The organism is Apibacter raozihei (genome assembly GCF_004014855.1).
Taxonomy (GTDB): Bacteria; Bacteroidota; Bacteroidia; order Flavobacteriales; family Weeksellaceae; genus Apibacter; species Apibacter raozihei.
In genome coordinates this window covers 1-461,373 of the sequence record NZ_CP034930.1, presented here as the reverse complement: position 1 = coordinate 461,373, position 461,373 = coordinate 1, and the positions used below count along the sequence as shown (strand labels likewise).

The window sequence follows — 461,373 nt, the reverse complement described above, 5'->3', positions numbered from 1 at the left end:
ACTAACCGCACTTATCACAGAATTACTTCCTGGTATAATACCATATTTAATGGAAATGTAGCTCTTGAAGAAGATCAGAAATCAAAAAGAGAAGGATATAAAGATAATTTTTCTGTTTTGTTAAAAGTTGATCCGATAGATCCATTTACGGAAAGTTCGGAAGATTTGAGTCTTTCTACTACTTACAGCAATCCATCCAAAAAAGAATTTAATCCTTACGGATTATTAAACGGGAATAATCAGAATACAGTGCAATCTCAGGCTCAGGGTTTGGATAGGGTAATTGAAAAAGGAAAAAAAGCTATTGAAAATCATTCTATGCAGGTCAAAGGCAAAGAATATAACTCTATGCTTGCTGAAGCCTATCTTCTATTAGGAAAAGCAAGTTACTATAAAAAAGATCCTTTTGAAGCTTTAAATTATTTAAACTATATGAATGCTGCAATGGTTAAAAATAATAAAGTTAATGAAGGTAAGGTGTATATAGCTTTATCCCATGCACTTGCAGGTAATTCTTTTGAAGCTAATGAGCAGTTTGATAAATTACTGAAAGAAGATCTGAAAAAGAAAGATATTAAATTACTGACGAAAGCATATTCTCAATTTTTAATGGATGAAGATAGATTTAAAGAAGGGATTGCTGCATTGGAGGTTGCAAAAAAATATCATAAAGGAAAATATGAAAGGGGACGTTATAGTTTTATTCAGGGTCAGCTTTCGGAAAAGCTGAAAAAAGAAAAATCAGCAGCAGAGTATTATCAGATGGCTTATGATAAAAAGCCTTCTCCAGAACTTGAAATAAAATCACAAATAGCTTTGTCCAGGTTGTTTACAGGTGACAGCCTAGCTTATAAGGAAAGAATGTCCTTTCTGAAAAAGCTGACCAGACAGGGACTGTATCAATCAAGAAAAAATGAATTGTATTATGCTATGGGACTGGTTGCCGCTAAACAAAGCAGAGAAAAACAAGCAATGGAATGTTTTTTACAATCATTGAAGGAGAGAGAGAGTGATCCTCAGGTACGGGCATTAACATACCAGGCAGTAGGAGATGTTTATTTTTCAAAACCCGATTATGTATATGCAGGAGCTTATTATGATAGTGCAATTTCCAGATTTGTAGATCCTTCTATGAAAGCCAGACTTGAAGTTAAAAACAAGGCCTTGAAAGATTTAACATCAAAATATTATCTGGTTAAAAAAAATGATAGTATACTTTCGGTTGCAAATATGACTCCCGAACAGAGAAATGAGTATTACGGAAAATATATCTCAAAGCTGAAAGATCAGGAGGAAAAAGCTAGAATAGAGATGGAAAAGCAGATGCAAAGAGACAATAATGTTGTTTTTGCTACCGAAACTTTAGCAGATGGTTCAATGGGATTAGTTTCAGGAACTCCTACGACAGGTGGAAAATGGTATTTTTATAATAGCAATCTTAAACAATCCGGACAATCTGAATTCAGAAAATTATGGGGAAGTCGTTCACTTGTAGATAATTGGAGGATGAGCAAAAAAATATCCAGTCTGGATGAAGTTAAAAATGATTTGTTAGGACAAAAAGAAGTTAAAAATCCTAGGAGATTTGAAGTAGAATTCTATACTGAAAAAATACCTTCCAGCCGTGTGGATCTTGAAAAGTTGAAAATGGAACGGGATACCACTGAACTAGCTTTAGGTATCTTATATTATGATAAGTTAAGAGATTTAAAATCAGCCAATACTTCTTTAGAACATTTACTATCTACTCCTCCAATGGATGAGTCTGTAGCACTTTCTGCCATGTATAACCTCTATCGTTACAATAAAGAAATAAATCCTGAAATTTCTCGTAAGTACGCCGATTTGGTGGTATCTAAATATCCAGGATCTAAATATGCAGAAAGTATATTAAATCCAGATATAGATATTTTTAAATCAAAATCTGGTACAGCAACAAGGTATTATGAAGAGGCATATAAAAAATATGAGCAGGGAAAATATTCAGAAGTGAAAGAGATGTCTGAGCAGGCATTGAAAAACTATCCGACAGATGAGATTATTGCTAAGTTTTCTCTTCTTTCCGTTTTTTGTGATGGAAGAATGGGAAATAAACAGGCTTTTATGGACGGTCTGCAAAGAGTTGCCACGGCTTTTGAAAATAGAGAGGAAGGAAAAAAAGCAGCTGAATTACTAGATTTTTTCACAAAAAAGGAAAAAGAAAATACTTCACAACCACACAATGTAAATCAAAGGAAAGATACAAACACATTAGATCCTACAGATCCGGACAATGTTTATAAAAGCTATGATCCACAAGGCCGAAGAATTGAAAATACAAATCAACAACCTTCTTATATTGATCGCAGAAATCCGGGAATTCCTGAAGATTAATGCTGTAAGTTGCATCTTAAGATTCTAATAAGTGTGGGTTTCTCTGTGTTTTTTCTGTAAAAAATTAAGATATGATTAAAATCAGTAAATTATTTATAATCATTCTAAATAAATAAACTATATTTGCAGTAATAAAAAATGAAAATTACTTACGATTCATTTTTATAGTGATAAAAAGTAATTTTTTCATTTCTGTGTATTCACATAAATTGGTTTTATTTTATTAGTTTGTAAAGAAAAGCCTTTGTTGTTTAACAAAGGCTTTATTTTTTATTTAAAGAGTTTATTTTATCATTTTTTCGGAGATAATGCTATTTCAAGCTCATCAAGCTGTTGTTGATGAATAGGGGATGGTGCATCAATCATAACATCTCTTCCTGAATTGTTTTTAGGAAATGCTATATAATCACGAATGACTTCCTGCCCTCCAAGTAGAGCAACCAGGCGATCAAAGCCAAAAGCCAGACCTGCATGAGGGGGAGCTCCAAATTTAAATGCATTCATTAAAAAACCAAACTGTGCTTCAGCATCTTCCGGACTAAATCCTAATAAAGAAAACATTTTTGATTGTAGTTCTTTATCAAATATACGTACTGAACCTCCTCCAATTTCGTTTCCGTTTAGAACCAGATCATAAGCATTTGCACGCACTTTTCCGGGCTCTTTTTCAAGTAAAGGAATATCTTCCGGCTTGGGAGATGTAAACGGGTGGTGCATGGCTGCAAATCTTTTTTCTTCTTCATTCCATTCTAACAGCGGAAAGTCGACCACCCATAAAGGTGCAAAAACTTCCGGATTTCTTAATCCTTGTTTTTCAGCAACTTCCATTCGTAGCGCACTAAGCTGAGGTCGAACCTTATCTGCATTTCCAGAAAGAATTAGGATTAAGTCGCCAGGTTGAGATTTTGCTTTTTCGATAACTTTACGCAATTGTTCCTCAGAATAAAATTTGTCAACAGAAGATTTAATAGTTCCGTCTTCATTATATCTCACATATACCATTCCACTGGCACCTATTTGCGGACGTTTTACCCAATCAGTTAAAGCGTCTATCTGCTTACGGGTATAGCTGGCACATCCTTCGGCATTAATACCGACAACCAATTCAGCTTCATCAAATATTTTAAATCCGCTGTTTTTCAATTCATCATTTAATTCGATAAATTGCATTCCAAAGCGAATATCAGGTTTATCATTACCGTATTTTCTCATTGCTTCCTCATAGCTCATACGAGGGAATTGTTCAAATTCAATATTTTTAAGCTTTTTTAGCAAATGCTTGGTTAAACCTTCAAATGTTTGAATAACGTCCTCCTGCTCAACAAAAGACATTTCACAATCAATTTGAGTAAACTCGGGTTGACGGTCTGCTCTAAGGTCTTCATCCCTGAAACATTTTACTATCTGAAAATACTTATCCAGACCACCTACCATAAGGAGCTGTTTAAAGGTTTGTGGTGATTGTGGGAGAGCATAAAACTGCCCCGGATTCATTCTTGAAGGAACTACAAAATCACGGGCTCCTTCAGGAGTTGATTTAATGAGAACCGGAGTTTCTACTTCAATAAAACCTTCATTAGAAAGATAATTTCTAACTAACTGTGCTACTTTACTTCTGAAAATTAATTTATCTTTTACCGGATTTCTTCGTATATCGAGATATCTGTATTTCATTCGTAATTCCTCGCCTCCATCAGTTTCATCTTCAATAGTAAAAGGCGGAGTTAAAGAAGAATTTAAAATGGATAAGTTTTCAACCAATAATTCAATATTTCCGGTGGGAATATTAGGATTTTTGCTTGTCCGTTCAATCACTTTTCCGGTTGTTTGTATAACAAATTCACGACCTAGTTTGCGAGCTTGTTCCATTAACTCCGGGGAAGACCTTTGTTCGTCAAAAACCAATTGGGTAATTCCGTAGCGATCTCTTAAATCCACCCAAATCACAAAACCCATATCCCGCACACCTTGTACCCATCCGCTAAGGGTTACGGTTTCATTCACATTTGATTCGGTCAGTTCACCACAAGTATTTGTTCTGTACATATCTTAACAATATTTGTTTACAAAAATAGCGATAATCAACCGAATAAAAATAGAAATTTTAATCAGTCGATATACTGAAGAGAATTTTCTCTCCGGGATAGGCAAGATTATTTTCTAGAAAAAAATATTTTTTTTGTGAAACTAAAATGGGGGTGAAGTTTCGGTTTATAAAATCGGAATCTAATGCTTTAATTTTAAAATAAGTAACTTTATTGTTAATAGTTAAGCTATAGTAGTACGTGTAATATGACTTAATCATTGGAGTGAAACTAAGAGGAGGTTTGGTTGTCAGATGGTTTTTCGAAAAAATAGAATCAATAAGTTGAATTTTCGGATATTCTTCATCCATAGAATCATCACTATATTGTAAAGAAGCATATTTACGGGTAATGTCTTCTTGATTTTTTAATTGTTTATATGCATAAACTTCATCTGTATATTTATCTATTAATAAAAAGTAATAAAATTTGTCCTCATAACGACTGCCAATAGATTCTTCAGGAATTAAATCTTTTCCGTGATTATTTAGAAATGCTTCATTTGTATCTTTTACAAATGAAAATGCTTTTTTATGGTAAGATAAATTTGGTGAGATAGAAGAATAATAAAGTTCGCTTTTTAAACTATCTTTTTCATCTATAATTAGCTCATAAATACGGTCTTGTTTTATAAAGAGATAACTTTTATTCAAAGTATTTGAAAATTTTTTGAAGTAAACAGGGTTTAAATTAATATCAAAAACGCCTATTTTGTTTTTATTATTAAGTAATTCAGGATGTTCACGAATTTGTGCTGGATCAATATTTTCTGTATTATAGTAAATAAACATATAAGGGTGATTCGGAATTTTAAAAGCAAAAATGATATGCATGGAATCGTATTTTGTAGTTTTAAATTCAGAAAATGTTGTTTCAGGAAAATGAGGCCAATCTTTATGTATGTCTTTTTGTGGTATTTTAAAGCCTAAGGCATATAAATAAATAGAAAAAACAATTAGTAATGTTAGGATTACAAATAAAATAATTTTTTTCATAGCAATTTATTGATGCGTGTTAATTATAAACTATAACCATTTCTTTTTTTTCAACCAGAAATATATCAGAAGGGTAATTAGCAACATAGAAAGCATAATTATGGGGTAACCCCATTTTTGGCCAAGCTCAGGCATGTATTTAAAATTCATTCCATAAATACCGGCAATAAACGTAAGTGGCATAAAAAAAATGGAAAAAATGGTGAGTGTTTTCATAATTTCATTGGTTTTCTGTGAGGAAAGAGAAATATAAAGATTCAGCAAATTGTTTAAATCTTCAATCACCTGTTCATGCAGGGTAGTTAATTTAACATATAAATCTTTTAAATCCTGATAAGATGCTTTTTCTTGTTTTGAGGGTTTAACTGATTTTATAACCTCTTCTGTAAGAATGAGCATTTTTGTGCAAAGATTGGTTTTACGTTTTAATGAATAAATATTTTGAAGAACTAAAGAGGAGGGATGTTTCGTAAATAAGCGGTTTTCGAAAAAATCGAGCTTATTTATTGTTGCAATAATAGAATCGTTATATGTTTGTAAGACTGAATATAGAATTTTTATAATTACACTGGTGGTTGTAGTAGCTTTCCCAGGATTTATATATTTTTCTTCAATAGTGGAAAGAAAGTCCATTTTGACACGATGGATGGATACAATAATTTTATCATTATAAAAAATAGCTATTTTGTTTGAAAGATTTTCAATATTGGATTCTTTTTTAGCATTTTTATGAACCATCCGGACAATAAAAAAATTAATATCGTTTTCCGTCTCAAATTTAGGCAGGTGATTAGGCTCCAGACTGTCAGCAAGGTTATAGTAATTAAGATTACACTGATTTGCAATGGTTTGTAACTCTTCTTTTTCCGGATTTAATAAATCAATCCATTGGTAACTTGGCTGTTGCAAGGTTTTTACTGACATAAAAAATCTTCTTTCAGTAAATTTACTAATTTAAAATTCATTATTTAATAAATAAATAGTAAATTCTATGTATAGTTACAAGTTATGACTATTATTTTAGTGAACACGGAACTTATGTCAATTAATAAGTTCAATACATATAGTTATTGTGCAATAAAATTATATAAATTACAGTTAAATATTCTATAACTGTATTAATTATATGTATAGATTTGTTAAAATTCTAAGATTATTTATTATTGTATGTATTTTCGGGTATATTTTCTCCAATTTTTATAAATGTAAAGATGTAGGGGCAAAAACAATACTAAAAGATGTTTATTCACAAAATCAGGATAATTATGATGATATTAAAAAGAAATCAAAAGAAGCCTATACATTTTGTAAAAAAAATAATTTCAATCAGGATTTTTGTATTTTGATAGATATGAAAATACCATCAGGAAAGAACCGAATGTTTGTTTGGGATTTTAAAAAAGATACAATTATCAGAAGTGCTTTATGTGCTCATGGAATGGGAACTGGAGACTTAAAAAGCACTGAAGAAACCCCTGTTTTCAGTAATAAAGATGGAAGTTATTGTAGTTCTTTGGGAAAGTATAAGTTAGGAGTTCGTTCTTATAGCCAATGGGGTATTAACATACATTATAAAATGCATGGTTTGGAGCCTACCAACTCCAATGCGTATAAAAGAGTCATTGTGTTACATTCCTATACTCCCGTTCCTGACAATGAAATAGCTCCTAAGCATTTACCGATGGGCTGGAGTTTAGGCTGTCCTGTAACAAGTGATCCTATGATGAGGTATTTAGACTCTAAATTAAAGGCGCAGAAAAGACCTACACTTTTATGGATTTTTTATTAAACACAAAGTGTAATTTTGTTAAACAGATTTTTCGTGTGATCAAAATATATAGTCAAATGCTTTTATGTCAAAACTTTACCATATCACATTCTCTGTACATTCTTTATCGTTATAGTAGTTGAAATCTTTTAGTTTTCTAATTGTATCCGATTTTATATCTAATTCCCAGACAGCACAATTCTCAGACCAGGGATCAGTTAATATTTCAACTTTCAATGAGCCGATTTGTCGTATCGCGTGGGTATCTTTTAAAATTTCATCAGTGATAAAAGATATTTTCTGATTATACCAAATTACAATATATTCTCCACCAGCTATGCACCATTGGTCATTTTTATCAATAATTCCGCATGTTGGGTCGCCGTACATGCTTCCCAATTCAATACTTTTCAAAGTTATTAGATTTACTAAGTAAATATCCTCAAATTCATGTCCCAAATACCATTGATCCGAGGCATCCAATTTCTGAAATTAGGATTAGATAACATACTTATACTTTATGTTACAATTCTTCTAACTCATATTTTTGTACATGCGATTTATAAGCCTCTTGTGTTCTAGCGGAAAAATATAGATCGTCAACGATTTTATTTTCCTTATCGTAAACATACCATAAAAGGCAATCTGCTTTCCAATAAATTTGTAAGCCATTGTAACGAACAACATCCTCCCATTCAGTGTGAACAAAAATATCTAAATCTTCAAAAGTTATACCTGAAGTTGCACAATACTCATACCCGCCCTGAGCGCATTGATAATAAAGCATGATTGTTAAAAATTCGTTTAATAGTACCTGTTCTTCATACCATTCATTCTCATTAATTAGCTGGTATACTTTAGGGTTATTCGTATTTTTGTCAATTTCAAACCCCCAGTAACATATATTCTGATTTTCTTCCAGAAAAACCATTTTATTGTCGCTTATTTCCAGTTGTGCAGGTAATGCAAAGCGATTAAAAGCTTCAAGAAGTAGGGTGTTTTTACCGGCAAATAAATATAGATCTTTTAAAGATTTGGGTAATTTAAGGTCATATTTTAATTCCACTTTTTCAATTTCAGAATTTTTAGTTCCCTCATTAGTTAGTATTTGTCTGCCTAATAAACGCTCTGCAAGAGTTTTAATTTCCATCTTCTATAAATTTTATTCAAAAATATTAAAATTAAAATTTATACGTTATGAATATTTTAATTCTTTGTTTGCGTATAAGATGAATGGATAAATAATTTTATGAAACACCGTGTTTTGTTAATAAATGTTAATTTTACAATAAAATAGTCTAATGAAGTTATTATTATTAAGTAATTCCACACATGCTGATTTTTCAACCAATTATATACATGAATTTTTAGATAAGGTTGATACGGATATATTATTTATACCTTATGCAGCGGTTCGGCTTTCTCATGTTCAATATGAGGAACGAGTTAATCTGGCTTGGAGTGGAATTGAACGTCAGGTGAAGAGCATTCATCATTTTAGTAATCCTAAAGAGGCCGTTAGAAAATCTAAAGCTATAGTGGTAGGTGGAGGGAATACCTGGCAGTTGGTTAAAACTTTGCACGAATATGATTTAATGAATGAGATTAAAGAACATGTAAATTCGGGGATTCCATATATTGGATGGAGTGCAGGTTCTAATATTGCATGTCCGACTTTAAAGACTACTAATGATATGCCCGTTGTTGAACCCTCAAGTTTTGAAACATTAGGATTAATACCTTTCCAAATAAACCCTCATTATATGGATGCTAACCCTGATGGGCATAGAGGGGAAACAAGAGAGGAAAGAATAGAAGAATTTATAGAACTGAACAGAAATATATATGTAGCTGGATTAAGAGAAAATACATTGCTGTCATATCATAAAGGCAAAATCAAATTGCAGGGAAACCGTACGGTTCGTATATTTAAATATGGAGAGGAACCCAAAGAATTTAATTCTGATGATGATTTATCCTTTTTAATTCAGTAAGCAGAATTGCCTTTTGTAAATTCAATTTATTTAAATGTATTAATTTTGTATTAATTAAATTTTACAATATATGTCATTATATCCATTATTATTTCAGCCTTCTTACCACTATAGAATATGGGGAGGGAATAAATTAACTGCTTTTGGGAAAAAGATTACTGAAGAAAATATTGGAGAGAGCTGGGAGATATCTACTGTTCCGGGTTTTGTAAGTAAGATAGCAAATGGTGCTCATAAAGGACGTAATTTAAATGATTTAATAACTGAATATAAAGAAAAGCTTTTAGGTACTGAAGTTTATAAAAAATTTGGTTTGGACTTCCCTCTTCTGATAAAGTTTTTAGATGCTGATGCGCCTTTATCCGTACAGGTTCATCCGGATGACGTATATGCAAAAAAGTATCATAACTCTTTTGGTAAAACCGAAATGTGGTATGTATTAGAATCTGATCCTGAGTCAGAAATTATCGTGGGTTTCGAACCAGATGTGAATAAAGAAATTTTCTTACAAAAGGAAAAAGAAGGGGAAATTGAATCTGTTTTACGGAAAATTCACCCTCAAAAAGGTGATGTTGTATATATTCCTGCAGGCCGGGTTCATGCTTTAGGTAAAGGAATTATGGTTGCAGAAATTCAGCAAACCTCAGATATTACTTATCGTATCTATGATTATAATAGAGTAGATAAAGACGGTAAGAAAAGAGAACTGCATCTGCAACAAGCTGCAGATGTTTCTGATTTTTCATATATTAAGGATCCTTTTATACATTATAATAAAACTTCTGATAATGAGCTGTTGGTACAATCGCCATACTTTACAACTTCCAAAAAGATTATTCATGAATTGTTGAAAATTGAGAAATCAACTAATACATTTAAAATAATAATTATTTTAGAAGGAAAAGGGGTTTTAGAAAGTGAATCCGGTCAAATAGAAATAAACAAAGGTCAAACTGTTTTACTTCCAGCTTCGCTAGATGAAGTAACGATAAAATCTTTAATAAGCCAACCATTAACACTTTTAGAAGTTCATATTTAACTACTTTATGGAATTTATAAGAAAAATTTTAGTCATTATTTGGAAAATATGGTTTTATATTCTGGCAGCCTTATGTACCCTTTTTATCGGTACAACCATTTATTTGTTAACGTACCAGAAAAATGATAAACTGACCTATTTTTTTATGAGATTGTGGTCATATGTTTTGTTTTATGGAATGGGTTTTACTTATACTCTTAAGTACAGCCAAAAACTGGATCCTAAAAAAAATTATATTTTAGTGTCAAATCATACATCTGTTATGGATGTAGCATTAATGTTTATTCTTCATCCCAATCATCCTATTGTATTTGTAGGTAAAAAGGAACTGGAGAAGTACCCTGTTTTTGGAAGAATTTTTAAGAAGATTTCAATTTCGGTAGATCGATCAGATAAAAAAAGCAGAGCGGATGTGTTTCCGGCTGTTAAGAAAACTATTACTCTGGAAAATAAAAATGTGGTTCTTTTCCCCGAGGGAGGTGTGCCTGACAGAGATACTATTCTCGCAAATTTTAAAGATGGAGCATTTATATCTTCTCTTTACTGTAATGCGCCCATAGTTGTTTATGCTATTCATAATCTTAATAATATGTTTCCGTTTGTATTTACTCTAGGTTATCCCGGAAAAGTGAAGGTGGAAAGGTTAGATATTTTGTATCCTTTAAATAAATCAAAAGAAGAGTTAAAAGATCAAACATATCATCTGATTTATGAACAAATTAAAGATACTCCGATTATCCATCCGGAACTTAAATAGATTCATTCAGTTATGTTAGATGGATTGATAGAATATGGGTATTATGGGTTATTTTTAGCTTCATTTCTAGCAGCTACAATTTTACCATTTAGTTCTGAGGTAGTGTTAGGGGGAATTTTAGCAATAGGAGGTGAACCTTGGCTTTGTGTTATTATAGCAACCCTTGGAAATAGTTTAGGAGGAATGACTAATTATTTTTTGGGTAAGCTGGGTAAGATTGAATGGATTGAAAAATACCTGAAAATAAAGAAAGATAAAATTGATAAAATGCATAATTGGTTAGAAGGTAAAGGAGCATCCATGGCTTTTTTTTCATTTCTTCCGGTTGTTGGCGATATAATTCCGGTTGCTTTAGGGTATATGAGAGCTAATATTTTTATAGTAACATTCTCTATGTTTTTAGGTAAATTGGCTCGTTATATAATCATAATGTATGGTGTTGAGTGGTTTAAATAGTTTCAGCTACAAATTATAACTCATTCCGACTCCGGCATAACCTGGCAGCTTATGATAAATATTTCTTTGTAAAATATTATTAGTGGTAGAGGTTTCAATTGTTTCTGAACCAGCTATATTTAAAATATCATTTCCTTCGATCCAGTATTTCCAGGAAGACAGTTTATTTTTGTATATGATTTTAAAGCCCAAATTATAAATATCTTTCTTTATCTGACCACTTCGGTAAACAGTATAATTATTAGTCCATGATCCTTTTAAGTTTTCTGAAAATTTAAAGTATAAATTGAAAAAAGGAGTAATTTGAGATCTTTTTAGTGAGTTTTTTTGGTTTTTATAACTAGAAATACTGTTTGATAATTTAATACCGGATTCATAATTTAAAAATGCTTTCTTACTGTAAGATTTTAAGGCTATTTCATTAAAAATAAATGAAGATTTCATGGGGTCTTTTTCCTGATTTGTGAAAGTATCTTCAAACGAAAGGCTATAATCATTGTTAAAGCTGATTCTGGATTTAATAAATTTTAGTTTAGCTTCAAATATCAGATTTACATTCCATGATTTTTTATTTTTTGAGTTTATGTAATTAATAACTGTATAATTATTTAGTGAATTGTTATTTGTTACAGGAGTGTTTGAAGTCTGATTAAAATTAGTATTAATAATTAAATTTGTACCATTATAAAGATTTAAGAATAAATACTCAATGCCTGTGGTTGAATTCAAAAGCTCTTTGTTACTTTCAATTAAACTTTTTGTAAACAAGCTATAATAGTCGTTTAAATAATTTTGTTGATTAAATTTATCAGCAGAGAGATATGTAATATCTTTTGTGTAATAAATGGAAAGAGTATGAGTTGGAGTAAACTCAAGTTTTAACTTAGCTTTTGGTAAAAAAAAAGTAGATTTAGATTTTTCAGGATTAAAGGATAATTTATAGTCTCTTATTTCAAAGTCAAGTAGGTATTGTAAAAAATGAGTAGAATTACTGATTCCGGTTTTTAAGAACAAATAATTAGTTGATATAGGAATGTGTTCATTAGTAAGCTCCTGAACAATTGTATTTTTAAATATATTTCTTTTCCATATATATCCCAAATTTCCTTTCAAAGTAAATATACTAAATTTATGAGTAAACTTAGAAATGATACCTTTTTCGTCATTTTTTCGATAACTTCTTTGTTGTAGGCTAAGGTTATTATAGTGAAATAGAGGTTCAGATGAGGAAATTGTATATTTATTTCTATCATCTTTTAGTTCCTGATAAAGATTAAAGGTGACTAAGTTTTTTTCTGAAAATTTATATAAAAAACTAAATTGTTGAGAAAATTTTAAATTTTTAGTAGATAAATTTTCATCGTAAGAGTGAATATTAATTTTATTATTTGATTCAGTAATTCCAATTCCTTTATTGTAAGCAGGTTCCAAAGCTCCGGAATAGGATATTGATATATGGTTATTAATATCATAGTTAATTTTTAAATACGTCTGATTAAATAATAAATTTCCTTTTGTGTTGTTTTTATCAGATATCTCTGAATTGTTATCTAAAAATAATTTTTCTGAAAATATTTTTTCTCTTTGGCTTACATTGTTTAGTATAGAATAAGCCGATATTTTTAACTTCTCATTGGGTATAAAAGAGATATTTAAACTTCCCAATTGATTATTTTTTTTTATAATATTATTATCGGTCAGTAAAAAGTTAGGAAGGAAATCACTCATTTCTTTCATAGAAGAAATTTCGTTATTCATAAGTTCATTTCGGACATCCGTGTTTAATTTCAGATAATCATCGATAGTAAATCCGTTTTTTCCGGTATTTCCAGCATTTCCTATAAAACTTATAGATGATTTAGATCCAAATTTAAATAAATTGAGTTGAGAGTTATACATTTCTTTATACGATGAAAATAAGGATATATCTCCGGTAATTTTGTTTTGATATTCCTTTTTTATATCTACGTTTAGGGCTGTTTGTTGGCCTCCTTCCAAGTTTTTAGCTAGTAGAGAATTTTGATAATTCTTTAATACATCAACGGACTTAATCATCTGAGCATTTAAATTGTCCGTAGCTAGTTTATGATTGTTTCCAAAAAAGTCGTTTCCGTTAATTAATAATTTGTCAATAATTTTTCCGTTTACCTTTATATTTCCATCGTTTACTTCAATTCCTGGTAATTTATTAAGAATATCTTTTAATTTTTCTTCATGTCCGTTGGTAAAAGAATTTAAATTATAAGAAATAGTATCTCCCTTACTTTTTATAAGTTTATTTATAATAGTAATTTCTTCTAATTCTTTTTCTTTTTTATATAAATTGAAATTTTGAGTTTTGCTTTTAGATAAAAACAGACTCTCTATACTTTTATTGTATTCAATATGATTTATCTCAATATGGTAATTTCCGGAAGGAATATGTTCAATTTTGTAGTAACCTTCATGATCGGAAATACTATATCCGATGGTTAGGTTGCTTGCTGAATCAGTTAGTTGAACTGATGCATAAGGTATAGCCGTATCGTCAGAATTATATATTTTCCCTTCGATAAAATAGAGATTTTGAGCAATCGTAAAATTAGCAATAAGGGAGGCTGAAAATATACATATAAATTTAAAAGACAAAATTTTCAAAGTAGTTGTTTTTAAAATGTTTCTTCAATAGTTCCGTCCTGTATTTCTTGAATTTTTTCTTTTAATAAAATATTATAATCATTTTGAGATATAGCTTTTCCTTTCGTCGGTTTTACAATTTCATAATCGGAGTTGAAATCAATTGAAACAAGTTTATAAGTTTGGTATTCCTGTTCAAGTTCAATAATTAATCCCGGCAGGCCACAATAGTTTTCCGGACCGTCCGGAATGGCTAAATCTATTGTATACCATGCAGTTATAGGCCCTTGACTTTCAGATAAAGTCGTGGCTTTTTTGCATGTATAAGAATCAATCTTTTTTTCATCTCCTGTAAATTTCCACTTTGTATTATTAAGTTTGTCTGTTACAAGAAAAAGTTTTCCAAAAAAATCAGATTGATATACATATAAATTTTCTTGCATATTTTTATAGGTTTGATCATTTGCACCAATTTCAATGATTTTAGTGTTGTCTTTATTTTGTATAGACTTGTCTTTTAAAAATAATGAAATTCCATTTTTATAATATAAATTATAAGTAAACGGTTCCGAAAAAAATAAATTTAAATTTTGAACTGCTTCTCCCTCTGGGCTTTCACTTTTAATTTTGTCTAAATTAAAAATAGTTTTATAAACTATTTTATATGTTTGGCTGTATAAGTGTAACGGAGTGAAAACTGTTATTATAATTATAATAGTATTAAGTAAGTATCTTTTCATTTTTCGGATCTTTAATTGTGATAAATTTCAATAGTAAATAAGATAATTCATAGTATAAAATTTATACACTAGCGATGTACATTGTTTATACTATGAATTATACACTATGTTTGATTGATTTATAATTAAAATCAGGATAAAATAACTAAGTATAATAAACTGAAAATAATAATATTTATGACATTTAAGCTACATAGCATCTATATCTATGATATAGTTTTCCATTCAACCAATATGAATACCAGTAAACGCATCTGTAAACAGCTTCATCTTCCAGTGACATTTTGGAAGTAGTTGTTACGGTTGTGTAATTGTTTTCAATGGCTAATGGTAACGTGTCTGCTTTTGCCTGTGTTGAAGTGGCAAGGCCGGCAACTATAATCGCTGCCGAAAATAATAGTTTTTTCATAATTTAATAAGTTTAAAAATTCCTACTTTCAGATTTTTAAATGTCGCTGTTTCGGATTTTCCGACATAATCATCAATTAATTTTTATGTTGATATTCGCGACTATCAATATTTAAAATATATAATTGATGATTATACTAATGTTTTAATCTTAATATGAAACAAAAGTAAATATTAAATTATTACAATGCAATAAGCTAAAATATTGGTTTGATTTTTGTGTAAGCCTTCAATTGTGAAATATTCAGCATTTTATAAATTTTTAAGAAGAAGAATCAATAAATTGTAAAAACATACTCGTTTTTTTTAATAAAAACATAGTATGTTTTTTTTTGCTATTTTTTATAAGATTAACTTATATTTATAAAATAAGATTTTAATAGAAAAGAAATATCACAAAGAAAATTCGAATTGAGAATTTTTCCATTCATGAAATTCTTTTAATTTTTTTACGTAGTTATATATTTGTTGGGAAAGTATATAAATTTCTTTAAGCTGATAAGTATTTAAACTTTGATTATTTAAATTCAAATTAAATTCCTCTTCCAGCCAGTTGCTTTCTTCTCCAGGATTCCTGTTTTGTATCAAGCTAATACAATTGGTTAATGTTTGCTCGATTAATTGTATCAAACGATTATCTGTTTCTGTAATTGTATTTTTTTGCGATGTAAAAGTATAAGTTCTTAATGCAGAAATTCTCGTAGAAAGTAAGTTTATAAGTGTCTGAATATTATAAATATCAGATTTATAATCTTTAGATAAAGAAGGTTCAGATATAATTCGTTGAAAAGAACTGGATAAATTTGAAGTTCCTAACAAAACATCCTTTCGGGCCAATTTAACCTCAGTATCAGATAATTTATCTTCATGTTGTAAATTAAAAGTCAGTTTTTTAAAATAATTTAAATTATAATTTAATAATTTACTGATGAGAGTGGGGAGAATTTTATACTCCCAGGTAGGTAAAAAGAGAAAACTGAGAATAAAAGCTATAATTACGGCAATGGCAGTTCCTCCCAGTCTGTGATATATATTAATCCAATTATCGCTCCCCTGATGTTCCAAGAAAATTAAAAGGATGACAAAAATAGTTACAAAAGCAACTCCTACCTTGTAATTGATGGGAATAAAACTATAAGCACCTACAATACAGATAACCGTCAGAAAAGTAATAACATAAACGTTTTGAGTCAGTAAAAGCAAAAGCAAAGTAATAACTGCCCCGGCAGCCGTTCCTTGTAAACGTTGAATAGCATAGTTCTTTGTATTTCCGTATACAGGTTTAAGGATAAGTATAATGGTCAGGTAAACCCATGAAAAATATTTGATTTCCAAGGCAATACATATAAAATATGATAAAAGTATTGCCATGCTTACACGTAAGGCATGCCTGAATATATTGGAACGTAAGTTTAAATTAGCTTTTAATGTGGTAAAATTATAATTGTATTCTTGTGTAAATTTTTCTAATTGTAAATCCTCATAAGTTGTTTTTTCATTACTGAAGTTTCCGTTGATAATGGATTTAATAATTTGGGTTTGTTTGTAAAAGGATCTGAAAATAAATCTTACATGTTTTAACGCATGAACATTAACATCCCTACAGGCAACACTACCGTTTTCAATATTTAAAATATGTTCTTTAAACTTAGTAAGCAAAGAAGTATCTATAGTAATAGTAACTTTTTTATGTAAATTTATAGACCAGTTAATACCATCAAGAATCAGCCTCATATTTAATAAACCGGTAGTAAAATCCTGCTTTAATCCGCTTTTTTCCAGCGAGTAAATAAGCTTATCATCTTGGATATTTAAAGAAATGAGCTGCTCATATAAATCTATCAAAGCACTGAAAATAAGTGTCATTCTCCTTCCTTTAGCGGAAAAGCTTTTTGCGTTAATACGCAGTCGAAAGAGATTTTCACGTATATCTTCATGGGTAGCATGAATTTTTTCCTGTTTTTCAAAAATTTTAATAAGAATATCGTTTAGTTTTTGCTTCTTTTCCGGTGAATTACTTTTTATCAGAAAATAATGATAGAGAAGGTCGGTATATTCTCCTAACTGTTTAATATTCTCACTAAGCTTTTGCTCTATAACGCGATAGGGTTGAATACGCCAAAGACCCAGTGAAACAATTCCGTAAAACACAACACCGGACATCATGGCTAAAGTATTCGTAAATATATCATGTGATTGAAAACTACAGGCATATACAATACATAATAACGCAGAAGTACTAATGCTTACTGCTCGGGAACCATAGATAAATAAAAGTGAAAAAAAGAAACCACTAAAAGTTACCCATAAACCAAAAGACACGACATGAGAGGTATAAGGCAATAACAACTGACTGATTAGAACGACCAAAAAATAAAATACAGCTCCTATAGACTGAGTATAAAGTTTTATTTTAATAGTTCCCGGATTATCTCCTATTCCTGCTACCAAAGCACCAGAAGAAGCCAGTACGCCAATGTCCAAACGGTTAAACAAAATACCAATAATCATAGGCATAAGCATTACAAAAGCTATTCTCAAACCCCTGCTAAAATAAAAGCTGAAAATAAAAAAAGTACTTTCGGAAACTATATGTTTTATTTTTTGATACATTAATTGAATAAGTCTGGTTAAAGAAAAGTAAGTCTTTTAAGATTATCCTTCGATACCAAAAAATAAATTGGAAAGGATGATTGCCAGAACTATGCAGGTAATAATAACGTACATACGATCTTTTTCAACAGCAAAAGCAAAGATTGAAAAAGCTATTCTGACAATAGGAGTTGCGATAAGGACAGCAACCCCCAACTGAATGATAGCTAATCCATCCCATTCAAAGACTCTGGGAATAATAGTAGGTATTTCCCTCAAATATTCAGAGGTTCCGGTAAATACTTCAAAATTCGGTTTTTCATGAGGGTGTTGATATATGTAAATTAAACCACCCAAAATGGTTATACAGGAAGAAATTATTACACCATAGCGTAATAATTTGCCAATAAGAAGTTCAACATCACGTTCTACCCAAAACGATTTAGTAAATAAATTTGCCATTTTACCAGATGTATTAAATTTTTGGAAAATTGATATGTGGAAACCATTCTACCAGGCTAGGTTCTATACCTCTGTATATCATTTGTAAAGCTAAAATTGAAATTACAATACTAAAAATTTTTCGCAGTAATGATACATCAATCCGCATTAATATTTTTGAACCGAAAAAAGCACCAATCAGAACTCCTAATACGATAGGCATAGCTAATTCCGGATTAATCTGTCCTCTTTGAAAATATATTACAGCACTGGCAGCAGCTGTTACACCCACCATAAAATTGGAAGTTGTAGTTGAAACTTTAAATGGAATTTTCATAGCCGTGTCCATAGCTAAAACCTTCAAGGAACCAGAACCAATTCCTAAAATTCCGGAAAGAATACCAGCAAGAGTCATTAAAGAAAATCCTCCGGCTACATTTCTTACATTATATTTTTGTATTCCTTCAGAAGTAGGATATGAACCATTAAGCTTTAAAATTGTCCCTAATTTACTTCCCGGTTTGGAATAATCAATACTTTGATTTTTCTTTCTGACAGTCATAACTGAAGAAAAAATAAGGGTAATTCCTAAAATAATGTATATAGATGAAATAGGTAAATAAACGGCGACTAAAGCTCCAAGTACGGCACCAGCTGTAGTTGCAATTTCCAGAAACATACCTATACGTACATTGGTTATGCCTTCTTTAATATAGGCTGCAGCTGCTCCTGAGGATGTTGCGATTGACGTTACCAAAGCTGTCCCAACAGCATATTTAATATCAACATCAAAGCCTAAAGTGAGTAAAGGAATAATTACAACTCCGCCGCCAAGTCCTGTTAATGAGCCTAGCATTCCGGCTGCAATGGCTCCCAAAAATAAAATCAGGGTAAAATAAAGTATAGTCACAGCTTATGAGTATTATTGGTTTCAGCAAAGGTAAAGAATACAGATTAAATCTCAGATATGTATAAAAGAGAAAAATGTATTACCTTTTCCTGTAAAAAAAGCCTGATTTTATCAGGCTTAATAGTTTAATTTATTTGATTAAAAATTTTTTCCCATTCCTGATTTAAGCTACTTAGCTGTTCTTTCATATGGGTGTATTCTTCAAGTTCCTTTTCAGCAGGATTTTTTTCTGCAAAATGTTTTTCTGCTTTTTGAATCTTAGACTCCACACGTTCTATTTCAGATTCAACCTTAGCTAATTTGTTTTCTAAGGCTTTTTGTTCTTTAGACTTAAATTCAGTTTCCTTATCAGTTTTATTAGATGTCTCAGAAACAGAAACTTTTTTAACGGCCATTGTAGATTTTTCCATATCCACCTCTCTCATATTCTCTTTCTTACGATAATCGAGATATTCAGTAATTCCGCCTAAGAATTCCTTAACTTCACCATTTCTAAATTCGAAAATTTTATCAACCAGCCCGTCCAGGAATTCCCTGTCGTGAGATACCAGTAAAAGGGTACCTTTAAAATTTTTGAGGGCCTGCTTAAGAATGGCTTTCGATTGCAAGTCGAGGTGATTGGTAGGCTCATCCATAATTAACGTGTTAAAAGGACGAAGCAGTAGCTTACAAAGAGCCAGACGGTTTCTTTCACCTCCGGATAAGACAGAAACTTTTTTTTGTACCTCATCTCCTTGAAAAAGGAATGAGCCTAACAAATCTCTTACTCTTGGTCTTGATTCTTCAGTAGCAGAATCTTCCGCTTCTTCCAGTATGGTTTTATTTCCATTCAGGACTTCAGCCTGATTTTGAGCAAAATATCCTATTTGTACATTATGTCCTGTTTCTAAAGCACCATCGTAAGGAAGTATACCTTCCATAATTTTTGCCAATGTTGTCTTTCCTTGCCCATTCTGTCCGACAAAAGCAATTTTTTCGCCTCGTTCTATAAAAAAATCAGCTCCCTGAAAAACAATATGTTCTCCAAATGATTTTCCAAGTCCCTCTGCTTTAAAAATTATTTTACCGGGAGTAACACTAGGTTCAAATCTGATATTGAATCGGGTAACATCTTCGTCTTCTATTTCAATACGTTCAACCTTATCCAATTTTTTAATCAAAGATTGAGCAAACGAAGCCTTACTCGCTTTAGCACGGAATTTTTCAATTAATTGTTCTGTACGCTTAATTTCCTGCTCTTGATTCTTTTGGGATTGAAGTAATTTTTCTTTTCTTTCTTGTCTTAAAATAAGATATTTGGTGTAATTTGCTTTATAATCCTGTATGGTACGGTTTGAAATTTCAATAGTACGATTCGTAACATTAGTAAGAAATTGCTTATCGTGCGAAACCAATACTACAGCTCCTTTATAATTAACCAAAAAACTTTCCAGCCAGATGATAGATTCTATGTCCAAATGGTTGGTAGGCTCATCTAAAAGAAGAACATCATTCTCCTCAAGCAGCAGTTTTGCTAATTCAATACGCATTCTCCATCCACCTGAGAAATCATCAGTAAGTTTGGTGAAGTCTGATTCCCGGAATCCAAGACCTTTTAAGATTTTTTCAATCTCACCCTCGGTATTGTATCCCCCAAGATGTGAAAACCGATCAGTAAGATCAGTAAGATCGTGAATCAGTTTGTGATAATCGTCTGATTCATAATCAGTACGTGTAGCCAATTCATGATTAATGGTATCTATACGATCGTTGATAAGATTAAGTTCTTTAAATGCCTGTTTTGCTTCATCCCAAACAGTTCTCCCTTTTTCAAAATCCAGATCTTGTTTCAAAAAGCCAATACGTACTTCTCCTTCCTTTTCCACGTTACCTTCAGTTGAAGGTTGTTCTCCGGAAAGAATTTTTAACAATGTAGATTTTCCTGCACCATTTTTTCCTGCGAGTCCAATGCGATCATTTTTATTAATTCTAAAATTAACACTCTCAAATAAATATCTTCCTGCAAAATGTAATCCCAGGTTTTGAACTAAAATCATTTTCTCTTAAATTTTTTAAACATGCAAAAATACTATTTTAAACTTAATTGCGTTTTATATTGTCAAATAGAAATAATTATATTTGTTTAAAATAAATCTTATGAAGAAAATAATTCCACTTTTAGTATTGACTATATTTTTCAGTCTTAATACGGTATCCTGTAGCAATGATGACAATCCACAACCTGTTAATACAGTAGATAAGGATACTATTGCAGAAGTTCATGAGTTGGTTAATCCGGTGTTTACAGCAAATTCAATTTATTCTTATCAGTATAGACTAAATTTTAGATTGGATTATGATTCAGATCAATTGTTAATATACAGACAGGTAGATACTACAACTTCCGGCTCACCGGTTTGGGTGCTATTGCCTAGTTCATTTACTAATGACTCAGGAACCATTACCCACAGTTTTGATTTTAGTAAAGAAGATTTTACAATTTATATGGATGCAAATTACGATATAAAAACGCTTACACCTAATTTCTTAACTAATCAAGTATTTAGAATAGTTATAATTCCCGGCTTTTTTCCAAGTACAAAAAGTACTACACCTGCTGTTGATTATAATGACTATGCAAGTGTAATAAAATACTATAATATTGATGAATCAAAAATGAAAAATATTTCGACATCTACAGAAGTTAGCAAATAAAAAAAATTTATAATAAATAAAAAAGAGACTCATTTAGAGTCTCTTTTTTTATATAGTATGAAATTTTATTTTCCATAACGTTTCATTACTAATTCACTTACTCCAACATTAGAGAAACCTCCGTCGTGAAATAGGTTTTGTAAAGTAACTTTTTTAGTAAAATCAGAGAATAAAGAAATACAATAACCAGCACAATCGTCGGCCGAAGCGTTTCCAAGAGGAGAGATCTCTTCAGCAAACTCAATAAATCCTCCAAAACCCTTAACTCCTTGTCCGGCAGTTGTAGGGGTAGGAGACTGAGAAATAGTATTAACCCTTACCTTTTTCTTTAATCCCCATTCGTAACCAAAACTTCTGGCAATACTTTCCAGATAAGCTTTATTGTCAGCCATATCATTATAGCCAGGGAAGGTTCTTTGAGCAGCAATGTAAGAAAGAGCCAGAATGCTTCCCCATTCATTCATCGCATCTTTATCCCACGCAGTTTTCATTACCTTATGAAATGAAACAGCAGATATATCCCATCCTTTAGCCAGCCATTCATAATTTATATCAGTATATTCTTTTCCCTTACGAACATTTATAGACATTCCTATAGAGTGTAGAATAAAATCCAATTTCCCAAATTTAGCAAGTGCATGATCGAAAAGTTTTTCCAGATCCTCCATAGAAGTAGCATCTGCAGGAACGATATCTGAGCCTGTTTTTTCGGCAAGGGCATTAAGTTCTCCCATCCTCAAAGCTACTGGTGCATTTGTTAAAACAAATTCTGCACCTTCTGCATGTGCTTGTTCAGCTACTTTCCATGCAATAGAGTTAATATCCAAAGCTCCGAAAATAATTCCTTTTTTACCTTTCAATAATCCGTAAGACATATTATTCTTTTAAAAAGTTAACGAGACAAATTTAGAAATTATTTTTTTATATCATAATTCTAAGGCATTATATTAAAATATTCTACAAAAATTTATAAAAATAAGTACCTTTGTCCCCTAAATATATATGGAAATTAAACGAGATAAAAATGAATAATGCTCTTTATACAACCTACTTAATAAACCTGGATAGGTCTCAGGATCGGCTGGAGTTTATGAAAAAAGAATTTGATAAACAGCAGATACATTTTGAGAGGATTCCGGCAGTGGATGGAGCATTACTAAATGGGAGTGAATATTTATTAAAAAATAAATATGATAGAAATTTGGTACCTGGTGAAATTGGCTGTTATCTGAGTCATGTCAAAGCTCTTCAGACTTTAGTTGCTTCGGAATATTTATATGCTGTTATTATTGAAGATGATGCTGTATTAAGTGATGATTTTAAAAAAGTAGTTGAAAAAAGTATTGCAGTTCATCACATAAATCAGGATAAAAAAGCTGATTGGGATGTCCTAAAACTTTTTAATGGTAAGAGAAGGCACATTAAGATTGAAGATATTGATGAAAATCACTTTATTGCAGCCTGTGGTACCAGTGTTCCCATTACAACTATTGCAGCAATATGGACACGTTCAGCAGCTGAAAAGTTTTTAAGCAAAATAATGAGTACTCGACCGATTGTCAGAAGACCTATTGATTGCGATCTTCAACATCCGTGGGAATTCAACCTTAGAATTTATAATTTATTACCTTCAATAGTAAGATCAGGCGGTATGGCAACCCAGATACAGCTGGTTAAAAAATTGAGAAAATCGAATGTTCCTCGTCAGATAGTCTATGAAATAAACCGTTTTTTTCCTAAATATTTCTATTTGATACATCATCATGGATGGAAACCTTTTTATGATAGTTTTATAGCTAAGAAAAATAAAAAAATATCTTAATATTAGTTAATATATCTGTATATTTCTTATCATTTAAGTAAATCTTGGGACTAAAATTTTTTTTAAGTACTTCTTTTAGTATTTTTGGTTTTAAATTGTATCCCAAATATGAATGATATACAAGCCAGAATCCAAGTTTTACGTCAAGATATAAATACATTGAACTACAAGTATTATGTATTGGATGAATCGGAAGTCTCTGATTACGAGTTTGACAAAATGCTTGAAGAATTAAAGCAGTTAGAAAAGGATTATCCTCAATACGATGATCCTAATTCACCTACACATCGGGTAGGCGGGCAAATTACTAAAAACTTCCCAACTGTTGTTCACGAAAAACGAATGTATTCTCTTGATAATAGTTATTCATTTGAAGATATAAAAGATTGGGTGGACAGAGTAACTAAATCTATATCCGATGAGGTTGAATATGTATGTGAATTGAAGTATGACGGCTTATCCATCAGTATTTTATATGAAAATGGGAAAATAGTTCAGGCAGTTACCCGTGGGGATGGATTTCAGGGAGATGAAGTTACCTCCAATGTAAGAACTATTCGTTCTGTTCCTTTAGAGCTGTCAGGGAATTTTCCCGAGCGTTTTTATGTGCGTGGAGAAATAATCATGCCTAAAAAATCATTAGAGAAGTTAAACATTGAACGAATTAAAGAGGGACTTGAGCCTTATGCAAATCCTAGAAATACGGCAAGTGGAAGTTTAAAACTGCAGGATAATACTGAAACTGCGAAAAGAGGTTTAGATTGTTACCTGTATTACGTAATTTCAGATGATATTCAATATTCAACTCAGTGGGATTCATTAAAACACGCAAAAGAATTAGGTTTTAAAGTTGGGAATTATTCTCGACTGTGTAAAAATCTGGATGAAATATACGGGTTTATTCATCATTGGGATACTGAAAGATACCAGCTTCCATTTGAAATCGACGGAGTGGTAATTAAAGTAAATTCTGTATCGGAACAAGAAGAATTAGGATATACGGCAAAATCACCTCGTTGGGCTATAGCATATAAATTTAAAGCAGAAAAGGTTGAAACACAATTACTGAGTATAGATTATCAGGTAGGAAGGACTGGAGCTGTCACTCCGGTAGCTAATTTAATGCCGGTATTACTTTCGGGAACAGTCGTTAAAAGAGCTTCCTTGCACAACGAAGATTTTATCAACAATATGGATTTGCGTATCAATGACTATGTATTTGTTGAAAAAGGAGGAGAGATTATACCCAAAATTGTAGATGTCAGCTACGATAAAAGGGAACCTGATACCCAGCATATTCAATTTATTAAAAATTGTCCGGCATGTGGAACTGCATTGATCCGAAAACCGGGAGAAGCGGCAAACTTTTGTCCAAACGAGGAAACTTGTCCCCCTCAGGTTGCCGGAAGGCTTGAACATTTTGTATCACGTAAAGCTATGAATATAGATAGTGTTGGTGCTGAAACTGTGATTATGTTGCATGAGCAGGGCTTGGTAACTGATGTTTCTGATTTTTATTCACTGAAGAAAGAGCAATTGGTACATTTAGATAGAATGGCTGATAAATCGGCTCAAAATATAATTGACGGAATAGCTAAATCAAAGGAAGTACCTTTTGAAAAGGTTCTTTTTGCTTTGGGAATCAGGCATGTAGGGGAAACGATGGCAAAAAAACTCGTCAAGCGATTTAAAAATATTGAAAAGTTAAGAGAAGCAACGTTAGAAGAATTGATACATACAGATGATGTCGGTGAAAAAATAGCTGTAAGTATTCAGGAGTATTTCAAAGAACCCAAACATCTGGAAGTTATACGTAAATTAAAAGAGGCTGGCCTTAAATTTGAGTCTGAAGAAATAAATTCACAGGTGTCGGATGTTCTTGAAAATAAGACATTTTTATTTACAGGAAAACTAACAGCATTTACCAGAGAAAGAGCAGAAGAGATGGTTGAAGAGCATGGTGGGAAAAATGTATCGTCTGTAAGTAAAAATTTAAATTATTTGATCGTTGGCGAAAAAGCCGGATCTAAGTTGAAAAAGGCACAACAACTTGGAACTGTTCAAATTTTAGATGAATACGAGTTTCTTGAATTAATAAAACAATAAAATAAAATTTTTCTATAGCTTAATAAATTAAAAATATTAACTTCATATTAATTTATAATATTTTACGGATAAGTTGAATTTTATGTAATATTTATATTTTCGTAATTTTTTTATTTTTTCTTTAAAATATAAATTATTCGTAAATGAGGTGTTTTTTTAGTAGTGTAACGTATTAAATGATTGAATTTTTTGTAAAAGTTCTAATTAATTAGGGGATGTAATTAAATTAATTTGTTTTTTATGCAGATAATATTGAATATATGTTAAAATATTTAGTTGCCAATATAGAAATTTTTGTTATTTTTTTTTATTAAATATGTAATTAGAAGCTTAGTTGTATTTTAATATATTTAATTAATGAAATAAATGAGAGTAAAATATGATAATTTATCTGTCATTTTTTTTGAAAATGTTTAGATTTTATTACAAATTGTTAGCTATATGCTTGTTTCGTATAGGCTTTTTGTTTACTTTTGTCTACATTATTGTGTATAACTATTTTTTTTATAATTAATTTAATTGCCTGATTGTAATTTTAGTGTTTGTTAAATAGCTATTTAGTAAATATTAAGATATATTAATAAAAATTTAAATAATTTGTTTGAATTTTTATTATAGAATAAAGAATGTGGATTATTGAAATATTTTAAACGATAATAGTTTATACTATAAGTTGAGATAAAACTAATGCAGGGAAGTAAAGATATTGAATTACTTTATACAAAGGAGCATATTTCTTGTCGTAACTACGATGACGGAGCTAACCCTTTGATAGAAGTGGTGGATTTACATAAGAATGAAAATTGGGATATTTCAACTCAGGAAAATAAAATAGTATACGTTGTTAAAGGAAAAATTAAATTTTTGTTTAACGGCTTCTCGGGAGAAAATTTATCACAGTCGAAAGCTATAATTCTTCCGGCTGGAACAAAATTTGTATCAAAAGCGGAAAAAGATACATCTATTTGTGTACTTAGACTCCGATCGCATATAAAATTGTGCGACAGATATTCAATTGAAAGACTTCTGAAAGATGAAAATGTTTCCGATCTGGAAGAACAAACCACACTTCAAGGCAACGAAATTTTACAAAGTTATATGCAGCTGTTATACATTATAGTAAAAGACGGACTAAAATGTATCTCGTTATTTGAAATAAAACTTAAAGAATTGTTTTTTATTTTAAGAGGCTATTATCCTAAGAAAGAGTTGTTGGGGTTTTTTTATCCTTTGCTGACTAATGATACCAGTTTCTCTAATCAGATACTTTTAAATCATTACAAGGCTAAAACGGTCAAGGATTTGGCAGATTTGACCCATTATAGTGTCTCGGGATTTGAAAAAAGATTTAAAAAAGCTTTTAATGTTCCTCCATCCCAATGGTTAAAGGAACAAAGAGCTAAGAATATCTATCATGAGATAAACTGTACTCATAAAACTTTAAAAGAAATAAGTTTAGAATTCGGTTTCGCCTCACCGGCACATCTCAATGAATTTTGTAAATCCTATTTTGGAATTACACCTGGGAAAATAAGAAAAGAAAATATCGCTAAATAAGTCAATATAAGTGTTGAGTATTAAATAAGATAATAAGACCATAAAGTGTTTAAATGTAAGATGAATTTTGTCAGAATGAATGAAAACGAGGTTTGATTTATTATAGATTTTAACACTAATCATCTATATATAACTATTCAATGAATTTATAATCTAGTATAATTAAAAAGGGTATAAATTATATTAATAATTAGAATACATTGAATTACTAAGAGCTACATCTATCAGTTTGGTTTTTTTAATCAGGCTCATAGATGTAGCTCTTTCTTTTTACTTTTTTTATTTTGAAAAAGGCGGATTTATGTAAACATCGGGAAGTTTTATGTAATTAAACCCAAAGAAATAAGTCTAATTTTGTGTTATAGAAAAACAGGTAATGTTAGCACTAATTAATTTGGTATAATTTAAAATTGAATTCAATGTTTTGACTTACTGAATGTAATTATGAACACAAGATATAGATAAAATAATAAAAACTAAACATTGAATTTTCAAAAAAACTATCTTTTTAAGTTACTACTTTAGTAAGCTGTAAAGGCCCATATCCCTTTACAGCTTATCTTTTTTTATCCCTGTGTCTGTTCATTAATACATTTTCAATATCTTCGAGTTTAAAACCTTTAGCTTTTAGTAATATTAAATAGTGGTATAATAAATCAGCCGCTTCATTTTTAAAAAGATTATCGTCATTGTCTTTAGCTTCAATTACAACTTCCACAGCCTCTTCTCCAACTTTTTGAGCCACCTTGTTTATTCCACGCTGATACAACTTATAAGTATAAGAATTTTCTGTTTTTTCATTAATTCTACGGTTTATGATATCTTGTAATTCATAAACAAATCCTTGTGAAGTTTGTTCGTCAAAACAAGAATAGCTTCCTGTGTGGCAGGTGGGACCGTCTGGTAAAACCTTAATTAAAAGGGTGTCCTTATCGCAATCAAGTTTTATATCTTTAACCCATAGGAAATTTTTAGATGTTTCTCCTTTAGTCCAAAGACGGTTTTTACTACGACTAAAAAAGGTTACTTTACCTTCATTTTTTGTCTTTTCAAAGGCTTCCTCGTTCATATAGCCCAGCATGAGCACCTGCAATGTTAAATAATCCTGTATAATTACAGGAACTAATCCGTTACTTTTAGTAAAATCTATATTCATTTGATTAATAATAATAATATAAGTTATTTATGATTTAATTGGCGATATTCAGCTTGTTTTGTTTTAGGTAATTTTTTTATTACTTCTACCACTGAATGTTGTATAAGTTCTTTGATAAGTGAATCAGGTACATCTCTATTCAGGTATACTGCATTCCATAAATTAGAAGTCGTATGTTTTCCTTTGCATATTCCGCAATATTTTTCTCTCAAGTCAATACTCATGTCAGAATTACATTTCATATTAAAATTAAGTTCACCATCTTTTGGGTCAATAGAGCCATAAGCAAACATTTTATTCATTACTTTAAATACAAGAGTATTATCATTGAAAGGAAAACTTTCAGTAGCCCCTTTTACGGATAAGCAATAATCTCTGAACGCTTCAATATCCATTTTAAAAATATAAAGTAAGTTATCAATTTATTTATTGTTCCATTGAAAATTATCTGTTATGAGATCTTTATTTCAATTCATTATTAGCTTTGACGCACCGGGATGTTTTTATAAGCAAGGAAACTTTTTAATCTGGGAATCGGAATTTCATTAAAATGAAAAATGCTGGCAGCAAGTGCTGCCGATGCACTTGTTCGAATAAATATATCAGAAAAATGTTCTTCGCTACCTGCACCTCCCGAAGCGATTACTGGTATATTGACTTGTGAGGCAACTTCTCCGGTTATATTAATAGCAAATCCATTTTTAGTGCCATCATTGTTCATGGAAGTGAGCAGTATTTCACCTGCGCCTAATTCTTCCGCTTTTTTAGCCCAGTCGATAGTAAATAAAGGAGTGGGAGTACGCCCGCCATGAGTGTAAACTTTCCATCCGTCATTTTCATGTTTGGTATCAATGGCTACTACTACACACTGATTACCAAATTGCGAGGCAATTTCAGAAATCAATTCAGGCCTTTTTACAGCAGAAGAATTTATACTTACTTTATCGGCTCCAGCTTTTATAAGAGAAGAAACATCATCGACAGAATTAATTCCTCCACCTACGGTAAAGGGTATATTAATTTCATGAGCAATTCTTTCTACCAGATGTAATAAGGTTGAGCGGTTTTCTATCGTAGCGGTTATATCTAAGAATACCAATTCATCGGCTCCCTGATTAACATACGCTTTTGCCAGTTCTACCGGATCTCCGGCATCAATAAGGCTAACAAAATTGATTCCTTTAACCGTTCTTCCGTTTTTTATGTCCAGACAGGGTATAATACGTTTTTTTAGCAAAATCTAAGAGTATTAAGTTGTTAATTCTAATTATTGTTTCGTATTAAATGAATTTAGATCCTGAATACGGATTTTACCTTCATAAATTGCTTTACCTACAATGGCACCTTCGCATCCCATTTCTCTAAGTGTGTATAAATCATCCATAGAAGAAACCCCACCGCTGGCAATAAGTTTTACAGAAGTTTTATCTAAAATTTCCTTATATAGTTCGTTAGACGTACCTTCCAACATTCCGTCTTTAGATATATCTGTACAAATTACATATTTTACCCCCAGGGTTTCATATTTTTGAATAAAATCCGTGACCTCCAAAGATGAAGATTCCAGCCAACCTTGAGTGGCAATCATACGATTATCACAATCGGCTCCTAAAATAATCTTGTCATTCCCGTAGGTTGTCAGCCAGGATTTAAATATCTCAGAATTTTTTACGGCAATACTTCCGCCTGTTATTTGTGAAGCACCGTTTTCAAATGCTATTTTCAGATCCTCATCACTTTTCAACCCTCCTCCAAAATCAATTTTTAAAGAAGTTTGAGAAGCTATTTTATACAAGGTTTTATAGTTAATAATTCGGCTGGATTTTGCACCGTCCAAATCAACTAGATGCAAATAGCTGATTCCAGCATCTTCAAATTCTTTGGCAGCATCTAAAGGATCTTCCCTGTATATTTTTTCCGTAGAATAATCACCTTTGGTGAGTCGTACGCACTTACCGTTAATTATATCAATGGCGGGTATAATTCTCATAATAAAAGATTCTAAATATGGATTTATTAAATATTGGTTTTATTTCTGTTATAATGCAACAAAACTTTTCAGTATTTTTTCTCCCACATCGGCGGATTTTTCCGGATGAAACTGGGTGGCATAAAAATTATTTTTATGCAGGGCAGCGCTAAATGGTAAAATGTAATTACATGTTGCTGCCGTATTTATGCATATATCGGCATAATAACTATGTACAAAGTAAACATCTTCATTTTCAGAATTATTTTTAAAAATTTCGCTCCTCAAATCACAAATGGTATTCCAGCCCATGTGCGGAACAATATCCGTGGGTGGAAATTTTCGTACTTCTACCTCAAAAATGTCCAGGCAGTCCGTATTTCCTTCTTCGGAATGTTTACACATTAATTGCTGACCTAAGCAAATTCCCAAGAAAGGTTGGGTAAGAGATCGAATTAAAGTATCCATACCTCTTTCCCGTAAGTAAGACATGGCACTACCGGCTTCTCCAACTCCTGGAAAGATAATTTTATCGGCATTCCGAATGGTTTTTTCATCGTCTGTAACTACCGATTCAACCCCTAATCGGGAAAGCGCATTTTGTACAGATTTGATGTTTCCGGCGTTATACTTGATTATAGCTATCATGAATTTTGGATTTAATTATAATACCCCTTTGGTGCTGGGTAAGGAAAAATTATCATCGGTTTGTTTTACAGCCATCTTTATTGATTTGGCAAAAGCCTTAAATATAGCTTCTATTTTATGATGTTCATTTTCACCTTCTGCTTTTATATTCAGATTGCATTTGGCATTATCACTAAAAGACTTAAAGAAATGATAGAACATTTCCGTAGGAAGTTCGCCAATTTTTTCGCGTTTAAATTCAGCATCCCAGACAATCCACGGGCGTCCCCCAAAATCAATGCCTACCTGTGCCAGACAATCATCCATTGGTAGAAGAAATCCATAGCGCTCAATACCTTTTTTACTACCTAATGCTTGTAGAATAGCTTCTCCTAAGGCAATCCCTGTATCTTCAATCGTGTGATGCTCATCTACGTATAAATCGCCATTAACTTGTATGTATAAGTCCATGTTTCCATGTTTGGCAATTTGTTCCAGCATATGATCATAGAATCCTAAACCGGTATGAATAGAACTTTTTCCGGAACCATCCAGATTTATTTCTACTGATATTTTGGTTTCGTTGGTATTTCGTACTACCTTTCCTTTACGAGGTTGTTTTTTAAGAAACTGATAAATTTCCGCCCAGTTTTGAGTTTGTAATGTAGCTTCCGAATTTTTTTCATTCCCCATATAAATGGATTTTGACCCTAGATTTTTTGCCAGCTGAACATCCGTAAGACGATCTCCGATCACATATGAATTGGCTAAATCGTAATTTCCTTTTATATAATGCGTGAGCATTCCGGTTTCAGGTTTTCGGGTAGGAAGATTTTCATGTTCAAAGCTTTTATCAATGAGAATTTCAGAAAATTTAATTCCTTCATTTTCAAAAGCCTGAATTATTTTATTTTGTGCAGGCCAGAAAGTTTCTTCCGGAAAAGAATCAGTGCCTAAACCATCCTGATTAGTTACCATAACCAGTTCATAATCCATTTCCGTCGCAATTTTAGCTAAATTCTGGAATACTCCCGGATAAAATTCAAGTTTTTCCAGACTATCCAGCTGATAATCTACAGGAGGTTCAATTACCAACGTTCCGTCCCGGTCTATAAATAATACTTTTTTCATAGTCAGTTAGTTTAGTTTTTTTAAAGCAGCAATTAATTTTTCATTCTCTTCAGGAGATCCTACTGTGATTCGCAGGCAGTTTTTAATTTTAGAAGATTGATTTCTAACCACTATAGCCTGGTCTAGAAGTTTCTGAAAAACTTGATTGGCATCGGTAAACTCAACCAGAAAAAAATTCGTATCCGAAGGAAATATTTTAGTAACCATAGATAACTTCTCAAGTTCTTGACGTATTTTTTCCTTTTCGTCAAGAATTATTTTTTTTCTTTTTTCGAACTCTTCCTTATGGCTTAACGACTCTAACGCTGCTTTTTGATTTAAAACACTAATATTATACGGATGCTTTACTTTATTTAATAACTGAATAATTTCTGGATTAGCATAGGCCATTCCTACGCGGGCACCCGCAATACCCCAAGCTTTACTTAAAGTTTGGAAAATAATAAGATTCGGAAAATTGTTTACTTTATCTAAATAGGAATTTTGATCGGTAAATTCAATATAAGCTTCATCAATCGCAATAATTCCCTTAAAATTATCTAAAATAAAATCAATGTCTTTAGGATTGATGTTATTTCCGGTAGGATTGTTAGGGGTACAAATTACTATTACTTTTAAGTGAGGGTCTGCAAAATATTTTTGAGCTTCCTCTAAATTAATTTGAAAATCGGAAGTTAAGGGAATGTCTATAATCTCTACTTCGTTAAGTTCTGCGGCAACCTGATACATTCCGAAGGTAGGGCTGAAAAACATAACTTTGTCTTTTCCGGGATTACAAAAAACCCGATAAATATGATCAATAATTTCATCACTTCCATTACCTACAAAAATCTTATCGGGAGAAATATTTTTAACCTGACTTAATTTTTGTTTGAGTTGCTGTTGATAAGGATCGGGATATCGGTTGTTTTCCCCAAAAGGATTTTCATTGGCATCTAGAAAAATACCCTCTACACCGCCGGACTCATCTCGTGCAGAAGAGTAGGGTTGCATAGCGATAACATTGGGGCGGGCTAATTTTTTTATATCTCTCATCTTGAATTAAAGTTAATATAATAGTTTATTTTAAAGTTTTTAATCTTATGCTTACCGCATTTTTATGAGCAAATAGTTCTTCTGCCTCTGCCATTAGTTCAATGGTTTGTCCAATATTCAGAAGTCCCTCTCTACTCAATTCCTGAAAAGTTATTTTTTTAATAAAACTATCCAAAGAAACTCCGCTATAATTTCGGGCATATCCATTGGTGGGAAGGGTATGATTGGTTCCGCTTGCATAGTCACCGGCACTTTCACAACTGTAATTTCCTAAAAAAACAGACCCCGCATTTTCTATTTTCTGTGTATATTCTTTAGCTTTACCAATAGCTAAAATTAAATGTTCGGGAGCATATAAATTGCTGAAATTGAAACATTCATCTAAAGAACTAAATAAAATTCCCCTACTGTTATTGAGTGCTTTTTGTGTAACTTCTTTTCGTGGGAGTTTTTCTAACTGAGTTGTTACAGCATTTACGGTTTGCTTTAAGATTGATTCATCAGTACTCAGGAGAATAACCTGGCTGTCTGCACCATGTTCTGCCTGAGAAAGTAAATCTGCCGCAACGAATTCCGGGTTTGCCTGAGAATCGGCAATCACCAATACTTCACTCGGACCAGCGGGAAGGTCAATGCAGACTTTAAATTCCTGAGCGTATTGTTTGGCTGCGGTAACATATTGGTTTCCGGGTCCAAATATTTTATATACAGAAGGTATGGATTCGGTGCCTAAAGTAAGTGCTGCAATAGCTTGTATTCCACCAACTTTGTAAACTTCCGAAATTCCGACAGATTGTGCAGCGAATAGGATAGCGGGATGAATATTTCCGTTTTTGTCCGGAGGGGTACATAAAATTATTTGTTTGCATCCAGCCAGTTTTGCCGGAATCCCCAACATTAATACGGTGGAAAACAGGGGAGCACTTCCTCCGGGTATATATAAGCCTACTTTCTCTATTGCCCTGGATTCTCTCCAACATTCAACTCCTGATTGGGTTTCAATAGTTTTAGGTTTTTCCTGTTGCGAACTATGAAATTTTTCTATATTTAGAATAGCTTGTTTAATTGCTTCTTTAAGTTCTACAGACACTAATTTTTCTGCTTCAGTAAATTCTGTCTGATTTACTTTAATTTCATTAATTTCTGCCTGATCAAATTGAAGAGTAAATTTTAGTAATGCAGAATCTCCGTCTTTTTCAACTTCAGAAAATATATTTTGTACGGTTTCCTGTAAAAATTTTTTTTCATTTTCCGGCCGCTTTGTTAAATCGGTCCATACTTCTTTATCGGGATAATTTACAATTTTCATTATTTATGAATTTAAAAGCATCAATTAAAGAATCATTTTTTCAATCGGAATAACTAAAATTCCCTGTGCACCTATTTCTTTGAGCTGATCAATAATTTCCCAGAAATCATCTTCTTTAATTACCGAATGGATACTGCTCCAGCCTTCTTCAGCCAAAGGTAGAACTGTCGGACTTCTCATTCCGGGAAGTAGAGAAATAATATCTTTTATTTTATCATTGGGTGCATTAAGCAGTATGTATTTATTTTCTCTTGAATATAGCACCGATTGAATTCTGAAAAGTAATTGATTCAGTATTTGCTGTTTTTCGTTGGAAAGATTAGTAGATTTAATGATGACAGCTTCACTTTCTGTAATAGTTTCAACCTCTTTTAATCCATTCATTAAGAGAGTGCTACCGGTGCTAACAATATCGAAAATACAATTGGCAAGTCCTATACCGGGTGCTATTTCAACGCTTCCGCTTATCTCTTCAATTTCTACATTCAGGTTATTTTCTTTGCAGAATTTACTTAAAATTTTAGGATAGCTGGTAGCAATTTTTTTGTGATTAAAATAGGAAATGCCGGTATAGTTTTCATCTTTAGGAATAGCTAAAGATAACCTGCAATTTCCAAAACCCACTTTTTTTATGGTTTCCACTTTTCGTTCTTTTTCCCAAACTTCGTTTTCACCTAATATTCCGACATCAGCAACGTTTTGTTCAACATACTGCGGAATATCATCATCACGTAAAAAAAGTATTTCAATGGGAAAATTGGAAGATACCGTCTTAAGTTTTTGATTTCCATTAGATATTTTGATACCACATTCTCTTAGTAATTCCAGAGATTTATCACTTAGGCGACCGCTTTTCTGAATAGCAATTTTCAGTTTGTTCATTTTTCTGTATTTTTTTAGACCTGAATAATCCCCAATAAAAAAACCGCCGGATTACTCAGGCGGTTTTTATTTATCTATTTTGTTATTACATATACAAAATCAACATCTAGCTCGCCTGCTTGCAAGATCTTAAATGATGATGATGTAAATGTGTAAAAGTCATTTCTTTCTTTATTTGTATACAAATGTATAAAAAAATATTAAATGGCCATACTAATCTGATAAAAATATTATAAATAAATATATTTTTGTCTCGTATTTGTTTATCAACTCTTAAATTAAAATCCGATTTTATTTACTTACTGATTAGGTTTTTTGTTTAATATACTTTTTTTATAATATCTATTTCAAGGCTATCAAATTTACCTTCTATACTTTTGACGAAATTTCGAAAATGGATACTTGTATTGTGTGAGTCAATAGCTTGCTGAGATTTCCAGACTTCTATAAATATATACTTAAGAGGTTCTTTGGTGTCTTGATGAAGATCGTAAGATATATTTCCTTCTTCTTTTCTGCTTTCGTCAACAATAGTAAAAAGTGCTTTTTTTACTTCTTCTTTATGTTCAGGTTTTAAAAGGATTCCTGCTATGATTTTTAACTCGGACATGTGATTTTAAATTATTTGTGTTCTCAGTAAATATACTAATATTTTACATGTACACAATTAATTTCGTAAACCGCAATGCTTTATATTAAATCTTTATTAGGGGACAAAAACATCAACTTATTTCTGTGATGAAATTATATGTATATTATTTGAAGTTAAGTGGATCCGGATAAGTAAATTGATAGTTTAATTCCGTAGTTATTTTTTCTGAAGAAACGATTTTTCCGGATTGAAAAGTATTTTCTGATTGAACAATATCATTTTCTTTTTTATTCATTTGGAAATTAAATAACTCAACTTTGGTTGGGTGTAAAGGAGCAACCAGATTGTAAGTTTTTTTATTGTAATTATATTCAATCAATTTTTTCACAAGCCTGCAGATATCAGTATAATGAATGTGATTGACTCTGCTGTAAGGATTGGGAATAGGCTTATTTTTAAAGTACTTTGAAAAGAAACGATCATCGCCCATTAATCCTCCTAATCGTAAAATTAAAAGATCAGAGAAAGCACTTTGCAAAGAATTTTCGACATAGTGTAGGTTTTTATTTAATAAGCAAGGATCAATGGTATCTTCTGATATGGGTTGCCCTGTATCCGGATATATGCCAATGCTGCTGAATAAAATAACAATACCCCTATATCCTTCTAAAAGAGTAAGTAAATTTTTAATTTTTATTTTTATCTCAGACAAGAGGGCGTTTTTAGAGAATGGAATGCTGAGAATTATATGAGTCGTTTCTGATAATTCATTTTTTAAATGTGTGTTATTTTCAAAAAAAATGCTCGATAAATCCAGCAGATGAGATGAAAAACCTTCACTATTCAATAAAGGGACTTTTGATGGAGTCGTGGTAGTAACAGTTAAAGCATATTGAGCAGACAGATATTTAGCTAAACGAAATCCAAGCCATCCGCATCCAATAATTCCGATTTTATGAGAGCTTTGAGGTAAATTCATACGTGTGTTTAATGTAAAATTTTGTAAAGCATTTCCATTAGTATGTCTTTGGTAGTTGCTTGTGAAGATACATCCACACCCTTAGATTTCATATCTGCATCTCTCAAAAAAGCTATGCAGGCTGTTGTTTTTTTTAACGAATAGTTTTTAATGGCGGTTAAATATTCATTGGCAAAAAAAGGATTGATTCTTAATTCTTTCGCTATATTTTGAGGTGTTTTAATTGGAAGCGTATGTACAATAAGAATATTGGTAAAAAGACTAATTAAGGTTCCAAAAGTTAATACAATAGGATTTGCTTTTGGGTTTTTTTCAAAATAATCCACAATCTTATACACCTGGCTTAAATTTTTTTCTACTATGGCTTTCCTTAATTCAAAGTTATTATATTCTTTGCTTATTCCAATGTTACGTTCGATTATTTCCGGAGTAATTTTATTTGAATTTCCCAGTATAAGCTTTAGCTTATGTATTTCATTATCAATGCGGGAAAGGTCAGTTCCTAAAAACTCAGAAAGAAGTGCTTTTGATTTCTCATCAATGTCCAACCCTAATGACTGGCATAAAGAGCCTATCCATGCAGGAACCTGATTGTCATAAAGCTTCTCGCTGGAAAATAGGTATCCTTGTTTATTAAGTAATTTGGTTAAGGATTTTCTTTTGTCAAGCGATTTATATTTATAATTGATAGCCAACACGGTGGAAGGCTGAGGGTTTTTTATGTAATTTTCAAAAGTATCTGATTTATCAAAGGCAAGCCCCTTTGCCTCTTTAATTATAACCAGTTGTTTATCAGATCCCATAGGGAACTGCTTGGCCAGAGAAATAATCTGATCCAAATCGGATTCCGTGCCGTATATAATATTCTGGTTAAAGGCTTTCTCGTCCTCATTTAATACATTTTCTTCAAGAAGGGTACTTATTTTGTCTATATAAAAAGGTTCTTCGCCTTCTAAAAAATAAATAGGTAAAAACTTTTTGTTTTTAATATCTTTGACCAAATTATTGTATTCTTTCATAATCAGAATAATGGAACTGCCAATTTTAAATTTTCCTGAAAAGTATAAATTTCAAATCAAAGAGAGTAATTCTCTTTGGTATATTTTTGACGAAGTTAGGAAAAAATGGTTAATCCTGACACCTGAAGAATGGGTGAGACAACACACGATTCGTTTTTTAAAAAAACAAAATCAAATTACAGATTCAGCATTTGTAATTGAAAAGAAAATAGAGCTTAACAGGCAAACCAAGCGTATAGACATTTTAATAAATAATAAATTACAGCCATGGTTACTGGTAGAATGTAAAGCTCCGGAAATATTGTTGACTCGTGAAACTTTTGAACAGGCAGCCCGATATAATTTACAAATAAAAGCTGATTTCTTAATGCTTACTAATGGGATGCATCATATTTACTTTTATTATGATCAAAATCATAACGAATATAAAGTAATTGATTCCTTAAATTACAGGGGTAAAATCTAAGCAGTTAGTTGAATTTTTTCTCAATATTTTTTAACAATAAAAATTTAATCAATTATTTTTATAATTAATTATGATTAATTGATTTGAGTTCTTATTTTTGTTTATAGTTAAATAAAATAAGACTAGTATAGTTTTTTTTAATCTGATAATGAAAAAGTATAAAATTAATAAAGAATATAGATATATATCCGCTATATGGTTGTTAATATTCTTACAGCTTATAATGATAGGGTGTAAATCAAAAAATAAAGAAACTATAGCAGAAGAAGTGAATCAGCAAATTGATTTTAATCATCTGGTTTGGAACTGGAATAGAGCTCATATTTTGAAAGATGTAGGGATATTTGCCGCTCTGTATTCAGATTCTGTGATGTATTATGGGGCATATAAAGATAAAAATTCGTGTATAGAGGATAAATTGATTTTTTTTAGAAAATATCCTGATTTTAATCAAATTATTGTAAATGATATCAGTCTGGAAAACTTAAATGATAATGAAGTTAAATGCAGTTTTGAAAAAGAAGTGGTAATTAGAGGTAAGAAACTTAAATATCCTTCCTATCTGATTTTTAAAAAAGCAGGTAAAAACTGGAAAATTAAAGTAGAGGGCGATTTACTTACGGATAAAGTTTTGGGTAAGGAACATTCAAACAGAGAGAATCGTATTCCTAAAAATGCGGTTAAGGGTGATTACAATGGAGATGGTCTGTCAGAATATATGTGGATAGAAAAGCCTCAAATCAAAGAAGAAGAAGCCGATTGTTTAGGAGAGTGCATTTGCTACATACGTTTTTCAACTCAGGACTTACCCTCAATACCCGTTAAAAATTGTATTGGTGGAACCTTGGTTAACGAAGGCGATCTAAATAATAATGGGAGTGATGAGATTGGATTTTTGCCTGAGTGGTTTACCAGTTGTTGGCATAGTTATTATGTCTGGACATTTAAAAACGGAGCTTGGGTGTATGCAGTTGAGCCATTTTCTACGCATTGTAGTCAATGGGAAAATGGAGTAGTACCCATAGAGGTAGATAAGCAGAAAGAAGGTAATGTGATTATCCGATACAGCGTTTTTGATGATGATGAACTTACAGTTAAAACTCAATCTCTTGCAATTGTCAAGTAGGTAATGCCATATTAAATGATAATTCTGGTTATATTGTATATAAATAAATTGCAATGTTTTATAAAAGGTGTTGAGCTGTGATTTTACAACAAAATATATAATATATGGTAGCTACTTCCATAACTCTTCAAAGCTACTTTTTTATTACTTTATAGTCGTCTAAAAAGAATTAAAGAAGTTAGTATATTTCTTATCTTGCATTTTATTTATTTATCAATAAAAATAGCAGGAATTTTGTGTTAAATACTTTTAAAAATATAATATGGAAAAAAAGTCGGGTACTTGGAAAAGTACTATAATAAAAATAATAGTTGGAATTATCATTGTAAGCATAGGAGCTTTTTTTGTGTACTTTTATCTTCCTTATGGAGATAGTAGCGTCAAAGCAGGCCAATTAAATTATGTTATGCATAAAGGAATATTCTTTAAAACCTACGAAGGAAAGCTAATTCAGACAGGGTTCAAATCTCCGGTTTCAGGGGGTGTTCAGTCCAATGAATTTGAATTTTCAATAAAAAATAAAGAATTGGCACAAAAATTAATGAGTGTTACAGGAAAGGATGTAAAATTACATTATAAAGAATATTTTGGAGCTTTGCCTTGGAGAGGATATACCAAATATATTGTAGATAGTATTATCTCAATAGAGGATATGCCTTCTCAGAATTAATAAGATGCAGATGTTAACTTTATGTATCATTTATAGACTTATTTAAAAACTTAATTATTATTTGTTGATTGTTACCTGTTTTTATAGTTAATTTTAGCGGATAAAGAAAATGTTTAGTTAAATTATGAAATTTTATTCGTTAGTAGTACATAATGTAAAAAAGTTGACTTCAAGTACTTTACAAATTGACCTATTAGTTCCGGAGCATTTAAAACATGTATTTATATGGAAGCCCGGTCAGTTTTTAAGATTTCAATTTACTATTGATGGAGAAATAATAGAGCGGGAGTATTCTATATGTACGGCACCGTATGAAAATTATATATCCATAGCAGTCAAAAAAACTTCTCATTCTCTAGTGTCGGGATATATTCAGGATAATGTGAGAAATGGCACATTTTTAAACGTTTCTGCCCCTATGGGAACTTTTGGAATACCTTCCCGTCCCAATGAAAAAAGGACTATTGTAGCTTTTTCTGCAGGCAGTGGTATTACTCCTATCATGAGTATAATTAAAGATACACTCTATAAGGAAAAAGGAGTTAATTTTTATTTGTTCTATGGTAATTCTCACGAAAAAGAAGTTATTTTTAAGCATGAGCTAGAAGAATTGCATCAGGCTTATCCTGAAAATTTTTTTCTTCACCATTTCTACTCTGAACAAGATATTAAAGATAAATTATATAAAGGAATTTTAGATGAACACAAAGTTGAGCTAATCATTAATCAAATCATGGATTGGGATGAGGTGGATGAAGCTTTGATTTGTGGCCCCAAAGAGATGATAGTTACTCTGGCTAATGCTATCTATGGGAATGGGATTCCCAAGAAAAATATTCATTACGAATTATATGAGCCAATTGAGAAAGTTTTTTATGATGAACAAATTCAAAGATCTACAGTGAAAGAGGTAAAAGTTACGTACACTTATGAAGGTGAAACCCGTAGTATGAACTGGATAAATAATGGTTCTTCTTTACTGGATGCTCTTCTTGACAGCGGGATTGATGCTCCGTTCTCCTGTAAAGGCGGAGTTTGCGGTACCTGCCAATGTATTAAAATTTCTGGAGATGTAGTACTAGGTGAAAATCTAATATTAACAGAAGAAGATATTTCTGAAGGTAAAATATTAACTTGTGTAGCTCAGCCTAAGTCAGAAGCTTTGGTTATTAATATGGATGAACAATAAATGCCCTTTACTTTTAGCCATCCGGCTTTAATTTTACCTTTGAAAAGCTGTAAGTATTTTTCATTTACAGGGTTAGTGTTGGGAAGTATGAGCCCTGATTTTGAGTATTTTATATCAATGCAGGTGATAGGTAAACAAGGTCATACCCTGGCTGGGATTTTCTATATGGATTTACCTTTATGTTTGTTGTTTGCTTTTCTGTATCATCAATTAATTCGTAACCCTTTGATAGATCATTTACCTTTATTTATCAAATCAAAAGTATATAAATTTAGATCTTTCAATTGGATTGTATATTGGAAAAATCATAAAATTCAAGTAATTTTTTCAATTTTGTTAGGAACATTTTCACATTTGTTCTGGGATGCATTTACCCATTTTGATGGATATTTTGTAACTAAATTAAGTATCTTACAAGGAGAAGTTTCTCATATTCCTGTATATAAATTACTTCAGCATATAAGTACTTTGTTAGGAGCTATTCTGATTTGCTGGTCAATAATAATTCTTCCTGATAATAAGTGTTTAAATTTAAAATCCGAAAATAATTATTGGCATTTTTTAATCCTATGGACAATTATTTTTACATGCATACGCTTTGTACTGGAACCTGAAAAATTAGCCATTGGAAATATGATAGTTACACCTATTTTTGTTGCTTTTATTGGGACCATAGTTATTGGCTGTTATTCAAAATTTATTAAGCCAGCTAAGATGTAATTTTATTTTTTTCTATTGTAATTTCAGAACCTTCAATAAGAAATACAGATGCTGGTTGTATAGAATTCAGCAGGGCAAACTCATTGCCGTAAACTTTAGTAAAATCAACTTGAATAGAATAGTTTTCTATAGGGTAAGTTTTCCATCTGGGGTGAGTCACTTCGTATTCCATGGTTTTATTTTTGTTAATTTCTGCGTATCCCCAATAATGTTCAGCTATAAATTCAGCTTCAGAGTTTTTCTCCATAATTTGTGGTGTATTCAATGCCGTAACTTCCATACTTTGCCATTCTTTTTTAGCTTTCCATTGATAAGAAATATTTAATTTATCTGAAATATCCCATTGATGATTCATTTTTTGTGTTTCGTAGTTTTCTTTATATAAATTATTAGCTACTAGCGTTATAGCGGCTTTGGGTACAATTTCTTTTATAAAAACAACACCTCTTTTTATTGAATTATCCTCTTTGCGTTTTACATAAAAACGTAAGTTTACTTCTTCAAAGTTAATGTGATAAGGTATTTTTATACCTAAAACTTTAGTGTTTAAAAACATAAAGCCAACCAAACTTACGTAGCAGTTGTTATTCCAGGTGTCTATTTCTGTTCCTTTAGGAAGATAAGGAGTAACTAATTCTTTAGGAATTATATAATTTGCCATAATTAGTTTTCTCCATTCTGCGGTTAAAAAGCTCATAATGTAATATTTAATGTTAAATAAATTAATTTATTTGAGTATTTTTACTACTCTTTCAAAAAGCCAGTGATTGTCTAGTTTCAATATTATTTCAATAATACGGTTAGACTTCTTAGTAACGCTATGAATATCTCCAATAACCTTTTTAAACTCTTTTCCTTCCTCTGATTGATCATCAATGATTTGAAGTTCATCCATAGTCTGAATGATTGATTCTAATTCTCTTTTCTTACGTTCCTTAACTATTCGCTTAAACATTTCAAGAGCGTCTTTTTCCGCCTTAAAATATTCTTTCCTGTCTCCAGCAATCAATTCTTTTTTTACGAGTCCCCAATCCATCAAAGACCTAATATTTGTATTAGCATTCCCTCTGGATATTTTAAGCTCTAACATTATTTCTTCTGTAGATAAGACTTTGGAACTTATAAGTAAAAGTGCATGAATCTGGGCCATGGTTCTGTTAGTACCCCATTGTGAGGCTAAAGTTCCCCAAGTCTTGATATATTTTTCTTTTGCTTCATTTAATTCCATGAATCAAATATACGAAAAATTCTAAACTTTCAATAATTACTGAAAATAAAATATTTTAATTTATTGATATTTATATTTTAAATAAAAAAAATATTTTATCATTGGCCGGTTTTCAGAATTAATCCAATATGAGTATAATAGTTTAATGCCCCGAAAATCAGGAAGAACCATCCCGTAACATTAAGAGCGATAATTCAACATTGCAATCCAGCTGGTTTGTATTGTTTGCTTTTGATAATGAGTAATAAAATAAGCAGATAAAAAAGCGGCTATACCCACTCCAAAGAAAACAGAAGATAATCCCCAGGCCTCCAGCCATGGATAGTCTGCAAAATATCCTGATACAGGTTCTTCTTTAGGAGCTGCAAAGAATTCAAAATTTACACCCGCTATGCTGATACTAATTAACATCAAGCCTAATCCATAGAAAATAATTTTTAGAGGAGATAAAAGTTTACAAATATATTGCAAAGGATAAATACTGTGAAGTATCTCATCCGCTTTGTTCCAAAAGAGAAAAGAAAGTACTAAATTTAGAACACCAAGGGCTAGAACTGGTTCTCCAAAAATGATATTATCGAATGGGAAATATCTAGCTAGCGGCCAGGTAAGTGTCATATGAGCTCCGGTTAAAGTAAGAACAAATCCTAATACAAAAAAATTAATGCTCCACCCTTTAGGGTTTACTTCCCCGGTTAACATTTTTTTACCAGTATGAGCAACAGAAATCAAAGAAGCTCCGGAGAATAATGCCATAATTGTATTATACGTTGGCAGTTGTGACCAGTCAATATGTAAATGATCCATTTATTTATGTATTTTAAGTTACTGACTATAAATTTATAAAATTATAGATTCATAAATCAAAGATTTTTTATCTGAATCGCTATATATTTTTTGATCTATTTTATATTTAAAATTTTCTTTTTTAGTGGTGAACCATTTTAAGTTTACTTAATCAATTTAGAGAACAAATTCAATAGGATTAAAATTCATAATTAAAATCAAATAGAGTAAAATAAGTTATGTAAACCTTTGAGTTCTTAATAATAGTACTACTTATTTCTGATTAAATACTGTATATTTGTTATAACTATTCTCAAAAATTGGTAAAATAAGTAATAAAAATGAAAAAAGATATTGTTATCGTATCAGCTGTACGAACTCCAATTGGAAGTTTTCTAGGAAGTTTGTCTTCTCTTTCAGCGACTCAACTGGGAGCAGTAGCTATAGAAGGTGCATTAAATAAAATACAATTAAATAAATCGTTGGTTCAGGAAGTTTTTATGGGCAATGTCATGCAGGCTAATCTGGGACAAGCTCCTGCAAAACAAGCTTCTTTAATTGCAGGAATACCGGATACGGTTCCATGTACTGCTGTTAATAAAGTTTGTGCCTCAGGAATGAAAGCTGTTATTATCGGAGCTCAATCTATTCAGTCTGAAGATAACGAAATTGTAGTTGCCGGAGGAATGGAATCAATGTCAAATGTTCCCTACTATGTTACTAATGGCAGAACCGGTAATAAATTTGGAGACCAAAAAATGATAGATGGTTTGTTGAAAGACGGATTGGTAGATGTATATGACCAGCTTCATATGGGTATGTTTGCTGATGCCTGTGCTACAGAATATAATTTTACAAGAGAAGAACAGGATGAGTTTGCAATTGCTTCTTATACGAGGTCTAAAAATGCCTGGGATAACGGATGTTTTAATGAAGAGGTAATTCCTGTAACTGTACCTCAGAAAAAGAAAGAACCTGTGATTGTGTCTGAAGACGAAGAATATAAAAATGTTAATTTTGAAAAATTAAAACAACTATCGGCAGCTTTTCAAAAAGAAGGAACGGTTACAGCAGCCAATGCGTCAACATTAAATGACGGTGCTTCTGCGTTAGTTTTAATGACTGCGGAAAAAGCAAAGGAATTAAATTTAAAGCCTTTAGCTAAAATAGTTGGATACGGCGATGCATCGTGTGCGCCCGATAAATTTACTATAGCTCCTTCCAAAGCAATTCCTGTAGCTCTTAAAAAAGCCGACTTGTCATTAGAAGATATAGATTATTTTGAATTTAATGAAGCTTTCTCTGTAGTAGGTTTGGCAAATACACATCTGCTGAATTTAAATTCTGAAAAGGTTAATGTAAATGGAGGAGCTGTATCATTAGGGCATCCATTAGGAAATAGTGGTTCCCGTATAATAGTTACTCTTATCAATGTGTTAAAGCAAAATAATGCCCGATACGGAGCTGCAGCTATCTGCAATGGAGGAGGAGGAGCGAGTGCTATTATTATTGAAAATTTATAGATAAACATTTATGCAATAAAAAAGAAAGTCAGACTCAATTGAGTCTGACTTTCTTTTTTTTGATCAATATAAAAATTAATAGAAAAATAAAAAGTAAAATGATTCCTGGTTCGCTCATACGTTCGGTTTCATCATCAAAGTCAAGAGCTTGGTTTGATTTTAATACCTGATTTTGTTTATTTTTCAATACTGCTTTTTGAGCCTCGTTTTCTACAACTATAAAAGAGGTGGCGGGGTTCATAATTTTAGCGAGAAAGCTGTATTTTACAAGTTGAGTCGAGTTTTCTTTAAATGCTTTAGGGTTTATTATCTGTGACATCCACACTCCTTGGATCTCCAGAGAAGAGTTCCAGTCTTTTGCTTTAAGTTCAGCTTCATTAAGTGAAATCATTTCTTTCTTTAATAAATAGCAGGCAGAATCATCATCTGTCAAATAACCAATCGGTTTTTCAACGTTTGGGTAAGCAAGTACTTCAGCGGTAAAATCAGGATAAATATTTCTTTCTAAGATAATTTTAGGATTTGAAATTAATGAATGGGAATTTAAAACTCCATTTTTATCTAAATGATAAAAAATAGAACTTTCAGGAAAAGTAAAAGATAGATCTGCGAAATTATTTTCAATAATAGCATTTTCTAAACTGTCTGTAACTATCACTATGATAGGATATATTTCTTCTGTTTTCAGGTAAGTATTAACAAGAAGACTCTTAATAGCCCTGTCTAAAAAAAATCCCCCTTTATTATGTTCATTTTTTAGGACATTTGGCCAATTATCATTAGCAGAATATACTGGAGAAATATAGCTGTTTACTAAAGATATTCGAGTCTTAGATACGTCTAAATAATTTCTGGAAAGCAAAGATTCAATTCTTTGTATATAGTTGTTTTTAGCCTGTTTGCTGTCCGAGGAAATATCAATAATAAAATGATAATAAGGTTTTCTTTGCACCTTAGAAAGAAACTGTTTTCTTTCGGCAGGAATGTATAGAATATTTTTATTAGCACTTTCAATAAGTTGGTTGTTATACTGAACTTTCCCTAACTGAATAGCATGTCCGTCAATAGACAATTGTATGGGGTCCTTATGTATAAACTCTATCCCTGTTTTTCGTGTTTCATTTTCTAAAAATGGAAAAACCCGAAAAGCAATTTTATTTCCTGTAAGATAATACAAAATCCCCGGATCTTGTCTATAATTAACAATTTGCGAATAAACCCATAAAGCAGATTTTTTTTCAGCTAAAATCCCTGATTCTTTTCGATCGTTTACATATAGATAATAATTACTTATCCAACAACCAGCTGGAAGTTCAAAAAAGGTTTGGTATTCTGCCGTTCTAGAATTTGTATAATTGGTAATTTTAAAGTCAACTGAGCTTTTCCATGCTTTTTGTTGAATATCAAAATGGCTCTTGACTTCAATATTTGAAATTTTTACAGAGTCTTTAGATAGAGTAGGGATAAAAGTGTTTTGTGCAATACCCCTGTTTTCATCTTTATTATATCCGAAAAATATTTGTTCTAAATAATCGATTTTAGTATCACTAAGTGTAAGATTATCTAATACCAACCAATTAAAATAAGAAGATAAATAGGGTATATTGCTAGTACTTAGTAATGTATTGTTGTTTTTTTGTTTATAATACTTGATTGTTTGAAGTGATTTAGATAAAGATTGAGTATCAATAGAGTATTCTTGTGAATAATCCGGATGATATACATAATCTAGTGCTTCATTTAGATTTTTACGGTCGTTTAGGTAAACAATAGTAATGAATGTGGGTATGAGTAAGAATGCTAAGAAAGAAGTTATTCGAAGAATATTTTTTGAATAATATTGTTGTAGAAATAGGAAATCTTTAGATAGTTCATGAATATAGAGAATAAATAAAATAAGAGGAGTGAGTAGTAAAAAACCGAGACCCAAAATGACTATAGCAAATATGGATAAAGGGAGAAAAGGAATAAATACTAGAAAAAAGTACAAGGTATAAGCAAAGGTTATACTTTTTCCTAGAAAAAGAAGCAATCGGGTGTTGGTTTTTTTTGCATCAGGAATACAAATCAAAGATCCATTAATGATTGCCAGAATATAAAACCATAGACTATTGAAATCTCCAAAAATACCTCCTTTTTGATTAAATAAGGTCCAATTCCAATGTTTAAATTCAGAATTATTAATATACAACCCTAGAAGAGGTAAAATTAAAGCGACAGGAATTTTCCATAGTAATTCATATTTTTTCCATAGTTCATTTTTTCTTAAGGTAAGAATATAAATTCCCCGTATCAGTAAAAAAAAGAATAAAAGTATAGTAACAATGATAAAGACTATGGTAAGATGTTCGCTGAAATTGTAAGGCAAATTTAGTCGTAGAGGAATAATTACTTGAATAATTAAAAACCAGAAAACAGGAATCAGTACAGCATATAAAAAACTTTGCCAAACACTGTAAGTTTTATTTTCAGGTGTAAGTCGTAGCACAATTACTAATAAAGAATAAAAAAGAGAAGGCATTAGAAAAGTCCAGGGATAAAGTTGTATATATTCAGAAATCATCCATTGGGGAATTGAAAACAGGAAAATATCCCTGAAGTATTGTGTGAAAATATATAGAAACAAAATATTGATTATAAGTGAGAAAATACCACAATATAAAGAAACTTTCTTTTTTTTGAAAATGCTGAATAGTGCATAAATCAGATTTACTATTCCTATGAGTAATAAGAATGTGCCTATATAATGAGCCGTTTTTATTGATGACTCATCAAGAAGGCTTAGAATTGTATCATAGTTATTTTTCAGAAGAATAAACAATATAATTACAGGTAGGCTGTTTATAAACAAAAGCCACTTAGGATTAAGCAAATTTTTCATCGTTTTTCATTGATTTAATAAAAGCGAATCGAGCGATTAAGTGATTAAAAGTTAAGTAAATAACTATGAGGAAAAATAGATATACAAAAGTTCCGGCAGCCTGATGCATCCAGTTGATGGAAAATCCGTAAGCAACCAAGAGTTTATTTAGTAAAATAATAAGTACTATTCGGCAAGAATTAATAACTATCGTTAAAAAATAACTACCTACAAACAATATGAAAAATGCATACACTCGCTGTTGAGCAGTATATAGTAAAGGAATTATTGAGAATATATGGATAGCAAAACATAAGATTAAAAAGTTAAATCCGGAACAGGATTTATTGATTATTATATTTAAACTTTCGTGGTAATATCCGGCGTCCTTGATAAAAATTGAAGATGAATTGTTGAGGAAACCGACGATTTTGCTTGTTGGTTCCAGAAGAAAGTGAAGATCATCCATTTCCGAATATTTATATATTAATTTTAATATAGTTATGATTATTAGTACTATAAGATAGTGTGTAAAATTTCTATGTTTCATCATATTTTGTTTAAAAGAAATTAAATTTATAAAGCACTTTGAAAAACAAAGTTAATACATTTTTAATTATAACAAGTTTTTTGTCAAAAAGAAATAATTTATATTCGCTTAAAATCTGGTTTTTATATATTTATACTTATAACATACATAAAATACATATCTTTGTGTATGCATATCTTATTGGATATTGACGGAGTAATGGTTTCAGCAGCTTCTTGGAAGAAACCTGAAGTTTCAAATGATGGTTTTTATATATTTAAAGATATTGCAGTAGAATCCTTAAATAAAATTATTAAGGCAACAAATGCTTCAATAATATTAACAACTTCTCATAGGTTTAGATTCACACTTGAACAATGGAATAAGGTCTTTGCATCCAGAAATATTTTTGTATCTGTTGATAGATTTGAAAGTTAAGTAGAAAACAAGAAATATTGATTGAATGTCAGAATAATAAGTATGATAATCAATTTATAATTATTGATGATGATAAATCACTTAATGGATTACCTTTTGAACTGAAAAAAAGATTAATTCTAACAGTTCTCTGATTGGCCTGACAGATGAGTTAGCAAATGAAGCAGTTGTACTTTTAAAAAACGTATAAATTTATTATTGCAATAAGCTGAGGAATGCAGAAAAATGAACTGTAATCAATAAAAGAAGCTCTGTTATTAGAAGCAGAAAAATACTTGTTCAGAAAGAAATCTAAAAGAAACCGTGGATAAACTAATTTAAATTTAGTCATATTTTAGATAAGAAATATAATAAAAAAACCACCTTTTTATAGGTGGTTTCTTCTGAGGCTTCGAGCGGATTCGAACCGCTGTACAAGGTTTTGCAGACCTCTGCCTAGCCGCTCGGCCACGAAGCCTTGTTTAATAGGACTGCAAATTTACAATTATTTTTTAATTAAACTATATATTATATTGAAAAATTCTTTTCAAATGTAACTTTTACTTCATCTAAGTCTGCGTTCACCGGTGGATTAATTTTTGAAACTGAAACCCGGGCTTTTTTAATACTTTTATATTTGTTTTCAATTTCTGTCAGAATACGATAGGCAAGATTCTCCAAAAGATTAGAACGAATAGCCATTTGGTCTTTTACTATTTGAGTGAGTTCTCCATAATTAACTGTCTGTTCAAGATTATCGGTTTTTCCAGCCTCTGACAAATCAAGCCATACGATTAAATTTACCAGATAAAAAGAACCAACTATTGCTTCTTCCTCCATACATCCATGATAGGCGTATATTTTTATATTTTTTAATTCTATTTTCTGCATCTAAAATAATTTTTCTGCTATTCTTCGAATATTTTCACTTCTGCCCATAGAGTAAAAATGAAGAACCGGCACTCCATGATCCATCAATTCTTTACACTGATTTACTGCCCATTCAATACCTACTTCATATACTTCTTTGTTTGTCTTACATTTTTCAACTTCTAAAACCAATTCCTGTGGCATGTCAATATGAAATATATTAGGAAGTATGGTTAAATGTTTTTTTATAGATATAGGCTTAATACCAGGTATTATCGGAACAGTAATTCCAATTTCACGACATCGTTTCACAAAATCAAAATATTTTTGATTGTTGTAAAATAATTGAGTGACGATGTAATTGGCGCCTGCGTTTATTTTTTTCTTAAGATAGTGTAAATCCGTATCCATGTTAGGGCTTTCGAAGTGTTTTTCCGGATATCCGGCCACACCTATACAGAAATCTGTAGCACCATCGGCATATTCCTCATGGAGATATTTTCCATGATTCATATCCGAAATCTGACGGGTAAGTTCATTGGCATAGGAATGCCCGTGAGGCACAGGTTTAAAAACGCCCTCACTTTTAATTGGATCACCTCTTAGTACCAAAACATTATCTATCCCAAGGAAATTAAGATCGATTAATAAATTTTCAGTTTCTTCCTTGTCAAACCCACCGCATATAACATGCGGAACAGCATCAATGTTATATTTGTGTTGTATAGCAGCACAAATACCTACCGTTCCCGGTCGTTTACGCGTAACAATTTTTTGTATATATCCCTCAGGTGTCTCTTTATATTCATATTCTTCTCTGTGATAGGTTACCTCGATAAATGGAGGATCAAACTCCATTAAAGGATCTATATTTGAAAAAATGCTTTGGAGGTTATCTCCTTTTTTGGGAGGAAGAATTTCGAAAGAGAATAGGGTTTTCCCTTGTGCTTTTTCTATATGTTCAGTAACTTTCATAATGTATTATTAACGCGCAACCGGCTGCGCAAAATTCAGGCAAATATCGTTAAATATTTTGAAATATATTAATGGTGATAAATTTAGAAACAACTATAGCTGGCTTCCGTCAAAACAAAAAGGCAAAAGCTGTGCTGTCTGATGAAATTTGATTACCCGGCCTTTCATCCCGGTAAATAAAAATTCAAAAGGTTTTTTCTGTCGTGTTTCATATTCTAATAAAACTTGTCTACAGGCTCCACATGGAGCAACAGGATTATCCGTATTTTCATCTTTTCCGGCCACTACAGCCATTTTTACTATTTGCGCATCAGGATAATTAGCTATAGCGTAAAAAATAGCTGTACGTTCAGCGCAAAGGCCGCTGGGGTAAGCTGCGTTTTCCTGATTGTTTCCTACAATAATTTTACCATTGTCCAATAGTAAAGCAGCACCTACCCGAAAATCTGAATATTTAGCATATGCAGTTTCTCGTATACGTTTCGCTTCCTGTATCAACTGAAAATCTTCCTTATCTAGTTCTTCCCATGTAGAATATTCCTCATATCCTATTTGTAATGTCTTTACCATATATTTTTTTGAAGGGGTTCTAAATTACTAATTAAATGCGTAATAGCTTTTATAATAAACCGGAAATTTATATAAAATTTGTTAAAATAAAGAACTTAATCCTATACGGTAAGAATAATATACATTGTACGTTACTTTAAAGTGAAAATTTCTTTATCTGCAAAATGAAAATGTGCTTCTATATAAGCATTTTCATTACTGTCAGAGCCATGAACAGCATTTCTCTGCATACTTTCAGCATATTTTTTTCGAAGTGTGCCTGCTTCTGCATTATCAGGATTCGTAGCACCTATTAATTTACGGAAATGTTCTACAGCATTTTCTTTTTTTAAAACGGCGGCTACTATAGGTCCTGAAATCATAAAACTAACTAAATCTTCAAAAAAAGGTTTTCCATGATGAACCGAATAAAATTTTTCTGCATCTGTTCTGGTGAGCTGAGTTAACTTTAAAGCTGTTATCTCAAAACCGGCATCGCTTATATCTTTCAGGATAGTACCTATTAATCCTTTTGATACAGCATCGGGTTTTATCATAGTAAGTGTAATATCTGACATTTTCTTTGATTAAAGTTGATTGAGGATTAAATATAATAAAAAACACTCAATTCGGTTAAGAATTGAGTGTTTTTTATTGTTTTGTATCGTATCTATATAATTATTAGGCCAATAATGAAACCGGATTTTCAAGATACAATTTAAGAGTTTGTAAAAATTGAGCACCAGTAGCACCATCAACCACTCTGTGATCACAGGCCAGTGAAATTTGCATTACATTCCCGGGAACCACCTGTCCGTCTTTAACTACAGGTTTCTGATTAATAGCTCCTACAGATAGAATACAAGAATTCGGCTGGTTAATAATTGAATTGAATGTTTCTACTCCGAACATACCCAGATTGGAAATAGTGAAGGTTGAACCATCCATTTCATTTGCTTTTAATTTTTTATCTCTTGCACGTCCGGCCAGGTCTTTAACCTGTCCTGAAATCTGCGTAAGAGAAAGGTAATCAGTATTTTTAATTACAGGAACTACCAGTCCGTCTTCAACAGCTACAGCAACACCTATATTAATGTTACCGTGATGAACGATTTTAGTATCCGTCCATGAACTGTTAATTTGCGGATGTTTTCTTAAGGCCACAGCAACTGCTTTAATCACAATATCATTAAAAGATACTTTGGTGTCAGGTAAACTGTTTATACCTTTTCTTGCCTGAATGGCATTATCCATATTTATTTCAAATACCAGATTGTAGTGAGGCGCAGTAAATAAACTGTGACTTAAACTTCTGGCAATTGCGTTTCTCATTGAAGAATTAGGAGTTTCTGAATCAACCCCAGGAGTTATTTGCAATGCTACCGGTGCAGCTGACGACTGTGGTTTAGAGCTTGCCGCTGTAGTAGTAGTTGATGCTGAAGGAGTAAAGCCTTCCACATCCTTGCGGATAATACGCCCCTGATCTCCTGATCCTTTTACTTGGGAAAGATCAATGCCTTTATCTTTTGCAATTTTCTTAGCAAGAGGAGAAGCAAAGACTCTTCCATTACTGGGAGTAGTTACATGTTGCTCAGACTGAACAGGTGCTGGTGTACTCTTGGTATCAGAAGAAGTACTTGCTGCCGGAGCTGAAGATACGTTGCCTCCATTGGCTACAATAGCACTTACGTCTGTTCCTGCAGGTCCGATAATTGCAAGAAGTGAATCAATAGGAGCTGATTCTCCCTCTTGAACTCCTTGATATAATAAGACTCCTCCGTTTCCGTCGTATTCAAAATCCTGAACCGCTTTATCGGTTTCTATTTCTGCTAGTATATCTCCTTCGCTTACAGCATCACCGACAGCTACGTTCCATTTGGAAACTTTACCGTCAGTCATGGTATCGCTAAGTCTTGGTATAGTTATGATTTCTACTCCTTCAGGTACAGCTACAGGAGCAGTACTCTGAGTAGCCACAGGCGTTTCTGTTGCAGGAGCAGGAGTGGCAGCTGTTGCTGTTGCACTACCACCTAATAGGGTGCTTATGTCTTCTCCTTCTTGTCCAACAATAGCTAAAAGAGAGTCTACAGGGGCAGATTCCCCTTCTTTTACTCCCTGATATAAGAGAATAGCATCTTCACCGTCATATTCAAAATCCTGAACCGCTTTATCGGTTTCTATTTCAGCTAAGACATCCCCTTCTTTTACAGGATCACCAACATTCACATTCCATTTGGAAACTTTTCCGTCAGTCATCGTATCACTCAGACGGGGCATTGTTATTTTTTCAGCCATAATTCGGTTATGATTCTTTTATTTTTTATTGATTTTCAAATTTGTCTAAAAAAGGATAATTAGGCTCTGAATAAATGTAGTCATACATAACATTCGGTTCAGGGAAAGGAGCATTTTCTGCAAAATTTCCAACCTCATTCATGTACTCTTTAATTTTTTTATCCATAGCATCCAACTCTTCTTCTGTGGACCAGCCATTAGAAAGTATTTTATGTTTTACAAAAAGAATAGGATCTTCTTTTTTGTGTTCTTCTACTTCTTGTTTAGTACGGTAAGGTTCAGCATCGGACATTGAGTGTCCTCTATAGCGGTAGGTTCTTGCCTCCAGGAAAGTTGGCCCATCACCTCTTCGTGCTCTTTCAATAGCTTCAAATGCAGCTTCAGCAACAGTTTCCGGATTCATAGCATCTACAGGAGCACAAGGCATTTCATATCCTAATCCCAATTGATAAATATCCAGGTTATTCGTAGTTCTTTCTACGGAAGTACCCATTGCATATTGATTATTTTCACAAACAAATACCACAGGCAATTTCCAGTTCATTGCCATATTAAAGGTTTCATGTAATGTACCTTGTCGTACAGCTCCGTCACCCATATAGCAAATTGTTACAGCATCTCTTTCAAAGTATTTGTCAGCAAATGCAATACCTGCACCTAAAGGAATATGTCCACCTACAATACCATGTCCACCGTATACGTTATGTTCTTTGCTGAATAAGTGCATAGAACCACCCAGACCTTTTGAAGAACCTGTAGCTTTTCCGCAAAGTTCAGACATGGCAACTTCTGGAGTTACTCCCATGGCCAAGGCATGAACGTGGCATCGGTACGATGTTATAATTTTATCTTTTTTGATATCCATAGCATGGGTAAACCCTGCTGCAATAGCTTCCTGTCCGTTATAAAGATGTAAAAAACCTCTAATTTTGTCTTTTAAATAGAGAGAACGGGCTTTTTCTTCAAACCGTCTCCATTTAGTCATCTCTTCAAACCAGTTGAGATACACTTCTTTGCTAAATTCTTTCATCCTTTTCTATTTGTGAGGCAAATTTACATTAAATCCGTTTAAATAACAAAATTTAGAATTATAAGTTTAAATAATTACGTTGGCGTATTTATATTGAATATTTAAGAGGTATTTGCTCAGGGAGGTAGTAGATTTTGAAATTGATAATTTTCATAAAAATTTAATAGGTTCGTAAGAATAAATGCAATGTTATAAGAAATATTTTTTAACGTTAGATTTTAATTGTTAGTTATGTTAAAACAATTATATAATAAAAGATAAACTATAAATTACAATTACCTGTACAGCGTTTGGGTAATTGTAATTTATATGAATATGCTAAAATAAGTTGTTATCTTATCAAAAAGATTGTTAAATCTTTTTACATTTTGATACTATAATATTAAGTTAGATGAGATAAGTTGTACGACTTAGTAGTATGTTAAAGTCAAAAAGTCTATGTGTGTATTTAAGCATGCAGACATATAGTACCAAACTTTACTTTTGTTTTATTCCAAGAGTATATATTTTTTGAATCCATTTTTTCCTTTGATTTAAATCGGATTTTTTCACAAATTCAATAAAGGTTGTTTTTACCCTCTTTATTCCACAGAATGCCAGAATTGATTTTTTTAATTGATTGATGCTTGGATTTCCATAAAATAGTCTGTAATACCATTGAGGCTGGTCGAGAGTTGTGATAATCCGTGCAGTTTTCCCTTTCAGATATTTATCCCACCAGACAGAATTTTTTCTATACTGAAAGGCTACCCCAGGAAGAAAAACACGATCAATAAATCCTTTCATTATAGCCGGAAATCCACCCCACCATACCGGGTGCACCCAGACAAGGTGCTCCGCTTTTTCTATACTTTTCCAAGCATGTTGTAAATCCGGTTCCCAATCCATTCGTTTCTGATATCCATTTTGAAGATTTGGATTAAAATTTAATTCTCCGATATTAATTAATTCTACATCAGCTCCAGATTCTTTTGCTCCCTTAAAATAAGATTCTGCCAATGCGCTATTTAAGCTTTTTAGAGAAGGGTGACCATTAATTATAAGTATTTTTTTCATTTAATTTATTTTAATTTTTATTGATGTGTTTTGTTGTAAAGATTTTGCTAATTCAAAATTATCATATAGCTGATGACTAAAATAAGTTCCGGAGGGAAATGAAAATAATTTTTCGATATGTAAAACCGTTGAAAATGCCGTTAAATCGCCCTGTCCATTTACTGATTGAACAGAAATGGTTTCAATACTATCGTTTTGTTTTGTAACAACTATATCGAATGAAGTTTGATCTCCTTTCTTATCGGATAAGAAAATTTTTTTTCTTAAATTAAGCGGAAGTAACCTGAATACATGTAATTTTTGTAATAAAGCAACTCCTAGTGTAGTCATGTTTGATTCAAAAGTGATTTTAGAAGTTACTGTAGGTATTTGTTCTATATGATTAAGGATATATAAATCCGGTATTTCAAAAGAATAGGTTTTAAATTTTTTTTTGAGAATTATAAACTCATAATTTTCAGGATATTGGAAATTTTTAATTTGTTTCTTTGTATTATCAAGGTAAACGGGGTATTTTTTGGTTATATTTTCTGCAATAAAATGAGAAGAGCTTTTACCAGAATCATCTTTTGAAGAGTAATAGATGTATATATTAATTTTTTTTATTTTATTAATGTTGTTTTGATTTATTAAACCTCCAATAATTCCAGACATCCATCCTGAGCTAAAAATAATACGGCTATTAATATTTTTATTTTTTGCAAGTTCATAAGAAAGTTTTAGTTGTTCTGAAGGGTAAGTAATATCTATATAACTAATTTGATAATTTATGCAGTACTCTAATAGGATGTTTTTTTTGTCTGTTGTGCATAAAACAACCAATTCTATAGAATTTTTAATTATTTGAGTTAAAGTTTCCGGCGTATCTAAATCAATTAATATATGATTGCTTTTTTCGGGTTTTCTGCTACCAATATACACATGGAAATCAGGATTTCTTTGCTTCAGAATTTTTTCAATTTTTTTTCCAATAAACCCCGAACCACCTACAAGTAAAATTCTTTTGGACATATACTTTTTTCATACAAAAGTATACGTCAATTAAAAAAAATATATAGGACAAATGTCTATAAAACAGATTTTCTAATCCGGCTCAGATGTCGTAAAGATATTCCAAGGTAAGAGGCTAAATGTTGCAATGGGATCTGTTTAATATACTCGGATTGATTTTTTAAAAGTTCATTATATCTTTCTGCAGCATTTTCTTTTTGAAACGAAAACATTCTTTTTTCCAGTTCAATGTATTCTTTTTCTATAAGCATTTTCTCAACTTTCATAAAATTTACGCTGCTTTTCATAAATGATACAATGTCTTCTTTCTTTATGACCTCCAGTTGAGTATTGCAAACAGCCTGCATATTTTCAGTTGTAGGTTTTCCTGAGATGTATGAAGATAAAGCAGTAATCAAGGTGTTTTCAAACAAAATACAATAAGTAAATTCATCTCCTTTTTCAGTAGTATAAAATGATCGGATTATTCCTTTTTTAATCCATGCAATTTCGTGGTTAATTTCTCCCTCTCGGATAAAATAATCTCCTTTATTTAATTGTCTGGTATAGGATTTCTCTTCAAGATAGAGTAATTCTTCAGATGTTAAAAGATTTAGGCTTTGAAAATAATTTAGCATTTATCAAAGATACAAAACAGCAATAAAAAATTAAAATTTAGTTTTAAAAAAAATATTTAATCATTTGTTTAAAACAAAAAATTAGTTACATTTGCTATTCATTTGTTTAAAGATTGAAATTATATCGAGTTAAATATTCAACATACATATGATTACAGAAACAGTTATGGATAAAGATATTTCGACTGAAGAAAAAATAAAAAAAGCAGCTAAAAAAGTTTTTCAGAAAAAAGGTTTTGGTTTAACCCGTACAAGAGATATTGCAGAAGAGGCGGATATTAATCTAGCCTTACTGAATTATTATTATCGTAGTAAAGAAAAGTTATTTGAGATTGTTATGCAGGATAGTATGAGAGAGATGCTTTCTTATATAAGTACAATTATAAATGATGAGAATACTTCCTTGTCGGAAAAAATTGATGCTGGCGTAGCTAGATATATTGATGGTTTAATGGAAAATCCGCATTTACCGGTATTTGTTTTTAGTGAATTACAGGCTAATCCGGTTAAGTTACTTGATAAATTAGGAATTCCTGATCAATTAATAGCTCATAGTTCCATGTATAGTCAGTTGCAGGATCAAATAGACAAAAAAAATCTGGATCTTACGCCGCTTCATCTTTTTGTTAATCTTGTATCATTATCTATATTTCCTATTATGTCAAAGCCATTACTATCCAACATACATAAGATGGAAGAAAGCGAATACCTTCAATTTATAGAAGAGCGTAAAATAATGATTCCTATATGGTTAAAAGCTATGTTGCAACTTGAAAACACGTAATTTAATGAAAAAGAAAGTTTATTTATTTTTAGGCATGTTATCCTTTTCATTAGGGGGCATGGCGCAGAATATGCTAATTACATTGGAAGAATGCCAAAAAAAAACAAAGGAAAATTATCCACTGATTCGTCAATATGATTTAGTTTCTTTAACTGAAAAATATAATCTTGAGAATCTGGTTAAAAATTTTTATCCGCAAATATCTTTAAACGGGCAGGCATCTTATCAGTCGGATGTGACCAAAATGCCTATAAAAATACCCGGAATGAATGTTCCCACCATGGATAAAGATCAATATAAAATAACTCTGGATGTTTCACAGGTTCTTTGGGATGGGGGGACCATACGTTCTCAGTCAGTCATAACCAAAGCCAATGCTGCTCTTGAAAAATCAAAAACAGATGTTTCGCTATATGCCGTGCAGGATAAGGTTAACCAATTATATTTTGGAATATTGACTCTCGATGAACAATTAAAGCAATTGGATGTTTTGACTTCGGATTTACAAACGAATTATAATTGGGTGGCAGCTATGCTTAAAAATGGTGTGGCAATGGTTTCAGATTTGGATTTGGTAAAAGTGGAGCTTTTAAATGCTGAACAAAATAAAATTGAGATGCAAACCATGCGTGAAGCTTATCTGGAAATGCTGTCCTTATTTGTTCATGAAAGCTTAGATCCTTCCACAAAACTGGAACAACCTGGAGATATTTTAGACTGGGAACATGAGATTCGTCGTCCGGAGCTCTCTTTTTACGAAAGTCAAAGAGGTTTGTATAAAGCACAGGAATCCTCTGTAAAGGCTAAAAATTCTCCAAAATTTTCTCTATTTGCACAAGGAGGATACGGAAAACCAGGACTTAATATGCTGGAACCTGATTTTAAAACATTTGCTATAGGAGGTTTGAGATTAAACTGGAACTTCGGAAATCTTTATACAAGAAAAAATGAAAGAAAACTAATAGAAAATAACCGACAACAAGTCAATGTTCAGGAAGAAGTTTTTCTTTTTAATACTCAGGTACAATTGACACAGATAAAAAATGAAATTGGAAAATATCAGAAATTATTGGAAAAAGATAATGAAATTATCCAATTAAGAAACCGGGTAAAATTAGCAGGAGAAAGTAAATATAAAAATGGAATATATCAGATGAATGACTGGATAGGAGACATAAATGCGGAAAACCGAGCCAGAATCACTCAGGCATTACATAAAATGCAATACTTACAAACAATATACAATTATAAATATGTACAGGGTAATTAAAATGAAAAACAGCATCTTACTCGCAGGATTATTTTCAACGATCATATCCTGTAACCGAAATACTTTTGAACATGATGCTTCTGGGACTTTTGAAGCAACGGAAATAATAGTTTCATCTGAAGCTAGCGGAAAACTGGAGTCTTTACAACTAGTAGAAGGAGATGTATTGAAAAAAAATCAATATGTGGGTTATGTAGATAGTACACAGCTCTTTCTTAAAAAAATGCAGTTAATGGCTGCAAATAAAGCAATTCAGGTTAAGCGACCAGATATACCCGTACAAGTATCCTCGTTACAGGAGCAGCTATCTAAAGCAGAATTTGAAAAAGAGAGAATACTTAAGCTACTGGCAGATAATGCAGCTACTCAAAAGCAGCTGGATGATGCCAATTCACAGATAGCCGTGCTTAAAAAATCAATAGATGCTCAGGTGAATACTTTATCAACCTCTGTTAAAGGGCTCGATGAAGAAACCAACACGAACAAAGTACAAATTTCTCAAATTGAAGATCAGCTGCAAAAAAGTAAGATTATCAATCCTATTGAAGGTACGGTTTTAAATAAATATATTGAAGAAAAAGAAATTGTAACTCAGGGTAAGCCCTTATACAAAATAGCTGATACCAAAAATCTTTTTTTAAGGGCATATATAGTTGCCGGACAGCTGGAAAAAGTAAAAATAGGACAAAAAGTTACCGTTTATATAACTCTTTCCGAAAATAAGCAGAAAAGTTATCCCGGTACTATCAGCTGGATATCAGATAAAGCTGAATTTACACCAAAAACAATCCAAACACAAGATGAAAGACAGAATCTGGTATATGCTGTAAAAATTGCAGTAAAAAATACGGATGGACTTATTAAAATCGGAATGTACGGAGATGTAAATTTTTAATAAGATTAACTTTTATTTCTTAAAATAAATTTATGAGTAGTGCTATATCAATTCAAAATATAACTAAAATTTATCCGGGTAAGCCACCCGTAAAAGCCTTGGATTGCGTAAATCTGGAAATTAAAAAAGGAGAGTTATTCGGACTTATAGGCCCCGATGGTGCAGGAAAAACATCTCTTTTCCGTATTCTGACCACTCTGCTGGTTCCTGAGGAAGGAAAGGCAAGTGTAGAAGGTTATGATACGGTAGATAAATTCAGGGAAATAAGAGATAAAGTAGGATATATGCCAGGAAAATTTTCCTTATATCAGGATTTAACGATAGAAGAAAATCTTAATTTTTTTGCTCATGTATTTAATACTTCAGTAGAAGAAAATTATAATTTAATAAAAGACATTTATGTACAAATAGAACCATTCAAAAAAAGAAGAGCAGGCAAATTATCAGGAGGTATGAAGCAGAAGCTAGCTTTATGTTGTGCATTAATACATAAGCCGACAGTTTTATTCTTAGATGAACCTACGACCGGAGTAGACCCGGTTTCCAGAAAAGAATTCTGGGAAATGTTAGAAAGATTGAAAAAACAGGGTATTACAATTATGGTGTCCACTCCGTATATGGACGAAGCCGGTTTGTGTGATAGGATTGCTTTAATACAATCGGGAAAAATACTATCGGTTGACACCCCTCAACAAATTGTGAAGGAATATCCCTATCATCTGTATTCTTTAAAGTCCAAAAATAACTATCAGATGCTACAGAAGCTTCGTAAACAGGAAGAAATTTCTTCCTGTTATATTTTCGGAGAATATCTGCACATAACCTTTAAAAATGATAAAGTAGAAATACCTGGAGCAGAAGTAAAAGAAATACAGCCAGGTATTGAAGATTGTTTTATTTATTTAATGAAGAAAGATGAAAGCCATAACAGCCAGTCAATTAACTAAAAAATTCGGAGATTTTATTGCTGTAGACCGTATTACTTTTGAAGTTTCCAAAGGTGAAATCTTTGGGTTCCTTGGAGCTAACGGAGCAGGAAAAACTACAGCCATGAGAATGCTCTGCGGACTTTTGTATCCAACATCGGGAGAAGGTAAAGTAGCTGGTTTTGATATTTATAAGGAAGCCAATAAGATTAAGCAAAATATCGGGTATATGAGTCAGAAATTTTCACTTTATGAAGATTTGACAATACGTGAAAATATGAGGCTTTTCGGTGGGATTTATGGAATGGAAACTAAAGATATTAAAAACAAAACAGAACATGCTTTGGCTGAACTGGGGTTGTTTTCAGACAAAAACACATTGATAAGTTCTCTACCTTTGGGTATTAAACAGAAGGTATCTTTTGCAGTTTCAACCTTTCATTCTCCAAAAATTGTATTTCTTGATGAACCTACCGGCGGAGTAGATCCCATAGCTCGAAGAACCTTTTGGGAAATGATTTATAAAGCATCGGAGCAAGGAATGACCATTTTTGTAACTACCCATTATATGGATGAAGCAGAATATTGTCATCGTGTTTCTATCATGGTTGATGGAAAAATAGAAGCCTTAGATACACCTGCTCATCTGCGGGAAAAATATCAGGCAAATACTATGGATGAAGTTTTTCAGCTACTTGCAAGAAAAGCAGAAAGAGATGAATAATTTCATTTATAAAAAAAATCACCTTAAATAGCTAATGGACAGATGAAACAATTTTTAAGCTTTATAAAAAAAGAACTTTATCATATTACACGGGATGTACGAACAATGTGTATGCTGCTGCTTATGCCCGTAGCCCAGCTTATGATTTTTGGTTTTGCAATCACAACGGAAATAAATAATATCCCCTTTGTTGTTTTGGATAAATCTCAAACTATTCAATCTCAACAATTGATTGAACGATTCAACGGGAGTAAATATTTTAATTTGAAGAGATACTTTAGTGAAGTCTCTGATATTGAAAACAGTTTTCGAAGAGGAGAAGCAAAGCTGGCAATTGTAATTCCCGCTGGATTTGCAGATGATTTGTATCATTCAGGAAATACAGATATACAGCTTATAGCTGATGCATCTAACCCTAATGAGGCTTCAACCGTAACCAACTATGCTCAACAAATAATCTTTCAATATCAGCAACAGCAAATAGCCAATGTTGACCGGGTACCTTACACATTAGAAGGTCAGGTGAAAATGTTATACAATCCTCAGCTTAAAAGTGCCTATAATTTTGTACCAGGGATTATGGGTTTGGTCTTAATGCTTATATGTGCTATGATGACTTCAATTTCAATAGTAAGAGAAAAAGAACAGGGTACTATGGAAATACTTTTAGTTTCTCCACTAAGACCTATCAGTATTGTTCTTGCAAAGGCTGTACCTTATTTGCTTATTTCCATTATTGATATAATTTCCATTTTAGTATTGTCTGTCTATGTGTTGGATGTGCCTATTGCAGGAAACTTAGTTTTACTTCTTTTTTTATGTACAATATTTACTTTGTCAACGCTTTCACTGGGGTTATTAATATCATCTGTAACTAAAACCCAGCAAACCGCCATGATGATTTCAGGTATGGGATTAATGTTACCCACTTTATTACTTTCGGGACTTATTTTTCCAGTAGAAAATATGCCATTACCTTTGAGAATTGTCTCTAATTTGTTACCGGTTACCTGGTTTATAACTGCTGTAAAGGACGTTATGATCAAAGGATTGGGATTATATTCTATACTTAAAGAATGTCTTATTCTTATTGGAATGACAGCATTTCTATTATTGGTGAGCGTACGAATGTTTAAAAACAGATTATGAAAATACTTAAATTTTTATTACAAAAGGAATTCATTCAGGTTTTCAGGAATAAGACCATGTTACGAATGATATTTATGATGCCTGTTTTACAATTAATGCTTTTACCCTGGGCGGCAACTTTTGAACAGAAAAATATACTTTTAAGTGTCATCGATAACGATCATAGTCCCGTATCGGAAAAACTCGTTGAAAAAGTAATAGCTTCCGGCTATTTTAAATTGGCAGACTATTCATCCTCTTATAATCAGGCAATTAAGTCAATTGAAAAAAATCAGGCTGATTTAATTCTTGAGATTCCCCGTAATTTTGAATCTGATTTTATCCGCGATCAAAAAGCTGAAGTTATGCTTTCAGTTAATGCTGTTAATGGACAAAAGGCAGGGCTGGGTGCTTCATATATGGCACAGATTCTGGCTTCGTACAATCAAGAAATGAAAGGACAGGTAATTACAAATTCTCCTATAACTATTCAATCGTATTATAAATACAACAAAGAAATGAATTACCGTAATTTTATGGTGCCGGGTATATTGGTCATGCTGCTGAGTATAATAGGAGGAGCTATGTCGGCATTAAATATAGTTAAAGAAAAAGAAGACGGTACTATAGAACAAATCAATGTTTCTCCGGTTCCGGAATATATATTTATAATTGCTAAAGTCATACCTTTCTGGGTTATCGGTATGTTTATACTTACGGCCGGAATATGCTTAGCCTGGCTGATTTATGGTTTGTTTCCGGCAGGTAATCTATTAGTAATTTATTTATTTGCCTTTTTTTATTTACTAGCCTTTACGGGTTTTGGTCTTATCATTTCTAATTATTCTTCTACGCAGCAGCAAGCTATGTTTGTGGTATTTTTTGCCATGATAATATTTTTTCTTTTAAGCGGTTTATATACTCCCATCAGCAGTATGCCTTCCTGGGCACAGAAAGTAACCTTACTAAATCCTGTTCGTTATTTTATCGATGTAATGAGATTGGTATACATGAAAGGTAGCACACTCAGGGATATATTTCCACAACTTTCAGTAATTGTGGGGTTTGCTATATTTCTTAATCTTGGTGCTATTGTAAGCTATAAAAAAACTAATTAAAATTTAAATAAAATTGGTTTTATTTTTGTACCTATGATTTAAAATCTGGAAATTTATAAACTAAACTTTAGTTTAAAGAGCTAGAAAAGTACAAAATAAATAAAAATAGAGCATCCAAATTATATTTAAATGAAATACAAATTAGTTAACTCCTTTTTTTGGGGTAATTCAGTAGCTTTATCCTGGTTGTGGGGATTAGGATTATTTTTTTCAGTGCAAATGACCTTTTTATTTGGTCTGACAGGTCTGTTTAGTTTTGCATTTTTAAATGCACTCGGATTATTTATGTTTGGATACGGAACACAAAAGATAGCACAGAGAGATAAGGGGCAAGAATCTCTGGAAAGATTTTTTAAGAGATGGTCCAAACCTTTTCGTTTAAGTTTATATCTATATCAGCTTTTAGCTGTAGCACTTACTATATTTGCCATTGTAAATTATTTACTTCGTCCGTTACTCATATCCTATTGGCCAGGATGGGATGAACAGGGAAGCATACTTCAATTATTTACTTTGCTTTTAGTTGTTGCTCTGGTATTATCCGCAGCATGTCTGGTGGGGGAAGAGTTTACCATAAAATCTATTAAATACTGGCATTTATTAGTAGGAATTCTTATAGCCGTTATAGCTAGTGCTTTACTTTTATATTTACAACCGCAGGTGCTTAATGACCCTGCAGCATGGATAACTGAAAATAACAGTAAACCTATATTTTGGGGATATATGATACCTATTCTCATAGGTTTTTTTGTAGGTCCCTGGCTCGATTTACAGCAGTGGCAGAGAGCTATACAAATGCGAAAAGAGAATACAAATATAGCCTCCGGATATTTTTTTGGAGCTTTATTGTTTTTTTTATTTCTCATTTTTCATGGAGTATTAGCCAGTTACGTATTCAATAGTGACTGGTTCTCTCAGGATATGGCATCCGTTGGCTTAGGAGGACTTACCTATGGTCACGAAATGATTGTAAACTATATGGTGTATTTTCATTCTGTAATGCCCTGGTGGGTTCCTGCAGGTTATTATTGTTTTATAGCACTTGCCGTTTTGACTACCCTTGATAGTGGCTATGTTGCTACTAAATGGTTTCTTAAAGAGAATTCCAAAACCAGTAATAACCCGGTGCTTTCTATGATTCCATCTAATATTATAGACTCACCAATAGTTACATATCTTACAGCAGCACTTATAGCTGTTTTCGGGGTTCTTACCGACTGTGAAATTGAATATTTTATGGTGTTTTATGCAACGTTTTTTGTTGCTTATGCTGCCTTGGGAATTGCACGGTGTTTTGTACCTAATTCACAGCATTCACTTCCTCAGGTTAAACTTTTTTCAATAGGAGCGTTTTCTTTAGTGGTTTTTGCCAGTGGATATTTTATGCAGGTAGCGTGGGTAATGATTATGGGGTCTATTTTACCTATATTTTACGTTATCTGGCTGGTTCTTAATACAGATTTACTTAGAGTTGTTAAGGAAAAAGTAGAAGAAGTTATGGATGCAGCATCAGAGATACCAGTGTTAAGGACTCTTTCAAAAGCTACTCAAACGGTTATAAATGGTAAAACTGAAGAAGTAAGCACAGGCAGTCATTTTGAAGGAAAATGGTTTGTACACTCTTTTATGGCGACTTATGCAGATACTAACTCTGTAGGGAATGTTTATTTCGGAGTATATGCATTATGGGTAGGAAAAACAAGGGAATTGTTTTTTAATTACGTATTGCCAGATTTTAATTTAAAGGATACTACTTTTTTAATTCTTACCCGTTCATTCGAGCACAAATATATTAATGAAACCAGGGAATTTGAAAAAATCAGTGTTAAAATACGTGCATCAGAGTACAACCGAAAGTTTGCAACTTTAGAACATCAGGTTTTTGACTCTGCTGGAAATTTATTAGGAAAGGGCAAACAACAATTAATATTTGTTTCTCCTAAAGATTATAAAATTCTGGATATTCCGCCGGAAGTAATTAAAGCTTTTATGCCTTATATGTAATTAATAAAATAAGTACTTTTGTTTGTGATTAAAATTAAGATAAAAAATTATCTTACAAATTTTGTTTTAAGTATTTTACAGGGATAAACTCTAATTTCATATTTTTTAACCTTTAATAACTGGATAAATTATTTATTATCCCATTATTTGAATTCAATAAACAGTTTTTGAATAAATTTACATATTTAAATAGTTTTTTTAATTAAAAGAATTTAATTTATTGTTTATATTAAAAAAAATAAACAATAAAAAAAGTAACAAAGGTTAATATATAAAACTATTTATATTATTATGAAACTTGTAAAGTGGTACATGGATTTTATCGATGATAAAGGAATGACATGTATAGCATATGCTGCAAAATTAAAATTAATGGGGATTCCTCTGGGTTACTCTGCATTTTTACAAGGAAGTCCGAAAGAATCATTTATTGAAAAATACAGTCTCAAATATGAATTTCCTGAAGAAAATCAGGCTGAGTATTTTTGGAATTCAGACGAATTTAATAGTAAAATTATATGGAAATCCGGAGAGAGTAGAACTACTCCTGTCAGCCTTTGGAAATCCGGAGAAGGAGAAGTAATCTGGAATAACATACTTCCACGAGCACGAGCACAGGCAAAAATTTCAGGACAAAATTATACAGGGTTAGGATATGTGGAATGTATGAGTATAGATTTACCTCCTTGGAAACTTCCAATAAAAATTCTGCGTTGGGGACGATTTGTTTCGGAACAGATTGCTTTGGTCTGGATTCACTGGAAATTAAAAGATAGCGGTGAAAAACAATGGTTATTTTTAGATGGAAATTTGCAACAAAATATAAAAATAAAGGATTCATTTATTGAATACAAAGCAGGAAGACTGGAAATTCAGCAGGGACATACAATACGAAACGGATTGTTAAAGGATACTGCATTTAAACGGACACCCATGTTAAAAATGCTCTTTCCTGAAAGTGTTTTAAATATAAATGAATACAAACGTTTGGCACCAGGGGAATTAAAAACAGAATCTGGGAATATACATAAAGGATGGATTATAGATGAAACAGTTATTTTCTAAAGACAGTACAATAGGTAAAATAGTTTATGGAGCAATGTTTTGTTTTGTGCTTCCGGTTATTTTAGGGTTTTGGGCTTATCGACTGGATATTTTGATTCCCGGATTACCCAAAGTAAAAACAGGGATTTATCTTCCGGTTCTTTTTATTGTGTCTGGAATTTGGTTTATGATTAAAGGAATGTGGCATTTGTGGAAAGATGGAAAAGGATTGCCTATGAATGCATTTCCCCCTTCCGAATTTGTGCGAAAAGGAGTTTACCGCTGGATTTCCCATCCAATTTATTTGGGAAGTGTACTTACTTTAGCCGGAATCTTTTTTTTATTTGGATTAGCTTCCGGAGTATGGATCATAATACCTTGTTTTATCGTGGGAATTTTTGTTTTATTATTTGGATATGAAATTCCTGATTTGCAGAGAAGATTCGGCAAAGAATATAAAGAAGCCGAAACGGTTTTTCCAGCTTTCAGTAACAAAAAACCAACAGCAGGAAATCGTCTGGCAGCCTATTTTTTTATATTGATTCCCTGGCTGTTAATTTATCTGTATTTGTCAGAACTGCTTCCAGTTGAAAATTTACATGATACGTATTTTTCTGTAGAATATACCTGGAAAGTACAAACTTGGGCCGTAATTCCATATTTAGTAACCTATCTTTGGGTAGCCATAGTCCCGTTAGTAGCTAAAAGCCAAAAGTCATTACGAAGGTTTATGTTTGCCGGAATTTTAGGTAGCATGATCGGATTTTCCTGTTTTGTACTTTTTCCATTAGGAGCAACCCCGCGTCCGTTCATTGTACGGGATGTTTGGGGAGAATGGCTGCAAATACAACGGGAGATGGATACGTCGGCCTGTGCATTTCCTTCCCTTCATGTATTCTGGGCTTGTCTGTCTGTGATTGTATGGAAGGAAATTATATCAAAATGGATATCTTGGGGAATAGCAATGCTTATAAGTATAAGTTGTATCCTTACCGGAGTTCATTCAGTATTGGACGTAGTTTCCGGATTTATACTGATGCTTGTATCTCTTCAATATTCACAGATTTACAAAATGATATTGCTTTATTGTGAAAAACTGGCAAATAGCTGGCAGGAATGGAAAGTAGGTAAGGTTCGGATTATAAATCACGGAGTGTATGTAGGTTTGGCTTCTGGTTTTGGATTGTTGCTGATGGGCCTTTTCTTACCTCAGATTCCTTTCTGGAAACTTGCAGTAGTCAGTCTGGCAGGATTGGTAGGAGCCGGAATCTGGGGGCAATGGCTGGAAGCATCCAGTCAATTGATGCGTCCTTTCGGTTACTATGGAGGAGTATTCGGAGGTTCCGTTGCGATGATTTTGGTAGGATTTCAGGATTTCTGGCAGTTAAGTGCGGCTTTTGCCTGTGTAGCTCCTTGGGTTCAGGCAGTAGGACGTTTGCGCTGTTTTGTGCAAGGGTGTTGCCACGGCAGGGTATGTAATGAAAAACACGGAGTACATTACCGGAAACCGCTGAACCGGGTGGTGCGTATTGCCGGACTGTACAATCGACCGGTTTATCCTACTCAGTTATATTCCATTATAGGTAATTCATTCCTTATAATTTTGTTATGGACTTTAGCATTTCATGGTTTACCTGCTTCCCTGATCATTGGGTTGTATCTGTTTTTTAGTGCCTGTTTTCGTTTTTTTGAAGAAGCTTTCCGCGGAGAGCCTCAAACACCTTCGTATTCACATTTGTCTGTTTATCAATGGTTAGCGGTAGGTTTTGCAATGGCAGGTATTATTCTCAGTATGTTTTCTTCGCCTGAAATGAATCTTCATTTTGTCTGGCGAAATGATGTTTTATTTACCTCCTTAGCATATGGAGTATTGGTATGGATGGCCATGGGAGTTGATGTTCCGGATTCCCAAAGGCCTATGTCCCGTTTGACTTGATTGTATGGAATTAAATGGATAAAACAATAAAATAAAAGCAATTAATAACTATGATTCATATTTAATTTATCATCACTTAATTATTTGTTGTACATATAAAGTATTGAAAAAGATTTTTAAGTTTACTGAATTTTAAGGTTAATAATTTGAAAATATTTCATTCAGTACCTTTGCCAGGCGAAGGCCGCCTTTTAGAAGTTGGAGATCCAGTATTTCCTTATGATAATATGCATATTGATAATCCAGTTTTTCGTAGGTTTTTATTTCATCATACACTTTATCGGCCAACAAATACGAATCATATATCCAGTATTTTAAATCACCACTAGCTAAATTTTTATTTACTTTTTTTGAATGAATATCAAGTAAGGAGGAATATTCAGTATAGCTATATTTATAATAATCAATTAATTTGGAATCCCATACAGAATGTAAATTAGTTTTTGATGAAAACCAGTTTACTTCAATCTTGTTGCCCCCTAAATCTTCCTCGCGACCTATGTGAAGAGGTTGTTCCAGATCTCCTATTAAATGAATCAAGAAATAAAGGGAAACCCTTCTTTCGCTTAAAGAAAGTGATTCATTTTTTAATTTTGTTGTATTTAGATTGATGGCGGAATATATATTTTCTACCGGGTAGTTTTCAAGATTGACAGAAAGTTGCTCGAAGGTAAGTCCTGATTGAAAGTTTACGTAATGCCAGTTAAAAGTATGTTGCCAGCTAAGGGTAGAGTCAGATCTTATTTCATCGGGCCAGTTTGCCCAATAAGCCATAGAAGATCCTTCCAACAGTTTTTTTATTTCTTTTTTTGCCTTACGATTTAAATTTCTTTCGGCTATTTCAGCCACAACCCTATGTCCGGTTAGTCCCCAGGCATGAAGTTCAGCAGAAAAGGTTAAAAGCATAGCAAAAACTACCAGACAGAATCTTTTATTGCTTATTTGTCGCATATGTTTTATATAAAAATAGACTTATAAAATTAGTGAAAAATGCATTTATTCAAGGTTTTCACCTTTAGTGTAATTTTCTAAAGCTCCTTTAGGATCAAATTCTCCTTCCCATTTGGCAACAACTGCGGAAGCTAAACAATTTCCAACAACATTTACAGTGGTTCTTGCCATGTCCATAAGTTGATCGATTCCCAGAATCATTAAAATAGGCCATTCAGGAAGTCCAAAAGAAGATGCTGTACCCATCAAAATAACCAATGATGCACGAGGAACCCCGGCAACCCCCTTACTGGTTACTATTAAAACTAATACCATGATTAATTGATGTGAAAAAGACATATGAATACCTGCTGCCTGAGCTACAAATACACTTGCAAGAGATAAATATAAAGTAGTCCCGTCTAAATTAAAAGTGTATCCTGTAGGCATTACAAAAGCCACGATTTTTCTGGGCACACCTAATCTTTCCATAGCAGTCATAGCCTTAGGTAAAGCCGCCTCAGAGCTTGCAGTGGAAAAGGCAATGGAAGCCACTTCACCGATTTCAGAGAAAAATCTTTTCATAGGCATTCCAATAAGTAATGCTATGGGTATAAAAATTAAAAGAATAAATACGATTAACGCTGCGTATAAGGTCATTAAAAGTTTTAATAAAGGAAGAAAAGCATCTAGTCCCATTTCAGCAACAGTATGCGCCATAGCTCCTAAAACTCCTAGTGGTGCAAAATACATAATAATATTGGTGAACTTAAACATAGTGTCTGCCAGGCTATCTGTGAAATTAACTAATAAAGTTCGTTTTTTTTCACTTACCATAATTAGTGCTATACCAAAAATAATACTGAAAATAACAATTTGTAATACTTGTCCTTCAGCTACTGATTTAGCAATATTTTCAGGGAATATATGTAATATAATATCTTCCCATGATTGAGTTGCTACCTGAGGTAACTCTCCATTATGACTGGCTATTTGTTTAGTTCCTACACCTGCTTTTGTTATATTGATGGCAGCTAAGCCTAAAAATAGAGCAATGGTTGTAACCACCTCAAAATATAGAAGTGATTTCCATCCCATCCTTCCTACTTGCTTTAAATCGGAATGACCGGCAATTCCATGAACTAATGTGGCAAATATTAAAGGAGCTATAATAGTTTTTATAAGTTTAAGGAAAACTTTACTCAATACCTGTAAATTTTTGCCTAAATAAGGAAAATCATAACCCAGACAAGCTCCCATTACTAAAGCTATAAATATCCAAGCAGTTAGACTTTTTTTTCCGAATCCATAAATAATTAATCCAGCGACGCAAGCCCATCTGGAAATAAATAATACGTTACTGGAAATACCTCCAAATAAATAGTCGATGGCATAGATAATTGCTGTTAAGGTAAAAAGTAGTATAGGAAATAAGGTGAATAAGTGAGATTTTTTCATATTAATTACTTAATAATTTAATGGTTTATTAGTTTGAATGCCTGTCAAAGGCGTGGTTTTAAGTGTATAGCCAAAAGTGGCAGTAGCAAATATATCAAATATTTGATAAATATAACTATAGTGTTTTGAAGTGATTACAAAGTTTTGTAATACACTATGTTAGTTGCTTTTTTTTAATTTATTCCGGACTATTTCAAAAATACCGGGAACAACAGAAGCGATGATTATAATAACCATAACCAAAGGTAAATTATTTTGAACCCAAGGTATATTTCCTACAAAATAGCCTAAAAATAGGAATAGGACAACCCAGATAATTGCTCCAATGATGTTATAGGAAAAAAAGTATTTATAACTCATGCGTCCCATTCCGGCCACAAAGGGGGCGAAAGTTCTTACTATAGGAACAAAACGTGCGAGTATAATGGTTTTACCACCATGTTTTTCATAAAAATCATGAGTTTTTTGAAGATAACTTTGTTTAAAAATTTTTGAATTCGGGTTACTGAAAAGTTTATGACCGAAATATTTACCTATTTCAAAATTTACCGAGTCTCCAAGTATAGCTGCTAAAATTAATAACAACGCTAAAAAATAAACATTGAGTTCGTTACTGGATGCTGCAAGAGCTCCTGCTGCGAAAAGCAAAGAATCACCTGGAAGAAAAGGAGTAACTACCAGTCCGGTTTCGCAGAAAATAATTAAAAATAATATAGCATAGACCCATACTCCGTACATTAGCATTAAGTTGTCAAGATGCTTATTGATGTGAAGAATGAAATCTAGTAAAGAGTATAAATGTTCCATGAATATTCAGATTAATTGAATTTAAATTAGTAATAAGGCGTGTTTATAATATTAAAATTATAAAAATGAACTTTCGTATTATCAGCAAAGATAATAAAATCATTGAGTACAAGTAAATGAAACTTGGTGAATCTGTAATATTTTTATGACAAAAATTCCTTTTTTTTAGATATTTACGCAATCCAACAAGACAATATGTCTTGTTGGGTTTTTTTGTTAATATTTTAATTTATTAATAATCAATTAATTATAATATTATTTGTCTTATTTGGTCTGAGTTTTGAATATTTTGTTTTGTAAATCTTAAAAAATAAAAAAATTATGACTGATATAGTTAAAACAAACAACAAGAGTTTTGGGAATTTATTGGATGAAATTTTTTCAAATGCTCCTGCATGGAACAGAACTGAAGTGAAATTTCCACCCGTAAACATATCTGAAGATAAAGATAGTTATCTTGTAGATTTATTTGCTCCCGGTCTGGATAAAAATGATTTTAAAGTGAGTCTTGAAAAAGGACTTTTGACTATCAGCTACGATAAAAAGTCTGAAACCAGCGAGAAAAAGGCTCATAGAGTAGAATATTATCATACAAGTTTTAAACGTAGCTTTACTTTAGATGAAAATAATATTGATGAAACTAAAGTTGATGCCTCTTATAAAGATGGAGTGTTAAAACTTATTTTACCTAAAAAAGAACACACCGAAATGGCTCCTAAACAAATTGAAGTAAAATAGTAGAATCAATATGACAAATATTGAGAAGATAATTTGAGTTAAGGATAACAAGTATAAAGGCCGGTAATTTATATTTTCCGGCCTTTTTTTAGCAAAATTTATAATTTTTATTTCTTCTTTAAAGCAGCTAAATATCTTTTATTGACTTCTTTCCAGTTTACAATACTCCAGTAGGATTTAATATAATCAGCTCTTCTATTCTGATAACTTAAATAATAGGCATGTTCCCAAACATCAAGCCCAAGAACAGGTACACCTTTGAGATCAGCAATATCCATTAATGGATTATCCTGATTAGCTGTAGATGTTACTTTTAATTTCCCGTCTTTATCCACAATCAGCCATGCCCATCCAGAACCGAAACGGCTAGCAGCAGCTTTGTCAAATTCTGCTTTAAAAGTATCTAATGAGCCGAATTGTTTTTCAATTGCTTTAACAACTTCTCCTTCAGGCTTAGAATTGTTCTCAGGTGTTAAAACGGTCCAGAATAAAGAGTGATTATAGTGACCTCCTCCGTTATTTCTTACCGCCGTACGAATATCATCGGGTAAATTGTTCAAGTTCATAATCAGTTCTTCAACCGTTTTTTTAGAGTACTGCGGATATTTCTGAATTGCTGCATTCAGGTTATTTACATAAGCAGCATGGTGCTTAGTATAATGTATACGCATGGTAGTAGAATCAATATGAGGCTGTAAAGCATCATAGGAATAATCTAATTTTGGAAGACTGAATTGGGCAGAAATTTTTAATGCAAATAGTAGTAGTGTCGTCAGAAAAATGGTTTTAATTTTCATGTTAACTTATTATTTATTGGGTTTAATTAATTGGATTTATTTTCTGCAGGATACTTTATTTTAATATTTCTTTTTATAATAGTTAATATCGGACAGTTAATTTGTTTTTTCATATTCTTTATGTAAGAAAACACAAAACGATTAACTTACCTTTATTGCTCGCGGGGTATAATTTGAAGCCATTTCTGCAAATAATTTAATATGAGATGGTGTGGTGCCACAGCAACCACCTAAAATATTTACTAATTCGCTATCCAGATATAATTTTACCTTTTCCGCCATCATTTCAGGGGTTTCGTCATATCCACCCAATGGATTTGGTAATCCTGCATTTGGATAAGCACTAACATAAAAAGGTGAATATTTAGCTAAAATTTCCAGGTATTGATATAATTGGTCTGCTCCTAAAGCACAATTCAGACCTATCGATAGCAAAGGTAAATGAGATAATGATACTAAGAATGCTTCTGTTGTCTGTCCGGATAACGTTCTTCCGGCAGCATCTGTAATAGTGCCTGAAGCCATTAATGGAAGTGATTTGCCTGTTGAGTCAAAAGCTTCTTCAATACCGAAAAATGCAGCCTTAGCATTTAAAGTGTCAAATATTGTTTCAACTAGAAGAAGATCCGAGCCCGCATCAATTAATGCTATAGCTTGTTCCTTATATATTTGGGCAAGAAAATCAAAATCGACTTCTCTGTATGCCGGATCATTCACATCAGGGGAAATAGAAGCAGTTTTAGAAGTAGGTCCTATAGAGCCGGCAATATACAAAGGGCGAAAAGTATGTTTATCGTAATATTCATCTCTTGCTTCCTTTGCTGCTTTAACAGAAGATATATTGAGTTCATTTACCCAATCCTGCATATCATAATCAGCCATTGAAATTCTGTTAGCATTGAAAGTATTGGTTTCAACTATATCAGCTCCAGCTTCAAAATATTCTAAATGAATATCTTTAATTATTTCAGGCTGGGTAATAGATAATAAGTCATTGTTACCTTTAATATCTTTATGCCAGTTTTTAAATTCTTTACCTCTGTAATCTTCTTCTTTCAGTTTATGCTGTTGGATCATGGTTCCCATGGCACCATCCAAAATAAGTATCTTATCTTTAATCAGATCTTCAATTTTCATTTGCTATAACATCAGTTATACAAATATACATAATCTGTAGATGCAAAATTTATATGTATCATATACTCTATTGATAGCTCTATAGCCGGATAAATGAATAGGGCATATTTAAGCAAACTCATAGGAATACAAAACTATTTTTCGGACATAGGATGGGATAGTTTAATAGTAACAGGACCGGAACCCATAATTTTTTTAAGTTGAGAAGGTTTATTAATTTTTCCTAGTAAAGTATACTGATAGGTTGTTGGAAAAGTTTTATAAAAAATAACTAAAGTTTTTGTACCATAAAGCATGATATCTCCTTCGCTTATAATATTGGGATAATAATCTGAGGTAGGAATTTCAAGAGGAAGATTTCCATATTTTTCATTATCGTTCAAATCATTCATTTTGATAGTTAAAGGTAATAGCTTTATAAGTTCTTTAGCAGCTTCAGTATTTGATAAAGTAGCCTGTAAAATATGATCATTAATGGTAATAGTAAAAAACATTTTTTGACGGTCTTTTGAAGTTGAAGTAAATGAAGTAAAATTTTCCCTGTTCCTGTTTTTTAAGTCAACACATGAATATAAAAACAATGATGTAATTAAGCAGATAAATGGTTTAACCACGTTATTCAGATTTAATTTTTCGAATTATTTTTGCAGGATTTCCTGCTACAATAGTAGAATCGGGTACATCCTTTGTGACTACAGAACCTGCGGCAACTATGGAATTTTCCCCTATGGTTACACCGGGTAATAGTATGGCAGCTGCACCGATCCATGCATTGGGTTTCACGAGAATAGGTTTGGCATAAACGTTTGATCTTAATTCAGGAATTTCCGAATGATTTTCAGTAATAATATTTACATTAGGACCGACAAAAACTCCGTCTTCTAAAGTTATTCCTCCCCGATCCATAAAAATGCATCCACTGTTAATAAAAACTTTTTTACCTAAGCGTATGAATTGTCCGAAATCACTGTAGAAAGGAGGGACTATCCATGTTGACTTATCTATTTTTTGTTTTGTAAGCTTTTCTATAATAACCCGTGTTTCTTCTTTGGTATGATACGAGGAATTAAGTTCTCCCGTAATTCGCATGCCGCGAATCAATGCTTTATACAATTCTGGATATTCAGGATCACTGTCAAGTATAAGTTCTCCTTTTCGCATTCTTTCAAATATGTCCATATTAATTTTTGTATTATTAATAAATTAATTTATCACAAAATTAATGGAGATAATGCTATACGCCTTTGTTTATAAGCTCAATGTTTTTTGTTTAAAAGCTCATGATTTTCAAGTGGGGGTAAATCACTGTAAGATATTTCTAAAAAATCATCTCTTTGGAGAATATCCATATTGCTTTTTAAAAGCCGAATAAAAATGAGATAAATTTTTAAATCCGACTTCAGAATAAATTTCACTTACTTTTTTGTTTTTATCCTGTAATTTTTCATAAGCGGTTTCTAATCTTTTATTGATAATCCATTTCTGAGGCGGAACCTTACTGATTTTAGCAAAATCCCTTTTAAAAGTTGCCAGGCTTCTTCCTGTATAAGCGGCAATTTCACTCATGGTAAGATCATCCGTATAATTTTCATTAAGAAAATCCAAAATATCAATTTTCCAGGGATTTGAAAAATCAAATAGTATAGGGAAGAAAACAGCATCGGTTCTTAATAGGCAATGAAGACTTTCCTGCTCTTTTAAATTTATAATTTCAGTAGAGGGCGAAACCGAAGAGTTAAAGTAAGGAGTCAAAGACAGGAAAAGACTTGTAACATCTGGTCGGGTAGGTATTCTGAATGTATTTTTTTCAGGAGCTTTAATATCTTCAGGAATATATTTTTTATCAATTTTTTTAAAAAAATTTAGCAGAAAGTTTCGTTTAAAAGTCATAGAGATCCCTTTATACTGATCTTTTCCTGAAAAAACTTTTCTCATTTTAACTCTGTGATTACGTCTAATAAATACGCATTCTCCAGCACCAACAATAGTTTCTTTATTGTATTCTTCGATTATAAGTTTTCCCGAATACAGGTAAACCAGTGTATGGTCTTTGGTTGCATGAACACAACTGGTGTCATTATCGTAAAAGCAGGATAAGAAGACACCTGAATAATTCAATGTTTCTGATGTATTCATTTTTTTTAACAAAATTAAGAGAATTTTTTATTTGTTTTATTTCTGTAAAGCTCAATAAAAATCGTTGACAAGTTCAAAATAATTTTCAGGCTTAAGGTATAAAAATATCATTAATGAATATTCACTGTAACAACAATAAAAGTGAGATTATATCTCACTTTTATTATTAACTATAGTAAATATATCTTAATTACTGAGCAACAAATTCAAGATTTACTAAAAGTTTAACATCATTAGCTACAACCATCCCACCTGCTTCAGTTAACTGACTCCAGTTAAGACCAAAGTCTTTACGGTTTATTTTGCCAGATAGTTCAAAACCGGCTCTTCTATTACCCCATGGATCTTTAATAATACCACCAAAGTCTGCATCTAAAATTATTTCTTTTGTAACGTCTCTAATGGTTAGATTGCCCGATATTTTTCCATTTTGCAAACCAGAAGTACTTTTAAATGATAATTTTGGATATTGAGCCGAATCAAAAAAGTCAGCAGATTTTAAATGGTTATCCCTATCTTTCATTTTAGTATTTATGGATTCAATTTCTACTGAAAATTGAAATTCTGCATTTGAAAAATCATCAGAGTCTGATTCTACTGAGCCGTCAAATTCAGTGAATTCTCCGGTAACAGTTGAAATTACCATGTGTTTAACTTTGAAGAATACTTCTGAATGTGATTTGTCTATTGACCATTTTGTTGTCATATGTTTAAAGTTTTTAAAAGGTTTAATTTTCATCTTCTTCAAAAAGGGCAGACAAAAATAAATTTCATTATAGTGTGTTTATTTATTGAATAATGAATGAAGTCATGGATAAAGACCCCAAAACAATCTTATCATTAAAAAATTCTAATTTCTCCTGTTTATTTTTTACTGCCATTATATAAAGAAGTGGCAAATAGTGTTCCGGAGTTGGAATAGAATACAAAATTTCTTTACCCAATTTTTGGTATTCGATTAAAGAAGAATAATTTTCATTTACTATCAGCTCTTTTAATGTGTTATTTGCTTCATATGCCCAATCATAACATTCTGTAGGTGAATTCCATTTTAGTTTTTGTAAATTATGAACTATATTTCCACTTCCGATAATCAATATGCCTTTTTCTCTTAAAAATGATAGCTCTTTAGCTATAAAGAAATGTTCTTTACTATTTTTAGAATAATCCAGACTCATTTGTAAGATAGGCACATCTGCTTCAGGATATAGATGTTTAATAACACTCCAGCATCCATGATCTAATCCCCAGTTTTCATTTAGCCCAATAGAAGCCGAGGTAAACTTTTGCTGTATATTTAAAGCTAATTCCGGATCTCCATGAGCAGGATAACTGAATTCATACAAATCTTTCGGAAATCCATAAAAATCATGTAAAGTCCGTGGAGTTTTCATTGAAGTAACCCAGGTTCCGTTTGTTTCCCAATGAGCAGAAATGCATAAAATTGCCCGCGGTTTTTGAGGGATTTTTTCTTTGATTTTTTTCCATCCCTGAGTAAATTCGTTATCTTCAATTGCATTTAAAGGGCTGCCATGCCCTAAAAATAATGCAGGCATTTTGTGGGAGTTTTTAAATGGTTGATTTAATATGTTTAATGAATTCAGACTCATGATATACTATTTTAATAAGCAGCAGTAAATAGTTTTTTTATAAATTGTTTATTATTAACTTCATCTAAAACCGCTACTGCCGTATCTTCTACCGAAATTCGGCTTATTCCGTTTTCGTCCGTTACAGGACTATCAGAACCCAGTCGATAGTTACCCGTCCTTCCTGTATTTACATTTGGATTCATCTCAGGAGCTGGAGCAAAATAAGTCCAATTAAGATAAATGTCATTTTTCAGGACATTAAAATAATCTCTGCAAGATCTTGCACCTGATACTATGGACGAAGGAAAGTCAGAATTGTCAACCAGCTGTTTACCGTCTACTTTTAAAGTTCCGGCTCCACCAATCATGATAAGCCTCTCCACATCAGCTAGTTTAGATGCATTTTCAATATCCTGAAATCCCTGCATATTATCATTATATAAATTAGGGTTTCTCCATCCTGCATTAAAAGCACTGATTACGATATTTACACCGCTTAACGCTTTGGTTAAAGCTTCTACATTGTATATATCTATTGATAAAGATGAGACTGAAGGTAAATTTTTATTTGAAATCTTATCTTTATTTCGGGTAATTGATAAAACATCCAAATTTCTAAGTAATGCCTCATTTAAAAGTGCGGAACCTACAAAACCAGAGGTTCCGATTATAGCTATTTTCATTATATTCAGGTATTTATGATTTGAAAGAATGTAATGCTTAAATATAAGAATTAGCGTTATTTATGCAATATGATTTTACTCAGCTACAAATTCCAAATTAGATAGAAGATTTACCTGATCACTTACTACGGCTTCCGGGAAATTAGTACCTACACTAAAATCTGATCTTTTGAAAGTTCCGGTAACGGTAAATCCATAGGTTTGTTTCTTAGACATTGGGTTAACAGTAGTTCCGTTATATTTTAAGTTTAGAGTAACAGGTTTGGTTATGCCATGTATTGTAAGATTTCCTTTCAATATATAATTGTTGCTTTTTCCTTTAGTTGTAGAAGTAGTAACAAATGTAAGAGATGGATATTTTTCAACATCAAAAAAATCAGCACTTTTTAAATGATTATCTCTGGCCTCAATTCCTGTATCAATAGAATTAGTTTCAGCAGTAACAGTAAATTTGGCATCAGAAAAATCAGATTTCGTATGATCAAGCTTAACATTAAACTTTTTAAATTCCCCATCAACTGAAGATATGGTCATGTGAGTTACAGCAAATTGTAGCTTAGCATGATAAGGATCCATAGTTAGTTTTTGTCCGTTTACAAATAATGTAGCAAATGCTAATGTCAGAGTCAATAATAAATTTTTCATGTTTTTTATTTTTTTATTGAAACAAAGGTAATACCGGTTAGTAATACAAATTCTTGATCTAGGATAAGAAAACGGGAAAATTGTAATAGAGAGGTTAAAAAATACTGAAATTTCAGGAGTATCGAATTTGGTTAAATAAGATAATTGGCGGATAAAAAATAAGGTTTTATAGATAAATTTTTTTAAAATTTATTCTTCAGCTGGCTAGGAGGTATTCCGAATTTGCGTTTAAATGCAGTGGTAAAATGTCTTTGATTTTTATAACCGATCAAATCTGATATTTCTTTGATATTTACATCCTGATGGATAATCATAGATTTTGCCTGTTCCATTTTTGTGTCATTCCAAAAATTAAAAACAGTAGTTCCGAATAGTTCTTTAAAACCTTTTTTTAGCATAAATTCATTCGTGCCTACCCGATGTGCTAATTCAATGAGAGATATGTTTTTATTAAGGTTGTTGATAATTATTTCTCTAACAGCATAGATCTTGTCTATATCCTTTTTCTTAAGGGAATGGATTTGGTTTTCCTGAGTGGTGATTTGTTCCAGCTGTACTAATAATAACTCAATAATTTTAGATTCGAGAAACATTTTTTTATAGATCCCTTTTCTCTCACATCCTATAATTTCCTTTATTATTTGATACATTTGAGGCTTCATACAGAAATTGTTTGGACTAAAAGAACCTGATTTTCCATTTTCCATAGAATTTTTAAAATCGTTGAAAAGTTTTTCATCAGGTAAAAAACGCTTGAAAACATTTGGATTAAAATTAATTTCACACAGATGAAATTCCGTGCTTTCCCATTGCATTTTTCCATTGATCTGATTGGCATAAATTAGATTATGCTGATTTGCCTCAAACCCTATACTAGAAGAAAACTTATCAGAAAAAGCCGTATTTTTACCCTTCAACGAAAAATGCATTTCTACAGTTTCATCATCACTTTCAAAGTAAAAGACAGTATTTTCATTTAGAGAAGCAGCACCAAAGCCGATATGTATCCCTTCAAAATAAATTTCCTTATAATATCCTCTTCCAAAAGGAGGTTCAATACTAATAATATTTTCACAGATAACCCCATCTGAGGTATGAGATATACAAGGGAATTCGCTTTCCATAAAAAGTTTGGTTCCGTCTTTATTATACAATCGTAGAGCCATATAGTTTCATTTTTTATCTGCCAGATATTCTAATTATCCTTATCGCGGAACTATTACTCCGTTTAGCGTCCCTCAATGAATCCTTCAATCTGATATATTTGCAAAAATAGATAAATTATTTAGAATCATTCTTGATAATCAAAGATCTTTTGAATATGGATAAAGATAAAAACAGGAAAAACGGGATTTTACGATTGCTTGAAATTGCTGGAAGAAGAAAAGGTCTTCTTTTTATTTCAGATTTTTTAGCAATTGTTCATGCTTTGCTGAGTATGATACCTTATATACTTGTATTCTACATCATAAAAGAATTAGCTCAGGAATCGATTAATTTTGAAATAATTAAGGAATATATAGTCTATGCTGTAATAGCAGCAATTATAAGTATGTGCGTATTCTATGGTTCAGTTATATTATCTCATATTGCTGCATTTAGTATTTTGTTTGAACTTCGCAAGCATATTACAGAAAAAGTGGGGAGGCTTCCTATGGGATTTCTCAATAACAACAATTCCGGATCACTTAAAAAAATACTTTCAGACGATGTGGAAAGGATTGAAAATTTTATAGCTCATCAAATACCCGATTTTATTAAAGGGATTGCTTTGCCGATTATAACCATTGGTTATCTGTTTAGTCAGGATTGGAGGCTGGCGCTTATCAGTTTTTTACCCTTATCCATACTGGCTGTCTGGATTCCTGTTTTGTACGGAGGTAGGAATAAAGCTTTAATCAAGCAATATCATCAATCTCTGGAAGATATGAATGCCGGTATTGTAGAGTACGTAAGAGCAATGCCCGTAATGAAGATTTTCGGGCAGTCTGCAGAAACTTTCAATAAATATGGAAATACAGTAAAAAATTATAATCATTTTGTAAATGAATGGATACGGAGTAGTACGCCTGCATTTGCTGTATTTATGAGTTTTATAAGCAATGCTATGCTTCCTGTTTTAGCACTGGGGCTGTATTTATATTTTAAGAACGGAGTTACTTTACCTGTGCTGTTATTATTCCTGATACTAGGGACCGGATATATAAAACCTCTCTTTGTGCTAAGTAATATGGGAATGCAACTTTCCATTATTAACAGAGGAGTAGAACAAATTGATCAATTGGTTTACCAGGAAGTATTACCTGAAAATAAAACCTTACAAAATTCAGAAGCCAATCATGTTGAGTTTGTAAATGTTACTTTCAGCTATAAAGAAAATCAAAATGTTTTAACAGATGTCAGTTTTCAGGTCAGAGAAAAAAGTATTACAGCATTGGTAGGCCCCTCAGGAGCAGGAAAAAGTACTGTAGGACAGCTTTTATCCAGGTTTTGGGATGTGAATGAAGGCTCTGTGCAAATAGGAGGAATTAATATAAAAGAGTATCCGACAGAACAACTGATGAAATTAGTATCATTTGTATTTCAGGACAGTTTCATGTTTCAGGACAGCTTGTTAGAAAATATTCGTATGGGTATGAATAAAACCTTACAAGAAGTTGAACAGGCGGCCAAAGCTGCCCAGATACATGATCTTATTATGAGTCTTCCGCAAGGGTATAACACCTTATTCGGACAATCGGGGGTACACCTTAGCGGAGGGGAGCAGCAAAGAATTCAACATGCAAGAGCTATACTAAAAGAGGCTCCCATCCTTATTCTGGATGAAGCGACGGCCTTTGCTGACTCTGAAAACGAATACAAAATACAGCAGGCATTCAGTGAATTAATTAAAAATAAAACGGTTTTGATTATTGCACACCGGCTGAGTACCATTGTAGATGCTGATCAGATACTGGTTTTTGACAAAGGCAGAATTACAGATAAAGGTAAACATGCGGATTTGTTGCTTAACAGCCAGCTATATCAAAGAATGTGGAATGCACACATCAGAGCTCAGGAATTTGTAATATAAATCATTTGTATAATGAAGAAGGAAAAAAATTATGAAGAATTAGCGGATCAGCTTCGATGTCCGAACGGTGAAAAGGCAATTGAAACAGCAGAAAATATGTTTAAGAGCAATAGCTTGATGATTTATAAAACCATTGATACTTTTACGCTTCAACCGGGATGGCGGGTATTGGAAATAGGTTTCGGAAACGGGAAGCACTTAGACTATTTGTTTGATAGGGAATCTGATATATTGTATTACGGAGTTGATATATCACAAGCTATGGTTACTGAGGCTCTTAAAAATAATGCGGTGAGACATTCCCTTCATAAGGCTTCATTTTTCGCTGCTGATGGACAAAATAAATATGATTTTCAAGATAGTTATTTTAATGTTTGCTTTACTGTAAATACTATTTATTTTATAGATAACCCTGAATTTTTCTTTAAAGAAATATATCGTGTTTTAAAACCGAATGGCCTTTTCTCATTAGCATTTATTGAAAAAAGTTTGGGTGTAAAATTACCTTTCACACAAAAGGGTTTTACTTTTTATGAAAAAGAGGAAATTGAAATGTATGGTAATAAAGCAGGATTTAAAAATTTTGAATATCAGTTTTATAGCGATAATGCAGTAAGTAAAGATGGTCAAAAATTGCTTCGTCCATATATAATATCAACTATGCAAAAATAAAGATCTATGATATGAAAAAGTTTATACCTATTCAGCTTGAACTCACAGTGACCAGAAAAGAATATATAACACCTCATTATATAAGGATTTACCTAACGGGAGATCAGGTGAATAAAATTATGAATACTACAGTCGGAGTGAACAATAAAATACTAATTCCCCCTCCAGGATGTAATAAAATCTATTTTCCGGAATTTGATTACGAAAAAATGCAGTGGACTCCCCAGCCTGATCATATTCGTCCCGTGGTTCGTACGTATACACATCGGGGAATAGATGTAGATAAAAATGAAATATGGATAGATTTTGTAGCTCATGGTGATGAAGGACCGGCATCTGCCTGGGCTATTAAAGCCCAACAAGGGGATATACTGGGTGTATTGATGAAAGAGGGCAAAGCCGAGCTGTATACTAAAGCGGAAAACTATCTTCTGGTTGCCGACTCAACCGGAATTCCGTTGATTGCATCTATATTGGAAGATTTGCCTGAAACGGCAAAAGGTATCTGTATCCTGGAAGTTTATGGAAAAGAGGATGAACAGGATTTACAGACTCAGGCAGACATTAAATTTATTTGGTTACATAATGAACACCCTAAAAAAGGTAGCAGGCTTGCCGAAATCGTAAAACAGCAACCATTGCCCGAGTGCTCTCGTTCGGGGTACGTAGCTGCTGAATTTTCCTCAGTAAAAGAAATTCGTCATTATTTACGAAAAGAAAAAGAATGGAAACAGGAAGAATTGTACGCTTATTCTTATTGGAAAGCAGGAATATCCGAAGACAGGTCTGTAGTAGATCGTCAAAATGAAAAAAAAGAATTCTAAACGTCTAATTATGAAGATATGAACTATCCGACTAAAATTAACTTATCTTTTCTATCAGCAATTATAGCATCCCTATGCTGGGTTACAGGAGATATTCTTATTGCGGGATTTAGTGTAAATCCTAAAGATTATCCGTTGTTTTCAGAAGTTTATGCAGATAAAGTGGATACTGGTATTGCTATGCTAATGCTACAGGGTTCAACAGAGCGGCTCATGGCAGGAGCCTTAATTGCAGCTATGACAGCCTCTTTGTTTTTGCCCGGGATATGGTTGGCTTTTCAGTTTGTTAAAGATAAAACCAAATGGTATGTCTATATAGTATACTTTATTCTAATCTTAAGTGTTATGCTGATGCCCTTAGGACATGCGGTATTTTTCTTTACCGGAGAAATTTATAAGGCAATTTACCATACCGATGCAAGTGCACATCCGTACTTATTGGAAACAGCCGCAGGATTTATGAAGGTGTTTTATATCACCTGGGCTCCGGCAATAATTATTTTATTTATCGGCTGGTTATTATATTCTCTATTGGTTTTTATGAAAAAAACCGTATTACCTCGGTGGGCAGGTTTTATAAGTCCGGTATTCCTTACATTATACCAACAGCCTATAAAATTACTTATGCCATCATCGGAATTAAAAAGCTGGGTAAATGCCGCCGGATTTAATATTTCTTATTTAGTGTTTTTCCTTTTACTATTGGTTCTATTCAGAAATAAATTGTTAGCCAGAAAGGAATAATGAACTAGTAAGCGTAAACAAAATGAGTATGATTAAAAATTTAAAGTACGTAACCTCCTATAATAAAAAGGATACACGAATAGTTATGCTGTTGGAAATAATTCATAGTATTTTCGTAGCTGCTCCTTCCGGAATTTTATTGGTGATTGTATGGGAGTTATTTTCAAGTCATCTAAATATTTCAAGAATATGGACGGTGGTAGGGATCATGTTTCTGATGCTTCTTATACAGTTTGCAGTGGCATCTAAAGCAATGGTCACTTCCAATATCTGGGTGTATGGATTATCTCATCGCTTACGAATTAATCTGGGGAATCGTATTCAGAAATTTTCCCTGGTTTTTTTTAAACAACGGGACCCCGGAGAAATAGCTTCCGTAATATTACAGGATGTAGCTAATTTTGAAGGTATTTTCGGACATAGTATCGGTAATATTGCATCAGCCGGATTTGGAACCTTTGTTCTTTCCCTGTTTCTTTTCATCTACGATTGGCGTTTGGCATTATGTCTGCTGGCTGCTATTCCATTAATTCTTCCTTTCTTAGGATTTGCAAATTACTTGCTGGGTCGCTTGGGAAAAAAACAGATAGCTGCAAGAAATCAGGTGGGAGCTAAATTTCTGGAATATGTTCAGGGCATTCGTCATTTAAAATCTTACGGACTTACCGGAGAAAGGCATAAAACATTAGAAAACGCTTTTGATGATTTGCGTAAAAGAAGCATACGTATGGAAGCTTTACCCGGACCTTTTCTCGTAACAGCAAGTATTGTCTTTGAAATCGGTTTTCTTTCTATGATTGCTTTAGGATTATATTATCTTTCCGCAGGCTCTATAACAATTCCTGTGCTCATCACCTTTTTAATAATGGGCTACAACCTGTATAATCCTTTAAAAGTCTTAATGGTTGATTATCTGACAATTCGCTATATGAACGAAAGTCTAAAAAGAGTAATAAGCGTTTTAAAAGAACCTACAATGGAAACGCAGGAAAATTTAATTCCTGAAAAATTTAATATAAAATTTAAAGGAGTAAGTTTTGGGTATCAGGAAAAATTAACCGTTCATAATTTAAACTTTTCAATCCCTGAAAAATCAATGCTGGCACTTGTAGGGCATTCCGGATCCGGAAAAACCACCATAGCTTCTTTAATAGCTCGTTTTTGGGATGTTACTCAGGGTAGTATTGAAATAGGGGGGATCGATATTCGTTCCATAAATCAGGAAGATTTTTATAAAATGATAGCAGAGGTATTTCAGGAAGTGTACCTTTTTGATGATTCGATTTACAATAATATAAAAATTGGGAATCCGGAGGCTGCAAAAGAAGAAATATGGGAAGCTGCACGTAAGGCACAGGTATTAAGTTTTGTAGAGGAGTTTCCGGAAGGTATGGATACCCGGGTAGGAGAAGGGGGTGGAAAACTTTCCGGAGGTCAGAAGCAGCGCATAAGTATAGCAAGGGCTTTGCTTAAAAACGCACCTATCGTTTTGCTGGATGAAGCAACTGCAAGCCTGGATCCTGAAAATGAAATATATATACAACAAGCCATACAGGAACTGGTAAAATCAAAAACCGTTGTTGTAATTGCTCATAAGCTTTCTACCATTCAGAAAGCACAACAAATACTGGTTTTAAAAGAAGGAAAGATAGAAGAAAGAGGAACTCATCAGCAGTTGTTAACTCAAAATGGAACCTATGCACGGTTATGGGAAATTCAACAAAAATCACATGGATGGAAGGTACATTAAATATACAAAATCAGATCTCAGGAATTGAAAGGATAAATGTACATAATCTGTTTTCATTAGCGTATTCAGAGGTTTACAGAGAAAAAGTGAATAACGAGATAATTAAAAGTGAACGGGTATTCGAAGATTTACAAATTTTGCATTTGCAAAACCGGTCTCCAATAGATTATAAATTTACTATTCCTCAAACAAAAGACACAATTATTTTCCATTATCAATTTTCTGGCAAAGTTGAAGTTAGCGGATATTTCGGAAAATTACTTTTAAAATCTGACGAACAAAACATTTATTTTTCAGAAAATAAAAATATTTCATTTGCTTTGGATGCTGATTCTGAGTGTTGTTTACTTATAACTACGAATGAAAATACGATGAGTTATTTCACCAATATGGAAAATTCATGGGCTTCTCATTTTGAAAAGGAGGGAAGACTTCCCTTTCATGCCCATTTATTGCCGATAACATTCTCTATGCGCAATTGTATTGAAGAAATGTTTCATTCGGGCAGGGAAGGTTTCCTGCTAAAACTTCATCTGGAATCTCTCATGCTTAAACTGGTAATGCTGCATTTTGAACAAATTGAAAATCACGATTGCAAGGTTTTTTGTTCATTGAAAAAAGTTGAATATAAAAGAATGCATGAAGTGAGGAAGATAATAACAGATAATCTCAATCAATGGTATACCATTTCTGAATTAGCTTGTAAAACAGGAACCAATGAATGTTCACTGAAAAAGGGCTTTAAAGAAGTTTTTGGTATCCCTGTTTTTGAATTTGTAAAAAAATCTAAAATGGATAAGGCTTATAGCTTATTGCGAAACACGGAACATAACATTTCAACCATTGGTGAAAAATTGGGATATAAAAACCACACTCATTTTTCTGCTGCATTTAAAAAGAATTTTGGAATTACTCCTAAGGGAATAAGACAGTTGAGCTAAGTAAGCTTAGTTTTAATTTTATCATAAATAAAAATATTTAAAAAAAATACCGTAGTACGAATCCAGAGATTCATACTCCGGTATTTTAATTTAATGAAAAGTATAAATTTTTCAAATAATCATTATGAGTAGATTTTTCCTGAGACACTAACCCGTTATACCAATCGATAGCAGTAAGTTTCTTCTTAGATATTAAAGATTGTTTATAAAACGAATGAATTTGATTAAGAAGATTCTGAGTACCAATTTTGGCTTCTGTTGAATAGAGAGTTTCTATTCCTTTGTGGTTGGATAAATACTCTTGATTTTCATCACAAAATAAAACAGGAAGTTCAGGAATTCCTGCAACTGCTCTCCCTTGAGAATATTTATCATGATTTTTTTTAAGAAACTTTTCTGTAGAATTTTTACCGTAGTAAGATTCAAGCTGTACAAGAGCCAGATAACCGGGTATAGATTGGGTAAGAAATGGATATCCTTGTACACGGGAAAAATTTCCCCTTTTTAAATATTGTTCAGCAATTAATCGGGTAGTTATATACCGTAAATAATCAAGATCTTCATTTCTTTTAATATCAGCAATCCAGCCATGATTTTCCGGAAGAATTATAAGATTTCCAGAGGTAGCTAAATCTTCATCATATCTTGGTCTTTCAGCAATGACCAGATTACTGTAAGGATATTCACCCAGATTTTTGGAGAGAAAAGTTAAGGCTTCTTTTGCAGATTGTATCCAACTATCTATAGCATAGGAATGGTAGGGGTGATAAGCAACTTCAATACGAATCGTTTTACCGTTAATATTTACATCAGCCTTTTTGAAAGCATAACGTGCAGATAAAATATTAAGAGGTAAGGTGACAGGTATTTCTGTTGTATAATTATAATAAGTCCGCTGATTTTTCGACCACTTTTTTAATAAAATTCCGGGCATAACAATATTTTGATTTTCAGATGTGCTTATTGTGCAATTATAGGTGAACTGTTGTGCCTGTGTAGAAGCAAAAAGCAATGAATTACCGTATGAATTATTTACTTCCGGCAATGAAGACTTCATCTTTTCTAGCCCTAGGTCTTCTCTATATTTATTTTCTGCCAGTTCCCGTCTGTCATCATACCCAAAAAACGGGAGTATATTTTCAGAGATAAAAGAGCCGTTAAATGTGAGGTCTTTTTGAGGATCATCATTAGTAAATCCTGAATATTCCTTTTGAGCCTCAATTTGTATCTTTTGTAAACGTTGCGGCTGAATCGGATATTTAATTTTATAAACCGAATGTCTGTTTTCTTCATCTTGAGAGATGAGAGTGAGTTCATTATCAGGTAAGTTAATTTTTCGAATAACCAGAAAATCGTCCCAATCTAGGTGTAACGTATCAACAGCAACAGAATGAGGGTTGAGAAGTTCAATTGTTGCCTGATAATTCATTTTTCTATTTTCAGGAAATACATTGAGACTGATATCTATATGTTTAATTTGAGGCTGAGGTGTTTTCTGGTATTTTTTGTATTTCTTTTCATATTCCGCATCTTCATTTCTTTCCTGTTCTCTGCTTGAAAATTTGTTTTCGACATTTACAGTTTCATAAATATAATAAGAGGAATACATAAAAATTCCGGCGGATATAACAAGTAAGAAAAGAAATAGTTTGGAGAGGTTTCCCCTGAAATTTAATCTTTTCGCTAAAGGAGATACCAATCCTCGGGGCCATACCCATAAACCTGTAAAAGTAAGTATAAGTGTAAAAGATATCCAGTAAAGACTGTAAATGAGATTGGCAAAGGCGTAAAAACTACTGCCATTCATATCGGTATATTTCAACGCTCCCGGAGAAAAACTAAAAGCAAACCTATGCTGTTCCAGTACTCCGATTTCATGAAGTATAATAGTAACTACCAGCACTAATATACTCAGGCCGTGGGTAGCATATTTATTTCCTGTAATTCCGGCTACAGCTACGCATAATAAAATATATTCTATGTATTTAGGAAGCCACCGTAAAATAATTTCTTTAAAATATACATCCAGCTCAAAATGATAATATCCTTTAAATATTTGTACTCCTATACCAAAAACGATAAGACAGATGGAAAGCAGCAAGCTAACCATAATCATAGCATTAATTTTAGAAACCGTAGTAACCCAGGAAGGAATCGGTAAGGCATCTGCGATCTTCCAAAAACCACTGGTTTGATTTCTAAATAGCAATTCTACGGTATTTATTATAATAAATAACTGAAAGTAAAAGGATAAGGCAATGGTTATATTAGTCACTTCAACAGTTACAGGTAAGGTAGGTGCTTCCGAATAATACTGCTGTTGCCAGACGGCTATATAGCAAACATACATAACTAATAATATCCCCAGAAAAATTTTAAAACCTGTAGGGGCAATTACACTTTTACATTCGGTTAATGATAAAGAAAAAACATTTTTCCAATAACTGGAAAGTGAAAATTTTTTGTTTACCGGTTCAAGTTGATTTTTGTTTGAAATTTTTAATGACAGGTTAGCAATAGTAGCATCTTTCTTTTTCTCTTTTTTAGCGGAAGTTCCTTTGCTGAAATTTTTAAAACTAAACCGTATTTTGCTGTAAATAAGAAGAACGAGACAAAGTAGAATCCATCCTAATCTATTCCATAATAAATTTCCGGTAGCAGAAGGAAGGTAAGCGTTTTTTTCTGCCGGAGACATATGTTCTAAATCATCTAGTAAAACTCCGAAAGAAGTAGGATCGTAAAAGGCCACCGAGCGGTCAAACTCATGCATGGAAACGGAGAAAATCATAATGAGCATTATGAACGTGCTCATCAAATACGAACTTTTCACATCTCTGCTTAGAGAAGCAGCACAAAAACAAGAGGTGAAAAGTATAAAGGTATTAGGAAGTAAAATATATACTACAGCCATTAATAAAGAATAATAATCAACCGGGCCTATGTTTTTGACGGGTAAGAAAGAATAAGAAAATGCACCGAGAAGATAAAAGAAATTCAAAATAAGTAATAAGGTAAAACCTGCCCAGTATCTACCCCAGAAATAACCGCTTTCGGAAACGGATGTGGTAAAAAGTATGGATGAAAAACGAGATTGTAAATCTTTAGTAATAACTGTACCGGCAATAATAGCCGTAACTATAAAGCCAACATACCCAATACCTGCAAAGACAGTGAAAAAAATGGCCGGCGCATTGGCATAGGTTTCATCATTAGCATAAAATTCTCCGCTGTGACGCATATAATAGATCCCCTGAAGGTACATTAATAAACATACAATCCAGATAAAAGGTCGTTTGAGCTGTTGTCTGATTTCAAAAAGGTATATGTATGTAAACATATCTTATTTGATATTTTGTTGAAACATAAGGTTAAAATAGACATCTTCCAGCGTAGGCTTTTTAAGAGTAAAAGAATCATTGGGTTGCAAGTCCGATAAAATAGTTATTACAGGTTTTCCTGCTTCATAATAAGTTGATATTACAGGATATTCTTCGTATGCTTGCTTCAGAGCATCCTTCTCCAGTGTTTTAATCCATAATTTACCAGCCAGTTCATTTTCTATTTCATTAGGTTTTCCGGTTTTGATTACTTTTCCGTCACCAATTATTGCCATATCATTACATAAGGTAGAAACATCTTCCACAATATGAGTGGAAAGAATAACAATAGTATTTTCACCTATGTCACTCAGAAGATTATAAAAGCGGTTTCTCTCCATAGGATCTAAACCAGCTGTAGGTTCATCAACAATGATAATCTTAGGGTTTCCCAGTAATGCCTGAGCAATACCGAATCTTTGACGCATTCCTCCGGAATATTGTGATAATTTACGGTCTTTAACGTCAAATAAATTAACTCTAACCAATAATTCATTAACCGTTTCTTTTCGTTCTGCTGAATTGGAAATTCCTTTCATTTTTGCAATATGATGTAACATCTCGCAAGAAGAAACGTTTGAATATACTCCAAAGTCCTGAGGAAGATATCCGAGAATTTTTCTCATTTCTTCAGGTTGTTTTAAAACATCAATAGCACCGAGTGTAATAGTTCCGGAATCAGGATTCTGTAAAGTAGCTATGGTACGCATTAATGAAGATTTACCGGCACCGTTTTGTCCCAACAGTCCAAACATTCCCTGACGAATAGTTAAAGTAATGTCGGATAATGCCTTTTTTTCTTTATTGTAAGTTTTGGATAGGTTTGTAATTTCAAGAGTCATGCTATAACAAGGTTTAATAGTTAAAAATTTACTTTTATGCTGGTTCCGTAAGTTGCCGGAAGTCCTAAGGATACAGGAGAGTTATGGCCTCTGTAATTAGCATAAACAAAAGAAATATAACGACTGTCTGTTATATTTTTTGCCCATAATTTCAATTCATATTTTTTATACTTTATACCGGCATTCAGGTTGAGTAAATAAAAGGGTTTTTGTGTAAGATCATTATAATAAGTCATATATTGTTTTCCCAGATACTTCCATTCCGGAACTATGAAAAATCCGATATTTTCTGACAATTTACCTGAATACGTCACCGATAAACCAAAGGATACATCGGGAGTAAATATCTGTTTATTTCCTTTGTAATCTTTATTGGCAGTTCCTGCCTCGTCAAGGAGTATAAGCTGATCATATTTTGTGTTTATAATTCCGAAATTGTAATTTATTTCCAGATTTTTTACTGGTAATGCAGCCAGTTCCAACTCTACACCGCGGCTATACATTTTACCGATATTGGCAATTCTGTTTTCCGGCGTCATAAGTGTTTGCTGCTGGTCTTTCCAATAAGTGTAAAATAAAACCAGATTAGCTCTTAGCCTTCGTTCAAACCATTCCGTTTTTACTCCTGCTTCATAATTATCTGTGTATTCCGGCTCATACGTTAAATTAGGACTTCCTTCATTAGTATACTGGTTAACTCCTCCCGGACGAAAGCCTCTGGCATAGTTAGCATAAAGGGTAATATCCTCTTTTAAAAGATAAGAAAGGTTAACTTTAGGAGACCACGCATTGTCTGACGTATTGACCGACTTAGTAGGGTAGGTTAATACAGGGAATGGTTCTTTTTTATATTCATTATGAGCCGTTAATTCTTTTTCATCGTAGTCATATCGTAATCCGGCTGTAATTTTTAATTTAGGAGTCAATGAATAACTTACGTTTGCATAAGTAGCAAATCCTTTTCCCTTTTGTTTGGAAAATGAATAATAAATATAGGGAGCGTTTGGATCCATAGAAATTGCATCTTTACCATAGACCGTTTCAGTATTGGATTGATGATTATCCATAAAGCCGAAAATACCTCCTATTACTTCCCATTTTCCTAAATTTTTAGATACGGCTCTGATTTCCTGTGTCCATGTATTCTGAGGACGTTTAGGAGCATACCAGCTCATAATATCATAGGGGGAATAATCCTGGTCATAATCTTTGTATGTATCACTTAAATAGGTATATCCGGTCAATGAACTGATATCCCATTGACGAATTTGGTATTTTAGTTGCAATGAAGTAGTGGACAGTATACGATTCTCTATATTTTTTCCGTTTTGATTGATTTTAAAAGGTTTAGATAAAGCAACTCCTACGTTTGGCGCATAAGGGAAGGTTCCGGTAAGATCATTATTTTCCAGTTTTGAATTCAAAATAACGGTTAGCTGATCATTAACAAGATATTTTAGAAAAAAATTGCCACCAAAATTTTTATAATTATCAAAATGACGGTTATCGTATTCATTAGTAAATAAACCTTTTCTGTCAGTATAAAATGCATTCAATGAGGTAAATAATTTGTTTTTTATGATAGGCCCTGAAATCCCTCCTCTAATCTCATGAGTATTGTAATTGCTCACACCCATTTCAATAAAACTCTTAAAAATATTACCTGGTTGTTTAGTAAGTATATTAATAACTCCTCCTAAAGCATTTCTTCCGTATAAAGTACTTTGTGGACCTCTTAAAATTTCTACCCGTTGAATATCTTGTAATTGAATGGAAGAAGCATAACCGTCAAACATTGGGACTCCGTCTATATATATACCAATGGCAGGATCTGTAGAAAAGGTTAAAATACCCCTGATAGACATAAAGTTTAAAGTAGGAGAACCTCCGGTCATTGATACCAGATTTGGAACTGTCATAACCATATCGGTCATTTCCGTTATTTTGCGTTGTTCAATTTCTTTAGACGATATGGCTGAAACGGCTATAGGTGTTTTTTGAAGTTTTGTTTCCTTTTTTTCTGCGGTAATAATGACTTCTTCTAAACTTATTGGTTTTCGTTGTTCGGACTCATCTGTTATCTCCTGAGAAGTAGCTATGGTATGGGGGAAGATGAGGCTGACTATTAATGCAGTAATAAATCGAATTTTCATATTTCTCTTTTATCGGTGTTATAAAATTTATCGGATACTATAGAAAATATATGTTCTGGTTTTTAACAAAATTTTCAACTTATTCAAAGTTATATAGTGATACGATCAATGTTATGACGTAATAAGGAAAAATAATGACGCAATACAGAAAAATCAAGCGTTTTCAAGTGTATTCCAGCATAGATAAAATATGGATTTATAACATTGCGTGGTTATACATGTTTGTTAAGAAGTTAAAGAATTTATAGTATAATTTATGTTAGATTGTAATATTTTCCAGGGAACGTATCAATTAAATTTTTGAGTTCCAGATTCAGTAGTTCATGCATAAGCTGGTGTGTGGGAATTTTAAGCTCATCCGATAAAATGTCAATCTGGGTTTTTCCTTTTTCTCTGAGATAATCAATTATGATAGATTCGGTAGCGGACAAATCTGTAAATAGCCGGGTTTGAAAATGTTTTTGCGTATTTTCATGGTAAAGCGAAATAATATCTTCAGGACGAGTTATAATTTGAGCTTCCAGATTCCGGATTAACTGATTACATCCCTGGCTGCTATGATCCGTTATTTTTCCGGGTAAAGCAAATACTTCCCGGTTATAGGAATTCGCAAATTTTACTGTTGAAATAGCTCCTCCTCCATAAGCAGATTCTACAATTATAGTTGCTAATGATAGACCAGCAATTATACGATTTCTTTGAATAAAATTTGCTCTTTCCGGATTAATATTGGGAGGGAATTCAGTAATTATACCTCCATTTTCAGCTATTTTTTCAGCTAATAGTTTATGTTGTGTAGGATAGAGGTTTTTTAGTCCGTGAGCCAATACTCCTAAAGTAGGGATTTTAAGCTCATAAGCTTTTTTATGAGCACATCCATCAATACCTAAGGCTAAACCACTTATAATGTTAATTTTTTTATTCTGAAAACATTCTACTAGTTTTTCCGTAAAATCTTTTCCATAAGAAGTCATCTTTCTGGTTCCAACAATGCTTAGAGCGGGTAAGTCCCAGTTTATATTTCCTTTGTGGTACAAAAGGACAGGGGCATCTGTACATTCTTTGAGCATTTTAGGGTATTTGGCTTCCCATAAATGTACTATTTGTATATTATTTTTTATACAATACTCAATGTCTGAATAGGCTTGATTTAATGTGGATTTATCACCTATATATTGAATTGTTTTTTTTCCTATCTGGTATATGGTAAGTAATTCTTCAGAAGAAGCAAACCACGCTTTTTTTGCAGAACCAAATTTTGAAATAATTTTTTTTATAATTGATTCTCCTATATGAGGACAATGTTTTAGTGCGCTAAGGTAAAGAATATCTTGATCCATAGGCCGTAATTTTTTTAATAGTCAGGATAAAGATAACTATTATATGGCATTTTAAAAACTTTTTTATTATTATATACATTATATGTACTGCCAAATCTTACTCTAGTATTCTCATCGCATTTTTTAAATACTCTTTATATATATACCTAATTATATAAAAATACCCTGATATAACATATCAGGGTGTAAATATTGCTTATTGTTTTTAAAGCACACTATAATTATCTAATTGAATCATGGTTTCTAATAGCAATCCACCCGGTCAGTCTTCTTCCATCAGTAAGATCTAAAATATACCAGTAACTGGAACTCGGAAGGTTCCTGCCTAAATATTTGCCATCCCAGATGAATTCTTTATCAATTTTCTGTTTTAAAAGAAGTTTTCCGTATCTGTCAAAAATAGTGATACTGCTACCTGAATATATTTCTAGTCCTTTAATGTGCCAGACATCATTGATTCCATCTCCATTCGGTGTAATGATATTGGGGATATCCAGTATACTGAAAACTAATGGGCCATTTATACAACCTAAAGCATTTCTTACGTATGCATGGTATATTTTAGGCTTTAATCCTGTAAAAAACGGAGAACTTTGCCAATTAATTAAATCCAGACTATATTCCAATGGGGCTTTTCCTATGGCATATACTTCTACATCATTTCCGTTAATCTTAATTTCTTTGATTTGTGGAGTTTCATAGTAGTTGATCTGAATTGAAGAAGAGGAAGAGCAACCGTTTTTATTAGTAACGGTAACCTTATAAATTCCTGCCTGGGTAACTTCTATGCTTTGGGTAGTGGCTCCGGTACTCCAAAGGTAGCTGCTGCCTGTATTGCCGGCATCCAGAGTAGTTGAGCTTCCCTGACAAATGCTTCGGTCGGCTCCTAAGTTGACTACCGGAAGTGGATTTATACTTATTTTAATTTCATCGCTTCCCTGACAGCCGTTGACATCGGTAACTACCACACTGTAGGTTCCTGCCTGGGTAACTTCTATGCTTTGGGTAGTGGCTCCGGTACTCCAAAGGTAGCTGCTGCCTGTATTGCCGGCATCTAAAGTGGTTGAGCTTCCCTGACAAATGCTTCGGTCGGCTCCTAAGTTGACTACCGGAAGTGGATTTATACTTATTTTAATTTCATCGCTTCCCTGACAGCCGTTGGCATCGGTAACTACCACACTGTAGGTTCCTGCCTGGGTAACTTCTATGCTTTGGGTAGTGGCTCCGGTACTCCAAAGGTAGCTGCTGCCTGTATTGCCGGCATCCAGAGTAGTTGAGCTTCCCTGACAAATGCTTCGGTCGGCTCCTAAGTTGACTACCGGTAACGCATTAACTGTTACTTTTACTGAACCGCTTCCCTGACAGCCGTTGGCATCGGTTACCACCACACTGTAGGTTTCTGCCTGGTTTACTTCTATGCTCTGGGTGGTGGCTCCGGTACTCCAAAGGTAGGTGCTGCCTGTATTGCCTGCATCCAGAGTAGTTGAGCTTCCCTGACAAATGCTTCGGTCAGCTCCTAAGTTGACTACCGGAAGTGGATTTACTGTAATTTTAATTTCATCGCGTCCCTGACAGCCGTTGACATCGGTAACCACCACACTGTAGGTTCCTGCCTGGGTAACTTCTATGCTCCGGGTAGTGGCTCCGGTACTCCAAAGGTAGGTGCTGCCTGTATTGCCGGCATCTAATACCGTTGTACTTCCTTGGCAAATGCTTCGGTCGGCTCCTAAGTTCACTACCGGTAACGCATTAACTGTTATTTTTATTGAACCTTTTCCCTGACAGCCGTTGGCATCGGTAACCACCACACTGTAAGTTCCTGCCTGGTTTACTTCTATGCTTTGGGTAGTGGCGCCGGTACTCCAAAGGTAGGTGCTGCCTGCATTTCCGGCATCCAGAGTAGTTGAGCTTCCCTGGCAGATGCTTCGGTCGGCTCCTAAGTTGACGACCGGAAGTGGATTTACTGTAATTTTAATTTCATCGCTTCCCTGACAGCCGTTGGCATCGGTTACCACCACACTGTAGGTTGCTGCCTGGGTAACTTCTATGCTTTGGGTAGTGGCTCCGGTACTCCAAAGGTAGCTGCTGCCTGTATTGCCGGCATCCAGAGTAGTTGAGCTTCCCTGACAAATGCTTCGGTCGGCTCCTAAGTTGACTACCGGAAGTGGATTTATACTTATTTTAATTTCATCGCTTCCCTGACAGCCGTTGACATCGGTAACTACCACACTGTAGGTTCCTGCCTGGGTAACTTCTATGCTTTGGGTAGTGGCTCCGGTACTCCAAAGGTAGCTGCTGCCTGTATTGCCGGCATCTAAAGTGGTTGAGCTTCCCTGACAAATGCTTCGGTCGGCTCCTAAGTTGACTACCGGAAGTGGATTTATACTTATTTTAATTTCATCGCTTCCCTGACAGCCGTTGGCATCGGTAACTACCACACTGTAGGTTCCTGCCTGGGTAACTTCTATGCTTTGGGTAGTGGCTCCGGTACTCCAAAGGTAGCTGCTGCCTGTATTGCCGGCATCCAGAGTAGTTGAGCTTCCCTGACAAATGCTTCGGTCGGCTCCTAAGTTGACTACCGGAAGTGGATTTATACTTATTTTAATTTCATCGCTTCCCTGACAGCCGTTGGCATCGGTTACCACCACACTGTAGGTTTCTGCCTGGTTTACTTCTATGCTTTGGGTAGTGGCTCCGGTACTCCAAAGGTAGCTGCTGCCTGTATTGCCGGCATCTAAAGTGGTTGAGCTTCCCTGACAAATGCTTCGGTCGGCTCCTAAGTTGACTACCGGAAGTGGATTTATACTTATTTTAATTTCATCGCTTCCCTGACAGCCGTTGGCATCGGTTACCACCACACTGTAGGTTCCTGCCTGGGTGACTTCTATGCTCCGGGTAGTGGCTCCGGTAATCCAAAGGTAGGTGCTGCCTGCATTGCCGGCATCTAAAGTGGTAGAGCTTCCCTGGCAAATGCTTCGGTCGGCTCCTAAGTTGACTACCGGTAACGCATTAACTGTTACTTTTACTGAACCGCTTCCCTGACAGCCGTTGGCATCGGTAACCACCACACTGTAGGTTCCTGCCTGGGTAACTTCTATGCTCCGGGTAGTGGCTCCGGTACTCCAAAGGTAGGTGCTGCCTGCATTTCCGGCATCTAAAGTGGTAGAGCTTCCCTGGCAGATACTTCGGTCGGCTCCTAAGTTCACTAAAGGTAACGCATTAACTGTTACTTTTACTGAACCGCTTCCCTGACAGCCGTTGGTATCGGTTACCACCACACTGTAGGTTCCTGCCTGGGTAACTTCTATGCTCCGGGTAGTGGCTCCGGTACTCCAAAGGTAGCTGCTGCCTGTATTGCCGGCATCTAAAGTGGTAGAGCTTCCCTGGCAAATGCTTCGGTCAGCTCCTAAGTTCACTACCGGTAACGCATTAACTGTTATTTTTATTGAACCTTTTCCCTGACAGCCGTTGGCATCGGTAACCACCACACTGTAGGTTCCTGCCTGGGTAACTTCTATGCTTTGGGTAGTGGCTCCGGTACTCCAAAGGTAGGTGCTGCCTGGATTGCCGGCATCTAATACCGTTGTATTTCCCTGGCAAATGCTTCGGTCGGCTCCTAAGTTCACTACCGGTAACGCATTAACTGTTACTTTTACTGAACCGCTTCCCTGACAGCCGTTGGTATCGGTTACCACCACACTGTAGGTTCCTGCCTGGGTAACTTCTATGCTCCGGGTAGTGGCTCCGGTACTCCAAAGGTAGGTGCTGCCTGTATTGCCGGCATCTAATACCGTTGTACTTCCTTGGCAAATGCTTCGGTCAGCTCCTAAGTTCACTACCGGTAACGCATTAACTGTTATTTTTATTGAACCTTTTCCCTGACAGCCGTTGGCATCGGTAACCACCACACTGTAGGTTCCTGCCTGGGTAACTTCTATGCTTTGGGTAGTGGCTCCGGTACTCCAAAGGTAGGTGCTGCCTGCATTGCCGGCATCTAATACCGTTGTACTTCCTTGGCAAATACTTCGGTCGGCTCCTAAGTTCACTACCGGTAACGCATTAACTGTTACTTTTACTGAACCGCTTCCCTGACAGCCGTTGGTATCGGTTACCACCACACTGTAGGTTCCTGCCTGGGTAACTTCTATGCTCTGGGTAGTGGCTCCGGTACTCCAAAGGTAGGTGCTGCCTGTATTGCCGGCATCTAATACCGTTGTACTTCCTTGGCAAATGCTTCGGTCAGCTCCTAAGTTGACTACCGGTAACGCATTAACTGTTACTTTTACTGAACCGCTTCCCTGACAGCCGTTGGCATCGGTTACCACCACACTGTAGGTTCCTGCCTGGGTGACTTCTATGCTCCGGGTAGTGGCACCGGTACTCCAAAGGTAGGTGCTGCCTGCATTGCCGGCATCTAAAGTGGTAGAGCTTCCCTGGCAAATGCTTCGGTCGGCTCCTAAGTTGACTACCGGTAACGCATTAACTGTTACTTTTACTGAACCGCTTCCCTGACAGCCGTTGGCATCGGTTACCACCACACTGTAGGTTCCTGCCTGGGTAACTTCTATGCTCCGGGTAGTGGCTCCGGTACTCCAAAGGTAGGTGCTGCCTGCATTTCCGGCATCTAAAGTGGTAGAGCTTCCCTGGCAAATGCTTCGGTCGGCTCCTAAGTCTACGCTGAGTTGTGGGTTTACGGTAACAGTTACAGGGATTCTTTCACTTATACAACCGCTATCTTCTTGTTCCACATAATAAGTCTTAATTACAGGGATCTTTCCGTTATTTATTTGAATTCCTAATGAGAAAACAGATCCAGTAAATATAGGGTTTCCTCCAGTAGGAACATTATACCAATGAGTAGTTAGTATTGAATTTTTTACTGATAGCACTGCATTTTTCCCACTACAAATAACAATAGGATCTGATTGGGGACTGGCTTGAGGTTGTAAAGTTAATTTTTGAATAATAGAGCATTTACCTTTGTTGCTTTTTATTAAAGCGTAAAAGGTAGTTTTCTTATTTATATTAATCGGCATAACTAATGAAGCTGCCTCATTTTCAGCTTTAGATAAATCATCATAATACACAACGGTTTTATCTGGTGTGATACTTAATAAATCATCATAATAATGCAAATCAACTTGATTTAAACAAACTGTGTCTTCAATATCTTTTCCTACAGGAAATTTGACTAGATTTACATCAATAGATAGACTTGAGTATACGTCATTATTGGGCTTAATAATATTACAGAAAATTTGTGTTCCCTTATTAGTAACATCAATAAAATTTATAGAATTAGTGTTTTTAACCAAATCTTTTTCATTTAAATAAAATTTTATAGTATAATTATTATTTCCATTCAAGTAATCATTTATTATAGACTCTTTTATTTGATTAAGGTCGAAATTTTTCTCAATATTATCGTTATTTATATCACAAATATAAAATGGTGTAAATTCTTCAATACATAAGAAATCAGCGTTTCCACCTCCTCCAGAATCTCCTCCAAAAGAAAGTAAATAATCAGAAATACCATTTTGACTTTGTGCTAAATTTATAGCTAAGAGTATTTCATCTCCTATATTAACATCTAAGGCTGCTACCAAACCGTCATTTAATGAGCCATTTGATTGACATTTTAATGATTCTGGTTTTGAAATATCTAATCCGGTATCCCAGTTTGATGTATATGTGGGATAAGACTTTATTCCGTCATTAGCTGAAAAACGATCAGGTGAATTTTTAGAAATATTTTCACAATCATCAATATTTTTCCAAACTGCCCAATCATAATCTGCGGCTTTTTCAGGTTTAATTTTAAATGTAAATTTATTACCACTTTTAATAATCAGTTTATAGAAAATAGTTCTCGAAAAGTAAGTATAACTACAAATGGTTTTTATATAAAAACTATTGCTAAGACCAGGGTAAGAATTATTTAAACTTTTAGTTTCGCATAATCTTTCAGCTAAACATGGATGATTATTCTTTTGAGAGTAACAAGTAAAAGATGCGATAGAAAAAATAATTGTTAAAATTATTGTTTTATAGGAGGTAGAGAATTTAATGAACAAAGGCATAGTAGGAATTATTTATTCAAAGATATTTGAATTTATTAATGAATGTCTCTAATTATAGTATAAATTTTTATATTTATAATTAATATGTGAGATTTATTTAAACGGATTTTTTATTGTAAAAAATTATTTATCTAATACTGACTGAATAAATTCATGAGATTTTTCAACAATTAAATCTTGGTCGTAATCTAGTGTAGCGACATGATAACTATTTTCAAGATTTATCAGAGCTCTTTCAATATTAAATAGATTATTATAAATATAGATGGATGTTTCAGGATCAACCACATGATCATCAATGGATCTGAAAATTAGAACAGGGCAGGCTATTTTATTTAATTCTTTGCTGGTAATTTCTTTAAACTCATCCATTGATTCTCTGCAAAGTAAAGGTACTTTTTTATAAGCCCATTCAGTTACTCCCGGTTTTTTTATATCAGATCCGATTCCATCTAAAAATCTTGGGTACCCATCATATTCGGGAAGAGGTTCGTAGGGAGAGGTGGATACAGATGCATTAATAACAATGGCTCCATCAACAGGATAATTCGCAGCTAGATGCAGACTTTGTGTTCCCCCCATAGATAATCCCAAAACAAATATTTTATCGACTTTTGGTTTTAGCAAAGTATATGCTTGATGTACTGTATTTGCCCAGTCTTTATAAGTAGTTTTTTCCATTATTTCAGGAGTACTGCCGTGCCCTTCAAGTAAAGGTAACACTATTGTATAACCTAAGTCATTTAATTTATGAGCTACTGGTCTCATACTTTGTGGACTTCCGGTAAAACCGTGGACTACAATGATTCCTATCTTGTTTCCTGCAAGAAATTCTGGCCTGGCTTCATAGGCATATTGAGGTTGGTAGTCATCTTCATTACATGATGATATAAAAAAAGAGATGAAAAATATGCAAAGAACGTGTAAAATATAATTTTTCATAGTAGAAGTATTTACTTTAATATAGATTGGATAAAATGATGTGTTTTTTGAATAATTAATTCCTGATCGTTATCTAAAGTAGCTACATGATAACTGTTTTCCAGCTCGATGAGTTCTTTATTTTCACTTCCCGTGTGAGAAAATATATAATCTTGATTATCAGGAGGAACAATATGGTCTTCTTTAGACTTGAAAATTAATAAAGGACATTTAATATAAGATAATTTTTCTCTTACCTGATTACTTAATGTTAATATGTCCTGAATACATTTTTTAGGAGTTCTATCATACGCCCATTCTTTAATGCTTTCTTTTTTTATATCAGAACCTATTCCCGGAATAAATCTGGGTGATTGAGGATCGTCATACAATACCTTGAATTCCGGTAAATTAATAGCAGCATTAATAGTAATGGCTCCATCAATTTTATGATGTATAGAACAATATAAAGTTAAAGTACCTCCCATAGAAAGGCCTAAAACAAATAAGTTTTTAACTTTAGTTTTTAGCTCATTGTAAGCGTTTTCAACAGATTCAATCCAGTCTTTATAACCGGTAGTTTCCATATCTTCTGGTGTAGTTCCGTGGCCTTTTAGCCTGGGCATTTGTATAGTATATCCTAACCTGTTCAATTGATAAGCTACTTCTCTCATACTTTGTGTTGAGCCTGTAAAGCCATGTATAATGAGAATACCAATATCATTTCCTTTTAAAAATTCAGATTTTGTTTCTAGTGAAATTTCATTTTTCATTTTTTTCATTTAATTCTATAAAGTTAGTACTTTCTTTATAGGATTAAAAATATTTTTAAAGTAAAATGAATATAATGCTGAAATTAATGAACTAATATCTGTGTTTTTTTATGATAAAACAATAAATAATTAAATTGTGTAAGAATTTATTAAATAGGATTTTTGTCAAGTATACTGGTGAAAATTCTTTCTAATTCATTCCATGTTAAAGCAGATAAAATTTGCGTTTTATATGATTTAAAATTATCAATTCCGCGAAAATAATTAGAATAGTGTTGTCTCATTTCTAATAATCCGGTACGTTCTCCTTTCCAGTCTATAGACCAGGTTACGTGATTTTTTACAGCTTCTATGCGTTGATTGAGTGTAGGGTGGGGAAGTAATTCTCCTGTATTTAAATAATGTTTGATTTGGTTAAATATCCAAGGATTTCCTATAGCAGCTCTTCCGATCATAATGCCATCTACTCCATAAGTTTCTTTATATTCTTTGGCTTTTTCCGGTGAGTTAATATCACCGTTGCCGAAAACAGGTATTTTAATTCGAGGATTGTTTTTTATTCGAGCAATATGAGACCAATCAGAATGTCCTTTATACATTTGGGAACGAGTTCGCGCATGAATAGTTAAAGCTTGTATTCCCACATCTTGTAGTCTTTCTGCTACTTCGTCTATATTGATCGAGGAATCGTCCCACCCTAAACGAGTTTTAACGGTAACCGGAAGATGAGTGCTTTTTACCACTGCCTGCGTTAACCTAACCATTAAATCGACATCTTTTAGAACACCTGCACCCGCTCCTTTACATGCAACTTTTTTTACAGGACATCCAAAATTTATATCGACCAAATCAGGTTGAACGGTTTCCACTATTTTAGCTGAAAGAGACATAGCTTCCTCATCACCACCGAAAATTTGTATACCTATCGGGCGTTCGTAGTCAAAAATATCCAATTTTTTTTTGCTTTTCATGGCGTCTCTTATGAGGCCTTCTGAAGATATAAATTCAGAATACATAAGATCAGCCCCGTGCATTTTACATAACCGCCGGAAAGGTGGGTCGCTTACGTCTTCCATAGGAGCTAATAAAAAGGGGAACTCCGACAATTCTATATTTCCTATTTTAATCAAAAATCCTAAATTTTCTACAAATATATATTCTAAAATTTAAAATACTTATATGTTTTTTAATAATAGGGCAGTTAATCTTGCTTTATTTAATAGATTGAAGGAGATGTTGTGTATAATCATTTATGATATATAATCATTTTTATATGTTAATTTGTTATATTAATTGTCTTTTAAAAAAAAAATTGAAAAACTTAATTTAAAAAAAACCTCAATTCGTGAAAAAAAATATTAATTTTGAAGATAAAAATGATATATAAAATATGAAAAAAATATTTTTGTGTTCTTTATTAATTACTTTAAACAGTGTTAATGCTCAAATAGGAATAAATACAAAATTTCCTAAGTCTGCATTTCATATTGATGGTCTTGGTAATAACCCGGATGATGGTTCAAATCCTTCTTCAAATGAGCAGTTAGATGATTTTATAATAAATAATGAAGGACAGGTGGGTATTGGTACTATAAGTCCTTCTGCTTTATCTTCATTAGAAATAGCTGCTAAAAAACCACTTCGTTTACCAAGATTGACGACAATTCAACGTGATAGTTTGTCGGGATCTGCTCCTATGAAAAATGGGTTACTTATATATAATTCGACCACTAATTGTTTCAGTTATTGGATCAAATCCAAATGGACAGAAATCTGTAACGATCTGGTCAAAAACTAAATTTTTAATACATAAAATATTTTGAATCAATAGGTATGAAAAATTGGTTCTTATGTCTATTGTGTCTAAAAAGTATAAACTAAAATAATCAATTATGAAAAAGCTAATTTTATTTATTTTAATTATAACAGCCAAAATCAATTGGGCTCAGGTTGGTGTTTTAACGCCTTTTCCCAAAGCGGTATTTCATGTAGACGGAGCCTCTGATAATCCAAAGGACAGTCCTGCTACTAGTGTTGGATCGAGTGAGGAATTAAATGATTTTATAGTTAATGCTCAAGGACAGGTAGGTATAGGCATTATCAAACCTACTACATCAACCTCAATGGATATTGCAATTTCAAAAGGTTTAAGGATACCTCAGTTGAATAGCGCGGCTAAGTCAACACTAACGACTCTTATAAACAGTACGGCTGCAAATATTGAAAAAGCAAAAGGATTACTAATATTCAATACTGAAAATAATTCTGTTGAATTTTTCAATGGTCAAGAATGGATTGCGCTTTCACTATAAATTTAAAATTATGAAAAGAAAAAATATACTGTTTTTTATTTTGATACTTATATTTCCTGCATCTTTTTTTTCACAGGTAGGAATGAATACACCTACCCCTCGTCAATCATTTCATGTAGATGGAGGAGGAGATAATACTACTCCTACAGATGACGAAATCAAGAATGACTTTATTGTCACAAAAAATGGAAGTGTTGGTATAGGTACAATAACTCCTTCTGATTTTTCTGCATTAGAAATTTTTTCTGATAGTAGAGGATTACGTTTGCCTCAACTAAAAACTGCTGAAAGAGATAGTTTATTTACGTCTCCTTTTCCTGTAGGTTTGATGCTATATAACTTAGATACAGATTGTGTAAATATAAGTCAGCCAACGAAATGGTTGCAGATTTGTTGCACTCCAATGATCGGGAAATTATCAATTTCTCCGGCAGACGGAACAGAATTAAAAGCAGGGGCAAATCAACAGTTTACTGTTAGCGGAGTAACCGGTGCAACTAGTTACGATTGGTATTTTAATAATCCAACTACTATTCCTACAGTGATAACATTTCCACCCGATACAACTACTACATATACTATCCCGGCTAATATTACTTCTTTAGCTGTAAAAGTTGTAGCTAAAGGATGTGGTACTGATACATTAAAGGCCAATTATACGGTTGTGCCTGATTGTACTCCTCCATCAGGTAAACTAAATTCCATAACTGTAGATCCTAATACTGAGTCTTTAGTAGCAGGCAGTGCTACCGGATATTATACATTTACAGTTATAGGTAATGTGTCTAATGTTTCCCGATATAAGTGGACATTTGTAAGTCAAACCAATAAGGAAACGGTGATTGAGACAAGTGGAATAACATGTAATACATATCCGATTGAAGATTCAGTAGGAACTTTAACTGTTACAGTTGAAGCCTTGGGACAATGTGATGCAGCTACCCCTATAAAAATTACTGGAATATTTAATGTTTGTAAACTCATTTCAGGTAATATCTCTATCTCTTCTGATCCTAGTTCTGACTCACTAGTAGCTGGGAAGGGAGTAACATTTACTGTACTCGAAAGTAATGTTCAAAACAAAATCGGCGAATATCAGTGGACTATAACAACAAATAGTGGAGTCACAACAACCAGAAGTGGTTCTTCAATTGTTTACACTATACCTATAGGTACAACATCGTTAAAAGTAGAGGTAAAAGCAAGTGGATGTAATGGTTCCGAAATTAAGAGTGGCGAGCAGATATTTAATATGTGTCAACCAGTATCGGGCAAATTGGTAATAACAGTTTCTCCGGAATTAAGGGTAAATACTGAAAGTACTTTTACAGCTAGTAACGTTGTTAATGCAACTAGTTATAAATGGTATTTAAATGATGATTTACAAAATGAAAAAACTAATCAATTTAAGTATACGCCTTTAAATACCGATCCTGTAACCATAAAAGTGATAGCTCAGGGATGTGGAGATTCTTTAAGAACAGAAACTTATACAGGTACTCCTAAGCCTGCCTGTACGGCTATGTCCGGTACGTTAAATTTAAGGCCTGCTAATTCAACAGTCAATCCAGGAACAAAAATAGAATTTACCGCAAGTGGTGTAGATAATGTTATTTCATATAAGTGGGTTGTAAATGGTGAACCTCAGAGCAGTACTACTGCAACTATGATAGCAATAATAAATACGAGTCAGGCTGTGAATACTATTACAGTAACAGCTAAAGATGATTGTGGTAACACACAAACAGCTACAGCTTATGTTAATACATCTTCTTTTGCATGTAAATACGCAGGTAACTTTTTAGTCCCTGGAACCGGTTGTAGAAAATATATTAAGTGTGTATATAAAGATGATGGAACTTTATTTTCAAATTATACTTATACATGTCCATCAAGCCAATCTTTATTCTTTGCTTCTGAAGGAACCGGTGGATACGGTGATTGTACCAATCCAAGTATAGTTCCTTCAACCTATAAATGCCCGTACTAAGAAAATAATAATATATAAATTTAATAAAATCTTCTGATCAAAGATCGGGAGATTTTTTTATTTAATATATTAAATTGATAAGTATTATTTTAATCTGATATTATTATGTGTGGAAAACAAAGAGAATTAATATTACTGAGTTAATAAATTTTTCAATTCAAAAATTTTCAACGATATTTATTTAAATCATTAATTTTTCTTTAAAAACTAGCATAAGTTAGTCGCAAAGTTAGGATATAAAGTTTTTTATAATTTTATATTTATATTTAATTGCTTTATAAATGAGCTTTTTGGAAAATAATATCTGAACTACAGAGGAAAAGGAATAGTTTTTTTATTATTTATTTTTGTTTTATAAATCAGGTATAGAATGGATATATCACAAGCAACAACCATATTTAACTATAATGATATTATTTTTAGTTTTATCATTGATAATGAATCAGTTTGTACTCATCGAGCTGATTCACATATGTTAGTGTATGTTTATTCAGGAAAAATGGTAATCAATGATAACGGAGATAGTACTAAGATTACTTCGGGCGAATGTATATTTATAAAACGAGATCATCGGGTGGTAATAACTAAGGGGTCGGATAATGGTGAAAATTATCAGGGTATAACAATGAAATTTTCACGAAATTTATTACGAGAATGTTTTAAAAAATTAAATTGCAGTACAGAAATCTCAGTTCCGTTTACAGATTCTATTGTTAAAATATGTGCATGTGAAGATATAGACAGCATTTTTTATTCCATAATTCCCTATTTCAATACTAAAAAGAAACCAAGAGAAGATTTAATGGAGCTTAAATTGTATCAGGGATTAATTTCTCTTTTACATATTGATAAAAGATTCTACTCAACAGTATTTGATTTTACTGAACCATGGAAAATTGATATTTTGGATTTTCTTTCTGAGAATTTTATGTATGATTTAACAGTGGAGGAAATAGCATTGTATACAGGAAGAAGTCTTTCCTCGTTTAAAAGAGATTTTGCAAAAATTAGTAATCTATCTCCTCAAAAATGGATCATTAAAAAAAGATTGGATTTAGCCTATGAAAAAATAAAATTAAATGGAGAAAAAATTGGAGATGTCTGCTTCAGGGTAGGGTTTAAAAATAGATCTCATTTTACCACAGCATTCAAAAAACAATTCGGATGTACACCAGATTCTATCAGTAAAATGTCTGAATAATCTAAATAAACTTTTAAGAAAAGCTTTTTTGGACTAATAAGAAAAATACATTCAGGCTTTAAGCATATATATTTGTTGATATAAAAATATATATACATAGAATCTAAATTTAATAAAAATGAAAAAAAGTGTTAATTTTTTTAATCGTAACATCCCAATTGCTGCTGATCTTTATCTTCCCGAAAATTTTAATGAGAACAGAAAATACGCAGTTATTATAACCTGTCATCCTGCTAGTGGTTGCAAAGAGCAAACAGCAGGTGTTTATGCGGAAAAGTTATCGAAAAAAGGGTTTGTGACTTTAGCTATAGATGCAAGTTACCAAGGGGCTAGTGGGGGAGAGCCTCGTTTTATAGAAGAGCCTTCAATACGAGTTGAAGATATTCGTTGTGCTGTAGATTATCTGGTAACATTACCTTATGTTGATGAAAATAGAATTGGTGTATTAGGGTTTTGTGCCGGAGGAGGCTATGCTGCAAATGCGGCAATGACCGAGCGACGTATTAAAGCGGTAGGAACAGTAGTTGCTGTCAATATTGGTAGATTGCAGAGGGACGAAGGTCAACAGTCGATACTTTCTACGTTGGAAACAGTTAGCAAGCAGCGCACCGCAGAAGCCAGAGGGGAAGAACCCATGATAGTTTCGTGGTTACCCGAAAACTATAAAGATTCTCAGAATATAGATTTGAGAGAAGGTTATGATTACTATCGTACATCAAGAGGGCAGCATTCAAATTCTCCAAATAAACTATATTTTACAAGCTTAAGCTCAGTTATAGCATTTGATGCTTTTCATCTTGCCGATATACTTTTAACTCAACCACTACTAATTATTACTTGTAGTACAAAAGGAGCTTTTGGGGCCAATAAAGATGGACACAAACTTTATCAAAAAGCCGCATCCGCAGAAAAAGAGTTAATTGTCATGGAAGAAGCCTCCCATATTGATTTGTATGATAAATGTGAATATGTAGATAAAGCTGTAGATAAATTTACTGATTTTTACCAAAAATTCTTAGTATAATTAAATCAGTAAAATCCGGATAAATTAAATTATCCGGATTTACTTATATTTGGATAATAAATATTTTCTCAAAGAAAATTATTCCTTCGTATTTTCATTAACTAAAATGAAGTAATATTATAATTAAAATATCAGTCCATGAGGAATTGGATTTCCTCCATCATCTAAACAAACCATGATAATTTTGTCAATTGTGAGCATTTTTTTCTGAGTGGAATAATTAAATACTTCAGCTTTAAATGTAATTGAAGATTTTCCCATATTAATCATTTCAACACCAATTTCAATTACCTCACCAGAGCGTGCAGGACTAAGGAAATTAATATTAGAGATGTTTCTTGCTGCAAACTTATTATTTTTTAGATGCACAACAGTTGCTATTCCAATTTGTTCATTAACCCAATCCAATAATCTTCCGGCAAATAAAGTGTTGTGTGGATTTAAATCTTCCGGTCTTACCCATCGTTTAGCCTGGTATAACATAATTATAACTTTTAAGATTAGTAATTTAGTAAAATATATCTAAAAATTTTTGATAATTTTTTTAAGATAAAGAAATAAGAAAACCGGAGTATATCCGGTTTTTATATTCATGAAAAAAGTTTTCATGATTGAGATGTAGTTAGTTTACAATTAAAAATTAATATCCCATATTCCTACGGTTCTTTCCAGCTCAACTAAAGCAGAGCTATAATTAAATAAAGTCTGATAATAGTTTTGCTGTACATCATTATAAGTTCTTTGTGCATCCAATACCTCAAGCAAAGAGGTATTCCCTCTCTGATAGGAATATATTTTTCCCTCTAAAATTGCTTTTGATTCAGATAATAATCCATTAGAAAACTGTTGCATTTGTTTTTTTGTATTTACAAAATTATAATAGGCCTGAGTGACTTCGGTCTGAATGAGTAATTCTATTTGTTTGTATTCTGTCTCAGCTTTTTTAATTGTGTATTGAGCTGCCTGAACTTCGCCTTTTCTATTATTTAAAAAGCGTAGAGGAATGGTTAACCCAGCAGAAAACCCGGTGTGATAAGGAGAAGGAGCTTCTTCGTTGGTTGCTTTTCCATTGAACTGCATGCCTGCACTAATTCCCAGATCCATCATTCGGTTTGCTTTTGCTAATTTTAACATTTTTTGGGATACATTTTTACCTTGTAGAGCGGCCCGTAAATCAGCCCGGTTATTTTGTGCTGTGATAATTAAGTCAGACAAAATAAAATCACGATTAAAATCTGAAAAATTACTATAGGCAGAAAACAGCGTATCTGTGTGTTGCATTCCCATCAGCAAATTAAGAGCAACCAAAGAATTTTTCCAATCGGACTCTGCCTGGTAGACCTCATTAAGCATAGCCTGTGCTTCCAGTTTACTTTGTTTAAAATCTATAAGAGCTATATCTCCCAGTTTATAACGAATACTGTCGGAAGAAGATAAGGTCTGTAAGGTTTTGTACGAATTTAGCTGTACATCCAAAAGATTTTTATTCTGAATACTTTCAAGAAATTGTAAGGTTGCCTCAGCATGTAAATTTCGAAGAAAATCCTGAAGCAGATATCGAGTCAACTCCACTTCACTTTTAGCTAAATCAATCCGGGCTTTGCGTTTTCCTCCCAGTTCCAAGGTCCATCCCAGACCGGTTTCCAGACCATTACCCATTTGCTTTCTGTTGCTTGTACCTTCCACACTCCATTCAACATCAGGAATAATTTTAGCATTTTCTATTTCAGCTTCAGCCAGATTAATATTATACTTTTCAGCGGCATATTCCAGATTATTTTCTTTAACCCGTTCAATAAAATTTATATAATTAATCGGTTGCTTGAAGAAGGTCGTATCTATTTGGGCTTTCATTGATGGCGTAGTGATCAACAGCCATAGAACTATTTTAAATATATGTTTTACTAATTTCATAAATTTCAATTTTTAACTGTCTGCTGGTTTATCTTTTTCTCCCCATCTTGATTCAATCATATAATACAGAGCAGGTAAAGCAAACAATGTTATAATCGTTGAGAATAATAATCCGTAAACTATTACAGTGGCTAAAGGTCTTTGTACATCCGAGCCTATGCCGGTGGCCAGGGAGGCTGGAAGCAATCCTAAAATTGCTACTGTAGCAGTCATTAATACCGGCCGGAAACGATCTCTGGCCCCAATGATAACGGCATCCAGAAGAGAATAGCCCTGTTTTCTTAAAAAATTAATATGAGAAATCATAATGACTCCGTTTTGGATGGCAACTCCGGATAAAGCTATAAAGCCTACAGCAGAGGAAACATTCAAGGTCATATCCCTCACGTTTAACGCCAGCATTCCTCCAAATAAAGCTAAGGGTACAATACTCATCAATAATCCGGCTTGTCTGAACTTGCCAAACGCTGTATAAAGAATAATAAACATAATAGCAAGGGCTAAAGGTATGATGACCGCCAGGCGAGCATAAGCTCTATTTTGATTTTCAAATTGCCCTCCCCATTTGATGTGGTATTTTTCGTGATTGTATTTTACATCTTTCTCTATTTTATTCTGTGCATCTACTAAAAATTGTCCTAAATCCCTATCTCTCAAGTTAAGTTTAACTGTTAAATGTCTTTTGTTCATCTCTCTGGTAATAGTGCTTTCTCCGGTACTTAGCTTAATATCACATACTTGCGATAGTGGTATTTTAGCACCGGTTTCGGAGGTAAGCATAAGGTTAGATATTTTATCCGGAGTATTTCTGCTATTTTCATCGTAACGACATATAATATCGTATACTTTATTTCCGATAAAAATCTGTGAAATAGCTTTTCCTCCGATTGCTACCTCAATAAGTTCTGCCACATCTGCTACGTTGAGTCCGTATTGAGCAATTTTGTCCCGGTTTGCATGAATTTGAAGCTGAGGCAGAGGAGGTTCCTGATCTATGGCTAAATCCACAGCTCCTTTTACCGTTTTCAGCGTTTTCAATACGTCATCAGCAATTCTACGGGTTTCGTTAAAGTCATCACCGTAAATTTTCACCACCAGTTCGCTGTGTGCTCCGGATATTTTATCCATAACACCATCAATCATAGGTTGTGAAAAACCAACGTTAAATCCGGGTAAGCTTTCGTATTCTTTTTCCAATTCAGCAATCAGGTCGTATTTGGTTTTTCCCCGTTTCCACTCATTATAAGGTTTTAATCCTACGGATACTTCAAAGTGTGAGGCCGTCCACGGATCGGTTCCGTCATCATTTCTTCCGGCCTGTACCATAACATAAGTAATTTCATCATATTTCATGGTTCTCGCACGCAAGGTATCACTGAGTTCTTTAGATTTTTCAACTGATATTCCCGGAGGTAATTGAACTTGAAGCCATATGGAGCCTTCATCTAGCGGAGGAAGAAAATCTTTTCCTACATAAAAAGTCAGTACGAAAGTAAACCCGAGAATAACTCCTAAAGGAAGAAATATTTTTTTAGGAGACTGCATAATATTTTTTATGCTTCTGTAATATTTATCCGTCAGTTTTTCCAACCATTTGTTGTGGTAAAGCTTCTGAGGTTTTTTATATATGAAATAAGCTAGTCCAGGTATTAATAGTAAAGCGACCATTAGCGCTCCGAAAAGTGCATACCCAACGGTGAATGCCATGGGAGTAAACAGTTTTTTTTCAACTCTTTCAAAAGCAAATAAAGGAAGGTATGCAGTTATGATAATTATAGTTGAGAATAATATAGGTTTTGCTACTTCTGTAGCTCTCTGCGCAACCGTTTTCTCTTTGAGTTCCCTGTCTGGTTCTTCTTCTCTTTTCCTTAATATGGTTTCCATCATTACAATGGCTCCGTCTACAATAATTCCAAAGTCAATAGCTCCCAGTGAAAGTAAATTGGCTGGAATATTAGTAAAATGCATAAGAATAAAGGCAATAAGCAGGGAAAGGGGGATAGTGATTGCAACGAGTAAAGCCCCCCTCCAGCTGCCTAGGAAAACAATTAAAACTACAACTACAAGTGACATACCTTCTAATAAGGTATGCGATACAGTATTTAAAGTGGTATTTACTAATTCTGTTCTGTCTAAAAATGTGTGTATTTTTACTCCTTCCGGTAGAATTTGTGTATTTAGATCATCAACCGCTTCGTGTATTCCTTCCAGTACTACGGAAGGGTTTTGTCCTTTCAATAGAAGTACAATTCCTTCAATACTTTCAGAATGATTTCGTTTTTTGTCTGTATATCCTAAAACTCCTTTTCGTTCAATATTTCCATATTTAAGTTTACCTATATCATTCAATAATATGGGAACTCCTTTTTCTGTTTTTACTACAATTTTACCTAAATCTTCAAGGTCCTTAACCAGCCCGATACCTCGTATTACATAGCCTAAATCACCACGTGGTAAAACACTTCCTCCGGCATTTACATTATTATTTTCAATGGTTTCAATAACTTCTCCCAAAGAAAGCTGGAATTGATCCAGTTTTTTAGGTTCCAGTTCAATTTGAAACTGGGTTGTAATTCCTCCGAAGTTGGTAACATCAGCTACTCCGGCCACTTGTTTTATCCGGGGGATAATGACGAAATTTTGTAAATCGGTAAGCTCACGTAAATCGTGTGTTTTACTTTCAATAATATATCGGTAAATTTCGCCAATCGGAGAGGTGAGAGGGTCAAGTTCTGGAGTTGCTTCATAAGGTAATTCCACATCGTTAAGACGTTCCTGTATCCTCATCCTAGCCCAATAATCGTCGATTCCGTCTTCGAAAACAATGGTAATCATGGAAAGTCCGAAAGTGCTTTTGCTTCGCATGACATGCATACCGGGAAGTCCGTTTAAGGCACGCTCAATAGGAATGGTTATTTGTTGTTCTATTTCTTCAGCTGCCAGCCCAGGAACCTGGGTTACTACCTGTGAGGTTACATCTGCAATATCCGGATAGGCTTCAATGGAAAGATGCTTCCAAGAATAATACCCGAAAATGGCAAGCAGAATGAACAGGGTTACTATTACCCAACGTTTATGTATGGTAGTTTGTATAAGTTTATTCATGTTATTTCTTTTTGTGTTATTGAACTTCCAGTAAATAAATTCCTCCTTCGGTCACAATTTTTTCACCTGCTTTTACTCCACTTTTTATTTCTGTTTTATCTTTAGAGATATCTTTGGTTTCCACTTTTCTTCTGACAAACTTATTTTTATCAACCTGTACTAAAACAAACTGTTCGTCATTCATCTGGTAAATAGCTTGGGTAGGAACTGTAACTGCTTGTTCCGGCTCGTTTAAGAAATGAACATTCACGTACATGCCCGGTTTTAGTGTTTTATCGGAATTAATACATTCAATAAGTACTTCCACACTTCGAGTTTCTTCATCTACCATTTCATTGACATGATAAATTTTTCCCGTTATTACTTTATCGGGAAAGGCTTCAAGTTTGATGTTAACTTCGTTTAATTTATTGATAAAGCCTAAATCTTTTTCTTTGATTTGTCCGGCAATCCATACTTTATTCAATTCAGCAATGGTAGCAATAGGCTCTGCATCTTCTTTCACATATTGTCCGATTACGATGCTGCTAGTGATAATTTCTCCTTTGATGGGTGAAGTGACTACCAGGGGCTGGCCTAATCTGAGATTGTTAGGGTTGATGTTAAATATTTTTAGTGCTGCAGTTGCATTTTCAAGTGCAGATCTTTTAGTTTCAAAATCTGTTCTGGCTTCTTCTAGTTCCCTTTGTATTCCTACTCCGTGCTGTAATAAATCTCGTTGTCTTTTAAGATTTAAGTTGGATAAAGAGTATTCCTGCCGAGCATCAAAATATTCTTTTTGGGCATTAAAATATTCCGGGGAGCTAATGGAAAAAAGAGGAGAACCTATTTCTACCTTTTGTCCCAGTCTAACAAATGATTTTATAATTCTACCTGCAAAAGGAGGAGCTATTTCCGCATAACCAGTGGGTATAGCTCTTACAACTCCTACGGTAGACAAATCAGGGCTTAACCATTCACTTTTAACTGTTTCCAGTTTTAATTTCTTACTTATATTGGAATCTTCAGATAAGGTAATGATATTGCCAGTTATCGTATAACTTTGCTCTTCTTCTTTGGATGTCTGTTTATGACATGAACCCATGATAAATATTCCTAATACAAGTAAGGACAGGTCGCGGATTTTTGTATGTTTCATTTTCTCCGTTTTTTTAGTTAGTAAACCTCTTTTTTCGGCTACAAAACTAGGAGAACTGTTTGTGGATGATTATTAGAAACCTTTTAAAAAAAAATTAGAATTTTATTAGAGCATTGATTTTTACAGATGAGGAAGCTGTAAAGTGAAGGTAGTTCCTTTGTGTAAATTGTTGCTTATGGTAACAGTACCGGAATGTAAAAGGATAATTTTTTTTGTTAATGACAGACCTATTCCGTTTCCATAGGTAAACTCTTTATTTTTTCCCCTGTAAAAGGGAGTGAAAATATGAGGAATGTCTTCTTGAGAAATGCCAATACCCAGATCTGCAAATTCGATTTGGATGGTGTTACAGAAAAATGAAATGGAAACCTGGCAGAGGTGGTCTTCAGAAAATTTACAACCGTTTTCCAGTAAATTTACAAAAGCTACTTTAAGCAGATATTCATTGCCGTTAACCAGAATCTGATTATCATGCAGAAAATCATTTCCAAAAAGCAGATTGGTTTTATATCCGGGATTTGCCTGTTGTACCTGCTGACATGCATCCAGCAGAATTTCGTCTATTCGTACCGGTTTATAAGCTATTTCTGATGGATCATAGCTTGCTTTGGCAAAATCCAGAAGGCTATTGGATAGTTTGGTTATTTTTTTTGCATCTGATAATGAATTTTGAAGTATAATTTTATACTCTTCAGATGTTTTATTCTTATTTACGGAAAGTTCCAGCTCTGCTATCATGGCAGCTAAAGGTGTTCGTAATTCGTGGGAAATATTAGAAACAAAATGTTTTTGTGCTTCAAACGATTTTTCCAGCCGGGTAAGCATTTGATTAAAGGTAACCGTTAAATCGGAGAGTTCGTCTTTGTTAGGATTGGCTTCCAGTCTCAGATTCAGATGACTTGCGGATATTTCATTCATTCTGTCAGTGATTTCTTTAACCGGCTCGAAGGCTTTTTTAGAAAAGTAATATCCGGCAATAAAAATAAAAATGATGGAGATAATGAAAATGATACAGGTATTTTTTAGTAAAGTGCTTAATTCGTTATACCCAAATTGATCATAAGCCGCAGCGGTTATTACATAGTTTTTATTTTCAAATTTATAGAGTAATCCAATGACCTGCCAGTCTCCCTGATAAAATTTAATTTCTCCTTTTTTGTAAATATCATTAATCATGGCAGGAGTCTCTTTAACAAAATCTATATCTACAGCATCGTGATATAGAAGATGGAAAGAACTATTGTAAATTGCTACTTCTACTTCATTAATTGTTTTGGTATTGTTATGATAGATTTGTTGAAGCGTTTGGGAGGGTACTTTGGCGTCGAAAAAAAGATTAGCCTTAGTAATTGCTTCTTTTTTTAATAAAGAATAAAATTCCGTGTTTCGGTTTTGTTTCGCAGAATAATAGATTACTGATGCAAATAGCAAAAGAATGGATGCGGTAACAAGAGAAAATAGGAGAGTTAATTTGGTTCGTATTTTCATACTTCCGATTTTAGTATGAAACCCATTCCTGACTTTGTATGTATTAGTTTATTGTCAAATCCTTTGTCTACTTTTTTTCGCAGATAATTAATATAGACATCAATAAAATTTGTTCCGGTATCAAAATGGGTATCCCAAACCTTTTCAGCAATTTCCGTTCTTGAGATAACTCTACCCTGATTTTGCAGTAAAAATTCCAAAAGTTTGAATTCTTTGGGGGTAAGGCTCAATTCCTGGTTATTTCTCTTAACAATTTTGGTTTTTAAGTTCATTTCCAGATCAGAAAATTTCAAAATAAATCCTGATTTGTTTTTAGAACTTCTTTTCAGCAGAACTTTAATTCTAGCTGCCAATTCTCTCATTTCAAACGGTTTTACCAAGTAATCATCAGCTCCGGCATCAAATCCTTCAATTTTATCATCAGTGGTTCCTAATGCGGTAAGCATTAAAATAGGAAGTTCCGGTTTAATTATTCTCACTTCTTTACAAAGATCCAGCCCGTTTATTTCCGGTAATATGATATCTGTAATTAATAAGTCATACTCATGCATTATTACGAGCTTTTTACCGGATAAACCGTCAAAAGCTGTCGTAATAGTAAAACCTTCTTCTTCCAAACCCCTTTTTATAAGCTCGGAAACCCTTAAATCGTCTTCAACCAGAAGAATATTCATGGGTACAAATGTACATTTTCTTTTTGAGAATTTTATGGCTGGAACATCTGGATACCAAAAAATCCACGGTTAAGACAAAAAGGGAAAAAAACAGTATCAAAATCAACCATTTTTTAGAGGAGTTGTTTTTTAAAGCCATTGGTTAAATTTTTTGATAAACAGGTTTTTAACAAACTGAGTTAACAGGCAATAACCGGTAAGTATTCCTATCAACCACGGGAAGTAACTTAGAGGTAAAGGCTCCATATATATGGCCTTGGCAAAAGGAGTGAATGGAATAGCGATGCCTATAAGCATAATCAAAGAAGTTAATGCAACTACCGGTGCGGTTGCCCAACTTTGAATAAAAGGTATTTTTCGTGTACGTATCATATGTACGATAAGGGTTTGGGATAAAAGGCCTTCTACAAACCAGCCGGTCTGAAAAAGGTTTTGATGTTCAAGTGAATTTGCTTTGAATACAAAATACATTACGGCAAAAGTTATATAGTCAAAGATTGAACTAATGGGACCAATGTACATCATAAAGCGACTGATTCCTTTTGCATCCCATTTTTGAGGTTTTTCCATAAACTCTTTGTCCATTTTATCCCAGGGAATGGAAGTCTGAGATATATCATAAAGCAAGTTTTGGATAAGTAGCTGTATAGGGCGCATAGGTAAAAAGGGTAGAAAAATACTAGCTCCGATCATGCTAAACATATTTCCAAAATTACTGCTGGTGGTCATTTTAATGTATTTGATAATATTCCCAAATGTTCTTCGTCCATAAATAACTCCTTTTTGAAGAACCATTAAATCTTTTTCAAGAAGTATGATATCTGCACTTTCTTTAGCAATATCCACAGCAGTATCTACCGATATGCCTACATCGGCATTTCGTAACGCCGGAGCATCATTTATGCCATCGCCCATAAAGCCTACCGTATGGTTTTGTTTCTGAAGGAGTGTAACGATTCTTGATTTTTGTATGGGATTAAGTTTGGCAAAAATACTAATTTCATTAATTTTATCTGAAAGTTCGGAATCGCTTAAATGTTCGATATCTGTTCCTAATAAAATTTCCTGAAAGGGAATCCCTACATCCCGGCATATTTTTTTGGTAACAATGTCGTTATCGCCTGTCAAGACTTTAACTTTGATTCCCAGTTTTTGAAGGTTTTCCAGCGCAGGTTTTGCAGAAGGTTTTGCAGGATCCAGAAATCCGATAAATCCTGTAAGAATAAGATTAGATTCTTCCTCAACAGTGTAATCTGTATCATGATTTTCATATTCCTTGATTGCTACAAGTAAAACTCTTAGTCCGTCTTCATTCAATTTTTTAGAGGTTTGCAAAACGGTTTCCCTCATTTTAGGATCTATAGGAACGATGGAATCAGTTTCTGTATGAATTTTAGAGTTTTCTCCCGGGTAAAATGCATGGGAACATAGATTTAGCATTTCTTCAACGGCCCCCTTACAAATAAGAAGGTGTTTTTTATTTTTTTGTTCCAGAATTACACTCATTCTTCTTCGTTGAAAATCAAACGGAATTTCATCAATTTTTACATAATCTTCTTCCACTTTCAGATATTCGTGAATTTCCACGTGTTCTAATACAGCAATGTCTAAAAGATTTTTTAATCCTGTTTGGTGATAACTGTTTAAATATGCCCATTTTAATACTTCATCATCTTCGTGTCCTAATACGTTCAGATGTCTTTCCAAAACAATTTTATCTATTGTCAGTGTACCTGTTTTATCTGTACACAGGATATCCATAGCTCCAATATTTTGTATGGCATTTAATTTTTTTACGATAACTTTTTGTTTACTCATGTTTTTTGCCCCTTTGGCGAGATTGGCAGTTACAATCATCGGGAGCATTTCCGGAGTTAATCCTACAGCAATAGCAACGGCAAAAAGCAAAGCTTCCAGCCAGTTTTCTTTGGTTAATCCGTTAATAAGAAAAACTAAAGGAACCATTACGAGCATATACCGGATCAATAACCAGCTTACTTTATTCACTCCTTTGTCAAAACTGGTTTCTGTCCGTTTTCCACTTATAGCCTTACCAATTGAACCTAAATACGTATGGTTACCGGTTGTGACTACGATAGCCGTAGCTGTTCCGCTAACCACGTTGGTTCCCATAAAGCATAAGTTTTCAAGTTCAAGAGGTGACTTTTTATCAGCGTCGGGTATGGTATATTCTCTTTTTTCCAAAGGATGAGATTCTCCCGTAAGTATAGCCTGGCTAACAAAAAGGTCTTTGGATTTAATAATACGTACATCAGCAGGAATCATATCTCCCGCACTTAGATAAATAATATCTCCGGGAACAATATCTCTTATGTTTACTTCTGTTTTTCCTTTGTTTCTCCTGAATACGGTAGCAGTGGTTTTTACCATGTTTTTCAGGTTTTCAGCTGCACGGTTACTGCTGTATTCCTGCCAAAATCTCAATAAGGAACTTAATATGATCATAGAGCCCACGACAAGAATGGTTTTGTAATCGCGTTCGTCCGGAGGAACAATACATACATCCATGATTGCAGATATAATCACCAGTACAAACAGAACTGCAATAAAGGGGTTAAAAAAAGCCATTATAAATTGTTTATACCAGGAGGGGGCTTTTTCATGCTCTATTTCGTTGTATCCGAATTTTTTTATTTTTTCTTCTACGGTAGATGTACTTAAACCCTTTTCACTGCTTTCTAACATAGCATAAAATAAGTTGCTGTCATTTTTTGCTACCATCTGAAGTTTCGTGGTGGAGTTTTTTTCAAAGTTTGAAATTCCTTTGGGAGTAGTATGGTTCATGGGGTTCATTTTATAGTGGGTTAGATTTTTTATAATTCAGATTGCTGACCGATAAATTCCCAGCTTACTTTTATCACTTCCTGTTCTATGGTAAGGCGGCTTACCATTTGTTCCATCAGGTAGTCCTGAATGCCATTAGCTGTAATTTCTGCGGTAATAAGTGTGTTTTCTCCGTCTGCATCATCTTTACTGGAGAGAGAGCGGAGTAATAATTTTTCGTTATTTCCTAATTGTTGAATAAGTAATACGCGGATATGGTTTTCAATGTTATTTTTACAATGAATGGTTATTTGATATTCTGTGGTAGCGGTATGATCTTTGGGAGTGAATGAAATTTTATTCATTTTATTTCCCAACGGACGCAAAGAGATGTGGATAATAATAACAGTGAGCGCAGTTAATGATGCCTGAGCATATAATCCGATACCTGCTAAAGATCCTACCGCAGCAGAGCACCAAATTGTGGCGGCTGTGTTTAATCCCCGAACGCTCAGTCCGTCTTTCATAATCACTCCCGCACCTAAAAAGCCGATTCCGCTTACAATTTGTGCGGCTACCCGGCTGGGATCTCCATGGCTGCCACTAACGGACATGGATATGAGTATAAATGCAGCAGACCCTACTGCAACTAATGTATTGGTACGCAGGCCTGCACTTTTTTGTTTCCACTGCCTTTCAATTCCAATGGCCATACCTAATACGAAAGCCAGTGCCAAACGCATGGCAAATTCAGATATTTGTAACATAGCGATTAATTTTAAAAGGTGAATATGAATTTTGTATAGTAAAAATGGATAAGGATTTTCTAGATTTTAACCGATTTAAAATCCAGAAAAAATTATAGACAGTGTTTTTTAACAGCTTATTATAATAAAGATATAAAAATAGTAACCTCATGACCTGTACATTTATGTTCACTCAAGAACATTCTGGTCATTGTGTTCTTAGAGTGAAGTATTATTCAATTCAATTGCTTTAATTTTTTTGGGATACTCTTCCATGTTCCTTTTTTTGTAGTGCAAAAGTAAGGGATAATAATCCGGGAGCTTATTAGAAAAGATTTAAAAAATTATTAGAAAATTATTAGAAAGTGGATAATATTTTTTATTTAAATTCGCTAAAAAATTTTACAAATGAAGATTAAAATCTTTTTGATATTGTTTATTTTGATTAATTTTTCTTTTCTTAAAGCTCAAAAAATTAAAATTGCTTGCTCTCCTTCATCTGCTTGTTATGTTCTTAAAGGTCATTTATCTGTACATATGAAAAATGGAGAAGTCTGTGAAGGTGAATATAAAATAAAAGGGGATAAAGTTTTTAACAAAAAGACTAAAAGTGTAGAAAAACTTACTTATCAAGATATTGATTATATTATGCAGGAAGAAAAGAGATATGAGTATATTCGTACTGATGATAATAGAATGCTTTTATTAAAATTATATGATAATTTAAAGAATGATAAAATAGCTTTTTATGAAGGTAAAGAAAGGACAAGTTTTTCTGATCAAAGGTTTGTAACCTATTTTATGGTAAGAGAAGATTTATCAGGAGCTGTTGAATTTAGGTTTTTTGATCCAATAGTAAAAAAATATTTTTCAGATTGTTTAGGAGTGGTTGATCAAAAATATTACTCTATTAGTTTTATTTATAGCATGTACACAAATAATTGTTCAAAGTTGTAGCAATTAAAAAAAACAACTCATTAAAAATTTTATTGGCACAGAAAGAATGAAGGGCTTTGATAATAAAAAAAATATTTCAAGAATTAGTTATTTGTATTTAATATTTGCAAAGTAAGAAGTTTTAATTTGCGCCGAAAGGATTATCAACGATATACAGCCAGGTTCCGTCTTTCTGTCTCCTTATCAATTCAACGCTTGATCCCGTAATGGTTATATCTTCAGATTTTTCATTCTTCGTTTCAATTTTCCAATCGGCTCTTAGCATAGCTATATCTTCTGCTTCAATGCAATATTTATTAACAGAAGTCATTTTACCTCCCAATTTTAAAAGGTTTAAATGTTCTTCATTCATTTTTTCAAATCCTGAAATGATGTCACCATTATATTTCACAATTTTTGCTTCTTTTTCAAATAATGCATTTATCCGGTTTACATCTCCTGAATTATAGGCATCAGCAAAGCATTGATTCATTTGATCAGGGCTGTTAGGAATATTTATATGAGTCATAATTAATTTTTAGGTCTATTTATTGTAATTAGTTAGAGTGATAAAATACAATTACTAAAATATGTATTTAAATTATTATTAATTAATTAAAATATTTTTTATTTCTTCTTTGTTTTTACGTAAAATCCAAAATACAAAATATGTCCCAGTATTACGAGGCTTAATGAGCATCTCATTAATAAATTATCAAACAAAATAATAAAAGTTAGAGAAACAGAAGTTACAGTTGTGAGAAGTATCAGCTTTTGTTTCAAAGTCATGGTTTTATCCTGAACGTAATCTTCCAGATACTTTTTGTAGATAGCTGAAGAGGTAAACCATGTATGAAATTTTTTAGAACCTCTTGCATAGCAGTAGGTAGTTAAAAGTAAAAAAGGAGTGGTAGGAAGTATCGGAAGAAATGCTCCAATAATGCCCAAAACTAATGAAACCGAACCTAAAGTAAGCCAAAAAAATTTCATGAATTTCAAAGGTACAATTTTGATTTTTAATATGTTCTTTTAAACTCTAATAAATATCAGGCTAAATTAGGCTGTAGCCAATATTTGGCATCCTCCAATTTTATTTCTTTTCGCTTAGCATAATCTTCAACCTGTTCAAGGGTAATTTTACCCAGTCCGAAATATTTGGATTTAGGGTTGGCAAAGTAGTAACCAGATACTGATGAGGCTGGATACATGGCCAGGCTTTCAGTGAGTTGTACACCTATGGCTGTATTCACATCCAGTAATTCCCAAATAGCAATTTTTTCAAGATGATCCGGGCAGGCAGGATAGCCCGGGGCAGGACGAATCCCTTGATATTTTTCTTTAATGAGCGATTCATTGTCCAGAGTTTCGTCATAAGCATACCCCCATATTTCTCTACGAATTTTTGCATGCATGTACTCAGCCAAAGCTTCAGCCAGACGATCGGCAATTGCTTTTATCATAATGGCAGAATAGTCGTCGTTATCAGCCTCATAATATTTGGCTAATTGTTCTGCACCGAAAATAGAAACGGCAAAACATCCTATATAATCATGAGTGTTTTCTTCATTTTTAGGAAGTATAAAATCAGATAACGCAAGATTAGGAATTCCTTCTGATTTTTTGTTTTGTTGGCGTAAAGTGCGGAATGTGTTTATCTTATGATTATTTTTATCGTAAATTTCTATATCGTCCTGTTCATTGGAATTGGCATGAAAAACACCTATTACTGCTTTAGGTTGCAAAAGATTTTCACTGACTACTTTTTCAAGCATTTCTAAGGCATCTTTATATAAATTGCTGGCTTCTTCACCCACAATTTTGTCAGTCAATATATTAGGGAATTTTCCAGCTAATTCCCAAGCTCTAAAAAAAGGTTGCCAGTCAATATATTCTTTTAACTCGTCCAGAGGTATAGAATCAAAAACCTGTACTCCGATTTGCTTAGGTGTATAGGGAGAAAATTCAGACCAGTCTAATTGAAATTTATTATTTCGTGCCTGTTGAAGAGTTAAGTATTCTTTTTCCACGCTTCGGTTTAAATATCCTTCTCTTAGATGAATATACTCTTCGTGTATTTTCTTTTTAAATTCTTCACTTTGGGAGGATAAAAGGGAAGAGGCTACTGTAACTGATTTGGAAGCGTCTAAAACGTGAATAGTTGTATGACTGTATTTAGGTGCAATTTTTAAGGCTGTATGAATTTTTGAAGTTGTAGCTCCCCCAATCATGACCGGATAGGATAGTTGCCGTTTTTCAAGCTCTTCAACTACACTGATCATTTCATCAAGAGAAGGAGTAATAAGACCGCTGAGTCCAATCAGATCCACATTTTCTTTAATAGCGGTATCAATGATTTTTTCTTTGGGAACCATAACCCCGAGATCGATAATTTCGTAGTTATTGCAAGCAAGAACAACACCCACAATATTTTTACCAATGTCGTGTACGTCGCCTTTTACCGTAGCCATCAAAATTCTTCCATTCGATTGGGTTTCCCCGTTTTTTTCCTCTTCTATAAATGGTTGTAGATATGCAACTGCCTTTTTCATAACCCTTGCAGTTTTGACTACCTGAGGTAAAAACATTTTACCTGCTCCAAAAAGTTCTCCTACGGTGTTCATTCCATCCATCAGAGGGCCTTCAATTACATCCAGCGGTTTACTGGCCAATTGACGAGCTTCTTCCACATCTTGTTCAATATGATCAGCATTTCCTTTAATTAAGGCATATTCCAGTCGTTTTTCTATAGGATAAGTTCTCCATTCCTCTATTTTCTGTTCTTTTGCTTCTTTGTCCTGCGTAATGGTTTCGGCATATTCTATTAGGTTTTCAGTAGCCTCTTCACTACGGTCAAAAAGAACATCCTCAATTTTTTTAAGCAGTTCAGGTTCTATTTCTTCATATATTTCCAGCTGAGTTGGGTTTACGATACCCATGTCCATTCCATGTTTTATAGCATGGTAAAGAAAGGCAGCATTAATGGCTTCCCTAACTTTATTGTTACCTCTGAAAGAGAATGAAACATTACTGACACCTCCTGAAACAAAGCATCCGGGAAGATTTTCCTTAACCCAATGGGTGCCTTCGAAAAAATCAAGAGCATTTCTACGGTGTTCCTGCATACCGGTACCTACAGGAAAAATGTTAAGGTCAAATATAATATCGGAAGGGTTGACTCCTAATTTATTTACTAGTATATCATACGAGCGTTTAGATATAACTTTCCTTTTTTCAAGATTATCAGCCTGCCCTTCTTCATCAAAAGCCATTACAATCATTGCAGCTCCGTATCTTTTTATGATTTTAGCTTTTTGTATAAATTCTTCTTCTCCTTCTTTAAGACTGATGGAGTTTACGATTCCTTTTCCCTGAAGGTTTTTTAGTCCAGCTTCAATGACCTCCCAGTTGGAAGAATCAACCACAAGTGGAACCCTTGCAATATCCGGTTCAGAAGCAATAAGCCGTAAAAAGGTAGTCATGGCTTTTACTCCGTCAATCAAACCTTCATCCATGCATATGTCAATGATTTGAGCACCTCCTTCTACCTGATCTCTAGCTACTGAAAGAGCTTCGTCGTATTTTTCATTTTTAATTAGATTTAAAAACTTACGGGAACCGGTCACGTTGGTTCTTTCACCTATATTGATAAAGTTACTGTCAGGAAAAACAGAGAAAACTTCTAATCCGGATAATTTTAATGTATTCTGCATGGTTTGTAAAACTTTACAAAGGTACAATTTTGATGATTATTATAGTTGTTTTCTGTTTGTTAAAATGAAATCTATTTTGCCTAAAATGAATAGAATATGTGTCCAACCTTTTTTTGTTGGTTTTTTGAATTAGTTTTGGGTATTTGTATATACATTCAGGGCATGCGAAATCCTTTCTTCCACCATATTATGCATCCTGTGACAGGTAAGCTGGCCAGAATCAGGCTTATCAAAAAGACGATAATTTTGCCCGTAATGCCCGCAATAGAACCAATATGAATATCATAATTCATACGATATAATTTTTGTGCATAAGAAGATTTTTCATAAGAGATGGAGTAGAGGCTGTTCATGTTTTGTATTTCTTGAATTTCGGACGAATTATAAAATTTAAATTCTCTTCGATAGTAATTTTTAGTATCGGGGTTATAGCCTATTCTAAAGTTGTGATCGTTGTCTGAAGGATAGTCAAAAATGAACACACCTTTTTTGTTTATAGGATATATTGATAATACTTTTTCCCATAATATAGAATCTGCGTGAGGGGTAGGGGGGGATTCATCCGGAGGAGGTTTGTAATGTATTATAATTTTCTGACCTCCGGATATAATTCCATAATACAAATGCGAAAACCATTGAAAACTCCAGTTTAGTCCTGTAACAGCAATTATAAGAGCAAATATACAGGTATAAAAGCCTAATACATTATGCAGGTCATAGTTTAACCGGAAAAAACGGGCATTCCATTTTACTTTAAATGCTGAATTCAGATGTTTTTTTTTCCATTTTTTTGGCCACCATAGTATGAGTCCTGAAAGGGTTGTAATAACAAAAAGAAAGGTTGCCCAGCCTACTATTAGATGCCCTGTCTTGTAAGGTAGCCAAAGGCTTCGGTGACCGGAAAGCACCCAAGGAAAAAAGCCTTTTTTGATATGTTTTTTGTCTATGTAGTTACCTGTGTATGGATTAAGGTAAATGGTGGAATATCCCTTCTCATAATGGCTGTAAGCAATTGATGCTGCTTTGTTTTTTTCGTATGAAACCCCATATATTTTGTTAGCACTGTCTGCCTGTGTTAAAAATATATATTTTTCCGCTCTTTTTTTTAATACAAAAGGCTTCAACAAAGGTTTGTTTTGAGTTTTTATAATCAAGTGAGAATCTAAAATGCTTGTTATTTCATCTTTGAAAGAATATAAGCATCCTGTAATAGCGACTATGAAAACTATGATTCCGCATATAAGTCCTACCCATAGATGGAGCCAATGAAATAAGAATTTTAAATTAAATTTTTTCTTTTTCACTGTTAAAATGTATAAGAGATGCCTAAACGATAGTTTCTGGATGCTTCTGTCTGCCATCTCCAGGTCATCACTTTTCCAATGTTACCGGCAGAACCACTGTATAAGTATTGGTCAAAAAGATTATTTATGTTGAGAGCTATAGTTATTTTGTTATTAGTCCAGGAAATTCCCGCATCAAATCGATTGTAATCAGGAAGTGCTTTTTCACCTTCTACAGTATTCCAGGTTGAACGATCTGCCTGTAGAGTATATGCCGTATTAATACCCCAGCCTTTTAAAATTCCTTCGGAAAACGAATATCTTAAAATTATATTTGCTACGTGTTTCGCATAACCGGGAACAAGAGTTCCTTTTTTATATTGTTTGGTATCTTCTGTTATTTTAGATTCTGTAAAAGCATAATTTGCTATCATGTTGAATCCTTTGCTTAAAGTTCCTTGTATATCAACTTCTACTCCTTGGGTTCGTGTTTTTCCTAATTGAAGAACATAGGACTCTGAGGAAGTGTTATCCGGATCGGCAGAAAGTTGATTTTTCTTTGTAATTTGATAAACGGAAAGAGAACTGTTCCATTTTCCGTCAAACCATATTTTTTTTGCTCCCAATTCTATATTATTCCCAACGATAGGATCAATCTTACCTCCGTCTCTTTTATTTCCGGACTGAGGTACAAAAGCCTGATCGTATAAGGCGTATAAGGAAGTATTTGGGGTAAGGGAATAGCTAATGCCCAGCCTGGGTGTAAACCTGTTTTTTTCAGCAGTAACTCCGTAAGAAGTATCTTCAGCTGAAGTATATCTCGTAGCTATGGTGATTCGTAATTTCTCATCAAAAACTCCTAGTTCATCCTGTACATAAATCCCTGTATATTTTAAAAGATATTTTGACCCACCGGATCTTTCTTTAATACTTTTACTTCTGTCAAAGGTGGGTAGACCCAGTGAAGCTGAACCGTTTCCGGGAGCGTAAATGTTATAAGAATCTTCTGTATCCAGAGCAAAAGTCTGTGACCAGTCTCCCCAATATTCTTTATTGCCTAAATCCAAACCGGCAAGTATTCTATGTTTTATCTTACCGGTATTTATTGAGCCGTTTACAAATACCTGTCCAAATTTCATTTCGTTTATGGCATCTCCAATGGATACTGTTCTCCTTAAATCTCCATGGGTGTTAATATAATTAAGCCATAATGAACTGCCCTTTTTATAATAGTTGAAGTAAGCTGCTTGAGCTGTAATTTTCCAGTTTTCGGAAAGGTTGTGCTGCAAATTGACTGTAAAAGATTGATCTTCTATTTTGGTGGGTTCCATTCCTGGAGCTAATACTGAATAGTTTCTTGGAAGGCTGGCATAACCCGACGGAGAAAAGCTATAGTAAGATCCAATATTAGACATGTTTACGCTTTGGTAAGTATATTCCAATGTTAGTAAGGTGTTGTCATCTATTTGATAGCTTAATACAGGGGCAATTCCTGCTTTTTTGTTAAATTCATATTTTCTGAATGAATTGTTGCTCTGCCCATAGATATTTAATCGGTACAGTAGCTTGCCTTTCTGATCTATTTTACCCCCGATATCCAATGCTCCTCTATAATAATCGTAACTGCCCAACATAAGAGATATTAAGTTTTGATTATTTTTAACTGGCTTTTTCATTACTACATTATATATTCCACTGGGTTCTCCGTTAGACATCATAAATCCGGAAGGACCTTTCACAATTTCTACTCTTTCTACAAAACTCATATCTTCTGTTAACGGTCCCCAGGTGGATGTTACATTCATGCCATCTCTAAAGGCAGAAGCTCTTGAACCTCTCATATTTATTCGTACATAGGTATCTCCCCAGTGTTCCAAGCGGGTAACACCACTAATATTTTTGATAAGTCCGTCACTCATGCTTGTAATAAGCTGATCTTTTATAATAGCTGAATTAACAATCTGTATATTCTGAGGGATTTCTAAAATGGGTTCATCTAAGCGTAAAGAACCGGATATATTTTTTGAATTATATTTTTCTTGATTATTTCTGATGATTATTGAGTCAAGATGGTTTTCCTTGAAAATTTTCGAAGTTTTTAAAGAATCCGAATTTTCAGTTGTCAGGGAATTTTGTGTTGTATCAACCTGAGATAGTACAACATTACAACATGTAATAAAAAGAACGATAAATATATAAAGTTTCATATTATATTTTATACAAATATATTTATTTAGTCTAAATAAATATAATATTTTATTTACTTATCTTAATTTTTAAATTGTTTTACAAATGAGAGAGTTATATGGTTGCTGTATGAAGCCATTTAAATGAAAGGTCTTCTTGATTTATAATCCATTTTGAAATTATAATGTAAAGTGTATTTTTGCCTAAAAATTAATGAAATGAAAATCATCAGAATGTTATTTATTTTATGTTCGGGTATCGCGTTTTCTCAAAACTATATGCCTATTGATACAGCGGACAAAAATAAACGAGAGGAAGCAGCCTCTTTATTTAGTGAATCAGGAAAAAAGTTTATTGAATCTTTAAAGAAAGAGTATTCGGGAAAGGAACTCAAGTTGCTGGTTAAGGAATTTGAAGAATTTAATAAAGAATTTAAAGAGGAAATTAAGGAAGGAAATTTTTGTTATGATTCGCGTTTTACGGATTATGCAGCTAAAATACTAGAGAAATTGAGAGTAAATAATTCCTCTATTCCACAAAACTTAAACTTATTAATATCTAAGGATCCTAGTTTAAATGCTTTCTGCCTTCCCGATGGAACTTTTGTTTTAAATATGGGATTATTTTATTGGATGGATAACGAAGATCAGATTGCTTCTGTTCTTTCTCATGAACTAAGCCATAATATGCTCAACCACTCTTTACGCAAACAGGTGGGAATTGTCAGGGAACGTTTATCTTCAACGAATAAAGAGAAAATAAAGGAGATAAAAAAGCAAAAATATAATCGTTCACAAGCAGCTTTGGATTTGTATAAAAACAGATTATATGCTGCCGGGGAATCCAGTAAAAAAGATGAATATCAGGCAGATTCTCTGGGCTATGTGTTAATGAAAAAATCTCCGTATAACGAAGGTGCCTTTTTAGGAGCGCTTGAATTGATGGCAAAATACGATAGTATACGTCCTAAAGGATTAGAAGATGAAATATATAAAAAGGTATTTAATTTACCCAATCAACTTTTTAAAGATGAATGGTTAAAAAAGGAGGATTTTTCGCAATATGATTATTCTTTGTATAAAGAAAAAATAAATAAGGATTCCGTTTCTACTCATCCGGAAATAGAATTCAGGATTGCCAGGCTTAAATCTGAATTTAGTGAACTTAACTCTGATTTTAAGAAATCTACGCCTAACGAAGAGTTTAAAGAACTGGAGAAAATTGCGGGTTACGAAAGAGTTCCGTCCTTGTATTTTTTTGAACAATATGGTGTAGGTATATATTTATGCTTGTATCAACTTCAGAATAATCCTGAAGATACTTATTATACAGAATGGCTGGGAAAATGTTTTGAAAAAATTTATGAAGGAAGGAAAAATTATAAACTTAACCGTTATCTGGCAAAGATAAATCCTAAAAATCAGTCTGAAAGTTATCAGCAATTTCTCAATTTTATGTGGAATTTATCATTGGATGAAATAAAGAATATTTCAGATTATTATAATAAAAAAGCACCTCAGTAGAGGTGCTTTTTTATATTTGCTATTAGTTAAGCTTTTCCAGACGAATTTGATTATATTTATCGTTCTCGTTATATTCTCTTAATATAATATATCCTTCTTTGGCTTTCATCGGGTATATTATATATTTATCTTCTTCTGAATAAATCGGAATAGTTTCTTTTTTTAATTCATTATCAGATATGGTATTAACCCCCAGTATCCATTTTCTTTCATTACTTGAAAATCTTGTATAGAAAAACACAGCTTCTTTTCCGTTTTTGGTATATTGAGAAAACATGTAACCATCGCTATCATTATAATATGAAATTCCTTTTTGTATAATTTCAGTTTTTATCAGATTAAAATCTTTATCCATAAAAAATAACACAAAATCACTGATTTGATTTTGCTTTTTGTTAACTAACTCTGTAAGAATGCAAATTCTACCATCGTTAAAAACAAAAAATTTCAAGGTTCTTATTCTGAGATTTTTTTTAAACCTCCCATTAGCTGTTATTTTAATTTTATTATTAAAATCTTCCCACACAACATATTTTTTAGATATTTCTTTTCCTGTTGAATCTAATACTATTTTATAAAATCCCAGATTTTTTTCCAAATCGAAATATGTGCCTTTCTTATAGTTAGAATAATTTCCAAAAATTATAAGCTGGTTATTTAATTCTTTTAAATTTTTAGTATGATTAAATTGCCTTACATCCTTTTCAAGAAGATACTCATATTTTTTATCTCCGGTTTTTTGATCTAATGTAACAATTTTACAATCTAGTTTAGTTAATCCTTCACTGTTAGACTCTACTATATATAAGTTGTCAGAGGTATTGTGAATTATAGAAGCTGTAATATAATTTTGTCTAGTTGCAATAGGATTGTAGGTATAATTCCATACTAATTGATTATCCGTATTATAAAATTTAATGAATTTAGTTTTGTAAAAATGAAAGTTATTATAATTGTGCTCTAAAATATAGTAACCGTTAGTACTTGCTTTAGCTAAGCTAACTCCTGCTTTTGAAACAGGATTTAAAGATTTTTTATATTCTTCTAAATTATCTGGTATTACTTTTATTTGCTCATCTATATAATAATATTCTGGGCTTACAATATTTTTAGAAATCGATATTTTTCTAAATGAAAAAAGAGCAAAAGATATAAAGAATGTATCATGATGTTTTAAGTTGATAAGCAGCTCATCATTATTAACTAATGTACAGTTTGTAATATATCTGACAAATCTATTAAGATATTTTTTTGTTGTAAAAATGTTATTTGATAACTTATTTAAATTTTTATCTAATAAAACGTATTCAAACTGAATATGATCTTTATCAACGGAACCTTGGTTATAAAAATAGATATAACCGTAAACTTGCTCATTAGAATCGTAAATAATAAAATTTGAATCTAGGTATCCGTTAGCCATTTTAGATAAATCCTGAGTTTGAGATTGAATAAAATGAGTAACTAATATAAATATAGTGGCAAAAAATGTGTTTTTCATATGTGTATGTAATAAATTGTTTTTATGATTAAGAATTAATATAATTTTAATTAAGTTTTTCCAGACGAATTTGGTTATACTTTTCTTTTTCGTTGTACTCTCTTAATATAATATATCCTTCCTTAGCCTGCATAGGAATTATTTCATAATTATCTTTTTCAGAATGCAGTGGTATTATTTCTTCTTTCAATTCTCCATTTGAAATCTTATATATGTTTAAATACCATTTTTTTTCTGATTTTATATAGTTTTTAATGAAGAAGAAAGCCTCGGTTTTATCCTTTATATATTGAGAAAATAGAAAAGTATTATAAACATTAAAACCCTTTACTAAATCTACTTTTATTGTATTAATATTCTTTAATTTAAAATCTTTATCCATGGATATTAATACAAAGTCAGAATTTAGAGTTTCTTTTTCTGTACTTGAGAGGATTATGTCTCCAATTCCGATTATTGGTATCAAAACACCATTTTTATAAGGACGGTATTTTTGAACTAGAAATGAAATTGAGCCATCTTTGAAAATAAAGTGAGTCACTGGTGTTAAAATAAATTTTTTATCTACAATTCCGTTTTTTTCAATATCCAATGATCCTTGCAATTCTTCCCATAGTATGTAATTTTTAGATATTTCATTACCTAAAGAATCTAAAACAATTTTATAATATCCTAAATTATCTAAATCTATTGATTCGAAAAAATTAAATTTCTTATTTTTTTTATACTTTGAATATACTCCTGTTATGTATATATGATTGTTTATTTTATCAAAATTATTTTCAAAATTATACTCGCTCTGAGAATTTTCAATAACGTATTCGTTTTTTTTATTCCCGGTCATTATATCTAAAACTGATATTTTATGTTCTTCAGGGACTTCATTAATATATTTCTTTTCTAACATATATAAATAATGCTCAGTAGAAAATCTAACATAAGATTTATTATAGTTCTGTTTGGAAGCATTGGAATTATATTCATAAATCCATAGTTGTTCGTTTTTATCATTAAAAAATTTTAGATAGGTTTCAGAGCCAACGTCTTCAAATATGTCATCTTTTATGGAGTAGCTGTTTAATTTAGGAAAATATTGAATGTAGCAGGGTTTATTCTCTTTTGTGAAACTTTTTTTATATTCAGAAAAACTCTCAGGGATTTCTTTTAATTGCTCATTGATACAATAATATTTGGGACTAATTTTATTAGTAGATAAAGATATTTCGAAATTAGTCCGAAAAAAATGATAGATACCATTTTCTTTACCAGAATAAATAATCGATATCTCTAATTCGTCGGGATCGCTAATGCCGCATATGAAACGCGTCTTCATGTTTTCGAAATATTTCTTGGAAGTAAAAGTATTGGTAGATAATTTATTGAAATTTTTATCAAAAAGTATATATTCAATTTGAAGTGTTTCTTTATCAATTAAACCCTGATCAAAAAAATAAATATAACCGTATAGTTCATTTTTATTATAGATTCTGTTATAATCAATAAATTCTCCTGATGATATTTTAGCCAAATCTACTAGCTGAGAATAAAAAAAGTTAGTTATTAACAAAAAAAAAGTTACAAAAAGCGTATTTTTCATATATCTATGTGTAATAAATAATATTTCTAAAAGTGGGTGAAATAAAGGTGGAGTAACTTAAATTGTGACTCGTAAAATGTTTTTATAAAGAGAAAAGAATCAAGATCAAGCAAATGATTCATTAAAAGTGAGTTTATTACAGGCATTTTAAAAATAGTTAGTAATTATTAAAAGTGGCAAAAATAATAAAAATTAACATAAACTTAATTTACCTTTATATATTTTTGTTTTCAGGTAAAAAAAACAATATAAATAAAGCGGATAAATTTTATCCGCTTGAGGCTTAATTAACTTTCTAAATTAATGTCTGAGATGAGTAGTATTAAAATTAAATTATGGTTATGCGGATTTTTCCAAAATTTCTTCTTTTATCGTCTGAAAAAGTTTCTCCTTATTAGAAATAGGAATGTTATTTTCTTTGATGAAGTAGGTATAAGATATCATAGCTTTTCTCATTTCCATTTTTATGTTTTCCTTGTCTAGACTTTTATTTCCTGTAAGGTGTAAAAGATAAAAAAGGGCTCTCTTTAGTATTTTTTCAGCCTTGTCTTTTTTATTTATTTCTTTGTACGTATTAGCCAGATTATTACAGGAGATAATATAAATCTGCACAAATGGTATTTTTAGTTTATTGCACAGTTCAATATGGTTATTTAAAACTTCAGATCTATAAAGAGCTTCTTCATAACCGTGCAAAGCACGTTCAAACTTTGAGTTGTTAAAAAGTTCGTTGGAATAAAACGTTAATTTTTTCCAGTGATTTTCAATGTGATGCATGCAAGTGTCGCTCATATTATTTTAAATTTTGATTAGCAAAATCCCAGTTTACAATTTCCCAAAATCCATCAATAAATTTGGGTCTTGCATTACGATAATCTATATAGTAAGCATGCTCCCATACATCCAAAGCTATTAATGGTTTTTTTCCAAAAATAAGAGGATTATCGGCATTTTTTAATGGCAGGATTTCTAATTTTTTGTTATTATTTAAAGCCAGCCAGGTCCATCCACAGCCGAAAAGTTTACTTGATATGGTGGTGAAATTATTTTTAAAACTTTCAAAGCTTCCGAAATCACGGTTAATTAAGGCAGCAATTTCATTTTTGGGTGTCTTCCCCCCATGGGGGGAAAGACAGTTCCAAAAAAATGTGTGATTCCAATGCTGGGCCGCATTATTAAAGAGTCCTTCATTATGTGTTTCAAAACCGGTTTTAATCATTTCTTCAATAGATAAATTGTTAAATTTACTGTCTGAAACAATATTCATAAGATTGTTTACATAGGCTGCATGATGCTTTCCGTAATGATAATCTAAGGTTTCCTCTGTAATTACAGGTGCTAGTGCATGTCTGTCATAAGGTAACGGAGGAAGTATTTTTGTGATATGCATTATCTTAAGTTTTCTTGTTTGTACTATTTTTAATTATTACAAATGTAATAAAAAATTAGATTAATCTAACAAATATGTTTTATTTGTATTTAAATTATTCGTTTTAAGATGTTTAATATTTGTTTAATGAGTTGGGAGGAAATAAAAAACCTCCGGTTATAAAATATTTACCAGAGGTTTAAGTATTAAATGATTATTGTATTAAAACAAATATTACCAGTCAAAGGATATATTAATAAAAAAATTACGTCCTTTTCTTAAAATATTATTCCAATCTGAATATGTTGTGTATTTTTTATCCAAAAGGTTTTCAACTCCTATCTTACTCACTAATTTATAAGAACCAAAGAGAAAAGAATAGCCTGTTGAAAAGTTATATATAATAAAATCAGAGAATTTCTGATTACCAAAATCCGGATCATAATTCTTTTGCCTTCCCGATCCTTTAAATGAAAATTCACCGGTAAATCGGTTTTTATTGAAAAGAATGGAAGATGTGTAAGAAAACGGAGCAATGAGCGGTAAAGAAGTGCCTTTATCATCCCTGCCTTTTTGGTAAGAAAACCTGCTGCTCCATTTCCAACGATTACATATTGTATAATTTAACTGTAAATATGTAGTAAAGATAGATGCATACTTTAAAGAATTATAGATTTTTACACCTTTGGCACCCAGAGTCATTGGTGATAGTTCCTCATTTTTTTTACCTGTAATATAATCATTAAAATAAAAATAGGATGATCCTGTTTCCAGTTTTAATGACTTTATCTTCCCATGCATAATAAAACTACCTTCCCATGATTTTTCATTCTTTAAAGTCGGGTTTCCTATATAATCAAAATTATCAAAATTGTTAAAAAGGTAAAATCCATAGGCTTCGGAAACTGAAGGCGTTCTTTCACCATAACCGCCTCCTAAAGAAATATGAAAATCATTTGCCGTATACTCATAAAAAGCTGTTGCTTTTAAAAATATTCGATGATTAAATTGAGCAGTTTGAGGAAAAAAAATCTGTATACTTTTTAAACCAATTTCTTCATTTATACCATCTTTTTGATACCCCCATCTTGTAGAAATTGAAAATGAATTTAAGGCATCTAAAGTATAACGATCTTCAAGAAAAAAAGAAGTGTTAAATGTGCGAATATCCGGCCATGTATACATAAACATAGGAGAAGCATCAGAATTTTTAGGGTACATCGTCATTTCCGCCTGGGAATGATTATAGAAACCGTCCCAGTGGGCAATAAAAGAATGACTTGAAGTTTTACCTTTTACTGTTGAATAAAACCCCAGAGTATTGCTTCGCCCTGGCATATCCATGTGGACGGGATTATTGGGACGGTGAGTATCATCCATAATATGAGTTATAGAATTAAAATAAATTTTAGACTCCCATGAATCTAATAGATAGGAAATATTTTCTTTTCTGTAACTCAAAGAGCCTATCCAGGCTTCTGCTTTCTTTACATCCATGGTAAGTGCCGGATAGCCGACATGGGTAGCCTTATCTAAAATAAATGTACTTTCCAGAAACTGAGATTTGGATATGCGGTAGCCTAAATGAGTGTAAAGGTTAGTTTTTTCAAATTGTGAAAAGTATATTTCTTTTTGACCTCCGGATTTGTAATTTTCACTTTTTCTGTGAAATAAGCCGGAAGAAAAATAGAATTTTTTGTTAGAGTGAGAGATGTCTATTCCATTGATGAAATAATTACCATTCGTTTCATAGCCGGTGTACAGGCTTTTACTCCATTTTTTTTGTAAAAATCCGGTTTTTTTTAAGTTCATGGTAATGTTGCCGCCAATCGAATTACTTCCATGTATCCCACCCTGCAAGCCTGAGCTAACTTGTATGTTTTTAAGATTGGAAATTTCTACGTAGGAAGTTACAGGGTCCATTTTATCGGTACACGCATTAAATAATTTCATTCCATCCAACGTAAGAGAAATCCTTTCAGAAGTCATTCCGTTTAAAGAGGGTTCCCAGCCATAATTACCTCTACGAATTAAATCAATTTTTCCTGAAGTTTCCATATATTCATCCATGGTAGCAAGAGGCTTGGATTCAGATGAAATATCCGGCTTTTTAGTTCCCAGAATAATAATATTTTCTATAGTTATATTCTTTAAACTATCTGCAATTTGTGTATAAAAAAAGTGAAAATATAATAAACATAAAAAAGTTAGAATTTTTTTCATCTTTTATAATTCTGTTTCCCAAAAAATGCTGCTAGAACTGTTGGTTTCGGTAATAGATTCACCTTTAATAGCTTGTCCTGACGCATCTAATACCTGTAAATTGATTTTCCAGTATCCGGTCATTGTAAAAGAAATTTTACCCTTGTAAAAACCGGAAAGTTCTGAATTAATTAAATCTGAGTTATTGGGAGAACCATGATTTCCCATTTCAGGCATTCTGGGATCAATTATTATTTTATAATTATTTACAGGGGTAAAAGTGAACATATTTTCCATTTTGTATAAATAGGCAGTCAACTCATTACTACCAATTGTTGGAGATATCGGCGAAACCCAAGCTAATAAATATTTGTTGTTGTCGGTACCTGTAAAATTCTGTATTACCTTGTTGGGGGAGTTTAAAACCGTGAGTTTAATTGAAGTCTTAAAATTCTGATTTTTTATTTTATAATCAAGTTCAAGTTCCCAGTATTCGGAATCGTTATTAGCCATTTGAAATAAAATGAAACCTTTGTATAAAGTGGGTTCGTTACTTAAATGTACGATGCTTTCATATGGGCAAGAATGGCTTTTGTTAGTCATACGCATCAAAGGTTTCCAGGATATTGAAGCTCCGGATATAAACTCGCCATTGGTTTTGTTTTGAATGCGAAGAAAAATTTCATTATAACCCGTAATTATCTTTCCGGTTTTGCTATATAAAGTTATGATGTGATTTTCATTGGCTTCTTCCTGAATTTTAATTAATCCGGAAAGGACGGAATTACCTGAATCAGAAGAAGAATCCTCATTTTTACAAGAGATAGTAATGAGTAAAAAAAAGATAGATAATGATAAGCTAAGAAAATTTAAAATTGATACGTTTTTCATATTCTAATAAATTAAATGATTATCCCAGGGCTTAATATGCTATTAGCCTGATTAAAAAAAGTTATTATTGATAAACAAGATTATACTTCCGCTTATAATAAATTGAAACAGAAGAAAAAAAAGTATAAGTTTATCGGGATAAAACGGGAGGTTTAAAAATAGAGGTTTGATAAATTATAGAATATAAATCTATATAATGATAAAAATTTGTAACAGGAGAGATTTGAATTTTATTTATAGAAAAATCCAATTTGTCTATTATAATAAAAACGTCTACAAATTTTATAGAATTGCTTGTTGTATTTTCTTGACTATCCTGAGCCGCTTTGTCAGCTATTTCTTTTGCTAACTGACATTTTCCGTTACAATGGGTTTCCGGTTTGTTTTTGTTAATACATAATACAGTAGAAAAATACTTGTAGTTAAGACCATAATCCAACAAAGGGATTAATGGCCTGAAGAATGTTAGAAATATCAACAAAATAAGACCAAACTTCATAAGACAAATATATAAGTAAACCAGATAAAAACAAATTAAAAAATCAATAAAGTTTGCTTAAGTCCGTTTAATGACATTTTCCAAAGAAAATTAAAAAATGATTTATCCTGACTTCTTTTAGTTTCTTTGATTTCCAGCGTTTTTAAAGAATCTTTAGTGTCGTTGATAATTAATAAATTAGCTAAGCTGGACATTAATTTTTTTTCTTTAAGACCATTTTTATTAAATAAAGTAACATGTAAATCTTTATAATTTATTCCAAAAGTTCCATTACCTATCTCATTATTTCCATAAAAATCAAAAGAAACTTTTTTAAAAATACCCTCGGCAGAAGCATGCAAGTAAGGTTTAATAAATGGGTTAACCTGTTCTGCCGGCAAATCGTTTATATATCCTTTTACTCTAAATTTATTTTCCGGATCTGATATATTAAAAGTCCATTCCGCATTAAAAATTGCCCGCTCCATAAAATTACTTTTGAAAGTGACAAGAACATCATTAGGTATAGTATTAGGATATCCGTTATTTAAATTATGAATCACAGCGTTTATATTTGAAAAATTTATTTTACCTGTTCCTTTATTCAGTGATTCTTCCTCATAGTTAATAGTTGAATTTAACAGAGATATTTGATCAATTTTAACTTTATGACTTAATCTTCTCAGCTTTTCACTAAAAAAAGGTTTGTATACCGCTTTGTATATGCTGTCAGGTATATCATATTGATGAATGGTAAGAGAAAGTTTATCTAAAGGTATTTCAGGAACTGTGATAAAAAATTTATTGTTTGTAAGTTTAGCTGATAAATTAATAATTTTCGTTTCAGGAAGAAACAAAGAATACGCATCTATACCATTCTTTTTCATGTAATTTGTTTTAGAAGGATCAGGTAAGATGGTAAGATTGTTCATTGAAAATGTGTGATTGGATAAATATATATATTTGATTTTTGAAATATGAAAACCCGAACTAAAGGTTAAATTATTGCCACGTAAACTAAAATTTGAAAAAACAATTGGTAAATCAGTAACCTCTCGATTAGATGGGGTAAATTGGATCTGCTTAATAATTAAATCAAAATCTTGAATAGAAGATAAACTTTTTTTTGAATCAAAATTAAAAAGTTCCGCTGAAGAATTTATGATGCTCAATTTATCTACGTTAATCAGCCATTTTTTTGAATTGAGATTGATGCTATTAATTGCATTATGAGCTGTTTTATTTTGATATATATCAGCCTTCATTTGATTAATTTTTATATCAGGAATATCAATAAAATACTGATTTTTCTTATTACCCCATTGAATGTTATTGATATTTAAAGAGTTGATTTTTATATAAAATAAATTTTTAATGATCTTATTTTTGTTTGAAAGTTTAGGAAATAACTCAACTTTGGAGGTAACGAGATTATGATCAGAAAAACCTATATGTTCTGCTCTAATGCTATGACTTTGCAAGTCAGATAAAAAAACTGTATCAGCTGAAATGTTGTAACTTGCAAAACTTAAAGGAGGGATTTTTTTATTTTCAGGGATTAAAGTATTTATTTTTAATTGGTTAATATTCAAATTTAAGTTTTTAACCTGCAAAATATTTTGATTATTTCTATCATAATAATCAAAATTGGTAGAAGCTAAGGTAAATTTGTTAATTAAAAGTAAATCATTAAAAAAATAACCCACTCTGGAATTTTCTGTAAAAGCAAGATTATTGTTTTCTTTAATAATCACATAAGTATTAAATAATTTAACAAGGTCAATCGTGATTTTTTCGTTTGTACGATTGTTGATATTGCTTAATAAAATGTTTATATTTTTACTTTTAACATGATTATTCAGGTTGAGAATCGATCGGGTAATGAGAATAGTGTCAATATTTAAGTTAAAAGGTAAAATTCTTTCGGTTTCATAGTTACTAGTATTTGTCCGTTGAATATTCTTTTTTGTGCTTATTAAAATCTGGCTTGAATCTACTTCAATTTTTGATGTTTTTACAAATAATCCACCACGGTTATAACCCCAATCAAAATCTTTGATTTTAGCTGAAGGAACTTTTATATTTAATGATGTTTTCTCTGTATTTACATTTTTATCAATTCCTTGCGATGTGCTGTCGGAATATACATAAATTTTTTTAGCGAAAAGATTATCATTTTCTAAAACAAATTTTTTTAGCGATAAAATATGAGATTTGTTAATTTTATAAAATATTTTTTCAGCATTTATTTGAGCATTTTTGTAAGTAACAGGAATTCTTTTTTCTTTATTAACCATATCCCAGACCACTCCGTTTAAATGTATATTCAGATTTTCAAATGAGGCAATATTACTATGATCATTGCTAGTAACCGATTTGAATTTTCCTTCTTTGATATGCAGGTTATTTATTTGTATAGATTTACCAAGACGATAGGACTTAAAACTTTTCAGATCAGTATCAGTACCAGATGGCTGGATACAAAGTATCTCAGGTTTAGTAATTTCAATATAATCAGCAATAAGATCTTTTCTGCTCAAAAAAGTAAAAAAATGTACCCCATGAATTAGGATTTTTTTAATTTGAATATGATATGCTTCATTTTTTTTAGTTTTAGGGGAAATGGCTATACCGTCAATGGTTATTTGTCGAGACCATAAAGAATAAGAAACTTGTTCATAATTGAAGTTATAAGGAGTATCATTTTTCTCTTTTATAAACATAGGAAGACTCTTATTGATCCACATCTTTAACCCCATTTGAATGAACAGGCATATAAGGAGAGTAGTTATTCCCCAGATTGAAAATTTTTTCCAGTTCATATTCTTTTATTTCTATCAAAAATATCAAAAAAATATAAAATAAATATATTTTTTTTTGTTTATGTTAGTATATGTGAATCGTTTTATTAGTATACAGAGGCTAATTTTGTGTTATTTGTATGTCAAAAAAAAGAAACTTATTTAGTATAAATTTTATAATTTTATGAATTTAAACCTAAGATATTATAAATGGAAAAGACTAAATTAAAGTCACATTACAATAACTTGTTAGATAGTCTGAAGAAGCTTGAAACAATAGATATAAATGAAAAATTAGATCATCTTTTATATAAAGATGATTATAAAAATAAAGAAAATTGGTTGCTGGGATTAGCAATTTGTGATTATGGTTTAAGTAACAATAGTCTTGTTGATAAAACTAAAGCTTTATACATAAGACTTTTCAAGCGAAACTGGAATCTTTATTATTCCTCTTTCCTAGATCAGGAAGATTATGAGTTCTGGTTTAAATTATGCGAAAGAATAAATGATGGGTTTTTAGATATTAATTATCATAAAGCATATGTTGAAAGAGATTATATATTAGAGAATGCACGAAGACCATTTCGTAACAGGAGTAAAAGTAGAGAATATTTATTAAAGGGAATTGAATTAGGAGATGCAGCTTGCAGGGCTGTTTATGGGTATAATCTTTTCTTTGGAGCAAGAGGTGAGATAGAAAACAAAGAAGAAGGTCTTAAACTTATTCAGGAGGCGAAGGAATTAGGTTACGATCAGGCGGAAAACTGCCTTTTAAATATTGTTTTTTATACAGAAGAAGATAATACATATGTATTAGAAAAAATAAAAGAACAAATTGAAAGCAAAGAAAAGGAATCTGAAAAGCCCTATCATTTATTAGCAGAGTACTACTTATATAGAGAACAAAATATTGAACAAGCACTTGAAGTTTTACATAAAGGTATTGAAGTAAATAACCCGTATTCAAAATATATTTTTGGAATTAATATATTAAATGAAAGGCTACAGGGATATACGGTTGAACAAGGTATTTGTTTGCTAGAAGAAGCATACGAATACGGAATAATATATGCTGCAAACTGGTTAGGTAGGTACTATTATTACATACAGGCAGAAAATCATTCCTTAGAAAAATCTATTCAATGGCATGAAAGAGCTAAACTATATTATTTTGAAGACTCATTAGTCGAACTGTCACTCATTTATTTATACGAGGAAGAAGTTCAAGACGTAGAAAAAGGAAAAATATATCTGAATTGGGCTGTGCAGGAAGGTAATGCAAGAGCTATGTCTGAAAAAGCACATTGGTTATTAAACAATGAAAATTCAGATCCGAAAGAAGTGCAAAGTTTATTAGAAGATGCAATGGAATTGGGAGATTCATATGCTCCCTACCGGTTAGGCCGTTTATACGAAACCGGATATTTTGGAGAACCGGATTATTATAAAGCATTTGAATTGGTTAAAATTGCTGCCGAACGCGGACATGTTTACGGTTTGGAAATGATGGGGCATTACTACAGGGTAGGTATAACATCGCAGGAAGAAAGCGATCCTGAAAAAGCAATTGAATATTTAAACAAAGCAATAGAAATGGGTTCTGAGTATGCGCAAGTTGAAATGGCTTTTTGTTATGAAGCAGGTTTTGGTGTTGAAAAAAATTATGTGCAGGCTTACGATTTGTTCGAAAGAGCTGCTGTAAACGGTTACATATATGCTTATAATAAGTTGGGGTATTATGAAGAAGACGGATTAATTGGAGAAAAAAATCCTCAAAAAGCATTTGAATATTTTCAAAAAGCAGCAGAAGGAGAAAATGTTGAAGGCTATTACAATTTAGGTAGAGCTTATAAATATACGATAGGGATTCCGGAAAACCCGGAATTAGCCTTGGAAAATTACCGTAAAGCAGCAGAATTTAAATATGGTGAAGCCTGTATTGAATTAGCATTATCATATGAGGATGAATATGGAGGATTGTCTTTTGATGAGTCTAAAATAATGAGCTATATGCTAGTAGCTGCGGAGCAGGGGTATCCTTTTGCACAATATAAAGTAGGTTGTTATTACTATTATGGTCTTATAGAAAATAATAGAGAAAAAGCATTAGAATGGTTAAGCATATCTTGTCAAAGCGGATATCCTTATGCAGCTTTATTTTTAGGAGATTATTATTTATATGATGCAGAAACGGATAATAATAAAGCATTTGAATACTATTGCATTGCGGAAGAAAACGGAATAGTATCAGAAGGATTAGGAGTTTGCTATGAATATGGAATTGGAGTTGATGAAAATAGTCAGGAAGCATTCCGTTGGTATAAATTTGCAGCAGAAAAGGGGAGTATAGGTTCAAAATACAGACTAGGACTAGCCTATAAATATGGGATGGGAACAGAAGAAAATCTTGCAGAATCATTCGTGTGGTTTCAGGATGCAGCACAAGAAGGGAACTTTCATGCACAATATCATGCAGCAATGATGTTACTGAAAGGGGAAGGAGTAGAGCAGGATTTAAATAAAGCTATTACTCTTTTGTTGGAGATAGCGGAAAAAGGACATATCGAAGCTCAGTTCGAGCTGGGTAATTGTTATCTTATAGGAAAAGGAGTGGAAGAAGACGAAGTACAGGCAATGGCATGGTATCAAAAAGCTGCGGAAAACGGACATGAACAGTCACTTAAAATCACAGGTAAAAGAGAAAGAAGAAGAAGGTGAATTTTTTAAAAAATTGTTTTAAATTGATGAAATATTACTAATATTGAATAATATTTCCAAAAAATGATTAAAAAACAAACTGTGAATTAATTATAATAAATTATTCGTATAAAATATTAGATAGTAATAATAATAAGTTACACTATTTCATAGTAGTGTAAAATAATAGGTTCTATACATTAAATTAAGGGCTTAGGTCATCAGATTTCTAATATATTTTAGCGTATTATTAAATGCAGGAGAAGTTTAAGTGTAAAAAAAGTATGAAATTATATTTTAATTGATGTTTCGTACGATATTGAAATTTTCGGAATAGCACTTCAATTTAAGTTGTGCAGTAATATTGTTGAACAAATAAAAAACAACAAGCTTACTTGAAAGTGTATAAATAGTAGTAAGATGATCAAGGAATTTATAATTAGAGTTAAAAGAAATGGAACAGGAAAATAAATATCTCTTTCAGGTTAACCTGAAAGGGATGATAGAATTATTGTCAGAACATATATATAGCGCACCCAATGTTTTCATCAGAGAATTATTACAAAATGGCATTGATGCCATTACAGCCAGAAAAGGTATTGATGAAATAGAAGGAGAAATAAACATATACTTAAAAAAAAATAAAGAAGAACTGTTATTTATTTTTGAAGATAATGGAATAGGACTTTCGGAAGAAGAAGTTCACCAATTCCTGTCAGTAATAGGCCAGAGTTCAAAAAGAGGAGAATTGGATGAAAAAGATTACATAGGGAAATTCGGAATAGGAATGCTTTCCTGTTTAGTAGTCAGTGATGAAATTGTAGTTGAGACTCAATCATTATTGAAAAAAGAAGGTGTATGCTGGAGAGGAAAAGCCGATGGTACATACACTGTAGAAACCATTCCTAATAATCCGAGAGTTGGAACAAGAGTTATTCTTATACCAAAAAAAGAATGGAAGGTTCTTTTTCGGGAAGAAGAAATTAAAAAAAACATCCTTTATTTCGGAGATGCCCTACCGGTTAAAATAAACTTTATAACACATCAGAAATCTGAAGTTTTAATAGACAAAGAACCGGTTTGGTTAAATACACAAAGCACAAGAGAGGAGTTGCTCGAATATGGAAAAAAAATATTTAATATTAATTTCCTTGACTCCTTTAAATTGCATTCCGAAACAGGAGAAATCAAAGGAGTTGCTTACATAATGCCCCATAAAGTACAGTTTATAGGAAATACCAAACAAAACAAAATATATTTAAAAAGAATGTTTTTGTGTGAAGATGGAAAAGGATTACTTCCGGAATGGTCCACTTTCGTACGTTGCATAATTAATACAGAAAGTTTGCGTCCTACAGCCTCAAGGGAAGCATTGATGAATGATGAGCAAATGGTAAAAGCGAAAAAGGAATTGACCTATTGTTTTAAAGACTATCTTAAGTATCTGACCGTTTCAGATACCTTTACATTAAATCAGATTATAAAAATTCATCATCTATATATAAAAGCGCTTGCAGTTGAAGACACAGAACTTTTAAAAATGTTTATAGATTACATTCCTTTTGAAACCAATAAAGGAATGATGAATTTTTTATCTCTCAGAACCTATAATGATGTAATACATTATACACCTTCTATAGATGACTTCAGGCAGATCAGAAGAATTGCCGGTTCACAAGGTAAAACTGTAATAAATTCGGCCTATAGTTTTGAAACCGAATTAATAAGTAAAATGAGAATTGTAATTCCTGAGATTAGATTCAAGAAAATAACCCCGCAGGATATACTAAATAATTTTGGAGAAGTTAATGTAGAAGAAAATCAGACCTATGCTAAATTTGAAGAGAAAGTAAACAAAATACTTAATGATTTTTATTGTAAATCACAGATAAAAGAATTCAGTCCGGTTGATACACCCGCAATTTACGTAGCAAATGATGAAGCTATGAATAATAAAAACATTCAAAACTTATCCAAATCTTCCAATCCCTTTGCATCCACTTTGCACAATTTTATAAAAAAAGAAGACGAAAATATTCCAACACTTTGTTTTAATAAAGATAATGAAATAGTACAAAAACTTTTTCAGATAGAAGATTCCTTTATGTTTGAGTCCATAGTCAACATAATGTATGTTCAGTCTCTAATGTTAGGAGGATATCCAATAAATAAAAAAGAAATGGAAGTCTTCAACACTTCGTTATATCAACTTATTATTTTAGGAATGAATGATTTTATGCCTAATTTAAACAATTAAAAAATTTAAATACCTCATATAGGGATTTTATCCGATTAGTTTTGGAATTAAAATATTGATTATAAAAAATAAATGCTTCTTATACAGAAAGAAGCAAAGAAAAATTCAATTTTATATCTTATAAAAAACCTCTAATATCATTTCTTAAATTGAATTGGAGGTTTTTTTAGGTACAACAAGATACCTATTGGATAAATAATTTGTGTAACAATTTTTTCATTGTACATAATCTGGATTGGTATACTTTGATATAACAATTTTAAATTACTATTTGCTTTAACTTAATCGGTTGTATTTAAAATAGATAATATAGCTATGTATTGGCTTATATCGTATGGTTTGTATAATGAATGAGTTTTATTTATCGTAATATTTTATTAATTATATATTAATTATAATGTAATACACTTTTTGTGGAAATAAATGACATTTGCACAAAAAAATGAAAAAACTACTACTGATTTTATCACTTTTCATTTGTTTTACTTCACTTGAAGCACAGGAAATAAGTGGTGTCATTGAAAATAAAAGTTCAGAACCTCTCTCCGAAGTAGAAATTTTAAATACAAGAACCAATGAAATTATTTATTCAAAAGAAGACGGAACTTTCTTTATAAAAGCTATTAAGCAGGATACACTCAATTTCACTCGTGATTTTTATCAACCATCGAAGTTAGTGATTGGCGATAATCAAACAATTAAAGTAATACTTGAAGATGAGATCGAAAAAAAGTTGGATGAAGTCGTAATAACAGCTTTAGGAATTAAAAAAGAAAAAAAATCATTAGGTTATTCGGTTCAGGAAGTAAAAGGAGAAGTATTTGAAAAAGTTAAAGAACCTAATTTTGTAAACTCACTAACAGGACGTGTTTCAGGATTGAACATTAAGAATAGTACAGATCTGTTTCAGGATCCGGGAATAACCCTAAGAGGAGCAAAGCCTTTAATTGTAATTGATGGAATTCCTGACAGAACAGCAGATTTATGGAAGATAAATGCAGATGATATTGATAATATCAGTGTTTTAAAAGGAGCTACAGCTTCAGCGTTATATGGTTCTGTTGGTAAAGATGGTGCAATAATGATTACCACAAAAAAAGGGAAAAAAGGTAAAATTACCATTTCAATTAATAATAGCACAATGTTTCAAACCTCCTTCATACGAATTCCAAAAGTTCAAACGGTATATGGTGCGGGAAATAATGGTAAATATGCTTACATTAACGGACAGGGTTCCGGAAGCGAAGGAGGAGGTTGGATATGGGGACCAAAATTAGATCAAAAAGATCCTTCCACTTTAAGTGGGTATTTTGAGACTAGACAATACAATAGTCCCGTCGATCCCATCACCAGGGAATTAATACCATTGCCATGGATATCAAGGGGTAAAAACAATATTAAGAATTTCTTTGATACAGGAATAATACAGTCTAATAACATAAGCTTGGATTGGGGAAATGAAAAAGCAACTTTCAGGCTTTCTCTTTCCAATATTTATCAAAAAGGAATTGTACCCAATACAGAGCTGAAAAATACATCAATAAGTTTAGCCGGATCTCTTAATCCGCTTCAAGGATTAAAGATTAATACAAACTTAACATATAATAAAGAATATACTGCTAATTTTCCCGAAGTAGGATACGGGCCTACAAACTACCTCTACAATCTGGTGCTATGGACAGGTGCAGATGTAGATGTAAGAGATTTACGAAACTACTGGGTAGCCGGAAAAGAAGGATTTCAGCAAAGGCATTATAATATATCCTATTACAATAATCCATATTTTCAGGCGTATGAATATTTGAGGCCTTATTACAAAGATAATGTGATGGGCAACGTAAATCTCGAATATCAGATTATTCCCAAATTGTCAGCTAAGGGGCGAGTAGGAACTAATATATATAGTTTAAATAGAGAGTATAAAGAACCTAAAAGTTATGTTGGATATGGTCAAAAATCTTTAGGTAATTTCACTCAAATAAATGCTAATTATTTTGATATAACTTCAGAATTTGGTCTTAAATATCAAAATACTTTCTCAGGAAATTTCACATTGAATGGAGAAGGATATATATCCAGTTTTTACAGTGAGAAGAAGAATAGTCAAATACAAACCGATGGATTGATTATTCCTGGGTTATATAGTTTTGCAAATAATGCCGGACCTTCATTAGTTGCTCCACCAGATTTAAACAGAAAAGAATATGAACGGATAAACAGTGTCTATGGTTTTATAGATATGGAATTTTATAAAATGTTTTTTTTAAATATTACGGCAAGACATGATAAAGTATCTACATTACCCAAAGGGAATAATACTTATTTTTATCCTTCAGTATCTGGTTCTATACTAGTTAACAAAATTTTACAACTTCCGGCTTGGATAAGTTTTGCTAAAATCCGCGGATCATTTGCCAAAGTAACATTGGGGAAAATAGCAAATAAAAATAATACAGGTTATGATAATTACGGTTATATAACTGCTTTTGAAAAAAGTGAAACAAGCTGGAATGGACAGCCGACATTCTATTTTGGTAATATTTTAATAGATGCAAATATTAAACCGGAGACAGTTAATTCATGGGAAATAGGAACGAATCTGGCGGTATTAAATAACCGAATAAACATGGATGTAGCTTACTTTCAGACTAAAGATTATAATAATTTAGTTTATGTGCCTTTATCAGAAAGTTCCGGATACAAATATTTTCTAACTAACGGAGATGTTTATCAAAGGAGAGGTGTAGAAATAACATTAAACACGGATATTTTAAAGCGCACAGAAATAAAATGGAATTCACAAATCAATTTAAGTCAATATCGAAAATACCTCAAGAAAATTTACGGAGGATATAGTATTAACAGCAATTACATAAGAGTGGGAGAAAGAATGGATAAACTATCAACGGTAGTTTATGAAACTTCTCCGGATGGACAATTAGTTTTAGAAAACGGTTATCCGGTTAGGTCCAAAGCACCTTACCCTTCGACAATGGGATATTCAGAACCAGATTGGACTTATGGTATATCAAATAGTTTAAGTTATAAAAACTTTACCGTATCATTTCTGTTTGACGGTAGAATTGGAGGTACGATGTATTCAACAACGAATCAAAAAATGTGGTGGGGAGGGATTGCCCCAGGAACTGTAAATCAGTATCGAGATGATGCTAATGCTGGTAATAACACCTATATAGCTCAGGGAGTCAAAATTGTTAGCGGGTCAATTAATTACGACGAAAGAGGAAATGTGGTTTCCGATACCCGTGTGTTTGCACCAAATGACGTTGCTGTCAATTATAACGGATATATGCAAAGTACTAGCAACGCTTTCAATGCAAACTATCATTATTACAAGCAAACATTTATAAAACTTAGAGAAGTGACATTAACCTATAATTTGGGTAAACCTGTGCTAGAAAAGCTTTCTCTAAATGCAGTAAGTATATCATTAATAGCGAGAAATTTATGGTTGGCCTCAAAAATTAAAAATGTAGATCCGGATTCCGGAGTTGATAACCTTCAGACACCCGCAACCAGAAGCATAGGAATTAATGTAAATGTTAAATTTTAATTATATAAAGTAAATAAATATGAAAAATATTAAAATATATATTTTTTTGTTATCCATATCATTTAGTATATCAGGGTGCAATTATGTAGATGATTATCAGGATGATCCTAATCGTGTCATACATGTCAGCCCCGACTTTTTACTTCCGGGAATACAAGTGTCTGCTTTCAAAAATATTGATGATAGAGCAGCCTTAGCTTCCAGACACTTAGCTTATATAAATGGATTAAATGTTTACCAGTATTATAACTGGCAGAGAGGTTCATTTCAATTATATGATAATATAAAACAAGTTGAAAAAATGGTTGAAGAAGCCGGTCGTTCAGGAAGTCAGGTTTATGTATCCCTGGCACGTTTTTACAAAGCCTATTATTTTGTTTCCTTAACTGAAACTTTTGGAGATATACCTTATAGCGAGGCCGTTAAACAAGGGGTTTCTTATCCAAAATACGATACACAAAAAAGTATATATAAAAATGTGCTGGAAGAATTGAAAGCAGCAAATCTGGAATTATCAACAGTTACAAATCAAATAAGTGGTGATATAATTTACGGTGGAGATGTCTTAAAATGGAGGAAATTAATAAATTCATACAGACTAAGAATCCTTATGGATTTATCCAAAAGATCAGAAGATACAACCCTGAATGTAAAACAGTCTTTTGCCGAAATAATAAACAATCCCTCAGAAAACCCTATCATGGAAAGCCATAGCGATAGTGGTTTACTAAATTTCTATAACCAGGCGAATAATCGTTATCCCTATTTCAATAGCAACGAATTAAAAACAGCTTTTTATATGGAACAGAGTTTTGTTGATAAACTCAAATTATATAAAGATCCCAGACTTTTTAAAATGGCTGAAAAGAAAACCAATTTAGCAGGAATAGATAATTCTGACCCGTTTAGTTATTACGATGGACTGTATGGAAGTGGTGATTTAGGAGCAAATTCCGAAAAAGCATCCTCAGGACTTGCATCCAGAATACATCCCAGGTATTTTGATGATCCGGTAAATGAACCGGGCATTTTAATGGGATTTGCAGAATTGCAGTTCATTCTTGCAGAAGCAGCCTTTTACGGATGGATAAATAGGGATGTAAATACATGTTATGTAAACGGTATAAAAGCATCGATGAATTTTTATCATGTAGAAAATTCTGATGTAGAAACATATTTAGAACAACCGGTTATAAAGTTACAGTCAGGAAATATACTTGAGCAAATCATGAATCAGAAACATATAGCTTTATTTTTTAATACGGGCTGGCAAATATTTTATGACCAAAGAAGAACCGGTTATCCTAAATTCAATACTGATGGATCCGGAGCCCTAAATGGTCGTAAAATTCCTCAAAGGTGGATGTATCCATCCAGTGAAATTACAAACAATAATACCAATCTTGCAAATGCGATTACCAGCCAATATCCCGGAGGAGATGATAGTAATGGAGTTATGTGGATACTTAAATAAAAATTCAACAATAAAATTTATAATAACCGACCTAATACATATTAAAATGAATAAAAAAATTATGACAATTCTTCTGGTTTTATGTGTGCTTTTCGCAGAAGCACAATCTGGTAAACCGAAATTAAGATTTGCTTTTATGACAGATATCCACCTTAATTATAAAAATAAAGGGAATTGTTTTGAAGGGTTTCAGAAAGCTCTAAAAAAGGTTGAAAAATCTAATGTAGAATTTATCCTTTTAGGAGGAGACTTAGTAGACGTAGATAAGCTGAATAAAAATTACAATAGAGCAGATAGTTTATATACAGCATTTAAAGCAGAATTAAATAAATCCTCTTTAAGTATTTATCCTGCAATAGGTAACCACGATCGTTTTTTTGATGAGGAAAAAGGATATACAAAAGGAGATGAGCTTTTTAATAAACATTTCAAACAATCATACTACACTTTTGAGAAAAAAAACGTTCGATTTTTTGTTTTAAACAGTGTTCAGACAGGCGATAAAGAAGGATATTATTATAACAAAGAACAAATAAACTGGTTAAATGATAATTTGAAAACTATTTCTCCAGAAACTCCTATTATAGTGGTGACTCATGTACCTATATATTCACTTTACTATCCTGTAGTTGAAGGCAGATATGTATTTCTGGACGTTGTAAATAATTATAAAGAATTACTAGAAGCATTCAAAGGATACAATCTTAAACTTGTTCTTCAGGGACATCAACACTTATATGAAGAAATATATTCTCAGGATGTTCAATATATTACTGCAGGAGCTATTAGTGCAGCTTGGTGGTATGGGCCATTTTATGGTACAAAAGAAGGATTTTTAACTGTAGATGTTGATTCTGCAAACAAAATAAAATGGGAATATATTGACTATGGATGGAAACATACTATTGAACCCTGATTAGAAGTAACATTTAGTACTATCTAAAAAAGGGTGAATCGTTGGATTCATCCTTTTTTATTCCAAGGTTTGTTCATGTTATCGAACCATCAAAGCTTGTATTCAATTATTTAATTAATAAAATTATTTGAACTAAAAAAATATCCATGAATTATTCCATGTAATTGTTGTAAAGTAAGATCCAATTATTGTGAAAAAAGTAGTTCCAGTCAGCTTCCGCTAGATTTACATCAGGATCAATAAATCGATGAAACGGATGTCCATTGACAGAGATAAAGCTATCAGCATAAATATCTACAATTATACCCTTTTTATAAAATTCATGTTTAATATACTGAGCGGTTTGCCAAATATAATCCGGGTAACAGTTAGCTTTATAAACCTGTTTATCAGTCAGTAAATCATATAGGTTAAAAGGAATGGTTTCTTTAGTTGATTTATCAATAACTTTATAATGAGTATTTCCGCTTTTTTGTCTGAGCATCATTCTCCAGCTAAGTCTGTGTCCTTCCTCTGTCCAGAAAACATCACCCTTAATAAAATAATGGCGAAGAGGTAGAAAAAGCTGAATTAAAAAATAGACTCCAAAAAGATAATAAAAATATCGGGGTTTATAGCTGGAATAATTTTCATTACTGACCCAGGGCCGTTTTCTGAAAAATATTTTTTTAATAGTTAACGGTGGATATACAAAAATAACAAAACTTAAAGCTAGATATGGAAATATACCTACCTGAAGAATGAAAGAATTGGAAAGATGAAATATTAAATTTGCAAGTAAAGCAAATGTCCTTGTTTTTTTCCATAACAATAAAGGAATTACTAGACCGTCAAAGAGTATCCCCAAATATGCTACTGGAAGATAAAACCACTTTTCTGTAAAATATTTACCAATTATAGGAAAATCAGTTTTATCGGAATAAAGAAGGCGGGTAAACGTCCCGTCCAGCCAGTCTGGATATATTTTGGCTAGAGTCGCATAAAAATACAAAATAGCTGCCTGAAAAATTAATAAAACTGAGCACCACTGAGGCATAGTATATGAGCGCAATCGTTTATTTTTTTTTGAATCCAAGGAACAATAAGCATTTGCTGGTAAAAATAACATAAGAGAGCAAATCAGTATTAAAAAATAATAATGATTATTATAAGCAGTTTTTTGCATTAAGTACTGGGATGTCCATAGTAAGGTGAAAAAAAATAAAGATATACGATAATAATATCCAACCATAACCATAAGACCTAAAATACCCATTACAATAAAGTAATAATACATTCCGTTTCCTGGTAAAGGGTGCAACCACTCAAAACCTATGAATGGAAAAAATACTTTAGGGGTGATAAAATTATTTTTAACCCACCCTGTAAGTATGGCACCCCAGGTTTCTGCAGTCAATAAAAAACCAAAAAATATTCGAAAGACAATAAGGGATGAGTTGTCTATTTCAAGAAACAATTTTTTTGAAAAAAATTTCACAGAAGTACATTTATAAATCACACAAATATACTAATATTAGACTACGAAAATAGTAAAGTAAAGTATGTTTACTTTATCACAATAGAAAGATAAATTAGGTATATTTGTGTGCGTATATTGATTTATCTAAAAGCAAATAAGATGAATTATAATCTGGAGATACAGAGGCTTCTAATTAAAATAAGTCAGGAAAACAACTCCTCAGAAAGAAAATTATTACTGGGCAGAGCTATAGAAATAGCTGATGATAATAATGATTTATTTGAAGGAATAGATTTGCGATATCAATTAATGGAAGAAATGGAAAGTGCAGATGAAAGGATTTCGTTATTAAAGCAATCAATACAGTTGGCAGACTCGCATAACGAAATTCAAGAGGCTTTTGACTTAAGAATACAATTAATAGAAGAGGAAAATGATACCTCGCATTGTACAGATAGTTTTTCGGCTATGGCGTGGCTGTTGGAAGCGGTAGATAATTATAAAGAATTGTTTAATGAAGAAGACATACTGTGGCAATATAAATGGTTGGCGGTATCGTCAATTGATAATTCATCAATAAGCTATCAGCAAATTCAAAATATATTACAAGATTTAAAAACTAGATTAGAGAATAATGGTTTTGGATTGGGAGGGTATTTTGTTCCTGAATTGATGTGGAGGGAAAATATAGGAGATATATATGGAGCAATGAATATAATTAAAGAACGTGATAGATTAGGAAGGGATGGTATGTCAGATTGTGAAGCCTGCGAACAGAATGCAAAAATTAAAATTAAACTAATGAATGGGAATTTTGATGAAGCTCTTTCTGATATGAAAGAAATGCAAATGAAAAAATTATTTTGTGCCGAAGTTCCATTTAATACCTATTGTAATTTAGCCTATTATTTAAATAAAGGAAATCGCCCGGAAGCCCGGTTTTATTTTAATAAAGCATTGGGAGAATTAAAATCAGATAAAAATACTTCGGCCATATCCGATATATCAAAATTAATTAATTACAGTGCAGAACATAACAAACAGTTAGCTATATCTCTTTTCACTAAATATGCGCATTGGCAATTAAATGCTGAAGATAAAATAAGCTTTGAAGTATCTTTAAACTTTCTTAAACTATTTAAAAAAGATGAAGATATTAAATTGGAAAATTTGAGACCTTCTTTTCCTTTTTATAAAGAAAACGGTCTATACAGGACACATGTTTTTTTTGACTACTATAAAAAAATAGCAGAAGATTTGGCTTATAAATTTGATGCCAGAAATAAAACACAAAATTATAATAAACTATTACTTGAAGAATTATCGAGATTATAAGAACTTGAAGCATTATGAATTACAATCTGGAACTGCAGAAAATAGAACTCAAACTAAAAGAGGTAGTAATTATCGAAGATAGAATAGCTTTGCTCAAACAAGCTATAAATATAGCTGATGTAAATAATGATTTAGACTGGGGTTTTGATTTTCGTTTGAATCTGATAGCTGAAGAAGTAAACACAGCTCGTTGCGTAGAAAGTTTTTCTGCCTTTTCGTGGATATTAGATACTTGGGAGAAAAATCAGGATTTGTTTAGCGAAAATGAATTTTTATGGGAATATAAATGGATGGCTAATGCATCTTACAGAAATGTAAATATATCCAGAGAGCAAGTAGAGAAAATTTTGGAAGATTTAAAGCTGAGGATGCAAAGAAACGGCTTTAGCCTTAGAGGGTATTATAGTGTGTTAATAGCTTGGAATCAATTTTTAGGAGATAGTAAACAAGCGGAACATTTTATAGAATTGAGAGAAGCAGAAGCCAGAGATGATATGTCACATTGCCCGGCCTGTGAACTTGATACTAAAGTCGTAATGGAGCTTTTAAAAGAAAATTATGATGAAGCTATTGTTCAGGCTCACGATTTAATTAATAAAAGAGTTACCTGTGCTCATATGCCTTTTGTTACCTTGTGCGAATTGTCTTACTACTTGAACAAAGCAAAAGATCCGAGAGCTCATACTTATTATGAAATGGCTATAAAGGAATTAGAATTGATAGATAAGTCAGATAGTTCTGTTTTGTCAACCGTTTCATTACTTATAAATTACATGATCGATAATGACAGGAAGAAAGGGCTTGAATATTTTGAAAAATATTCGTGCTGGGAACCTGAGGCCGAAGATTCAATTCGATTTACATTTTCTAAAAATTGTTTACGATTATTTGAAAGTGATAAAAATCAAAAAATGAATCTCAGCCCTAAGTTTCCCTTATATAATTCAGATGATTTATATAATTTCAAACAATTGTATATATATTATTTTGAGCTTGCAGTAAACCTTGCAGATAAATTCGATAAAAGAAATGGAACTGATTTTTTTAAAAATAATCTGTATAAAGAAATTAATAAATAATACACATAAAACTTTTTTATAAAAAATAAAAGCAACCGTACGGTTGCTTTCATTTTTTATCCATGGCAAACCAAATTACCATGAATTGCTCTCAAAATTATATTTACTATACAAAAATATTAATTAATTTTTATATAATAAAATTTTATTTCAATTTAAATTATTATTTATTAATTATATATTTTAATATGATAATATAATATTATTGTTTGTTAAAATAAGATTAAGTATAATTATTTGAAAATAAGCTTTTTATATATATAGAGCGTTTCCTTTATAAGAATATTTTATTTAATAACCTTAGCTTATTATTATCAAAATTATAGGTATTAATTAATGTCCGTGTGGTATGAAGTTTGTAACATTCAGATTATTAAATAAATAAAAAATGGACACTAAATCTAAAAAACAAGTTTTATATCAATTTTCAACTATTAATGCATTAATGAGTGGTATAATTAAAGGCAATTTTAAAGCAAAAGACGTATTAGCTTGTGGTAATTTCGGGCTGGGATGCTCGGATGGTATGTCAGGAGAAATTATTATTGATGGCGAAATGTTAGAAGGCAAAGACAATCATGAACTAAGAGAATTAAAAAATACAGATTTGTTACCTTTTGCCCAAATTACGACTTTTAATCCGGAAAAGTCTTTTCAGGCAACGCATTTAAACAAATCTAATTTACATGAAAAATTATCACAAAATGTGTTGTTGGATAATGTTTTTTTAGCTGTAAAAATTGTTGCAACATTTAATAAAGTTGTTATCAGAACCCCTAAAGATGGAGGGGAGAATTATAAAGATGGAAGTGAATTTGCGCATAATCAATTAGTCAGAACGTTTGAGAATAGCAGAGGAATACTTATCGGTTTTTGGAGCCCGGAATTTTTTGAAAATGTTTCTGTAGCAGGATTTCATCTACACTATGTAAGTGAAGATAAGAAAGTGGGAGGGCATGTTTTCGAATTTGATTGTTTAGAAGCCGAAGTATTCTATGAAACTAAGTTTAATTTATCACTAAAATTATTTAATACTGAAGAATACTTGAAAAAGGATTTGGATAATGATAAAATGATGGAAATGGTTAAAAATGTTGAAAAATAATACAAATCAGAATTACGAGCTATAAAATTTTAGCTCGTAATATTTTTTAATGAAAGCCTAATTTAAAATGATAAATCAGATAAACCTCTAAGGTGTAATAAAAAAAATATAAATAGTAAAATAGTGAAGGTTAATAAAATGTTTTCTTTTTTTAATTTGAAATTAAAAAGTTTTGTAAGTGTCTTCATGATATAATTGTGTAGTACAAATTAACGGAAATTTTAATATTAATATACATTAATATTATAAATATATTTAATACAATTATAAAAAAAATAAAATAAAATAAAAGTCTAAGTGTTAATTAGTTAGATAATAAAATTGAATTATTTTGTTAAGTGAGAATCTTTAATAATATCTTTTCTTGATTTCAATTTTTTTCTATCAATTTTATATTGGTTTTCTAATTCTTCTTTCTTTAATTTTTTTTCCTCTTTAGATAAATTTGTATTATTTTCAATGTTATTTTTATTTACTTTATAACTGTTTTCTAATGTCTCAAGTTGGGATTCTAAATAATCATTATTTTGATCATTCACATCTCCCGACCAGTTTTCTGCAATTTTTCGTTGTTCAGCGTTCAGGATTTTTAAAATCTCTTCTTTACGCTCATAAGCTAATTCTCTTTTTCTTACTCCCTTTTCATATCCAGTTATATTTCTGTTTCTTCCCACTTCTTCAAATTTACCTCTGTATTTTTGGTATATTTCTTTTATTAACTGGTCTTGAGATGAAGATAACTGTAAATCAGATATGGGTAAACTCTGTTCTTCTGTACTCTCATTTTCAATTAAAGATGAATTTAAAGAATCTTTAGGAGGATTTGTAGATGATTTTTCACCACAGGAAAATAAAAAGATTGATAATAATAAAAATGTGAAACTGCTAATTTTAAAGGTATTCATAATGAAATTCATAATTTGCACTTCTACTTCTAATTTTGTGCCATAAATAAATATCTTTCAAATAGTGTATATAAAAACATAAATTTTTTTATAAAACATAATTTATGATAATATTATTTTATTATTATGTATTTGATTTATAAATATTTAAACGCATATAAAATATAATCTATATTCATATAAATTTTTTTTATAATAAATTAACAAAAACATAAAAAGAATGTATCAAATTTGTATATAAGTAAATTTTAACTTGAATTAAAGTTAAAAGATTTCAATCAATAAGAATTATACGAATTAATAAGTTAGTAGTTTGGCCCTTTTTTTAAGGGTCTTTTTATATGCGGATTATTTATACATTAACTTCAAATGAAATTAACAATTAGTAAGGTTATACAAAAAACTCTAAAAGATAAATATTGTTGCTGATATTTACAATCATATAAGTCTTTACAATCCTGTAAATAAATTTCATACTTTTTTTAATTTTCAGTAGAAATAAAAGCTGGTTTTGATTTCTTTAAATTCCAAAAATCATTTTTTTCTGCTTTGTAGTATAGTATTTATCTTAGCTTTAAAAATAGCAACATCTTTATATTCTATTTTTAAAGTAACATAAATAAATAGCATAAATAAGATATTACCTACCAAAGTTCTCACTATTATAGAATTACTTAAATAATAAGAGAGTAAGCTTAAAATTGTACTTCCTCCTATATAAAAAATCAGTTTACGATGATTGTAAGGTATCGAGTAATATTTTTGCCCCCACAAATAAGAAATTAACATCATAGTGAAATATGAAAATAACGTAGCATATGCACAAGCCCAATAACCAAGATTAGTATATTTTAATCCTAAATAATTAAACAAAATAGTTATAAAAGCACCTATACAAGATATTAAAGCTCCATAATGTGTTTTGTCAGAAAGTTTATACCAGATAGATAAATTGAGATAAATACCAAGGAACGTTGAACCTATCAATAAAATAGGAACTACCTTAAATCCACTCCAGTAATCAGTGTTGCGAATATATAATCTACCTATCCAATCAAGATTAGCTACTAAAAAAAGAAGGATAACTGCACTGAAAATAGAAAAATATTTCATCAGGGTTGCGTATGTTTTTCCAGAATTTTTTTCTCCGGCATGAGAAAAGAAAAAAGGTTCAACTCCCAATAAATATGCAGTTTTAAACAAGGTAATAAAAGTTGCAATTTTATAAACGGCACTATATATACCCATCTCTATTTCTGCCTTTCCTTCCGGAAGCAAATACTTAATAAACTGGCGGTCCATCGTTTCATTAATAATTCCGGCCAGTCCGGCAATTGTGATGGGCCATGCATACGTTAGCATTTTTTCCCATAAAGAAGTATCAAATTTATAAGAGCCATTAAGTATGGTAGGCAATAAGGCTGCAAAAGTAATAATACTGGCAATCAAATTTGCTGCAAAAGCATATCCTATACCATATTCAAAGTTATAAATCTTTATAAAAAATCCACTTCCCCATCCATTATTGTTAATTTGATTCGGAATCCAGAAAATCAAAATAACAGTTAACAAAAACATCACAACCGAATTCATAATTTTTAAAGAAGCAAAATGTATGGCTTTGTTCTCAATTCTCAATTTAGCAAACGGAACGGCTGACATTGCATCAGCAGCAAGAATAAAAAGAAACCAAACCAGAAAATTTACTTCGTCCGGATGTTTAAAAGCTTTGGCTAACGGTTGTCTGGCACTGATTCCAAAAAACAAAAAAGCGATCGAAACTATAAAAACAGAAGTAAGTGAAGTGTAGTATACTGTATTCTGACGAGAAGCATTATCTTTAAATTTTTGAAAAAAACGAAAAAATGTAGTTTCCATTCCGTGAGTAAGCAGTACAGAAATAATTCCAGCAGCTGAATAAAAATCAGCATAAATGGAATATTTTGCGGGTCCAAAAGCTTTAACTAACATGGGGGTCAGTATAAAAGGAAATACTCTTACAAGTACATTGCTTAACCCATATATAATTGTCTGGCTGAATAATTTTTTATACAAGTATGTCTTTTTTTACTAATTGCTTTTAATGGAAAGTTAAAATTCGTCAAAACAATTAAAATTAATTACAAATTTAATAAATTTGATTAGGTTTATATCAATACAGATTAAAAATCCAAAATGAAAAAAATATATTATCTTCACGGTTATAGGACATCCGGAAAAAAATTCGAATGCATAAAAGAATTTTATTCAGATTTTCCAGATTTCCAACCCATATATTGGGAGTGGGATGAATATATGAACATACCGGAATTTTTAACACAAAAAGTAAACATCTTAAAAAATGAAACTTTCCCGCATATTCTTATGGCAGACAGTATGGGAGCAAATTTAGCCTGGTATTTAGTTAATGAGTTTCCAGATTTGAAATATGTTATGACCAATCCGGTATTTTCTGCCGAGCAAATTAAAGATCAGTATAGAATATTACCGGATATGAGAAATAAGATATTCAGTGCTACCTACGAAAATATCGTAAATAAAAATGTAAGTCTGATAATCTCTAAAAATGATGAAACCCTTGATTCAAAATATTATAAGCGCATTTTTGATGAAGCGGTAAAAGTGAATATCATTGAAGATGTTCATGCAATCATTCATATAAAAGAGTATATGCCCATGATTCATCAGTTAGTTGAAGAAGCATTTACATCATAAATTAAATCATAATCGAAATTCCGCATTAATAAAGAAATATTGTTCGGCATCTCTTCGCGCATAATTTAAATTCCTGAAATTAGGAGCTAATTTGATTTGCTTGATAGGGCAAAATTCGAAACCGAACATCAGTAATTGACCGTCAAGCTTACTCCAGTATGACTTACTTGTAGAAGGATTGGAAGAATCAGCCCAGTCGTACCGGGCAAAAGTTCTCCATTTAGGAGCAATTTTTAAAGAGCCGTAAAAAGAATAGCCGTAAAAATCTTTGCCATTTACAAAATCGCGATTAAACTGATGGTTATATTCTGCTCCGGCAGAGAATTTTGGATTTTGATAGCCTAAAAACAAAGCAACATTACTCTGGTCTTTAGTACTTAAAGAATCCTTAGACTTGTTATAATAATCAGCATATACTCTGAATAAAGTGTTTTTCAGGGGTTTTACACTTATTCCGGCAGCATAACGGGCATTATTATCAGATTTTATTTTCTTATATCCCTCACCATTAGTTAAACTAAAATCAACTGATATCTTCGGAGTTATGGCATATTCAGCTGTAAAACCTAAATCAACACTCGGAGCCATACTGTTCATATCCTGAAAAGATTTGGCTACATATCGATGAGTCCAGTAGTTTTCCTGAATGCTGAACTGTAATAATCCGGTCAAACCAGCATGCACGTTAAACTGTTTATCTTTCCAGCATAAATAAGCATTTCGAAGGTAAGGTTCCAGCTTTCCGGAAGAATTTTTCCCTGAAGCTCCATCTAATATGACCACACCTTCCAAACCGGGCAATATTTTATAACTGTATCCCAAAAATGCCCGAGTAATATTAAAACCGCTTTCATTTTTAAAGTTATTGCTATAATCCAAAAATCCTCTCGCAATTACATTGCCGCTAGGTTTAAAAGCAGATTCTTCTTTTACTTCCTGGCTGTTAACAAAAGAAAGTTTTATAAGTAAAAGAAAGGCAAAATAATAATTTAGTTTTTTCATTTTTTTATAGTATTCATTTCATATAACTTCCTGTTTCTTAACAGGAACGTAGTAATTAATTTCTGAGGCAAATCTAAGGAAACCAAAAAAAATAATTATTTCAATAGTAATTAAGATTTTGTTACGATTGTAATTGATCTATATGAATACCTGATTTATTGAGGGTTAATTTCAGGATATATGCTAAAATAAATATATACTTTATTTTAATACTGGATAGGGTAGATTATGGAATTGGAAATTAATTATTTTTTATTTTTTGCCAGTAATCAGAATTTCAATCATTTTTTATTAAAAGGTTAAAATATGATGGTAATTATTATACAATTCAGAAGCTTGAGTAAAAATAGAATTTAAATTGATTGAATGAGAATATTTGTTAATCTACATAAAGAAAATTTTTAAACGAATGAATAATATGTGTAATTTTATTCGAAAATATTACATCAACAATAAAATTTTGACAGATGCTGATTCTAAATATGAAGAAAATGTAATCAAAGATAAAAAATGGAAATAAATAAATATAAATTAGGAATTAGTTTAGGGGGTGGGGGAGCAAAAGGATTTGCTCATTTAGGAGCCTTGCAGGCGCTTAACGAAAGAGGTCTTTATCCGGATGTGATTTCCGGTACCAGCGCTGGAGCTTTTGCAGGAACCTTATATGCAGACGGTCATCAACCTGAGGATATTATTTCTTTTTTTAAAAAAAGTACTTTTAATAAGTTTGCTAAGTTTTCTATGCCTAAAGGAGGGATTTTTAAAAATACACCCTTTCAATCCTTTTTAAAAAATAATTTAAAGGTTCAAAACTTCGAAGAATTAAAAACTCCCATATATGTAGCTGCCACCAATATTGAAGAAGGGCGGGTAGAATTTTTTAATACCGGGCCCATCATTCCTGCGGTTATTGCTTCTTGTTCTGTGCCTGTTGTATTTACCCCGGTGGAAATTAATAATAAATATTATGTAGATGGAGGTTTGTTAAAAAAATTTCCCGTATCGGTCCTCAGAGAAAAATGTGATAAAATAATAGGGATAAATGTGAGCCCCTTTATAAAAAACCCATTTAAAAATTCATTAACATACATTGCAGAACAGTCTTTTCATTATATGTCCAATGCAAATATGATGCAGGATAGGAAAATGTGTGATTATTTAATTGAATCTGACGTGTTGTCCAAATATAGTCTCTTTGATTTAAAGCATGTGGAAGAAATTTTTGAAATGGGGTATAAAATTACCCATCAGTTTATGGGAAAACACGAAATAAAACTTAAAAATGATTTTCCCGATTTTATTTAAGTGTAGATTTTAATTATAGATATTTTAGCCATTCAATATTTTTATGTTCAGATTTGTATTTGGAAAACCACTTAACGAAAGGATATAAAATAAATGCAATAACTATAGTTGTGGTCCATAGTTGCCATACATGAGTAAAACCAAAAAAATCACCCTTATTTTTACCCCATACAGCAACGCAAAGGAGATATAAAAGTTTGAGAAAATACAGATGTACAATATAAAAAAACATAGGAACGCTACCCAAAACCAGTAGAGGTTTAAATTCCAGCTTAGAACTTAGTTTTTCAAATCCGAATAGTAGAAAAAAAGCAATAGATAGAGTAAATAACAGAAACAATAAAGATGGAGGATATTTGGTAATATTAAAAAAGCTCATAAATGTCAACCACGAAGAATCAAAATTCATCCAGGGCTTATCACCGTAGACGTTTATATATCTTAATATTAAAAATAAGGATAGGGAAATAAATCCTGAAATTAGTAAAAAACGTTGTCTGAATACGGGTTTTGTCGTTTTCTTAAATAAAGGGCCTAGGCAGTATCCCAGACTTATAACCCCGATCCACGGAAGGATAGGATAGGAAGTTCGTATGTTAATCCATCCCCAGTTTAGCCAGCTGCGATCATGTAGAATGGCCCAGGGCGTATACCAGGGAGAAGATTTGTCAAAGTGCAACGAATCTAAGGTATTATGTCCAAAAATTAGAATCAAAGCCAGTATAAGTAACAACTTTTCCGGAAGCCAAAGCAAAAGGGATAAAGAAATCATACTAAAGCCTATAGCCCAGATTACCTGTAAATATATTTTATGTGGAGGAAATTCACCGGTCCAGCCAAAATTGATTACTATAAGCTCTAATAAAATGAGAAAAACACCTCTTTTAAAGAGAAATAAAGAAATTTCTTTTCGTGAGCCACCCCTAGCCTGACCGTATAAAAAAGCAGAAAGTCCGGTAAGTAATATAAAAACAGGAGCACAGATATGGGCAAGCATACGGTTGAAAAACAAAGGGAAACTTACCGTTTGAACATCTACAGGGTCACCCATCTGTAGATGCAAAAAAAACGTTTCTCTAACATGATCCAACAGCATAAACAACATAACCAAACCTCTAAGCATGTCTATAGAAGTTATCCTTTTTCTGAGAATTACTTTTTCCATATCAAGTCAAAGTAATAAAATCCTTTTATCAATTCCAAGAAAAATGGAATAAAATTTTAAACGTATAACCTGTTGACTTTATAGCTTTATCATAAAGATTGATCTCGATACGTAAAAGAATGTAAGAATAGAGTAAATTATGGATTTACTAATGGACCAAATCCTGAACCTGTGTTTCCAGTAAGTAAATTCCTTTTGCATGTGCAGGATGTATATATTGAGCCTTAAATACATATTCTCTTCCAATAACCGGATATACCTTCGGGTTTTTCAATATTTCTGCGTATATAATAGAACCTTCTTTAAGCTCAACTGAGGAAGAACTGGTTACCATAATTTTTACCAGTACAGCAGGGAATTTTCCTGCAGCAGCCCCTCTGCCGGTAGATATATTTTCTATATCAACAACCCTTCCTATCCATTGATAAGCTTCTTTTTTAGAATTAACTACTGAAAGAGGTAAATTTTCAGAATTTTTTTGTGTTTTAGAAACCTCTTTTATCAGGACATATCTAATAGATGATGCATCGGCAGGTGTGTTTTCTACAGGAATTTCATTAACCTTCAAGACGTATTCATAGCCAGGAACATAATCGAAGCCTTCAATAGAGCTATACATATATTCCCAATTAGGTGTGTTACCTTTTTTTACTAGTAAACATTTTTGAGGTGCTACTCCAACGCAATCAATAGCTTCGGAAGCCACGGTATAAGTTACCGAACGGTTAGTTGTACATGATACGACAATAATTAGTATGGCCAGTAGCATGGATGGGAAAAAAAGTGTTTTTTTCATGTGAAATTAAAGTTTGTAATCTTTTTATGTTGTTCAAAAGCTATGCCTTTTCAAAAAAGTAGTAAAAATTCATTCCTTTTTTTTGGATTAATTTAAAAGAAGAAGGATTTCAGAAAGAGAGAGTTGAAGTAGGGGGTTGGAAGGGGGGGGATCCAGAGATAACAGATAAATCCAGGTAAAATCCTTATCCCGTATTATTTTTTATATCAAAAAGATCATAAGGGGGAGTGTAAAAGAAAAAAACGCAATATTTTTCAGTGATAAATATCCTGAAAAGCAGTAAAATAGGGTATAAAATATATAATAAGGATATAAAACAGGGTGAAAATAAGGATAATTTTTTTAACTTCGTCGGCTTAAAAAATTAATATTTATTAACTATATGAAAAAATTTTACTTATTATTCAGCCTTACCCTCAGTAGTCTGCTACAATCGCAGCAGGTACTATCCGGGAGCAGTCCCGGCGGCGTACCCGGGGCGGTATTATGGATGAAGACCGAGCCGGCCACAGCCAATTTATACGGTACCTACCGGTGGCAGGATTACTCCGGAGATTCACTCATCGTACGGTACTACGATGCCCGAGGCGGCCGTTTCGGGACAGAATACCTCGTAGATGCCCGAACCTTTTTACGTAACTACAACTTTAACCCGGGACTTAGTTTAAATAACGGGACTAATATCAGCAAAGAAATCTGGATAAAAAACAGCCCCCTAACCACGGCGACTATCATCGGCGCGATAGCCTCCCGCGGGGAGCCCAAAGACAAACACACCCGATCCGCCTACTTGCTAGGGCTTAACAGCTTACCCGGAAAAGGCGTATTGCTGGGCACCGATAAAATCATCAACAGTACCGAAAGTTCCCGGGGCGTATTAGATTACGGTTCCCAGGAAGGCTATGATCTGATGTACCACGCAGGTCAGAGTCCGGAGCCAACCCTGGAAAAATACCAGGAAAGAACACTTCGTTCGTTTGTGTATTTCCGTACGAACCAGCCCAACCACAGCATATGGGGGGAACCCCGTCACTCCGTACTATCACTAGGGTCCTTTTTCGACTCCCGCAATGTAAATAATCGTTCCGGCTTTAGCATATCCGGAACCGACGGGAATCAGTTCGAGGCCTATATACCGGAGCTGTTAGTATATGAGCGGATTCTGACCCCCGTAGAAAGGATCAAGGCCGAGAGCTACCTGGCCTTAAAATACGGATTTATGCTGGAGCGTTCCCTGCTGGGCAGTAACAACCAGTTACTCTGGGACAAAGAACAGAATAAAACCTACGACCACCGGGTTACGGGCCTTTACCGTGACGATGCCAGCAGTTTGAACCAAAAGCAGGGGAGCACCTCCTATGAAGAAACCCCTTACTTCAGTTACCAGTCGGCAGGAGATTCCTACGATCTGGCCAATAACTATAACCTGTCGAACCGTAACCGGCTGCTGGTTATTGAAAAATTCCCAGGAGAATCCATGCACGATCAGGACTATGTACTATGGGGAGACAATGCCCAGGGCAAAACAGTAGAAACCCGGGAAGATTACCTGGGGATGAAGCTGATGCCCCGCCACTGGAAAATAAAGACCAATACAGGCTTCACCTCCCCTCAAAAAGACTATGTGAGATGGAACAGCAAAGAAATAGAAGTTCAGAGCGAAGGCTTTAAGACCACGTTTTATAAAGCCGCAGGGAGCAATACCCTCGGAGAAGCCGTTACCCAGGAGCCCTTACAAGGGACTCAGGGCCAGATCTCCTTCACCCTGGGCAGCCTACCCGGCTACAGTCACATCAAATTCGGAGGAAATACCGCCGATATAAGCAGCGGGTACGATTACGGCATTTTCATAGACGAATCCGGTCGGGTGTATCCGGTGATCCAAAGCCAGGTACAATATAACCGTCCCTGGAGTCTGACCTTAAAAGCAGGCGACCGTGTACGCATCAGCAAGACCGAGAATAGCATTATAATCAGCACCAATGGCAATTCAACCCCACAATCCGGTCAGAGTCTTCCCCAGATATTTTTGGCAGCAGAAGACCGGGACAAGCCCTTTTATGCAGCCTTGTTGATGCATAAGAGCAACCGCGATGTCTGGATGAAAGACGTGCGGGTAGGCGGTATCGTAGAATCCGGCCACCGCATAGAACTCTCCTATATGCCCGGTCAGGCCGATGCATTTTCCGATTATGCGACCAATACTCAGTCGTATATTCTCATCGACCGTTCAGGCAGCGGCGAATTCAAAAAAGAACACACCGATATCTATCCCTCAGACGAATACGATCCCTACAGAAAAAAGATTGTATTTAACCACGTCTTTTTCGATACCGATACCAATGGGAGCGATGTATTCACCTTTGGTTACCGCCAGAGCAATATAGTGGCGAACCTGGAGAAACAAAACCCGGGTTGCGATGGAACAGGAGAACCCCTATCCAACGGTAGCCTTCAGGTAGAAATCCGTCAGGGCGATGCCGGATTCGAATACCAGCTGGTAGACGAGCAGACGAGCGAAGTCGTAAAAAGCGGAGTATTTTTCGGTACAAACCTTCAATTGGACAGTCTGGCAGCAGGCAATTACAAGCTGAAGCTTCAGGAACTCGGAGGGTTTCATATCCTGCCCACAGAGAATCAGTCAGACTCCCAGTCCAACAGCCACCAGAGCATAGACTGGAATCGCGGCGGTTTTTTTGAGACGACCCTTAAATCTACCGAGCAGCAGTACCAGATGGGCTTAACCCCGTATCCCGAAGGCGGGAGTGTTTCCAATATCTACATCGAAAACGGATTTGAAATCCGCCAGGGACGCCTCTATATTATCACCAACCGCCAGAAAAGCACCACTCCCTTAGCCGGAGTGTACGTAAAACCCGGCGACAAGCTTCAGATTTACAAAGATTACAACGAGCGCCAGGCGCCGTATAATGTATACTACCGCATCAATGGCAGTACCGTCTACACCCAGAGCAACCTTCGTTCCTTTAAATTCTTTATGATAAAACAAAGCGCAGGCAACAGCGGGGTCTATCACGTAAAGAACAGCAATGGCAGTAGCTGGAGCAGTCCGTTGAACTGGAATTACCAGGGAGCCCAGAGCGAGCCGAAAAGCAGCAACCTGTCCTTTACCAGTGTAGAGCACCCTGTAGTACTGGAATCCGACTGCCACAAGAATGCTCTGATAGGGCCCTATGCCCAGATCAGAGATGAGAACCTACTGTTCTACTATAAAGACTATTCCGATAAATCACAAATCACGGCCCGGGTAAAACTCAATAGCCCGTCCCCGATTCAGATAGCTTTATATGACTATGCCGGCAACCAGGTGTACAGCAAATACATCAGCGAGAGCGTCAAAGAACATACCGTAGATTTGAGCGGCTTACGCAAAGGCGTTTACATCAGCAAAGTATTCAGCAACGAAGGCGAATTAAGCAAAAAGATACTCATAAATTAAGACTAACACATAGAAAAAAATACATATAATGATGAAATTAAGCTCTAAACAAGCTCGATGCATATCTTATTTTCTGCTCTGGCTGATGGTGGTACAAAGCTTTACCCCCTATCTGGCCGGCAGGACGACAAGCAAAGCAAACCTATCCGGGCGGATCACCCCCCGGGCAGAATCCTCGGGGTTGTTGACCCCGGGAATCCCGGGAGCCAGCCTCCCAAGTATCCCCCGCTTACAGACCCCTTCGGTCTTAGCAGGAGCAATCCCAGCAGTAAGCACGACCCTTCATTATTCCTCGGATTTAACCGAAGGAGAAATAGGTCTGTACAACCAAAGAAGTTTCGATAACCCCCAGGATAACGTATTCAGCATCCACCTGGATCGTCAGCCCGAAGCCGGTCAGCAGGTTTACCTGAGCTATGACCTGTACGGAGTAAGCGATAAAAGCGGCGTTACCCGCAGTATCAACGACCGCGCGTCCCGCGGGGGCTATCTGGTGAGTCTCCATAACGGCTGGAGTCACCAGCGCGAAGAAATAGCTTCCAACTGGCTGAACGCCGGAGAAAACCGTATTTATTTCACCGTACCCCAGGGCGCGACCTACGGGTATAAAATAAAAAATCTTCAGATAGAAGTATCCACGGTACCTGCCAGTAGTTCCCCACTGCAATGGGAATCCGTAAGTTATCAGGATGGGAATACCTACGTACGCGGATATTTTGCCGATCAGCGCGAAGGAGAGGTTCAGCTCAACGGCCTGTCGAGCCCGGTGTACCAGGGCGAATTCGAAGCCGTATTAAACGGAGCCGTATCCCAGGTAGAGTTACAGAGCCAGGGGCAGACCTACGCACAAGTCCCCCGGATTCTTTCCGGGAGTGCCCGCTACCGTTTTTCAACAGAAGAAAAACTAGTACGAAAAACCTTCGATTTCAGCAAAAAACAGGCAGCCAACCAACTGAACTTTCAGGGAGTTCAATTAGAAGTCCCCGGCAGTCAGTTAGTAAACGATAAAAAAATCACGGTACAGAATTTACGATCCGTAGACTTACCGGCCTTAGACATGGGCTTGCACAATGTGACCTCCCAAAGCCGGGGGTATCGATTTTTACCCCACGGAGAACACTTCCGCCCGGGAGCCGTAGTCAAACTCGCCTACGATCGCAGCAAGCTTCCCAGCGGCTATACCGAACAAGACATCCGCACCTATTACTTTGACCTTCAGACCAAACATTGGGTGGCCTTAGAAAGAGACAGCGTAGATACCAAAAATCAGGTGATCATATCCCGCACCACTCACTTTACCGATATGATCAACGGAGTCATCCAGGCGCCGGAATCCCCGGAGACCAGTGGCTTTACCCCTACGACCCTGAGCGATATCAAAGTAGCCGACCCCCAATCAAAAGTTAACCAGGTAAGCGCCCCCCAGTCCAACAACCGGGGAACAGCCTCCACCGGGTACAGCTTTGAAATGCCCCCAGCCCGAAACGGGATGAGTCCCTCCTTAGGAATCCAGTACAATAGTGACGGAGGTTCCGGCTGGTTAGGCGAAGGCTGGGATTTGCAAGTACCCGGCATCTCCGTAGAGACCCGTTGGGGCGTTCCGCGGTACCACAACGATCAGGAAACCGAGACCTACCTGATGGACGGAAGCCAGCTGGTTACCCGCGGAGCAGATGGCAAGCCCTCTTTAGCCCACCGGGGTAATAAGATTGCCCGGGAAGCCGACCGTTATTTTTATCCGCGAAAAGAAGGCAGCTTTGCCACCATACAGCGAAAAGGAAGCCATCCGGGCAATTATACCTGGGAAGTAACCGATAGAAAAGGGACAAAATACACCTATGGAGGCAATCAGGGAGTAGTCAAAGGACGCTTTACCGATGTTTCAGGACAAAGCCGCGAGGTGATCTCCGAATGGAAGCTCTCGCGAGTAGAAGAACTCCATGGCGACTGGATTGAATACCACTACGAACCGGTCTCAGAAGCCGTACGCGGAGGACTTACCTCCCAGGCCGTTTACCTGAAAGAAGTACGTGCGGGGAACAAAGGAAGTTCGGCCCATACGGTAGTAAAATTCCAGAGAGACCAGACCAAACAAAAGCAAACCAGCAGTGCTCGTTACGGATACCTGACCTCACAAAATCAGCTGCTTACCCAGGTAGAGATATACTTTGAAGGCCAGAAGCTTCGTGAGTACAGCTTTACTTATACCCCCGGAGCCTTTTACAGTGATTTACTACAAAAAATTACCCACAAAGACGACCAGGGAAAAGAATTTACCAGCAATACCCTTACCTACCATGACCCGGTAAAAGAAAAAGGAGCCCTGTACGGAGAACCCGAAACCTGGAATACCTACGACGATGGTATTTCGGCGGATTTTGTCAATGCTGTTTCCCGTTCCCAACAGACCGGAGATTTTACAGACAAAGCTACCGCCCTGGGAGGTTCTAAAAGCATTAGTCAGGGAGGTTCCATCTATGTAGGAGTTGGTTGGGGTGGAAATATAACATCTAAAGTTAATTCAGGTGGAGCAAGTTTTGGGTATTCTTACTCAGAAAATAAAGGGCTTTCAACCTTGGTGGATATTAACGGGGACGGAATACCTGATAAAATTATAAAGAAAAATACCGGATTATATTATCGTCCCGGAAAAAGAGACGGCAGCTTTGGAGAGAAGATCAAAATCCAGGGAATCGACCAGTTTTCAAGCTCGTATACCAATACAACTTCTTTTGGAGCTAGTGCACTTGTAGGAGCAGTGAATTTAGTTACCATAACAGGAATGGATAAAGAAATTTCCACTACCAAAGTAAGTCGTTATTTTGCAGATGTGAACGGCGACGGTTTATTAGATTTGGTTGTAGGGAACAAGGTCTTATTTAACCATATACATAAGGATGAACAAGGCAATTTGATACCTACCTTTACCAGCAGCAGTACAGATACCCCGAGTCCGATTATGGGGGGCGGTAAGATAGATGATAGCGATACAGCGGTAAGCGAAGAGGAAAAGGAAGAAATGATCGCCAATAATCCCTTACAGGATGTAGTCCGCGTATGGGTAGCTCCTTATTCAGGAATGGTCAAAATCAGCGGAAATGCCCGTTTACTAGCTCCCGAAGGAGAAGTAGACAAAGAAGTTCTGGCTAAGGCTGATGGCGTACGTCTGGCAGTTCAGCATACAGGAACCGAACTAAAATCGATAGTAATAGGGTCTACAGACTACAGCCTTAAAAATATGGCCGTAGCTTCCTTTGCTGTACAAGCCGGAGAGAAAATTTACTTTCGGGTACAATCAGGTACAGACAGAGCCTCTAACGGAAACTTCGATCAGGTGGACTGGAGTCCTCAGATTACCTATACGGACGTAACCGCTCAGGAAGATCCCAATGGATATACGCTTACCTATGAGGCAGGAAAGGAAACCTTAGCTTATCAAAGTGGAGTCGTAATGCTTCCGCAGGTGGCATCTTATACAGTAAAAGGATCCTTTACCAAACCGGTAACCTCCGATAAGGTAACCCTTAAAATACTGCTTGGAGACTCCGAAGAAGTTTATCGACGGGAGTTTGCTGCTGAAGAAGAGTACGACGGAGAACTGGAAATTCCGGTTGCCAATAGCCAACAGGCAGAGCAGTTACAATTTATCATGGACTCTCCGACGTATATAGCCTGGGAAACAGTAGAGTGGAAACCGGTGGTTCATTACCAGCAGAAGGTAGATGTTTCCGAAGGCGTAAGCCAGCAAATAGAACAAAGCCAGCCCGCGGGCGTACGGATTGCCACTACTTACCAGGTGGCAGTAAGCCCGGAAAGTCCGCAAACTATCACCCATTCCGGAAAAGGAACGCTGGTTCTTTCCTTGCAGCAGAAACCTTCGCTAACCGCGGAACAGTTAACCGCAATTAAAGGGGATTTTGAAGTAAAAGTCAAAGATGTCTCAGGGACCTTCCATAGCGGTAGTCTGAAAGTAGAAAACGGACAAATCACCGAAGGTGCTACGCAGGAAATAGACTTACCCCAAGGTAAGGTATGGGTAGAACTATACAGTACCAATGTCAGCCGCAAAGGATTAGACCATTTGAAATCCGTTCAGGCAAGCATTACCGATAGTTTACATGTTCAGACACAATCCACAGCAGGGGTTTACCGCAATTGGGAACTACAGGGTTACGGTCCGTTGCATCGCCAGTGGGGACATTTTTCCTACAACGCGATGAATAAGAGATCTCAAAAACCTATCGAAGAATCCCTGTTACAACTTCCGGAAACCGAAGCAGAGGCTGATCCGAGAAAAATGGTATTTATACCGTTGCATACGGATATCCAGACCCGGAGTTTCTGGCAGGGAAATGATTCTCAGGTGTATATAAACAAAGCCGTGATGAGTTCTTCCCGCTTGGGAATCAAAGATGTGATTTTAGAAAACCCATTGACCGGTTTAGGAAAATCAGATAGTACGGATTCATTATGCATCAACGGCGGAACAGCCATCGGAGTACGCCAGGAATCTAAAAATGAAAGCACTTCACTATTAATGAGTGAAGGTGTACTTACCCGAAGCAAAGCAGAGGGTAGAGGACAGTCTCTATTAGCATTTATGGATATGAATGGGGATGGTTATCCGGATATAGTATCTAAAGGTCAGGTACAGCTAACCAATACCCGGGGAGGATTTGATGGAGAAATTGTAACTAAAGACAGAGGCTATGCAGGCTTTCAAAATACCGCTTCCCGCAGGATATCTTTAGGTATAGGAGGAAGTCCTGTGCATGCGTATTCATTTATATCAACAGCAATAAAAAGCTTAGCAACAAAAAATAAAGGCTCAGAAAAAGAAAAATCGGAGAGTTCATCCAATTCCAATAGCAATTCTAAATCGGCTTCACTCTCTTTTAGTGTTAATGCTTCCATAAATAAAGCAGAAGATGAAACCTACGATAGTTTTACAGATGTGAATGGGGATGGGTTACCGGATAAAATTCTAAGAAACAAACAGGTACGGATTAACTTAGGATACAGTTTTTCGGAACCGATAGATTGGGAGTTAGATAAAATACAAGAAGGAAGTAGTCAGGATGTGACTTTGGGATTAGGTTATGATATTGGCAAATCCAGCTGGTCTGTAGGAATTGGATTGGCAGCCTCTAAGATAAAACCGGAATTTATGTTGATAGATATCAATGGTGATGGATTAACGGATAAGGTCAGAGTATCCGGATCTACCGTTTATGTCTCTTTAAACAAAGGAAATTCCTTTGCTCCGGAAATAGAATGGAACGGTTTAAGCAGACCTAATCGTTCAACTTCCGTAAGTGAGTCTCAGAATGGAGCATTTACGTATGGTTTTACTTTATTTGGAGCTACAAAAATGGTTTTGAATCCTTCCGTTAATACAGGGCGAAGTATGAATCGCATTTTGTCAGACTTAAAAGACGTAGATGGCGATGGTTATTTAGATATCGTAAGTTCCGACAAAGAGAACCAGTTACAAGTACAACGTTCGTTAATCGGAAAGAGCAACAAGCTAAAAACCGTAACAAACACCCTAGGAGGCAGTTTCAGTGTGGACTATACACGTTCCGAAGCCACCTATGATCACCCGGGAGGAAAATGGGTACTATCAAGCGTAGAAATCAATGACGGAATCCATGATGACGGAAGTAACACCCGAATGGAATACCGTTATAGCAAAGGAAAACATGACCGCCACGAGCGGGAGTTTTTAGGCTTTGGCAAAGTAGAAAGCCTGAGCATCGATACCGAGAATAATAATCAGGTGTATCGCAAGCACGTTCAGGAATACGACGTGAGCAACTACTACCGTGCCGGGAACAGTTTGCGCAGCAGCGTAGAAGATGCCCAGGGGAAACTCTATAGCGAAAGCATCACCCGTTACTACCAGTACGAAGTACGTCAGTCAGGGAAAAACAACTATACCCTAAGCAATACGGATTTATGCGGCGATACCCAGTCTTCATATACCCCGGTACAATACACCCGCAGCACCGTCTACGAAGGACAAAACGAAGGGATGGTAGCCAACGAAAGCTGGTACGCCTACGACACGCAGGACCAATACGGCGAATTAGTACGTTACCGGTACAGTGACAGCGGCAGCTTAGGCGAGCAGGGCAAAGGAAGCTATAACTACGAAACCCGTATCCGCTATACCTCCAACCCGTCTAAAAACATCTACGGATTACCCGTACAAGTACAAGTATACGGCAGCCAGGGAACCCTTTACCGGGAAGTACAGGCGAGCTACGATACCCAATATGCCAACCACCTGACCCAGGTGCGCCAGCGATTAAATGAACAAGGCGAAGAATCCGTAACCGATATCGTTTACGATAAATACGGAAACATCACCCAAAAGACCCTTCCGGGCAACCAGAAAGGCGAACGCTTATGGTATAAATACCGATATGATAGGGAATACAATATGTACCTGGAGCGCATTGACGATGCCTACGGCTACACCAGCGAGCTGGAGAATTACGATTACCGTTACGGAGTACCACTAAGCACCAAAGACTACAACGGTTACTATATGGCCACGACCCTGGACAACCTGGGAAGAATCCGGACCATTACCGGACCGAACGAAATGGAGCTGGGACTACCGTACACGATCAAATTTGAATATGAGCCCCATGCCGAACTCGCCCAGGATGGCAGCATCCAGCGTCCGGCCTATGCCATAACCCAACACTACGATCCGCAGCACCAAGGCAATGATATAGAAACCATCAGCTTTGTAGACGGAGTAGGACGCGCCCTGCAAGTAAAAAAAGACGGAGTACTTACCCAGACCGATGCCCAGGGCAGTCATCCCGAAGATAAAAAAGTACTGATAGTAAGCGGCAGAAGCAAGCTCGATCCGTACGGACGAGTAGTAGAAAGCTACTATCCGGTCAGCGAAGACCCATCCCAACGGTTAACCTTTAACCGCAGCTTTGATGCCGTAACCCCGACACGAACCCGTTACGACATTCTGGACAGAGCCCTGGAAACCGTGCTACCGGACGAAAGTGTGAGCCGTATGAACTACGGAATCGATACCTCCAGCCGTACCCTGGTTACCACCGTAACCGATGCGCTGGGAGGAAAACAAAGCACCTATACCAACGGCTCAGGACTTACCCTGAAAACCGAGCAATTATCAGGCCCCTCAGGAACCATCAGCACAAGCTTCAGTTACGATGCCATTAACCAGCTGCTCACCGTTACCGATACCGAAGGGCAGCAGACCCGCTCGGAATATGACCTGGCAGGTCGCCGCATCCAGGTTCAGCACCCAAGTGCCGGAACCACACAACTAAGCTACGATGCCCTGGGGAATGTTATCAGCCGCCAAAGCTCGAACTTAGCCGCCAGCGGGAAACAGATTAAATACGAGTACCAGTATGCCCGTTTAACGAAGATCCTATATCCCGAGCATCCCGAAAACAACGTTACCTACCACTACGGCGGCAAAAATGCCAAAGAAAACCGGGTAGGACGAGTAGTCTTACAAGAAGATGCCACCGGAGCCCAGGAATTCAAATACGGTCGCTTAGGCGAAGTAACCGAAGTACGCCGTACAGTGATTATCCCCAACCAGGCGATAGCCACCTACGTAACCAAGACCAAATATGACAGTTGGAACCGTATCGAACAAATCATCTATCCCGATGAAGAAAAAGTAGAATACAAATACAACACAGCCGGTCAGTTAGTACAAGTAAAAGGCAGCAAAGCCTACAGCTACAACTACGTAGAGAAAATAGGCTATGACCAATTCGAACAACGCAACTATTTAAAATACTGCAACGGTTCAGAAACCAGTTACACCTACGATCCACAAAGAAGAAGGCTGAGCCAGCTACAAGTATGGACGCAGTCCCGTAGCAACAGTACCACTCCAAGAACCCAGATCATGGACAACCGCTACACCTACGATGCCGTAAGCAACGTACTAAGCGTAGCCAACCAGGCCCCCTTACCCGGCAATGGGAAGAACCTGCAGGGCGGACAGATGGAGCACCGTTACAGCTACGACGGGCTGTACCGATTAACCGGAGCCAGCGGAACCTATACCGGAGCCGACCAGAAAACGGCCCGTTACCAGTTAACGATGGCCTATGACAACCTTCATAACATCACCCGCAAAACCCAGGACGTAAGCCAGCAGAATTTGGCATTCCAGGGCGGGCTGAACGCCGGATACGATTTGGTGTACAACTATAACCAAAGCAAGAAAAACCAGATAGAGCAGCTGGACGACACGAACTATCGCACCGAAGAGAAACAAGAAGAAGAAAAACGCGAGCAGAAGAAAGCGTACCAGTACGATGCCAACGGGAACCTGGTGTACGTGAACACCCGTTTAAAAAAACAAGACCAGAGCGAAAGCGACAAGACCAATGAGCGCAAGCTTCTGTGGGATGAAGAGAACCGCCTGCGCGCCCTGGATGACAACGGATACGTAAGTAACTACTGGTATGATGCCAGCGGCGAGCGAGTAATCAAAACCAGTGGCGAGAGCGAGCAGGTATATGTAAACTCACTCTTTGCCGGAGGAGTTACCCAGACTAACCGCTTCAGTGCCTACATCAACCCGTATATGGTCGTAGCCGCCGGAGGCAAATACACCAAACACTACTACATAGGCAGTCAGCGGGTAGTAAGTAAGCTCGGCGATCTGGAAAGCTTCGGAGCCGACCCCAGAAGAATTGAATATGCAGGAGCCACCCTGGACGGAATAAAAATAGACTGGAAAGGCAAGTACCAGCAGAGTCTGCAAGACATCCGCAGCAACTATGCCCACTTTGAAGTACCCTATAACGGGAAAGACAATGACGACTATGTGAACGGACAAGGCTTCTGCTGTAGCGATGACCAGAGCACCAGCAAGCAAAGCAGCAGCAAAGCCACCGCAGGCACAGAACCCGTGAACTACGAAAAGCTGCAGTATTACTACCATGCCGACCATTTGGGAAGCAGCAGTTATATCACCAGTTTAGACGGTGATATCGTACAACACGTAGAATATGTACCTTTTGGCGAGGTTTTTGTGGAAGAACGTAATAACAGTTGGAATACCCCTTACTTATTTAACGGTAAGGAGTTGGATGAGGAAACAGGTCTTTACTATTACGGAGCGAGATACTACAATCCTAGGGAAAGCGTGTGGTTATCTACCGACCCGTTAAGCGGTTACAATCCAATTATGGAAGTTGAACATTACATTGATGGTCAACACAATGGAGGAGTTTATAGCTCATTTAACCATAATACTTATATGTATTGTTTACAGAACCCTGTTATTTATATTGATCCGAATGGGAAGCAGGAAAAATCAAGTTATTCATTTACTAAAGGATTTTTCAAAGGCTTATGGGATGCAGGAACAGCTATAGGAGGAATTAAATCTCAGATAGAAACGACTGTACATGTAGCAAAAACGAGTTATAAAATAATAACGAATCAACAAGTTCAGAAGCAATTTGTTGAGGGAGTTAAAGTAATAGCTAATGATCCAGGAGGCTCACTATCTAAGGTAGGAAATAGCATAGTGGAAGGGATAAAAAATAATCCAGAGGCTCAAGGCCAAATAGCAGGAGCATTAGTAGCTGGTTTATCAGATCTAGGAATAGGAGCAGCTACATCTACAGCTAAGGGAGGAAAAGTTTTAACTAATACATTAAAAGCTACAGAAAGTGCTTTAGTTCTGCGTAATGCATCTAAAGTAGAAGATTTAGCAGCAGCAAATAAAATAATGTCCTTACAAGATGGGTTAAGTAATCAAAAGTATGTGGAGCAGATATATAATAATATGGTTAAAGGAGATATTGATGTTACTGGGAAGTTAGGAGCTTTTGTAGATAATGGGGTGACGTATGTTAACGAAGGGAGTCATCATATGGCAGCAGCACTGTTATATCAAACAGAGACAGGCTCTAATAAGTATGTTGAGTTATTGTTAAATACAAAAAGCTCAGTCAATAAAAAGCCTGAAAGTAAAGTGTATAATTTTTCTGTTAAATTAGATTAGAGTATGGTAACAATAAAAATTAAAGAAGCGTTTAGATGTAATGGTTTTTTGATAGATAAGTATATATTTGAATCGGGGAATTTTTATTTTGTTAAGAAACCGTTTTTGGTAAGTATTGTAGATGTTATTTCTAATGAGAATGTTGAAATTTATAAAAAAACATACGTAGAGAATTTTGATGTATATGACTTTAGAGATAAATATAAAGATGTCCTGTTATTTGATTTTTTTAAGGAAATAGGTTTGGAATTATTTATAGATGAATTTATGGATAGTTTGAGTTTTGAAATTGAAGGGGTAACGAAATTGAGTAAGATTAAAGAGTTAGATTATTATCAATTTAAGTGTTTGTTTATCTTGAAAATGATAAATGATTATGATATAATTTTCACAAATATTGAAGCTATGGCTTATGTGAGTTGTAATAGATATTATACTTATTTAAGAACGTTAATTTCTCAATTTGCAGATAAAACATTAATCTTGGTATATGATGATGGAGGTGTCAGTAAGGAATCAATTTCTTATATTGATTTTTTTGAGATAAAAAAGGTGGATGGACAAGAAAATTTATCAAAACTTATTCCGGGATTCCCTAACTATAATTAACATAAATTTATAAACAATAAAAACCCCCGCTAAGTAATTAGCGGGGTTTTTCTTTCAAGGTTCTTTATTGAGCAAATCCAACAACTCTAACTCGTCTTTGGGGATAAGCGAGCGGATAAGTTGCAGGATATTGTAAATATCCCATTGGTTGTGTTCGGTGTAATTGGGAAATGAGATTTCCGCCAAAAGGGCCGTTTGGGTAATTTTACAGAGGGATTTGAGGGTAAAGCCTAAGTTCTCGTAGTCAGGAATGGATTTTAGTTTTTGTAAAGTAACTAAGAAATCTTTAGAGTTAAAGTTTTCATTGGAAGACTTGTTTTGGGTTGTCATGGTAAAAAGTGATTAAATTAAATAAAAAGGCAGGTCGCTGACAACCCATTCTAAGAAGTAGAAAAGTCTCGGGACTTTTATTTGTATTTTATCTTAAAATAGTATCTTTGGCAGGTAAAAGAGTTGATTGAAATAGTTTACTGAAGCCTTGTTTGGATATTCAAACAGTAAAAAGAGTTTTTTAGAAAAAAGTAAAAACTGAAAGAATTCTCCCTTACTTATTTAACGGTAAGGAGTTGGATGAGGAAACAGGTCTTTACTATTACGGTGCCAGATACTATAATCCTAGGGAGAGCGTGTGGTTATCTACCGACCCGTTAAGCGGTTACAATCCCGTGATGGAAGTTGAGCATTACATCGATGGTCAACACAACGGAGGAGTTTATAACTCGTTTAATCACAATACGTATGGTTATTGTTATCAGAACCCTGTTATTTATGTAGATCCGAATGGAAAGCAAACGAAAATTACAGATAAGTGGAATCAACTTAATGATAAAGAAAAAAATATAATAAGATGGCATCCTCAATGGTATAGGGTTACTTATATTGAAAAAAATGCTAATGAAGCATTTAAAATGACAGAAGAAACATTTAATAAACAGGGAAAGGGTGATGAAAGTGATGCTTTTAGACATGCATTTTGGCAAGCTAGAAACACCCAAGATGTAGGAGAGGAACTTACAAGAGCTTGGTCTGATGCTCATGAATATTCTACCCCACCTCATGAAGTTAATACTGATTTATATATGGATATTCATAATAATGATGTTGGTATAGAGATAGGAAAGAGTAATCCTAAAGCTACACCAGAGGAATTGAAAAGTATTATTTTAGATAAAATATCAAAGGGTGAATTATTAATATTAAATGAAGATCAAACTAAAATAAGGAAATCTGATGGAAGTGGGATAAAAAACTCTAAATCTGAAATTAGGAAATATGACGTTTCTCATAAAATAGCTACTGAAATATTAAAAAATCCACAACAAAAAACAAAAGATTATGAGTAGGCTTATATTGGTAGTTTCATTTTTTATTTTTTCATTTAATTGTAGTTCTCACAATCAAAATTATGATGAGCTTGTTATTTCAGAATTAAATGAGAGTTTTGAAGATATCTTATCTTATAAGAAGGAGGGGAATATTATTTTTCTGGAAATTAAAATTATAGGTGAAATTCAAGGGGATGCAATTTTGGAGTTATATGATGTTAGAGGTAAAGGCCCCTATACTAAAATTAAACTTAACGGGCGTGTAGATAAGATTTATAATACAGAATGGTATGAACCTAATTTAAAGATTAAATATAAGCCATTGTCAAAAATCAATGGAGGAAGTTTAGTTTTGAGGTATAAAATGAATTAGATGCTGAGGATGGTTATGTTGGAAACAATTAAAACAAAGTGAAATAATAGATGAATTGACTATAGAAGAATTATATGCATATATGATTAAAAAGAGTAAATTTAGATTGAAGTATATAAAAATAAAAACCCCGCTAATGCGGGGTTTTTATTTTACTTTTCTTTATTGAGTAAATCCAACAACTCTAACTCATCTTTAGGGATAAGCGAGCGTAGGAGAGCAAGGATGTTGTAAATGTCCCATTGAGTATGCTCTGTGTAATTGGGGAAAGAAATTTCCGCCAGTAGGGCGGTTTGGGAAATTTTACAGAGGGATTTGAGGGTAAAGCCTAAGTTCTCGTAGTCGGGAATGGTTTTTAGCTTTTGTAAAGTAACTAAGAAATCTTTAGGGTTAAAGTTTGGGTTTGAAGACTTGTTTTGGGTTGTCATGATAAGAAATATTAAGGGTTAAAAAATAGGCAGGTCGCTGACAACCCATTCTACGAAGTAGAAAAGTCTCGGGACTTTTATTTGTATTTTATCTTAAAATAGTATCTTTGGTAGGTAAAAGAGTTGATTGAAATAGTTTACTATAGTATTGTTTAGATATTTAAATAGGAGTAAGAGTTTTTTAAAAAAAAGTAAAAACCGAAGGAATTCACACTTTCGTAAGTAACGGTAAGGAGTTGGATGAGGAAACAGGTCTTTACTATTACGGTGCCAGATACTACAATCCGAGGGAGTCTGTTTGGTTATCTGTGGATCCACTAACAGAGATAACAGGTACTCCTTACCAGTATTGTTATCAGAATCCAGTTAGATATACCGATCCTACGGGAATGAAAGGAACAGATGAATTTGATGATAAAGGGAATAAAATTAGTGATCTAGGAGGGGATAAGATAGACTTTTATCACCAAAAGAATGGTGATACCAAAGTTGTTGATAGGGAAAGTGGTGAATCTAATGTTATTAGTGGAGGAAAGTCTATTATTGAAGGATATACTCATAGAAAAAAAAGTACAAGTTGGTGGACATTGTCTAAAGAATTTGATAAAGGTGTAGGTCCTACCAAGAGTTTAATTGCAGATTTTGAAGATTCTACTTTAGGAATATTTGGATCAATGGATAAGAAAAATTCTACTTATGCATCAAAAGCAAGAACAGCAGTCTTATCAGAAGGCTTAAATAAAGGAAGAGTTTCTTATGATTATGAAGAAGTAAACCCAATGACTGCAGGTTTTGATATGTGGGAACAGTTTTTAGGAAGAGCGAATATTTCGTATTATAAATTGGGTGATGATAAAGTGTTGTTTATGATAAACGATTCCAAATCAATGACATCTTTAGCGTATAGGCTACTTCCATGTTGGGAAAGATCTGTATACCATTTAAATGGGAATACTTATCAAACGTATATGTGGACTGAAAGTATGAGTGAAGTAATGCAAAAAGGAACTTTACAGTTACAATATACCCCTCAACAAAAAGTTCAAATGCAGCAAGGTCAACAAGGATTTAATAGATGGTTGTTAAGTTATTAATAATGAGAAAAATAATAATTATGAAATTTTTAATATTAAGCTCTATTGTACTTTTCTCATGTATTAAAGAACAAGACTTAAAAGGTACTTATGTTCCTGTTAATTATAAGAATAATTTTGATACTATTCGACTTGAAGATGATGGTATATACAGTAGAAAAGTTTATGATATTAATGGCAAGTTGTTGTTGAAAATGAAAGGTAAGTGGGAGCATAAAAATGATATAATTAATTTTCGACCATTTTTTTTGAACTTTGATTATGACTTAGTTAAATTTCCGGAAGTTATACAGGATACTTTGGGGGGATGGAGTGGTAATCTACATAAAAACAATGGAAATTTAGAATTTTGTGTAGGTCACTTATCAGCAAGTTTGCCTAATCAAAATTGTTATCGAAAAATAGCAAAGTAATTCTTAGATTCTTGAAAGAAAAACCCCGCTCATCGAGCGGGGTTTTTGTTTTCAAGCCTCTTTACTGAGTAAATCCAACAACTCGAGTTCATCTTTAGGGATAAGGGAGCGAATGAGGGCAAGGATATTGTAAATGTCCCATTGAGTATGCTCGGTGTTATTGGGGAAAGAGATTTCCGCTAATAAAGCCGTTTGTGTAATTTTACAGAGGGATTTGAGGGTGAAACCTAAGTTTTCGTAGTCAGGAATGGATTTGAGTTTTTGTAAAGTAACTAAGAAGTCTTTAAGGTTAAGTTTTTGTTTTGAAGACTTGTTTTGTGTTGTCATGGTAAAAAGGGATTAAGTTAAATAAAAAGGCAGGTCGCTGCAAACACATTCTACAGAGTAGAAAAGTCTCGGGACTTTTATTCAAATTTTATCTTAAAATAGTATCTTTGGCAGGTAAAAGAGTTGATTGAAATAGTTTACTATAGCCTTGTTTAGTTATACAAACTGGAGTAAGAGTTTTTTAGAAAAAAGTAGAAACCAAAGGAATTCACACTTTCGTATGTAAGGGTAAGGAGGGCATGAAGAAACAGGTCTTTACTATTACGGTGCCAGATACTATAATCCCAGGGAATCTGTGTGGTTATCTACTGACCCGTTAAGCGGTTATAATCCAATCTTTGAAACCGAGCATTACATTGACGGTCAGCATAATGGTGGAGTTTATAACTCGTTTAACCATAATACCTATGGGTATTGTTATCAGAATCCTATTGTGTTAGTAGATCCTAATGGTAAACAGGCCAGATCAAATCTATTAGATGGAAATAAACGAGAATATTGGCTAGGTGGAGAATTAGCGATGGAGCAAATAGGAAATGATGAAACGTTTAATGTTTATGTTTATGCAGAAGTATCTTATTTAAAGAAAAGGAATGCAATATTACCCGCGCTTTATACGGTTAGGCATCAAAATGGTAAATTCATAGATAAAGATTTAATGGAGTATTCAACTAATTGTTTTGGTTATGTTTTAACTGGTGGGCAATACTTTATACCAGGAGGAGATATAGGTGAATATTTGAAGGCATCAGGATATAGAGAAATGAAAGGAGTAAGTAATTATAAAGAAGGAGATGTTTATTTGTGGGAAGGAGGAGGACATATTATGGAAGCAGTTAAAAAAGAAGGTAAGTTGGTGTGGGAGAGTTATTTTGCAGGAGATGAAAAAGCTTATTATGGAAGTCTAAAGGATATTCTTTTATACAATAGAACTATAGGAGGAATGTCAGATTTAAAAGATGCTAAACTTTATAGGCCGGCTGTCCCTAAAATTGTGGAAAAGATTTATAAATCTGTTAGTATTAATGATCTGATAGACTCAATTAAACAATTTGATAAAGATGTATATGGAGAAAACTAACATAATATTATTTTTAATCTTTTTCATATTTCTTTCATGCTTTGAAGATAAAAATGTGAAGCTAGAAGATAAAATAACAAAAAATCAGCTACGAATTTCAGGCGTAATTAATCCAGAAAAATACGATATGCTTCTAGGTGATTGGGTTTTAGCTAAAATTATTATAAATAAAAAGTTTGAAAAGACTTTTACAATGGTGAAAGATACAGCTATTAATATCCATATTTCTAAAGAAGGTGTATTTTCAGATAAAGGAGTTAAGTTAGGTGAAAGCGATAAAAAATGCAGTATGGCATTTAATTTAGTATTGGATACATTAGAGGGTAAGTATTTTGTAAAAGCAAACTTAAGAAAACCAGATTTTTTTGTATTACAAAACCCAGGAATTAGTTATATGCGTAATGATAGCATAATTGGGTATATAAAAACACAATTATTTTTTATTAGAAAAGAATGATTAATTATTGAAAAAATAAATAGGGAATAATTTTAGGAAAAAGCGACCGATTTATCGGTCGCTTTTTATTTTAAGGTTCTTTATTGAGCAAATCCAACAACTCTAACTCGTCTTTGGGGATAAGGGAGCGAATAAGGGCAAGAATGTTGTAAATGTCCCATTGGTTGTGTTCGGTGTAATTAGGGAAAGAGATTTCCGCTAACAGGGCGGTTTGAGTAATTTTACAGAGGGATTTGAGGGTAAAACCTAAGTTTTCGTAGTCGGGAATGGTTTTTAGTTTTTGTAAAGTAACTAGGAAATCTTTAGGGTTTAGGTTTTCATTGGATGACTTGTTTTCTGTTTGCATGATAGAAAGATTTAAAAATTAAATAAAAAGGCAGGTCGCTGACAACACATTCTACAGAGTAGAAAAGTCTCGGGACTTTTATTCAAATTTTAGCTTAAAATAGTATCTTTGGTAGGTAAAAGAGTTGATTGAAATAGTTTACTATAGTATTGTTTAGATATTTAAATAGGAGTAAGAGTTTTTTTTAAAAAAAGTAAAAACCGAAGGAATTCACACTTTCGTATGTAACGGTAAGGAGTTGGATGAGGAAACAGGTCTTTACTATTACGGTGCCAGATACTATAATCCAAGGGAAAGCGTGTGGTAGTCAGTGGATCCACTCTTTGAACAAACAATGACTCCGTATCAGTATTGTTATCAGAATCCAGTTAGGTTTATAGATCCGACAGGGATGGAAGGTGAAAGTGTTGATGATGATATAACAGTTAATAATAAAGGAATTGTTAGTAAAGTTGTTAAAAATGATAAGCCAAATAGATTTTATGATGAGAAAGGAAATGAATTAAAATTTAATGATACTCAAGAAGTAGATAAAAGCAAACTTACAAATAACTATAGTGTTGGAGAACAATTATATTATCCAGTTAGCAGGGCGGAGTTAGATAAAGTTGTCAAAGGGGTGTCATTAAATTCAGGAATAAAACTATCTAAATATATGGCTCCATTAAGTGTTTCAAAGTATGTTTTAGTTGCATTAGCATCACATACTGGAGCTGATTTTACAATGGGATACTTAGCTGAAAGAAAAGATATATACAATGTTTTTATTGAGGAGACTATCTATAATTATAGATTTGAGGGTAGCAATAAAATATATAATTTATTTGATGCAGGTAATTTTATGTGGGGAGCATGGACAGAAGAAATAGGTCTCTTTGATTTTGAAGTTAAAGGAGGATCTAACCTTAATGAGTTTTATAATTTTGGAGATAGTGAAGCAGATCAAAGAGCAATTTTTGATGGTAGAAAGTATTATTAATATGAGAAATAAAATTATTAACCCAAGAATTTTGTTGATATGCTTTTGCATATTCATAGTTATTACTATTATATTAAATAAATTTAACATCTATGAAAGATCATTACTTCATTTTATATTGAATTGGATATTTTTTATACCATTAATAATTTTCTTTACTTACTCGTTTATACTTAATTATATTAAGATAAGAAAAGGAATATTAACAAATAATAATTTATATATAACAGTTATTCCATTAATTTTAATAATAATGTTTTATATATCTTTTTTAATAAAGGTATTAATTATATAAATGAATCAAAAATAATATCAAGTTTAGGCTTAAAGATAAAGTTAAAAAAGAAGGCTACTCATTGAGTAGCCTTCTTTTTTGTTATTACTCTTTATTCAGCAAATCCAGCAGTTCCAGTTCATCTTTAGGGATAAGGGAGCGAATAAGTTGCAGGATATTGTAAATGTCCCATTGGTTGTGTTCGGTGTAATTAGGGAAAGAGATTTCTGCTAATAAAGCCGTTTGCGTAATTTTACAGAGGGATTTGAGAGTAAAACCTAAGTTTTCGTAGTCGGGAATGGATTTTAGTTTTTGTAAAGTAACTAGGAAATCTTTAGGGTTAAGTTTTTCATTGGATGACTTTTTTTGTGTTTGCATTGTAAAAAGGGATTAAGTTAAATAAAAAGGCAGGTCGCTGCAAACACATTCTACAGAGTAGAAAAGTCTAAGGACTTTTTTTTAAATTTTATCTTAAAATAGTATCTTTGGCAGGTAAAAGAGTTGATTGAAATAGTTTACTATAGCCTTGTTTAGTTATACAAACTGGAGTAAGAGTTTTTTAGAAAAAAGTAGAAACCAAAGGAATTCACACTTTCGTATGTAAGGGTAAGGAGTTGGATGAGGAAACAGGTCTTTACTATTACGGTGCCAGATACTATAATCCTAGGGAATCTGTGTGGTTATCAGTGGATCCGTTGACAGAGAAGTATCCTGGAACAAGTGCTTATGCTTATGTAGCAAATAACCCAATAAATGCAATAGATCCTGATGGTAGAGATATTATAGTATTATATGGAGCAAAAAATGATCAGAGTATTAGACTGTCTTCAGTAAATGATATACAAAAATTAAAAGGGATAAGTGATGAATATGTTCAATCGGTATATCAGGCCTTAAATGCAATGAGTACTCAACAGGATGTAATTAAAGCATTAGAGACATCAAGTACTGTTACAGTAAGAAATACAGATTTGGGGTCGGCCTTTTTTCACGAAGATCAAAGTTTAAGATGGAATAGTTTATTAGGTATAGAGGGAGATTCTGGAGAAATATTATCATCGGCTTCTGTACTAGTTCATGAGCTTAATCACTTTAATTTATGGGATAAAGATGAGGGTCTTCCTCTTAAAATATATAGTGGGATTTTGGTCGGAGATACTGGGATATCATTATCTGAATGGGAGGCTATGAAAGCTGAAACTAAATCTAATAAAGGTGTACAAGTCAGAGATAAATATGAAGGAGACTCTAAGCCTATTGTAACAAAAGGACCATTATCTAAAGTAAAGGTAAAAGATTTTGAATTGTCAGAGGAAAAAAAGATTCATAATGAGCGACAAAAAAGATTAGAAGATATGGTTAAACAGGCTATAAAAGAAAATTCTAACTAAATTAATTTTATTATGAAGTTTTTGTATATTATTTTTATTTCACAAAATATGATATCACAAATATATCAATGTCCTATAAGTGATGGAAAAGTGATTAAAGGGTATAGGAATGATAAAGAAATGCAATTATACAAAGGATTATTTTTTAAAGATAATTCAGCTCCTATTGATTTAACAATCATAGCAGATAGTGAGAGTATAGATGTGAAATCAATAGTACAAGGAGAAGTTTTGTATGTAGATGATAGTACTAATTGTGTAGCAATAATGTATGATAATGCTAATTTGATATCTTATGAATTCATAAAAGATATTACAGTTAAAAAAGGAGAGTTAGTGGAAGTCGGTACAATCTTAGGAAAGCCGATGCTCAATACTTTTCCTCCAAGAAAATATCAAGATCTTTTAGGAGTAAAAACGGAACTTTATAATGTTAATATGACTTTTTATTATTTTGATAAAGAGAAACAAACTTTAGTTCATGAACCAGTTCCTTTGGAATCAATAGATTGTAATATTATCATTTGTGATAACTGCCAGCCTAAAATCTATGGAATGTGATTATTCATAATGTAAACTAAATAAACCCCGCTTAATAAGCGGGGTTTTTCTTTATTCTTTGTTCAACAAATCCAATAACTCTAACTCATCTTTAGGGATAAGGGAGGGAATAAGCGCAAGAATGTTATAAATGTCCAATTGGTTGTGTTCCGTGTAATTGGGGAACGAGATTTCCGTTAACAGGGCTGTTTGCGTAATTTTACAAAGAGATTTAAGAGTAAATCCTAAGTTTTCGTAGTCGGGAATGGTTTTAAGCTTTTGTAAAGTAACTAAGAAGTCTTTAGGGTTTAGTTTTTGTTTTGAAGACTTGTTTTGTGTTGTCATGGTAAAAAGTGATTAAGTTAAATAAAAAGGCAGGTCGCTGACAACAAATTTTAATGAGTAGAAAAAGCCTTAACTATTAAAAAAGAAGATGTATTTAAATAAAATTTAAATTATTATGAAGTATTTGTGTATTATTTTTATTTGTATTTCACAAAATATGTTCTCGCAAATATATCAATGTCCTATAAGTGATGGGAAAGTGATTAAAGGATATAGGAATGATAAAGAAACGCAATTATACAAAGGATTATTTTTTAAAGATAACTTATCTCCTATTGGTGTTACAATCATAGCAGATAGGGGAAGTAAAGATGTGAAATCTTTTGTACAAGGGACAGTTTTGTATGTAGATGATAGTACTAATTGTTTAGCAATAATATATGATAATATTAATTTGATATCTTATGAGTCTATAAAAAATATTACAGTTATAAAAGGGGATTCAGTAAAAGTTGGTACAATCTTAGGAAAACCGATGCTTAATACTTTTCCTCCAAGAAAATACCAAGATTTTATAGGAGTAAAAACGGAACTTTATAATGTTAATATGACTTTTTATTACTTTGATAAAGAGAAACAAACTTTAGTTCACGACCCAGTTCCTTTGGAATCAATGGGTTGTAATATTATCGTTTGTGATAATTGTCAGCCTAAAATCTATGGAATGTGATTTTCGTAATGTAAACTAAATATACCCCGCTCATTGAGCGGGGTATATTATTTTAATGCTCTTTATTTAGCAAATCGAGTAATTCTAGTTCGTCTTTAGGGATAAGGGAGCGGATAAGTTACAGGATATCAAAGGGGTTTGAGGGTAAAACCTAAGTTCTCGTAGTCAGGAATGGTTTTGAGCTTTTGTAAAGTAACTAAGAAGTCTTTAGGGTTTGGTTTTTCATTGGAATTTGTTTGTACATTTTCGGTTTGCAAAATGAATAATTATAAAAAAAATGGCAGGTCACTATAAACAAAATCTACAGAGTAGAAAAGTCTCGGGACTTTTATTCGTATTTTATCTTAAAATAGTATCTTTGGCAGTTAAAAGAGTTGATTGAAATAGTTTGCTGTAGCCTTGTTAAGATATATAAACAGGAGTAATGTTTTTTTAGAAAAATGTAAAAACTGAAGGAATTCTCCCTTTCGTATGTAACGGTAAGGGGTTGGATGAGGAAACCGGTCTTTATTATTACGGTGCAAGATACTATAATCCAAGGGAGAGTATATTCTTAAGCGTGGATCCTATGGCAGAAAAATATTCGAGTGTAAGTCCTTATGCGTATACGTTTAATAATCCAGTTAAATATATTGATCCTACCGGAATGATGCCAGAGAATGGGGCAGGAGATCCATCTGGTAATGTACATTTTTTAATTCACACAGGTGGGGCGGGAGATTTTGTAGATGCGTTGAAAACAAGAGCTAAAGAAATCAAAAAAAATAATCCTAAAGACAAAGTTGTAGAATTGACAGTTAAAGATCTAGGGAAACTAAAAGAAGTTGTTGAGAGCGAGGTTCAAAAGGCTAGAAAAGAAGGATATGGAATGACCGTTGAAGCTTCATTTTTTGGGCATGGTGGTACAGATGGACCGGTTGGTGAATTGGTAACCTCAGGACAATATAATTTGAGATTAGAGACTGGAGTATTTGACGATAGGGGACAATTATCTCCTGAAGGATGGGGGTTGATTGATTGGAATTTTGATCCTAATGGTAGTATAGCTGTTTTTTATGGTTGTAATAAAGAACCTTTTGCTTCGAATTTTTTAAATTATTCTAACGTGAAATATTCGTCTGGTATGGCCGGATATTCGGGAGGTTCTTATACTTATAAGGGAGACTTTGATTCTAGTTGGTTTGGTTTGGGTAATGTTTATATGGTTACTCAGCAGGATGGTAAGATACTTCCTAAGAAAGTTTTTTCTCAAGAGTCAGGTATTGTTAGTATTTATGGCAATCTGTCTGTCAATAGTAAAGGTGCTGTTGTGAATGATACAGAGCAATCAAAGAGAAATTCTGCAATAATGAGAGCACCATCTATAATGAGGTTTCCTATACTTTAAAATGTAGAATAATGAAATGGAATCTTTTTAAAATTATAATTGTTTTTTTTATAATATTTGTTCCTGTAAATATTATTGATTATTTAATATTGAAAGATCGTTATGTTATAAGAAATGTTGGTTTACCATTCAATTTTTATCATGAGGTCTATGTAAATGGGGTAAAACAATATGGATTTTCTTTATTTAATTTATTTATAAATGGATTAATTTTACTTTTAATTTCTATTATTTTAGTGTACAAAGTTATAAATAGAAAAAGGTAAAGACATAGAATTGTTTTTTAATGAATATGACAATAATAAAAATTTCTAAAATTATCTATATTAAATAACAAACAAAAAAAACTTGCAATGTAGGCTGCATTCAAAAATTATAAATAAAAACTCATTAGGTATTAATAGGAAGGAGACCGATAACTATCAGTCTCTTTTTCTTTTAAGCCTCTTTATTAAGTAAATCCAACAACTCTAACAACTCTAACTCGTTATTAGGAATAAGAGATAGAATAAGGGAAAGAATGTTGTAAATGTCTCATTGGGTGTGTTCCGTTTGGTTAGGGAATGATAGGTTTGCAAATAAAGCGGTATGAGTAATATAATTTATTAATATTCAGATTGTTAAGGATAATTTTTTTATCTTAATTATACAAAGATTTATAAGATTCTAACAAGTTCGCCTATTATATTTATGAATAAATATGTTATGGAAAAAAATAATATCTTACAAATTTTGTTTCTTTATAAAGAATTCAAAATAGCTACAGCAAAGTACCTTAAGATATCCGAAAATAATGGGATTTATAGTATAAAGATACTAGACTTAAAATTAATAAACGATATTTCTTCTGAATTTTTAATTGGAAAAGAATTGGTTGTTAAGATTTATTTAAATCGAGCAAAATTAATGCTGCTAACATTAATCATTAATTCAAATGAAATTATAGAAATAGATAGAAATATTTTTTATTTAGAAGAAGTTTATACAGATGAAATTTATACTTTTCATCAGAGATATTTAGATATTTTTTACGGGTGGTACAAGGGGAAAGAATATTCATGGAGGGATTTTAAGGTACAGCAAGAAAGGAATGAATGGCTAAGATGTTGTTATTTTTGGAATGGAGTCCCGGTATCTTTAAAATTAGATAAAGAGTATGTCCTTAATGATGAAAAAGAACTTAAAACTCCTCTTGATTTACATTGTTTATTGAGTGAAGTTTTTTTTGGAAAAAGAGGATATTTTGGTGCAGAATCTAATGCATTTATAGATTGTCTAACTTCTCTAGATCCTTTTCTGGAAAAACTAGAAAAAAAAATAATATTAGTAATAAATAATTTTGCCCATATTAATTATAAAGTATCTCAAGAAATTGGCTATAATGGATATCTTTTTGAAATAGCAAAAGAATTAGAAGCTAGTAATTTTATTATTGTTAAGAAATAAATTTAATATTACTAAATGTAATAAATAAGCAACCCCTAGTGTTGTGAGGGAGGATGGTAAATAACTAAGCCATACTTGTATCGGTATACTATATAATTTTTTATGTCTTAAAATAGTAGGAATAAGGTAAATTTTAACTTTAACATATTTTTGTGAATTATTGTAAATCAATGTATAAAAAAAGTTTTTAGATATATGAAATTTGAAATATTGGAAGTAGTAAAGTTATACGTTAAATTTATAAATGAGTTTGAAAAAGAATTAATAAAAGAATACAATTTAAAAGATAAATACTGGCATGTACGAGGAGCTGCATTTAACAGGTTAGGTAAGGCAGGAAACTTTAGATATCGTTTTCACGGTATAGGTTGTGAAATACAAAAAAATGAAATACTATGTGATTATAGTATTATACCTTATGGAACAGAAGGAGAATATTACTATATATGTTTTAATGATTATGAATTAAAATGCTTTATAGAAACTTTTTCTATATACAAAAATTTAAATATAAAAGAAAATGAGGTAAAAAATCAGTTACAAAAATATATCGATGATAAGACGCTAAAATGTTTATATCAAGGAGAAATAAGGTTTGATTCATATCTGATACCCTCAACCTATCAATTTAAGTAAATAAATAGTATCTGAATATATAAAAAAATCCTGCTTATTATAAGCAGGATTAAATCTCATTTTAAATTTATACGACTTAAAAGAATCAAAATTCTCTTAAGACAAGATAAAGGTAAGAATAAAATAATATATGAGCTAAAAATTCATAGTAATATTTTATTTAAATTTTTTAAATTACATATTAATCAATTGTTTATCAGTGATTTAATTGTTTAAAAAATTAATGTTCTTAAAGTTTTATATTATAGTCTGAGTTTAGAGTTAATAAAAATTACAATTAGTATCTGAACCAAAAACATTTATAAAAAAAAAGAAAGCCATTAAATAGCTTTCCTTAATAAAAATCGTAGTGTTAATAAATTAATTAGTTGTTTGCGTTCGCAATAAAGTTTTTCTATGATGCAAAATAACAGAGAAAAATAACATATAAAAAAAGGAAAACCGTAAAATCTAACATTTTTATAAAGATAATGACTTAAAATATTCAATAAGAATACTTTTTTTATCCTTTATAAGATAAAAAAATAGATGTTAAAACTATAGGATAAATATAAATAATGATTTTTTTTGTATAATGTTAATTAAAAATATAAAATTGGGGATCTTTAGAGAACTAAATATATTTAAATTTATAATTAAACAATATAATTAATAGACTGATTATTTATATAATTGATAATCATGTTGTTGTGAGTATTTAATAATTTGGTTGATAGATTAAAAGTTTTTATATAAAAATATTTTCTTTAATAAAGTTTTAAACAAATAAAAAAGCTGTTAAAAATTAACAGCTTTCTCTAATTTGTTAGTGCAAATAAAAATTAAATTACTATAAAAAAGTGTGAAAATATCTTTGTAATTTCTTATATAATAATTATCAAAAAGTATACTGATTTGACCAAATATAATAATATTTATATATTTAAATATAACTCGAATTGATATAGTAAACAGACAAATGCAAAAGAGATTAATGAAGAGGTGCTGATTGTTAAAAAAAGTTAAATCCTGTTTAAAAAAAGCAGGATTTAACTGTATTTATTATTAATTTATTAACCTTATAAAGAGCGCTTTAATTAAATGTATTTGTATATGAAAACAAAAATAATAAATTTATCTGATAAATCGCACAATATTTTGTTAATTTTAAATTAAAAGTATAAAAAAATCATTGAAACTAACTCTTTGGTTTATTCCTACATAGGTTTAGGTTTGAGTATAACAGCTTGTATTATAACGATTTGTAAAAAATGATTTTATTTGGGAAATATTGCGCAGATCAATTAAAATAAGATAAAATAAAAAAAGCTGCGGGTTAGACAGCTTTCCTCAATAAGTTTTAGTGTTAATTGTAATTATAATAATTTGATTCTATAAAAAAATCTTTTAGCGTTTCTATTAACTAATATGCCAAAAAGCATGCTCAACTAAATAGTATAAAATAAAATTTGTATATCGGTAAATAGATTATATTGATAATTAAGAAAAAATATAAATCTCTAATTACTATATAATTTTATTCATGTATCCTAATTATATAAATAATTTTTCTTATATTTAGTAATTAATTACCTTTAGCTGTCTAAATTTATCTCTGTGGCCTCATGTGCACAAAAACAAAAAGAGAGATAATGCCAGATATAGATGTCAAATTATGTTAAACACCATACAATTTACCTGTATAAAAAGGTGTTACATAAATTTTATTATTATATTTTTTTAAACGCTAACTAATACTAATTACCTATGGAAATCAAAAAATACAAAATATCGCCACTTAACATATTCTCAGTTGTATTTGTATGGATGGGATTTACTTTAACAAATTCAGCAAGTCCATATTTTATTCAATTTTTACGATTTTCGACACTACTGGCAATGGCATTGTTTGTTTTATTGCTTGATGTTGTAGTCAGGTTCTTAGTAAATAATACCTATGCATTTTATTTACTAGAATTTTTAATTATAGTAATAGGACTATTTATTTTGCTTTTATAAACTAGGTGAAAAAAAATGGAGCTATATTTTTTTAAATGTATTTAAAAGGAAATGATATATAAAAAAAAGCTGTGTATTAGACAGCTTTCTTCAATAAGTTTAGCGTTAATTTAAAACATTAAATTAGTTATAATAAATTCAAAAAAAATCTTTTAGTGTTATATACTTTTATTATGCCAAAAAGCGTGCATTAATTAGTTCAATAATAAATATTTTGTTTATATATAAATAGCTTATGTCAATTAAGGAATATTTGCTCATTCTAATATTTAGGCAAGCAAAACAGGATATAAATAGTTAATACCACAATTTAATTTCAGATTATAAGATATATTATCTAACTTAATGATCTTTCAAAAAACTCAAATTAGATGAGTGCGTAGGTTTTGTTCATTACTAATAGATAGAAAATATCAGTTCATAGCTCATTTTCTTATTTCTCCAAAGGAATCTAATTTTTAAGTCAAAACATTATGTTGTAGTTTTTCAATAAATATATTTTCTCGGTCTTATTCTTAACTCTAAATAACTTGTATAAAACAGGTAGCATATTGTAGTTTAATTTTATCTTATTGATAAATAAATTTTAAATTTGTAAAGATGATTAAACCGGATTTAAATATACATCATGGAAGAAATATTAAACGTATTCGAGAGCTCTTAGGTTATAAACAAGAGTTCTTAGCTATAGAGTTAGATATAACACAACAGTCAATATCAGAAATTGAACGTAAAGAATTTGATAATAAAAAAACTCTAATAAAAATCGCAGATATTCTTCAAGTACCTATAGAAGTTATTGAAAATTTAAACAATAAAAAAATGGTAGATATAAAACATGAATTTATAAAAAATTTTATTGTCGATAATGAAAAGGGTTTACAAGGAAAAGTAATAAAATCAATTAGAGAACATCTAAATATACCAGTATCTGAAATTGCACTAAAATTAGGAATTAATAAACAAGAGTATTTAGAGCTTGAAAAGAAAGAAAAGCTGGATGTGGAGATTCTCGAAAAAATTGCTAAGGCGTTAGATATTCCGGTAGAAGCGATTACTGAACTGGAACAAGGAACAACGGTAAATATTGTTGCAAATACATTTACGGATTTTAAAGATAATGCTGTAGCCAATCAAAATTATCCTACTTTCAATACAGTAGATAAAATTGTAGAACTATATGAGAAGCTCTTGGAAACAGAAAAGGAAAAAGTTAGACTTTTGGAAGAGGTTCTGAAAGGTAGAGGGTAGAATTTTTCTGATTAAATATGTATAATCCTACACGAAGAAATAGAAATATTGGAACAGCTAAACAAGGATCTGGACAAAACAATAAATTAGTTATACCAGGATCTACGGTTCTAGCAAGAAAATCATTTTATGAGCGAATAGGGAATCATAAAAAAATACATAAAAACATTAAAGGTAATGAGTTTGTTTTTATAGTAGAGGAAACACGTAAAACATCAGAACACGCTTGTACAGTAAATGATGTTGTAACTTTACTAAATGAAATTCCACCTCAGGATTTAGGAGAGCTTAAATATGTGATTTTTCGTCAACCTAAAAGAAAAGAGGAAATTTTATCGCCCGTATGGGGTAGATTAATTTATTCATATGATTATGAGAATGAATATTATCCTGCAATTATATTAGATGCAATTGATTATGAAAAGAAGTTTAAATGGAAGAAGAAACTTTCGATTGAAGATCAAAAAGAAATAAGCAGGTTACAACAAGACGGTCATAAGATTATTGATAATGGAAAATACTACCTTGCAGACTATGAATTGGAATATGTTAAAACACGCAACTTTATAGAACCTTGCTTCATGAAATAGGGCACTATGTACATTATTTAAATGTAGTAGAAAAAACAGCTCTTGAAGACGAAGAGAATGAGCTTTGGGAAAGGTGCTTTGAAGCATATTTTAAAATACCAGTTATTGAAAAAGAAAAGTTTGCACACTATTATGCCGATGAGCTAAAAGCTCGCTTGTTAGCACAAAAGGTAATACCCTTTGATAGAAAATAGAGTAAATTGTATAGCTAGAATTAATTTTTGATTGTAACTTAAATTTTAAAGAAGCAAAAAAATGGGTGAATTTTTTACATACAATAATAAAACAGCAATAACTTATTTAAAACCAAAACTATGTTTTTAGGATTACGTTTATTCATATTCTTTATCATAGCTTTGCCCTTATCATATATTATAGGCATGTGTTTAGCATTCCTTATCCTAATATACTTTAATGAAAAAAAATTAAAACTTAATGTAAAGCAAATACTGATATCTGGAGGTATAATGTATATTGTAGCACAACCTATAAGTTTTAATTTAATTATAATTCTTCAAATTGAAAAATTAAATAAAATTTTTGGTTTTTCGCCTGTAGATGATGGACTTAACATTTGTGAAACTATATTTGCAGTTTTGTTCGCCATTGTTTTTACCTGCTCAATAATAAGCTTTAGACTGCATCATAAACATAAAAAGTTTTATTTGTCTTAAAATATTACTTATTCTCTAATTTATATTATCTCGATAGAATACTTAGCTTTAAAAATTTCATTCGGATTTAGATGGTTCATCCAGTCGCGGTCTTTAAATTCTCCGGAATAATTTACTCGGTCACAACGGCCATACCAGGGCTCAATACAAACAAACGGAACGTTTTTACCTGCCGGAGACCATATTCCAGCCAGTGGAGACTCAAAATGCACGCGTACATAGGGTTTTTTATCAGAGCTGAGCAAATCAACACGAGAGATTCCTTGTTTTTCAAAAATAAGCGCATCACGGTCAAACAAAGTAGAGGTTATAGGAAGCAAACCTTCGTTTAGCGATAATACATAATGTTCAGAAACATCTATACAGCCTTTTTCTTTAATAAGCATGTACTGAAGTTCCTTTTCAGAAAAACCTAAATACCCCTTACTCATCTCAGTTGTGTCAATCAGGTTAAAAGCCGGATGTGCACCTATCTGAAAATGCATAACCTTATTACCTGTATTCTCTACTTCCCAGTTCACATGTACAAAATTTTGTTCAAGCCCGTAACTTATAATAAGTTTAAACGGAAAAGGATATTTAGAAAGTGTCTCCTCGTTGCTTTCCAGCTGGTAGCTAATTTCCTGAGAAGAGCCAGAGAGTAAATCAAAAACCATATCACGGGCAAAGCCGTGCTGTCCCATGCTGTATTCCTCACCGTCATTCATATATTTTCCATTCCATAAACTGCCGACAATAGGGAATAAAACAGGAGAATGTCTTTTCCAAAACTCAGGATGAGCCTGCCAGATATATTCCTTATCATTATCATTGTGTTTTATACTGCAAAGCTCAGCTCCCAGAGAATTTATTTGTAAAGTAAGAATATCGTTTTGTAATGTTGCCATAATGCAGAGACTTAATAAGGAACAAATATACCTAAACTTTTTTTCAATTATACTAAAATTTAAAGTATGTTGGAACGTCTGTAATGTTACATTTCAGCATATAATTTAACTAATTTATAAATATAAATACAAATAAATATAATTAATATTTGGCTATATATTTATTTATTTATATCTTTATGATATAATAATCTATTTTGGAATTATTATTAAAATGGTTTATAAACAAATGTAAAAATGGTTAATTCTTTTTTGTATAACTCTTTATTTAAAAAGGTTTTTATAGGTCCAAGAATTATAATACAACATAAAATAAATATTTAAAAAAAAACTAAAACATCCTGAACTTGATAAAAAATTATTAATAAATGTATATGTAATTCTATATAATTGCATACGTATATGAATGAAAAAACTACATTTATTTTTATGTGAGATAAACCTAAAGTTAGTACTGAATTTAATCTGTCTGTTATAAGTTATGTGTAAAAAAGAGTAACGCTACAGATGGATAAATTGAATATAAACTGCATGTAAGCCCTATGATACCTAAAGAACTTTTCGAAACGTATAAATTAGAACAAGAACTGAGTCTACTTGAACAGCAAGATAAATCCAAAGAAATTAAAGCAAATTTTGACAATAACAGTGGGGGGAATTCAGAGAAGTCAGATAAGCTTAGGGTATTTCCCCAATATACGGAAGAAGTAAAAAAGAGGTATCATAGTAAAATTAATTTAAGTTTTTTATCGGAATACAAAAAATGTAATAATGAAAATCTATATTTTTTAGGTTGTTCATTTCATAATTATAAAAAAAATTATGACTCACGTTGGAAACAGTTTAAACAAAAATATTGTGATGCAGAAAGGTATAATTTTATCAACGAGGAATTAACAGATGTAATTAATTTTAGCCTGCCAGATTATATCAGTTTGGATGTTAGAAAAAGTATATCGTTTTCGCTCGAAAGAACTATAGAGTTTCTTATCAACAAACTTAAAGAAAATGGATTCGAGATTCGGTTTTCCAAAAATAAAGAAGGTATTGAAATATTATCCGAAAAAGATAATTTGAAATATTATTTTACAACTAAGACATCCCATGAAACTACTGATTGGAAAGCAGGTAATTATTGTTTCGGAATTAACAGGAATGGTTCTTATTGAAAAAGATGGTCACCTTAAAGAAATGATAATAGTATAAAATATAAGTATAAATTTTGCCTGAAAACAGGTATCGGATTAGTTACTGATAAGTAGCTTTCAGGCAAATTTTATTAGAATTTATTTACTTTATTACCGTGATAATTTTATCTTTTTCTTGTCTGGTTTTAGGATGCAAGGAAGGCTGATTACTATCCTCCGAATCCCTGTATCCTATAGCAACAGCAAACAAAGGTTTTAAATGTTTTAGATTTAATATTTCGCCATATTTCACAGCATCTATACCCTCCATAGGAGTAGAATCTATTCCCATAGCAGCACATGCACTTAAAAAATATCCTAATGAAATATATACCTGGTGCTGCATCCATGCTTTAATTTCCTGTTCTGGTCTTGTTTTAATAAACTGGTTGTAATAAGCCTGTGAACCTTCAGGTAAATGATTAATAATTTGTTCTTCGAAATTTGAAATACTATCTTCTGCACAAAATACTACCAGATGACTGGCATCTTTAATTTTATTTTCATTAAAAAAGGAAGCTTCAGCCAGACTTGCTTTAACCGCGTCATTTTCAATAAATATAAAATTCCATGGCTGGCTATTGATAGATGATGGGCTTAATCTCAAAATTTCTTTAAGTTCATTTAACTGTTCTTCAGATAATTTTTTGGTTTTAGTATACTTTTTAGTAGAATATCTTTTTTGTGCTAATGTTAAAAAATCCATGTTTTGTAAATATTAAATTAAACTATCAATTTTATAGTTGCAAACATAAGTATAGTATTTTAACTTTGCAATAACGGTCAAAAGAGATAGTATAAAATGAAAATCATTAAAAACAATCAATATCCCTGCAACACAAGTGTTACCATGAAGTATATTGGAGGCAAATGGAAAGCAGTTATTTTAATGCATCTTACAAAAGAAAAAAGATACAATGAACTTAGAAAAGAAATTCCTTCGATTACGGAGCGTACTTTGAGTTTACAATTAAAAGAATTAGAAACAGACGGTTTAATAGTAAGAACAGTTCATACAAATAAAGCTCCGCTAAAAGTGAGTTATCACTTAACGGATTTTGGTAAAAGTTTAGAGCCTGTGTTAAAAGTTATAGAGCAGTGGGGGGCTATGGCTGTTAACAGAACTCTATGTTTGTAGTAACGTAGTGTTAGCAAAATGCTCTGAATTTGAAAATAAAGGTGATTTTAAAAAATGATAGACAGATAGATATATAGCTAGAACTGTAGATGACACAAAATATAAACATGTATACTTTTTCATTCGTCTTAATTGCGCGTTCGTAAAAATTAAAGAATACATCAGTAAGAAATTAATATTACAGCTATGAATATATCTTAACACTTAGTAAAATACGTACATTTTTTACGTTGCAGTTCATTAAAATATTTTTATTGAAAAGAGTACATAAAGTATTGAGGTAATAAAATAAAAATATGAGCATATATTTCCTGCTCTGTATATATTTATAATGTACCTTTAATATAAATTTAAATATCTATAATTAACATGAAAAAACTATTGTATTACCTAATGGGAGTTATGTATGTGTTGGCAGGAATTAATCACTTCATAGTACCGGATTTATACATGAAAATTATGCCGCCATATTTACCTTATCACAGAGAATTAGTAGAAATAAGTGGAATATGTGAAATGATCTGCGGTATTTTACTTTTATTAAAACCTACGAGGAGGCTGGGAGCCTGGTTAACCGTTGCATTATTAATTGCGGTATTTCCGGCAAATATTCAAATGGCCATTGATTTTTATAAGCAAAATAATCCGTATTTACCAGTTGCAATACTAAGGCTTCCATTGCAATTTATTCTTATTGCATGGGCTTATAGCTATACAAAAGAAAAAAGTCCTGTTTAGCACTAATTAATAGTCTGATAGCTTAGGTGGTATGCTTTAAAAAAAAATAGTTAAAATTAAGAATATGAACAAAAAAAGCCATATCAATTCGATAAGGCTTTTTTTGTTGCGGAGAAAGAGGGATTCGAACCCCCGGACCTGTTACAGTCAACAGTTTTCAAGACTGCCGCAATCGACCACTCTGCCATTTCTCCAAAATCCTGATTTTAAAATCAGGAGGTCTGTTTAGCGGTTGCAAATATACAAACCTTTTTTATTTTTCCAAATTTTTCACAAAGAAATTTCAACAGTAGTTTCCAATAAATCTTCAAAATTTTCTTTTCTTCTTATCAGGTGAGGAGCACCATTCAATAATAAAACCTCTGCCGGACGAACCCTTGAGTTATAATTTGAAGACATGGAAAAACAATAAGCTCCGGCATTTTCAAAACATAGATAATCACCTTCATGAATTTCTGCTATTTTTCTATCTGATGCAAAAGTATCTGTTTCACAAATATAGCCAACCACGTCATATGTTTTTTCATTTTTTGAATCAGGATTAGAAAGATTTACTATATGATGAAATGCATTATAAAACATGGGGCGTATAAGGTGGTTAAAGCCACTGTTTATAAAAGCAAATCTACGGTATGGAGTTTCTTTTACCACATTTACTTCTGTAACAAAAAGGCCGCATTGGCTAACCAGAAACTTTCCAGGTTCAAAAATCAGGCGTAAAGGTTTTTTATATTTTTCAACAAACTGATTGAAAAGAAGTCCTAATTTATTTCCTAGGGTTACAATATCAGTTTCTTTATCTCCTTCTTTATACGGAACTTTAAAACCGCTTCCAAAATCGAGGTAAGTAAGTGACGGGAAGTTTTCCGCAGCACCAAACAATACTTCAGCACCCTCTAAAAAAACATCGATATCTAAAATATCTGATCCGGTATGCACATGAAGTCCTTCCACTTTTAATGGAATTTTACGGGTTAAATCTACAATATCATTCACCTGGTTTATAGAAATTCCAAATTTAGAGTCTACATGTCCGGTAGATATTTTTTCATTACCTCCTGCTTTTATATGCGGATTAATACGAATACCAATAGGATAATCCGGAAATTCCTCCGAAAATCTTCTGAGAAAAGGAAAATTATCAATATGTATCTTAACACCCAGCTCTGCAGCTTCACGAATTTCATTAAAATGAACACCACTAGGTGTAAATATTATCTCCTGAGGCAAAAAACCGGCTCTAAGTCCAAGCTTTATTTCATTTATAGAAACAGCATCTAATCCAGAACCCAGATTGCGTATAAATTTTATAATATTTATATTAGTATTAGCTTTACAGGCATAATTAAGTTTAACGTCTTTTACCCCCTGAAAAGCGCGGGTCAAACGTGCAAATTGTTCTTCAATTACTGCACTGTCATATATATAGAGAGGCGCACCGTATTCTCGGGCTATTTCCTCCATTTGATGCATTCTTGCTAATTCCATAGTTTAAAATAAATAGTTTGCAAAGTTATAAAAAAACCAATTGAATTGTTATTGTATCCTGGGGAATACAAAAATTATTTCAAGTCAGAATATCGATTTCTTTTTTTAATGAAATATTGATAAAGTAAATACTTTTTATTGTAATAAATGATGCTTCCGGCTTTTCTCTTCTTTAAAAATCGGGGAAGTAGCCTGTAAAAAGAAAAATGTGCTTGAAGAATAGCTAAACAGTGTTTCCAGTTTCCGGAAAAAACAAATTTTATTCCTGCTATACCATCTAAAATCAATCGTAAAAAAATAATAAAGAAAACTTGATTTGCCGGAAGATTTTTTAATAGCATTAACAGATTATTTCTAAAATTAAGAAAAGTTTTTCTTGGATTGTCCGGGTTTAAAGTACCTCCTCCGGCATGATAGACTTTAGATTCCGCACAATAAAAAATCTTTTTTCCGGAAATCTTTAGCCGCCAGCATAAATCAATTTCTTCCATGTGTGCAAAAAAATCATTATCAAAGCCGCCCTGTGACCAAAAATCTTTACTTCTTATAAACAGACAAGCTCCTGTAGCCCAAAATATTTCTTGATTATTATTGTATTGCCCGTTATCGTTTTCCAGTGTATAAAAAATTCGGCCCCGGCAAAAAGGGTAGCCTAGATTATCAAGAAAACCACCGGCAGCACCCGCAAATTCAAACTGTATTTTTTCATTATAATTTAAAATTTTGGGTTGTATGGCACTGATGGATTCATTCTCTTTAAACAAAGTAAGTATAGGTAAAATCCAGTTATCAGTAACCTCCACATCAGAGTTTAATAAACAATAGATATCTTCATTTATAAATTGTAGCCCTTCATTATAGCCGCCAGCATATCCCGAATTCGTATTATTCTGAATCAAAGTTACCGAAGGAAAGTTTTTCTTCAAGTATGAAACCGAATGATCTGTCGAAGCATTATCAATTACATAAATAGAAGCATCTGTGCTGAAATGAATAATTCCTGGTAAAAATTTTTCAAACCAGGAAACACCGTTATAATTTAAAATAACAATGGCTAAAGCTGGTAATCTATTCCGCTGGTGTATTTCCATCGCTTATGAGACCAGAGCCATAGCCCTGGATGTGTTTTTATATTTTGAGCAAGTTCCTGATAAAATTTTTCTACAATTTCATTCTCATAAAATTTTTCTCCTTCCGGACATATTCTTTTCAAACGGGCTTCGTAGCTTCCACGTTTTAATTTTACCATGTCAACATAGATAATTACATAATCTTTCTTTCTTGCAATTTTATCGTATCCGTTAAAAGCAGGAGTCATTCGGTTAAAAAAGTTCAGCTCATAATGGATTCTGTTTTTAAACGGACTTTGATCAGCCACAAAAAAATAAATATGAGAGCCGTCATTCGGCTGTTTTATCATAGTTCGCCCTACATCTTTTACACTTAAAGGAATTGCACCAAATCGAGATCGAGATTCATGAACCTCCTGATCAAAAAAATTATTGGCTACTTTTTTATAGATAGCAAACTTATTTTCCTGAGGCAGATCAGGAGCGATACCGGTTAACCATTCCCAGTTGAACATGTGTCCTGTAAGTAAGATAACGTCCTTTTCCTGCTTAAGTACCTCCAGGTTTGTAAACCGTATTTTCCCTTTATAATCTTCACTTGTCATCGTGAAAGCTTTAAGAAGTTCTACCATGAAGTCTGAAAAATTTTTATAAAAACTTTTTTCAATTATTTTTCTTTCCTCTTTAGATTTATAGGGAAAAACAATCAACAAATTGTTTCTAACAATCTTTTTTCTATATCCGATAATATAATACAGAATAAAATATAAAAAATCAGCTATTCCGTAAAGTACACGAAACGGTAACTTAGAAAATAATTTTATAAAAAATAAAGATATGACTTTCAAATTGCTTTAATTATAAGGCAAAAATAAGAAATGTTCTCCATAAAGAGTACTACCTCGAAAAATAAAACTAGGCCAGATAAGATTCAATCTTTTGAACCAGCCAGTTGATCCAGTTTTTATCTTCATTTAAACATTCCATATAATGAAAAGACTCGCCTCCTTTATTTATAAATAATTCCTTGTCTGCTATAGCCAGCTCTTCCAGAGTTTCCAGGCAGTCAGACACAAATGCAGGGGCTGCAACTGCTATTTTTTTAATACCCATAGAAGGTAGTTCTTCTAAAGTCTTATCGGTGTAGGGCTGTAACCACGGATCTCTTCCTAACCTTGATTGAAAACTTTGCTTAACCTGAGATTTTTCAAGCCCGAGTCTTTTTCTTACCTGTTCAGTAACATAATAGCATTGGTGACGATAACAATACGGATGTGAAGCACGGCTTTCTTCAAAGCAACAGTGATTATCAATTCGGCATTGTTTGGTTGGATCTGTTTTATAAATATGTCTTTCCGGTAATCCGTGATAGCTGAACAACACTAAATCAAAATCTTCAGGAAGTTGGTTTTTAATATTTTCAGTTAAAATCTGTAAATAATCTTCATCATTATAAAACGGAGGAAGAAAATTTAAACGCATACCGGGAAAGTGTTTCTTTTGAACTTCTTTGGCTTTTTCAACAACAGTCTCCGTAGTGCTCATTGCGTATTGAGGATACAATGGAATAACCAGAACGTCGGATACTCCCTGGTCTAAAAGTTCTTGTAATCCACTTTTTATAGATGGTTCCTGATACCTCATGGCTAAAGCTACAGGACTTTTTACTTGTTCTTTAATTTTGTTGGTAACCCGTTGTGAAATGACAACCAAAGGAGAGCCTTCATCCCACCAGATCGTCTGATAAGCATGAGCTGAATCTTTAGGCCTTTGAGGTAAAATAGTACATTCAACTACAAATTTTCTGATTAGCCAGGGCGCATCAATCACTCTTTTGTCCATTAAAAATTCCCGCAGATAAACTCTCACATCTTCAACGCTAGTAGATTTTGGCGATCCTAAATTGACCAACAGTATTCCTTTCATTCTTTTTATTTTACATTACAAAATTAACAATCTCATTTTAATAAATTCTCTCTTCTGATAATAAGAATTAATAGTAGTATTTAAAATGTTTTATGTATTAAGATTTAAGCAAGTAAAATATTATTTAAATAAAAAAATGTAATTTTTTTGTTTTTTTACTTAAATATTTCTGAAAAATTTTAGATTTGCAGATATTAAAACAATTTTATTATGAATCCATTCTCTGATACTGAAGTAGCATTCAAATTAAAAAGCGATAAAGATTTAAAAAAAGCTAAATTCTTATTTTCCTGTATACAAAGTCCAACCGTAACTAAAATGGGGGTTTCTTTGCTTAATACAGTGATTAAATGGGATTTACCTTTTGTTAAATCAACAGTGAAAAGTACCTTATTTAATCATTTTTGTGGAGGAGAAACTATGCAGGAATGTATTCCGGTAGTTGAAAAAATGCACCAATTAGGAGTTTCTTCCATATTGGATTATTCTGTGGAAGGTAAAGTTGAAGAAGAAACTTTTAATAGAACTTTTAATGAAACTATTAATAATGTGAACTTTTCCGTAGGAAACTCAGCTATTCCTTTCGTAGTTTTTAAGCCTACAGGTTTTGGAAGATTAGAGCTCTATGAGAAAATAGGAAGTAAGCAGACGTTATCTCCAGAAGAACAAAAAGAATGGGAACGGGTAGTTGAAAGATACTATAAGGTTGCGGAACTTTGTTATGAGAAAGACGTTACTTTTATGATTGATGCTGAAGAAAGCTGGATGCAGGATGCAGTAGATGATTTAACTGAAGAACTCATGAAAAAATTCAATACGAAAAGATGTATTGTATGCGGAACAATCCAAATGTATAGAACCGGACGTTTGGAATTTTTGAAATCACAATTTGAAAAAGCTAAGCAAGGGGGATATTTTATCGGATTTAAAATAGTTAGAGGAGCTTATATGGAGAAAGAACGTGAAAGAGCTCAGGAAAAAGGCTATCCTTCACCTATTCAGCCGGATAAAGAAAGCACTGATAAACAATACGATGATTCTGTTAAATTTATGATTGAAAACAACGATATTATATCTTTGTATGCAGGAACACATAATGAAATCAGTTGCACCACTATCATGGAACTACTTAAAGAAAAACATATCGAAAACAACTTTCATAAAGTTTGGTTTGGTCAGTTGTACGGGATGAGTGATAATATCAGCTTTAAATTAGGGAAAGATGGGTATAACATTGCCAAATATCTTCCTTATGGACCAGTTGCAGATGTAGTTCCTTATCTGACAAGAAGAGCTGAAGAAAATACATCTGTTGCTGGGCAAACAGGTAGAGAATTGTCTTATATTCAAAAAGAATTACAAAGAAGAAATAAATAAAAAGTACATTCTAATAAAATAAAATAAAGAAACCTGATTCCTAAAATCAGGTTTCTTTATTTTTAAACAAAGATTATATTACGCTAAAGTAATAGATTTATCCAGATATACATCCTGAATGGTTTGTAATAATTCTACACCATCTTTCATAGGTTTTTGGAATGCTTTTCTACCACTAATAAGTCCCATACCACCTGCGCGTTTATTTACAATCGCTGTGACAACTGCATCTTTAAGATCAGATTTTCCGTTAGATTCTCCTCCCGAATTTATAAGACCCACTCTTCCCATATAACCATTAATTACCTGATACCTGCATAAATCAATAGGATGTTCGGTAGTGAGTTCAGTATACATTTTAGGATCAGTTTTACCAAACTTAATCGCAGTAAATCCCCCGTTATTAACAGGAAGCTTTTGCTTAACAATATCTGCTTTTAATGTTACCCCGATGTGATTTGCCTGTCCGGTAAGATCTGCCGCTGAATGGTAGTCTACACCATCTTTTTGAAAATTATCATTTCTCAGGTAACACCACAAAATAGTAGCCATTCCCAGCTCATGAGCATACTCAAATGCTTCTGCAATTTCTACAATTTCTCTACGGCTATCTTCAGATCCGAAATATATCGTAGCACCTACCGCTACCGCTCCCATATCCCAGGCTTCTTTTATTGTACCAAATAAAATTTGTTGAGGGGTGTTAGGATATGTCAATAACTCATTATGGTTTATTTTCACAATAAAAGGAATTTTATGGGCATATTTTCTTGCTACTGAGGCCAAAACCCCATAAGTAGATGCCACAGCATTACATCCCCCTTCAATAGCCAGCTTAATAATATTTTCCGGATCAAAGTAAAGAGGATTAGGGGCAAACGATGCACCGCCGGTATGTTCAATTCCCTGATCAACTGGTAGAATGGAAACATATCCGGTATCAGCCAGTCTTCCATGTCCCAATATAGTTTGTAAACTTCTAAGGGTAGGAATATTTCGATCCGTTAAAGACCATACATCATCAATGATCGAAGGAGAGGGAGAATGTAAGAGTTTTTTATCTACCGTTTTACATTCATGTTTTAAATAAAAATCAGCTTGTTCGCCCAGTAATTGAGCAATTTTTGTTTCTGCCATAACTGAAAATATATAGGATTTTAATACCTATAAATGTACGCATTTATAAGCTGAATAGATAAAATTTCAATCAAAATAATTAAATTAAAAAAAGTTTGTAATCTAAAGAAACTGATTAGTGTTTTTAAACTATTCAGCCAAAAGTATCTTTTTAAAACCTTCCGTAATAAAAAGTTTGTTTCTTATTTTCATTAGAATATCTCGGGAAGAAAGAGCAGAAGTCATTATTTTTTTAACACGGCTTAAATTTTTAATCTGCGAATGGAGATTGTAAAAACCGTATCCTTTTACCACTCCGTTTTCCAGATAAATAAAAGAATTTTCACCGAGAGCTCTGCCTTTTCCATATAATATTATATTAGGCTCATCTAAAGAAAAATAGTCCAATATATGCTGATTAATAAGGTCTGAATCCTCTTCTTTCCCTTTTAATTTTTCAATAGTTTTATTAATAAACGAGATACCCTTCTCAGCAGAACTGAAAGAAAGCCAGGCGTATTTTTTGTTTTTACTATTAAGAGGGTTAATTACCCATTGATTAAATTCAAAATATAAGCCGTAAATAGATGAATTTGTTTCTCTTTTAGGTTTAAATTCAGGAACGTTAACTTTAATCTCATTTTGGGCTTTAATCTTTGCAATTATTTCATCACCTGTGAGCTCATAAGTAATTGATTCCGTTTTTATTTGAAGCTCGATAGACTTTTTATTTTTTCCGGTCAGAATCTGTCTGGCCTTGTTAGCAATGTTAGTACTTTGATCAATATAAATAATTTTTCCGTTTTCATCTTGTAAATAAAAAACGCCTGTTTCCAGTGGAAGTTCTTCTAAAAGATATAATATTTTTTTATTTAAAGATTGATGGCGTATTTGTTTAATAGAAGATTGAATAATATTTTTCTGCAAATCTTTAGCCAGTAAGAGCTGAAATAATTTCACCGTAGCACGGGCATCTCCATGAGCTCGGTGTCTGTCGCTTAAAGGAATTCCCACTGCAGTACATAAATTACCCAAAGAATATGAGCTCATATCCGGGATTAATGTCCTGCTTAACGAAATGGTATCCAGAGTAGGACGTTGAAAATTAAAGCCTAATCGTGAAAACTCAGTTCGTATAACCCGATAGTCAAAAGCTACATTATGAGCCACTATAATAGTCTCATCAGTAATTTCAACCAATCGTTTAGCCAACTCATAAAATTTAGGAGCGGTACGAACCATTTTGTTGGTTATACCCGTAAGTTTTTGCACATAAAAATGAATTTCTTTTTCAGGGTTTACCAGTGAAATAAAAGTATCGGTTATTTTTTCTCCGTCAAACCTGTAAACCGCAATTTCAATTATGCCTTCTTCATTGAATTTACCTCCTGTAGTTTCTACATCTAAAATAGCATAGTCCATAGTTATAAACTGTTGGAGCAGTATTTATTTTTTATATTTCCTTTTATTATTAACCCCTAATGCACCAAAAAAAACTTTAGATCCCTCTCGTACAATGGTTCTGCCCATATCTCTTACAAATGGAGAATTCATTATTTTCTCGAATAGCGAAGGTTCCTCTTTTTTACGGGGTGTTGATGTTGTTTTGGGGAGAGTAGTTGAACTAGATGTTTCTGAAGGATTAGTGCTTTCAGCTACTACCTCCATTTTTTTGCTTAAAATTTCGTAAGCACTTTCTTTATGAATATCCTGTGCATATTCTTTAACCAAATCAGAATTAGTGACAATTTCGTCAATTTCTTCTGTAGTTAATATATCCATTCGAGAGCTGGGAGAGATCATAAATGTATCCGCCAGTGGAGTAGGTATTCCTTTTTCATCCAGAGAAGTTATGAATGCTTCACCAATTCCTAGTTGTTGAATTAATTCGTTGGCTTTATAATATTTAGAAGAAGGGTAATTTTCTACCGCTTTGTCAATTTCTTTTTTATCTTTTGCTGTAAAACCTCGTAGAGCATGTTGAATTTTTAATCCTAACTGGCTCAATACACCATCGGGTACATCTCCCGGAACTTGAGTACAAAAATAAATTCCGACCCCCTTAGAGCGTATAAGCTTTACCATAGTTTCAATTTGATTAAGAAGAACTTTAGTTGCTTCTTTAAAAATTAAGTGCGCTTCGTCTATAAATATTGCCAGTTTTGGTTTATCCTGATCTCCGATTTCCGGAAAAGTTTGATAAATTTCTGAAAGTAAGCTCAGCATGAAAGTGGAAAAAAACTGAGGATTGTTCTGTATATCCGTTAATCGGATAATACTGATAACACCCAGTCCGTCTTTTGTTCGCAGGAGATGCTGAGGATCGAAACTGGGCTCGCCAAAGAAGCGGGAGGCTCCTTGTTGTTCAAGCGTGACTATACTTCTTAATATGGCGCCTAAAGAACTGGAAGCTATAGAACCATAATTCTGGGATAGCTCTGCTTTACCTTGAGGATCGTCCGTTACAAATTGCAAAACCTTACGCAAATCATCTAAATCGATTAATGGAAGTTTTTTATCATCGCAATACTTAAATATAATAGACATGATACTGCTCTGAGTATCATTAAGACTTAAAATTTTACTAAGTAATACAGGACCGAATTCAGTAACGGTAGCTCTCAAGCGAACTCCTTTTTCCTGGGAAATGCTAAGTAGTTCAACAGGGAAGCCTTGGGCTGTATAGCTAAAACCTAATTTTTGGTACCTTTCAATTATTTTAGCATTAGTTGCATTTCCCGGTTTTGCCAATCCACTCAAATCACCTTTTATATCCATCAATAATGAGGGAACTCCCTGTAGGGATAATTGCTCAGCCAGTATTTGCAGAGATTTGGTCTTACCGGTTCCTGTTGCACCAGCAATGAGACCATGACGGTTAATCATTTTCAAAGGCACGCCAACTTCAACTTCCGAAACGACTTCACCCTCCAACATAGCTTTACCTAAAACTATCTTTTGTCCTTTAAATGTATATCTGGATGTAAGATCACTAATAAATTGCTCTTTCATATTAATTAAAATAAAACGGTAAAGTTAAATATTTTTATTTCTAAAAAAATATAAATATTGAGTTAATCAAATTAATTTTCTGTAAATCAGTAAATTGAAATCGGGTTAGTTTTGAATTTTTAAATAACCAAATTTCAACAATAAATAATTACATGGCATTTATTTTGTAATTTATAAAACTTTGACCTTATTTTGTATAACGTATTTAAATTAACATTTTAAATTGATGAAGATTAAAATTATAAATAAATCAAAGCATGAACTTCCGGAATACAAAACTGCATTTTCTGCCGGAATGGATTTGAGAGCCAATCTGGATAGTTCCCTAGTTTTAAAATCCTTGGAAAGAAAAATTATACCAACCGGATTATACATGGAAATTCCTAAAGGATATGAAGGGCAGATTCGACCGAGAAGTGGATTAGCATCTAAATTCGGAATAGGATGTCCTAATTCTCCAGGAACCATAGATGCCGATTATAGAGGAGAATTGGGAGTTATATTAGTAAATTTATCTAAAGAAGATTTTACGATTAATGATGGAGATAGAGTTGCACAGTTGGTTATAGCCAAACATGAAACAGTAGAATGGGAACAGGTTGATGAATTGAATGATACTGAAAGGGGAGATAGCGGTTACGGAAGTTCAGGAATAAAATAAACGAAAATAAAGATACAATAATTATTATACATTAAAAAATATGAAAATAATAGTACCCATGGCAGGTAAAGGATCTCGATTACGTCCGCATACGTTAACAGTTCCTAAGCCATTAATCCCGATAGCAGGAAAGCCAATTGTGCAAAGATTGGTTGAAGATATAGCTAAAGTTGTAGATGAAGAGATAGATGAAATAGCTTTTATCATCGGCGATTTTGGTGCTGAAATAGAACAAAAGCTAATCAGTGTTGCTGAAAAACTGGGGGCCAAAGGATCTATTTATTACCAGCTGGAACCACAAGGAACAGCTCACGCAATCCATTGTGCAAAAGAAAGTATGTCAGGACCGGTTATCGTAGCATTTGCCGATACTTTATTTCGTGCCGACTTTCAGTTAGACAGACATTCTGATGGAGTTATATGGGTTAAAAGAGTGGATAACCCTAGTGCGTTTGGAGTTGTGAAGCTCGATGCTTACGGAATTATTCAGGACATAGTCGAAAAACCGGAAGAATATGTTTCAGATCTGGCTATAATAGGAATTTACTATTTTAAAGATGCTTTACGGTTAATGACGGAAATTGATTATTTAATTGATAACGATATTAAAGTAGGAAATGAATATCAGCTTACAGATGCATTGGATAATCTCAGAGTAAAAGGAGCTAAATTTACTTTAGGTAAGGTGGATGACTGGATGGACTGTGGAAATAAAGAGGCTACTGTTGAAACCAATTCCAAAATATTGGCCTATGAAAAAGAAGAAGTAGCAGTGTTTCCTCCGAGCGCAGAAATTGAAAATAGCTTAATCATACCACCATGTTTTATTGGGGAAAACGTTAAAATTGTTAATTCTAAGATTGGACCTTATGTTTCTCTGGGAAATGGTACTAAAATTGATAGTAGCAACATAGAGAATTCTTTAATACAGGAAGATACTTTAATAGCTCATGGGAATTTGAATAACTCCATGATTGGTAATTCCGCTAAATATTTTGGCGTTGCCAGTTCTTTGAGCTTAGGAGATTACAGCGTATTGGAGACGAAATAATTTTGATGAACAAGATAATATATATACTGCTCGCAATTAGCCTGGTTTCCTGTCGTACGACCCATGGTGTTACTGTAAAAAATAAAGATATCAAGTATGAAAATGCTGACGAAGAAAAACTTTTTACAGCCATTCATAAAACTAATACATTTTCAAGTCTTAAAATAAAAGCAACGGCAGATATTGAAGCAGGGTCTAATTACCCGTCTGTGGCTCTAACTTTATATTTAGATCAAGGGAAGCAGATTTGGGCAAACGCTTCTTTACTTTTACCTCTGGCAAGGGCAAGTATTATGCCTTCTGGTTTTAAAATGTACGAAAAAATTGGTAAGACTTATATTGACTCCGATTTTGATTATGTTAATAACTTGTTAAAAGTAGACTTTATTGATTATCAAAGTATGGAAAATCTTCTGGTAGGAAAACTTTTTTTTCCCGTAGCACCACAGGATTACACTTTGAAAATTCAGGATAACAAATACGTTCTCACTTCAGACAGAACAATTCCCATTGGTTCAGGAAAGAATACGAGAAACTTTGCAAGTATTATTGCATTTGATTCAAACTTTAATCTGCTACAGGTAGTGTTGGAAGATAAATTAAATAATACCTATTTACAGGTAGATTATGATAATTATGTAGATTTTGAAAATAAAATTTTGCCAAAAAATATTAAAATTTTCATAAAAGAAAAGAAAGAAGCAAAAATATCGTTAGATTATAATAAATTTGAAACTGTTAAGATGCAAACTCCTTTTGATATTCCAAAAGGATACACTCAGAGAAAAATTAACTAATGAATCAAAGAAAACTTCTATACACATTTTTTCTGGCTTTATTTAGCCTGCTAGTATATAGTCAGCAGCCCTATAACAAAGAAGCATTACAAAAACAAAGTGCACAGTTAAGACAAGAAATAGCAGATTTAAATAAGGCGTTGGCAGCTAGTAAAAACGAATCCAAGACCTCGCTTATTTACATTGCTAATCTGAATAAAAAATTAAGTGCGAGAACTCAGCTTATAACGAATACAAAAAAGGAATCCAGAGTTTTGGACGATGAGATTTATTTAAATCAACTGGAAATAAATAAATTAAAAAGAGAGCTGAAAGTATTAAGGGAAAATTATGCGGATGTTTTAATTAGGTCTTATAAAAATAAATCCATACAAAATAAAATTTTATTTATTCTTTCTTCAGAAAATATTTCTCAAGCGTTCCGACGTATCAAATATTTGCAAAAATATTCAGAATTTCAAGACCGTAAAGTAGCTGAAATAAATGAAAAACAGCAACAAATTTTACATACTATAGAACTCAGGGAGAAAGCTAAGAAAGACAAATTAAACGTTCTGGCTCAGCAACAAACTCAGGTAAAGCAATTAAGTGTAGAGAAAAAAGAAAAAGAAGAAGTTGTTGCTCAATATATCCAACAACAAGGCGATATTGTAGCTAAAATCAAACAAAAGCAAACTCAAAGGCAAAATCTGGAAAGACAGGTGCAATCAATTATTGCAGAAGAGTTAAGAATAATAAAAGCAAGAGAGGCTGAAGAAAGGAGAAAAGCTCAGGAAGCTGAACTAGCCAGAAAAAAGACTATTGAAGAGGAAAGAGCCAGAAAAGCTAAAGAAGCAGAGTTGGCAGCCAAAAAACTCGCGGAAGAAAAAGCGGCTGCAGCCAAAAAAGCAGCAGAGGAGGCACTAGCAGCCAAGCTACTTGCTGAAAAAGAAGCTAACGACAGAGCGGCAGCCAAAAAAGCGGAAGATGCAAGAAGGGCAGCAGAAAAAGCTGCAGCAGAAAGAGCCGCAGCAGAAAAGTTAGCGATTCAGAAAACTGAAAAAGCTAAAGATGCAGAGCAAAAAGCAGAAGAAAAAAGAGCTTCTTTAGGTATTAATAAATCTCAGGTTACTTCCACAGAAGCTTTATCGAAGTCTTTTGAAGCTAATAAAAAATCTTTACCCTGGCCGGTTAAAGGAACGATTGTTTCACAATTCGGAACTACTCCGCATCCGGTTATACCTAACATACAGGTAGAACACAGGGGTGTGGAAATCGCAGCGGCACCAGGTAGCTTAGCTAATTCTGTATTTTCTGGAGTGGTAAGCAAAGTCTTGGTTATTCCTGGAGGAGGAAAAGCAGTATTGGTGAGTCATGGTGAATATTTTACACTTTATGCTAATTTATCAACAGTGATAGTTTCTGTAGGAGATAAAGTGGGTATAGGGCAAGCCTTAGGTAAAATATATTCTGATGATACCAATACCACTTTATTAGATTTTCAGATTTGGAAAGGGCAAACCCCACAAAATCCGGCTAACTGGATTTCCGGAATGTAAATCCACCGAAAAAAACTCTACAAACTTAAATAAGTGAATTCTAAAATATTTGTTAACTTTGAAGCAAATAAAAAATAATTAAAAAATATGAGATTATTTGAACATCCTATGTCAATTGTAATAATACTGGTTGTAGTATTATTATTATTTGGTGGTAAGAAAATTCCTGAATTAATGAAGGGGCTGGGATCAGGACTGAAGGAATTCAAAGATGCTACGAAATCAGATGATGATAAAAAGAAAGATTCTGCTTCATCTGAAAAAAAGGAAGAATAAACAACCTATCCTGTTCTTAAAATTTAGCAAATGAAATTTACAGAAAAAGCTTGGAATATTTTCAATCAAAGTATTCAGGATTATCACACTACAGACAATGTTAACCAACCAATTAACAATCCCTATCCTGCCGGTCAGATTGAACATTTATTGTATTTGAAAAACTGGATAGACACTGTTCAGTGGCACCTCGAAGATTTAATCAGAGATGAAAATATAGATCCGGTAGAAGCATTGAGACTAAAGAGATGGGTGGACAAATCTAATCAGGAACGAACAGATAGGGTTGAAAATCTGGATAGTTGGTTTTTAGATAAATACAAACAGGTAAATATTATGCCTGAAGCCAAAATAAATACGGAAAGCCCCGCTTGGGCTATGGATCGCTTTTCCATTCTGGCTTTAAAAATATATCATATGAAATCGGAAGTAGAGCGAAAAGATGCATCTGCTCAGCATAAAGAGAAATGTCAGGAAAAGTTAAACATACTACAACAGCAATATATAGATTTATCTACAGCTATCGAAGAATTATTGGATGACTATGAAAGAGGAGCAAAATATATGAAAGTATATAAGCAGATGAAAATGTATAATGATGAAGAATTAAATCCGGTACTTTATAACAGTAAAAAGTAATTAAAAAACTCTAACTATTTTTTGTATATCATTATTCAATTTGAACGGAATAATCATATTTAATACCTGCTTCAATAGCGATTGTAAGAGTGTTTTCTGAAGGAGCCATCGGGCAGCTGTAATATCTGCTATATGCACAGTAAGGATTATATGACTTATTAAAATCTATGATAATCTTATTTTTAACAATTGATTTTTTTGAGAAATCTAAATATCTTCCGGCTCCATAAGAAGATATACCTGTAGTTAAATCTCGGAAGGGTAAAAACAAATAATCTTTATGATGCTTGGTAACCGGAAAAGGTTGATAAAGGTATAAATGATTTGTTTTCCCATTTAGTTCAAAAGTTAACCTACCATATTTTAAATACTTTTTATACAAATTTTTAGATGTTTTAAAGCTATAAATATCGGAAGAGTTTAGCCTGATAAAATCTGCCTGAACAATAAAGTTACTATCAATAGGGAAGAAGTTAAGACCTTTAAAATCTGCAATATCTTCTTTCTTCAATGGTGTATTAGGACCGTCATAATGTTCTTTGAGTTCTGCCTGATATTGAGCAGCTGATAGTGCAGGCCTGCTTTTATTAACGGAACATGAATTAAGAATTAAAATGCTGAAAAAGAGGTAGCCAAACGTTTTCACTTGTGGATAAATAATTAATTGAATGATAGATAAATGTAAGTATATTTTTTAAATTATTATTACATTTGCTCCTTTAAATGTCAAAATTAAATAAAAAATGCTAAAAAAACTTTTATTGCTTTTGTTGGCTTTGTCTGTTTCTGGACTTAGTAAAGCGCAGGAAAATGAGGTAAACACATCCGTAAAAGATTCAGTGCTTATTCCAAAAAAAGAAAATCATTGGAAAATAAGTGGAGATCATTCACTGACTATCAATCAGAATTCATTTTCAAATTGGATTGCCGGAGGAACCAATTCATTTGGAGGAGCCGCAAGAATTAATTATTCCTTTGATTATAAAAATGGCAAACATATTTCAAAGAATAAAATCACTGTTGGATACGGACAAATAAATAACAAAGGTGATAAAATGAAAAAAACAGATGATATATTGCTACTGGAATCCATGTATGGCTATTCCATTTCAAAAAATTGGTATGCCAGTGTAGCAATGTCTATGAAAACTCAGATGTTTAATGGTTACGATTATTCCGCGCATCCGGATTATACTTCAAAAGATCGAATATCATCATTTATGTCACCCGGCTATCTAACCTTAGGAGTTGGTTTTGAATATAAGCCTGAAGGCAAATTTCAATTTTCAGTTTTACCCCTGACTTCTAAAAATACTTTTGTACTGGATGAAAAGCTTCAGAAAAAAGGAAATTACGGTTTAAGACACGACGGGGATTATATGTTTATGGAATTAGGTGCCATGGTCACTGCAAAATACAAAACTGAAGTAGTGAAAAATATTACTTGGGATAATTCATTATCTTTATTTTCCAATTATTTAAGACATGCAGAACGGGTGGATATAACATTTGGAAGTGTTATAGATATGAAAGTAAACAATCATATCTCAACAAAACTTACCTTTGATTTGATTTATGATCATGATCAAATAAGAAAAACACAAACGCGTCAGACATTTGGAGTAGGTGTTTCGTACAAATTCAAAACAAACGAATAGGGTTACGATAAGTTAAATATAATAGAAGGCTTGGTTTCGAAAGAATTAAGCCTTTTTTGTTTAAGTCCTAATATGAAATCCGGAAAAAGAAAATAATATAAATCAAAATATAAAAGATAAGGGTTATTTTTTTTAGTATATATTTCTTAATAGAACTATATTTGCAGCTGCCTTTTATTATTAATTGAAAAAAATGAAATTATTAGCAATAGGAACGGTTGCATTTGATGCTATTGAAACACCGTTTGGTAAAACAGATAAAATTTTAGGTGGAGCTGCTACCTACATAGCTCTAGCTGCTTCCAAACTTAAAGCCGAAGTAAACATTGTCTCTGTAGTCGGAGGGGATTTTCCAGGATCTTATTTAGATATGATGGTTCAAAATAACATCGGAATCGAGGGAATTAAAGTGATCGAAGAAGGGAAAACCTTTTTCTGGGCTGGGAAATATCATATAGATATGAACAACCGGGATACTTTGATTACTGAGTTAAATGTTCTCGAAAATTTTGATCCTGTTATTCCGGAAGAGCAAAAAAAATCGGAAATTGTTATGTTAGGTAATCTTCATCCGGCGGTTCAATTATCAGTAATTGAGCAAATGGAGGAAAAGCCTAAGCTGACTATTCTGGATACTATGGATTTCTGGATGAACAGTACCTGGGACTTACTAATGGAAGTAATAGCTAAAGTTGATGTTATTACCATCAATGATGCAGAAGCCCGTCAGTTGTCAGGAGAATTTAGCCTGGTTAAAGCAGCTCAGAAAATTCAGGAAATGGGGCCTAAAGTTGTAGTTATTAAAAAAGGGGAACATGGCGCATTGTTATTTAATGAACGTAAAATATTTTTTGCCCCTGCTTTGCCTCTGGAAGATGTTTTTGATCCTACAGGTGCCGGAGATACCTTTGCGGGAGGTTTTGCCGGATATCTGGCAGAAACCGGTGACTTATCTTTCGAAAATATGAAAAAAGCAATTATCGTGGGAAGTGCCTTAGCTTCGTTCTCTGTTGAAAAATTTGGTACTGAAAAATTACAAGAGTTACAATCAAAAGAATTTGAAATTCGTTTAAATGAATTTAAAAATTTAACAGAATATAGTTACGATATTTAAACTCAGACAAACTAAATTTATAATATAGGCCCTTAATTAAAGCAATTAAGGGTTTTTTTTATATATTTAACATTCGAGAAAAAAAGTATTAATAACATATGGTCAAAATTAAAGTAATACTGGGAGGACTTTTTATTGCCTCAGTTTTAAATGCACAGAATATGAAATATCCGGTAAGCGATAAAGGAAAAGTTATTGACGAATATTTTGGAGAAAAAATTCAGGCACCGTATCGATGGCTGGAAGACGATCAGTCTAAAGCAACGGCAGATTGGGTTCAGAAGCAAAATAAACTGACTTTTGATTACCTGAAAAAAATTCCTTATAGAAATCAGCTTAAAGAGCAGATCACCCGCTTGTGGAACTATGAAAAAGTTTCAGCTCCTTTTGAAGAAGGTGAATACACGTACTATTATAAAAATAACGGATTGCAGCCTCAAGCTGTCTTATATCGGAAACTTACCACTGGTGGACCGGAAGAAACGTTTTTAGATCCTAATAATTTTTCAAAAGACGGAACTTCTTCCCTGGGAGATATTTCATTTAGTAAAGACGGAAATCTGGCTGCGTATCAGATTTCGGAAGGAGGATCTGACTGGAGGAAAGTAGTAATTCTCGATACAAGATCCAATAAACAGATAGAAGATACCCTAAAAGATGTTAAATTTTCAGGAATAGCCTGGAAGGGGAGTGAGGGTTTTTATTATTCCAGTTATGACAAGCCTAAAGAAGGAAGTCAGCTGGCAGGAAAAACAGAACATCATAAACTTTACTATCATACGCTGGGCGAGCCGCAATCCAAGGATAAGCTTGTTTTTGGTGGAGAAAGTACTCCCAGAAGATATATTATGGCATCTGTAACCGAAGATCAGAGATATTTGGTTATTACAGCAGCCAATTCAACTTCCGGAAATGAACTTTACATACAGGATTTTCATTCGGCAGATAACAATATTCACAAAATAATATCAGGATTTGATAACAATTATGAAGTTATAACTTCAAAAGGAGATTGGTTATATGTACAAACAAACCTTAATGCACCCAATCAGGTGCTTAAAAAATTTAATGCATCAAAAATGGGGAGTTCCAATCTTATTTGGGCGGATGTAATTCCTGAAACCAGCTCGGTAATGAACGTTACTTCGGCAGGAGGATATTTATTTGCCTCTTATATCACGGATGTTCATTCAGTGGTTAGGCAGTATGATTTTAATGGGAATCTGGTACGCATGGTTGATTTACCGGGCGAAGGTCAAACCTATGGGTTTGTAGGGAAAACGAATCAGAAAAATATTTATTATTCATTTACGAATTATATATATCCATCGTCAATTTTTCAGGTTAATGTCGAAACAGGTAAATCGGAGCTTTATAAAAAGCCCGACATTAAATTTAATCCCGACGAGTATATAAGCAAACAGATATTTTACACCTCTAAAGATGGGACTCAGGTTCCTATGACGATTACCTATAAAAAAGGAATTACGTTAGACGGTACTAATCCTACGATTTTGTATGGGTATGGAGGATTTAATATAAGTTTACTTCCAAGTTTTTCTGTAGCTAATGCCGTATGGTTACAAAATGGTGGAATTTACGCCGTAGCAAACCTGAGGGGAGGAGGAGAATACGGAAGGGAATGGCATGATGCAGGTACTAAGATGAAAAAGAAGAATGTATTCGAAGATTTCATTGCAGCAGGAGAATATCTGATAAACAATCACTATACTTCCTCCCGATATTTATCAATTGCTGGAGGCTCCAATGGCGGATTGCTGGTAGGAGCAGTAATGACTATGCGACCGGATTTGGCTAAAGTAGCCTTGCCGGCAGTGGGAGTGTTGGACATGCTGAGATATCATACTTTTACAGCAGGAGCAGGCTGGGCCTACGATTACGGTACGGCTAATGATAGCAAAGAAATGTTTGAGTATTTAAAATCATATTCACCCGTGCATAATGTGAAAAAAGGAGTTTGTTATCCTGCTACCCTGATAACCACAGGAGATCACGATGACAGAGTAGTTCCCTCTCATTCCTATAAATTTGCTGCTGAACTACAGGAAAAACAAGGATGTTCAAACCCAGCATTAATAAGAATTGAAACCAAGGCAGGACATGGAGCAGGTAAGCCTACAGAGTTAATCATTGAAGAATCTGCAGATAAATTTGCTTTTATCTTATATAATTTTGGAATTAAAAATTTAGAATAAAATTATCAATAATTTCGTTAAAAAACAGATTGATTATATCAATCTGTTTTTTTATGCATTTATACTTATAAATATAGGATTAAATATTGGTTTAATTATTTTATTATTTGTATTTTTGAGTACTAACTAAAGTCAAATTAAAATAATGTCTATGAAAAAAAGTTACTCTGCCTTACTTTTATTCTTATTCGTATTTACGTTTTCCCAATCAGAAAAATTGGTATTCGATTATGATATTTCGGGTAATCAGGTACTAAGAAAATATCAATTAGAAAATCAAAAGAAATTTAGAGAAGAAAGTTCCTTAGATGCTTTAGATAAGTCTTCAGAAAAAAGAATCCTTATTTATCCTAATCCGGTAGAAACAGGATTATTTATTGAATGGGACTCATCCATAGCCAATCTGTTAACAAAAATAGAATTAGTTCCTTATAATGGCAATGCTGTAGAAGAGGTTAAATTTATAGCTTCAGAAAGAAGAATATGGATAAATATGGCCTACAGATTACCCGGAGTATATTATTTTAAAATTTACTGTTCTAACGGAGAAGTATTACTCCATTCCGTTATAAAAAACTAAACTATTTCCTATGAAACTACCTAATACAATACTTTTTATAGGGGTATTCTTGTTATATACATTTAATTTGAATGCACAAAAGATCGTATCTTCATTGCCTGACAATGATTCTAACCAAAAGATAACAGATTCGGAATACATCATATTTACTCCGGGATTTAGGGTTACGGCTAAGAATGAGACTCAGTTTTCTGCCTCTATTACCGGGGGGAAAGGAGATGGAACCTCTAATATTTCGGATGATCCGTCATCTTCTTCGTCTTTAGGCGTTGCTGATACTAAAGGAGAAATTTCAGTCTCAAACATGGGATCGGCTAGTTACGTGATACCCGTTGCGGTTCCACCGGGAGTTAAAAATATTGGGCCGCAGATCTCTTTAAGTTATAACAGCTCCTCTGATAATGGAATGGCTGGTTATGGATGGAGTATTTCAGGAATCTCCTCTATTTCAGTGGTCTCAACACGTTTAGATTTAGACGGTTTCGTTTCGGGAGTAAGTTTTAACGAAAATATCAGATTTTCATTAGATGGTCAAAGACTTATTCTGAAGCAAGGTGAATATGGAAAACCGGGAGCTATTTATCAGACAGAAAACTATTCGAATTTAAAAATTGAATCGCTGGGTACTGCAAATTTATCCGGGCAGGAAGGTGTTAAGCCTGAATATTTTAAAGTTACGTTTCCGGATGGAACGCAAGTATTTTACGGTTCTTCGGAAGATTCAAGAGGCATTACGGAATGGCTGATTAAAAAATGGAAAGATCCGCAGGGCAATTATATTGAATATATATATGAAAAAGAGTTTAATACCACATATATAAGTAAAATTTTGTGGGGGAAAAACGAAAATAAATCCTCCGGAGTATCTAACAGTATCCAGTTTTTTTATAAAAAACGTGAACGGATGGAGTTCGCTTATATACAAGGAATCAAACTAATAAATACCCGAATCCTTGATAAAATTGAAGTATATTCCTCCGGTGCATTATTTAAAAAATATCAGGTTACTCACGAAAAAATAAGTGGAAATTATCAAAGGGTTTCTTCTATACAAGAATTTAACAGTAAAAATCAAGCCGCTAATCCGGTTTCCTTTTCTTATAAAAATACAGCCGGTTCTTTTTCGGGATATGAAAAAGTTGAACTTAAAACATTAGGAAATCTGAGGGATGTTAGAGCAACCGGAGATTTTAATGGTGATGGAGAGGCAGATGTAATTGATGCTAATAACAAACTTTATTGGAATATATTCAATAAATTGGGAGTGGATAATAGTATCAGTTCAATTGATCCTCAGGGATTATTCCTAGGTACTTCCATTAATTTTTCAACAGCAAATAAACTAAACAACTATCAATCAATTTTATACTATGGAGATAAGAATGATTCTGAGTTGAGTACCTATGATATTGAATATCTCAAAGGGCAAAAACTTATTTTAAAAGTAAAGGATTTTGATAAGCCTTCTAATCAGTTTAAAGATGTATATACAAAGGAAATTGATTATCCCTATGTAAATGTATATGGAAGTAGAAAACATTGTTACAGTACCTCTAAATTACCAATATATACAGGAAGAGGAGCACAAAAAAAAATACTTTCTGGAGATTTTAACGGAGATGGAATATCGGAAATTCTTGTGTTAGGAAAATCCAAAACTATTTATTACAATATTGAGAGTATACCAGCACCTATTCCAAGTGGAGGAGTAGATATCTGTCGTGAAAGAGAAATTGAAAAGCATGTTCCCGCCTATTACGTTGATATGAACCCTAATTCATCACAAAAAACCTATTTCGTTACAGGAATGAATTTAAAATATGATGATATTATTACCATTGCAGATTTTAACGGGGATGGAAAAGACGATATTTTTACCATCAATTCTGATGGATATTTTACTCTATACACATTTGATAAAGAAAGTAATTTTAAAGAATTATTTAGAGGCCATATGCCCGAATATGGTAGTGAGAAGACCTATTTAGTCGGAGATTTAAATGGGGATGGGAAAATAGATATTATGGTACCTGAAGCTGAAGGTTCTACCAATTGGTACATCTATATATCAACAGGAAAAGGGTTTGATAAGATCAAATATAATTATTTTAGAGAGTATAAGCCATACTGGGAAGGACGTCCATCTGCCAATAGGGTACGGGTGAGAAAATACCAGTTGGTTGACTTAAACAAAGACGGAAAAGCGGATTTTGTAGAATCAGAATATGAATCTTGGACGGTTCAGCCCGGAGACAGAGACGGAAGAGGCTATATTCGTTATTTTGAAAATATGGGAGGTGCGGAAAAACCGGTTTTCGCCAATATGATGCAAAGTACTCCTCTTCGATCCAGATATGGATATGAAGAACCCATAGAACTGATAGTTGCCGACTATAAAAATAACGAAAAAACAGGGAATTATCTATTTGGCCAGGGGAAGCAAATATGGAAAGGTAAATTTAATAAGGATTTACGAAAAGAAATTCTGATAACGCAGGTTTCAGAATCCGGCGGAAATATAGTAACCCAACTAGATTATGCCTCTTTGATTCCTAATATACAAAATAAAGGCTTAGGTGATGCGGCAGGAGTTTATTTCTCTTCCGATCAAGAAGTGTATCCGTATAAAGAGATCATTCAGGTTCCTAATATGGATGTCGTAGAAAAAGTAACGGTAAGGACCGGGACCAAGTACCTGTATCAGAAATATAAATATTTTGGGTTAACAGCGCATACCCAAGGGCTAGGGCTGTTAGGGTTTAAAAAAGTTGCACGTTCCAACTGGATGACGGATGAAAATATCGTGAAAGCTGAAATATGGTCAGTGGAAGAAATGTACCCGCAACTAGGGCGAAACGAAGGAAGTTATTCCCCATGGATATCTTCCTGGACCTTTAAAGGCAATAACTACAATCTTATTAGTACACCTCAGGATAATCAGCTCTTGTCTAAAAGTTCCACGCGTTTTTACACTCAAAGATCTACATCCGGAATCATTAAAATTTTACCGGCTGATAAGTCAGAAAATGACTACATAACCGGAAAAACAACGACCGAGAACTATCAATACGATAGTTACGGAAATCCAATTCAGACAAAAATGAATAACGGAGTTAGCACTCTTATCAGTAAATATACCTATGATAATGATGCGACAGGAGCCAACGAAAATTATTATATTGGAAGGCTGGTGAAAAAAGAAAGCGCAGTAACTGCATACAATGATACCTATACCTCCGAAGAAAGATTTACCTATGATAAGAATTTGATAAAACAAAGTTTCAAAAAAGGGTATAAAACTGATGAAATAGCAGAATCATACACATACGATGACTGGGGAAATCTGATTCAGAAAACAATATCTGCACCGGGAGTGTCACCACGTACTGTTAAAGATACCTATGATTCGGAAGGGCGGTTTGTTATCAGGAAAACAGATATAAATAACCTTACCGAAAACTTTATTTATAATACTTGGGGACAGGTACTGGAACATACCGATGCTTTAGGAACTAAAATACAAACGGTTTATGACGGCTGGGGGAAATTAATAAAAGTAACAACTACCGGAACCTCCGATCAACCTTTGATTACCTATACGGAATATCAAAGAACCTCAGAAGGCGGAGCAAAAATAATCAGCTTCAATAACCAGACCGGAGAATATTCGGCACTATACAAAGATGTGTACGGGCGGGATATCAAAGCTACGACCAAAGGTTTTGCTTCGGGAACCTATGTCTCTAAAGAGACGGTTTACGATGTACTGGGTAGAAAGCTAAAAGAAAGCGAACCGTATTTTGAGAGCGAGGGAAGTCCCGCCTATTGGAACCTAACCGAATACGACGAGCTGAGTCGACCGGTGAAACAAACTTTATTTACCGGTAAAGTAAATACAATTTCCTATAAAGGACTCTCTGTTACCACATCCGATGGGGTGAAAAAGAAAACCCTAACCAAAGATGCCAATGGTAATACCATAAAAGTGGATGATAATGGCGAAACCATAACCTATAGCTACTATGCCAATGGTACCCCTAAAACCTCAAATTACGGAGGACATATTATTACAACCAAACAAGATGGATGGGGAAGAAAGATCTATTTGCATGATCCGGCCGTAAGTTCCCAACCGTATACTTATTCTTATAATAACTACGGAGAGCAAATTACGGAAACCACACCGGATGGAACTACGACTTATACCTATTCACCTATGGGCAAGGTGCTTACCAAAAGAATAACAGGTTCCCATACACAGGTAACCGTGAGCTATGAATACTCGGATAAAGGATTGCTTTTAAAAGAAACAGGAACGGCAAACGGACAGGCTTATACTAATGTGTATAACTACGATACGTTCTATCGGTTAAAAAATACAAGGGAAATAACGCCTCAGGCTGCTTATTTTAAAGAATATACCTACGATCCATTGGGAAGGACTCAGACAGAGAGAGTTACCACTTCTTTAGGGAAGCAGGTTTCAGCAATTACGGTTCAAAATTCATATAACCTGTATAATGGGATTTTAGATAAAAAAACACATGCAGAAAGTGGAAAAATTCTTTGGCAGCTCACCGGCATGAATGAAAGAATGCAGGTGTTAAACGCCCAATTAGGTAACGGAATAACCATTAAAAATACGATTGACGGTGCCGGGTTTATTACTAAAACAGAACAAAAAGGAGAACTGTCTGCACCTTTAGTAGCATCGTATGATTTTGACTGGAAAAGAGGAACCCTTACTTCTCGGTATAATCAGTATTATAACTGGAACGAACAGTTTACCTATGATTCCTTTGATCGGTTGGTTTCCTGGTCGGATCCGTCCGGAGTAAATTCTAATAGCTATGCTTCAGATGGAAGGATTACCAGCAATTCTCAGATAGGAGAATATAATTACGTTACTTCTTCCCGATATAAAAAATCCTCTATAAACCTTAACAAAGCAGGGAATAACTATTATAAAGACAAGCCCACACAGCAAATTACGTATAATGTATTTAAAAACCCAGTTCAGATTACAGAAGGACAGGAAAAAGTAATTTTTGAATACAACCTTCACAATAGCCGTACTCAGGCAGAAGTTAGCACTGGGAGTACGATACATACACGTAAATATTATTCCGATGATAAGCAGGTAGAAATTATTACTGATGAAGAAGGAACAAAAATAATCACCTATATATCCGGTACTCCGTACGATGCACCTGCTTTATGGATGACCCGGTTTACAACCTCAGGGTCAAAATCGGAAGAAGGAATTTATTACCTGCATCGCGATTATCAGGGAACGATTCTTGCAGTAAGTAATGAAAAGGGGCAGACTGTAGAACGCCGTCTATTCGATCCTTGGGGTAATGTAGTAAAAGTTACCGATAAAAACGGGAATACACAATCGGTGAATGCTCAGTTTAAATTTCTGGATCGCGGGTATACCGGTCATGAGCATTTCTTTACGGTAGGGCTTATACATATGAACGGACGTGTGTATGATCCGGTATTGAAACAGTTTCTTTCTCCGGATAATTTTATACAGGAAGCGTTTAACTCTCAAAATTATAACCGTTACGGTTATGTTTTGAATAATCCTTTGATGTATACAGATCCTTCCGGTGAACTTTTTGGATTAGGTGAATTAGCAACGGCAGCTATCGTCGGAGCATTTATTGGAGCAACCACCTATACGGCTTATGCTTTATACACGGATACTTTTAGCTGGAGTGGTTTTGCAACCAGTACGATTATGGGAGGAGTAAGCGGAGTCGCAGCTTATGGGGTAGGAACATTAGCCGGGACAATGTTTCCTTCCGTAGTCGCCAATACAGCAACCATGGGAATGAAGATAGCTCACGCAGTAGTTTCGGCTGGTTTTCATACCTTATCTCAAGGGGTGATCGTAGGAATTTCAGGAGGAGATGTATTAAGCGGAATGTCCAGTGGAGGAATTTCCAGCTTGGTAGCCTCAGCTGTAGGGTTAGGAGGAGCAGCAGCAGGAATTAATGGATCAAAGACTTTTGGAACTCTGTTTTTTGGCACCTTGAGCGGAGGTTTCGGTTCTGTCTTGACTAACGGCAATTTCTGGCAGGGCGCCGCAACAGGTTTAGTGGTTAGTGGATTGAATCATGTGGTGCATAAGATAGAAAAGATAACTTTTCTAGAAAATACTGGAGGAGATCCCAATCCTAACAGAAATTGGAGACAGGATAAACTTTTATCAAAAGGAGAAATAGAAAAATTGCAAGAAGCCGGATGGGATCATAGTGATAAAGGAAAAGGTGGTGGAAAAAAGGATTTATATAAAGATAAAGAGGGGAATGTATATGAAAAACCTAAAGGAGGGAATGGTCCGGGAGAATGGACTGGACATAATTTAAATAATTTATCTACAAGTTCTTTATTAAATAAAATGGGAGGAGATGGATTATTAAAAATAATGGAGAAGGCAGCAGGGAGTTTAATTAGAGTACCCGTAATACCAGAAATTATTTTTATGATGTTAGATGATGGTCTAAATAATAAGCAATTAATGTTATAGCAATGAAAAAAGAATATAAAAATAAAATTCATTTTGATTTTAGTATATGGAATTATGAAGATATTACCCATAAAGAAATCACTCATATACTAAGAATTATACCCTCAAAAGTTTATGTAAAAGGAGAACGAATAAATCCTGAAAATCCAAAGATATCAAAACAAAACGGATGGATATTAAAAAGTTCATTAGATAAATACGTTTCTTTTGAAGATCAGCTAAATGTTATGTTAGACTTGTTAGAGCCGAAAATAGAAGAATTACAAATGCTAAGTGAAAAGCATAAATGTGAGTTTGAATTTTCATTAGCTATATTTATACTAAATCAAAATGAAAGTACTCCCTGGGTACATCTAAATAAAAGGTATAATGATTTTATACGAAAGGTAGATGTAGAGTTTGATTTTGATATATATTACCCACCAGAAGATGAGGAATAAAAATAAAATTTTTGATTAAAAAACAATTGATTTAATGTTATTAAATCTAGATAATTTATGAGAATATTCTTCAAGTTGCGAGCAACCGCAGGAATTAAGGGATTAATGGATCTAAAACTTTTGGAACTCTGTTTTTTGGCACCTTGAGCGGAGGTTTCGGTTCCGCCTTAACCGGTGAGGACGGAGCGTAAAAAAAATGTCTGGTAGACATTTTTAGCGAACGAGCCAGTCTGTCGCGTTGGAGGCAAGGAGCCGCAACAGGTTTAGTGGTTAGTGGATTGAATCATACGTTTCATTCATCAGAACCTAAAGATAGCGAGTTGCTTATTTTTGATGATACAGAGAGAGTTTATGGGAATGGACACACTTCTATAGCAGGGGGGAATGATAAGCAAGGATGGGGGAGTATGTTTCTAGTGAAGGAAGAGTTGATACAAGTGGAAATTTTGTTACTGGAGGAGAGTCTGAAGTTACATCAGAAACGTTTAAAACAAAAAAAGATTTATTAAATAGTACTATTATTCAAAAAGGAGGATACAATAAAATGATTACAATAGGTAAATTGACTTATAGTAAGTTAATAAAGCAATGAAAGTTGCTTTAATTCAGGCGAAATCCTATTATCAGTTTGCAACTTCTAATTGTTTTCATGTGGTTGCAGCTGCAATGAGATCTATAGGTTTATATGATGGAGGAATTGGAACTTTCATTCCTAATAAAGGATTTTACAACATATATAATCATTATAACCCAAAACAATGGTATGAATAAAATAAAAATAATAAGCCTTGTGTTGGTTGTGTCTGCTATATTTATTTTTTTAATAATGAAATTACCTTTACTAGAAAATGATAGTAGATTATATACAGCCCAAGTTTCTGAATCAGTAAAAGAAGCCAAACATAATAGAGTGTTTGTTACAGAATATGATTTTTATCCTGAAACAATAGTTGTTAAGGGAAAAGAATATAAGATCGTAGAAATATGGTCGGAACAGAATTGGTTATATGAAGATAAAAGAAATGAAGGTAAAAGTTTTTGGAATCCAACATATACAAAGACAAAAACTGAAGATTTAACTATTACTAAAGATGAGGGAGTACAAATAGTTTTTTCTTTTAGTCCTTTTTTAAGTAATGGAGAATTAAATGTAAGTGATAAGGATACGATAAATTTAGAAACGAAATATCATTCTAATGGTTTTACTAGTAGTAATTTAAATATAAATTTAGAAGAAAGGGATATGAAAAAAGATACTCTTCAAATATATTTATTTACTTATAATAAATGGGGTAATGAATTTTTGACAGAATTAAAATTATTCAAGAAGTAATAAATTACTATTTTTTAACAATATTAATTGTAAATAAAATATTATTTCCGCAAGAATAGGATCAGGCTTTCATGTGGTATCTCAAGGGATGATCGTAGGAATTTCAGGAGGAGATGTGTTAAGCGGAATGTCCAGTGGAGGGATTTCCAGCTCGGTAGCCTCAGCCGTAGGATTGGGAGTTGTAGCAGCAGAAATTAATGGGTCTAAAACTTTTGGAACCCTGTTTTTTGGAACGTTAAGTGGAGGTTTCGGTTCCTCCTTAACCGGTGAGGGCGGAGCGTAAAGAAAATGTCTGGTAGACATTTTTAGCGAACGAGCCAGTCTGTCGCGTGGGGGCAGGGCGCCGAAACAGGCTTAATTGTAAGTGGATTGAATCATGTGACGCATGTAGATTCACCGGATAATGGATATGAAAAAGATGAGAATGGAGGATATAAGCAGATAAATAATAATGGAGGAGATAGTATGGATTATTTATATGAAAATGGGAAAGTTGTAGAATCCAGAGTTCCCTTTCAAACAGGAGGTGAGGTTTCCAAAAACAGAACCTATGGCGTTTTAGCCAATAAAGGAACCGGAGGATCTTTATATGATCCTAGCTGGGATATGTTTCAACTTTATATCGGATATGGTGAGATAAAAGGAGGGTTAGCACTTGCAAAAATGGGAATGACACTTGTACCTAAAGCCTCTTCTGGAATAAGAGCAATGCAAGTTGGAGAATTCGCTTCAAAAACGACTTTGAAGTCTTCAGTTTTTTTCTTTAAAATCCTCAAATATAATCAATCGAATTATTCATTAGGGGGTAAGTGGCTTACTATAATCGGTCCAAATGCCTCAACATTATCGACATTTTTAGGGAGAAATTCCATAATTATAGGTCCAATCCTATTTTATGATGGTAGTAGAAAAATTTATAAAAGAATTAGTTTTTAGAATATAAATAATGAGTAATAAAGTAATTTTATTTTTTTTTTTAAAAACAGGCATAAAAAATTTAAATGATACTACTAATATTGCTGATCCTAAATTTGGAATTATAGAATTGGATGCTGAGTATTTAATGGAATCATATTTTAAAAATTTTAAAATAAAATATAATAATTTTAATGTTTATAATTATTTTCAGGGTTTTCCCAATATAAATTGGAACTATTTTATAAATCAAATAGTAAAAAGAAAAAAATATGATTATCCTATAAAGCCACCTTTAACTATAGGGCATTTAATTAAAGTAGCAGAAAAAGGAGAATGGTTTGAACCGGAATAAAGTAATTTTTTTTGAGCCAGATTGTTGTGCATGAGAGGGAAGCTATTTACTATAAAAAAAAGGATATTTAAAATAGGAAAATAATGAAGAGATTATATAAAATTGCTATTATTTTGTTAGCTTTTAGTTCTTGTAAAAGTGATAAGATAAATGAAAAAATTCTGATAAAAAGGAGTAATGATTACTTTAACAAAAAAAAAGATAGATGTGCATAACTTTAAATGGAAATACTACATTAGATCTAATGAAAAGGTAGGATATAAACACTATGTTTTGAAATATTATAATGTGATAAATAATGATAGTTTGATTATTTGGTTTACCTTAGATGATGAAGCAGGCTATTTTGTAGAGGGGAATGATAATTTTTACAAATACGTAAGAAAAACAGAACAATAAGTTCTGTTTTTTATCTAAAAAAACTCCTACATTTTTATTAAAGAAGTCTTTTAAATTTTTCTTTGTAAATATTTTTCCCAAAAGTCTGAAGATGGTCTGTTTTTCAAGGTAAAAGAAAACCACTCTTTTCTTATAAAATGCTTACCTTTATAATTAGCGGGCAAGCATAGATAAAAAAATGAAAAAACAAGTTGGAAGATATTTTAAAAGTAGTTTATATATATTGGTTAATTGCAGTATCTATTTTATTGCATTTTTTATAATCAATAGTGCTATTGATTGGCATTCTTATACTGTTTTAGATAGCCTGGTTTATCCAGTATATATTTATATCATAGGTGCTTTTCTTAATATAGCATTTTTATTTTTTCTATTTAAAAAGGAAAAAATAGTGAAATATTTAATATTTATAAATGGTATAATTATAACAATACTTTTTTTAATATTAATTTATATTTATTAGTATTTTATGTGTATTCAAAAAAATAATAAATTATCAAATGGTTATGGATTCTAAAAAAATAATAAAAATATTTATATCATTAGTATTATATTTTACTATGATTTCTATAGCTATTGTCTTGTCAAAATACGTTTATTACAAACCATATAAAATAAGTGAAGGACATTATAGTATTTTTTCTCCAATACTTTATGCGAGAAAGCTAATAAATAGTATAAGTATCATTTATATGGTTTTTTATTTATGGAGAATTTTCATAAAAAAAGATTTTTTCTATCTAATAAACGTAGTACTAGTATGTATATTTTTATTTTGTGTAAATTATTTCATTTATAACTTAATTTGAAAATAGGTTTGTAATAAAGATTACAGATAGTTAAATTATTGATATAAAAGAAATTATGAAAAGGATAGTAATAAATATACTATTTATAATAGTAAGTAATATATTATTCATTTTTGTATTTCAAATAATGTACTCCATCTTAGCGGAAGGTATACATTATTTTAATTATAAGATAGGAGCAAGTCCACTGGTGACTTTAACTTGTTTAGACAGCGTTCCTCTCATTGTTATGATAGAAAGTATTTTATTTTTAGTTACTTCAAAGTGGTTATGTAAAAAGTCTAATAATAAAGCAATAGCGTATGCAATAAGGTTAAATTATTATTATTTTATTATTCTGTTTATATATTCAGTATATTTTTTAATTATCTCTTATTTAGAATTTTATGGAATAACTAATAGATTACCCTTATCATTATACAGTTTATAACTAGCAACATGATAGAAATGTAGCAGGCCGCCATGGTTTGTCTTAGGATATTATAGTAGGAGGATGTATTAAGCGGAATGTCCAGTGGAGGGATTTCCAGCTTGGTAGCCTCAGCCGTAGGGTTAGGAGGTGCAGCCGCAGGAATTAATGGATCGAAGACTTTTGGAACCCTGTTTTTTGGCACCTTGAGCGGAGGTTTCGGTTCCGCCTTAACCGATGAGGGCGGAGCGTAAAGAAAATGTCTGGTAGACATTTTTAGCGAACGAGCCAGTCTTTCGCATGGGAGGCAGGACGCTGCAACAGGTTTAGTTGATAATTTAGAGCATCAGGTTATTCAGAAAATGACATATCAATTCTTGAAAACAAATGGTTGGTTGGGTTTAGGTTTACGTGGACAAGAACTTTTAAGTAATATAAAAAATGTTTTCACAGATTCTGTTGAAGTAGGTTTATACGACAAAATAAAATTTTTAGGAAGCATAAAAATAAAATGACGTTACATAGTATAAAATATTTTATAATATTATTGATTTTTTTCTCATGTGATAAATATTATCAAAATGATAAGAAAAATATAGATGTAGAACTTCTGTATAATGAGAAAGATTCTCTAATTGTATTAAATATAAATAATTTATCTCAGGAAAATTATTTATATATGCCGTATTTTCAAGTAGGCTTTCCTAATCATTATCAAAAAGGATCAATTGTGAATGAAGATTTATTATTTATTAGTGATTGTCAACATTTGTTTATAAACAAGTTAGGGCAATATGATAGTCGCAATAATCCATGGGAAGAAGTAAATATGAAATTTGATTCATTAGTAAAAAATTTATATCATAAATCTGATTTATATCAAGAATACACTCAAAGTAATCAAAAGTTGGTATATTTGATTAATGCTAATTCAAAAGAAAAATTGACATACAAAATTATGAGAAACAATGTATGTGATGAAAAAATAAAAGTTAAAATAATTCTTTTTAATAGTTTTCATCAATATAAAATAAGTATTAAGAATGAGCAAAAAAAATTATATGAAAAACTCACTAAAACTAATTTTGGAAAATATAATATTTATGAAGATAAATTTAGTGGACATGATTTTATTGATATAATATATTGAAAAAATAATTAATGAAAATATAATATTTAATTCTCAAGTAAAACGATTTTGTTATAATAGTTTTTAATATAGGGAATTTACGTATAAAGAAGAATTTGAAAAAGTTTTTAGTAAATAGGACGAGTATAGAAAATAAAGTAATTGATTATTTTAAAAGAAAATTTAAAGGTTTTGTTAAAATTGATGAAAATACTATATTAAATAAATTGTATACTACCGAAGATGAAATATATTTTGAGCTTGTTGATTACTTTGAATATTTCAAAATAAAAATCAATGACTTCAATATACTAGATTACTTTTATCCGGAACTTACCTTAAATTTAAAAGACATATGGGCAAGACTCACAGGTAAAAATAAGCGTACTCCTATACCCCTTTTAACTATAGGGCATTTAATTAAAGTAGCAGAAAAAGGAGAATGGTTTGAACCGGAATAAAGTAAGATAAATTAAAACTAGAGAAACACATTTAAAAATATTTAACGATGAAAGTACAAGCACTTGCCTTAATGTTTGTTGTTGGATTAAGTCAGATTCAAGCACAGACATTGGAATTCAAAATTTCAGAAAAATAAAACTACGAGATAGATTTCTTTCCAGAACCGAAGTTCATCAACAAATGAAAAATAATGAAGCAGCATTAGAGAAATATAGTGATGGAAAAACGTTGAGAACACTGGGAGATATAACTTTTTTTGGGTAATAGCAATAGCTGCTGGAGGTTTTCTAATTGATACGTATGGTAATTCAGAATCTAACTCAAACGCTGAAACAACTACATCCGTTACAACAGCAATCATAGGAGGAACTTTTTTAGTAGCAACAATTCCTTTAAAAATAGTAGGTAAAAAGAAAATAAAAAAATCAGTTGAATTATATAATCAATCAATTGAAGATTATCAAGAGAAAACACCCGGAAGATATAAAGTATCTCTGATTTCTGACCGAAGAGGAACAAGAATACGAGTTTCGTTCTAAAAAATTAAAAGCCTTCTTATAAGAAGGCTTTTAATTTTTATGTGTGTAGAAGTTATATAATCAAAGGAATACCTGCCTTATCGCAAGCACTTCTCATATCCTCCGGCCATATGCTGGATTGTATTTCTCCAATATGAGCTTTTTGTAACAGGAACATGCACAGTCGAGATTGTCCGATTCCTCCACCGATAGAGAGGGGGAGCTCATTAGCAAGTAAACGTTGATGGAAATATAAATTTTTACGTTGGTTTTGTCCGGTGGCTTCCAATTGTCGTATCATAGCTTCAGTGTCTACCCGTATCCCCATAGAAGAAATTTCAAAAGCCTGTTTTAAAACATCATTCCATAAAATAATATCCCCGTTGAGTCCTTTCAATCCCAATTCAGAAACGGAGGTCCAGTCATCATAATCAGGTGAACGTAAATCATGAGGCTCACCGTTACTCAAACGATCTCCGATTCCGATAATAAATACAGCACCATATTTTTCAGCAATTTTGTTTTCCCTTTCTTTAGGCGAAAGAGTAGGATATAATTGCAACAATTCTTCCGAATGAATAAACTGAATGTTTTTAGGAAGACGAGGCTTTAGCTCCGGATACATTTCATAAGCCATATATTCTGTACGGCGGACAGCATCGTAAATATTGATTACGATTTCCTTTAAAAATGAAACGGTACGATCCTCAATACAAATCACACGTTCCCAGTCCCACTGATCAACATAAAGAGAATGAGTGTTATCCATTTCCTCATCCGCACGAATTGCGTTCATATCTGTGTAAATACCAAATCCTTCTTCGATTTGTAGATCGGCAAGAGTTAATCGTTTCCACTTTGCCAGTGAGTGGACAATTTCTGCTGGCTGATCTCCCAGGTCTTTAATCGGAAATGTCACGGCACGATCCAAACCCGTTAAGTCGTCATTGATTCCCGTACCCTTTAATACAAACAAAGGAGCCGTTACACGACGTAGATGCAGCTCAGAAGATAAATTAGACTGGAAAAAGTCTTTTATTTGTTTAATACCTAACTCGGTTTGTCTTAAGTTTAGGGAAGGTGTGTACCCCTCCGGTAGGATTAATTTGCTCATAAAATTATTTTAAATAGTTAAAAGATGTAAAGATAATAAATATTACGCACCATACTTAATCAGATAAATTTCAGATAGGGGAAATGAGAATTTTAATTAAATATTTTGTGTAATTTTATTTAGTTTTTTAAACAGTTAAAATTAGAAGAAAGACAAATTTTTGACAAATTCTATTTATCTCGAATACAGAAAAATAAAAATAAGTAAAGAATATAAAAAATTTTGAATCAGAATGTTAAAATGTTGATTTTTTTTTATACTTTTGCAATCCGAAAAAATTATAAATAGAACAAATGTCAGGAATTATTGGTAAAAAAATTGGCATGACCAGTTTGTTTGACGAGCAAGGTAAGAATATTCCTTGTACCGTTATAGAAGCGGGTCCATGTACAGTTTTACAGGTCAGAACCAAAGAGAAAGACGGATATAAAAGCTTTCAATTAGGTTTCGATGACAGAAGTGAAAAAAATGTAGGCAAAGCTCTACTAGGTCACTTCAAAAAGGCAGGATCAACACCAAAAAGAAAATTGGTGGAGTTTCATCATGGATTTGATGATTTGAAATTAGGAGATGTGGTAAAAGTAAATTTATTCTCTGAAGGAGAATACGTAGACGTAACCGGAACATCTAAAGGAAAAGGTTTTCAGGGGGTAGTTAAAAGACACGGATTTGGAGGTGTAATGCAAGCTACTCACGGACAGCACAACCGTTTAAGAGCACCAGGTTCTATTGGTGCAGGTTCAGACCCTTCACGAGTTTTCAAAGGAATGAGAATGGCTGGAAGAATGGGAGGTAATCAGGTTACTGTACAAAATCTAGAGGTAATAAAAGTGGACGAAGAAAAAAATCTTTTAGTAGTAAAAGGTGCAATTCCGGGGCCTAAAAATTCATATGTAATCGTAAGAAGATGGAATTAGTAGTACTAGATAAAAACGGAAAAGAAACAGGAAGAAAAGTTTCTTTAGACGAAACAATATTTGCTGTGGAGCCTAATCAACATGCGGTTTACCTTGAGGTAAAACAATTTTTGGCTGCACAGAGACAAGGAACTCATAAGTCCAAAGAAAGATCAGAATTAAGCGGTTCAACCCGTAAATTACACCGTCAGAAAGGAACCGGTGGTTCCAGAAAAGGGGATATCAAAAATCCTTTGTTCAAAGGTGGAGCAAGAGTATTCGGGCCAAGACCAAGAGATTACAGATTTAAATTAAACAAATCTTTAAAAAGGTTAGCTAAAAAATCAGTACTAAGCCAAAAAATAAAAACCAATAATCTTAAAGTAGTTGAAGATTTGAAATTCGAATCACCAAAAACTAAAGAGTTTATTCAGGTAATACAAAACTTAGGATTGGCTAACAAAAAGACTTTGTTTGTATTAGGAGAGGCTAACAAATTTGTATATTTGTCTTCTCGTAATTTGCAGGAAACTAAAGTGTTAGAATTTAATGCAGTAAGCAGTTATGACATTTTAAGAGCGAATGAAGTAGTTTTATTTGAAGGTTCAGTAGAAAAAATTCAAGAAAATTTAAGAAAGTAGAATTATGTCTGTACTAGTAAGACCTATTATATCAGAAAAAGCAAATGATGTCGCTGAAAAAAGAAATCGCTTTACATTTTTAGTAAATCCCAGAGCGAGCAAAGCAGAGATCAAACGTGCTGTAGAACAAGCCTATGGTGTACAAGTAACTGCAGTAAGGACCCTAATATCTGCCCCTGTAGTGAAAACTAAATACACAAAAACAGGGCTACAGGTAGCAAAATCGAATAAGTTAAAAAAAGCAATGGTTGACGTTAAAGAAGGTCAGGCCATTGATGTATTTGGAACTATATAATTATTTAAAGAATCATGTCGGTAAGAAAATTAAAACCTATCACCCCCGGACAAAGATTCAGAATTGTTAACAATTTTGAAGAAATTACTACTTCAAAACCTGAAAAATCTCTATTAAAAGGAGCAGGCAAATCAGGAGGTAGAAACAATACCGGAAAAATGACCATGCGTTATACCGGAGGTGGACACAAGAAACGATACAGAGATATCGATTTCAAAAGAAATAAGTTTGGAATTCCGGCTACTGTTAAATCAGTAGAATATGACCCAAACAGAACGGCATTTATCGCTTTATTGGTATATGCCGACGGAGAAAAACGCTACATTGTGGCTCCACATGGAATTAAAGTGGGGCAAAAAGTCGTTTCAGGAGAAACAGTAGCTCCTGAAATTGGAAACGCAATGAAATTGAAAAGCATACCTTTAGGTACTGTTATTTCCTGCATCGAACTTCGTCCTGGACAAGGAGCTAAAATGGCAAGAAGCGCGGGTACCAGTGCTCAGCTGATAGCAAGAGACGGGAAATATGCCGTTCTTAAAATGCCTTCAGGAGAAACTCGTATGATTTTAGTTGAATGTTTGGCTACCGTAGGATCTGTTTCCAACTCAGACCATCAGTTAATCGTATCTGGTAAAGCAGGTAGAAGCAGATGGTTAGGAAGAAGACCTAGAACAAGACCAGTAGCAATGAACCCTGTAGATCACCCAATGGGAGGTGGTGAAGGTAGATCAACCGGAGGACATCCAAGATCTAGAAACGGTAAGCCTGCAAAAGGATACAAGACTCGTTCTAAAAAGAAAGAATCGAATCGTTATATTTTACAAAAAAGAAAATAATCAGATATGGCACGTTCGTTAAAGAAAGGACCTTACATTCACTATAAATTAAGCAAAAAAGTTCAAACTAATGTTGAGTCAGGAAAGAAAGTCGTGATTAAAACTTGGTCTAGAGCATCTATGATTTCTCCGGATTTCGTAGGACAAACTTTCGCAGTACATAACGGTAAACAATTTGTTCCGGTATATGTAACTGAAAATATGGTTGGACATAAGCTAGGAGAGTTTTCTCCAACACGTGTGTTTAGAGGTCATGCAGGTAATAAAAATAAAGGAAATAGATAATAAGTAAGCAATGGGTAACAGAAAACAAAATAGTGCAGCTGCACGAAAAGAAGCCAATAAAGATTTGGTTATTGCTCGCTTGAATAATTGTCCTACTTCTCCAAGAAAGATGAGATTGGTTGCCGATATCATCAGAGGAGTTGATGTAGATAAAGCACTATATATTTTAAAATATTCCAAAAAAGAAGCTTCCAATAAATTAGAAAAACTTTTATTAAGCGCTATTGCTAACTGGCAGGTGAAAAATGAAGGAAAAGATATAGAAGAAGCTCAGCTTTATGTAAAAGAAATCTTTGTTGACGGAGGGACTATGCTGAAAAGAATGCGTCCGGCTCCTCAAGGAAGAGGGTATAGGATTAGAAAAAGATCTAATCACGTTACAATTATTCTTGGAAACAAAAACGAAGTAAATTAAGTATGGGACAAAAGACAAATCCAATAGGCAATAGATTAGGAATCATACGTGGATGGGATTCCAACTGGTATGGTGGAAAAAACTTTGGAGATAAAATAGCAGAAGATTACAAAATCAGAAGATATTTAGAAGCTCGTTTATCAAAAGCTGGTGTTTCCAGAATTTACATCGAAAGAACTCTTAAATTAGTAACTATCACTATAACAACTGCACGTCCCGGAATCATTATTGGTAAAGGAGGGCAGGAAGTAGATAAACTAAAAGAAGAGCTTAAGAAAATTACCAAAAAGGAAATTCAAATCAATATTTTTGAGATTAAAAGACCGGAACTGGATGCTAAATTAGTAGCTGAAAGCGTTGCACGTCAGATTGAAAATCGTATCTCTTATAGAAGAGCGGTTAAAATGGCGATAGCTTCAACTATGAGAATGAATGCAGAAGGAATCAAAATTATGATATCCGGACGTTTAAACGGAGCTGAGATGGCAAGATCTGAATCTTTTAAAGATGGAAGAATTCCATTATCTACTTTCCGTGCAGATATTGATTATTACATTGCTGAAGCTCATACTACCTATGGAAGATTAGGTGTGAAAGTATGGATTATGAAAGGCGAAGTATATGGCAAGAGAGAATTATCTCCGTTAGTAGGTCTTCAGAAAAAGACTCAGAAAAGAAAAGTTAAAGAAAGAAGATAAAATATCTTAGGTAATTATGTTACAACCAAAAAGAACAAAGTTCCGTAAAATGCAAAAAGGACGTATGAAAGGTCTTTCTCATAGAGGAAGCCAGTTAGCATACGGTACTTTCGGAATTAAAGCGTTAGATCCAGTATTTATTACTGCAAGACAAATAGAAGCAGCTCGTATTGCCGCGACCAGATATATGAAAAGAGAAGGTCAGTTATGGATTAAAATATTTCCGGATAAACCTATTACTAAAAAACCTGCAGAGGTTCGTATGGGTAAAGGAAAAGGAGCTGTAGAGTATTGGGTAGCCAGAGTATCACCAGGTAGAATCCTTTTCGAAGTAGGAGGAGTTCCTCACGATATTGCTAAAGAAGCATTACGCTTAGCTGCTCAGAAACTTCCGGTTAAAACTAAGTTTGTCGTTGCTAACGATTTTGTACAATCTTAATAAATAAAATCGATGAAAGCAGTAGATATTAAAAATTTAAGTCAGGAAGAAGTAAAAGCAAAATTAGCGGAAACAAAAGCTGAATATGCAAAACTTAGATTAGCACATAAAGTGTCTCCAATTGAAAATCCGATTCAATTAAGAGAGATGAGAAAAACAATAGCAAGGCTGTCAACAGCCCTTAGTAATTAAAATTATCCGAAAAGAAGTTAATTTCAACTATGGAAAGAAATTTAAGAAAAGAAAGAATCGGAGTAGTATCCAGCAGCAAAATGGATAAAACCATTGTTGTTAGTGAAACAACCAAAATGAAGCACCCTATGTATGGTAAGTTCGTTTTGAAAACGAAAAAGTATACAGCTCATGATGAAAAAAATGAGTGTAACGAAGGAGACACCGTACGTATTATGGAAACTCGTCCATTAAGTAAAAGAAAAAGATGGAGATTAGTAGAAATTTTAGAAAGAGCTAAATAATTAGGATATGTTACAGACAGAATCAAGATTAAAAGTTGCAGATAACACAGGAGCTAAAGAGGCTTTAGTTATCAAGGTATTAGGAGGCTCTAGAAGAAGATACGCATCCGTTGGTGATAAAATTGTTGTTACTATTAAAGATGCAACTCCATCAGGAAACGCAAAAAAAGGACAAGTATCCAAAGCAGTTATCGTAAGAACTAAAAAACCGGTACGAAGAAAAGACGGTTCATATATCAGTTTTGAAGACAATGCATGTGTATTGTTAAACGCTGCAGGAGAAATGAGAGGAACCCGTGTTTTTGGACCGGTTGCCAGAGAGTTAAGAGATAAAGAATATATGAAAATTATATCTTTAGCTCCTGAAGTATTATAAGCTAAATAAAAGAAAATGGCAAAAGTTAAAATTAAAAAAGGAGATAAAGTTCAGGTTCTTGCTGGAGCTTACAAAGGAAAGCAAGGACAGGTATTAGTAGTTTATCCTGAAAAAAATAAAGCAATTGTGGAAGGTGTTAATATTGTAAAAAAACACAAAAAGCCATCTGCTGAAAATCCTCAGGGAAGCATTGTTGAAAAAGAAGCTGCTATTCATATTTCTAACTTAGCTCTATTGGATCCTAAAACAGGAAAACCAACACGAGTGAGTTATAAAGTGGAAGGGGATAAAAAAGTTAGAGTTGCAGTAAAATCAGGACAAACAATTTAATTTAATTAGAAAGATTATGCAATATATAGCAAGACCCAAAAAATTATATAACGATAAAATTAAATCAGCTTTAAAAGAAGAATTTAGTTATACATCGATTATGCAGGTTCCTAAATTGGAAAAAATTGTTATTAGCCAAGGTTTAGGAGCAGCTACAGCAGATAAAAAAATCGTAGATTATGCAGTTGAAGAAATGTCTTTAATTGCTGGTCAAAAAGCGCTGGCATGTATATCTAAAAAAGACGAGGCTGGATTTAAACTAAGAAAAGGAATGCCAATTGGTGCTATGGTAACTTTGAGAGGTAATAAAATGTATGAATTCTTAGACCGATTAGTTTCATCAGCTTTACCTAGGGTTCGTGACTTTAACGGTATTAAATCCGAAGGTTTTGATGGAAGAGGAAACTATACATTAGGAATTACTGAACAAATTATCTTTCCTGAAATAAATATAGATAAAGTTAAGAAAATTCAGGGAATGGATATTACCTTTGTAACCAGTGCAAATACTGATAAAGAAGCGAAAGCATTATTAACCCATTTTGGTTTACCATTTAAAAAGAACTAATTCAGAACATGGCAAAAGAATCAATGAAAGCGCGTGAGCGCAAAAGAGAAGCACTTTCTGCTAAATATGCCGCTAAAAGAAAAGCTTTAAAAGAAGCAGGAGATTACGAAGCTCTTCAAAAACTTCCTAAAAATGCTTCCCCTGTTAGATTACACAACAGATGTAAACTTACGGGAAGACCTAGAGGATATATGAGAGTATTTGGGATTTCCAGAGTTACTTTTAGAGAAATGGCTAATGAAGGATTAATACCAGGAGTTAAAAAAGCAAGCTGGTAAAAAATAAATTATAAATTTTAAAAGTAGAATTAATTTCTATACTCTAAAATTAAACAATATGGTTACAGACCCAATCGCAGATTACTTAACACGAGTAAGAAATGCAATGATGGCAGGACACAAAGTTGTGGAAATACCTGCATCGAAAATTAAAAAAGAGATTACTAAAATTCTCTTTGATCAAGGATATATCCTTAACTATAAATTTGAAGAAGGAAGCGTACAAGGAGCTATTAAAATAGCTTTAAAATACGATAAGTCTACAAACCTTCCGGCTATCAAAAGAATAGAAAGAGCTTCAAAACCAGGTTTGAGAAAATATTCTGGTTCCAAAGAACTTCCGAGAGTATTAAATGGATTAGGTATCGCTATCATTTCTACATCTAAAGGTGTAATGACTGACAAAAAAGCACGTCAGGAAAATGTAGGAGGAGAGGTAATATGTTATGTTTATTAAAAAATTGAAGAAATGTCAAGAATAGGTAAAGCAATTATAAATATTCCTACAGGTGCTACAGTTGATTATAAAGATAACGTGGTTACAGTTAAAGGAAAAAATGGTGAACTAACCCAGGAACTTACAGGAGGGATTACTTTGAAAATAGAAGATGCTCAAATTACTGTAGAGCGTCCATCAGATAGTAAAGATCACAGATCTCTGCATGGATTGTACAGAGCGTTAATCCATAACATGATTGTAGGTGTTTCAGAAGGGTTTACTAAAAAATTAGAACTAGTTGGAGTAGGTTACAGAGCTTCAAATCAAGGGCAAAAATTAGAATTAGCCTTAGGTTTTTCTCACCTGATAGTTTTAGAACTTCCACAAGAAGTTAAATTAGAAACTTTAACAGAAAAAGGTAAAAATCCAATAATTACCTTATCTTCGCATGATAAACATTTATTAGGAATGGTTTGTGCTAAAATCAGATCTTTCCGTAAGCCTGAACCATACAAAGGTAAAGGGGTGAAATTTGTAGGAGAACAAATTAGAAGAAAAGCAGGTAAGTCTGCATAAAAAAAGTAAGTTATGGCATTAACTAAAAGAGAAAAAAGAATAAGAGTTAAAAGAAGAGTTCGTAAGAATATCTTTGGTACTGCTGCTAAACCACGTTTATCTGTTTACAGAAGCAACAAAGAAATTTACGCTCAACTTATAGATGATAATTCCGGCAAAACCTTGGCTTTTGCATCTTCGCTTGAGAAAGAAGTTGTCGGAGAAAATGGAACTAAAACTGAAATTTCTACCCTTGTAGGTAAAAGAATTGCTGAAAAAGCAAAATCTGCAGGAATTGAAACTGTAGTATTTGACAGAAACGGATTTATTTATCATGGTAGAATTAAAGCTTTAGCTGATGGTGCTAGAGAACAAGGTTTAAAATTTTAATAAATTAGATTATGTTAGAAGTAAAAAATATTGAAAGAGTAAAACCAGGTGGGTTAGAACTTGTAGACCGTTTAGTAGGTGTACAAAGAGTAACTAAAGTAACCAAAGGTGGACGAGCGTTCGGTTTTTCTGCTATAGTAGTAGTAGGAGATGAAAAAGGAGTAGTAGGATTTGGATTAGGTAAATCTAAAGAGGTAGCTAGCGCAATTTCCAAAGCTGTTGAAGATGCGAAAAAAAATCTGGTTAGAGTTCCGATTCTAAACGGATCACTTCCACATGAGCAAACAGCAAGATACGGAGGAGCTAATGTATTTATTCGTCCAGCTTCACACGGTACAGGACTTATTGCCGGTGGTGCAGTTCGTGCAGTATTAGAATCTGCAGGAGTAAAAGATGTACTTTCCAAATCTAAAGGATCTTCCAATCCTCACAATGTGGTTAAAGCTACAGTAAAAGCATTATTAAACCTTAGAAGTGCAGAAACTATTGCGCAACAAAGAGGAGTATCACTTTCTAAAGTATTTAAAGGATAAGAACATGGCAACGATAAAAATAACTTTAAAAAGAAGTTCAATAAAAAGACCTAAAAACCAAAAGTTAACATTAGAAGCTTTAGGTTTGACAAAGTTGAATAAATCCGTTGAACATGAAGCAACCCCGCAAATCTTAGGAATGGTTGCTGTCGTAAAACATTTAGTAACTGTTGAAGAATAATAAGATATGAATTTACATACTTTAAAGCCTGCACAAGGTTCAACACATAATAGTAAAAGACTAGGTAGAGGACAAGGAAGCGGTAAAGGAGGAACTTCTACCAAAGGACATAAAGGGGATAAATCTCGTTCAGGACATAAAGATAAAATAGGTTTTGAAGGTGGTCAGATGCCATTGCAAAGAAGACTTCCTAAATTTGGATTTAAAAATATCAATAGAAAGGAATATGTTGGCGTAAATCTGGATACTATCCAAAATTTGATTGATACTAAAAATATTTCTGGAGAAATTACGAAAGAAATATTGGTTCAGAATGGGTTAGCTTCTAAAAAAGATTTAGTGAAAATACTTGGTAGAGGAGAGTTAAAATCTTCAGTAACTATTACTGTAGATAAATATACAAAATCTGCGCAAGAAGCAATTGAAAAAGCTGGAGGAAAAGCTAACACCCTATAATAGAGCATGAAAGGATTTATACAGACAATAAAAAATATCTGGAGCATAAAGGAATTAAGAGATAAATTAATCTTTACTTTCACTCTTATATTAGTATACAGGTTCGGAACTCATGTTCCGTTACCTGCTATTAATATGGTGGAAGTAGATAATATTCTTGAAATTTATAAACAAAACGGAGGAAACCAGCAGGCCACAGGTTTATTAGGATTACTTTCTTCGTTTACAGGAGGAGCTTTTAGTAAGGCCTCCATATTTGCTTTGGGTATTATGCCTTATATCTCTGCTTCTATTGTGGTACAGCTAATGGGATTAGCAATTCCTTACATTCAGAAATTACAAAAGGAAGGAGAGAGTGGAAGAAAAACAGTTAATCAGATAACAAGGTGGTTAACTATTTTAATTTGTTTGATCCAGGCTCCGGCTTATCTAACTTCTATAACTCAGGTTTTTCTGCCTGTAGAACAATTCAGAAGTGCCTATTTAGTAGATCCTAATAGCGTATTTTTATTCTGGGTGCCAAGTATCATTATTTTGATTTCAGGTACTATTTTTGCCATGTGGATGGGTGAAAAAATTACTGACAAAGGAATAGGAAATGGTATTTCTATTCTTATTATGGTTGGTATTTTAGCAGGATTCCCTACGGCATTTGTACAAGAAGTTGGAGTACAAACTGGTTCCAGTGGTAATTTAGTTATGATATTGTTAGAGGTTATAGCTTGGCTATTGGTTATTGTTTTGTGTATTATGCTAACTGTAGCGGTTCGAAAAGTTCCTGTTCAGTACGTAAGTAGAACCAAGTCTGGTTCTATACGTTCCATAGCAAATGCAGCCAGACAATATATACCTTTAAAAGTAAATGCAGCAGGGGTTATGCCTATTATATTTGCACAGGCTTTGATGTTTATACCAGGTCTAATTGTTCGTTCAGAATCTACAACCAGTACATTTTGGGCAGGATTTAGTCAGGTATTTAGCTGGCAATATAATTTGTTGTTTGCTTTATTAATCATAATATTTACATTTTTTTATACGGCTATTACCATTCCTGTAAATCAGATGGCTGATGATTTAAAAAGAAATGGAGGTTTAATCCCTCGTGTAAAACCTGGTAAAGAAACGGCGGATTATTTAGATGATATATTATCTAAAATTACTCTACCGGGAGCTATTTATTTAGCCCTTATAGCAGTTCTTCCCGCAATAGTAAAAATGATAGGTCTTACAGCGACAGATCAATTTGCATTGTTTTTCGGTGGAACTTCATTATTGATTATGGTAGGAGTATTATTAGATACTGTACAGCAAATTAATACTTATTTATTAAATCATCATTATGATGGTTTAATGCAGTCAAGATTAAGTAGAAATCCGAACTAGTAAATGGCAAAACAGAAACATATAGAGCAAGACGGAACAATTATTGAAGCATTGTCTAACGCAATGTTCAGAGTTGAACTGGAGAATGGTCACATTTTAACTGCACATATTTCAGGTAAAATGAGAATGCATTATATTAAATTATTACCAGGTGATAGAGTTAGATTAGAAATGTCACCGTATGATTTATCAAAAGGAAGAATAACTTTCAGATATTAAAATTAGAAAGAAATGAAAATTAGAGCATCACTTAAAAAAAGAAGTGCAGATGACAAAGTGGTTAGACGAAAAGGTCGTCTATACATTATAAATAAAAAGAATCCTAAATTTAAACAAAGACAAGGTTAATACTATGGCTAGAATTTCCGGTGTAGATTTACCAAAAAATAAAAGAGGAGTTATCGGTCTTACCTATATTTATGGTATCGGTAAAAGTACTGCGGCTAAAGTTTTACAAGACGCAGGAATTAGCGAAGATAAAAAAGTTTCAGAATGGAATGATGACGAAATTAATGCCATCAGAAAATTTATATCTGAAAACGTAAAAGTTGAAGGAGAATTACGTTCTGAAATTCAGTTAAACATTAAACGATTAATGGATATCGGATGTCAGAGAGGTATAAGACATCGTTTAGGTTTACCTTTACGTGGGCAAAGAACTAAAAATAATTCACGTACTAGAAAAGGTAAGAGAAAAACTGTAGCTAATAAGAAAAAAGCCACTAAATAATAACTGAAACATGGCAAAAACAGCATCAAAAACTACTAAAAAAAGAAAAGTTAAGATTGAAGCAGTAGGAGAAGCTCACATTCAAGCCTCATTCAATAATATCATCATATCTTTAACCAATAAAAACGGTGAAGTAATTTCTTGGGCATCTGCAGGGAAAATGGGATTTAAAGGTTCCAAAAAGAATACTCCTTATGCAGCTCAAATGGCAGCTGAAAACTGCGCTCAGGTAGCTTACGAGTTAGGATTAAGAAGAGTTAAAGTTTATGTTAAAGGTCCTGGAGCTGGTAGAGAATCAGCTATACGTACTATCCATAATTCTGGAATTGAAGTGAGTGAAATCGTTGATGTTACTCCGATTCCTCACAATGGATGTAGACCTCCTAAAAGAAGAAGAGTTTAATATTAAATTTATTCAAATTTTATAATGGCAAGATATATTGGTCCAAAAACGAAAATAGCTAGAAAATTCGGACAAGCTATTTATGGGGAAGATAAGTATTTTGAAAGAAGAAAATACCCTCCAGGACAACACGGTCCGAACAAGAGAAGAGGCGCTAAAAAATCTGAATATGCAGTTCAGTTAGCCGAAAAACAAAAAGCTAAATATACCTATGGTATTTTAGAAAGACAATTTGCTAATTTATTTGATAGAGCCCAAAGAAGTAAAGGTATTACGGGTGAAGTTTTGTTACAACTATGCGAATCTCGCTTAGATAATGTTGTTTACAGAATGGGATTATCAAATACTAGAGCAGGTTCTCGTCAGTTAGTATCTCACAAGCACATTACTGTAAATGGAGAATTAGTTAATATTCCTTCATACATTTTAAAACCAGGTGATGTGATTGGGGTTAGAGAAAAATCTAAATCATTACAAGTAATTAAAGATGCTTTAGTAAATAATTCTCATAAAACCTTCGAATGGCTGGTATGGAACGATGAAAAACTTTCAGGAGAATTCAAAGTTGTTCCTGAAAGAATCCAAATTCCAGAAGATATCAAAGAACAATTGATAGTGGAGTTATATTCTAAATAAAAATAAAAAATTAGCTAAAATTTATATGGCAATTTTAAACTTTATAAAACCTGATAAGGTAATTTTAATTGAATCTGATGATTTTAAAGGGCAATTCGAATTCAGACCATTAGAGCCTGGATTTGGATTGACAGTAGGAAATGCATTGAGAAGAGTTTTATTGTCTTCTCTTGAAGGTTATGCTATTACTTCAATAAAAATTGAAGGAGTTGATCATGAGTTTTCAACAATTCCTGGAGTTATAGAAGATATAACTGAAATAATACTGAACCTTAAGAAAGTTCGATTTAAAAATCAAATCAATAAAGGAGGAAATGAAGTAGTAACAGCTCAAATTTCTGGAAAAACAGAGTTGACAGCTGGAGATTTGGGGAAATTTATTTCTTCTTACCAAGTTTTAAATCCTGATTTAGTGATTTGTCACATGGATAAATCTGTTAACATAAACATTACTTTCAATATAGACAAAGGTAGGGGGTATGTACCTGCTGAACAAAATAAATCTAATCATTCTCCGATAGGAACTATCGCAGTTGACTCAATTTATACACCTATTAGAAATGTAAGTTATAGCGTTGAAGATTATCGTGTTGAACAAAGGACTGACTATGAAAAACTAATATTAGACATTCAGACAGACGGTTCAATCACACCTCAGGAAGCTTTAACTGAAGCTGCAAAGATCTTAATTCATCACTTTATGTTATTCTCTGATGAGAGAATAACTTTAGAGGCTGATGTGGTTGCATCAACAGACACTTATGATGAAGAAGCTCTTCACATGAGACAGTTGTTAAAAACTAAATTAGTTGATATGGATTTATCTGTTAGAGCATTAAACTGCTTGAAAGCGGCTGAAGTGGAAACTTTAGGAGAATTAGTTTCTTTTACTAAGTCAGACTTAATGAAGTTTAGAAACTTTGGTAAAAAATCTTTAACTGAATTGGAAGATTTAGTTTATTCTAAAAATCTTACTTTTGGTTTAGATGTTTCAAAATATAAATTAGACGTAGAATAATAAGAAATCATGAGACACGGAAAAAAGTTTAATCATTTAGGGAGAACAGCTTCGCATCGAAAAGCAATGCTTTCCAATATGGCTACCTCTCTTATTTTACATAAAAGAATTAATACTACTGTTGCTAAAGCTAAAGCTTTAAGAACTTACGTGGAACCTCTTTTAACTAAATCAAAAGAAGATACAACACATAATAGAAGAATTGTATTCAGTTACCTTCAAAGTAAAGAAGCTGTAACTGAGCTTTTCAGAGCTATTGCTCCTAAAATTTCATCAAGAAATGGAGGATATACGCGTATCATTAAGACAGGTTTTCGTTTGGGTGATGGTGCTGATACTGCACTCATCGAATTAGTAGATTTTAACGAGGTTTACAATGCAGGAGATGCTTCTAAGAAAACAACTAGAAGAAGTCGTCGTTCAACTAAAAAAGAAACTGTAGCTTCTGAAGCAGTAGCTGAAGATTCACAAGTAGAGCAGATAGATTCTGAAAATCAATCTGAGGAATCTAAAGACTAATACAATATTCAGTTTAAAAAAAGCCGGTTAATTTTAACCGGCTTTTTTATTCTAGTTCTACTCCTCTAGATGCCTCTAATAAAAGATACCAATCTTCTGTAGATAAAGTTAAATTAAAAGCATTTATTTGTTCCTTAATTCGTTGAAAATTAGTACTCCCCAGTATAGGTGTAATCTTATAGGGAACCTTCAATGTCCAAGCTAATAAAATTTGATCAATATCAGCATTATACTTTTCAGATAGGGAATATATGGTATTTTTTAAATTCTCTCTGGTGTCATTAGAGTTTTTATCAAAATAGTTTCCCAAAGGAGAATATATTTGTGTTTTTTTATTGAGATTTCCTAATTGAAACAATGTATCGTTAAACAAAGCTTTATATTGTGTTAGTGAAAAATTAATTTGGTTTGTTAAAAGCGGTATTTTATTATTTAATGCTTCAAAAGCATAGGTTGAGAAATTACAAACACCAAAATTTTTAACCTTACCACTAAGTTTCAATTCTGTTAAAGTGGATTCTAATTCTTCAAAATTGATTAATAAATCCTGTCTGTGAATAAATAATACATCAAGATAGTCTGTTTTCAAATTTTTAAGTGAATTATTTACACTATTGATAATATGTATTTTTGATGTATCGTAAGCTTTAACCTTATATTTTGTTCCAGGACTTAGGATTCCGCATTTGGTAGATAATTTAAGATTACTTCTTTTTATTCCACTTTTAGATAAAGCTTGACCAAAAAGGTCCTCAGTTGTGTAGTTACCATACATATCTGCTAAATCAAATTTAAGAAGATTCTCATTATAACAATTTTTAATTAGATTAGTAGCTTCTTCGACTGATAAACATTTAGTATTGTTTTTCCATTGCATAGTTCCTATAACAACCTGTGGTTTCATACTTATAAATTTTAAATTTTATTAAAGTTACTAAAAATAAAAAAACCTTCCGTAAAAGGAAGGTTTTTTATTTTATTTATATAATTGGTTATTATTCTTGATCTAATAACTTAAATATAACTCTTCTATTTTCTCTGTTTTTCCATTCAGGACATTTAGTCGCTGGTTTACATTCTGGATATTTAGGGCTAGAGAATCCCATTCCTTTACCTGTTAATTGATAAGGAGGAACACCTTTAGATACTAAATATTTAATAACTGAAGTAACACGTCTTTTTGATAAGTTTAAATTGTATGCATCAGAACCTCTCGCATCGGTATGTCCTTCTACTAAAAATCTTGTATTTTGACCATATTTTAAGATAACTTCAGCAACATTATCCAATATAGGTTGAGACTCAACAAGTATCTTATCAGAATCAAGATTAAATTGAATTCCTCCCATTGTGTTAACAATTGTTTCGTTGATAACTGCTGGAAGTTGTTTTGGCTCAGGACAACCATGTAATTCAGGATGTTCTAAATTAGGAACCCCAGGGAAAGTTGGACATTTATCATATAAATCAATGATTCCGTCCATATCAACATCCAATGCTCTACCGGAACCGTCAACACGTGCTCCTTTAGGAGTATCTAATTCTCTGTCCCAATCATCACAAACTCCATCATCATCTTTATCACCAAATACACATACTTCAACAGAACCTCCTGAAACAGCAGCTTCATTAATTTTAGAAAATGCTTCTCTTAATGGATCAACCCAAGCAAGATGTTCATTGTGTTTACCTAGTTTATATTTTAAACCTAATGAGGTTGTAATGAAATTATCTGAATTACCTCCAGTATGAAGTTCTGCATAATAACCGGTTCTTCCGGAACCATCAAATTGCTTATCTCCAGTTATTACGTACATAGCTTTAAAAGCAGCATCCCAACGATTATTAATTTTGTAAACAATTCCCATACCGAATTGACCGAAAAAAGAATCTATATTTAAATCAGCTTTGTCAATTAAAGAATATTCTGTTTCTCCTCTGCTTAAATCTTTTCTGTAAGCTTTATAACCTATTAATCCGATACCTGCATATGCGTGAATCCCCCATCTGTATGGAGAACGATTATCTATCCTTCTGAATAAAGAAGATACTTTCACATCTCCAATAATGCTAAGAGAATGATATTTAGTTTTTGCGTCAACCTCAGGTCCACCATTATAGCCTTGTTTACTTTCGCCCATTTGACCAACTAAACTGATTCCAAAAACGTGTGAAATCTGTTTGTCAATTGATGCTTGTACTTCATATCCTACTCTCCAAGATCCGGAGGCTCCGTTCTGAATGGATGTAAAATCTGAAGATTGAAGCCATGGTACACCTCCATATATTGAGATTGACCAATCATTAAATTGCTTTTGATCATTAGTAAATTTAACATAATCTTCCGTAAAGCTACTACTGTCTAAAGTTTGTGTCTGAGCTTGTGTTTTAAAGCAAGAACATAAAGCTATAAGTACAAATAGAATACAATTTTTATTCATAACTATAATTAATTAGTAAGTATACAAGTCTTTTTTTATACAAATATAGGGTGTAAAAGTATTATTTTTTTTTGAAGAAAAAAAATAAATTAAATTAATTGATATAAAATCTTCTGTGAAAACTCTCTTTTTGTAATGTGTTGTACATGAGGAATAGTTAATTTTTTTGATAAAAAGACAATATTATTAAAATATACTATATCAATGTCTATGGTTCTGTCTTCATATTTACCACTTATTGAAGAATCAATTTTTCTACCTAGTTTATTTTCAATCTCTTTTAATTTTTTTAAAACCGTCATTGGGGAACTGTATGTATGTAATTCAAGGCCGGAATTAAGATAGTAATTTTTTGAGTTGTACCCAAAAGGTTCAGTCCTAATAATCTCGGTTTTATTGATTACCGTTCCGATTTCATTATTTATTAATTGAATTGCATCTAAGATGTTATTTTTTTTATTTCCAAGATTGCTTCCTAGTAACAAAATCACTTTATTCATATACTAATAATGAAATTATAAGATTAATACATACAAAAATAATGAAAAAATTTACAATTCAGGTTTTAGCAACCATTGTAGGAATTATGCTACTTATAGGTTTGTTTTTTATAAGCTCTATACTTTTCGGCTCTATTTTTCTTAATAAATCAACGACAAAAGTAAAGGATAATTCAATTTTAGAAATTACATTGAATAAATCAATTATTGAAAGTTCAAGTGAAAAAAATGTTTCTGTTTTTACTTTATCAGAAGAAGCTCCCCTATATTTTAAAGATATTCTAGATCTAATTAACTATGCTAAGACAGATGATAAAATTAAAGGAATTAGTCTTAAACTTTCAAATCCTGAAGTTGGATATTCAGAGTTATCTGAAATTAGACAAGCACTGCAAAATTTTAAAGAAAGTAAGAAATTTGTATATTCTTATTTAAATGATTGCTCCCAGAAAGCTTATTATTTAAGTTCAGTAGCTGATTCATTATATTTGAATCCAAATGCTACTTTAGAACTTACAGGATTGTCTACTGAAGTTATGTTTTTTAAAAATTTAGGTGAAAAATATGGAATTGGGTTTGATGTTATACGGCATGGGAAATACAAGTCCGCTGTCGAACCTTATATGAGAGATAATCTTTCTGATGAAAACAGACAACAGCTTACAGAATTGCTAGGTAATATTTGGGGGAAAGTTTCTCAAGATATATCTTCATCAAGAAAAGTCTCGGTTGATAATTTAAATAAAGCTACGGATAGTTTATACGGATTTATTTCTGATAAAATAATAAGTAATAAACTAGTTGATAAATTAATTAATGAATCAGATTATGATTTGGTTATTAAAAATAAATTAGGTTTAGATAAAGGAAGTAAAATAAATAAGGTATCATTAACTCGTTACAAAGAAACAGCTCAGCTCAATTCTTCAACTAAAAATAAAATTGCATTATTATATGCGTCCGGTCAGATATTTTCAGGAAAAGGAGAAGATGGTGGTATTTATTCCCAATCATTTATAAAACAAATTCATGATATTAAAGAAAATAAAGACGTTAAAGCTGTAGTATTAAGAATTAATTCTCCGGGGGGGAGTTCAAATGCTTCTGCCGAAATTCTTTATGAATTAGAAAAACTGAAAAAAGAAAAGCCCATTGTTGTTTCGTTTAGTGATGTTGCAGCATCAGGGGGTTATTATATAGCAATGGCTGCAGATAAAATATATGCACAGGAAAATACAATAACAGGTTCCATAGGAGTACTAGGCTTAATTCCCAACGTTAAAAAATTAGCTAACAATGTAGGGATAACAACTGATTATGTTTCAACAAATGCTAATTCTGCCTATTATTCTGTATTTAATGGGCTTTCTGATGGAGCTAAAAATGTATTAACAAAAGAGGTGGAGATTGTTTATAAAAAATTTGTGGGAGTAGTAATGAAAAATAGAAAAATGACATTTGAACAAGTTGATGCTCTTGGAGGAGGAAGAGTCTGGAGTGGTAGTTCTGCGTTAAAAAATGGATTAATAGATCAGATTGGAACTTTTGATGATGCTATTAAATATTCGGCAAAACTTGTAAAACTAAATGAATATTCTACAGTTACATATCCTGTAGAAAAAACATTTTTAGAAACTTTTTTAAGTAAAATGAAATCGGATGAAGACGATGACCAAAATATTCAAAGTGAAGCTACTGAAAAATTAATTAAAAATGAACTTGGGAAAGAAAAATATATGATATATCAAAGAATTAAAAATATTGATAAAGAGCGGGGAATTATGTATTTAATGCCTTATGATATGGAAATTAAATAATATTAAATAAATTAGTTAAAAATATGTTATCAGTATATTTTATTCAATAAAGATGTTATATCTTTGCACTACTTCAACTTTTTATGAAGTAGTTTTTTAGTTTTTTAAGAATTTAATAATAAATAAGATACAATTTTAATAGTTAAATGGGGTTATTTGATTTTCTGACACAAGAAATAGCTATTGATTTAGGTACTGCTAATACCTTAATCATACACAATAATAAAGTAGTAGTAGATAGTCCTTCTATAGTAGCAATTGATAGAAGAACAGGGAAGCCTATTGCCGTTGGGGAAACTGCAAAACAAATGCAGGGTAAAACTCACGATGATATAAAAACTATACGCCCCTTAAAAGATGGAGTTATAGCTGATTTTGCAGCTTCTGAACATATGATCAGGGAATTCATAAAACAAATTCCCGGAATAAAAGGTAAAATTTTTAATCCTTCTCTCCGAATGGTTATATGTATTCCTTCTGGTATTACTGAAGTAGAAAAAAGAGCAGTAAAAGATTCTGCTGCACATGTAAATGCAAAAGATGTTAAACTGATTTATGAACCTATGGCAGCTGCTATCGGGGTAGGTATTGATGTTACACAACCTAAAGGAAATATGATTATTGATATAGGTGGTGGAACTACTGAAATTGCAGTCATAGCTTTAGGTGGAATAGTTTGTGATAATTCTATAAAAATAGCAGGAGACGTTTTTACCAATGATATCGTATATTATTTAAGGACTCATCATAATTTATATATCGGAGAAAAAACGGCGGAACATATTAAAATGGAAGTTGGGTCAGCACTAGAAGAATTAGATAATCCGCCTGAGGATTTGCCGGTTCAAGGTAGAGACCTTATAACGGGTAAGCCAAAAGAAATTATGGTAAATTACAAAGAAATGGCCAGAGCATTGGATAAATCTATTTTAAGAATCGAAGATGCAATTATGGAAACATTATCAAGGACACCCCCAGAATTATCTGCAGACATATATAACACGGGTATTTATTTAGCTGGAGGAGGAGCTCTACTAAGAGGACTGGATCAGAGAATTAGTCGCAAAACAGGTTTGCCTGTATTCATTGCAGATGATCCATTAAGAGCTGTTGTGAGAGGTACAGGTATTGCTTTAAAAAATATTGAGAAATTTGAAAACTTCCTGATTAAATAATCTATATTTAATACAATAATTTTTCGATGTCTGTATTACTAAGTTTTCTGTCCAAAAATAGCAGGTTTTTACTATTTTTATTTTTACAGATATTAGCATTGTTTTTCACATTTAACAGAAATATTTATCATAACTCCCTTTTAGAAAATAAAGTAATTGTATTTACAGGGTTTATAGATGGTAAAATATCGGATGTGACCGCATATTTTAATCTCAAAAGAGAAAACGAACGATTGCTGGAAGAAAATAAACAGTATAGAAACATGTTTTTAGGGAAAAACCTTAAGGTTAAGCCAGAGTTTGTCGAGATGATGGATTCCACTAAATACAAACAAAAATATAATTATTCTACAGCTGAAATTGTTTCAAATTCAATAACCAGAACTAACAATTATTTAATTATAGACAGAGGAATTTCTCAAGGAGTAGGCCCGGATATGGGAGTTGTTACATCTAGAGGAGTGGTAGGAATGATTATCAATTCTACCCAAAATTATTCCAAAGTAATGTCTATACTTAATAAATATACCAAAATTAATGCACGCTTGAAATCAAGTAAATATTATGGAACATTAAGTTGGGAAGGAGAAGATTTTCGTATCATGCGTTTATCAGATATACCTAAATACGTAGGAGTAAAGATCGGTGACACCATTGAAACAGATGGGAAATCAAGAGTATATCCTGAAGGTATATTAATCGGGCGTGTTAGTAGTAAAACTATTGATGAAGAGACTGGAAACTGGAATATCTCAGTTGAATTATTTCAAGATATGGGCAATTTGCAAAATGTATATATTGTAAATAAATTAGACAGAGCAGAAATAAAAAGTTTGAAAGATTCAATTACTAATGCTGAATAAAACCTTTTTTTACAACCTTATAATAATACCTATACTAATATTGGCACAAGTTTTTGTGTTTAATAACATATTTTTTTTTCATAAATATAATCCAATTATATACATAATATGGATTATATTTTATCCTTATAATAAATCCGATAAATATTGGTTTTTAGTATTTTCATTTATTTTAGGTTTTGGAGTAGACTGTTTTATGGACACTGGTGGAATTAATGCTTTTGCCTGTGTACTTATAGCCTATATAAGAAATCCTATTATAAGATATGTATCCGATTTGCATAAAGAGATGAAATTGTTTCATTTTTCAGATTTAAACATTTTACAGCTTACATCTTATATATATCTGGTTATAATTTTACATCACTTATGTTTGTTTTTACTAGAAGGCTTTAAGCTTTCCATATTTTTAATTATTGTAAAAGATGCTCTGATTACTTCTGCCTTTTCATTCTTGTTTATAATAATACTATATGCATTTATTAAAAACAAAGTTTCAAGATGAAAAAATTTCAGATAATGATATGGGTATTGATATTAGCCGCAGTTATTTTTATTGCCCGAATATCATATTTGCAGTTATTTACTGAAAAATACAAACTTAACGCTGCAAATACTTCTATTAAGGCAGAATATCAAATTCCGCTCAGGGGATACATAATGGATAGAAATGGTAAAATTCTTGTAGGAAATACACCCTCCTACGAGCTTACATTTACTCAATCTCAAATGGAGAAATCCTTTGATACCCTGGGGTTTTGTAGATTAGTAAATATTACCAAACCAGATTTTATAAGAATAATTAAAAATATCAAATCTAACAAAAGCTATTCTAAGTTGGTTCCTATGACCTTTATGAAAGGTTTGACCAATGAAGATTTGGCTCGTATTCAGGAAAAGTTATTTAAATATAATGCTTTCTCAATAGTAAGAACACCCGAGAGAAATTATTTAGTTCATTCAGCCGGAAATATTTTAGGATACATAAATGAAGTTAACGAAAGGTATATAAAATCTGACTCAACGTACTACATGCCTGGTAATTTAGCCGGTATGACAGGTGTAGAGAGATCATATGAAAAATACCTACGAGGAGTTAAGGGAATTAAATATATTCAGAAAGACAGACAGTTAAGAAGTATAGGCTCTTACAAGAACGGAGAGTATGATCAAGAGATGCATAGCGGTAAAGATATTACCTTAACCATTGATTATGAATTACAAAATCTTGCTGAAAGATTACTTGCAAATAAAAGAGGAGGAGTGGTAGCACTGGATCCAAATACCGGTGAAATATTGGTTATGGCATCTGCACCAGTAATAGATCCTTCGGTTTTTGTTGGTCGGGATAAAAATAAACATATATACTCATTACAAATAGATTCACTTAATAAACCCATGTATGACCGTTCTGTTCAGGCATCATATCCTCCAGGATCTACTTTTAAGTTAGTAAATGGATTGGTAGCTATGCAAATGGGAGTTATTGATGAAAAAACCACCTTTATTTGCAGACATGGATTTCATTATGGAAATCGAAAGATAGGATGTCATTGCGGATATTTTTATACTCCGATAGCTATTGATAAAGCAATCCAAAAATCGTGTAATAATTACTTTGCAGAAGCGTACGTTAAAGTAATGAACAAATATCCCGGAGATATTGAAAAAAGCATTAATGAGTGGAGTGATATTATGAAAAGTTTTGGTGTGGGTGAATTTATGAACACAGATTTACCTGTCGGAAGTAAAGGTAATATTCCAGATGCCGCTTATTATAATAGAAGATATGGGAAAGACAGATGGAATATTTACACTATAATTTCCAACTCTATTGGTCAAGGAGAAATTTTATCAACGCCATTACAAATTGCTAATTATACAGCAGCTATTGCCAACAGAGGATTTTTTTATACTCCTCATATTGTAAAAGCGATTGATGGCAAGCCAATCACAGAAGCTAACTTTACACAACCCAAATACACAAAAGTAGACAGAAAATATTTTGATATAGTTAATAAGGGAATGGAAATGGTGGTATTAAGTGGTACAGGGAGAAGAATAGCCACTAAATCATTTTCGCAAGAAGGTAAAACAGGTACAGCTCAGAATCCACATGGAAAAGACCATTCTATTTTTGTGCTAATAGCCCCAGCGGATAAACCTAAGATAGCTGTGGCTGTTGTTGTCGAAAACGGCGGATTTGGAGCAACTTATGCAGGGCCAATAGCTTCCTTAATTGCAGAAAAATACCTCACAGGCGGAATTGAAAGAAAAGCAATGGAAGAAAGTATAGAAAAAGCTAATTTTCAAGCTGAGTATACCCGTCAGTGGATAGAGCACTTAAAAAGAATAGGAAGATATATTCCTCCTAATCTAGGACAAGCTATTTCCGATAGCATTCGAAAGATACAATCAGATAGAACCATTTCTGCAAAAGATAAACAAAAACTAATACAGAATATAATAAATCATAAAAAAGAAAAGCCTAGAGCAAATAACGAATTAGATAATTTTGAAGGAGATTAAATAATGAACAGAGTATTTAGAGGAATCGACGGGCTTATGTTATTTTTATACTTAGCTATAGCCATGTTTGGAGTAGCTAATATCTATAGTGTAGATGCCACTAGTGGTACCAAACAGTTTGTCTGGTTACTTATAGCTTTGGGTGTAGGCACATCAACATTTTTAGTCAGACCTAAATTCTTTGAAAACTTTGCAGGTTTATTTTATATTTTGGGACTATTACTTTTAGCAGGAGTACTTGTATTTGGAAGTTATGTCAATGGAGCAAAGGCATGGTATAAAATCGGTGGTTTTAGTTTACAGCCAGTAGAAATGGCTAAAATTTCTACAGCACTTATGCTTGCCAACTATATAGATTCTCCAAATTTTAGTATAAAAAAGATGCAATGCCTACTTATTGCAGTTGTTATTGTTGCTATTCCTATCATTTTAATATTATTACAGCCTGATGTAGGTTCAATTCTTGTTTTTACGGCTTATTTTATAGCCTTATACAGAGAAGGAATGTCCGGATGGCTATTTATTATAGGGTTTTATTTTGCAATTCTATTTCTCTGCTCCATTTGGATTTCTTCTTGGATAATTATATCAGTATTAGCTTTATTAATACTATTATTCCTAATCATTTTACGAAAAAAAATTAAGTGGAACCAGCCGGTTAATATTATCTTTATCATAATATTTTTGACGATTTCAGGAGCTATAAGTGTGTCTTCTCCATATATATTTGAAAAGCTTCCTAAACATCAAAAGGAAAGGATTTTAGTGTTATATGAAGGGGAAAGAAAATATAGAGATACAGCGGGATATAACTTGTTATACTCCAAAACAGCAATAGGTTCTGGAGGATTCTGGGGTAAAGGATATAAACAGGGAAGTGTCACAGCGGGTGGTTTTGTACCAGAACAAAGAACAGATTATATTTTTTGCACTGTGGGTGAAGAGTGGGGGTTTGTCGGAAGTAGTCTGCTTATAATTTGTTATTCATGCCTTATAGCGAGAATATATTTCCTTGCAGAAACTCAAAAAAGTGCCTTTTCAAGAGTTATCGGCTATTGTTTAGGCTCTGTACTTCTTATGCATTTTTTAATCAATGTAGGAATGGTTATAGGTCTTTTTCCAACTGTGGGAATTCCACTACCTTTTTTTAGCTATGGAGGAAGTTCTTTATTAGGTTTTTCCTTATTCGTATTTATTTTTCTTCGATTAAATTATGCAGATAAAAACAGCTTGATTTGATATATCATTAGTTTTAGATTATCTTCATGCTTACATAATTTACTTTTTATTTTTAGTGTCTTTAACTTTTATTCTTTCCTTTTTTTAGTTATATTTACATAATTATCTGAATTTAAAAACATTAAAAAACCGTAAGTATATGGATAATGAAACACTAAAAAAATGGTCTGTTAATAATAATATTTTATCGCTAAAATATGACAGAGAAAAAATTAAACCCGGTATACTGCATATAGGACTTGGAAATTTCCATCGGGCGCATCAGGAATATTATATCAATAGTTTGTTAGAAGATCCGAATCAAAAGAATTGGGGAGTATGTGGAGTAAGTCTTTTACCTGGTGATGAAAATCTGTACAAAGCATTAAAAAGTCAGGATAACCTGTATAGTCTTACTATTTTTGGTAGGGATGGAATAGATAAAACATGTATGATAGGTTCTATAGTAGAGTCATTATGGGCTATGGAAGATTCCGAAAAAATTATTCAAAAAATAGCAGATCCTAACATTAAAATTATTACTCTGACAATAACAGAAGGTGGTTATAATATTAATAAATCCTCAGGTGATTTTATGTTGAATACTCCATCAATTCAATCAGATTTGAATACTAACAATAAACCTACAACGGTATTTGGCTATATAGCTGCAGGATTAAGAAAAAGGAAAAATACAATCAATAAGCCCATAACAATTTTATCTTGCGATAACTTACAACATAATGGAAATACAGCTAAAAAAGCTTTTTTATCATTTATAAAAGCTCAAGATGAAGAATTATCGACATGGGTTGAAAATAATATAACGTTTCCCAATGCAATGGTTGATAGAATTACTCCGGCTGTATCTGAAGAAGATAAGGAACGACTAAACAAAAAAAATAATATTAATGATTTAGCACCGGTTTATTGTGAAGATTTTATACAATGGGTAGTAGAAGATAATTTTATTGCTGGAAGGCCTGATTGGGGAAAAGTAGGTGTTCAAATGACAGAAGATGTATCTGTATTTGAAAATATGAAGTTAAGTTTATTGAATGCCTCACATACTCTTCTCTCTTATCCTTCTTTTTTAATGGGATACAGAAAAGTTGATGAAGCTATGAAAGATAATCTTATAATTCAATATGTTAAAGATTTTATGAATTTAGATATCACTCCTTATGTCAAAGAACCGGAAGGAATTAATCTTACTGAATACAAACAAGTATTAATTGAACGTTTCGCTAATTCATCAGTAAGTGACCAGATAAGTCGTCTTTGTGCAGACGGTGTTTCAAAAATACCTGTTTATATAATGCCTAACCTAAATAAGATGCTCAATGAAAACAAAGATATGACTCGACTGGCTTTTTTTGTCGCTTCGTATCGCCATTATTTAAAATATAAAAAAGATGATACAGGACATTCATTCCCTATTAATGAACCTTGGTTAGATGATGAAGATGAAAAAAATATTAATAGCAATAATTCATTAGACTTTCTTTTATTATCTCCTTTTTCAAGTAATAAATTACTTGAAAACAATAAATTTTGTAATGAGTATACTAAAATGAATGATTTGGTTTATGAAAAAGGGATTAAAGAAGTTTTAAAATTTATCATTACTTCTAAATAAATAATAATAAAAAAGTTGAATTTATTCAACTTTTTTATTTAGCTTATCTTTGCCCAATGAAATTGATTTTTATGATGTTTCAAAAAATAACTCTTTATAATTTTATTTTCTTCAAGCTGAAGTTTTGGATCGGTTGTTAGCAATAGATCAACAGCTGATTTTGAAAGAGAAACTATGATCTTATCCTGAACTAGATTTGTTTTTTTTAAGTCAATAACACCACTTTGTTTAGTTCCTAAAAGATTTCCAGGTCCACGCAATTCTAAATCCACTTCAGAAATACGAAAGCCATCGTTAGTTTCACACATGGTAGTTATTCTTTTCAAAGCTTCCGGATTTAACTCAGACTTGGTCATTAAAATGCAGTAGGACTGCTCTGCTCCTCTGCCTACACGGCCTCTGAGCTGGTGTAACTGCGATAATCCGAACTTTTCTGCACTTTCAATAATCATCACCGAAGCATTAGGAACATTAACACCCACTTCAATAACTGTTGTTGCTATCATTATATGGGTCTGGTGATTAATAAACCTTTGCATTTCATAATCTTTATCAGAAGGCTTCATTCTTCCATGAACAATGCTGATTTGATATTCTGGTAGCGGGAATTCTCTTACGATACTCTCGTATCCATCCATTAAATCTTTATAATCCAAAGTTTCACTTTCTTCAATTAGCGGATAAACAATATAAACTTGTCTGCCTTTAGCTATTTCATCTCTGATAAATTTAAAAACGGTCAGTCTTTGTGCATCTGTTCTGTGATAAGTTTTAATTTCTTTCCTACCAGCCGGTAGTTCATCAATAACAGAAACGTCCAGATCACTGTAATAACTCATTGCAAGAGTTCTGGGAATTGGTGTGGCTGTCATAACCAATATATGTGGAGCTATTGAGTTTTTTTTCCATAATTTAGAGCGTTGTTCAACACCAAATCTATGTTGCTCATCAATAATAGCCAAACCTAAATTTGAAAATTTCACCTTATCTTCTAAAATTGCATGAGTCCCAATTAAAATGTTTAGATTACCCTCCTCAAGTTTTCTGTGTATTATTTTTCTTTCAGCAGTAGATGTGGATCCGGTAAGAAGAGAGACAGAAACATTCATAGATGTAAGATATTCAGATATTCCATTAAAATGTTGCATAGCTAAAATCTCTGTAGGAGCAAGTAAAGTTGCCTGAAAACCATTATCTATAGCTATCAGCATCGAAAGAAGTGCAACCATGGTTTTTCCACTTCCTACGTCTCCTTGTAGCAGACGATTCATTTGAATATTCTGACGAAGATCTTTTCTAATTTCTTTTATAACTCTTTTCTGAGCTGAAGTCAGACTAAAAGGAAGATGGTTATTATAAAACTCATTAAAATACGTACCGATATGCTCAAATGAATGTCCAGGAGTAGTTTTTTGTCTATAAATTTTTTGCAAGCCAAAGCCTAACTGAAAAAAAAACATCTCTTCAAACTTTAATCGATATTCTGACTTTTGTAGAGATTGATAATTTTTTGGAAAATGTATTTCTACAAATGCGTCTTTTCTTGATATAAGTTTATAGTCTGAAATAATCTTATTTGATAAATTTTCTTGAATTTCTTCTATAGTATTATTTAGGACTTCTCTAACTATTTTTTTTAAAAAACGTTGATTAATTCCTCTTTTTTGTAATTTTTCAGAACTGGAATAAACGGGTTCCAATGTTGCTGATTCGGCTTTAAACTCTGAAATTTTCTCTATTTCTGGATGAGCCATGTTTAGCTTAGAGTTAAAAGATGTTACTTTACCGTAAATAACGATTTCCTCATGCAAAGGAATACTTTTAATCAACCAGTTTGAACTTTGAAACCATACAAGTTCAATAGTTCCCGTAAGATCTTCAAATATTGCAACAATTCTTTTTTTCTTATTATAACTAACTTCCTGAATAGAGGTGATTTTCCCTTTTAGTTGAATTTCGGCCGCAGAAGAATTTAGCTGACTAATGGTATAAATTTTACTTTTATCAACATATCGGAAAGGAAAATAATAGAGTAAATCTTCACAGGTTTTAAGTCCCAGTTGTTTAAGTAATATAGCTTTTTCTGGGCCTATACTGTTAACATATTCCAAAGAGGAATGTAAACTTAGATTACTCATAATGCAAAAATATGAAAAATCGGGTTTTTATAAACTTATAAAAACCCGATTCTGCATTTTTGTATATAAAAAATATCTTAGCTTATTTTTCTAAAAACGGATATTTATAGTCTACAGGAGGAACTAAAGTTTCTTTGATACTTCTGGCAGATACCCATCGAATAAGATTGATGTAAGAACCTGCTTTATCATTAGTACCCGAACCTCTTGCCCCACCGAATGGCTGTTGTCCAACAACTGCTCCGGTTGGTTTATCATTTATATAGAAGTTACCTGATGCATTTTTTAAAGCTTCTGAAGCCTGAACAATAGCATATCTATCTTGTGCAAAAACAGATCCGGTCAAAGAATATTCTGTAGAGGTATCTACCAATTCAAATATAGTATCCCACTCTTTGTCATCATAAACATAAATGGTTAAAACGGGTCCGAATATTTCTTCAACCATACTTTCATAGTGTGGATTGCTGGCAAGTATTACAGTTGGAGATATAAAATATCCTACGCTATCGTCGCATTTTCCTCCGATAATTACTTCAGCTTCGTTCGAAGATTGTGCACGGTCAATATAACCCTTAATTTTTGTGTAGGCTCCCTGATCTATAACTGCATTAACAAAGTTAGTATTATCTTCCGGAGATCCCATTTTAATTTCATTAAGCATGGATTTCATATTTTGTTCTACAGAACTCCACAAACTTTTTGGAATATAAGCTCTGGATGCTGCTGAACATTTTTGTCCTTGATATTCAAAAGCACCTCGAACAAGAGCTGTTGCTAAAGCTACTGGTTCAGCGCTTTCATGCGCAAGCACAAAGTCTTTACCTCCGGTTTCCCCTACAATTCTAGGATAAGTTTTATAATTATTTATATTATTACCTATTTCATTCCAAAAGCTATTGAAAACTCTTGTAGAACCGGTAAAGTGTACTCCTGCAAAATCTGGATGAGATAATATAAGTTTTGTTGTTTCCGCTGAATCAGCCATAACCATATTAATTACACCTTTAGGAAGTCCTGCTTCCTCAAGTATGTCCATAATAATTTTAGCAGAATATATTTGTTTGTTTGACGGTTTCCAAATAACCACATTCCCCATAAGAGCCATAGAAGTAGGAAGATTCATCGAAATGGCTGTGAAGTTGAATGGTGTCACTGCATAGGTAAATCCTTCAAGAGGTCTGTATTCTGAACGATTCCAAATTCCTTCTGAGGAGCAAGGTTGTTCTGAATATATTTTAGACATAAAATGTGTATTAAATCTTAAAAAGTCTATCAACTCACAAGCAGAATCAATCTCCGCTTGAAAAATATTTTTTGATTGTCCAATCATTGTGGAAGCATTCAATAAATCACGATATTTTCCAGCAGCAAGATCAGCAGCTTTTAAAAATATGGTAGCTCTATGCTCCCATGGCATGGCAGACCACTTTTTTCTTGCTTCCAATGCAGCATCTATAGCTTTTTGTATATCTTCAACTTTTCCTTTATGGTATACTCCCACTATATGTTTATGATCATGAGGTGGAGTAATTTCAATTTTATTTCCAGAAAAAATTTTTTCTTCTCCAACGTATTGAGGGATCTCAATAATCTGGTTGTATAACTCTTTGTAAGTTTTTAATAGTGACTCTCGTTCTTTAGAACCGGAAGCGTAAGCTCTTACAGGCTCATTATGAGGGGTAGGTACTACGAAAATTCCTGTTGACATATGTTAATATTATTTAATTAAGTTATTTATATCTGATATTTTTGCTGATATTTTAAGTATTTTATTATTTTGATCTACTAAAAATAGAGTAGGAGTACCGGTTACGTTAAGTTCTTTCGCAAATTTGCTATCCCAATATAACAGGTCGGAATCGTTTAACCAAGGTAAATCTTTAATAACATTTTCGTAAGATTCTTTATCAAAATCTGTTGACAAACCTACTATTTCTCCACCCGCCTTTTTAAAGTTTTCGTAAAATTGTTTCACGTAAGGTAATTCTTGTTGGCAATGACTGCACCATGATGCCCATACCATGATTAATTTGTATTTTGCTTTTACATCATATAACGAAGAATATTTTCCATTTAGTTTGTGAGTAAACGTAACGTTTGGTATTAATTTTCCTTCCTTGATGGTATTGTTCTTATTTATAGTTTCTTTTAAGTCTGGACTTATTTCACACGTCAGGGTTTCAGCTCTGCTTAAAAACTTATTAGCTAGTTTTGTAAAACCATATGCATTGAGTAAATTTATGGTTGCAGATAGCACTTCTTGTCCTCTGCTAGTGTCTTCACCTACTTCATCCAATAATTTTTGAATACCGGTATCAACATTGCTTTCCCACTGTTGTTGCGTGGAAGTATTAGCTGTTGTTGCTCGTAGATAATTAAGTAATAATGAACGTCCGATTCCAAAAGTTTCGAATTCTTCACCTGCATTTTTCAGATAGTCAATTATGATATTCATATTTTTGCTAGAATCATCAGCTTCGGTTGATTTTATCATATTTTCTGCCGAAATATAATAGGTAAGAAATGGATAGGCTGATGTATCAGGTTCTTTTAGCGTAATTATTGAAGAAATTTCTTTAATAAGAGGCATATAGAAAAGATCTGTAGATTTATAAAAATTTTGAATACTTTGTAGTTGAGGTAATACTGCGTCTTTTTTTGTACTATAGATTTGATATTCCTGATAGATACGGTTAACTTCATTACCAGGTGAATTTAATACTAAGTTATTGTCCTGATTAAGAGTAGCTATAAAACTTATGGGTGTGTTGTCTGATATAAATGAATAAGTTTTTACTGCATCTAATAAAGAAATAGATATTATACCTATATATTTTTCTTTTATTGACACAGAAAAAGAACCTGAAGTATCTGTTGTGTAGTTTCCAATTAAAAATTCATCAAAGGCTTTTGCTATTTTAACTACCACTCTTTGATTGGGATAATTATTTATAGTTCCTTTGAACGTAAACTGAGCTTGTAATAAAGAACTTATTAGCAAGCTTAAAATTAAAATTTTTTTCATAAAAAAGCCTTGTTAAATTATAACAAGGCTAATTTATGAATTTTTTATATTTAATTATATAGTTTTTGTTTTATTCTTTCTAACTATATATACTGATAATGCTATAACACTTATAATTAAAAAAGGAACAATAAAATTAATAGGAGTTTGATCTTCGGGTGTTCCCGGATCTCCTGCACCAAAAGGACTAATTCCTGGAGCTGGTGGAGCATCTTGAGTTTCTATTGTTGTCTGTAAAATATTAAAAGCAAACGATTGGGTATATATTAATGTCAAGAATATTACGGCAAATAATTTTTTCATTTTTTCTAATAAATTTTATTATTACTTTACAATTTTTTTGGTTACTGTTTCACCCTTATCATTAGCTATTTTAATAATATACATGGTTGATGAAGAACCTTTGATTGGTAGTAAATAATCATCTTGAGCGTTAATATTTTTTTCTGATGAAATAAGCTGACCTACAACGTTGAATACGGTAACATCTGCCTTATTCCAGTTTTTGTTAAAACGTATTTTATAGTCACTTCCAGATTTATATACGTTAGTCACACCATCTATTGAGTTTATATCATCTGTACCCATTGTTCCGACTTCTCTCCAAAATAATTCATATCTGCTAATTGTTTTAGAACCGTCTTTATTTACAGTAGTATATTCATCATCTTCAATTTTTACCGGATATATAAAATCTTGTGATAATTCCGTAACTGAGCCAGTCTTTTTATCATGAATGAAATACTTAGCTGAAGGGTTACTAAAGTTTACACTTTTACTGGATAATTTTCTTCCTCCTTCTGTTAAATCTGCTTTAAAAGTATAATTAACATCTTTATCGTTAGCAGCGATGTTAATTCCTAAAGGTATAGCAACTTTAGCAGCATCAGTATTAATTGCGTTAATGTAAAGCATCGTGTTACTATTATTAGGATCTGGTCCACCAGTTACGGCTTCAGGAATTGTATATACTCCAGTGGTATTAGAACTCACATCTAAATTTAAAGCCTCAACTTCATTCAATGCACCTGTAGGTGTAGTTGGGGATGCAAAAACAAAGGTATTGCTTATAAATTCATTTTGGTTACTATTCAATAACTGTAAATTTAATTGGTATCCAGTAAATTCAGAATCTACAGATTTTGCACTGATCATTGATCTTGAGGATGTTTCTTGAGCTGGATCCGGTTTGGTAGCCTCTGTGAAATAGCTACTAATATCAAAAACTTTGTGGCTTGTAGAAGTATCAAATTTAATAGAGGTTCCCGCAGCGTCAGAAGTTGCTTTTATTTCAAAATTGGTCATAGGCGGAATAATTTCTAAAACGGAATTACCCACTAATGTAGCAGCTGTTGTACCAGCTCCAGCTACTGTAGCTATCAATAATTGTCCAGTATATCTTGTTTTTTCAAGACCTCCTTTAGTTATACTTCTATAACTGGAAATTGCTTGAATATTAGTATAATTATTAGTTAATGTTTTAAGATTAAGATTGGATGTGTAAGGATTGGTCAATTGATATGTATAATCTCCGAAACCGGCTGCACTTAATGCTGCTTCTGTTGTTGAAGCAAGGAAACTGGTTATACTAGTAGCTCCCGGATCTGACAAATAGGTATAATATTTAACTCTATACGCATTTCTTGAATTATCTCCAATTTTAATAGTTCTTTTTTGAAATTTTATTTCAGGAGCAGTAGTGCTTGATACAAATGGAGTTCCGGTAAAAGATTTTAGTGTTGTAAAATCTATAGTAGCAGGAAATACAGCATTGTTACCTTTTCTAAAAAGGTAGAATTTTGAGGGGGTAAAAACTATTTGATTATTTGTTGTTACCGGTGAAGGATCAAAACTTAAATTTGTGTTACTCCATTCTAATACAGGGTAATTAATATAATCTCTAGGATTACAACTTAGGGCTACACATGCATATTTCGATAAATCACCTATTGATGTTTTATCCTTATTGGTCAAGTCACTAAGTAAATTTGCTGAAGAATATCCATCAAAAGGAGAACCAAAATATACATTTGTACCTCCGGGATTATTAATATTTAAATTGTACTGTTTTGTAATTTTACCTGAGGCTGCATTACCAGATTCGATGATTAATTGTCCATACTGATCAACATCATCATAAGATAATATAAAAATATTTTCTCCTACGTCACTGTCAGCTTTATAAGTTCCAGTTGTCGCATCTCCAAGTTTCCCAATTTTTACGTTTCCTTTGTTTAGGAATTTTGTTGTCCCGCTTTTTACGGTGATATCTCCAGTACTATATACTAAAGTTCCCGTACTCACATATACCTGAGCTCCTGAAGCTGTGGTTATCTGTGAGTTAGCTGTTGCTAAACCTAATACAAGAAGTAAGGGTATAAATTTCATTTTCATTGATTAAGCATTTAATAGTTGAATGATAAATAAATATACTAGTCGGTGCAAATATACATAAAAATTTATTAAATAATAAAAAATCAATTATTTTATTTTCTTGTGTTTCATGAGTGTAACGTATTTTTCCATGTCAATATTAAGTTCTCCGTAATATTCGTCAATGTTATAGCTAATTTGAGAAAATAGATTTTCTGCAATGCTTCGTAAGCCCCTTGCTCCTAAACCTAAATTTCTGGTTTCTTTAACTATTTCTTTTAATACGTCATCATCTAAAGTTAATGAAATGTTATCTAAAGAAAATAATTCCTGATATTGTTTTATAATTGCATTTTTTGGTTTTGTGAGAATTTCCAGCATGGCATCGTCATCCAAAGGTTCTAAATGTGTTATAACCGGAAAACGACCTAAAAGTTCTGGAATTAATCCAAAAGTTTTTAAATCCAAAGAATTAACTTTAGATAAAATTAATTCCTGCTCTAATTTTTCTTCACTGTCTTTTCCGAATCCGATTGTGTTTTTATTTAATCGGTTGGATATAATTCTATCCACACCTGAAAAAGCACCTCCGGCAACAAATAAAATATTTTGTGTATTTACCTGAATATATTTTTGATCGGGATGCTTTCTACCTCCCTGTGGCGGTACATTAATAATACTTCCTTCTAAAAGTTTCAGCAAGGCTTGCTGAACACCTTCTCCAGAAACATCTCGGGTTATGCTCGGATTGTCGCTTTTACGACTTATTTTATCAATTTCATCAATAAAAACGATCCCTTGTTCAGCACGATCAACATCGTAGTCTGCGGCTTGAAGTAAACGGGTAAGAATACTCTCTACATCTTCTCCGACATAACCAGCTTCAGTTAGTACAGTAGCATCAACAATGGTAAAAGGTACATCAAGGAGTTTGGCTATTGATTTAGCTAATAAAGTTTTACCGGTTCCTGTTTCTCCAACCATTAATATATTTGATTTTTCAATTTCAACCTCTCGATTGAGTTCGAGGGAATGTGAGAGTCTTTTATAATGGTTGTATACCGCTACGGATAAAGTTTTTTTTGCTTTTTCCTGCCCAATTACATAATCGTCTAAGAAAGATTTAATTTCTTTAGGCTTTTTAACTGTAAGTTCGAATTTGTCTTGTTTTTTATGATTTTCTTCTTGTATGATAATGTTATGAGCCTGCTCAATACATTCATCACAAATATGTCCATTTAGTCCGGCTATCAATAGTTGAACTTCCGATTTTTTTCTTCCGCAGAAAGTACATTTTTCCTCCATAAATTTTAGGATGAAGTTATTATTTATAAAAAATTAAGGTTCCAATTTTACATTAAATTGACTGAAACCTTAATTTCTTCACAAATTTATTAATATAAACTTGATATTTTTTATTAAATAGATTGCTATTTGTTATATAAAAATAATTATTTTTTATACATAGAATCTTTTACTGCTTTAGTAACTTGAGATGCGTTAGGGTACCAGTGAGTGAATAAGGCGGCCGAATAAGGCGCCGAGGTATCCGCGGTTGTAATTCTTTTAATAGGTGCATCTAGATAGTCAAATGCTTTTTGTTGTACCATATATGCAATTTCACTGGCAACAGAAGCAAAAGGCCATTCTTCAATCAATAATACTAAACGATTGGTTTTTTTAACTGAATTTATTATTGTGTTATAATCTAAAGGACGTACTGTTCTTAAATCAATTACCTCAGCTTTAATACCTTCTTTTTCTAATTCTTCTGCTGCTTGTAGAGCAACTTTCATAATTTTTCCAAAAGAGACTATAGTAACGTCTGATCCTTCTTTTTTGATATCTGCAACTCCTATAGGAATTAAATATTCATCCTCAGGAATTTCCATTTTATCTCCATACATCTGTTCAGATTCCATAAAAATAACTGGATCGTTATCTCGTATTGCTGATTTTAATAAACCTTTAGCATCATAAGGATTTGATGGTACTATCACTTTTAACCCAGGGCAGTTGGCAAACCAACTTTCAAATGCCTGAGAGTGAGTTGCTCCTAATTGACCAGCTGAGGCTGTAGGACCACGAAATACAATAGGTACATTCCATTGTCCTCCGGTCATTTGGTATATTTTAGCTGCGTTATTAATAATCTGATCTATAGCAACCAATGAAAAGTTAAAAGTCATGTATTCTACGATAGGTCTGCATCCATTCATTGCTGCACCCACACTTATTCCTGAAAATCCGCCTTCAGCGATAGGGGAGTCAATAATTCTTTTGGGACCAAATTCGTCTAACATACCTTTTGAAGCTTTGTAAGCTCCATTATAATTTGCGACTTCTTCACCAATTAAATAAATGGAAGGATCTCTTCTCATTTCTTCGCTCATGGCTTCACATATTGCTTGTCTAAACTGAACTTCCTTCATTTTCTGTATAATTAATAATGCAAAAGTACAAATTTTTTATATATTCAAATTAGGCTCTGTTAAAATAACATCTTTTTTGTAAATATGACATAATGTAATAGAGTTAAATCATTATTAATTATTGGGTTAAATAAAGCCTGATTTTGCAGTATACAAAATTATCGTTCAATTAATTATTGAATTTTTCCGAGTTTATAAACTAATTATTTAATAAATTTATATGGAAGAAAAATAATTATGAAAATAGAAAAAGCAGTTCAGGAAGATATAAAAGAAATTCTTAGTATTTTAGATGAAGCAAAAGGAAGCGATTTATCCGAAGAAGAAAGAAAGAAGCAAGGTTTTGTTCAAGGTAAAATTAATGAAGATTTACTTTTAAAATTTATTAAAGGTTTAGGAGTTTATGTAGCAAAGAGTTTTGGGGAAATAGCAGGTGTAGTTCTTGTATCCAAAGGTGGAGTTATTAAAAATGGACCCGCAGGAGAGTTATATAAGTCGGTAGTAGATATATTCCCACGAGTGAATAAAGAACAAATATTTTTATATGGACCGGCTGCAATTAAACGTAGTTACAGGGGAAGAGGGATTCTTACTTTACTTTTAACCCATATATGTTTAACCCTTGAAAATGATTTTGTATTAGGAGCAGCTTTTGTTGAAAAAAATAATGAGAAGTCGTTACAAATTCATAGGCATTATCCCATGAATGAATCTGGTAGTTTTATATTTGATGAAAAAGTTTATCAAATCTTTACATTTAATCCCTCTGAGGTGATCAGCTTTTATAATACAAAAAACAATAGAAAATAGATTAAGTTGGGTAAGTGTTTATATTTTAGATAAAATATCCTGAATAGCTAAGTTATTCATGCACGCCCAATCTTTTCTATAGCAAGGTTTATTCCCAAATATTGAACAAGGTCTGCAGGTAAGAGTATTAAGTTGCACACAATCATCTTCTTTCTGTCCGTAACCTAAAAATCCGGCAAAAGGGTGCGTTGCTCCCCAGATGGAAATTACGCGTGTGCCTGCCAGTGAGGCTATATGCATATTTGCTGAATCCATGCTAATCATTAGTGGTAGTGTTTGAATTAACTTTATTTCTTCGTCCAGACTTTTTTTTCCAGCTATAGATTGTATATTAGAATTAAGATTTTCCCATGAATTTAAAATTTTGATTTCTTCTTTTCCTCCGCCGAACAATAAAATGGTGTAATTATTATTTGCTAAATGAAGACACAGTTCTTCCATTTTTTTCAATGGAAACATTTTTTCTTTGTAATTAGCAAAAGGAGCAATACCTATAATACGGCAAGATTTACTATTTTGGCTGGATAATTGGTGGGATAAACGAATTTTAAAACCAAGTTCACGAAAAACATCTGCATATCTCTCGGACATTTGTCGCAAAGGTTTGAGAGTTTTATTATTTTTTTGTATTAATTTTTTCTTTTCCTTTCTTCCTTTGTTAAGTGTAGCTATTTTTTTCACAGAGAATGTAAGGAAAAATTTTAAAATTTTAGTTCTTAATACGTTATGCAAATCAGCGATCATGTCCGCTTTATAACCCTCTAACAGAGATGCTAATTTTTTCAAACCGCCAATTCCTTTATAATCCTCCAGATTAACACCCACAAAGGTTGAATTTGAAACCGAGTTAAAAAAAGGTTGGTAAGAACCCCTGGAAACAATGACTAATTCAATATCAGGGTTTTGTTCTGTAAGTTCTTTAAGTACGGGAGCAGTCATTGCGACATCACCCATCGCAGAAAATCGGAAAACCAGTATTTTTATTTTGCTAGTATTCACAGTTCAATTATTATTTTTTTACGGAATATGCTATGGCATAATATTTAATTTGTTTAATCATAGCTAAGAGACCATTGGCTCGGGTAGGGGATAAAAATTCCTGTAATCCAATTTCCTGAATGAAATTTTCATTCGATTTTAATATATCGTCCATTGGCTGCCCAGAATATATTCTGATTAGCATAGCAGCAATTCCTTTAGGTAAAATAGCATCAGAATCAGCTTCAAAAAATAGTTTATTATCTTTACTATAAGCGTTAAGCCAAACTTGTGATTGACATCCTTTAATCAATTTGTCATTTGTTTTTTGATCCATGGGCATGGCTTTTAATGATTTTCCAAGTTCAATAACATATTCGTAACGTTGTTGCCAGTCATCAAAAAAGCTGAATTCGCTAATTAGTTCTTTTTGTATTTCAGAGATTGTCATTTTTTTATATTTTAAAATTTTTAATTGCTAAATCAATAAATTCTACCATTCTTATAGTATTGTTAACAATTAATATAATAGTACAAAGTAATAAAGAAATATTCAATATTAAAATGCTTGATTCTTTTTTCTTATAAATGAAAGAATGGTATAACCATCCAATTAGCAAAGGTATTACGAATATCCAATTTCCTCCATATATATAACCTTCTGTAATGCCAACTTTGAAAACGGCATGAATAACTACATCAATTAAAAAAGCCAAGGCTAAGAATTTAACAGCTTTATTTTTATAATTAACTATCATACTTAAAATAATCATTGCTAATAAAAATAGACTATAAATATACTGAGGAACATATTCGTATGTATTTTCAAGAATACTGGTTAAAGCTGGGGTTTTATTTACGTACAACGAAGAAAAAAGTATATTTGAGCCCCAGGATAAAGAAATCAGTTTTTCTGTATATTCACTTATAGTTAAGTTGTCAGGAATAAAACTTATGAAATGTAACAGAGACTTTTTAATATATTTAAATGAAAATGCGTAGGCAACTAATACAAGTAACAAAGGGAGCACGCTTAGTTTTAGCCAAGATTTTTTTTTATTTTTTAGTATTCCTGGTATAAAAGTTTTTAAAATATTGGTGATTGTAATACCGCCAATAACAATAGATGAAAGGATATAAAAATAAGTAGGTAAATCGTATTTTTTTACTAGAGAACGGGTATAAATATAAGTAAATATGGAGAGGGAAAATAGACTAAAAGGATAGGACTCTATGGTAAAAGATAAAACTAAATTAGTTGAAAAAAAACCATAAAACAATATAATTAATAAACAGTTTTTAATCGGAAGTTCTATAATTTCTCTTAAATATCTAAATATAAATATAATTGAGGAGCTTACTAAATAATTTAAAACAATAATATAAAAAAAAGTAGCTGCTTTAAGTTGAAAGCAAATATAAATACATTTGGCAACGATGTAAATGGGATACATAAAAAGCTTTAGCAAAGGATGACGGACAATACTACTCATAAAAATTGCATTGTCAAATCCAAGATACGCATCAACAGGTATTTCAGGATTTAATACTATTGTTGAGTTAAAAACTAAAATGCTTCCTATAAGCAGGTATATAGAATAGAAAAAGAAAAAAACCATTGTTTCAAATTTATTTGCCGGAAACAATGGTTTTAATTTTTTTATAATAAATATCAAAATTTTATATTTTAAATTTGGCTGAAACCTGTGTAAGGAACTAATACATCCGGTATTTTTATTCCGTCGTTAATCTGATGATTTTCCAATAAAGCGGCAAGAACTCGAGGAAGAGCAAGAGAAGAACCATTCAATGTATGACAAAGCTGGTTTTTTCCTTCACTTTTATATCTTAGTTTTAGCCTGTTAGCCTGATAGGTTTCAAAATTTGAAACAGAGCTAACTTCCAGCCATCTGCCCTGAGCTGCTGACCATACCTCAAAATCGTAAGTAATTGCAGAAGTAAAGCCTAAATCGCCTCCACAAAGTCTTAAAATTCTGTATGTGAGTTGCAAAGACTCCAAAATACCCTTTACATGTTCAACCATTTCATCTAGAGCCTGATAAGAATTCTCAGGTTTCTCAATACGTACAATTTCTACTTTTTCGAATTGGTGAAGACGGTTTAGTCCACGTACATCTTTTCCATATGATCCGGCTTCTCTTCTAAAACAAGGAGAGTAAGCAGTAAGTTTTACTGGTAATTGTTCCTGATTTAAAAGTTCGTCACGGTAAATATTGGTTACGGGTACTTCTGAAGTAGGAATAAGGTATAATCGATCTTCATTAACATAATACATTTGTCCTTCTTTATCCGGAAGTTGACCGGTACCATAGCCCGAAGCTTCATTAACCACAAAGGGAGGAACAATTTCAGTATATCCTGCTTCCGAATTTTTATCAAGAAAATACTGGATAAGAGATCTTTGTAAACGAGCACCTTTACCTTTATAAACCGGAAATCCGGCACCAGTTATTTTTACTCCCAGTTCAAAGTCAATCAAATCATGCTTTTTAGCCAGTTCCCAATGTGGAAGCGGATTGTTAATACATGCTAATTCTTCAGTATGTACAAATATCTCCTGATTATTTTCTTCACTACTACCTTCAGGAACTATTTCGTTAGGAATGTTAGGGATTTCATATAAATAGTTTTGTAATACCGAAGCTAATTCATTAAGTTCCGATTGAAGTTTTTTTGTAGACTCCTTTAAAGTTGCAGTTTTTAATTTGGATTGTTCAGCCTCATCCTTTTTTCCTTCTTTCATTAAAAGTCCTACCTCTTTCGATATTTTGTTCATTTCAGCTAGTTCTGAATCTAACTCGAATTGAATTTTTTTACGGCTTTCATCCATAGAAAGAATTTCATCAATCAAGTCAAGTTTTGCGAAATTTCTTTTCTTTAACCCATTAAAAACTTTTTCTCTGTTTTCTTTAATAAATGCAACTTGTAACATAATCTCGTTTATCTCGTTATAAGATGCAAATCTACTATAAAAAAATAATTTACGTAGTATAAAAAGGTACTAAGTAAAAATATGCAGCATCAATTTTTTTATAATTACAAACTTACTAATGTGTTTTATAAATCAATTGATTTTTTAATTTGAGATTGAAGAATTAATAAACTGTTTGGGAGTTTTTCCGTAAAATTTTTTAAAAGATGCAATAAAATGTGAGGTACTTTTGTAACCTATGGTAAGCGCTATTTCGTTGACAGGGTACCCTTGAAAAAGTAATACATTTGCCTGTTCCATACGTAATTTGATAATATAGTTGTGAATAGTGTATTTGTATAAAGATTTAAAGCTTGTTTTAAGCTTTAGCTCATTTAAATGAACTATTCTGGAAAGTTGTCTAATGGTAGGAGGAGCTTCATAATGTGTATTTAGATAAGCCTTAGCCATCTCAATTTTTTCAATTTCTATAAGCTTTATATTTTGAGTGGTTTGTAATTTAGCTGAAAAATTAATAAAAATCATGAGTATAAGCTCTTTAAGTTTTAGATGATAATAACTATGACCTAATACTCCGCTATTAGAATTGTTAATTATTTCACTAAAAATATTTAATATTGAAAAGTTTACAGGTAGAATAATTTCACCAAAATTTATGTATTCACTATCTGATATTTTTTTATGTAAAGTACTTTCAGTAAACCATATCTCATTTTTTAAAAGCACAAGAAAATATTCTTTAGAAATAAATATGCGTATATAATTCATTGTGATTGAATCGTTGGAAACTCGTACTTTTATGTTATTTTTTTCTTGATAAGCAAGCTGCAAAACACCTGCTTTAATATCTTTTATAAATTTATTTTCTTTTTTAAGAACTTGCGAATTTCCATTAAATAATAGAGACAGCTGAATATATTCTTTTTCAATTGAGAAAAAATTAATAAAATTTTTAATTACAGTGAATTTGTGATAAAGAATGCACAACCCATTAGTATAAATAAGTTCCTGTTCACCCTTAACCCATTCATTAGAAAACTTTTTTTGTTCCTTAATTATAGGTGAGTGAATATCCATATCATCCTTAATTTTTATATCTAAAGAAGGGGTTCCATTTATTTCCGTAAAAATACGCATTGTACCATATCCATTATTTTTTATACCAAATTGGTTATCATTTACTGACTAAGTTACTATACTTTTGCTTCTAATTTTTATTTAGTCTAAACAAAAATTAAACACAAATTTATAAATTAAATAAATAAGAAATAATAGTTCTTAAATGAAAATATTTTTACCACTCCTTTTTATACTTGTAATTTCAAGTTATTTACATTCACAGACAGGAAGAGTTGAAGGAATTGTCAGCTCAGAACAAAAATTGCTTTCGAATGTGTTTGTCTGGATTAAGGATACCGATTTTTCAACTAAAACAGATAAACATGGATATTATAAAATAGACCTTCCTTCAGGAAATTATATTTTACAATTTATGGATAAAGATTATGAAGACTCAGAAATATCATTAACCATTAAAAAAGGAGAGATAAAAAAAATTGAGACTCAATTAAAACCGGTTAAATATAAAGAAATTGATAATATCACCATAAAAGGGAAATCTGCATTACAAAAAATAAAAGAATCCGCTTTTAGCGTAACCGTGTTAGATGCAAAATCGTTTTATAATTCATCTTTAGATTTGGCTCATTTATTAGAAAAAGCCCCCGGAGTAAAAATAAGAGAATCAGGTGGACTAGGTTCTGATGTATCAGTTTCTTTAAATGGATTTACCGGCAGACACGTAAAGATATTTATGGATGGAGTTCCCATGCAAGGTTTTGGAAGCGCTTTTCAGCTCAATAATATTCCGGTTAATATTGCTGAGCGTATAGAAATTTACAAAGGAGTTGTCCCTGTTGAATTTGGAACTGATGCTATCGGAGGGGTTGTAAATATAGTAACAGCTAACAAATCCAGTACATATTTAGATCTGTCCTATTCATCAGGCTCTTTTAATACCTATAAGACTAATGTAAACTTAGGATATACATCTGCCTCTGGTTTTACTTTTCAGTTAAATGCTTTTCAAAATTATTCAGATAATAATTACAAAGTGAAAACTTCCGTGTTGGATCTGGATACCAATGTATTCTCTTCTGAAAAATATTGGGTTAAACGTTTTCATGGAAAGTATCACAATGAGACAGCAATAGTGAAATTAGGAGTGGTAAATAAACAATGGGCAGATAGATTTTTAATTGGAGTAACCTTGGGGCAGGAATTTGCAGATATACAAAATGCGAATTTGATGGAGATAGTTTATGGTATGAAAAAAAGAGAGGCTACCACTATCATGCCTTCATTAAGTTATGAAAAAAAGAATTTTGTTATTAAAAATCTTAATTTCCGGTTAACCGCAAATTATAATAAAAATTATAACAAAAACATTGATACAGTAGCCAGACAATACAATTGGCTTGGAAACTATATACCCAAAAAAACAAAAGGAGAAGGCATATATTCCTTAGCAAGATTTTACAACCAAAATGTATCTGCAACTGCGAACCTTCAGTATAAAATTAGTGATTGGCACTCTTTTACTGTTAATAATGTTATTTCAGCATATGAGAGAAAACAATCGGATCGGGTAGCTATTATCGAAACGGGTTCAGTGCAGGATACCATGCGCAGAACCAACATAAAAAACATAATAGGAGGTTCATACAAATTTAACTATAAAAATAAATGGAACGCAGATATTTTTGGAAAATATTACTATCAGAAAGTTAAAGGACCTAAAAATATATCCACAGTTACCAATAGTACAAAATACATAGAAACAATTGAAAAATTTAATACCACAGGGTATGGAATTGCTTTTACTTGGTTTTTAAAAGATTACCAGTGGAAAGGTTCAATAGAAAAAGCGTATCGCCTTCCAACCGATAATGAACTTTTCGGAGATGAGGTATTAGAGACAGGAAATACCATTTTAAAAGCCGAAAATTCAATGAACTACAATATAGGTCTAACCTATAATAAAGAATTTTCAAGTAAAAATACACTTTATGTTGATTTGACTGCATATTACAGAGATACCCATGATTACATTCGCAGAATTATAGAACAACAATATGGGACGGCCAGTTATGTAAATCATGGAAAAGTAACTAATGTAGGAATAGATGCCGAACTGAAATTTTATTTTCAAAACAAATTTATGATGGGAGCAAATGTTACCTATCAGGATATTAGAAACAAAGAACGCTATTCGTCGACCAGCGGTAACAGAAAAGACATAACATACAACGACAGGATACCTAATGTGCCCTATTTTTTTGGAAATGCAGATGTTGCTTATTATATAAATAATATAGGTAACAAAGGGAATATTTTAAGTATTGGATATACATTTAATTTTATAGGTAAGTTTTATTTAAACTGGGAGAGTTTAGGGGTGAAAAATTCTAAATATACTTTACCCGGACAGCTTTCTCATGATTTTATGATTAATTATTCATTTTTAAACGGGAAATTTAATGCTTCACTAGAATTGAAAAATCTGACTAATGAGTTTCTCTATGACAATTATAGCTTACAAAAACCAGGAAGAGCCTATTACCTGAAACTTCGATATTTTTTATATAAATCAAACAAAAACAATTAATAATAAAGTAAAAGAAAAAATGAAAGTATTTACAAAAAAAATAGTATTCCTTCTGTCAGGACTTATAGTGATGTATAGTTGTGGAAGTGATGACAGCACTTCGGTTTCAGACGAAACCGAAGATCCGAATTTCACACAAAAATTTGTTATAGCAGCTACATTGGGAACCTCAACTTATATGTTAACATCCGATCAGTTGGACTCAGGTAATACTACTATCACCGGAAACGGATTAGAAGTGGGAAGAGTGTTTACACATTTTATAAATTACAAATACCAGTCATTATCAGGACTAATTTACGGTCAGGGGGGAACCTATGCCGGATACACATTTGTATTAGGTTCAAACGGTAGAGTCCAAAAACTCAAAGGAGAAGGAGATATGGGGTTTCAGGTAAGCAATTATAATACGGTAGGTAACTTTGGTGATTATATGATTGCAGCCAGAGGGGCTCAGGCATTGGCGGACGGAACAACCGGTGCTGTGTTCAGTTTTATTCAGCAAATCGGAACTAACTTGTCTATTGTCCAAAAAACTCTGCATACAGATAACATAACGGGGAACGGTTACAATCCTACTATCAGTGGAATTGTAGACACAGGTAACGGTGAATTTCTAACCGCTCTGGTAACTCCGGAAGATCCGGATAAAGTATATGTTCTGGCATTAGATGCAGATCTTAATGTAAAAAGAATATATACTGATGATAGAATAAGTTATTCTGCAGGAAGATGGCGTTCGGCAATGTATTCTCAATTGGCAATGGACGATGCTGGTAATACCTACGTATTTTCAGGATCTTATGAAACAACCACTACGAAACTTGCCGGGGCATTACGTATAAATAAAGGAGCTACAGGTTTTGATCAGGACTATTATTATAATATAGAACAAGCTTCAGGAGGATATCGTTTCAGGAAAGTGTTCCATATAACAGAAGACTACTTTCTTCTTGAATTTTATAATGAATTACAATACGAAAACATAAGTCCTGCATCTCAATATGCTATACTTAAAATGGATACTAAAAAATTTACCTGGGTAAGAACCGGCTTACCATCTAAAGAACAAATATCTGCAACAGGGTGGCCTCTAAGCTACGAAGGGAAAATATATTTACCGGTTACTACGCTGAACGAACAACCAACAGTATACGTCATAGATCCGGTTTCAGCAACTGCAAAATCAGGTTTAGTAGTGGAATCCGGCGGAATTACGGCAGTATCATTACTTAAAAAACAATAAAAACACAATATATTTAAACAAACATAGTATGAAAACATGTAAACTCATTCAAAAAGTATTACTAAGTACCTTAGTTAGCTACATATCCATATCTTGTAGTAATGACGACTCAACTTCAGAAGTTATTCCTCAGGAAGTAAAAGGTAAATTTGTTATATCATCAGCACCTGGAACCGGAAGTTTAGGTACAGGAACTTACTTTTTAACAGTTGACGGACTGGATTCAGGAACCGATGCGATTGTTGAAAATTCAAACGCGGTTAAAACGACCAGTTCATTTACACAGATTGTGGTAAATAACTCTTCAACACTGATGGGATTTATTTATCCGAATGGATCCGATTTGGGGCAAGGACAATCAGGAGCCAGAGCATTTAAGTTCGGAACCGATAATAAAATGGTAGAATTACAAGGAAGCCCTTTTCCAACAGGAAGATTTACAGTAACAGGAAGCTTTGGGAATTTTATTTATGCTGTTTCCAGTACCGATAACAGTTATTTATTTGAAAGAAGCGGAGACAATGTTACCATGATGGATAAGCCTATTGATTTTGAATCACATAAAATAGGAGAAGAAAAAGCAACTATTACAGGAATTGCAGACAGAGGTAACAATGAAATTGTTGCAGCATTTAAATATGCATCAGTAGACGAAGCAGTTGTAGCGATTATGGATTATAACTTTACTATAAAATCTGTAATACAGGATGCGCGAATGAGTTATTCAGGAGGTCAGTGGAGAGGTGCTGTGTATTCTCAGATAGCTTCTGAAGCGTCAGGACTTACTTACGTATTTTCAGGAGCAGGTTCTGGCAATGCGACAACAAAAAAAGCAGGAGCTTTAAAAATTAATAAAGGTGAAAATAGCTTTGATACCAACTATTTCTTTGATATTGAAACTGCTTCAGGAGGATATAAATTTAGAAAAGTATTTCCTGTTAGTAATGATTATTATTTATTGGAATTTTATAACGATACTACTAATACAGGAAATACCGCGAATGCAACCCGATATGCAATTGTAAAAATGAGTAGCAAAGAATTTAAATGGGTAGAAGGACTTCCGGCCTATAACGAAATATCCAGTAACGGGTGGCCATTGGCTTACGAAGGTAAAATGTATTTACCTATTAATCCGGTAAGTGGTAAATCTGCCGTATATGTTATAAATCCTGTATCAGGTAATGCAGTGAAAGGATTTGAGATTAACAATGAAACAGAACAAATCAGAGCCGTTTCATATTTTAAATAGTTAACATTTTATCAAATATGATAAGGATAAAGCAGCCAATTTTTTGGCTGCTTTATTTTTATTATTACATTTTACATATTGGATGTTTAATATCTCATTTGTAAAAGCCTAAGAGACAACCAAGATTTTTTTATTAGAGTTAAAAGATCATAAAAAAGCTTTTTTGTTCGGATAAATTTTTTCAAAGTATTATTTAAAATGCTCAGTACACATTATTAATAATAATGAACCCATAAGAATTTAAAAAAGGAGTCCCTTAAAGCAATACTGTAAATAAAGTAACCGGGGGATTAAATCTAAGTAGAAGGTGAAGTAAAACAAAACCTAATAAGAGGAGAATCGGATAATAAGTAGAGAGTAAAATTAAATAATTTCTAATTCAATGGTGTTCAATTAGATAAAATATAAAATTTATTTTTATTTATATTATTTTATATTTGTTACATCAATATAGTATATGTTGTTATATATTTTTTAATTTTGTTTATAACTTTTTAGTATAAAAAAATGAAAAAGATATTTCAAATAATTTTCCTTTTAGGAGTAATAGCAACGAGTAATAATTTGAGTGCTCAATACAAAATATCAGAAATGGTAGTTATGAAACCGGGTATCTTGACCAAAGGAATTTCTTACGATGATACATTGCAAAAAGTAATCAGTGTTTTAGGAAAGCCGGTTAAAATAGAAAATGTTTACTATAGAATAGAACAAACCTATGGTAAAATTTGTTATTATAATAATAGTAAAATATATATACTGCACGGGAAAGTTTTGTGTTTTGAAATATCAGATAATTCCCTGGCTTTTGGAAAAAAAAATAAATTTCAAATAACTATAGGCGATCAAATACAAAATGAAGGACAGAAAAAGTCAAAATCAAAGAAAGAGGTTGAACGCATAGGAGATTTCATTGATACAGATATTGTAAAGGATGAGGGGACAAGTAGAGATGTAAATTATACAAGTTATATTTCTTCGGAATACTTTCTGGATGATAATGATAAAAGATATGATACTGTGTTATTTGAGATACTTTTAAATGAAAACAAAGTGGTTTCTATATTTTTAGGTGAACCAGTATAATGATTGCCGCTAATTAAAGGTAGGATCAAAATAAAATGAAAAAAATAATTAAAAAAACATTCTTGTTTGGATTGCTTTTTCTAAGCGGTATTTTAAGTGCTCAGTATAAAATATCTGAGATGATAGTTATGAAACCAGGAGTAATGTCTCAAGGGATTGCTTACGACGATACTGTGGATAAAGTAACCCGTGTTTTAGGGAAACCCACCAAAATCGAAGATTTTTATTTTGAAATAAATGAGGAATATGGGAAAATTTACTACTATAACAAAAACAAAATCTTTATATTGAATAATAAAGTTTCAAGTATAGATTTATCAGATAATACGCTGGCTTTCGGGAAAAAAAACAAATTTCAAATCAGAATAGGAGATGAAATACAAACAAAAATATATTATCGTGATAGAGGATCCGGAATGCCTAAAATAAAGACGGTGGAAAATTATATAGGAGGGTTTACTGATACAGATATTAAAAAAGAGAAGGGGAGAAGTAGAAATATAGATTACACAGGTTATATTTCCTCCAACAATCTGGTAGATGATAATAATGTTCGGTATGAAATAGGGTTTGGAATACTTTTTACTAATAACAAGGTTATTTCCATATTTTTAGGTGAGCCCTGATCATTTTTTTAGAAACAAATAACAAGCAACAAGCCAATACGTATTAATTTTACGTATTGGCTTGTTTATTTTAATATGAAAAGTTCTTACTACTCAAACGAAATAAAATTGTACCCATTTCATTTATAGTGTATTAGCTTAATATATAGCAAGGAATCTGCCTTGAAGTGAATGAGTTTAATCTTTCCTTATATTTATTTAGTCTATATAAAAAATATTCATAAATATTTTATACTTTTATATTTTACTTTTTAAAAGAAAAAATAATGAAAAAAATAGTAGTAACGATCTTATGCCTGGCATCCTTATGGATGAGCGCTCAAAAAAATAATTCCCTGTTAGATAATGATTTCTGGAAAAACAAACCTGAAGTACAGGTGGTGGAAACAGAAATTAAGAATGGGAATAATCCGGTAGAATTTAATGATAGAAAATTTGATGCTGTTTCCGTAGCAATTTTAAATGATGCTCCTCTGGAAACCATCAAATACCTACTAAGCCAAAAAGGGAATGATGTAAACAAATTAACCCACGACAATCGTATATACCTCCATTGGGCTGCATATCGTGGAAATATTGAATTAATTAAATATCTGATTGAGAAAAAAAGCGATATAAACCTGGAAGACTCTCACGGACTTACTCCATTGGTATTTGCAGCTAACGCAGGACAAACGGATATTGAAATTTATAAGCTGTTTTTCAAAGCAGGACTAGATCCTAAAATGAAATATAAAGAAGGTACTAACCTTTTATTATTAGCTATTCCATACGATACAGATCTTCATCTGACTGATTTTTTAATTACTCAGGGATTATCACTATCAGATACTGATTCTAAAGGAGGAACAGCCTTTGATTATGCAGCAAGAAAAGGAAATGTTGAATTACTGAAAAAACTGAAGGCTCGAGGTGTAAAATATACCAATCAGGCACTTTTCATGGCAGCAGAAGCTACCCGAAGATCAGCCAATACCTTAGATGTATTTCAGTATCTCGTAGAAGAATTAAAAATAAATCCTGCACTTACCAATGAAAACCAACAAACAGTACTTCATATTTTAGCAACTAAACCTAAACAGTCTGAAATAATGACTTACTTTTTAAGCAAAGGAGTAGATGCAGGTAAAACCGATAAAAACGGAAATACAGCCTTTATGAATAGTGCTTCAGGTAAAGATGTTCAAAATACGGAGTTACTTTTACCGTTAACTAAAAATATAAATGCAGTTAATAGTAAGGGAGAAAGTGCATTAGCGCAGGCCGTAAAATCAAGCACTGCTGAAATGGTAGCCTTATTACTTAGCAAAGGGGCAGACATAAAACTAGTAGATAACAACGGAAATAGCTTGGCTTATTACCTTGTACAGTCATACAATCCTCAAAATAAAGATTTCGATGCAAAATTAAATCTCCTTAAAGAAAAAGGATTAGACTTTTCAGCAAAACAGCATGATGGCAATACGATTTATCATCTGGCAGTTGTAAAAGGGGATTTAAATCTTATAAAAAAACTGGCTGATTTAAACGCAAATGTAAATCAGGTAAACGATGAAGGAATAACTGCTTTGCAACGTGCTGCAATGACTGCAAAAGACGATAGTATCTTAAAATATCTGGTGAGCATAGGAGCTCAAAAAACAGCCAAAACCGAATTTGGAGAAACCGCTTTCGACCTGGCCAAAGAAAACGAAGTATTAACTCAAAATAAAATATCTGTAGATTTTCTTAAATAAAAAAAGATGAAAAATAACTTAAAAAGAATAGCATTTTGTCTGTTTCTTATGATATCAGTTTTTGGAACAGCACAAACAACCAAATATAAATGTCTCTTACAAATGAATAATTATATAGGTGAAGGAGCTTATATAGTTGTATCCTTAATAAACCCTAAAGGACAGTATGAAAAAACCTTGTATGTAATGGGGGATGATAAGAGATGGTATAACAGTCTGAAAGAATGGTACAAATTTTATTCTAAAAAAAAGGAAGTAAATGCAAAAACAGGAGCTTCTGTAACCGGAGGAGATAGAAGCGTAACCACGCTGGAAATTGAAAACTCTAAAATGAATAAAGGATATAAACTACGATTTGAAACAGCAGTGGAAGATCAGAAATATCATGCAAAAGATTTGGAAATTCCTTTAACTACCGAAGGCATGTCAGGTAAATTAAGCGGTACAGGATATATTAATTATATACGTTTAAGTAAGATTTAATAAAAAATGACCCTTTCAATTTGGAGATATGCTCATTTAATATTGGCAATAACTTCTTTCATATTTTTGAGTATGGCTTCCATTACGGGATCCATACTCGCTTTTAATACCATAAAAGAAAATACCTCTCCCAATCGTATTCATAATTTAAAAGATATTTCTCTGGCACAGGTGCTTCCTGTTTTGCAGAATAAATATTTGGAAATAACCGAGTTGGAAATTACTGAAAACTCATACATAAAATTACAGGGTTTGGATGAAGAAGGTAATGATGTAGAAGGATATATAAATCCCTTAGATGGCAAAATTATAGGAAAAACCGAAAAAAAAAGTGATTTTATACAATGGGTCACTTCCTTTCACCGTTCTTTATTTTTACATGAAACCGGTAGATGGATCATAGGTATTAATTCATTTTTACTGGCCCTTATTGCTGTTTCAGGAAGCATACTTATAATTAAAAGACAAAAAAAACTTTCCCGTTTCTTTTCCAAAATTAAAAAAAGTTCTTTCTCACAATACTATCATGCCGTATTTGGGAGGTTGCTCCTTATACCAATTATTATAATATCTGTGACAGGTACCTATCTTTCTATGGAAAGATTTAATTTTTTTCCGAAAACAGAAAATAAAAAGATACAGAATCCAACTGCGGAGAATGAAGAAACGGTTAAAATAAACAGCAAAGATATTCCGCTGTTTAAACAAATAAAACTTGCAGAAGTACAAAAAATAGAATTTCCTTTTTCCGAAGAACCCGATGATTTTTATATCATCAAATTAAAAGATAAAGAAATTGAAGTAAATCAGTTCAACGGATCTATCATTTCGCAGACCGATTATCCACTTACAAAACGCTGGACAGAACTAAGTCTCGATTTACATACCGGAAGAACCCATATCGTGTGGGCGGCTGTACTTATGATATCGTCTCTTTATATCCTGTTTTTCATATATTCAGGCTTTACCATTATGTGGAAAAGAAGAGTACCTAAGTTTAAAAATAAATTTTCTGCAAAAGAAAGTAAGATAATTCTCCTGGTAGGTTCCGAAAACGGTAGCACTTTCTGGTTTGCCCATCAAGTGCATAAGCAGTTGCTGGCTCAAAATCAGCATTCCTATCTTGCCGAATTAAATCGGTATCAAGAATTTCCGAAGGCTGAATATTTGGTTATCTTCACCTCTACCTACGGACTGGGAGATGCACCATCAAATGCTTCAAAATTTGAGCTGCTGCTGAAAAAACACCCACAAAATCATCCATTAAAGTACTGTGTCGTAGGATTCGGATCCAAAGCCTATAAAGATTACTGCGGATTTGCACAAGTTGTAAACACTAATATACGGGCAGAATCGTGGGGAGAACCGTTTATGAAAATACATACGGTAAATGATAAATCTCCCGAAGAGTTTACAGCATGGGTAAAAGAATGGAACAAGCAGACACTGATGAAACTTTATGCTGATTCCAAATTTTATAAAAAAGTACCTCAGGGACTGAAAAAAATGAAAGTGGATGAGATTTTTTCTCCTGAAGATTCTGAAAATACTTTTATGTTAAGAATTAATCCGGGGAATCTCAAATATACTTCCGGAGACTTATTAGTAGTTTATCCGGACAATGATGAAAAAGAAAGGTATTATTCCATCGCAAGAGTCGATAACCGTATACAGCTTTCCATAAAATATTTACCCGGAGGACTGGCGTCGGAATTCTTAATTAAACGTAAGGTCGGGGATGAACTTAATGCACGCGTAATGCCTAATACCTCCTTTCACTTTCCTGATAAAGCTTCTAAGGTTGTACTAATTGCCAACGGAACAGGAATAGCCCCGTTTTTAGGAATGGTACAGCAGAATACCCATAAAACGGAAACCTTTCTTTATTGCGGTTTTCGTAGGGAAACTGAAATAACCAGTCGCTATAAAATTTTTTTAGATGAGCAGGTTAAAAATCAGCAATTAGTTGATTATACATTTTGTTATTCCAGAAGTCAGGAACATCGGTATGTTATGGATTTAGTGAGAAGAGATACAGAATTTTTTGCAGATCTTCTGGAAAATGACGGAATACTTATGATTTGTGGAGCTTTGCAGATGCAGGCAGAGGTGGAAGCGGTTTTAGAAGAAATTGTGTTCGAAAAATATGCGAAAAGAATCATCGATTATAAGAATAAAGGGCAGATACTTTCAGATTGTTATTAACACCCAAAGAATCCAATGAATGAGAATAAATGAAATTAAAATAAGTTTAATCGGTGTTTTTTCTTTATTGTTTTTAGTAGCAGGAGCACAGGTTCAGAGAAACAGAGCTGTAACACTTATGGGATGTCGTTTTGACTTTACTATTGTAGCAGAAGATTCGCTCACGGCAGAAAAACACATAGACCAGGTTGTTGCAGAAATAGATCGCATAGAACAATTAATTTCCGACTGGATTCCTGAATCACAGATTTCCCGGGTAAATCAAAATGCAGGCATTCGTCCGGTTAAAGTAGATCCTGAAGTATGGCAGCTTACCCGCAGGGCATTAGATATATCTGAAATGACCGGTGGAGCTTTTGATATTAGTTTTGCAGCTTTAGACAAAGTATGGAAATTTGACGGTTCAATGAAGAAAATTCCAACCCGGGGACAGATCAGGAAATCCATTAAAAAGATAGGCTACAAAAATATAGAGCTGGATAGTATTAACTCTACCATTTATTTAAAACTACCCGGAATGAAAATTGGCTTTGGCTCAATAGGAAAAGGATATGCAGCAGATAAAGCAAAAGAATTGATGGTAGCAGAAAATGTGCCGGCCGGAATAATTAACGCATCCGGAGATATAAGCGCCTGGGGGAAGCAGATAACCGGTAAAGAATGGAAAATAGGAGTAATAAATCCTTTTGATCCGGCCGATATTATGGGAGCATTTTCTCTCCAAAACGAGAGTGTAACCACCTCAGGATCTTACGAAAAATATGTGGTACTGAAAGGTGAAAAATATTCTCATATCATTAATCCCCGCACCGGTTATCCGGTCAGGGGAATTATGAGTGTTACGGTTATAGGTCCCAATGCAGAAATGGCCAACGGATTCAGTACTTCATTAATGGTTTTGGGATCTGAATCAGGAATGAAGTTGATGAATCAGTATCCGGAATACAGTTGTCTGATGATAACGGATAAGGGCGAAATCTTGAAGTCGGAACATTTTCATGCACAGCTGGAAATATTTGATACAAAGCTGATACCCGAATCAGAATAAATAGGTATCTGTAAAAAGTGGAAACAAACGCAACAAAAATGAATTGGAAGAAGCAATACTGCACCCGCTTGCTGTAAAAGTAGTACTTTTGAATAGAAAAAATCTTTTCAGGAGCTTGCAGTTTAAATACTTCAAATTTTTGGAAAGCAGTTTTGCCAAATATTGATTAAAAAATAAAAAGTACATGGGATTGCCGCAAATTTTTTTAGAAACGCACAATATTAGAAACAGGACATTTGGCTTTGGTGTCTTTACCTATGAGCTGGTTAAAGAGCTGGCTAAACAAAATAAAAATTTCGGACTTACGTTAAATTTGCCTAATGCTTCCTATTTAGATTTATTTGAAGGGCAGCATTTAAAATTCCATAAATATTATTCGTTTCAAAGACATGCTTTCACAAGAATAAGGAAAAAATTTGATTTGTGGCATTCTTTAAATCAGAATATACGGGTGGAACCGTATCATACGATGCCTTATTTACTTACCATCCATGATATTATTCCCGCAGTGGAAGGTAACAAAAAAAGAAGTAAGCAGTTTCGCGAGAAAATTAATCGTTCCCATGCCATAACTTATATTTCAGAATTTGTAAAAGAGCAGACTCATCAGTATTTTGACATTCCTGCAAATATAACAGAAAAAGTTATTTACAACGGGAATTCTATGGCTAATGTAAAAGAACTCGGAGATTTTACCCCTGAAATAGTTCCAGAAAAACCATTTTTACTGGCTATAGGAAATTTCCAGACCAGAAAAAATTATACAGCTTTGATAGAAATGATGAGGTTAACTACAGAGTATACGCTTATTCTGGCAGGAAACAATGAAAATTCTTACGGTCAGCAGATCAAAGATCTCATACAAAATTACCATTTAGAAAAACGGGTACTAGTAACCGGTAAAATTTCCGAGCAAAGTAAGCAGTATTATTTAAAAAATGCCCGAGCTTTATTGCTACCTTCAATTCAGGAAGGATTCGGACTTCCGGTGGTTGAAGCCATGCATTTCGGTAAACCGGTATTTCTTTCCCGTCTTACCTCTCTTCCCGAAGTAGGAGGAACAGATGCTTTTTACTGGGATAATTTTGATCCTGAAGAAATGAAAAATACAGTTGATGAAGGTCTGGCATGCTTTTATAAAAATGAAGACGTAAATGCCAGGAAAATGAAAGACAGAGCCGCTTTGTTCAGTTGGAAAAACGCGGCCAGGGACTATCTGGAAATATATGAATCAGTAGTGAAAAAATAAGCCCGGAAGTTACTTCCGGGCTTATCCTTTATTTTACACCTTTTTTTGCAAAATATTCCATGAAATGATCCGGATGTGCTCCCGTTCGGTCGTTAGTATCCAGAGCATCTATTTTTTTTACATCCTCATCAGATAACTGAAAGTCGAAAACGTCTGCATTGGAAACAATACGTTCATTCTTGGTACTTTTAGGAATAGTAATCACTCCTTTTTGCAAATCCCAGCGAATAATAATCTGGGCAATATTTTTACTATATTTTTCCGCCAGTTCCTTTAATAAAGGGTTGTCAAATAAACCTCCACGTTTTAACGGAGACCAGGCTTCGGCCTGAATTCCGTTTTGAGAACAAAAGTTTAGTAAATCCTGTTGAACCAGACTGGGATGAAACTCTACCTGATTAACCATTGGAGCCGTACCTCCCAGATCAATAATACTTTGCAGGTGGTGTTGCATGCAATTGCAAACCCCTATCGCACGTATTCTTCCGGCCTTATATAGTTCTTCCATAGCTTTCCATGCTTCCAGGTAATGTTCCGGATGTGGCCAGTGGATTAAATACAAATCCAGATACTCAAGTCCCAGTTTTTGCATGGAATCATCAAAAGCTTTTAGCGTATCTTCATATTTTTGCTGGGAAAACCAGACCTTGGTAGCTACAAAGATATCTTCCCTTGCTACCGAAGCGGTTTTTATGGCTTTACCCACTCCTTCTTCATTATAATAATAGGCTGCTGTGTCAATATGCCGGTAACCGGCATCCAAAGCATAATGAATGGCATTTACCACTTCCTGTCCGTCTTCAGCCTTATAAACCCCCAGTCCAAGGTAAGGCATCTTTACCCCGTTGGAAAGAAGGGCTGAGCCTGAAATATCTGTTATATTCATAGGATTTCCTTATTTGTTTCTATCAAAATTACAATAATTACCAATACCGTACCATACTCTTGCAGTATTTATCAAAAACCTGATTACCCGCATTGCAAACAATCAGGCATTGGGAAGTAAGTATACCTGTAAAATTACGTATACAGATAGAATCCTTGGCTATACGTACCTTTATGAATGCATATATAGCCATTAGGCAATATCCAATATTTCTTTTGGAAATCGTAGGCATAATGGGTATTAAAATAACTGGCATAATTAACCAATTCAGATGCATCCGGAAAAAGGAATAAGGCAGAACAGCGCTTTTTATTATTTATATGGCAACTGATAGTAAGATTTGCCTGTTTCAGTTCCACTTCCAATATCTTTTCTGTCTGGTGTTTATCAAGAAATTGAATAAGGCAAGCAGAGGAACCCGAAAAAATTCTTTTTAGCCTTTTTTGTTTACAATGCAACAATTTTAAAGCAAAGTTTATATATAAAGCTATTTTTATATGAGTGGTATATAATTGATTTTGCATAAATATCTGTATTTACACCTTCTGTTATCAGCAGAAAGCAGGTTACACGAATAAAAATAAAGGGAATGCGTTTCGCCTGTGTGCTTTGGCTTATATTTCTGTAGAAGTAACAGGAAATATAAAATTACAGATCAAAATCAAACAGAGTACAAAGATAGTAGTTTATCCGAATAGTTAAATTTTGTATCCTAAAAAAATGTTCAAACTTCACGAAAATTCTATTTTACTATCAAGTCAAAAAAAATAACCGTTCCGTTGAAAAAATAATTGTTTAAGCCGATAGGCGAGTTCTTATTTTTCTTAAACATTTATGATTCTTTGTATTAAGACAAAAGAATAGCTAAATAGAAGGACTTATTTTAAAGAACTAGGTCAAATTCCAAACTATAGACCAAAATCTAAAATAAGCAAAGTTTTTATTTTACTGTCAATTCAAAAAAATATTCGTTTCGTTGAAAAATAATTGTTTGAGCCGATAGGTGAGTTCTTATTTTTCTTGATTTTTTTTTCTTTTGTTTTAAGACAAAAGAATAGCTAAATAGAAGGACTTATTTTAGAAGTCTAAGACAAATTCAAAATTATAGACTAAACCATAAAAAAAGCAAAGTTTTTATTTTACCATCAAATTAAAAAAAGTATCCGTTTCGTTGAAAAATAATTGTTTGAGCCGATAGGCGAGTTCTTATTTTTTTGAATTTTTGTTTCTTTTGTTTCAAGACAAAAGAATAGATAAACAGAAGGACTTATTTTAGAAGTCTGAGACAAATTCAAAATTATAGATTAAACCATAAAATAAGCAAAGTTTTTTATTTTACCATCAAATTAAAAAAAGTATCCGTTTCTTTGAAAAATAACTGTTTGAGCTGACAGGCGAGTTTTTATTTTTCTTGATTTTTTTTCTTTTGTTTTAAGACAAAAGAATAGCTAAATAGAAGGACTTATTTTAGAAGTCTGAGACAAATTCAAAATTATAGATTAAAACATAAAAAAAAGCAAAGTTTTTATTTTACCATCAAATTAAAAAAAGTAACCGTTTCATTGAAAAATAATTGTTTGAGCCGATAGGCGAGTTCTTATTTTTCTTGAATTTTTGTTTCTTTTGTTTCAAGACAAAAGAATATGAAAATTTATCTTTATATCTTTGTATTCAGAAACCGCATATTCCATGAAAAAATCTATAGCCTATTTACCAAAACGCAAGCAGGAAGATCTTATTTTTCTGGTACGGGAAATCAATAAACGCCTGCCACAGGCAGAGTTGGTTATTCTGTACGGAAGCTATGCCACCGGTAAATATGTGGAATATGATGAGCGGGTAGAATTTGGCGTGCCTACCTCTTTTATGAGTGATTACGATATTTTGGTGGTAACCCAGGGAATTGCCAACCGCAAAGCCGAAACTGTTTTGGATAATATAGACGATTTGTATTATAAAGATCCCGAAACACAAACACCCGTACAATTTATAACGGAGGATATAAAAACCCTGAACCGACAGTTAGAAGAAGGACGGTATTTTTATACCCAGCTAAAGCAGGAAGGAATTATATTGTACGATAGCGGAAAACTAAAACTTACCCGACGCCGCAAACTCAATTTTAAAGAAATACAACAACAGGCGCAGGAATATTTTAATGAAAAATTTGATAGAGCAATTGAATTTTTAGAACAAACAAAATTCGCCTACGGAAGAAATAAATATGTTATGGCTTCTTTTCAACTTCATCAGGCAGCAGAAAATTTTTATTATGCTATTCGTTTGGTTTTTACCCTTCGGAGTAATAAACAACACAATTTATCCAAACTTTCCTCATCTGTTAAAAAGCATTCCGAAGAATTGGTAAAAGTTTTTCCCCGAAACACCGAAGAAGAAAAACGCTTGTTTAATCTGCTGAAAAATGCTTATGTAGAAGCTCGTTATAACCCTGATTTTCTTGTAACCCAACAGGATATTGATATATTGTTACCCAAAGTAGAACTTCTCCGCACCATCACCGAACGCATCTGCAAAGAAAAAATAAAAGAATATGGGGAGATGTGAGTAAATTAATTATGATATGAGTTATTATAAACAACAAGAATTTGATTTTATAACCAGAACAAGAAAAATACTGGAACAGTATAATTCACTTAATTTGGGTAACGAAAAATATGAAATTACTCTTTTTATGAATTGTTTGGTAGGACTTCTTATTATTCCTCAGCAACATTGGTACGACAAATTACCAACAAATTCTATTGAAAGAAAAGATTGGGGTATAGCTAAAGAAGATATTATTAAAATAGCTAAAGAAGATTACTCTGTAAAAAATGTAGCCCGACATTTAAGAAATTCAATATCTCATTATCATTTAAAAGCATGTGAATCTAAAGGAGAAATTAGTTCATTTATTTTTAAAGATTTTTTTAATAAAAAATTAACTCTTAATACAAAAGAAATTTCAATAGAAAAGTTGAAAAAATTTGTTTTTACTTTATGTGATTATATGCTTAATGAGATGGAAAACGAAAAGCAGATATAGTAAAAGTAAATATATCTTTTAATAAAAATATTTGTACGGATATTATTCGTACATTTGTAAAAAATTAGTATGTCAGTTTCAAAGAAAGAAAAACCTGTAAAAGGTAAAAAGTCAGTCCCTTTGCAAGGGAGAACGGGAAGATCTACTACTGATAGGGAAGAACAACAAACCCGTTTTGATGCCCGTTTACCTAAAAGACAGAAAGAACTTTTTGAAAAGGCTGCATTGTTGGGGGGATACAGGAGCTTAACCGATTTTGTTATCCTTACGGTAAAGGAAAAAGCAGAGAAAATTATAGAAGAAAATGAGAAAATAATAGCCTCACAGGCAGATAGTGATATTTTTTTTGATGCTCTGATGAAACAAACCTCTCCTAATAAGGCCTTATTAAACGCTGCCCGGGAATATGAGTCTCTCTCAGAATAAATTTAAAACGGAACTTTTAGCTTCTTATCATAATAAAAAAGAATTTTGTTGTGGAGAGGCTATGTTGGATAATTATTTGCATAAACAGGCAGGACAGGACGTAAAAAGAAAACTATCGGTTTGCTTTGTCCTTAATGATGAACAAATTAATTTAGTGAAAGGATATTATACTCTTTCTAATAATGGAATACCATTAAATTTAGTTCCTGATTTAGTTAGAAAAAAAATTCCATCCTCTTATGCTACTTTACCCACAACTTTGTTAGGACGGTTAGCAATAGATAAAAGGTATCAATCCGGAGGATTAGGTAAATTATTGCTTGTAGATGCTCTTAAAAGAAGCTGGCAACTGTCTCTGGAAATAGGTTCTTTTGCTGTTATTGTAGATCCTTTGCATGATAAAGCCAAAGATTTTTATTTAAAATACGGATTCATAGAATTACCGGACAGTAAAAAAATGTTTCTTCCGATGAATACGATTAAACAACTTTTTAGTTAAAATTGAAAAAGATTTTTTCTCTTTTTTTCACAACTTTAATAAATTAATAAGGAGTTTAATAATGTAAAGCATTGGTTTAAAAATAAAAGAGAATATATTTTCTAAATTATAATCTTTGAATATTCACACTAAAAATTATTTTTCCTTAAATAAGAATAGCTAACTTTTGCACAATCTCATCTAATTTTTCCAGAGTAAAATTCCAACCTTTAGTTATATTGTTGTAATAGATGGATTCAATAGAATAAAAAGATATTTACCCGTTTGTTATTTAATAAGACATCAGTTCGGGAATATATAGAGTAGGAGAGATGTATTATACCTGAAAAATCAAGAATTTAGAATAGGAATAAAAGTAAAAAACTTCGGAATTACTCCGAAGTTTTTTTATTGTATAAAAAAAATCGTGTTTAAACTATAAACTGATAACCGGATAAGCAACAATGGTGTTCTCACTCCATTGAGAAGAACCTACGTTTTTCCATGTAGTGTTAAAACCACCGCTGGAAGTACTCCAGTTCATGTTCAGGTAGTAAACTTTGTCAGCACCTGATTTGTTAGTAATTAAAGTTGTACCTACGGCAAGCCCGAATGTGTTGGTTGGCGGAACAACTCCGGAAACATAACGACCTGCAATTACATCTGTGCTATCCCAACGGCCGGCATCTTTTGAAGAGCTCCATGAAAGTCTGGCCCATACGGACTGAGCACTGGATGGTGCAGCAGCAGTATAAAGTAAAATACTGGATTGGATAATCCAAGATCCTGGAGGTAGTTTTATCCATGCACCTGTCCAAGAACCAACATCAAACCCTAAAAATGCACCGGCATAACCGTCTTTAGCTACACCATCCGGTGGAACAGTGGTCGAATCGCTTCCATCAGTTCCTAATACTCCGATAACAGTTGGAGATAAAGCTACGTTTTGTAACCATTTAGCATTGAGTGATCCATCCGTGCTAGCTAGCACATAAGTAACTCCGTCTTTAGGAGATTCTGCAATGTTAGCATTTACAGATATAGAACCGTTAACTTGTAAAATAGATGTGTTGGTTGCATCAGGTAATTGCCCGATAGCCATTTTTCCATCAGAACCAATAACTACGTCGTTGGCCAGTTCTGTGGCTGTAGGGGTAGCAGATTTATTATCTCCGGCTCCGTCTACATGTAAAATTCCTTTCGGATTATCGGTATTAATGCCCACTCCCTGGGCTAGGGTAAATCCTGTAAACATACAGGATAAAAAGAACATTGCTAATTTTTTATTCATAATTTCGCTTTAATTATTTATATTTATTGAACTAGTATATATAAAAATCTAATTAATTTAAATTTATTGTATAATTAATAGTCGTTAAGGAAATAATTTACTATTTTCTTTTATTTAAATGGAAGTTCTTTGTATTAATAGTTAGATTATAAAGAACAATTTTGAATCAGTATTCATAGTTTATTTGATATTTAGTTAGAGTAATTTAATGAGCTTTTTTGTCTTTTAAATTGAATTAGGCAAATAAAACTTAAATGGTGCGTTCCGCAGGAACACTTTGACTGTATGTGTTGTCAAAAAGAAGAACATAGTTATCTGTTTATTCATTATTTCATCGAAAATTAGTTACTATTAGTAAGGTAAAAAACATTAAACATTTAGGCAAATATAATAAATAATGAAAATATAATAATAAAATCTTTTAATTTTTGAATTTTATTTTTTTAAATAAAATTATAAATAAAAACAGTTATAGGTTAATTTTTTAATTTCCATTCAATATTTTGAGAATTGTTAGTTTAGTATTTACAATTAATAACTACCTGATAGTAAGAATATCTTATTTTATTTTTATAGAATATTTTACTGTTTAATCAATTAAATTGATTTTAAATAAAGAAAAATATTTTAGCGTATTTTATCTTATTTTTTTCTTTAAAAAATTCTTTATAATTAAAAATATAAGCTGGCTGCTGAGTAATTTTGCAATAGTAATTAAATAAGTAGTTTGATGAGAAAGTCAACCGTAGCATTAGCATTAGGAACCTTAGGTTTAGGAATGTCTGAATTTGGAATGATGGGTATACTTCCGGATATAGCTAAAGACTTATCCATAAGCATTCCACAGGCTGGTCATTTTATTTCGGCCTATGCTCTGGGAGTAGCCGTAGGAGCACCACTATTAGTACTTGCAGGCCGTAAACTTCCCTTAAAAAAAGTTTTGTTAGGGCTTATCCTTATTTATATGGTAGGTAATTTATGTTTTTCTTTCTTTTCTTCTTACAAGATAAACCTGTTTTTTCGTTTTATCTCCGGTCTTCCCCACGGGGCTTATTTCGGAGTAGGATCTATTGTTGCACAAAGGTTGGCAAAAGAAGGAAAAGGAACCTCTGCAGTGGCAGGAATGATTTCGGGTATGACAGTGGCTAATCTGGTAGGTGTGCCTTTAGGAACTTTTATCAGCCATAATTTTTCATGGTCGGTAACCTACTTGATTATAGGAGCACTGGGATTTTTTATATTTTACACAATCATAAAATATATTCCCGATTTAGAGCCCTTGCCCGATGTAGGCTTTAAAAAACAGTTTCATTTTTTAAAAAAGTTAAATCCCTGGATTATACTTTTTACTACTATCCTAGGTAACGGAGGCATATTCTGCTGGTACAGCTATATTAATCCAATTATGACGCAATCGGTAGGATTCTCATCAGAATCCATGACAGGTGTAATGATGTTTGCGGGTTTAGGTATGGTAGTGGGGAATCTGGTCAGTGGTAAACTATCGGATCAATACTCTCCTGAAAAAGTGGGGACAGTTACTCAGGGCTTGGCTATGTTAACACTGGTTTTATTTTTTCTTTTAGTACATTCACAAGCAGCTTCATTGGTATTAATGTTTGTAGGTACCGCTTGTTTATTTGCAGTATCTGCTCCACAACAAATTCTGTTGTTGCAGAACTCAAAAGGCGGTGAAATGCTGGGAGCAGCTCTGGTACAGGTTGCCTTTAATATAGGAAATGCCTTAGGCGCTTATTCAGGCGGAGTGTTTATTTATAAAAATTATCCGTATGAATACAGTGTCTTACCGGGTATAGTATTAACTAGTGTAGGGTTTATATTGTTTATAATTTACTTAAATAAAAATAAAACACGTTAATAAGTATGAAGATAAAATAAAATTTAAAAAGGTTATTATTCAATAATAACCTTTTTAAATTTTATCTTAACCGCTGTATAAGAATCAAGCTTCTGTAAGAATACCCCTCACCGGGAGTTGAGCTGCTATTTGTTACAAAGTTGCTTCCGGATGGAGCTAAAGTAAAGTCTACCGGTTGATCTCTCTCCGTTATATTAATATAGTCGATATAATAATAAGTGGAAGCTTGGGCGGAAGTGTTTGATAAGTTTACCAGAGAATATTCGTTATTGTTAACGATACATTTTAAAAACATCGCATTAGAAGGAATTCCCGTTGTAAAATTACCAGTCAGTCGTACTTGTATTTTATAAACTCCCGGATGAAGAATAATTCTATCAGTTACTCTGGAGGGAGAACCTGTGCCAGCTGCAAGCGTGTCATTGGTAACAAAATAAGCATCTGTAATCGTATTAATAAAATTAGGTGCTCCGTTAGGCGCATTTCTCATTTGAACAAAAGTACTGTGGTCACTAAATCGTAATGCAGATTGAATATTCATAGGGTAAGTCGATTTATTAATACCAATTCGTATAATTTGTCCCTCAACAGATACCGTATTATTTTTATATACATCCCCGTTTTCATCAATTACCAATCCGGAAGCACTTGAGTTTACTGGTAAAACCGATAAATTTTCTAATCGTATAGATTCGGAACGTGTGTTAACATGTAGCTTTTTTTTAGGCTGAATTGTACCAATACCCATATTACCTAAAGAATCTATAAGTATGTCATTCTGTTGTTGGACATCAGTAGGTAAGCCCGATAAATTATTATCTTTTGATGCGTCAACATGAAATACTCCCACGGGTGCAGGGGTATTTACACCCATTTGTGAAAAACAAAAGGTGGTAGCGAAAAATAAAATAATTACAATATTGAATGTTGATTTCATAAAATATAATTTTTAATTATACAAAAATATCAAAAAAATATATTTTATAATATTATGAAATAAATTATATATTTATTTTTAAATAAATATATATATAGATTTATAATTTTAATTATTAAATATAAATAATTATACTTCTAACGGTGCATTAAGTATTAAACTAAGATTTTCTAAGAATTTGGAATATTTTATGAATAATAAATTCCAACTCCTGGGGTGTGAAACTTCCAAATCCTATTCTCATAGCCGAAATTTTTAGATTTTGGTATAGCAGGTGCTTGGGAATATGAAGGTCAAGTTTTAGGCAGTCTTCCCGCAATTTCATCAGATTTATTGATGCATCCCAGCGGGTCCATATGGCTAATCCGCCGGTAGGTAACGTATAGTTAACCCATTCATTTAAATATTTGTCTATAAGCTGAGCCAGAACATCTCTTCTTTCTTTATAAATAAGAGATGTTTTTTTTATATGACGTAAGATATCGCCCTCCTGAATAAGATTGCCCAAAGCATAATCCATAAATGTATCCCCTTGTCTATCCAGTATGGATATAAATTTTTGCATTTCCACTATCAGATTTTCAGGAGCTACAATAAAACCGGTACGAAAACCAGGAGCAAGCGATCTTCCAAATGAACCTATATATACAACCATCCCCTCCGTATCGGCACTGGCAAGAGGGAGTACCTGATTGTTTCCGAACTGAAAGTCGTATTCATAGTCATCTTCAAGAATAATAAAACCATAAATCTGAGAAAGCCGTAATAACTCTATTCTTCGCTGTGCACTAAGCGTTGCCGTTGTAGGATAATGGTGGTGAGGGGTTAGATATAACATACGTATTTTATTATTCTCACACAGTTTTTGTACAGCATCCACATCAATACCTTCCGAATCAACGGGTACAGTAAGTAATTGGGCTCCTGAATTCTGGAAAATCATATTAGGGGTAAAATAACTCAGTTCCCCGACAATTACTTTATCTCCTCTGGAAATTAATATCTCAGAAGTGATATATATACCCATTTCAATACTTCTTGTGATAAGCAGGTTTTTCGTTGATATATGAAGTCCGCGGGTTAAATTCAGAAAATTTGAAAGGTTTTCCTTAAAATATATTCTACCGTTCTGAGGGTTTTCGTCGTTTTTATTCTGATGGGTTTTCCTTTTCAGGCTGGATGTATAAGATTGAGTTAGCTGGTGAATAGAAAGAAGACGAATGTCAGGAATACCATCATTTAAAATGAGAGTATGATTCGAATTTTCAAAAGGTGTATCCAGTAACTGTGATTTTTCAAAATCATAACCAGTTTTAGAAGGATAAGCAATAGTGAAATTTTTCGTAGAGGAAGGTATTTTTTCTGCTTTATTTATAGTTTGTTGCAATATAAAAGCCCCTTTATTCGGAACAATTTCAATCCAGCCTAAAGCTTCCAGTTCTTCATATACAACCACAAGTGTGTTCCGGTTTACACCTAGAACCGAAGCTAAGGTACGCGTTCCCGGAAGGGGAGTTCCTTTAACCAGAAAACCTCTTTGTATGGCATTAATAATCTGGGTGACTAACTGTAGGTATATAGGAGTGGCAGAAGAACGCTCTAATACAATAAAGCTGGTAAAAGGAATGGAAACCGGACTAGCCATAAGTGTAAAACTGGTATAGATTGATCATCCGGCAAGGTACTACTTTTGTCTCATATAATAAAAAACAAAAAACTGACAAAATGAAAAAAATATGGATAAAGGGAGGATGCATACTTTTTTTTTCAATGACAGCCAATCTTCAAGCTCAGCAGGAAAATGATTTGGAACATGTGGTTATTGAAGGTAAAGCCCTTTCATTACCTTTTAAACAAACTTCGCAGAATGTACAGATCATCACTCGTAAACAGATAGAAAAAATACCGGCAACCAGTATTGCCGAATTGTTGTCATACTATTCAGGAATAGACATACGTAGAAGAGGAGTGAACGGTACCCAGGCGGATATAAGTATTCGGGGCAGTTCATTTGAGCAGGTATTAATTATGGTAAATGGAATTCGAATGAACGACAGCCGTACCGGGCACAATGCACTAAGCATTCCTTTTGATTTGTCAGCAGTGGAAAGAATTGAAGTAATCAAGGGGCCGGCAGCCCGACGTTTCGGACAAAATGCCTATGCAGGAGCTGTAAACATTATAACCAGACCCTCAGGTAAGGATGAGGTAAAAGTATCTTTTTCGGGAGGTGAATACGGAACTTATGCATTAGATGCGGGACTTAATCTGTCAGGAAAAAAGTTTTCACAATTTTTGCAGGCAGGAACTTCTCAATCGGACGGTTACAGATACAATACCGATTATTTAACTAAAAATGTGTGGTATCAGAACCAATATCTTTTATCTGACGGTGATATCCATTTTCAGGCCGGAATTATAGAAAAAAAATTCGGAGCCAACGGTTTTTATTCAACACCTGCAGCTAAAGAACAATACGAAAAAGATCAGGTATCTTTGATTAGTATCGGATGGAACCAGAAACTTAACCAATTTAAAATTAATGCGAATGCTTATTGGAGAAGAGCCCAGGGAGAATACTTATTTATTCGCAATAATCCTTCCGCATATCGTAATCTTCATATAGGGAATCATATAGGTGTTGAAGCAGGAATATCCTATACTTCAAAATTAGGAATTACCGGTTTTGGCGGAGATTTTCATAAGGAATATATGAATTCTAATAATTTAGGAGATAGGCAAAGAGAAATAAGTTTTATATATGCCGACCAGCTATTCAGTATATTCAACGGAAAGCTGGATATAACTCCTGGAGTTAGCTTTGCTCATTATTCAGATATGGGTAGTTTTTGGTATCCGGGCATTGATATCGGATATAAATTAAACGCAGAAAATAAATTATTTGCCAATATAGGGAAAACGTATCGGATTCCTTCTTATACAGATTTATACTATTCAGACCCTTCTAATAATGGAAATCCTGATTTAAAACCAGAAAATGCGTGGTCTTATGAATTGGGGTACCGATGGTCTCATAAATCTCTTAAAGCAACAGTAAGTTTTTTCCGCAGAGAATCCACAGACCTGATAGACTGGTTTAAAGAAACGGAACAAGATAAATGGACACCGGTTAATATTGCTAAAGTTAATACGAATGGTGCAGAACTTAGTCTTTCTCAACATTTTCCTTCTTCTTTTATAGTATCTTATCATATAGGTTACACTTATCTAGATAATGAGCTTAAAAATACAGTAAAAGGATTTTCTAAATATTCGCTTGATAATCTTAGACATCAGTTAGTTGCAAGGGTTGAACACCAAATTGTTAAAAATAAATTAACCCATGAGATTAGTTATCGTTACAACGACAGAGTAGCACTGGATGATTATCATCTACTTGACGACAAAATCTCATTTCAATCTAAAAAAATAAAAGCTTTTTTACAGGTTAATAACATTTTAAATACACGCTATACGGAAACCAATCTAGTTCCTATGCCCGGAAGATGGGTTCAGGCAGGTATTACTTTCACCAACGTATTCAAGTAAATAAATGGTAACTTATACTATTAAAGAGAAATATGCGTTTAGTATGAAGATGAACCCTATGGTATGAAACCTATTTTTCTAATTCTAATTTTTAACTTTTTTCTTTTAGCATTTCCTCAATCAACGATACAAATCAAAGATTTTGATACGGGACAGCCTGTACAGAAGGCCAGGGTGTATAAACATGCAAACAGAGCTTTGTTAGGAAGTACAGATTTGCAGGGCTTTCTCACGATTAATGATGAAAATATTGAAAAAGAAACTTTTTATATTGAAGCAGAAGGATATCTTTCGCGTTTTGACCATATATCCGAAGGTACCAAAACTATTTTTTTGGAATCTGGTGTACAAATAAAAAATAACAGGTTAAATGCGGAAAATTTAATAATAGGTATGATTCAAAAAGAAAAAATTAATCATCCTCATTCATTGCATAATTATAAATATTCATCCTATACTAAATTTGAGATTGATGCAGATAGTCTTTCTATGTCCTATATTGAAAATCCGGAAAAAAGAAAAGACCGTATTAACAATAAAGTAAAAAAAGCACTTAAAAACAATATGTTTTTTTTAGCGGAACGTTCCATGGATCATCTTTTTGATGAAAAGTTGGGTGAAAAAAATATTATAACAGCCAATAAAATATCCGGAATTCAAAAGCCGGTGTATGAAATACTAGCTAAAGAATTAAGGAGGAACGAACTCCCTGAATTTTTAGAAATTAAAAATTTAAAATTTTATAGATTTCGATTATTAGACAGTCTTACCCTGCATGATAAAAAAACCTATAAAATATCTTTTTATCTCACTCGTCAGTATAATAAAAATACATCATCCAGCGGTACTCTTTATATTGATGCAGAAAGTTTAGCTCTAGTGAGATACATTGGATCCATAAAAAATCAATGGTTATATGAATATAATGTTGAAAGAGAGTCACGGACAGGCGTTTGGATGACCTCCAGAGAGTTTATAAGAATTATATTTCCACTGACTCGTATTCTAAACAAGAATACTACAGGGACTCAGTCATGGGCTACAATTTCAACTCTATATTCAGGTTTTACTTATCCGGTAACTTTTTCAAAGGAAGAATTTTTTGGATATGAATATGAAGTAAGCAAAGATTTCTGGAATAATGAAGCACGGCTAGAGAAGGTGCGACAGCCTGCACTTACCCTTAGAGAAAGTCAAACCTATTCGGCAATTGATAGTGTTGCACATAATTATCATTTAATAAAAAAAATGCAGTTTCTTTCACCTTTATTACTAGGAGAGGTTCGTATGAACAAAGTAAATATGGATTTATTCAACAGTATAAGATTTAACGATTTCGAAGGTTTAAGATTTCAGCTAGGAGGAAGAACCAATTATGATTTTAGCAAAGATATTTCGTTAAAGGGATATACTGCATGGGCGGCAAAAGATCAACAATTAAAATATGGTGCGGGAATTGATTTTTTTGTGAATAAGATTAATAACGGGAAATTTAGTTTGCTAGGAGAGTCAGATGTTAATGCAGCAGGAAAAAACCAGTTCAGAGAATATGGAGCTATCGAGAATGTTAGAGATCAGACCAATAATTTGTCTAATAATATATATTATCGCTATAAAAAAGGAGAATTGCAGTATCAACAGGATTTTTTTGATTACTTTACAGCTTCGCTTGTTACGGATTATCAGACTCAGAAATCATTATTTGATTATTCATATAAAGACAACCTTGTATCCAAAGAGTACCATCAGTTTGCTTCCTCACTGAGAATTAAATTTACACCTTTTGTAAAATATATGAAAACTCCGATAAATAAAATAGCAATCGAAGATGAAATGCCTTATTTTTTCTTCAATTATACGCGGAGTTGGAAAGCATTTTCTTCTGATTTTGAATACGATAAATTCGATTTTACTACATTTTTTAATTTAAAAAATCGCTGGGGTAATACAAAAATTACCGCAAATGCCGGATTTATTTCTGGTAGAACTTCATTATTTAATTTATATGAAGGCTTTGGGGTAGTAAAAAACGGAGATAATATTCTTAAAAGATTTGAACTGAAAGGATATAATACTTTTGAAACAATTCATCCTGGAAGTTTTTTTGCGAGTAAATATGTTGCATTTTTTATTACCCATACATTTAAAGATTTGAGAGTCTGGGGAAATAAGTATTTATATCTGACTTTAGTGTATAATGGAATGATAGGGAATATGGAACATAAAGAGCTACACACGCTTCATTCTTATACTGTGCCGGACAAATATTATCAGGAGGTAGGAATTGAATTTAATAAACTAATCAGTATTTTTGGTTTAGGTGCCTACTATCGCTTAGGATCTTACCATTCGGGTAACTTTGAAGATAATTTGTATATTAAATTGACCTATACCTTATTTAAGTAAAAAATTATTTTGATACATAAATCCCGGTCATAAAAAACATTTAATGTTTTTATGACCGGGAAAATTATATTTAATAATCAGAGAATATTTATTCGTAATACCGTAATCTGTTTCTCAATTCATTCATTTCCTGGTGTAAGTTTCTGATTTTATAGAGCAAATGATGTATAGCATCTATTCCCTGCATGTTTATTTCTAAATCATAAAACATCCGGCTGTAAGATTCCAGCTCAGAAAGTGCCTCAAAAGGAATATATTTAGTTTTTTCTTTAACATGGATTTGTATCAATCCCAGTCCTTCGAGCTCCTCAATAAAAGAAGGGTCTACCTTATAATGGATACAGTATTCCTGTAATGTTATAAATTCGTTTTCCATACTTAAATTTTTATGATTCTGCCAATTGTTTAAATAGATCCTTTTGTTTATCGCTTAATTGAGTTGGAATTTTAACTTTATATGTTACAAATAAATCTCCATGCTGTCCTTCTTTTTTGTAAACAGGAAAACCTTTACCTTTTAATCGCACGCGTGTATCATTTTGAGTGCCGGGTGCAACTTTAAGCTTTACCTTTCCGTCAAGAGTGGAAACTGTTGTTTCACCTCCTAAAACAGCAGTGTACAAATCAATTTCTGCTACCGTGGTAAGATCATTATTTAATCTTTTAAAATCAGGATCATCAGAAATAACAAATGTAATATACAAATCGCCTTTAGGTCCTCCATTCATTCCTTCTCCACCCTGCCCGTTAAGCTTTATTTGTTGCCCGTTGTTCACGCCGGCAGGAATGGTAATTCTTATTTGCTTGCCATTTACATTAAGTGTTTGTTTATGAGTGTTAGCGGCCTCCTTTAAAGATAAATGTAACTCGGTCGTATAATCCTGTCCTTTAAATTGAGAGCTTCTACCTCCTCGGCTTCTACCACCTCTGTTTCCAAACATTTCACTAAAAAAATCTGAAAAATCTTCAGTTCCAAACCCTTGAGAATACCCCTCAAAAGGATTTCCTGTATTGTCGTAATAATATTGCCCTCCGGAACCTTGTTGTTGGCGAGCCTGTTCAAATTGATCCGCATGCTTCCAGTTCTCACCGTATTGGTCATATTTTTTTCTTTTCTCAGCATCACTTAAAACTTCATTAGCTTCATTAATCTGCTGAAATTTCATATGTGCTTCTTTATCATCAGGATTCAGATCCGGATGATATTTTCGGGCAAGCTTTCTGTATGCTTTTTTAATATCATCCTGAGTAGCATTTTTATCCAAACCTAATACTTTATAGTAATCTATAAATGCCATATATGTCTTGTAGTTTTTGTATTAATCTAAAATATTTTAATTTTATATTTTATTATAGTTACAAATTCTAAACCAAAGTATCCATTGTCATATATACTTTTGGTTAGAATAAAATATTAAAAACCGGAAGATAATAATATCTTCCGGTTTTTAGAAATAAGAAACAATATATTAAATGTGTTAAGGATTCATGGGTACTTCAATAAGTAAGAGTCTGGAATTATCCGTTATAGATTTTATTGTTACAGAATTCGTTTCCCAAATGGCTAAGCCGTCACGCCGGGTTAATTTTTTACCTTCAATCAAAAATTCACCTTCTATAACCATTGCATACAAGCCATTGTTTGAAAGATGCATTTTGTAATCTATACTCTGAGTATTGTCAAAAATTCCTGTGCTCATCCAGGCATTTTGGTAAATGCCTAATTCATTTTCGGTACATTGTGAAACAGGAGATACAATAGAGATAAGTCTATTTTTATGATCAAAAAAATTAAAAGTTTTCTGTTCGTATCTGGGAGTAACATTCTGCTGAGCAGGTAAAATCCATATCTGAAAGAAATTGACAGGTTTTTGCGGATTAGGATTGTACTCGCTGTGTTGTACTCCTGAGCCGGCACTCATGACCTGTACATCTCCGGATTTTATTGTTTGAGAATTACCTATATCATCTTTATGTTCCAAATCACCATAAAGAGGAATTGAAATAATTTCCATATTTTTATGAGGGTGTAAACCAAAACCTTTGCCTTCTTTGACAATATCATCGTTTATCACTCGCAAAGCTCCGAACTGAATTCGTTCCGGATCAAAATAGTTTGCAAAGCTAAAAGTATGATAGGAATCTAACCAGCCGTGATTTGCATGTCCTCTACTGCTGGCGACATACAAAGTTGTTTTCATGATAAATCTCTTTTTTATATAATGCAAAGGTAAAACGACTAAGTGCTAAATCCCTTGATCTAAGATAAGTGTAAAAAACAATTTAATTTAATGTTTATAAGGCGCTGTCATTTAGTCAGACAAAGGATAGATTTAAGACAACTTGTCGTATATTTTAATAGTATCAATGATTTAAGTCGATAAAATTTACTTCTGAATTTTATTAACACTTTCATTACCTGTATAAAATATATATTTGAAATATAAATGATAAATATTAAACAAATTATTTTTTGTTCAACTTACTGTTTTTATAGCTATATAAAAAATATATGGCAAGTCCTATGAGTAACCAGAGTATAAACATCAACCAGTTGGACCATCCTAATTCTGTCATTAGGTAAAAATTGAATAATATGCCTAAAACGGGAAGTAGAGAAAACTTATATTTAAGAGTAGCTATAGATAAAGCAGCCCAGACAATCCAAAAAATAACCAGTAATGGTTTTTCTTTAATTAAGCCCTCGTAATCAGTCTGTGTAAAAAGGAAACATAGACTTAAGATAAATCCGATACCGGTAATAAACTGGCTGTTGATATAAGGAATTTTGAATTTTGCTTTTTGAGTTTCTCCTTTGTGTTCGAGATACAAAGTTCCGGAGCATACAAGAATGAAGGCGAAAAAAGTACCCACACTGGTTAGATCCACTACAAACTGCATATCCAGGAACATGGCAGGTATACCCACAATAACTCCGGTAAGCAAAGTTGAAAAACCAGGAGTCCTGTATTTTTTATTTATTTCCCCAAATTTTTTTCCTAGTAGTCCGTCGCGGCTCATAGACATCCATATTCTTGGCTGGCCGATCTGATAGACTAGTAAGGTGCTGGTTATTGAAATAACTGCACTCACTGAAATTATGCCGGCTATGAAATTCATGTCGACTTTACCAAAGACATAAGCCAGCGGATCATCTACTTTAAGTTCTTTGTAATTTACCATTCCAGTAAGGATTAATGAGAGCACCACATATAATACTGTACAGATAATCAAACAGTAAATCATAGCTTTGGGTAAATCTTTTTGCGGATTTTTTGCTTCTTCTGCGGTAGTTGAAATAGAATCAAACCCTATAAAAGCAAAAAATACGGCTGCTACACCTCCCATTACTCCACCAAAACCATTGGGAAGAAAAGGAGACCAATTTTCAGGTTTTACAAAAAAAGAACCGGCAATAATTACTAAAAGTATGACTCCCAATTTAAGGTAAACTAATAGGTTGCTTAGATTTTTAGATTCTTTGATACCTATGTAGACAACAAAAGTTATAAATAAAGTGACTAATCCGGCTGGTAAATCAAATAAAATTTTTATGCCTCCCATTTCTGGAGCTGAAGCGTAAGTCTTGGCTGCTTTAAGAACAGAGTCTGGAATATGATCTCCAACATGAGCATCTCGAACTTGTATAAAAGCAGCTTTAGCAGAGCCATAATCAATTTCCAGCCATCCGGGCCAATGGACACCGAAACCAGCCAGCATAGTAGTAAAATACTCTGACCAGGATATGGCTACTACCATATTGGAAACAGCGTATTCCAAAAGTAAGGCCCAGCCTATTACCCATGCGAATATTTCTCCTAAAGAAGCATACGTATAGGTATAAGCACTACCACTTATAGGGATCATGGATGCAAATTGAGCATAGCATAGTGCAGTAAAGATACAGGCAGTGGCTACCAAAATAAAAAGTAGTGAAACCGCAGGACCTCCTTCGTAGGAAGCCCTACCAATGGTGCTGAATATACCTGCTCCTACAATAGCTGCAACACCTAAGAAAGTAAGATCCTTTACTCCCAGTACTTTATGGAGTTGTGATTTATCATTACTTTCAGCATCAAGGCTTGAAATAGATTTTCTTCTAAATAATGAATTTAAATTCATACTTTGGATAGTTCTTATTTATCTTATAAAGATTCTTGTTTTTTTCTTAACAACTGATCTAGTTTACTGTTGCGTTTTCCGTATAAGAAATAAATGGCAAGTCCTATGATTAACCAGATAAGGAACATGCCCCAGTTAGACCAGCCAAGCTCAGTCATCAAATATAAATTAAACAAGATTCCAAGTACCGGCAATAATGAAAATTTATATTTTAGCGATGATAAAGATAAGCCTAGCCAAACCAGCCAGAAAATTGAAAGCAGAGGTTTATCTGATAAGATGCTTTTGTAATCAGTATGGTTAATAAATAAATATAAACCCAATAGGAACAATATTCCAATTAAATATTGCCCGTTAAAATAAGGGAGTTTAAATTTAGCTTGTTTGGAATATCCTTTATAATCAAGAAAAAGAACTCCGGAACACACAAGGATAAAAGCAAAAAAAGTCCCGACGCTGGTTAAATCTACAACGATTTGCATATCTATAAACATGGCAGGTATACCAACAAAAAATCCGGCAACTACAGTAGCAAAAGCAGGGGTATGATATTTTTTGTGAATCCTGCCAAAAGGTTTCCAAAGAAGTCCGTCACGGCTCATGGTCATCCAGATTCTGGGTTGTCCCACCTGATATACCAATATTGCTCCTGTCATGGCAATTACGGCACTTACTGAAATTACACCTGCAATGAAATTCATTCCGATTTTATCAAAAACATAAGCCAGCGGGTCATCGACTTTAAGTTCGCTGAAATTGACCATACCAGTTAAAATTAAAGCTATGGAGGCATATAATACCGTACAGATTATAATGCAGTATATCATTGCGCGTGGAAGATCTCGTTGTGGATTTTTACACTCTTCTGCCGTAGTGGAAATGGAATCAAAGCCTATAAAAGAAAAGAAAACAGCTGCAACTCCTCCCATAACGCCTTCAAACCCATTAGGTAAAAAAGGTGTCCAGTTTTCAGGTTTTACATAAAAAGCTCCAATGGCAATAATCCCGACAATAACAACCAGCTTAATCCATACCAGAGCATTGCTTACCCTTGTAGATTCTTTAATTCCTATATAAGCCAGAGCAGTAACAGCTAAAGTTATTAAACCGGCAGGGAGATTGAATAATATTTTAATTCCTGCTATTTCAGGTGCTGATTCAAAAATTTTCGCCAGTTTTAATGTTGTTGCTGAAGCAGAGAGTTGCTGAGTCTGAACTTCAAGGTAAGCTTTGTGAGCATTCCAATAGTCTATAGCCAGCCATTCCGGCCAATTGATGCCAAATCCTTTAAGCATTGAAACAAAATATCCTGACCATGAAATGGATATTACCATATTGGAGACGGCATATTCCAGAATTAAAGCCCATCCAATAGTCCATGCAAATATTTCGCCTAAAGAAACATAAGCATAGGTATACGCACTTCCACTAACGGGTATCATAGAAGCAAACTGAGCATAGCATAAAGCTGTAAATATGCAGGCTATAGCAACAAAGACAAATAAAAGAGAAACAGCGGGACCTCCCTCATAGGAAGCTCGACCTATGGTGCTAAAAATTCCTGCACCAATAATAGCAGCGATGCCGAAAAAAGTTAAATCTTTGATGCTTAATACTTTATTAAGCTGCGATGAATTATTTACTTCTTGTAAATCAGCAATGTTTTTTTTTTGAAAAAGCGAGTTAATATTCATTCGTATTTTTTATGTGTTGTAGTAGAAATATTACGATGGGTACAAAAATAAAAATAAAATTAACTTTTATTGCATTAATTACTTATTTTCTATTATGGTTCAGATTAAAACTAAATTTTTTTTATTTCAACTCAAGATAAATTATTTAACAACTATTTAGAATTGATCTAAATTAATTTATACATTTGCTCATCAAAATATAGATCATTATGAAAATATACTTTAGCTTGACAGCATTTTTTCTTTTTTTGACTTTATATAGTCAACATTTTTCTTTTATAGAGGGAAAAGTTGAAGCATCTAATGGCTTACCAATTGCAGATGCAGAAATTAGATTTCTTAAAGATTCAGTGTTTAGAGTCCGAACAGACATAAAGGGTAAATTTGAACTTAAGCTGACTGGTTTAGGAAGGTATGATATCCAGGTCTGGTATAAAAATGAAATTATTTTTATTGATCAGATTCGTATAGATAAGTATAAAAATTATTATTTTAATGTAAAATTAAATGAAGATAAAGAACTTGAAATTAATGAAATCGTTATTCAGGGAAATAAATTAAATGCTAATAGTAATTATGTGGCTAAATTACCCTTGAAAAATATTGAGAATCCACAGGTATATACAGTAATAACTAAAGAAATGCTGAGTAATCAGGTAATAACAGGCACGGAAGATGCGCTTAAAAATGTGCCTGGAGCCAGCAATAGTGTACAGGGACCCGGATCTGGAGGAATAGGTCTCTATGTAATGATGAGAGGATTCAGTACAGACATAGGTTTACGTAACGGTTTGTCAACTAATTCAGCTACTTTAACTGACATGATAAACGTAGAACGTTTAGATGTAGTTAAAGGGCCTTCCGGAACTTTATTTGGTTCTGTTATTTCCTATGGGGGAATGATTAATAAAATTACCAAAAAACCATATCAGAAGTTTGGAGGCAATATAAGTTATACAACAGGTTCCTGGGGATTATCCCGTTTAACAGCAGATTTAAATACATCAATTAAAGATTCCGCATTGTTTTTTAGAATTAACACATTGGTGCATAAAGAGGATTATTTTCAGGATTATTCCGGTAGGAACACTTGGGCTATAGATCCCAGTTTAACGTATAAGGTAACAGATCGATTAATTCTTAATTTAGATTTTGAATTATTTCATACATCAGGTAATACCAGCTTTTATGGGAAAGGAAAAGGAGTTACGGTAAACTCATTTAATAAATTGAAATATAATACGGAAAGATCTCTTTCAGATAAGAATCTGGTAAGTGAGGCCGATGTTTTCAATGCATTTGCTGAAGCCAATTACAGAGTATCTGAGGTTTGGAATTCTCAGAGTCTTTTTTCGTTTTCCAAGTCCGATAACAAAGCAAATTACCTCTTTCTTACATTTACGGATAATGAACATGTACAAAGAAAAATTATGCAGATCCCCAGTACTTTTACCCGTTATAATTTTCAGCAGAATTTTGTAGGAAGATTTAATTGGGGAGATTTAAAAAATGATCTTTTACTAGGTATTGATTATTTATATTACACAACAGAAGATAAAAGGTCTCAGATTACTTATGATATTATTGATGTTAATCAGTCCGATGTATCTTTATCTGTTGATAAATATAATTCATTGATTGCTGGAACAACTCCTTTTGCAGAGTATTTTAGAAAACATAATACTTTGGGTGTGTATGTTTCTGATGTGATAAATATAAAGGAAAGATTAAGCTTTATGTTTTCATTACGCATGGATTATTATAAAGCCAAAGGTGGGAATTATCTGAATATGGAGGCATATAATTACGATACGGATCAAACTTCCTGGTCTCCCAAGCTGGGAATTGTGTATGAGTTGGTAAAAAATCAAATATCTCTTTTTGGAAATTATATGGATGGGTTTAATAATGTGGTGGATACAGGTTCACCCGCAGGACAAAAGAAAAGCTATAAACCGGAACATGCAAATCAATGGGAAACAGGAATAAAATTTGATATTTGGAATCATAGAATTATATCAACTCTAAGTTATTATGATATTAAAGTAAAGAATTCTCTGCGAACTGTTTCAGACGGCTCGGAAACATTTACTGTACAGGATGGAACCAGAAAAAGTAAAGGTATTGATATTGAGATCAAAGCAATACCTTTAACAGGCTGGAATATATTTTTAGGTTACGGATATAACGACAGTAGATATATAAAAGCTATCTCGACTATAGAAGGTAAACATCCTTATAATACCCCTTATAACTCATTTAATTTCTGGGCAGAGTATACTCTTGAAAATGGTTGGTTAAAAGGGCTGGGAGTAGGACTAGGAGGTAATTCTGTAAGTAAAAGTTATTGGGATGATGCCAATACTTTTGAACTAAAAGGATATACGACCTGGGATGCAGGAATTTATTATAGTCAGGCGCGCTACAAGTTATCCTGTAAGATAAATAATCTTACAAATGAAAAATATTGGACAAGCAGTTACTGGGGGCAACCGCAGAAACCTAAGCAAATTCTGGCCTCTTTAACATTTAATTTTTAAATACGTATGAAAGCATTTGTAATATTTATCTGTTTCCTGAGTTCTTTTGGATTAAATGCACAGGAACCAATTATAATAGGAGAAAAATATAAGATTTATTCACAAATTTTAAATGAAGAAAGAGAATTCTGGGTATATACTCCTCCCGAGTATAAAGAAGGTTCTTCTGAATATCCGGTTATATATTTAATTGATGGAGAAACTAATTTTCATTCTTTAGTAGCAATTCAAAAAGCATTTACTAAAGGTATGTATAATTATATGCCCGAATCGATAATTATCGGTATAGTTAACACAGATCGGACACGGGATCTTACTCCTTCAAAGTCTTTTTTGAAAAGAGACGAAAAAGTTTTCTTTGAAAATAGTGGTGGGGCAGTGAATTTTCATAATTTTTTAATAAAAGAGCTCAGACCGTATATTAATAACCAATACCGAACGAACGGGTATAATACCTTGATAGGTCATTCGTTCGGAGGTTTATTTACGCTTTATACACTTATACATAACCCTGTTTCTTTCAATTCCTATATAGCTTTAGATCCCAGTATCTGGTGGGACAACAGGAAAATATTCAATGAAGCTTTAACAATGGAAAAGGGAATTAATTATAAAGGAATAAATGTATTTATTGCTAAGGCAAAAGATGAGGGAAAAGATAAAAGTGAACATTCTGAATCCATACAGATGTTTTGTGATGATGTTATAGATAGTTTGTATAAAAGTAATGGATTAAGGAGTAAATGGAAATATTATGCTGAGGAAGATCATGGGACTGTAATTTTACCGGGTATGTACGATGCTTTAAAGTTTAATTTTCAAGGAATTACTTTACCTGTAAAAAAAATACCCGAAAATCCGGAATTGATTAAGATAACCTACGATCATTTATCTGAGCAGCTGGGGTATAAATTTATACCTTCTGAAACCTTAATAAATAATCTGGCTGAATATGCATTGTCTGTCAAAGAATTTAAAGGTGCCCAAAAAATTTTGGATTACAACCTTTTAAATAAAAAGCAATCAGATAAAACTAAAGAAATTGAGTTGATAATAAGGAATAATAGATAACAGTAAAAAAAAAATCTCAAAATTTAAATTTTGAGATTTTTTTATTTTAATAATAAGAATTTTTCTTTTCTTTAGGAGGGTAATAAGTAAATACTTTCTGTATAGCTTTATTTATTTGATCTTCTTTGTTAGCTATATTGTTAACATCAAAACCTTCAGCAATACCTTCCCATACCAAAATATTTTTCTTAGAGTCTACCAAATGAACAGTAAGTTTTCCTTCTCGTGTTTCATATACTGTGCTGGAACTAGACCAGCCATATCCCCATCCCCAGGGACCTCCCCAATAAGGATTGTTATCTACATTGATGACTTTTTTTGAGGAAGCTAAAACATTTACTTTTAAATCCCCATCAGCAGATTCAGATAAACCTTTCGCTTTTAATTGTCCGACAAGTGCTCTTACAATACGATTTTTATCTAAATCATTCAATTTTAACTGATCAATTCCTTCCTGATAAATACTAAATGTTTTATATTGGGAGAAATCAGCAGTTTTATCATAATCATAAGATGTACTGATAGCACAACTTGCAAGTAATAAACACATACCGCTTATCAATAAAAGTTTTAGTTTCATAGTTAAAAAATTAAAATTTTAATGTAAAAAAAATATCTAATATTATACCAAAGTTGATAAATTTATATTATTTTTTTTATAAAAAAAGAACCGCAGTATAATTACATATTTTTACGATTTTATATAAATTCATAATTAAACAACCGTTACTTTTCAATTGTATTTGATGATCGTATAAAAATCAAGGTCTTATATGAAGGAAAGATGAGTGAAATTGTATAACTTTGCAAATAATTTTTAATACCATAAATATTAATTTTTTTATTATGAATAATAAGATCATTGCAGTAGATTTCGACGGAACCATAGTAGAAGATAGATATCCTGAAATAGGAAAACCTTTAATTTTTGCGTTTGATACTATGAAAAAACTTCAGGAAAGAGGGTATCGTCTTATACTTTGGACTTATCGGCATGGAAACAGACTTAATGAAGCAGTAGAGTTTTGCAAAAAAAACGGAATTGAGTTTTATGCTGTTAATTCAAGCTTTGAAGGAGAAGTCTTTGATAGTGAAGGACAAAGTAGAAAAATTAATGCAGATTATTTCATAGATGACAGAAACCTAGGAGGTTTTCCGGGTTGGGGAGAAGTTTATGAAATAATTCGGGAAAAAATAGAATTTGGAGTAGAAGGAAGAGAAATTATTCCATATTCAAAAAGAAAAACTAAAAGTAAAAAAGGATTTTTTTCACGAGTATTCGGATCATGATAAAATTAAAAACAAAAGAAGAAATAGAGTTGATGTACGAAAGTGCTCAATTGGTTTCCAAAACATTGGGAATGTTGGCTAAAGAAGTAAAGCCAGGTGTAACCACCTTGCATTTAGATAAACTTGCTGAAGAATATATTAGAGATCACGGTGCAATTCCCGGTTTTTTAGGAATGTATGATTTTCCTAACACACTTTGCATGTCTCCAAATGAGCAGGTTGTGCACGGAATACCTAATAATAAACCTTTAGAGGAAGGAGAGATAATTTCTATAGATTGTGGTGCTTTGATTAATGGATTCTATGGAGATCAGGCCTATACATTTTCAGTAGGTGAAATTTCTGATGAGGTAAAAAAAATGATGGATATTACCAAAAAAAGTCTTTATGCTGGAATAAAAAAATGCAAAGCAGGTAATCGGATAGGAGATATTAGTTTTGCTATTCAGCTTATGTGTGAAAATGCAGGGTACGGAGTGGTAAGAGAATTGGTTGGTCATGGTTTAGGAAAAGACATGCATGAAGATCCGCAGGTTCCAAATTATGGACGAAAGGGAAGCGGTCCGAAAATAGAAGAGGGTTTGGTTATTGCTATTGAGCCTATGATTAATCTGGGTACTTACAAAGTTAAGTTTCATAATGACGGATGGACGGTAACTACACAGGATAATAAGCCTTCTTGTCACTTTGAACATGATGTTGCTGTAGTAGATGGTTTACCCAAGCTATTAAGCACCTATAAATATATTTATGAAGCTCAGGGAATAACCTCAGACGAAGAAGAAGAATTTTTATTTAAACCTACTCTTTCATAAATTTAAATGAAAAGTATATTTAAATTTTTTTTGAATTTAATTCCAAGGCCAATACTTATTAAATTCAGCTACATTCTGGCACCGTTAATATCCGTTTTTTACAGAGGAAATAAATTTACCGACCCTATAGACGGGAAATCGTATAGAAAATTTTTACCTTATGGATATGGTAAGGTCAGGGATAACGTATTGGCTCCCGGAACCTTATCATTAGAACGGCATAGACTCATGTGGCTATATCTGAAAAATGATACAGATTTCTTTACCGCAAATCTTAATGTACTAAGTATAGCACCCGAACAATGCTTTTTAAAGCGGTTTAAAGAATTAAAAAATTTGCAATATACCACAGCTGATTTATATTCCCCTATTGTGGACGTCAAAGCAGACATATTGGATTTACCATTTAAAGATGATGAATTTGATGTAGTATTTTGTAATCATGTATTAGAACATATTGAGGACGATTCCAAAGCAATGTCTGAATTATACAGAGTAATGAAACCGGGAGGATGGGGAATATTTCAGGTTCCCATGAGATATAATGAAGAAAAAACGTATGAAGATTTTTCAATTACTGAAAAAGAGGAGCGAAAAAAACACTTTGGACAGTATGATCATGTTCGCTGGTACGGGTTGGATTATTTTAAACGTTTGGAAAAAGCCGGTTTTGAAGTAGAACAAGTAAAATATTATGAAACCTTGTCTCCTGAAGTATTCAAAAGGTACTCTCTTTCACATAATGAAATTTTACCAGTAGTTAGAAAAAAATAAAAGAGCTCCCTTTCCTATTTATAAAAATCAGCTACTAATTTAAAATTGTTGAGTTAAATAAATACCAATATGAATTTGTTTCAAAAACCAGAAAAGTTAAAACTGGAAGCCCTTAATCGAAAATCCGTAGAAGAATTTAAAGAAAGTGATAAAATTCCCGTAGTAATTTTATTAGATAATGTACGTTCCATGCACAATGTAGGTTCCGTCTTCCGTACCTCAGATGCTTTTTCTATGGAAAAAATTTACTTATGTGGAATCACCCCAACTCCCCCTCACAGAGAAATACAAAAAACTGCTTTGGGAGCAACAGAAAGTGTATATTGGCAGCATGTGGAAAGCATATCGGAATTAATTAAATCGCTAAAAAATGAGGGGTACCTTATCGTTGGAATTGAACAGGTAAAAGGGAGTACCCTACTGCAAGACTATAAGATTGATACTGGTAAAAAATTTGCAATTATAATGGGGAATGAAGTAGAAGGAATTAGTGAAAATATATTGCAAGAGATTGATGTTTTTGTTGAAATTCCTCAATCAGGAACCAAACACTCTCTGAATGTAAGTGTTTGTACAGGAATTATCTTATGGGAGTGGTATAAAGCTTTCTCATAAGCAGCATATTTGCCAAAGCTTAAATTCAAAATAAAAATTTATAAAATCAAAAGCAAACAAATTCTTACAATTCAGGCTCTTATTGAAAAATTATTTTTCTGATAATTTAAATGCTAACATTTTTTTATAACCCCATTCAACAAGAAACTTTATAAAAGGGATTAATTCTTTTCCCTCTTCAGTAAGTGTATATTCTACTTTGGGTGGAACCTGAGGATACATTTCTCTGTGAATTAACATATCCATTTCTAGCTCACGTAAAGTTTGAGTTAACATTTTAGTTGTAATACCAGATATATTACGTCTTAATTCACCATATCTCATCACATTATGTTTATGTAAAGCCCATAGAATTCGTCCTTTATATTTACCACCTATACGTTGAAAGGCAAAATCAAGAACACAAATTTCTTTTTTTGAATTATTTAAGTTATTAATAATCAATATTACATACAATAAAGTATGTAGTATACAAAAATGTATATACTTGACACAAATATATATAAGTTTTACTTTTACCCCATACTAACAATCTAAATAGTTTAAATATGAAAAAGAAAAATATTTTAGTGTGGCTTTTGATTATATTTTTTACTGGGCTAATTCAAATTAATGGACAGCGTAAAAACGCAAAACAAGCGTTACTGATTATAGATATTCAGAATGATTATTTTGAAGGAGGAGCAAATCCATTATCAGGATCACTTGAAGCAAGTTTAAATGCTAAAAAGATTCTAAACAAATTTAGACAGGACTCTTTACCCGTGATACATATAAAACATTTGTCCTTACGAAGTGGTTCAACATTTTTTATTCCCAATACCAAAGGTGCAGAGATTCATGAAAACGTAGCACCACTTGCACAGGAAAAGGTAATTATTAAAAATTACCCTAATAGCTTTATAAATACAGAACTGTTAGAATACCTGAAAGCTCAAAATATCACTGATTTAGTTATCTGTGGAATGATGACACATATGTGTATTGATGCTACAGTAAGAGCTGCAAAAGATTATAATTTTAATTGTACGATCATTAGTGATGCTTGTGCAACCAAAGATCTGTCAGTTGATGGGGCTACTGTAACTTCAAATAATGTACAAACAGCATTTTTGGCAGCTTTAAGCTATTATTATTCATCTATAGAAAATACACAAGAGTTTTTGTCAAAAATCAAAACATACTAAACCAAATATATAAATTGAGCATAAATCATGAAAATTATTTCAGAAAAGCGAAATGTTTCAAACTAATAAATTTTCTCTTAGATAAACCAAATTGTAAATTTTGAATGGCCTCTCATAAAACCTTATATGAACAATGTAAGGTTTTATGGGATAAACTAGCTCATTTTTTATAAAAACACAAAAACTCTTAAATGTAAAAATATATAATTATGTTTTCAGGAATCAAAATAATAAAATCCGTTAATAATTTTTTTTACTAAAAATTGTTTTAATAGTAATAATTTATAAGAAATTTGGTGTCTTTATTTATGCAAACAGCCAGTAAAAAACTAAGGTTTAATTTTTTTATTCAAAAGATTAGCCAGTTTCTTACCAGTCATAGCATAACCTTCCGAAATTATAATATTTCTGTGGATTGCATAACTCTTTCCTGGTGCTTCTTTACTAGAAATAACTAAAAGCTCTTTTGAAGGATTATTAGTTTCTACAAAATGCAGGGTAGTACTTACTAAGGCTTGTAATATTGCTGAGCCAGCTCTTATCCAAATGGTCTTAATAATTAAAGTATACGGACTCTGGCTGTTTTTAGTAAATGTAATCGTATTAGGTTCGATATACTTGTTAGCACTGGCGAAAAACTTATCAGGAAATTTTATTTCTTTGTATTCGTTCCAGGTTTGCTGCCAATTCTCAGTAGTTTCTTTAGCCTCCACCTGATCACTACGTAACTGTATATATTGGCTCTCAGGCATTTTTTTTCTATAAAAAGTAACGTCTGAATAATCAAAGACAACATTAATCTCTTTTACATTTTTTAAGAAATTAAAATCACCGGATAATACTTCCATTTTTTGAGCACTGATCAAGAGTGTTATAAATAGAGAAAATAATGAGTAGATAGTTTTTTTGTACATGATATAAGTTTTTAAATCACTGAATTTCGTTTATCAATTAATAATCTGGTTTTTCTGGAATTTGGTGGATTTTTTAATAATTCAATTTCTTCAGTAGACATGAATTCAATTCTGGGGCTAACCCTTAATTTTGCTCTGAAATGATCTTTAACTTTAGATAATAAATTTTCTGAAGCATTTTTAACGCCAATTTTTATTAAAATTTCATCTTCATTTATATCGTTAGAAGAAATTTCAACCACGTAATTACAAATATCTTCAAAATCGTTAAGCAAATTAAACATCGAAGGGGGATAAAGAGTTGTTCCTTTATATTTAATCATTTGATTTTTTCTGCCAATGACCGGTCCTACCCGCAAAGAAACTCTTCCACATTCACACTTTTCATAAAACGGTTGAATGATGTCGCCGGTTTTAAAACGTACTAAGGGCATACCTTCCGTTTGTAAATGGGTGATGGTCAACTCTCCAGGTTCGCCTTCGGGTACAGGTTGATTGTTTTCATCAAGAAATTCTGTTATAACCAATTCCGGATGATGATGTCCGCCTTTTCCGTATTCACATTCTGTAAAAGCAGTTGCCATTTCTGTAGATGCATAGGTAGAATACAAACGGATATTCCATTGAGAAGTTATTTTTTTTGCTAACACATTCAGGGTTAAATCAGGATTTCGGATAGGCTCGCCGATGCAGATTGCTTTCTTCACACTGGAATTGATAAAATCTATAGAATTTTCCTCTGCAAATTCAATCATTTTTAATAAAAATGAAGGAACACAAACAAGTACGGTAGGTTTAATCTTTTGAATGGTATCCCATTGAAGTTCTGGAACACCTGAACCTACACGAATGACTCCTATTCCAGACTGCTGAGCACCTAAAAAATATGCAATTCCGGCCATAAATCTACGATCAAGAGTGGTGGTAAGCTGAATAATATCCTGATTGGATAATCCGGCTTCTTCATACGATAATGACTCGTTTAAAGCAATCCGATGTAAATCTTTTTCTGTAGAAATACATAAAACCGGATCTCCGGAAGTGCCGGAAGTAGTAACATAGTCTATAATTTTATCAGGGGGAACACAAAAAAAATCATGGTTATTTGCCTGTAATTCTTTTTTTGTTGTAACCGGAATATATACTAAATCTTCAATCCTTTTAATTTCAGAAATGTCAATCGAATGGTTTTTAAAGAGTTTAGAATAATAGGGTGAAAACTTGTTAACATACTCCAGTTGTTCTTTCAACCTTTTTTCCTGAAATTCTTTAATTTCTTCTAAACTGGTTCGATCTATGGGTGTTGATTTCATTAGTGCAATTTCTTTTCACATTTTAGGATACGATCCTTAATTTTTGTTTGAGCAGGTATCGTCGAAATTTCTTTTGTTAAAGCTAAATTATAATAAAATAATGCCTTAGAAAAATTTTTATGTCTGAAATAATATTCAGCCACATTAAAATAACTTTCCCAATACTCAGGGTTTAAACTAAGATAGGAGTTTAAATATTCGTTGCTGACTGTACGGTTTTCTTTAAATTTTGTGATTAAATGGCGGCTCTGTTTCCTGTATTCTTCATATTGAGAATAGGGTAAAGAATACAGAAAAGGATCCTCAGGTATATTTAAATCTGTTTCAGAAAAATTAGATATTTCTTTTTGTAAAGTAAAAGTATTAAAAACCTTATTTAAATCATACGCTACAAATTCTCCTAATTGATAAGGATTTGCAGACACCCATAAAATCTTTTTATCTGGCTGAAATAATATTCCATGATGAGACAATAGCTGATTAATAGCCTTTTCATTACCCATTCCTAAAGGCAATTCGTTTAAACCTTGTTTATTCCTTAGAATCTCTGCTCCTGCAGAAGGAGTCAATAAAGGTGCAGAAGTTAGCAACTCTTTCATTTTATTAAACCGATACATAGAGTGACTTTCAGCAATTTGTTTACGATTGCGTTTATCTTCTTTGTATTCATTGCTTTGAAAATGGTTGGCACAGATTAAAAAATTAGTATTGTCTGTTTCGTAAACTCCAAATTTATTAGGAGAAACTTCAATAGTCACCGCTCTATTATCCTCACTACTTCCAACCAGAATTGATTCGGCAACAAAAACCTCTCTGTTTTTAGCAATTTGAATAGCTTCCTCAATATTTTTAGCGTATTGTAATATTTCTTTAGTTACAAAAGAAATAGGAGTTTTTGCTTTAAAAGGAATTCCGGATTTTCCAGCATTAATAGTAACCGTTAGTCCTTTCATGTTCATGCCGGATACTGCCCCTATCATACCCGGCCAGGTCACCAAAGCGTATTTATACCCCCGATCAGGACTCACAAAAGCAATAACTTTGTTTTTATTAAAGCTATCATTAACATAAAAATCAAAATTACGTCCGATAAGTAATTTACCATCAGCAGTTTTATCACCCCATGCAGCGAATGAGGTACAACCCACTAAAGCCAAATCCTGTAAAGAATGTCCAATATCATGAGCTGCATGAAAATATAACATTCTCCAATAAGGTTTAGCAATAAAATTAAAATCTTCAGAAGCATATTTAGACATCCCATAAAGTTCAATTAAATACTCTTCGGGTACATTTTTATACAGTTCCCTGTTGAAAAAAAGGACAAATTTTTTAAGTATTTTTTGATAAAAGGGAGAAGGAATAAATTCTTTGATTTTATCTGTAAAGATTTTTTCCTGATTATATGTTAGCTCTTGAGTCAGTATCCCATTTGCCAGCCCTCTTTCTAAAGGATTTCCTTCCGTGTATAATTCCCAGATTCCCTGAGTATTCTTTTTAAGAATATTGTTTCCGGATTTGTAAAAGTCATCCGTAATTTTTATTCTTTCATTTACTATTGAAGGATACTTTTCATAATCGGGTAATTTTTGTACAGAACAAGAAAAAAAGAGAGTGGCTAAACTTCCGGTGATTAGCCACTGAAATATTTTATATGTTTTTATATATTTAATAGTCTGAAATTTAGTATTAACTGTTTTTACCTTCCCGTATCATATTGGCAATAGCCTTTACAGCACGATTATGTTTGGAAACGAACGGATTATTTTTGTCCCATACATATCCGGCTAAAACGGAACAAACTTTTCTTCTGACTTCAGGGTTTTCTTCTTTATGAAAGAAAAATTCCTGCAAGTCTCCGGAATACCAGTCCTGAATGTAAGAACGAAAAACATCGACACCCCAGGCAATATATTCAGAATATTCTTTTTCCCAGTCAACAACATCACCTTTTAACTGCTTGGATATAAGTTTTGCGGCAAGGCTTCCGGATTCTGTCGCAAAGCATACACCTGAAGAAAAAACCGGATCAAGAAATTCCGAACTGTTACCAGTAAGAACATAGCCATTGCCATAAAGTTTTTTTACAGATTTTGAATAGCCGATGATTTGTTTTGGTTCGAAGACAAATTCAACATCTTCAAATCTGTCTTTATAATATGAACTTCTTCTGATTATATCTCTGAAAAACGACTCTTTATCATAGCTATCATTCTTTGGGAAATAATCCGACGGAGCAACTAGTCCTAAAGAAGTTATTCCATTTGAAAAAGGAATCATCCAAAACCAGTGCTCAAGTTCCAACACATCAAAAGTAATGGTGGGGCCTTCTATACCCTCGGGTTTGTTACTGTCTTTAACATGAACAAACATAGAAGTTTTAGGAGCGAGAACAGAAGGGGCTTCCAGATTTTCAATTTCAGGTAAAACTCTGCCATATCCACTGGCATCAATTATGAATTTTGCATGAACTTCTGTTTTATTTCCCTGAGCATCGCTAATAACAGATAGAGATTCAGAACCATTAAACGTAATACTTTCTACTTTGGTTTCAAAGTCTATTTTGATCCCCTTAGATTCCAAAGAATCAGTAATAGCTTTATCAAATTCGGCCCTAGGTATTTGCCATGTCCAATCCCAGCCATCTGTAAATTTATCATTGAATTTAAACCAGCATACATCTTCCCCACGAAGGAAGCGAGCACCGATTTTCTTTTCAAATCCATATTTCATAAGGTCATCCAACAAACCAGCTTCCTCAAAGTGTTCCATACTCCGCGGAAGTAAACTTTCACCTATAACAAATCTCGGAAATCTTTCTTTATCAACAATTTTGAAGTTGATTCCGTTCTTAGCCAGAATTCCGGCAGAAACAGCACCGGAAGGACCGGCACCGATAATAAGAACATCTACAGTTTCTTTTTTCATGATTAGTTTTGCTAATTCAATGACAAATTTATAAAAATAACTAACTTTGCGAACTTATATTTTAATGATAAATTACTATGGTAAAAATTTCTGACCTGATTTCTTTTGATAGTTTTGAATCGGTTGTTCTTTATAATGAAGGAATTGAATTGGAAAACAGTACATTGGAGAGAATAGAGAATAGTTTTTCTTTTTTAAAAGAGTTTGCGAAAAATAAAATCATCTACGGAGTAAATACAGGTTTTGGTCCTATGGCCCAATATCGTATCAGTGAAAAGGATCAATTGCAATTGCAGTATAATCTGATCAGAAGCCACTCTGCGGGAATGGGTGAAATTTTATCCCCTGTTTATGCCCGCGCTGTGTTACTGGCACGTTTACAAACTTTATCATTAGGAAATTCAGGAGTCCATATTTCAGTAATAAATCTGATGAAAGAATTTATTAATAAGGAAATATATCCTGTCATACATAAGCATGGAGGTGTAGGAGCTAGCGGAGATTTAGTCCAGCTGGCACATTTGGCTTTAGGGCTGATAGGAGAGGGTAAACTTTGGTATAAAGGAGAAATTACTGATGCACAAGTTGTTTTCAAAAAAGAAAATATTCAGCCCATAGAAATTCATTTACGAGAAGGATTGGCATTGATTAACGGAACCTCTGTAATGACCGGTATAGGATTGGTAAATATCTGGTATGCTAAAAAATTGTTGAATTGGAGTATTCTTACCTCAGCTTTAATTAATGAAATAGTGCAAGCATTTGATGACCATTTCTCAGAAGAATTGAATGGAGTAAAAAAACATCAGGGGCAACAAAATATAGCTAAAGAAATCAGAGAAATTGTTTCAGATAGTAAATTAATAAGAAAAAGAGAAGACCACTTATATACAGGAAATAGAAATGAATCTGTTTTTAAAGAAAAAGTTCAGGAATACTATTCTTTACGTTGTGTGCCCCAAATATTAGGGCCTATACAAGACACAATTAATCAGGTAGAGACTATTTTGATTAATGAAGTAAATTCAGCAAATGATAATCCCATTGTAGACATAAATACACGAAATGTTTATCATGGTGGAAATTTTCATGGAGATTATGTTTCTTTAGAAATGGACAAATTAAGAATTTGTATAACTAAATTAAGTATGTTGCTGGAAAGACAATTGAATTACTTATTAAACCCATCGCTTAATGAGATATTACCAGCATTTGTTAATTTAGGTACTTTAGGTCTTAATTTTGGAATGCAGGCCGCCCAATTTACAGCAACATCTACTACTGCTGAAAACCAAACGCTCGCTACGCCTATATACACACACAGTATTCCTAACAATAAAGATAATCAGGATATAGTAAGCATGGGAACAAATGCAGCCCTGTTAACTGAAAAAGTAATAGATAATACTTACGAAGTGCTTTCAATTTATGTTTTGACACTTATTCAGGCAGTAGATTATCTAAAATATGAAGATGAAATTTCGGAGAAAGGAAAAAAATTATACACTGAAATTAGAAAAATAGTACCAAAATTTGATCAGGATGATATTTTGAGTGAACCGCTGATGAAAATTAAAGAATATCTAAAGAAATAATAAAACAGTTCTATGAAAACGAAGTATGCCTTAGTTACAGGAGGTTCCCGTGGGATAGGAAAAGAAATATGCTTGAAATTAGCAAAAGAATTAAAATATTCTGTGCTGATCAATTATCGTTCTAACCAGTCCGAGGCGGAAGATACCAAACGTAGAATTGAAGAATTCGGTGGTTTTGCAGAATTAATACCTTTTGACGTTTCTAACAGGGAACAAACATTATCGGTTTTGGAAAGCTGGCAAAAGGAAAATCCGGAAGCTGTGGTTGAAACCATAATTAACAATGCGGGAATTACAGCAGATGGTTTATTTGTGTGGATGGAAAATGAAGCTTGGGACCAAGTCATTAATACAAGCTTAAACGGCTTTTATAATGTTACCAGAACATTGATAGAAAGATTGGTTAGAAACCGGTACGGTCGTATTATCAACATAGTATCTGTTTCAGGAGTTAAAGGAACTGCCGGACAAGTAAATTATTCAGCAGCTAAAGGAGCCTTGGTAGCAGCAACAAAAGCATTGGCACAAGAAGTTGCTAAACGAAAAATTACCGTTAATGCTGTGGCTCCAGGATTCATTGAAACAGATATGACCAGCGAACTTGATGAAAATGAGCTTAAAAAAATGATTCCCATGAATCGTTTTGGCAAAGCTGAAGAAGTAGCCGACTTAGTTTGTTTTTTAGCTTCTGAAAAAGCAGCGTATATAACTGGGGAAGTTATTAACATTAACGGAGGAATCTATTCATGAGAAGGGTAGTGGTTACCGGAATGGGAATTTATTCCTGTTTAGGGAAAAATTTGCATGAAGTAAAAGAATCTTTATATAAGGGAATCTCTGGAATAAGATTTTCTCAGGAAAGGAAAGAATTTGGTTATCGATCCGGTTTAACCGGAATAGTTGAAAAACCGGATTTAAAGAGTGTATTAAATAGAAGGCAGAGAATAAGTTTAGGACAGGAAGGTGAATATGCTTATCAGGCAACCATAGAAGCGTTGCAATATGCCGGGATAGATTTAGAGTTTTTTGAAAAAAATGAAGTGGGTATTTTATATGGTAACGATAGCGTTGCCCAGGCAGTGATTGAATCAATTGATTTAATAAGAGAAGCAAAAGATACGACTATGGTTGGTTCCGGAGCTATATTTAAGTCAATGAATTCAACCATAACCATGAATTTATCTACTTTGTTTAAAATCAAAGGAATTAACATGACTATAAGTGCGGCCTGTGCAAGTGGTTCACATTCTGTTGGATTGGGCTATATGTTTATAAAGCAAGGATTGCAGGATGTTATAATTTGTGGAGGAGCTCAGGAGGTTAATCCCTATGCTATGTGTAGTTTTGACGGTTTAGGCGTGTTCTCCACACAGGAACAGGAACCAGAAAAAGCATCCAGACCCTTTGACCGTTTAAGAGATGGATTGGTTCCCAGTGGTGGGGGAGCTACACTGATTTTAGAAAGCTATGATTCTGCAATAAAGCGTGGAGCCCCTATTTTAGGAGAAATTACAGGCTATGGATTTTCATCCAATGGAGATCATATTTCATCACCTAACGTTGACGGGCCCAGAAGAGCAATGCAAATGGCTGTAAAAGATTCCGGCAAAAAGATTGAAGATATTATGTATATAAACGCTCATGCAACTTCTACAATTGTTGGTGATGCTAATGAAGCTCGGGCAATTGATTCTCTTTTTGGAAACAGCCCGTGGGTAAGTTCAACAAAATCTATGACTGGTCACGAATGCTGGATGGCAGGAACCAGTGAGCTGGTTTACTCACTTATAATGATGCACAATAATTTTATTGCTCCCAATATAAACCTGCAAGAGGTAGATGAAACGGCCAAGAACTTAAATTTAGTGAAAAAAACTATTGATGCTGAATTTGACACCTTTTTATCAAATTCCTTCGGATTTGGTGGAACCAATTCAGCAATTATTATGAATAAAATTAATTAAATATATATATGAAAAAAAAAATTATTTATTGCCTTAGTGCTAACAGCAATTACGAGTGTTTCTTTCATTGCTCAGACCAAAGAGGAAAAAGAGGCTAAGAAAAAAGCAGATAGAGAATTAAAATTAGAGATGGGAAAAGATCTCTTCGAATCAGTTTATACTGCTTTTTCTTCAAAAAAAATATCTACGGTTACTTTAAAAGACGGAAGAATTATACAAGGGTATAAAACAGGAATTAAACAAAAAAGTGGTTTGATTTTATCAATTGAAATAGAAGATAGTATTTCCAAAAAAAGGAAAAGTTTACAGCAGAACAAATTTCTGAAATGTATCTATATCCTTCTGGATTTCAAAAATCGTTAAAAATGCAGTCTTTTTTTGGAAATGTGAATAATTATGGAAGAAAAAGTTTGAATAAAATAGTATCTCAGGGATATATCTATATAAAAAATCAGGAAGTCTCTATAAAAAATAAAAAAGAGAAAAAAGAATATCTTATGCAGTTGATTAATCCAGAATTCAGCAGCATAATAGAAGTATATGGAGATCCAATGGCAAAAGAAACAGGTGGTGTTTCTTTCGGAGGTGGTCCCACTATAGGAGGAGGAGTTACTAAATCTTATTATGTGAAAAAAGGGGACAAGGTATATTGGTTAGAGAAAAAAGATTTTAATGATTACTATAATGAGTTATTTGGTGATTGCAAAGAATTTATGAATAAATATCCTTTAGAATCAGCGGATTGGAGAAATCTGGGATATTTAATTTTAGAATATACCAAACTAGCTTCTGAAGAGAAATAAATAGTAAAATAAAAGCATAAAAAAAGAGAGTCTTAGACTCTCTTTTTTTATGCTTTTATTAACCAAAATGAATAAGTTAATCCTGTCAGGATCATAATTTTTGCTCATTATTAGTACATGTTTAGTTAAGATTTATCAGTCCGTTTTATTAGCTTATATTTGAGATAATAATTTGATTATTAATTGTTTAAAATAAGTTGGTTTCGGTAATTATACACAAGAGTTTATATAAAATGAGTTTTTATTTGTATTTATTCTAAATAAAAATTATTTTTGAAAAAAATTAACAAATGTTTAAGAAACTAGCTCAATGGTCTTTTTTTCTTTTTTCTGTTGTTCTATATGCTCAGTACTCTATTTCCGGATATGTATATGATGAGAATTTTAAACCTGTCAGCAATACAGAAATAAATCTCAAACACTCAAACAAAATAATAAATTCTCAAACAAATGAGGAGGGGAAATATCAGTTTTTTAATTTAGAATCGGGTAACTATGTTCTAATCGTTAAAGAAAAAAATAAAACACAGGAGTTTCATGTTAAAATAAATAATCAAAATATAGAATTTGATCCTACTATTACTTTAAATAAAGAAGTTACCCTAGAAACTATAAATGTATCAAAAATCAGATCGGTTAAATCTGAATTGGAAAAAAAAGGCTTTGCTGTCAATGTGATTGAAACAAAAGAAGCATCTGAAAGAAATACACAAACATTGGAACTTTTAGATCAATCAGTGGGTGTAAGAATACGTCAGGATGGAGGGCTGGGATCAAACTATCAGTTTAATATTAATGGAATGACCGGCAACTCAATAAAAGTATTTATAGACGGATTACCGATGGAAACATATGGGGGGGCGTTCAGTCTTAACAGTATTCCTCCAGCAATGATAGAACGTGTAGAAGTGTTTAAAGGAGTAGTGCCTGGTTATTTGGCAAACGATGCCTTGGGGGGAGCTATTAACATTGTCTTAAAAAATTATTACCGAAACAATTTAAGTGCATCGTTGTCGTATGGTTCTTTTAATACCACACAGGCAAATTTTTCAGCCAACTACAGAGCTAAATCCGGTTTTACTTTCAAAACTTCCATGTTTTATAATTATTCAGACAATAATTATAAAGTATGGGGAAGAAGTATATTTAATACAAATCCCAACGGTACTATAGAATATATTAAGGCTAGAAGATTCAATGACGCATACTATTCCTACGGAAGTATTACGGAAATAGGAGTAACAAAAACGAAGTGGGCAGATAAATTTTTAATCGGATACAGTAATAGTTTTGATTATAATGAAATTCAGCATGGTCAGTTTATGAACCGCGCTTATATGGGAAGATATGCAAAAAGAAATGCACACATAGCCAGTATCACATATAATAAAAAAGATTTCTTAACTTCAGGCTTAGATATAAATTTCAGAGCTATTTATACGGAAAGAAAACAATTATTAAGTGATACCAATAGACTGGCATATAATTGGAATGGAAAACCCATTATAGATTTAAATGGCAGGCCGGTCCGCTCCTCTTACGGAGCCCAGCAGGGAACCGCCACCATCAATCATATTGATAGAAAATCAGCCAGTGCAAATGCAGGAGTTTCATATAAAATAAACAATCATCACAGTTTTTCATTTAATTATTTATTTTTTCATCAGAATAGAAAAGATAATGATGAGTTACGAGCTGTAGTAGAAAATTTATACAATGAGAGTAATAAAATCACCAAAAATAATTTTGCACTATCTTATGAGTTAACCGCTTTTGAAGAAAAGCTTAAAACCTCGCTATTTGGTAAGTATTACATGCAATCAATTGAAAGGACTAAGCCAATAGCTGTCAAAAATGAATTGAATCAGGATGTAAGAGTTTTGAAAAAAGATCAGTCAGACGTCAATGAAAATGGCTATGGATTTGCGGCATCTTATTTAATTTCAAATTCAATAATGATTATGGCTTCAGCTGAAAAAGCTATCAGAATGCCTAGCGAAGGAGAGGTTTTTGGAAACGTTGCAGACAATAAACAGGAAAACTTTTACTTAAAACCGGAAAAAAGTAATAATTACAATCTGGGCTTTAAAGCCGGACCGTATGAAATTGGAAAATTTCATAAAGCGGGAATTTCAGTAAACGGATTTATCAGAGACACCAGAGACCGGATTTACGAGTTTGATATTACAAAAAATATATCGGTTCAGGAAACATATCAAAGTAAAAATCAATTAAAAACAATGTCCAGAGGAATTGATTTAGAAATTAATTATTCATATAAAGACAATTTAAGATTATTTTTTAATCTATCTAGATTCAAATCTTTTATGAATAATAAAAAAGATACTTATACCTATAAAGAACAATTACCCAACGAACCCTATTTTACTATGAATACAAATGCTCAGTATAGTTTTAAAAATATACTAAGTAAAGGTTCAAGACTTATTCTTTATTATAACTTTCGATTCGTTGGAGAATTTAATAGCCTCTTGATAGAAAAATTGCAAGGAGCCGATCATTTTAAAGTTCCTAGTCAAAATATACACGATGTGGGTATTACATACAAATTTCCAAACCAGCATTTTATGATTAGTCTGGATGCTAAAAATATTTTTGATAAGCAGGCCTTTGACAATTTTGCCGTACAGAAACCCGGAAGAGCTTTTTATGTTAAATTAAACTATTCATTATAAATAAAAATCAAAAAAAATATGAAAAAAGGAATTATTAAAAGCCTGAGACTAGCGTTATCAGCGGGCATTATATCTGGTACAATGATTAATTGTAGCAGTGACGACATCTCCGAAAATAATGGAGGAACTCCCGGCAGTGATAATAATCGTTGGATTACCATTGCTGGTTCATTACAAGGTACTGTTCCCGGAGATGGAAACGGAGGAATGATTATATATTCGTTAAGTGAAGAAGATGCTAAAAATCCTGAAAAAGAAATCAGTATCTTTGATAACGGATTTATAGTACCCTCGCAAAGAACTTCAAGATTATATACATCTACCGATGGAAATACATTATATGCTTTGCCTTATACCGGAGATAACGGAGGTTTATTCAGCAGATATAAAATCGGAGGGGGAGCCAATTTTGTTCAGGAAGGAACATCAGTAAATATAGCACCTTATGTAACAAATGCACCTCGTTGGGGAAAACTATATGATAACGATAGAACGGGAATCGCTAATAATATTTCAGGAGTTACTAATAAATATGATAATAACGTTTATCAATATACAAGAGGTACAGCTACAACAGTTGCTATTGACTTACAAAATCCTCAAATCAAGACAAATGTTTCCTTTGAAGTACCATTAACTTCTGCAGAAGAAGTTCTGGGACACTATATTTTCAGAATGGACTCACCGGCGTTAAACAGAGCAGGTAATAAATTGTACATAGGAACCTGGATGAGAAAAATAAATCCGGCAACCGGACAAGTTGATAACACTACTTATGCAAAATTAGGTTCAAAAACCATAATTCTTGATTACCCTTCGTTAACAAATCCTAAAGTTATTACTTCAACCATCAGTCATGGAGATACTTCAGGATACAGAAGTTTAAACAGTTTCTTATCTGATGATGGTAATGTATACCAGGCTACATCAAGAGATCAGGATGGAGGACACATCTTGAAAATAAATCAAAGCAATGAATACGATGATTCCTATGTGTTTAATTTAGATACAGCCTTAGGCGTTCAGGGAGTAACTGTAGAAACATGGAAATACGCAGGGAACGGAATTGCCTATTTAATGTACTCTCATAATGGGGCAGCTGTTTCAACATTGACTAATAATCCTCAGAGCTATTTAGCACGTATAGATTTAAATGCAAAAACTGCAGTTCAGGTTGATTTACCTTATGATGTTGATATGTATTTCTTTCAACACCAAGGAATTTTAGCACACGGAGGTAAAGTCTATGTAGCTATATCTCCCGTTGGAAAAGACGGAAATATTTATGTGATAGACAGAAACACAGGAACTGTAACTAAAGGAGCAAAACTGAAAAATAGAGCCGGAGCTCAATTTATCGGAGCTTTTTAATAATACATTATGTTATAAAAATCCCTCAAAGATTTAATCTTTGAGGGATTTTTTTATGTTTTAATAATCAGCGATACTGAAATATGTGTTATAAAATTATCTATTTCTCAAACTTTAGTATAATATAAAATATTTTTGATTGGTTAAAAGAGACAAATTATGTACTTTTGCAGATAAATCAGTTGTTAATATAATAAAATGAATACCATTACAAAAGAGGATATCATAAAAGTTACCAATGAGCTTTTAGTCCAAGAATTCGAAGTTGATTCGGATTTGATAAAACCTGAAGCAGAACTTAAAACAACGTTGGAGCTTGATAGTTTAGACTTTGTGGATTTAGTAGTTGCAATAAAGAATAAATTCGGAGTGAAATTAGAAAAAAAGGATTTTGAAGGTGTAAATACTTTTGAAGATTTTTATTCATTGATTGAGAACCGATTATAAAGCCCCCTACCATGGCAGAATGGGAAGGAAAATCAAAAGGTACCGTAACAGGATATAAGATTTTTACATTTATAATAAAAAAAATAGGATTAAATTCCGCATATTTCTTATTATTTTTTGTATCATTATACTATTGCCTGTTCAATTACAGGCAAACCAGAGAAATATACAAATATTTTCGCTTCCGTAGAAAAAACACCTTCCTAAATAGTATAGTAAATACTTACCGTAACAACTATGTTTTTGGACAAACCCTTATAGATAAAGTTGCTATTACTTCAGGCCTTGAAAATAAATTTACGTATGAGTTTGATGGAATTGAATTAATACATCAACTAGCACAGGAACAAAAAGGAGGGGTGATGATCAGTGCTCATATAGGTAACTTTGAAGTTTCTCAGCATTTTATGGATGAATTTGAAAAGAAAATTCATTTGGTCACTACAGACGAAGAAAGAAAAGCTATAAAAAAATATTTGGAAAGTGTCACCGCTAAACCTAAAATTGATTTTATTGTCGTACAAAATGATATGTCTCATATATTCAGAATTAACGAAGTTTTAAGTAATGAAGAAATCATATGTTTTACAGGAGATCGTTACTTTCCAGGAAACAAGACATTAGAAGCTGATTTTTTAGAACAAACTGCAAAATTCCCTGCAGGTCCGTTTCTTATCAGTTCCAGATTGCAATGTCCGGTTTTATTTGTTTATGTAATGAGAGAAAAAAATAAACATTATCATTTCTATGCAAGAAAAGCTGAATTTAAAAACAGAGATGCGCAGGGACTTTTAGAATCATATATTCATAATATTGAAGGAATGCTGGAAAAATATCCGTTACAATGGTTTAATTATTATAATTTTTGGAAATAACAAAAAATGAAAAACGTTTTAATAGTATATTATTCGCAAACAGGTCAGCAAAAAGATATAGTTGATAATATTGTCAAGCCTTTAGCCAAAGATGCTGAAGTAAAATTAACCTATTACCAGATTAAGCCCGTACATAAATTTCCTTTTCCTTGGACAAAAAATGAGTTTTTTGATGTATTTCCAGAGACTTTTTTACAAATCCCTATGGAGTTGGATACTCATGAAAATGATATTTTATCTGACCGTTACGATCTAATCATACTCAGCTATCAAATATGGTTTTTATCTGTTTCACTTCCGGTTATTTCTTTTTTAAAAAGCCATCAGGCTAAAAAGTTATTTGAAAATACCAATGTCATCACCATTATTGGCTGTAGGAATATGTGGGTAATGGCACAAGAAAAAATGAAACTGCAACTGGTAAATCTGAAAGCAAAACTTGTAGGGAATATAGTGTTTACTGACAAGCAAAACAATCATGTAAGTCTCATTACGCTTTTACATTGGTTATTCAAAGGAGAGAAAACTTCTTATCTGGGTATTTTTCCTAAGCCGGGTGTACCTGATAAAGATATAAATGAGTCTGATAAATTTGGAGAATCAATACTTGATTCTCTAAAAAAAGGAAAATGGAATCATCTTCAGGAACAACTTTTATCGAAAGGAGCAGTTCATGTAAAACCTCTTCTCGTTTTTATTGAGAAAAGAGGAACATTTCTATTTTCAAAATGGGCACGTTTTATTATAAAAAAAGGAGGGCCAGGACAAAAATCCAGAGAACCCTGGTTAAAAGTATTTTATTATTATCTTTTAATAGCCCTGTGGGGAATAGCTCCTGTAGTTACATTACTATTTAATTTAATATATTTGCCTACATATTTTCTATTTAAGAAAAGCGTTAACTATTATAAATCTGTAATTTTGAAATAATGAATGAAGTATACATAACTGCAGTTAGTAAGTTCTTACCTAATGAACCGATTACTAACGACAGGATGGAAGAAAAACTTGGATATATTAACGGAAAACCTTCTAAAGCTAAATCAATAGTTTTAAGAAATAATAAAATTACAACCAGATATTATGCAATTGCAGAAGATGGGACTCCTTCCCATAGTAATGCAGAGTTGGCGTTTGAAGCAATTAAAAACTTAATAAATTCAGGTGCTGTTAAAGAGGAAGATATAGAACTATTATCTTGCGGAAGTTCTACTCCGGATCAATTATTACCCTCACATGCCAGTATGATACATGGGATGTTTAAACATAATGTTGAAATAAACTCTGCAGCAGGAATTTGTACTTCAGGAATGAATGCATTAAAATTTGGTTACCTTTCCGTTTTATCCGGGAATACCGAAAATGCAGTTTGTGTCGGCTCTGAAAAACTTTCCTCCTGGATGAAAGCCGAAAAATTTAATCCTGAAATCGAAAATTTAACTCCATTAGAAGAAAATCCTATTATTGCTTTTGAAAAAGATTTTTTACGATGGATGCTTTCTGATGGTGCCGGCGCAGTTCTTCTGGAAAACAAGCCTAACGGAAAAACTCCATTAAAAATAAAATGGATTCATGCCATTTCCTATGCAAATGAATTGGAAACATGTATGTATGCCGGAGCATTAAAAAATGAGGACGGAACTCTTAAGCCATGGAGCGATATAAATCCTAAAATATGGTTGGACAAATCTGTTTTTTCTTTAAAACAAGATATCAAAATATTAAATAGTAACGTTATTCAAAAAGGAGCGTTGAGTGTAAAAAAAGCTTTTGAAAAACACTCATTTAACAAAGAAGAAATCACATATTTTTTACCACATATTTCTTCGTTTTACTTTAAAGATAAATTATATGAAGAGCTTGCGAATCTGGGACTTGAAATTCCAGAAGATAAATGGTTTATTAATCTAAATAAAGTAGGTAATGTTGGAGCAGCATCCAGTTATCTGCAATTGGAAGAGCTGGTTAATTCCGGTACTTTAAAGAAAGGAGATAAAATTATATTAGCGGTTCCGGAAAGTGGACGTTTTTCATATGTAAATGCTTTACTAGAAGTTTGCTAAAAGTATGGAAGCATTAGTTACTAAAGATAATATAAAAAAATTAATACCTCAGCGTGAGCCAGTATTGTTAGTTGATGAGCTGCTGAATTATTCAGAAGAAGATGCGACCTCTGTCTTTTTCATTCCTCAGGATCATATATTTGTTAATCAGGCGGGCTACTTAGAGGAAAGTGGTTTGATTGAAAATATGGCTCAGACAACTGCGATGCATATGGGATATGAATTTTACAAAAATGGAGTTCCGGCCCCGGAGGGTTATATTGGCTCAATTAGGAAATTACATGTATATGCACTTCCATTATCCGGCACATCTATTAAGACTCATATTACCAAGCTCAATGAAATCTTAGGAGTTGTCATTGTCAGTGCAGAAGTAATTTATAATGATAAAATAATAGCACAAGGAGAAATGAGACTCGTACAGTCTAACTGATTTATGAACGATTTTGATAAAATAGAAGAATATATCCCGCATAGGGCTCCCATTATAATGCTTGATAAAATTTTAAGTATTAAAGGGTTTGAGATAAAAACTTCTTATCAAATAAAAAAAGATTGTATTTTCGTAACAGAAGGTAAGCTTCAGGAAACAGGACTTATTGAAAATATGGCACAGACCAGTTTTGTCTTTTTGAAAGCACTTTTTGCTGATATAAATAATACTGATTTTCAGGATGAAGAAAAAACTTTAGGTTTCATCAGTTCAATAAAAAAATTGTCAATTATGGACTTGCCGGAAATAGGTGAAAAACTCATTACAACAACTGTAGTGGATTTGGTGTTTAAATCTCCGGAACTGAAAATCATAGATGTTAAAGGTTTTAGTTACAAAGGAAAACAAAAAGTTTTTGAATCTGAAATGAAAATGTTAGTACAAACTCAATCCTAATGAAAAAAGAACAAGTACCCCAAGATGAAGGAAATTTAGTCAAAAGCAATATAAAAGATTTATATTATGCTGTAGATGAGGAGGGAAAATATACTACGGTTTTAAGTACTGGCTGGGAAGCAAAAACCTTGGCTCAGGATGAGTCCATGGATTTAATAAAAGAAAGAGTAGAGGATGCCAGGTCTAAAGTTTTAGCAGGAGAATTAAGTCCTATTGCCTACTATATGGAAGTTAATAAAATGGATGTATCTATTTTGTCCAGCTATACACATATATGGAGTTGGTTTGTCAAAAGACATATGAAGCCCGCGAATTTTCATAAATTAAAGACTAAAACACTTCAAAAGTATGCCGAAGCTTTTGGTATAAACATAGAACAACTAAAAGACATTTCAAAATATCCGGGATTACAACAATGAAACTAGAGTTTGAACATCATCAATCGGCCCATTGCGAAAATGGAGTAGCGTCCAATCTATTAAAAAATAAAGGAGTTAATATATCAGAACCTATGGCTTTTGGAATAGGATCCGGTTTATTTTTTGTTTATTTACCTTTTTTAAGAGTAAATCATGCCCCTGGATTCAGTTACAGGCCTATGCCCGGATTTATTTTTAAAAGACTTTCAAAAAGGTTAGGATTTAAAATAGAAAGGAAAAAATTTTCCTCGCCACAAAAAGCTCAGTCAACATTGGATACTATGCTTGAAAATAAAATTCCTGTTGGCCTGCAGGTAGGAGTTTTCAACCTGGTATATTTTCCGGATGAATATAGATTTCACTTTAATGCTCATAATCTTGTAGTTTACGGAAAAGAAAAAGATAAATATTTAATCAGCGATCCTGTAATTGAATATCCGGTAGAGCTAACAGAAAAAGAACTGGAAAAAGTGAGATTTGCAAAAGGAGCGCTTCCACCTAAAGGACATATGTACTACCTGACTTACATTCCTGAAAAAATAAATTTAGAACAGGCTATCATTAAAGGAATTAAACAAACCTGCAATGATATGTTGGCTCCAGTACCCATAGTAGGGGTTAGAGCTATGAGGTGGGTAGCAAAAAATATAAAAAAATGGCCTAATAGTATTGGTATTAAAAAAACCAATCATTATTTAGGGCAGTTAATCAGAATGCAGGAGGAAATAGGCACCGGAGGAGGTGGTTTTCGGTATATCTATGCAGCCTTTTTACAAGAAGCATCTTCAGTATTAAAGAAACCGGAACTAAAAGAAATGTCTAAAGAAATGACGGAAATTGGAGATGAATGGAGAGATTTTGCTTTAAATATTTCACGTGTATATAAAAACCGAACTACCGGAAGTTCCATGTATGAAGAATTATCTAAGCAATTAATGAATTTATCCTACAGAGAAGAAGCTTTTTTTAAAAAATTAAAGACCATAATACGTCTTTAAATTGTACTCAATTAACTTCTCTGAATTCTACCTTAAATTTTATAGCTTTCGTTTGAAGCTTGGTTTTACATAAATTTGTATCTTTCTTCATTTATTAAGAAAAATGCAGATACTTACTTAATCCAAATTCAATATGCAAAATACGGCACAGGATCTGAAAAGATTTCAATTTAAAGATATCTCTTTTGCCAGTTTAATGACCAAAAGAATCTTCAATATACTTTTGATTGCTATAAAGTATGATCTGTTTATTCTCGAAGAAGATGGTAGAATAGACGAGCAGATATTTGATGAGTACACATCTCTTAATTTAAGATATCCACCAAGGTTTACTCAAGTGTCTACAGAAGAAGAAGCATTTGAGAATCTCAAAGATAATAGGTACGAACTGGTTATTTTTATGCCTAATATGGATGATATTGATATGTTTGGAACCGCCCGTCATATCAAAGAAAATTACCCTGAAATACCTATGGTAGTTTTAACTGCTTTTTCTAAAGAAGTATCTAAGCGTTTATCAGTAGCAGATTTAAGTTTTGTTGATTATGTTTTTAGCTGGTTGGGGAATTCCAACTTACTTTTAGCTATAATCAAGCTTATAGAAGACTCTATGAACGTGGAACATGACGTACAGACAGTAGGAGTGCAGGTTATATTGCTGGTGGAAGACTCTGTTAGATTTTATTCCTCAGCGTTAGCCTCTTTATTTCAAATAGTTTTAGAAGAATCTAAGGAGTTTTCAAAAGAAGCATTGAATGAGCACCAGAAAATGCTTAGGATGAGAGGAAGACCTAAAATTTTGTTAGCAAGAAGTTACGAAGAAGCCAGCCAGATATACGAACAGTATAAAGGCAATATGCTGGGAGTTATTACCGATATGAGTTATAAACGGGAGGGAGTAAAAGAAAAACTGGCAGGCTATTATTTAGCAAAGTGGATACGAGAGCAAGACCAGTTTTTGCCTATCATTTTCAATTCATCGGATCCAACTAATATAGAATATGCACAAAAGTTAAATTGTTACTTTATAGATAAAAATTCCAAAAGCTATCCTCATGATCTGAGAGAAAAAATTGTAGAGCAACTAGGTTTTGGAGACTTTGTAATTATCAATCCTCAAACAAAAGAAGAAATTTACAGATTAAGAAGTTTAAAAGACTTACAACGAACGATTATGCAGATTCCGGATGATTCATTGAAGTATCATATGTCGCATAATCATTTTTCAAGGTTTCTTTATTCCATAGCTATTTTCCCTATTGCGGAAATGTTGAGAAGGATTAATATAGAAAACACGAGTCTTGATGATGCTCGTCAGCTGATATACTATTCAATCATTGAATATCGTAGAATGAAAAATACAGGAGTAATTGCTGTTTTTGATAAAGATCGGTTTGACGAATATTCTGAATATGCACGTATCGGAGACGGATCTTTAGGAGGAAAAGGAAGAGGATTGGCTTTTTTAGGAAATATAATCAAAACCCATCTGGAACTAAATGAGTATTCCAATTTTCCCGTAACAATTCCTAAAACAGTAGTATTGTGTACGGATATATTTGATGAGTTTATGGAAAAGAATAAATTATATTCCATTGCGCTTTCAGATGCTGAAGATCAGGAAATACTGCATCATTTTCTAAAAGGAGAATTACCGGAAAGATTAGATGAAGATTTTCTGGCATTTTTTAATGCTATCAAAACACCATTGGCAGTTCGTTCCTCAAGTTTGCTTGAAGATTCTTACTATCAGCCATTTGCTGGAATTTATTCAACTTATATGGTTCCCAACCTTGAAGACAGAGGGAAAATGTTGCAGCTGGTAAAAGATGCAGTCAAATCAGTGTATGCATCCGTGTTTTATAAAGACAGTAAAGCATATATGACAGCAACACACAATGTTATTGATGAAGAGAAAATGGCCATTGTTTTGCAAGAAGTAGTTGGAAGTCAATTTGGAAATAAATTTTATCCAACACTATCAGGAGTTACTCGCTCATTAAATTTTTATCCCATTGATTATGAAAAAGCAGAGGAGGGCATTGTAAACATAGCATTTGGGTTAGGAAAATATATTGTTGATGGAGGAACCACACTTAGGTTCTCTCCCTATCACCCTAATAACATTCTTCAGTTAAGTACTGTAGAGTTTGCTTTAAAAGAAACCCAGAGGCAGTTCTATGCGCTTAATATGGAAGATATTGATAGTGAATTCACGATTAATGACGGCTTTAATCTTCTCAAATTAAATATAAAGGAAGCAATCGGTGACGGTTCATTAAGATATGTAGTATCTACATATGAACCTATGGAGCAAATTATTTATGATGGATTTTATGAAGGAGGAAGAAAAATTATATCCTGTGCCGGCATTTTACAACACGAACTTTTTCCATTATCTATCATGCTGCAAAAAATTCTTAAAATTACAAAAGAAGAAATGGGAAGAGATATAGAAATTGAGTTTGCTGTAAATATATTAGATAAAGAAAAAGCTGCTTTTTATCTCTTACAGATACGCCCAATTGTTCATAACAAAGAAGTTATGAATGAAGATTTGTCTCAGATTCCCGAACAGCAAACTATTTTAACCTCAAATAATGCTTTAGGAAATGGTATTGTAGATGATGTGTATGATATAATATATGTCAAGTCCGAAGGATTTAATGCATCCAATAATCAACAGATAGCCTACGAAATTGAAAAACTAAACAAAGATTTTACGGAAGGAGACAGAGGATATGTGCTGGTTGGTCCCGGAAGATGGGGAAGTAGCGATCCCTGGCTAGGAATTCCTATAAAATGGTCTTACGTAACCAATGCAAGACTTCTCGTTGAATCCGGATTGGAAAATTACCGTATTGAACCCAGTCAGGGAACTCATTTTTTTCAGAATCTTACCTCGTTTGGAGTAGGATACTATACTATCAATTCATATCATGAAGGAGAAGGAACTTTCGACGAAAAATATCTGAATGAACAGCCAGCCATTTTCGAATCACAGTTTATAAGGCACATTCGATTTAATCAGCCTATTATTATTAAAACCAACGGCAAGAAAAAATGCGGTCTTGTATTGAAACCGGAATAATAAAAAAGGCAGTTTTTAAACTGCCTTTTTTATCTTTTAAGAAATAGGATTAATAAAGTTAAACAATTCCTTGAGCGATCATGGCCTTGGCAACTTTCATAAATCCGGCTATATTAGCTCCGTTTACGTAATTAATAAAACCATCATCTTCCTGTCCATATTTGACACAACTTTCATGTATATCAGACATAATTTTTTTAAGTTTATTATCAACTTCTTCCTGTGACCAGCTCAGCCTTTCTGAGTTTTGAGACATTTCAAGTCCTGAAACAGAAACTCCTCCGGCGTTAGCTGCTTTTCCCGGAGCATATAAAATTTTTGCTTCAAGGAAAACTTCTACAGCATCAGGAGTAGAAGGCATATTTGCTCCTTCAGAAACTGCTAGTACTCCATTAGAAATAAGAGCAACCGCGTCATCTCCGTTTAATTCATTCTGAGTAGCAGAAGGAAGGGCTATATCCGCTTTTTCATTCCAAGGTCTTCCGCCATCGACATATTTACAATTATACTTTTCAGCATATTCACGTATCCTGCCTCTGTAAATTTCTTTCAATTCCTTCACGAATTCTAATTTTTCAGTTGTTATTCCATCCGGATCGTAAATATATCCGTTAGAATCAGAAAGTGTTACAGGGATAGCACCCAATTCAATGAGTTTTTCACACGTATAAAGAGCAACATTTCCAGATCCGGAAACAAGACATTTTTTCCCTTTAATACTTATATTTTTGGTTTTCAGCATTTCAAGAAGGAAATAAACATTTCCGTAGCCTGTAGCTTCGGGTCGTATTAACGAACCTCCAAAAGTTAATCCTTTACCGGTAAAAGTACCAGTAAACTCACGGGCTAATTTTTTATACATACCAAACATGTAAGCAACTTCCCGTCCACCTACACCAATATCACCGGCAGGAACATCCGTATCAGGACCAATATGCTTCCAGAGTTCTGTCACAAAAGCCTGGCAGAATCTCATTATTTCTGTATTAGATTTACCCTTGGGATTAAAATCAGATCCACCTTTACCGCCTCCCATAGGTAAAGTAGTTAGCGCATTTTTGAAAGTTTGTTCAAAAGCTAAAAATTTAAGTATGGAAAGGTTAACGGAAGAGTGAAATCTAAGCCCGCCCTTATAAGGACCTATCGCATTATTATGCTGTACCCTGTATCCCATATTAGTTATTACTTGTCCTTTATCATCTACCCAGGTAACTCTGAATGTAAATATTCTTTCAGGAATACAAAGTCTTTCAATCAGGTTTGTCTTTTCAAATTCAGGATGTTGGTTGTAAACATTTTCTATTGATTCCAAAACTTCTTTTACAGCCTGAAGATATTCTGGTTCATTAGGGAACCTGCGTTTTAGATTATCTAATACTTGTGGTGTTTTCATTGATGTTTTACGTATGATTTAGGTTGATAGAATGATTTTTCTAATTTGCACACTAACTTGGAAGTCAGATAACATAATCTAGATATAAATTTAGTTTAATTTTAGAATTTAAGAAAGTATTTTTTAAATAATAACGATAGAAAAAATAAAAAGTAAGCTTTTATTTCGTTTTATATGATAACAAATAAAAAAAGGTTTTCAGGATTATTTTGTTTAATTTACTTATAATCAGTTATATGTGTTTAGTTTTAAAAACTAATAGCAATGAAAAGAAAGACCAGCTATAATATCATATAATTTTCTAATTTTGCAACATGCCTATAATTGAAGTCAACAGTTTACATAAAATTTTTAAAGGGAATCAATATTTCACTATAAATAATTTAAACCTGACTATCAAAAGGCATCAGGTTTATGGATTATTAGGGCCTAACGGAGCTGGGAAAACTACACTTATATCAATTCTTTGTGGGTTGTTAAACCCTACTTCAGGAACGGTTCTGTTAAATGGATTATCATATAGAAAAGATGCAAGGAAAATTCAGAACTTTATAGGAGTGGTTCCTCAGGAATATGCATTGTATCCAACTCTTACTGCCTATGAAAATCTTACTTATTTCGGAAGTCTTTTCGGAATTCCTTCTCATGAATTAAAATTTAGAATTAATGAAGGGTTAAATGAAGTTGGCTTATCAGAATTTGCTCATAAGCAAATACGTACATTTTCTGGTGGAATGAAAAGACGGATCAATATTTTATCAGGCATTTTACATAAACCGGAAATTATTTTTTTAGATGAACCAACGGTAGGGGTAGATGTACAGTCAAAAGAGTCTATTATGAATTATTTAAAGCGTTTAAATAAGGAAGGAGCAACAATTATATATACTTCTCACCATTTAAACGAAGCTCAAAATTTTTGTTCTCAGATTGCTATTATTGATTTGGGAAAAATTATAGCACAAGGCACACCGAAACAATTAATAGAAAGTGTTGATGGAGCCGAAAATCTGGAGAATGTATTTATAAATCTTACAGGTAAAGAATTAAGGGATTATGCGTAAGCTTGTAGCATCAGTAATAAAAGAATTACTTCTGTTAATTAGAGACTGGGGTGGTTTAGCAGTTTTGTTTATCATGCCTTCAATTTTAATTGTTATTGTAACCCTTATACAAAATAGCACCTTTAAAGCTGTAGGAGAAGCTAAAATGCCTATAATATTAGTAGATAATGATAAAGGCGATATTGCTAAAATAATAGAACGGGATTTAAAGAGCTCCAGTTTTTTTGAAATTGTCAGCTCTGACAACGGGAAGATGCTTACCGAGCATCAGGCTCGTACCTGGGTGAGTGAAGGGAAATTTCAGATAGCAATAATTGTTCCTGCAGGATTGAGTAAACAAATTAACACCAGAGTTGAAGAGAATGTAGATAAAATATTAGAGCAATTTACAGGAGAAGAAAGCAACCAAGAAAATACTGAGGTTGAAAATCAACAAAAATGGAAACCCCAGGAAATTGTCATATATTTTGATCCGGCAGCAGGACAAACTTTCAGAAATTCGGTTAAAAACACTATAGATAAAATGGTTGCCGAAATAGAATCAAGCAAGGTTTATGAAATTTTTCAGGAGAAAATGGATATTAATGTAGCTCAGGAACTATCCAATAATTCTCTGCTCTCTTTTAAAGAAATTATTGCTCAGCAAGGAAAAGACGCGGTTATACCTAATGCCGTACAACATAACGTACCTGCCTGGTCGTTATTCGGAATATTTTTTATTATTATACCCCTGGCAAGTAATATAGTCAAAGAAAAAAATTCAGGAACTTTTATAAGGTTAAGAACCAGTCCTGTTTCCTATACACTAATATTAACAGGTAAAATAATAACTTATAGCCTGATTTGTCTGCTTCAATTTTCATTAATGCTTTTAATCGGAATTTTTATTTTTCCATATCTGGGACTAATTCCTTTTGATACAGGAAACAGACTTATCGAAATGTTTATCATAGCACTTTGTTCAGGCCTATCAGCGATAGGACTAGGTATACTAATAGGAACTATCGCCCGTACTCAGGAGCAGACAGCACCTTTTGCAGCCATATTGGTAATTATTTTAGCGGCACTGGGTGGTGTATGGGTACCTACCTTCATTATGCCGGAATTTATGCAGAAAATCTCTGTGTTAACTCCTATGAATTGGGGATTGTCTTCTTTTTATGATATTATATTAAGAAATAGTTCATTGCTTCAGGTCTATCCGAACTTATTGTTTTTATTATCTTTTTTCATTTTGATATTATGGTTGTCAGTATTTTACAATAATAAGAGGAATTCGATTTAAACATATGTAAAAAAAGTTTATGCTAAAAGATATTACAAATTTTACCGTACGATTTAACGAAGTTGATTCTTTAGGCATTGTATGGCACGGACATTATGTTACTTATTTTGAAATAGGAAGAGAATCTTTCGGTAAAAAATATGGCATAACTTATATGGATGTCAAAAAAAATGGAGTGGTTATACCTGTAGTTCATTGTCAGTGCGATTATAAACAATCTTTAAAATACGGAGATACAGTAAATATAGAAACACGTTTTGTAAATACATCTGCTGCAAAAATAATATTTGAATATATAATTTCACATCATGACAGAGGACTCATTGCAACAGGTAAGACCATTCAGGTATTTACAGATCTTCAAGGGGAACTGCAACTAAATAATCCGATATTCTTTGAAAATTGGAAAAAGAATTATAATTTGGAGAATAGTTGAAAACCGGAAAGACAGATTCAATTATCTGTATGTACATAAACCACAAAAACCTTTCTGATATCTGGAATCGTATTTAAATATATCATAAACAATAATTGTAAATTTGCTGATAGAAATATTTTTATGGAAGACGTTTTTATTACAGGAGATCACATAATATCCCCGTTGGGGAATACATCCCTGGAAAATTTCTCAAGGATTATGCACAACGAATCCGGAATTCAATTGCATCACAGTCCGGATATTCATGAGACTTCTTTTTATTCCTCTTTAATAGACGAAGAAACAGTGTCTGAAATAAAAAAAAGGATTAAAAATTCAGATAAATTTACAAGACTGGAAAATCTAATTATATATTCCATTCAGACACTTATCGAAAGCAATTCAATACCTTTAGATGACAAAACCTTACTGATTCTTTCCAGCACCAAAGGTAATATTTCATTACAGGGAAGGAATACTCAATTTCCGGGAGAGAGAGTGTATTTATCAGTTATGGGTCAGGTGATTCAAGATTATTTTAAGCATCGGAATTCCGTAGTTATTATTTCCAATGCCTGCATATCAGGCTCGTTGGCAATTTCAGTAGCCAGAGATTTACTTCAGAGTCCTCAGTATGAAAGAGCTATTGTGATAGGAGCTGATGAAATTTCCAAATTTATTTTTTCCGGATTTTCTTCATTCCAGGCAGTGAGTCCAGAACCTTGCCGACCTTTTGATAGTGATCGTTCCGGCGTAACCTTAGGGGAAGCAGTAGCTTCTGTATATTTAAGCAAAAAACCAAAAGAAGGAGCTTTTTTAATTGAGGGAGTAGGATCTTTTAACGATGCCAATCATATATCGGGTCCCTCAAGAACGGGAGAAGGATTATACAGAAGTATCGAACAGGCTTTTAAAGATTCTGAAAATCCAGATCCTGGATTTATCTCGGCTCATGGAACAGCAACCCTGTATAATGATGAAATGGAATCAATAGCTTTTGGAAGAGCAAACCTTTTAGATATACCGGTAAATAGTTTTAAAGGATACTATGGGCATACATTGGGGGCTAGCGGAATACTGGAAACCATTTTAAGCATCCATTCTTTACATAATCAAATGCTTATTAAATCAATGGGTTATTTCCAGCAAGGAACTTCTCAGGCTCTTAATATTATCAAAGAGAATTCAGAATCAAATATAAAATCCTTTCTGAAAACAGCTTCAGGCTTTGGTGGAAGTAATATAGCAACTTTATTTACAAAATATAATTCCTAGTATTGAAATGGAAAATACACATCGAATAAGTACCTATTGCCTGATTAGGAATAATAAAGTTATATGTGATAGTGAAATACGTTTTAGTGTAGAGAAATCTGTTTCAACATCAGATTTTTTTAAAGAATTGTATCGTTATCAATCCTTAGAATATCCTAAATTTCATAAAATGGATCTACTTTGTAAAGGTTCGTTTTTAGCAACGGAATTTATTGTAGAAAAACAACCCATTACAGGCCAAAATGTTCCTCTAATCATTTCAAATTTCTCATCCAGTGGAGTTTCAGACTCCAAACATGCACAAATGATTTACAGAGAAGAGGATCCGCTTGCAAGCCCCTCTGTTTTTGTATATACTTTGCCTAATATTCTTATGGGAGAAATTAGCATAAGGCATAAACTTCACAGTGAAAATATTTTTTATATCTTTGACTCCTTTAATGCCGGTTTTTTAACAAAATATAATGAACAAATACTAGCCTCTGGTAAAGCTGAAAAAATACTGAGCGGCTGGGTTGAAGTTACAGAAGAAAGTTTTGATATTTTTTTATATCTGGTGGAAAAAAAAGGAAAATATTTACATAGTAAAGAGCAAATTTTAGAATTATATAAACAGAAATTATGACACTTAAAGAAGAATTAAAAAATAAAATTATCACTCAATTAAATCTTGAAGACATAACTCCCGAAGATATTCAGGATGATACACCTCTGTTCGGGGACGGATTAGGATTAGATTCTATAGATGCTCTTGAACTTATTGTATTACTAGATAAAACGTATGGAATTAAATTAGCTGATCCTAAAGCTGGGCGTAAGATATTTCATACTATTCAAACCATGTCTGATTATATCGAAGAGCACAGGACAAAATAAATGCAACCGATTAAAAAAATAGCAATTACAGGAGCCGGTATTATTTCAGCCATAGGAAATAATGTTCAGGAGAATTACAATGCTCTGATAAATGAGAAATCTGGAATCGGAGACATACAATTTCTTGAAACTTATTATCAAGGTAAATTATTGGCAGGAGAGGTTAAATATACTAACGAACAGTTGTACTCGCTTTTAGGATTACAACCCGAGAAACCCTTTACCCGTACTTCGCTATTAGCGTTAATGGCCGCTCAGGAAGCTTGCAAATCTGCTAACATTAGTTCTGCTGATCAAATATCGACCGGACTCATATCAGCTACCACAGTAGGAGGTATGGACGCTTCTGAAAAATATTATAATGAATATTTAATATCTGATGAGCACCTCAAATATATTCCTACTCATCATTGCGGATATCATACAGAACAACTGGCGGATTATTTAGGGATTACAGGATTTATCACTACTCTAAGTACTGCTTGTTCATCCGCAGCCAATGCTATAATGCTCGGAGCCCGTATGTTGGCTTCAGGTAAATTGGACAGGGTAATCGTTGGTGGAGCTGATGCTCTTTCAAAATTTACCCTCAACGGATTCAATTCATTAATGATTTTTTCGGATGAACTTTGCAAACCTTTTGATGAAAACAGAAAAGGTTTGAATTTAGGTGAGGCGGCAGCTTATCTGGTATTAGAATCTGAATTTTCACTAAAAAAAACAGGAAATGTTCCCTTGGCATATATTTTAGGGTACGGGAATGCTAATGATGCATTTCATCAAACTGCATCATCTGAGGACGGTGAAGGAGCTTTCTTAGCCATGAATAAAGCTTTGGAGACTTCAGGGCTAAAAAGTGAGCAGGTTGATTATATTAATGTTCATGGAACAGCTACTCCTAATAATGATTTAACGGAAGGGAAAGCCATACTCAGAATATTCGGAGGAAAAGAAAAAGTACCTCCTTTTAGTTCTACTAAAGCATTCACCGGACATACATTAGCTGCTGCTGGAGCTATAGAAGCTGTTTTTTCTGTTTTAGCTTTACAAAATCAGATTATATATCCCAATCTGAATTTTGAAAATAAAATAAAAGAATTGGATATTATTCCATGTTTGAAGCTACAGTCTGCAAAACTTCAACATATTTTATCAAATTCATTAGGATTTGGTGGAAATTGTACTTCATTGTTAATTTCAGGACATTAAGCGTACAAATCTAGTTTTAATACATCTATTGTAATTGTAAAGTCAATAATTTAACCTAAATATTTAGATATTTTCGTATTTATCTTATTTTTAGAAGTTTCTATAAAAAAGCTTTCTTTATTTAAATTTATTCTAATTACAAATTAGTGGTTTTGAGTTATTTAGAATTAATCTTATTGATTTTATCTCTAATTTTGTCTCAGTTAAAAAATTAAAATTATGGATTTAAAGTTAGCAAACTGTTGTGGAAATTGTGAACATTTGATGAAAGGTCAGTTATGTTCAGTTAAAGAGATTGGAGTAGGAGAAAATCAGGTATGTAACTCTTTTGAATTTAAAGCAGTAGCTCATCCTGATGATGATTGTCTGAAATGTTCAAAATTCCAGACAAACAATTGTGCACACCCAAAAGAAGCCAGTGAAGGTATCTTGTGTACAGTTTGGTATCCACGCATGCATACAGTAGCTTCATAAGCTAAAGTATAATATTTTTTTTGAGCACAAAAGCCAATATTGGCTTTTGTGCTTTTTGTTTTTAAAAAAACGCTATAATTTAAGGAAGCTTATCTGTAGAGTTATCAATGTTTTTATTTTTAATAATCTTACATGTGTCAGATTATATATTGAGCATCAACTCAATTTAAAGTAAAAAGTTAAATTTTCAGTATTTATCTTATTTTTAGAAGTTTCTATAAAAAAGCTTTCTTTATTTAAATTTATTCTAATTACAAATTAGTGGTTTTGAGTTATTTAGAATTAATCTTATTGATTTTATCTCTAATTTTGTCTCAGTTAAAAAATTAAAATTATGGATTTAAAGTTAGCAGACTGTTGTGGAAATTGTGAACATTTGATGAAAGGTCAATTATGTTCAGTGAAAGAGATTGCTGTAGGAGAGAATCAGGTATGTAACTCTTTTGAATTTAAAGCAGTAGCTCATCCTGATGATGATTGTCTGAAATGTTCAAAATTCCAGACTAAAAACTGTGCACACCCTACAGAAGCAAGTGAAGGTATATTATGTACAGTTTGGTATCCGCGTGCGAATACAGTAGCTTCGTAAGCTAAAGTATAATATTTTTTTTGAGCATAAAAGCCTATATAGGTTTTTATGCTTTTTTATTTTCAATTGGTATTAGTGCTATAGGCAAATTAAAGAATGTTTTATAACTCTTCTATATAGTATATAATGTTTATGAAATTAAAGAGTATTCCAATTTTATTTAAATTTATTCTAATTACAAATTAGTGGTTTTGAGTTATTTAGAATTGATCTTATTGATTTTATCTCTAATTTTGTCTCAGTTAAAAAATTAAAATTATGGATTTAAAGTTAGCAGACTGTTGTGGAAATTGTGAACATTTGATGAAAGGTCAATTATGTTCAGTAAAAGAGATTGGAGTAGGAGAAAATCAGGTATGTAACTCTTTTGAATTTAAAGCAGTAGCTCATCCTGATGATGATTGTCTGAAATGTTCAAAATTCCAGACAAATAACTGTGCACACCCTAGAGTAGCTAGTGAAGGTATATTATGTACAGTTTGGTATCCGCGCATGCATACAGTAGCTTCGTAAGCTAAAGTATAATATTTTTTTTGAGCATAAAAGCCTGAATAGGTTTTTATGCTTTTTTATTTAGATAAACGAATGACTTTAGTTTCTTCAATAAGTTTTAAATCTTTTTTATTTGTGTATTTTTGTTCTTTAAATAGTCTGTAACATAAAGAATGCTATGATTCCCATATATATAAATGGTTTAGGTTGTATATCTATTCAGCCGACATATCAGGAAGGATATTTCTTAGAGCCGATAAATGATTATTCCAATACAAGTATGATCAATGCTGTAGAACCCAACTACAAAGAAATTATTCCACCTATGCAATTAAGACGTATGGGAAAAAGTATAAAAATGGCGTCGTATGCAGCTAATAAAGCTATGGAAGAAGCAGGGGTTAAAAACCCTGATGCTATTATAACCGGTACGGGTTTAGGATGCCAGCGGGACTCTGAAAAATTTATTGAATCTATGCTGGAAGATCATGAACAATCTATAAATCCAACACCGTTTATTCAATCTACTCATAATATGGCTGCCGCAGCAGTAGCCCTATCCATAGGCTGTAAGAATTATAACATGACATATACAGATGGAACAACTTCGTTTGATTCTGCATTGTTGGATGCTTGTCTATATATTTCGGAAAGAGGAGAACAATCAGTTCTAGTAGGAAGTGTTGATGAAAATGCAGATAAATTCAGTTTGTTTTTTGATAAAGCAGGATTTTTAAAAAAAAGTGATCAGGAGCTATCCAGGCTTTTAAAATCTCAAACCCGGGGGACCATATATTCAGAAGGAGCAACATTTTCAATTATTTCAGATAAACCTACCGAGAAAACCTATGCAAAAATTATTGATGTTGAAAAAAATTACAATCCTGTGAACATAACAGAATTTATTTCTGATTTTTTAAATAGAAACGGACGCGAAGTAGAGGATATTGATGCAGTTATGTTAGGATACAATGGAGATAGAGAGGATACAAATAGTTATAATAAAGTAGCGCAAACTTTGTTTAAAAACAATTTACAGTTAGGGTATAAACATGTTTTTGGAGAAAATGATTCTTCATCTGCTTTTGCATTTTGGATGGCAGCTCAAATATTAAAAAAACAACAGATTCCGCAAATAATTAAGTTAAATCAGAAAGATGTCAATGAGGTAAAGACCATTTTAATCTATCATCAAAAAGAAAATAAAAATCATAGTTTATTATTATTAGAAAAATGAAATTCGGAATAACTCTGTTTCTGGTTTTATTTACTTTTTTGGCTTGTTGGTTAAAAATTATACCTATTCTGTGGGGAGCATTTTTTTTAGTAATTGAAATTAGCCTGATTGTAATAGGGATAACCTGTATTCAGACTAATTTTTTTATCAAAGGATTTCATAAGCTTAAAACAGATGGTAAAAAAGAAATTGCAATTACTTTTGATGACGGTCCTAATCCGGATTTTACCTTAAGAGTTTTAAAATTGTTAAAAAAATACAATTGCAAAGCCACTTTTTTTTGTGTAGGCAAAAATTTAAAATTATATCCAGAAATTGCAAAAACGATTGTTGCAGATGGCCATGCCATAGCAAATCATAGTTATACTCATTCCCAATATATTGATTTTAAACTATCCTCAGGCTGGACAGAAGAATTAAGGCTAACTCAGGAGGAAATTGCAAAAATTACAGGAGAGAAAAAGTCTATTTTTCGACCTCCTTACGGAATAACAACCCCTCATCTGGCTCACGCTGTAAAAAAAATGAACCTTACAGTTGTTGGATGGTCGGTCAGGCCTTACGATACCCTATCACAGCCAATAAAAATAATCACTGATAAAATAAAAAATAAGACAAAAAATGGAAGTATCCTTTTACTTCATGATTCTCACTCCCGAACTATTCCTATTCTGGAAATAATCATTCCCTATTTTTTGTCTCTGGGTTACCAATTTGTGACTATAAATGAAACATCAGATTTAAAAGGTTAGCCATCTTCTATAAATTTAGAAGTATATCCTCAGGATTTATCCTTTCCGTATAATCAGGATTTACATAAGAATATATAATTTCATGATTTTTATTAATTATAAAAACTGCAGGAATAGGGAGAAGATTACAAGAGTGTTCATTATAATCTGAAAAGTAAATACCCAGTTGGTTGTAATAGGGAATTACAAAATCTTGTACAGAAAATGAAATACCCAGCAGACTTGCATAAACATTTCCTTTGTCAATTAAAATGTCAAAACTTAATTGAAGTTTTTTTTGAATATCCAGACTTTGATTTATATTTTGAGGAGATATACCCAAAAGCAATGAATTTTTATTTTTTATTAATGGAATAAGCTCATCTAATGCTTTTAATTCAAGATTACAATACGGACACCAGCTCCCTCTAAAAAAGACCAATATAAGCTTGTCATATTCTTTAAATATCTTGTTAGAATTTATGGGTTTGCCTAATGTAGAATCTAAATTGAAAAAAGGAATTTTCTTTCCTTTTTTCAAGAATTTCCACTCCAGACTTTTTTCTTTCAAATCAAGAATTGAACGTTGAAATGCATTTTGAATTTCTTTAGGAAGCTGTTTTACCAGTTCTGCATTTAATTTTTCTAATTGTTTTTTTAACTTTGACATACGTAAGAATTTTTAGCTAACGAATGCAAAAATTCAAAAAAATTAAATGATGCACAATAACGCATATTTTTATCCCCTAGGGATTTATAAGTCAATATTATGAATAAAAAGACACCTGCTATACAAAATAAAGTTTGCCCTTTGGAATTTGCAGTAAATACAATAAGCGGAAAATGGAAAATCCCAATCTTATGGCAGATGAATGAAGGCAAAAAAAGACCCAGTGAATTTTTGAGAGGTATTATGAACGTGGATAGAAGAGTACTAAATCAGCAGTTAAAAGAAATGTTGGAAGATGGTCTCATAAAAAAACAAAACTTTAATGAATTACCACCAAGAGTTGAATATACGCTTACAGAACTGGGAGAAGAATTAGTTAAAGTTCTTTGGCAATTAAACAATTGGGGGAAATTATTAATAGAGAAAAAAACTATAATTAAAATTCAAAATTCTCAGGATTTAAGTTGAATCAAATTTAAAAACATATTTTTGCATAAATTAAACTTCATTTAATTGTTATATCATGAGAAATCATAACAAACTAATAGTGGTTCTTTTATTAATTTCTACGTGTATGTTAGGGCAGAAAAAAGCTTTGACCTCTTCAGAAATTAAAGCATTAAAAATTAATGTCGAGAATTATTCATCAAAAATTAGTTCTTTAGAATCTAATTTTTTTCAGGTTAAGCATATGGATTTTATGGAAAAAGACATAAAGTCATCAGGGAAACTTTATTTTAAATCAGGAAATGTACGATGGGAATATTCCTCACCCTATAATTATTATATGATTTTGAAAAATAACAAAATGCATATAAATGATAATGGCAAAAAAAAAGAAATGAATATGTCATCAAGTGAAATGCTAAAAGAGCTCAGTAAGGTAATTTCCGGAACCATACAAGGTAAAAACATTTTCGATGAAAGTAAATTTCAAATAAATTATTATAAAGTTTTAGAACACTACCAAGTAGTTATGGTTCCAAAAGATAAAAATATTAAAAAATATATAAAACAGGTGGAAATAGGTCTTAGCGGAAATACGTATTTAGTAAATACAATTAAAGTTATGGAACCTACTGAAGATTATACAATTATTACATTTAGTAATCAGAAAAAAAATAATACTATTTCCGATGCGAAATTTAATTTTTAGTTATTTACTTTTACTGGTAATGGGTTCTTGCTGTTCTTATAATCAGTCATTTACAAAAGTTAATACAATCGTTGAAACATATACGCCTAATTATTTAACAGATAAAAACATTGAAAAAGTATTTAGAATAAATATTAATATATACGATCATGATCTCAGTGGAATTTTAGCGATAAAAAAAATAAATGAAGAACATTATCGGGTAGCAGTACTTACTGAAATAGGCGCTAAACTTATCGATTTTGAATTAATAAAGGAACAGCTAAAACTAAATTATGCTATAGAACAACTTAATAGAAAAATAATCTTAAACGTATTTAAGCGCGATTTTTTACTATTACTAAATCAAAACACTAACGTTGTAAATCAATATGAATATAAAGAATATACTGTATATGAATCATTGCTTGAAAAGAAAAGCGTATACTATTATATTTCAAAACAATCAGATAATTTAGAGAAAACAGTTTATGCATCAAAGAAAAAATCAAAAATAAGCCTAGATTTTGTTTATAATAAGTCAGATTTTCCGGATGTTGAGATAAGGCATAATGCTGTTAAGTTACAAATTAATTTAAAAGTACTTGAGAATTAGGATAGTAAATTTCGATTGAAAAAATGATTGAAAAATAATTACATTTGCCGAAATATTTTGAACGTATGATAGAGCTGAAGAATTCACTTTTGGAAAATTTTTATGAAATTGAACATTTTTCAGAAATTGAAAAAAATAAATTTACAGTACGTATAAGTCTGAATAAAGAACACAAAATTTTTGAAGGACACTTTCCCGGGCACCCTGTAACTCCGGGTGTATGCATGATGCAGATTATAAAAGAAGTAACAGAAGGTTACTTAAACGTCTCTTTACAATTGCAAACTGCTGAGAATATAAAATTTATGGCAATTATCAATCCGGAAGAAAATTCTAAAATTGGAATGGATTTTGACATTAAGGAAGAAGATAATAACATTTCACTAAAAAGCGTAACTTATTTTGAAGAAACTGTTGCTTTAAAATTTAGTGGAATCTATAACAAAAAATTATGAAAACGTATTTATTAACATTATTTTCAATATTTTCTCTTTTCCTTTCAGCTCAGCCTTCAGTGTCAGAAGTTCGAGAGTCTTACAGAACAGCTGTAGATTCAGAAGAAAAAGCAGATGCATTTTTTAATAGTCTAAAATCTGTGCAACAATCTAACGGTACTGTTTTAATGGCTTACAAAGGAGCTGCGTATATGCTTTTGGCAAGATATGAGCCTTTACTAAAGAAAAAAGGACAGATAAAAAATGGAAGAGCATGGATTGAATCTTACATTAAAGCTCATCCTAATGATATAGAAGCCCGTTTTGTACGTTTGACTATTCAGCAAAATCTACCTAAAATTGCCGGTTATAATCAAAATATTGATGAAGATAAGGATTTTATAAAGAAAAAAATCACGAGTGTGAATGATGCTCAGCTTAAAAAAATGCTGGAAACCTTAAAATAAAATTTAAAACTAAATGCCTTGGAACACAACAACTGTCTGCACAGCATAAATGCATGTGTTGTAATTCCTACTTACAATAATTGTAATACACTTTCAAGAGTCATTGAAGGAACACTTCAATACACAAAAGATATTATTATAGTTAATGATGGTTCTACGGATTTAACTACTCAAATACTTCAATCGTATGAGGGATTAGAAATAATTGAACACACGATTAATAAAGGAAAAGGCGAGGCTCTGAAAAGTGGTTTTTCCAAAGCAGTTGAACTTGGATTTGATTTTGCGTTTACAATTGATTCTGATGGGCAGCATTATCCTGATGATATTCCTTCATTTGTTAACGAAATCCTTACTAACGGGGAAGCTCTTCTTATAGGCGCAAGAAACATGGATCAGGAAGGAGTGCCTAAATGTAGTAGTTCAGGTAATAAAATTTCAAACTTCTGGTACTGGTTTGAAACAGGGGTGAAATTATCCGACACTCAGTCCGGTTTTAGAATTTACCCTATTAAAAAGCTCAAAAGCATAAAATGCTATACCTCAAAATACGAGTTTGAAATTGAAATAATTGTACGCGCTTCATGGAGTGGTATTAAAGTGAAGAATATTCCCATAAAAGTTTTGTATGACGAAACGGAAAGAGTCTCACATTTCAGACCCTATATGGATTTTAGTCGTATATCTTTACTTAATACGGTATTAGTAATAATATCATTGCTTTATATAAAGCCTAGAGATTACTTGAGGAAATTTAAGAATAAAGGATTTAAACGCTTTTTTTTTGAAGATTTGTTACATAGTCAGGATACTCCCTTAAAAAAATCTTTTTCGGTAGCTTTAGGCATTTTGATAGGTCTATCTCCACTTTGGGGATTTCATGCAGTGACCGCTATTTTTTTAGCTGTTATGTTTCGGCTTAATAAGTTTATTGCCTTTGCTTTTTCGAATATAAGCCTGCCACCTTTAATTCCATTTATTGTATATGCTGGATGTGCAACAGGTAATTTTTTATTGGGAAATAAAGAAATGGAATTTAAATGGGATGATTTTGATTCTTATTCCAATACTGCTGGGAATCATATTTTAGAATACATTGTTGGTAGTATCATTTTTAGTATTATCTGCTCTTTTTTAGCTGGAGTTGTTACATATTTCATATTAGATAATAAAAAAAGTGAAAATTTTATACAGACCCATAACTAAACAAGTGTACGGTTAGTACAATTCGTTAATATAAATTATATTGCAAAACTAATTTTTTTGAAAATGTTTAATTTACTGTACGATTTCTTTTCTAAAAGAAAGGGCCTGTTTTATTCACTTACTGCACTTTTAACAGGACTTTTGATCTTATTTGCTAGTAAAATAAAGTTTGAAGAAGATATTACAAGATTACTACCAGCTGATGGAAAATCGGAAGAAATAAAAAATGTATTAGAAACAGCACGGTTTTCAGATAAATTAATTATAAATATTGAAGGTGACCATCCGGATGATTTAAAATCTTACGCCAAAGATTTTGATTCATTAGCCCGTATTAGTTGTGCGGATTATATTCAAAAATTACAAACTAGAATTAATGAAGATAAAATAGGTGAGTTGATGGACTTTGTTCAGGAAAATCTGCCTTTGTTTTTGGATGAACAAGACTACAAATATCTCGATTCATTAATAGCAACGCAGCCTATTCAGAACAAAATTAATGAAAGTTACCATTCCTTGTTATCTCCCGGTGGTTTTGTAACTACTCAGATGATAAGGAAGGATCCGCTCGGAATGCTTTTTTTGGGAATCAAAAAATTACAGCAAGTTCAGGTTGTGGATAATTTTGAATTAGATGACGGATTTGTTATCAGTAAACAAAAGAAAAATCTGCTACTTTTTATTACTACTAAGTTGCCCGCAAGCGAAACAGATAAAAATACAGAATTTATTCATTTGCTGGATGAGATTGTAAATAAACTGAACAAAAAATATACGGATAAATCCAAAGCAGAATATTACGGGGCTGTGGCAGTATCAGTAGCCAATGCCCAACAGATAAAAAAAGATATTCAGTTGACTATGGGCATAGCCTTAATTTTGCTGCTTACTCTCTATGTTTATTTTTACAGAAAACTATATATACCCATAGTCATATTTGTTCCGGCAATATTTGGTAGTTTATTAGGAATTTCTGTGCTTTATCTGCTGAAAGGGACAATATCGGCAGTTTCTATAGGCATAGGTTCAGTTTTATTAGGAATAACCTTAGATTATTCTGTTCATATTCTCAGTCACTACAGAAGTAGCGGAGATATTAAAAAACTCTTTAAAGATATTGTTAGCCCTTTACTGATGTGTGCCATATTTACAGCAGTAGACTTCTTATGTCTTTTACTGTTACATTCGGATGTATTAAAAGACTTAGGAATATTTGCGGCTGTTAGTGTTTTAGGAGCAGCTCTGTTTGCCTTACTATTTATACCTCAGGTATATAAACCACAGGAGAGAATAAAGACATTACAAAATACATTTATTGATAGATTATCAGCTTACGATTTTTCTCAAAATAAATATGTGCTTGGGGCTTGTTTTTTAGTAATTACAGTTTGTCTTTTTACTTTTAATAAAGTAGGATTCAATAATGATTTAAACTCACTAAATTATGTGCCTGCAAACTTGCAGTTAGCAGAAGATAATTTAAATAAATTAAATGATTACTCCTCAAAATCGATTTATGTAGTTTCTTATGGAAATACCTACGATAATAGTTTGCAGACAAATCATGAATTATATGAACAACTGAAACAAAAAAAAGATTTAAAAGAAATTCTAAGCTTTAGCTCCATAGGCGGATTATTGCTATCTGAAGAGCAGCAAAAGGAAAGAATTCAAAACTGGAAAAAATTCTGGAGTCCGGACAAGATTAAATTAGTACAACAACTATTAATTTTCGAAGGAAAAAAAGTAGGATTTAAAGAAACAACATTTCAGCCTTTTTATGATGTTCTTGATACTTATTATGAGCCAATGTCTAAGGAGTCTCACCAGTTGTATAAAGATTTGTTTTTAGATGACTTTATTGCTTCCAAGTCCGGAATAACAGGGATAACTACAGTGATTAAAATCAAAGACAATAATTCTCAAAAGTTAATTCAAGAAATATCTTCTACTAATAAAAATGTTTTAGTTATAGACAGAAAAAATTTACAGGAAAATATTTTAGGTAATCTGGAACAAGATTTTAATGATTTGTTCTGGATATCTACTCTGGTTGTTTTTGTCGCCGTATTTATATATTTCAGAAGTATTGAAATTACGCTCCTTACTAATATTCCCATCTTTATTGGCTGGATGGTCACTCTTGGCATTATGGGGATTTTTGGAATACAGTTCAATGCGTTTAATATTATAATTACCACTTTGATTTTCGGTTTAGGTATAGACTACTCAATATTTATATCTCAGGCTTTGCTTGAAGAATATACAACCGGTGAAAATCAAATGAAAACGTATAAATCAGGAGTGATCATGTCTGCATTAACCACCATACTTTGCTTTGGTGTCCTTATCTTTGCAAAACATCCGGCAATTAAATCCATTGCCATTATACCCTTAATAGGGTTACTGGTTGTAGTATTCATATCATTTACTGTACAACCCTGGCTATTTTCTGTACTTTTATTAAAACCACAACAAAAAGGGTATACTCCTTTCAGATTATTAAATTTTGTTACAGGGATATTAGGCTTTGGCTTTTTCCTGTTAATGTCATTACTGCTCAATAGTGCAGCCTTTATATTTTCCCCCTTATTACCGGAAAGAAAAACAAAGAAAAATACGTTTTTATTTAAAATATTTAAAACTATTTTCAGGACGTTAATTTTCATGTTTCCTGGCGTAAATGTAAAATCTGTGGGGTTCTCAAAAAAATTGTATGATACGCCTACTATTATCATAGCTAACCATTCTTCTGAGTTGGATACCATCATTATGGGAATGTTTGATTACAGACAAATATTTATGATTAATGAACGTATTTATAATTCACGTTTTTTTGGAAAAATTATCCGTGTCGCAGGATATTTTCCCACAAGCAAAGATTTGGATACAGATTTAAATGATTTAAAAGAAAAAATACATCAGGGATATTCTTTAATTATTTTTCCTGAAGGAACCCGTTCTGATAATTCTAAAATTCGTCGTTTTCACAAAGGTGCGTTTTATCTGGCAGAAAAATTAAAAATGGATATTCAGCCTGTGATGATACATGGAAATTCAGACAGGTTACCCAAAAAAGAAACATGGGTAAATTCAGGCACCATAACGGTCAGATATTTAGATAAAATATCGTATAAGGATTGTTCATTTGGAAATTCTTATTCAGAAAGAACAAAAAATATTATGAAATGGTTCAGAGGTGAATTTAAAAAATTTAAAATTCCATTAGAATCACCCGATTATTTTAGAAATAAGCTTTTTCTAAACTATTTATATAAGGGGCCGTCTATAAAGAAAGCTATTAAAACAGAATATGAATGGTACAAAAATTTTTATACAAAGATTTATGAAAATCTGCCTGATGAAGTTAAAGCTTTTCACTATACTGATAGCTGGTGCGTTTTAGACTTACTCTTATTGTATAGTTCGCCAACATGGAAAATATCAGTAGTAGAAGATGATGAATTAAAAAGGAAAATTATAGAAAATTCATATTCACAAAAAAAGTATCCGATTAACTTCATTAATGAAATTCCGGATAATTGGGAATCTTACAATACTCTGATTTTTACAGATAAGGGAATACCTTTAGATAAGGGAATACCTAATTCAGTTGAATGGCTGATAGGAATACGTACTGAAATAAATCATAGCTGGGAAAATTTTGAGATTGTCCTTCAAGAAAAAGATATATTTATAATGAGAAGAAAGCAAGATGGAAAAAAATTATGATTTTGCTATTATAGGAAGTGGGTTAGGAGGATTAATCTGTGCCAACATTTTATTGCTGGAAGGTTATAATGTAGTAGTGATTGAAAAAAATAATCAGTTCGGAGGCAATCTACAGACCTTTTCAAGAGATAAGCGAATATTTGATACAGGTGTTCATTATATTGGAAGTTTAGATAAAGGAGAGCATCTATATAAAATATTTTCTTATTTGGGTATTTATAATGATTTGAAATTAAAGAAAATGGATGAAACCTTTGACTTTATTTCGTTCGATGGAGATCCTAATCAATATCCCTATTCTCAAGGCAAGGATAATTTTGTTAAAAATCTTCTTGAATTTTTTCCGGAAGAAAGAGAAGCTCTTGAAAAGTATATAGATTTAATTGAATATTATTGCTTTTGCTTTCCATTGCATAATCTTGAAAAGAGAGAGTTTTGTTGGGATAAGAATTTATCTTTAATGGAAAAAAAAGCAGATGAGGTAATCAATTCCCTTACTCAAAATACCAAACTGAGAGCAGTATTATCAGGCATTAATTTTTTATATGCAGGTGAAAAAGATACTACACCTTTTTATGTTCACGCATTAATAGTTAATTCATACTTGAATAGTGCCTGGAGATGTAGAAGGGGAGGAAGTCAGATAGCTAAACTATTGACCAGAAATATACGTCATTTGGGTGGTAAACTAATAAAAAACACAAAAGTAGAAGAAATCGTAATTAAAAACACTCAGGTAGAGTATCTTAAGCTTAGTGATGACAAGGAAATTTATTCTAAAAATTACATATCCGGCATAGATGCCCGACAACTCTTAACTTTATTTAAAGGTGATTCTATTAAAAAATCATATTATAAAAGAATTAATGAAAATAAAGATACCATCTCATCTTTTAGCTTATTTTTAACTTTAAAGCCAGAGACAATTCTTTACAGAAATGCAAACCAATATCATTTTAAAAATGAAGATAGAGTCTGGGAAATAGTAAATTATTCTGAAAATAGCTGGCCTGAAGGTTATATGATATCATTTAGTGCCGATGAAAAAAATGAAGCTTATGCAAAAGAAATGACTATTCTGACTTATATGCATTTTAAAGAGGTCAAACAATGGGAAAATTCTTTTAATACTATTTCAAATAAGTCAGAAAGAGGACCAGAATATGAAAAGTTTAAAAATAACTTTGCTGAAAGATTGCTCGATGAGGTAGAACAGATGATTCCCGGATTAAAAGATTCCATTATAGGATCGTATACATCAACTCCTTTAACTTACAGAGATTATATTGGAACCAGTTCAGGAGGAATGTATGGGTTTGTTAAAGATGCATCCAATCCTATGCAATCTTTTTTACTACCTCAGACAAAAATAAAAAACCTTTTTTTAACAGGGCAGAGTACAGGCCTTCATGGAATATACGGTGTCGCTATAGGTAGTATTCTTACCTGTAGTGAATTTATAGGCAAAGATTATTTATTGGATAAAATTAATAGTTCTGATTGAAATTAATATACACTAATTATCAATACTTTTGTTTCATAAATCAAAAACTTAAATATGCTGTTAGAAATTATTTACTTCATTCTTATTTTCATATCCATATTAGGCTGGGGATTGTGGAGTTTAATATTGTTTAAATTTAAGTCAGAGAGTATTGCTTTAACACTTATTTCCGGTCTTATATTTTTAGCCGTCGTTTTATCTCTATCAGCTTTTTTTGTCCCGCTAGGGTTAAAATTAGAAGTAATAATGATTTTAATTTCATTAATTCCTTATTATAGTAAATGGAGAGAAGTAGTACATAAATTAAAGGCCTTAAAACTCAAATTTAATTTTTTTATAATTTTGGGAATACTATTTATGATCGGAAGCTTATATCCATTTATACTAGATCATTTTGGTTATTATATACCCACAATTGACTGGTTAAATGAATTAGGTATTATCAAGGGCATGGCCAACATAGATTGGAGTATAGGTCAGGTTTCTTTTTTTCATATATTACAGGCAGGTTTAGATGATACCATTGATCCTTTTTGCAGATTAAACATATTCGTATCATTTATTTATTTATTGTATGCGTATGAAAGGGATAGTTATAAGCTTTTGGTTTTTCTTCCAATCAGCTTTATGTTCTTACAGTCACCATCTCCTGATTTAATGATTTTTTTATTTAGTTTAATTACCGCTAATGAGTTGTTATATAATAAATTAAGTATACAGGATTACCCTTTCTTTTTGGTTTTATCTACTTTTCTTTTTATTGTAAAACCAATAACTTTTTGGTTGCCGGCCTGGGTTTTTATAAACTATTTGATGCAAAAAAACAGAAAGTATAGTTATAAGTATTTTTTGATTCCAATTTTTTTAATTTCATTATATCTGGTTAAAAATATATACGTTTCTTCTTTGCCCTTTTTTCCTGTAACGATACTAAAAGTATCTTCCTTTTGGATGCCGGATTCAAGAATTTTAGATTATTCCAATCAAATAGCAGCTTTACTGACGTATCACACAAAATTTACTTTAGAAGAGATCCAGTCATTCACACTGTATCAAAAACTGTATTATTGGTTTGTATTGAAGCACTTTAGTTCAGTTATTCATATTCTTATTGTCCTGGTTATTATAGCTTATGTTCTTTATATATTTAAAGTACGGAAAAAGTCAGAAATAGCACTCGGAATTTTAATTATTACAAAAATAATTCTAATATTTAATTTTTCAGGACAATACAGATTTATGTTAGATGGAGTTTTTATTTTGCTATTTGTCTTAATCACCTCTATTAATTTTAATCGGAAAGTTGCTTTGGGTTTGGTGTATGCATCTGCATTAATTTTTATGGTTACTTTTAGTTTTTCAGTCATTCAAAATTTAAATCCAAGTTTTAAAATAATCGGGTTTAGAAAAGAAAATCTATGGAAACCAGGTAAATTTATACTAAATAAATATGAAAGAAAAAAGATAGGTAACTTAGACATTAATGTGTCTACCGATTATTCGCTAAACTTTGATACTCCAGCGCCGGCTTTTACTCTTCATAAACTGAATTATTACTTAAATCTGGGTATATTTCCCCAACAAATAGATTCAACGGATATTTCACGTGGAATATATAGTAAGCCGTTGTCTGAAACAGAAAAAATTGAGTTATTATCAATCCTTGATAACTATAAAAATGGCTCAAAATAAAATTTGAGCCGTTTTTTTTATAAATGTTTAAATTTTTACATTCCTAAAACATAAGCGAAAACAAGTGGAGCTACAATGGTCGCATCACTTTCAATGATAAATTTAGGTGTATCAATGGCTAATTTTCCCCAAGTAATTTTTTCATTAGGAACAGCTCCTGAATAAGAGCCGTAACTGGTGGTAGAATCAGAAATTTGACAAAAATAGCTCCAGAAAGGAACATCTTCCCATTCTAAATCCTGATACATCATAGGCACAACGCATATAGGGAAATCTCCGGAAATACCTCCTGCAATCTGGAAAAATCCTACTCCTTTACCGGATGAATTGTTTCTGTACCATTCAGTTAAATATGCCATATATTCAATTCCGGATTTCATGGTTGATGCTTTCACTTCACCTTTAATTACATAAGCAGCAAAAATATTTCCCATTGTGCTGTCTTCCCAGCCGGGAACAACAATAGGTAAGTTTTTTTCAGCTGCTGCTAACATCCAGCTGTTTTTAGGATCAATTTCGTAATATTGCTCTAAAACTCCGGATAGTAGCATCTGATACATATACTCATGAGGAAAATATCTTTCTCCTTTAGCATCAGCATCTTTCCATATTTTTTCAATATGTTGTTGTAATCTTCTAAAAGCTTCTTCTTCAGGTATACAGGTATCCGTAACACGATTCAGGTGATTTTCAAGTAAATCCCATTCCTGCTCAGGAGTAAGATCTCTGTAATTAGGAATTCTTTTATAATGAGAATGGGCAACAAGGTTCATTATGTCTTCCTCAAGATTTGCCCCAGTACATGATATAATTGCTACTTTATCCTGTCTGATCATTTCTGCCAGAATTTTTCCTAATTCAGCAGTACTCATAGCACCTCCCATGGTGATCATCATTTTACCACCATCTTTAAGATGTGCAACATATCCTTTGGCTGCATCTACTAAAGCAGCAGAATTAAAATGTAAATAATATTTTTCAATAAATTCGGAAATTGGTTTGCTCATATCTAAGTGTTGATTGTTTATTATTAATTAAATTTATGCATTTTTCTTTGCAGGAAAGGCTAAAGATGCTATTACAGATAGAATCAGTACACCAGCAACAATTCCCAGAGAGACCAAAGAAGGTATATGTATAATAGGAGCTATCAGCATTTTTATTCCTATAAAACTCAAAATGATAGCAAGGCCATATTTAAGTTTACTGAACATATACATAAAATTTGCAAGTAAAAAATACAGGGAACGCAGTCCAAGTATAGCAAATATATTAGAGGTGTATAAGATAAACGGATCATTGGGAGCAATAGCAAAAATAGCAGGAATAGAATCGACAGCAAATATTAAATCTGTAAATTCTATAATGACTAAAGCTGTAAAAAGAGGGGTAGCCATACGTATACCATTTTTAATAGTAAAAAATTTACCACCGTCCATTTCCTTAGAAACTTTAAAAAATCTTCGTACAAACTTAGCTCCGAAACTTTCATTTAAATCTTTCTTTTCTGTTTCCTCCTCCTCATCTTTAGCAGTCCATGAATGAATACCAGCATAGATAAGGAAAACTCCAAATAGGGTTAATATAACGTTAGGTCTGAAAAAGCGAAGTCCTTCAAAATCCGCATGTTCAGCACTTTTACTATCTAAAACAAAATGAAGATTTCCAATTGAAAAAGGAGGTACATAGGTACGATTAATCATTTCTACTCCAAGGAAAATGAATATAGCTCTAAACAGGAGAGCACCCAGAATACCCCAGAATAAAATTTTATGCTGATATTGTTTAGGTATTTTGAAAAAGCCGAATACCATGATAAACACAAAAAGATTGTCTACAGATAAAGCTTTTTCAATCCAATAGGCAGATTGAAATTGTGAAAATTTTTCCAACGCAAATTTATGTCCATCTGCCTCTTTAAAGACATAATAAACTACACCGCTGAAAATCATTGCCAACGAAATCCATACAATAGACCAAATTGCAGCTTCTTTATTAGTAATAGTATGTGATTTTTTGTTTAGGACTCCCAAATCCAAGAGTAGCATAATAATAATTGAAACCGCGAAAATTGTAATTAATCCCGGGTGATTCAGCATGTTGTCCTGCATGTTTTTTTAGTTTTCTTAGGGTTCAAAGGTACTTATTTTGTATAGAAGCACAAAATAAAAAAATCTACAGTTTTTATACAAGACAGTAGCAGTAAATTAAGGAAAATGTGATAATTATAATGTTTTTACATTCAATAACAATTTGTAATTTTACCAAAAAAAGTGAGAATATCAGATTTACATACTATTGAGTTAGATGGGATAGATAAAATAATTCTGAACGCTTTAATGGTAAATTCAAAAATTCCGGTTTCTAAAATAGCTAAAGAAGTAGGAGTATCATCAACCGCTATTCATCAACGAATTAAAAAGCTTGAAACAGCTGGTATAATTAATGATCCGATAACACCATTGAACTATAAAATTTTAGGATATAAAACAACTGCTTATGTAGGTGTGTTCTTAGAAAAATCGGCAAATTATAAAGATGCTGTAAGTGATATGAAAAAAATACCTGAAATTATTGAAGCGCATTTTACTACAGGTAACTACGCTATTTTCATTAAAATTTTATGTAAAGACAATGATCATCTTATGAGAGTACTTAGAAATGGAATTCAGGGTATTAAAGGCATAGAGAGAACAGAGACCATTATTTCTTTAGAGCAAAGCATTTCTCGCCAAATTAAACCATAATATAAAAATTATCAATTGTATAACCATGGACATAAAAAGTTATTTAGATTCAACATACTTGAAACTACCTGCTCAGAGCGGTTTAACAAGTGAACAAACCTGGGAGGAAGTAAAAAAAATTACTGAAGAAGCTATTAGCAATCATTTTTTTCTGGTTATGATCAGACCTGAATATGTGCAACGTGTAAAAAAATTAATACTTAATTCTAATTCAAAGGTACAAGTTGGAACTGTTATAGGTTTTCATGAAGGGACTTATTTGCTTGAATCAAAATTAAAAGAAGCCAAACAAGCGATACAAGATGGAGCTGATGAGCTGGATTATGTAATTAATTATACAGCATTTAAAAATGGAGATTTAGATTTGGTTAAAGAGGAATTTGTACAGGGAACTTCATTAGGCTTGAAAGAAGCAAAAATAGTTAAATGGATTATAGAAATAGCCGCTTTGTCAGATGAACAAATACAGTCAATATGTAGTTTAATGTCACAATGGGCACAGGAAAATTTTGATTCATCCCAATGGAATAATATATTTATAAAATCGTCAACAGGTTTCTATCAAACGGAAGATGGTAAACCCAATGGAGCTACATTTCCGGCAATAGAAATAATGCTAAAATATTCACAACCTTTACCGGTAAAAGCTGCAGGAGGTGTCAGAACTTATGATGAGGCTGTAAAGATGATAAAAATGGGAGTAAAACGAATAGGTACTTCTTCTGCTAAGGCATTATCGCAAAATGAAGGTAGTTCAAATTCATACTAATATTTTTCAATGAAAAATTTATTGAACCTTGCGGTCAAAGCTGCAATTGAATCTTCTAAAGAGGTGTTAAAACTATATGCAGATGGCTTTTCCGTTACCCTAAAAGAAGATAATTCACCGGTAACAACAGCTGATCTGAAAGCACAAGAAATTATATTTAAATATTTATCAGAAACAAATATTCCTATTCTTAGTGAAGAGGGAGAAAAAGAAATTCATACTCAATTAAGCAAATGGAGCCAGTATTGGTGTGTTGATCCTATTGACGGAACTAAAGAATTTGTTAACAAAACAGATGAATATTGTATATCAATAGGTCTAATAACTCCGGATACTTCCATGTTAGGCGTTTTAGCAGCCCCTTCTTTAGGTTCTTTTTATTTTGCCGCAGATGGAGTAGGGAGTTACAAATGGAAAGGTAGATATGAAGATTTATATTTATTACTTGAAAAAGATTTGATTATTGATGAATTATTAAACAATTCTGTTTGTTTAAAGCCCTCTCCTTATTTGAAGCAAAATCCGTATATTTTTTTGACAAGTCGATCACATTTTAGTAACGTCGATGAGGAATATTACCATGAGTTAAAAAATCAATTTGCTGATATAAAGATGATACAAATGGGAAGTGCTGTGAAAATTGCATGGGTAGCAGAAGGTAAGGCTCAGGAATATGCACGGTTAAGTCCTGTAAATTTCTGGGATATAGCTGGCGGTCATGCCATAGCTAAATATGCAGGTTTAGAAATAGTTGATTATAATTCCAAAGATTCAGTAAATTATAAAAATACTGAAAATTTAAAAATTTCGGGTTATATACTTAAAAATAAATAATGTCTTAACATCAATTCTAATTATATGAAAAAAATATTTTGTTTGTTATTAGGAATATTCTTTTTGATGTATGCATGCAAAAAAGAATATTCAGCTATAGACGGATCTTCTCAACAAACATTTAATCAAAGTTTAGAATCTATATCTTCAAAACTCACTATACTACAGCAAGATAAGATTCAAGAAGCGGTTAAACTTATTTATAAATTTAAAACATCGCGAGAACTGGATGAAAAGAAACGTTGGGATGAATTATATAACTTACTGAATGGTAAGAAAGCAGATCAGATCTTCGATTTGGCAGAAGAATTAGCTAAAGAAAATAAAATTGCATGGTCTAGCACATCAATGAATACTTTAGATAGTTCTGTCTTTGAAGACGATATTAAACCTTTATCTGAGGAAGAGAAGAAATTAAAACAAATTGAGACAGCAACCCGAATAAATTTGCGATTTTCTTCTGTTAGTAACGAGTCCGATACAAATGATGGTTTTATTTTGTATCCTGAATTACTTGATGATTCAGGACAGACAGTAGTCTATTCCAACTTGCCGTTAGAGTTTTCCATATCTTTTATAAATAATGGGACTGTATTGTATGTAACTAAACGTACGGTTAATTCATCCATTGTAGGAGAGCCTTCACAGAAAAAAGGGTTGAAAATACCTTTTTCAATGTTTGATAAGGAGAAACTATCCAATGCAAGTGTGGATGTTGAAATTAAGACTAATGCTGGAGAAAAATATTTATATGGAAGGTTGATAAATATTCCAATTGATTTATCTAAAACTAAAGAAGCAAGCACTTCAATTGAAGATGAATTAAATACTCAGGTGAGTTTAGATAATGTGAAAAGTTTTATTCAATATATTGGGAATAAAGATTTTTCAAAAGCGTATGCTTTAACTAAAAATCCTAAATGGGATTCAGAAGAAAAATTTGCTTCGACGTCTAATGGGTTTGGAACGATTGAACAGACTAATTTACTGACTGCTGAAATGATCAAATCATCTAAAGAACAGGTTATTATTTTTGCTCTGTATCAGATCAAAGATAATCATGGAAAAGTAAAATCTTTAAAGCAAAATTTTACATTAAAAAAAGTTGAAAATAATTGGTTGATTACCGATACTGAAACAAAAGAAATTAAGGAAGATTCCTGGAAATAAATTTGAAAAAGTTAAACAAACATATTAAATGAAAGACTTACTTAAAGAAATTGATAATCATATTGCAAGAGTTCAGGATTTCCCAAAACAGGGAATAGGATATAAAGATATATCTCCTTTATTTTTAAATCCGGAATTATGTACTCAGGTAATTCAATTGTTTGCTGATTACAGCCGGGGAAAAGTGGATGCTGTATGTGGAATTGAAAGCCGGGGATTTTTATTTGGAATACAAATAGCCAGAGAATTAAATGTTCCTTTTATATTAGTTAGAAAAGCGGGTAAGTTACCGCCGCCTGTAGTATCTCAGGAATATGAATTGGAATATGGAAAGGCTAAAATTGAGATAAAAGAAGGCTACATCAAATCCGGACAAAGGATCTTAGTTCATGATGATGTATTGGCCACAGGAGGAACAGCTCAGGCTTGTGCTGAATTAATTGAAAAATGCGGGGGAACAGTTTCACAGTTTAGTTTTTTAATTGCTTTGTCATTTTTGAATGGAAAAGAAGAACTACTAAAATATACAAATGATATCCAAGTTATATTAGACTATTAACTTTAGTTCGATTATGATTACAAAATAAAAAACCTGTTGCAATTGCAACAAGTTTTTTATTTATGAAATTAATTTCTAAGAGAATTAATTTTTATCCCAAATAAGTTTGACTGTTTTCATATCGTTACCTCCCATTTGTTTAATTGCTTCATTGTAATTAACCGTATTTTGGGTTGCTAAATGAGTTGGATAAGGTATCCTTGTTGGCAAATCTGTCATACCTGACACCAAAGATGTAAAGGTATATACAGTTCCAGTAGGATATGTTGGATTCGCTGGTAAAGTATATGTTTTATTGGGTAGTAATAAGGTTTTAGGATAGCCTGTTCTTCTATATTCAGCCCAAGCTTCATGAGGCTGCATATATAAAGCTATATATTTTTGAGTTAAAACGTTTTCTTGAGATACTGCTGGTAAGGCACTTACGTACGTAGTGATATCCGCTGATGATACTCCCCATTTTTCCAATGATGCTTGTACTCCTGCTTTATAATAAGAATCACTCCATCCAGTAAGTTCAGAAAGAATAAATTGAACTTCTGCATACTCCATTAAAACTTCTCCTCTGCTAATATTTAAAATATCGTAGCTAGGAAAGGAAATGGTAGATGCAGTATATACTTCTGTTGCCATTGCACTATTTACACCATAAGGCATTCCCTCATAATCGTCAACGTTTGTAGAACTTGTATATGAATTATTTTTAACATCTGTAATAGATGCAGATTTAGGAGAAACAAATTTTTGTAATCTAGGATCTGGTCCAAAGTTACCTAATTTTCCTTTTAATAAATCTACAAAAGTATTAGCTACATTAAAGTCAGTACGATTATTTACAAAATACGCATACCACATAGGGTTGGCATCTTGACTTGATGTACCATAACTAAGAATAGCGTTATCATCATTAGAAGTAAATACTCCTTCACTAAGCGCATTATTTATTTCTGTTTGTGCATCTGGAAGAACCTCCTTAAGTCTATTGGCTATCCTTAAACGAAGTGAGTTCGCAAATTTTTTCCATTTCAAGGCATTTCCTTTATAAATGTTATCTCCTGTCGATACAGTTTTAGATACATCTAATTGTAAAGAAGCTTCTTTAAGCTCTTTCAATATATCTGTATAAATAATTTCTTGAGTTGCAAATTTGGGAGTTTTATACAAAGCTACTTGAAGAGCTTGAAAATCAGAATTGTCGCGTCCTCCGTAAGACCAGTAAGGTACATTCCCGTAAGTATCTGTTAATTGCATAAATATGTAGCTAAGCATAATTCTAGCTGCTGCAATTTGATTTTGGGGAGCACCATACAAAGAGTTAGCTTCTGGATCTGCTTCAACCAATAATATTGATTGTTTTATATTATTAGCTGCCATGTAGTATGATTTCCACAAATTGGAATTAGAACCTTCTCTATATTGATAGCGATCTTCTTCTGTATAATTGTTTTGAGCCCAATATTGAACCCAAGGCAGAACCATACGCCCAGAGCCCCATTCATCACGTGTATTATCAACGAAATAACGGGTTCCGAAACTAAATGTTGTGTAGCCCGGTACTTTTTCAGGCTGATTTGGATTTTTATTAATATTTTCAAAATCATTATCGCACGATATCGTACATGATAGCATTACGATAGATGTAATATATGTAATTATTTTTTTCATGATAGATAAAGTTTAAATTAAAATTTAACTTGAACATTAAATCCAAAAGATCTGGTTGTAGGTAAAGAACCTCCTTCAATACCGGATGCATTTCCACTACCGTAATTAGCTACCTCAGGATCTATTGAGTTCCATGCTAATCCCCAAGCAAATAAGTTTCTACCGAATGCAGAAAAAGTTATTGAATTAATTGCTTCTCCTAAATATTTACCAGGCAATGTATATGATAACGATACTTCTCTAAGTTTTACAAAATCTGCATCAAAAACATTTTGAGCATCTGGACCGCTATAAAATTGTTGACCATAACTCCTTGCGCTTATATTTATATCATTAACTGAACCATCTTCTTTTACACCATCTAAAACTATACCGTTTTCGCGGATACCGTTGGCAGCAGTTTCAGGTAATATTCCTGAATACATTCCAAATAAATGGGTAGTTGAAAAATATTTTCCTCCTTTCTGCCAATCAACCTGTACACCTAAACTCCAGTTTTTATATGAAAAACTATTTCTAAATGTCATAGTAAAATCAGGCAAAATAGAGCCTAAAGCTACTGGTGAAGATGTTTTTTTATAAACTCCATTTGAATTCACCACTCTTTTTCCATTTAAATAAACATAGTCAGTTCCATAAATCTGTCCATAACGATATCCTGGTAAAGCTGCAACAGCGACGTTAAATGGAGCTGAAGCTATTGTTAATGAAGTTAAGCCCTGTGCTAGTGATTTAATTTCATTATCTGATTTAGAGAAATTATAGTTAAAATCCCATCTAAAATCTTTAGTTCTAATAGGGTTGATGTTTAAAGAAACCTCAACTCCTTGATTAAGTAATTTACCTGAATTCATACTGGCCCATGGAACTCCAGCAGAACCATCTAGAGGTACGGTTGTAATTAAGTCTTTAGTTATTGTTTTATAATACGAAATATCTCCGCTAATTCTATTTTTTAATAATTGAAATTCCAATCCAAACTCAAGAGATTCTAATTTTTCAGGTTTTAGATTTGGATTTTTTGCAACTCTTGAAACCCAGTACCATGGATTTCCTAAAAAGTTAGTCCCATAATTTGGAAATGCTGATTCAGAGTTCAAGTAAGTATCCGATAATTGATAAGCATCAGTATCATTTCTAACTTCTGAGTATCCAGCACGTACTTTTAAGAAATCAAGCCAAGTAGTTTTTATATATCTTGTTAACACAAAACTTGAGGAAACTGAAGGATAAAAAAACGAGTTGTTTGCAGAAGATAGGGATGATGACCAGTCATTTCTTCCAGTCGTTTCTAAGAAAACGAAATTATCATAACCTAAACTTAATGAATAAAATAAGCTATTTACTCTTTTCTTTCTTTTAGAATTTAGAATAGCAGGGGTTTCCACAGAGTTAGATAAATTATATAAATCAGCAACTATCAAACCTCCACGAGTTTGTCCTTCTACGTATCTAGCTCTGAAATCTCTTCTATTTGCTCCTGCAAAAGAATTAATTGAGAAATTTCCTAAATTTTTATCAAAATGAATAGTTGCTTCGTAATTTAATTCTGTATATTTTCTTTCAGAAGTTATATATTTTGATGTTGACTGCGAGTACATAGCAGTTCTGTTTTCAGTATTCGTAGAATAAGTATCTAACATTACTTTACCATTGACATAAATATCACTAGTTAAATCATAAGTTAAGCCAGCAGTTCCGTAAAGTCTATCTCTTTTATCTTGATTTGTATTTTTATACGCTGTCCAATATGGATTATCAGAATATGCAGGTGTTGCATCATTCCATGAGGTTCTGTTCCAAGGTCGTTGGACTCCGTTCGCTAATTGGTATTTTTGTAAATCTTTGTAATCTAATGAAGTTTGACCAAATTGAAACATTTTCTGCATAATACTATTATCTCCGTAGCCAACTTCAGGTCTGTTGAACCCTTTAGTAACAGTATAAGCAGCAGAAGCGTCCAGCTTTAATCTATCATTTAATTTAGTGTTTAAATTCATAGATAAAGCATTTTTATTTAACTCTGAGTTTGGAGTAATACCAGTGGATTTAGTATTATTATAACCAACTCTTACATTTGTATTTTCGATACTTCTACTGATAGATATACCGTTATTATAGGTTATACCGGTTTTAAAGTAATCTTTATAATCATTTTTAGGGTATGTCCAAGGTTTTGCTACTAAATAATCTTCAGAAAATTCAGGGTCAAAAGCATTCCAATTTAAAACATATTTGTTAGGATCATATTTAGGTCCCCATGATTCATCTGTCTTGTAATCAACTAACAAATAGTCTGTACCGTTAATGTTTTGTGTTTTAAACTGGCTACTACTTCCTCCTCCATATAGTTTTTGATGTCTAGGCATTTTATAAACTTTATCTATAATAATACCAGAATTTAATGTTATGTCGGTTTTTCCTCTTTTAGCTTTTTTTGTCGTAATCATGATGGCTCCGTTCATAGCTCTTGAACCATATAATGCAGCCGCCGTTGCACCTTTTAAAACTGACATAGATTCTATATCATCTGGATTTATATCACCAAACGAATCTCCATAATCTATACCTCCAGCTCCTCTTTGTGTAGCTGAACTGTTAATATTTTCATCAATTAGGGGTATACCATCAACAACAATTAGAGGTTTATTTGATTGAGACAAAGATCTCATACCTCTTAAACGAATCTGAGTAGAGCCACCTAATGTTCCACTATTATTAACAATCTGCAACCCTGCAACTTTTCCGGAAAGCGAGTTAATAGGATTTGACTCTCTTGTCTTGGAGATGTCATCACCACTTACAGCTTGTATCGCATATCCAAGTGACTTTTTATCCCTTGTGATGTTAAGAGCGGTTACTACGACTCCTTCAAGTTCTGTCTCACCTTTAGATGTAGTAGGATTTGCAGATGTTACTGCAGTTGCATGTAACTTTACATCATAAAAATTTTGATTGCCTACAACAAAGCTTGATTTTTCATCATTAAATGAAGCAATTTCAATAGTTTGTCCTGGTTCGGCTTCAATTGAAAACTGACCTGTCTCATCGGTATAGACAGATTGTGTGGTACCTTTTATGGTAACAGACACATCACTTTGTGGTGTACCATCAACACCCAGTACTTTTCCTGTAATCGTTTTCATCTGAGCCCATAGAATAGAGCTTAGAAAAACAAACGAAAATCCTAAGAAAATTCGGTTTATTCTCATATTTAATACATTAATTTATAATTCAAATATAATTATATTTTTTTATAAATTAATATTTTTTGCAAAATAAATGCTTAATATATAACGTTATATAAGGTTTTGTTGCAGATTTGTAGATGAATTTAATATAATAAAGTTTATTGAGAATATTATTAAAAGAAAAAGCCGGAGAATATCTCCGGCTTTTATATCAATTAACTAATTTACTAGTTATCAAATAATTTACGCTTGTCCTTTAGGACCAAAATTTAAATGAAAAGTTTCATCCTTAACATTTCCGAATTGCTCTTCAAATTTTTGAATATTATCAGTTAAGGCTGACAATAATCTTTTAGCATGCTCCGGTGTTAATATTATTCTTGATTTAACCTTAGCTTTAGGCACCCCCGGCATAATTTGAATAAAATCCAATACAAATTCAGTAGGAGAATGGTTTATTAAAGCTAAATTAGAAAAAACTCCTGATGCTACTTCGTCCGTAAGTTCAATATTTAGATCCTGTTGATTTGGGTCTTGATTTTCCATTGAGTTATTAATTAAATTTTTTCGGTTACTAATTCTTCAAATTCTTTGTTAGAACCTACAACAACATTTTGGTATTCTGCCAAACCTGTACCTGCAGGAATTCTGTGTCCAACGATAACATTCTCTTTTAATCCGTTCAGATAATCAATTTTTCCTGCAACAGCGGCTTCGTTAAGAACTTTGGTGGTTTCCTGGAAGGAAGCTGCAGAGATAAATGATTTAGTCTGAAGTGAAGCTCTGGTAATACCTTGCAATACAGGACTAGCTGTAGCTGGTAAAGCTTCTCTTGCTTCAACTAATTTCTTATCTTCTCGTTTCAGTCTGGAGTTCTCGTCACGCAAGTCTCTGGATGAAATAATCTGACCCGCTTTTAAATTCTCACTATCGCCGGCATCCTCAATAACTTTCATTCCAAAAATTCTATCATTTTCTTCTATAAAGTCTATCTTATGCTCAAGGTTGTTTTCCAAGAATTTAGTATCCCCTGCATCAACTATTTCAACTTTAGTCATCATTTGACGAACAATGATTTCAAAATGCTTGTCATCAATTTTTACACCCTGTAAACGGTAAACTTCCTGAATTTCATTTACTAGATACTCCTGTACAGCAGTTGGGCCTTTAATATTTAAAATATCTGTAGGAGTAATAGCTCCATCTGATAAGGCATCACCAGCATGTACAAAGTCATTTTCCTGAACCAGAATCTGATTGGATAATTTAACTAAGTAACGTTTAATTTCGCCGTTTTTAGATTCGATAACTATTTCACGGTTACCTCTTTTTATTTTACCATAGCTAACTACTCCGTCAATTTCTGAAACTACAGCAGGGTTAGATGGATTTCTTGCTTCAAATAATTCAGTTACCCTAGGTAAACCTCCTGTAATATCCCCTGCTTTAGCAGACCTTCTAGGTATTTTAACTAAGATTCTTCCTGCCTTTATCTTTTCTCCGTCATTAACGATTAAGTGAGCTCCTACTGGTAGGTTGATAGCTTTAAGCTCATTTCCTTTACTATCCAGAATTTTAAGAGTAGGAATTAATTTTTTATTTCTGGATTCAGAAATAACTTTTTCTTCAAACCCTGTTTGCTCATCAATCTCCAACTGATAAGTTGAACCCTGTTCAATTTGTTCGTATTCAATTTTACCAGCTGTCTCAGAAAGGATAATAGCATTGTAGGGATCCCATTTACAGATGATATCACCTTTTTTCACTTCCTGACCAGATTCAACAAGTAAGGTAGAACCATAAGGAATATTGTTAATCATTAAAATATTACCTTCCGCATTAAGAAGTTTGAATTCTGTAGAACGGGAAACCACTACAGTAGCTTTGTTTCCGTTCTCATCTTCACTTTCTACAGTTCTGATTTCATCAAATTCAACTTTTCCATCTCTCTTGGCAATAATACTGTTAACCTCGGCAACGTTACCTGCAGTACCTCCCACGTGGAAGGTTCTCAAGGTTAACTGGGTACCTGGCTCACCAATGGATTGAGCAGCTATAACTCCAACAGCCTCTCCTTTATTTATTAATTTATTAGTAGAAAGGTTTATTCCGTAACATTTTGCACAAATACCTTTCTTAGATTCACAGGTCAGCGGAGAGCGTACTTCAACTGCTTCAACTCCGGAATTTTCAAGTAATTTAGCCAGCTCAGAAGTAATCATTTGATCAGCTTCTACAAGCAATTCATCTGTATCCGGATGGTATATATCGTGTAATGAAACCCTACCTAAAATTCTTTCGGATAGAGGTTCAACAATTTCATCATTCTTTCTTAAAGGAGTAATTTCAATTCCTCTTAAAGTACCACAATCTTTTTCATTAATAATAACATCTTGTGCTACGTCTACCAGACGACGAGTTAAATACCCTGCATCGGCAGTTTTTAAAGCGGTATCCGCCAAACCTTTACGCGCACCGTGAGTAGAAATAAAGTATTCTAAGATAGAAAGTCCTTCACGGAAATTAGAAATAATTGGATTTTCAATAATTTCCCCACCGGATGAACCAGCTTTTTGTGGCTTAGCCATCAATCCCCTCATACCGGCAAGCTGACGAATCTGCTCTTTAGAACCCCGTGCTCCGGAATCAAGCATCATGTATACAGAGTTAAACCCTCCTTTATCAGTTTTCATTCTCTGCATAATTAAATCTGTAAGACGGGCATTGGTATTAGTCCAAACATCAATTACCTGATTATAACGCTCATTATTGGTAATTAATCCCATGTTATAGTTAGCACGGATACCATCAACCTGCTCATTTGCATCCTGAATCATGATCTTTTTCTCATCCGGAGTTTTAATATCTCCTAAGCTAAAAGATAATCCTCCTCGGAATGCGGTAGCATATCCCAGATTTTTCATATCATCCAGGAACTTAGCAGTTGTAGGGAAATTAGTTCTTTGAAGAATATTCCCTATAATATTTCTAAGTGATTTTTTTGTTAAAACTTCATTGATGTAACCAACTTGTTCTGGTACAATTTTATTGAATAAAACTCTACCTACTGTTGTTTCAATCATTTTTTCAACCAGTTCCTCACCTTCAAGAACTTTAGCTTTAACTTTAATGATAGCATTTAAGTCAGCTGCTTTCTCATTGTAAGCAATATCTACTTCTTCTGAAGAGTAAAATATGGAACCGTGTCCTTTAACATTAATTTCTTCAGTAGGAACTAAAGGTTTAGTCATATAATAAAGACCTAAAACCATGTCCTGAGAAGGTACCTGGATAGGAGAACCATTAGCCGGGTTTAAAATATTTTGAGAAGCAAGCATCAATAGCTGAGCTTCTAAGATAGCTTCAGGTCCTAAAGGTAAGTGAACAGCCATCTGGTCACCATCAAAGTCAGCATTAAATGCAGTACACACTAAAGGGTGAAGACGAATAGCTTTACCTTCTATCATTCGAGGTTGAAAGGCTTGTATTCCTAAACGGTGAAGGGTAGGGGCCCGGTTAAGTAAAACAGGGTGACCTTTCATCACGTTTTCTAGAATGTCATATACAACCGGTTCTTTTCTTTCAATAATTCGTTTTGCTGACTTAACGGTTTTTACAATACCTCTTTCAATCAGTTTACGAATAATGAACGGTTTATAAAGTTCAGCAGCCATATCTTTAGGTAATCCACATTCATGAAGCTGAAGGAATGGACCTACAACAATTACAGAACGGGCAGAATAATCTACACGTTTACCTAATAGATTCTGACGGAAACGACCTTGTTTTCCTTTTAATGAATCGGATAACGATTTTAATGGTCTGTTCGATTCAGATTTAACAGCCGATGATTTTCTTGTATTATCAAATAATGAATCAACAGCTTCCTGTAGCATCCTCTTTTCGTTACGAAGAATAACTTCGGGAGCTTTGATTTCAATTAATCTTTTAAGACGGTTATTTCTAATAATAACCCTTCGGTATAAATCATTTAAGTCGGAGGTAGCAAATCTTCCTCCATCTAATGGAACTAAAGGTCTTAAATCGGGAGGAATAACTGGAATTACCCGCATGATCATCCATTCCGGACGATTAATTCTCCCGTTAGTATTAGCATCTCTGAAAGATTCTACTACATGTAGTCTTTTTAAAGCTTCAGTTCTTCTTTGTTTAGATGACTCTGTATTGGCTTTGTGTCTTAGGTTATAAGACAATGCATCTAAATCAATTCTTTTCAATAATTCTTCCAGACATTCAGCTCCCATTTTGGCAACAAATTTGTTAGGATCAGAATCGTCCAAGTATTGATTTTCAATAGGAAGAGTTTCCAGTATATCTAAATATTCTTCTTCAGTTAAGAACTCATTCTGTTCAAGTTCTTCTCCGTTTAATTTTTTAGCAATACCCGCCTGAATAACTACAAATCTTTCATTGTAGATAATCATGTCTAATTTTTTTGAAGGTATACCTAGTAAATAACCAATTTTGTTAGGTAAAGAACGGAAATACCAAATATGAGCAACAGGAACAACCAGATTTATATGTCCAATACGTTCACGTCTTACTTTTTTCTCAGTAACTTCAACACCACATCGGTCACAAACAATACCTTTATAACGGATTCTTTTATATTTACCGCAAGCACATTCGTAATCCTTTACAGGTCCGAATATTCTTTCACAGAAAAGACCATCACGCTCAGGTTTATGTGTACGGTAATTGATAGTTTCAGGTTTTAAAACTTCACCTCTGGATTGTTGTAAAATACTTTCCGGAGAAGCTAACCCTATAGTTATTTTATTAAATCTGCTAGTTTTTTGTTTAACTGCCATTCTTTTAATATCAATTAGATTGAAAAAATTTTAAATTTTATAGATTAGAAGAATAAACTTATTCTTCTAATCTTACGTCTAATCCTAGACCTTGCAATTCATGAAGGAAAACATTGAATGATTCCGGAATTCCAGGTTCTGGCATAGGCTCACCTTTAACGATAGACTCGTAAGTTTTAGCCCTTCCGACCACGTCATCAGATTTAACAGTGATGATTTCTCGTAATATATTGGATGCACCAAATGCTTCAAGTGCCCAAACCTCCATCTCTCCAAATCTCTGACCCCCGAATTGAGCTTTACCTCCTAACGGCTGTTGAGTAATTAAAGAGTAAGGTCCAATTGAACGTGCGTGCATTTTATCGTCAACCATGTGGCCTAATTTTAACATATAGATAACACCTACCGTTGCTTTTTGCTCAAAACGTTCTCCTGTGCCGCCATCGTAAAGATAGGTAGTTCCCCATTGAGGTACGCCTGCTTCTCTGGTTAGGTCATCTATTTGTTCAGAAGTAGCTCCGTCAAATATAGGAGTAGCAAATTTTTTGCCTAATTTCATACCACACCATCCTAAGATTGTTTCATATATCTGCCCGATGTTCATACGGGAAGGTACCCCTAATGGATTTAATACAATATCAACAGGTGTTCCATCTTCAAGGAAAGGCATGTCTTCATCACGAACAATTTTAGCAACAATACCTTTATTTCCGTGTCTACCTGCCATTTTATCACCCACATTAAGCTTACGTTTTTTAGCAATGTAAACTTTTGCTAGTTTAACGATACCTGTTGGTAATTCATCTCCTACAGAAATGGTATGCCTTTCACGATTTAGTGCTCCTAATAAATCGTTATGTTTAATTTTATAATTATGTAAAAGTTCCTTGATGGAATTATTTTTACTTTCATCAATAGTCCAGCTACCACCTGTTAAGTTAAAATAGTCATCGATACTGGATAATAATTTTTGGGTGAACTTAACACCTTTAGGAATTACTTCTTCATTTAAATCATTGTATATCCCTTGCGAGGTTTTTCCATTAAGTAATACGTACAATTTATCTAAGAGCTGATTTTTAAGATCATTAAATTTAATCTTAAAGTCAGATTCCAATTGTTCGATTTTTAACTTTTCATCCCCTCTTTTTCTTTTATCTTTAATATTACGTGTAAATAATTTTTTATTTATTACTACACCTTTTAGAGATGGTTCAGCTTTTAATGACGCATCTTTTACATCACCAGCTTTATCACCAAATATTGCCCGTAAAAGTTTTTCTTCTGGAGTAGGATCAGATTCTCCTTTAGGAGTAATTTTTCCTACAAGAATATCTCCAGGTTTTACTTCAGCACCAATACGGATCATACCGTTTTCATCAAGATCTTTAGTAGCTTCTTCACTTACATTAGGAATATCGGAAGTTAACTCTTCCATACCTAATTTAGTATCTCTTACCTCTAAAGTATATTCATCAACGTGAATTGAAGTAAACCAGTCTTCACTAACAGCTCTTTGGTTAATTACAATTGCATCCTCAAAGTTATATCCTTTCCAAGGCATGAAAGCAACCAATAAGTTTCGTCCAAGCGCTAATTCTCCGTCTTCAGTAGCATAACCTTCAGTTAAAACCTGTCCTTTACTAACTCTGTCTCCCGCTTTTACAATTGGTTTTAGCGTTATTGAGGTGCTTTGGTTCGTTTTTCTGAATTTAGTTAATTTATAAGTTTTACTTGCAGTATCAAAGCTTACAAGTTCTTCTTCTTCTGTTCTGTCGTATTTAATAGTAATTTTATCAGCGTCGACATATTCAACTACACCTTCTCCTTCAGCATTGATTAAGATTCTTGAATCTTTAGCTACCTGGAATTCAAGACCAGTACCTACTATAGGAGCCTGAGGTTTTAATAATGGAACAGCCTGACGCATCATGTTAGATCCCATTAATGCACGGTTTGCATCATCGTGCTCTAAGAATGGAATTAGAGATGCAGAAATACCTGTAATCTGGTTAGGAGCAACATCAATAAGATCTACCTTGTTAGGCTCTATAACCGGATAATCAGCTTCTTCTCTAGCAACAATTCTTTCATCAAGAATATTACCTTCATCATCTATGTTAATATTTGCCTGAGCAATGATTTTATCTTCTTCTTCTTCAGCAGTAAAATACTGAGGTTCTGAATTTAAATCTACTTTACCATCAACAACCTTTCTATATGGAGTTTCCATAAATCCTAAATCATTGATTCTCGCATAGCAACCTAAAGATGAAATCAAACCGATGTTTGGTCCTTCCGGAGTTTCAATCGGACAAATTCTTCCGTAGTGGGTATAGTGAACGTCACGAACTTCGAAACCTGCTCTTTCTCTGGATAAACCACCAGGTCCTAATGCAGACATACGTCTTTTATGAGTAACTTCTGATAATGGATTGGTTTGATCCATAAATTGAGAAAGCTGATTAGTTCCGAAAAATGAATTAATCACAGAAGTTAATGTCTTAGCATTAATCAGATCAATAGGGGTGAAAACTTCATTATCCCGAACATTCATTCTTTCTTTAATGGTACGTGCCATACGAGCTAACCCTACTCCGAATTGTCCAGCTAATTGTTCACCTACAGTTTTTACACGACGGTTGGATAAGTGATCGATGTCATCTACTTCGGCTTTTGAATTAATTAATTCGATTAGATATTTTACTATTTCAATAATATCATCTTTAGTTAACACCTGAACATCTTCAGAAATGTTTAAACCTAGTTTTTTATTAATTCTGTATCGACCCACTTCACCTAAAGAGTAACGAGCATCTGAGAAAAATAATTTGTCAATTATACCTCTTGCAGTTTCTTCATCAGGTGGTTCAGCATTTCTAAGCTGTCGGTAAATGTATTCTACTGCTTCTTTTTCAGAGTTAGTAGAATCTTTCTGTAACGTATTGTGAATAATAGAGAATTCTCCACTATTTTCTTTATGTACTAATATAGTTTTAATTCCGGAATCAACGATTAGATCAATGTGCTCTTTTTCTAAAACAGTTTCACGATCTAAAATGATTTCGTTTCTTTCTATAGAAACAACTTCTCCGGTATCTTCATCAACAAAATCTTCAAACCATGTATTTAATACTCTGGCAGCTAAAGTACGACCTAACATTTTTTTCAGGTTGGATTTGTTTACTTTAACTTCTTCTGCAAGATCGAAAATTTCTAATATATCTTTATCACTTTGATAACCGATTGCTCTAAGCAAAGTGGTCATCGGAAGTTTTTTCTTTCTGTCTATATAAGCATACATCACACCGTTAATGTCGGTAGCAAATTCCATCCAGGAACCTTTAAAAGGAATAATTCTGGAGGAGTATAATTTTGCCCCGTTGGCATGATAAGATTGTCCAAAAAATACACCGGGCGAACGATGTAATTGGGATACCACAACCCTTTCTGCTCCATTGATGATAAACGAACCGCTGGGAGTCATATAAGGAATTGGTCCTAAATATACATCCTGAACCACTGTTTCGAAATCTTCGTGTTCGGGGTCAGTACAATATAGTTTAAGACGTGCTTTGAGTGGTACGCTATAAGTTAGACCTCTTTCAATACATTCCTGAATGGAATATTTGGGAGGATCTACAAAATAATCTAAAAATTCTAAAACGAACTGATTTCTTGTATCCGAAATGGGAAAATTTTCAGTAAACGTTTTAAAAAGTCCTTCGTTTTTTCTTTGGTCGGGACGGGTTTCCAATTGAAAGAAATCTTGGAATGATTTTACCTGAATGTCTAGAAAATCAGGAAATTCAATTTGTCCTTTAGAATGTGAGAAACTAAATCTCTTAGGGTTTTGAGTTTTTGACGCCAATGATTTACTCATATAATAAATTAAAATCTTTTTAAAACACAAATAGGCTTAGACCTTACCAATGCTATATTGGAGGCCTAAACCTTTATTTTTAGGTAGGTTGAATTATTTTAACTCAACTTCAGCACCAGCTTCTTCAAGCTGTTTTTTAAGACCTTCTGCTTCGTCTTTAGATACTCCTTCTTTGATTGGTGTAGGAGCTCCGTCAACAGCATCTTTAGCTTCTTTTAATCCTTTTCCTGTTAAATCTTTTACTAATTTAACTACAGCTAATTTGTTAGCACCAGCTGCTTTAAGAATTACATCAAATTCTGTTTTTTCTTCAGCAGCAGCACCTTCACCAGCAGCAGGACCAGCAGCAACTGCAACTGCAGCAGCAGCAGGCTCAATTCCGTATTCTTCTTTTAATATGTCAGCTAGTTCACTAACTTCTTTTACTGTAAGGTTAACTAAAGTTTCAGCTAATTGTTTTAAATCTGCCATTTTAATTTTTTTTAATTTTTGTTTAACAACTGTTATTTATTATGAGTGCGTGTTTTTATTCCGCTTTTTCAGATAATGTTTTTACTAAACCTGCAATGGTATTTCCTCCTGATTTAAGAGCTGAAACAACATTTTTGATAGGGGATTGAAGCAATCCGATGATATCTCCAACAAGCTCTTCTTTTGATTTAAGATTTGCTAAAGCATCTAATTGAGCATCTCCAACAAACACAGCCGAGTCTACCCAAGCTGCTTTTAGTAAAGGTTTTTCTGATTTTTTTCTAAATGTTTGAATAAGTCTTGCAGGAGCATTTCCTTTTTCTGAAATGAAAATAGTGGAATTTCCTTTCAAGCTGTCGAATAGACCGGAAAAATCTTTATCTTCGATATTTTCCATTGCTTTTTTCAATAAAGTGTTTTTAACCACTTTCATTGAAATCTCTCCTTTAAAACAGGCTCTTCTTAAGTCAGAAGTTTGTTGTGCGTTTAATCCGTCAGTGTCAGCTATATATAATACATTAGTATCTTTTAATAACTCTTGTATTTCTTCTATTACCTGTGATTTTTCTTGCTTTGTCATAATTACTCCAAGTTTAATTAGTTAACACCTTTTGGATCTATAGCAATACCTGGGCTCATAGTAGAGGAAAGGTAAATACTTTTCACATAAACTCCTTTAGCTGCCTGAGGTTTTAATTTGATTAAAGTGGAAATGATTTCCTGTGCATTCTCCTGAATTTGTTTAGCATCAAAAGATACTTTTCCTATTCCGGCATGAACAATACCATATTTATCTACTTTAAAGTCAATTTTACCTGCTTTTACTTCAGCCACTGCTTTTCCTATTTCCATAGTTACAGTTCCTGTTTTAGGATTAGGCATTAAACCTCTTGGTCCTAAAACTCTTCCTAATGGTCCTAATTTACCCATTACCTGAGGTTGAGTGATGATAACGTCAACATCTGTCCAACCGTCTTTAATTTTTTGAAGATAGTCATCCAAACCTACGAAATCAGCACCAGCATCTTTAGCTTCCTGTTCTTTGTCAGGAGTAACTAATGCAAGAACTTTTGTTTCTTTTCCGGTTCCGTGAGGTAAAGATACAACTCCTCTAACCATTTGATTTGCTTTACGAGGATCTACTCCTAAACGTACAGCAATGTCAACTGATGCATCAAATTTTGTATAATTAACTTCTTTTACTAAACTAGAAGCTTCTTCTAGTGAGTAAAGTTTAGTTTTATCTACTTTAGCAACAACTGCTTTCTGTTTCTTTGTCAATACTGCCATAATTCGTAAGATTAATTGTTAAACGGATTTTGTCCGGTTACTCTAATACCCATGGATCTTGCAGTTCCTGCAACCATACTTACAGCTGATTCTATTGTAAAACAGTTTAAATCTACCATTTTATCTTCAGCAATAGTTTGTACCTGTTCCCAGGTAACTGATGCTACTTTATCTCTATTAGGCTCCCCTGAACCTTTTTTAGCTTTAGACGCTGCTAAAAGCTGAACGGTAACTGGAGGAGTCTTAACTACAAAATCGAAAGATTTGTCTTCGTATACAGTAATTATAGCAGGTAATACCTGTCCTTGCTTCTCTTGGGTACGTGCATTAAATTGTTTGCAGAACTCCATGATGTTAACACCTGCAGCACCTAATGCAGGTCCAACCGGTGGAGAAGGATTTGCTTGTCCTCCTTTCACTTGGAGCTTTACCATTTTAAAAATTTTCTTTGCCATTTTAATTTTTAGTTAAAAATGATTTAATTTATATCTGTGGAAGCAGCCTATATTTTTTCTACTTGTGAAAAACTCAGTTCTATTGGTGTTTTTCTTCCAAAAATCAACACCATAACATCCAATTTCCGTTTTTCTTCATTAATTTTTTCAATAGTACCATTGAATCCATTGAAGGGGCCGTCAATCACTTTAACAGTCTCTCCAAATTCAAAAGGAATGGTTACAGTATCTTCAGATTCGGATAATTCATCCATTTTACCGAACATTCTGCTTACCTCACTTTTTCTCATAGGGAGAGGATCTCCTCCTTTAGTAGCACTAAGGAAACTAATAACTCCTGGAATATTTTTAATAGTATGCGGAAGTTCTCCGATAAGATTAGCTTCTACCATCACATATCCCGGATAGTAAACTTTCTCTTTTCGGATTTTTTTTCCATTTCTGATTTGTACTACTTTCTCCATAGGAACCACCACTTGTCCAAGATTGTTTTTAAGGTGTTCAGATCTTAATACTTCGTTTTCGATGTACATCTTCACCTTAGATTCTTGACCACTGATAGTCTTGAGTACATACCATTTCATTTCATTCATCGCTTCCTGGAATTTTCTTACGATTTTAATCCTATTAAAATTGAATAAATATTTTGAAGAGCTTTAGCCAGAACCCAATCTACTCCAAATAAGAAGACAGAAAGTAAAATGGTAGCTATAGCGACAACTGTTGTCGAAGATTGCAGATCTAACCATTTTGGCCATTCTACATGATCTTTAAATTCTTCTATCGAACCTTTAAGATAGTTAATTAGTCCGTTCATTTATTTTTTCTTTAGCGCGGGCAGAAAGATTCGAACTCTCGACCTTTGGTTTTGGAGACCACTGCTCTACCAGCTGAGCTATGCCCGCTTTTTTAAAGAAAGATCTTTTAAAGATCTTTCTTTAAGATATTTTTATTAATCGATGATTTCAGTAACCTGACCTGCACCAACAGTTCTACCACCTTCACGAATAGCAAAACGTAAACCTGTATTAAGTGCGATTGGCTGATGTAATTCAACTGTAATAGTTAAGTTATCACCTGGCATTACCATTTCAGTTCCTTCTGGCAAAGTAATTGTACCAGTTACGTCTGTTGTTCTTACATAGAACTGTGGACGGTAATTGTTATGGAATGGAGTGTGACGACCACCTTCTTCTTTAGTTAAGATATAAACCTCAGCTTTGAATTTTTTATGTGGAGTTATTGAACCTGGTTTAGCGATAACCATACCACGACGGATGTCAGCTTTTTCAATACCCCTTAATAATAAACCTACATTATCTCCAGCTTCTCCTCTGTCTAATATTTTTCTGAACATTTCAACCCCAGTTACAGTAGATGTTAATTTTTCATCTCCCATACCTACGATATCAACACCTTCTCCAGAGTTGATAACACCAGCTTCAATACGACCTGTAGCTACTGTACCACGTCCTGTAATAGAGAATACGTCTTCAATTGGCATTAAGAATGGTTTATCTTGATCACGAACTGGAAGATCGATCCAAGTATCAACAGCATCCATTAGTTGATCAACAGTTTCAACCCATTTTGGTTCTCCGTTAAGAGCTCCTAGTGCTGAACCTTGGATAACAGGAGTATTGTCTCCGTCATATTCGTAAGAAGATAATAAATCTCTTACTTCGATTTCTACTAATTCTAATAATTCAGGGTCATCAACCATATCCACTTTATTCATGAACACAACGATCTTAGGAACGTTTACCTGACGACATAATAAGATGTGTTCTCTGGTTTGTGGCATAGGACCGTCAGTAGCAGCAACAACTAAAATCGCTCCATCCATTTGAGCAGCACCTGTAACCATGTTTTTTACATAGTCGGCGTGACCTGGACAGTCTACGTGAGCATAGTGACGATTTTCTGTTTGATATTCTACGTGTGCGGTGTTGATTGTAATCCCTCTTTCTTTTTCTTCAGGAGCAGCATCAATTTGAGAAAAGTCTCTTTTTTCTGCTAACCCTTTTTCTGCTAATACTTTAGTGATAGCAGCTGTTAAAGTTGTTTTTCCGTGGTCTACGTGACCGATAGTACCTATATTAAGGTGTGGCTTGGTACGCTGAAAAGTTTCTTTTGCCATGATAAATATGTTTGTTTAATTTCCAAAAATGAGTGCAAATATACTCAATTATTTCTAAATAACAATAGCTTATAAAAAAAATATTGTTTTATAAGTTTATATTGTTTAATTAAAAAAATAAAAATGATTGAGTATGTTTTTAGATAAGAGCCAATGACGGGAATTGAACCCGTGACCTCGTCCTTACCAAGGAAGCGCTCTACCCCTGAGCTACATCGGCTAATAAAATTGAGCGGAAGACGAGGGTCGAACTCGCGACATTCAGCTTGGAAGGCTGACGCTCTACCAACTGAGCTACTTCCGCTTAATTTAAATTACCTTTGTAATTCAAAATCAAAATTAAAATATTTTGCTAGAATTACAAAATTTTTTGATTTTTAGTGGGGAGAGGAGGATTCGAACCTCCGAAGGTAAAAACCAACAGATTTACAGTCTGTCCTCGTTGGCCGCTTGAGTATCTCCCCTTCGAAAACGAGCCGGTAGAGGGATTCGAACCCACGACCCCGAGATTACAAATCACGTGCTCTGGCCAACTGAGCTATACCGGCTAATCAAAATTTTTTATTTCAAAGAAACAATCCGTTAATCGTAAGTGTTGTTCTTTGTTTAACGGATTGCAAAGGTAGAAAAAATTTCTTTATCTCCAAATTTTATTTAAAAAATTTTTCATTTTTTTTAGGATACTTTTTCTTTCTTTTTGATTATCATCTTTTTAAGTGCTTCGCAAGATAAGTCAATACTTTCTTCAAATGAAGCGGAAGTTTTTTTAACTACTAAATCATCACCAGGAACCTCTAAAATTATATCTACGGTTTTGTTTTCTTTATCTGTAGAATTTTCCAGTTTCATATATACATTTGCTCTTACTATTTTATCATAAAATAAATCAAGTTTAGATAATTTTTTGTCTAAAAATTCTAATAAAGATTCTTGTGCATTAAAATTTACTGCTTGTGCTTTAATTTTCATTTTTTTTGTTTTTAAGTCCCAAAGGATGGGAGTGGTTAAACACTTGTTTTAAATCATCTATATTGCTATGGGTGTAAATTTGCGTAGCAGCCAGGCTACTGTGACCCAGTATTTCTTTTATTGAATTCAATTCTGCTCCATTGTTTAATAAATGGCTGGCAAATGTATGTCGTAACATATGCGGGCTTTTTTTATTCTTACTTGTCGCACTACTAAGATACTTATTTATCAGGTTATAAACAAACTTTTCTTGTAATCTTTTACCTGATTTGTCTGTAAAAAAGTATTGAGAAACAGTTAAGATTTCATTTTCCCTGAGTAACATATATGTTTTAATTTTTTCAATTAATTCATTCGTAATAGGTACGAGTCGCTCTTTGTTTCTTTTTCCAATAATAGATATATTCTTATCAGGTATGTTTATTTTAGAAACTTCCAGATTAATTAATTCTATTCGCCTGATTCCTGTAAGATAAAAAAAATCAAAAATGAGTAAATTTCTAGACCGTTCAAAGTCGGTTAATTTTTCATTATTTTCATCTGTTATATTATGATGTAAAAATTTTATTTCTTCTTCAGTATAAGGTAGAAGTACCTTTTTTTTTATTTTTAAATTTTTGAGATTCGTTACAGGGCTTATGGATATTTTTTCAACTTTTAACAAAAACTTATAATAACTGCGAAGAGTAGATATTTTCCTGTTTATAGTTTTTTCTGATAAGTTTTTTTTGGATAGACTGATAATGAAGTTTCTAAGTTGTTTTTTATCTGCATTAGTAATGTCTGATAAACCTTCGCTTTCGAGTAAAAAATATTTTAAATCGTCAAGATCTCTCTTGTAACTCAAAATAGTTAAAGAAGAATATAATTTTTCAAATTCCAGATATTGCAGAAATTTATCAATCATGTCAAACGACTTTTTTCAAATGTAATTAAATTCAAAAAACAAGCCAATTTAATTTAAGGAAGTAGGTAAGGGGAAGGTAATTCGAGAACCGAAAACTTAAATACATAAAAAAGCAAATAATTCAAAAGAATTATTTGCCTATATTTTTATAGCCTAATGGCCATAGTATCATTGCTTAGAAGCTATGTTTATGCTTCTTCTTTGCTTTCCATTCTTTGTTTGTAAGCTGCTCTGATGTGTTTTTGTCTCTTAGTGACAGAAGGTTTTGTGAATTGTTGTCTTTTTCTCAACTCTTTTACAACGCCTGTTTTGTCATATTTTCTTTTGTATTTTTTTAGAGCTTTATCTATAGACTCACCATCTTTTACTGGAATAATTAGCATAATAACATCTCTTTTTTATATTCTCAATTATTTTAGGGTGCAAATATAGATATATAATTCACATATACAAAATTTATTTAAAAATATGAATATTTTTTATCTGTATCCGGGTATTCATTCAATGTAATTTAGTATTATTTAAGGCTAAAAATCGAAAATCTTAATTTTTATAGTAAATTTGGGCATTAAAAGTGAATTTTATCTAACAACATACATATGAAATCTCAGGAAGATATATTAAAAAAGGTAGTTGCTCATGCGAAAGAGTATGGATTTGTTTTTCCATCCAGTGAAATTTATGATGGACTTTCAGCAATTTATGATTATGGTCAGAATGGAGCGGAATTAAAAAATAATATAAAACAATACTGGTGGAAAGCAATGGTGCAACTCAATGAGAATATAGTAGGAATAGACTCAGCTATATTTATGCACCCTACAATTTGGAAAGCTTCCGGTCATGTTGATGCTTTTAATGATCCCTTAATTGATAATAAAGATAGTAAAAAGAGATTTCGTGCAGATGTTCTTGTCGAAGATTACGCAGAAAAATTTGAAGACAAGGCTAAAAAAGAAATCGAAAAAGCAAGAAAGCGTTTTAGGGAATCTTTTGATCAAAATCAGTTTGAAACAACTAATCCAAAAGTTTTAGAGTATAGAAAACAAAAAGCCGATATTTTACAACGACTGGCTAAGTCGCTGGAAACTAATTTGGCAGATACTAAAGCTTTGATAGAGGAATTAGGTATTTCTGATCCGGAAACAGGATCTAAAAATTGGACGGAAGTTCGACAATTTAATCTTATGTTTGGAACCAAATTAGGTTCTACGGCTGAGTCTGCAACGGATTTATATTTACGTCCTGAAACAGCACAGGGAATTTTTGTGAATTATTTGAATGTACAAAAAACCGGCAGGAAGAAATTACCTTTTGGTATTGCTCAAATTGGTAAAGCTTTCAGAAACGAAATTGTTGCCAGACAATTTATATTCAGAATGCGTGAATTTGAACAAATGGAAATGCAGTTTTTCGTTCCTCCGGGAACTGAGCTTTCTCATTTTGAAGAATGGAAAGAAAAACGATTAAAATGGCATTTGGCATTAGGTCTAGGGCAGGAAAGTTATCGTTTTCATGATCATGAAAAATTAGCTCATTATGCTAATGCAGCTACAGATATAGAATTTAAATTTCCGTTTGGTTTCAAAGAGCTTGAAGGAATTCATTCACGTACAGATTTTGATCTTTCAGCACATGAAAAATATTCGGGCAAAAAATTACAATATTTTGATCCGGAACTTAACAAAAACTATGTTCCTTTTGTGGTAGAAACATCCATCGGTCTTGACAGAATGTTCTTAGCCTTAATTTCAAGTTGCTTGAGAGATGAAGAGTTGGAAGACGGTTCCTCTAGAGTTGTTCTTTCATTGCCACCGGCATTAGCACCTATTAAGGTAGCCGTTTTTCCATTAATAAAAAAAGATGGTTTACCGGAATATGCTGAAAAAATATGTAACGATTTAAAATATGATTTTAATGTTATGTATGAAGATAAAGATGCTATTGGAAAAAGATATCGCCGACAAGATGCTATTGGTACTCCTTATTGCGTAACAATAGATCATGATACATTAAATGATCATATGGTGACTATTCGAGATAGAGATACTATGGCTCAGGAAAGAGTTTCCGTTAATTCACTTCATAAAATAATCAGTGAAAAAGTTGATATGAAAACTCTTTTGAAAAAAATTTAATAAGAGTTTATTATAAAGTAAAAAAAGAAAGATTAAATTTTTAATCTTTCTTTTTTTTATTTTTAAAAATATGTTTTAATGTTTATACTTTACTAAAATAATGATTGATTTTAATGTGAAATTTAATTATTATTATAAACTAATATCTGCATTTTAGAGAGCATGGCTTCGTTATCACCATCATAGCCTTTATAGATGGTAGGAATGTAATTGATTGTAGAGCTTCCAACCCAAGACTTGTACTGAACTTTAAAATTATAAGTCCCGGAAGGAAGCGTTACGGATCTTAAAAAAGTTACGGGAACCGGCATATCTTTTAATCCAGCTACTCCTGTAATGTTAGAAACAAATTGACCTGCTTTAGAAGCAAATGCTGATGATATTTTTACATCATTTTGTAAAAGAGAAAAAATTCCTTGGGTTGTTCTGCTATTTATTTGTGTAGCAAAACCTAAAATAGTAAATAAGAAAGTTTGTGTTTTGCCGGGAGGTACAGTTAAAGTAATACTTAACCCCGTAACATCAGCTGTTTTACCTTCTGCTACTACAACAGAGCTGGTTCCTTGTATGTAATAGGCATTGCTTATGTTGCCAATAGCTAATACATTGCTTATTTTTTCCCAAGTAGGAGCGTTACCTTCTCCCTGTGAAGTTAGTATTTCACCAGCTGATCCCGGTGATCCTGCTGTGTCTGCACTTCCTCCGGTACTTAATTCATTTACAATTTGCAGTGATCCATTTACGTGTAGTGTTTTTAATGGAGTTGTAGTGTTGATCCCCACTTGAGAATAAGATAATACCGATAACAAGGTTATTGGTAAGAGTAAAAACTGTTTTTTCATAAGTTTTCGTAGTTAATTTGTGAAAAAATATTTAAATTAAATTGTAATACGAAAATAAAAAAAAAAGATTTCGTTTTATGTAAATTTATTAGAATTTCATTAAAATAATTAATATTATATGTGTAAATGAAGTATAAAATCATTATTTATATTAATATAAATTGATTATGGCTATATTATTGAAAGGAATTATTTTTTTTATTTTTTTCATTAAATAATAATTTATATTAAGTTTTTAGATGTTTAAAAATCATGTTTTTTTCACAAAAAAAGATATTTAAAGAGTGATATTAGAAGCAATATTATAGATAGGATACTAATTAAAATTTAAGTATTTCGTAAATATTAATATTATTACTATCGGTTAGAAGATAATTGTGACTGTCAGATAAACGAAATTGAGCATTTGTATATTATTATATATGTAGATGTCAATAACAAAACTATAAATCTATTTTTTGTAAAATATATATTGATATGGCTAATTAATTTATAAAACTTTCTTTTGAATATCTAAAATATAAAGTTCTTCCTCAGAAATTTCTAATGGGGTGTTTTACTTTTTTAGGAAAGTATTGTCGGGATTGGACAACATTCTAGAAATTGAAAGTTGTAACTTTACGTATATTATAAATGTAGATTGTGAAAAAAGAAGCTACAAAAAAAATATATAAAGAAAAAGTCAATATAGTTTTGGATTATATTAACGCAAACTTGCATTCTTCGTTGAGTTTAGAGGTATTATCAAATTTAGTTCATGTTTCCACTAGGCATCTGCTTCGCATCATGCAGCAAGAGTTAAAAGAGTCTGTTTTAACTTACATAGTAAGACAACGTGTTGAAAGAGCTGTCTTATATATGCAGATCGAAGATTTGAGCCTTACCTGTTTAGCAGAAATGGTTGGTTATGATAATCCTCAATCTTTTTCAAAAGCTTTCAAAAATCATTTAGGTATTTCGCCTAGAAAATTTGTCAATCAGTTAAAATTAAAAATAAACAACAATATAGAAAATGCAAATGAAAATATACGATTCCCAGAATCCTGTACTATGGTTGAAGAAGATTTAAATTTAGTGTATCTTCGGATAATAGGTAAGTATGGAGAGCCGGACATTTATAATTATTCCTGGAATAAATTGCTTTGCTATCTAAATGAAAATAACTTACTAACAGAAACCACCCGATTTTTTGGAATTAGTTTTAATGATCCTAATGTAGCCTCACATGATAATTGCTTTTTTTATGCATGTGCATCAATTGATAAAGAAATAAACCCTCATGCTGAATTCGGAAAACTCCAAGTTAAGGGAGGGGCGTATGCGGTTTATAAGTTGAAAGGTGATTATTGTGGACTTCAGGAGTATTATGATCTCATATCAGCAGATAGAACTTATAAGTTACGATTTGGTATATCTTTCGAAGAATATGTTAATTATTATGAAAATGTAGATGAAAGAATTACTAAAATATATATTCCTATAGTAATATAACCCATTAATATGGCGAGACCAACCACAAAAGAACAATTAATAGAATTAGGAGAGGGAAATTTTACAAAACTATTTCTACTCATAAATTCTCTGTCAGAAAAAGAACAGGAAAAATCATTTTTTTTTGAAGACAGAGACAAAAACATTCGAGATATTCTCATTCATTTATATGAATGGCACCAATTACTCTTAAACTGGATAGTTTCTAATCAGTCAGGAAATAAAAGTAATTTTTTACCAGAACCATATAATTGGAAAACTTATCCACAAATGAATTTAGTTTTATGGGAGAAACATCAGAAAACTCCTTATCGGGAGTCTGTTCGTATGGTGGAAAAAAGCCATTCGGAAGTAATTGCGCTTGTTAAAAGCTTTAGAAATGAACAATTATTTACTAATCAATATTTTTCATGGACAGGAACTACTAGCTTAGGTAGTTATTGTGTATCGGCAACGTCCAGTCATTATGATTGGGCTATGAAAAAAATTAAGAAGCAAATTAAATGCATTAAACAAAAAAGTAATTTATAAAGGTATTTCAGATTTTTGATCATTTAGATTGAGCACAGTCTGTACGTAAACATAGAAAGATTAGTATATTTACTGATCTAAATAAGAAATGTGCTTTTGCAGGAAATTTAATAATTATATAATCTGTTACCTAAAATAATGAAAGAATCTTTATTTACCTATCAAATCACTGCTGATGATTATTTGACTCATCAACTTTTCAGTGCTTCCATCAATTCATTTGTAAAAAAACAACGAAGAAGAGGATTAATCCTATGGACTTCTACTTTTTTTATTTTAGCCTTGTTTTTTTATGTTCAAAAAAACACCTATCTGGCTATTTATTTTAGTTTATTCGGGTTAGGATTTATCTTTATATATCCTATCTATTCCCGTTGGATTTACAAAAGATACTATAAAAGATTGGTAAATAAAAATTTTAATCAATCAAACATAGAAAATTTAAGCCTTACTATTGGTTCAGATTTGACCATCACCAGTGGTAAAGATTCAGGTAAAATTGAAATTTCAGATATTGAAACTATTTATGAATTACCTACTCATGTTTTTATCAAGCTAAACGGAGGTAGAAATATTATTGTTCCTAAACGGAATTTAATAAACTCTGAGGAGCTAACAGAACGAATTTATGAAATAGCTCAAGAAAATTCAATTGAAATTTTGAAATTTCCCCGATGGAAATGGAGATAATACATTGATTTTACAGTGCAATCTAGACCTTCAGCTATTTATTAAATTCTACTAAAATATGACGATAAAAATTACTCTGATATATAAAATGAAAATTCTTTATTATCTGGGTTCAATTTTATATATTTGAAATATACAATACAAATTAAACCATGAATAATTTTGATGTAACCATAATAGGTTCAGGTCCCGGAGGATATGTTGCTGCAATACGTTGTGCGCAATTGGGATTTAAAACTGCTTTAATTGAAAAATATTCAACTTTAGGAGGCACCTGCCTGAATGTAGGCTGCATACCTTCAAAAGCTTTGTTGGATTCTTCTGAGCATTTTCATAATGCACTTCATAATTTCGAAAATTTCGGAATACAAATAGATACTCCTAAAGTAGATTTAGGAAGAATGATTCAAAGAAAAAATGAGGTAGTTGAACAAACAACCAAAGGAATTAATTTCCTTATGGATAAAAATAAAATTTCAGTTTTTCAGGGAGTAGGAACTTTTATATCTGCCACACGGCTGGCTGTTAAAAAAGAAGATGGTAGCAGTGAAGAGTTAGAATCTAAGTATTTTATTATAGCAACGGGTTCCAAACCTGTTAACTTACCTTTTGCGCCCGTAGATAAAGAGCGGATTATTACTTCTACGGAAGCTTTAAACCTTAAAGAAATACCTAAGCATCTGTTAGTCATAGGTGGGGGAGTTATAGGTTTAGAGTTAGGATCTGTTTACAAACGATTAGGGGCAGAAGTTACTGTTATTGAGTTTTTAGACAGGCTGATTCCGACTATGGACGGAGCCTTGTCCAAAGAGTTGCAAAAAGTATTAAAAAAACAGGGAATGAAATTCTCACTTTCCACTAAAGTAACGGATGTAGTTCGTGAAGGAGAAAAAGTGAGTGTGCAGGCAGTGGATAAAAATGGGAAAGAGGTGACTTTTGAAGGAGATTATTGCCTGGTGGCAGTAGGAAGAAAACCATATACCGAAGGTTTAGGATTGGATAATGTAGGAGTAGAGATGGATGAGCGGGGACGTGTAAAAGTAAACTCCCATTTGCAGACTAATATACCGAATATTTATGCCATAGGAGATGTTGTTCAGGGAGCTATGTTGGCTCATAAAGCTGAAGAGGAAGGCGTATTAGTGGCAGAACAGCTGGCGGGTCAAAAACCGCATATTGATTATAACCTGATACCCGGAGTGGTGTATACCTGGCCAGAAGTTGCCGGTGTAGGTAAAACCGAAGAGCAGTTGGTAGAAGAAGGGCGTAAGTACAAAACCGGACAATTTCCGATGCGTGCTTTAGGGCGTGCTCGTGCTAGTGGAGATATTGACGGATTTGTGAAAATTCTGGCAGATGAAGCTACCGATGAAGTTTTAGGAATGCATATCATAGCTGCCCGTGCAGCTGATTTAATTGCTGATGCTGTGACTTTATTAGAGTATCGTGCTTCTGCTGAAGATATTACCCGCATGAGCCATGCACATCCTACCTATGCCGAAGCTATTAAAGAAGCGGCTTTAGATGCTACCGGTAAAAGGGCTATTCATTTTTAAGAATTTAATATTATTTATAATAAAAAAAGAGCTTTAATTAAAGCTCTTTTTTTATTATAAATTAAAATAGAATATTATGTTTATCCACAGTTATTAATGGTTTGATATTAAGACTTAAGGAATTCTCCTCTGCTAAAATTACTTTTTTATTCAATAAAATAGATATATTTACTAAATAATTCTGAAGGGTATAATGATCTTCAATTGATTTAATTTCAGAAGGGTCAAAACTGTTTTCGAAAACAATTTCATCAAAAAAATAACATTCAATTTTAAGATTTTGAATCATAATTTCAGCATTACTGGATGAATGCGTTTTTTCACTCCAATAGTCGAAAATTGCTATTTTATTTATAGAAGTTTCATATTTATTACTTTCACCATTATAAAATTTCACAGAAAAATTAGCATTAATATGATCAATCCATTTACTCCATACTTTTCGGGTTACTGTGTCTATAAAGATGTCTCTTAAAGAACCATCTTTATGATAAATGTTTTTACTTAGTTCCTCCCAATTCATAATAAAATATGCTACTTTTTTCTTTCAATATAAGCCATGTATCTTTCAAAAAAAGTAAAAATTATAAAAACTATAAAAAAGCTAACAGGTAATTCTATAGAAATTGAATCTTTAGAAAAAACTGTATGTAAATATTTGTTGTAGTAAAGGTTTATATATTTTCCAGGATAAACGGACATACATGTATTTGGGCTAATACCTACGCTATATCTGGTTTCGTTATAAAGCACATTTATTGAATTTATAGATCTCGAACTGCAAGAAACTTTCATGACTAAACACTTTACGGGTTTTTCGTGATTTATAACCTGAACAGAGGTCAAATAAAATAGAAGTATAGCTAAAAAAGTTACAAATAAAAAGATAGTAAAATATTTCAAGTTTAGTTTTAATAAATTAAATGTTAAATAGTATATTTTTTATAAAAAAACAAGGACAAATATATATTTTTTTAACTAAAAATTATTAGAATATATGTGTAGAAAACAGTTTAAATGCTTAAGCCATAAAGTTAAACTCATTTAGCTTTGAAACTTTAATTTTCAAGCTGAATTCATACAGAATCTTGATTTTTTAATACTTTTTTATTAAGAAAAAAGTAAAGCATATAATAAAAAAGAGGTTTTCATAATAAAACCTCTTTTTAATAGTATAAAATCAGATAATCTTTATTTACTCAAAAACTTTTCCAGCAATGCATCTTTCTCTTTCAACATACGCTCATACAAAGCTTCCTTTTCATTGTACAGTTCCACAATTTTATCTATAGCATTGAACGTACAATTATAATTATAAGAGAAAGGAGCACCATTATTATTAGTTACAGTATCATTAAAAGTATTAATATAATTAATGGTTGTATCATCACTCATATTTTTAATAGCCTCTACCGGAACATTTAGCGTTTTAGCAACTTTTTCTAATATTGAATCTGCAATAACTTCTTTTTGTTCCATATCAGAAATTGATTGTTGAGTAACATCTAAATCAATAGCAATAGTTTCCTGTTTTATTCCCAACATTTCACGTAAACGCTTGATATTTCTTCCATGATGTGCTTTTTTTGGAGCGGTATCGGTATTCATAATATAGATAATATTTTAATGCATTACAAAAGTAACAAAAATACAGATAAAAACGTCACATTTGTAAAATACAAAGTTTTCATTTGTTATTATAAAGAAGTAATTGTATAATACAACATTTGTAGTTTTTAAATTTGGGGATAAGTTAAAAGCAAATGAGTATAGAAAAAGAAAAAAGTAAGGAAAAAATTGCAGAATATTTAATTAGCTTACCTTTGCCAGTTCAAATGGAAAGCTATCAGAAGTTGGGGTATACATTACAGTCTATACTAAAAATACTTAGAACCTTACTACTGACAGAGATAGAAACTCCAGAACTTGTAGCGCATAGTAAATGGGACATTTATAACTTACTGGACCTGGCCGAAGGGTTGCTTCCGGAAGAAGAGTTGGAAATATTGGATCAATTAAAAACTAAAATTTAACAATGCCTATAAGGGAAATCTGGATTTAAAGAAGGCAGAACTAGTTTTACTAATTCTGCCCTTTAGTTTTTATTGAAAAATATTTTTATTTATTTTTATAAAAGTCATAGACCGCTTTAGAAATATCGGCTATAATGCGAGCATTGGTTTTATCACTTTCCATAGAGTTCATTACAAAAACAGCAATAGAATATTGTTTGCCATTGGGCAGAGCTACAAACCCTATATCGTTGTCTGCTACTTTAAGACCTTCTTTGCTACGAGCAGAACTTCCGGTTTTATGACCTATTTTAGTAGTTGCCGGCAGCAAAGCCTTCAGTTTATCCGGGCCTGTGGTTGTTTGCACCATAGCATTCACCAAAAAATCGCGGGTATCTTTAGATACCAAATCATCTTTCAGGAAAACTTCTAAAAGACGTGCCGCAGCTAATGGAGTTGTCCAGTTCAGATATTGGTTGTTAAAATCTTCACTCATTTCTGCCTCGGTAGCTGTAATGGCAAAATCTTTAATTCCTAGTGTACGGATATATAGATCGGTCATCCGCGTACCGCTCATATAATGAAATAACGCATTAGACGTGTTATTATCACTTTTTGTTACAGTGTATTTAACTAATTCACCAATAGAGATCGAAAAATTTCCTTCCGGACGTTCGTCTCTAAGCGGACTATACGTATTTGGGCGTAAATCTGATTTTTTCAGAAACAAAGGTGTTTCTAAAGGTAATAGGTTTTTGTCCATGTAGTCCAATACAGCCAACGACTGATGGAATTTAAAAACACTCATGGTAGGGTAGTGGTAGTTATTATTTACCGTGAGTGTATCTTTCCCGTCATAAATGACGGCTACACCTACGGTAGCTTTTTTATTTTTAATTATGGAATTAATTGTTTTTTCCAGAGGTTTTTGGCAGAAAGCAAAAGAGCCTAGCAGGAACACATAAAATAAAATAAAAGATGTTTTCATTTTTTAAGTTTTTTAGTTGATTCTATCGTTAAAGTTAAATTGATTTTTCGTAACAGTAAAAAATTCCTTTGCGGAACTTCACTTCACCTCTTTTTATATAATTTTTTCTTTCGTATAAATGCAGGGCCGCAGGATTTTTTGAAAAAGCATCCAGCCGGATAGAGTGGTATCCATGAATACTTGCATACTCTTCGGCAAAATCAACTAACTTTTTACCTATTCCTTTTCCCTGACTGGCTGCATCTATCATCAACCGGTGAATAATCAATGCTTTTCCATTGACCATCCAATTTATAGTTGAATATTCCTGATCATATTCTTCATTTAAAACCGTATATGCAGATAATTTTTCATTATCCCAATAGCCATATGCCTGCTGCTTTGTCAAATCTTTTTCAATAATATCCCGGGCGGGGTAAACTTCATCCCATTGTTCAATACCCAACTCTCTCATTCGTTTTATCACTCCTTCTACAAGGAGCATCACGGCATCAAGGTGGTGTATGTGTAATGGTTCAATCATTTTCTATTGATTTATAAAAGCAAAAATTCCGCTGGCAGGAAGTGTTTCCTGTTCACCGGTAGTAATATTTTTCAGAGTTACAGACTCAGACGCTATTTCACTTTCTCCATAAAAAGCTACAAACTGTATTCCGTTTTTTTCTGCATACGTGAACTGCTTTTGAATTTTAGCCTTGTCAGGATACAAATCGCAGGCAATATTTTGATTTCGTAATTTTTGAATAAGCTTTAAAGCTTCCAGGCTTTCCTGATCTCCAAAATTAAAAAACAGAATTTGCCTGTTTACCTGAGTAGATTCCGGAAAGAGATTTAGTTCTTCCATCACCAGATAAATGCGGTCAAGTCCAAAAGAAATTCCAACACCCGACACACCTTTTACTCCAAATATTTCTGTAAGGTTATCGTATCTACCTCCACCTCCTATGGAACCAATAGATACATTTTTAGCCTTAATTTCATATATAGTACCGGTATAATAATCTAGACCGCGTGCAAGAGTAAGGTTAAAAACAAGTTCAGCTGATTGTAAACCTACAGAAGTAGCGGAACTAAATATAAATTCCATTTCCTTGATACCTTCCTGACCTATTTCTACATCTTGGAGTATATCTTTTAGCTTAGCTATTTTTTCTTCAAAACTTCCGGAAAGTTCAATGATGGGAACCAATTTTTGAATTGAGTCCTGAGAAATACCTTTAGCTGCCATTTCTTCCAGAACTTTATCTAAACCAATTTTGTCCAGCTTATCCAAAGCTACGGTGAAATCAATCAGTTGGTTTTCAATTTCTGCATACTCGGCAATAGCTGCCAGTAATTTACGGTTATTCAGGTGTATTTCAACCGGTATATTCAGGCTTGTAAATGCAGCATCGTAAAGCAATACAAAGCTTACCTCGTACCACAGGCTGGTAGATCCTACCACATCGGCATCGCACTGAAAAAATTCACGATATCTTCCCTTCTGAGGTCTGTCAGCCCTCCAAACGGGTTGTATCTGATATCGTTTATAAGGAAAAGCCAGCTGACCATGATTCAGAGCTACAAATCTGGCAAAAGGTACGGTAAGATCATACCGTAGGGCTTTCTCAGCAATTATTCCCGTTAAATTTTTTGAATTCCATTGTTCAATATCCGGACTTTTCTTCCTGGCATCTCCCAAAAAATCGCCGCTGTTTAGGATTTTAAATATAAGTCGATCTCCTTCTTCTCCATATTTTCCGGTAAGAGTATCTAAGTTTTCGAAAGAAGGGGTTTCTAAAGGAAGAAATCCAAATTTTTCAAAATTAGATTGTAGCCGGGAAATGATATATCTTCTTTTCTGTATTTCTTTTGAAGTAAAATCGCGGGTTCCTTTAGGAATTCCAGGTTTCATAGCTTATTGTATTATAGTTATATTGTTAAGCAAATTTATAGAATAGTTTTGACTTTTACACAGCCCGCAGCTTCTCTTTTTGTATAAGTTAATTTATAATAAAAGAGTATTTAAATGATTATATTTATTTTCTGAAATAAAATCTATTATCTGAAAGGAGCTGTTAAAGGAATTTCAGCATCCGGTTCATGTGTTATTCTATTTCTGATGTCTCTTCGGCAAATTTCAATGATCCATGTCCAGAACATATGTCCGAAAAGTTCGGAAAAATGCTCTTCAAAAGGTTGATCCCAAGGAGCTGGAACTGTTCCCATCAAAGGCATCAGAATTACATGGAAAACTATATAAATAACTAATCCATAAGCTGTTCCTTGCCATAATTTTATTTTAGGTTTATATTCGGCTATAACACAATAGAGAATAGCAAAAAAAATAGCAAATGAAAAATGGACGATAAAGCTCATAATAGGGCGTGGATTGCCATTGAAATAATATACCAGATGAGACATATCGTAAGACATTCCCAATTGTTCCAGGAGTTGTTGAGGAGGATTGGTTAAGTCTCTTTCAGGTGTGCGGGGTGGAAAAGGTATTTCCCATCCAAATTTTACAATAGCAGATATTATTCCGGTAATGATACCTAACCAAACAGCTAGTTTTACCTTTCTTCTGGATAAAGGAGTTGATATTGAATTCATATTAAAGGTTTAAGGGTTAAAAATTGTATAACAAAAGTAGGTATTTCGTATGATAATTATTTAATGGGAAACTATTTATTTTTACATGATTTTTGTATTTTACCGGATAAAATAAAATTTATTAATAAAGTAATAAGTAAGAATTGATACGAGTTGATTCAGAAATATATTAAATTTAGTAAATTCGCCAAGTAAAAAAAACATCTGAATGCATATCCCTGATATTCCCAGTTATTACGCGCTAAAATCGATTCACATAATTTTCATGGTTAGTTATTTCGCAGGTATATTTTATCTCATACGTCTTTTTGTATACTATATAGATGCAAAAGATAAGTCTGAGCCTGAAAGGGGAATACTACAAAAACAATATATATATATGATATCTCGTTTATGGGATATTATAACGGTTCCGGCAGGAATAATTATGCTGGTCACGGGTGCTTTTATGATGATAAATACTAAAGGCGATATCAGTTTTTATATTCTACGGCAACCGTGGTTTCATGTAAAATTGGTATTTGTAGCAGCTTTAGGATTTTATCATTACTGGAGCTGGAAAAGCATCAGAGATATTAAAAAGGGTGCATTCAAAACCTCTTCGGTACGATTGCGTATGATGAATGAAGTAGCTACAATAATTTTATTTGCTGTTATTTTTATTGTTATATTCAAAGAATATTTTATGGGAATGTGGCTAAGCCTTTTAATAAGTTTTGTGGCCTTGGTTTTTGTCATAATGATGGTTGTGAAAGTAGTTAATAGAAAAAAGAAGAAATAAAAAATGCTATCAATCTTTAAAAAAGAATTAGGAGTATATTTCGGAAGTATAGGGGCTTATGTAGTAGCTATAGCGTTTGTTCTGATTTGTTCTCTTTTTTTATGGTTTTTTGACAATAATTTTAATGTTTTTAATATAGGAAGAGCTTCCTTAAACAGTTTTTTTGTTCTTGCTCCTTGGATATTAATGTTTCTGATTCCTGCACTTACCATGAGAAGTATTGCTGAAGAAGAGCAAAACGGAACACTGGTGTGGTTGTTTTCACAGCCTCTGTCTATCCGCTCGATCGTGTTGGGTAAATATGCTGCTATTCTGGTTTTAGTTATATTTTCATTACTACCTACCTTGGTGTATATTTATACACTTTATCATATCAGCTTGCCACTGGGAAATCTTGATACAGGAACTATTTTAAGCGGTTATATCGGGCTGCTGTTTTTATCATTGGTTTTTACTTCGATTGGTTTATTTGCATCTTCTTTAGTTAAAAATCAGGTTTTAGCTTTTGTGGTAGGGGTATTTTGTTGTTTTTTCTGCTTTTTCGGACTTGAAAATCTGGCATCTTATAATCTGATGGGGAATTTTGATTACGTTTTGCAGAAAATCGGTTTTTACCAGCATTATATGAGTTTTACCAAAGGAATTGTAGATACAAGGGATTTAGGATATTTCCTTTTTGTTACAACCTTATTTCTGTTATTATCTGTTCAACTTATTAAAAGAAAGAAATAATGGCTTTTATTAGAAAGAATTCAGGGTGGATAATTATTCTTTTATTGGGGCTTATTATGGCTTCAGGAATTGTTTACGATCGACTCGATTTAACCTCTGACAAACGCTATACATTATCAGCAACTACTCAGACGGTTTTAGACAGGGTTGATGAACCTATGGAGGTAGATATTTATTTGGAAGGTGATTTTCCTGCCAATTTTAAGCAGCTGCAATCGGAAACGCTGAGTTTGCTGGATGAAATGAAACGCCTAAACTCTAATATTTCTTATAATCTTATAGATCCCCAGAAAGAAGGAATTTCACAGGATACTTTGTCTGCTATGGGAATCCAGAAATCTATGCTTAATGTTAACAAAGAAGGAGTTTCAACCCAAATATCAATTTATCCTTATGCAACGATAAAATATAAAGGATATGGTAGAACAGTTCCTTTAATTATTGAACAATCCGGTATTTCTGGTGAAGAGCAAATTGCCCGTTCGGTAGAAAACCTTGAATACGCTTTTATTGAAGCGATAGATAAAATATCTAAAAAGAGACTTAAATCAGTAGGTATTTTAGTTAACCAGAAAGAATTGAACCGTTTGGAAATGTATAGCTTTGCTAGTCGTATAATTCAAAGTTATAATTTTGGTCCGGTCTTTCCAAAAGATAGCCAGACGTTAAAGATTGAGGATTTACCTTCTATGAAACGTTATGATGCATTGGTGATAGCCAAACCGAGAAAAGCATTTACAGAAGAAGAAAAAATTACTATCGATCAATATATAATGAGTGGAGGGAAAACTTTGTGGGCTATAGATCAGGTTAATGCTGAGATGGATACCTTGTTGAAATCCAGTAAAATATTGGCTTATCCTTATGATCTAAACCTTACGGATCTCTTATTTTCCTATGGAGTGCGTATAAATTCCGGGATGATTAAAGATTTACAAAGTCCAACCTATATAAATCTTCAAGTAGGAACAGTACAAGGAAATGCACAAAATGCACGGGTTCCGTGGGTATATTTTCCTTTAAGTTTTTCACTTAATAATAGTCCTATAACTAAAAATTTAAATCCTGTAAGATTTGAGTTTCCGTCTCCAATTGATACATTAGATACACCAGGAGTAAAGAAAACTATTTTATATCAAAGTTCGCCATACACCAGTATTCAGGGAGTACCTTCCTATGTGTCTCTTGAAGAAGCCAAAGTATCTGCTATGGATAGCATGAACGTTGGATCTTACAATAAAGGTCCGCAAATTATGGCTGTATTAATGGAAGGAAAATTTTCATCATCGTATGCGGATAGAATAGAGTCTTCGAAAATTAAGGATTTTATTAAGGTTTCACCTAAAAATAAAATGATTGTTGTCTCCGATGGAGATATTGCAAGAAATCAGGTAATTAAAGGGCAACCTTTACCATTAGGGCTTGATTATTCTACAGGAATTACCTATGGTAATGAAGAGTTTTTAATCAATGCTTTGGATTATCTCCTGGATGATAGTGGGTTAATGGCTTTACGAAATCGTACCCTGCAAATGAGATTACTGGATAAACAGTCTATTGTAATGGAGCGCTCTTACTGGCAATGGTTAAATTTGTTACTGCCTGTAGGCTTTATTCTGATTCTAGGTATTGTTTGTATATGGATAAGAAAAAAGAAATTTAATTAGATACTTATTATGGCAGTCTTATACTTACTTCCAGCTTTCTTGGGAGAGAATTCACCTAAAAACATTTTTTCAGAACAAGAAATGAATTTACTTAAAGAATTAAAGCATTTTGCATCTGAAAATGAAAAAACAGCCAGAAGGTTTATTAAATTTTTATGTCCGGAAGTCATTCAAAGCGAACTATCGTTTTCCGTATTAAATAAACGAACTTCTCAACAGGAGATTGAATTGTTGGCAGAACCATTGAAAAAAGGAGAAAACATGGGGTTGATTTCTGAGGCCGGATTGCCATGCATTGCTGATCCGGGTAATTTACTTGTTTCCTGGTGTCATAGAAATGATATCCGGGTTTTCCCCGTAATTGGACCCTCATCTATTATTCTGGCTCTCATAGCCAGTGGACTCAATGGGCAGAGTTTTTCATTTCATGGATATCTTCCTATTGATTCACAGCAACGAAAAAAATCAGTTCAACATCTGGAATCTATCAGTAAAAATACCGGTTCTTCACAAATATTTATGGAAACTCCTTATCGAAACCAGTCATTATTTGATGATTTATTAAAATATTTGCACCCTCAAACTCAATTATGTGTAGCTACACATATAACTCTTCCAGATGAGTCAATTTTAACATTAAGTTGCAGGGAATGGAAAGCGAAAAAAATGGATTTTCATAAAAAACCAACCATTTTTATAATTCAAGCATAATTTTTTTTGGACACCAATTCCTTTATAACTCGTTATTAATACAGGAATATATTAAACGTACTATCGACACTATAAATTAATTTTATAAGTATTATTGGAATCTATTGGTAATTGATAGTAATTTTGTATTAGAGAAAAGGAGTTATTTAGTTAACTCAATTTCGAAAGCAAGTTAAATTACACACTTGTGTAATTTCTTTCTCATTTTTTTGTGGTTTTAGTTTGAGGTCGCTTATGCGACCTTTTTTATTTTCTAGAAACCTCTAAAGCGTAACCTGTAAATTTTTTGGATAATAAATGAGATATTTCATTTTTGAAATTACTTTTGCGTACTTTCTTTACTGGAATAAATCCATGTTCTTCACTAAGAATAAATATTTCTTGTGCTGATTGTGTCTGAAAAGGTGAAAGATTTTCTTCTTTATAAATATACTCGGTTTTTTCACGCAAAAAAGTAATAAAATTTTTCTTTAGAACTGAAAGATAAGCACCTTCCTGTGTAGAGTTAGAAACAATTAAATTGTCCTGGATAAGGAAGAGGTTTCCAAAGATAGAGCGTGCTATCCTTTTATCCTGATTGAGTAGTATTAATTCCTGAAGTTCATTTTCATAAGCATATTGCTCTGCTACAATATTTACAGGATGATAAATATAAAGTGCTGATAAAAGAGTTGGAAATATTTGTATTTCTTTATATACATCCAATTCTAAACCTTTTGTATTATAAAAATCTTTATAAGGTAAAAATTCAATAATTACATCCGGTGCATTTTCCGGAATTTGATTTCTGAATACAGTAAGTTTTATTCTTCCTTGTGATGTATGCAGATGGTCAGACAAAATCATTATTTCCTTTTCAAACATCTCCGGTGTAAAGGATAGTGGAATGTTTATCCTCATTTTTCTCATGGATGCCATAAGCTGAAAATAAACATCTTCCCAAAATAAAATTTTATTTTGAAAAAACCAGCAAAATCCATTTACAAAATCTCCAGTAAAAAAATTCTTTTGGGTATAATTGACAATTAAATCTTTCTCTTCTACGATAGAACCATTGAAGATAACTTTCATATTATTTATAATTGAATAATATATAAAATTTTATATTAATAGAATTCATGATCATCCGAATATAAATCCGGAGATTCGCAAAAAACGTATTTATGAACCTATAATCTTTTTAAGATCATCAATTAAATTGGTCCAATATAATTTGGAATGATCCAAATCATTTTCTTCTGCAAAATCGGTAATAACCAAAGCTACATCATTAGTAACATCATCAATATGAATAGCAAGCTCCCAAAAGTATTTTGTGCCTTCATCTTCTTCCCATCTAAAACGAACAAAAGATTCCTCCTTATATCTGATTAAACTGGCAATTTCCTGTTGGTCGCCCCAGATAAAGGTAAATTCATCTCCACGTTCAATAACATCATCTGCTAACCATTCGCCCATTCCTGAAGAAGTTCCTATATACTCAAAAAGAAGAGTAGTAGAACATTTCATGTCAAATTCTAACTGATACTTTACTTTATTCATGCTAATATTAATTTCAGGTCGCAATATATAAATTAGTTCTATATCTAAAAAATATTATGCAACTATTTATAAAGCTTACTGAAAAAATAATTAAGATATAAATTACTGATATTCAATATATTGAAAATATGTGTTAAAAAAAATGTAAAAAAATGCTAATATAAATCATATAAATTGCTGATTTTCAAAAAAAAAGAACTGTTTTATTTATTTTATTTAAAAAAACATCTATTTTTTAGAAAAAGTTGTGTTAAATTAAAATTTAGGTCTTACATTTGCACAAACAATAAAAAGTAAGCCTATTGAAATAATTCTACTCTATTTTAAAACTTAATACTGTAGAGTATGATGCATAAAACAGATTGTGAACTTGTTCACGATTATATTAAAGGAAAAGAAAGTGCGCTTGAGGCATTGTTGCATAGGCATAAAATCAGGGTATTTAATTATATAAACAGAAAAGTTAATAATCCTGAATTAGCTGAAGACTTATTTCAAGACGTCTTTATTAAAGTTATTCTTACTCTCAAAGAAGGTAAATATAACGAAGAAGGTAAATTTCTCCCTTGGGTTTTGCGAATTTCACATAATTTAATTGTTGATCATTTCAGAATATCCAATAAAGCTAAATTTGTTAATGAAACTAGTGGTCAAAATGAAGACTATAACGTTTTCGACTTTGTAAAGGTTTCTGAACATTCTATAGAGGATTTAATGATTAATGATCAAATAGTTTCAGATTTAAAGAAGCTTGTAGAAACTCTTCCTGAGGATCAAAGAGAAGTATTGGAGCTTCGCTTTTATAAAGGTTTGAGCTTTAAAGAAATTGCAGAAGAGACTAATGTAGGTATAAATACGGCATTAGGAAGAATGCGATATGCTATTATTAATCTCAGAAAAATTATAGAATTAAAAAATATTGCTTTTTTATAGAATTAAGCACAATAATTTTTAGAAGAGTAGCGTTCTTAAGCATAGACATTTAGATTAAAAATAACATTCTATGCAAAAAAAATCTATTAATTTTAATAAAGGAGGGGACGGCCCTTCTGATTATACCATAAAGCTTTTGCTTAACTTTTCCAAAAGTGTCAAAGTTATTGAACTTAAAAAGCTGAAAAAAATAATAATGCACTGTAATTGATACAGTGCATTATTATTTTATATAAGTTAATTGTAATTTTTTATTCTTCTTCTTCTTTGCTTTTCTTAAAGAAAAGTCTATAAAGCACCGGAACAGTAGTTATCAAAACCATGAGTAATACAATGGTTTCAATGTGTCGTTTTAGATCGAAATGGAAATTTTCTAAGAATATTTTGTATAAATAGTGTCCTGCAAAAATTAATGAAAAAGACCAGGCTACAGAACCTATCACGTTGTATAAAAGATATTTTCCTTTACTCATTTGTACAATGCCGGCAACAATAGGAGCAAAGGTTCGTAATATTGGAAGAAAACGGGCAAGTATTATAGCACCGCCTCCATGTTTATCGTAAAAGTCTTTTGCCTGAAACAAATATTTTTTCTTAAAAAGAAAAGTATCTTTTCTTGTATATAAGTACGGACCACTTTTTCTTCCGAACCAATATCCAACTTCGTTTCCGATAATTCCCGCAAGAGCAACCATACTGGCAAGTAAAAAAACATTTAAAAAGTCTGAATCAATAACTAAAATTTCCCGAAATAATTCCCGGCTATAGATACCTGATAGAAACAATAAACTATCGCCCGGTAAAAAAAATCCGGCAAAAAGTCCAGTTTCTGCAAATACTATAAATAAAACTAAATAGATCCCTCCTAATTTGATGTAAAATTCAGGATTAACTAATTGTCCCCAACTGAAATCACTCATGAATATTAATTAAAATTTATAGGACAAATATATTAATTATAAATGTAAGATCTGCTGATAATGCAGGTCTTATACTGTTAAAATATTTATAATATTTCTATGGTAAATAATACAGATTAACCGAAAAAATAATAGGCAATCAAAATAGCAGTAATTACACCTAAAAGCTCAGTCAGTAAACCGGCAGTTATTGCATACCTGATTCTTTTTATACCCACACTTCCAAAATACAAGGCTATAATATAAAATGTGGTATCTGCACTTCCCTGAAAAATGCAGGCGAGTCTTCCAGCAAATGAATCAGCGCCATAATTTTGCATGGTTTCAATCATAAGGGCTCGACTTCCGCTCCCGCTTAAAGGCTTCATAAGTGCAGTAGGCAGAGCAGGAATAAAATCGGTATTTATATCTAGTAAATTGAAAAGATAGGCAATACCAGCAAGTATATAATCCATGATTCCGCTATTTCGTAATAGACTTATGGCAGCAAGCATTGCAATAAGATAAGGAATGATTTTTACGGCTACTCCAAACCCGTCTTTTGCCCCATCAATAAAACTGTCAAAAACATTAATTTTTTTGATGAAACCACCGGTTATAAAGATTGTAGGAATTAATAAAAGTAGAAGATTGCTCATTACTCTTGAAGATGTTCCTCTTTCAAAATTTATATATTCATTGTTTGTTTTAGTAATTATTTCCGGTGTGATTTTTTCGGAATCTATTTTTATTTCTTTTCGAAAAGATTCCGGATAAAATTCTTTGAATTGGTCGACAGTAATATTTTCATCATTACGCATCTGGGAATTAATCTTATCTGTATAAGAAATAGCATTTTCGGCATAAGATGCAGCAGAATTTTTCATGTAATATGAAAGTCCCAGAATCATCATTACAGAAATGCCTAGCCCGGCTATTACAGTAGGATTAATTAGATTTAATTTTTGTTTTATGCCTACAATAATAATTCCAAATAAAGTGGTACAAAAGGTTCCTACTATACAAGGAATGAATATATCGGTAGGATCCTGTGCTCCGTTCAAATATCTGTATAGCATAATAGTTGCCGGTATAAGTGTAAGTCCGGAGGTATGCAGTACCAAAAACATTATTTGAGCATCTGTAGCTGTGTCTTTTTTCGGATTTAATGTTTGTAAACTATCCATAGCTTTAAGACCCAAAGGAGTTGCAGCATTGTCCAGCCCTAAAAGGTTAGCACTGAAATTCATCATCATATTGCCAATGGCCGGATGATCTTTGGGAACTGAAGGAAACAATTTGGTAAAAAAGGGGCTGACAATTTTTGATAAGAAACGAATAGCTCCTGCGTTTTCTCCGATTTTCATAATTCCCAACCAGAATGTCATCATTCCTGCCAGAGGAAGGGCTATGTCCATTACAGCAACTTTGGTTGTGTCAAACAGCCCATCAACCATATGTTTAAACACCACCGTATCACCTAAAAATATAAGTTTTATTAGTCCGACTATAAAAGACAAAATAATAAAGGCTATCCATATATAATTAAGTGTCATTTTGAAAGTGTTTTTTTGTTAATAAAAAAAGAAAAGCTTTATTAGCTTTTCTTATTATCTATTATTGATTGCTCATTAGCATATCAATGCAATTGTAAAGTGTATTTTTTAAATCTTTTCGATGTGAAATGATATCTATAAACCCTTTTTCAAGTAAAAATTCGGCTGATTGAAATCCTTCCGGCAAATCTCTTCCTATAGTTTCACGAATAACTCTGGGTCCTGCAAATCCAATAAGAGCTCCTGGTTCTGCAATGATTAAATCTCCTGTTGAGCCATAAGAGGCTGTAATGCCTCCAAATGAAGGATCCGTTAAAACAGAAATATATGGTAAGCTGGCTTGACCTAGTTGAGCAAGCTTGGCCTCAATTTTAGCTAATTGCATTAAGGATAGGCCTGCTTCCTGCATACGTGCACCTCCCGACTGGCATATAATTACGTAGGGTAATTTATGTTTTAGGCAGTAGTCAATAGCTCTTCTGACTTTTTCTCCTACAGCTGAACCTAATGAGCCGCCTATAAAGCTGAAATCCATGCAAGAAATATAAATTTCTCTACCATTAATTTTTCCTACTGCATTGCGAAGTGCATCTGTAAGCTTTGTTTTAGCCTGAGCTTCTTTTAATCGATCTTTATATGCTTTGGTATCTGTAAATTTTAGTGGATCTTTACTTTCAATTTTAGTATCTCTTTCAGTAAATTTTCCATCATCAAACAGAATTTCAAAATATTGCTTGCTTCCTATTCTTACGTGAAAATCATCTTCAGGACTTACGTAACAGTTGGCTTTTAATTGGTCTGTTTCTATTATTTTCCCGGAAGGAGTTTTGTACCATAGTCCTTTAGGTACATCCATCTTTTCACTGAATTCAGTATTGATGTTCTTTTTACTTCGAGTGAACCATCCCATAAATATGTCTTTTGATTTTTAGGGTGTAAATATAGCAAAAAATTAAATATTTATAATTTGACATTTTTTATATAAAGCTGTTTTAAAAAATTATTGAGCCCTGCTGATTGAGTCAATAGTTACTTTATCTTTACATTTTGTAAATTTTAATTGTATCTTATCATAAGAAATAAGATAATCAGGACATGGCTTTGATTGAGCATGACTTTTTTTAAAATCAATTTTTCCTTTAACTAAAACCGTATCTGTAATATATGATTTAGATTTGTTTTCTATATTTAAAAAAGACAGACTAGCATCAGAAAAAGCTAATTTTTTTGTTTTTACTTCTGCTAAAACTCTGTCATTAGGTAAATATGACCAAGAAAAAAGTTTATCACCAAATACAAAGGTTATAAAAACAAGTCCAATTGAAAATCCAAATAAATATAGTTGCAAGCGTTTGGAAAACTTCATTTTAAACAATTAAAAGATTAATATCCTGATAAGGTAGCTGATACCAAGCTGCTATTTGTTGATTGGTAATACGCCCCTTATACATGTATATTCCACGGCAAATACCTCTGTTAAGAGAAAACATAGCTTCAAAACCTCCCTGATCAATAACATCAAGGAAATATCCTATGAAAAAATTGCTAAGAGCTTTGGAGGCAGTTCGGGCAACTTTTGAAGTTATATTGGGTACACAATAATGTAAAACTTCGTGTTTTATCATTATTTTTTCTGAATGAGTGCAAACTTCAGAGGTTTCAAATATTCCCCCATTATCTATACTGATATCAATTACAACTGCACCTGGCTTCATTTTTTGAACCATTCCTTCCGTTACAATGATAGGTGAACGCATTTCACCCCGTAAGCACCCAATAGCCACATCGCATCGAATTAACGCTTTGTTTAGTTCTTTGGGATCCAGGGTAGAAGTATATAAGCGTCTACCTAATAATTCCTGGAATCTTCGAAGACGGGTTAGAGAATTATCAAAAACTTTAACAGTTGCTCCCAGACCTAACGCTGAACGGGCTGCATTTTCACCTACTGTACCCGCTCCGATAATGACAACGTTGGTGGGGCGAACTCCTGTAATTCCTCCCATCAGTAAACCATTTCCTCCATTAGACGAAGAAAGCAATTCTGCTGCTACTAATATGGCACAGGTACCTGCGATTTCTCCAATAAGTCGCATGATGGATAAAGAATTGTGACGATCTCTTATATATTCAAAGCCTAAAGCAGTTATTTTTTTTGAGGATAACTTTTCAAAATACTCTTTGCATTGTGTATTTATTTGAACGGCAGATATAAGATAAGAGTTAATTTGCATCATATCTATCTGCTCCGCAGTCGGAGGTTCAACTTTAAGTATAATAGGATTTTTGAAGACTTCTTGAGCATTATAGGCTATTTGTGCACCAGCTTCTGAATATTGACTGTCAGAATAATGTGCACCCAGACCAGCACCGCTTTCAATGGTAATTTCTATTCCATTAGCAGTAAGAACAGAAACTGCATCAGGGGTAAGTGCAATTCGGTTTTCTTTAGATTGTTGTTCCTTAGGAATTCCGATTTTTACTTGCCCTCCTTTCTTTATGACTTCTATTCGTTCTTCCTTGGGAATAAGTTCCTCTTCAGAAAAAGGTGTGAAAATACCCATCTTACTTAAACGTTATATATCTGGTTTGATCTTTCAAATTTAGTAAAAATTCATGATGTTCAGGTAATTCAGATACAGATATTTCAGGCCATTCAATAAAGCAATAATTTCCGGAATCTATATACTCGTGAAAACCAATATTAATTAGTTCTTCGAAATCATTGATTCTATATAAATCAAAATGATAAATTTTACCTGACGGATAATGGTATTCATTAACTATGGAATATGTGGGGCTGGAAATCTCATCATCACTCCCAAGATTTTTCCCTAAATACTTCACTAAAGAAGTTTTACCCGCTCCTAAATTACCGGAAAGTGTAAAAATTTTGTATTTGGCATTTTCTATAATATAGCTGGCTACTCTTTCCAGATCTTCAAAGGACTGTACAGTAAATTCCATAAATATGCAGATTTTTAAATATTATGAATTGAAAGACAAAAATATGTAAAAAAATATTTTATAACTTTGTAATTTAGAATGCTTTTAAAAAGGTAGATATGAATTTAAATTATAAATCTCTTTCAGGATTTATAGGTGCTGGATATTTCATTATAGGGATTTTGGTAATTCTTTATAACAAATTTATTATTGAAATGGATCCTAAATGGGCTCGTATCCTAGGTGCTTTATTTATTCTATATGGTTTATTCAGAGTATACAGAGCAATAAAGTTTATGAAACAAAAATGAGTAAAATAATTAAGTTTTATAGTGTTGTTTTACTAGCTGCAATTTTAATTAATTGCCAAAAGGATATTAAAAAGAAAGAAAATTATAGAAAGGGTAAATTAACGTTAGCTATAGATCCTTCTTTTCTCAATTTAGGGAATGCTTTGGTAGATGTATTTCATTCGAGCTATCCGGAGGCACACATATCATTAAAAGCGGAAGTTGAAGATTTAGCCATTGCAGATTTAGTTAATGGTAAGGTGAAAATGGTTATAGTGGGTAGAGATTTAACCCAATCAGAAGCCCAGATTTTATACAATAAAAGAAAAATAAAATGCATTTCCGCTCAAATAGCTTGTGATGCAACTATTTTTATAACTTCTGTTACTAGTGATATTGATAAGATTTATTTAAATGACATACGGCAGAATATTTTTAGTTCAGATAGTAAATTTGTTTTTGATAACGGGAATTCAAGTAATTATAATAATATTTTAAGAAAATTAAATATCCAACAAGATAAAAATAGAAAGTTAATTGCTTTTACCAACTCTAATGATGTTATTGATTTTGTGAGTAATAATAAGTCTCATATAGGAATCATAGGTTTTGATGTCTTAAGTGATCAGTCAGATCCTAAGGTTAAAAATTTATTAAAAAAAGTAAAAATACTTCCGGTTGTTGATAGTAATGATAAATTAGTTTTTCCAACTGTACCTAATTTAAGAGAAAATATTTATCCTTTTACTAAACGTGTTTTTTTGCTAAATGCTGAAGGAGACTTTTTAATAGGGAGTAGTTTTGCCCGTTTTTCCGGTTCTCAAAGAGGGCAGTTAATAGTTACAAGAGCAGGATTACAACCGTATTATTTATATAAAAGAAGAGTTGAGGTACATTGATGTAATTATAATAAAGTTATATATCTTTAAATAATCTAATAAAATAATAAGAAAAATAAAAAAGAATAGGATGAATTTTAGAACGAAGCAAATCAGTGCAACATTCACTATTACAGCTATGATGCTTAGCGGTATAGTAACAGCACAAAATATTCAGGAAGGATTGAATTTACTGAATAATGATCAATATAGTAAAGCTCAAAGTGTTTTTGAAAATCTTATTTCACAAAATCCAACTGCTGATAATTATTATTATCTGGGATATTTTTATTTAAAAAATGAAAATCCAAATATTGATTTAGCAATACAAAATTTTAATAAAGGGTTGGAAAAAGATCCTAAATCTTATCTTAATAAAATAGGGTTGGCAGCTGTTAAACTTTATCAAAAAAACAAGTCTGCAGCTAATGCTGATTTTGAATCTATTGCCAAGGATACCAGATATAAAAATCCTGAAGTTTTATTTAAAATTGCAGAGTCTTATGTGTTGTTCAGAAAAAATAAGGATACAATGGATCCCGATAAATCAATTGAGTTTTCAAATAAGCTATTGGAATTAGTAAAAAATAAAGATAAAGCCGAATATTATATTGTATTAGGGAATGCTTATTACGAAAAAGGAGATGCTGGTAAAGCTATGTCAAATTATACAAAAGCATCTGAAATTGCTAATGATAAAGCAGAGGCTTATATGTTAATAGCAAATATATATGGGAGAACATCAAGTGTAGATAAAAGTTTGGTAAATGAAAATTTTAAAAAGGCATTAGCCGCAAATGCTTCATTTGCTCCTACTTATAAGTATTTAACTGATTACAATGTACGAACTCAAAATTATGCGGAAGCTTCTTCAAATTGGAAAAAATATATAGATTTATCAGGACAAAATACAGGAAGTAATTCTATGCATTTAGCTAATATTTATTTTTTCGCAAAAGATTACACTCAGGCATTAACTATTTTAAATCAGTCTTGGAATTCAATAAACGATACAAGTAAAAATAGGCTTAAAGCTAATATTTTACTAGATAAATCCGATTTTTCGGAAGCTTTAGCTGCAATGAATGAGTATATGAAAACTACTCCGGATTCAGAAAAAACAGGTTATGATTATGGCCTTTTAGGTAAGATTCAATATAGCCTTGTACCTACAGCTACCGGAGAAGAAAAAAACAAATTAACTAAAGAGGCTATTGTTAATTTAAGTCAGGCACAAAGTAAAGGAGATAAAGCCTTTAATTATATGTCTTTGATAGCCGATTTAAATCCATCAGCTACAGCAGGATCAAACTCATCAGCTCCTACCAATGCAAAAATTGAGTCTTTAAAGAAGGCTGTTGCATCAAATCCTAATGATACTAAATCTTTATATGAATTAGCAACTGAGCAATATACTGTTAATGATTATATAGGTTCTGTAGCTACATGGGATAAATTGATAGCATTGATTCCTGGCTGGGAAAGCTCTTACGCTGGAAAAGGTATGGCATTATATGGATTTGACAGAACCGACCAAAGTGGTTTAGCTGCACAATCATATCAAAAATATATAGATTTGGTTGAACCTAAAAAAGAGTATTCTGATACAGAAAAAGCATATTTATCTATTGCTTATTCTTTTTTTGCATTCAAAGAATATCTAGCAGATAATAAGGAAAAAGCTCAGGAATATATAAATAAAGTGTTAGCTGTAGATCCTCAGAATTCAGATATTCTTAACTTACAAAGTCAGATAAAGTAAATGAATTAAATATTGTAAAGAAAACGATTAAGTTTTAAATTATATAAAAAGACGTTACTAATTGTTAAAGTAACGTCTTTTTTATAAACTGTTATAAATTTTTTGGAAATTATTTATAATTGAACAATTTTATCAAAACATTCTGTAGGTATATTCCATGAACAGCAGGTTGCTTTTTCATTTAAATATCCAATTTTCTTATTTTCAATGTCAAAAAGTCGAACTCCTTTTAAGGATGTTTGAGGTGTGTGATAGATGTGCAGACTTACAGAAATATCGGAAGAATTGTTAATAACTGAATGTATACCTCCTAAATCTTCAGGAAAAACGGCTCCTTCAGAAGCTATTCCTTCACCTTCATATTCAATAAAATCATTGCTTTCGATGTAACTAATTTCAGTTAAATTACCCTTTAGAACTTTAATAAGTCCATCATAATTTAGATGATCGTGTATTGCCGCTTTATTGTTTATTCCCCACAACATTAAAATTGCACAGCAATTCTCTGAATAAATAGGAAGACGGACATAACTATTATCAGGAACCTGAGAGTTTTTTATATTAAAAGCAGCATCAAAATCTTCAAACTCAAATTTAAATAGTTCTTCAGCCACACTTTTATAATCCGTTTTTTGCGATTTTAGATTTTCAATAGTTTTAAGTAATAATTCACTTTTATTTTCAGCTATTGTTTTCATAAATTAAATTTTGATTACGCGCAAAGATAATAAAAATATATGCATTCAATATTTAATTCCTATAGATTTAGTAGAAATTAAATACTTACTTATTTGCTAAATCTTTAAATCAATAATAAATTATTGATATTTGTAAATGATTTTATATACAAGTATAAAGCCATACGGAAAAATAGTAAAATACTAATATTTTACTATTTTTATTGCACCGCTAATAACTTTAAACCTTTGGCTATTCCAAGCTCCGGAACCTACACCGCAAGTTATAACTGTTCCTTGAGTATAAGAATCTATAGTTGTTATCTCATTAGGGTTGGGTTGATTAGATACGGTAGATGAAAGTAATGAGTTAATACTATAAGCGTTATTAATTCCTATAAATGTTTGAGAACTATAAGTTTGATTAGTAGGAGTTATAGTAGTGTTACAGGTAATCTCATATATGCCATCATCCGGAATAGTATATGCATAGTTCGTTGTACTGTATCCACTTTGACTGTCTAAATCAACATAATCCATTTTAATTTTGTATGGTGTGGAATTATTGGCATCTGTTACATGGTCTGTGGTTTCAGCTGTTGACTGATATGCTGAAAGTATTACCTGTGGTATTTTTGATGTGCTGATAATTTGATTTAGTTTTAGATATGTGATTAAGTTGTCCCACGAAGCAGGGGCATTATTAGGGTTCCAAACATTTAAACCACTGGTATCAGTATTTGTTGAAAATGCCAATAAATAATTGGCCGGATTCGATATGGTAGTAGCATCAGTATAACTTAATAGATTTACGGTAGGAATAAGAATACCTAAATTTTTATTTTCAGGAAAATCCATATCTAAGATAGTGGATGCATCAGGTAAATTTTCATTTTCAGGCTTAATACTAATAGCGATCTGACCTTTTAAAATATTCACAGACAGTCCTAGAAAAATGAAACTATATAGTAAATATGCAGAACTTTTTTTCATGATTAATCTATTTTTTTAATATTAATTGCACCGGATGAAGTATACGAAGCTCCAGTAGAGCGGAATATAGTATAAGTTATTTGATCACCCTGATTAAATTGTCCTAGGTATACTTTTTTAGTCCCCAAGTTGGTCAAGGCCGAAGGTTGGCTAAATGTAGACTCAGCCACAAGCGTACCGTTAGATTTTATTTTTAATATAAAGTAAGAATTAACGGAGTTTACGGAAGAAGCCCTCCAGTTTGCAGATATTTCATATAAACCTGTAGTAGGTATTGTATAAATATTATTACTAACAGAACCGTTATTTAATACTAAAGTGTTCATTTGTAATACTACATCCGTATTAACTGCTGATGTTTGTCCACTGGTTACCCCTACAAAATATACTCTTTCAACACCCAAAGAAGCAATGTAGTTTGTTACGTCTTTATTCGTAGAAAGCTTTTGCCATTTAGTACCGTTCCATTGAACCAGACCTTCTCCGCTTGTAGCATTAGTATTTACCACCAATAAACCGGTTTTAGGATTTGAAACCGGAGAACTTACTGTTAAATCAGATATGCTGATTCTTGGTACAAGAAGCCCCTTGTTTGAAGTTCCTACTTCTAATATGGCAGGAGCTCCGGCTAAACTGTCTCCTATAATGACCTGAGCATTTAAAAGTCCAGCTAAAAACAAAAAAAGAAGAGAAATAAAATTATATTGTTTCATAATTTTAGAATTTTTTAACGTAAAAATATTTGATGCGGGTATCTCCATTTGAAGATAGACTATAAGTTCCGGTACATCTAACAATGTCTCCTTGGTTTAAAGAACCAGAATAAACTGAAACGGGTGTCAGATAAGTCAATATGTAGTCTCTTTGCTTTGTTGATACTACTCTTTTAGTTGTATCTTCAGTACTAGACCCATTTGGATAAAATTGAAGATAAATGGTTGAATTTTCGGAACCCGTGGTTGTTTTTAAAGCCACATCCATTCCACAATAAATACTATATCTACCCGTCGCCGGAACAGTAAAATAACTATCAGTTCCTGTTGTAAATGAGTTTTCTTTATTTAACAAAACAGAAGTTGAAGAAAAGGTGAGCTGTGTCGCGGTATTATTGATGAAAGATTGTGAAATCATTTCATTAGCTATGACATAGGGCTGTTCCAAACCAAAATTTAGAAACGCATCAGGAATATGATCATTGACCATTAAATTTTGCCAGCTGTTATTTTCATCACTCCAATAATACAAACCTTTGTATAAAGATGATGAGGAGTCTTCTGTAGTATTATATATAATTAAACCATTAACTGCATTAGTGATAGGAGCCTTTGTATCTACGGAAGTTAGTGCTGTTTGGGGAATTGTTATTCCTTTATTGTCAGATGAAATATCTAATAGTGAAGTTGAATCTGGGGAATTGTTACCTATTCCTACTTGAGCATGCATACTAATACTAAAAATTAATAAGCCTTTTATCAAAAATTGGTTTTTTAGTGTCATTATTTTTTAATTAAATGATTAAAACAAAACTTTTGCAAATCTAATTAGATTTTGTAAATAAATATTTATTAGTAATAATATTTTTTTATAAAAGTATCACCTTTTTTAATTATTCATTAGGGTTATGGCTAAAATTAATGTGTTGAATAACTCAAATTGATACGAGATAAAATAGAAAATAATTTAGAAGATTTTTATTTTTTAATAAAATATTTCCGATTATAATAATTACATATTTTTCACTAAAAGCATTTAATAACAATTCTTTTGGAGTTTTCTACAATATTAGAAACTAAGTGAATTAATTAATACTTATAAACTATTACGTAATAAAAGCTAAAGGTTTTAAAAAAGAAAATACACAATAAAATCTAAAAATATTTTAGTATAAACTTATTTATCTTCAGACGTTTTACTTGATAGGGAAGATATCATAGATAAATTTCTGGCATATTCAGCTTCTTTTTCTTTTCTTTCAATTTCTGCTATCAAACGGGATATTTTCAAATTGTGAGAATTCACTTTACCAGGAATTAAAAATATATCTAAAAAAGTCCAAATTCCCAATCCGCCAAGGGTAATCCAATATAAAATTTGTAAACCGAATTTCCCTAAATATGCATAGTGTATGCCAAAGAAAAACCAGCATAAATATGCAGTTCCAGAGGATTTCATTTTAGACATTAAATAGTGTTTGTTCATGGTATTTAAATTTATTCCAAATATAAAATTTATCGTACAATTTCCAGAGAAATTTTTATAATACAATTATCTGCAATTTAATCTAATCGAGTTATAGGATATAATAAATTATTATATTTCACTCTTATTTTTACCACTAATTGAAAAAAGACTATACAAAGGTATAGTCTTTTTAATTTAATAATTTATGATATTTTTAATCAGATAATTGAACTGTTTTAGTTTCACCATCAACAATAACTTTAACTAAAGAGTGTTTAGTAAGTGTTTTTATAGATTTATCCCATTTTTTCCCACTTAATCCAGCCTGAGATTTTAAATCAGTTAAATTTAGGGATGAGTTATTGTTTTCTAAAATACTCAGTATGATTTTCTCATCTTCAGATAATTCAATAGATGATGTTTGTTCGGGTTTCATTTGAGGGAAGAATAAAACTTCCTGAATAGATGCATTGTTGGTTAAAAACATAATTAAACGATCCATTCCAATACCTAATCCTGAGGTAGGAGGCATGCCAAATTCCAACGCTCGTAAAAAATCCTGATCTATAAACATTGCTTCATCATCTCCTTTTTCCGATAATTTTAGCTGCTCTTCAAATCGCTCCCGTTGATCAATAGGATCATTTAACTCGGAATAAGCATTTGCGATTTCTTTTCCACAAACCATTAATTCAAATCGTTCAGTTAAATCTGGATTTGAACGATGTTTTTTGGTTAAAGGAGACATTTCTTTGGGATAATCGGTAATAAATGTCGGTTGAATAAAATTACCTTCACATTTTTCGCCAAAAATTTCATCGATTAGTTTTCCTTTCCCCATAGTTTCATTAACTTCAATACCCATGCCTTTAGCAGCTATTCTTAGTTCTTCTTCTGTTTTTCCTGTAATATCAAAACCGGTATATTTAATAATAGCATCAGTCATAGAAACACGAGGATAAGGTGCTTTAAAATCTATGGTATGTTCGCCGAATGTAGCCTTGGAAGTACCGTTTACTGCAATAGCACAATGTTCAAGCAGCTGTTCTGTGAAGTCCATCATCCAGTTATAATCTTTGTAGGCTACATATATTTCCATTGCTGTAAACTCCGGATTATGGGTTCTGTCCATACCTTCATTACGAAAATTTTTAGAAAATTCGTAAACTCCGTCAAATCCTCCAACTATAAGTCTTTTTAAATAAAGTTCATTGGCTATTCGAAGATATAAAGGAATATTTAAAGCATTATGATGAGTAATAAATGGTCTTGCAGCTGCACCCCCTGGAATAGATTGCAATATAGGCGTTTCCACTTCAAAGTATCCACGATCATTGAAAAAATTCCTCATAGCATTGAAAAGACGCGTTCTTTTAACAAAAATATCTTTTACCTGAGGATTTACAACCAAATCAACATATCTCATCCGGTAACGGAGTTCAGGATCATTAAAAGCATCGTGTACGTTTCCTTCTTCATCGGTTTTAGGTAAAGGTAAAGGACGTAAAACTTTAGATAAAAGAGTAAAGTCATTTACCATAATGGTTTTTTCACCCATTTTTGTTACAAAAAGTTCGCCCTCAACCCCAATAAAATCTCCTAAATCCAGAAGTTTTTTATAAAAATCGTTATACTTGAATTTATCGTCGTCCGGACATAGAACATCTCTGTTAAAATACAATTGTATTCTACCTTCACTATCCTGAAGTTCAGAAAAACCAGCTTTACCCTGAATACGATTAGACATGATTCTACCGGCAACTCTTACCTTTTCTCCTTCCTTAAAATGCTCCTTTATTTTTTGTGTAGAATTTGTGATTTTGTATTCATCAGCAGGATAAGCTTCAATTCCTGCCTCTTTTAGCTTTTGTAGTTTTTCCCTACGAATTAATTCTTGTTCTGATAGTTGCATATTAACAATTTTGTGGTGCAAATTTACTAATATTCTAGTCTTTTACGGTTAATAATCTTGTTTTTTGTTTCATCGGATAGGATGTAAATCATCTTTTAATTTACCGTCAGCATCGTATGTCTCTCCAGTGGATAAATAATAGGTTGTCTCATTAGTATCATAGTATACTGATTTGCTAATAACTTTGTTTGGAAATATCTTTTTTATTTTATTTCCACTGTCAATAAGTCCTTCTGTGAAAATTTGCTTATTTTTTTTAAAAAAGTACGCATAATGAATTTGAAAAGGGCTTACTTCATCATATTCAGCAGGAATAACGATTTCGCCTACTGTGTTCATAAAACCGAATTTTTTGTCTGTTTTGCCAGAGGAAATAATTGCGTATCCATTGGAAAAAGGACTTTCAAAATTAATTTTAGAAGTGGGGGGGATTTTGATATTTCCGTTATAATCTATATAAAATTTTTCCTTAGTCAATGTTTCTATCATTAATAAGCCATCTTTTCCAAATGTACCTTCAATGTTCCAATCTGGATGAGTTATTATTTTTAACTGTGGGGTGTAAACCACATATTTTTCTTTATTAGGAAAACGGTTATCATCAATTTTAGCATATATATAATTATCTTTTACATGAATATAGTTATATTTTTCAGAGAATATCTTTTTTCCTTGTAGATCAAAAACAGATATTTTTTTATCAATTTCAGCTAATATATAATGCTCTGTAATTCTAATGTTTGAATAAAAAGAAGGAAGAATTTCTTCACCATGAATTGTAATTACTCCCTTGAGTATATCTTTGCCGTATGGTTGTACAATTACTAAATGATTTGAATAAATAGCAGGTTCAGCAATTTTATAATTAATTCTTATTAATTCGTTTAAAGACTCATCATATCGATATGTATAAACGAAACCAGATTTTTTACCTATATAAAAATAAGAATTAATTTTTGTTAACGAGTCCCACTGCGCAGGAATTTGTACTTCACCTTTTTCATTTTTCAGACCGAATTTTACATTATTACTATCATAAAAGATTTGAAGGTTTATAGTTTGTGAAGACATGGTCTTATATGTAAATAAAAGAAGTATGTATAAAATTATAATTTTCATATTATTCAGCAATCTTAAAAGTAAACAACGTATACTAAACTATATAGTACTAAAGGTATAAAGATTTAAAGAAAAAGACCGCTAAATTAGCGGTCTTTTTGTTAGATAATATAATTAAAAATTTTATCTTGTAATCTTGATTTGAGAATAAGCTGCACCTGTAGAAGGATCTATAACATCAGTAGCTATATAACCGTTGGCATCTTTAATCGTAATATTTCTTAAATAACTAGTTTTAGCAACACTAAAGAAGCTAATTTTTCTGAAAGGAATACATAAAGTGAAATTGAATCCTTTATCAGTAATGTTTGTAGGAGTCAATTTAACTTTTTTACCCTGTTCTAAAATTCTTCCGTTATCTGCATATACATCATAAGTCATTTCAAGATCACTAGTAATTACTTTTCCAGTAAGAGGATATTTGTAATCTAATGCTGCTGTAAAGCTATAAGAGGTCAATCCATAGCAAGGAAATGCGGAATTTTTATATGATCTAAAATTAGAAACGGCAAATGTTTTTGTATAGTTACCTATATTCCATAATTCTTTGTTATTTTTAAATAACTCAGTTGTATATAAAGGAATTCCAAAACTTCCAAATGAGAAAACTCCGGAAGAATAGAAATCACCTTTGGAAGCAAATCCAGTCTCATTAGTTACACTAGCTCCACCTACTGAGAAAGTTTTAAGACCAAAAGTTATGTTTCCTTTAACATCAATTAAATCCGTATTAAATAAAGTTACTTTAGGAATAATAGATATTTTCATATCAGAAGTTAATTCTCCAACTAAATCAGATTTTACAACTGAAGAATTAGTGATAGAATTCTCATAGATAAAATGGCTTGTTTTATTAGGAACACCATTGTAATATGCAAAACCAACTTTTAAATTTCCTGAAGCATTAAATTCAATATTTGAACTTTTAGCAATATTAGCTTCAATTTCAACAGGGAAATTTATTTCATTGATACTTATTTTAGCAGGAATATTTCCTAAAACTTCACCAGCTGGAATAGTAATATCAACTTCTATCTTTTTTAATAATTCTAGCAAATTAGCTGGAACATTTTCAATTAAATTATGAGTGATTTTTTTATTAAAAGCTCCTTCGAATTTATAATAAGGATGCATAGACGTATTTAATTCGTAGTAAGCAACCACTTCATTAGGTAGAATTCGGGAATTACCAAATCCTATTTTCATGTTGAATGTAGAGCTTATAGAAGTATTTGGATTAAGTATCATACCTCCATATTTGTACTCCTGAATAAGATTAAATATATCGAATGTAAATGAATTGCTATAATCTTTAGTAGCTAGTAAAGAACCGGTAGTTCTTGATTGAATAGCTTTTTCAGCCTGTTGGGTATTAACTGATAATTCAATAGATCCGCCATTGAATAAATCTCCTAAATAAGCTTCGGATGTTCCAAGGTTATAATTATTTCCTGAAATTGAAACGGAATTAATTTTTCTTAGATATGAATTTTCTCCTGACTTAACATAAATGATTGTTCCTTCAACCAGCTTTTCTTTAATATCATCACTGGGTGACTGCAGACTAAACGATCCTTGCTGCATACTAGCTTCAGAGCTGGTAAGAGTAGCGTTTTCTGACGAGATTTTTACTAAATCCGGATTTATTTCTAAATCATTCAAAGAGTATTGAACTCCATCAGAAGCACCAGACTTATTTATTACATCCGTTTTTCCAGAAGCTCCGGAGGATAAAATGTTGCTGGATTCTTCAGTACAAGAAGAAAGTAAGGCAGCAACGGATAGTGTTAAAATTAGATAAATTTTTCGCATAAATTTTTTTTAATTGTGAAATTTTTTACTTAACTAAATTGGGTTAGTTTTATCTTAATTGCGTAAAGGTAAGAATAATATCTTAGTCGTAAAAATCTTTTATTTGATATTTTAGCTCTTATTTCTTTAACTTCGTTGTACTGTTTTGAATACTTAAAATTAAAATATTTGTATGAAGTACTATAATTTTTTTACACTGATATTTTTATTAGTGATTACATCCTGTTCAATGAACACATCAAATACATCGTACTCTAGAGCAACCGTAAGTTGGTACGGGCGTAAGTTTCATGGTAAAAAAACTGCAAGTGGAGAGGTTTACAATATGAGAAAGTTAACAGCAGCTCATAAAACTCTTCCTTTTGGTACCCGAGTGAAAATAATAAATCCGGAAACGCATAAAAAGGTTATTGTCAGGATTACAGATAGAGGGCCTTTCGTTGCAGGTAGAGATTTCGATTTAAGTCGAAAGGCTTTTAAAAAAATTTCTGATCTGAATAAAGGGGTTATTAAAATACAGTATAAAGTAATTAAAAAATAATCTAATAACTTTTTTAAGGAAAAATATGGGAAAGACTCTTATTTTATATAGGGTGTATGTCGTTTTTTTATTAAAATATCGTAGTTTATTTATTTTTTAATAGGGGTATTGTTTTTATTTTACTTAAAATATGTATTTTTGCCTTGTAAAAATATAGGGTATGAGAAAAAAAATATTAATATCGGTTTTAGTTATCTTAGGTTTGGTAAGTCTTTTTTCCAATTATTTGTTTTCCTCAGATACAACTACACTAACGCTTACACCTGCTAAATTTAATCATGCAGATGTAGCATGGATGTTGGTTGCTTCAGTTTTAGTTTTTTTAATGACACCAGGTGTCGGCTTCTTTTATGGGGGTATGGTAAATAGTAAAAATATAATAAGCACTATTTTTCAGAGTTTTATAGCAATGGTCACTATAACCGTATTATGGTTTATTTTTGGTTTTGGACTTGCTTTCGGCCCTGATTTAGGGGGTATTATAGGTAATCCGATACCCAATATGTTTATGAGAGGAGTGGGTACCGATTCAGCCTGGCCCGGAGCTCCTACAATTCCTATATTGTTATTTGCTTTATTTCAGTTAAAATTTGCAATAATTACTCCCGCATTAATTTCTGGGGGAGTAGCAGAAAGAATACGATTTTGGGGATATTTATTATTTATAATAGTTTTTTCAATATTTATTTATTCACCATTAGCTCACGCTACCTGGCATCCGGAAGGGATTTTGGCAAAAGCCGGAGTTCTGGATTTTGCCGGTGGAACTGTGGTTCATATGAGTTCTGGCTGGGCAGCTTTTGCCGGTGCTATATTTCTGAAAAAAAGAAGAAATACGACATTATCAGCTGCTCAGGTCCCGTATGTAATTTTAGGAGCTAGCTTATTATGGGTGGGCTGGTTTGGTTTTAATGCAGGTTCTTCCTTTGCTGCTAACGGACTCGCAGTGTTAGCCTTTGCTAATACAACAGCAGCATCAGCTGTCGGCGCAATAACCTGGGGTTTTCTTGAAAAAATTAATAAGCAAAAGTTAACTTCTGTTGGAGTTTGTGTGGGGGCTGTTGTAGGTTTAGTAGGAATTACTCCCGCAGCAGGTTATGTGTCTATTGGACATTCATTATTTATTGGTTTGGCAGCAAGTATAGTCAGCTTCTATATGGTTCGATTATTTCATAAGAAAGGAGTTGATGATACATTGGATGTTTTTCCGTGTCATGGAGTAGGAGGAATGGTTGGAATGTTATTAACCGGAGTGTTTGCAGATAAGTCAATAAACGAAGCAGTACAACACAATGGACTGTTTTATGGAGAAACGACTTTATTCGTTACTCATTTTGTTGCTATGATGTTGGTTTCTGCTTTTGCATTTTTTGGTACATTGCTTTTGCTTTATCTGGTAAATAAAATTATACCTTTAAGGGTAGATGCAGACAAAGAGGAATTAGGTTTGGATATATCCCAACATGGTGAAAAGGTGCATCATGGAAATTATCCGGTTCATTAAGCTCTGGGATGCACAAAATACTAAAAAGGATTTCTTAGGAAATCCTTTTTCTTTTAGTAAATTTACACTCAACATCATAGATATGAAGATTGTTAAACAGATTACCGATTATATGTTAGCACTGGCAAGTTTATTTTTATTAATAATTCCTATGTTAATTATTTATATAATAACTTGTATAAGTACACAAAATAATGGGTTGTTTATGCAAAAGAGAATTGGGAAAGGTGGGAAGGAGTTCAATTTATATAAATATAGAACTATGAAAGGACATTATAACACTTTTGTTACTACATCCCAAATGAATATTACACCATGGGGCAAAATATTAAGAAAATATAAGTTAGATGAGCTGCCTCAGATTTTTAATATACTAAAAGGAGAAATGTCATGGGTAGGGCCCAGGCCCGATGTTCCTGGGTATGCAGATTTACTTTCCGGGAAATCCAGCATTATTTTAACTGTAAAGCCAGGAATTACCGGTCCGGCACAATTAAAATACAGAAACGAACAGGAAATTTTGTCAAAAGTAAGTGATCCTCAGAAATATAATGATGAAATTCTTTGGAAGGATAAAGTTTTAATTAATATAGATTATATTGAAAACTGGAGTATGGCTAATGATTTTAAATATATATGGCAAACACTTTTTTCGTAAAAATATCATGAGTTTTATATAATAATAGATAGTTATCTTTGTAAATAAAATACAATGATTGAACTGGTTATTTTTGATTTGGATGGAACTTTGTTAAATACGATTGAAGATTTGGCAAATTCAGGTAACTATATTTTAAAAAAATACGGATTTCCTGAGCATCCGGTAGATTCATACCGTTTTTTTGTAGGTAAAGGTGTAGGTAAATTAATTGAAAGAGCATTGCCTGAAGTGAATAGGCAACCAGAGTTTATAGAGCAGCTTAGACAAGAATTTATAGAATATTACAATTTACATTCTGATGAAAATACAGCACCTTATCCGGGTATAATTTCTATGCTTAAATCATTGGAAAATCAAGGAATAAAGCTGGCGGTTGCTTCGAATAAATATCATTTAGGGACTCAGGCATTAGTTACAAAATATTTTTCTGATATTGCTTTCGATGTTGTGTTGGGGCAACGCGAAGGTGTTCCAGCCAAACCAGATCCTCAGATTGTTTATGATATTATGAAAGAGTCAGGTATTTCTGATGTAAATACAATTTTGTATGTAGGCGATACAGCTACCGATATGAAAACGGCAGCCAGTTCCGGCATCAAGAGCATAGGGGTTCTCTGGGGGTTCAGACCTAAAGAAGAATTAGTTGATAATGGCGCAGTTTTTTTAGTTAAAAAAGCGGAGGATATATTAATAAAAGTAGAAGAATGTTCAGATTAAGTATAAATTATAAGAGAATAAAAAAAGTGAAAAAAAAATTATTAAAATAATAAAAAAAATAGTACTTTTGCATTCCAATTGAAAGGGACACGTAGCTCAATTGGATAGAGCGTCAGATTACGGCTCTGAAGGTTGGGGGTTCGACTCCTCCCGTGTTCACTTAATGAAAAGCACAATCCAAACTATTTAGATTGTGCTTTTTTATTTTTGCCTTTTCTAGTTGAAAGTTAACTCCAATACTTTATTATAGTATAACTTTTAATTCTTATTATATATAATATATTATATTATTAAGAATAATCTTGCAGATAAACAATAATGAATTAGGTTCAAGATAACTTTAGAAGTTTATTTTTAATGTTTTTAAGTAAAATTAAATTAATATTTGTATATCTATAGTTTCATCTAAATTCATACTCTTAATTGATTCCCTCCAACAACAAATCCATTTTGCCCCTGTAATGTCTTTATATCTGTAATTAACAAGACCATCATAGGTTGTAAAGCCATTAAAATATACTAACATTCGTATCTGTTTTGCCTTGAATAATAGGTGTTAAGTCTCTAATACAATAACTGTTTACTATTTGTGTTTACAGTCTTTCTTTGCGTTAAAGCATTTCAAAAAACAAGAATTTAGCCTTTAGCTCTGCAACGTTTAATGCCTCAGACTCTTCTTGCTTTAAAATAGCTCTCGTAAAGTTCAATCCAAACATTAATCAAAGGACTTTCCAATTCACAGATCTTAGCAATATGCTCTATGAAAACTTAATAAAACTTATTGATTGTTGAACTAGAAACCCTAATTAAAATAGCTGTCTTTTTTAGCTTCAATATTTAGGCTGAAAAAACGAATAATGATTCTGTTTTATGTTCTGAAATATGGGTACTTTTTTTAAATGCTTGTTTTTCATTGAGGAAAAGATAATTAGAAAAAATTTATTCATCTAAAGTTATCTTTAACCATGATTTAAGTGTTTTTTTTATAAATAAATATACCAAATTAGTGTATTTATTGTTTTTAATTTATATTTGTAATATAAATTTTTATATTTTGTTCTTATTAATTAAAAAAAATACATTTAAAATTATTGCTTATGAAAAATAAACTACTACTATTTTTATTTGTTTTACAAAGTGCTTTTGCTTTTGGAAAACAAATACCCATTGATGAAGCTATTTTAATTGCTCAAAAACATCAAAGCCAGTCAGGTACATCCTTATCTAAATTATCAATACCTGTACAGCTAGTAAAAACCGTACAGGGCAATATAAATCAAAAAAGTACAAGAGAGCCTTCCAATCTTTATTATATATTTAATAAAGGATATAACAAAGGCTATGTCATTGTAGCAGCAGATGATGTATCTGTGCCTGTTATTGGATATACTACAGAAGGAACATATGATGAATCGCTTCTCCCTCCTAATTATTTAGGATGGATAAAGAGTGTTGAGCAAGGAATTGAACAAGCTATCTTAGAAGGAAAAGAAGCATCAGATAAGGTGAAAAGACAATGGACTACTTTTAGTAATAGCAAGAATCTGGCTACCTATAGTTTATACAATACGGTTACCCCTTTGATAAAAACAAAATGGGATCAACTAGCTCCGTATTATAATTCTATTCCTGTAAAAGATGCTAATGGAAACTCGGCTCTTACGGGTTGCATAGCAACAGCTATGGCACAGATATTAAAATATTATGAATTTCCTAAAAAGGGATATAAGATTATTCCAGGCTATCGTATCGATTATCTTAATATAACGATGCCTTCAATTGATATAACTCAACATGTTTACGATTGGGATAATATGCTTAATATATATAAAGGAAATAGTAGTAATCCTAATCAGAATAAAGCTGTAGCCGATTTAATGTATCATTGTGGAGTTGCGGTGCAAATGGGGTATGGCTTTGCAGCAAGTGCTTCTGTAAGTGAACTGCTACCTAATGCATTTACATACTTTGGATATACAACTTCTAAACTGATATATAGAGATAATTTTTCAGATGAAGCATGGTCTCAAATTTTAATAAACTCATTTGAAAATAGACAACCTGTTTATTATGCAGGAGGAGGACATGCTTTTATTTGTGATGGGTATGATTCGGATGGATTATTTCATTTTAATTGGGGGTGGAGCGGTTCAGCAGATGGGTACTATTCCATTGATGCTATACTATATGCAAAAAATGAGAGTATGTTGTATGAAATTAAACCTAAGATATACTCAGCTTATCACAGAGATGATAAGGAGGAACTAAGAAAAATCATGAGTCAAGGTGATAATTACTTAACTCTAGGTCTTAGTGTTGCAGATACACTTAAATGGAGAAGTAGTGAAGAATGGGTAACTAAAGTAAAAGGAGTTACTTGGAAAGAAGGGAGCGAAGGAAAAAGAATATCTAAATTAAATTGGACGGAAGGAACTCCTAAGTTATCAGGTTCTATTAATTTAGAACCGTTTGCAGAAGTTGAAGAAGTATTAACAGGACATAATGATATTTCCTCTCTGACTATTCAAAATACGAAGTTAAAACATATAGATACAGGGCATAATAACATATCTACTTTAAATGTGGGAAATTGCTTGGTGTTAAATACGTTATTAATTGATTATAATGAACTTAAAGAGTTAAATATTTCCAATTGTAGTTTAATAGATTTCTTGTTGTGTAATAATAATAAACTAAAATTTTCGGCACTGCCGTTAAAAAATATATCTATAATTGCGTATGCTAATCAGAATAAAGATCTAATAACAATAATTGCAGGTAAAACAATAGATTTAAGCAAAGAATATAACATTGATAATCATATAACAAGTTACAAATGGTATGCTCAGGATGGAAAAGAAATTAGCTTATCTACTGCAGGAAATGGTAAATTTATAGCAGATGCTAAGTATGCCAATACTATTTTAACTTGTAAAATGACTAATAGTAGGTTCCCTGATCTTATTTTGGAGAGTTCTTATTTCATTACAGCAGATTCTACGTATAATGAAGAAGATAAAGAAGGTTTAAGACAGTTTTTACAACAGGGAGATAATTTTTATAAGCTAGGATTATCCGCATCAGATAAAGATAATTGGGAAGGTTCTGAAGAATGGGTAGATAAGGTAAACGGGATTACATGGATAGATACCAACCAAGGGAAAAGAATATTTATAATAAGTTGGGCAAGTAAAAATTTAACAGGAACTCTGAATGTTTCCAAATTCAAAGAAATCTGGGGACTTTTTATTCAACAAAATCAAATAAATGGATTAATTGCCTTAAAAAATCAAAAATTAGAATATATAGATGCCGGTTCTAGTAAGTTATCAACCTTACGTATTGAAGATTGTACGAAACTGATAAGTCTGCTTGTTCATGTGAATGAACTTACAGAACTACATGTTTCAGATTATAAATTATTAAAGAATTTTTTCTGCAACGGAAATAAACTGAAATTCTCCGATTTACCATTGGAAAATATTTCAAATTTTCAATACAGTGATCAGGCTAAAATAGATGGTGGTTCTATAGGTGGTGGTCAAATCGTAGATTTAAGTAAAGAATATAACATAGATAGCCATATAACAAGTTATAAATGGTATGCTCAGGATGGAAAAGAAATTAGCTTATCTGCTGTAGGAAATGGTAAATTTATGGCAGATACTAAGTATCTTAATACAACCTTAACCTGTAAAATGACCAATAGTAGATTCCCGAATCTTAAGTTGGAATATTCAGTTAAAGTTATTGGTGTATACAATGAAGAAGATAAGGAAGGTTTAAGACAGTTTTTACAACAGAAAGATAATTTTTCAAAGGTAGGGTTATCTACAATAGATAAAAACAATTGGAATAGTTCAGAAGAATGGGTAGCTAAGGTAATTGGAATTAAATGGAAAGATACAGACCAGGGAAAAAGAATACATGAGATAAGTTGGTATGGTAAAGGATTAACAGGAGTTCTGGATATTACCAGATTCAAAGGAATCTGGGGTCTTTTTATTGTCGCAAATCAGATAGATGGATTAATAGCCACACAAAATCAAACATTAGAATATATAGATGCCGGAGTTAATAAGTTAACAACCTTACGTATTAATGATTGTTCTAAACTGAAAAGTTTACTTGTTCATGGAAGTGAACTCTCAGAACTAAACGTTTCAAGCTATAAATTATTTGAGAACTTTTTCTGTTATGGAAATAAACTAAGATTTTCCGATTTGCCATTGGAAAATATTTCATGGATGCTTTACAATAATCAGGCTAAAATAAACGGAGGTACTTTAGAGGCGGGTCAAATCATTGACCTGAGCAAAGAATACAATATTGATAACCATATAACAAGTTATAAATGGTATACCCAGAATGGTAAAGAAATTAACTTATCTGTTGCAGGAAATGGTAAATTTATGGCAGATGCTAAGTATGCAAATACTACCTTAGCCTGTAAAATGACAAATAGCAGATTCCCTAATCTAATTTTGGAATATACAGTTAGAGTTACTAGAATGCAGGCTAAGTCTTATTTAGATGAGGTATATACCACTGATATATCTGTCTACCCTAATCCAACAGCAGATGTTTTATATTTTAATACTACTGTTAAGGTTGATAAGGTAAATATTTATAGTCTTGATGGAAAAATGATTAAGCAAATCAGTGATGTACATAATAATAAAATTGATGTACAGTTTCTTTCTTCAGGTGTTTATATAATTATTATTGACATTAATTCGGAACATTTAATGAAAAGATTTACTAAGATATAATATTATATCCTATTGATAAAATAATAGTTTATCTCGTATAGATTTCAAACTAACTAGTAGAGGATATATTGAAAATTATAAAGGATGTGATTTAAATTGTTATCATATTATAATTGATTTGATACAATTTAAGTAAAAAATGTAAGTTATATAGTAAGAATAAACTTTACCTTATGATTATACTACTATTTTTTTTAAGCTTTTTAACACCTCCTTTGTTTGTTGTACTTGCTAGTTTATATTCTTACAGACTAATTATCAAAAAAAAAATAAATTACAAAAATGTACTACTTTTAGCTATAGTTGCAACAATAATATCTTTAATATTATATTTATATATCGTCAATGAAACTAAAAATGATGGAGGTATTTGGCCGGGAGTAAGATATAACGTCTTTAGTAGCTTATTCTTAATAAATATTCCGGGTGTACTAATGCTTATTAATTATTATCGTTTTCTAAAAAATCGTACTAAGACACTTAATTTATTTATTTTTTCTGTTCTAATGATTTTAGTTTCAACCATTCTTATAATTAGCAATGAGCTTACAGGTTTCTTTATTAATGTTTATTTTTATGATTGGTTTTTTTAATAAATTTCATATAAAAAAAGTAATTGATTCTATAATTTTAAATATTTAATTTTTTAAATAAGTATTTTTTGTTAAATTCTAAATCATAGCTGAATTTAATTTACTAAAAATATAGTTTTTCAAATTTTATTGTTTTAATAAACAGTTTTATATTTATTTCATAAAAATTAAATTATCAAATTTTCTTTCTAGATAAAATCTCTTTCCCCATTTATAAGAAATATAAATTATGGTGCTTCTAAAATATCTTGCAACTTTTGCATTACCATATCCCAAAGTACTAGTCTTGATTATTGTTACTACAAATTCAGTAATAATTATAAAATCTAAAAAAAATAAATAATTATATAAATGTTATAAAAATTTATCAAAAATGTCTAAAAATATGATTTTTTTGTTTGTATAATCTTTAGTATGTGGTATTGTGTGTAATTTAAAAAAAATGAGTAATATAATCATTAATCATTAAAAATAATTATTTTGTTATCTGTATATATATATTGACCTAGTTTATAAGAATGATCGTCTACATGCATCATTCTACCGGGGTCTAAGAAGAATACAGGATTATTAAAAGCATAGTTGTATGGAGAATGTCTTCTCATTTGTGCGGCTAATGGGCTATATTTAACCGACTAAACTTATCAATTTGCTTATTGAAGAGTATTATAAAAGAGGTATCATTGTACAGTTACCTCTATTTTTGTTTATCTTAGTAAAGAAATACATCATCTATGCTTAATAAAACATCATTGAATCATCTTATCGTATACCAATTAGTATAGAATAGCATTTTACTACCTTCTTTATTATAAAAATAAATTATTCTAAATATTTTGGGTAAATATTTTTTAGTATAATCCTTATTCCTGAAATTTTTTTCACATTCGAATGAAAAAGATCTATAATAAATTTTTACTGGGATAACCTTTTTATCCCCTACTGATAATGCTATTTTCACTTCACTATATTCAAGAAAATCCAATAATAATGGATCTTTAGTACACTCCATTTCATCATTAATTATTTTCCATTCGCCTGATTTTTTTTGTATAATAAAAAATGAACGACCCTTATTTTTTTCTTCATCGAAAACACACTCTATATTTTCTGTATGTACTAGTTTTTCATCATAAAATATTCTTTCTTGCACATCCCTATAATTAAAAACTAAATTAAGAGCCCCTTCGAAAACAATATTGAACTTCACTACTCCTTGATTATCAAAATTGATAAAATCTACTTTAAACTGAGAGGGTTCTTTTTCTTCTACTTGCACAATAATTCTATCATCACTATAACATCCTAATAAAAAAAGACTGAAAATAAAACATGCCATTAACTTTATATATACATAATTTTTAATCATTCCGACTTATTTTTTCTTTCATCTCTATTTTTATAAAGATATTTATTTATTGCTGCCTTAAATTTATCAGTTGTAAATTTATAGGTCGTTTTACTTTGCTATACTTTTAGGGCTCTTATTTCCCCTTCTGACTTATATCTACTCAATCCACCACAACTTGAATATTCTCCTGATAAGATAACTTTTTTTGATTTACTAAAGAGCATATTCGCTCTATTAATATGGTCATTTTCATGCTCTAAAGCGTTTTTAGTATTGTAATAATTATTTAGTAATAAATTACTTTTACCTTTTTCGTATTTAATATGAAATTCATTATCATCTAATTTAGACAATGCCCAACTTCCATTCTTATATTTAGAAGAATACAAACCAATACTAAATAAATTGCTACCTGTTTCTTGTGAATTAACATTATAAATAGTAAATATTGTAGGATTTATAGCCGTTTCTGGCATTATTGACTTAACATATTCAAAACTTGATTATCAGACGCAACTACTTTTCCATTTTCAGTAATTTCAGTACTATTGCTTTTTAGGGATTCAACATCTATATATTTACCAGAATTAAAATCAGATGAATCATAATTTTCGCCTGTTTGATATACATTTCCATCATCATATATCGAACTCTTTAGTAACTATTTGTTTATCTGTACCTTCTAAAGCATCCGGAGCCATCCCATCTGGGTCTATAAATCGAATAGGGTTATTAAACGCATAATTGTAAGGTGAATTTCTTCTCATTTGTTTGGCTAATAGGGCGGAATTAAACCAACGACCTATAGCCGGGTCGTAATTACGGGCTCCGTAATCGTAAACATTGAGCCGGACTTCTTCCTGTTGTTCCTTTCCGTTGTATTTATATTCCGGCTGTCCACTTTGAGAGTTGTAGCCAGTATATTTTAAGCCGAAATGATAGTAATGTTTTTTCACTTTAATTTTTAAAATTACGTTTTCCTGAGCATAAGAAAGCCTGACATTCTGTTATAATGTTTATAAATTATTATTTAGGTAAAATTATCCAATTTGATTTTATTATAATCAGCTTATTTTTTTCATTTTTATATATGTATAATAATCTGATTTTCTTATCATTCTTTAGTACTTTTAAAAGTCTATAATCAATATGTAGGTTTTTGTATAGGAAATTTTCTTTAGGCGCTAAAATTATATCCGAAGTTTCATTACAATGCATTGTGATGAAACCTAAATTAATTCTATTTTGGCCTTTAAAAATTTCAATTATAGCTTTTTTATTAAAAAAATTTCTAAATAAACCTTTTTTATTTTCAATTAAAAAATTGTTTTCGAGCCCCCTTTCTTCAATGTTATTTTTATAAAACACTATAGAATCTAAAGTGTCTAAAGAGGCACACCCCACATTAAGTTTGTCAATATTGTATTTAATTAAAATTTCTTTATCAGTAATATTGTTTATAAAAATATTAAAATTTATTAAACTATCTTTTTTATGATTATTGGCAGACTGATAGATAACTTTCACAGGGTAGTTTGCATTACTGCAACTAGCAAAAATAAGTATAAGTATTAATTTAAATATATATTTCATTTCACATATTTTTTTATTTGCTCTTTAATGTAATGATGTAGTTTTTATCCAAGAATCTCGTGTCTTTTGGTAGTTGACAGCTCTAATTTCGTTGTTTCGTTCCCATCAATTAAAATCATTATATATGTAGTTTTAGCTAGATTTCTAAGTGATTTTTTAAAGTCATTATTTATGTTCTAAAGTATTTAATATGTTATAATATGATTTTAGAGTTGCAAAAAATATTTTTTCTTCAGTGGGATTAACAAAATTAATGTTTACGACTGGATCTTTTTTTTAATTTAACTCCCGTATCTTTATTTATTAAAAGCACTAGTTAAGGACCCCTTAGTAGTAAATTTTATTTGCACCTATATTTGAAGTATTAATACCATAAGTGTTTTCATTAATTACTACTTTATCTATTTTTTAAGATATAGCTGTTAACAATTCATATAGATTTTGATATATTTTTGAACTACCATTATTAAAAACTTATTAAACACATAATTGTAAGGTGAATGTCTTCTCATTTGTTCGGCTAATGGGTCAACAGTAAACCACCTACCGATAACCGGATCATAATTCCTTGCCCCGTAATCATAAATATTCTATCTTAACTTTGTTTATAATTCTTCTTATTATATAAAATCAATCAATAGTATTTGGAGTGGGAGGAGCATTCCATAAACTTATTCTAGACTGAATCTCGTATTCAGAAGATTTTTCAATTTTTTCCTGATTGTTATATTGTTTAATTGGACAGTTTTCAATCTCTTTCAAAAAGGCAGGATTATCAAAGTCCTTTTCCTTATGATATAGATCTGTTAAATATACTATAGAAATACTATCTCCCTTTTCAACTACCTTTTTTGCATAATTTATTTCAGGAACTAAAGCAAATGTATCCTTTTTGAAAATTATAAAGAAATTATTGTAATCTTTTCTTTCCAGAGTAAATGCCGTTTCATTCTCATTTTTAAAACTTAAGGTAGTAAATAACTTTATGGTAAATAAACTATCCTTTTTATTTATAGAATCGTACCAAGGCTCTTGATTTCCAATTTTAATTTGGAGAGATTTATTTTTACAATTAAAAAATAACATTGTAATTATCGTAAATACAAAAATGTAAACTATTTTTATTTTATTTTTTCCCATAATATTTGATATTATCTTCAATATGTTTTTTAAATTCAGATGTTGTTTTAGGATATAAAGATTGTTTTTTCTGATCACTATATATTTTCGAATGACTGGCTTTTGGATTACCTAAATGCCCTTTAGTTCCTCCTTCATGTCCTAAGACGCTGATAAAGTTGTATTTATCGTTGAGTATATTGTCTACTTTTCCATTAAATACATTAATGGTAATTTGTTTTTTATCTGTATTGGTAAGCATAATAGAGGTAGAACCGGATGACGATATTCCCCAACTTTTTCCTTCATTATAGGATTTTTTTACACCATAGGAACGCCCTCCCTCAAATTTACTTTCTTTTAAAGCCCCTACGGAAAATTTACCATTGAGTAATTCTGATACATTAACACCCGCTTCCGGAGCATAGTGCTGTGCTATATTGTCTAACATTGCAAAAGAAGCTTGAGAATCAAAAGTATAATCTTTTAATTCTATTTCGGATATAGGGAAATATGTACCTGTTTCCCTTTTTTGATTTAAAGTTTCCGAGCTTTCAAAAGTTCCATCTATTACTATATTACTAGTTATTTTTTTATCTGTATATAGATATTGACCTAGTTTATTAAAATGATTGTCTATAGGCATCATCCCATCGGGATCAATAAAATAGACAGGGTTGTTGAAGGCGTAATTATAAGGCGAATGTCTTCTCATTTGCTCCAATGGCGGGTTAACAGTAAAACAACGACCTATAGCCGGGTCGTAGTTACGTGTTCCATAGTCATAGATATTGAGCCCAAGCTCTTCCTGTAGTTCTTTTCCGTTGTATTTGTACTTATAAAACTTATTTATCATAAAGATTTAATTTTATAACCCGTACACAAAATTTTTATTAATTCATTATTTGTAAAATATAGGTATTTCTAGAGATATAAATAAACTATCCTCAAATTTCTCATTGTAAGGAACTATAGAATCTTTTTTTAAAACTTTGAATATTTTATAAAAAGGATCATAAATAAGTGGAACAGTATATTTATATTTTTCAAAGCCTTTTGGTATTGTATCACTGGTTGCTTTTAAGTAAAAAATCTTATTTATCCCAGGATTGCTGCTTTTATAAACAAAAACTAGTTTATTATTTATTTTTTGACAGTATAAAATAGAATCTTGTATATAATCACCAGAAGTTGAAACTAATATATAGTCAATATTTGCTTTTTTTTGGTATTTTAACTTAATTAATTTATAATTGGTATGTTTAGAAAACTCATTCATTTCCTGAAAAATTAGTTTATTTAAAGAGTCACTAATTACGAAATCTAATTTTGGGACTATATTTTTTTGCTCCTTCTGTTTATTGCAGGAAAACAGTAAGTTTATTAAATGAAAGAGTAAACTTATTCTTATTATATAAATCATTAATTACTTTTTTTTATTTAAATCTGAAGCATTTAGTTTTAAATAAGTTTTGAGTATTGGTCATAAGCTATTTATTTTTCAGAATTTTATCTGATTAATATATCATTATAATTTAAAATCAGAAATTTCATTTATAAATTCATCAACTGCTTTTTCAGAAGTAGCCCATGATGTAATAAGCCTTATAACAGATTTATCGGTATTTAAAGGTTGCCAAATGAAAAAATTGAATTTATTTTGAAGTTTGTTGATTAATGAGTTAGGTAAAATAGGGAAAATCTGATTGGTGTGCGATTCTGTTAAAAAAGAAAAATTCTTGTCTTTAAAAGCAGAGGTAAGTTTTACTGCCATCAGGTTTGAATGATGAGCAATTTTAAATATTAAGTCATCTTTAAGCAAAGAATAAAACTGAATACCCAATAATCTTCCCTTAGCTAGCATAGCACCTCTTTGTTTAATATGATATTTAAAATCTGTTTTTAAATCGTTGTGAGTAATTATGAGTGCTTCCCCAATAAGCCCTCCGCATTTAGTGGCTCCCAGGTAAAAAATGTCAGTATATTTTGCTATATCTTCAAGGGTTAAGTCATTCGAAGAAGCAGCCATCCCTGAAGCAAGTCTGGCACCATCCAAATAAAGCAATAAATTGTTTTCAAGGCAGAATTCATAAAGCTTAATAAGTTCATTCTTTTTGTATATAGTACCCAGTTCAGTAGAATTAGAAATATAAACAACTTTAGGTTTTACCGTATGATAAGGAGGAAATTTATTTAATACCGGAAGGATAAGTTCCGGAGAAAGTTTACCATCAGTTGTAAGTACAGTTTCAATTTTGTGCCCTGTGGCTTCAATGGCTCCTGCTTCATGAGTGTTAATATGTCCGGATTCAGCTGATATAACAGATTCAAAAGGTTTTAATATTGCGCCAAGTACTAGTAAGTTTGTCAAGGTTCCACCAGCTATTAAATGAACATCAGCTTTGGAATTGTTTATTTTGTTTCTGATTATTTCTGAAGATTCTAAGGTATAAGGATCCTCACCATATCCACTAAATTGTTGATAATTACTTACGGTTAAATTTTCAAGTATTGAAGGATGGCAACCTTCACTATAATCATTTGCAAAACTATAGATTAACGACATAAGTTTTTTGTTTTTTTATATTTAAGTAAAGTTACTATTTTATACATTTGAGTATGAAAAAAATCTGTTTTATTCTTTTGCTGACTTCATTCATGCTCAATGGACAACTTTTTACTTCGATTGAAAAGCTTACGCATCAAGATACGTTGAGAGGAAGTAATACATCATTCAGAGATTGGTGGAATGTGAAAAAATATACCTTAAGCATAGTACCTGATTTTTCCGAACAATCTCTAGCAGGTACCAACCGGATTAAATTTGATATAAAAACAGTATCCGTTATGCAACTAGATTTGCAGGAGCCTATGCAAATTAGATATGTACTCACAGCTAATCAAGATACGATTTCTTTCAGAAAAGAAGGGAATTTTTATTTTTTAGATTTAAAAAAGTATTTTAAGAACAATTCTTTCAATAATGAAATAATTATACAATTTAGTGGAAAACCACATATAGCACAAAATGCTCCCTGGGATGGAGGGTGGATTTTTACTAAAGATAAGAATGGTCTCCCTTGGATGACAGTCGCTTGTCAGGGGATAGGAGCCAGTTTATGGTATCCATGTAAAGATTATCTTGGAGATGAACCGGAGGAAGGAATGGAAATTTCAATTGTTACTGATCGTAATTTGAAAGGAATAGCCAATGGTAAATTTGTAAATCAGTTTGAAGTTAATTTTGGTTCAGATAGGGAGCTAAAAGAAATTTTTACATGGAAAGTTCAAAATCCTATTAATTCCTATAATATAGTACCTTATATAGGAGATTACGTGAATTTTAAAGACACATATCAAGGAGAAAAGGGTGTATTGAGCTTAGATTATTGGGTATTATCCTATAATTTGGAAAAAGCACAAAAACAATTTGTTCAGGTTAAGCAAATGCTTCAGGCATTAGAATATTGGTTTGGACCGTATCCTTTTTATGAAGATGGATATAAAATTGTTGAGTCTCCACATTTAGGAATGGAGCATCAGAGCGCAATAGCTTATGGCAATGATTATAAAAACGGTTACAAAGGAGGGGACATAAGTGGTACAGGAGTAGGTTTAAAATGGGATTTTATAATTATACATGAATCTGGACATGAATGGTTTGGTAATAATATAACTAATATTGATGTGGCAGATATGTGGATACATGAAGCCTTTACAACCTATTCAGAAACACTTTTTACTGAGTATCATTATGGTAAAGAATTGGCTGATAAATATGTAATAGGACAAAGAGCCTCAATACTCAATGACAAACCTATCATAGGTATTTACGGGGTTAATAAAGAAGGGAGTGTTGATATGTATGCAAAGGGCGCTAATGTCATACATACACTAAGGCATATAATAGACAATGATAAAATTTTCAGAAATATTCTTAGAGGACTAAATAAAGAGTTTTATCATCAGACTGTTTCATCCAGACAGATTGAAGATTATATATCTGCAAAATCAGGAATAAATTTTTCAAAATTTTTTGATCAATATCTGAGAACAGTAGATATTCCGGTTTTAGAGTATTATTTTAAAAATAATTATATATTCTATCGATGGAATCATGTCGTTACCGGATTTTCTTATAAAGTAAAAACATCTTTTGGAGAGTTAAAACCTTCAGGACAATGGAAGCAAAAGAAAATATCTGAAAAATTGAAAAATTCCGAATTTTATGTAGATGATAACTATTACATAAAATTAAGTAAGGTAGAATAAATTATTTTTTTTTCAGTTTTTTTATAGTAATTATAGCTACACTTATAAATCCTATCATAGTTGTTAGAAGATAAACCAGAAGCATAAATCCGGTTTCCTTTTTGGTAGGAACAAACAGGTTATTAACGATTTTTTCGACTACCTGAAAGGTTATAAGTATACCGACAACATAAAATATAGTATAAAACATATATTTCATGATGTCGGTAGCCTTTAGTAATATTTTATATAATCTAAAAGATAAAGCTATAAAAATCAAAAAAATAGAACAATATAAGGTATAAATCATAATATCTTATTCTTCCGGTATAGGCTTGTCCTCAATTCGTGTCATTAAAACTTTATCAATACGATTTGCGTCCTTATCAACAATTTCAAAAGAAAAATCATTATAATCAAGCTTTTCTGCTATTTCAGGAATATATTCCATTTGATAAATTATAAATCCGGCTAGAGTGACATATTCATCATCATTTATTTCTATAATGGTTTCATCGAAGTATGAGTTTAAATCTCGTATACTCGTGTTTCCGTTTATAAGAAAACTACCATCAGTTCTTTGAACAATTTCATCATCTTCCTCTTCACTTTCCGGCATATCTCCGATAATACCTTCAATCATATCTTGAATCGTAATTATACCCTGAAAAGAACCGTATTCATCAACAACAAAACCTATATGCTGTTTATTTTTTCTGAATTCCTGTAAAATATCTACAGAATGCATATTTTCAGGAATAAAAATAGGTTTCTTAACAATAGAATGAATGTTAAAATCTGGTGAATTGAAATTTTCATAAAAATCTTTAATAGCAATATATCCGTTTGCTTCATCCAGATTTCCGTCGCAAGCAGGAAACTTCGTAAAGTTACTATTTTTCATTTGCTCTTCAATCACATCCGCAGGATCTTGTAAATTTATCCATTCAACCTTTTTTCTATGGGTCATTAAACTTTTCGCTTTTTGTTCAGAAAAAACAAATACATTCTGATGAAGTTCACTTTCTTCCTTTTCTAAAACTCCCTGTAAACTAGCAGTTTTAAGCATGTAAATAAGCTCATCCTCAGATATTTTTTCACCTTCGCCTTCAGAAATTTTAAATGTTTTATTAAAAATGAAGGTCGAAAAAGATAAAATTTTAACAAACGGGTATACTAAAATTGAAAAAACTTTAATAATAGGAGCTACAATAAGTGCAATTTTTTCAGGTTGTTTTAGTCCGAAAGTTTTTGGGATTAACTCACCAAAAACTATTGATATATAGGTAATTGCAGCAATAACTACAAAATAGGCCAGCTGAAATGAGTATCCTGCTGTAAAGGAAAATGAGTTAAATACAGGTTCCAGATATTTTACCAAAGTAGCTCCACCATAGGCACCGGATACAATTCCTATAAGTGTTATTCCCACTTGTATAGAAGATAAAAAATCCTCAGGATTCTCCAAGAGTTTTAGAACTGTTTGTGCTTTCTTATTTCCCTTTTTGGCTTTATTTTCTAATTTTTGTTTTTTTACGGACACCAATGCAATTTCCGAGACTGCAAAAAATCCGTTAATCAGTGTTAAAAGTAAAAGTATTATTATTTCCATAACTTTATTTCCAGGTAGTGGTTTCTATCATTCGTATTACGTCTTTTTCAATGTATTCTATAGCGGGCTGCAAAGAGTCCGGTTTGGGCTGAACTTTAAAGTAAACATTTCCGGAAAGAAAATTCCGGGTACTATCAGTTACATAAAATTGTATGTTAGAGGCAGTTTCTCCCCCGAGTCTGTAAATATTTCCGTAAACTTTCTTTTCCGGATACATAAAAGACTTTACTTTAACAGAATTAGCCTTTATTTTATGTTCGTTAACAAGCTTTTGAGCTTCTTTTATTAAATCATATATATTATGGGTTACCGGCGAATAAGTTAAATATACGGTACCTTTCATTTTCGGATAATTAATATTATACCAGCAATTTTTATTTCTGTCCTGAATTTTAGCTAACGTTGAATACTCAAATTCAAAGGGGCAATTTTCCGGGCTGAATAGCTGATAGTTGGGAGTAGGGTACTCCAATCTTACCTGTCCTTCCGGTTTAGGAATATACTCTTCTTTTTTACATCCATAAAAGAAGATGAAAAAAAGAAAGAATGGTATGTAATATTTTCTGTTATTATTGCTAAGCATCACTTTTCACAAGATTATCTAATCGGGTTATTTTAATTTGTTTCAGTCTTTTTCTATCTAAAGATTCAACCTGAAAAATAAAATTTTTAAAATAAATACGTTTTAATTTTTTAGGAAATTCTTCTGCAATTTCTAAAACAAGACCAGCCAATGTATCAGCATCACCAATTACTTCATCGAAAATTTTTTCATCGATATCCATCACTTTACAAAAATCTATAACTGATGTTTTTCCTTCAAAAACATAAATATTTAAATCTATTTGAGAGTAAACAATGCTTTCATCATCAAATTCATCATTTATTTCTCCTACTATTTCCTCTATAACATCTTCAAGGCTAACAATACCTGAAGTCCCACCGTATTCATCAACAACAACAGCTAAATGCATTTTACGATTTTTAAAATCGGAAAGTAAATCATCGATTTTTTTATTTTCAGGTATAAAATATGGCTTTTTCAAAAGGTTGTTCCATTCTAAATTTTCTGTGTTAAGATACTGAATTAAATCCTTTGCATAAAGAATTCCTATGATATCATCAATATCTTTATTATATACGGGAATTCTTGAATAACCGTTTTGAGATACCTGTTCCACCACTTCTGTAAATTTTAAATCCTTTTGCAAAGAAAAAACATCTACTCGCGGAGTCATTACCTGCCGTGTTTCAATAGTACCGAAATTTACAATTCCTTCAAGAATTTTCTGTTCAGCTATAGAAGTGTTCTTATCCTCCGAAGCTATTTCCAATGCTTTAGTAAGGTTATCAACTCCTATAAGATTGTCATTTTTTATAAATTTGTTGGGAATTTTTGAAGCTTTAATAAATAATAAAGTGACAGGACTTAGAATAAAACTTATAGTGTTTATAAAACCAATAAATTTACAACTATAGGCAAAAGCATTCCTTCTTGCATAAAACTTAGGTACAAGCTCGCCAAATAATACAATTAAAAAAGTAAGAATAATAAGATCCGTAGTGATTTTTACTGATTGCGAGTAATGAAAAACAGATATCAGTACCTGGCTGATTTGAGTGTAAGAAAATAATATTCCTACATATATCAGCGTGTTAAATATTAATAATGTAAATAAGAGTTTTTGTGGATTGTTTTTGATTTTAAGTATAGCATCTACTTGAGCTGAAAATTCTGCCTTGTATTTTTCAAGTTCTTTTTGAGACAAAGATAGAAAAGCAATTTCAGATCCTGCGGATATAAAAATTAAAAAAAGCAATAAAAATAAGATTCCCGTAATTATATATAATTGAGCAGGAATTTGTGGGAAAATGGTTAACAATAAACTCGTGGGCTCAGGGTCATCCATATAATAAAAAATTAAGTTTCAATTACTTTATTTTAGCAAATTAAAATTCAGAATGATTGTCTTCTTCGTTTTCACCTTCAGATTGTTTGCCCAGAAGGTTAGATAAGAATAAAATATTATCAGCAATAACTTCAGTAATATGTTTAGTTATACCGTTATCTTCAAACTTCCTGGTTTTCAGTTTACCTTCAATATACACTTTACTTCCTTTTTTTAGAAATTTTTCACAAAGTTCTGCCAACTTATTTCGAGCTGTTATATTGTGCCAGTCAGTAACATCTACTTTTTCTCCGGTTTCTTTGTTCATGTAGCTTTCAGAAGTGGCAACCGGAAAATTTACAACTACATTACCATCACTAAATCTATGCGATTTAACGTCAGTACCTAAGTTACCTACTAAAATGACCTTATTAACAGATGTACTCATTTTACTTGTCTAATTGTTCTCATTATAAAGCAAAAGTAATAAAAATATTAATTATATTGTAAAAAAATTTCCAGAGGCTTTGGCATAGCATAACTTTTTAATTCTTTTTTAGTTAAAACTATTGCTTGAATTTTATTTGCAATATCATAAAGAGCCTTTTCTTTTATGCTAAATTCGGATATGGATATGGATAAGTTCCTGTGACTAAGTTTATGATGAAGTTTCTCTGTGTTAATAATTTCGTATTCCTTTTTATACTCATCTATAAACAGAGGAAATTCATACAATCCTTTCCATATAGATTTATTATCTCTTTTTTTTAGTAAAAATTTCCCAGCACAGTTAAAGTAAGCATAATGAATAGATTCGTCTTTAATTTTTAAGGTTGAAGTTTTTACCGGAAGTGTAGATTGGGTGTTATTTTTATGTGCTAAACATTCCGTTTGGACGGGACATTTCGGACAAGAGGGATTCGTAGGGGTACAAATTAAGGAGCCCAGATCCATGATAGCCTGATTAAAATCTCCTGGGTTCTCAGGCATTAAAGGAGTCATTAAATTAAAAAAATAAGTAAAAGTGGATGCTTTACTTATATCTTTATTACAATTAAATAATCTGGAATATACACGAAATGCATTTCCGTCAATGGCAGGAACTTTTTCATGAAAAGAAATTGAAGCAATAGCTGCAGCCGTATATTTTCCTACACCTTTAAGAGTAAGAATATCAGCAAAAGTAGAAGGGAATCTACCTCTCAATTCCGAACAAATGTATTTCGCTGAAAAGTGAAGATTATGGGCACGGGAATAATAACCTAAACCTTGCCAGGACTGCAAAACCTCATCCTCTGTAGCTTTTGCAAGATTATCAAGAGTAGGAAATTTGCTTATAAAGTTCAGGTAGTAGTTATATCCCTGATTTATACGGGTCTGTTGAAAAATTATTTCTGAAATCCATATATTATAAGGATCCAATGTTTCCCTCCAGGGTAAATCACGTTTATTTATTTTGTACCAGTTTTCTAAGAGTTTAATAAAATTCACACTTTTAAATGTTTATAAATTTTTCTTTTCAAAAATAGTATTATATTTGCAATCTCAAAATTCAATAAAAGTATAATAGAAAATAATATTTACACGTATGACAAAAGCGGATATCGTAAACTCGATTTCAAATAAACTTGGGCTTGAAAAAGCTGAGACCCAGAAGGTCGTTGAAGTATTTATGGATGAGGTTAAAACTGCCATGACTAAAGGTGATAATGTTTATTTAAGAGGTTTCGGAACATTCTTAATTAAAAAGAGAGCAGCTAAAACGGGACGAAATATATCTAAAAATACCACAATTAAAATTCCGGCTCATAACGTACCTGCTTTTAAACCGGCTAAATCTTTTGTAGAAAACGTAAAATCTAACGTAAAGGTTAAATAAATAATTAATTAATAATAAATTAGAAAAAATATGCCAAGCGGAAAAAAAAGAAAACGTCATAAAGTGGCGACTCACAAGAGAAAGAAAAGAAGAAGATTAAATCGTCATAAAAAGAAAAACAGATAATTTTCTTCACATACAAAAAACAAGTTTTAAAAAACTTAAAAATATTAAGCATTCTTTACCAGATTTTTAAATGAAATAAAACGGTAAAGAATGTTTTTGTTCAAATTAAGGAATTTAGAAGGTTAATATAGAAGATGAAAAATGAGTAAGGAATTAGTAGTATCATACGAAGAAGGAAAAGTAAAAATTGTCATTTTAGAAGGAGGAAGGATTCAGGAATTACATGAAGATGAAGTAGGAAGCAATTTTACAGTAGGAGACATTATATTGGGGAAAGTTAAAAAATTAGCTCCCAGTCTTAATGCCTGCTTTGTTAATATAGGTTATCCTAAAGACGCATTTCTACATTATCATGATTTAGGGCCTCAGGTGAAATCTTCATTAAAGTATATTAAAGGAGTTTCTGCCGGAAAAATTAATACTCCGAAGCTTACTTCTTTTTCTTTTGAGGAAGATATTAATAAAGATGGACTAATACAAAACGTATTAGCTCCCAATCAGGAAATTTTGGTTCAAATTACTAAGGAACCTATATCCACTAAAGGACCACGTATTTCTTCCGAAATTTCGTTAGCAGGAAGATATTTGGTATTAATACCTTTTGCTTCTAAAACTTCTATATCCAGAAACATTTCTACCTCTGAAGAGAAAGACCGTTTAAGAAAAGTAGGAGATCAAATCAGACCTTCAGGTTTTGGCCTTATTATCCGAACTGTAGCGGAGGGAAAAACAGCAGAAGAATTACAGTCCGATCTTCGTTATCTGTTAAATAAATGGAACTCTGTATGTTATAGGAATATTAAAAAAGGAAAACCACCGGTTAAGATTCTTGGAGAACTAGATAAAGCTTCTTCTATTCTCAGGGATAATTTCAATGAAGATTTCATTAGTATTACCTGTGATGATGAAAACCTTGCACAGGAAATGCAGGATTATTTAAGTGTAATAGCTCCTGAAAAATCTAAACTTGTCAAATATTACGATTCTCATATTCCCATATTTGAATATTATAATATTGATAAGCAGATAAAGCAACTATTTGGAAAACATGTAAATATTCATCAGTCTAAAGGTGCATATCTCATTATTGAGCATACAGAAGCAATGCATGTTATTGATGTAAATTCCGGAAACGTTACAGCTAATCAGAAAACGCAGGAAGATGCAGCTCTACATGTAAATAAGCTTGCAGCTGCTGAAATAGCAAGACAATTAAGATTGCGTGATATTGGAGGAATAATTGTTATAGACTTTATAGATCTGATTTCATCACAACATAAAAAAGAACTTTATGAGTATCTGAAAGAAGTGATGAAAGATGATAAAGCTAAACACAAAATATTGCCACCAAGCAAATTTGGTTTAATACAGGTTACCCGCCAAAGAGTACGTCCGCAAAAACAACTAAATACTACTGAAGATAACCCCAATCCTAATGGAAAGATAGAATCACCAATAGTACTGATAGACAGGATTCAGGAGAATATTAGTAATATTATTACTAGCCAGAAAGGAAGAATCTATCTTCATGTTCATCCCTTTGTAGCCGCTTATCTTACTAAAGGACTAAAAAGCATAAGAAACGAATGGTTTTTTAAATATAAACGTTGGATTAAAATTATTCCTCGCGATAGTTTTAAATATTTGGAATTTCAAATTCTGAATGATAAAAAAGAAGTATTGCATAAATACTCAAATTAATATTAATAACAATAAAACCTGTTAAATAATTCAGATGTATTCTTTATCTAATTAACCAATATTTTAGATTCGGGATAAATATCCTCCAATATATACTGCTGCAATCCCTACAATTATGCTTGAAAGTAGGTATGCATACAAAATAAACTGATTACCTTGTTGCATCAATTGTTGATTTTCTAATGAAAATGTAGAAAATGTTGTATATCCTCCACAGAAACCGGTAATAAGAAAAAGTCTCATTTCACCATTCATAAGCTGATTTCTTTCAGCAAGTCCCACAAACAATCCGATTAACATACATCCTGTTATATTAATAAAAAAAGTAGCAATGGGAAAATCTCCACTATAATGTTTAGAAGTATACACACTGATAAGGTATCGTAAAATGGTTCCCATAGCTCCACCAGTACCAACTACCAAAATGTTTTTAATCATATAACTTGTTATTTACTGAATTATAAAAATCAGATAATTCTAATTTTAATTAAAGTTAAAAAAGATATAAATTATTGATAACAATATAATCTTTTTCAAAGATCAAAGGTAGGAATTTTAGTATAAGTAAACAATCGTAATAATGGTTAGATTAAAGCACAGATAATTAAAACAGTAAATTATATGTAGCTCAATCTTAACATATTTTAAACAATAATGAAACATATCCGGAATACTTTTACCGCCGAATAAAACATTAAAATCAGTTGAATGAAAAACAAATTAATAGCTTCTCTTTTTTTTAAATTGTTCTTTGTAATTATGAATGCACAGGCTGGAGGTATTATTTCAGGAAAAGTAACGGATCAAAGCGGGAAATTTGCCTTGCCGGGAGCAAAATTAGTTCTTTCTGATGACAGTCGTTATACTATTTCAGATGATAACGGATATTTCGAATTCTTAAATGTTCCGGAAGGAAGTTACCAGCTCATTGTTACCTATTTAGGATACAAAAATTGGAATAAACAAATCACAGTACAAAGTGGTAAGAATGAAGAATTTTTTATTGAACTATCGGATGATACTTCCGAGCTAGGGAAAGTGGTCATATTAGGTGATCAGCTAAAAGGTCAGGCTAAGGCGTTAAACCAACAAAAAAATAATTCTAACATCAGTAATGTTATATCATCCGATCAGGTTGGAAGGTTTCCTGATTCTAATATAGGAGATGCCTTGAAAAGAGTTCCCGGAATAACCATGCAGAATGATCAGGGTGAAGCACGAAATATAATTATCAGAGGATTGGCACCAGAACTTAATTCAGTAACTCTGAACGGAGGAAGAATACCCTCAGCAGAAGGAGATAACCGTAATGTGCAAATGGATTTAATTCCTGCCGATATGATATCAACTATAGAAGTTAATAAGACTCTTACCCCCGATATGGATGCCGATGCTATAGGAGGTAGCGTTGATTTGGTTACTCGGGCAGTGCCTAATAAGCAACGTATATCTTTAACATTGTCCGGAGGTTATATGCCCATAAGGGAAAAATCAACCCATTCAGCTTCTCTTATTTATGGAAACAGATTTTTTTCAAACAAACTGGGAGTAGTAGTCAGCGGTTCTTATCAACAAAAAAATTACGGCTCCGATAATATTGAATCTACTTGGTCAAAAGCCAATAATAGTCAGGAATATGTTTCGCAATTTGATATAAGGAAATACGATGTTGAAAGGGTAAGAAGAAGCTTTTCCTCTTCGCTGGATTATAAATTTAATAATAATAACAGAATATCAGCAGATATTATGTATAATTGGAGAGATGACAGAGAAAACAGATACAGAACCAGATATAGAAGTATAAAACCACAATACAATGCGGATGGTACAATAAAAGGATTTACGGGCGATATAAGGCGTGAAACCAAAGGAGGAATCAACAACGACAGAAATAAGAATACCCGTTTAGAGGACCAGCGAATTCAAAATTATGCTATTAAAGGACAGCATTTAATATCTGATAAATTAGATTTAGATTGGGGAATTAGTTATTCAAAAGCGAGTGAAGAAAGACCTAATGAAAGATATATTGATTTTCAACAAAAAGGAGTTACAATTGATGAAGATTTGACCGATTCTCATTATCCTTATATAAGTTCTGTCGATGAGAATATGGATAAAATGAAGTTTAGAACCTTAACTGAAAACAGAAATTATACATCAGAAGAAGAATATTCTGCCAAGATAAACATTCGGGTTCCATTATCCATAGTTTCAGGTCAGAAAGGAAGATTAAGAGTAGGAATGAAAGGAAGGTTTAAAGACAAAGAAAGAAACAACATTTTTTATACTTATACGCCAATTAACGCTATGGAAAACTTATCGGGTATATCTACACATTTTTGGGATGGAAATAACTTTAATCCAGGCTCAAAATATGTACCGGGAATGTTTGCTTCGAAAGAGTATTTGGGAAACCTCCAATTGTATGATCCGGCATTATATAGCTCCGCATTAAAACCAGATGAATATCTATCTAAAAATTATAAAGCAAAAGAACAAATTATAGCAGGTTATTTAAGGTACGATCAAAATATTACCGATAAATTGTTGTTTATAATAGGGGTAAGAGCAGAAAATACTCATATCGATTATACCGGGAATTATGTTATTAGTGGAGATTTAGATGCACAAAAAGTAAAAAAAGATAATTCGTATTTAAATATTTTACCAAGTGTGAATATGAAATACGAAGTTAATAAAAAATTTGTATTACGTTCTGCTTTTACCACAGCTTTAGCCAGACCAAATTATTACGATTTGGTACCTTATACCAATATATCTTCATCTGATATGAGCATATCTGTAGGAAACCCTGATTTGAAAGCTACGTATTCATATAATTTTGACTTTATGGGAGAATACTACTTTAAATCTGTAGGTATCATCTCAGCAGGATTTTTTTATAAAAACCTTAAGGATTTTATATATAAATACAGAAATATAAACTATACGTCTGACAATTTTTCAAATGATTATCCCGGAGTAACTAATCCGGTTCCTACGGATGAAAGCTGGGTTTATACTCTATCAAGAAATGGAAAAAGTGTTGATGTTTATGGTGTAGAAATTTCGGTGCAGAGAAAACTTGATTTTTTACCTACGGAATTTTTAAGAAATTTCAATGTATATCTAAATTATACCTACACACATTCACAAGCCAAAGGGATAACGAATAGTGATGGAATCGAAAGAAAAGATATGCAATTACCCGGCTCAGCACCACATATGGTAAATGCTTCACTTTCATGGGAAAATAAACGTTTTTCTGCTCGGGTTTCCTTAAATTACACCTCAGATTATCTTGATGTTTTGGGAGCTGATGATTTTAACGACAGTTATTACGATCAGCAAATGTTTGTAGATGCGAATGCTACATTTAAGGTCACCCCAAAATTCAGAATCTTTATAGAAGCAAATAATTTAACTAACCAGCCCTTAAGATACTATCAGGGAATTAAATCCAGAGTACAGCAATTAGAATATTATAAAGCTTCATATAATTTCGGAGTTAAATATGATTTTTAAAATATAATCAAAATGAACATAAAAAAACAAGTAAAAAGCCTGCTGATACTTTTAGTATCGATTCAATTTTGTTTTGGACAACAAAATCTGGAAGAACAAACAAAAAAACATTTTAATTTTTACATAGCAAATGATTTAGGTAGAAATGGATATTATGAGCAAAAACCCATTGCAGAATTAATGGGACAAATGGCTGAAAATATAAATATTGAATTTATTTCAGCTCCCGGAGATGTTCATCATTTTGATGGCGTGGCCAGTATAAATGATCCTTTATGGATGACCAATTACGAATTAATTTATTCACATCCGGAGCTGATGATTCAATGGTATCCATTGCTAGGAAATCATGAATATAGAGGAAATACACAGGCCGTTCTTGATTACACTAAGGTGAGTCGCAGATGGGTAATGCCAGCCAGATATTATACGCAAGTGTATACATTAAATAATAATGAATCTATTCGTATTATTTATCTGGATACCACTCCGTTGATAGATAAATACAGGAAGGAAACAGAAAAATATCCAGATGCAGTTAATCAAAGTATTGAAAAACAAACAGAATGGCTGGAAAATACTCTAAAAACATCAAAAGAAAAGTGGAAACTGGTGATAGGACATCACCCTATATATGCGCAAACCCCTAAAGATGATGAAGAAAGAGCAGATATGCAAAAGCGAGTGGATCCAATACTTAGAAAGTATAAAGTAGATATGTATGTATCTGGACATATACATAATTTTCAGCATATAAAGCTAAAAGGAACAGATATAGATTACGTTGTAAACACCTCAGCATCTAAAAGCAGAAAAGTAAAAGCTATAGAAGGCACTGTATTTTGTAGTCCTGATGCAGGGTTTTCGTTAGTTTCTGCAGACGCAGATGAATTAAAATTATATTTCATTAACAGTAAGGGAGAAGTACTACATACAATAACTAAAAGAAAGTAGTAAAGAAAAATTTGGATACCCAAAACGATAAAACAAGTTTTTGGGTATTCAATTATATGAAGTTTTATATACCATTTTCATCTTCATCTTCCTCATGTACACGATACCAATTACTGTATTTTATATAATTATTAGCTATTCTTTTTATTTCACCCTCTTGTAAATTTTCAGAAACCTCTCCAATTTTTTTTGCGGGTATTCCTCCCCAAATTTCTCCTGATTTTACCAGTTTACCTTGAGTTACAATAGCACCGGCAGCTACAATGGAATTACTTTCAACTACTACATTATCCATAACTATAGACCCCATACCGATTAATACATTGTCATGAATTGTACATCCGTGAACGATAGCGTTATGTCCAACCGAAACATTGTTACCTATATATGTGGGATACTTCTGATATGTGCAATGTATCATAGCATTATCCTGGATATTAACTTTATTACCCATTCTGATATGATTGACATCTCCCCTGATAACGGCATTGTACCATATAGAGCACTGATCTCCCATAATAACATCACCGATGATAACACAAGTTTCAGCTAGAAAGCAGTCTTTGCCCATAGAAGGAGCTTTGTCTAACAATTTTTTTAATAAAGCCATATGTTAATGTTATTGCATAAAGTTCTAAAGTTGGCGCAAGTTATGTATTTTTGTTAAATAATTAAAAAGGAATGGATATAAAAGTAGAAAATACACCTAATAAAAATATAATAAAGTTTGTAGTTCCAAGAACATTAGTAGAGGGAAGCTATGAAATTTCAGATTTATCGCAAGCAGCAGATATTCCATTAGCACAGGAGCTGTTACAACTTCCATTTATTACTCATATTTTTATTACAGCGAATTTTATTGCTATTCAAAAAAATGATATGGTAGAGTGGGAGATGGTTTCAGACGAAATTAAGGAATTAATTGCCGATGAACTATTAGCGAATCCTTCAGTAGTTTTAAAAACGCAGACAGCGCCGGTATCAGTATATGTTGAAATGACTCCAAATAACACGGTACGAAAATTTGTAACTAACAAAATACTTATAGAAGGCATTATTGAGATAAAAAATCCAGATGAAGCTTCTGAAGTTCCTTTAGCTCAATACCTGTTTAAATTTCCGTATGTAAAAGAAGTATTTATTTCAGATAATTTTGTATCAATCACAAAGACACCCGATACTGATTGGGAGGATATATCAATGGAAATCAGATATAATCTTTCAGAATACTTCAGAGAAGGAAAAGAGATTAGCACAATCAAAAATTTTTCAACATTTAAACCTGTAGCAACTGCTAATAAGGAGTTTACTGATATTGAAAAGAAAATTAAAGAAATTTTAGATGAATATGTTTTACCTGCTGTATCCGGAGACGGTGGGAATATAGATCTTATATCTTTTGATGAAGAAACCAAAACAGCTCATATGGTGCTTCAGGGAGCATGTAGCGGATGTCCTTCCTCTACAATAACTTTAAAAAACGGAATAGAAAGTCTTCTTAAAGAAATGTTACCTAATGAAGTAGAAGCCGTAGAAGCAATCAATGGTTAATAAAAAAATTAAATTATTGGTTTTTTAAGAGTTTTTCAGCAATTATAGTACAAACTTCATCTAGTTGTTGAAACACTCTTTCAAAATCAAGCATATCTCCATAATAAGGATCCGGAATACTTTTTCTGGATTTTTCCTTATCTTCAAATTCAGACATAATAAGTTTTACTTTTTTCTTATCAGATTCTTTTCTTGCCTTGAAGAGTATATCGCTATTATTAGCATGATCCATTACGTATATGTGATCGAACTTATCAAAATCTGAAACTACAAACTGTCTACCCCTGCTATGAGAAATATCAATATTATTTTTTTTACAAATTTCAATTGCCCTTTTATCAGGTTTATCATTAACATGATAATCAGCAATACCCGCACTATCTACTTCAAAATTTTCAGGAAGCTTAGATTTTAAAATTCCTTCAGCCATGGGAGAACGGCAGATGTTCCCTAAACAAACCATTAATATTTTCATATATCAGAAGTTATTTTCTTATTTAAGTCTTCAACATACGATTTAAATAATTTATCTGTTTCAAATAAATTGTCAACAGTTTTGCAGGCGTGTAGAACTGTAGCATGGTCTCTTTTACCAATTTGATCACCTATAGAAGAAAGTGAAGCATTTGTATATTTTTTCGCAAAATACATCGCAAGCTGACGGGCTTGTACTATATCTCGTTTTCTTGTTTTTGATTGTAATGTATCAATAGACAATTTAAAATAATCGCACACCAGTTTTTGAATGTAATCTATAGTTATATCTTTTTTGGAATTAGTTATTAGATTGGAAAGAGTTTTTTCTACTAATTCCAAAGTAATTTCTTTCTTATTAAAAGTTGCCTGAGCTATAATAGAATTAAGCGAGCCCTCAAGCTCTCTTATATTGGTCTTAATATTTTTAGCTATATAATCAAGTACATCTTCAGATAATTCAATACCATCATACTCCATTTTTTGTTTTAGTATAGACAAACGGGTTTCATAGTCCGGAGTTTGAATTTCAGTTGAAAGTCCCCATTTAAAACGAGAGATCAATCGTTGTTCAACATCCTGAATATCTACAGGTGATTTATCTGAAGTTAAAATGATTTGTTTTCCACTTTGATGCAGATGATTGAATATATGGAAGAAAACTTCCTGAGTTCCTTTTTTGCCCGAAATAAAATGAATATCATCGACTATCAGTACGTCAATCATTTGGTAAAAATGAATAAAATCATTTCGATTGTTAGACTTTGTAGCTTCCTGAAATTGCTGTCCGAATTTTTCCATGGAAACATACAGAACAGTTTTTTCAGGTTGTATTCTTTTAACTTCTAAGCCGATGGCATGAGCTAAATGAGTCTTACCTAAACCAACGCTGCTATATATAAATAAAGGATTAAAAGATGTACCTCCGGGTCTTTTGGCTATTTGTTTCCCAGCTGAACGAGCTAAGCGGTTAGAGTCCCCCTCGATAAAATTGTCAAAAGTATAGTTGTTGTTTAGTTGGCTGTCAACTTTCATCTTTTGCAAGCCCGGAATAATAAAAGGATTTTTAACACCTCTTTCAACATAAAGGGGAGCATCGACCTCCTGAACTTTAATTTGAGCTTTCTGTGAGCTTGGAATATTAACGGTATAAGGAGTTTCTGTCTGCTGGCTTTTTTCCATCATTATAGAGTAAACCAGCTTAGCTTCCTTACCCAGATTTTTGGTAAGGGCACTTTTAATTATTTTTATATAATTTTCTTCAAGGTATTCATAGTAAAATTTACTAGGTACTTGTATAGTAAGAACCTTATCTTGTAATTTAATTGCACGGATTGGTTGAAACCACGTTAAATACGATTTTTCGGAGATGTTATCCCGTATAAATTGAAGACAAGCTTCCCATGTGGAAATCGCAGTTTCTGACAT

General features: G+C 32.5%; 421 protein-coding genes, 8 tRNA genes and 1 pseudogene (1 of these 430 only partly in view). 226 read left to right on the top strand and 204 right to left on the bottom strand.

From position 1 onward, the window contains the following. Positions 1-2,373, top strand: the 3' portion of a protein-coding gene (gene porW / locus EOV51_RS02110) for a type IX secretion system periplasmic lipoprotein PorW/SprE (protein WP_128149401.1). It extends 72 nt beyond the left edge of the window; the window shows 2,373 of its 2,445 coding nt (coding positions 73-2,445); its start codon lies off the left edge, out of view; it ends in the stop codon at positions 2,371-2,373. A gap of 291 nt (positions 2,374-2,664) precedes the next feature. Here porW and aspS read toward each other — a convergent pair whose 3' ends face one another. From aspS to EOV51_RS02095, 3 genes are read right to left on the bottom strand one after another with little or no spacing between them, the layout of a single operon-like run. Further along, positions 2,665-4,419 carry an aspartate--tRNA ligase gene (gene aspS, locus EOV51_RS02105; RefSeq protein ID WP_128149399.1) on the bottom strand — a complete coding sequence of 585 codons (1,755 nt, stop codon included), beginning with the start codon at positions 4,417-4,419 and terminating at the stop codon, positions 2,665-2,667. 58 nt (positions 4,420-4,477) lie between these two features. After that, entirely contained in the window at positions 4,478-5,452 is a 975-nt protein-coding gene (locus tag EOV51_RS02100; RefSeq protein ID WP_128149397.1) for a hypothetical protein, read from the bottom strand. A 30-nt stretch (positions 5,453-5,482) separates the two neighbouring features. Next, positions 5,483-6,376 (bottom strand): CorA family divalent cation transporter, encoded by an 894-nt coding sequence (locus tag EOV51_RS02095; protein WP_128149395.1) that lies wholly within the window; start codon positions 6,374-6,376, stop codon positions 5,483-5,485. Positions 6,377-6,578: 202 nt separating this feature from the next. On the opposite strand from EOV51_RS02095, the gene EOV51_RS02090 reads away from it, so the two are divergent. Next, the gene (locus tag EOV51_RS02090) at positions 6,579-7,241 is read left to right on the top strand and encodes a murein L,D-transpeptidase catalytic domain-containing protein (RefSeq protein ID WP_128149393.1); all 663 of its coding nucleotides are present in this window, start codon (positions 6,579-6,581) and stop codon (positions 7,239-7,241) included. 75 nt (positions 7,242-7,316) lie between these two features. Here the strand turns inward: EOV51_RS02090 and EOV51_RS02085 are convergent, their stop codons facing one another. Continuing rightward, positions 7,317-7,703: a hypothetical protein gene (locus tag EOV51_RS02085; RefSeq protein ID WP_128149391.1), complete on the bottom strand. Its 387-nt coding sequence runs from the start codon at positions 7,701-7,703 to the stop codon at positions 7,317-7,319. Between the two features lie 40 nt (positions 7,704-7,743). Further along, a complete protein-coding gene (locus EOV51_RS02080) occupies positions 7,744-8,370 on the bottom strand; it encodes a hypothetical protein (RefSeq protein ID WP_128149389.1) in 627 nt (208 codons plus the stop codon). Between the two features lie 151 nt (positions 8,371-8,521). Here EOV51_RS02080 and pepE point away from each other — a divergent pair, with 151 nt between their 5' ends. From pepE to EOV51_RS02060, 4 genes are all read left to right on the top strand, one after another. Then, complete coding sequence (gene pepE / locus EOV51_RS02075) at positions 8,522-9,214, top strand: dipeptidase PepE (protein ID WP_128149387.1); 693 nt, start codon at positions 8,522-8,524, stop codon at positions 9,212-9,214. 70 nt (positions 9,215-9,284) lie between these two features. Continuing rightward, a complete protein-coding gene (locus tag EOV51_RS02070; protein ID WP_128149385.1) occupies positions 9,285-10,253 on the top strand; it encodes a type I phosphomannose isomerase catalytic subunit in 969 nt (322 codons plus the stop codon). Positions 10,254-10,260: 7 nt separating this feature from the next. Next, positions 10,261-11,010, top strand: coding sequence for a lysophospholipid acyltransferase family protein (locus EOV51_RS02065; RefSeq protein ID WP_228427682.1), 750 nt, complete (start codon positions 10,261-10,263; stop codon positions 11,008-11,010). A 12-nt stretch (positions 11,011-11,022) separates the two neighbouring features. Further along, complete coding sequence (locus EOV51_RS02060; protein WP_128149382.1) at positions 11,023-11,466, top strand: YqaA family protein; 444 nt, start codon at positions 11,023-11,025, stop codon at positions 11,464-11,466. A gap of 6 nt (positions 11,467-11,472) precedes the next feature. On the opposite strand, the gene EOV51_RS02055 is transcribed toward EOV51_RS02060, so the two are convergent. From EOV51_RS02055 to EOV51_RS02025, 7 genes are all read right to left on the bottom strand, one after another. Continuing rightward, entirely contained in the window at positions 11,473-14,094 is a 2,622-nt protein-coding gene (locus tag EOV51_RS02055) for a TonB-dependent receptor (RefSeq protein WP_164875225.1), read from the bottom strand. Between the two features lie 20 nt (positions 14,095-14,114). Then, entirely contained in the window at positions 14,115-14,822 is a 708-nt protein-coding gene (locus EOV51_RS02050; RefSeq protein WP_128149378.1) for a GLPGLI family protein, read from the bottom strand. A gap of 184 nt (positions 14,823-15,006) precedes the next feature. Next, positions 15,007-15,231 carry a hypothetical protein gene (locus EOV51_RS02045; protein WP_128149376.1) on the bottom strand — a complete coding sequence of 75 codons (225 nt, stop codon included), beginning with the start codon at positions 15,229-15,231 and terminating at the stop codon, positions 15,007-15,009. Between the two features lie 392 nt (positions 15,232-15,623). Beyond that, positions 15,624-17,771, bottom strand: coding sequence for an FUSC family protein (locus EOV51_RS02040; protein WP_164875224.1), 2,148 nt, complete (start codon positions 17,769-17,771; stop codon positions 15,624-15,626). Between the two features lie 114 nt (positions 17,772-17,885). Next, positions 17,886-18,284, bottom strand: coding sequence for a DUF1634 domain-containing protein (locus EOV51_RS02035; protein ID WP_128149372.1), 399 nt, complete (start codon positions 18,282-18,284; stop codon positions 17,886-17,888). 13 nt (positions 18,285-18,297) lie between these two features. Next, positions 18,298-19,173, bottom strand: coding sequence for a sulfite exporter TauE/SafE family protein (locus tag EOV51_RS02030; RefSeq protein WP_128149370.1), 876 nt, complete (start codon positions 19,171-19,173; stop codon positions 18,298-18,300). Positions 19,174-19,298: 125 nt separating this feature from the next. Continuing rightward, positions 19,299-21,209, bottom strand: coding sequence for an ATP-binding cassette domain-containing protein (locus tag EOV51_RS02025; protein WP_128149368.1), 1,911 nt, complete (start codon positions 21,207-21,209; stop codon positions 19,299-19,301). A gap of 100 nt (positions 21,210-21,309) precedes the next feature. Between EOV51_RS02025 and EOV51_RS02020 the strand changes: the two genes are divergently transcribed. Then, entirely contained in the window at positions 21,310-21,867 is a 558-nt protein-coding gene (locus tag EOV51_RS02020; protein ID WP_128149366.1) for a hypothetical protein, read from the top strand. 65 nt (positions 21,868-21,932) lie between these two features. Here the strand turns inward: EOV51_RS02020 and EOV51_RS02015 are convergent, their stop codons facing one another. After that, positions 21,933-22,742 carry an enoyl-ACP reductase FabI gene (locus EOV51_RS02015; RefSeq protein WP_128149364.1) on the bottom strand — a complete coding sequence of 270 codons (810 nt, stop codon included), beginning with the start codon at positions 22,740-22,742 and terminating at the stop codon, positions 21,933-21,935. Between the two features lie 149 nt (positions 22,743-22,891). On the opposite strand from EOV51_RS02015, the gene EOV51_RS02010 reads away from it, so the two are divergent. The 3 genes from EOV51_RS02010 to EOV51_RS02000 all read left to right on the top strand — a co-directional run bounded on the left by EOV51_RS02010 (position 22,892) and on the right by EOV51_RS02000 (position 27,352). Then, positions 22,892-23,689, top strand: a complete 798-nt coding sequence (locus EOV51_RS02010) for a glycosyltransferase family 25 protein (RefSeq protein WP_128149362.1) — start codon at positions 22,892-22,894, stop codon at positions 23,687-23,689. Positions 23,690-23,797: 108 nt separating this feature from the next. Next, complete coding sequence (gene ligA / locus EOV51_RS02005; protein WP_128149360.1) at positions 23,798-25,795, top strand: NAD-dependent DNA ligase LigA; 1,998 nt, start codon at positions 23,798-23,800, stop codon at positions 25,793-25,795. Between the two features lie 687 nt (positions 25,796-26,482). Then, complete coding sequence (locus EOV51_RS02000) at positions 26,483-27,352, top strand: helix-turn-helix domain-containing protein (RefSeq protein ID WP_128149358.1); 870 nt, start codon at positions 26,483-26,485, stop codon at positions 27,350-27,352. Positions 27,353-27,908: 556 nt separating this feature from the next. Here the strand turns inward: EOV51_RS02000 and hisIE are convergent. The 12 genes from hisIE to holA all read right to left on the bottom strand — a co-directional run bounded on the left by hisIE (position 27,909) and on the right by holA (position 38,051). Further along, the gene (hisIE, locus tag EOV51_RS01995) at positions 27,909-28,508 is read right to left on the bottom strand and encodes a bifunctional phosphoribosyl-AMP cyclohydrolase/phosphoribosyl-ATP diphosphatase HisIE (protein WP_128149356.1); all 600 of its coding nucleotides are present in this window, start codon (positions 28,506-28,508) and stop codon (positions 27,909-27,911) included. Between the two features lie 23 nt (positions 28,509-28,531). After that, positions 28,532-28,903 (bottom strand): MmcQ/YjbR family DNA-binding protein, encoded by a 372-nt coding sequence (locus tag EOV51_RS01990; RefSeq protein WP_128149354.1) that lies wholly within the window; start codon positions 28,901-28,903, stop codon positions 28,532-28,534. An 83-nt stretch (positions 28,904-28,986) separates the two neighbouring features. Beyond that, complete coding sequence (gene hisF, locus EOV51_RS01985; RefSeq protein ID WP_128149352.1) at positions 28,987-29,745, bottom strand: imidazole glycerol phosphate synthase subunit HisF; 759 nt, start codon at positions 29,743-29,745, stop codon at positions 28,987-28,989. Between the two features lie 30 nt (positions 29,746-29,775). Then, entirely contained in the window at positions 29,776-30,498 is a 723-nt protein-coding gene (gene hisA / locus EOV51_RS01980; RefSeq protein WP_128149350.1) for a 1-(5-phosphoribosyl)-5-[(5-phosphoribosylamino)methylideneamino]imidazole-4-carboxamide isomerase, read from the bottom strand. 48 nt (positions 30,499-30,546) lie between these two features. Next, positions 30,547-31,125 carry an imidazole glycerol phosphate synthase subunit HisH gene (gene hisH, locus EOV51_RS01975; RefSeq protein ID WP_128149348.1) on the bottom strand — a complete coding sequence of 193 codons (579 nt, stop codon included), beginning with the start codon at positions 31,123-31,125 and terminating at the stop codon, positions 30,547-30,549. A gap of 15 nt (positions 31,126-31,140) precedes the next feature. Next, on the bottom strand, positions 31,141-32,235 hold the full coding sequence (hisB, locus tag EOV51_RS01970; RefSeq protein ID WP_128149346.1) for a bifunctional histidinol-phosphatase/imidazoleglycerol-phosphate dehydratase HisB: 1,095 nt from the start codon (positions 32,233-32,235) through the stop codon (positions 31,141-31,143). A 6-nt stretch (positions 32,236-32,241) separates the two neighbouring features. Beyond that, positions 32,242-33,270 carry a histidinol-phosphate transaminase gene (gene hisC, locus EOV51_RS01965; protein WP_128149344.1) on the bottom strand — a complete coding sequence of 343 codons (1,029 nt, stop codon included), beginning with the start codon at positions 33,268-33,270 and terminating at the stop codon, positions 32,242-32,244. Between the two features lie 25 nt (positions 33,271-33,295). Beyond that, positions 33,296-34,579 carry a histidinol dehydrogenase gene (gene hisD / locus EOV51_RS01960; RefSeq protein WP_128149342.1) on the bottom strand — a complete coding sequence of 428 codons (1,284 nt, stop codon included), beginning with the start codon at positions 34,577-34,579 and terminating at the stop codon, positions 33,296-33,298. Between the two features lie 24 nt (positions 34,580-34,603). Then, complete coding sequence (hisG, locus tag EOV51_RS01955; protein WP_128149340.1) at positions 34,604-35,461, bottom strand: ATP phosphoribosyltransferase; 858 nt, start codon at positions 35,459-35,461, stop codon at positions 34,604-34,606. A gap of 319 nt (positions 35,462-35,780) precedes the next feature. Next, positions 35,781-36,071, bottom strand: a complete 291-nt coding sequence (locus tag EOV51_RS01950) for a putative quinol monooxygenase (RefSeq protein ID WP_128149338.1) — start codon at positions 36,069-36,071, stop codon at positions 35,781-35,783. 145 nt (positions 36,072-36,216) lie between these two features. After that, positions 36,217-37,032: a Rossmann-fold NAD(P)-binding domain-containing protein gene (locus EOV51_RS01945; RefSeq protein WP_128149336.1), complete on the bottom strand. Its 816-nt coding sequence runs from the start codon at positions 37,030-37,032 to the stop codon at positions 36,217-36,219. 8 nt (positions 37,033-37,040) lie between these two features. Beyond that, a complete protein-coding gene (gene holA, locus EOV51_RS01940; protein WP_128149334.1) occupies positions 37,041-38,051 on the bottom strand; it encodes a DNA polymerase III subunit delta in 1,011 nt (336 codons plus the stop codon). A gap of 10 nt (positions 38,052-38,061) precedes the next feature. Between holA and EOV51_RS01935 the strand changes: the two genes are divergently transcribed. The 5 genes from EOV51_RS01935 (at position 38,062) to EOV51_RS01915 (ending at position 42,222) form a co-directional block, all read left to right on the top strand. Next, on the top strand, positions 38,062-38,517 hold the full coding sequence (locus EOV51_RS01935) for a type I restriction enzyme HsdR N-terminal domain-containing protein (RefSeq protein ID WP_128149332.1): 456 nt from the start codon (positions 38,062-38,064) through the stop codon (positions 38,515-38,517). Between the two features lie 148 nt (positions 38,518-38,665). After that, the gene (locus tag EOV51_RS01930; protein WP_128149329.1) at positions 38,666-39,643 is read left to right on the top strand and encodes a hypothetical protein; all 978 of its coding nucleotides are present in this window, start codon (positions 38,666-38,668) and stop codon (positions 39,641-39,643) included. A 262-nt stretch (positions 39,644-39,905) separates the two neighbouring features. Beyond that, on the top strand, positions 39,906-40,313 hold the full coding sequence (locus EOV51_RS01925; protein ID WP_128149327.1) for a hypothetical protein: 408 nt from the start codon (positions 39,906-39,908) through the stop codon (positions 40,311-40,313). Between the two features lie 124 nt (positions 40,314-40,437). Next, positions 40,438-41,502 (top strand): 2Fe-2S iron-sulfur cluster-binding protein, encoded by a 1,065-nt coding sequence (locus EOV51_RS01920; RefSeq protein WP_128149325.1) that lies wholly within the window; start codon positions 40,438-40,440, stop codon positions 41,500-41,502. Continuing rightward, a complete protein-coding gene (locus EOV51_RS01915; protein WP_128149323.1) occupies positions 41,503-42,222 on the top strand; it encodes a DUF4184 family protein in 720 nt (239 codons plus the stop codon). It begins immediately after the preceding gene. Here EOV51_RS01915 and EOV51_RS01910 read toward each other — a convergent pair. The 3 genes from EOV51_RS01910 to EOV51_RS01900 form a co-directional block, all read right to left on the bottom strand. After that, positions 42,212-42,919: a YqjF family protein gene (locus EOV51_RS01910; RefSeq protein WP_128149321.1), complete on the bottom strand. Its 708-nt coding sequence runs from the start codon at positions 42,917-42,919 to the stop codon at positions 42,212-42,214. The two genes, EOV51_RS01915 and EOV51_RS01910, sit on opposite strands and share 11 nt — an antisense overlap. Positions 42,920-42,949: 30 nt before the next feature. After that, on the bottom strand, positions 42,950-43,450 hold the full coding sequence (locus EOV51_RS01905; RefSeq protein WP_128149319.1) for a GbsR/MarR family transcriptional regulator: 501 nt from the start codon (positions 43,448-43,450) through the stop codon (positions 42,950-42,952). A 180-nt stretch (positions 43,451-43,630) separates the two neighbouring features. Beyond that, on the bottom strand, positions 43,631-44,257 hold the full coding sequence (locus tag EOV51_RS01900; protein ID WP_128149317.1) for a DUF981 family protein: 627 nt from the start codon (positions 44,255-44,257) through the stop codon (positions 43,631-43,633). Positions 44,258-44,577: 320 nt separating this feature from the next. Between EOV51_RS01900 and EOV51_RS01895 the strand changes: the two genes are divergently transcribed. Further along, a complete protein-coding gene (locus tag EOV51_RS01895; protein ID WP_128149315.1) occupies positions 44,578-45,759 on the top strand; it encodes an acetyl-CoA C-acyltransferase in 1,182 nt (393 codons plus the stop codon). Between the two features lie 34 nt (positions 45,760-45,793). Here EOV51_RS01895 and EOV51_RS01890 read toward each other — a convergent pair whose 3' ends face one another. Both EOV51_RS01890 and xrtK read right to left on the bottom strand, forming a co-directional pair. Further along, entirely contained in the window at positions 45,794-48,640 is a 2,847-nt protein-coding gene (locus EOV51_RS01890; protein WP_128149313.1) for an MSEP-CTERM sorting domain-containing protein, read from the bottom strand. After that, the gene (gene xrtK / locus EOV51_RS01885) at positions 48,624-49,169 is read right to left on the bottom strand and encodes an exosortase K (RefSeq protein ID WP_228427798.1); all 546 of its coding nucleotides are present in this window, start codon (positions 49,167-49,169) and stop codon (positions 48,624-48,626) included. The genes EOV51_RS01890 and xrtK overlap by 17 nt, the downstream gene beginning before the upstream one ends. A 168-nt stretch (positions 49,170-49,337) precedes the next feature. Between xrtK and EOV51_RS01880 the strand changes: the two genes are divergently transcribed. Beyond that, positions 49,338-49,586 carry an HAD domain-containing protein gene (locus EOV51_RS01880; RefSeq protein ID WP_128149309.1) on the top strand — a complete coding sequence of 83 codons (249 nt, stop codon included), beginning with the start codon at positions 49,338-49,340 and terminating at the stop codon, positions 49,584-49,586. 386 nt (positions 49,587-49,972) lie between these two features. On the opposite strand, the gene EOV51_RS01875 is transcribed toward EOV51_RS01880, so the two are convergent. The 10 genes from EOV51_RS01875 to EOV51_RS01830 all read right to left on the bottom strand — a co-directional run bounded on the left by EOV51_RS01875 (position 49,973) and on the right by EOV51_RS01830 (position 57,968). Then, positions 49,973-50,043 (bottom strand) — tRNA-Cys (locus EOV51_RS01875). Positions 50,044-50,093: 50 nt separating this feature from the next. Then, positions 50,094-50,456 carry a dihydroneopterin aldolase gene (folB, locus tag EOV51_RS01870; protein ID WP_128149279.1) on the bottom strand — a complete coding sequence of 121 codons (363 nt, stop codon included), beginning with the start codon at positions 50,454-50,456 and terminating at the stop codon, positions 50,094-50,096. Next, a complete protein-coding gene (gene metF, locus EOV51_RS01865; protein WP_128149277.1) occupies positions 50,457-51,410 on the bottom strand; it encodes a methylenetetrahydrofolate reductase [NAD(P)H] in 954 nt (317 codons plus the stop codon). 93 nt (positions 51,411-51,503) lie between these two features. Further along, positions 51,504-51,980, bottom strand: a complete 477-nt coding sequence (cdd, locus tag EOV51_RS01860; protein WP_128149275.1) for a cytidine deaminase — start codon at positions 51,978-51,980, stop codon at positions 51,504-51,506. 131 nt (positions 51,981-52,111) lie between these two features. Further along, positions 52,112-52,537, bottom strand: a complete 426-nt coding sequence (locus tag EOV51_RS01855) for a nucleoside-diphosphate kinase (RefSeq protein WP_128149273.1) — start codon at positions 52,535-52,537, stop codon at positions 52,112-52,114. A gap of 103 nt (positions 52,538-52,640) precedes the next feature. After that, complete coding sequence (locus EOV51_RS01850) at positions 52,641-54,254, bottom strand: 2-oxo acid dehydrogenase subunit E2 (protein WP_128149271.1); 1,614 nt, start codon at positions 54,252-54,254, stop codon at positions 52,641-52,643. A 25-nt stretch (positions 54,255-54,279) separates the two neighbouring features. Then, positions 54,280-55,284 carry a pyruvate dehydrogenase (acetyl-transferring) E1 component subunit alpha gene (gene pdhA / locus EOV51_RS01845; RefSeq protein ID WP_128149269.1) on the bottom strand — a complete coding sequence of 335 codons (1,005 nt, stop codon included), beginning with the start codon at positions 55,282-55,284 and terminating at the stop codon, positions 54,280-54,282. A gap of 477 nt (positions 55,285-55,761) precedes the next feature. Beyond that, positions 55,762-56,340 carry an NAD(P)H-dependent oxidoreductase gene (locus EOV51_RS01840; protein WP_128149267.1) on the bottom strand — a complete coding sequence of 193 codons (579 nt, stop codon included), beginning with the start codon at positions 56,338-56,340 and terminating at the stop codon, positions 55,762-55,764. Next, a complete protein-coding gene (locus tag EOV51_RS01835; RefSeq protein ID WP_128149265.1) occupies positions 56,341-57,351 on the bottom strand; it encodes a Rossmann-fold NAD(P)-binding domain-containing protein in 1,011 nt (336 codons plus the stop codon). It abuts the gene before it with no gap. 56 nt (positions 57,352-57,407) lie between these two features. Beyond that, complete coding sequence (locus EOV51_RS01830; protein ID WP_128149263.1) at positions 57,408-57,968, bottom strand: Crp/Fnr family transcriptional regulator; 561 nt, start codon at positions 57,966-57,968, stop codon at positions 57,408-57,410. Positions 57,969-58,116: 148 nt separating this feature from the next. Between EOV51_RS01830 and EOV51_RS01825 the strand changes: the two genes are divergently transcribed. The 10 genes from EOV51_RS01825 (at position 58,117) to EOV51_RS01780 (ending at position 69,797) form a co-directional block, all read left to right on the top strand. Then, positions 58,117-58,752: a TetR/AcrR family transcriptional regulator gene (locus EOV51_RS01825; protein WP_221410488.1), complete on the top strand. Its 636-nt coding sequence runs from the start codon at positions 58,117-58,119 to the stop codon at positions 58,750-58,752. 4 nt (positions 58,753-58,756) lie between these two features. Next, positions 58,757-60,022 carry a TolC family protein gene (locus EOV51_RS01820; RefSeq protein ID WP_128149261.1) on the top strand — a complete coding sequence of 422 codons (1,266 nt, stop codon included), beginning with the start codon at positions 58,757-58,759 and terminating at the stop codon, positions 60,020-60,022. A 1-nt stretch (position 60,023) separates the two neighbouring features. Then, the gene (locus EOV51_RS01815; RefSeq protein WP_228427680.1) at positions 60,024-60,917 is read left to right on the top strand and encodes an HlyD family secretion protein; all 894 of its coding nucleotides are present in this window, start codon (positions 60,024-60,026) and stop codon (positions 60,915-60,917) included. Positions 60,918-60,949: 32 nt separating this feature from the next. Continuing rightward, the gene (locus EOV51_RS01810; protein ID WP_128149257.1) at positions 60,950-61,864 is read left to right on the top strand and encodes an ABC transporter ATP-binding protein; all 915 of its coding nucleotides are present in this window, start codon (positions 60,950-60,952) and stop codon (positions 61,862-61,864) included. Further along, on the top strand, positions 61,833-62,567 hold the full coding sequence (locus tag EOV51_RS01805; protein WP_128149255.1) for an ABC transporter ATP-binding protein: 735 nt from the start codon (positions 61,833-61,835) through the stop codon (positions 62,565-62,567). The genes EOV51_RS01810 and EOV51_RS01805 overlap by 32 nt, the downstream gene beginning before the upstream one ends. 42 nt (positions 62,568-62,609) lie before the next feature. Further along, a complete protein-coding gene (locus EOV51_RS01800) occupies positions 62,610-63,716 on the top strand; it encodes an ABC transporter permease (protein ID WP_128149253.1) in 1,107 nt (368 codons plus the stop codon). Then, positions 63,713-64,813: an ABC transporter permease gene (locus EOV51_RS01795; RefSeq protein ID WP_221410486.1), complete on the top strand. Its 1,101-nt coding sequence runs from the start codon at positions 63,713-63,715 to the stop codon at positions 64,811-64,813. The genes EOV51_RS01800 and EOV51_RS01795 overlap by 4 nt, the downstream gene beginning before the upstream one ends. 129 nt (positions 64,814-64,942) lie before the next feature. Continuing rightward, positions 64,943-66,817, top strand: coding sequence for an acyl-CoA thioesterase (locus EOV51_RS01790; protein ID WP_128149251.1), 1,875 nt, complete (start codon positions 64,943-64,945; stop codon positions 66,815-66,817). Between the two features lie 291 nt (positions 66,818-67,108). Next, the gene (locus tag EOV51_RS01785; RefSeq protein WP_128149249.1) at positions 67,109-67,882 is read left to right on the top strand and encodes a hypothetical protein; all 774 of its coding nucleotides are present in this window, start codon (positions 67,109-67,111) and stop codon (positions 67,880-67,882) included. Next, on the top strand, positions 67,863-69,797 hold the full coding sequence (locus EOV51_RS01780) for a prolipoprotein diacylglyceryl transferase family protein (protein ID WP_128149246.1): 1,935 nt from the start codon (positions 67,863-67,865) through the stop codon (positions 69,795-69,797). Before EOV51_RS01785 ends, EOV51_RS01780 begins: the two co-directional genes overlap by 20 nt. A 138-nt stretch (positions 69,798-69,935) precedes the next feature. Here the strand turns inward: EOV51_RS01780 and EOV51_RS01775 are convergent, their stop codons facing one another. The 3 genes from EOV51_RS01775 to EOV51_RS01765 all read right to left on the bottom strand — a co-directional run bounded on the left by EOV51_RS01775 (position 69,936) and on the right by EOV51_RS01765 (position 72,992). After that, positions 69,936-70,748: a S1/P1 nuclease gene (locus EOV51_RS01775; protein WP_228427679.1), complete on the bottom strand. Its 813-nt coding sequence runs from the start codon at positions 70,746-70,748 to the stop codon at positions 69,936-69,938. A gap of 45 nt (positions 70,749-70,793) precedes the next feature. Continuing rightward, a complete protein-coding gene (locus EOV51_RS01770) occupies positions 70,794-72,185 on the bottom strand; it encodes a dicarboxylate/amino acid:cation symporter (RefSeq protein ID WP_128149244.1) in 1,392 nt (463 codons plus the stop codon). 159 nt (positions 72,186-72,344) lie between these two features. Then, positions 72,345-72,992, bottom strand: coding sequence for a DedA family protein (locus tag EOV51_RS01765; RefSeq protein ID WP_128149242.1), 648 nt, complete (start codon positions 72,990-72,992; stop codon positions 72,345-72,347). Between the two features lie 321 nt (positions 72,993-73,313). On the opposite strand from EOV51_RS01765, the gene EOV51_RS01760 reads away from it, so the two are divergent. Next, complete coding sequence (locus EOV51_RS01760) at positions 73,314-73,730, top strand: Hsp20/alpha crystallin family protein (RefSeq protein ID WP_128149240.1); 417 nt, start codon at positions 73,314-73,316, stop codon at positions 73,728-73,730. 107 nt (positions 73,731-73,837) lie between these two features. Here EOV51_RS01760 and EOV51_RS01755 read toward each other — a convergent pair whose 3' ends face one another. The 10 genes from EOV51_RS01755 to EOV51_RS01710 form a co-directional block, all read right to left on the bottom strand. Then, positions 73,838-74,527 carry a superoxide dismutase gene (locus tag EOV51_RS01755; RefSeq protein ID WP_128149238.1) on the bottom strand — a complete coding sequence of 230 codons (690 nt, stop codon included), beginning with the start codon at positions 74,525-74,527 and terminating at the stop codon, positions 73,838-73,840. Between the two features lie 141 nt (positions 74,528-74,668). Then, entirely contained in the window at positions 74,669-75,664 is a 996-nt protein-coding gene (locus tag EOV51_RS01750; RefSeq protein WP_128149236.1) for a homocysteine S-methyltransferase family protein, read from the bottom strand. A 134-nt stretch (positions 75,665-75,798) separates the two neighbouring features. After that, complete coding sequence (locus EOV51_RS01745) at positions 75,799-76,278, bottom strand: cyclophilin-like fold protein (RefSeq protein ID WP_228427677.1); 480 nt, start codon at positions 76,276-76,278, stop codon at positions 75,799-75,801. 1 nt (position 76,279) lies between these two features. Beyond that, positions 76,280-76,843, bottom strand: a complete 564-nt coding sequence (locus EOV51_RS01740) for a sugar O-acetyltransferase (protein ID WP_128149234.1) — start codon at positions 76,841-76,843, stop codon at positions 76,280-76,282. Between the two features lie 147 nt (positions 76,844-76,990). Beyond that, positions 76,991-77,800 (bottom strand): helix-turn-helix domain-containing protein, encoded by an 810-nt coding sequence (locus EOV51_RS01735; protein ID WP_128149232.1) that lies wholly within the window; start codon positions 77,798-77,800, stop codon positions 76,991-76,993. Positions 77,801-77,990: 190 nt separating this feature from the next. Continuing rightward, the gene (locus EOV51_RS01730) at positions 77,991-78,506 is read right to left on the bottom strand and encodes a YceI family protein (protein ID WP_128149230.1); all 516 of its coding nucleotides are present in this window, start codon (positions 78,504-78,506) and stop codon (positions 77,991-77,993) included. An 82-nt stretch (positions 78,507-78,588) separates the two neighbouring features. Further along, complete coding sequence (gene ygiD, locus EOV51_RS01725; RefSeq protein WP_128149228.1) at positions 78,589-79,410, bottom strand: 4,5-DOPA-extradiol-dioxygenase; 822 nt, start codon at positions 79,408-79,410, stop codon at positions 78,589-78,591. 11 nt (positions 79,411-79,421) lie between these two features. Beyond that, complete coding sequence (locus tag EOV51_RS01720; protein ID WP_181951004.1) at positions 79,422-80,075, bottom strand: NAD(P)-dependent oxidoreductase; 654 nt, start codon at positions 80,073-80,075, stop codon at positions 79,422-79,424. Positions 80,076-80,150: 75 nt separating this feature from the next. Continuing rightward, positions 80,151-80,720 (bottom strand): YceI family protein, encoded by a 570-nt coding sequence (locus tag EOV51_RS01715; protein WP_128149224.1) that lies wholly within the window; start codon positions 80,718-80,720, stop codon positions 80,151-80,153. A 182-nt stretch (positions 80,721-80,902) separates the two neighbouring features. Next, positions 80,903-81,886: a helix-turn-helix domain-containing protein gene (locus EOV51_RS01710; protein WP_128149222.1), complete on the bottom strand. Its 984-nt coding sequence runs from the start codon at positions 81,884-81,886 to the stop codon at positions 80,903-80,905. A 155-nt stretch (positions 81,887-82,041) separates the two neighbouring features. Here EOV51_RS01710 and EOV51_RS01705 point away from each other — a divergent pair, with 155 nt between their 5' ends. Genes EOV51_RS01705 through EOV51_RS01680 form a run of 6 tightly spaced genes read left to right on the top strand, consistent with a single transcriptional unit; the run spans position 82,042 to position 88,724 of the window. Further along, positions 82,042-83,793 (top strand): ABC transporter ATP-binding protein, encoded by a 1,752-nt coding sequence (locus tag EOV51_RS01705; RefSeq protein ID WP_228427675.1) that lies wholly within the window; start codon positions 82,042-82,044, stop codon positions 83,791-83,793. A gap of 12 nt (positions 83,794-83,805) precedes the next feature. Beyond that, on the top strand, positions 83,806-84,465 hold the full coding sequence (locus EOV51_RS01700) for a class I SAM-dependent methyltransferase (protein ID WP_128149220.1): 660 nt from the start codon (positions 83,806-83,808) through the stop codon (positions 84,463-84,465). A gap of 11 nt (positions 84,466-84,476) precedes the next feature. Further along, complete coding sequence (locus EOV51_RS01695; protein ID WP_128149218.1) at positions 84,477-85,289, top strand: siderophore-interacting protein; 813 nt, start codon at positions 84,477-84,479, stop codon at positions 85,287-85,289. 18 nt (positions 85,290-85,307) lie between these two features. Then, entirely contained in the window at positions 85,308-86,033 is a 726-nt protein-coding gene (locus EOV51_RS01690; protein WP_128149216.1) for a DUF6796 family protein, read from the top strand. A gap of 28 nt (positions 86,034-86,061) precedes the next feature. Next, positions 86,062-87,783 (top strand): ABC transporter ATP-binding protein, encoded by a 1,722-nt coding sequence (locus tag EOV51_RS01685; RefSeq protein ID WP_128149214.1) that lies wholly within the window; start codon positions 86,062-86,064, stop codon positions 87,781-87,783. Further along, positions 87,741-88,724 carry a helix-turn-helix domain-containing protein gene (locus EOV51_RS01680; RefSeq protein ID WP_128149212.1) on the top strand — a complete coding sequence of 328 codons (984 nt, stop codon included), beginning with the start codon at positions 87,741-87,743 and terminating at the stop codon, positions 88,722-88,724. Before EOV51_RS01685 ends, EOV51_RS01680 begins: the two co-directional genes overlap by 43 nt. An 85-nt stretch (positions 88,725-88,809) precedes the next feature. On the opposite strand, the gene EOV51_RS01675 is transcribed toward EOV51_RS01680, so the two are convergent. The 8 genes from EOV51_RS01675 to dusB form a co-directional block, all read right to left on the bottom strand. Next, positions 88,810-92,061 (bottom strand): ABC transporter permease, encoded by a 3,252-nt coding sequence (locus EOV51_RS01675; RefSeq protein ID WP_128149210.1) that lies wholly within the window; start codon positions 92,059-92,061, stop codon positions 88,810-88,812. Positions 92,062-92,064: 3 nt separating this feature from the next. Continuing rightward, complete coding sequence (locus EOV51_RS01670; protein ID WP_128149208.1) at positions 92,065-92,943, bottom strand: ABC transporter ATP-binding protein; 879 nt, start codon at positions 92,941-92,943, stop codon at positions 92,065-92,067. Positions 92,944-92,963: 20 nt separating this feature from the next. Further along, positions 92,964-95,096 carry a TonB-dependent receptor gene (locus EOV51_RS01665; protein ID WP_128149206.1) on the bottom strand — a complete coding sequence of 711 codons (2,133 nt, stop codon included), beginning with the start codon at positions 95,094-95,096 and terminating at the stop codon, positions 92,964-92,966. A 254-nt stretch (positions 95,097-95,350) separates the two neighbouring features. Beyond that, positions 95,351-96,436, bottom strand: coding sequence for a DNA-processing protein DprA (dprA, locus tag EOV51_RS01660; RefSeq protein ID WP_128149204.1), 1,086 nt, complete (start codon positions 96,434-96,436; stop codon positions 95,351-95,353). 221 nt (positions 96,437-96,657) lie between these two features. Further along, positions 96,658-102,519 carry an Ig-like domain-containing protein gene (locus EOV51_RS01655; RefSeq protein WP_128149202.1) on the bottom strand — a complete coding sequence of 1,954 codons (5,862 nt, stop codon included), beginning with the start codon at positions 102,517-102,519 and terminating at the stop codon, positions 96,658-96,660. A 123-nt stretch (positions 102,520-102,642) separates the two neighbouring features. Continuing rightward, a complete protein-coding gene (locus EOV51_RS01650) occupies positions 102,643-103,461 on the bottom strand; it encodes an alpha/beta hydrolase (protein WP_128149199.1) in 819 nt (272 codons plus the stop codon). Between the two features lie 11 nt (positions 103,462-103,472). Continuing rightward, positions 103,473-104,213: an alpha/beta hydrolase gene (locus tag EOV51_RS01645; RefSeq protein ID WP_128149197.1), complete on the bottom strand. Its 741-nt coding sequence runs from the start codon at positions 104,211-104,213 to the stop codon at positions 103,473-103,475. Positions 104,214-104,362: 149 nt separating this feature from the next. Further along, positions 104,363-105,343, bottom strand: a complete 981-nt coding sequence (dusB, locus tag EOV51_RS01640) for a tRNA dihydrouridine synthase DusB (RefSeq protein ID WP_128149195.1) — start codon at positions 105,341-105,343, stop codon at positions 104,363-104,365. Between the two features lie 260 nt (positions 105,344-105,603). On the opposite strand from dusB, the gene EOV51_RS01635 reads away from it, so the two are divergent. The 5 genes from EOV51_RS01635 (at position 105,604) to EOV51_RS01615 (ending at position 110,740) form a co-directional block, all read left to right on the top strand. Further along, positions 105,604-106,011: a hypothetical protein gene (locus EOV51_RS01635; protein WP_128149193.1), complete on the top strand. Its 408-nt coding sequence runs from the start codon at positions 105,604-105,606 to the stop codon at positions 106,009-106,011. Between the two features lie 94 nt (positions 106,012-106,105). Continuing rightward, on the top strand, positions 106,106-106,525 hold the full coding sequence (locus EOV51_RS01630) for a hypothetical protein (RefSeq protein ID WP_128149191.1): 420 nt from the start codon (positions 106,106-106,108) through the stop codon (positions 106,523-106,525). A 10-nt stretch (positions 106,526-106,535) separates the two neighbouring features. Next, complete coding sequence (locus EOV51_RS01625) at positions 106,536-108,515, top strand: PKD domain-containing protein (RefSeq protein WP_128149189.1); 1,980 nt, start codon at positions 106,536-106,538, stop codon at positions 108,513-108,515. A 370-nt stretch (positions 108,516-108,885) separates the two neighbouring features. Further along, positions 108,886-109,716: a helix-turn-helix domain-containing protein gene (locus EOV51_RS01620; RefSeq protein WP_128149187.1), complete on the top strand. Its 831-nt coding sequence runs from the start codon at positions 108,886-108,888 to the stop codon at positions 109,714-109,716. A 118-nt stretch (positions 109,717-109,834) separates the two neighbouring features. Next, positions 109,835-110,740: an alpha/beta hydrolase gene (locus EOV51_RS01615; protein WP_128149185.1), complete on the top strand. Its 906-nt coding sequence runs from the start codon at positions 109,835-109,837 to the stop codon at positions 110,738-110,740. Positions 110,741-110,863: 123 nt separating this feature from the next. Here the strand turns inward: EOV51_RS01615 and EOV51_RS01610 are convergent, their stop codons facing one another. The 8 genes from EOV51_RS01610 to EOV51_RS01575 all read right to left on the bottom strand — a co-directional run bounded on the left by EOV51_RS01610 (position 110,864) and on the right by EOV51_RS01575 (position 122,610). After that, on the bottom strand, positions 110,864-111,223 hold the full coding sequence (locus EOV51_RS01610) for an acyl-CoA thioesterase (protein WP_128149182.1): 360 nt from the start codon (positions 111,221-111,223) through the stop codon (positions 110,864-110,866). Positions 111,224-111,373: 150 nt separating this feature from the next. After that, positions 111,374-112,654 carry a TolC family protein gene (locus tag EOV51_RS01605; protein WP_128149180.1) on the bottom strand — a complete coding sequence of 427 codons (1,281 nt, stop codon included), beginning with the start codon at positions 112,652-112,654 and terminating at the stop codon, positions 111,374-111,376. A 12-nt stretch (positions 112,655-112,666) separates the two neighbouring features. Next, positions 112,667-115,759 (bottom strand): efflux RND transporter permease subunit, encoded by a 3,093-nt coding sequence (locus EOV51_RS01600; RefSeq protein ID WP_128149178.1) that lies wholly within the window; start codon positions 115,757-115,759, stop codon positions 112,667-112,669. Positions 115,760-115,775: 16 nt separating this feature from the next. Continuing rightward, positions 115,776-116,897: an efflux RND transporter periplasmic adaptor subunit gene (locus EOV51_RS01595; protein WP_228427673.1), complete on the bottom strand. Its 1,122-nt coding sequence runs from the start codon at positions 116,895-116,897 to the stop codon at positions 115,776-115,778. Between the two features lie 120 nt (positions 116,898-117,017). Further along, complete coding sequence (locus EOV51_RS01590; protein ID WP_128149176.1) at positions 117,018-118,385, bottom strand: HAMP domain-containing sensor histidine kinase; 1,368 nt, start codon at positions 118,383-118,385, stop codon at positions 117,018-117,020. Next, the gene (locus tag EOV51_RS01585) at positions 118,382-119,059 is read right to left on the bottom strand and encodes a response regulator transcription factor (RefSeq protein ID WP_128149174.1); all 678 of its coding nucleotides are present in this window, start codon (positions 119,057-119,059) and stop codon (positions 118,382-118,384) included. Before EOV51_RS01585 ends, EOV51_RS01590 begins: the two co-directional genes overlap by 4 nt. Positions 119,060-119,188: 129 nt before the next feature. Continuing rightward, entirely contained in the window at positions 119,189-121,873 is a 2,685-nt protein-coding gene (mgtA, locus tag EOV51_RS01580; RefSeq protein ID WP_228427670.1) for a magnesium-translocating P-type ATPase, read from the bottom strand. Positions 121,874-121,893: 20 nt separating this feature from the next. After that, positions 121,894-122,610, bottom strand: coding sequence for an MgtC/SapB family protein (locus tag EOV51_RS01575; protein WP_128149172.1), 717 nt, complete (start codon positions 122,608-122,610; stop codon positions 121,894-121,896). 387 nt (positions 122,611-122,997) lie between these two features. Here EOV51_RS01575 and EOV51_RS01570 point away from each other — a divergent pair, with 387 nt between their 5' ends. After that, the gene (locus tag EOV51_RS01570; protein WP_128149170.1) at positions 122,998-123,546 is read left to right on the top strand and encodes a hypothetical protein; all 549 of its coding nucleotides are present in this window, start codon (positions 122,998-123,000) and stop codon (positions 123,544-123,546) included. A gap of 121 nt (positions 123,547-123,667) precedes the next feature. Here EOV51_RS01570 and EOV51_RS01565 read toward each other — a convergent pair whose 3' ends face one another. The 5 genes from EOV51_RS01565 to EOV51_RS01545 form a co-directional block, all read right to left on the bottom strand. Further along, entirely contained in the window at positions 123,668-124,054 is a 387-nt protein-coding gene (locus EOV51_RS01565; protein WP_128149168.1) for a YybH family protein, read from the bottom strand. Between the two features lie 98 nt (positions 124,055-124,152). Further along, positions 124,153-124,515, bottom strand: coding sequence for a YbaN family protein (locus EOV51_RS01560; RefSeq protein ID WP_128149166.1), 363 nt, complete (start codon positions 124,513-124,515; stop codon positions 124,153-124,155). A gap of 56 nt (positions 124,516-124,571) precedes the next feature. After that, a complete protein-coding gene (gene metH / locus EOV51_RS01555) occupies positions 124,572-127,235 on the bottom strand; it encodes a methionine synthase (protein ID WP_128149164.1) in 2,664 nt (887 codons plus the stop codon). 155 nt (positions 127,236-127,390) lie between these two features. After that, entirely contained in the window at positions 127,391-128,539 is a 1,149-nt protein-coding gene (locus EOV51_RS01550) for a PepSY-associated TM helix domain-containing protein (RefSeq protein ID WP_164875223.1), read from the bottom strand. Positions 128,540-128,541: 2 nt separating this feature from the next. Further along, complete coding sequence (locus EOV51_RS01545) at positions 128,542-130,725, bottom strand: TonB-dependent siderophore receptor (protein ID WP_128149160.1); 2,184 nt, start codon at positions 130,723-130,725, stop codon at positions 128,542-128,544. Positions 130,726-130,923: 198 nt separating this feature from the next. Here EOV51_RS01545 and EOV51_RS01540 point away from each other — a divergent pair, with 198 nt between their 5' ends. After that, entirely contained in the window at positions 130,924-132,228 is a 1,305-nt protein-coding gene (locus EOV51_RS01540) for a M48 family metallopeptidase (protein ID WP_228427668.1), read from the top strand. A 22-nt stretch (positions 132,229-132,250) separates the two neighbouring features. Here the strand turns inward: EOV51_RS01540 and EOV51_RS01535 are convergent, their stop codons facing one another. The 8 genes from EOV51_RS01535 to EOV51_RS01500 form a co-directional block, all read right to left on the bottom strand. After that, on the bottom strand, positions 132,251-133,729 hold the full coding sequence (locus EOV51_RS01535; RefSeq protein ID WP_128149158.1) for a DUF6770 family protein: 1,479 nt from the start codon (positions 133,727-133,729) through the stop codon (positions 132,251-132,253). A 46-nt stretch (positions 133,730-133,775) separates the two neighbouring features. After that, on the bottom strand, positions 133,776-135,326 hold the full coding sequence (locus EOV51_RS01530) for a hypothetical protein (protein ID WP_128149156.1): 1,551 nt from the start codon (positions 135,324-135,326) through the stop codon (positions 133,776-133,778). Between the two features lie 339 nt (positions 135,327-135,665). Further along, positions 135,666-136,118 carry a tetratricopeptide repeat protein gene (locus EOV51_RS01525; RefSeq protein WP_128149154.1) on the bottom strand — a complete coding sequence of 151 codons (453 nt, stop codon included), beginning with the start codon at positions 136,116-136,118 and terminating at the stop codon, positions 135,666-135,668. Position 136,119: 1 nt separating this feature from the next. Beyond that, positions 136,120-136,716, bottom strand: a complete 597-nt coding sequence (locus EOV51_RS01520) for a superoxide dismutase (protein WP_128149152.1) — start codon at positions 136,714-136,716, stop codon at positions 136,120-136,122. A gap of 213 nt (positions 136,717-136,929) precedes the next feature. After that, on the bottom strand, positions 136,930-138,918 hold the full coding sequence (locus EOV51_RS01515) for a TonB-dependent receptor plug domain-containing protein (RefSeq protein WP_128149150.1): 1,989 nt from the start codon (positions 138,916-138,918) through the stop codon (positions 136,930-136,932). Between the two features lie 3 nt (positions 138,919-138,921). Then, a complete protein-coding gene (locus tag EOV51_RS01510) occupies positions 138,922-139,788 on the bottom strand; it encodes a FixH family protein (protein WP_128149148.1) in 867 nt (288 codons plus the stop codon). Between the two features lie 130 nt (positions 139,789-139,918). After that, positions 139,919-140,287 carry a hypothetical protein gene (locus tag EOV51_RS01505; RefSeq protein ID WP_128149145.1) on the bottom strand — a complete coding sequence of 123 codons (369 nt, stop codon included), beginning with the start codon at positions 140,285-140,287 and terminating at the stop codon, positions 139,919-139,921. Positions 140,288-140,322: 35 nt separating this feature from the next. Continuing rightward, the gene (locus tag EOV51_RS01500; protein WP_128149143.1) at positions 140,323-143,088 is read right to left on the bottom strand and encodes a hypothetical protein; all 2,766 of its coding nucleotides are present in this window, start codon (positions 143,086-143,088) and stop codon (positions 140,323-140,325) included. A 189-nt stretch (positions 143,089-143,277) separates the two neighbouring features. Here EOV51_RS01500 and EOV51_RS01495 point away from each other — a divergent pair, with 189 nt between their 5' ends. The 5 genes from EOV51_RS01495 to EOV51_RS01475 all read left to right on the top strand — a co-directional run bounded on the left by EOV51_RS01495 (position 143,278) and on the right by EOV51_RS01475 (position 153,988). Next, positions 143,278-145,788, top strand: a complete 2,511-nt coding sequence (locus EOV51_RS01495) for a tetratricopeptide repeat protein (RefSeq protein ID WP_128149141.1) — start codon at positions 143,278-143,280, stop codon at positions 145,786-145,788. A 433-nt stretch (positions 145,789-146,221) separates the two neighbouring features. Next, complete coding sequence (locus EOV51_RS01490; RefSeq protein ID WP_128149139.1) at positions 146,222-148,024, top strand: HSP90 family protein; 1,803 nt, start codon at positions 146,222-146,224, stop codon at positions 148,022-148,024. A 442-nt stretch (positions 148,025-148,466) separates the two neighbouring features. Beyond that, on the top strand, positions 148,467-151,598 hold the full coding sequence (locus EOV51_RS01485) for a SusC/RagA family TonB-linked outer membrane protein (RefSeq protein ID WP_128149137.1): 3,132 nt from the start codon (positions 148,467-148,469) through the stop codon (positions 151,596-151,598). Positions 151,599-151,617: 19 nt separating this feature from the next. After that, positions 151,618-153,072 carry a SusD/RagB family nutrient-binding outer membrane lipoprotein gene (locus tag EOV51_RS01480; RefSeq protein ID WP_128149135.1) on the top strand — a complete coding sequence of 485 codons (1,455 nt, stop codon included), beginning with the start codon at positions 151,618-151,620 and terminating at the stop codon, positions 153,070-153,072. A gap of 46 nt (positions 153,073-153,118) precedes the next feature. Further along, positions 153,119-153,988 carry a metallophosphoesterase family protein gene (locus EOV51_RS01475; protein WP_164875222.1) on the top strand — a complete coding sequence of 290 codons (870 nt, stop codon included), beginning with the start codon at positions 153,119-153,121 and terminating at the stop codon, positions 153,986-153,988. A 151-nt stretch (positions 153,989-154,139) separates the two neighbouring features. Here the strand turns inward: EOV51_RS01475 and EOV51_RS01470 are convergent, their stop codons facing one another. Further along, complete coding sequence (locus EOV51_RS01470; protein WP_128149131.1) at positions 154,140-155,465, bottom strand: HTTM domain-containing protein; 1,326 nt, start codon at positions 155,463-155,465, stop codon at positions 154,140-154,142. 141 nt (positions 155,466-155,606) lie between these two features. Between EOV51_RS01470 and EOV51_RS01465 the strand changes: the two genes are divergently transcribed. The 3 genes from EOV51_RS01465 to EOV51_RS01455 all read left to right on the top strand — a co-directional run bounded on the left by EOV51_RS01465 (position 155,607) and on the right by EOV51_RS01455 (position 158,966). Beyond that, entirely contained in the window at positions 155,607-156,782 is a 1,176-nt protein-coding gene (locus EOV51_RS01465) for a hypothetical protein (RefSeq protein ID WP_128149129.1), read from the top strand. 14 nt (positions 156,783-156,796) lie between these two features. Then, positions 156,797-157,861 (top strand): hypothetical protein, encoded by a 1,065-nt coding sequence (locus EOV51_RS01460; RefSeq protein ID WP_128149127.1) that lies wholly within the window; start codon positions 156,797-156,799, stop codon positions 157,859-157,861. A gap of 388 nt (positions 157,862-158,249) precedes the next feature. Then, on the top strand, positions 158,250-158,966 hold the full coding sequence (locus EOV51_RS01455) for an acetolactate decarboxylase (protein ID WP_128149124.1): 717 nt from the start codon (positions 158,250-158,252) through the stop codon (positions 158,964-158,966). Between the two features lie 326 nt (positions 158,967-159,292). Here EOV51_RS01455 and EOV51_RS01450 read toward each other — a convergent pair whose 3' ends face one another. Next, positions 159,293-159,871, bottom strand: a complete 579-nt coding sequence (locus tag EOV51_RS01450) for a hypothetical protein (protein WP_128149122.1) — start codon at positions 159,869-159,871, stop codon at positions 159,293-159,295. Between the two features lie 534 nt (positions 159,872-160,405). Beyond that, positions 160,406-161,926 carry a lipopolysaccharide biosynthesis protein gene (locus tag EOV51_RS01445; protein ID WP_128149120.1) on the bottom strand — a complete coding sequence of 507 codons (1,521 nt, stop codon included), beginning with the start codon at positions 161,924-161,926 and terminating at the stop codon, positions 160,406-160,408. A gap of 120 nt (positions 161,927-162,046) precedes the next feature. Here EOV51_RS01445 and EOV51_RS01440 point away from each other — a divergent pair, with 120 nt between their 5' ends. Next, positions 162,047-162,586: a hypothetical protein gene (locus tag EOV51_RS01440; protein ID WP_128149118.1), complete on the top strand. Its 540-nt coding sequence runs from the start codon at positions 162,047-162,049 to the stop codon at positions 162,584-162,586. A gap of 6 nt (positions 162,587-162,592) precedes the next feature. On the opposite strand, the gene EOV51_RS01435 is transcribed toward EOV51_RS01440, so the two are convergent. Then, on the bottom strand, positions 162,593-163,588 hold the full coding sequence (locus EOV51_RS01435) for an outer membrane beta-barrel protein (protein ID WP_128149116.1): 996 nt from the start codon (positions 163,586-163,588) through the stop codon (positions 162,593-162,595). A 510-nt stretch (positions 163,589-164,098) separates the two neighbouring features. Here EOV51_RS01435 and EOV51_RS01430 point away from each other — a divergent pair. Further along, positions 164,099-164,893 (top strand): patatin-like phospholipase family protein, encoded by a 795-nt coding sequence (locus EOV51_RS01430; RefSeq protein ID WP_128149114.1) that lies wholly within the window; start codon positions 164,099-164,101, stop codon positions 164,891-164,893. A 13-nt stretch (positions 164,894-164,906) separates the two neighbouring features. Here the strand turns inward: EOV51_RS01430 and EOV51_RS01425 are convergent, their stop codons facing one another. Further along, positions 164,907-166,058, bottom strand: a complete 1,152-nt coding sequence (locus tag EOV51_RS01425; protein WP_128149112.1) for a DUF1624 domain-containing protein — start codon at positions 166,056-166,058, stop codon at positions 164,907-164,909. A gap of 148 nt (positions 166,059-166,206) precedes the next feature. Next, the gene (locus EOV51_RS01420) at positions 166,207-166,854 is read right to left on the bottom strand and encodes a DUF4377 domain-containing protein (protein ID WP_128149110.1); all 648 of its coding nucleotides are present in this window, start codon (positions 166,852-166,854) and stop codon (positions 166,207-166,209) included. 382 nt (positions 166,855-167,236) lie between these two features. Between EOV51_RS01420 and EOV51_RS01415 the strand changes: the two genes are divergently transcribed. The 3 genes from EOV51_RS01415 to EOV51_RS01405 all read left to right on the top strand — a co-directional run bounded on the left by EOV51_RS01415 (position 167,237) and on the right by EOV51_RS01405 (position 180,962). Continuing rightward, entirely contained in the window at positions 167,237-170,314 is a 3,078-nt protein-coding gene (locus tag EOV51_RS01415; RefSeq protein WP_128149108.1) for a T9SS type A sorting domain-containing protein, read from the top strand. A gap of 181 nt (positions 170,315-170,495) precedes the next feature. Next, a complete protein-coding gene (locus tag EOV51_RS01410) occupies positions 170,496-180,353 on the top strand; it encodes a SpvB/TcaC N-terminal domain-containing protein (protein WP_164875221.1) in 9,858 nt (3,285 codons plus the stop codon). A 3-nt stretch (positions 180,354-180,356) separates the two neighbouring features. Then, positions 180,357-180,962 carry a hypothetical protein gene (locus EOV51_RS01405; protein ID WP_128149104.1) on the top strand — a complete coding sequence of 202 codons (606 nt, stop codon included), beginning with the start codon at positions 180,357-180,359 and terminating at the stop codon, positions 180,960-180,962. Between the two features lie 54 nt (positions 180,963-181,016). Here the strand turns inward: EOV51_RS01405 and EOV51_RS01400 are convergent, their stop codons facing one another. Further along, a complete protein-coding gene (locus EOV51_RS01400) occupies positions 181,017-181,292 on the bottom strand; it encodes a hypothetical protein (RefSeq protein WP_128149102.1) in 276 nt (91 codons plus the stop codon). A gap of 206 nt (positions 181,293-181,498) precedes the next feature. Here EOV51_RS01400 and EOV51_RS01395 point away from each other — a divergent pair, with 206 nt between their 5' ends. Beyond that, a complete protein-coding gene (locus EOV51_RS01395; protein WP_128149100.1) occupies positions 181,499-182,305 on the top strand; it encodes an RHS repeat-associated core domain-containing protein in 807 nt (268 codons plus the stop codon). Then, positions 182,298-182,660, top strand: a complete 363-nt coding sequence (locus tag EOV51_RS01390) for a hypothetical protein (RefSeq protein ID WP_128149098.1) — start codon at positions 182,298-182,300, stop codon at positions 182,658-182,660. Before EOV51_RS01395 ends, EOV51_RS01390 begins: the two co-directional genes overlap by 8 nt. A gap of 152 nt (positions 182,661-182,812) precedes the next feature. On the opposite strand, the gene EOV51_RS01385 is transcribed toward EOV51_RS01390, so the two are convergent. Further along, positions 182,813-183,088, bottom strand: coding sequence for a hypothetical protein (locus EOV51_RS01385; RefSeq protein WP_128149096.1), 276 nt, complete (start codon positions 183,086-183,088; stop codon positions 182,813-182,815). Between the two features lie 236 nt (positions 183,089-183,324). Between EOV51_RS01385 and EOV51_RS01380 the strand changes: the two genes are divergently transcribed. Next, a complete protein-coding gene (locus tag EOV51_RS01380; RefSeq protein WP_228427666.1) occupies positions 183,325-184,182 on the top strand; it encodes an RHS repeat-associated core domain-containing protein in 858 nt (285 codons plus the stop codon). A gap of 20 nt (positions 184,183-184,202) precedes the next feature. After that, positions 184,203-184,595: a hypothetical protein gene (locus EOV51_RS01375; RefSeq protein WP_128149092.1), complete on the top strand. Its 393-nt coding sequence runs from the start codon at positions 184,203-184,205 to the stop codon at positions 184,593-184,595. 51 nt (positions 184,596-184,646) lie between these two features. Here EOV51_RS01375 and EOV51_RS01370 read toward each other — a convergent pair whose 3' ends face one another. Beyond that, positions 184,647-184,922 carry a hypothetical protein gene (locus tag EOV51_RS01370; protein WP_128149090.1) on the bottom strand — a complete coding sequence of 92 codons (276 nt, stop codon included), beginning with the start codon at positions 184,920-184,922 and terminating at the stop codon, positions 184,647-184,649. 253 nt (positions 184,923-185,175) lie between these two features. On the opposite strand from EOV51_RS01370, the pseudogene EOV51_RS01365 reads away from it, so the two are divergent. Further along, positions 185,176-186,003 (top strand): annotated as a pseudogene (locus EOV51_RS01365) (hypothetical protein); the annotation flags it as partial. Further along, positions 185,990-186,460: a hypothetical protein gene (locus EOV51_RS01360; protein ID WP_128149086.1), complete on the top strand. Its 471-nt coding sequence runs from the start codon at positions 185,990-185,992 to the stop codon at positions 186,458-186,460. The pseudogene EOV51_RS01365 and the gene EOV51_RS01360, both read left to right, overlap by 14 nt. Before the next feature lie 70 nt (positions 186,461-186,530). Here EOV51_RS01360 and EOV51_RS01355 read toward each other — a convergent pair whose 3' ends face one another. Beyond that, entirely contained in the window at positions 186,531-186,806 is a 276-nt protein-coding gene (locus EOV51_RS01355; protein ID WP_128149084.1) for a hypothetical protein, read from the bottom strand. 208 nt (positions 186,807-187,014) lie between these two features. Here EOV51_RS01355 and EOV51_RS14900 point away from each other — a divergent pair, with 208 nt between their 5' ends. Together EOV51_RS14900 and EOV51_RS14895 are read left to right on the top strand one after the other, a co-directional pair. Continuing rightward, positions 187,015-187,113: an RHS repeat-associated core domain-containing protein gene (locus EOV51_RS14900; protein ID WP_317126985.1), complete on the top strand. Its 99-nt coding sequence runs from the start codon at positions 187,015-187,017 to the stop codon at positions 187,111-187,113. 27 nt (positions 187,114-187,140) lie between these two features. After that, a complete protein-coding gene (locus tag EOV51_RS14895) occupies positions 187,141-187,785 on the top strand; it encodes a hypothetical protein (RefSeq protein WP_317126969.1) in 645 nt (214 codons plus the stop codon). 379 nt (positions 187,786-188,164) lie between these two features. Here the strand turns inward: EOV51_RS14895 and EOV51_RS01345 are convergent, their stop codons facing one another. Next, positions 188,165-188,437 carry a hypothetical protein gene (locus tag EOV51_RS01345; RefSeq protein WP_128149082.1) on the bottom strand — a complete coding sequence of 91 codons (273 nt, stop codon included), beginning with the start codon at positions 188,435-188,437 and terminating at the stop codon, positions 188,165-188,167. A gap of 236 nt (positions 188,438-188,673) precedes the next feature. On the opposite strand from EOV51_RS01345, the gene EOV51_RS01340 reads away from it, so the two are divergent. Both EOV51_RS01340 and EOV51_RS01335 read left to right on the top strand, forming a co-directional pair. Next, positions 188,674-189,450 carry an RHS repeat-associated core domain-containing protein gene (locus EOV51_RS01340; RefSeq protein WP_228427664.1) on the top strand — a complete coding sequence of 259 codons (777 nt, stop codon included), beginning with the start codon at positions 188,674-188,676 and terminating at the stop codon, positions 189,448-189,450. A 48-nt stretch (positions 189,451-189,498) separates the two neighbouring features. After that, on the top strand, positions 189,499-190,011 hold the full coding sequence (locus tag EOV51_RS01335; RefSeq protein WP_128149078.1) for a M23 family metallopeptidase: 513 nt from the start codon (positions 189,499-189,501) through the stop codon (positions 190,009-190,011). Between the two features lie 51 nt (positions 190,012-190,062). Here the strand turns inward: EOV51_RS01335 and EOV51_RS01330 are convergent, their stop codons facing one another. Further along, entirely contained in the window at positions 190,063-190,335 is a 273-nt protein-coding gene (locus EOV51_RS01330) for a hypothetical protein (RefSeq protein WP_128149076.1), read from the bottom strand. Between the two features lie 157 nt (positions 190,336-190,492). Between EOV51_RS01330 and EOV51_RS01325 the strand changes: the two genes are divergently transcribed. From EOV51_RS01325 to EOV51_RS01295, 7 genes are all read left to right on the top strand, one after another. Beyond that, the gene (locus EOV51_RS01325) at positions 190,493-191,005 is read left to right on the top strand and encodes a hypothetical protein (protein WP_128149074.1); all 513 of its coding nucleotides are present in this window, start codon (positions 190,493-190,495) and stop codon (positions 191,003-191,005) included. Positions 191,006-191,492: 487 nt separating this feature from the next. Next, entirely contained in the window at positions 191,493-192,392 is a 900-nt protein-coding gene (locus EOV51_RS01320; protein ID WP_228427662.1) for an RHS repeat-associated core domain-containing protein, read from the top strand. 705 nt (positions 192,393-193,097) lie between these two features. Continuing rightward, positions 193,098-193,838 (top strand): hypothetical protein, encoded by a 741-nt coding sequence (locus tag EOV51_RS01315; RefSeq protein WP_128149071.1) that lies wholly within the window; start codon positions 193,098-193,100, stop codon positions 193,836-193,838. Between the two features lie 195 nt (positions 193,839-194,033). Continuing rightward, the gene (locus tag EOV51_RS01310; RefSeq protein WP_128149069.1) at positions 194,034-194,474 is read left to right on the top strand and encodes a DUF6896 domain-containing protein; all 441 of its coding nucleotides are present in this window, start codon (positions 194,034-194,036) and stop codon (positions 194,472-194,474) included. Between the two features lie 2,598 nt (positions 194,475-197,072). After that, positions 197,073-197,723, top strand: coding sequence for a helix-turn-helix domain-containing protein (locus EOV51_RS01305; protein ID WP_128149067.1), 651 nt, complete (start codon positions 197,073-197,075; stop codon positions 197,721-197,723). A 17-nt stretch (positions 197,724-197,740) separates the two neighbouring features. Then, positions 197,741-198,313, top strand: a complete 573-nt coding sequence (locus EOV51_RS01300; RefSeq protein ID WP_128149065.1) for a hypothetical protein — start codon at positions 197,741-197,743, stop codon at positions 198,311-198,313. After that, positions 198,298-198,507 (top strand): hypothetical protein, encoded by a 210-nt coding sequence (locus tag EOV51_RS01295; RefSeq protein ID WP_128149063.1) that lies wholly within the window; start codon positions 198,298-198,300, stop codon positions 198,505-198,507. The genes EOV51_RS01300 and EOV51_RS01295 overlap by 16 nt, the downstream gene beginning before the upstream one ends. A gap of 500 nt (positions 198,508-199,007) precedes the next feature. Here the strand turns inward: EOV51_RS01295 and EOV51_RS01290 are convergent, their stop codons facing one another. Continuing rightward, a complete protein-coding gene (locus EOV51_RS01290) occupies positions 199,008-199,874 on the bottom strand; it encodes an aldose 1-epimerase family protein (RefSeq protein ID WP_128149061.1) in 867 nt (288 codons plus the stop codon). A gap of 542 nt (positions 199,875-200,416) precedes the next feature. On the opposite strand from EOV51_RS01290, the gene EOV51_RS01285 reads away from it, so the two are divergent. Further along, a complete protein-coding gene (locus EOV51_RS01285) occupies positions 200,417-201,043 on the top strand; it encodes a hypothetical protein (protein WP_128149059.1) in 627 nt (208 codons plus the stop codon). Positions 201,044-201,164: 121 nt separating this feature from the next. On the opposite strand, the gene EOV51_RS01280 is transcribed toward EOV51_RS01285, so the two are convergent. Continuing rightward, on the bottom strand, positions 201,165-201,767 hold the full coding sequence (locus EOV51_RS01280; protein ID WP_128149057.1) for a nitroreductase family protein: 603 nt from the start codon (positions 201,765-201,767) through the stop codon (positions 201,165-201,167). 96 nt (positions 201,768-201,863) lie between these two features. Here EOV51_RS01280 and EOV51_RS01275 point away from each other — a divergent pair, with 96 nt between their 5' ends. Then, complete coding sequence (locus EOV51_RS01275; protein WP_128149055.1) at positions 201,864-202,199, top strand: winged helix-turn-helix transcriptional regulator; 336 nt, start codon at positions 201,864-201,866, stop codon at positions 202,197-202,199. Positions 202,200-202,568: 369 nt separating this feature from the next. After that, positions 202,569-202,937, top strand: coding sequence for a DoxX family protein (locus tag EOV51_RS01270; protein WP_128149053.1), 369 nt, complete (start codon positions 202,569-202,571; stop codon positions 202,935-202,937). A 109-nt stretch (positions 202,938-203,046) separates the two neighbouring features. Here the strand turns inward: EOV51_RS01270 and EOV51_RS01265 are convergent. The 5 genes from EOV51_RS01265 to hemH all read right to left on the bottom strand — a co-directional run bounded on the left by EOV51_RS01265 (position 203,047) and on the right by hemH (position 207,421). Next, positions 203,047-203,131 (bottom strand) — tRNA-Ser (locus EOV51_RS01265). A 76-nt stretch (positions 203,132-203,207) separates the two neighbouring features. Continuing rightward, complete coding sequence (gene lysA, locus EOV51_RS01260) at positions 203,208-204,425, bottom strand: diaminopimelate decarboxylase (protein ID WP_128149051.1); 1,218 nt, start codon at positions 204,423-204,425, stop codon at positions 203,208-203,210. A 74-nt stretch (positions 204,426-204,499) separates the two neighbouring features. Then, on the bottom strand, positions 204,500-205,516 hold the full coding sequence (locus EOV51_RS01255; RefSeq protein WP_128149049.1) for a glycosyltransferase family 2 protein: 1,017 nt from the start codon (positions 205,514-205,516) through the stop codon (positions 204,500-204,502). Then, positions 205,480-206,343 carry a lysophospholipid acyltransferase family protein gene (locus EOV51_RS01250; protein WP_128149046.1) on the bottom strand — a complete coding sequence of 288 codons (864 nt, stop codon included), beginning with the start codon at positions 206,341-206,343 and terminating at the stop codon, positions 205,480-205,482. The genes EOV51_RS01255 and EOV51_RS01250 overlap by 37 nt, the downstream gene beginning before the upstream one ends. Positions 206,344-206,410: 67 nt before the next feature. Next, positions 206,411-207,421, bottom strand: a complete 1,011-nt coding sequence (hemH, locus tag EOV51_RS01245; protein WP_128149044.1) for a ferrochelatase — start codon at positions 207,419-207,421, stop codon at positions 206,411-206,413. Between the two features lie 210 nt (positions 207,422-207,631). Between hemH and EOV51_RS01240 the strand changes: the two genes are divergently transcribed. Next, a complete protein-coding gene (locus tag EOV51_RS01240; RefSeq protein ID WP_128149042.1) occupies positions 207,632-208,798 on the top strand; it encodes a proline dehydrogenase family protein in 1,167 nt (388 codons plus the stop codon). Between the two features lie 78 nt (positions 208,799-208,876). On the opposite strand, the gene EOV51_RS01235 is transcribed toward EOV51_RS01240, so the two are convergent. The 3 genes from EOV51_RS01235 to EOV51_RS01225 all read right to left on the bottom strand — a co-directional run bounded on the left by EOV51_RS01235 (position 208,877) and on the right by EOV51_RS01225 (position 212,926). Continuing rightward, on the bottom strand, positions 208,877-209,935 hold the full coding sequence (locus tag EOV51_RS01235) for a class I fructose-bisphosphate aldolase (RefSeq protein WP_128149040.1): 1,059 nt from the start codon (positions 209,933-209,935) through the stop codon (positions 208,877-208,879). A gap of 129 nt (positions 209,936-210,064) precedes the next feature. After that, the gene (locus EOV51_RS01230; protein ID WP_128149038.1) at positions 210,065-211,336 is read right to left on the bottom strand and encodes an exonuclease domain-containing protein; all 1,272 of its coding nucleotides are present in this window, start codon (positions 211,334-211,336) and stop codon (positions 210,065-210,067) included. A gap of 24 nt (positions 211,337-211,360) precedes the next feature. Beyond that, entirely contained in the window at positions 211,361-212,926 is a 1,566-nt protein-coding gene (locus EOV51_RS01225) for a helicase HerA-like domain-containing protein (protein WP_394343660.1), read from the bottom strand. 226 nt (positions 212,927-213,152) lie between these two features. On the opposite strand from EOV51_RS01225, the gene dut reads away from it, so the two are divergent. The 6 genes from dut (at position 213,153) to EOV51_RS01195 (ending at position 217,888) form a co-directional block, all read left to right on the top strand. Further along, the gene (dut, locus tag EOV51_RS01220) at positions 213,153-213,587 is read left to right on the top strand and encodes a dUTP diphosphatase (RefSeq protein WP_128149034.1); all 435 of its coding nucleotides are present in this window, start codon (positions 213,153-213,155) and stop codon (positions 213,585-213,587) included. A 40-nt stretch (positions 213,588-213,627) separates the two neighbouring features. Next, on the top strand, positions 213,628-214,638 hold the full coding sequence (locus EOV51_RS01215) for a sugar phosphate nucleotidyltransferase (RefSeq protein WP_128149032.1): 1,011 nt from the start codon (positions 213,628-213,630) through the stop codon (positions 214,636-214,638). 5 nt (positions 214,639-214,643) lie between these two features. Further along, positions 214,644-215,435, top strand: coding sequence for a DUF4292 domain-containing protein (locus tag EOV51_RS01210; RefSeq protein WP_128149030.1), 792 nt, complete (start codon positions 214,644-214,646; stop codon positions 215,433-215,435). Next, on the top strand, positions 215,435-216,973 hold the full coding sequence (locus tag EOV51_RS01205) for a M23 family metallopeptidase (protein ID WP_128149028.1): 1,539 nt from the start codon (positions 215,435-215,437) through the stop codon (positions 216,971-216,973). Before EOV51_RS01210 ends, EOV51_RS01205 begins: the two co-directional genes overlap by 1 nt. Before the next feature lie 87 nt (positions 216,974-217,060). Further along, positions 217,061-217,249 carry a twin-arginine translocase TatA/TatE family subunit gene (gene tatA, locus EOV51_RS01200; protein ID WP_128149026.1) on the top strand — a complete coding sequence of 63 codons (189 nt, stop codon included), beginning with the start codon at positions 217,061-217,063 and terminating at the stop codon, positions 217,247-217,249. A gap of 30 nt (positions 217,250-217,279) precedes the next feature. After that, complete coding sequence (locus EOV51_RS01195; protein WP_128149024.1) at positions 217,280-217,888, top strand: DUF4254 domain-containing protein; 609 nt, start codon at positions 217,280-217,282, stop codon at positions 217,886-217,888. 31 nt (positions 217,889-217,919) lie between these two features. On the opposite strand, the gene EOV51_RS01190 is transcribed toward EOV51_RS01195, so the two are convergent. Continuing rightward, positions 217,920-218,534 carry a DUF1684 domain-containing protein gene (locus EOV51_RS01190; protein ID WP_164875220.1) on the bottom strand — a complete coding sequence of 205 codons (615 nt, stop codon included), beginning with the start codon at positions 218,532-218,534 and terminating at the stop codon, positions 217,920-217,922. A gap of 97 nt (positions 218,535-218,631) precedes the next feature. Between EOV51_RS01190 and EOV51_RS01185 the strand changes: the two genes are divergently transcribed. The 17 genes from EOV51_RS01185 to EOV51_RS01115 all read left to right on the top strand — a co-directional run bounded on the left by EOV51_RS01185 (position 218,632) and on the right by EOV51_RS01115 (position 236,244). Further along, a complete protein-coding gene (locus EOV51_RS01185; RefSeq protein ID WP_128149020.1) occupies positions 218,632-219,546 on the top strand; it encodes a DUF3078 domain-containing protein in 915 nt (304 codons plus the stop codon). Between the two features lie 193 nt (positions 219,547-219,739). Beyond that, positions 219,740-220,660: a PfkB family carbohydrate kinase gene (locus EOV51_RS01180; RefSeq protein WP_128149018.1), complete on the top strand. Its 921-nt coding sequence runs from the start codon at positions 219,740-219,742 to the stop codon at positions 220,658-220,660. A gap of 98 nt (positions 220,661-220,758) precedes the next feature. After that, entirely contained in the window at positions 220,759-222,876 is a 2,118-nt protein-coding gene (locus EOV51_RS01175; protein WP_228427660.1) for a prolyl oligopeptidase family serine peptidase, read from the top strand. A 151-nt stretch (positions 222,877-223,027) separates the two neighbouring features. Continuing rightward, entirely contained in the window at positions 223,028-223,456 is a 429-nt protein-coding gene (locus EOV51_RS01170) for a T9SS type A sorting domain-containing protein (RefSeq protein WP_128149016.1), read from the top strand. Positions 223,457-223,466: 10 nt separating this feature from the next. After that, positions 223,467-229,994: an FG-GAP-like repeat-containing protein gene (locus EOV51_RS01165; RefSeq protein ID WP_128149014.1), complete on the top strand. Its 6,528-nt coding sequence runs from the start codon at positions 223,467-223,469 to the stop codon at positions 229,992-229,994. A 2-nt stretch (positions 229,995-229,996) separates the two neighbouring features. Beyond that, on the top strand, positions 229,997-230,434 hold the full coding sequence (locus EOV51_RS01160) for a DUF4279 domain-containing protein (RefSeq protein ID WP_128149012.1): 438 nt from the start codon (positions 229,997-229,999) through the stop codon (positions 230,432-230,434). A 278-nt stretch (positions 230,435-230,712) separates the two neighbouring features. Beyond that, positions 230,713-230,943 carry a hypothetical protein gene (locus EOV51_RS01155; protein ID WP_128149010.1) on the top strand — a complete coding sequence of 77 codons (231 nt, stop codon included), beginning with the start codon at positions 230,713-230,715 and terminating at the stop codon, positions 230,941-230,943. A gap of 79 nt (positions 230,944-231,022) precedes the next feature. Next, a complete protein-coding gene (locus EOV51_RS01150; protein WP_128149008.1) occupies positions 231,023-231,205 on the top strand; it encodes a hypothetical protein in 183 nt (60 codons plus the stop codon). Then, positions 231,198-231,767: a hypothetical protein gene (locus EOV51_RS01145; RefSeq protein ID WP_128149006.1), complete on the top strand. Its 570-nt coding sequence runs from the start codon at positions 231,198-231,200 to the stop codon at positions 231,765-231,767. Before EOV51_RS01150 ends, EOV51_RS01145 begins: the two co-directional genes overlap by 8 nt. Before the next feature lie 73 nt (positions 231,768-231,840). After that, on the top strand, positions 231,841-232,050 hold the full coding sequence (locus tag EOV51_RS01140; protein ID WP_128149004.1) for a hypothetical protein: 210 nt from the start codon (positions 231,841-231,843) through the stop codon (positions 232,048-232,050). An 86-nt stretch (positions 232,051-232,136) separates the two neighbouring features. Further along, on the top strand, positions 232,137-232,703 hold the full coding sequence (locus tag EOV51_RS01135) for a hypothetical protein (RefSeq protein WP_128149002.1): 567 nt from the start codon (positions 232,137-232,139) through the stop codon (positions 232,701-232,703). 10 nt (positions 232,704-232,713) lie between these two features. Continuing rightward, a complete protein-coding gene (locus EOV51_RS01130; RefSeq protein ID WP_128149000.1) occupies positions 232,714-233,037 on the top strand; it encodes a DUF1493 family protein in 324 nt (107 codons plus the stop codon). 177 nt (positions 233,038-233,214) lie between these two features. Next, positions 233,215-233,436 (top strand): hypothetical protein, encoded by a 222-nt coding sequence (locus EOV51_RS01125; RefSeq protein WP_128148998.1) that lies wholly within the window; start codon positions 233,215-233,217, stop codon positions 233,434-233,436. Positions 233,437-234,752: 1,316 nt separating this feature from the next. Then, on the top strand, positions 234,753-234,908 hold the full coding sequence (locus EOV51_RS14600) for a hypothetical protein (RefSeq protein ID WP_164875219.1): 156 nt from the start codon (positions 234,753-234,755) through the stop codon (positions 234,906-234,908). 108 nt (positions 234,909-235,016) lie between these two features. Then, the gene (locus tag EOV51_RS14595) at positions 235,017-235,169 is read left to right on the top strand and encodes a hypothetical protein (protein ID WP_164875218.1); all 153 of its coding nucleotides are present in this window, start codon (positions 235,017-235,019) and stop codon (positions 235,167-235,169) included. A gap of 32 nt (positions 235,170-235,201) precedes the next feature. Further along, entirely contained in the window at positions 235,202-235,804 is a 603-nt protein-coding gene (locus tag EOV51_RS01120) for a hypothetical protein (protein WP_128148996.1), read from the top strand. A gap of 95 nt (positions 235,805-235,899) precedes the next feature. Next, a complete protein-coding gene (locus EOV51_RS01115; RefSeq protein ID WP_164875217.1) occupies positions 235,900-236,244 on the top strand; it encodes a DUF1493 family protein in 345 nt (114 codons plus the stop codon). 592 nt (positions 236,245-236,836) lie between these two features. Here the strand turns inward: EOV51_RS01115 and asnA are convergent. Then, positions 236,837-237,877: an aspartate--ammonia ligase gene (asnA, locus tag EOV51_RS01110; protein WP_128148992.1), complete on the bottom strand. Its 1,041-nt coding sequence runs from the start codon at positions 237,875-237,877 to the stop codon at positions 236,837-236,839. 293 nt (positions 237,878-238,170) lie between these two features. Here asnA and rplC point away from each other — a divergent pair, with 293 nt between their 5' ends. The 28 genes from rplC to rplQ are packed head-to-tail and all read left to right on the top strand — an operon-like array spanning position 238,171 to position 251,653. Continuing rightward, positions 238,171-238,794: a 50S ribosomal protein L3 gene (gene rplC / locus EOV51_RS01105; protein WP_128148990.1), complete on the top strand. Its 624-nt coding sequence runs from the start codon at positions 238,171-238,173 to the stop codon at positions 238,792-238,794. Next, positions 238,785-239,414: a 50S ribosomal protein L4 gene (gene rplD, locus EOV51_RS01100; protein WP_128148988.1), complete on the top strand. Its 630-nt coding sequence runs from the start codon at positions 238,785-238,787 to the stop codon at positions 239,412-239,414. The genes rplC and rplD overlap by 10 nt, the downstream gene beginning before the upstream one ends. A gap of 4 nt (positions 239,415-239,418) precedes the next feature. Continuing rightward, entirely contained in the window at positions 239,419-239,709 is a 291-nt protein-coding gene (gene rplW, locus EOV51_RS01095; RefSeq protein ID WP_128148986.1) for a 50S ribosomal protein L23, read from the top strand. A gap of 14 nt (positions 239,710-239,723) precedes the next feature. Next, positions 239,724-240,545 carry a 50S ribosomal protein L2 gene (rplB, locus tag EOV51_RS01090; protein WP_128148984.1) on the top strand — a complete coding sequence of 274 codons (822 nt, stop codon included), beginning with the start codon at positions 239,724-239,726 and terminating at the stop codon, positions 240,543-240,545. A gap of 6 nt (positions 240,546-240,551) precedes the next feature. Continuing rightward, complete coding sequence (gene rpsS, locus EOV51_RS01085; RefSeq protein ID WP_128148982.1) at positions 240,552-240,830, top strand: 30S ribosomal protein S19; 279 nt, start codon at positions 240,552-240,554, stop codon at positions 240,828-240,830. Between the two features lie 10 nt (positions 240,831-240,840). Then, positions 240,841-241,245: a 50S ribosomal protein L22 gene (gene rplV / locus EOV51_RS01080; RefSeq protein ID WP_128148980.1), complete on the top strand. Its 405-nt coding sequence runs from the start codon at positions 240,841-240,843 to the stop codon at positions 241,243-241,245. A 2-nt stretch (positions 241,246-241,247) separates the two neighbouring features. Then, on the top strand, positions 241,248-241,943 hold the full coding sequence (gene rpsC, locus EOV51_RS01075) for a 30S ribosomal protein S3 (protein ID WP_128148978.1): 696 nt from the start codon (positions 241,248-241,250) through the stop codon (positions 241,941-241,943). A gap of 16 nt (positions 241,944-241,959) precedes the next feature. After that, a complete protein-coding gene (gene rplP, locus EOV51_RS01070) occupies positions 241,960-242,382 on the top strand; it encodes a 50S ribosomal protein L16 (RefSeq protein ID WP_128148976.1) in 423 nt (140 codons plus the stop codon). Positions 242,383-242,394: 12 nt separating this feature from the next. Beyond that, complete coding sequence (gene rpmC, locus EOV51_RS01065; protein ID WP_128148974.1) at positions 242,395-242,574, top strand: 50S ribosomal protein L29; 180 nt, start codon at positions 242,395-242,397, stop codon at positions 242,572-242,574. A gap of 29 nt (positions 242,575-242,603) precedes the next feature. Next, entirely contained in the window at positions 242,604-242,858 is a 255-nt protein-coding gene (gene rpsQ, locus EOV51_RS01060; RefSeq protein ID WP_128148972.1) for a 30S ribosomal protein S17, read from the top strand. Between the two features lie 7 nt (positions 242,859-242,865). Further along, on the top strand, positions 242,866-243,234 hold the full coding sequence (gene rplN, locus EOV51_RS01055) for a 50S ribosomal protein L14 (RefSeq protein WP_128148970.1): 369 nt from the start codon (positions 242,866-242,868) through the stop codon (positions 243,232-243,234). Positions 243,235-243,249: 15 nt separating this feature from the next. Further along, positions 243,250-243,564 carry a 50S ribosomal protein L24 gene (gene rplX / locus EOV51_RS01050; RefSeq protein WP_128148967.1) on the top strand — a complete coding sequence of 105 codons (315 nt, stop codon included), beginning with the start codon at positions 243,250-243,252 and terminating at the stop codon, positions 243,562-243,564. Positions 243,565-243,580: 16 nt separating this feature from the next. Next, the gene (gene rplE, locus EOV51_RS01045) at positions 243,581-244,132 is read left to right on the top strand and encodes a 50S ribosomal protein L5 (protein ID WP_128148965.1); all 552 of its coding nucleotides are present in this window, start codon (positions 243,581-243,583) and stop codon (positions 244,130-244,132) included. 8 nt (positions 244,133-244,140) lie between these two features. Then, entirely contained in the window at positions 244,141-244,410 is a 270-nt protein-coding gene (rpsN, locus tag EOV51_RS01040) for a 30S ribosomal protein S14 (protein WP_128148963.1), read from the top strand. A gap of 58 nt (positions 244,411-244,468) precedes the next feature. After that, positions 244,469-244,867: a 30S ribosomal protein S8 gene (gene rpsH, locus EOV51_RS01035; protein ID WP_128148961.1), complete on the top strand. Its 399-nt coding sequence runs from the start codon at positions 244,469-244,471 to the stop codon at positions 244,865-244,867. 12 nt (positions 244,868-244,879) lie between these two features. Continuing rightward, on the top strand, positions 244,880-245,425 hold the full coding sequence (gene rplF / locus EOV51_RS01030; protein ID WP_128148959.1) for a 50S ribosomal protein L6: 546 nt from the start codon (positions 244,880-244,882) through the stop codon (positions 245,423-245,425). A gap of 12 nt (positions 245,426-245,437) precedes the next feature. Then, positions 245,438-245,794 carry a 50S ribosomal protein L18 gene (rplR, locus tag EOV51_RS01025; protein WP_128148957.1) on the top strand — a complete coding sequence of 119 codons (357 nt, stop codon included), beginning with the start codon at positions 245,438-245,440 and terminating at the stop codon, positions 245,792-245,794. 11 nt (positions 245,795-245,805) lie between these two features. Next, entirely contained in the window at positions 245,806-246,327 is a 522-nt protein-coding gene (gene rpsE / locus EOV51_RS01020) for a 30S ribosomal protein S5 (protein WP_128148955.1), read from the top strand. A 4-nt stretch (positions 246,328-246,331) separates the two neighbouring features. Further along, positions 246,332-246,508 (top strand): 50S ribosomal protein L30, encoded by a 177-nt coding sequence (rpmD, locus tag EOV51_RS01015; RefSeq protein WP_221410477.1) that lies wholly within the window; start codon positions 246,332-246,334, stop codon positions 246,506-246,508. Positions 246,509-246,514: 6 nt separating this feature from the next. Further along, a complete protein-coding gene (gene rplO, locus EOV51_RS01010; protein WP_128148951.1) occupies positions 246,515-246,964 on the top strand; it encodes a 50S ribosomal protein L15 in 450 nt (149 codons plus the stop codon). A 6-nt stretch (positions 246,965-246,970) separates the two neighbouring features. Continuing rightward, complete coding sequence (gene secY / locus EOV51_RS01005) at positions 246,971-248,347, top strand: preprotein translocase subunit SecY (protein ID WP_128148949.1); 1,377 nt, start codon at positions 246,971-246,973, stop codon at positions 248,345-248,347. Positions 248,348-248,350: 3 nt separating this feature from the next. Beyond that, positions 248,351-248,566 (top strand): translation initiation factor IF-1, encoded by a 216-nt coding sequence (gene infA, locus EOV51_RS01000; protein WP_128148947.1) that lies wholly within the window; start codon positions 248,351-248,353, stop codon positions 248,564-248,566. Between the two features lie 12 nt (positions 248,567-248,578). Then, a complete protein-coding gene (ykgO, locus tag EOV51_RS00995) occupies positions 248,579-248,695 on the top strand; it encodes a type B 50S ribosomal protein L36 (RefSeq protein WP_128148945.1) in 117 nt (38 codons plus the stop codon). Between the two features lie 4 nt (positions 248,696-248,699). Beyond that, positions 248,700-249,077, top strand: coding sequence for a 30S ribosomal protein S13 (gene rpsM / locus EOV51_RS00990; protein ID WP_128148943.1), 378 nt, complete (start codon positions 248,700-248,702; stop codon positions 249,075-249,077). 10 nt (positions 249,078-249,087) lie between these two features. Beyond that, positions 249,088-249,480 (top strand): 30S ribosomal protein S11, encoded by a 393-nt coding sequence (gene rpsK, locus EOV51_RS00985; protein WP_128148941.1) that lies wholly within the window; start codon positions 249,088-249,090, stop codon positions 249,478-249,480. A gap of 24 nt (positions 249,481-249,504) precedes the next feature. Continuing rightward, complete coding sequence (gene rpsD, locus EOV51_RS00980) at positions 249,505-250,116, top strand: 30S ribosomal protein S4 (RefSeq protein ID WP_128148939.1); 612 nt, start codon at positions 249,505-249,507, stop codon at positions 250,114-250,116. A 25-nt stretch (positions 250,117-250,141) separates the two neighbouring features. Next, a complete protein-coding gene (locus EOV51_RS00975; protein ID WP_128148937.1) occupies positions 250,142-251,134 on the top strand; it encodes a DNA-directed RNA polymerase subunit alpha in 993 nt (330 codons plus the stop codon). Between the two features lie 9 nt (positions 251,135-251,143). After that, positions 251,144-251,653 carry a 50S ribosomal protein L17 gene (gene rplQ / locus EOV51_RS00970; RefSeq protein WP_128148935.1) on the top strand — a complete coding sequence of 170 codons (510 nt, stop codon included), beginning with the start codon at positions 251,144-251,146 and terminating at the stop codon, positions 251,651-251,653. Between the two features lie 46 nt (positions 251,654-251,699). Here the strand turns inward: rplQ and EOV51_RS00965 are convergent, their stop codons facing one another. The 3 genes from EOV51_RS00965 to folK form a co-directional block, all read right to left on the bottom strand. Beyond that, positions 251,700-252,557, bottom strand: a complete 858-nt coding sequence (locus EOV51_RS00965) for an aldo/keto reductase (protein ID WP_128148933.1) — start codon at positions 252,555-252,557, stop codon at positions 251,700-251,702. Positions 252,558-252,648: 91 nt separating this feature from the next. Further along, positions 252,649-254,094 carry an OmpA family protein gene (locus EOV51_RS00960; RefSeq protein ID WP_128148931.1) on the bottom strand — a complete coding sequence of 482 codons (1,446 nt, stop codon included), beginning with the start codon at positions 254,092-254,094 and terminating at the stop codon, positions 252,649-252,651. Positions 254,095-254,183: 89 nt separating this feature from the next. Then, on the bottom strand, positions 254,184-254,594 hold the full coding sequence (gene folK, locus EOV51_RS00955) for a 2-amino-4-hydroxy-6-hydroxymethyldihydropteridine diphosphokinase (protein WP_128148929.1): 411 nt from the start codon (positions 254,592-254,594) through the stop codon (positions 254,184-254,186). Positions 254,595-254,635: 41 nt separating this feature from the next. On the opposite strand from folK, the gene sppA reads away from it, so the two are divergent. The 7 genes from sppA to EOV51_RS00925 all read left to right on the top strand — a co-directional run bounded on the left by sppA (position 254,636) and on the right by EOV51_RS00925 (position 263,835). Then, positions 254,636-256,411 (top strand): signal peptide peptidase SppA, encoded by a 1,776-nt coding sequence (gene sppA / locus EOV51_RS00950; RefSeq protein ID WP_128148927.1) that lies wholly within the window; start codon positions 254,636-254,638, stop codon positions 256,409-256,411. A 146-nt stretch (positions 256,412-256,557) separates the two neighbouring features. Continuing rightward, a complete protein-coding gene (locus EOV51_RS00945; RefSeq protein WP_128148925.1) occupies positions 256,558-257,586 on the top strand; it encodes a rod shape-determining protein in 1,029 nt (342 codons plus the stop codon). 26 nt (positions 257,587-257,612) lie between these two features. After that, entirely contained in the window at positions 257,613-258,449 is an 837-nt protein-coding gene (gene mreC, locus EOV51_RS00940) for a rod shape-determining protein MreC (RefSeq protein WP_128148923.1), read from the top strand. 196 nt (positions 258,450-258,645) lie between these two features. Beyond that, a complete protein-coding gene (locus tag EOV51_RS14590) occupies positions 258,646-258,954 on the top strand; it encodes a hypothetical protein (protein WP_128331085.1) in 309 nt (102 codons plus the stop codon). Continuing rightward, the gene (mrdA, locus tag EOV51_RS00935) at positions 258,951-260,978 is read left to right on the top strand and encodes a penicillin-binding protein 2 (RefSeq protein WP_128148921.1); all 2,028 of its coding nucleotides are present in this window, start codon (positions 258,951-258,953) and stop codon (positions 260,976-260,978) included. Before EOV51_RS14590 ends, mrdA begins: the two co-directional genes overlap by 4 nt. A gap of 3 nt (positions 260,979-260,981) precedes the next feature. Beyond that, on the top strand, positions 260,982-262,217 hold the full coding sequence (gene rodA / locus EOV51_RS00930) for a rod shape-determining protein RodA (RefSeq protein WP_128148919.1): 1,236 nt from the start codon (positions 260,982-260,984) through the stop codon (positions 262,215-262,217). 139 nt (positions 262,218-262,356) lie between these two features. After that, the gene (locus EOV51_RS00925) at positions 262,357-263,835 is read left to right on the top strand and encodes a mannitol dehydrogenase family protein (protein WP_128148917.1); all 1,479 of its coding nucleotides are present in this window, start codon (positions 262,357-262,359) and stop codon (positions 263,833-263,835) included. 38 nt (positions 263,836-263,873) lie between these two features. On the opposite strand, the gene recG is transcribed toward EOV51_RS00925, so the two are convergent. The 7 genes from recG to EOV51_RS00890 all read right to left on the bottom strand — a co-directional run bounded on the left by recG (position 263,874) and on the right by EOV51_RS00890 (position 273,806). After that, the gene (gene recG / locus EOV51_RS00920) at positions 263,874-265,973 is read right to left on the bottom strand and encodes an ATP-dependent DNA helicase RecG (protein WP_128148915.1); all 2,100 of its coding nucleotides are present in this window, start codon (positions 265,971-265,973) and stop codon (positions 263,874-263,876) included. An 82-nt stretch (positions 265,974-266,055) separates the two neighbouring features. Next, positions 266,056-267,684, bottom strand: coding sequence for an L-glutamate gamma-semialdehyde dehydrogenase (pruA, locus tag EOV51_RS00915; protein ID WP_128148912.1), 1,629 nt, complete (start codon positions 267,682-267,684; stop codon positions 266,056-266,058). Positions 267,685-267,693: 9 nt separating this feature from the next. Beyond that, a complete protein-coding gene (locus EOV51_RS00910; RefSeq protein ID WP_128148910.1) occupies positions 267,694-269,001 on the bottom strand; it encodes a TlpA family protein disulfide reductase in 1,308 nt (435 codons plus the stop codon). Positions 269,002-269,055: 54 nt separating this feature from the next. Next, a complete protein-coding gene (locus EOV51_RS00905) occupies positions 269,056-269,304 on the bottom strand; it encodes a hypothetical protein (RefSeq protein WP_128148908.1) in 249 nt (82 codons plus the stop codon). Positions 269,305-269,325: 21 nt separating this feature from the next. Then, on the bottom strand, positions 269,326-271,389 hold the full coding sequence (locus EOV51_RS00900) for a T9SS type A sorting domain-containing protein (protein ID WP_228427658.1): 2,064 nt from the start codon (positions 271,387-271,389) through the stop codon (positions 269,326-269,328). Between the two features lie 93 nt (positions 271,390-271,482). Further along, a complete protein-coding gene (gene clpX, locus EOV51_RS00895) occupies positions 271,483-272,679 on the bottom strand; it encodes an ATP-dependent Clp protease ATP-binding subunit ClpX (protein ID WP_128148904.1) in 1,197 nt (398 codons plus the stop codon). 146 nt (positions 272,680-272,825) lie between these two features. Further along, positions 272,826-273,806: a pyruvate dehydrogenase complex E1 component subunit beta gene (locus tag EOV51_RS00890; RefSeq protein ID WP_128148902.1), complete on the bottom strand. Its 981-nt coding sequence runs from the start codon at positions 273,804-273,806 to the stop codon at positions 272,826-272,828. Between the two features lie 237 nt (positions 273,807-274,043). Here EOV51_RS00890 and EOV51_RS00885 point away from each other — a divergent pair, with 237 nt between their 5' ends. Further along, a complete protein-coding gene (locus tag EOV51_RS00885) occupies positions 274,044-274,616 on the top strand; it encodes a hypothetical protein (RefSeq protein WP_128148900.1) in 573 nt (190 codons plus the stop codon). Between the two features lie 18 nt (positions 274,617-274,634). Here the strand turns inward: EOV51_RS00885 and EOV51_RS00880 are convergent, their stop codons facing one another. The 5 genes from EOV51_RS00880 to EOV51_RS00860 all read right to left on the bottom strand — a co-directional run bounded on the left by EOV51_RS00880 (position 274,635) and on the right by EOV51_RS00860 (position 279,684). Then, on the bottom strand, positions 274,635-275,600 hold the full coding sequence (locus EOV51_RS00880) for a glycosyltransferase family 9 protein (protein WP_128153263.1): 966 nt from the start codon (positions 275,598-275,600) through the stop codon (positions 274,635-274,637). Positions 275,601-275,625: 25 nt separating this feature from the next. Then, positions 275,626-276,045, bottom strand: coding sequence for a SufE family protein (locus tag EOV51_RS00875; protein WP_128148898.1), 420 nt, complete (start codon positions 276,043-276,045; stop codon positions 275,626-275,628). Positions 276,046-276,049: 4 nt separating this feature from the next. Further along, positions 276,050-277,270: a DUF6080 domain-containing protein gene (locus EOV51_RS00870; RefSeq protein WP_128148896.1), complete on the bottom strand. Its 1,221-nt coding sequence runs from the start codon at positions 277,268-277,270 to the stop codon at positions 276,050-276,052. Between the two features lie 11 nt (positions 277,271-277,281). Further along, on the bottom strand, positions 277,282-278,547 hold the full coding sequence (gene serS / locus EOV51_RS00865) for a serine--tRNA ligase (protein WP_128148894.1): 1,266 nt from the start codon (positions 278,545-278,547) through the stop codon (positions 277,282-277,284). A 144-nt stretch (positions 278,548-278,691) separates the two neighbouring features. After that, positions 278,692-279,684 carry a helix-turn-helix domain-containing protein gene (locus EOV51_RS00860; RefSeq protein ID WP_128148892.1) on the bottom strand — a complete coding sequence of 331 codons (993 nt, stop codon included), beginning with the start codon at positions 279,682-279,684 and terminating at the stop codon, positions 278,692-278,694. A 145-nt stretch (positions 279,685-279,829) separates the two neighbouring features. On the opposite strand from EOV51_RS00860, the gene EOV51_RS00855 reads away from it, so the two are divergent. The 10 genes from EOV51_RS00855 (at position 279,830) to EOV51_RS00810 (ending at position 293,145) form a co-directional block, all read left to right on the top strand. Next, a complete protein-coding gene (locus EOV51_RS00855; protein WP_128148890.1) occupies positions 279,830-282,214 on the top strand; it encodes a TonB-dependent receptor in 2,385 nt (794 codons plus the stop codon). 19 nt (positions 282,215-282,233) lie between these two features. After that, complete coding sequence (locus tag EOV51_RS00850) at positions 282,234-283,460, top strand: DUF4374 domain-containing protein (protein WP_128148888.1); 1,227 nt, start codon at positions 282,234-282,236, stop codon at positions 283,458-283,460. 28 nt (positions 283,461-283,488) lie between these two features. Further along, a complete protein-coding gene (locus EOV51_RS00845) occupies positions 283,489-284,712 on the top strand; it encodes a DUF4374 domain-containing protein (protein ID WP_128148886.1) in 1,224 nt (407 codons plus the stop codon). A gap of 507 nt (positions 284,713-285,219) precedes the next feature. Beyond that, positions 285,220-285,798 (top strand): hypothetical protein, encoded by a 579-nt coding sequence (locus EOV51_RS00840; protein ID WP_128148884.1) that lies wholly within the window; start codon positions 285,220-285,222, stop codon positions 285,796-285,798. Between the two features lie 35 nt (positions 285,799-285,833). Continuing rightward, complete coding sequence (locus tag EOV51_RS00835; protein WP_128148881.1) at positions 285,834-286,424, top strand: hypothetical protein; 591 nt, start codon at positions 285,834-285,836, stop codon at positions 286,422-286,424. A gap of 266 nt (positions 286,425-286,690) precedes the next feature. Continuing rightward, positions 286,691-288,160, top strand: coding sequence for an ankyrin repeat domain-containing protein (locus EOV51_RS00830; RefSeq protein ID WP_128148879.1), 1,470 nt, complete (start codon positions 286,691-286,693; stop codon positions 288,158-288,160). Between the two features lie 6 nt (positions 288,161-288,166). Further along, entirely contained in the window at positions 288,167-288,643 is a 477-nt protein-coding gene (locus EOV51_RS00825) for a DUF2271 domain-containing protein (RefSeq protein WP_128148877.1), read from the top strand. 6 nt (positions 288,644-288,649) lie between these two features. After that, the gene (locus EOV51_RS00820; RefSeq protein ID WP_128148875.1) at positions 288,650-290,848 is read left to right on the top strand and encodes a PepSY domain-containing protein; all 2,199 of its coding nucleotides are present in this window, start codon (positions 288,650-288,652) and stop codon (positions 290,846-290,848) included. 19 nt (positions 290,849-290,867) lie between these two features. Then, a complete protein-coding gene (locus EOV51_RS00815) occupies positions 290,868-291,896 on the top strand; it encodes an FAD:protein FMN transferase (protein WP_228427656.1) in 1,029 nt (342 codons plus the stop codon). A gap of 184 nt (positions 291,897-292,080) precedes the next feature. Continuing rightward, positions 292,081-293,145 (top strand): glycosyltransferase family 4 protein, encoded by a 1,065-nt coding sequence (locus EOV51_RS00810; RefSeq protein ID WP_128148873.1) that lies wholly within the window; start codon positions 292,081-292,083, stop codon positions 293,143-293,145. 28 nt (positions 293,146-293,173) lie between these two features. Here EOV51_RS00810 and EOV51_RS00805 read toward each other — a convergent pair whose 3' ends face one another. Together EOV51_RS00805 and EOV51_RS00800 are read right to left on the bottom strand one after the other, a co-directional pair. After that, a complete protein-coding gene (locus tag EOV51_RS00805; RefSeq protein ID WP_128148871.1) occupies positions 293,174-294,031 on the bottom strand; it encodes an aldo/keto reductase in 858 nt (285 codons plus the stop codon). A 134-nt stretch (positions 294,032-294,165) separates the two neighbouring features. Continuing rightward, complete coding sequence (locus EOV51_RS00800) at positions 294,166-294,555, bottom strand: hypothetical protein (RefSeq protein ID WP_128148869.1); 390 nt, start codon at positions 294,553-294,555, stop codon at positions 294,166-294,168. Positions 294,556-295,720: 1,165 nt separating this feature from the next. Between EOV51_RS00800 and EOV51_RS00795 the strand changes: the two genes are divergently transcribed. The 4 genes from EOV51_RS00795 to EOV51_RS00780 all read left to right on the top strand — a co-directional run bounded on the left by EOV51_RS00795 (position 295,721) and on the right by EOV51_RS00780 (position 298,002). Further along, positions 295,721-296,596, top strand: coding sequence for a HEPN domain-containing protein (locus EOV51_RS00795; protein WP_128148867.1), 876 nt, complete (start codon positions 295,721-295,723; stop codon positions 296,594-296,596). Between the two features lie 16 nt (positions 296,597-296,612). After that, a complete protein-coding gene (locus EOV51_RS00790) occupies positions 296,613-297,077 on the top strand; it encodes a HEPN family nuclease (RefSeq protein WP_128148865.1) in 465 nt (154 codons plus the stop codon). A gap of 69 nt (positions 297,078-297,146) precedes the next feature. Next, the gene (locus tag EOV51_RS00785; protein WP_128148863.1) at positions 297,147-297,503 is read left to right on the top strand and encodes a type II toxin-antitoxin system TacA family antitoxin; all 357 of its coding nucleotides are present in this window, start codon (positions 297,147-297,149) and stop codon (positions 297,501-297,503) included. Beyond that, positions 297,484-298,002 (top strand): GNAT family N-acetyltransferase, encoded by a 519-nt coding sequence (locus EOV51_RS00780; RefSeq protein ID WP_128148861.1) that lies wholly within the window; start codon positions 297,484-297,486, stop codon positions 298,000-298,002. Before EOV51_RS00785 ends, EOV51_RS00780 begins: the two co-directional genes overlap by 20 nt. Before the next feature lie 415 nt (positions 298,003-298,417). Here EOV51_RS00780 and EOV51_RS00775 read toward each other — a convergent pair whose 3' ends face one another. Beyond that, a complete protein-coding gene (locus EOV51_RS00775; RefSeq protein WP_128148859.1) occupies positions 298,418-299,272 on the bottom strand; it encodes a hypothetical protein in 855 nt (284 codons plus the stop codon). Positions 299,273-300,002: 730 nt separating this feature from the next. Here EOV51_RS00775 and araJ point away from each other — a divergent pair. Then, entirely contained in the window at positions 300,003-301,151 is a 1,149-nt protein-coding gene (gene araJ / locus EOV51_RS00770; protein WP_128148857.1) for an MFS transporter AraJ, read from the top strand. A gap of 61 nt (positions 301,152-301,212) precedes the next feature. Here the strand turns inward: araJ and EOV51_RS00765 are convergent, their stop codons facing one another. Both EOV51_RS00765 and EOV51_RS00760 read right to left on the bottom strand, forming a co-directional pair. Then, positions 301,213-302,088 carry a hypothetical protein gene (locus tag EOV51_RS00765; RefSeq protein ID WP_128148855.1) on the bottom strand — a complete coding sequence of 292 codons (876 nt, stop codon included), beginning with the start codon at positions 302,086-302,088 and terminating at the stop codon, positions 301,213-301,215. Between the two features lie 160 nt (positions 302,089-302,248). Further along, positions 302,249-303,733 (bottom strand): aminotransferase-like domain-containing protein, encoded by a 1,485-nt coding sequence (locus EOV51_RS00760; protein ID WP_128148853.1) that lies wholly within the window; start codon positions 303,731-303,733, stop codon positions 302,249-302,251. 80 nt (positions 303,734-303,813) lie between these two features. On the opposite strand from EOV51_RS00760, the gene EOV51_RS00755 reads away from it, so the two are divergent. Both EOV51_RS00755 and EOV51_RS00750 read left to right on the top strand, forming a co-directional pair. Beyond that, entirely contained in the window at positions 303,814-305,637 is a 1,824-nt protein-coding gene (locus EOV51_RS00755) for a TonB-dependent receptor plug domain-containing protein (RefSeq protein ID WP_128148851.1), read from the top strand. Positions 305,638-305,700: 63 nt separating this feature from the next. Beyond that, positions 305,701-308,043, top strand: coding sequence for a DUF5686 family protein (locus EOV51_RS00750; RefSeq protein ID WP_128148849.1), 2,343 nt, complete (start codon positions 305,701-305,703; stop codon positions 308,041-308,043). A gap of 88 nt (positions 308,044-308,131) precedes the next feature. Here the strand turns inward: EOV51_RS00750 and EOV51_RS00745 are convergent, their stop codons facing one another. The 5 genes from EOV51_RS00745 to EOV51_RS00725 all read right to left on the bottom strand — a co-directional run bounded on the left by EOV51_RS00745 (position 308,132) and on the right by EOV51_RS00725 (position 313,859). Then, a complete protein-coding gene (locus tag EOV51_RS00745) occupies positions 308,132-308,419 on the bottom strand; it encodes a chaperone modulator CbpM (RefSeq protein WP_128148847.1) in 288 nt (95 codons plus the stop codon). A 10-nt stretch (positions 308,420-308,429) separates the two neighbouring features. Beyond that, a complete protein-coding gene (locus tag EOV51_RS00740; RefSeq protein ID WP_128148845.1) occupies positions 308,430-309,341 on the bottom strand; it encodes a DnaJ C-terminal domain-containing protein in 912 nt (303 codons plus the stop codon). Between the two features lie 180 nt (positions 309,342-309,521). Further along, positions 309,522-310,244 carry a pirin family protein gene (locus tag EOV51_RS00735; RefSeq protein WP_128148843.1) on the bottom strand — a complete coding sequence of 241 codons (723 nt, stop codon included), beginning with the start codon at positions 310,242-310,244 and terminating at the stop codon, positions 309,522-309,524. A 265-nt stretch (positions 310,245-310,509) separates the two neighbouring features. After that, the gene (locus EOV51_RS00730) at positions 310,510-312,165 is read right to left on the bottom strand and encodes an amino acid permease (protein WP_128148842.1); all 1,656 of its coding nucleotides are present in this window, start codon (positions 312,163-312,165) and stop codon (positions 310,510-310,512) included. Between the two features lie 23 nt (positions 312,166-312,188). Continuing rightward, positions 312,189-313,859 (bottom strand): APC family permease, encoded by a 1,671-nt coding sequence (locus EOV51_RS00725; protein ID WP_128148840.1) that lies wholly within the window; start codon positions 313,857-313,859, stop codon positions 312,189-312,191. A gap of 209 nt (positions 313,860-314,068) precedes the next feature. Here EOV51_RS00725 and EOV51_RS00720 point away from each other — a divergent pair, with 209 nt between their 5' ends. After that, positions 314,069-316,399, top strand: coding sequence for a TonB-dependent receptor (locus EOV51_RS00720; RefSeq protein ID WP_128148838.1), 2,331 nt, complete (start codon positions 314,069-314,071; stop codon positions 316,397-316,399). 6 nt (positions 316,400-316,405) lie between these two features. Then, positions 316,406-317,470 (top strand): alpha/beta hydrolase, encoded by a 1,065-nt coding sequence (locus EOV51_RS00715; RefSeq protein ID WP_128148836.1) that lies wholly within the window; start codon positions 316,406-316,408, stop codon positions 317,468-317,470. Between the two features lie 46 nt (positions 317,471-317,516). Here EOV51_RS00715 and EOV51_RS00710 read toward each other — a convergent pair whose 3' ends face one another. Further along, positions 317,517-318,050 carry a DUF4136 domain-containing protein gene (locus EOV51_RS00710; RefSeq protein ID WP_128148834.1) on the bottom strand — a complete coding sequence of 178 codons (534 nt, stop codon included), beginning with the start codon at positions 318,048-318,050 and terminating at the stop codon, positions 317,517-317,519. A 266-nt stretch (positions 318,051-318,316) separates the two neighbouring features. Here EOV51_RS00710 and EOV51_RS00705 point away from each other — a divergent pair, with 266 nt between their 5' ends. The 4 genes from EOV51_RS00705 to EOV51_RS00690 all read left to right on the top strand — a co-directional run bounded on the left by EOV51_RS00705 (position 318,317) and on the right by EOV51_RS00690 (position 320,964). Then, entirely contained in the window at positions 318,317-318,760 is a 444-nt protein-coding gene (locus EOV51_RS00705; RefSeq protein ID WP_370449502.1) for a BT0820 family HAD-type phosphatase, read from the top strand. Further along, a complete protein-coding gene (map, locus tag EOV51_RS00700) occupies positions 318,757-319,575 on the top strand; it encodes a type I methionyl aminopeptidase (RefSeq protein WP_128148832.1) in 819 nt (272 codons plus the stop codon). Before EOV51_RS00705 ends, map begins: the two co-directional genes overlap by 4 nt. Positions 319,576-319,581: 6 nt before the next feature. Continuing rightward, positions 319,582-320,349, top strand: coding sequence for a class I SAM-dependent methyltransferase (locus tag EOV51_RS00695; RefSeq protein ID WP_128148830.1), 768 nt, complete (start codon positions 319,582-319,584; stop codon positions 320,347-320,349). A gap of 69 nt (positions 320,350-320,418) precedes the next feature. Beyond that, positions 320,419-320,964 (top strand): RNA methyltransferase, encoded by a 546-nt coding sequence (locus tag EOV51_RS00690; protein WP_128148828.1) that lies wholly within the window; start codon positions 320,419-320,421, stop codon positions 320,962-320,964. Between the two features lie 90 nt (positions 320,965-321,054). On the opposite strand, the gene EOV51_RS00685 is transcribed toward EOV51_RS00690, so the two are convergent. After that, positions 321,055-321,420 carry a winged helix-turn-helix transcriptional regulator gene (locus EOV51_RS00685; RefSeq protein WP_394343659.1) on the bottom strand — a complete coding sequence of 122 codons (366 nt, stop codon included), beginning with the start codon at positions 321,418-321,420 and terminating at the stop codon, positions 321,055-321,057. A 122-nt stretch (positions 321,421-321,542) separates the two neighbouring features. On the opposite strand from EOV51_RS00685, the gene EOV51_RS00680 reads away from it, so the two are divergent. After that, positions 321,543-322,151, top strand: coding sequence for a cysteine hydrolase family protein (locus EOV51_RS00680; protein ID WP_228427654.1), 609 nt, complete (start codon positions 321,543-321,545; stop codon positions 322,149-322,151). A 329-nt stretch (positions 322,152-322,480) separates the two neighbouring features. On the opposite strand, the gene EOV51_RS00675 is transcribed toward EOV51_RS00680, so the two are convergent. From EOV51_RS00675 to EOV51_RS00660, 4 genes are all read right to left on the bottom strand, one after another. Beyond that, positions 322,481-323,065 (bottom strand): hypothetical protein, encoded by a 585-nt coding sequence (locus tag EOV51_RS00675; RefSeq protein ID WP_128148824.1) that lies wholly within the window; start codon positions 323,063-323,065, stop codon positions 322,481-322,483. Positions 323,066-323,076: 11 nt separating this feature from the next. Next, the gene (locus EOV51_RS00670) at positions 323,077-324,378 is read right to left on the bottom strand and encodes a phenylacetate--CoA ligase family protein (protein WP_128148822.1); all 1,302 of its coding nucleotides are present in this window, start codon (positions 324,376-324,378) and stop codon (positions 323,077-323,079) included. Next, positions 324,378-325,859: a C45 family autoproteolytic acyltransferase/hydolase gene (locus tag EOV51_RS00665; RefSeq protein ID WP_228427794.1), complete on the bottom strand. Its 1,482-nt coding sequence runs from the start codon at positions 325,857-325,859 to the stop codon at positions 324,378-324,380. The genes EOV51_RS00670 and EOV51_RS00665 overlap by 1 nt, the downstream gene beginning before the upstream one ends. Positions 325,860-326,067: 208 nt before the next feature. Next, positions 326,068-327,306: an NAD(P)/FAD-dependent oxidoreductase gene (locus tag EOV51_RS00660; protein ID WP_128148817.1), complete on the bottom strand. Its 1,239-nt coding sequence runs from the start codon at positions 327,304-327,306 to the stop codon at positions 326,068-326,070. 77 nt (positions 327,307-327,383) lie between these two features. Here EOV51_RS00660 and EOV51_RS00655 point away from each other — a divergent pair, with 77 nt between their 5' ends. From EOV51_RS00655 to EOV51_RS00580, 16 genes are all read left to right on the top strand, one after another. Next, the gene (locus tag EOV51_RS00655) at positions 327,384-328,901 is read left to right on the top strand and encodes an HAL/PAL/TAL family ammonia-lyase (RefSeq protein ID WP_128148815.1); all 1,518 of its coding nucleotides are present in this window, start codon (positions 327,384-327,386) and stop codon (positions 328,899-328,901) included. Between the two features lie 12 nt (positions 328,902-328,913). Further along, the gene (gene fabG, locus EOV51_RS00650) at positions 328,914-329,651 is read left to right on the top strand and encodes a 3-oxoacyl-ACP reductase FabG (protein WP_128148813.1); all 738 of its coding nucleotides are present in this window, start codon (positions 328,914-328,916) and stop codon (positions 329,649-329,651) included. After that, complete coding sequence (locus tag EOV51_RS00645) at positions 329,648-330,865, top strand: beta-ketoacyl-[acyl-carrier-protein] synthase family protein (protein WP_128148811.1); 1,218 nt, start codon at positions 329,648-329,650, stop codon at positions 330,863-330,865. The genes fabG and EOV51_RS00645 overlap by 4 nt, the downstream gene beginning before the upstream one ends. 36 nt (positions 330,866-330,901) lie before the next feature. Continuing rightward, positions 330,902-331,228, top strand: a complete 327-nt coding sequence (locus tag EOV51_RS00640) for a hypothetical protein (RefSeq protein ID WP_128148809.1) — start codon at positions 330,902-330,904, stop codon at positions 331,226-331,228. 2 nt (positions 331,229-331,230) lie between these two features. Next, positions 331,231-331,668: a hypothetical protein gene (locus EOV51_RS00635; protein ID WP_128148807.1), complete on the top strand. Its 438-nt coding sequence runs from the start codon at positions 331,231-331,233 to the stop codon at positions 331,666-331,668. A 290-nt stretch (positions 331,669-331,958) separates the two neighbouring features. Next, the gene (locus EOV51_RS00630; protein WP_128148805.1) at positions 331,959-334,364 is read left to right on the top strand and encodes a TonB-dependent receptor; all 2,406 of its coding nucleotides are present in this window, start codon (positions 331,959-331,961) and stop codon (positions 334,362-334,364) included. A gap of 18 nt (positions 334,365-334,382) precedes the next feature. Beyond that, complete coding sequence (locus EOV51_RS00625) at positions 334,383-335,735, top strand: hypothetical protein (RefSeq protein WP_128148803.1); 1,353 nt, start codon at positions 334,383-334,385, stop codon at positions 335,733-335,735. Between the two features lie 207 nt (positions 335,736-335,942). After that, positions 335,943-336,182 (top strand): phosphopantetheine-binding protein, encoded by a 240-nt coding sequence (locus EOV51_RS00620; protein WP_128153259.1) that lies wholly within the window; start codon positions 335,943-335,945, stop codon positions 336,180-336,182. A gap of 11 nt (positions 336,183-336,193) precedes the next feature. Then, positions 336,194-337,057, top strand: a complete 864-nt coding sequence (locus tag EOV51_RS00615) for an LpxL/LpxP family acyltransferase (RefSeq protein ID WP_128148801.1) — start codon at positions 336,194-336,196, stop codon at positions 337,055-337,057. A 6-nt stretch (positions 337,058-337,063) separates the two neighbouring features. Next, the gene (locus EOV51_RS00610; RefSeq protein ID WP_128148799.1) at positions 337,064-337,987 is read left to right on the top strand and encodes a dialkylrecorsinol condensing enzyme DarA; all 924 of its coding nucleotides are present in this window, start codon (positions 337,064-337,066) and stop codon (positions 337,985-337,987) included. Then, positions 337,987-339,120, top strand: a complete 1,134-nt coding sequence (locus EOV51_RS00605) for a beta-ketoacyl-ACP synthase III (protein ID WP_128148797.1) — start codon at positions 337,987-337,989, stop codon at positions 339,118-339,120. Before EOV51_RS00610 ends, EOV51_RS00605 begins: the two co-directional genes overlap by 1 nt. A gap of 4 nt (positions 339,121-339,124) precedes the next feature. Next, positions 339,125-339,553, top strand: a complete 429-nt coding sequence (locus tag EOV51_RS00600) for a hypothetical protein (protein ID WP_128148795.1) — start codon at positions 339,125-339,127, stop codon at positions 339,551-339,553. Between the two features lie 3 nt (positions 339,554-339,556). Next, positions 339,557-340,009 (top strand): hotdog family protein, encoded by a 453-nt coding sequence (locus EOV51_RS00595; protein ID WP_128148793.1) that lies wholly within the window; start codon positions 339,557-339,559, stop codon positions 340,007-340,009. Further along, the gene (locus EOV51_RS00590; RefSeq protein ID WP_128148791.1) at positions 340,009-340,428 is read left to right on the top strand and encodes a hypothetical protein; all 420 of its coding nucleotides are present in this window, start codon (positions 340,009-340,011) and stop codon (positions 340,426-340,428) included. The genes EOV51_RS00595 and EOV51_RS00590 overlap by 1 nt, the downstream gene beginning before the upstream one ends. Next, a complete protein-coding gene (locus EOV51_RS00585; RefSeq protein ID WP_128148789.1) occupies positions 340,425-341,426 on the top strand; it encodes a BtrH N-terminal domain-containing protein in 1,002 nt (333 codons plus the stop codon). Before EOV51_RS00590 ends, EOV51_RS00585 begins: the two co-directional genes overlap by 4 nt. 133 nt (positions 341,427-341,559) lie before the next feature. Beyond that, complete coding sequence (locus EOV51_RS00580) at positions 341,560-344,517, top strand: PEP/pyruvate-binding domain-containing protein (protein ID WP_128148787.1); 2,958 nt, start codon at positions 341,560-341,562, stop codon at positions 344,515-344,517. 58 nt (positions 344,518-344,575) lie between these two features. On the opposite strand, the gene EOV51_RS00575 is transcribed toward EOV51_RS00580, so the two are convergent. Then, entirely contained in the window at positions 344,576-345,910 is a 1,335-nt protein-coding gene (locus tag EOV51_RS00575) for an NADP-specific glutamate dehydrogenase (protein ID WP_128148784.1), read from the bottom strand. Positions 345,911-346,224: 314 nt separating this feature from the next. Here EOV51_RS00575 and EOV51_RS00570 point away from each other — a divergent pair, with 314 nt between their 5' ends. The 12 genes from EOV51_RS00570 (at position 346,225) to EOV51_RS00515 (ending at position 355,581) form a co-directional block, all read left to right on the top strand. Beyond that, positions 346,225-346,974: an ABC transporter ATP-binding protein gene (locus EOV51_RS00570; protein WP_128148782.1), complete on the top strand. Its 750-nt coding sequence runs from the start codon at positions 346,225-346,227 to the stop codon at positions 346,972-346,974. Continuing rightward, positions 346,967-348,259, top strand: a complete 1,293-nt coding sequence (locus EOV51_RS00565; protein ID WP_128148780.1) for an ABC transporter permease — start codon at positions 346,967-346,969, stop codon at positions 348,257-348,259. Before EOV51_RS00570 ends, EOV51_RS00565 begins: the two co-directional genes overlap by 8 nt. Before the next feature lie 19 nt (positions 348,260-348,278). Further along, positions 348,279-348,695, top strand: a complete 417-nt coding sequence (locus tag EOV51_RS00560; RefSeq protein WP_128148778.1) for an acyl-CoA thioesterase — start codon at positions 348,279-348,281, stop codon at positions 348,693-348,695. 123 nt (positions 348,696-348,818) lie between these two features. Further along, a complete protein-coding gene (locus tag EOV51_RS00555; RefSeq protein ID WP_128148776.1) occupies positions 348,819-349,952 on the top strand; it encodes a beta-ketoacyl synthase N-terminal-like domain-containing protein in 1,134 nt (377 codons plus the stop codon). A 7-nt stretch (positions 349,953-349,959) separates the two neighbouring features. After that, positions 349,960-350,577 (top strand): hypothetical protein, encoded by a 618-nt coding sequence (locus tag EOV51_RS00550; RefSeq protein WP_128148774.1) that lies wholly within the window; start codon positions 349,960-349,962, stop codon positions 350,575-350,577. Further along, positions 350,571-350,828, top strand: a complete 258-nt coding sequence (locus EOV51_RS00545; protein ID WP_128148772.1) for a phosphopantetheine-binding protein — start codon at positions 350,571-350,573, stop codon at positions 350,826-350,828. The genes EOV51_RS00550 and EOV51_RS00545 overlap by 7 nt, the downstream gene beginning before the upstream one ends. Next, positions 350,829-352,037 carry a beta-ketoacyl-[acyl-carrier-protein] synthase family protein gene (locus EOV51_RS00540; protein ID WP_128148770.1) on the top strand — a complete coding sequence of 403 codons (1,209 nt, stop codon included), beginning with the start codon at positions 350,829-350,831 and terminating at the stop codon, positions 352,035-352,037. A gap of 219 nt (positions 352,038-352,256) precedes the next feature. After that, positions 352,257-352,511 (top strand): hypothetical protein, encoded by a 255-nt coding sequence (locus EOV51_RS00535; RefSeq protein ID WP_128148768.1) that lies wholly within the window; start codon positions 352,257-352,259, stop codon positions 352,509-352,511. Positions 352,512-352,845: 334 nt separating this feature from the next. After that, on the top strand, positions 352,846-353,100 hold the full coding sequence (locus EOV51_RS00530; protein ID WP_128148766.1) for a hypothetical protein: 255 nt from the start codon (positions 352,846-352,848) through the stop codon (positions 353,098-353,100). A gap of 258 nt (positions 353,101-353,358) precedes the next feature. Next, positions 353,359-353,613: a hypothetical protein gene (locus EOV51_RS00525; RefSeq protein WP_128148764.1), complete on the top strand. Its 255-nt coding sequence runs from the start codon at positions 353,359-353,361 to the stop codon at positions 353,611-353,613. A gap of 157 nt (positions 353,614-353,770) precedes the next feature. Beyond that, entirely contained in the window at positions 353,771-354,829 is a 1,059-nt protein-coding gene (locus EOV51_RS00520; RefSeq protein ID WP_128148762.1) for a beta-ketoacyl synthase N-terminal-like domain-containing protein, read from the top strand. Continuing rightward, on the top strand, positions 354,826-355,581 hold the full coding sequence (locus tag EOV51_RS00515) for a polysaccharide deacetylase family protein (RefSeq protein WP_128148760.1): 756 nt from the start codon (positions 354,826-354,828) through the stop codon (positions 355,579-355,581). Before EOV51_RS00520 ends, EOV51_RS00515 begins: the two co-directional genes overlap by 4 nt. A gap of 7 nt (positions 355,582-355,588) precedes the next feature. Here the strand turns inward: EOV51_RS00515 and EOV51_RS00510 are convergent, their stop codons facing one another. Next, positions 355,589-356,230, bottom strand: coding sequence for a peroxiredoxin-like family protein (locus EOV51_RS00510; RefSeq protein WP_128148759.1), 642 nt, complete (start codon positions 356,228-356,230; stop codon positions 355,589-355,591). 99 nt (positions 356,231-356,329) lie between these two features. Between EOV51_RS00510 and EOV51_RS00505 the strand changes: the two genes are divergently transcribed. From EOV51_RS00505 to EOV51_RS00465, 9 genes are all read left to right on the top strand, one after another. After that, positions 356,330-356,698, top strand: coding sequence for a winged helix-turn-helix transcriptional regulator (locus EOV51_RS00505; RefSeq protein WP_128148757.1), 369 nt, complete (start codon positions 356,330-356,332; stop codon positions 356,696-356,698). 55 nt (positions 356,699-356,753) lie between these two features. Further along, a complete protein-coding gene (locus tag EOV51_RS00500) occupies positions 356,754-357,386 on the top strand; it encodes a LolA family protein (protein WP_128148755.1) in 633 nt (210 codons plus the stop codon). Continuing rightward, on the top strand, positions 357,367-357,981 hold the full coding sequence (locus tag EOV51_RS00495) for a hypothetical protein (RefSeq protein ID WP_128148752.1): 615 nt from the start codon (positions 357,367-357,369) through the stop codon (positions 357,979-357,981). The genes EOV51_RS00500 and EOV51_RS00495 overlap by 20 nt, the downstream gene beginning before the upstream one ends. Before the next feature lie 65 nt (positions 357,982-358,046). Further along, the gene (locus EOV51_RS00490; protein WP_128153258.1) at positions 358,047-358,436 is read left to right on the top strand and encodes a 3-hydroxyacyl-ACP dehydratase; all 390 of its coding nucleotides are present in this window, start codon (positions 358,047-358,049) and stop codon (positions 358,434-358,436) included. Beyond that, a complete protein-coding gene (locus EOV51_RS00485) occupies positions 358,433-358,882 on the top strand; it encodes a hypothetical protein (RefSeq protein ID WP_128148750.1) in 450 nt (149 codons plus the stop codon). The genes EOV51_RS00490 and EOV51_RS00485 overlap by 4 nt, the downstream gene beginning before the upstream one ends. Positions 358,883-358,900: 18 nt before the next feature. Beyond that, a complete protein-coding gene (locus EOV51_RS00480) occupies positions 358,901-360,088 on the top strand; it encodes a DUF2062 domain-containing protein (RefSeq protein WP_128148748.1) in 1,188 nt (395 codons plus the stop codon). A 63-nt stretch (positions 360,089-360,151) separates the two neighbouring features. After that, on the top strand, positions 360,152-363,820 hold the full coding sequence (locus EOV51_RS00475; RefSeq protein ID WP_128148746.1) for an MMPL family transporter: 3,669 nt from the start codon (positions 360,152-360,154) through the stop codon (positions 363,818-363,820). Continuing rightward, positions 363,804-365,324, top strand: a complete 1,521-nt coding sequence (locus tag EOV51_RS00470; protein WP_128148744.1) for a phytoene desaturase family protein — start codon at positions 363,804-363,806, stop codon at positions 365,322-365,324. The genes EOV51_RS00475 and EOV51_RS00470 overlap by 17 nt, the downstream gene beginning before the upstream one ends. A gap of 54 nt (positions 365,325-365,378) precedes the next feature. Then, positions 365,379-367,016, top strand: coding sequence for an LIC_10190 family membrane protein (locus tag EOV51_RS00465; protein ID WP_128148742.1), 1,638 nt, complete (start codon positions 365,379-365,381; stop codon positions 367,014-367,016). 35 nt (positions 367,017-367,051) lie between these two features. Here the strand turns inward: EOV51_RS00465 and EOV51_RS00460 are convergent, their stop codons facing one another. Then, a complete protein-coding gene (locus EOV51_RS00460; protein ID WP_128148740.1) occupies positions 367,052-368,023 on the bottom strand; it encodes a deoxyhypusine synthase family protein in 972 nt (323 codons plus the stop codon). A gap of 33 nt (positions 368,024-368,056) precedes the next feature. Beyond that, on the bottom strand, positions 368,057-369,127 hold the full coding sequence (locus EOV51_RS00455; RefSeq protein WP_128148738.1) for a TerC family protein: 1,071 nt from the start codon (positions 369,125-369,127) through the stop codon (positions 368,057-368,059). Positions 369,128-369,289: 162 nt separating this feature from the next. Between EOV51_RS00455 and EOV51_RS00450 the strand changes: the two genes are divergently transcribed. The 5 genes from EOV51_RS00450 to EOV51_RS00430 are packed head-to-tail and all read left to right on the top strand — an operon-like array spanning position 369,290 to position 373,095. Then, entirely contained in the window at positions 369,290-369,763 is a 474-nt protein-coding gene (locus EOV51_RS00450; RefSeq protein WP_128148736.1) for an Lrp/AsnC ligand binding domain-containing protein, read from the top strand. 25 nt (positions 369,764-369,788) lie between these two features. Continuing rightward, on the top strand, positions 369,789-370,532 hold the full coding sequence (deoC, locus tag EOV51_RS00445; protein WP_128148734.1) for a deoxyribose-phosphate aldolase: 744 nt from the start codon (positions 369,789-369,791) through the stop codon (positions 370,530-370,532). A 9-nt stretch (positions 370,533-370,541) separates the two neighbouring features. Next, a complete protein-coding gene (locus EOV51_RS00440) occupies positions 370,542-371,366 on the top strand; it encodes a 3'(2'),5'-bisphosphate nucleotidase CysQ family protein (protein ID WP_128148732.1) in 825 nt (274 codons plus the stop codon). Between the two features lie 24 nt (positions 371,367-371,390). Further along, positions 371,391-372,536 carry a hypothetical protein gene (locus EOV51_RS00435; RefSeq protein WP_128148730.1) on the top strand — a complete coding sequence of 382 codons (1,146 nt, stop codon included), beginning with the start codon at positions 371,391-371,393 and terminating at the stop codon, positions 372,534-372,536. A gap of 28 nt (positions 372,537-372,564) precedes the next feature. After that, positions 372,565-373,095 carry an adenine phosphoribosyltransferase gene (locus EOV51_RS00430; RefSeq protein ID WP_128148728.1) on the top strand — a complete coding sequence of 177 codons (531 nt, stop codon included), beginning with the start codon at positions 372,565-372,567 and terminating at the stop codon, positions 373,093-373,095. Between the two features lie 84 nt (positions 373,096-373,179). Here EOV51_RS00430 and EOV51_RS00425 read toward each other — a convergent pair whose 3' ends face one another. The 20 genes from EOV51_RS00425 to rpsU form a co-directional block, all read right to left on the bottom strand. Then, on the bottom strand, positions 373,180-374,760 hold the full coding sequence (locus tag EOV51_RS00425) for a SusD/RagB family nutrient-binding outer membrane lipoprotein (protein WP_128148726.1): 1,581 nt from the start codon (positions 374,758-374,760) through the stop codon (positions 373,180-373,182). 17 nt (positions 374,761-374,777) lie between these two features. After that, positions 374,778-377,972, bottom strand: a complete 3,195-nt coding sequence (locus tag EOV51_RS00420; RefSeq protein WP_128148724.1) for a SusC/RagA family TonB-linked outer membrane protein — start codon at positions 377,970-377,972, stop codon at positions 374,778-374,780. Between the two features lie 222 nt (positions 377,973-378,194). Next, complete coding sequence (locus tag EOV51_RS00415) at positions 378,195-378,497, bottom strand: DUF3467 domain-containing protein (protein ID WP_128148722.1); 303 nt, start codon at positions 378,495-378,497, stop codon at positions 378,195-378,197. An 11-nt stretch (positions 378,498-378,508) separates the two neighbouring features. Next, positions 378,509-382,783, bottom strand: a complete 4,275-nt coding sequence (gene rpoC / locus EOV51_RS00410) for a DNA-directed RNA polymerase subunit beta' (protein WP_128148720.1) — start codon at positions 382,781-382,783, stop codon at positions 378,509-378,511. A gap of 58 nt (positions 382,784-382,841) precedes the next feature. Further along, on the bottom strand, positions 382,842-386,666 hold the full coding sequence (gene rpoB / locus EOV51_RS00405; protein ID WP_128148718.1) for a DNA-directed RNA polymerase subunit beta: 3,825 nt from the start codon (positions 386,664-386,666) through the stop codon (positions 382,842-382,844). 93 nt (positions 386,667-386,759) lie between these two features. Continuing rightward, positions 386,760-387,137, bottom strand: coding sequence for a 50S ribosomal protein L7/L12 (rplL, locus tag EOV51_RS00400; protein WP_128148716.1), 378 nt, complete (start codon positions 387,135-387,137; stop codon positions 386,760-386,762). Between the two features lie 55 nt (positions 387,138-387,192). Then, positions 387,193-387,717 (bottom strand): 50S ribosomal protein L10, encoded by a 525-nt coding sequence (gene rplJ / locus EOV51_RS00395; protein ID WP_128148714.1) that lies wholly within the window; start codon positions 387,715-387,717, stop codon positions 387,193-387,195. Between the two features lie 17 nt (positions 387,718-387,734). After that, positions 387,735-388,427 (bottom strand): 50S ribosomal protein L1, encoded by a 693-nt coding sequence (gene rplA, locus EOV51_RS00390; RefSeq protein WP_128148712.1) that lies wholly within the window; start codon positions 388,425-388,427, stop codon positions 387,735-387,737. An 11-nt stretch (positions 388,428-388,438) separates the two neighbouring features. Next, entirely contained in the window at positions 388,439-388,882 is a 444-nt protein-coding gene (gene rplK / locus EOV51_RS00385; RefSeq protein ID WP_128148710.1) for a 50S ribosomal protein L11, read from the bottom strand. A gap of 47 nt (positions 388,883-388,929) precedes the next feature. Next, the gene (gene nusG / locus EOV51_RS00380; protein ID WP_128148708.1) at positions 388,930-389,475 is read right to left on the bottom strand and encodes a transcription termination/antitermination protein NusG; all 546 of its coding nucleotides are present in this window, start codon (positions 389,473-389,475) and stop codon (positions 388,930-388,932) included. A 17-nt stretch (positions 389,476-389,492) separates the two neighbouring features. Then, positions 389,493-389,699, bottom strand: a complete 207-nt coding sequence (secE, locus tag EOV51_RS00375) for a preprotein translocase subunit SecE (protein ID WP_128148706.1) — start codon at positions 389,697-389,699, stop codon at positions 389,493-389,495. A gap of 15 nt (positions 389,700-389,714) precedes the next feature. Continuing rightward, positions 389,715-389,787 (bottom strand) — tRNA-Trp (locus tag EOV51_RS00370). A 47-nt stretch (positions 389,788-389,834) separates the two neighbouring features. Continuing rightward, the gene (gene tuf, locus EOV51_RS00365) at positions 389,835-391,022 is read right to left on the bottom strand and encodes an elongation factor Tu (RefSeq protein ID WP_128148704.1); all 1,188 of its coding nucleotides are present in this window, start codon (positions 391,020-391,022) and stop codon (positions 389,835-389,837) included. Positions 391,023-391,170: 148 nt separating this feature from the next. After that, positions 391,171-391,242, bottom strand: a tRNA-Thr gene (locus tag EOV51_RS00360). A gap of 11 nt (positions 391,243-391,253) precedes the next feature. After that, a tRNA-Gly gene (locus EOV51_RS00355) sits at positions 391,254-391,326 on the bottom strand. 77 nt (positions 391,327-391,403) lie between these two features. Further along, positions 391,404-391,486: transfer RNA gene (locus EOV51_RS00350), tRNA-Tyr, on the bottom strand. Between the two features lie 10 nt (positions 391,487-391,496). Then, positions 391,497-391,570: transfer RNA gene (locus EOV51_RS00345), tRNA-Thr, on the bottom strand. Positions 391,571-391,697: 127 nt separating this feature from the next. Further along, positions 391,698-391,991 carry a ribosome hibernation-promoting factor, HPF/YfiA family gene (gene hpf, locus EOV51_RS00340; RefSeq protein ID WP_128148702.1) on the bottom strand — a complete coding sequence of 98 codons (294 nt, stop codon included), beginning with the start codon at positions 391,989-391,991 and terminating at the stop codon, positions 391,698-391,700. Continuing rightward, a complete protein-coding gene (locus EOV51_RS00335; protein ID WP_128148700.1) occupies positions 391,981-392,898 on the bottom strand; it encodes a tyrosine-type recombinase/integrase in 918 nt (305 codons plus the stop codon). Before EOV51_RS00335 ends, hpf begins: the two co-directional genes overlap by 11 nt. Positions 392,899-393,086: 188 nt before the next feature. Further along, on the bottom strand, positions 393,087-393,281 hold the full coding sequence (rpsU, locus tag EOV51_RS00330; protein ID WP_128148698.1) for a 30S ribosomal protein S21: 195 nt from the start codon (positions 393,279-393,281) through the stop codon (positions 393,087-393,089). 216 nt (positions 393,282-393,497) lie between these two features. Here rpsU and EOV51_RS00325 point away from each other — a divergent pair, with 216 nt between their 5' ends. Then, positions 393,498-395,036 carry a glycine--tRNA ligase gene (locus EOV51_RS00325; RefSeq protein ID WP_128148696.1) on the top strand — a complete coding sequence of 513 codons (1,539 nt, stop codon included), beginning with the start codon at positions 393,498-393,500 and terminating at the stop codon, positions 395,034-395,036. A gap of 122 nt (positions 395,037-395,158) precedes the next feature. Here the strand turns inward: EOV51_RS00325 and EOV51_RS00320 are convergent, their stop codons facing one another. Then, positions 395,159-395,878, bottom strand: coding sequence for a hypothetical protein (locus tag EOV51_RS00320; protein WP_128148694.1), 720 nt, complete (start codon positions 395,876-395,878; stop codon positions 395,159-395,161). A gap of 642 nt (positions 395,879-396,520) precedes the next feature. Between EOV51_RS00320 and EOV51_RS00315 the strand changes: the two genes are divergently transcribed. The 4 genes from EOV51_RS00315 (at position 396,521) to lpdA (ending at position 400,146) form a co-directional block, all read left to right on the top strand. Further along, on the top strand, positions 396,521-397,369 hold the full coding sequence (locus tag EOV51_RS00315) for an AraC family transcriptional regulator (protein WP_128148692.1): 849 nt from the start codon (positions 396,521-396,523) through the stop codon (positions 397,367-397,369). Between the two features lie 9 nt (positions 397,370-397,378). Continuing rightward, positions 397,379-397,900: a ClbS/DfsB family four-helix bundle protein gene (locus tag EOV51_RS00310; RefSeq protein ID WP_128148689.1), complete on the top strand. Its 522-nt coding sequence runs from the start codon at positions 397,379-397,381 to the stop codon at positions 397,898-397,900. Positions 397,901-398,038: 138 nt separating this feature from the next. Then, positions 398,039-398,590 carry a YcxB family protein gene (locus EOV51_RS00305; RefSeq protein ID WP_128148687.1) on the top strand — a complete coding sequence of 184 codons (552 nt, stop codon included), beginning with the start codon at positions 398,039-398,041 and terminating at the stop codon, positions 398,588-398,590. A gap of 152 nt (positions 398,591-398,742) precedes the next feature. Continuing rightward, positions 398,743-400,146, top strand: a complete 1,404-nt coding sequence (gene lpdA, locus EOV51_RS00300) for a dihydrolipoyl dehydrogenase (protein ID WP_128148685.1) — start codon at positions 398,743-398,745, stop codon at positions 400,144-400,146. Positions 400,147-400,207: 61 nt separating this feature from the next. Here the strand turns inward: lpdA and EOV51_RS00295 are convergent, their stop codons facing one another. Both EOV51_RS00295 and EOV51_RS00290 read right to left on the bottom strand, forming a co-directional pair. Continuing rightward, positions 400,208-400,669 carry a hypothetical protein gene (locus tag EOV51_RS00295; protein ID WP_128148683.1) on the bottom strand — a complete coding sequence of 154 codons (462 nt, stop codon included), beginning with the start codon at positions 400,667-400,669 and terminating at the stop codon, positions 400,208-400,210. A gap of 668 nt (positions 400,670-401,337) precedes the next feature. Then, on the bottom strand, positions 401,338-401,754 hold the full coding sequence (locus EOV51_RS00290) for a helix-turn-helix domain-containing protein (protein WP_128148681.1): 417 nt from the start codon (positions 401,752-401,754) through the stop codon (positions 401,338-401,340). A gap of 155 nt (positions 401,755-401,909) precedes the next feature. On the opposite strand from EOV51_RS00290, the gene EOV51_RS00285 reads away from it, so the two are divergent. Next, positions 401,910-402,179 carry a hypothetical protein gene (locus tag EOV51_RS00285; RefSeq protein ID WP_128148679.1) on the top strand — a complete coding sequence of 90 codons (270 nt, stop codon included), beginning with the start codon at positions 401,910-401,912 and terminating at the stop codon, positions 402,177-402,179. Positions 402,180-402,264: 85 nt separating this feature from the next. Here EOV51_RS00285 and bla read toward each other — a convergent pair whose 3' ends face one another. From bla to EOV51_RS00265, 4 genes are all read right to left on the bottom strand, one after another. Further along, positions 402,265-403,146 carry a class A beta-lactamase, subclass A2 gene (bla, locus tag EOV51_RS00280; RefSeq protein WP_128148676.1) on the bottom strand — a complete coding sequence of 294 codons (882 nt, stop codon included), beginning with the start codon at positions 403,144-403,146 and terminating at the stop codon, positions 402,265-402,267. Positions 403,147-403,180: 34 nt separating this feature from the next. Further along, positions 403,181-403,669: a GNAT family N-acetyltransferase gene (locus tag EOV51_RS00275; RefSeq protein WP_128148674.1), complete on the bottom strand. Its 489-nt coding sequence runs from the start codon at positions 403,667-403,669 to the stop codon at positions 403,181-403,183. A gap of 3 nt (positions 403,670-403,672) precedes the next feature. Then, a complete protein-coding gene (gene hisS, locus EOV51_RS00270; RefSeq protein ID WP_128148672.1) occupies positions 403,673-405,040 on the bottom strand; it encodes a histidine--tRNA ligase in 1,368 nt (455 codons plus the stop codon). A 146-nt stretch (positions 405,041-405,186) separates the two neighbouring features. Continuing rightward, positions 405,187-405,738 (bottom strand): YagU family protein, encoded by a 552-nt coding sequence (locus EOV51_RS00265; protein ID WP_128148670.1) that lies wholly within the window; start codon positions 405,736-405,738, stop codon positions 405,187-405,189. 208 nt (positions 405,739-405,946) lie between these two features. Between EOV51_RS00265 and EOV51_RS00260 the strand changes: the two genes are divergently transcribed. The 4 genes from EOV51_RS00260 to EOV51_RS00245 are packed head-to-tail and all read left to right on the top strand — an operon-like array spanning position 405,947 to position 409,629. Further along, positions 405,947-406,519 (top strand): CopD family protein, encoded by a 573-nt coding sequence (locus tag EOV51_RS00260; RefSeq protein ID WP_128148668.1) that lies wholly within the window; start codon positions 405,947-405,949, stop codon positions 406,517-406,519. Positions 406,520-406,522: 3 nt separating this feature from the next. After that, entirely contained in the window at positions 406,523-407,251 is a 729-nt protein-coding gene (locus tag EOV51_RS00255) for an ABC transporter permease subunit (protein WP_128148666.1), read from the top strand. Next, positions 407,251-408,918: a gliding motility-associated ABC transporter substrate-binding protein GldG gene (gene gldG / locus EOV51_RS00250; protein ID WP_128148664.1), complete on the top strand. Its 1,668-nt coding sequence runs from the start codon at positions 407,251-407,253 to the stop codon at positions 408,916-408,918. Before EOV51_RS00255 ends, gldG begins: the two co-directional genes overlap by 1 nt. Positions 408,919-408,927: 9 nt before the next feature. Continuing rightward, complete coding sequence (locus tag EOV51_RS00245) at positions 408,928-409,629, top strand: SAM-dependent methyltransferase (RefSeq protein ID WP_128148662.1); 702 nt, start codon at positions 408,928-408,930, stop codon at positions 409,627-409,629. A gap of 246 nt (positions 409,630-409,875) precedes the next feature. Here EOV51_RS00245 and EOV51_RS00240 read toward each other — a convergent pair whose 3' ends face one another. Together EOV51_RS00240 and EOV51_RS00235 are read right to left on the bottom strand one after the other, a co-directional pair. Continuing rightward, complete coding sequence (locus EOV51_RS00240) at positions 409,876-410,700, bottom strand: aminotransferase class IV (protein WP_128148660.1); 825 nt, start codon at positions 410,698-410,700, stop codon at positions 409,876-409,878. Positions 410,701-410,790: 90 nt separating this feature from the next. Then, the gene (locus EOV51_RS00235) at positions 410,791-411,171 is read right to left on the bottom strand and encodes an START-like domain-containing protein (protein ID WP_128148658.1); all 381 of its coding nucleotides are present in this window, start codon (positions 411,169-411,171) and stop codon (positions 410,791-410,793) included. 345 nt (positions 411,172-411,516) lie between these two features. Here EOV51_RS00235 and EOV51_RS00230 point away from each other — a divergent pair, with 345 nt between their 5' ends. Further along, entirely contained in the window at positions 411,517-412,104 is a 588-nt protein-coding gene (locus EOV51_RS00230; protein WP_128148656.1) for an RNA polymerase sigma factor, read from the top strand. 251 nt (positions 412,105-412,355) lie between these two features. On the opposite strand, the gene EOV51_RS00225 is transcribed toward EOV51_RS00230, so the two are convergent. The 6 genes from EOV51_RS00225 to tsaE all read right to left on the bottom strand — a co-directional run bounded on the left by EOV51_RS00225 (position 412,356) and on the right by tsaE (position 417,526). Then, a complete protein-coding gene (locus EOV51_RS00225; RefSeq protein WP_128148654.1) occupies positions 412,356-413,024 on the bottom strand; it encodes a DedA family protein in 669 nt (222 codons plus the stop codon). Positions 413,025-413,140: 116 nt separating this feature from the next. Continuing rightward, positions 413,141-414,559, bottom strand: a complete 1,419-nt coding sequence (locus tag EOV51_RS14740; RefSeq protein ID WP_228427653.1) for a nucleoside recognition domain-containing protein — start codon at positions 414,557-414,559, stop codon at positions 413,141-413,143. A 61-nt stretch (positions 414,560-414,620) separates the two neighbouring features. Further along, entirely contained in the window at positions 414,621-415,469 is an 849-nt protein-coding gene (gene accD / locus EOV51_RS00215) for an acetyl-CoA carboxylase, carboxyltransferase subunit beta (RefSeq protein ID WP_128148652.1), read from the bottom strand. Between the two features lie 90 nt (positions 415,470-415,559). Then, entirely contained in the window at positions 415,560-415,925 is a 366-nt protein-coding gene (locus EOV51_RS00210) for a hypothetical protein (RefSeq protein WP_128148650.1), read from the bottom strand. 1 nt (position 415,926) lies between these two features. Continuing rightward, positions 415,927-417,123, bottom strand: a complete 1,197-nt coding sequence (locus tag EOV51_RS00205) for an alanine dehydrogenase (RefSeq protein ID WP_128148647.1) — start codon at positions 417,121-417,123, stop codon at positions 415,927-415,929. Position 417,124: 1 nt separating this feature from the next. Beyond that, entirely contained in the window at positions 417,125-417,526 is a 402-nt protein-coding gene (gene tsaE, locus EOV51_RS00200; protein ID WP_128148645.1) for a tRNA (adenosine(37)-N6)-threonylcarbamoyltransferase complex ATPase subunit type 1 TsaE, read from the bottom strand. A 98-nt stretch (positions 417,527-417,624) separates the two neighbouring features. Between tsaE and EOV51_RS14585 the strand changes: the two genes are divergently transcribed. From EOV51_RS14585 to EOV51_RS00190, 3 genes are all read left to right on the top strand, one after another. Next, complete coding sequence (locus EOV51_RS14585) at positions 417,625-417,816, top strand: C4-dicarboxylate ABC transporter (RefSeq protein WP_164875216.1); 192 nt, start codon at positions 417,625-417,627, stop codon at positions 417,814-417,816. Next, complete coding sequence (locus EOV51_RS00195) at positions 417,813-418,694, top strand: substrate-binding domain-containing protein (RefSeq protein ID WP_164875215.1); 882 nt, start codon at positions 417,813-417,815, stop codon at positions 418,692-418,694. Before EOV51_RS14585 ends, EOV51_RS00195 begins: the two co-directional genes overlap by 4 nt. 70 nt (positions 418,695-418,764) lie before the next feature. Further along, positions 418,765-420,435, top strand: a complete 1,671-nt coding sequence (locus EOV51_RS00190; RefSeq protein ID WP_128148641.1) for a tetratricopeptide repeat protein — start codon at positions 418,765-418,767, stop codon at positions 420,433-420,435. Positions 420,436-420,548: 113 nt separating this feature from the next. Here the strand turns inward: EOV51_RS00190 and EOV51_RS00185 are convergent, their stop codons facing one another. The 8 genes from EOV51_RS00185 to EOV51_RS00150 form a co-directional block, all read right to left on the bottom strand. Then, complete coding sequence (locus EOV51_RS00185) at positions 420,549-421,133, bottom strand: cysteine dioxygenase (RefSeq protein WP_128148639.1); 585 nt, start codon at positions 421,131-421,133, stop codon at positions 420,549-420,551. Positions 421,134-421,316: 183 nt separating this feature from the next. Beyond that, positions 421,317-422,105: a hypothetical protein gene (locus EOV51_RS00180; RefSeq protein ID WP_128148637.1), complete on the bottom strand. Its 789-nt coding sequence runs from the start codon at positions 422,103-422,105 to the stop codon at positions 421,317-421,319. Positions 422,106-422,107: 2 nt separating this feature from the next. Next, positions 422,108-422,818: a hypothetical protein gene (locus EOV51_RS00175; protein WP_128148635.1), complete on the bottom strand. Its 711-nt coding sequence runs from the start codon at positions 422,816-422,818 to the stop codon at positions 422,108-422,110. Positions 422,819-422,822: 4 nt separating this feature from the next. Continuing rightward, entirely contained in the window at positions 422,823-423,548 is a 726-nt protein-coding gene (locus tag EOV51_RS00170) for a hypothetical protein (protein WP_128148633.1), read from the bottom strand. A 447-nt stretch (positions 423,549-423,995) separates the two neighbouring features. Then, complete coding sequence (locus tag EOV51_RS00165) at positions 423,996-424,304, bottom strand: TM2 domain-containing protein (protein ID WP_128148631.1); 309 nt, start codon at positions 424,302-424,304, stop codon at positions 423,996-423,998. Positions 424,305-424,500: 196 nt separating this feature from the next. Next, on the bottom strand, positions 424,501-426,198 hold the full coding sequence (lysS, locus tag EOV51_RS00160) for a lysine--tRNA ligase (protein WP_128148629.1): 1,698 nt from the start codon (positions 426,196-426,198) through the stop codon (positions 424,501-424,503). Positions 426,199-426,267: 69 nt separating this feature from the next. After that, positions 426,268-427,317, bottom strand: a complete 1,050-nt coding sequence (locus EOV51_RS00155; protein WP_128148627.1) for a WG repeat-containing protein — start codon at positions 427,315-427,317, stop codon at positions 426,268-426,270. 123 nt (positions 427,318-427,440) lie between these two features. Beyond that, positions 427,441-429,129, bottom strand: coding sequence for a hypothetical protein (locus tag EOV51_RS00150; RefSeq protein ID WP_128148625.1), 1,689 nt, complete (start codon positions 429,127-429,129; stop codon positions 427,441-427,443). A 229-nt stretch (positions 429,130-429,358) separates the two neighbouring features. Here EOV51_RS00150 and EOV51_RS00145 point away from each other — a divergent pair, with 229 nt between their 5' ends. From EOV51_RS00145 to EOV51_RS00125, 5 genes are all read left to right on the top strand, one after another. Beyond that, positions 429,359-429,670 carry a septal ring lytic transglycosylase RlpA family protein gene (locus tag EOV51_RS00145; protein ID WP_228427651.1) on the top strand — a complete coding sequence of 104 codons (312 nt, stop codon included), beginning with the start codon at positions 429,359-429,361 and terminating at the stop codon, positions 429,668-429,670. A gap of 160 nt (positions 429,671-429,830) precedes the next feature. Then, entirely contained in the window at positions 429,831-431,174 is a 1,344-nt protein-coding gene (locus EOV51_RS00140; protein WP_128148621.1) for an ammonium transporter, read from the top strand. Further along, on the top strand, positions 431,152-431,832 hold the full coding sequence (locus EOV51_RS00135; protein ID WP_228427650.1) for a sugar transferase: 681 nt from the start codon (positions 431,152-431,154) through the stop codon (positions 431,830-431,832). Before EOV51_RS00140 ends, EOV51_RS00135 begins: the two co-directional genes overlap by 23 nt. A 54-nt stretch (positions 431,833-431,886) precedes the next feature. After that, entirely contained in the window at positions 431,887-432,552 is a 666-nt protein-coding gene (locus EOV51_RS00130) for an HAD family hydrolase (protein ID WP_128148619.1), read from the top strand. An 85-nt stretch (positions 432,553-432,637) separates the two neighbouring features. Beyond that, a tRNA-Arg gene (locus EOV51_RS00125) sits at positions 432,638-432,711 on the top strand. 214 nt (positions 432,712-432,925) lie between these two features. Here EOV51_RS00125 and EOV51_RS14580 read toward each other — a convergent pair. Further along, the gene (locus EOV51_RS14580; RefSeq protein WP_164875214.1) at positions 432,926-433,078 is read right to left on the bottom strand and encodes a hypothetical protein; all 153 of its coding nucleotides are present in this window, start codon (positions 433,076-433,078) and stop codon (positions 432,926-432,928) included. Positions 433,079-433,649: 571 nt separating this feature from the next. Here EOV51_RS14580 and EOV51_RS00120 point away from each other — a divergent pair. Further along, on the top strand, positions 433,650-437,324 hold the full coding sequence (locus EOV51_RS00120; RefSeq protein WP_128148617.1) for a thiol protease/hemagglutinin PrtT: 3,675 nt from the start codon (positions 433,650-433,652) through the stop codon (positions 437,322-437,324). A 1,051-nt stretch (positions 437,325-438,375) separates the two neighbouring features. On the opposite strand, the gene EOV51_RS14575 is transcribed toward EOV51_RS00120, so the two are convergent. From EOV51_RS14575 to EOV51_RS00085, 9 genes are all read right to left on the bottom strand, one after another. Beyond that, positions 438,376-438,522: a hypothetical protein gene (locus EOV51_RS14575; protein WP_164875213.1), complete on the bottom strand. Its 147-nt coding sequence runs from the start codon at positions 438,520-438,522 to the stop codon at positions 438,376-438,378. Between the two features lie 152 nt (positions 438,523-438,674). Next, positions 438,675-439,286, bottom strand: a complete 612-nt coding sequence (locus tag EOV51_RS00115) for a hypothetical protein (protein ID WP_128148615.1) — start codon at positions 439,284-439,286, stop codon at positions 438,675-438,677. Between the two features lie 98 nt (positions 439,287-439,384). Then, positions 439,385-439,744 (bottom strand): hypothetical protein, encoded by a 360-nt coding sequence (locus EOV51_RS00110; protein ID WP_128148613.1) that lies wholly within the window; start codon positions 439,742-439,744, stop codon positions 439,385-439,387. A 162-nt stretch (positions 439,745-439,906) separates the two neighbouring features. Then, the gene (locus EOV51_RS00105) at positions 439,907-440,224 is read right to left on the bottom strand and encodes an RHS repeat domain-containing protein (protein WP_228427649.1); all 318 of its coding nucleotides are present in this window, start codon (positions 440,222-440,224) and stop codon (positions 439,907-439,909) included. 70 nt (positions 440,225-440,294) lie between these two features. Beyond that, entirely contained in the window at positions 440,295-440,861 is a 567-nt protein-coding gene (locus EOV51_RS00100; protein WP_128148609.1) for a hypothetical protein, read from the bottom strand. Positions 440,862-441,283: 422 nt separating this feature from the next. Then, on the bottom strand, positions 441,284-441,448 hold the full coding sequence (locus EOV51_RS14925; protein ID WP_394343673.1) for an RHS repeat-associated core domain-containing protein: 165 nt from the start codon (positions 441,446-441,448) through the stop codon (positions 441,284-441,286). Positions 441,449-441,491: 43 nt separating this feature from the next. After that, entirely contained in the window at positions 441,492-441,947 is a 456-nt protein-coding gene (locus EOV51_RS14570) for a hypothetical protein (protein ID WP_228427648.1), read from the bottom strand. A gap of 40 nt (positions 441,948-441,987) precedes the next feature. Further along, positions 441,988-442,836 carry an RHS repeat-associated core domain-containing protein gene (locus EOV51_RS14565; protein WP_164875212.1) on the bottom strand — a complete coding sequence of 283 codons (849 nt, stop codon included), beginning with the start codon at positions 442,834-442,836 and terminating at the stop codon, positions 441,988-441,990. A 672-nt stretch (positions 442,837-443,508) separates the two neighbouring features. Beyond that, positions 443,509-444,546 (bottom strand): threonine aldolase family protein, encoded by a 1,038-nt coding sequence (locus EOV51_RS00085; RefSeq protein ID WP_128148606.1) that lies wholly within the window; start codon positions 444,544-444,546, stop codon positions 443,509-443,511. A 53-nt stretch (positions 444,547-444,599) separates the two neighbouring features. On the opposite strand from EOV51_RS00085, the gene EOV51_RS00080 reads away from it, so the two are divergent. Continuing rightward, positions 444,600-446,252, top strand: coding sequence for a M1 family metallopeptidase (locus EOV51_RS00080; protein WP_128148604.1), 1,653 nt, complete (start codon positions 444,600-444,602; stop codon positions 446,250-446,252). Position 446,253: 1 nt separating this feature from the next. Here EOV51_RS00080 and EOV51_RS00075 read toward each other — a convergent pair whose 3' ends face one another. From EOV51_RS00075 to mutY, 6 genes are all read right to left on the bottom strand, one after another. After that, positions 446,254-446,451: a hypothetical protein gene (locus EOV51_RS00075; RefSeq protein ID WP_128148602.1), complete on the bottom strand. Its 198-nt coding sequence runs from the start codon at positions 446,449-446,451 to the stop codon at positions 446,254-446,256. Positions 446,452-446,547: 96 nt separating this feature from the next. Further along, a complete protein-coding gene (locus EOV51_RS00070) occupies positions 446,548-447,843 on the bottom strand; it encodes a hemolysin family protein (RefSeq protein ID WP_128148600.1) in 1,296 nt (431 codons plus the stop codon). 4 nt (positions 447,844-447,847) lie between these two features. Further along, entirely contained in the window at positions 447,848-448,426 is a 579-nt protein-coding gene (gldD, locus tag EOV51_RS00065) for a gliding motility lipoprotein GldD (protein WP_128148598.1), read from the bottom strand. Then, on the bottom strand, positions 448,419-449,753 hold the full coding sequence (gene gldE / locus EOV51_RS00060) for a gliding motility-associated protein GldE (protein ID WP_128148596.1): 1,335 nt from the start codon (positions 449,751-449,753) through the stop codon (positions 448,419-448,421). The genes gldD and gldE overlap by 8 nt, the downstream gene beginning before the upstream one ends. 40 nt (positions 449,754-449,793) lie before the next feature. Further along, positions 449,794-450,180 (bottom strand): single-stranded DNA-binding protein, encoded by a 387-nt coding sequence (locus tag EOV51_RS00055; RefSeq protein ID WP_128148593.1) that lies wholly within the window; start codon positions 450,178-450,180, stop codon positions 449,794-449,796. 47 nt (positions 450,181-450,227) lie between these two features. After that, entirely contained in the window at positions 450,228-451,223 is a 996-nt protein-coding gene (mutY, locus tag EOV51_RS00050; RefSeq protein WP_128148591.1) for an A/G-specific adenine glycosylase, read from the bottom strand. A 97-nt stretch (positions 451,224-451,320) separates the two neighbouring features. Between mutY and EOV51_RS00045 the strand changes: the two genes are divergently transcribed. Both EOV51_RS00045 and EOV51_RS00040 read left to right on the top strand, forming a co-directional pair. After that, positions 451,321-451,611 (top strand): HU family DNA-binding protein, encoded by a 291-nt coding sequence (locus tag EOV51_RS00045; RefSeq protein ID WP_128148588.1) that lies wholly within the window; start codon positions 451,321-451,323, stop codon positions 451,609-451,611. 267 nt (positions 451,612-451,878) lie between these two features. Next, complete coding sequence (locus EOV51_RS00040) at positions 451,879-453,438, top strand: Rne/Rng family ribonuclease (RefSeq protein ID WP_128148586.1); 1,560 nt, start codon at positions 451,879-451,881, stop codon at positions 453,436-453,438. A 63-nt stretch (positions 453,439-453,501) separates the two neighbouring features. Here the strand turns inward: EOV51_RS00040 and crcB are convergent, their stop codons facing one another. Continuing rightward, positions 453,502-453,876, bottom strand: coding sequence for a fluoride efflux transporter CrcB (gene crcB, locus EOV51_RS00035; protein WP_128148584.1), 375 nt, complete (start codon positions 453,874-453,876; stop codon positions 453,502-453,504). Between the two features lie 270 nt (positions 453,877-454,146). Between crcB and EOV51_RS00030 the strand changes: the two genes are divergently transcribed. Together EOV51_RS00030 and EOV51_RS00025 are read left to right on the top strand one after the other, a co-directional pair. Then, entirely contained in the window at positions 454,147-456,966 is a 2,820-nt protein-coding gene (locus EOV51_RS00030; RefSeq protein WP_128148582.1) for a TonB-dependent receptor, read from the top strand. 12 nt (positions 456,967-456,978) lie between these two features. After that, positions 456,979-457,920 (top strand): metallophosphoesterase, encoded by a 942-nt coding sequence (locus EOV51_RS00025; RefSeq protein ID WP_128148580.1) that lies wholly within the window; start codon positions 456,979-456,981, stop codon positions 457,918-457,920. A 64-nt stretch (positions 457,921-457,984) separates the two neighbouring features. On the opposite strand, the gene EOV51_RS00020 is transcribed toward EOV51_RS00025, so the two are convergent. Beyond that, entirely contained in the window at positions 457,985-458,530 is a 546-nt protein-coding gene (locus EOV51_RS00020) for a gamma carbonic anhydrase family protein (protein WP_128148578.1), read from the bottom strand. 71 nt (positions 458,531-458,601) lie between these two features. On the opposite strand from EOV51_RS00020, the gene EOV51_RS00015 reads away from it, so the two are divergent. Then, positions 458,602-459,471 (top strand): NifU family protein, encoded by an 870-nt coding sequence (locus EOV51_RS00015; RefSeq protein WP_128148576.1) that lies wholly within the window; start codon positions 458,602-458,604, stop codon positions 459,469-459,471. Between the two features lie 13 nt (positions 459,472-459,484). On the opposite strand, the gene EOV51_RS00010 is transcribed toward EOV51_RS00015, so the two are convergent. Then, positions 459,485-459,946 carry a low molecular weight protein-tyrosine-phosphatase gene (locus EOV51_RS00010; protein WP_228427647.1) on the bottom strand — a complete coding sequence of 154 codons (462 nt, stop codon included), beginning with the start codon at positions 459,944-459,946 and terminating at the stop codon, positions 459,485-459,487. Then, on the bottom strand, positions 459,943-461,373 hold the full coding sequence (dnaA, locus tag EOV51_RS00005) for a chromosomal replication initiator protein DnaA (protein ID WP_128148574.1): 1,431 nt from the start codon (positions 461,371-461,373) through the stop codon (positions 459,943-459,945). The genes EOV51_RS00010 and dnaA overlap by 4 nt, the downstream gene beginning before the upstream one ends.

Excerpts from the sequence above, each read along its gene's own strand:
- aspS (WP_128149399.1), bottom strand. The coding sequence starts at position 4,419 with ATGTACAGAACAAATACTTGTGGTGAACTGACCGAATCAAATGTGAAT.
- EOV51_RS02100 (WP_128149397.1), bottom strand. The coding sequence starts at position 5,452 with ATGAAAAAAATTATTTTATTTGTAATCCTAACATTACTAATTGTTTTT.
- EOV51_RS02095 (WP_128149395.1), bottom strand. The coding sequence starts at position 6,376 with ATGTCAGTAAAAACCTTGCAACAGCCAAGTTACCAATGGATTGATTTA.
- EOV51_RS02090 (WP_128149393.1), top strand. The coding sequence starts at position 6,579 with ATGTATAGATTTGTTAAAATTCTAAGATTATTTATTATTGTATGTATT.
- EOV51_RS02080 (WP_128149389.1), bottom strand. The coding sequence starts at position 8,370 with ATGGAAATTAAAACTCTTGCAGAGCGTTTATTAGGCAGACAAATACTA.
- pepE (WP_128149387.1), top strand. The coding sequence starts at position 8,522 with ATGAAGTTATTATTATTAAGTAATTCCACACATGCTGATTTTTCAACC.
- EOV51_RS02070 (WP_128149385.1), top strand. The coding sequence starts at position 9,285 with ATGTCATTATATCCATTATTATTTCAGCCTTCTTACCACTATAGAATA.
- EOV51_RS02065 (WP_228427682.1), top strand. The coding sequence starts at position 10,261 with ATGGAATTTATAAGAAAAATTTTAGTCATTATTTGGAAAATATGGTTT.
- EOV51_RS02060 (WP_128149382.1), top strand. The coding sequence starts at position 11,023 with ATGTTAGATGGATTGATAGAATATGGGTATTATGGGTTATTTTTAGCT.
- EOV51_RS02050 (WP_128149378.1), bottom strand. The coding sequence starts at position 14,822 with ATGAAAAGATACTTACTTAATACTATTATAATTATAATAACAGTTTTC.
- EOV51_RS02045 (WP_128149376.1), bottom strand. The coding sequence starts at position 15,231 with ATGAAAAAACTATTATTTTCGGCAGCGATTATAGTTGCCGGCCTTGCC.
- EOV51_RS02035 (WP_128149372.1), bottom strand. The coding sequence starts at position 18,284 with ATGGCAAATTTATTTACTAAATCGTTTTGGGTAGAACGTGATGTTGAA.
- EOV51_RS02025 (WP_128149368.1), bottom strand. The coding sequence starts at position 21,209 with ATGATTTTAGTTCAAAACCTGGGATTACATTTTGCAGGAAGATATTTA.
- EOV51_RS02020 (WP_128149366.1), top strand. The coding sequence starts at position 21,310 with ATGAAGAAAATAATTCCACTTTTAGTATTGACTATATTTTTCAGTCTT.
- EOV51_RS02015 (WP_128149364.1), bottom strand. The coding sequence starts at position 22,742 with ATGTCTTACGGATTATTGAAAGGTAAAAAAGGAATTATTTTCGGAGCT.
- EOV51_RS02010 (WP_128149362.1), top strand. The coding sequence starts at position 22,892 with ATGAATAATGCTCTTTATACAACCTACTTAATAAACCTGGATAGGTCT.
- ligA (WP_128149360.1), top strand. The coding sequence starts at position 23,798 with ATGAATGATATACAAGCCAGAATCCAAGTTTTACGTCAAGATATAAAT.
- EOV51_RS02000 (WP_128149358.1), top strand. The coding sequence starts at position 26,483 with ATGCAGGGAAGTAAAGATATTGAATTACTTTATACAAAGGAGCATATT.
- hisIE (WP_128149356.1), bottom strand. The coding sequence starts at position 28,508 with ATGAATATAGATTTTACTAAAAGTAACGGATTAGTTCCTGTAATTATA.
- EOV51_RS01990 (WP_128149354.1), bottom strand. The coding sequence starts at position 28,903 with ATGGATATTGAAGCGTTCAGAGATTATTGCTTATCCGTAAAAGGGGCT.
- hisA (WP_128149350.1), bottom strand. The coding sequence starts at position 30,498 with ATGAGAATTATACCCGCCATTGATATAATTAACGGTAAGTGCGTACGA.
- hisH (WP_128149348.1), bottom strand. The coding sequence starts at position 31,125 with ATGATAGCTATAATCAAGTATAACGCCGGAAACATCAAATCTGTACAA.
- hisB (WP_128149346.1), bottom strand. The coding sequence starts at position 32,235 with ATGAAAAAAGTATTATTTATAGACCGGGACGGAACGTTGGTAATTGAA.
- hisC (WP_128149344.1), bottom strand. The coding sequence starts at position 33,270 with ATGAGAGATATAAAAAAATTAGCCCGCCCCAATGTTATCGCTATGCAA.
- hisD (WP_128149342.1), bottom strand. The coding sequence starts at position 34,579 with ATGAAAATTGTAAATTATCCCGATAAAGAAGTATGGACCGATTTAACA.
- hisG (WP_128149340.1), bottom strand. The coding sequence starts at position 35,461 with ATGAACAAACTGAAAATTGCTATTCAGAAAAGCGGTCGCCTAAGTGAT.
- EOV51_RS01950 (WP_128149338.1), bottom strand. The coding sequence starts at position 36,071 with ATGTCCGAGTTAAAAATCATAGCAGGAATCCTTTTAAAACCTGAACAT.
- EOV51_RS01945 (WP_128149336.1), bottom strand. The coding sequence starts at position 37,032 with ATGAATTTACCTCAAAGCTCTCATAAAATCGGAATTATTGGATGCGGA.
- holA (WP_128149334.1), bottom strand. The coding sequence starts at position 38,051 with ATGAAAGAATACAATAATTTGGTCAAAGATATTAAAAACAAAAAGTTT.
- EOV51_RS01935 (WP_128149332.1), top strand. The coding sequence starts at position 38,062 with ATGGAACTGCCAATTTTAAATTTTCCTGAAAAGTATAAATTTCAAATC.
- EOV51_RS01930 (WP_128149329.1), top strand. The coding sequence starts at position 38,666 with ATGAAAAAGTATAAAATTAATAAAGAATATAGATATATATCCGCTATA.
- EOV51_RS01925 (WP_128149327.1), top strand. The coding sequence starts at position 39,906 with ATGGAAAAAAAGTCGGGTACTTGGAAAAGTACTATAATAAAAATAATA.
- EOV51_RS01920 (WP_128149325.1), top strand. The coding sequence starts at position 40,438 with ATGAAATTTTATTCGTTAGTAGTACATAATGTAAAAAAGTTGACTTCA.
- EOV51_RS01915 (WP_128149323.1), top strand. The coding sequence starts at position 41,503 with ATGCCCTTTACTTTTAGCCATCCGGCTTTAATTTTACCTTTGAAAAGC.
- EOV51_RS01910 (WP_128149321.1), bottom strand. The coding sequence starts at position 42,919 with ATGAGCTTTTTAACCGCAGAATGGAGAAAACTAATTATGGCAAATTAT.
- EOV51_RS01905 (WP_128149319.1), bottom strand. The coding sequence starts at position 43,450 with ATGGAATTAAATGAAGCAAAAGAAAAATATATCAAGACTTGGGGAACT.
- EOV51_RS01900 (WP_128149317.1), bottom strand. The coding sequence starts at position 44,257 with ATGGATCATTTACATATTGACTGGTCACAACTGCCAACGTATAATACA.
- EOV51_RS01895 (WP_128149315.1), top strand. The coding sequence starts at position 44,578 with ATGAAAAAAGATATTGTTATCGTATCAGCTGTACGAACTCCAATTGGA.
- EOV51_RS01890 (WP_128149313.1), bottom strand. The coding sequence starts at position 48,640 with ATGAAAAATTTGCTTAATCCTAAGTGGCTTTTGTTTATAAACAGCCTA.
- xrtK (WP_228427798.1), bottom strand. The coding sequence starts at position 49,169 with ATGAAACATAGAAATTTTACACACTATCTTATAGTACTAATAATCATA.
- EOV51_RS01880 (WP_128149309.1), top strand. The coding sequence starts at position 49,338 with ATGCATATCTTATTGGATATTGACGGAGTAATGGTTTCAGCAGCTTCT.
- folB (WP_128149279.1), bottom strand. The coding sequence starts at position 50,456 with ATGCAGAAAATAGAATTAAAAAATATAAAAATATACGCCTATCATGGA.
- metF (WP_128149277.1), bottom strand. The coding sequence starts at position 51,410 with ATGAAAGTTACTGAACATATAGAAAAAGCACAAGGGAAAACCCTATTC.
- cdd (WP_128149275.1), bottom strand. The coding sequence starts at position 51,980 with ATGGTAAAGACATTACAAATAGGATATGAGGAATATTCTACATGGGAA.
- EOV51_RS01855 (WP_128149273.1), bottom strand. The coding sequence starts at position 52,537 with ATGTCAGATATTACACTTACTATGATAAAACCCGATGCTGTATCAAAA.
- EOV51_RS01850 (WP_128149271.1), bottom strand. The coding sequence starts at position 54,254 with ATGGCTGAAAAAATAACAATGCCCCGTCTGAGTGATACGATGACTGAC.
- pdhA (WP_128149269.1), bottom strand. The coding sequence starts at position 55,284 with ATGAAAGAATTTAGCAAAGAAGTGTATCTCAACTGGTTTGAAGAGATG.
- EOV51_RS01840 (WP_128149267.1), bottom strand. The coding sequence starts at position 56,340 with ATGAAAAAAATACTTATAATTAATGGTCACCCTTCTCTAAAAAGCTTA.
- EOV51_RS01835 (WP_128149265.1), bottom strand. The coding sequence starts at position 57,351 with ATGTCCAAAAGAATTTTACTTGTAGGTGGTTCGGGGTTTATTGGAAAA.
- EOV51_RS01830 (WP_128149263.1), bottom strand. The coding sequence starts at position 57,968 with ATGCTAAATTATTTTCAAAGCCTAAATCTTTTAACATCTGAAGAATTA.
- EOV51_RS01825 (WP_221410488.1), top strand. The coding sequence starts at position 58,117 with ATGATTACAGAAACAGTTATGGATAAAGATATTTCGACTGAAGAAAAA.
- EOV51_RS01820 (WP_128149261.1), top strand. The coding sequence starts at position 58,757 with ATGAAAAAGAAAGTTTATTTATTTTTAGGCATGTTATCCTTTTCATTA.
- EOV51_RS01815 (WP_228427680.1), top strand. The coding sequence starts at position 60,024 with ATGAAAAACAGCATCTTACTCGCAGGATTATTTTCAACGATCATATCC.
- EOV51_RS01810 (WP_128149257.1), top strand. The coding sequence starts at position 60,950 with ATGAGTAGTGCTATATCAATTCAAAATATAACTAAAATTTATCCGGGT.
- EOV51_RS01805 (WP_128149255.1), top strand. The coding sequence starts at position 61,833 with ATGAAAGCCATAACAGCCAGTCAATTAACTAAAAAATTCGGAGATTTT.
- EOV51_RS01800 (WP_128149253.1), top strand. The coding sequence starts at position 62,610 with ATGAAACAATTTTTAAGCTTTATAAAAAAAGAACTTTATCATATTACA.
- EOV51_RS01795 (WP_221410486.1), top strand. The coding sequence starts at position 63,713 with ATGAAAATACTTAAATTTTTATTACAAAAGGAATTCATTCAGGTTTTC.
- EOV51_RS01790 (WP_128149251.1), top strand. The coding sequence starts at position 64,943 with ATGAAATACAAATTAGTTAACTCCTTTTTTTGGGGTAATTCAGTAGCT.
- EOV51_RS01785 (WP_128149249.1), top strand. The coding sequence starts at position 67,109 with ATGAAACTTGTAAAGTGGTACATGGATTTTATCGATGATAAAGGAATG.
- EOV51_RS01780 (WP_128149246.1), top strand. The coding sequence starts at position 67,863 with ATGAAACAGTTATTTTCTAAAGACAGTACAATAGGTAAAATAGTTTAT.
- EOV51_RS01775 (WP_228427679.1), bottom strand. The coding sequence starts at position 70,748 with ATGCGACAAATAAGCAATAAAAGATTCTGTCTGGTAGTTTTTGCTATG.
- EOV51_RS01770 (WP_128149244.1), bottom strand. The coding sequence starts at position 72,185 with ATGAAAAAATCTCACTTATTCACCTTATTTCCTATACTACTTTTTACC.
- EOV51_RS01765 (WP_128149242.1), bottom strand. The coding sequence starts at position 72,992 with ATGGAACATTTATACTCTTTACTAGATTTCATTCTTCACATCAATAAG.
- EOV51_RS01760 (WP_128149240.1), top strand. The coding sequence starts at position 73,314 with ATGACTGATATAGTTAAAACAAACAACAAGAGTTTTGGGAATTTATTG.
- EOV51_RS01755 (WP_128149238.1), bottom strand. The coding sequence starts at position 74,527 with ATGAAAATTAAAACCATTTTTCTGACGACACTACTACTATTTGCATTA.
- EOV51_RS01750 (WP_128149236.1), bottom strand. The coding sequence starts at position 75,664 with ATGAAAATTGAAGATCTGATTAAAGATAAGATACTTATTTTGGATGGT.
- EOV51_RS01740 (WP_128149234.1), bottom strand. The coding sequence starts at position 76,843 with ATGGACATATTTGAAAGAATGCGAAAAGGAGAACTTATACTTGACAGT.
- EOV51_RS01735 (WP_128149232.1), bottom strand. The coding sequence starts at position 77,800 with ATGAATACATCAGAAACATTGAATTATTCAGGTGTCTTCTTATCCTGC.
- EOV51_RS01730 (WP_128149230.1), bottom strand. The coding sequence starts at position 78,506 with ATGACAACAAAATGGTCAATAGACAAATCACATTCAGAAGTATTCTTC.
- ygiD (WP_128149228.1), bottom strand. The coding sequence starts at position 79,410 with ATGAGTCTGAATTCATTAAACATATTAAATCAACCATTTAAAAACTCC.
- EOV51_RS01720 (WP_181951004.1), bottom strand. The coding sequence starts at position 80,075 with ATGAAAATAGCTATAATCGGAACCTCTGGTTTTGTAGGTTCCGCACTT.
- EOV51_RS01715 (WP_128149224.1), bottom strand. The coding sequence starts at position 80,720 with ATGAAAAATTTATTATTGACTCTGACATTAGCATTTGCTACATTATTT.
- EOV51_RS01710 (WP_128149222.1), bottom strand. The coding sequence starts at position 81,886 with ATGGCTCTACGATTGTATAATAAAGACGGAACCAAACTTTTTATGGAA.
- EOV51_RS01705 (WP_228427675.1), top strand. The coding sequence starts at position 82,042 with ATGGATAAAGATAAAAACAGGAAAAACGGGATTTTACGATTGCTTGAA.
- EOV51_RS01700 (WP_128149220.1), top strand. The coding sequence starts at position 83,806 with ATGAAGAAGGAAAAAAATTATGAAGAATTAGCGGATCAGCTTCGATGT.
- EOV51_RS01695 (WP_128149218.1), top strand. The coding sequence starts at position 84,477 with ATGAAAAAGTTTATACCTATTCAGCTTGAACTCACAGTGACCAGAAAA.
- EOV51_RS01690 (WP_128149216.1), top strand. The coding sequence starts at position 85,308 with ATGAACTATCCGACTAAAATTAACTTATCTTTTCTATCAGCAATTATA.
- EOV51_RS01685 (WP_128149214.1), top strand. The coding sequence starts at position 86,062 with ATGATTAAAAATTTAAAGTACGTAACCTCCTATAATAAAAAGGATACA.
- EOV51_RS01680 (WP_128149212.1), top strand. The coding sequence starts at position 87,741 with ATGGGAAATTCAACAAAAATCACATGGATGGAAGGTACATTAAATATA.
- EOV51_RS01675 (WP_128149210.1), bottom strand. The coding sequence starts at position 92,061 with ATGTTTACATACATATACCTTTTTGAAATCAGACAACAGCTCAAACGA.
- EOV51_RS01670 (WP_128149208.1), bottom strand. The coding sequence starts at position 92,943 with ATGACTCTTGAAATTACAAACCTATCCAAAACTTACAATAAAGAAAAA.
- EOV51_RS01665 (WP_128149206.1), bottom strand. The coding sequence starts at position 95,096 with ATGAAAATTCGATTTATTACTGCATTAATAGTCAGCCTCATCTTCCCC.
- dprA (WP_128149204.1), bottom strand. The coding sequence starts at position 96,436 with ATGGATCAAGATATTCTTTACCTTAGCGCACTAAAACATTGTCCTCAT.
- EOV51_RS01655 (WP_128149202.1), bottom strand. The coding sequence starts at position 102,519 with ATGCCTTTGTTCATTAAATTCTCTACCTCCTATAAAACAATAATTTTA.
- EOV51_RS01650 (WP_128149199.1), bottom strand. The coding sequence starts at position 103,461 with ATGAAAAATTATATTTTACACGTTCTTTGCATATTTTTCATCTCTTTT.
- EOV51_RS01645 (WP_128149197.1), bottom strand. The coding sequence starts at position 104,213 with ATGAAAAATGAAATTTCACTAGAAACAAAATCTGAATTTTTAAAAGGA.
- EOV51_RS01635 (WP_128149193.1), top strand. The coding sequence starts at position 105,604 with ATGAAAAAAATATTTTTGTGTTCTTTATTAATTACTTTAAACAGTGTT.
- EOV51_RS01630 (WP_128149191.1), top strand. The coding sequence starts at position 106,106 with ATGAAAAAGCTAATTTTATTTATTTTAATTATAACAGCCAAAATCAAT.
- EOV51_RS01625 (WP_128149189.1), top strand. The coding sequence starts at position 106,536 with ATGAAAAGAAAAAATATACTGTTTTTTATTTTGATACTTATATTTCCT.
- EOV51_RS01620 (WP_128149187.1), top strand. The coding sequence starts at position 108,886 with ATGGATATATCACAAGCAACAACCATATTTAACTATAATGATATTATT.
- EOV51_RS01615 (WP_128149185.1), top strand. The coding sequence starts at position 109,835 with ATGAAAAAAAGTGTTAATTTTTTTAATCGTAACATCCCAATTGCTGCT.
- EOV51_RS01610 (WP_128149182.1), bottom strand. The coding sequence starts at position 111,223 with ATGTTATACCAGGCTAAACGATGGGTAAGACCGGAAGATTTAAATCCA.
- EOV51_RS01605 (WP_128149180.1), bottom strand. The coding sequence starts at position 112,654 with ATGAAATTAGTAAAACATATATTTAAAATAGTTCTATGGCTGTTGATC.
- EOV51_RS01600 (WP_128149178.1), bottom strand. The coding sequence starts at position 115,759 with ATGAATAAACTTATACAAACTACCATACATAAACGTTGGGTAATAGTA.
- EOV51_RS01595 (WP_228427673.1), bottom strand. The coding sequence starts at position 116,897 with ATGAAACATACAAAAATCCGCGACCTGTCCTTACTTGTATTAGGAATA.
- EOV51_RS01590 (WP_128149176.1), bottom strand. The coding sequence starts at position 118,385 with ATGAAAATACGAACCAAATTAACTCTCCTATTTTCTCTTGTTACCGCA.
- EOV51_RS01585 (WP_128149174.1), bottom strand. The coding sequence starts at position 119,059 with ATGAATATTCTTCTGGTTGAAGACGATTTAAGGGTTTCCGAGCTTATA.
- mgtA (WP_228427670.1), bottom strand. The coding sequence starts at position 121,873 with ATGAACCCCATGAACCATACTACTCCCAAAGGAATTTCAAACTTTGAA.
- EOV51_RS01575 (WP_128149172.1), bottom strand. The coding sequence starts at position 122,610 with ATGTTACAAATATCTGAATTTGCCATGCGTTTGGCACTGGCTTTCGTA.
- EOV51_RS01570 (WP_128149170.1), top strand. The coding sequence starts at position 122,998 with ATGAAGATTAAAATCTTTTTGATATTGTTTATTTTGATTAATTTTTCT.
- EOV51_RS01565 (WP_128149168.1), bottom strand. The coding sequence starts at position 124,054 with ATGACTCATATAAATATTCCTAACAGCCCTGATCAAATGAATCAATGC.
- EOV51_RS01560 (WP_128149166.1), bottom strand. The coding sequence starts at position 124,515 with ATGAAATTTTTTTGGCTTACTTTAGGTTCGGTTTCATTAGTTTTGGGC.
- metH (WP_128149164.1), bottom strand. The coding sequence starts at position 127,235 with ATGCAGAATACATTAAAATTATCCGGATTAGAAGTTTTCTCTGTTTTT.
- EOV51_RS01545 (WP_128149160.1), bottom strand. The coding sequence starts at position 130,725 with ATGAAACTTTATATATTTATCGTTCTTTTTATTACATGTTGTAATGTT.
- EOV51_RS01540 (WP_228427668.1), top strand. The coding sequence starts at position 130,924 with ATGAAAATCATCAGAATGTTATTTATTTTATGTTCGGGTATCGCGTTT.
- EOV51_RS01535 (WP_128149158.1), bottom strand. The coding sequence starts at position 133,729 with ATGAAAAACACATTTTTTGCCACTATATTTATATTAGTTACTCATTTT.
- EOV51_RS01530 (WP_128149156.1), bottom strand. The coding sequence starts at position 135,326 with ATGAAAAATACGCTTTTTGTAACTTTTTTTTTGTTAATAACTAACTTT.
- EOV51_RS01525 (WP_128149154.1), bottom strand. The coding sequence starts at position 136,118 with ATGAGCGACACTTGCATGCATCACATTGAAAATCACTGGAAAAAATTA.
- EOV51_RS01520 (WP_128149152.1), bottom strand. The coding sequence starts at position 136,716 with ATGCATATCACAAAAATACTTCCTCCGTTACCTTATGACAGACATGCA.
- EOV51_RS01515 (WP_128149150.1), bottom strand. The coding sequence starts at position 138,918 with ATGAAAAAAATTCTAACTTTTTTATGTTTATTATATTTTCACTTTTTT.
- EOV51_RS01510 (WP_128149148.1), bottom strand. The coding sequence starts at position 139,788 with ATGAAAAACGTATCAATTTTAAATTTTCTTAGCTTATCATTATCTATC.
- EOV51_RS01505 (WP_128149145.1), bottom strand. The coding sequence starts at position 140,287 with ATGAAGTTTGGTCTTATTTTGTTGATATTTCTAACATTCTTCAGGCCA.
- EOV51_RS01500 (WP_128149143.1), bottom strand. The coding sequence starts at position 143,088 with ATGAACTGGAAAAAATTTTCAATCTGGGGAATAACTACTCTCCTTATA.
- EOV51_RS01495 (WP_128149141.1), top strand. The coding sequence starts at position 143,278 with ATGGAAAAGACTAAATTAAAGTCACATTACAATAACTTGTTAGATAGT.
- EOV51_RS01490 (WP_128149139.1), top strand. The coding sequence starts at position 146,222 with ATGGAACAGGAAAATAAATATCTCTTTCAGGTTAACCTGAAAGGGATG.
- EOV51_RS01485 (WP_128149137.1), top strand. The coding sequence starts at position 148,467 with ATGAAAAAACTACTACTGATTTTATCACTTTTCATTTGTTTTACTTCA.
- EOV51_RS01480 (WP_128149135.1), top strand. The coding sequence starts at position 151,618 with ATGAAAAATATTAAAATATATATTTTTTTGTTATCCATATCATTTAGT.
- EOV51_RS01475 (WP_164875222.1), top strand. The coding sequence starts at position 153,119 with ATGAATAAAAAAATTATGACAATTCTTCTGGTTTTATGTGTGCTTTTC.
- EOV51_RS01465 (WP_128149129.1), top strand. The coding sequence starts at position 155,607 with ATGAATTATAATCTGGAGATACAGAGGCTTCTAATTAAAATAAGTCAG.
- EOV51_RS01460 (WP_128149127.1), top strand. The coding sequence starts at position 156,797 with ATGAATTACAATCTGGAACTGCAGAAAATAGAACTCAAACTAAAAGAG.
- EOV51_RS01455 (WP_128149124.1), top strand. The coding sequence starts at position 158,250 with ATGGACACTAAATCTAAAAAACAAGTTTTATATCAATTTTCAACTATT.
- EOV51_RS01450 (WP_128149122.1), bottom strand. The coding sequence starts at position 159,871 with ATGAATACCTTTAAAATTAGCAGTTTCACATTTTTATTATTATCAATC.
- EOV51_RS01440 (WP_128149118.1), top strand. The coding sequence starts at position 162,047 with ATGAAAAAAATATATTATCTTCACGGTTATAGGACATCCGGAAAAAAA.
- EOV51_RS01435 (WP_128149116.1), bottom strand. The coding sequence starts at position 163,588 with ATGAAAAAACTAAATTATTATTTTGCCTTTCTTTTACTTATAAAACTT.
- EOV51_RS01430 (WP_128149114.1), top strand. The coding sequence starts at position 164,099 with ATGGAAATAAATAAATATAAATTAGGAATTAGTTTAGGGGGTGGGGGA.
- EOV51_RS01425 (WP_128149112.1), bottom strand. The coding sequence starts at position 166,058 with ATGGAAAAAGTAATTCTCAGAAAAAGGATAACTTCTATAGACATGCTT.
- EOV51_RS01420 (WP_128149110.1), bottom strand. The coding sequence starts at position 166,854 with ATGAAAAAAACACTTTTTTTCCCATCCATGCTACTGGCCATACTAATT.
- EOV51_RS01415 (WP_128149108.1), top strand. The coding sequence starts at position 167,237 with ATGAAAAAATTTTACTTATTATTCAGCCTTACCCTCAGTAGTCTGCTA.
- EOV51_RS01405 (WP_128149104.1), top strand. The coding sequence starts at position 180,357 with ATGGTAACAATAAAAATTAAAGAAGCGTTTAGATGTAATGGTTTTTTG.
- EOV51_RS01400 (WP_128149102.1), bottom strand. The coding sequence starts at position 181,292 with ATGACAACCCAAAACAAGTCTTCCAATGAAAACTTTAACTCTAAAGAT.
- EOV51_RS01390 (WP_128149098.1), top strand. The coding sequence starts at position 182,298 with ATGAGTAGGCTTATATTGGTAGTTTCATTTTTTATTTTTTCATTTAAT.
- EOV51_RS01385 (WP_128149096.1), bottom strand. The coding sequence starts at position 183,088 with ATGACAACCCAAAACAAGTCTTCAAACCCAAACTTTAACCCTAAAGAT.
- EOV51_RS01375 (WP_128149092.1), top strand. The coding sequence starts at position 184,203 with ATGAAATTTTTAATATTAAGCTCTATTGTACTTTTCTCATGTATTAAA.
- EOV51_RS01370 (WP_128149090.1), bottom strand. The coding sequence starts at position 184,922 with ATGACAACACAAAACAAGTCTTCAAAACAAAAACTTAACCTTAAAGAC.
- EOV51_RS01360 (WP_128149086.1), top strand. The coding sequence starts at position 185,990 with ATGGAGAAAACTAACATAATATTATTTTTAATCTTTTTCATATTTCTT.
- EOV51_RS01355 (WP_128149084.1), bottom strand. The coding sequence starts at position 186,806 with ATGCAAACAGAAAACAAGTCATCCAATGAAAACCTAAACCCTAAAGAT.
- EOV51_RS14895 (WP_317126969.1), top strand. The coding sequence starts at position 187,141 with ATGACTCCGTATCAGTATTGTTATCAGAATCCAGTTAGGTTTATAGAT.
- EOV51_RS01345 (WP_128149082.1), bottom strand. The coding sequence starts at position 188,437 with ATGCAAACACAAAAAAAGTCATCCAATGAAAAACTTAACCCTAAAGAT.
- EOV51_RS01335 (WP_128149078.1), top strand. The coding sequence starts at position 189,499 with ATGATATCACAAATATATCAATGTCCTATAAGTGATGGAAAAGTGATT.
- EOV51_RS01330 (WP_128149076.1), bottom strand. The coding sequence starts at position 190,335 with ATGACAACACAAAACAAGTCTTCAAAACAAAAACTAAACCCTAAAGAC.
- EOV51_RS01325 (WP_128149074.1), top strand. The coding sequence starts at position 190,493 with ATGTTCTCGCAAATATATCAATGTCCTATAAGTGATGGGAAAGTGATT.
- EOV51_RS01315 (WP_128149071.1), top strand. The coding sequence starts at position 193,098 with ATGGAAAAAAATAATATCTTACAAATTTTGTTTCTTTATAAAGAATTC.
- EOV51_RS01310 (WP_128149069.1), top strand. The coding sequence starts at position 194,034 with ATGAAATTTGAAATATTGGAAGTAGTAAAGTTATACGTTAAATTTATA.
- EOV51_RS01305 (WP_128149067.1), top strand. The coding sequence starts at position 197,073 with ATGATTAAACCGGATTTAAATATACATCATGGAAGAAATATTAAACGT.
- EOV51_RS01300 (WP_128149065.1), top strand. The coding sequence starts at position 197,741 with ATGTATAATCCTACACGAAGAAATAGAAATATTGGAACAGCTAAACAA.
- EOV51_RS01290 (WP_128149061.1), bottom strand. The coding sequence starts at position 199,874 with ATGGCAACATTACAAAACGATATTCTTACTTTACAAATAAATTCTCTG.
- EOV51_RS01285 (WP_128149059.1), top strand. The coding sequence starts at position 200,417 with ATGATACCTAAAGAACTTTTCGAAACGTATAAATTAGAACAAGAACTG.
- EOV51_RS01280 (WP_128149057.1), bottom strand. The coding sequence starts at position 201,767 with ATGGATTTTTTAACATTAGCACAAAAAAGATATTCTACTAAAAAGTAT.
- EOV51_RS01275 (WP_128149055.1), top strand. The coding sequence starts at position 201,864 with ATGAAAATCATTAAAAACAATCAATATCCCTGCAACACAAGTGTTACC.
- EOV51_RS01270 (WP_128149053.1), top strand. The coding sequence starts at position 202,569 with ATGAAAAAACTATTGTATTACCTAATGGGAGTTATGTATGTGTTGGCA.
- lysA (WP_128149051.1), bottom strand. The coding sequence starts at position 204,425 with ATGGAATTAGCAAGAATGCATCAAATGGAGGAAATAGCCCGAGAATAC.
- EOV51_RS01255 (WP_128149049.1), bottom strand. The coding sequence starts at position 205,516 with ATGGAAATACACCAGCGGAATAGATTACCAGCTTTAGCCATTGTTATT.
- hemH (WP_128149044.1), bottom strand. The coding sequence starts at position 207,421 with ATGAAAGGAATACTGTTGGTCAATTTAGGATCGCCAAAATCTACTAGC.
- EOV51_RS01240 (WP_128149042.1), top strand. The coding sequence starts at position 207,632 with ATGAATCCATTCTCTGATACTGAAGTAGCATTCAAATTAAAAAGCGAT.
- EOV51_RS01235 (WP_128149040.1), bottom strand. The coding sequence starts at position 209,935 with ATGGCAGAAACAAAAATTGCTCAATTACTGGGCGAACAAGCTGATTTT.
- EOV51_RS01230 (WP_128149038.1), bottom strand. The coding sequence starts at position 211,336 with ATGGACTATGCTATTTTAGATGTAGAAACTACAGGAGGTAAATTCAAT.
- EOV51_RS01225 (WP_394343660.1), bottom strand. The coding sequence starts at position 212,926 with ATGAAAGAGCAATTTATTAGTGATCTTACATCCAGATATACATTTAAA.
- dut (WP_128149034.1), top strand. The coding sequence starts at position 213,153 with ATGAAGATTAAAATTATAAATAAATCAAAGCATGAACTTCCGGAATAC.
- EOV51_RS01215 (WP_128149032.1), top strand. The coding sequence starts at position 213,628 with ATGAAAATAATAGTACCCATGGCAGGTAAAGGATCTCGATTACGTCCG.
- EOV51_RS01210 (WP_128149030.1), top strand. The coding sequence starts at position 214,644 with ATGAACAAGATAATATATATACTGCTCGCAATTAGCCTGGTTTCCTGT.
- EOV51_RS01205 (WP_128149028.1), top strand. The coding sequence starts at position 215,435 with ATGAATCAAAGAAAACTTCTATACACATTTTTTCTGGCTTTATTTAGC.
- tatA (WP_128149026.1), top strand. The coding sequence starts at position 217,061 with ATGAGATTATTTGAACATCCTATGTCAATTGTAATAATACTGGTTGTA.
- EOV51_RS01195 (WP_128149024.1), top strand. The coding sequence starts at position 217,280 with ATGAAATTTACAGAAAAAGCTTGGAATATTTTCAATCAAAGTATTCAG.
- EOV51_RS01185 (WP_128149020.1), top strand. The coding sequence starts at position 218,632 with ATGCTAAAAAAACTTTTATTGCTTTTGTTGGCTTTGTCTGTTTCTGGA.
- EOV51_RS01180 (WP_128149018.1), top strand. The coding sequence starts at position 219,740 with ATGAAATTATTAGCAATAGGAACGGTTGCATTTGATGCTATTGAAACA.
- EOV51_RS01175 (WP_228427660.1), top strand. The coding sequence starts at position 220,759 with ATGGTCAAAATTAAAGTAATACTGGGAGGACTTTTTATTGCCTCAGTT.
- EOV51_RS01170 (WP_128149016.1), top strand. The coding sequence starts at position 223,028 with ATGAAAAAAAGTTACTCTGCCTTACTTTTATTCTTATTCGTATTTACG.
- EOV51_RS01165 (WP_128149014.1), top strand. The coding sequence starts at position 223,467 with ATGAAACTACCTAATACAATACTTTTTATAGGGGTATTCTTGTTATAT.
- EOV51_RS01160 (WP_128149012.1), top strand. The coding sequence starts at position 229,997 with ATGAAAAAAGAATATAAAAATAAAATTCATTTTGATTTTAGTATATGG.
- EOV51_RS01150 (WP_128149008.1), top strand. The coding sequence starts at position 231,023 with ATGAAAGTTGCTTTAATTCAGGCGAAATCCTATTATCAGTTTGCAACT.
- EOV51_RS01145 (WP_128149006.1), top strand. The coding sequence starts at position 231,198 with ATGAATAAAATAAAAATAATAAGCCTTGTGTTGGTTGTGTCTGCTATA.
- EOV51_RS01130 (WP_128149000.1), top strand. The coding sequence starts at position 232,714 with ATGAGTAATAAAGTAATTTTATTTTTTTTTTTAAAAACAGGCATAAAA.
- EOV51_RS01125 (WP_128148998.1), top strand. The coding sequence starts at position 233,215 with ATGATTACTTTAACAAAAAAAAAGATAGATGTGCATAACTTTAAATGG.
- EOV51_RS14600 (WP_164875219.1), top strand. The coding sequence starts at position 234,753 with ATGTCCAGTGGAGGGATTTCCAGCTTGGTAGCCTCAGCCGTAGGGTTA.
- EOV51_RS14595 (WP_164875218.1), top strand. The coding sequence starts at position 235,017 with ATGACATATCAATTCTTGAAAACAAATGGTTGGTTGGGTTTAGGTTTA.
- asnA (WP_128148992.1), bottom strand. The coding sequence starts at position 237,877 with ATGAGCAAATTAATCCTACCGGAGGGGTACACACCTTCCCTAAACTTA.
- rplC (WP_128148990.1), top strand. The coding sequence starts at position 238,171 with ATGTCAGGAATTATTGGTAAAAAAATTGGCATGACCAGTTTGTTTGAC.
- rplD (WP_128148988.1), top strand. The coding sequence starts at position 238,785 with ATGGAATTAGTAGTACTAGATAAAAACGGAAAAGAAACAGGAAGAAAA.
- rplW (WP_128148986.1), top strand. The coding sequence starts at position 239,419 with ATGTCTGTACTAGTAAGACCTATTATATCAGAAAAAGCAAATGATGTC.
- rplB (WP_128148984.1), top strand. The coding sequence starts at position 239,724 with ATGTCGGTAAGAAAATTAAAACCTATCACCCCCGGACAAAGATTCAGA.
- rpsS (WP_128148982.1), top strand. The coding sequence starts at position 240,552 with ATGGCACGTTCGTTAAAGAAAGGACCTTACATTCACTATAAATTAAGC.
- rplV (WP_128148980.1), top strand. The coding sequence starts at position 240,841 with ATGGGTAACAGAAAACAAAATAGTGCAGCTGCACGAAAAGAAGCCAAT.
- rpsC (WP_128148978.1), top strand. The coding sequence starts at position 241,248 with ATGGGACAAAAGACAAATCCAATAGGCAATAGATTAGGAATCATACGT.
- rplP (WP_128148976.1), top strand. The coding sequence starts at position 241,960 with ATGTTACAACCAAAAAGAACAAAGTTCCGTAAAATGCAAAAAGGACGT.
- rpmC (WP_128148974.1), top strand. The coding sequence starts at position 242,395 with ATGAAAGCAGTAGATATTAAAAATTTAAGTCAGGAAGAAGTAAAAGCA.
- rpsQ (WP_128148972.1), top strand. The coding sequence starts at position 242,604 with ATGGAAAGAAATTTAAGAAAAGAAAGAATCGGAGTAGTATCCAGCAGC.
- rplN (WP_128148970.1), top strand. The coding sequence starts at position 242,866 with ATGTTACAGACAGAATCAAGATTAAAAGTTGCAGATAACACAGGAGCT.
- rplX (WP_128148967.1), top strand. The coding sequence starts at position 243,250 with ATGGCAAAAGTTAAAATTAAAAAAGGAGATAAAGTTCAGGTTCTTGCT.
- rplE (WP_128148965.1), top strand. The coding sequence starts at position 243,581 with ATGCAATATATAGCAAGACCCAAAAAATTATATAACGATAAAATTAAA.
- rpsN (WP_128148963.1), top strand. The coding sequence starts at position 244,141 with ATGGCAAAAGAATCAATGAAAGCGCGTGAGCGCAAAAGAGAAGCACTT.
- rpsH (WP_128148961.1), top strand. The coding sequence starts at position 244,469 with ATGGTTACAGACCCAATCGCAGATTACTTAACACGAGTAAGAAATGCA.
- rplF (WP_128148959.1), top strand. The coding sequence starts at position 244,880 with ATGTCAAGAATAGGTAAAGCAATTATAAATATTCCTACAGGTGCTACA.
- rplR (WP_128148957.1), top strand. The coding sequence starts at position 245,438 with ATGGCATTAACTAAAAGAGAAAAAAGAATAAGAGTTAAAAGAAGAGTT.
- rpsE (WP_128148955.1), top strand. The coding sequence starts at position 245,806 with ATGTTAGAAGTAAAAAATATTGAAAGAGTAAAACCAGGTGGGTTAGAA.
- rpmD (WP_221410477.1), top strand. The coding sequence starts at position 246,332 with ATGGCAACGATAAAAATAACTTTAAAAAGAAGTTCAATAAAAAGACCT.
- rplO (WP_128148951.1), top strand. The coding sequence starts at position 246,515 with ATGAATTTACATACTTTAAAGCCTGCACAAGGTTCAACACATAATAGT.
- secY (WP_128148949.1), top strand. The coding sequence starts at position 246,971 with ATGAAAGGATTTATACAGACAATAAAAAATATCTGGAGCATAAAGGAA.
- infA (WP_128148947.1), top strand. The coding sequence starts at position 248,351 with ATGGCAAAACAGAAACATATAGAGCAAGACGGAACAATTATTGAAGCA.
- ykgO (WP_128148945.1), top strand. The coding sequence starts at position 248,579 with ATGAAAATTAGAGCATCACTTAAAAAAAGAAGTGCAGATGACAAAGTG.
- rpsM (WP_128148943.1), top strand. The coding sequence starts at position 248,700 with ATGGCTAGAATTTCCGGTGTAGATTTACCAAAAAATAAAAGAGGAGTT.
- rpsK (WP_128148941.1), top strand. The coding sequence starts at position 249,088 with ATGGCAAAAACAGCATCAAAAACTACTAAAAAAAGAAAAGTTAAGATT.
- rpsD (WP_128148939.1), top strand. The coding sequence starts at position 249,505 with ATGGCAAGATATATTGGTCCAAAAACGAAAATAGCTAGAAAATTCGGA.
- EOV51_RS00975 (WP_128148937.1), top strand. The coding sequence starts at position 250,142 with ATGGCAATTTTAAACTTTATAAAACCTGATAAGGTAATTTTAATTGAA.
- rplQ (WP_128148935.1), top strand. The coding sequence starts at position 251,144 with ATGAGACACGGAAAAAAGTTTAATCATTTAGGGAGAACAGCTTCGCAT.
- EOV51_RS00965 (WP_128148933.1), bottom strand. The coding sequence starts at position 252,557 with ATGAAACCACAGGTTGTTATAGGAACTATGCAATGGAAAAACAATACT.
- EOV51_RS00960 (WP_128148931.1), bottom strand. The coding sequence starts at position 254,094 with ATGAATAAAAATTGTATTCTATTTGTACTTATAGCTTTATGTTCTTGC.
- folK (WP_128148929.1), bottom strand. The coding sequence starts at position 254,594 with ATGAATAAAGTGATTTTGTTACTAGGAAGCAATCTTGGAAATAAAAAA.
- sppA (WP_128148927.1), top strand. The coding sequence starts at position 254,636 with ATGAAAAAATTTACAATTCAGGTTTTAGCAACCATTGTAGGAATTATG.
- EOV51_RS00945 (WP_128148925.1), top strand. The coding sequence starts at position 256,558 with ATGGGGTTATTTGATTTTCTGACACAAGAAATAGCTATTGATTTAGGT.
- mreC (WP_128148923.1), top strand. The coding sequence starts at position 257,613 with ATGTCTGTATTACTAAGTTTTCTGTCCAAAAATAGCAGGTTTTTACTA.
- EOV51_RS14590 (WP_128331085.1), top strand. The coding sequence starts at position 258,646 with ATGGACACTGGTGGAATTAATGCTTTTGCCTGTGTACTTATAGCCTAT.
- mrdA (WP_128148921.1), top strand. The coding sequence starts at position 258,951 with ATGAAAAAATTTCAGATAATGATATGGGTATTGATATTAGCCGCAGTT.
- rodA (WP_128148919.1), top strand. The coding sequence starts at position 260,982 with ATGAACAGAGTATTTAGAGGAATCGACGGGCTTATGTTATTTTTATAC.
- EOV51_RS00925 (WP_128148917.1), top strand. The coding sequence starts at position 262,357 with ATGGATAATGAAACACTAAAAAAATGGTCTGTTAATAATAATATTTTA.
- recG (WP_128148915.1), bottom strand. The coding sequence starts at position 265,973 with ATGAGTAATCTAAGTTTACATTCCTCTTTGGAATATGTTAACAGTATA.
- pruA (WP_128148912.1), bottom strand. The coding sequence starts at position 267,684 with ATGTCAACAGGAATTTTCGTAGTACCTACCCCTCATAATGAGCCTGTA.
- EOV51_RS00910 (WP_128148910.1), bottom strand. The coding sequence starts at position 269,001 with ATGAAAAAAATTTTAATTTTAAGCTTGCTAATAAGTTCTTTATTACAA.
- EOV51_RS00905 (WP_128148908.1), bottom strand. The coding sequence starts at position 269,304 with ATGAAAAAATTATTTGCCGTAATATTCTTGACATTAATATATACCCAA.
- EOV51_RS00900 (WP_228427658.1), bottom strand. The coding sequence starts at position 271,389 with ATGAAATTTATACCCTTACTTCTTGTATTAGGTTTAGCAACAGCTAAC.
- clpX (WP_128148904.1), bottom strand. The coding sequence starts at position 272,679 with ATGGAGGAAAAATGTACTTTCTGCGGAAGAAAAAAATCGGAAGTTCAA.
- EOV51_RS00890 (WP_128148902.1), bottom strand. The coding sequence starts at position 273,806 with ATGAAGGAAGTTCAGTTTAGACAAGCAATATGTGAAGCCATGAGCGAA.
- EOV51_RS00885 (WP_128148900.1), top strand. The coding sequence starts at position 274,044 with ATGAAAATAGAAAAAGCAGTTCAGGAAGATATAAAAGAAATTCTTAGT.
- EOV51_RS00875 (WP_128148898.1), bottom strand. The coding sequence starts at position 276,045 with ATGACAATCTCTGAAATACAAAAAGAACTAATTAGCGAATTCAGCTTT.
- serS (WP_128148894.1), bottom strand. The coding sequence starts at position 278,547 with ATGTTACAAGTTGCATTTATTAAAGAAAACAGAGAAAAAGTTTTTAAT.
- EOV51_RS00860 (WP_128148892.1), bottom strand. The coding sequence starts at position 279,684 with ATGCGTATTTTTACGGAAATAAATGGAACCCCTTCTTTAGATATAAAA.
- EOV51_RS00855 (WP_128148890.1), top strand. The coding sequence starts at position 279,830 with ATGAAAATATTTTTACCACTCCTTTTTATACTTGTAATTTCAAGTTAT.
- EOV51_RS00850 (WP_128148888.1), top strand. The coding sequence starts at position 282,234 with ATGAAAGTATTTACAAAAAAAATAGTATTCCTTCTGTCAGGACTTATA.
- EOV51_RS00845 (WP_128148886.1), top strand. The coding sequence starts at position 283,489 with ATGAAAACATGTAAACTCATTCAAAAAGTATTACTAAGTACCTTAGTT.
- EOV51_RS00840 (WP_128148884.1), top strand. The coding sequence starts at position 285,220 with ATGAAAAAGATATTTCAAATAATTTTCCTTTTAGGAGTAATAGCAACG.
- EOV51_RS00835 (WP_128148881.1), top strand. The coding sequence starts at position 285,834 with ATGAAAAAAATAATTAAAAAAACATTCTTGTTTGGATTGCTTTTTCTA.
- EOV51_RS00830 (WP_128148879.1), top strand. The coding sequence starts at position 286,691 with ATGAAAAAAATAGTAGTAACGATCTTATGCCTGGCATCCTTATGGATG.
- EOV51_RS00825 (WP_128148877.1), top strand. The coding sequence starts at position 288,167 with ATGAAAAATAACTTAAAAAGAATAGCATTTTGTCTGTTTCTTATGATA.
- EOV51_RS00820 (WP_128148875.1), top strand. The coding sequence starts at position 288,650 with ATGACCCTTTCAATTTGGAGATATGCTCATTTAATATTGGCAATAACT.
- EOV51_RS00815 (WP_228427656.1), top strand. The coding sequence starts at position 290,868 with ATGAGAATAAATGAAATTAAAATAAGTTTAATCGGTGTTTTTTCTTTA.
- EOV51_RS00810 (WP_128148873.1), top strand. The coding sequence starts at position 292,081 with ATGGGATTGCCGCAAATTTTTTTAGAAACGCACAATATTAGAAACAGG.
- EOV51_RS00805 (WP_128148871.1), bottom strand. The coding sequence starts at position 294,031 with ATGAATATAACAGATATTTCAGGCTCAGCCCTTCTTTCCAACGGGGTA.
- EOV51_RS00800 (WP_128148869.1), bottom strand. The coding sequence starts at position 294,555 with ATGCAAAATCAATTATATACCACTCATATAAAAATAGCTTTATATATA.
- EOV51_RS00795 (WP_128148867.1), top strand. The coding sequence starts at position 295,721 with ATGAAAAAATCTATAGCCTATTTACCAAAACGCAAGCAGGAAGATCTT.
- EOV51_RS00790 (WP_128148865.1), top strand. The coding sequence starts at position 296,613 with ATGAGTTATTATAAACAACAAGAATTTGATTTTATAACCAGAACAAGA.
- EOV51_RS00785 (WP_128148863.1), top strand. The coding sequence starts at position 297,147 with ATGTCAGTTTCAAAGAAAGAAAAACCTGTAAAAGGTAAAAAGTCAGTC.
- EOV51_RS00780 (WP_128148861.1), top strand. The coding sequence starts at position 297,484 with ATGAGTCTCTCTCAGAATAAATTTAAAACGGAACTTTTAGCTTCTTAT.
- EOV51_RS00775 (WP_128148859.1), bottom strand. The coding sequence starts at position 299,272 with ATGAATAAAAAATTAGCAATGTTCTTTTTATCCTGTATGTTTACAGGA.
- araJ (WP_128148857.1), top strand. The coding sequence starts at position 300,003 with ATGAGAAAGTCAACCGTAGCATTAGCATTAGGAACCTTAGGTTTAGGA.
- EOV51_RS00765 (WP_128148855.1), bottom strand. The coding sequence starts at position 302,088 with ATGAAATCAACATTCAATATTGTAATTATTTTATTTTTCGCTACCACC.
- EOV51_RS00760 (WP_128148853.1), bottom strand. The coding sequence starts at position 303,733 with ATGGCTAGTCCGGTTTCCATTCCTTTTACCAGCTTTATTGTATTAGAG.
- EOV51_RS00755 (WP_128148851.1), top strand. The coding sequence starts at position 303,814 with ATGAAAAAAATATGGATAAAGGGAGGATGCATACTTTTTTTTTCAATG.
- EOV51_RS00750 (WP_128148849.1), top strand. The coding sequence starts at position 305,701 with ATGAAACCTATTTTTCTAATTCTAATTTTTAACTTTTTTCTTTTAGCA.
- EOV51_RS00745 (WP_128148847.1), bottom strand. The coding sequence starts at position 308,419 with ATGGAAAACGAATTTATAACATTACAGGAATACTGTATCCATTATAAG.
- EOV51_RS00740 (WP_128148845.1), bottom strand. The coding sequence starts at position 309,341 with ATGGCATTTATAGATTACTATAAAGTATTAGGTTTGGATAAAAATGCT.
- EOV51_RS00735 (WP_128148843.1), bottom strand. The coding sequence starts at position 310,244 with ATGAAAACAACTTTGTATGTCGCCAGCAGTAGAGGACATGCAAATCAC.
- EOV51_RS00730 (WP_128148842.1), bottom strand. The coding sequence starts at position 312,165 with ATGAATTTAAATTCATTATTTAGAAGAAAATCTATTTCAAGCCTTGAT.
- EOV51_RS00725 (WP_128148840.1), bottom strand. The coding sequence starts at position 313,859 with ATGAATATTAACTCGCTTTTTCAAAAAAAAAACATTGCTGATTTACAA.
- EOV51_RS00720 (WP_128148838.1), top strand. The coding sequence starts at position 314,069 with ATGAAAATATACTTTAGCTTGACAGCATTTTTTCTTTTTTTGACTTTA.
- EOV51_RS00715 (WP_128148836.1), top strand. The coding sequence starts at position 316,406 with ATGAAAGCATTTGTAATATTTATCTGTTTCCTGAGTTCTTTTGGATTA.
- EOV51_RS00710 (WP_128148834.1), bottom strand. The coding sequence starts at position 318,050 with ATGAAACTAAAACTTTTATTGATAAGCGGTATGTGTTTATTACTTGCA.
- EOV51_RS00705 (WP_370449502.1), top strand. The coding sequence starts at position 318,317 with ATGAATAATAAGATCATTGCAGTAGATTTCGACGGAACCATAGTAGAA.
- map (WP_128148832.1), top strand. The coding sequence starts at position 318,757 with ATGATAAAATTAAAAACAAAAGAAGAAATAGAGTTGATGTACGAAAGT.
- EOV51_RS00695 (WP_128148830.1), top strand. The coding sequence starts at position 319,582 with ATGAAAAGTATATTTAAATTTTTTTTGAATTTAATTCCAAGGCCAATA.
- EOV51_RS00690 (WP_128148828.1), top strand. The coding sequence starts at position 320,419 with ATGAATTTGTTTCAAAAACCAGAAAAGTTAAAACTGGAAGCCCTTAAT.
- EOV51_RS00675 (WP_128148824.1), bottom strand. The coding sequence starts at position 323,065 with ATGTACAAAAAAACTATCTACTCATTATTTTCTCTATTTATAACACTC.
- EOV51_RS00670 (WP_128148822.1), bottom strand. The coding sequence starts at position 324,378 with ATGAAATCAACACCCATAGATCGAACCAGTTTAGAAGAAATTAAAGAA.
- EOV51_RS00660 (WP_128148817.1), bottom strand. The coding sequence starts at position 327,306 with ATGAAAAAAGAAACTGTAGATGTTCTTATTATCGGTGCCGGTCCTTCC.
- EOV51_RS00655 (WP_128148815.1), top strand. The coding sequence starts at position 327,384 with ATGGTAAAAATTTCTGACCTGATTTCTTTTGATAGTTTTGAATCGGTT.
- fabG (WP_128148813.1), top strand. The coding sequence starts at position 328,914 with ATGAAAACGAAGTATGCCTTAGTTACAGGAGGTTCCCGTGGGATAGGA.
- EOV51_RS00645 (WP_128148811.1), top strand. The coding sequence starts at position 329,648 with ATGAGAAGGGTAGTGGTTACCGGAATGGGAATTTATTCCTGTTTAGGG.
- EOV51_RS00635 (WP_128148807.1), top strand. The coding sequence starts at position 331,231 with ATGCAGTCTTTTTTTGGAAATGTGAATAATTATGGAAGAAAAAGTTTG.
- EOV51_RS00630 (WP_128148805.1), top strand. The coding sequence starts at position 331,959 with ATGTTTAAGAAACTAGCTCAATGGTCTTTTTTTCTTTTTTCTGTTGTT.
- EOV51_RS00625 (WP_128148803.1), top strand. The coding sequence starts at position 334,383 with ATGAAAAAAGGAATTATTAAAAGCCTGAGACTAGCGTTATCAGCGGGC.
- EOV51_RS00615 (WP_128148801.1), top strand. The coding sequence starts at position 336,194 with ATGGCAGAATGGGAAGGAAAATCAAAAGGTACCGTAACAGGATATAAG.
- EOV51_RS00610 (WP_128148799.1), top strand. The coding sequence starts at position 337,064 with ATGAAAAACGTTTTAATAGTATATTATTCGCAAACAGGTCAGCAAAAA.
- EOV51_RS00605 (WP_128148797.1), top strand. The coding sequence starts at position 337,987 with ATGAATGAAGTATACATAACTGCAGTTAGTAAGTTCTTACCTAATGAA.
- EOV51_RS00600 (WP_128148795.1), top strand. The coding sequence starts at position 339,125 with ATGGAAGCATTAGTTACTAAAGATAATATAAAAAAATTAATACCTCAG.
- EOV51_RS00595 (WP_128148793.1), top strand. The coding sequence starts at position 339,557 with ATGAACGATTTTGATAAAATAGAAGAATATATCCCGCATAGGGCTCCC.
- EOV51_RS00590 (WP_128148791.1), top strand. The coding sequence starts at position 340,009 with ATGAAAAAAGAACAAGTACCCCAAGATGAAGGAAATTTAGTCAAAAGC.
- EOV51_RS00585 (WP_128148789.1), top strand. The coding sequence starts at position 340,425 with ATGAAACTAGAGTTTGAACATCATCAATCGGCCCATTGCGAAAATGGA.
- EOV51_RS00580 (WP_128148787.1), top strand. The coding sequence starts at position 341,560 with ATGCAAAATACGGCACAGGATCTGAAAAGATTTCAATTTAAAGATATC.
- EOV51_RS00575 (WP_128148784.1), bottom strand. The coding sequence starts at position 345,910 with ATGAAAACACCACAAGTATTAGATAATCTAAAACGCAGGTTCCCTAAT.
- EOV51_RS00570 (WP_128148782.1), top strand. The coding sequence starts at position 346,225 with ATGCCTATAATTGAAGTCAACAGTTTACATAAAATTTTTAAAGGGAAT.
- EOV51_RS00565 (WP_128148780.1), top strand. The coding sequence starts at position 346,967 with ATGCGTAAGCTTGTAGCATCAGTAATAAAAGAATTACTTCTGTTAATT.
- EOV51_RS00560 (WP_128148778.1), top strand. The coding sequence starts at position 348,279 with ATGCTAAAAGATATTACAAATTTTACCGTACGATTTAACGAAGTTGAT.
- EOV51_RS00555 (WP_128148776.1), top strand. The coding sequence starts at position 348,819 with ATGGAAGACGTTTTTATTACAGGAGATCACATAATATCCCCGTTGGGG.
- EOV51_RS00550 (WP_128148774.1), top strand. The coding sequence starts at position 349,960 with ATGGAAAATACACATCGAATAAGTACCTATTGCCTGATTAGGAATAAT.
- EOV51_RS00540 (WP_128148770.1), top strand. The coding sequence starts at position 350,829 with ATGCAACCGATTAAAAAAATAGCAATTACAGGAGCCGGTATTATTTCA.
- EOV51_RS00535 (WP_128148768.1), top strand. The coding sequence starts at position 352,257 with ATGGATTTAAAGTTAGCAAACTGTTGTGGAAATTGTGAACATTTGATG.
- EOV51_RS00530 (WP_128148766.1), top strand. The coding sequence starts at position 352,846 with ATGGATTTAAAGTTAGCAGACTGTTGTGGAAATTGTGAACATTTGATG.
- EOV51_RS00525 (WP_128148764.1), top strand. The coding sequence starts at position 353,359 with ATGGATTTAAAGTTAGCAGACTGTTGTGGAAATTGTGAACATTTGATG.
- EOV51_RS00520 (WP_128148762.1), top strand. The coding sequence starts at position 353,771 with ATGATTCCCATATATATAAATGGTTTAGGTTGTATATCTATTCAGCCG.
- EOV51_RS00515 (WP_128148760.1), top strand. The coding sequence starts at position 354,826 with ATGAAATTCGGAATAACTCTGTTTCTGGTTTTATTTACTTTTTTGGCT.
- EOV51_RS00510 (WP_128148759.1), bottom strand. The coding sequence starts at position 356,230 with ATGTCAAAGTTAAAAAAACAATTAGAAAAATTAAATGCAGAACTGGTA.
- EOV51_RS00505 (WP_128148757.1), top strand. The coding sequence starts at position 356,330 with ATGAATAAAAAGACACCTGCTATACAAAATAAAGTTTGCCCTTTGGAA.
- EOV51_RS00500 (WP_128148755.1), top strand. The coding sequence starts at position 356,754 with ATGAGAAATCATAACAAACTAATAGTGGTTCTTTTATTAATTTCTACG.
- EOV51_RS00495 (WP_128148752.1), top strand. The coding sequence starts at position 357,367 with ATGCGAAATTTAATTTTTAGTTATTTACTTTTACTGGTAATGGGTTCT.
- EOV51_RS00490 (WP_128153258.1), top strand. The coding sequence starts at position 358,047 with ATGATAGAGCTGAAGAATTCACTTTTGGAAAATTTTTATGAAATTGAA.
- EOV51_RS00485 (WP_128148750.1), top strand. The coding sequence starts at position 358,433 with ATGAAAACGTATTTATTAACATTATTTTCAATATTTTCTCTTTTCCTT.
- EOV51_RS00475 (WP_128148746.1), top strand. The coding sequence starts at position 360,152 with ATGTTTAATTTACTGTACGATTTCTTTTCTAAAAGAAAGGGCCTGTTT.
- EOV51_RS00470 (WP_128148744.1), top strand. The coding sequence starts at position 363,804 with ATGGAAAAAAATTATGATTTTGCTATTATAGGAAGTGGGTTAGGAGGA.
- EOV51_RS00465 (WP_128148742.1), top strand. The coding sequence starts at position 365,379 with ATGCTGTTAGAAATTATTTACTTCATTCTTATTTTCATATCCATATTA.
- EOV51_RS00460 (WP_128148740.1), bottom strand. The coding sequence starts at position 368,023 with ATGAGCAAACCAATTTCCGAATTTATTGAAAAATATTATTTACATTTT.
- EOV51_RS00455 (WP_128148738.1), bottom strand. The coding sequence starts at position 369,127 with ATGCAGGACAACATGCTGAATCACCCGGGATTAATTACAATTTTCGCG.
- deoC (WP_128148734.1), top strand. The coding sequence starts at position 369,789 with ATGGACATAAAAAGTTATTTAGATTCAACATACTTGAAACTACCTGCT.
- EOV51_RS00440 (WP_128148732.1), top strand. The coding sequence starts at position 370,542 with ATGAAAAATTTATTGAACCTTGCGGTCAAAGCTGCAATTGAATCTTCT.
- EOV51_RS00435 (WP_128148730.1), top strand. The coding sequence starts at position 371,391 with ATGAAAAAAATATTTTGTTTGTTATTAGGAATATTCTTTTTGATGTAT.
- EOV51_RS00430 (WP_128148728.1), top strand. The coding sequence starts at position 372,565 with ATGAAAGACTTACTTAAAGAAATTGATAATCATATTGCAAGAGTTCAG.
- EOV51_RS00425 (WP_128148726.1), bottom strand. The coding sequence starts at position 374,760 with ATGAAAAAAATAATTACATATATTACATCTATCGTAATGCTATCATGT.
- EOV51_RS00420 (WP_128148724.1), bottom strand. The coding sequence starts at position 377,972 with ATGAGAATAAACCGAATTTTCTTAGGATTTTCGTTTGTTTTTCTAAGC.
- EOV51_RS00415 (WP_128148722.1), bottom strand. The coding sequence starts at position 378,497 with ATGGAAAATCAAGACCCAAATCAACAGGATCTAAATATTGAACTTACG.
- rpoC (WP_128148720.1), bottom strand. The coding sequence starts at position 382,783 with ATGGCAGTTAAACAAAAAACTAGCAGATTTAATAAAATAACTATAGGG.
- rpoB (WP_128148718.1), bottom strand. The coding sequence starts at position 386,666 with ATGAGTAAATCATTGGCGTCAAAAACTCAAAACCCTAAGAGATTTAGT.
- rplL (WP_128148716.1), bottom strand. The coding sequence starts at position 387,137 with ATGGCAGATTTAAAACAATTAGCTGAAACTTTAGTTAACCTTACAGTA.
- rplJ (WP_128148714.1), bottom strand. The coding sequence starts at position 387,717 with ATGACAAAGCAAGAAAAATCACAGGTAATAGAAGAAATACAAGAGTTA.
- rplA (WP_128148712.1), bottom strand. The coding sequence starts at position 388,427 with ATGGCAGTATTGACAAAGAAACAGAAAGCAGTTGTTGCTAAAGTAGAT.
- rplK (WP_128148710.1), bottom strand. The coding sequence starts at position 388,882 with ATGGCAAAGAAAATTTTTAAAATGGTAAAGCTCCAAGTGAAAGGAGGA.
- nusG (WP_128148708.1), bottom strand. The coding sequence starts at position 389,475 with ATGAATGAAATGAAATGGTATGTACTCAAGACTATCAGTGGTCAAGAA.
- secE (WP_128148706.1), bottom strand. The coding sequence starts at position 389,699 with ATGAACGGACTAATTAACTATCTTAAAGGTTCGATAGAAGAATTTAAA.
- tuf (WP_128148704.1), bottom strand. The coding sequence starts at position 391,022 with ATGGCAAAAGAAACTTTTCAGCGTACCAAGCCACACCTTAATATAGGT.
- hpf (WP_128148702.1), bottom strand. The coding sequence starts at position 391,991 with ATGAAAATTAAAGCACAAGCAGTAAATTTTAATGCACAAGAATCTTTA.
- EOV51_RS00335 (WP_128148700.1), bottom strand. The coding sequence starts at position 392,898 with ATGATTGATAAATTTCTGCAATATCTGGAATTTGAAAAATTATATTCT.
- rpsU (WP_128148698.1), bottom strand. The coding sequence starts at position 393,281 with ATGCTAATTATTCCAGTAAAAGATGGTGAGTCTATAGATAAAGCTCTA.
- EOV51_RS00325 (WP_128148696.1), top strand. The coding sequence starts at position 393,498 with ATGAAATCTCAGGAAGATATATTAAAAAAGGTAGTTGCTCATGCGAAA.
- EOV51_RS00320 (WP_128148694.1), bottom strand. The coding sequence starts at position 395,878 with ATGAAAAAACAGTTTTTACTCTTACCAATAACCTTGTTATCGGTATTA.
- EOV51_RS00310 (WP_128148689.1), top strand. The coding sequence starts at position 397,379 with ATGGCGAGACCAACCACAAAAGAACAATTAATAGAATTAGGAGAGGGA.
- EOV51_RS00305 (WP_128148687.1), top strand. The coding sequence starts at position 398,039 with ATGAAAGAATCTTTATTTACCTATCAAATCACTGCTGATGATTATTTG.
- lpdA (WP_128148685.1), top strand. The coding sequence starts at position 398,743 with ATGAATAATTTTGATGTAACCATAATAGGTTCAGGTCCCGGAGGATAT.
- EOV51_RS00295 (WP_128148683.1), bottom strand. The coding sequence starts at position 400,669 with ATGAATTGGGAGGAACTAAGTAAAAACATTTATCATAAAGATGGTTCT.
- EOV51_RS00290 (WP_128148681.1), bottom strand. The coding sequence starts at position 401,754 with ATGAATACCGATACCGCTCCAAAAAAAGCACATCATGGAAGAAATATC.
- EOV51_RS00285 (WP_128148679.1), top strand. The coding sequence starts at position 401,910 with ATGAGTATAGAAAAAGAAAAAAGTAAGGAAAAAATTGCAGAATATTTA.
- bla (WP_128148676.1), bottom strand. The coding sequence starts at position 403,146 with ATGAAAACATCTTTTATTTTATTTTATGTGTTCCTGCTAGGCTCTTTT.
- EOV51_RS00275 (WP_128148674.1), bottom strand. The coding sequence starts at position 403,669 with ATGATTGAACCATTACACATACACCACCTTGATGCCGTGATGCTCCTT.
- hisS (WP_128148672.1), bottom strand. The coding sequence starts at position 405,040 with ATGAAACCTGGAATTCCTAAAGGAACCCGCGATTTTACTTCAAAAGAA.
- EOV51_RS00265 (WP_128148670.1), bottom strand. The coding sequence starts at position 405,738 with ATGAATTCAATATCAACTCCTTTATCCAGAAGAAAGGTAAAACTAGCT.
- EOV51_RS00260 (WP_128148668.1), top strand. The coding sequence starts at position 405,947 with ATGCATATCCCTGATATTCCCAGTTATTACGCGCTAAAATCGATTCAC.
- EOV51_RS00255 (WP_128148666.1), top strand. The coding sequence starts at position 406,523 with ATGCTATCAATCTTTAAAAAAGAATTAGGAGTATATTTCGGAAGTATA.
- gldG (WP_128148664.1), top strand. The coding sequence starts at position 407,251 with ATGGCTTTTATTAGAAAGAATTCAGGGTGGATAATTATTCTTTTATTG.
- EOV51_RS00245 (WP_128148662.1), top strand. The coding sequence starts at position 408,928 with ATGGCAGTCTTATACTTACTTCCAGCTTTCTTGGGAGAGAATTCACCT.
- EOV51_RS00240 (WP_128148660.1), bottom strand. The coding sequence starts at position 410,700 with ATGAAAGTTATCTTCAATGGTTCTATCGTAGAAGAGAAAGATTTAATT.
- EOV51_RS00235 (WP_128148658.1), bottom strand. The coding sequence starts at position 411,171 with ATGAATAAAGTAAAGTATCAGTTAGAATTTGACATGAAATGTTCTACT.
- EOV51_RS00230 (WP_128148656.1), top strand. The coding sequence starts at position 411,517 with ATGATGCATAAAACAGATTGTGAACTTGTTCACGATTATATTAAAGGA.
- EOV51_RS00225 (WP_128148654.1), bottom strand. The coding sequence starts at position 413,024 with ATGAGTGATTTCAGTTGGGGACAATTAGTTAATCCTGAATTTTACATC.
- EOV51_RS14740 (WP_228427653.1), bottom strand. The coding sequence starts at position 414,559 with ATGACACTTAATTATATATGGATAGCCTTTATTATTTTGTCTTTTATA.
- accD (WP_128148652.1), bottom strand. The coding sequence starts at position 415,469 with ATGGGATGGTTCACTCGAAGTAAAAAGAACATCAATACTGAATTCAGT.
- EOV51_RS00210 (WP_128148650.1), bottom strand. The coding sequence starts at position 415,925 with ATGAAGTTTTCCAAACGCTTGCAACTATATTTATTTGGATTTTCAATT.
- EOV51_RS00205 (WP_128148647.1), bottom strand. The coding sequence starts at position 417,123 with ATGGGTATTTTCACACCTTTTTCTGAAGAGGAACTTATTCCCAAGGAA.
- tsaE (WP_128148645.1), bottom strand. The coding sequence starts at position 417,526 with ATGGAATTTACTGTACAGTCCTTTGAAGATCTGGAAAGAGTAGCCAGC.
- EOV51_RS14585 (WP_164875216.1), top strand. The coding sequence starts at position 417,625 with ATGAATTTAAATTATAAATCTCTTTCAGGATTTATAGGTGCTGGATAT.
- EOV51_RS00195 (WP_164875215.1), top strand. The coding sequence starts at position 417,813 with ATGAGTAAAATAATTAAGTTTTATAGTGTTGTTTTACTAGCTGCAATT.
- EOV51_RS00190 (WP_128148641.1), top strand. The coding sequence starts at position 418,765 with ATGAATTTTAGAACGAAGCAAATCAGTGCAACATTCACTATTACAGCT.
- EOV51_RS00185 (WP_128148639.1), bottom strand. The coding sequence starts at position 421,133 with ATGAAAACAATAGCTGAAAATAAAAGTGAATTATTACTTAAAACTATT.
- EOV51_RS00180 (WP_128148637.1), bottom strand. The coding sequence starts at position 422,105 with ATGAAAAAAAGTTCTGCATATTTACTATATAGTTTCATTTTTCTAGGA.
- EOV51_RS00175 (WP_128148635.1), bottom strand. The coding sequence starts at position 422,818 with ATGAAACAATATAATTTTATTTCTCTTCTTTTTTTGTTTTTAGCTGGA.
- EOV51_RS00170 (WP_128148633.1), bottom strand. The coding sequence starts at position 423,548 with ATGCATGCTCAAGTAGGAATAGGTAACAATTCCCCAGATTCAACTTCA.
- EOV51_RS00165 (WP_128148631.1), bottom strand. The coding sequence starts at position 424,304 with ATGAACAAACACTATTTAATGTCTAAAATGAAATCCTCTGGAACTGCA.
- lysS (WP_128148629.1), bottom strand. The coding sequence starts at position 426,198 with ATGCAACTATCAGAACAAGAATTAATTCGTAGGGAAAAACTACAAAAG.
- EOV51_RS00155 (WP_128148627.1), bottom strand. The coding sequence starts at position 427,317 with ATGAAAATTATAATTTTATACATACTTCTTTTATTTACATATAAGACC.
- EOV51_RS00150 (WP_128148625.1), bottom strand. The coding sequence starts at position 429,129 with ATGCGAAAAATTTATCTAATTTTAACACTATCCGTTGCTGCCTTACTT.
- EOV51_RS00145 (WP_228427651.1), top strand. The coding sequence starts at position 429,359 with ATGAACACATCAAATACATCGTACTCTAGAGCAACCGTAAGTTGGTAC.
- EOV51_RS00140 (WP_128148621.1), top strand. The coding sequence starts at position 429,831 with ATGAGAAAAAAAATATTAATATCGGTTTTAGTTATCTTAGGTTTGGTA.
- EOV51_RS00135 (WP_228427650.1), top strand. The coding sequence starts at position 431,152 with ATGGAAATTATCCGGTTCATTAAGCTCTGGGATGCACAAAATACTAAA.
- EOV51_RS00130 (WP_128148619.1), top strand. The coding sequence starts at position 431,887 with ATGATTGAACTGGTTATTTTTGATTTGGATGGAACTTTGTTAAATACG.
- EOV51_RS14580 (WP_164875214.1), bottom strand. The coding sequence starts at position 433,078 with ATGTTAGTATATTTTAATGGCTTTACAACCTATGATGGTCTTGTTAAT.
- EOV51_RS00120 (WP_128148617.1), top strand. The coding sequence starts at position 433,650 with ATGAAAAATAAACTACTACTATTTTTATTTGTTTTACAAAGTGCTTTT.
- EOV51_RS14575 (WP_164875213.1), bottom strand. The coding sequence starts at position 438,522 with ATGAGAAGACATTCTCCATACAACTATGCTTTTAATAATCCTGTATTC.
- EOV51_RS00115 (WP_128148615.1), bottom strand. The coding sequence starts at position 439,286 with ATGATTAAAAATTATGTATATATAAAGTTAATGGCATGTTTTATTTTC.
- EOV51_RS00110 (WP_128148613.1), bottom strand. The coding sequence starts at position 439,744 with ATGCCAGAAACGGCTATAAATCCTACAATATTTACTATTTATAATGTT.
- EOV51_RS00100 (WP_128148609.1), bottom strand. The coding sequence starts at position 440,861 with ATGAAATATATATTTAAATTAATACTTATACTTATTTTTGCTAGTTGC.
- EOV51_RS14570 (WP_228427648.1), bottom strand. The coding sequence starts at position 441,947 with ATGTTATTTTTTAATTGTAAAAATAAATCTCTCCAAATTAAAATTGGA.
- EOV51_RS14565 (WP_164875212.1), bottom strand. The coding sequence starts at position 442,836 with ATGATAAATAAGTTTTATAAGTACAAATACAACGGAAAAGAACTACAG.
- EOV51_RS00085 (WP_128148606.1), bottom strand. The coding sequence starts at position 444,546 with ATGTCGTTAATCTATAGTTTTGCAAATGATTATAGTGAAGGTTGCCAT.
- EOV51_RS00080 (WP_128148604.1), top strand. The coding sequence starts at position 444,600 with ATGAAAAAAATCTGTTTTATTCTTTTGCTGACTTCATTCATGCTCAAT.
- EOV51_RS00075 (WP_128148602.1), bottom strand. The coding sequence starts at position 446,451 with ATGAAATATATGTTTTATACTATATTTTATGTTGTCGGTATACTTATA.
- EOV51_RS00070 (WP_128148600.1), bottom strand. The coding sequence starts at position 447,843 with ATGGAAATAATAATACTTTTACTTTTAACACTGATTAACGGATTTTTT.
- gldD (WP_128148598.1), bottom strand. The coding sequence starts at position 448,426 with ATGCTTAGCAATAATAACAGAAAATATTACATACCATTCTTTCTTTTT.
- gldE (WP_128148596.1), bottom strand. The coding sequence starts at position 449,753 with ATGGATGACCCTGAGCCCACGAGTTTATTGTTAACCATTTTCCCACAA.
- EOV51_RS00055 (WP_128148593.1), bottom strand. The coding sequence starts at position 450,180 with ATGAGTACATCTGTTAATAAGGTCATTTTAGTAGGTAACTTAGGTACT.
- EOV51_RS00045 (WP_128148588.1), top strand. The coding sequence starts at position 451,321 with ATGACAAAAGCGGATATCGTAAACTCGATTTCAAATAAACTTGGGCTT.
- EOV51_RS00040 (WP_128148586.1), top strand. The coding sequence starts at position 451,879 with ATGAGTAAGGAATTAGTAGTATCATACGAAGAAGGAAAAGTAAAAATT.
- crcB (WP_128148584.1), bottom strand. The coding sequence starts at position 453,876 with ATGATTAAAAACATTTTGGTAGTTGGTACTGGTGGAGCTATGGGAACC.
- EOV51_RS00030 (WP_128148582.1), top strand. The coding sequence starts at position 454,147 with ATGAAAAACAAATTAATAGCTTCTCTTTTTTTTAAATTGTTCTTTGTA.
- EOV51_RS00025 (WP_128148580.1), top strand. The coding sequence starts at position 456,979 with ATGAACATAAAAAAACAAGTAAAAAGCCTGCTGATACTTTTAGTATCG.
- EOV51_RS00020 (WP_128148578.1), bottom strand. The coding sequence starts at position 458,530 with ATGGCTTTATTAAAAAAATTGTTAGACAAAGCTCCTTCTATGGGCAAA.
- EOV51_RS00015 (WP_128148576.1), top strand. The coding sequence starts at position 458,602 with ATGGATATAAAAGTAGAAAATACACCTAATAAAAATATAATAAAGTTT.
- EOV51_RS00010 (WP_228427647.1), bottom strand. The coding sequence starts at position 459,946 with ATGAAAATATTAATGGTTTGTTTAGGGAACATCTGCCGTTCTCCCATG.
- dnaA (WP_128148574.1), bottom strand. The coding sequence starts at position 461,373 with ATGTCAGAAACTGCGATTTCCACATGGGAAGCTTGTCTTCAATTTATA.